This is a genomic window from Kitasatospora sp. CMC57 (assembly GCF_045866025.2).
GTDB lineage: Bacteria > Actinomycetota > Actinomycetes > Streptomycetales > Streptomycetaceae > Kitasatospora.
The window spans coordinates 2,278,578-2,739,950 of the sequence record NZ_AP035881.2 but is presented as its reverse complement, the minus strand read 5'-3'; the positions used below and the strand labels follow the sequence as shown (position 1 = coordinate 2,739,950).

At 71.4% G+C, this 461,373-nt stretch carries 362 protein-coding genes, 6 tRNA genes, 6 rRNA genes, 2 pseudogenes and 1 riboswitch (1 of these 377 cut by a window edge); of the genes and pseudogenes, 280 read left to right on the top strand and 96 right to left on the bottom strand.

The features are described 5' to 3' along the window. Positions 1–46 precede the first annotated feature (46 nt). On the top strand, positions 47–946 hold the full coding sequence (locus ACKUU6_RS12010) for a carbohydrate kinase family protein (protein ID WP_407988490.1): 900 nt from the start codon (positions 47–49) through the stop codon (positions 944–946). On the opposite strand, the gene ACKUU6_RS12005 is transcribed toward ACKUU6_RS12010, so the two are convergent. From ACKUU6_RS12005 to ACKUU6_RS11995, 3 genes are read right to left on the bottom strand one after another with little or no spacing between them, the layout of a single operon-like run. Beyond that, entirely contained in the window at positions 947–1,897 is a 951-nt protein-coding gene (locus ACKUU6_RS12005; protein WP_407988489.1) for an ABC transporter ATP-binding protein, read from the bottom strand. Continuing rightward, the gene (locus tag ACKUU6_RS12000; RefSeq protein ID WP_407988488.1) at positions 1,894–4,605 is read right to left on the bottom strand and encodes a hypothetical protein; all 2,712 of its coding nucleotides are present in this window, start codon (positions 4,603–4,605) and stop codon (positions 1,894–1,896) included. Before ACKUU6_RS12000 ends, ACKUU6_RS12005 begins: the two co-directional genes overlap by 4 nt. Then, on the bottom strand, positions 4,602–7,820 hold the full coding sequence (locus tag ACKUU6_RS11995; RefSeq protein ID WP_407988487.1) for an FtsX-like permease family protein: 3,219 nt from the start codon (positions 7,818–7,820) through the stop codon (positions 4,602–4,604). The genes ACKUU6_RS12000 and ACKUU6_RS11995 overlap by 4 nt, the downstream gene beginning before the upstream one ends. Positions 7,821–7,970: 150 nt before the next feature. On the opposite strand from ACKUU6_RS11995, the gene ACKUU6_RS11990 reads away from it, so the two are divergent. Together ACKUU6_RS11990 and ACKUU6_RS11985 are read left to right on the top strand one after the other, a co-directional pair. After that, positions 7,971–8,657: an ABC transporter ATP-binding protein gene (locus tag ACKUU6_RS11990; RefSeq protein ID WP_407988486.1), complete on the top strand. Its 687-nt coding sequence runs from the start codon at positions 7,971–7,973 to the stop codon at positions 8,655–8,657. A gap of 171 nt (positions 8,658–8,828) precedes the next feature. Further along, a complete protein-coding gene (locus ACKUU6_RS11985; protein WP_407988485.1) occupies positions 8,829–9,857 on the top strand; it encodes a trypsin-like serine peptidase in 1,029 nt (342 codons plus the stop codon). An 82-nt stretch (positions 9,858–9,939) separates the two neighbouring features. Here the strand turns inward: ACKUU6_RS11985 and ACKUU6_RS11980 are convergent. Then, positions 9,940–10,011 (bottom strand) — tRNA-Arg (locus ACKUU6_RS11980). Positions 10,012–10,160: 149 nt separating this feature from the next. Here ACKUU6_RS11980 and ACKUU6_RS11975 point away from each other — a divergent pair. From ACKUU6_RS11975 to ACKUU6_RS11845, 27 genes are all read left to right on the top strand, one after another. Next, on the top strand, positions 10,161–10,607 hold the full coding sequence (locus ACKUU6_RS11975) for a response regulator (RefSeq protein WP_407988484.1): 447 nt from the start codon (positions 10,161–10,163) through the stop codon (positions 10,605–10,607). Positions 10,608–10,710: 103 nt separating this feature from the next. Then, a complete protein-coding gene (gene argS, locus ACKUU6_RS11970) occupies positions 10,711–12,366 on the top strand; it encodes an arginine--tRNA ligase (RefSeq protein ID WP_407988483.1) in 1,656 nt (551 codons plus the stop codon). A 79-nt stretch (positions 12,367–12,445) separates the two neighbouring features. Continuing rightward, positions 12,446–13,837 carry a diaminopimelate decarboxylase gene (lysA, locus tag ACKUU6_RS11965; protein ID WP_407988482.1) on the top strand — a complete coding sequence of 464 codons (1,392 nt, stop codon included), beginning with the start codon at positions 12,446–12,448 and terminating at the stop codon, positions 13,835–13,837. A gap of 151 nt (positions 13,838–13,988) precedes the next feature. Continuing rightward, positions 13,989–15,281 carry a homoserine dehydrogenase gene (locus tag ACKUU6_RS11960; RefSeq protein ID WP_407988481.1) on the top strand — a complete coding sequence of 431 codons (1,293 nt, stop codon included), beginning with the start codon at positions 13,989–13,991 and terminating at the stop codon, positions 15,279–15,281. An 8-nt stretch (positions 15,282–15,289) separates the two neighbouring features. After that, positions 15,290–16,375 (top strand): threonine synthase, encoded by a 1,086-nt coding sequence (gene thrC, locus ACKUU6_RS11955; protein WP_407988480.1) that lies wholly within the window; start codon positions 15,290–15,292, stop codon positions 16,373–16,375. A 384-nt stretch (positions 16,376–16,759) separates the two neighbouring features. Next, positions 16,760–17,677, top strand: coding sequence for a homoserine kinase (gene thrB / locus ACKUU6_RS11950; RefSeq protein WP_407988479.1), 918 nt, complete (start codon positions 16,760–16,762; stop codon positions 17,675–17,677). Positions 17,678–18,211: 534 nt separating this feature from the next. Then, entirely contained in the window at positions 18,212–20,326 is a 2,115-nt protein-coding gene (gene rho, locus ACKUU6_RS11945; protein ID WP_407988478.1) for a transcription termination factor Rho, read from the top strand. Positions 20,327–20,487: 161 nt separating this feature from the next. Then, positions 20,488–21,603, top strand: a complete 1,116-nt coding sequence (locus ACKUU6_RS11940) for an LCP family protein (RefSeq protein WP_407988477.1) — start codon at positions 20,488–20,490, stop codon at positions 21,601–21,603. Positions 21,604–21,733: 130 nt separating this feature from the next. After that, positions 21,734–21,958: a 50S ribosomal protein L31 gene (gene rpmE, locus ACKUU6_RS11935; RefSeq protein WP_407988476.1), complete on the top strand. Its 225-nt coding sequence runs from the start codon at positions 21,734–21,736 to the stop codon at positions 21,956–21,958. A 127-nt stretch (positions 21,959–22,085) separates the two neighbouring features. After that, positions 22,086–23,165, top strand: a complete 1,080-nt coding sequence (prfA, locus tag ACKUU6_RS11930; protein ID WP_407988475.1) for a peptide chain release factor 1 — start codon at positions 22,086–22,088, stop codon at positions 23,163–23,165. A gap of 20 nt (positions 23,166–23,185) precedes the next feature. Then, positions 23,186–24,052, top strand: a complete 867-nt coding sequence (gene prmC, locus ACKUU6_RS11925; RefSeq protein WP_407988474.1) for a peptide chain release factor N(5)-glutamine methyltransferase — start codon at positions 23,186–23,188, stop codon at positions 24,050–24,052. Between the two features lie 128 nt (positions 24,053–24,180). Then, positions 24,181–24,828: an L-threonylcarbamoyladenylate synthase gene (locus ACKUU6_RS11920; protein ID WP_407988473.1), complete on the top strand. Its 648-nt coding sequence runs from the start codon at positions 24,181–24,183 to the stop codon at positions 24,826–24,828. Positions 24,829–24,866: 38 nt separating this feature from the next. Next, entirely contained in the window at positions 24,867–25,505 is a 639-nt protein-coding gene (locus ACKUU6_RS11915) for a protein-tyrosine-phosphatase (protein ID WP_407992101.1), read from the top strand. Positions 25,506–25,624: 119 nt separating this feature from the next. Further along, a complete protein-coding gene (gene glyA, locus ACKUU6_RS11910; protein ID WP_407988472.1) occupies positions 25,625–26,884 on the top strand; it encodes a serine hydroxymethyltransferase in 1,260 nt (419 codons plus the stop codon). A 152-nt stretch (positions 26,885–27,036) separates the two neighbouring features. Beyond that, the gene (locus ACKUU6_RS11905) at positions 27,037–28,383 is read left to right on the top strand and encodes an MraY family glycosyltransferase (RefSeq protein ID WP_407988471.1); all 1,347 of its coding nucleotides are present in this window, start codon (positions 27,037–27,039) and stop codon (positions 28,381–28,383) included. Positions 28,384–28,671: 288 nt separating this feature from the next. Beyond that, positions 28,672–29,097 (top strand): hypothetical protein, encoded by a 426-nt coding sequence (locus tag ACKUU6_RS11900; protein WP_407988470.1) that lies wholly within the window; start codon positions 28,672–28,674, stop codon positions 29,095–29,097. Between the two features lie 264 nt (positions 29,098–29,361). Then, positions 29,362–30,192 (top strand): F0F1 ATP synthase subunit A, encoded by an 831-nt coding sequence (gene atpB / locus ACKUU6_RS11895; RefSeq protein WP_407988469.1) that lies wholly within the window; start codon positions 29,362–29,364, stop codon positions 30,190–30,192. Between the two features lie 84 nt (positions 30,193–30,276). Continuing rightward, the gene (gene atpE / locus ACKUU6_RS11890; protein ID WP_184914269.1) at positions 30,277–30,510 is read left to right on the top strand and encodes an ATP synthase F0 subunit C; all 234 of its coding nucleotides are present in this window, start codon (positions 30,277–30,279) and stop codon (positions 30,508–30,510) included. Between the two features lie 44 nt (positions 30,511–30,554). Next, the gene (locus tag ACKUU6_RS11885) at positions 30,555–31,121 is read left to right on the top strand and encodes a F0F1 ATP synthase subunit B (RefSeq protein ID WP_407988468.1); all 567 of its coding nucleotides are present in this window, start codon (positions 30,555–30,557) and stop codon (positions 31,119–31,121) included. Next, a complete protein-coding gene (locus ACKUU6_RS11880; RefSeq protein ID WP_407988467.1) occupies positions 31,118–31,933 on the top strand; it encodes a F0F1 ATP synthase subunit delta in 816 nt (271 codons plus the stop codon). The genes ACKUU6_RS11885 and ACKUU6_RS11880 overlap by 4 nt, the downstream gene beginning before the upstream one ends. Positions 31,934–32,111: 178 nt before the next feature. Continuing rightward, positions 32,112–33,686, top strand: a complete 1,575-nt coding sequence (atpA, locus tag ACKUU6_RS11875) for a F0F1 ATP synthase subunit alpha (RefSeq protein WP_407988466.1) — start codon at positions 32,112–32,114, stop codon at positions 33,684–33,686. Positions 33,687–33,718: 32 nt separating this feature from the next. Then, a complete protein-coding gene (locus ACKUU6_RS11870; protein ID WP_407988465.1) occupies positions 33,719–34,633 on the top strand; it encodes a F0F1 ATP synthase subunit gamma in 915 nt (304 codons plus the stop codon). 2 nt (positions 34,634–34,635) lie between these two features. Beyond that, positions 34,636–36,081 (top strand): F0F1 ATP synthase subunit beta, encoded by a 1,446-nt coding sequence (gene atpD, locus ACKUU6_RS11865; RefSeq protein ID WP_407988464.1) that lies wholly within the window; start codon positions 34,636–34,638, stop codon positions 36,079–36,081. Between the two features lie 197 nt (positions 36,082–36,278). Next, positions 36,279–36,659, top strand: a complete 381-nt coding sequence (locus ACKUU6_RS11860; protein WP_407988463.1) for a F0F1 ATP synthase subunit epsilon — start codon at positions 36,279–36,281, stop codon at positions 36,657–36,659. Positions 36,660–36,794: 135 nt separating this feature from the next. Then, on the top strand, positions 36,795–37,295 hold the full coding sequence (locus tag ACKUU6_RS11855; RefSeq protein ID WP_407988462.1) for a DUF2550 domain-containing protein: 501 nt from the start codon (positions 36,795–36,797) through the stop codon (positions 37,293–37,295). Positions 37,296–37,397: 102 nt separating this feature from the next. Then, positions 37,398–37,775 (top strand): VOC family protein, encoded by a 378-nt coding sequence (locus ACKUU6_RS11850; protein ID WP_407988461.1) that lies wholly within the window; start codon positions 37,398–37,400, stop codon positions 37,773–37,775. Between the two features lie 33 nt (positions 37,776–37,808). Beyond that, complete coding sequence (locus ACKUU6_RS11845; protein ID WP_407988460.1) at positions 37,809–38,381, top strand: cob(I)yrinic acid a,c-diamide adenosyltransferase; 573 nt, start codon at positions 37,809–37,811, stop codon at positions 38,379–38,381. A 7-nt stretch (positions 38,382–38,388) separates the two neighbouring features. On the opposite strand, the gene ACKUU6_RS11840 is transcribed toward ACKUU6_RS11845, so the two are convergent. Beyond that, the gene (locus ACKUU6_RS11840; RefSeq protein ID WP_407988459.1) at positions 38,389–38,931 is read right to left on the bottom strand and encodes a hypothetical protein; all 543 of its coding nucleotides are present in this window, start codon (positions 38,929–38,931) and stop codon (positions 38,389–38,391) included. A 148-nt stretch (positions 38,932–39,079) separates the two neighbouring features. Here ACKUU6_RS11840 and ACKUU6_RS11835 point away from each other — a divergent pair, with 148 nt between their 5' ends. From ACKUU6_RS11835 to ACKUU6_RS11815, 5 genes are all read left to right on the top strand, one after another. After that, positions 39,080–40,270 (top strand): sensor histidine kinase, encoded by a 1,191-nt coding sequence (locus tag ACKUU6_RS11835; protein ID WP_407988458.1) that lies wholly within the window; start codon positions 39,080–39,082, stop codon positions 40,268–40,270. Further along, the gene (locus ACKUU6_RS11830) at positions 40,267–40,917 is read left to right on the top strand and encodes a response regulator (protein WP_407988457.1); all 651 of its coding nucleotides are present in this window, start codon (positions 40,267–40,269) and stop codon (positions 40,915–40,917) included. The genes ACKUU6_RS11835 and ACKUU6_RS11830 overlap by 4 nt, the downstream gene beginning before the upstream one ends. A gap of 174 nt (positions 40,918–41,091) precedes the next feature. Further along, on the top strand, positions 41,092–41,958 hold the full coding sequence (locus ACKUU6_RS11825) for a 3-hydroxyacyl-CoA dehydrogenase family protein (protein WP_407988456.1): 867 nt from the start codon (positions 41,092–41,094) through the stop codon (positions 41,956–41,958). 237 nt (positions 41,959–42,195) lie between these two features. Further along, positions 42,196–42,537, top strand: a complete 342-nt coding sequence (locus tag ACKUU6_RS11820; RefSeq protein WP_407988455.1) for an STAS domain-containing protein — start codon at positions 42,196–42,198, stop codon at positions 42,535–42,537. Between the two features lie 137 nt (positions 42,538–42,674). Further along, positions 42,675–44,870: an ATP-binding protein gene (locus ACKUU6_RS11815; RefSeq protein WP_407988454.1), complete on the top strand. Its 2,196-nt coding sequence runs from the start codon at positions 42,675–42,677 to the stop codon at positions 44,868–44,870. 5 nt (positions 44,871–44,875) lie between these two features. On the opposite strand, the gene nucS is transcribed toward ACKUU6_RS11815, so the two are convergent. Further along, entirely contained in the window at positions 44,876–45,535 is a 660-nt protein-coding gene (gene nucS / locus ACKUU6_RS11810) for an endonuclease NucS (protein WP_407988453.1), read from the bottom strand. Positions 45,536–46,067: 532 nt separating this feature from the next. On the opposite strand from nucS, the gene ACKUU6_RS11805 reads away from it, so the two are divergent. Next, positions 46,068–46,460 (top strand): SCO5389 family protein, encoded by a 393-nt coding sequence (locus tag ACKUU6_RS11805; protein WP_407988452.1) that lies wholly within the window; start codon positions 46,068–46,070, stop codon positions 46,458–46,460. A 51-nt stretch (positions 46,461–46,511) separates the two neighbouring features. Here ACKUU6_RS11805 and ACKUU6_RS11800 read toward each other — a convergent pair whose 3' ends face one another. Next, on the bottom strand, positions 46,512–47,639 hold the full coding sequence (locus ACKUU6_RS11800; RefSeq protein WP_407992100.1) for an LLM class flavin-dependent oxidoreductase: 1,128 nt from the start codon (positions 47,637–47,639) through the stop codon (positions 46,512–46,514). A 338-nt stretch (positions 47,640–47,977) separates the two neighbouring features. On the opposite strand from ACKUU6_RS11800, the gene ACKUU6_RS11795 reads away from it, so the two are divergent. Beyond that, positions 47,978–48,307, top strand: a complete 330-nt coding sequence (locus ACKUU6_RS11795; RefSeq protein ID WP_407988451.1) for an ATP/GTP-binding protein — start codon at positions 47,978–47,980, stop codon at positions 48,305–48,307. A 9-nt stretch (positions 48,308–48,316) separates the two neighbouring features. Here the strand turns inward: ACKUU6_RS11795 and ACKUU6_RS11790 are convergent, their stop codons facing one another. Continuing rightward, positions 48,317–49,084: an ABC transporter permease subunit gene (locus ACKUU6_RS11790; RefSeq protein ID WP_407988450.1), complete on the bottom strand. Its 768-nt coding sequence runs from the start codon at positions 49,082–49,084 to the stop codon at positions 48,317–48,319. Position 49,085: 1 nt separating this feature from the next. Then, complete coding sequence (locus ACKUU6_RS11785; RefSeq protein ID WP_407988449.1) at positions 49,086–50,093, bottom strand: ABC transporter ATP-binding protein; 1,008 nt, start codon at positions 50,091–50,093, stop codon at positions 49,086–49,088. A gap of 90 nt (positions 50,094–50,183) precedes the next feature. Between ACKUU6_RS11785 and ACKUU6_RS11780 the strand changes: the two genes are divergently transcribed. Beyond that, positions 50,184–50,951, top strand: a complete 768-nt coding sequence (locus tag ACKUU6_RS11780) for an alpha/beta fold hydrolase (RefSeq protein WP_407988448.1) — start codon at positions 50,184–50,186, stop codon at positions 50,949–50,951. Positions 50,952–51,203: 252 nt separating this feature from the next. On the opposite strand, the gene ACKUU6_RS11775 is transcribed toward ACKUU6_RS11780, so the two are convergent. The 3 genes from ACKUU6_RS11775 to mce form a co-directional block, all read right to left on the bottom strand. Continuing rightward, complete coding sequence (locus tag ACKUU6_RS11775) at positions 51,204–52,133, bottom strand: cellulose-binding protein (protein WP_184914222.1); 930 nt, start codon at positions 52,131–52,133, stop codon at positions 51,204–51,206. Between the two features lie 106 nt (positions 52,134–52,239). Then, positions 52,240–56,604: a hypothetical protein gene (locus ACKUU6_RS11770; protein WP_407988447.1), complete on the bottom strand. Its 4,365-nt coding sequence runs from the start codon at positions 56,602–56,604 to the stop codon at positions 52,240–52,242. Positions 56,605–57,034: 430 nt separating this feature from the next. Beyond that, positions 57,035–57,466: a methylmalonyl-CoA epimerase gene (mce, locus tag ACKUU6_RS11765; protein ID WP_407988446.1), complete on the bottom strand. Its 432-nt coding sequence runs from the start codon at positions 57,464–57,466 to the stop codon at positions 57,035–57,037. A 250-nt stretch (positions 57,467–57,716) separates the two neighbouring features. On the opposite strand from mce, the gene ACKUU6_RS11760 reads away from it, so the two are divergent. Continuing rightward, positions 57,717–58,904: an acetyl-CoA C-acetyltransferase gene (locus ACKUU6_RS11760; RefSeq protein ID WP_407988445.1), complete on the top strand. Its 1,188-nt coding sequence runs from the start codon at positions 57,717–57,719 to the stop codon at positions 58,902–58,904. A gap of 82 nt (positions 58,905–58,986) precedes the next feature. Continuing rightward, positions 58,987–59,943, top strand: coding sequence for a methylmalonyl Co-A mutase-associated GTPase MeaB (gene meaB / locus ACKUU6_RS11755; RefSeq protein WP_407988444.1), 957 nt, complete (start codon positions 58,987–58,989; stop codon positions 59,941–59,943). A gap of 70 nt (positions 59,944–60,013) precedes the next feature. Here the strand turns inward: meaB and ACKUU6_RS11750 are convergent, their stop codons facing one another. The 4 genes from ACKUU6_RS11750 to ACKUU6_RS11735 are packed head-to-tail and all read right to left on the bottom strand — an operon-like array spanning position 60,014 to position 62,763. Further along, positions 60,014–60,532 carry a MarR family winged helix-turn-helix transcriptional regulator gene (locus tag ACKUU6_RS11750; protein ID WP_407988443.1) on the bottom strand — a complete coding sequence of 173 codons (519 nt, stop codon included), beginning with the start codon at positions 60,530–60,532 and terminating at the stop codon, positions 60,014–60,016. A gap of 55 nt (positions 60,533–60,587) precedes the next feature. Further along, on the bottom strand, positions 60,588–61,475 hold the full coding sequence (locus ACKUU6_RS11745; RefSeq protein ID WP_407988442.1) for an AIM24 family protein: 888 nt from the start codon (positions 61,473–61,475) through the stop codon (positions 60,588–60,590). Next, entirely contained in the window at positions 61,475–62,125 is a 651-nt protein-coding gene (locus tag ACKUU6_RS11740) for an AIM24 family protein (protein WP_407988441.1), read from the bottom strand. Before ACKUU6_RS11740 ends, ACKUU6_RS11745 begins: the two co-directional genes overlap by 1 nt. Then, a complete protein-coding gene (locus ACKUU6_RS11735; protein WP_184914207.1) occupies positions 62,125–62,763 on the bottom strand; it encodes an AIM24 family protein in 639 nt (212 codons plus the stop codon). Before ACKUU6_RS11735 ends, ACKUU6_RS11740 begins: the two co-directional genes overlap by 1 nt. A gap of 171 nt (positions 62,764–62,934) precedes the next feature. Between ACKUU6_RS11735 and ACKUU6_RS11730 the strand changes: the two genes are divergently transcribed. After that, positions 62,935–63,258: a DUF3817 domain-containing protein gene (locus ACKUU6_RS11730; protein WP_407988440.1), complete on the top strand. Its 324-nt coding sequence runs from the start codon at positions 62,935–62,937 to the stop codon at positions 63,256–63,258. A gap of 73 nt (positions 63,259–63,331) precedes the next feature. On the opposite strand, the gene ACKUU6_RS11725 is transcribed toward ACKUU6_RS11730, so the two are convergent. Together ACKUU6_RS11725 and ACKUU6_RS11720 are read right to left on the bottom strand one after the other, a co-directional pair. Further along, the gene (locus ACKUU6_RS11725) at positions 63,332–64,978 is read right to left on the bottom strand and encodes a M4 family metallopeptidase (protein WP_407988439.1); all 1,647 of its coding nucleotides are present in this window, start codon (positions 64,976–64,978) and stop codon (positions 63,332–63,334) included. 543 nt (positions 64,979–65,521) lie between these two features. Beyond that, positions 65,522–67,165, bottom strand: a complete 1,644-nt coding sequence (locus tag ACKUU6_RS11720) for a M4 family metallopeptidase (RefSeq protein ID WP_407988438.1) — start codon at positions 67,163–67,165, stop codon at positions 65,522–65,524. A gap of 510 nt (positions 67,166–67,675) precedes the next feature. On the opposite strand from ACKUU6_RS11720, the gene ACKUU6_RS11715 reads away from it, so the two are divergent. The 3 genes from ACKUU6_RS11715 (at position 67,676) to ACKUU6_RS11705 (ending at position 70,484) form a co-directional block, all read left to right on the top strand. Continuing rightward, positions 67,676–68,215: a MarR family winged helix-turn-helix transcriptional regulator gene (locus tag ACKUU6_RS11715; protein ID WP_407988437.1), complete on the top strand. Its 540-nt coding sequence runs from the start codon at positions 67,676–67,678 to the stop codon at positions 68,213–68,215. 75 nt (positions 68,216–68,290) lie between these two features. After that, on the top strand, positions 68,291–68,629 hold the full coding sequence (locus ACKUU6_RS11710; RefSeq protein WP_407988436.1) for a DUF3817 domain-containing protein: 339 nt from the start codon (positions 68,291–68,293) through the stop codon (positions 68,627–68,629). A gap of 169 nt (positions 68,630–68,798) precedes the next feature. Beyond that, on the top strand, positions 68,799–70,484 hold the full coding sequence (locus tag ACKUU6_RS11705) for an acyl-CoA mutase large subunit family protein (RefSeq protein ID WP_407988435.1): 1,686 nt from the start codon (positions 68,799–68,801) through the stop codon (positions 70,482–70,484). Positions 70,485–70,521: 37 nt separating this feature from the next. Here ACKUU6_RS11705 and ACKUU6_RS11700 read toward each other — a convergent pair whose 3' ends face one another. Further along, on the bottom strand, positions 70,522–71,202 hold the full coding sequence (locus ACKUU6_RS11700) for a TetR/AcrR family transcriptional regulator (protein WP_407988434.1): 681 nt from the start codon (positions 71,200–71,202) through the stop codon (positions 70,522–70,524). 325 nt (positions 71,203–71,527) lie between these two features. Here ACKUU6_RS11700 and trxA point away from each other — a divergent pair, with 325 nt between their 5' ends. The 4 genes from trxA (at position 71,528) to ACKUU6_RS11680 (ending at position 75,632) form a co-directional block, all read left to right on the top strand. After that, positions 71,528–72,520 (top strand): thioredoxin, encoded by a 993-nt coding sequence (gene trxA / locus ACKUU6_RS11695; protein WP_407988433.1) that lies wholly within the window; start codon positions 71,528–71,530, stop codon positions 72,518–72,520. 530 nt (positions 72,521–73,050) lie between these two features. Beyond that, positions 73,051–73,713 carry a DUF6230 family protein gene (locus ACKUU6_RS11690; protein WP_407988432.1) on the top strand — a complete coding sequence of 221 codons (663 nt, stop codon included), beginning with the start codon at positions 73,051–73,053 and terminating at the stop codon, positions 73,711–73,713. Positions 73,714–73,833: 120 nt separating this feature from the next. Further along, positions 73,834–74,421 (top strand): DUF6114 domain-containing protein, encoded by a 588-nt coding sequence (locus ACKUU6_RS11685; protein ID WP_407988431.1) that lies wholly within the window; start codon positions 73,834–73,836, stop codon positions 74,419–74,421. Beyond that, complete coding sequence (locus ACKUU6_RS11680) at positions 74,418–75,632, top strand: hypothetical protein (RefSeq protein ID WP_407988430.1); 1,215 nt, start codon at positions 74,418–74,420, stop codon at positions 75,630–75,632. Before ACKUU6_RS11685 ends, ACKUU6_RS11680 begins: the two co-directional genes overlap by 4 nt. 79 nt (positions 75,633–75,711) lie before the next feature. Here ACKUU6_RS11680 and pyk read toward each other — a convergent pair whose 3' ends face one another. The 7 genes from pyk to ACKUU6_RS11645 all read right to left on the bottom strand — a co-directional run bounded on the left by pyk (position 75,712) and on the right by ACKUU6_RS11645 (position 88,486). Next, positions 75,712–77,142, bottom strand: coding sequence for a pyruvate kinase (pyk, locus tag ACKUU6_RS11675; RefSeq protein ID WP_407988429.1), 1,431 nt, complete (start codon positions 77,140–77,142; stop codon positions 75,712–75,714). Positions 77,143–77,239: 97 nt separating this feature from the next. Continuing rightward, the gene (locus ACKUU6_RS11670; protein ID WP_407988428.1) at positions 77,240–78,445 is read right to left on the bottom strand and encodes an acetate kinase; all 1,206 of its coding nucleotides are present in this window, start codon (positions 78,443–78,445) and stop codon (positions 77,240–77,242) included. Then, entirely contained in the window at positions 78,442–80,562 is a 2,121-nt protein-coding gene (gene pta / locus ACKUU6_RS11665) for a phosphate acetyltransferase (RefSeq protein ID WP_407988427.1), read from the bottom strand. The genes ACKUU6_RS11670 and pta overlap by 4 nt, the downstream gene beginning before the upstream one ends. A 146-nt stretch (positions 80,563–80,708) precedes the next feature. Further along, on the bottom strand, positions 80,709–83,093 hold the full coding sequence (gene glgB / locus ACKUU6_RS11660) for a 1,4-alpha-glucan branching protein GlgB (RefSeq protein ID WP_407988426.1): 2,385 nt from the start codon (positions 83,091–83,093) through the stop codon (positions 80,709–80,711). 28 nt (positions 83,094–83,121) lie between these two features. Then, positions 83,122–84,600: a maltokinase N-terminal cap-like domain-containing protein gene (locus tag ACKUU6_RS11655; protein WP_407988425.1), complete on the bottom strand. Its 1,479-nt coding sequence runs from the start codon at positions 84,598–84,600 to the stop codon at positions 83,122–83,124. Positions 84,601–84,830: 230 nt separating this feature from the next. Further along, complete coding sequence (gene treS / locus ACKUU6_RS11650; protein WP_407988424.1) at positions 84,831–86,534, bottom strand: maltose alpha-D-glucosyltransferase; 1,704 nt, start codon at positions 86,532–86,534, stop codon at positions 84,831–84,833. Beyond that, positions 86,531–88,486 (bottom strand): alpha-1,4-glucan--maltose-1-phosphate maltosyltransferase, encoded by a 1,956-nt coding sequence (locus ACKUU6_RS11645; protein ID WP_407992099.1) that lies wholly within the window; start codon positions 88,484–88,486, stop codon positions 86,531–86,533. Before ACKUU6_RS11645 ends, treS begins: the two co-directional genes overlap by 4 nt. Positions 88,487–89,293: 807 nt before the next feature. On the opposite strand from ACKUU6_RS11645, the gene glgP reads away from it, so the two are divergent. Continuing rightward, entirely contained in the window at positions 89,294–91,957 is a 2,664-nt protein-coding gene (glgP, locus tag ACKUU6_RS11640; protein WP_407988423.1) for an alpha-glucan family phosphorylase, read from the top strand. 127 nt (positions 91,958–92,084) lie between these two features. Here glgP and ACKUU6_RS11635 read toward each other — a convergent pair whose 3' ends face one another. Genes ACKUU6_RS11635 through glgX form a run of 3 tightly spaced genes read right to left on the bottom strand, consistent with a single transcriptional unit; the run spans position 92,085 to position 97,997 of the window. After that, on the bottom strand, positions 92,085–93,914 hold the full coding sequence (locus tag ACKUU6_RS11635; RefSeq protein ID WP_407988422.1) for an ABC transporter ATP-binding protein: 1,830 nt from the start codon (positions 93,912–93,914) through the stop codon (positions 92,085–92,087). Next, positions 93,911–95,728, bottom strand: a complete 1,818-nt coding sequence (locus ACKUU6_RS11630) for an ABC transporter ATP-binding protein (protein ID WP_407988421.1) — start codon at positions 95,726–95,728, stop codon at positions 93,911–93,913. Before ACKUU6_RS11630 ends, ACKUU6_RS11635 begins: the two co-directional genes overlap by 4 nt. A gap of 43 nt (positions 95,729–95,771) precedes the next feature. Then, positions 95,772–97,997, bottom strand: a complete 2,226-nt coding sequence (gene glgX / locus ACKUU6_RS11625; RefSeq protein ID WP_407988420.1) for a glycogen debranching protein GlgX — start codon at positions 97,995–97,997, stop codon at positions 95,772–95,774. 232 nt (positions 97,998–98,229) lie between these two features. On the opposite strand from glgX, the gene ACKUU6_RS11620 reads away from it, so the two are divergent. The 5 genes from ACKUU6_RS11620 (at position 98,230) to ACKUU6_RS11600 (ending at position 103,066) form a co-directional block, all read left to right on the top strand. Next, entirely contained in the window at positions 98,230–99,423 is a 1,194-nt protein-coding gene (locus tag ACKUU6_RS11620) for a L,D-transpeptidase (RefSeq protein WP_407988419.1), read from the top strand. 209 nt (positions 99,424–99,632) lie between these two features. Then, positions 99,633–100,928: a L,D-transpeptidase gene (locus ACKUU6_RS11615; RefSeq protein ID WP_407988418.1), complete on the top strand. Its 1,296-nt coding sequence runs from the start codon at positions 99,633–99,635 to the stop codon at positions 100,926–100,928. A gap of 262 nt (positions 100,929–101,190) precedes the next feature. Next, the gene (locus ACKUU6_RS11610) at positions 101,191–101,661 is read left to right on the top strand and encodes an ATP-binding protein (protein ID WP_407988417.1); all 471 of its coding nucleotides are present in this window, start codon (positions 101,191–101,193) and stop codon (positions 101,659–101,661) included. 292 nt (positions 101,662–101,953) lie between these two features. After that, the gene (locus ACKUU6_RS11605; RefSeq protein WP_407988416.1) at positions 101,954–102,457 is read left to right on the top strand and encodes a DinB family protein; all 504 of its coding nucleotides are present in this window, start codon (positions 101,954–101,956) and stop codon (positions 102,455–102,457) included. Positions 102,458–102,535: 78 nt separating this feature from the next. Then, a complete protein-coding gene (locus ACKUU6_RS11600) occupies positions 102,536–103,066 on the top strand; it encodes an NADPH-dependent FMN reductase (RefSeq protein ID WP_407988415.1) in 531 nt (176 codons plus the stop codon). Between the two features lie 13 nt (positions 103,067–103,079). Here ACKUU6_RS11600 and ACKUU6_RS11595 read toward each other — a convergent pair whose 3' ends face one another. From ACKUU6_RS11595 to gcvT, 4 genes are all read right to left on the bottom strand, one after another. Next, complete coding sequence (locus ACKUU6_RS11595; protein WP_407988414.1) at positions 103,080–104,447, bottom strand: L-serine ammonia-lyase; 1,368 nt, start codon at positions 104,445–104,447, stop codon at positions 103,080–103,082. A 175-nt stretch (positions 104,448–104,622) separates the two neighbouring features. Continuing rightward, positions 104,623–105,888 (bottom strand): serine hydroxymethyltransferase, encoded by a 1,266-nt coding sequence (glyA, locus tag ACKUU6_RS11590; RefSeq protein WP_407988413.1) that lies wholly within the window; start codon positions 105,886–105,888, stop codon positions 104,623–104,625. Between the two features lie 89 nt (positions 105,889–105,977). After that, a complete protein-coding gene (gene gcvH / locus ACKUU6_RS11585) occupies positions 105,978–106,352 on the bottom strand; it encodes a glycine cleavage system protein GcvH (RefSeq protein WP_407988412.1) in 375 nt (124 codons plus the stop codon). 79 nt (positions 106,353–106,431) lie between these two features. Then, positions 106,432–107,541 (bottom strand): glycine cleavage system aminomethyltransferase GcvT, encoded by a 1,110-nt coding sequence (gene gcvT / locus ACKUU6_RS11580; RefSeq protein ID WP_407988411.1) that lies wholly within the window; start codon positions 107,539–107,541, stop codon positions 106,432–106,434. Between the two features lie 151 nt (positions 107,542–107,692). Further along, a riboswitch (glycine riboswitch) is annotated at positions 107,693–107,795 on the bottom strand. A 120-nt stretch (positions 107,796–107,915) separates the two neighbouring features. Between gcvT and ACKUU6_RS11575 the strand changes: the two genes are divergently transcribed. From ACKUU6_RS11575 to ACKUU6_RS11535, 9 genes are all read left to right on the top strand, one after another. Next, complete coding sequence (locus tag ACKUU6_RS11575; RefSeq protein WP_407988410.1) at positions 107,916–108,725, top strand: enhanced serine sensitivity protein SseB; 810 nt, start codon at positions 107,916–107,918, stop codon at positions 108,723–108,725. A 120-nt stretch (positions 108,726–108,845) separates the two neighbouring features. Beyond that, entirely contained in the window at positions 108,846–109,613 is a 768-nt protein-coding gene (locus ACKUU6_RS11570; protein ID WP_407988409.1) for an enhanced serine sensitivity protein SseB C-terminal domain-containing protein, read from the top strand. A gap of 419 nt (positions 109,614–110,032) precedes the next feature. Next, positions 110,033–111,013, top strand: a complete 981-nt coding sequence (locus tag ACKUU6_RS11565; protein WP_407988408.1) for an ABC transporter permease — start codon at positions 110,033–110,035, stop codon at positions 111,011–111,013. A 147-nt stretch (positions 111,014–111,160) separates the two neighbouring features. Beyond that, a complete protein-coding gene (locus tag ACKUU6_RS11560; RefSeq protein WP_407988407.1) occupies positions 111,161–112,933 on the top strand; it encodes an ABC transporter substrate-binding protein in 1,773 nt (590 codons plus the stop codon). Between the two features lie 121 nt (positions 112,934–113,054). Further along, complete coding sequence (locus ACKUU6_RS11555) at positions 113,055–114,053, top strand: ABC transporter permease (protein ID WP_407988406.1); 999 nt, start codon at positions 113,055–113,057, stop codon at positions 114,051–114,053. Then, entirely contained in the window at positions 114,050–115,126 is a 1,077-nt protein-coding gene (locus ACKUU6_RS11550) for an ABC transporter ATP-binding protein (protein WP_407988405.1), read from the top strand. Before ACKUU6_RS11555 ends, ACKUU6_RS11550 begins: the two co-directional genes overlap by 4 nt. 29 nt (positions 115,127–115,155) lie before the next feature. After that, positions 115,156–116,187, top strand: a complete 1,032-nt coding sequence (locus ACKUU6_RS11545) for an ABC transporter ATP-binding protein (protein WP_407988404.1) — start codon at positions 115,156–115,158, stop codon at positions 116,185–116,187. A 107-nt stretch (positions 116,188–116,294) separates the two neighbouring features. Continuing rightward, positions 116,295–117,137 carry a class I SAM-dependent methyltransferase gene (locus ACKUU6_RS11540; RefSeq protein WP_407988403.1) on the top strand — a complete coding sequence of 281 codons (843 nt, stop codon included), beginning with the start codon at positions 116,295–116,297 and terminating at the stop codon, positions 117,135–117,137. Between the two features lie 59 nt (positions 117,138–117,196). Next, positions 117,197–117,856: a trimeric intracellular cation channel family protein gene (locus ACKUU6_RS11535; RefSeq protein WP_407988402.1), complete on the top strand. Its 660-nt coding sequence runs from the start codon at positions 117,197–117,199 to the stop codon at positions 117,854–117,856. Here ACKUU6_RS11535 and ACKUU6_RS11530 read toward each other — a convergent pair. Next, positions 117,792–118,613: an IclR family transcriptional regulator gene (locus ACKUU6_RS11530; RefSeq protein ID WP_407988401.1), complete on the bottom strand. Its 822-nt coding sequence runs from the start codon at positions 118,611–118,613 to the stop codon at positions 117,792–117,794. The genes ACKUU6_RS11535 and ACKUU6_RS11530 overlap by 65 nt on opposite strands. Before the next feature lie 107 nt (positions 118,614–118,720). Here ACKUU6_RS11530 and ACKUU6_RS11525 point away from each other — a divergent pair, with 107 nt between their 5' ends. The 24 genes from ACKUU6_RS11525 to ACKUU6_RS11410 all read left to right on the top strand — a co-directional run bounded on the left by ACKUU6_RS11525 (position 118,721) and on the right by ACKUU6_RS11410 (position 154,016). Then, positions 118,721–119,905, top strand: a complete 1,185-nt coding sequence (locus tag ACKUU6_RS11525) for a cysteine desulfurase family protein (protein WP_407988400.1) — start codon at positions 118,721–118,723, stop codon at positions 119,903–119,905. Positions 119,906–120,145: 240 nt separating this feature from the next. Further along, entirely contained in the window at positions 120,146–121,282 is a 1,137-nt protein-coding gene (mnmA, locus tag ACKUU6_RS11520; RefSeq protein WP_407988399.1) for a tRNA 2-thiouridine(34) synthase MnmA, read from the top strand. Between the two features lie 37 nt (positions 121,283–121,319). Beyond that, complete coding sequence (locus ACKUU6_RS11515) at positions 121,320–121,850, top strand: TIGR00730 family Rossman fold protein (protein ID WP_407988398.1); 531 nt, start codon at positions 121,320–121,322, stop codon at positions 121,848–121,850. Continuing rightward, complete coding sequence (locus ACKUU6_RS11510) at positions 121,850–122,539, top strand: SDR family oxidoreductase (protein ID WP_407988397.1); 690 nt, start codon at positions 121,850–121,852, stop codon at positions 122,537–122,539. The genes ACKUU6_RS11515 and ACKUU6_RS11510 overlap by 1 nt, the downstream gene beginning before the upstream one ends. A gap of 625 nt (positions 122,540–123,164) precedes the next feature. After that, positions 123,165–124,295 (top strand): cytochrome P450, encoded by a 1,131-nt coding sequence (locus ACKUU6_RS11505; RefSeq protein ID WP_407988396.1) that lies wholly within the window; start codon positions 123,165–123,167, stop codon positions 124,293–124,295. Positions 124,296–124,301: 6 nt separating this feature from the next. Next, positions 124,302–125,465: a cytochrome P450 gene (locus ACKUU6_RS11500; RefSeq protein ID WP_407988395.1), complete on the top strand. Its 1,164-nt coding sequence runs from the start codon at positions 124,302–124,304 to the stop codon at positions 125,463–125,465. Further along, positions 125,459–126,703: an MFS transporter gene (locus ACKUU6_RS11495; protein WP_407992098.1), complete on the top strand. Its 1,245-nt coding sequence runs from the start codon at positions 125,459–125,461 to the stop codon at positions 126,701–126,703. The genes ACKUU6_RS11500 and ACKUU6_RS11495 overlap by 7 nt, the downstream gene beginning before the upstream one ends. Continuing rightward, positions 126,703–128,484, top strand: coding sequence for a prolyl oligopeptidase family serine peptidase (locus ACKUU6_RS11490; RefSeq protein ID WP_407988394.1), 1,782 nt, complete (start codon positions 126,703–126,705; stop codon positions 128,482–128,484). The genes ACKUU6_RS11495 and ACKUU6_RS11490 overlap by 1 nt, the downstream gene beginning before the upstream one ends. Before the next feature lie 80 nt (positions 128,485–128,564). Next, positions 128,565–129,518, top strand: coding sequence for a methionine synthase (locus tag ACKUU6_RS11485; protein WP_407992097.1), 954 nt, complete (start codon positions 128,565–128,567; stop codon positions 129,516–129,518). A 17-nt stretch (positions 129,519–129,535) separates the two neighbouring features. Further along, positions 129,536–131,809 (top strand): NAD-dependent DNA ligase LigA, encoded by a 2,274-nt coding sequence (gene ligA / locus ACKUU6_RS11480; protein WP_407988393.1) that lies wholly within the window; start codon positions 129,536–129,538, stop codon positions 131,807–131,809. A gap of 325 nt (positions 131,810–132,134) precedes the next feature. Beyond that, complete coding sequence (locus ACKUU6_RS11475; RefSeq protein ID WP_407988392.1) at positions 132,135–133,718, top strand: putative bifunctional diguanylate cyclase/phosphodiesterase; 1,584 nt, start codon at positions 132,135–132,137, stop codon at positions 133,716–133,718. A gap of 243 nt (positions 133,719–133,961) precedes the next feature. Then, on the top strand, positions 133,962–134,258 hold the full coding sequence (gene gatC, locus ACKUU6_RS11470) for an Asp-tRNA(Asn)/Glu-tRNA(Gln) amidotransferase subunit GatC (RefSeq protein ID WP_184913999.1): 297 nt from the start codon (positions 133,962–133,964) through the stop codon (positions 134,256–134,258). Between the two features lie 5 nt (positions 134,259–134,263). After that, positions 134,264–135,757 carry an Asp-tRNA(Asn)/Glu-tRNA(Gln) amidotransferase subunit GatA gene (gatA, locus tag ACKUU6_RS11465; RefSeq protein WP_407988391.1) on the top strand — a complete coding sequence of 498 codons (1,494 nt, stop codon included), beginning with the start codon at positions 134,264–134,266 and terminating at the stop codon, positions 135,755–135,757. Further along, entirely contained in the window at positions 135,754–135,993 is a 240-nt protein-coding gene (locus tag ACKUU6_RS11460) for a hypothetical protein (protein WP_407988390.1), read from the top strand. Before gatA ends, ACKUU6_RS11460 begins: the two co-directional genes overlap by 4 nt. Positions 135,994–136,025: 32 nt before the next feature. Next, positions 136,026–137,534, top strand: coding sequence for an Asp-tRNA(Asn)/Glu-tRNA(Gln) amidotransferase subunit GatB (gene gatB, locus ACKUU6_RS11455; RefSeq protein WP_407988389.1), 1,509 nt, complete (start codon positions 136,026–136,028; stop codon positions 137,532–137,534). Between the two features lie 189 nt (positions 137,535–137,723). After that, entirely contained in the window at positions 137,724–137,918 is a 195-nt protein-coding gene (locus ACKUU6_RS11450) for a hypothetical protein (protein ID WP_407988388.1), read from the top strand. A gap of 12 nt (positions 137,919–137,930) precedes the next feature. Continuing rightward, positions 137,931–141,050: a helix-turn-helix transcriptional regulator gene (locus ACKUU6_RS11445; protein WP_407988387.1), complete on the top strand. Its 3,120-nt coding sequence runs from the start codon at positions 137,931–137,933 to the stop codon at positions 141,048–141,050. Between the two features lie 202 nt (positions 141,051–141,252). Continuing rightward, complete coding sequence (locus tag ACKUU6_RS11440; RefSeq protein WP_407988386.1) at positions 141,253–144,174, top strand: putative bifunctional diguanylate cyclase/phosphodiesterase; 2,922 nt, start codon at positions 141,253–141,255, stop codon at positions 144,172–144,174. A gap of 300 nt (positions 144,175–144,474) precedes the next feature. After that, positions 144,475–146,325 (top strand): acetolactate synthase large subunit, encoded by a 1,851-nt coding sequence (locus ACKUU6_RS11435; RefSeq protein ID WP_407988385.1) that lies wholly within the window; start codon positions 144,475–144,477, stop codon positions 146,323–146,325. Between the two features lie 242 nt (positions 146,326–146,567). Next, the gene (ilvN, locus tag ACKUU6_RS11430) at positions 146,568–147,092 is read left to right on the top strand and encodes an acetolactate synthase small subunit (RefSeq protein ID WP_057232724.1); all 525 of its coding nucleotides are present in this window, start codon (positions 146,568–146,570) and stop codon (positions 147,090–147,092) included. A 157-nt stretch (positions 147,093–147,249) separates the two neighbouring features. Then, positions 147,250–148,248, top strand: a complete 999-nt coding sequence (ilvC, locus tag ACKUU6_RS11425; protein WP_407988384.1) for a ketol-acid reductoisomerase — start codon at positions 147,250–147,252, stop codon at positions 148,246–148,248. A 249-nt stretch (positions 148,249–148,497) separates the two neighbouring features. After that, positions 148,498–150,078 carry a phosphoglycerate dehydrogenase gene (gene serA, locus ACKUU6_RS11420; RefSeq protein WP_407988383.1) on the top strand — a complete coding sequence of 527 codons (1,581 nt, stop codon included), beginning with the start codon at positions 148,498–148,500 and terminating at the stop codon, positions 150,076–150,078. A gap of 259 nt (positions 150,079–150,337) precedes the next feature. After that, positions 150,338–150,490, top strand: coding sequence for a hypothetical protein (locus ACKUU6_RS11415; RefSeq protein ID WP_407988382.1), 153 nt, complete (start codon positions 150,338–150,340; stop codon positions 150,488–150,490). Positions 150,491–150,731: 241 nt separating this feature from the next. Beyond that, positions 150,732–154,016: a S8 family serine peptidase gene (locus ACKUU6_RS11410; protein WP_407988381.1), complete on the top strand. Its 3,285-nt coding sequence runs from the start codon at positions 150,732–150,734 to the stop codon at positions 154,014–154,016. Here ACKUU6_RS11410 and ACKUU6_RS11405 read toward each other — a convergent pair. Then, complete coding sequence (locus tag ACKUU6_RS11405) at positions 153,957–154,400, bottom strand: GtrA family protein (protein WP_407988380.1); 444 nt, start codon at positions 154,398–154,400, stop codon at positions 153,957–153,959. The genes ACKUU6_RS11410 and ACKUU6_RS11405 overlap by 60 nt on opposite strands. After that, entirely contained in the window at positions 154,397–156,928 is a 2,532-nt protein-coding gene (locus ACKUU6_RS11400; protein WP_407988379.1) for a YfhO family protein, read from the bottom strand. Before ACKUU6_RS11400 ends, ACKUU6_RS11405 begins: the two co-directional genes overlap by 4 nt. A 136-nt stretch (positions 156,929–157,064) precedes the next feature. On the opposite strand from ACKUU6_RS11400, the gene ACKUU6_RS11395 reads away from it, so the two are divergent. The 4 genes from ACKUU6_RS11395 to cimA all read left to right on the top strand — a co-directional run bounded on the left by ACKUU6_RS11395 (position 157,065) and on the right by cimA (position 161,958). Further along, entirely contained in the window at positions 157,065–158,102 is a 1,038-nt protein-coding gene (locus ACKUU6_RS11395; protein ID WP_407988378.1) for a 3-isopropylmalate dehydrogenase, read from the top strand. 143 nt (positions 158,103–158,245) lie between these two features. Then, positions 158,246–159,358 carry a branched-chain amino acid aminotransferase gene (locus tag ACKUU6_RS11390; protein WP_407988377.1) on the top strand — a complete coding sequence of 371 codons (1,113 nt, stop codon included), beginning with the start codon at positions 158,246–158,248 and terminating at the stop codon, positions 159,356–159,358. 95 nt (positions 159,359–159,453) lie between these two features. After that, a complete protein-coding gene (locus ACKUU6_RS11385; RefSeq protein WP_407988376.1) occupies positions 159,454–160,020 on the top strand; it encodes a Uma2 family endonuclease in 567 nt (188 codons plus the stop codon). 330 nt (positions 160,021–160,350) lie between these two features. Then, positions 160,351–161,958, top strand: coding sequence for a citramalate synthase (gene cimA / locus ACKUU6_RS11380; RefSeq protein WP_407988375.1), 1,608 nt, complete (start codon positions 160,351–160,353; stop codon positions 161,956–161,958). Between the two features lie 57 nt (positions 161,959–162,015). Here the strand turns inward: cimA and ACKUU6_RS11375 are convergent, their stop codons facing one another. The 8 genes from ACKUU6_RS11375 to ACKUU6_RS11340 all read right to left on the bottom strand — a co-directional run bounded on the left by ACKUU6_RS11375 (position 162,016) and on the right by ACKUU6_RS11340 (position 172,763). Beyond that, the gene (locus ACKUU6_RS11375; protein WP_405019299.1) at positions 162,016–162,600 is read right to left on the bottom strand and encodes a GTP-binding protein; all 585 of its coding nucleotides are present in this window, start codon (positions 162,598–162,600) and stop codon (positions 162,016–162,018) included. Further along, positions 162,581–163,258, bottom strand: coding sequence for a DUF742 domain-containing protein (locus ACKUU6_RS11370; protein WP_407988374.1), 678 nt, complete (start codon positions 163,256–163,258; stop codon positions 162,581–162,583). Before ACKUU6_RS11370 ends, ACKUU6_RS11375 begins: the two co-directional genes overlap by 20 nt. Before the next feature lie 163 nt (positions 163,259–163,421). Beyond that, the gene (locus tag ACKUU6_RS11365) at positions 163,422–163,835 is read right to left on the bottom strand and encodes a roadblock/LC7 domain-containing protein (RefSeq protein WP_057232378.1); all 414 of its coding nucleotides are present in this window, start codon (positions 163,833–163,835) and stop codon (positions 163,422–163,424) included. Between the two features lie 10 nt (positions 163,836–163,845). Then, the gene (locus tag ACKUU6_RS11360; protein WP_407988373.1) at positions 163,846–167,211 is read right to left on the bottom strand and encodes a nitrate- and nitrite sensing domain-containing protein; all 3,366 of its coding nucleotides are present in this window, start codon (positions 167,209–167,211) and stop codon (positions 163,846–163,848) included. A gap of 277 nt (positions 167,212–167,488) precedes the next feature. Beyond that, positions 167,489–168,073 carry a GTP-binding protein gene (locus ACKUU6_RS11355; protein ID WP_405019302.1) on the bottom strand — a complete coding sequence of 195 codons (585 nt, stop codon included), beginning with the start codon at positions 168,071–168,073 and terminating at the stop codon, positions 167,489–167,491. Further along, positions 168,054–168,500, bottom strand: a complete 447-nt coding sequence (locus ACKUU6_RS11350) for a DUF742 domain-containing protein (RefSeq protein WP_407988372.1) — start codon at positions 168,498–168,500, stop codon at positions 168,054–168,056. The genes ACKUU6_RS11355 and ACKUU6_RS11350 overlap by 20 nt, the downstream gene beginning before the upstream one ends. A gap of 146 nt (positions 168,501–168,646) precedes the next feature. Beyond that, complete coding sequence (locus ACKUU6_RS11345) at positions 168,647–169,060, bottom strand: roadblock/LC7 domain-containing protein (protein WP_057232378.1); 414 nt, start codon at positions 169,058–169,060, stop codon at positions 168,647–168,649. 10 nt (positions 169,061–169,070) lie between these two features. Continuing rightward, entirely contained in the window at positions 169,071–172,763 is a 3,693-nt protein-coding gene (locus ACKUU6_RS11340; RefSeq protein WP_407988371.1) for a nitrate- and nitrite sensing domain-containing protein, read from the bottom strand. A 562-nt stretch (positions 172,764–173,325) separates the two neighbouring features. Here ACKUU6_RS11340 and ACKUU6_RS11335 point away from each other — a divergent pair. From ACKUU6_RS11335 to ACKUU6_RS11300, 8 genes are all read left to right on the top strand, one after another. After that, a complete protein-coding gene (locus ACKUU6_RS11335) occupies positions 173,326–173,550 on the top strand; it encodes a hypothetical protein (protein ID WP_407988370.1) in 225 nt (74 codons plus the stop codon). Positions 173,551–173,683: 133 nt separating this feature from the next. Beyond that, positions 173,684–174,481 carry a fumarylacetoacetate hydrolase family protein gene (locus tag ACKUU6_RS11330; RefSeq protein WP_407988369.1) on the top strand — a complete coding sequence of 266 codons (798 nt, stop codon included), beginning with the start codon at positions 173,684–173,686 and terminating at the stop codon, positions 174,479–174,481. Positions 174,482–174,495: 14 nt separating this feature from the next. Next, positions 174,496–176,001 (top strand): glutamate--tRNA ligase, encoded by a 1,506-nt coding sequence (gene gltX / locus ACKUU6_RS11325; protein WP_407988368.1) that lies wholly within the window; start codon positions 174,496–174,498, stop codon positions 175,999–176,001. 207 nt (positions 176,002–176,208) lie between these two features. After that, positions 176,209–176,280: transfer RNA gene (locus tag ACKUU6_RS11320), tRNA-Gln, on the top strand. 36 nt (positions 176,281–176,316) lie between these two features. Then, positions 176,317–176,389, top strand: a tRNA-Glu gene (locus ACKUU6_RS11315). A gap of 18 nt (positions 176,390–176,407) precedes the next feature. After that, positions 176,408–176,483: transfer RNA gene (locus ACKUU6_RS11310), tRNA-Glu, on the top strand. 71 nt (positions 176,484–176,554) lie between these two features. Further along, positions 176,555–176,630 (top strand) — tRNA-Glu (locus ACKUU6_RS11305). Between the two features lie 49 nt (positions 176,631–176,679). Further along, a tRNA-Gln gene (locus ACKUU6_RS11300) sits at positions 176,680–176,754 on the top strand. A 96-nt stretch (positions 176,755–176,850) separates the two neighbouring features. Here the strand turns inward: ACKUU6_RS11300 and ndgR are convergent. After that, entirely contained in the window at positions 176,851–177,564 is a 714-nt protein-coding gene (ndgR, locus tag ACKUU6_RS11295) for an IclR family transcriptional regulator NdgR (protein ID WP_057232382.1), read from the bottom strand. A 231-nt stretch (positions 177,565–177,795) separates the two neighbouring features. On the opposite strand from ndgR, the gene leuC reads away from it, so the two are divergent. From leuC to ACKUU6_RS11275, 4 genes are all read left to right on the top strand, one after another. Further along, complete coding sequence (leuC, locus tag ACKUU6_RS11290) at positions 177,796–179,217, top strand: 3-isopropylmalate dehydratase large subunit (RefSeq protein WP_407988367.1); 1,422 nt, start codon at positions 177,796–177,798, stop codon at positions 179,215–179,217. Between the two features lie 6 nt (positions 179,218–179,223). Then, positions 179,224–179,820 (top strand): 3-isopropylmalate dehydratase small subunit, encoded by a 597-nt coding sequence (gene leuD / locus ACKUU6_RS11285; RefSeq protein ID WP_407988366.1) that lies wholly within the window; start codon positions 179,224–179,226, stop codon positions 179,818–179,820. A 191-nt stretch (positions 179,821–180,011) separates the two neighbouring features. Further along, positions 180,012–180,236, top strand: a complete 225-nt coding sequence (locus tag ACKUU6_RS11280) for a hypothetical protein (protein ID WP_407988365.1) — start codon at positions 180,012–180,014, stop codon at positions 180,234–180,236. A 133-nt stretch (positions 180,237–180,369) separates the two neighbouring features. Beyond that, positions 180,370–181,071: an HU family DNA-binding protein gene (locus ACKUU6_RS11275; RefSeq protein ID WP_407988364.1), complete on the top strand. Its 702-nt coding sequence runs from the start codon at positions 180,370–180,372 to the stop codon at positions 181,069–181,071. 100 nt (positions 181,072–181,171) lie between these two features. On the opposite strand, the gene ACKUU6_RS11270 is transcribed toward ACKUU6_RS11275, so the two are convergent. Continuing rightward, complete coding sequence (locus tag ACKUU6_RS11270) at positions 181,172–181,930, bottom strand: GntR family transcriptional regulator (protein WP_407988363.1); 759 nt, start codon at positions 181,928–181,930, stop codon at positions 181,172–181,174. Between the two features lie 140 nt (positions 181,931–182,070). On the opposite strand from ACKUU6_RS11270, the gene ACKUU6_RS11265 reads away from it, so the two are divergent. Both ACKUU6_RS11265 and ACKUU6_RS11260 read left to right on the top strand, forming a co-directional pair. Further along, complete coding sequence (locus ACKUU6_RS11265; protein ID WP_407988362.1) at positions 182,071–182,325, top strand: hypothetical protein; 255 nt, start codon at positions 182,071–182,073, stop codon at positions 182,323–182,325. Beyond that, entirely contained in the window at positions 182,322–182,585 is a 264-nt protein-coding gene (locus tag ACKUU6_RS11260) for a hypothetical protein (protein WP_407988361.1), read from the top strand. Before ACKUU6_RS11265 ends, ACKUU6_RS11260 begins: the two co-directional genes overlap by 4 nt. A 26-nt stretch (positions 182,586–182,611) precedes the next feature. Here the strand turns inward: ACKUU6_RS11260 and ACKUU6_RS11255 are convergent, their stop codons facing one another. Both ACKUU6_RS11255 and cofC read right to left on the bottom strand, forming a co-directional pair. Beyond that, positions 182,612–182,839: a hypothetical protein gene (locus ACKUU6_RS11255; RefSeq protein ID WP_407988360.1), complete on the bottom strand. Its 228-nt coding sequence runs from the start codon at positions 182,837–182,839 to the stop codon at positions 182,612–182,614. A 31-nt stretch (positions 182,840–182,870) separates the two neighbouring features. Continuing rightward, a complete protein-coding gene (gene cofC, locus ACKUU6_RS11250; RefSeq protein ID WP_407988359.1) occupies positions 182,871–183,554 on the bottom strand; it encodes a 2-phospho-L-lactate guanylyltransferase in 684 nt (227 codons plus the stop codon). Positions 183,555–183,751: 197 nt separating this feature from the next. Between cofC and ACKUU6_RS11245 the strand changes: the two genes are divergently transcribed. The 3 genes from ACKUU6_RS11245 to ACKUU6_RS11235 are packed head-to-tail and all read left to right on the top strand — an operon-like array spanning position 183,752 to position 186,767. After that, on the top strand, positions 183,752–184,570 hold the full coding sequence (locus tag ACKUU6_RS11245; RefSeq protein WP_407988358.1) for a lysophospholipid acyltransferase family protein: 819 nt from the start codon (positions 183,752–183,754) through the stop codon (positions 184,568–184,570). Then, on the top strand, positions 184,567–185,568 hold the full coding sequence (locus tag ACKUU6_RS11240; protein WP_407988357.1) for an NAD(P)H-dependent glycerol-3-phosphate dehydrogenase: 1,002 nt from the start codon (positions 184,567–184,569) through the stop codon (positions 185,566–185,568). Before ACKUU6_RS11245 ends, ACKUU6_RS11240 begins: the two co-directional genes overlap by 4 nt. 59 nt (positions 185,569–185,627) lie before the next feature. After that, positions 185,628–186,767, top strand: coding sequence for a D-alanine--D-alanine ligase family protein (locus ACKUU6_RS11235; RefSeq protein WP_407988356.1), 1,140 nt, complete (start codon positions 185,628–185,630; stop codon positions 186,765–186,767). Between the two features lie 52 nt (positions 186,768–186,819). On the opposite strand, the gene ACKUU6_RS11230 is transcribed toward ACKUU6_RS11235, so the two are convergent. Further along, positions 186,820–187,317 (bottom strand): DUF3515 domain-containing protein, encoded by a 498-nt coding sequence (locus tag ACKUU6_RS11230; RefSeq protein WP_407988355.1) that lies wholly within the window; start codon positions 187,315–187,317, stop codon positions 186,820–186,822. Between the two features lie 20 nt (positions 187,318–187,337). Beyond that, positions 187,338–187,571: an Lrp/AsnC family transcriptional regulator gene (locus ACKUU6_RS11225; RefSeq protein WP_407988354.1), complete on the bottom strand. Its 234-nt coding sequence runs from the start codon at positions 187,569–187,571 to the stop codon at positions 187,338–187,340. A gap of 157 nt (positions 187,572–187,728) precedes the next feature. On the opposite strand from ACKUU6_RS11225, the gene ACKUU6_RS11220 reads away from it, so the two are divergent. The 3 genes from ACKUU6_RS11220 to thiD all read left to right on the top strand — a co-directional run bounded on the left by ACKUU6_RS11220 (position 187,729) and on the right by thiD (position 190,690). Beyond that, positions 187,729–188,697, top strand: coding sequence for a thiamine-phosphate kinase (locus tag ACKUU6_RS11220; protein WP_407988353.1), 969 nt, complete (start codon positions 187,729–187,731; stop codon positions 188,695–188,697). 151 nt (positions 188,698–188,848) lie between these two features. After that, positions 188,849–189,874 (top strand): 6-phosphofructokinase, encoded by a 1,026-nt coding sequence (locus ACKUU6_RS11215; protein WP_407988352.1) that lies wholly within the window; start codon positions 188,849–188,851, stop codon positions 189,872–189,874. A 24-nt stretch (positions 189,875–189,898) separates the two neighbouring features. Then, positions 189,899–190,690 (top strand): bifunctional hydroxymethylpyrimidine kinase/phosphomethylpyrimidine kinase, encoded by a 792-nt coding sequence (gene thiD / locus ACKUU6_RS11210; RefSeq protein ID WP_407988351.1) that lies wholly within the window; start codon positions 189,899–189,901, stop codon positions 190,688–190,690. A gap of 148 nt (positions 190,691–190,838) precedes the next feature. Here the strand turns inward: thiD and rpmB are convergent, their stop codons facing one another. Next, positions 190,839–191,024: a 50S ribosomal protein L28 gene (gene rpmB, locus ACKUU6_RS11205; RefSeq protein WP_082598345.1), complete on the bottom strand. Its 186-nt coding sequence runs from the start codon at positions 191,022–191,024 to the stop codon at positions 190,839–190,841. A 304-nt stretch (positions 191,025–191,328) separates the two neighbouring features. Here rpmB and ACKUU6_RS11200 point away from each other — a divergent pair, with 304 nt between their 5' ends. From ACKUU6_RS11200 to mutM, 10 genes are all read left to right on the top strand, one after another. Then, positions 191,329–192,951 carry a DAK2 domain-containing protein gene (locus ACKUU6_RS11200; protein ID WP_407988350.1) on the top strand — a complete coding sequence of 541 codons (1,623 nt, stop codon included), beginning with the start codon at positions 191,329–191,331 and terminating at the stop codon, positions 192,949–192,951. 37 nt (positions 192,952–192,988) lie between these two features. After that, the gene (gene recG, locus ACKUU6_RS11195) at positions 192,989–195,205 is read left to right on the top strand and encodes an ATP-dependent DNA helicase RecG (protein WP_407988349.1); all 2,217 of its coding nucleotides are present in this window, start codon (positions 192,989–192,991) and stop codon (positions 195,203–195,205) included. A gap of 118 nt (positions 195,206–195,323) precedes the next feature. Next, complete coding sequence (locus tag ACKUU6_RS11190) at positions 195,324–195,827, top strand: hypothetical protein (protein WP_407988348.1); 504 nt, start codon at positions 195,324–195,326, stop codon at positions 195,825–195,827. Between the two features lie 135 nt (positions 195,828–195,962). Then, positions 195,963–196,547, top strand: a complete 585-nt coding sequence (gene rsmD, locus ACKUU6_RS11185; RefSeq protein ID WP_407988347.1) for a 16S rRNA (guanine(966)-N(2))-methyltransferase RsmD — start codon at positions 195,963–195,965, stop codon at positions 196,545–196,547. Between the two features lie 36 nt (positions 196,548–196,583). Next, positions 196,584–197,072, top strand: a complete 489-nt coding sequence (coaD, locus tag ACKUU6_RS11180; protein WP_407988346.1) for a pantetheine-phosphate adenylyltransferase — start codon at positions 196,584–196,586, stop codon at positions 197,070–197,072. A 197-nt stretch (positions 197,073–197,269) separates the two neighbouring features. Continuing rightward, positions 197,270–198,445 carry a cell division initiation protein gene (locus tag ACKUU6_RS11175; protein WP_407988345.1) on the top strand — a complete coding sequence of 392 codons (1,176 nt, stop codon included), beginning with the start codon at positions 197,270–197,272 and terminating at the stop codon, positions 198,443–198,445. 142 nt (positions 198,446–198,587) lie between these two features. Further along, the gene (locus ACKUU6_RS11170; RefSeq protein ID WP_407988344.1) at positions 198,588–199,232 is read left to right on the top strand and encodes a YceD family protein; all 645 of its coding nucleotides are present in this window, start codon (positions 198,588–198,590) and stop codon (positions 199,230–199,232) included. A 2-nt stretch (positions 199,233–199,234) separates the two neighbouring features. Continuing rightward, positions 199,235–199,408 (top strand): 50S ribosomal protein L32, encoded by a 174-nt coding sequence (rpmF, locus tag ACKUU6_RS11165; protein ID WP_030056747.1) that lies wholly within the window; start codon positions 199,235–199,237, stop codon positions 199,406–199,408. A gap of 20 nt (positions 199,409–199,428) precedes the next feature. Continuing rightward, a complete protein-coding gene (gene rnc, locus ACKUU6_RS11160; protein WP_407988343.1) occupies positions 199,429–200,202 on the top strand; it encodes a ribonuclease III in 774 nt (257 codons plus the stop codon). A gap of 22 nt (positions 200,203–200,224) precedes the next feature. Continuing rightward, positions 200,225–201,079, top strand: coding sequence for a bifunctional DNA-formamidopyrimidine glycosylase/DNA-(apurinic or apyrimidinic site) lyase (gene mutM, locus ACKUU6_RS11155; RefSeq protein ID WP_407988342.1), 855 nt, complete (start codon positions 200,225–200,227; stop codon positions 201,077–201,079). A 139-nt stretch (positions 201,080–201,218) separates the two neighbouring features. On the opposite strand, the gene ACKUU6_RS11150 is transcribed toward mutM, so the two are convergent. After that, positions 201,219–202,130 (bottom strand): hypothetical protein, encoded by a 912-nt coding sequence (locus ACKUU6_RS11150; protein ID WP_407988341.1) that lies wholly within the window; start codon positions 202,128–202,130, stop codon positions 201,219–201,221. 187 nt (positions 202,131–202,317) lie between these two features. Between ACKUU6_RS11150 and ACKUU6_RS11145 the strand changes: the two genes are divergently transcribed. The 5 genes from ACKUU6_RS11145 to ftsY all read left to right on the top strand — a co-directional run bounded on the left by ACKUU6_RS11145 (position 202,318) and on the right by ftsY (position 209,791). Beyond that, positions 202,318–203,667, top strand: coding sequence for a hypothetical protein (locus ACKUU6_RS11145; RefSeq protein ID WP_407988340.1), 1,350 nt, complete (start codon positions 202,318–202,320; stop codon positions 203,665–203,667). Between the two features lie 178 nt (positions 203,668–203,845). Beyond that, entirely contained in the window at positions 203,846–204,130 is a 285-nt protein-coding gene (locus ACKUU6_RS11140) for an acylphosphatase (RefSeq protein ID WP_407988339.1), read from the top strand. A 394-nt stretch (positions 204,131–204,524) separates the two neighbouring features. Next, positions 204,525–204,728 (top strand): hypothetical protein, encoded by a 204-nt coding sequence (locus ACKUU6_RS11135; RefSeq protein ID WP_407988338.1) that lies wholly within the window; start codon positions 204,525–204,527, stop codon positions 204,726–204,728. A 217-nt stretch (positions 204,729–204,945) separates the two neighbouring features. Next, positions 204,946–208,536, top strand: a complete 3,591-nt coding sequence (smc, locus tag ACKUU6_RS11130) for a chromosome segregation protein SMC (RefSeq protein WP_407988337.1) — start codon at positions 204,946–204,948, stop codon at positions 208,534–208,536. Between the two features lie 61 nt (positions 208,537–208,597). After that, positions 208,598–209,791: a signal recognition particle-docking protein FtsY gene (gene ftsY / locus ACKUU6_RS11125; RefSeq protein WP_407988336.1), complete on the top strand. Its 1,194-nt coding sequence runs from the start codon at positions 208,598–208,600 to the stop codon at positions 209,789–209,791. Positions 209,792–209,877: 86 nt separating this feature from the next. Here the strand turns inward: ftsY and ACKUU6_RS11120 are convergent, their stop codons facing one another. Further along, a complete protein-coding gene (locus ACKUU6_RS11120) occupies positions 209,878–210,558 on the bottom strand; it encodes a bifunctional DNA primase/polymerase (protein ID WP_407988335.1) in 681 nt (226 codons plus the stop codon). Positions 210,559–211,035: 477 nt separating this feature from the next. Between ACKUU6_RS11120 and ACKUU6_RS11115 the strand changes: the two genes are divergently transcribed. The 6 genes from ACKUU6_RS11115 to ACKUU6_RS11090 all read left to right on the top strand — a co-directional run bounded on the left by ACKUU6_RS11115 (position 211,036) and on the right by ACKUU6_RS11090 (position 219,367). Further along, positions 211,036–212,490, top strand: a complete 1,455-nt coding sequence (locus tag ACKUU6_RS11115; RefSeq protein WP_407988334.1) for a hypothetical protein — start codon at positions 211,036–211,038, stop codon at positions 212,488–212,490. Between the two features lie 390 nt (positions 212,491–212,880). Further along, complete coding sequence (locus ACKUU6_RS11110) at positions 212,881–214,197, top strand: ammonium transporter (RefSeq protein ID WP_407988333.1); 1,317 nt, start codon at positions 212,881–212,883, stop codon at positions 214,195–214,197. Next, entirely contained in the window at positions 214,197–214,535 is a 339-nt protein-coding gene (locus ACKUU6_RS11105; RefSeq protein ID WP_407988332.1) for a P-II family nitrogen regulator, read from the top strand. Before ACKUU6_RS11110 ends, ACKUU6_RS11105 begins: the two co-directional genes overlap by 1 nt. Positions 214,536–214,632: 97 nt before the next feature. Further along, complete coding sequence (locus ACKUU6_RS11100; RefSeq protein WP_407988331.1) at positions 214,633–217,056, top strand: [protein-PII] uridylyltransferase; 2,424 nt, start codon at positions 214,633–214,635, stop codon at positions 217,054–217,056. 100 nt (positions 217,057–217,156) lie between these two features. After that, entirely contained in the window at positions 217,157–218,722 is a 1,566-nt protein-coding gene (ffh, locus tag ACKUU6_RS11095) for a signal recognition particle protein (protein WP_407988330.1), read from the top strand. 93 nt (positions 218,723–218,815) lie between these two features. Next, on the top strand, positions 218,816–219,367 hold the full coding sequence (locus tag ACKUU6_RS11090) for a GNAT family N-acetyltransferase (RefSeq protein ID WP_407988329.1): 552 nt from the start codon (positions 218,816–218,818) through the stop codon (positions 219,365–219,367). An 84-nt stretch (positions 219,368–219,451) separates the two neighbouring features. On the opposite strand, the gene ACKUU6_RS11085 is transcribed toward ACKUU6_RS11090, so the two are convergent. Continuing rightward, entirely contained in the window at positions 219,452–220,261 is an 810-nt protein-coding gene (locus ACKUU6_RS11085; RefSeq protein ID WP_407988328.1) for a class I SAM-dependent methyltransferase, read from the bottom strand. Between the two features lie 199 nt (positions 220,262–220,460). Between ACKUU6_RS11085 and proS the strand changes: the two genes are divergently transcribed. The 17 genes from proS to whiG all read left to right on the top strand — a co-directional run bounded on the left by proS (position 220,461) and on the right by whiG (position 235,746). Beyond that, positions 220,461–221,873, top strand: a complete 1,413-nt coding sequence (gene proS, locus ACKUU6_RS11080; RefSeq protein ID WP_407988327.1) for a proline--tRNA ligase — start codon at positions 220,461–220,463, stop codon at positions 221,871–221,873. Positions 221,874–222,306: 433 nt separating this feature from the next. After that, positions 222,307–222,885, top strand: a complete 579-nt coding sequence (locus ACKUU6_RS11075; RefSeq protein ID WP_403041982.1) for a hypothetical protein — start codon at positions 222,307–222,309, stop codon at positions 222,883–222,885. Between the two features lie 303 nt (positions 222,886–223,188). After that, complete coding sequence (rpsP, locus tag ACKUU6_RS11070) at positions 223,189–223,620, top strand: 30S ribosomal protein S16 (RefSeq protein ID WP_407988326.1); 432 nt, start codon at positions 223,189–223,191, stop codon at positions 223,618–223,620. 2 nt (positions 223,621–223,622) lie between these two features. After that, positions 223,623–223,862 carry an RNA-binding protein gene (locus ACKUU6_RS11065; protein WP_030306741.1) on the top strand — a complete coding sequence of 80 codons (240 nt, stop codon included), beginning with the start codon at positions 223,623–223,625 and terminating at the stop codon, positions 223,860–223,862. 121 nt (positions 223,863–223,983) lie between these two features. Further along, positions 223,984–224,610: a ribosome maturation factor RimM gene (gene rimM, locus ACKUU6_RS11060; protein WP_407988325.1), complete on the top strand. Its 627-nt coding sequence runs from the start codon at positions 223,984–223,986 to the stop codon at positions 224,608–224,610. A gap of 5 nt (positions 224,611–224,615) precedes the next feature. Next, a complete protein-coding gene (gene trmD / locus ACKUU6_RS11055) occupies positions 224,616–225,434 on the top strand; it encodes a tRNA (guanosine(37)-N1)-methyltransferase TrmD (RefSeq protein ID WP_407992096.1) in 819 nt (272 codons plus the stop codon). Positions 225,435–225,587: 153 nt separating this feature from the next. Continuing rightward, on the top strand, positions 225,588–225,938 hold the full coding sequence (gene rplS, locus ACKUU6_RS11050; RefSeq protein ID WP_407988324.1) for a 50S ribosomal protein L19: 351 nt from the start codon (positions 225,588–225,590) through the stop codon (positions 225,936–225,938). 308 nt (positions 225,939–226,246) lie between these two features. After that, the gene (lepB, locus tag ACKUU6_RS11045; RefSeq protein WP_407992095.1) at positions 226,247–226,855 is read left to right on the top strand and encodes a signal peptidase I; all 609 of its coding nucleotides are present in this window, start codon (positions 226,247–226,249) and stop codon (positions 226,853–226,855) included. Next, positions 226,839–227,864 carry a signal peptidase I gene (gene lepB, locus ACKUU6_RS11040; RefSeq protein ID WP_407992094.1) on the top strand — a complete coding sequence of 342 codons (1,026 nt, stop codon included), beginning with the start codon at positions 226,839–226,841 and terminating at the stop codon, positions 227,862–227,864. The genes lepB (ACKUU6_RS11045) and lepB (ACKUU6_RS11040) overlap by 17 nt, the downstream gene beginning before the upstream one ends. Positions 227,865–228,101: 237 nt before the next feature. After that, positions 228,102–229,004 carry a signal peptidase I gene (gene lepB / locus ACKUU6_RS11035; RefSeq protein ID WP_407988323.1) on the top strand — a complete coding sequence of 301 codons (903 nt, stop codon included), beginning with the start codon at positions 228,102–228,104 and terminating at the stop codon, positions 229,002–229,004. Between the two features lie 153 nt (positions 229,005–229,157). Continuing rightward, on the top strand, positions 229,158–229,901 hold the full coding sequence (gene lepB, locus ACKUU6_RS11030) for a signal peptidase I (protein ID WP_407988322.1): 744 nt from the start codon (positions 229,158–229,160) through the stop codon (positions 229,899–229,901). 73 nt (positions 229,902–229,974) lie between these two features. Continuing rightward, the gene (locus tag ACKUU6_RS11025) at positions 229,975–230,511 is read left to right on the top strand and encodes an NUDIX hydrolase (protein WP_407988321.1); all 537 of its coding nucleotides are present in this window, start codon (positions 229,975–229,977) and stop codon (positions 230,509–230,511) included. Further along, complete coding sequence (locus ACKUU6_RS11020; RefSeq protein WP_057232326.1) at positions 230,508–230,834, top strand: DUF2469 domain-containing protein; 327 nt, start codon at positions 230,508–230,510, stop codon at positions 230,832–230,834. The genes ACKUU6_RS11025 and ACKUU6_RS11020 overlap by 4 nt, the downstream gene beginning before the upstream one ends. A 193-nt stretch (positions 230,835–231,027) precedes the next feature. After that, positions 231,028–231,558 carry a YraN family protein gene (locus tag ACKUU6_RS11015; protein ID WP_407988320.1) on the top strand — a complete coding sequence of 177 codons (531 nt, stop codon included), beginning with the start codon at positions 231,028–231,030 and terminating at the stop codon, positions 231,556–231,558. Next, positions 231,558–233,210, top strand: a complete 1,653-nt coding sequence (locus ACKUU6_RS11010; protein ID WP_407988319.1) for a YifB family Mg chelatase-like AAA ATPase — start codon at positions 231,558–231,560, stop codon at positions 233,208–233,210. The genes ACKUU6_RS11015 and ACKUU6_RS11010 overlap by 1 nt, the downstream gene beginning before the upstream one ends. A gap of 111 nt (positions 233,211–233,321) precedes the next feature. Next, positions 233,322–234,563: a DNA-processing protein DprA gene (gene dprA / locus ACKUU6_RS11005; protein ID WP_407988318.1), complete on the top strand. Its 1,242-nt coding sequence runs from the start codon at positions 233,322–233,324 to the stop codon at positions 234,561–234,563. Positions 234,564–234,966: 403 nt separating this feature from the next. Next, positions 234,967–235,746: an RNA polymerase sigma factor WhiG gene (gene whiG, locus ACKUU6_RS11000; RefSeq protein WP_407988317.1), complete on the top strand. Its 780-nt coding sequence runs from the start codon at positions 234,967–234,969 to the stop codon at positions 235,744–235,746. A 108-nt stretch (positions 235,747–235,854) separates the two neighbouring features. Here the strand turns inward: whiG and ACKUU6_RS10995 are convergent, their stop codons facing one another. Further along, positions 235,855–236,505: a murein hydrolase activator EnvC family protein gene (locus ACKUU6_RS10995; protein WP_407988316.1), complete on the bottom strand. Its 651-nt coding sequence runs from the start codon at positions 236,503–236,505 to the stop codon at positions 235,855–235,857. Between the two features lie 513 nt (positions 236,506–237,018). Here ACKUU6_RS10995 and rpsB point away from each other — a divergent pair. From rpsB to rlmN, 6 genes are all read left to right on the top strand, one after another. Then, positions 237,019–237,912: a 30S ribosomal protein S2 gene (rpsB, locus tag ACKUU6_RS10990; RefSeq protein ID WP_407988315.1), complete on the top strand. Its 894-nt coding sequence runs from the start codon at positions 237,019–237,021 to the stop codon at positions 237,910–237,912. 131 nt (positions 237,913–238,043) lie between these two features. Next, positions 238,044–238,883, top strand: coding sequence for a translation elongation factor Ts (gene tsf / locus ACKUU6_RS10985; RefSeq protein WP_407988314.1), 840 nt, complete (start codon positions 238,044–238,046; stop codon positions 238,881–238,883). Positions 238,884–239,153: 270 nt separating this feature from the next. Beyond that, positions 239,154–239,909, top strand: a complete 756-nt coding sequence (gene pyrH / locus ACKUU6_RS10980) for a UMP kinase (protein ID WP_407988313.1) — start codon at positions 239,154–239,156, stop codon at positions 239,907–239,909. Between the two features lie 84 nt (positions 239,910–239,993). Continuing rightward, positions 239,994–240,551: a ribosome recycling factor gene (frr, locus tag ACKUU6_RS10975; protein ID WP_407988312.1), complete on the top strand. Its 558-nt coding sequence runs from the start codon at positions 239,994–239,996 to the stop codon at positions 240,549–240,551. After that, positions 240,551–241,570 (top strand): phosphatidate cytidylyltransferase, encoded by a 1,020-nt coding sequence (locus tag ACKUU6_RS10970; RefSeq protein WP_407988311.1) that lies wholly within the window; start codon positions 240,551–240,553, stop codon positions 241,568–241,570. Before frr ends, ACKUU6_RS10970 begins: the two co-directional genes overlap by 1 nt. Positions 241,571–241,659: 89 nt before the next feature. Beyond that, the gene (gene rlmN, locus ACKUU6_RS10965) at positions 241,660–242,760 is read left to right on the top strand and encodes a 23S rRNA (adenine(2503)-C(2))-methyltransferase RlmN (protein ID WP_407988310.1); all 1,101 of its coding nucleotides are present in this window, start codon (positions 241,660–241,662) and stop codon (positions 242,758–242,760) included. Between the two features lie 77 nt (positions 242,761–242,837). Here the strand turns inward: rlmN and ACKUU6_RS10960 are convergent, their stop codons facing one another. The 4 genes from ACKUU6_RS10960 to ACKUU6_RS10945 form a co-directional block, all read right to left on the bottom strand. Beyond that, positions 242,838–243,986, bottom strand: coding sequence for a hypothetical protein (locus ACKUU6_RS10960; protein WP_407988309.1), 1,149 nt, complete (start codon positions 243,984–243,986; stop codon positions 242,838–242,840). 2 nt (positions 243,987–243,988) lie between these two features. Then, a complete protein-coding gene (locus tag ACKUU6_RS10955) occupies positions 243,989–244,717 on the bottom strand; it encodes an ABC transporter ATP-binding protein (protein WP_407988308.1) in 729 nt (242 codons plus the stop codon). Between the two features lie 186 nt (positions 244,718–244,903). Continuing rightward, positions 244,904–246,295, bottom strand: coding sequence for an aspartate aminotransferase family protein (locus ACKUU6_RS10950; RefSeq protein WP_407988306.1), 1,392 nt, complete (start codon positions 246,293–246,295; stop codon positions 244,904–244,906). Next, on the bottom strand, positions 246,292–246,765 hold the full coding sequence (locus ACKUU6_RS10945) for an Lrp/AsnC family transcriptional regulator (RefSeq protein WP_057232352.1): 474 nt from the start codon (positions 246,763–246,765) through the stop codon (positions 246,292–246,294). The genes ACKUU6_RS10950 and ACKUU6_RS10945 overlap by 4 nt, the downstream gene beginning before the upstream one ends. Before the next feature lie 265 nt (positions 246,766–247,030). On the opposite strand from ACKUU6_RS10945, the gene ACKUU6_RS10940 reads away from it, so the two are divergent. The 5 genes from ACKUU6_RS10940 (at position 247,031) to ACKUU6_RS10920 (ending at position 252,080) form a co-directional block, all read left to right on the top strand. Next, complete coding sequence (locus ACKUU6_RS10940; RefSeq protein WP_407988304.1) at positions 247,031–248,476, top strand: gamma-aminobutyraldehyde dehydrogenase; 1,446 nt, start codon at positions 247,031–247,033, stop codon at positions 248,474–248,476. A gap of 131 nt (positions 248,477–248,607) precedes the next feature. Then, complete coding sequence (locus tag ACKUU6_RS10935; RefSeq protein WP_407988303.1) at positions 248,608–249,966, top strand: aspartate aminotransferase family protein; 1,359 nt, start codon at positions 248,608–248,610, stop codon at positions 249,964–249,966. 172 nt (positions 249,967–250,138) lie between these two features. Beyond that, positions 250,139–250,453 (top strand): hypothetical protein, encoded by a 315-nt coding sequence (locus ACKUU6_RS10930; RefSeq protein ID WP_407988302.1) that lies wholly within the window; start codon positions 250,139–250,141, stop codon positions 250,451–250,453. After that, entirely contained in the window at positions 250,450–251,472 is a 1,023-nt protein-coding gene (locus ACKUU6_RS10925) for a WXG100 family type VII secretion target (protein ID WP_407988301.1), read from the top strand. Before ACKUU6_RS10930 ends, ACKUU6_RS10925 begins: the two co-directional genes overlap by 4 nt. Continuing rightward, positions 251,469–252,080 (top strand): hypothetical protein, encoded by a 612-nt coding sequence (locus ACKUU6_RS10920; RefSeq protein WP_407988300.1) that lies wholly within the window; start codon positions 251,469–251,471, stop codon positions 252,078–252,080. The genes ACKUU6_RS10925 and ACKUU6_RS10920 overlap by 4 nt, the downstream gene beginning before the upstream one ends. Before the next feature lie 31 nt (positions 252,081–252,111). Here the strand turns inward: ACKUU6_RS10920 and ACKUU6_RS10915 are convergent, their stop codons facing one another. Then, on the bottom strand, positions 252,112–253,782 hold the full coding sequence (locus tag ACKUU6_RS10915; protein ID WP_407988299.1) for a PucR family transcriptional regulator: 1,671 nt from the start codon (positions 253,780–253,782) through the stop codon (positions 252,112–252,114). Positions 253,783–254,090: 308 nt separating this feature from the next. Here ACKUU6_RS10915 and ACKUU6_RS10910 point away from each other — a divergent pair, with 308 nt between their 5' ends. The 19 genes from ACKUU6_RS10910 (at position 254,091) to ACKUU6_RS10820 (ending at position 280,440) form a co-directional block, all read left to right on the top strand. After that, on the top strand, positions 254,091–255,605 hold the full coding sequence (locus ACKUU6_RS10910) for a gamma-aminobutyraldehyde dehydrogenase (protein ID WP_407988298.1): 1,515 nt from the start codon (positions 254,091–254,093) through the stop codon (positions 255,603–255,605). 46 nt (positions 255,606–255,651) lie between these two features. Continuing rightward, a complete protein-coding gene (locus ACKUU6_RS10905; protein WP_407988297.1) occupies positions 255,652–256,902 on the top strand; it encodes a polyamine ABC transporter substrate-binding protein in 1,251 nt (416 codons plus the stop codon). A gap of 36 nt (positions 256,903–256,938) precedes the next feature. Then, positions 256,939–258,084: an ABC transporter ATP-binding protein gene (locus ACKUU6_RS10900; protein WP_407988296.1), complete on the top strand. Its 1,146-nt coding sequence runs from the start codon at positions 256,939–256,941 to the stop codon at positions 258,082–258,084. Then, a complete protein-coding gene (locus ACKUU6_RS10895) occupies positions 258,081–259,004 on the top strand; it encodes an ABC transporter permease (RefSeq protein WP_407988295.1) in 924 nt (307 codons plus the stop codon). Before ACKUU6_RS10900 ends, ACKUU6_RS10895 begins: the two co-directional genes overlap by 4 nt. Beyond that, positions 259,004–259,807 carry an ABC transporter permease gene (locus tag ACKUU6_RS10890; RefSeq protein WP_407988294.1) on the top strand — a complete coding sequence of 268 codons (804 nt, stop codon included), beginning with the start codon at positions 259,004–259,006 and terminating at the stop codon, positions 259,805–259,807. The genes ACKUU6_RS10895 and ACKUU6_RS10890 overlap by 1 nt, the downstream gene beginning before the upstream one ends. A 55-nt stretch (positions 259,808–259,862) precedes the next feature. Continuing rightward, positions 259,863–261,257: an NAD(P)/FAD-dependent oxidoreductase gene (locus tag ACKUU6_RS10885; RefSeq protein ID WP_407988293.1), complete on the top strand. Its 1,395-nt coding sequence runs from the start codon at positions 259,863–259,865 to the stop codon at positions 261,255–261,257. Positions 261,258–261,396: 139 nt separating this feature from the next. Then, positions 261,397–261,909 carry a hypothetical protein gene (locus tag ACKUU6_RS10880; RefSeq protein ID WP_407988292.1) on the top strand — a complete coding sequence of 171 codons (513 nt, stop codon included), beginning with the start codon at positions 261,397–261,399 and terminating at the stop codon, positions 261,907–261,909. 227 nt (positions 261,910–262,136) lie between these two features. Further along, positions 262,137–263,660, top strand: a complete 1,524-nt coding sequence (locus tag ACKUU6_RS10875; RefSeq protein ID WP_407988291.1) for a CoA-acylating methylmalonate-semialdehyde dehydrogenase — start codon at positions 262,137–262,139, stop codon at positions 263,658–263,660. A gap of 681 nt (positions 263,661–264,341) precedes the next feature. Then, positions 264,342–265,865: ribosomal RNA gene (locus ACKUU6_RS10870) — 16S ribosomal RNA — on the top strand. 284 nt (positions 265,866–266,149) lie between these two features. Continuing rightward, positions 266,150–269,271, top strand: a 23S ribosomal RNA gene (locus ACKUU6_RS10865). An 84-nt stretch (positions 269,272–269,355) separates the two neighbouring features. Further along, positions 269,356–269,472 (top strand): 5S ribosomal RNA (gene rrf, locus ACKUU6_RS10860). The 16S, 23S and 5S rRNA genes sit together here, the layout of an rRNA operon. Positions 269,473–269,690: 218 nt before the next feature. Beyond that, positions 269,691–271,109 carry a sensor histidine kinase gene (locus ACKUU6_RS10855; protein WP_407988290.1) on the top strand — a complete coding sequence of 473 codons (1,419 nt, stop codon included), beginning with the start codon at positions 269,691–269,693 and terminating at the stop codon, positions 271,107–271,109. Further along, on the top strand, positions 271,061–271,723 hold the full coding sequence (locus ACKUU6_RS10850; protein ID WP_407988289.1) for a LuxR C-terminal-related transcriptional regulator: 663 nt from the start codon (positions 271,061–271,063) through the stop codon (positions 271,721–271,723). The genes ACKUU6_RS10855 and ACKUU6_RS10850 overlap by 49 nt, the downstream gene beginning before the upstream one ends. A gap of 156 nt (positions 271,724–271,879) precedes the next feature. Continuing rightward, positions 271,880–273,391 carry a DUF2637 domain-containing protein gene (locus ACKUU6_RS10845; protein ID WP_407988288.1) on the top strand — a complete coding sequence of 504 codons (1,512 nt, stop codon included), beginning with the start codon at positions 271,880–271,882 and terminating at the stop codon, positions 273,389–273,391. An 88-nt stretch (positions 273,392–273,479) separates the two neighbouring features. Further along, the gene (locus ACKUU6_RS10840) at positions 273,480–274,769 is read left to right on the top strand and encodes a DUF6986 family protein (protein WP_407988287.1); all 1,290 of its coding nucleotides are present in this window, start codon (positions 273,480–273,482) and stop codon (positions 274,767–274,769) included. Between the two features lie 92 nt (positions 274,770–274,861). Continuing rightward, the gene (locus ACKUU6_RS10835; RefSeq protein ID WP_407988286.1) at positions 274,862–275,518 is read left to right on the top strand and encodes a YigZ family protein; all 657 of its coding nucleotides are present in this window, start codon (positions 274,862–274,864) and stop codon (positions 275,516–275,518) included. A gap of 377 nt (positions 275,519–275,895) precedes the next feature. Continuing rightward, entirely contained in the window at positions 275,896–277,515 is a 1,620-nt protein-coding gene (locus ACKUU6_RS10830) for a hypothetical protein (protein ID WP_407988285.1), read from the top strand. Positions 277,516–277,617: 102 nt separating this feature from the next. Next, positions 277,618–279,264: a restriction endonuclease gene (locus ACKUU6_RS10825; protein ID WP_407988284.1), complete on the top strand. Its 1,647-nt coding sequence runs from the start codon at positions 277,618–277,620 to the stop codon at positions 279,262–279,264. Positions 279,265–279,678: 414 nt separating this feature from the next. Next, positions 279,679–280,440, top strand: coding sequence for a ZIP family metal transporter (locus ACKUU6_RS10820; protein WP_407988283.1), 762 nt, complete (start codon positions 279,679–279,681; stop codon positions 280,438–280,440). Positions 280,441–280,466: 26 nt separating this feature from the next. Here the strand turns inward: ACKUU6_RS10820 and ACKUU6_RS10815 are convergent, their stop codons facing one another. Continuing rightward, on the bottom strand, positions 280,467–281,360 hold the full coding sequence (locus ACKUU6_RS10815) for a LysR family transcriptional regulator (protein WP_407988282.1): 894 nt from the start codon (positions 281,358–281,360) through the stop codon (positions 280,467–280,469). Positions 281,361–281,438: 78 nt separating this feature from the next. Here ACKUU6_RS10815 and ACKUU6_RS10810 point away from each other — a divergent pair, with 78 nt between their 5' ends. After that, entirely contained in the window at positions 281,439–282,368 is a 930-nt protein-coding gene (locus tag ACKUU6_RS10810; RefSeq protein ID WP_407992093.1) for an EamA family transporter, read from the top strand. Here the strand turns inward: ACKUU6_RS10810 and ACKUU6_RS10805 are convergent. Next, on the bottom strand, positions 282,271–282,801 hold the full coding sequence (locus tag ACKUU6_RS10805) for a MarR family winged helix-turn-helix transcriptional regulator (protein WP_407988281.1): 531 nt from the start codon (positions 282,799–282,801) through the stop codon (positions 282,271–282,273). The two genes, ACKUU6_RS10810 and ACKUU6_RS10805, sit on opposite strands and share 98 nt — an antisense overlap. A 175-nt stretch (positions 282,802–282,976) precedes the next feature. Between ACKUU6_RS10805 and ACKUU6_RS10800 the strand changes: the two genes are divergently transcribed. Beyond that, a complete protein-coding gene (locus ACKUU6_RS10800; protein WP_407988280.1) occupies positions 282,977–283,318 on the top strand; it encodes a DUF2218 domain-containing protein in 342 nt (113 codons plus the stop codon). Here ACKUU6_RS10800 and ACKUU6_RS10795 read toward each other — a convergent pair. After that, positions 283,305–284,045: a phosphatase PAP2 family protein gene (locus ACKUU6_RS10795; RefSeq protein WP_407988279.1), complete on the bottom strand. Its 741-nt coding sequence runs from the start codon at positions 284,043–284,045 to the stop codon at positions 283,305–283,307. The genes ACKUU6_RS10800 and ACKUU6_RS10795 overlap by 14 nt on opposite strands. A 212-nt stretch (positions 284,046–284,257) precedes the next feature. Further along, entirely contained in the window at positions 284,258–285,598 is a 1,341-nt protein-coding gene (gene gabT / locus ACKUU6_RS10790; protein WP_407988278.1) for a 4-aminobutyrate--2-oxoglutarate transaminase, read from the bottom strand. Between the two features lie 232 nt (positions 285,599–285,830). Between gabT and ACKUU6_RS10785 the strand changes: the two genes are divergently transcribed. The 8 genes from ACKUU6_RS10785 to ACKUU6_RS10750 all read left to right on the top strand — a co-directional run bounded on the left by ACKUU6_RS10785 (position 285,831) and on the right by ACKUU6_RS10750 (position 296,732). After that, positions 285,831–287,876 carry an ATP-binding protein gene (locus ACKUU6_RS10785; RefSeq protein WP_407988277.1) on the top strand — a complete coding sequence of 682 codons (2,046 nt, stop codon included), beginning with the start codon at positions 285,831–285,833 and terminating at the stop codon, positions 287,874–287,876. 127 nt (positions 287,877–288,003) lie between these two features. Continuing rightward, positions 288,004–289,566 (top strand): PucR family transcriptional regulator, encoded by a 1,563-nt coding sequence (locus ACKUU6_RS10780; RefSeq protein ID WP_407988276.1) that lies wholly within the window; start codon positions 288,004–288,006, stop codon positions 289,564–289,566. A gap of 146 nt (positions 289,567–289,712) precedes the next feature. Next, a complete protein-coding gene (locus tag ACKUU6_RS10775) occupies positions 289,713–291,155 on the top strand; it encodes an aldehyde dehydrogenase family protein (protein WP_407988275.1) in 1,443 nt (480 codons plus the stop codon). 125 nt (positions 291,156–291,280) lie between these two features. Then, on the top strand, positions 291,281–292,501 hold the full coding sequence (gene dxr, locus ACKUU6_RS10770) for a 1-deoxy-D-xylulose-5-phosphate reductoisomerase (RefSeq protein WP_407988274.1): 1,221 nt from the start codon (positions 291,281–291,283) through the stop codon (positions 292,499–292,501). A gap of 48 nt (positions 292,502–292,549) precedes the next feature. After that, positions 292,550–293,842, top strand: coding sequence for a M50 family metallopeptidase (locus ACKUU6_RS10765; protein ID WP_407992092.1), 1,293 nt, complete (start codon positions 292,550–292,552; stop codon positions 293,840–293,842). A 123-nt stretch (positions 293,843–293,965) separates the two neighbouring features. Next, on the top strand, positions 293,966–295,126 hold the full coding sequence (gene ispG / locus ACKUU6_RS10760) for a flavodoxin-dependent (E)-4-hydroxy-3-methylbut-2-enyl-diphosphate synthase (protein WP_407988273.1): 1,161 nt from the start codon (positions 293,966–293,968) through the stop codon (positions 295,124–295,126). Between the two features lie 120 nt (positions 295,127–295,246). Continuing rightward, complete coding sequence (locus ACKUU6_RS10755; protein WP_407988272.1) at positions 295,247–296,122, top strand: GNAT family N-acetyltransferase; 876 nt, start codon at positions 295,247–295,249, stop codon at positions 296,120–296,122. Positions 296,123–296,171: 49 nt separating this feature from the next. After that, a complete protein-coding gene (locus ACKUU6_RS10750; protein WP_407988271.1) occupies positions 296,172–296,732 on the top strand; it encodes a GNAT family N-acetyltransferase in 561 nt (186 codons plus the stop codon). On the opposite strand, the gene ACKUU6_RS10745 is transcribed toward ACKUU6_RS10750, so the two are convergent. Continuing rightward, positions 296,705–297,622 (bottom strand): aminoglycoside phosphotransferase family protein, encoded by a 918-nt coding sequence (locus ACKUU6_RS10745; protein ID WP_407988270.1) that lies wholly within the window; start codon positions 297,620–297,622, stop codon positions 296,705–296,707. The two genes, ACKUU6_RS10750 and ACKUU6_RS10745, sit on opposite strands and share 28 nt — an antisense overlap. 96 nt (positions 297,623–297,718) lie before the next feature. After that, positions 297,719–298,807 carry a ferritin-like domain-containing protein gene (locus tag ACKUU6_RS10740; RefSeq protein WP_407988269.1) on the bottom strand — a complete coding sequence of 363 codons (1,089 nt, stop codon included), beginning with the start codon at positions 298,805–298,807 and terminating at the stop codon, positions 297,719–297,721. Between the two features lie 220 nt (positions 298,808–299,027). Between ACKUU6_RS10740 and rimP the strand changes: the two genes are divergently transcribed. The 10 genes from rimP (at position 299,028) to ACKUU6_RS10690 (ending at position 311,799) form a co-directional block, all read left to right on the top strand. Beyond that, entirely contained in the window at positions 299,028–299,579 is a 552-nt protein-coding gene (gene rimP, locus ACKUU6_RS10735) for a ribosome maturation factor RimP (protein WP_407988268.1), read from the top strand. Between the two features lie 55 nt (positions 299,580–299,634). Further along, complete coding sequence (nusA, locus tag ACKUU6_RS10730; protein ID WP_407988267.1) at positions 299,635–300,648, top strand: transcription termination factor NusA; 1,014 nt, start codon at positions 299,635–299,637, stop codon at positions 300,646–300,648. A 70-nt stretch (positions 300,649–300,718) separates the two neighbouring features. After that, positions 300,719–301,012 carry a YlxR family protein gene (locus tag ACKUU6_RS10725; RefSeq protein ID WP_407988266.1) on the top strand — a complete coding sequence of 98 codons (294 nt, stop codon included), beginning with the start codon at positions 300,719–300,721 and terminating at the stop codon, positions 301,010–301,012. A 185-nt stretch (positions 301,013–301,197) separates the two neighbouring features. Next, positions 301,198–304,359, top strand: coding sequence for a translation initiation factor IF-2 (gene infB, locus ACKUU6_RS10720; RefSeq protein WP_407988265.1), 3,162 nt, complete (start codon positions 301,198–301,200; stop codon positions 304,357–304,359). Positions 304,360–304,485: 126 nt separating this feature from the next. Further along, positions 304,486–304,782, top strand: coding sequence for a DUF503 domain-containing protein (locus ACKUU6_RS10715; RefSeq protein ID WP_407988264.1), 297 nt, complete (start codon positions 304,486–304,488; stop codon positions 304,780–304,782). Positions 304,783–304,932: 150 nt separating this feature from the next. Continuing rightward, positions 304,933–305,376, top strand: a complete 444-nt coding sequence (gene rbfA, locus ACKUU6_RS10710) for a 30S ribosome-binding factor RbfA (protein WP_184913758.1) — start codon at positions 304,933–304,935, stop codon at positions 305,374–305,376. A 2-nt stretch (positions 305,377–305,378) separates the two neighbouring features. Next, on the top strand, positions 305,379–306,482 hold the full coding sequence (locus ACKUU6_RS10705; protein WP_407988263.1) for a DHH family phosphoesterase: 1,104 nt from the start codon (positions 305,379–305,381) through the stop codon (positions 306,480–306,482). Between the two features lie 26 nt (positions 306,483–306,508). Beyond that, complete coding sequence (gene truB, locus ACKUU6_RS10700) at positions 306,509–307,414, top strand: tRNA pseudouridine(55) synthase TruB (protein WP_407988262.1); 906 nt, start codon at positions 306,509–306,511, stop codon at positions 307,412–307,414. 134 nt (positions 307,415–307,548) lie between these two features. Further along, the gene (locus ACKUU6_RS10695; RefSeq protein WP_407988261.1) at positions 307,549–310,746 is read left to right on the top strand and encodes a serine protease; all 3,198 of its coding nucleotides are present in this window, start codon (positions 307,549–307,551) and stop codon (positions 310,744–310,746) included. Positions 310,747–310,851: 105 nt separating this feature from the next. Then, positions 310,852–311,799 (top strand): bifunctional riboflavin kinase/FAD synthetase, encoded by a 948-nt coding sequence (locus tag ACKUU6_RS10690; protein ID WP_407988260.1) that lies wholly within the window; start codon positions 310,852–310,854, stop codon positions 311,797–311,799. Positions 311,800–311,857: 58 nt separating this feature from the next. On the opposite strand, the gene ACKUU6_RS10685 is transcribed toward ACKUU6_RS10690, so the two are convergent. The 3 genes from ACKUU6_RS10685 to eccE all read right to left on the bottom strand — a co-directional run bounded on the left by ACKUU6_RS10685 (position 311,858) and on the right by eccE (position 316,018). Beyond that, entirely contained in the window at positions 311,858–313,822 is a 1,965-nt protein-coding gene (locus ACKUU6_RS10685) for a MinD/ParA family ATP-binding protein (protein ID WP_407988259.1), read from the bottom strand. A gap of 169 nt (positions 313,823–313,991) precedes the next feature. Continuing rightward, entirely contained in the window at positions 313,992–314,750 is a 759-nt protein-coding gene (locus tag ACKUU6_RS10680; protein WP_407988258.1) for a hypothetical protein, read from the bottom strand. Next, entirely contained in the window at positions 314,750–316,018 is a 1,269-nt protein-coding gene (eccE, locus tag ACKUU6_RS10675) for a type VII secretion protein EccE (RefSeq protein WP_408649629.1), read from the bottom strand. The genes ACKUU6_RS10680 and eccE overlap by 1 nt, the downstream gene beginning before the upstream one ends. A gap of 317 nt (positions 316,019–316,335) precedes the next feature. Between eccE and ACKUU6_RS10670 the strand changes: the two genes are divergently transcribed. The 4 genes from ACKUU6_RS10670 to mycP all read left to right on the top strand — a co-directional run bounded on the left by ACKUU6_RS10670 (position 316,336) and on the right by mycP (position 320,206). Beyond that, positions 316,336–317,916, top strand: coding sequence for a type VII secretion protein EccB (locus ACKUU6_RS10670; protein WP_407988256.1), 1,581 nt, complete (start codon positions 316,336–316,338; stop codon positions 317,914–317,916). Positions 317,917–318,095: 179 nt separating this feature from the next. After that, positions 318,096–318,383: a WXG100 family type VII secretion target gene (locus tag ACKUU6_RS10665; RefSeq protein WP_407992091.1), complete on the top strand. Its 288-nt coding sequence runs from the start codon at positions 318,096–318,098 to the stop codon at positions 318,381–318,383. Positions 318,384–318,458: 75 nt separating this feature from the next. After that, the gene (locus tag ACKUU6_RS10660) at positions 318,459–318,749 is read left to right on the top strand and encodes a WXG100 family type VII secretion target (protein ID WP_407988255.1); all 291 of its coding nucleotides are present in this window, start codon (positions 318,459–318,461) and stop codon (positions 318,747–318,749) included. A 146-nt stretch (positions 318,750–318,895) separates the two neighbouring features. Then, positions 318,896–320,206 carry a type VII secretion-associated serine protease mycosin gene (mycP, locus tag ACKUU6_RS10655; protein ID WP_407988254.1) on the top strand — a complete coding sequence of 437 codons (1,311 nt, stop codon included), beginning with the start codon at positions 318,896–318,898 and terminating at the stop codon, positions 320,204–320,206. Positions 320,207–320,340: 134 nt separating this feature from the next. Here mycP and eccCa read toward each other — a convergent pair whose 3' ends face one another. After that, positions 320,341–324,288 (bottom strand): type VII secretion protein EccCa, encoded by a 3,948-nt coding sequence (gene eccCa, locus ACKUU6_RS10650; RefSeq protein WP_407988253.1) that lies wholly within the window; start codon positions 324,286–324,288, stop codon positions 320,341–320,343. A 481-nt stretch (positions 324,289–324,769) separates the two neighbouring features. Between eccCa and eccD the strand changes: the two genes are divergently transcribed. The 13 genes from eccD (at position 324,770) to ACKUU6_RS10585 (ending at position 342,091) form a co-directional block, all read left to right on the top strand. Then, complete coding sequence (eccD, locus tag ACKUU6_RS10645) at positions 324,770–326,227, top strand: type VII secretion integral membrane protein EccD (RefSeq protein ID WP_407988252.1); 1,458 nt, start codon at positions 324,770–324,772, stop codon at positions 326,225–326,227. Between the two features lie 128 nt (positions 326,228–326,355). Next, positions 326,356–326,646 (top strand): 30S ribosomal protein S15, encoded by a 291-nt coding sequence (gene rpsO / locus ACKUU6_RS10640; protein WP_030462697.1) that lies wholly within the window; start codon positions 326,356–326,358, stop codon positions 326,644–326,646. Positions 326,647–327,066: 420 nt separating this feature from the next. Then, positions 327,067–329,283 (top strand): polyribonucleotide nucleotidyltransferase, encoded by a 2,217-nt coding sequence (locus tag ACKUU6_RS10635; RefSeq protein ID WP_407988251.1) that lies wholly within the window; start codon positions 327,067–327,069, stop codon positions 329,281–329,283. Positions 329,284–329,367: 84 nt separating this feature from the next. Next, positions 329,368–330,732, top strand: a complete 1,365-nt coding sequence (locus ACKUU6_RS10630) for a M16 family metallopeptidase (RefSeq protein ID WP_407988250.1) — start codon at positions 329,368–329,370, stop codon at positions 330,730–330,732. A gap of 1 nt (position 330,733) precedes the next feature. Further along, complete coding sequence (gene dapB, locus ACKUU6_RS10625; protein WP_407988249.1) at positions 330,734–331,474, top strand: 4-hydroxy-tetrahydrodipicolinate reductase; 741 nt, start codon at positions 330,734–330,736, stop codon at positions 331,472–331,474. Between the two features lies 1 nt (position 331,475). Beyond that, on the top strand, positions 331,476–331,934 hold the full coding sequence (locus ACKUU6_RS10620; protein WP_407988248.1) for a hypothetical protein: 459 nt from the start codon (positions 331,476–331,478) through the stop codon (positions 331,932–331,934). Then, a complete protein-coding gene (gene thyX, locus ACKUU6_RS10615) occupies positions 331,931–332,659 on the top strand; it encodes an FAD-dependent thymidylate synthase (protein ID WP_407988247.1) in 729 nt (242 codons plus the stop codon). The genes ACKUU6_RS10620 and thyX overlap by 4 nt, the downstream gene beginning before the upstream one ends. A gap of 228 nt (positions 332,660–332,887) precedes the next feature. After that, positions 332,888–333,787 carry a 4-hydroxy-tetrahydrodipicolinate synthase gene (gene dapA / locus ACKUU6_RS10610; RefSeq protein ID WP_407988246.1) on the top strand — a complete coding sequence of 300 codons (900 nt, stop codon included), beginning with the start codon at positions 332,888–332,890 and terminating at the stop codon, positions 333,785–333,787. Between the two features lie 175 nt (positions 333,788–333,962). Further along, complete coding sequence (locus ACKUU6_RS10605; protein WP_407988245.1) at positions 333,963–335,648, top strand: ribonuclease J; 1,686 nt, start codon at positions 333,963–333,965, stop codon at positions 335,646–335,648. 419 nt (positions 335,649–336,067) lie between these two features. After that, positions 336,068–337,591: ribosomal RNA gene (locus tag ACKUU6_RS10600) — 16S ribosomal RNA — on the top strand. Between the two features lie 284 nt (positions 337,592–337,875). Beyond that, positions 337,876–340,997, top strand: a 23S ribosomal RNA gene (locus ACKUU6_RS10595). Positions 340,998–341,081: 84 nt separating this feature from the next. Beyond that, positions 341,082–341,198, top strand: a 5S ribosomal RNA gene (rrf, locus tag ACKUU6_RS10590). Positions 341,199–341,260: 62 nt separating this feature from the next. After that, positions 341,261–342,091 (top strand): phosphatase PAP2 family protein, encoded by an 831-nt coding sequence (locus ACKUU6_RS10585; RefSeq protein WP_407988244.1) that lies wholly within the window; start codon positions 341,261–341,263, stop codon positions 342,089–342,091. A 4-nt stretch (positions 342,092–342,095) separates the two neighbouring features. On the opposite strand, the gene ACKUU6_RS10580 is transcribed toward ACKUU6_RS10585, so the two are convergent. The 4 genes from ACKUU6_RS10580 to ACKUU6_RS10565 form a co-directional block, all read right to left on the bottom strand. After that, complete coding sequence (locus tag ACKUU6_RS10580) at positions 342,096–342,794, bottom strand: response regulator (protein WP_407988243.1); 699 nt, start codon at positions 342,792–342,794, stop codon at positions 342,096–342,098. Between the two features lie 24 nt (positions 342,795–342,818). Further along, positions 342,819–344,462: a sensor histidine kinase gene (locus ACKUU6_RS10575; protein WP_407988242.1), complete on the bottom strand. Its 1,644-nt coding sequence runs from the start codon at positions 344,460–344,462 to the stop codon at positions 342,819–342,821. 169 nt (positions 344,463–344,631) lie between these two features. Further along, positions 344,632–345,186, bottom strand: a complete 555-nt coding sequence (locus ACKUU6_RS10570; RefSeq protein ID WP_407988241.1) for a GPR1/FUN34/YaaH family transporter — start codon at positions 345,184–345,186, stop codon at positions 344,632–344,634. A gap of 289 nt (positions 345,187–345,475) precedes the next feature. Next, positions 345,476–348,013, bottom strand: coding sequence for a SpoIIE family protein phosphatase (locus ACKUU6_RS10565; RefSeq protein WP_407988240.1), 2,538 nt, complete (start codon positions 348,011–348,013; stop codon positions 345,476–345,478). A 531-nt stretch (positions 348,014–348,544) separates the two neighbouring features. Here ACKUU6_RS10565 and ACKUU6_RS10560 point away from each other — a divergent pair. The 8 genes from ACKUU6_RS10560 to ACKUU6_RS10525 all read left to right on the top strand — a co-directional run bounded on the left by ACKUU6_RS10560 (position 348,545) and on the right by ACKUU6_RS10525 (position 361,060). Then, positions 348,545–353,041, top strand: a complete 4,497-nt coding sequence (locus tag ACKUU6_RS10560; protein WP_407992090.1) for a HAMP domain-containing protein — start codon at positions 348,545–348,547, stop codon at positions 353,039–353,041. Between the two features lie 248 nt (positions 353,042–353,289). Further along, a complete protein-coding gene (locus ACKUU6_RS10555) occupies positions 353,290–353,910 on the top strand; it encodes a response regulator (RefSeq protein WP_407992089.1) in 621 nt (206 codons plus the stop codon). A 143-nt stretch (positions 353,911–354,053) separates the two neighbouring features. After that, positions 354,054–356,714, top strand: a complete 2,661-nt coding sequence (locus tag ACKUU6_RS10550) for a DNA translocase FtsK (protein ID WP_407988239.1) — start codon at positions 354,054–354,056, stop codon at positions 356,712–356,714. A 208-nt stretch (positions 356,715–356,922) separates the two neighbouring features. Then, positions 356,923–357,783, top strand: a complete 861-nt coding sequence (locus ACKUU6_RS10545; RefSeq protein WP_407988238.1) for a helix-turn-helix domain-containing protein — start codon at positions 356,923–356,925, stop codon at positions 357,781–357,783. Between the two features lie 113 nt (positions 357,784–357,896). Then, entirely contained in the window at positions 357,897–359,351 is a 1,455-nt protein-coding gene (rimO, locus tag ACKUU6_RS10540; protein ID WP_407988237.1) for a 30S ribosomal protein S12 methylthiotransferase RimO, read from the top strand. Beyond that, positions 359,348–359,974, top strand: a complete 627-nt coding sequence (gene pgsA / locus ACKUU6_RS10535) for a CDP-diacylglycerol--glycerol-3-phosphate 3-phosphatidyltransferase (RefSeq protein WP_407988235.1) — start codon at positions 359,348–359,350, stop codon at positions 359,972–359,974. The genes rimO and pgsA overlap by 4 nt, the downstream gene beginning before the upstream one ends. After that, positions 359,971–360,447 carry a CinA family protein gene (locus ACKUU6_RS10530; RefSeq protein WP_407988234.1) on the top strand — a complete coding sequence of 159 codons (477 nt, stop codon included), beginning with the start codon at positions 359,971–359,973 and terminating at the stop codon, positions 360,445–360,447. The genes pgsA and ACKUU6_RS10530 overlap by 4 nt, the downstream gene beginning before the upstream one ends. Before the next feature lie 241 nt (positions 360,448–360,688). After that, positions 360,689–361,060 carry a helix-turn-helix domain-containing protein gene (locus tag ACKUU6_RS10525; protein WP_057229461.1) on the top strand — a complete coding sequence of 124 codons (372 nt, stop codon included), beginning with the start codon at positions 360,689–360,691 and terminating at the stop codon, positions 361,058–361,060. A gap of 220 nt (positions 361,061–361,280) precedes the next feature. Here ACKUU6_RS10525 and ACKUU6_RS10520 read toward each other — a convergent pair whose 3' ends face one another. After that, positions 361,281–365,873 carry an ATP-dependent helicase gene (locus ACKUU6_RS10520; protein WP_407988233.1) on the bottom strand — a complete coding sequence of 1,531 codons (4,593 nt, stop codon included), beginning with the start codon at positions 365,871–365,873 and terminating at the stop codon, positions 361,281–361,283. A gap of 188 nt (positions 365,874–366,061) precedes the next feature. On the opposite strand from ACKUU6_RS10520, the gene ACKUU6_RS10515 reads away from it, so the two are divergent. From ACKUU6_RS10515 to rny, 6 genes are all read left to right on the top strand, one after another. Next, positions 366,062–367,600, top strand: a complete 1,539-nt coding sequence (locus ACKUU6_RS10515; RefSeq protein WP_407988232.1) for a S8 family peptidase — start codon at positions 366,062–366,064, stop codon at positions 367,598–367,600. Positions 367,601–367,713: 113 nt separating this feature from the next. Next, positions 367,714–367,908 carry a DUF3046 domain-containing protein gene (locus tag ACKUU6_RS10510; RefSeq protein WP_407988231.1) on the top strand — a complete coding sequence of 65 codons (195 nt, stop codon included), beginning with the start codon at positions 367,714–367,716 and terminating at the stop codon, positions 367,906–367,908. 126 nt (positions 367,909–368,034) lie between these two features. After that, positions 368,035–369,249, top strand: a complete 1,215-nt coding sequence (locus ACKUU6_RS10505; protein WP_407988230.1) for an AI-2E family transporter — start codon at positions 368,035–368,037, stop codon at positions 369,247–369,249. 139 nt (positions 369,250–369,388) lie between these two features. Beyond that, on the top strand, positions 369,389–370,495 hold the full coding sequence (recA, locus tag ACKUU6_RS10500) for a recombinase RecA (protein ID WP_407988229.1): 1,107 nt from the start codon (positions 369,389–369,391) through the stop codon (positions 370,493–370,495). A gap of 7 nt (positions 370,496–370,502) precedes the next feature. After that, on the top strand, positions 370,503–371,177 hold the full coding sequence (locus ACKUU6_RS10495; protein ID WP_407988228.1) for a regulatory protein RecX: 675 nt from the start codon (positions 370,503–370,505) through the stop codon (positions 371,175–371,177). 108 nt (positions 371,178–371,285) lie between these two features. After that, on the top strand, positions 371,286–372,611 hold the full coding sequence (rny, locus tag ACKUU6_RS10490) for a ribonuclease Y (protein ID WP_407988227.1): 1,326 nt from the start codon (positions 371,286–371,288) through the stop codon (positions 372,609–372,611). Between the two features lie 30 nt (positions 372,612–372,641). Here the strand turns inward: rny and ACKUU6_RS10485 are convergent, their stop codons facing one another. The 5 genes from ACKUU6_RS10485 to ACKUU6_RS10465 all read right to left on the bottom strand — a co-directional run bounded on the left by ACKUU6_RS10485 (position 372,642) and on the right by ACKUU6_RS10465 (position 377,663). Further along, the gene (locus ACKUU6_RS10485) at positions 372,642–374,288 is read right to left on the bottom strand and encodes an FAD-dependent monooxygenase (protein ID WP_407988226.1); all 1,647 of its coding nucleotides are present in this window, start codon (positions 374,286–374,288) and stop codon (positions 372,642–372,644) included. 152 nt (positions 374,289–374,440) lie between these two features. Beyond that, a complete protein-coding gene (locus tag ACKUU6_RS10480) occupies positions 374,441–375,271 on the bottom strand; it encodes an amino acid ABC transporter permease (RefSeq protein ID WP_407988225.1) in 831 nt (276 codons plus the stop codon). Then, positions 375,268–375,918, bottom strand: a complete 651-nt coding sequence (locus ACKUU6_RS10475; RefSeq protein ID WP_407988224.1) for an amino acid ABC transporter permease — start codon at positions 375,916–375,918, stop codon at positions 375,268–375,270. The genes ACKUU6_RS10480 and ACKUU6_RS10475 overlap by 4 nt, the downstream gene beginning before the upstream one ends. Before the next feature lie 31 nt (positions 375,919–375,949). Beyond that, positions 375,950–376,843, bottom strand: a complete 894-nt coding sequence (locus ACKUU6_RS10470) for a glutamate ABC transporter substrate-binding protein (protein WP_407988223.1) — start codon at positions 376,841–376,843, stop codon at positions 375,950–375,952. A 91-nt stretch (positions 376,844–376,934) separates the two neighbouring features. Further along, on the bottom strand, positions 376,935–377,663 hold the full coding sequence (locus ACKUU6_RS10465; RefSeq protein WP_407992088.1) for an amino acid ABC transporter ATP-binding protein: 729 nt from the start codon (positions 377,661–377,663) through the stop codon (positions 376,935–376,937). 297 nt (positions 377,664–377,960) lie between these two features. Between ACKUU6_RS10465 and ACKUU6_RS10460 the strand changes: the two genes are divergently transcribed. Then, positions 377,961–378,662: a response regulator transcription factor gene (locus tag ACKUU6_RS10460; RefSeq protein WP_407992087.1), complete on the top strand. Its 702-nt coding sequence runs from the start codon at positions 377,961–377,963 to the stop codon at positions 378,660–378,662. Positions 378,663–378,668: 6 nt separating this feature from the next. Next, a complete protein-coding gene (locus ACKUU6_RS10455; protein WP_407988222.1) occupies positions 378,669–380,096 on the top strand; it encodes a sensor histidine kinase in 1,428 nt (475 codons plus the stop codon). A 31-nt stretch (positions 380,097–380,127) separates the two neighbouring features. Here the strand turns inward: ACKUU6_RS10455 and ACKUU6_RS10450 are convergent, their stop codons facing one another. After that, positions 380,128–381,138: a TAXI family TRAP transporter solute-binding subunit gene (locus ACKUU6_RS10450; protein ID WP_407988221.1), complete on the bottom strand. Its 1,011-nt coding sequence runs from the start codon at positions 381,136–381,138 to the stop codon at positions 380,128–380,130. Positions 381,139–381,217: 79 nt separating this feature from the next. On the opposite strand from ACKUU6_RS10450, the gene miaB reads away from it, so the two are divergent. Together miaB and ACKUU6_RS10440 are read left to right on the top strand one after the other, a co-directional pair. After that, positions 381,218–382,705 carry a tRNA (N6-isopentenyl adenosine(37)-C2)-methylthiotransferase MiaB gene (miaB, locus tag ACKUU6_RS10445; protein ID WP_407988220.1) on the top strand — a complete coding sequence of 496 codons (1,488 nt, stop codon included), beginning with the start codon at positions 381,218–381,220 and terminating at the stop codon, positions 382,703–382,705. A gap of 161 nt (positions 382,706–382,866) precedes the next feature. After that, on the top strand, positions 382,867–383,565 hold the full coding sequence (locus tag ACKUU6_RS10440) for a class III extradiol dioxygenase subunit B-like domain-containing protein (RefSeq protein WP_407988219.1): 699 nt from the start codon (positions 382,867–382,869) through the stop codon (positions 383,563–383,565). 7 nt (positions 383,566–383,572) lie between these two features. Here ACKUU6_RS10440 and ACKUU6_RS10435 read toward each other — a convergent pair whose 3' ends face one another. Beyond that, complete coding sequence (locus ACKUU6_RS10435) at positions 383,573–383,794, bottom strand: antitoxin (RefSeq protein ID WP_407988218.1); 222 nt, start codon at positions 383,792–383,794, stop codon at positions 383,573–383,575. Positions 383,795–383,927: 133 nt separating this feature from the next. Between ACKUU6_RS10435 and miaA the strand changes: the two genes are divergently transcribed. From miaA to hflX, 5 genes are all read left to right on the top strand, one after another. After that, positions 383,928–384,866, top strand: coding sequence for a tRNA (adenosine(37)-N6)-dimethylallyltransferase MiaA (gene miaA / locus ACKUU6_RS10430; protein WP_407988217.1), 939 nt, complete (start codon positions 383,928–383,930; stop codon positions 384,864–384,866). Between the two features lie 217 nt (positions 384,867–385,083). Then, positions 385,084–385,557: a hypothetical protein gene (locus ACKUU6_RS10425; RefSeq protein ID WP_407988216.1), complete on the top strand. Its 474-nt coding sequence runs from the start codon at positions 385,084–385,086 to the stop codon at positions 385,555–385,557. Between the two features lie 27 nt (positions 385,558–385,584). Next, positions 385,585–386,457 (top strand): diaminopimelate epimerase, encoded by an 873-nt coding sequence (gene dapF, locus ACKUU6_RS10420; protein ID WP_407988215.1) that lies wholly within the window; start codon positions 385,585–385,587, stop codon positions 386,455–386,457. 178 nt (positions 386,458–386,635) lie between these two features. Next, the gene (locus ACKUU6_RS10415; protein ID WP_407988213.1) at positions 386,636–388,861 is read left to right on the top strand and encodes a RelA/SpoT family protein; all 2,226 of its coding nucleotides are present in this window, start codon (positions 386,636–386,638) and stop codon (positions 388,859–388,861) included. A gap of 93 nt (positions 388,862–388,954) precedes the next feature. After that, on the top strand, positions 388,955–390,457 hold the full coding sequence (gene hflX, locus ACKUU6_RS10410; RefSeq protein ID WP_407988212.1) for a GTPase HflX: 1,503 nt from the start codon (positions 388,955–388,957) through the stop codon (positions 390,455–390,457). An 89-nt stretch (positions 390,458–390,546) separates the two neighbouring features. Here the strand turns inward: hflX and ACKUU6_RS10405 are convergent, their stop codons facing one another. Then, complete coding sequence (locus tag ACKUU6_RS10405) at positions 390,547–391,641, bottom strand: trypsin-like serine peptidase (RefSeq protein ID WP_407988211.1); 1,095 nt, start codon at positions 391,639–391,641, stop codon at positions 390,547–390,549. 245 nt (positions 391,642–391,886) lie between these two features. On the opposite strand from ACKUU6_RS10405, the gene ACKUU6_RS10400 reads away from it, so the two are divergent. The 5 genes from ACKUU6_RS10400 to ACKUU6_RS10380 are packed head-to-tail and all read left to right on the top strand — an operon-like array spanning position 391,887 to position 399,604. Beyond that, complete coding sequence (locus ACKUU6_RS10400; RefSeq protein WP_407988210.1) at positions 391,887–393,635, top strand: IucA/IucC family protein; 1,749 nt, start codon at positions 391,887–391,889, stop codon at positions 393,633–393,635. Then, positions 393,632–394,147, top strand: a complete 516-nt coding sequence (locus tag ACKUU6_RS10395) for a GNAT family N-acetyltransferase (protein ID WP_407988208.1) — start codon at positions 393,632–393,634, stop codon at positions 394,145–394,147. Before ACKUU6_RS10400 ends, ACKUU6_RS10395 begins: the two co-directional genes overlap by 4 nt. A gap of 26 nt (positions 394,148–394,173) precedes the next feature. Continuing rightward, the gene (locus ACKUU6_RS10390; RefSeq protein WP_407988207.1) at positions 394,174–395,691 is read left to right on the top strand and encodes a lysine N(6)-hydroxylase/L-ornithine N(5)-oxygenase family protein; all 1,518 of its coding nucleotides are present in this window, start codon (positions 394,174–394,176) and stop codon (positions 395,689–395,691) included. A gap of 19 nt (positions 395,692–395,710) precedes the next feature. Then, positions 395,711–397,492, top strand: coding sequence for an IucA/IucC family protein (locus ACKUU6_RS10385; RefSeq protein WP_407988206.1), 1,782 nt, complete (start codon positions 395,711–395,713; stop codon positions 397,490–397,492). A gap of 12 nt (positions 397,493–397,504) precedes the next feature. Continuing rightward, on the top strand, positions 397,505–399,604 hold the full coding sequence (locus tag ACKUU6_RS10380) for an ATP-dependent DNA helicase (protein WP_407988205.1): 2,100 nt from the start codon (positions 397,505–397,507) through the stop codon (positions 399,602–399,604). A gap of 113 nt (positions 399,605–399,717) precedes the next feature. Here the strand turns inward: ACKUU6_RS10380 and lexA are convergent, their stop codons facing one another. Beyond that, a complete protein-coding gene (gene lexA / locus ACKUU6_RS10375) occupies positions 399,718–400,455 on the bottom strand; it encodes a transcriptional repressor LexA (protein ID WP_407992086.1) in 738 nt (245 codons plus the stop codon). Positions 400,456–400,849: 394 nt separating this feature from the next. Here lexA and nrdR point away from each other — a divergent pair, with 394 nt between their 5' ends. Both nrdR and ACKUU6_RS10365 read left to right on the top strand, forming a co-directional pair. Further along, complete coding sequence (gene nrdR / locus ACKUU6_RS10370; protein WP_407988204.1) at positions 400,850–401,341, top strand: transcriptional regulator NrdR; 492 nt, start codon at positions 400,850–400,852, stop codon at positions 401,339–401,341. A gap of 131 nt (positions 401,342–401,472) precedes the next feature. Further along, entirely contained in the window at positions 401,473–404,331 is a 2,859-nt protein-coding gene (locus ACKUU6_RS10365) for a vitamin B12-dependent ribonucleotide reductase (protein WP_407988203.1), read from the top strand. A gap of 61 nt (positions 404,332–404,392) precedes the next feature. Here ACKUU6_RS10365 and ACKUU6_RS10360 read toward each other — a convergent pair whose 3' ends face one another. Beyond that, on the bottom strand, positions 404,393–404,770 hold the full coding sequence (locus tag ACKUU6_RS10360) for a winged helix-turn-helix transcriptional regulator (protein ID WP_407988202.1): 378 nt from the start codon (positions 404,768–404,770) through the stop codon (positions 404,393–404,395). Positions 404,771–404,838: 68 nt separating this feature from the next. On the opposite strand from ACKUU6_RS10360, the gene ACKUU6_RS10355 reads away from it, so the two are divergent. Further along, complete coding sequence (locus ACKUU6_RS10355; protein WP_407988201.1) at positions 404,839–405,501, top strand: nitroreductase family protein; 663 nt, start codon at positions 404,839–404,841, stop codon at positions 405,499–405,501. 42 nt (positions 405,502–405,543) lie between these two features. Here ACKUU6_RS10355 and ACKUU6_RS10350 read toward each other — a convergent pair whose 3' ends face one another. Further along, positions 405,544–405,996, bottom strand: coding sequence for a Pycsar system effector family protein (locus ACKUU6_RS10350; protein ID WP_407988200.1), 453 nt, complete (start codon positions 405,994–405,996; stop codon positions 405,544–405,546). A 157-nt stretch (positions 405,997–406,153) separates the two neighbouring features. On the opposite strand from ACKUU6_RS10350, the gene ACKUU6_RS10345 reads away from it, so the two are divergent. From ACKUU6_RS10345 to ACKUU6_RS10270, 16 genes and pseudogenes are all read left to right on the top strand, one after another. Beyond that, complete coding sequence (locus tag ACKUU6_RS10345) at positions 406,154–406,372, top strand: RNA polymerase subunit sigma-70 (RefSeq protein WP_184913623.1); 219 nt, start codon at positions 406,154–406,156, stop codon at positions 406,370–406,372. Positions 406,373–406,375: 3 nt separating this feature from the next. Next, positions 406,376–406,519: pseudogene (locus tag ACKUU6_RS10340) on the top strand (Clp protease N-terminal domain-containing protein); the annotation flags it as partial. A gap of 219 nt (positions 406,520–406,738) precedes the next feature. Then, positions 406,739–406,945 (top strand): annotated as a pseudogene (locus ACKUU6_RS10335) (Clp protease N-terminal domain-containing protein); the annotation flags it as partial. Positions 406,946–407,142: 197 nt separating this feature from the next. After that, positions 407,143–408,750 carry a sensor histidine kinase gene (locus ACKUU6_RS10330; RefSeq protein ID WP_407988199.1) on the top strand — a complete coding sequence of 536 codons (1,608 nt, stop codon included), beginning with the start codon at positions 407,143–407,145 and terminating at the stop codon, positions 408,748–408,750. Next, positions 408,750–409,151 (top strand): roadblock/LC7 domain-containing protein, encoded by a 402-nt coding sequence (locus ACKUU6_RS10325; RefSeq protein WP_407988198.1) that lies wholly within the window; start codon positions 408,750–408,752, stop codon positions 409,149–409,151. The genes ACKUU6_RS10330 and ACKUU6_RS10325 overlap by 1 nt, the downstream gene beginning before the upstream one ends. Next, positions 409,148–409,516 carry a DUF742 domain-containing protein gene (locus ACKUU6_RS10320; RefSeq protein WP_407988197.1) on the top strand — a complete coding sequence of 123 codons (369 nt, stop codon included), beginning with the start codon at positions 409,148–409,150 and terminating at the stop codon, positions 409,514–409,516. Before ACKUU6_RS10325 ends, ACKUU6_RS10320 begins: the two co-directional genes overlap by 4 nt. Continuing rightward, the gene (locus ACKUU6_RS10315) at positions 409,497–410,120 is read left to right on the top strand and encodes a GTP-binding protein (RefSeq protein ID WP_407988196.1); all 624 of its coding nucleotides are present in this window, start codon (positions 409,497–409,499) and stop codon (positions 410,118–410,120) included. The genes ACKUU6_RS10320 and ACKUU6_RS10315 overlap by 20 nt, the downstream gene beginning before the upstream one ends. Beyond that, a complete protein-coding gene (locus ACKUU6_RS10310) occupies positions 410,117–411,394 on the top strand; it encodes a cytochrome P450 (protein ID WP_407988195.1) in 1,278 nt (425 codons plus the stop codon). The genes ACKUU6_RS10315 and ACKUU6_RS10310 overlap by 4 nt, the downstream gene beginning before the upstream one ends. Before the next feature lie 41 nt (positions 411,395–411,435). Next, complete coding sequence (locus ACKUU6_RS10305; RefSeq protein WP_407988194.1) at positions 411,436–412,638, top strand: cytochrome P450 family protein; 1,203 nt, start codon at positions 411,436–411,438, stop codon at positions 412,636–412,638. Positions 412,639–412,883: 245 nt separating this feature from the next. Then, on the top strand, positions 412,884–414,242 hold the full coding sequence (locus ACKUU6_RS10300; RefSeq protein ID WP_407988193.1) for an ABC transporter substrate-binding protein: 1,359 nt from the start codon (positions 412,884–412,886) through the stop codon (positions 414,240–414,242). Positions 414,243–414,319: 77 nt separating this feature from the next. Next, entirely contained in the window at positions 414,320–415,321 is a 1,002-nt protein-coding gene (locus ACKUU6_RS10295; RefSeq protein WP_407988192.1) for a carbohydrate ABC transporter permease, read from the top strand. Continuing rightward, positions 415,318–416,262 carry a carbohydrate ABC transporter permease gene (locus ACKUU6_RS10290; protein WP_407988191.1) on the top strand — a complete coding sequence of 315 codons (945 nt, stop codon included), beginning with the start codon at positions 415,318–415,320 and terminating at the stop codon, positions 416,260–416,262. Before ACKUU6_RS10295 ends, ACKUU6_RS10290 begins: the two co-directional genes overlap by 4 nt. Positions 416,263–416,373: 111 nt before the next feature. Continuing rightward, the gene (locus ACKUU6_RS10285; protein ID WP_407988190.1) at positions 416,374–419,484 is read left to right on the top strand and encodes an Ig-like domain-containing protein; all 3,111 of its coding nucleotides are present in this window, start codon (positions 416,374–416,376) and stop codon (positions 419,482–419,484) included. A 161-nt stretch (positions 419,485–419,645) separates the two neighbouring features. Continuing rightward, positions 419,646–421,262: a DUF4153 domain-containing protein gene (locus ACKUU6_RS10280; protein WP_407988189.1), complete on the top strand. Its 1,617-nt coding sequence runs from the start codon at positions 419,646–419,648 to the stop codon at positions 421,260–421,262. 125 nt (positions 421,263–421,387) lie between these two features. Further along, positions 421,388–422,071, top strand: coding sequence for a ribonuclease HII (locus ACKUU6_RS10275; protein ID WP_407988188.1), 684 nt, complete (start codon positions 421,388–421,390; stop codon positions 422,069–422,071). 428 nt (positions 422,072–422,499) lie between these two features. Then, positions 422,500–422,886 (top strand): hypothetical protein, encoded by a 387-nt coding sequence (locus ACKUU6_RS10270; protein WP_407988187.1) that lies wholly within the window; start codon positions 422,500–422,502, stop codon positions 422,884–422,886. 72 nt (positions 422,887–422,958) lie between these two features. On the opposite strand, the gene ACKUU6_RS10265 is transcribed toward ACKUU6_RS10270, so the two are convergent. The 4 genes from ACKUU6_RS10265 to ACKUU6_RS10250 all read right to left on the bottom strand — a co-directional run bounded on the left by ACKUU6_RS10265 (position 422,959) and on the right by ACKUU6_RS10250 (position 429,852). Further along, positions 422,959–425,403, bottom strand: a complete 2,445-nt coding sequence (locus ACKUU6_RS10265) for a PQQ-dependent sugar dehydrogenase (protein ID WP_407988186.1) — start codon at positions 425,401–425,403, stop codon at positions 422,959–422,961. 11 nt (positions 425,404–425,414) lie between these two features. After that, positions 425,415–426,407 (bottom strand): chitinase, encoded by a 993-nt coding sequence (locus ACKUU6_RS10260; protein WP_407988185.1) that lies wholly within the window; start codon positions 426,405–426,407, stop codon positions 425,415–425,417. Positions 426,408–426,628: 221 nt separating this feature from the next. Further along, positions 426,629–427,252: a hypothetical protein gene (locus tag ACKUU6_RS10255; RefSeq protein ID WP_407988184.1), complete on the bottom strand. Its 624-nt coding sequence runs from the start codon at positions 427,250–427,252 to the stop codon at positions 426,629–426,631. Between the two features lie 395 nt (positions 427,253–427,647). Next, positions 427,648–429,852 carry a DEAD/DEAH box helicase gene (locus tag ACKUU6_RS10250; RefSeq protein WP_407988183.1) on the bottom strand — a complete coding sequence of 735 codons (2,205 nt, stop codon included), beginning with the start codon at positions 429,850–429,852 and terminating at the stop codon, positions 427,648–427,650. Between the two features lie 221 nt (positions 429,853–430,073). Between ACKUU6_RS10250 and ACKUU6_RS10245 the strand changes: the two genes are divergently transcribed. Next, positions 430,074–431,723 carry a DUF4192 domain-containing protein gene (locus tag ACKUU6_RS10245; protein ID WP_407988182.1) on the top strand — a complete coding sequence of 550 codons (1,650 nt, stop codon included), beginning with the start codon at positions 430,074–430,076 and terminating at the stop codon, positions 431,721–431,723. 38 nt (positions 431,724–431,761) lie between these two features. Here the strand turns inward: ACKUU6_RS10245 and ACKUU6_RS10240 are convergent, their stop codons facing one another. After that, on the bottom strand, positions 431,762–433,075 hold the full coding sequence (locus ACKUU6_RS10240; RefSeq protein ID WP_407988181.1) for an alpha/beta fold hydrolase: 1,314 nt from the start codon (positions 433,073–433,075) through the stop codon (positions 431,762–431,764). A gap of 998 nt (positions 433,076–434,073) precedes the next feature. On the opposite strand from ACKUU6_RS10240, the gene ACKUU6_RS10235 reads away from it, so the two are divergent. The 7 genes from ACKUU6_RS10235 (at position 434,074) to ACKUU6_RS10205 (ending at position 443,520) form a co-directional block, all read left to right on the top strand. Next, on the top strand, positions 434,074–436,098 hold the full coding sequence (locus ACKUU6_RS10235) for a glycogen debranching N-terminal domain-containing protein (protein WP_407992085.1): 2,025 nt from the start codon (positions 434,074–434,076) through the stop codon (positions 436,096–436,098). 169 nt (positions 436,099–436,267) lie between these two features. After that, positions 436,268–437,017 carry an NUDIX hydrolase gene (locus ACKUU6_RS10230; protein WP_407988180.1) on the top strand — a complete coding sequence of 250 codons (750 nt, stop codon included), beginning with the start codon at positions 436,268–436,270 and terminating at the stop codon, positions 437,015–437,017. A gap of 186 nt (positions 437,018–437,203) precedes the next feature. Beyond that, a complete protein-coding gene (locus tag ACKUU6_RS10225) occupies positions 437,204–438,541 on the top strand; it encodes an ATP-binding cassette domain-containing protein (protein WP_407988179.1) in 1,338 nt (445 codons plus the stop codon). Positions 438,542–438,543: 2 nt separating this feature from the next. Continuing rightward, the gene (locus ACKUU6_RS10220) at positions 438,544–439,347 is read left to right on the top strand and encodes a hypothetical protein (protein WP_407988178.1); all 804 of its coding nucleotides are present in this window, start codon (positions 438,544–438,546) and stop codon (positions 439,345–439,347) included. A 142-nt stretch (positions 439,348–439,489) separates the two neighbouring features. After that, positions 439,490–440,413, top strand: coding sequence for a FadR/GntR family transcriptional regulator (locus ACKUU6_RS10215; protein WP_407988177.1), 924 nt, complete (start codon positions 439,490–439,492; stop codon positions 440,411–440,413). A gap of 437 nt (positions 440,414–440,850) precedes the next feature. Continuing rightward, a complete protein-coding gene (locus ACKUU6_RS10210) occupies positions 440,851–442,449 on the top strand; it encodes an RNA polymerase sigma factor (RefSeq protein WP_407988176.1) in 1,599 nt (532 codons plus the stop codon). Positions 442,450–442,653: 204 nt separating this feature from the next. Then, a complete protein-coding gene (locus ACKUU6_RS10205) occupies positions 442,654–443,520 on the top strand; it encodes a S1 family peptidase (RefSeq protein ID WP_407988175.1) in 867 nt (288 codons plus the stop codon). A gap of 133 nt (positions 443,521–443,653) precedes the next feature. Here the strand turns inward: ACKUU6_RS10205 and ACKUU6_RS10200 are convergent, their stop codons facing one another. Then, positions 443,654–443,884, bottom strand: a complete 231-nt coding sequence (locus tag ACKUU6_RS10200; RefSeq protein ID WP_407988174.1) for a hypothetical protein — start codon at positions 443,882–443,884, stop codon at positions 443,654–443,656. 505 nt (positions 443,885–444,389) lie between these two features. On the opposite strand from ACKUU6_RS10200, the gene ACKUU6_RS10195 reads away from it, so the two are divergent. The 3 genes from ACKUU6_RS10195 to ACKUU6_RS10185 all read left to right on the top strand — a co-directional run bounded on the left by ACKUU6_RS10195 (position 444,390) and on the right by ACKUU6_RS10185 (position 448,610). Continuing rightward, positions 444,390–446,501: a DNA gyrase/topoisomerase IV subunit B gene (locus ACKUU6_RS10195; RefSeq protein ID WP_407988173.1), complete on the top strand. Its 2,112-nt coding sequence runs from the start codon at positions 444,390–444,392 to the stop codon at positions 446,499–446,501. A gap of 160 nt (positions 446,502–446,661) precedes the next feature. Continuing rightward, on the top strand, positions 446,662–447,012 hold the full coding sequence (locus tag ACKUU6_RS10190) for a DUF485 domain-containing protein (protein WP_407988172.1): 351 nt from the start codon (positions 446,662–446,664) through the stop codon (positions 447,010–447,012). Beyond that, positions 447,009–448,610: a cation acetate symporter gene (locus ACKUU6_RS10185; RefSeq protein WP_407988171.1), complete on the top strand. Its 1,602-nt coding sequence runs from the start codon at positions 447,009–447,011 to the stop codon at positions 448,608–448,610. Before ACKUU6_RS10190 ends, ACKUU6_RS10185 begins: the two co-directional genes overlap by 4 nt. Here the strand turns inward: ACKUU6_RS10185 and ACKUU6_RS10180 are convergent. Continuing rightward, complete coding sequence (locus tag ACKUU6_RS10180) at positions 448,607–449,314, bottom strand: response regulator (protein ID WP_407988170.1); 708 nt, start codon at positions 449,312–449,314, stop codon at positions 448,607–448,609. The genes ACKUU6_RS10185 and ACKUU6_RS10180 overlap by 4 nt on opposite strands. Continuing rightward, complete coding sequence (locus ACKUU6_RS10175; protein ID WP_407988169.1) at positions 449,311–450,906, bottom strand: ATP-binding protein; 1,596 nt, start codon at positions 450,904–450,906, stop codon at positions 449,311–449,313. The genes ACKUU6_RS10180 and ACKUU6_RS10175 overlap by 4 nt, the downstream gene beginning before the upstream one ends. 240 nt (positions 450,907–451,146) lie before the next feature. Between ACKUU6_RS10175 and ACKUU6_RS10170 the strand changes: the two genes are divergently transcribed. Genes ACKUU6_RS10170 through ACKUU6_RS10160 form a run of 3 tightly spaced genes read left to right on the top strand, consistent with a single transcriptional unit; the run spans position 451,147 to position 453,897 of the window. After that, entirely contained in the window at positions 451,147–451,968 is an 822-nt protein-coding gene (locus tag ACKUU6_RS10170) for an ABC transporter ATP-binding protein (RefSeq protein ID WP_407988168.1), read from the top strand. Beyond that, positions 451,958–452,818 (top strand): ABC transporter permease, encoded by an 861-nt coding sequence (locus ACKUU6_RS10165; protein ID WP_407988167.1) that lies wholly within the window; start codon positions 451,958–451,960, stop codon positions 452,816–452,818. The genes ACKUU6_RS10170 and ACKUU6_RS10165 overlap by 11 nt, the downstream gene beginning before the upstream one ends. A 32-nt stretch (positions 452,819–452,850) precedes the next feature. After that, complete coding sequence (locus tag ACKUU6_RS10160) at positions 452,851–453,897, top strand: ABC transporter substrate-binding protein (RefSeq protein WP_407988166.1); 1,047 nt, start codon at positions 452,851–452,853, stop codon at positions 453,895–453,897. A gap of 70 nt (positions 453,898–453,967) precedes the next feature. Here the strand turns inward: ACKUU6_RS10160 and ACKUU6_RS10155 are convergent, their stop codons facing one another. Further along, the gene (locus ACKUU6_RS10155; protein ID WP_407988165.1) at positions 453,968–454,867 is read right to left on the bottom strand and encodes a sucrase ferredoxin; all 900 of its coding nucleotides are present in this window, start codon (positions 454,865–454,867) and stop codon (positions 453,968–453,970) included. A 185-nt stretch (positions 454,868–455,052) separates the two neighbouring features. Then, entirely contained in the window at positions 455,053–457,506 is a 2,454-nt protein-coding gene (locus ACKUU6_RS10150; RefSeq protein ID WP_407988164.1) for a DNA gyrase/topoisomerase IV subunit A, read from the bottom strand. Positions 457,507–457,758: 252 nt separating this feature from the next. On the opposite strand from ACKUU6_RS10150, the gene ACKUU6_RS10145 reads away from it, so the two are divergent. The 3 genes from ACKUU6_RS10145 to ACKUU6_RS10135 all read left to right on the top strand — a co-directional run. Continuing rightward, a complete protein-coding gene (locus tag ACKUU6_RS10145) occupies positions 457,759–459,111 on the top strand; it encodes a M16 family metallopeptidase (RefSeq protein ID WP_407988163.1) in 1,353 nt (450 codons plus the stop codon). After that, entirely contained in the window at positions 459,108–460,493 is a 1,386-nt protein-coding gene (locus tag ACKUU6_RS10140) for a M16 family metallopeptidase (protein WP_407988162.1), read from the top strand. Before ACKUU6_RS10145 ends, ACKUU6_RS10140 begins: the two co-directional genes overlap by 4 nt. 309 nt (positions 460,494–460,802) lie before the next feature. Then, a protein-coding gene (locus tag ACKUU6_RS10135) for an RtcB family protein (protein WP_407988161.1) crosses the window boundary here: on the top strand, positions 460,803–461,373 show its start. 623 nt of this gene lie beyond the right edge of the window; the window shows 571 of its 1,194 coding nt (coding positions 1–571); its start codon is at positions 460,803–460,805; its stop codon lies beyond the right edge, outside the window.

The following is a 461,373-nucleotide window of genomic DNA, read 5'->3' as shown; positions in this document are numbered from 1 at the left end:
CCGCAAGGGATTGCTCATGTCCGGGTGCCCTGGTTGACTCCGGCTCATGACCGATTACGACCTGCTGGTGGTCGGCGGCGCCGGGGTGGACACCATCGTCCGGCTGGACCGCATCGAACTGCCGGACGCCGACTCCCAGTCCGTCCCGCCGATCCGCGACTACGTGGCACACACCGGCAACGGGGTGGCGCTCGGCGCGCACCTGCTCGGGCTGCGCACCCACTTCCTGGACTTCCTCGGGGCCGACCCGCAGGCCGAGCTCGTGCTGGCCGAGTACCGGCGGCGCGGCCTCTCCTTCAGCCACCTGGTCTCGCCCACCGGCACCCCGCGCTCGGTCAACCTGGTGGACGCGCAGGGCCGCCGGTTCTCCTTCTACGACGGCCGCCACCCGGCCGGACTCCGGCTGCCCGCCGCCAGCTACCTCCCGTACCTGGAGCGCAGCCGCCACGTGCACCTCTCGATCACCGGCGTGAACCGGGACATGTATGCCGACATCCGGCGGCTCGGCCTGACCAGCTCCACCGACCTGCACGACTGGGACGGCGTCAACCCGCACCACCGGCACTACGCCGTCAACTCCGACCTGGTCTTCCTGTCGGTGGCGGGCTGCCGGGGCCGGCACGAGCAGGTGATGCGGCAGATCCTCGCCGAGGGCCGGGCCGCCATGGTCTCCGCCACCGACGGGGCGAACGGCAGCTACCTGCTCACCCGGGACCGTCCGGACACCATCCACCACCTGCCCGCGGTGGACCCGGGCCGGCCGGTCGTGGACACCAACGGCGCGGGTGACGCCTACGTGACCGGCTTCCTGTACGGCCGGCTGGCCGGGCGACCCGCGCTGGACTGCGCCCGGGCCGGAGCGGTCGCCGGGGCGTACGCCTGCACCTCGGCGGGCACCCACACCGACTTCGTCTCCCGGGAGCGGCTGGCCGGGGCGCTGGGCTGATCAGTCCGTGTCGTCCGGGTGCAGCGCGATGTGGTCGGCCGCCAGATCGGCCGCCACCCGGTGCTGCATGCCCAGCGCGGCCAGGAACTTGGCGGGCAGTTGGACCCGTCCGGTGCGGTCCAGCATCACGTACTCGCGCTCGCTGACCGTCTCCTGGCCGTGCTCGTCGGTCACCGTGCGCCGGAGCACCTCGCTGCTGGTGCGGCCGTCCCGGATCGCCACCGTGCGGCGGACCTCGCCCGCCACCATCGGGTCGTGGGTGACCACCACCACGGTGGTGCCGAGCTCGCGGTTGACGGTGCGGAAGGCCTCGAAGATCCCGGTGGCGGTCTCCGAGTCCAGCTCGCCGGTCGGCTCGTCGGCGAGCAGCACCGCCGGTTCGTTGGCCAGCGCGACCGCGATCGCCACCCGCTGCTGCTGGCCGCCGGAGAGCTCCGCCGGGCGGCGGTGGCCCAACTCGCCGATGTCCAGCGCCTCCAGCAGCTCGGCCACCCGGGTGCGCTGCCGCTTGGCGGCCCGGTGGCCCGAGCGCAGCTCCATCGGCAGGGCGACGTTCTGGGCGGCGGTCAGGAATGGCAGCAGGTTGCGCGCGGTCTGCTGCCAGATGAAGCCGACCACCTCGCGGCGGTAGCGCAGCCTGTCCTTGGCGGTCATCGTCAGCAGGTCGCACCCCGCGACGGTGGCCGCCCCTGCGGTCGGGGTGTCCAGACCGGCCAGCACGTTCAGCAGGGTGGACTTGCCGCTGCCGGAGGCACCGACCAGGGCCACCAGGTCGCCCTGGTCCACCGTCAGGTCGAGCCCCTGGAGCGCCTGGACCTCGATCCCGTCCGCGCTGAAGATCCGGACCAGCCGCTCGCAGCTGATCGCCAGATCGGCCCGGCGGCCCTGCGGCGCGGTGGCGGCCAGCGCCTTGCGCTGCAGCTCGGCCAGGCTGGGGGGCGTAGTGCTCATCGGGTGTCTCCCGCTCGTAGCTCGGTGGTGATCTGCCGACGGGCGGTGACGGCGGCCTCGGCCACCACCGCGAGGGCGGCCAGCAGCGCCAGCCCGAGCGCCTGTTCTGCGATCGGGGCGGCGGTCAGCCGGAGCCCGGAGGACACCTCGGCGCCGACCAGGGGGGAGAGGTCGACGGCCGGGCCGAGCAGCAGGACGCAGCCGACCGCCGTCAGCGCCCCGCCGAGGGCGGCGAACAGCGCCTGCGGCAGGGCCTCGGCCAGGATCAGCGCCAGCCCCTGCCGGGGCCGCAGGCCCATCGTGCGCAGCCTGGCCAGCATCGCGGCCCGTTCGGGCCCGGCCCGGAACAGCGTCAGCAGGACGGAGAGCAGCGCGAACAGCGCCGTGGCGCCGACCGTGACCCAGAACAGCCGCTCGGCCGAGTTCTGCAGCGGGTCGCTGCCGAGCTCGGCGACGGCTCCGGCGCTGGTCCGCACCAGGTGGCCCGGCCGCTCGCCGGCGGCCGGGGGCCCGAGGAACTCCTCGGCCAGCGCGCGCAGTCGGGCGTCGTCGGGGTGCCCGGCGGCCAGCCACCTGTCGGGACCGCCGAGCCGGGGCAGCAGCTCGGCGGCCGGGCCGACCGGCAGCAGCACGGTGGTGGCGGCCGTCCCGCTCAGGGCGGGGGTGCCGTCGACGGTGCCGACGGTCCGGATCGGGACCGCGTCGCCGCCCGCCAGCCGGAGGCTGAACTCACCCTCGGGCAGATCACTGCTGACCAGGGCGGGCAGCGGCCGGCCCGGCACCGCGGTGAGCAGGGCGGGGTCGAACCGGCCCCGTCCGGCGACATCGGCCAGCCTGGCGTACCGGACCGGGTCGGCCAACACCACGTTGACCCGGACCGAACCGCCGCTGCCCGTCGACAGGTTGACGTCCTCCTCGGTCCAGACCGGCAGTGCGGTCTCCACCCCGGGCAGCCGGCCGGCGGCTGTGACGAAGCCCTCGGGCAGCGAGCCGTTCAGCTGGGCGCCGACCACGGCGTCACCGCCGATGGCGTACCTGGCCACCGAAGCGCGGTTGGCGGCGACCGAGCTCAGGACGGTGGCGCCGACCGCACCGCAGGTCACCGCGAGCACCAGGGCGAGCAGCGGCAGCACCGAGGGACGCGAACGTCGGCCGCTGCCCCGGGCGGCCCTGGCCAGGCCGAGGAAGGCGACCGCGCCGGGCCTGGGCCTGGCCCAGCGGGCCAGCAGCCCGATCAGGGCGGGCTGGAGCCGGGCCAGCAGCAGCGCTCCGGTCAGCGCGAGCAGCAGCGGAGCGGCCACCAGCAGCGGGTCCACCCCTTCGTCGAAAGGTGCCACCCCGCGTCGGGCGACCTGGGTGGCGGCCGTCACCGTGGCGGCCAGGACCAGGAGTTCGGCCATCAGGCGGCGGCGTCCGGGCCGGCCCCCGCCGACCCGCTCGCGCAGCAGCAGGGCGGTCCTGACCGGGAAGGCCAGCAGGGCGAGCAGGGTGACCGAGCCCGCCGCGACGGCGGCGGTCAGCCAGCGCGGGGTGGGCAGCAGGGTGAAGGCGAGCAGCGCGCCGAGCGCTGCGGCGGGGAGCACCGTCAGTGCCCCCTCCCCGAGCAGCCGGCGGCAGATCCCCCCGGTCCCGGCGCCCCGGGCCCGGAGCAGCCGCAGCTCCGCCGTCCGCCGTTCGGCGGTCAGCGCGGCCGCGAGGCAGAGCACCACGGCGGCCACCCCGGCGGCGCCGGCCGGGCCGACCGCGGTCAGCGAGTCGATCGCGGACTGCCGCTGCCGGGCGGTGTCGATCAGGGGCCGGATGCCGGAGCTGATGCGCAGGTCGGGTCGTCCGGTCAGGGCGGTCAGCCGGGCGGCGATCGGGCCCGCGGTGACCGCGGCGAGGTCGAAGGAGGTCTGCCGGAGCCGGTCCGCCCGCAGCTTGTCCACCTGCACCGGCAGCCGCCAGAAGTCCTCGCGTCCGTTGCTCCAGCCGGTCACGCGGGGCAGCGTCTCCGGGCCGGTCAGCGCGATGGTGTACCAGTACGCCAGCGGAGGCTCCCAGGGGCCCATGTCGCGCAGGTTCCTACACGCCTTGAGGGCACACCCCTCCCCGGCCCAGAACCGGTCGGACGGGTCTCCGACCGTGTAGAGGCCGGCCACCTGGACCCGCTCCGGGCCCAACCCCAGGGCGCTGCCGTCGAGAACCGAGCCGAGCTTGATCCCGATGGTCTCGGCGGCGTTCGCCGCCAGCGCGACAGGGATCGGCCCTGCGACCGCACCGCCGGTCGGCCACTGACCGGCCGTCAGCCGGAGGTGGTCCTGCGCCCCGTGCAGGTACAGCAGAGCGAGTTCGGGCGGGAGGCCCTCCGGGCGGGACAGCCCGGGATCCCTCAGCTCACGCGTCTTGCTGCCCCGGCGTCCGTACACCGGACCGCTCGGGTCGAGCGGGATCACCGCGCCGACGGCGCCGGTGAGTTCGGCCGCGATGGTGTCCAGCTCCTTCCCCGGCTCGCCAACCGAGGGTGACCCCGAGGTGGCTCGCACACTGGTGGTGAGCGGACTCTGCGAACCCACGAAGCTGTGCAGCGCGTCGTCCGCTCCCCGGTCCAGCGCCCGGGGCAGTGCGGCTGCCAGGAAGACCATGACCAGGGCCAGGGCGGCGGTGAGCAGGGCGGCCAGCGGCGCGGTGCGCAGCCGGGTACGGACCCAGGGGGCCGGGGTGCTCATTTCTCCTCCACGAACCGAAGCCGGGGGGCCACGTTCCGCCGACGGCCGCCGACCAGGAAGGCGGACAGCAGCGGCAGGGCGGCGGTCCCGGCCGCCAGGGCCAGCATCTGCCCGAGCGGCAGTCCGACCAGGACCTCGGGAACCGGCGGCCGGGCCGCCGGGGTGAGCACCAGCAGTGGGACCACCAGGCGGACGAGTACGGCTCCGAGCAGCAGCCCGACCCCGGTGCCGATCGCGACCAGCACCACCTGCTCGGCGGCGGCGGTCCGGTTCAGCAGCCGTCGGGACGCGCCCAGCGCCAGCAGTACGGCCGACTCGCCGGCCCGTTCGCCCGCCGAGGCGGCCGAGGCGGCGGTGAAGCCGATGGTGGCCAGTACGGCGGCGGCCAGCGCCAGCGCGGCCAGCGCGCTCTGCGGGGCGGCGCTCAGCGGGTCGGCGAGCCGGGCGGCGGCCTCCTCCTCACGGAGCGTCAGCTGCTGGGCGGTCGGTCCGGCCCGCAGGGCGGCGGCGGCCTCGGCCGGGGCGCGGTCGCCGGGACCGGAGGCGGGCAGCCACCACTCGTTGACGGCCGGGAGGTCGGAGCCCCGGTCGGCCAGCCACCGGTCGGTGCGGGGCAGGTCGAGCAGGAGGGCGTTGGCGCCGTACACCGGCAGCGCCTCGACCGCGCCGGTGATCCGGACGGGCAGGTTGGCGTTGCCGACCTGGATCTTGATCAGTTCTCCGACCCGGGCGCCGACGGCGGTCAGGTAGGCGCGGGTGGCCAGGCCCTTGACGTCCTGGTCCGACTTGCTGCCGCCGGGGACGAGCGCCGTGCTGCGGTAACTGGTGGACTGCGTGTAACCGATGGTCAGCATCGAGTCGGCCGTGGCGCCGCTACGCACCTTCACCGGGGTGTCCGCCCCGGACGTCGCGGTCCAGGCACCGAGAGGCGCCGGGACGGCGGTGGCAGGTCCGGTCGCGGTATCGGAGACGGCGAGGCGACGGACCGTCAGCTCGCCGTCGTTCTCCCGCACACCGGTGGGGTGGGTCAGCTCGAAGCCGGTCAGGGTCAGCGGCGCGGCGACCGCGCCGAGCGGTGCGGCGGTGAGCGCACCCAGGTCCACCGAGACGGTCAGCTCGCCCCGGGGCGGCAGCTGCGGAACCAGGATCCGGTGAGCCGCCCCGAAGCCGTCCCGCAACTGGAGCCAGAGGTCGGGCGCCTTCAGGGGAGCGGGGAAGTACGGCTCCCGCTCCCCGCGCGGGAGGTCGGCGACCTGGACCGCCACGGTCAGGTCGATCCGGGCCGGCCGCCCGGGCAGCCGGAGCCCGGCCGGCTGCGGCTCGGACAGCGGCGCGAACAGCTCCCCGGCCGGTCGGCCGTCGAACAGGTCGGGCCTGACCGTCAGTTCGGTGGCCGCGCGGGCGGTGTCGGTCAGCAGCACCCGGCCCGGCACGTCGCCCGGCAGGGACTGGTCGATCCGGGCCACCGGCAGCAGCCGGTCGCCGCCGGGCAGCGCCGCGTACCGGCCGCCCTGGCCCAGCGTGGGCAGCGCCGAGCCCCAGATCCGCAGACCGCCCGCCGTGGCGAAGTCGGCCTGGTCGTGCTGCGAGTCGCGCCAGGCGGCGTGCTGGCCCAGCGCCAGGACACCGGTGGCGACCGCCAGCACCAGCAGCAGCACCGGACCGTTCGCCCGGCCCGGGCGGCGGGCCAGCTGCCAGCCGCCCAGCGCCGGGCCGAGGCCACGGCCCCGGGCGGCCAGCCGGGCCCCGTACCGGGCCGCGAACGGCAGCAGCCGGAGCACCAGCAGGGTCCCGGCACAGAGCGCCAGGGTGGGCGCGGCGACCAGCACCGGGTCGATGCCCAACTGCCCGTCGGCGTCGACCGAGAGGCCGCCGGTGCGGGCGCCGAGCTGCTGGTACGCGACCACGGCCAGGGCGAGCAGTGCCAGGTCGGCGCCGGAGCGGGCGGCGGCGCTGACCACGGCCTGCCGTCGGGACACCACCCGCTCGGCGTCGCGCCGGAGCACGGTGGGCAGCGCGGTGAGCGCCACACAGGCCAGCGCGCAGCACCCGGCCACCGGCCAGCGGACGGCGGTGTCGGCCTGGTCGAGCGGCATCCCGGCCAGCGGGCCGCGGCTGGTCAGCAGTCGCAGCAGCGGTCCGGTCAGCAGTGGGGCGAGCAGTGCGGCGGGCAGCGCGAGCAGCAGCGCCTCGACGGCCGTCCACGCCGCCAGCCGGCGCCGGGTCGCGCCGCGGGCGGTGAGCAGGGCGTTCTCCCGGACCTGACGCTCGGCCACCAGGTGCACCACCAGCAGCAGGGCAGCGGCGGCCAGCACTGCCAGTTGGAGTGCCCCGACCAGCAGGGTGGCCTCGGTGACCAGCGTCGCCGAGTGCAACTCGTCGAGCAGTGCCGGGAGTTCGGTCTGCAGCTGGAGGCCGGGGAGGTACTGCTTGAGCAGCTCGGGCAGCTGGGCGGTCCGGGCCCTGAGCTGCTCGATCCGTTCCGGATCGGCGGCGCCGAAGTCGGCGGTCAGCAGCGAGCCCCGGCTGCCCTGCGGCAGCAGGCCGGAGCTGAAGACGCCGTCGTCCACCAGCATTGGCCCGTACGTGGTGAAGCCCCTGACCTGGATCTCGCGGCCACCGAGCGGGTCGAGCCGCCAGTAGGGCGCGTCCCGGTCGGCCGCCTGGTAGACGCCGGTGACCCGGATGCTGAGCGGGGGGCCGCCGTACCGGTCGGAGAGGGTGACCTGGGTGGGCAGCGCGCTCTCGGTCAGGCCGAGCCGGGCAAGCGCACTCCCCGGTACGGCGGTCTGGACCGTCCCGGCGGCGCCGTCGGCGGTGGGCCACTGACCGGCCGTCAGCTTCACCCGGCTGCGGTCCAGCGCGGCCAGCACGGTCAGGTCCACCTCGCGGGTGGCGCTCGGCAGGCCGGGCAGTCCGTACGAGCGGCTGCGGGCGAGGTTCTGCACGGTGACCGGCAGCCCGTCGAAGAGCCGGCTGCCGAGGGTGGCGACGCCGGCGTCGTCCCCGGACCTGGTCTCCAGCCCGCGATCGGAGCTCAGCAGGATGTCGACCCGGCTGCCGCCGTCCAGATTTCGCCGTAGGCCGGCCTCGGCGACGGTGCGGTTGAAGGACACCAAGGTGGTCAGCACGGTCGTGGCGATCACCACCGTGAACAGCACCGCAGCCGCGAGCGGCAGTCGGCCGCGCAGTCGGCGCAGGACAAAGCCGAGCATGTGAATTCCCCCCGTGCCGGCCCGCCCTGTACCGGATAGCGGACGACTCTGTCAGATTCGAACAGGAAGTGGAAGGGCCTTGCGCGAACCATGTCGGAGCTGCGCAGAATCGAGCACCTTCACACCGGATCGTCCACGGGGGACAGCCTGATGACCGAAACACCTTCGCCCATGGTCGTGGTCGAGGACCTCCGTCGCAGCTTCGGCTCCGAGCCGCACACCGTGCACGCCCTGCGCGGTGTCTCCTTCACTGCGGCCCGGGGTCAACTCACCGCCCTCAAAGGCCGGTCGGGCTCGGGGAAGACCACCCTGCTCAACCTGGTCGGCGGCCTCGACAGCCCCACCGGCGGTCGGATCTCGCTCGACGGCCAGGACCTCTCGCAGCTCGACGAGGCGGGGCGGCTCGCCCTGCGCCGGGACCGGATCGGCTTCGTCTTCCAGTCCTTCGGCCTGCTGCCGGTGCTCACCGCCGCCGAGAACGTCGGCGTCCCGATGCGGTTGCGCAAGCTCCCCGTCGCCGAACGCGAGGAGCGCGTCCGTACCCTGCTCGCCCTGGTCGGCCTGGCCGACCACGCCGACCAGCGGCCGGCCGAACTCTCCGGCGGCCAGCAGCAGCGGGTCGCGATCGCCCGCGCGCTGGCCAACGAGCCCGCCCTGATCGTCGCCGACGAACCCACCGGACAGCTCGACTCCGAGACCGGCCTCGCCGTGATGGAACTGCTCCGCGCGGTGGTCCACTCCCAGGGCGTCACCGCCCTGGTCGCCACCCACGACCCGACCCTGATGGCCCAGGCCGACCGGGTCGTCTCGCTGCACGACGGGCGGATCGTGGACTGAGGCCGAAGGCAGCCCGCAGGCGGTCCGCAGGGGGCGGGCGCAGGCGGGCCGGCCGGGTGGCAGTCCCAGAATTCTCACCGCACTCCCAGGGAACGATCACACGATCCCCAGCCCGGCGGCCCATAGTCGAAACGACCCTCACCGAGTGAACGCGACGCTGGGAGCGCCTCCATGACCACCGCGCACCGACTCGCGATCGGCACGCTGATCGCCGCCCTGCTGGCCGTCTCACCGGCGGCCGCCCGGACCGCCGCGCCCGCCTCCGGCCGGAAGGCCGGGCCGAGCGCCGCCCCGACCGTCCCCCCGGTGGTCGAGAGCCTGGCTGCTCCCACCCCCGTGCCCGCGGCAACCCCCGAGGCCGCCGCCGCCCCGACGGACGATCCGACCCCCTCGACCACCGTCCCGTCCGACGCCCCGGTGCCCGTGGACGACGCCGACGACCCCGCTCCGGCCGCCTCCCGTACAGCCGCCGCCTCCCCGTCCCCCAGCAGGAAGACCCCGGCCCCCGCGCCGTCGCCGACCCCCAGTCCTTCGCCCACCCCGTCCGCCACCCGCTCCTCGGATCTCGGCACCACCGCCACCGCCCCGGCCACCGCCGAATCCGCCCGCGTCGGAGCCCTGTTCGCCGACGGCCACCACTTCTGCACGGCGAGCGTCGTGGACAGCGCGAGCGGCACCTTCGCCCTCACCGCCGCCCACTGCCTCTCCTCGGCCACCGGCGTGACCTTCGTCCCCGGCTACCGCAACGGCACTTCCCCGTACGGGACTTGGCAGGTCACCGCCGTTCACACCACCGAGGGCTGGCAGCACGACCAGGACCCGGACGAGGACTACGCCCTCCTGGAGATCGCCCCCGACTCCGGCACCGGCCGCACCGTCGAGGCCACCGTCGGCGCCAACCCGATCGCCTACGACGTCCCCCTCACCGCCACCGCACGCCTCTACGGCTACCCCAGCCGCAGCGACGCCCCCATCCTGTGCACCAACACCACCACCGCCCAGTCCGCCCGCCAACGCCGGATCGACTGCCCCGCGTACCCGGGCGGCACCAGCGGCGGCCCCTTCCTCGAAGCCACCACCGGCCACGTCATCGGCGTCATCGGCGGCTACGAGGAGGGCGGCGACACCGAAGACATCTCCTACGCCGCCACCTTCGACGACACCCTGGCCGCCCTCTTCGCGGACGCGACCCACCACTGATCCCGCCGACGGCAGCCGCAACATGACGAAGGCCCAAGCTGACCAGTGGTCAACTTGGGCCTCTGTTGCACTTCTTGCGAAGTGCCCCCGGCAGGATTCGAACCTGCGCACCCGCCTCCGGAGGGCGGTGCTCTATCCCCTGAGCTACGGGGGCCTGCATGGTGTCCCGTGGTGGCGACGTGGAGAACATTACCAGGCCGGGGGAGTGGTCCGTGCACGGGTTTCGGGGGTGGGTCGGGGCGGTGGGGACGGAAGTCGGGAAAGGCCGGACGGGTGGGTGGGTGCGCGGCTACCCTCGGTGAGGTGTCCGGAGCGCCCGGGCGGGTCCTCGTGGTGGACGACAGCGAGGTGATCCGCCAGCTGATCAGAGTCAACCTGGAGCTCGAGGGCTTCGAGGTGGTGACGGCTGCCGACGGCGCGGAGTGCCTGGAGGTGGTCCGTCGGGTGGCCCCCGACGTGGTGACGCTGGACGTGATGATGCCGAGGCTGGACGGGCTGCGGACGGCGGCCCGGCTGCGGGCGGCCCCGGCGACCAGGCGGCTGCCGATCGCGATCGTGAGCGCGTGTGCGCCGGCCGAGCTGCGGCAGGGCGAGTCGGTCGGGGTGGACGGGTACCTCGGGAAGCCCTTCGATCCGGCGGAGCTGGTGGCCCTGGTCCGGCGGCTGATGCTGCTGACCGGGCGGGAGGTCCCCCGGCAGCGCTTCGCCCACGGGTTCGGCAGTGCCGTGGAGCTCGGCGAGAGCGGCTGACGTTCGCCCACAGCGAACACCGGCGCCGGAAAGCCACGGCACGCCCGTCTCAACGGGTAAACCAGGTACGGCCGCGTACCGCCTCTCGCCTAGGCTTGGGCCCGTGACACCCGCAGAGCTTTCCCAGGCAGTCCAGGCCGCAGTGAGCGCCGCCGTAGAGGCGGGCGAGCTGACCGTCGCCGTGCCCGAGCACGTGACGATCGAGCGGCCCAAGAACAGGGACCACGGCGACTACGCCACCAACGTGGCCCTCCAGCTCGCGAAGGCGGCCGGCAAGCCGCCGCGAGCTGTCGCGGAGAGCCTGGCCGCGCGCCTGCGAGAGATCGCCGGGGTGTCGAAGGTGGACATCGCCGGTCCCGGCTTCCTGAACATCACGCTGGACGCCGCCACCCAGGGTGAGCTGGCCCGGACCATCGTCGAGGCAGGACCGGCGTACGGCCGGAACGAGGCGCTCAAGGGCCTGAAGATCAACCTCGAGTTCGTCTCCGCCAACCCGACCGGCCCGATCCACATCGGCGGCGTCCGCTGGGCGGCCGTCGGCGACTCGCTCGCCCGGGTGCTCCGCGCCACCGGTGCCGAGGTCACCACCGAGTACTACCTGAACGACGCGGGCGTGCAGATCGGCAAGTTCGCCGCCTCGCTCCAGGCCGCCGCGAACGGCCGGCCCGCGCCGGAGGACGGCTACGTCGGCGAGTACATCGTCGACATCGCCAAGGCGCTGGTGGCCGGTGCGCCCGGCGTGCTCGACCTTCCCGAGGACGAGCAGCTCCAGGTCTTCAGGGCCGAGGGCCTCAAGCTGATGGTCGCCGAGATCCAGCGGTCGATGGAGGAGTTCGGCACCCACTTCGACGTCTGGTTCTCCGAGAAGTCGCTGCACGACTCGGGCGCCGTGGAGAAGGCGATCGAGCGGCTGCGCGAGCAGGGCCACGTCTTCGACCAAGAGGGTGCGATCTGGCTGCGCACCACCGATTTCGGTGACGACAAGGACCGCGTGCTGATCAAGGCCGACGGCGAGACCACCTACTTCGCCGCCGACGCCGCGTACTACCTGAGCAAGCGGGACCGGGGTTCCGAGGTCTCGGTCTACATGCTCGGCGCGGACCACCACGGCTACGTCAACCGGCTCAAGGCCATCGCGGCCTGCGCGGGTGACGACATGGACCGCAACATCGAGGTCAAGATCGGCCAGTTCGTGAAGATGCTTCGCGACGGCGAAGAGGTCCGGATGTCGAAGCGGGCCGGCAACATCATCACGATCGACGACGTGGTCGACTGGATCGGCGTGGACGCGGCCCGGTACTCCCTGGTGCGCTACCCGACCGACTCCACGATCATGCTCGACATCAACGTGCTGACCAGCCAGACCAACGAGAACCCGGTCTTCTACGTCCAGTACGCGCACACCCGGATGTGCGGCGTGCAGCGCAAGGCGGCCGAGCTGGGCATCACCAAGTCCGAGGACTTCAAGCCGGAGCTGCTCTCCACCGAGTGGGAGTCGGCGCTGCTCGGCCAGCTCGGCGAGTTCCCCCGGGTGCTCACCGCCGCCGGCGAGCTGCGCGAGCCGCACCGGGTCGCCCGCTACCTCGAAGAGGTCGCCCGGGAGTACCACCGGTTCTACGACCACTGCCAGATCCTGCCCAAGGGCGACGAGCAGGTCACCGACCTGACGCACGCCCGGCTCTGGCTGGCCGACGCCACGCGCACGGTCATCGCCAACGGCCTCACGCTGCTCGGCGTATCGACGCCCGAGCGGATGTAACCGCCCAACCCCCAAGCGCCCCGGGGGCGGTGACGGTCCGTCAGGACGCGTCACCGCCCCTACTCGTAAGGACACCACGATGAGCCGCTCCGCCCACCCCGCAGGCCCCCGCCACGGTGACGTGCTGCCCGAGGGCCACTACCTCGCCCCGCCGAGCGACCTGAACGCGCTCGATCCCAAGGTCTGGTCGAGCACCGTAGCCCGGGACGCCGAGGGCGTCGCCACCGTCGGCGGCATCGACGTCAAGGCGCTGGCCGCCGAGTTCGGCACCCCGGCGTACGTCATGGACGAGGCCGATTTCCGCGCCCGCGCCCGGGCCTGGCGGGACGCGTTCGGCGAGGGCGCCGACGTCTACTACGCGGGCAAGGCGTTCCTCTCCAAGGCGATCGTCCGCTGGCTGCACGAGGAGGGGCTGAACCTCGACGTGTGCAGCACGGGCGAGTTGGCCGTCGCGCTGGCCGCCGGGATGCCGGGGGAGCGGATCGCGCTGCACGGCAACAACAAGTCGGCGGACGAGCTGGAGCAGGCGGTCAAGGCGGGCGTCGGGCACATCGTGGTCGACTCGTACCAGGAGATCGACCGGCTGGCCGCGATCGCGGCGGCCCAGGGGGTCAGGCAGCCGGTGCTGATCCGGGTGACGGTCGGCGTCGAGGCGCACACCCACGAGTTCATCGCGACCGCGCACGAGGACCAGAAGTTCGGCCTTTCGCTGAGCGGCGGCCGGGCGGCCGAGGCGGTCCGTCGGGTGCTCGGGCACGACAGCCTGGAGCTGCGCGGCATCCACTCGCACATCGGCTCGCAGATCTTCGACACGGCCGGCTTCGAGGTGGCCGCCCGCCGGGTGGTCGGCCTGCTGGTGGAGGTCCGCGACGAGCACGGCGTGGAGCTGCCGGAGATCGACCTCGGCGGTGGCCTGGGCATCGCGTACACCAGCGAGGACGACCCGCGCGAGCCCGCCGAGATCGCCGCATCGCTGGCCGAGATCGTCCGCCGGGAGTGCGCCGCCGCCAGCCTGAACGCGCCGCGCCTGAGCGTGGAGCCCGGCCGGGCGATCGTCGGCCCGACCGCGTTCACGCTGTACGAGGTCGGTACGATCAAGCCGCTCGACGGACTGCGCACCTACGTCAGCGTGGACGGCGGCATGTCGGACAACATCCGCACCGCCCTCTACGACGCCGAGTACTCCGTCGCCCTCGTCTCGCGCACCAGCGAGGCCGAGCCGATGCTGGTCCGGGTGGTCGGCAAGCACTGCGAGTCCGGCGACATCGTGGTCCGGGACGCCTTCCTGCCCGCCGACCTGACGCCGGGTGACCTGATCGCGGTCCCCGCGACCGGGGCGTACTGCCGCTCGATGGCGAGCAACTACAACCACGCCCTCAAGCCTCCGGTCCTCGCCGTCCTGGACGGTGCGGCCCGGGTGATCGTCCGCCGGGAGACCGCGGAGGATCTCCTGCGGCTGGATATCGGATGAGGAAATTCTCGTCTCAGATGATGGACCAGCCATAGATTCACGCGGCCGGTCCCGGAGACTGGTACGACCGAATACCCTGCGGGCGGCGGACGACGCCGAGCGATCAGCCCGCGGAAAACCCGAGAAACCCGAGAAAGCAGAGCGGAGTCGGATGATGCGTACGCGCCCGCTGAAGGTGGCGTTGCTGGGCTGTGGTGTGGTGGGCTCCGAGGTGGCGCGCATCATGACGACGGACGCCGCCGACCTCGCCGCGCGGATCGGCGCTCCGGTCGAGCTCGTCGGCGTCGCGGTCCGCCGGGCCGGCCGGACCCGGGCCGGGGTGCCCGAGCACCTGATCACCACCGACGCCGAGGCGCTGGTGAAGCGCGGCGACATCGACGTGGTGATCGAGGTGGTCGGCGGTATCGAGCCCTCCAAGCACCTGATCCTCAGCGCCTTCGCGAACGGCGCCTCGGTGGTCTCCGCCAACAAGGCGCTGCTGGCCAAGGACGGCGCCGAACTGCACGCCGCCGCCGCCGAGGCGGGCGTGGACCTCTACTACGAGGCCGCCGTCGCCGGTGCCATCCCGTTGCTCCGCCCGCTCCGCGAGTCGCTCGCGGGCGACAAGGTGAACCGGGTACTCGGGATCGTCAACGGCACCACCAACTTCATCATGGACAAGATGGACTCCACCGGCGCCGGGTACTCCGAGGCGCTGGAGGAGGCCACCGCGCTCGGCTACGCCGAAGCCGACCCGACCGCCGACGTGGAGGGCTTCGACGCCGCCGCCAAGGCCGCGATCCTGGCCGGCATCGCCTTCCACACCAAGGTCACCGCCGCTGACGTCTACCGCGAGGGCATCACCGAGGTCACCGCCGCCGACATCGCCTCCGCCAAGGAGATGGGCTGCGTGGTCAAGCTGCTGGCGATCTGCGAGCGCGCCGCCGACGGCGAGTCCGTCACCGCCCGGGTGCACCCCGCGATGCTGCCGCTGAGCCACCCGCTGGCCTCGGTCCGCGAGGCGTACAACGCGGTCTTCGTAGAGGCCGAGGCGGCCGGCCGGCTGATGTTCTACGGCCCCGGCGCCGGTGGCGCGCCGACCGCCTCCGCGGTGCTCGGCGACCTGGTCGCGGTCTGCCGCAACAAGGTCAACGGCACCACCGGGCCCGGCGACTCGGTGTACACCCAGCTCCCGGCCAAGCCGATGGACCAGGTGATCACCCGGTACCACGTCAGCCTGGACGTGGACGACCGCGCGGGCGTGCTGGCCCAGGTGGCCTCCGTCTTCGCCGAGCACGGCGTGTCCATCGACACCGTGCGCCAGCAGGGCCGCGACGGCGACGCCTCGCTCGTCGTGGTCACCCACCGCGCCACCGACGCCGCGCTGTCGGCGACGGTCGACAAGCTCCGCGCGCTGGACAGCGTGCGCGACGTGGCCAGCATCATGCGGGTTGAAGGGGAGTAGGTAGCACCATGAACGCCGTCATCCAGAGCGGTCGTACCCACCAGTGGCGCGGCCTCATCGAGGAGTACCGCGACCGTCTGCCGGTCACCGCCGCCACCCCCGTGGTCACCCTGCTCGAGGGCGGCACGCCGCTCGTCCCGGCCCAGGTGCTCTCCGAGCGCACCGGCTGCGAGGTCTACCTCAAGGTCGAGGGCGCCAACCCGACCGGGTCCTTCAAGGACCGCGGCATGACGATGGCGATCTCCAAGGCCAAGGAGGACGGCGCCCAGGCCGTCATCTGCGCCTCCACCGGCAACACCTCGGCCTCCGCCGCGGCGTACGCGGTACGGGCCGGGATGGTCTCCGCGGTGCTGGTCCCGCAGGGCAAGATCGCGCTCGGCAAGATGGGCCAGGCACTGGTGCACGGCGCGAAGATCCTCCAGGTGGACGGGAACTTCGACGACTGCCTCACCCTTGCGCGTGAACTCTCCGAGAAGTACCCGGTGGCGCTGGTCAACTCGGTGAACCCGGTGCGGATCGAGGGTCAGAAGACCGCCGCCTTCGAGATCGTCGACATGCTCGGCGACGCCCCCGACATCCACGTCCTCCCGGTCGGCAACGCGGGCAACATCACCGCCTACTGGAAGGGCTACACCGAGTACGCCAAGGACGGTCTGGCCGACCGCACCCCGCGGATGTGGGGCTTCCAGGCCTCGGGCTCGGCCCCGATCGTGGACGGCGCCCCGGTGCTCAAGCCGCAGACCATCGCCACCGCGATCCGGATCGGCAACCCGGCCTCCTGGGACTACGCGATCGCCGCGCGGGACGACTCGGGCGGCCTGATCGACAAGGTGACGGACCGTCAGATCCTTTCCGCCTACCGCCTGCTGGCCGCACAGGAGGGCGTCTTCGTGGAGCCCGCCTCGGCCGCCTCGGTGGCCGGCCTGCTGGCCAAGGCGGAGGCCGGCCTGGTCGACCCGGGCCAGCGGATCGTCTGCACCGTGACCGGCAACGGCCTCAAGGACCCGGACTGGGCGGTGGCCGGTGCGCCGCAGCCGCAGGTCGTGCCGATCGACCCGGAGGCGGCCGCCCGCCGCCTCGGGCTGCTGGACTGAGGGTTCCTGGATCGAGGACTGCCGGTCCGAGGGCTGCCCGACCGACCGGGCCGCCGGACTGACGAGCTGTCAACAAGTGGGCCGACTCTTTCGAGGGTCGGCCCACTCGTCCGTCGAGGGCACGGTTCTCTGCCCGGGAGCGCCGACTTTCCGGCACTTCTGACACCGCTTTCCGCACAATTTCCGGCCAGAATCGGCAACACGGCAGATCGGAGGGGGTCGGGGTGTACCGCTGTGGAACCTCTCTTCGATAGTCTGGTCAGCAGTGGGCCGCGCCGTGCGCCGCGCCCGCCCCGCCGGGGAGCTGCCGCGCGAACCCCGCACACGTACCACCGCAGGCCCGACCCCAACCGGGCCGTCACCTCCCAGGAGAGTCCCACCACCATGGCTGGTCCCGCGTTCCGTGCTGCCGCCGTCCGGGTCCGGGTTCCCGCGACGAGTGCCAACCTCGGCCCCGGCTTCGACGCCTTCGGACTCGCCCTGGGCCTGTACGACGACGTGGTGGTCCGGGTCGCCGACTCCGGTCTCTCGGTGGACATCGCGGGCGAGGGTGCGACCACGCTGCCGCGTGACGAACGGCATCTGATGATCCGTTCGATGCGCGCCGCCTTCGACCGCCTCGGCGGCCAGCCGCGCGGCCTGGAGGTGGTCTGCGCCAACCGGATACCGCACGGCCGGGGCCTGGGCTCCTCCTCCGCCGCCATCTGCGCCGGCCTCGTCGCCGCCCGCGCCGTCACCATCGGCGGCCCGAGCGCGCTGGACGACGCCGCCCTGCTGGCCCTCGCCTCCGAGCTGGAGGGCCACCCCGACAACGTCGCCGCCTGTCTGCGCGGCGGCTTCACCATCGCCTGGACGGACGAGGACTCCGCCAAGGCGGTCCGGCTGGAGCCGTCCGAGCAGGTCGTCCCCGTGGTCTTCATCCCGTCCACCGAGGTGCTCACCGAGACCGCGCGCGGACTGCTGCCGAAGACCGTGCCGCTCTCCGACGCCGCCGTCAACGCCGGTCGGGCCGCCCTGCTGGTGGAGGCCCTGACCAACCGCCCCGAGCTGCTGCTGGCCGCCACCGAGGACCGGCTGCACCAGGACTACCGGGCCTCCGCGATGCCGGAGAGTGCCGGCCTGGTGGGCGCCCTGCGGGCCGAGGGCATCCCGGCCGTGATCTCCGGCGCCGGCCCCACCGTGCTGGCCCTCGCCGACGAGGCGAACGCCGAGAAACTGCTCGCCTTCGCAGGTGAGGGCTTCGCCGCGCACCGCCTCCGGCTGGACGGCACCGGTGCCTCCGTGCTGCCGCTGGACGGCTGACCAAGAGGGTCGCACGGACACGATTGACGAGAACGGGGCCGGGGAATGTCTCAGGGGGTCGGTAGTGTTAACCTCATTGCTGCACCAGGTGCCCTCCGGGGTGCGGTGCGCCACGTCCCGATCCCGAGCCTCCGCTGTTGCGGCCAGTCCGCACGAGTGGGGCGGTGGACGAACGGGACCACGATTCTCCGGGAGCCCTCCGCAGCGCGTACGCAGCCTGCCTGCGCAAAGGCGGCCGTTTCCCGAAGCCGTGACGGCACCTGACCCCCTCCCGCGGCCTCCCACATAGAGGCACGCCCGGACGGGGGCCCGGCCACCGTCACGCGACGGGGGCCCGGGTATCGCAGGCAGCGGGGTCGGCATCAGCCCGATCCGCGCCACATCGCACCACCGTGCACATCGCAGCTCTTCCCCGACTGGCAGCGCCATTCGGGGGATCACCGCCTCGGACCGACGCAGTCAAGCGTTGGTCAGGACAGCACAACCGGTCGCCGAGCCAGACAGGCCGACGTCCGCTCCAGGGAAGGACCCTTAGTGAGCGACTCCACCGATCTGATGGGCGCGCGCCCCGACGCCGACGCGTCAGACACCGCCGCCCCGGCGGCTCCGGCCAAGCGCCGCCGTACCGCTGCCGCGGGCCTCGACGGCCTGGTCCTGGCCGAGCTGCAGAAGCTCGCCTCGACCCTCGGGATCAGCGGTACCGGACGCCTCCGCAAGAGCCAGCTGATCGATGCCATCAAGGAGAAGAGCGGCGGTGACCCGCTGCTGGCCGGCGCCACCGCCCCGGCCGCCCCCGCCAAGCGGGCCGCCAAGGCCGCCGCTCCGGCCGCCTCCGCCGAGGCCCCCGTGGTCGCGGAGCAGGAGGCGGCACCGCCGCGCGCCGCCCGTCGGACCAAGGCCGCCGCCACTGCGGCCGCCCCGGCCGCCGAGCCGCAGGCCCAGATCGAGATCCCGGTCCAGGCTGCCCCCGAGGCCGCCGCCCCGGCCCGGGCCGAGCGCACCCGTCGCCGGGCCACCTCGGCCGCCGGTGCGCCGACCGCAGAGGCCGCTGCCGCGACCGCCGCCGAGTCGACCGCCACCGTGGTCGCCGAGGCCCGTACCGACGCCCGGACCCTGGACGCCGAGGGCCGGACCGAGACCCGCCGGGACCGCCGGGACCGGCGCGACCGCCGTGACGGCGGCGAGCGCACCGAGACCACCGAGGGCCAGGCCGGGCAGGACGCCGACAGCCGCGAGTCCCGCCGGGACCGCCGCAACCGGCGGGACCGCACCGACCGTCCGGAGCGCGGCGAGCGCCAGCAGGGTCAGCAGACCCAGCAGGGCGGCGCCCAGGACAGCGCCCCGCAGCAGAACCGTCAGCAGGGCGGCGGCGGCCAGCAGCAGGTCGGCGGCTACGACGACGACGAGTTCGGCGATGGTCGTCGGGGCCGTCGGGGCCGCTACCGCGACCGCCGCGGCCGTGGCACCCGGGGCGAGCGCTTCGAGGCCGGCCCGGCCGAGGTGCAGGTCAACGACGACGATGTGCTGATCCCGGTCGCGGGCATCCTGGACATCCTCGACAACTACGCCTTCGTCCGGACCTCCGGCTACCTGCCCGGTTCGAACGACGTCTACGTCTCGCTGGCCCAGGTCCGTAAGAACGGCCTGCGCAAGGGTGATGCGATCACCGGTGCGGTGCGCCAGCCCAAGGACGGCGAGCGCCGCGAGAAGTTCAACGCCATGGTGCGGCTGGACTCCGTCAACGGCATGGACCCGGAGAGCGGCCGCAACCGCCCCGAGTTCGGCAAGCTGACCCCGCTCTACCCGCAGGAGCGTCTGCGGCTGGAGACCGACCCGGGCATCCTGACCACCCGCATCATCGACCTGGTGTCGCCGATCGGTAAGGGGCAGCGCGGTCTGATCGTCGCCCCGCCGAAGACCGGCAAGACGATGATCATGCAGGCGATCGCCAACGCGATCACCCACAACAACCCCGAGTGCCACCTGATGGTCGTCCTGGTCGACGAGCGTCCGGAAGAGGTCACCGACATGCAGCGGTCGGTGAAGGGCGAGGTCATCTCCTCGACCTTCGACCGCCCGGCCGAGGACCACACGGTCGTCGCCGAGCTGGCGATCGAGCGTGCCAAGCGCCTGGTCGAGCTGGGCCACGACGTGGTCATCCTGCTGGACTCGATCACCCGCCTGGGCCGCGCCTACAACCTGGCGGCGCCCGCCTCCGGCCGCATCCTGTCCGGTGGTGTCGACTCGACCGCGCTCTACCCGCCGAAGAAGTTCTTCGGCGCCGCGCGCAACATCGAGAACGGCGGCTCGCTGACCATCCTCGCCACCGCGCTGGTGGAGACCGGCTCGCGGGCCGACGAGGTGGTCTTCGAGGAGTTCAAGGGCACCGGCAACATGGAGCTCAAGCTCGACCGCAAGCTCTCCGACAAGCGGATCTTCCCGGCCGTCGACGTCGACGCGTCGAGCACCCGCAAGGAGGAGATCCTGCTGGGCAGTGAGGAGTTGGCCATCACCTGGAAGCTCCGCCGGGTGCTGCACGCGCTCGACTCGCAGCAGGCGATCGAGCTGCTGCTGGACAAGATGAAGCAGACCAAGAGCAACGCCGAGTTCCTCATGGTGATCGCCAAGAACACCCCCGGCCAGGACTGACCTCCCGGCCGAACCCCGGAAGCCCCGGACCGCAACCGCGGTCCGGGGCTTCCGCGTCTCCCAGGCAGGACGCGGGAAACGGACTTATCGGTATCTGATGCCCTTATGCTCAGAATGAAGGTCATATCCCGATCAAGCCCCGGAGAGCTGAGGACGAGACTGTGGCCGCACACCGACGCACCCCCCTGAGCAGGCAGGTCCGCCTGCGCAGGACCATCGTGTGCGCGGTGGCCGGGCTGCTGGTGATCGGCGGCGGCGCGGGCGGGTACGCGTACTGGAAGCTCAACGGCAACATCAAGAGCGTCGACATCAACGGCCAGCTGGGTACCGGCCGGCCGCCGGCCTCGACCAACGGCTCGTTCAACGTGCTGGTGCTGGGATCGGACTCGCGCAACGGCAGGAACGGCGACCTGGCCGGCGGTGCGACCGACGGCACGGCCCGCTCCGACACCGCGATGGTGGTGCACGTCAACCAGGCCCATACCCAGGCCGAGGTGGTCTCGATACCCCGCGACACCCTGGTCGCCCGGCCCGCGTGCAGCGCCGTCGGCACCGGGAAGGCGGTGCCCGCCGCGAAGGGCGTGATGTTCAACTCCGCGTACGAGGTCGGCGGCCCCGCCTGTGCGGTCAAGACCACCGAGCAGCTCACCGGGCTGCGGATGGACCACTACGTCGAGATCGACTTCGCCGGCTTCGCGGACTTCGTGAACGCCATCGGCGGGGTCACCGTGGCCACCACCGTGGCCATCGACGACCGGGACAGCGGGCTGCACCTGGCGGCCGGCACGCACCAGCTGAACGGTGACCAGGCGCTGGCCTTCGTCCGGACCAGGCACGGCGTCGGCGACGGCAGCGACCTGGGCCGGATCGAGCTGCAGAAGCAGATGGTCAAGTCGATGCTGGCGCAGGTGAAGGGCCTGGGGCTGACCTCCAACCCGGCCAGGCTCTGGTCGGTGGGGGACAGGCTCACCAGGAGCATCACCACCGACTCCGACCTGGCCTCGGTCAGTGCGTTGGTCGGCCTCGCCGACACCCTCAAGCCGATCGGCCCGGAGAACCTCGCGATGGTCACCCTGCCGGTGGTCACCGCCCCGGGCGACCCGAACCGGGTGGTCCCGGCCGTACCCGGGGCCACCCAGCTGTGGCAGGCACTGGCCGCCGACCGGGCGGTGCCCGAGGCGGTGCTCAGCAGCCAGCCCGCCAATCCGGCCGAGGCCACCCCGTCCGCGACCGCGAGGCCCACCGGCGGCGGGGCCGCCAGTGCCACCCGTCGCTAGTCGGAATACCAGAGGTCCGCACCCGGTTTGGGAAGATGCGGTCAGTCCTGGCAGACTGGTCCGTCGGTCCCGGTTCACGTGCGGCTGTCAGCTGCCGACCCGGTGCCCTCCCGATCACTAGGAGATCCCCTTGAAGCCCAATGTTCACCCCGAGTACGTGGTCACCAACGTGACCTGCACCTGCGGCGCCGAGTTCACCACCCGCTCGACCGAGACCAGCGGCGTCATTCGCGCCGAGGTCTGCTCGCAGTGCCACCCGTTCTACACCGGCAAGCAGAAGATCCTGGACACCGGTGGCCGCGTCGCCCGCTTCGAGGCCCGCTTCGGCAAGAAGCTCTCCACGAAGCAGGACTAGCGTCCGTACGGCGCCGGTCCGGGCGTGCCCAGCTACTCATGGGTGCGCTCGGACCGGCGCCGTTCGCGTCTCCCCCACCCCCCAAGCCCTGCAAAAATGGTGCTCTCAGCGGAAGTAGGCCCACCCGATGTTCGAGGCAGTCGAAGAGCTCCTCACCGAGCACGCCGCCCTCGAGACGAGGCTGGCCGACCCCTCGGTCCACGCCGACCAGGCGAACGCTCGCAAGCTCTCCAAGCGCTATGCCGAGCTGACCCCGATCACCCGTACCTACCGGGCCTGGAAGCAGGCCGGTGAGGACATCGAGGCGGCTCGTGAACTCGCGCTCGAGGACTCGGACTTCATCGCGGAGATGAAGTCCTCGGAGGCCCGGCGCGACGAGCTGACCGAGGAGCTGCGGCTGCTGCTGGTGCCGCGCGACCCCAACGACGAGAAGGACGTCATCCTGGAGGTCAAGGCGGGTGAGGGCGGCGAGGAGTCCGCGCTGTTCGCCGGTGACCTGCTCCGGATGTACCTGCGGTTCGCCGAGCGGGTGGGCTGGAAGACCGAGATCATCGACGCCAACGAGTCGGACCTCGGCGGCTACAAGGACGTCTCGGTCGCCGTGAAGACCAAGGGCACCCCCGAGCCCGGCCTCGGCGTCTGGGCCCGGCTCAAGTACGAGGGCGGCGTGCACCGCGTGCAGCGCGTCCCCGCGACCGAGTCGCAGGGCCGGATCCACACCTCCGCGGCCGGCGTGCTGGTCACGCCGGAGGCCGAGGAGGTCGAGGTCGAGATCGTCGCCAACGAGCTGCGGATCGACGTCTACCGCTCCTCCGGCCCGGGCGGGCAGTCCGTCAACACCACCGACTCGGCGGTCCGGATCACCCACCTGCCGACCGGTATCGTGGCGTCCTGCCAGAACGAGAAGAGCCAGCTGCAGAACAAGGAGCAGGCCATGCGCATCCTGCGTTCGCGGCTGCTCGCCGCCGCGCAGGAGGCGGCCGACCTGGAGGCCTCGGACGCCCGCCGCAGCCAGGTCCGCACCGTGGACCGCTCGGAGCGGATCCGGACGTACAACTTCCCGGAGAACCGCATCTCGGACCACCGCACCGGGTTCAAGTCGTACAACCTGGACCAGGTCCTGGACGGCGAGCTCACCGCGGTGATCCAGTCCTGCGTGGACGCCGACGCGGCGGCCAAGCTGGCCGCCGCCGCCCAGGAGAACTGACCCGGACAAGGGGTGTACGGATGAACCTGCTGCTCGCCGAGGTGGCCCAGGCCACCCAGCGGTTGGCCGCGGCCGGGGTGCCGTCGCCGCGCTTCGACGCGGAGGAGCTCGCCGCACACGTCCACGGCGTCAAGCGCAGCCAGCTGCACACGGTGAAGGACGGCGAGTTCGACGCCCGGTACTGGGAGGCGATCTCCCGCCGCGAGGCGCGCGAGCCGCTCCAGCACATCACCGGGCGGGCCTTCTTCCGCTACCTGGAGCTGGAGGTCGGCCCCGGCGTCTTCGTGCCCCGGCCGGAGACCGAGTCGGTGGTCGAGTGGGCCATAGACGCCGTCCGCGACATGGACGTCGCCGAGCCGCTGGTGGTCGACCTCTGCACCGGCTCCGGCGCTATCGCGCTGGCGCTGGCCCAGGAACTGCCGCGCTCCACCGTGCACGCCTTCGAGCTGGACGAGGGCGCGATGAAGTACACCCGGCGCAACATCGCCGCCAGCACCGACCGGGCCAGGGTCACCCTGCACGCGGGCGACGCCACCCGGGCCTTCGAGGACGACCGCTCCTGGGACGGCCGCTTCGACCTGGTGATCAGCAACCCGCCGTACATCCCCCTCACCGAGTGGGAGTACGTGGCTCCCGAGGCCCGTGACCACGACCCGCAGATGTCGCTGTTCTCCGGCGAGGACGGCCTCGACGCGATCCGCGGCATCGAGCGGGTCGCCGCGCGGCTGCTCCGGCCCGGGGGAGTGGTCGTGATCGAGCACGCCGACACCCAGGGCGGCCAGGTGCCGTGGGTGTTCCGCGAGGAGAGTGGCTGGACGGACGCGGCCGACCACCGGGACCTGAACAACCGGCCGCGCTTCACAACAGCCCGGAGGGCGTCGTTGTGAACATCGAGCACAGCACAACAGCCCGGAGGGCGTCGTTGTGAACATCGAACACCGCACGACAGCCCGCGAGGCTTCGTCGTGAACCGTGATTTGACGACAAGTCAGCTTTGCGAGAGGGGACCGCACCGATGAGCCGCCGCTACGACTGCGCCGATGCAGGGGACCGCGAGACCGGGCTGCGCGAGGCCGCCTCGGCGGTCCGCCGGGGTGAGCTGGTCGTGCTGCCGACCGACACCCTGTACGGGATCGGTGCGGACGCGTTCAGCCCGGAGGCGGTCGGCGCCCTGCTGGACGCCAAGGGGCGCGGCCGCAACATGCCCTCCCCGGTGCTGGTCGGATCGCCCACGACGCTGCACGGGCTGGTCACCGACTTCTCCGAGCGGGCCTGGGAGCTGGTGGACGCGTTCTGGCCGGGCGGGCTGACCCTGGTCGCCAAGCACCAGCCGTCGCTGCGCTGGGACCTCGGCGACACCCGGGGCACGGTCGCGGTCCGGATGCCGCTGCACCCCGTCGCGCTCGAACTGCTCAACAACGTCGGCCCGATGGCCGTCTCCAGCGCCAACCGGACGGGCGGCCCCTCGCCGTCCACCTGCGACGACGCCTTCGCCCAGCTCGGAGACTCGGTCTCGGTCTACCTGGACGGCGGCAACGCCGACTTCGGGCAGGCCTCGTCCATCGTCGACGTCACGGGCAAGGTCCCGGTCCTGCTGCGGGCCGGCGCCATCAGCGCCGAGCAGCTGAGGGAGGTCGTACCGGACCTGGAGGCCGGCAGTTGACAGCGGCCTCGCTGCACGGCGCCTCCGCCGGCCTCGGCATACCCGGGTACGTCACGGTCTCGCCGCGGCCCCTCGACTCGTTCCGGATCCTCTTCGTCTGCACCGGCAACGTCTGCCGGTCGCCGATCGCGGAGCGGCTGACCCGGCACGAGCTCGACACCCGGCTCGCGGACTTCGCCGGCCGGATCGTGGTGGAGAGCGCCGGCACCTGGGGGCACGAAGGCGCCCCGATGGAGGCGCACGCGGCCACCGTGCTCGGTGAGTACGGCGTCGGCGCGGACGGCTTCGCCGGACGCGAGCTGCTCGACGAGCACGTGATCGACGCCGACCTGGTACTCACCGCGACGCTCGACCACCGGGCGCAGGTGATCTCGATGGGCCACGCGGCCGGCCTGCGGACCTTCACCCTCAAGGAGTTCACCCGACTGGTCCGGCGGATCGACCCCTCCACGCTGCCCGACCCGAGGGGCGGTGCCCACGTCACCGAGCGGGCCCGCGCCCTGGTCAGGGCGGCCGCCGCGCTGCGCGGGTGGCTGCTCGCCGCGACCCCCGAGTCCGACGAGGTGGACGACCCGTACGGCGCCCCGATCGGCATGTTCCGCAACTGCGGCGAGGAGATATTCGACGCCCTCGACCCGGTCGTGACGGCGCTGACCGGTGTGGGTGGCAACCACTAGGTGCCCGGGCGCTGCCTGAGGTGCGGCGCCCCGATGGTGCAGTGTGACGGGCCGTCGGGCCGGGCTCGGCCTAGGCTTGGGGGTGCCGCCCGAAATGTCCGCTGCCCGGGAGCTTTGCCATGACCGTCACGCATGATGTGCAGCTCTCCTGGACCGCCCCCGCCGCGCTGCGGGAGGCGGATCCGCAACTCGCCGACCTGCTCTCCGCCGAGGCCGCCCGCCGGGCGGAGAGCCTGCAGCTGCTGGCGGGCGAGAACACCGCCACCCCGGCGGTGCTGGCCGCGCTGAGCGGCCCACTGGTGGACAAGTACGCCGAGGGCTATCCAGGGCACCGGCACCACAGCGGCTGCGCCCTCGCGGACGCCGCGGAGCTGCTCGCGGTCGACCGGGCCAAGCGCCTGTTCGCCGCCGAGCACGCCAACGTCCAACCGAGGTCCGGGACTTCGGCCATGCTGGCGGCGTACGCGGCACTGCTGCGCCCCGGTGACCTGGTGCTGGCGATGTCGCTGGAGCACGGCGGTCACCTCAGCTGCGGCTCGCGGGCGAACTTCTCCGGCCGGTGGTTCGACTTCATCGGCTACGGCGTGCGCGAGCAGGACCACCTGCTCGACTACGACCAGGTGCGCGAGCTGGCCAGGGTGCACCGGCCGAAGGCGATCGTCGCGGGCGGGATCTCCTACCCCCGGCACCTCGACTGGGCCGCGTTCCGGGAGATCGCCGACGAGGTGGACGCCTATCTGATCGCCGACACCGCGCAGACCACCGGGCTGGTCGCGGCGGGTCTGGCGCCGAGCCCGGTGCCGTACGCGGACGTCACGGTGGCGGCCACCCACAAGCTGCTGCGCGGGCCGCGCGGCGGCTTGCTGCTCTGTTCGGAGGAGCTGGCCGGGCGGGTGGACCGGGCGGTGTTCCCGTTCAGTCAGGGCGGGGCGGCGATGAACGAGGTGGCGGCCAAGGCGGTGGCGTTCGCGCAGGCGGGTACGCCGGAGTTCGGTGCGTACCTCCGGCGCGCGGTGGCTGGTGCACGCTCCCTGGCCGGGGCGCTCGACGCGGCGGGCGCGCCCCCGCTGACCGGTGGCACCGACACCCAGCTGGTGACGGCGGACGTCGGGTCGCTCGGACTGACCGGCGTCGAGGCCGAGCGTCGCTGCGCGGCGGCCGGACTGATGCTCGGCAAGTGCGCGCTCCCGTTCGATCCGGCCCCGCCCGCCCAGACCTCCGGTATCCGTTTGGGCACAGGTGCGGTGGCGGCGCAGGGGATGGCCGTGGAGGGGATGGGTGAGCTCGGCGAACTGATCGGACGCCTGCTCAGAGGGGGTCCACCGGCCGAGATCGGCGCCCGGGTCAGGGAGCTGGCGGTCGGGCTCGGCCGGAACTGAGAGGCCAGATCGCCCGGGAAGGCGAACCGCGGTGCACACGCGACGCGTCCGACTCAATAAGGTGTGCTCCGTGGCGACGCACCTCGAACCCCGGGCAATCACGGCGGTACCTTTGGTACCCACCCGTCGGACCGTCGTGCAGGAGGTCAGTGGTGCGTGAGTATCTGCTCGTCCTGTTCGTGACGGCGGCGGTCACCTACCTGCTGACCGGTCCGGTGCGGAAGTTCGCGATCGTGGCCGGCGCGATGCCGCCGGTCCGGGCCAGGGACGTGCACCGGGAGCCGACGCCCCGGCTCGGCGGGATCGCGATGTTCGGCGGTCTCTGCGCCGGTCTCGCGGTCGCCTCGCAGCTGACCCACCTTGGCAACCTGTTCATCCAGAGCGCGGACATCCGGGCCCTGCTGGCCGGGGCCGGGATCATGTGGCTGCTCGGCGTGCTGGACGACAAGTGGGGCGTGGACGCCCTGGTGAAGCTCGGCGGCCAGATGATCGCCGCCGGTGTGATGGTCTGGCAGGGCGTCACGGTGCTCTCGATCCCGGTCCCCGGCGTCAGCCCGGTCTCGGTCACGCCGACCATGGGCATGGTCATCTCGGTCACCCTGGTGGTCGTCATGGTCAACGCGGTGAACTTCATCGACGGCCTGGACGGTCTGGCCGGCGGCATGGTCTGCATCGCCGCGATGGCGTTCTTCCTCTACTCGTACCGGCTCTGGTACGGCTACGGCATCAACGACGCCGCCCCCGCCGTGCTGTTCAGCGCGGTGCTGATCGGGATGTGCCTGGGCTTCCTGCCGCACAACCTGCACCCGGCCCGGATCTTCATGGGCGACTCGGGATCGATGATGCTCGGCCTGATGCTCGCGGTCTCGGCGATCTCGATCACCGGCCGGGTGGATCCGGACCTGCTCACCGCCCAGACCGGCTCGCAGACCACCACCGTGCACGAGCTGGTACCCATCTACATCCCGCTGCTGCTGCCGCTGACCGTGATCGCGCTGCCGCTGGCCGACCTGCTGCTGGCGGTGGTCCGCCGGACCTGGGCGGGCAAGTCGCCGTTCGCGGCGGACAAGCAGCACCTGCACCACCGGCTCCTGGAGGTCGGGCACTCGCACAGCCGGGCCGTGCTGATCATGTACTTCTGGGCCGCGCTGATCGCGTTCGGCACGGTCGCCTTCTCGGTGCCGGGCCGGGGCCGGGCGCTGGTGCTCGGCATGGCGGGGCTCTGCCTGCTCGGCATCGTGGTGCTGATGATGCCCAGGTTCCGCCCGCACGCGCCCCGGGCGGTGCAGGCCTTCGTACCGCCGCGCTACCGCAAGGGGACCGCCGATCCGGCCGAGGCGCCGGCCGGTACTCGGGCCGAGGCGCCGAGTGGGACAGTGGCGGACGTACCGGCCGGGACGCCGGCGATGGCCGAGCTCTCGGCGGCCGACAAGAAGCTGCTCGGAGGCCTCGGCAGCGGGGCCACCGCGGTCGGCGGCCGGAACGAGCGGCGCGGCTGACTGGCCGTCAACTTCCTTGACCCGTACGGCGGCACCGTTGGGCCATCGGTGTGACAGGTGCCACACCTACATGGTAAAGCTCTAATCAAATAGTTTGTGATACCGTTCACGAGTACCGAGAACACGCCGAAAGACCTGACAGGTGGAGGACTTCCGTCCCCGGTCGGTCTCCCTCGACGGGCTCGCCGTCGAGCGGACGGGCCCATGGCTGACATCCTCGGTGCGGTGCCATCACCGCGTCCCAAGCGCCGTCCCCCCGTTTCTCGACATGCCGCCGGAGCTGCCGACATGCCGTCCCACGACGCCCGGATCCCGTTCCGCGGCGCCGCAATCTCCACTGCGGTCGCCGGAGTTGTCGCCACTGCGATCTCCACTGCCGTCGTGGGGACGAAGGGCCTGATCGGTGCTCTTGCCGCGACGCTGCTGGTGCTGGCCTTCTTCATCTTCGGTCAGATCGCGCTCGACCGGCTGACCAGGAACAATCCGCAGATGCTGATGGCCGGCGCACTGCTGGTCTACACCACTCAGATCCTGCTGGTGGGCATCGTGCTCGCGGTGTTCAAGGACACCACGCTCTTCAACACCAAGGCGTTCGCCTTCACGCTGCTCGGATGCGTTCTGATCTGGACCGGATTCCAGGTCCGCGCGGGCATGAAGGCCAAGCTGTACTACGTGCAGAACGACTCCTCGGACCAGAAGGACAGCAGGCCGTGACCGGCTCCGGCTGTCCCTCGCACGAGGGGGGCGGTGTTTATGCCGTCCTGACGGACTGCTATCGTCCGTCGCGACGAACGAGTACGGGACGTGGCCAGGTCTCTCCGCCGAGCGGACGGATCGCCCCCCGGACTCACACAGTCTTCAACGATCCCGCGGCATCGGACGACGCCGCGCAGGGTCGGCGAGATACCCAACAAGTTCCAGTGCCGCACCGTGGCCGCAGGCCGCGCCGACACACCGAGGTTGCCGTAACCATGCGTCATGACGAAGGAGTCTGTGGTGGGTGCTGACGTAACGCAGCTCGCCTCTGAGGCCGGGTGCCACCTGTTCTCCGGTTGCGGCTTCCCCGCCCCTGGCCTCAACGAGTTCGAGTTCAAGCCGATCTTCACGATCGGCAGCATCGAGTTCAACAAGCCGATGCTGCTGTCGTTCCTCTGTGCCTTCCTGGTGGTGGCCTTCTTCTGGGCGGCCTTCGCCAAGCCGAAGCTGCTCCCGGGCAAGCTCCAGCTGGTCGGTGAGATCGGGTACGACTTCGTCAAGCGGTCCATCGTGCTGGAGACGATCGGCAAAAAGGGCGAGAAGTACGTCCCGATGCTGGTCTCGATGTTCTTCTTCATCTGGATCATGAACATCATGTCGATCATCCCGTTCGCACAGTTCCCTGTGATGGCGGCGATCGCGTTCCCGGCGGGCCTGGCGGCCGTGGTCTGGTTCACGTACATGTTCCTGACCTTCAAGACGCACGGCTTCGTCGGCGGCTTCAAGAACCTGTGCTGGCCGTCCGGCATCCCCGGCTGGGTCATGTTCATCCTGGTGCCGATCGAGTTCTTCTCGAACATCTTCGTGCGCCCGTTCACGCTCGCGGTCCGAGCCTTCGCGAACATGTTCGCGGGCCACCTGCTGATCGTGATGTTCTCCATCGCCTCCTGGTACCTGCTCAGCCCGAGCATCGGCGCGCTGTACGGCTCGGTCTCCTTCGTGGTGACCCTCGCGCTGACCGCCTTCGAGCTGCTGGTCCAGTTCCTGCAGGCCTACATCTTCGTGATGCTGGCCAGCAGCTACATCGCCGGCGCGCTCGAAGAAGCGCACTGACCCGCTGTAGCACCCGCCTGATCCCCCCAGTACTCCCGGTGGCCAACCACCGCCGGTTCACACCCCTGAAAAGGACAAGCTGAAATGGCACAGCTCGCTGAGGTCGTCGGTTCCATCGCCTCCGTCGGTTACGGTCTCGCCGCGATCGGCCCCGGCATCGGTGTTGGTCTCATCTTCGGCAACGGTGTCCAGGCCATGGCCCGCCAGCCCGAGGCTGCCGGCCTGATCCGTTCCAACATGTTCATCGGCTTCGCGCTGACCGAGGCGCTCGCCCTCATCGGCATCGTCATGCCGTTCGTCTTCGGCACCGGCAAGTAATTCACCATTACCTGTCGTAGCCCCTTTCGACGAAAGGTTCAGATATGAGCGCCTCCGTGGCACTCCACCTCGCGGAGGAGGGGGAGAAGATGAACCCCCTGCTGCCCGCGTGGCCCGAGATCGTCATCGGCCTCCTCTGCTTCTTCATCGTCTTCGGCATCCTCGGCAAGAAGCTCCTGCCCAGCATCGAAAAGGTGCTGGCGGACCGTCGGGACGCGATCGAGGGCGGCATGGAGCGTGCGGAAGCCGCTCAGGCCGAGGCCCAGGCCCTGCTTGAGCAGTACCGTGCCGAGCTCTCCGAGGCGCGTCACGAGGCCGCTCGTATCAACGAGCAGGCTCGTGAGCAGGGCGCTGCCCTGATCGCCGAGATGCGCGAGGAGGGCCTGCGTCAGCGCGAGTCCATCGTCGCCGCCGGTCACGCGCAGATCGAGGCCGACAAGAAGCAGGCGACTGCCGTCCTGCGTCAGGACGTCGGTTCGCTCGCCTCGCAGCTCGCCTCCCGCATCGTCGGCGAGTCCCTCGAGGACTCCGCCCGGCAGAGCGGTGTGATCGACCGCTTCCTGGACGACCTGGAGGCCAAGGCCTCTGCGGCCCAGGGTGCGTCCAAGTGATCGGCGCCAGCCGTGAGGCCCTGGCCGCCGGTCGGGAGAACCTCGAGAGCCTGACCGACAACACCTCGGTGGACGCGGCCCGGCTCGCCCAGGAACTCACCGCCGTGACGGCGCTGCTGGACCGCGAGGTCTCGCTCCGCCGGGTGCTGACCGACCCCTCGCGGTCCGGTCAGGACAAGGCCCAGCTGGTCGGCTCGCTGCTGGCCGGTCAGGTCTCCGGCGAGACCGTGGACCTGGTCTCCGGCCTGGTCCGGTCCCGCTGGTCGGGCGGCCGTGACTTCGCGGACGCGGTCGAGGAGATCGCCGCCTACGCGGAGATCATCGGTGCCGAGAAGGCGGGCCAGCTGGACGACGTCGAGGACGAGTTGTTCCGGTTCGGACGGATCGTCAGCGGCTCGCACGAACTGCGCAGCGCTCTCACCGAGCCGAAGGCCGGCGCCGCCGCCAAGGCGGAGCTGATCAAGAAGCTGCTCGGCGGCCGCGCGAACGCGGTCACCGTCCGTCTGGTCAGCACCCTGGTCACCGACCCGCGTGGCCGTAGCCTGGAGCAGGGCCTGGAGTCCTACTCCAAGCTCGCCGCCGCCCGGCGTGGCCGCGTGGTGGCCCTGGTCACCACCGCCGTTCCGCTGTCCGACGGTCAGAAGGACCGCCTGGGCAGTGCGCTGGGCCGGCTCTACGGCCGCCAGGTGCACCTGAACATCGACGTGGACCCCACGGTCCAGGGCGGTGTGCGGGTGCAGATCGGTGACGAGATCATCGATGGCACCGTGTCGAGCCGCCTCGAAGGCGCTCGCCAGGCCCTCGAAGGCTGACGACCCACCAGCACCATCCGACCCTCGGTCGGGTACCGGCTCCGTCGGGCAGTCGCACACGCGGCTCCCCGGAGTCGGCAAATCGTACGGCCGGTTCGGATGACCCGGCCGAGAGTCGAATACTTGCGGCCCTCAATGGCGGGCCGAGGATCGCAAACTAGGAGAGCAGGGAAGCCTGATGGCGGAGCTTACGATCCGTCCGGAGGAGATCCGGGACGCGCTGGCCGACTTTGTCCAGTCGTACCAGCCGGACGCCGCCTCGCGTGAAGAGGTCGGTACGGTCACCGAGGCCATGGACGGTATTGCCAAGGTCGAGGGCCTGCCCTCGGTCATGGCCAACGAGCTGCTGAAGTTCGAGGACGGCACCCTCGGCCTCGCGCTGAACCTCGACACCCGCGAGATCGGTGTCGTCGTCCTCGGCGAGTTCAGCGGCATCGAAGAGGGTCAGACGGTGCACCGCACCGGCGAGGTCCTCTCCGTCCCGGTCGGCGAGGGCTACCTCGGCCGTGTCGTGGACCCGCTGGGCAACCCGATCGACGGCCTGGGCGACATCGCCTCCTCCGGCCGTCGTGCGCTGGAGCTGCAGGCCCCGGGCGTCATGGTCCGCAAGTCGGTGCACGAGCCGATGCAGACCGGCATCAAGGCCATCGACGCGATGACCCCGATCGGCCGCGGCCAGCGCCAGCTGATCATCGGCGACCGTCAGACCGGCAAGACCGCGGTGGCGATCGACACGATCATCAACCAGCGTGACAACTGGAACTCGGGCGACCCGAAGAAGCAGGTCCGCTGCATCTACGTCGCCGTGGGCCAGAAGGGCTCCACCATCGCGTCCGTCCGTGGCGCCCTGGAGGAGGCCGGCGCGCTGGAGTACACCACCATCGTGGCTGCTCCCGCCTCCGACCCGGCCGGCTTCAAGTACCTCGCCCCGTACACCGGTTCGGCCATCGGCCAGGAGTGGATGTACGACGGCAAGCACGTCCTCATCATCTTCGACGACCTGTCGAAGCAGGCCGAGGCGTACCGCTCCGTGTCGCTGCTGCTCCGTCGTCCGCCGGGCCGCGAGGCCTACCCGGGTGACGTCTTCTACCTGCACTCCCGTCTGCTGGAGCGTTGCGCGAAGCTCTCCGACGCGCTGGGCGCGGGCTCGATGACCGGTCTGCCGATCATCGAGACCAAGGCCAACGACGTGTCGGCGTACATCCCGACCAACGTCATCTCGATCACCGACGGCCAGATCTTCCTGGAGTCCGACCTGTTCAACGCCGGCATCCGCCCGGCCGTGAACGTCGGTATCTCGGTCTCCCGCGTCGGTGGCTCGGCCCAGATCAAGGCGATGAAGTCGGTCGCCGGTCGTCTGCGCCTGGACCTGGCCCAGTACCGCGAGCTGGAGGCGTTCGCCGCCTTCGGTTCCGACCTGGACCCGGCCTCCAAGGCCCAGCTGGAGCGCGGTGCGCGCATGATCGAGCTGCTGAAGCAGGGTCAGTACCAGCCGTTCCCGGTCGAGGAGCAGGTCGTCTCGATCTGGGCCGGCACCACGGGCAAGCTGGACGACGTCCCGGTCGCGGACATCCGCCGCTTCGAGCGCGAGTTCCTCGACCACCTGCGGACCTCGAAGAAGGACCTGCTCGCGGGCATCGTCGAGACCAGCAAGCTCGAGGACGGCACGATCGACGCGCTCACCGAGGCGATCGCGGCGTTCAAGCTCGGTTTCACCACCGCCGACGGCAAGCTCCTCGGCGAGCAGGCCTGAGTCCGGTAGCGAGGGAAAGGACGTAACGACCCATGGGAGCACAGCTTCGGGTCTACAAGCGCCGGATCCGCTCTGTCACCGCGACGAAGAAGATCACCAAGGCGATGGAGATGATCTCCGCGTCGCGCATCGTCAAGGCGCAGCGCGCGGTGGCCGCCTCCACTCCGTACGCCGATGAGCTCACCCGCGCGGTGACGGCGGTGGCCACCCGGTCCAACGCCAAGCACCCGCTGACCACCGAGAACCCCGGTGCCTCGCGCGCCGCGGTGCTGGTGATCGCGGCGGACCGTGGCCTCGCCGGTGGTTACTCGACCAACGCCATCAAGCAGGGCGTGGCGCTCAGCGCCAAGCTCCGCGCCGAGGGCAAGGACGTGGTGACCTACCTGGTCGGTCGGAAGAGCGTCTCGTACTACAACTTCCGCAACCTTGAGGTCGCGGGATCGTGGACGGGCTTCTCCGACAAGCCGACCTACGGGGACGCCAAGCGGGTCGCGGCCGATCTGATCGAGGCGTTCACCGCCGAGACCGGTGGGGTGGACGAGCTGCACCTGGTGTCCACCAAGTTCGAGTCGATGCTGACCCAGACCGCCGTGGACGTCCGGCTGCTGCCGCTGAAGCTGGACGAGGTCCAGCTCAGCGACGACAAGCCGGCCAAGGCGGAGATCTTCCCGCTGTACGACTTCGAGCCGTCGGCCGAGGGCGTCCTCGACGCCCTGCTGCCGCGGTACGTCGAGAGCCGGATCTACAACGCGCTGCTGCAGTCGGCCGCTTCGGAGCACGCCGCACGTCGGCGCGCGATGAAGTCCGCGACCGACAATGCGGGAGAGCTCATCAAGTCGCTCACGCGGCTTGCCAACTCGGCCCGTCAGGCCGAGATCACCCAGGAAATCAGCGAGATCGTCGGCGGTGCCAACGCCCTCGCCGACGCTAGCCGCGGGAGCGAATGAGAATGACCACCACAGTTGAGCCGACCACGGCGACGGGCCGCGTCGCGCGGGTCATCGGCCCGGTCGTCGACGTGGAGTTCCCCGTCGACGCGATTCCGAGCATGTACAACGCCCTGCACGTCGAGGTGGACAACCCCGACGGCACCGGCATCAAGGTCCTGACCCTCGAGGTTGCGCAGCACCTCGGCGACGGCCTGGTCCGCGGCATCTCGATGCAGCCGACCGACGGCCTGGTCCGTGGCGCGACTGTCACCGACACCGGTTCGGCGATCTCCGTCCCGGTCGGCCAGATCACCAAGGGCAAGGTCTTCAACGCCCTCGGCGAGGTGCTGAACGTCGACAAGGACGAGTTCGAGAAGCAGGTCGAGGTCCGGTGGCCCATCCACCGCAAGGCCCCGAACTTCTCCGAGCTCGAGTCGAAGACCGAGATGTTCGAGACCGGCATCAAGGTCATCGACCTGCTCACCCCGTACGTGACCGGTGGCAAGATCGGTCTGTTCGGTGGTGCCGGTGTCGGCAAGACCGTCCTCATCCAGGAGATGATCTACCGCGTCGCCGAGAACTTCGGTGGTGTGTCGGTCTTCGCCGGTGTCGGCGAGCGCACCCGTGAGGGTAACGACCTCATCCACGAGATGGTCGACTCGGGCGTTCTGGACAAGACCGCGCTGGTCTTCGGCCAGATGGACGAGCCGCCGGGCACCCGTCTGCGGGTCGCGCTCTCCGCGCTGACCATGGCGGAGTACTTCCGTGACGTCGAGAAGCAGGACGTGCTCCTCTTCATCGACAACATCTTCCGGTTCACCCAGGCCGGTTCCGAGGTGTCGACCCTGCTCGGCCGCATGCCCTCCGCGGTGGGCTACCAGCCGAACCTGGCCGACGAGATGGGTCTCCTCCAGGAGCGCATCACCTCGACCCGCGGTCACTCGATCACCTCGATGCAGGCGATCTACGTCCCCGCGGACGACCTGACCGACCCGGCGCCGGCCACCACCTTCGCCCACCTCGACGCGACGACGGTTCTCTCCCGTCCGATCTCCGAGAAGGGCATCTACCCGGCCGTCGACCCGCTGGACTCCACGTCCCGCATCCTGGACCCGCGCTACATCGCGCAGGACCACTACGACACGGCCATCCGCGTCAAGGGGATCCTGCAGAAGTACAAGGACCTCCAGGACATCATCGCGATCCTCGGCATCGACGAGCTGTCCGAGGACGACAAGATCACCGTGCACCGCGCACGTCGGATCGAGCGCTTCCTCTCGCAGAACACCTACGTGGCGAAGCAGTTCACCGGTGTCGACGGTTCGACGGTGCCGCTGTCGGAGACCATCGAGGCCTTCAACGCGATCGCGGACGGCAAGTACGACGCGACGCCGGAGCAGGCGTTCTTCATGTGCGGTGGCATCGAGGACCTCGAGCGCAACGCCGCCGAGCTGGCCAAGAAGTAGTTCCGGCCCGCTCGACTGCCTGACTGACCGTGAGGGGTGGTCCCCGTCCCTGGGGGCCACCCCTCACGGCTAGACCGGAGGATTGACTGTGATCCCGGTCATCTCCGTGTCCTTGGTTTCATGCCGGGGGTGCGGGCCCGTTATTCTTACCGCAATCGCCGAGTCATTCGGCGGTCGCAAGAGCCTAGGAGCCCACGTTGGCTGAGCTGCACGTCGAGCTGGTCGCAGCCGACCGCAAGGTGTGGTCCGGTGCGGCCACCATCGTTGTCGCCCGTACGGCCTCCGGTGACACCGGCATCATGCCGGGTCACACCCCGGTGCTGAGCGTGCTGGAGACCGGTCCGGTCACCATCCGCACCACCGACGGTGGCACCGTCGTGGCCGCCGTGCACGGTGGCTTCATCTCCTTCGCCGACAACAAGCTTTCTCTGCTCGCGGAGATCGCCGAGCTGGCGGACGAGATCGACATCGCCCGGGCCGAGCGCGCGCTGGAGGCCGCCAAGAGCGAGCTCGACGCGCACGCCGAGCGTCGCGCCGAGGTCCGCCTGCTGGCAGTCGGCCTGCGCAAGGCCGCCTGAACGTACGTCAGCACGACCGACGGTCCCGGGGACGCGAGAGCGTGACCCCGGGACTGTCGTATCAGTTGGTAGGACAGTGCCGCCGTCGTTGATACGACCGGCAACGGGGATGCGGTAGCGAGGAGGTCGGTGAGCATGGTCCTCGCCCTTGTGGTGTGCGCGGCGGTCGTGGCGCTCTGCGTACTGGGTCTGGTGGCCTTCGCGGTACGCCGCCGGGTGATCCAGCGGGTCGGCGGCACGTTCGACTGCAGCTTCCGGCTCAAAATGCCGGCCGACGCCTCCACAACGCCCGACCTCGACACGAACGGCGAGCCCACCTCAGCCCCGGTCCCCGTGACCGACGGCAAGGGGTGGGTTTTTGGCATCGGCCGCTACAGCGGTGACTCGATCGAGTGGTTCCGGGTCTTCTCGTACGCCCCGCGCCCGCGCAAGGTGCTGCCGCGCCGGGAGATCGAGGTGCTCGGCCGCCGCTACCCCGAGGGGCAGGAGGAGCTCGCCCTGCTCTCCGGCTCGGTGGTGCTGCGCTGCCTGCACAAGGGTGCCCCGCTCGAACTGGCGATGAGCGACGACGCGTTGACCGGCTTCCTGGCCTGGCTCGAGGCCGCCCCGCCCGGCCAGCGGGTCAACGTCGCCTGAGCGCGTCACACTGGTGGGAGGGACACCTGCGGGGTGCCCGCAGGTGATCACCGAGGCGGGGACCGCACCTTCGGGGGGACCACTCCGAGAAGGAGGCCACCGATGTTGGCCGAAGCGACTGTCCACACCACTCTGCCGGTCTCGGACATGGACCGGGCCAAGCGCTGGTACCACGACAAGCTCGGGATGGACCCGGTCACCGAGTCCCAGGACGGCGTCATGTACGAGACGGCCGGCGGCAAGTTCGGCCTCTTCGAGACCCGGGTCGACAAGCGGGCCGGCCACACCCAGATGGACTTCGAGGTCGGCGACCTCAAGGCCGAGATGGCGGAGCTCCGCTCGAACGGCGTGGTGTTCGAGGACTACGACCTGCCCGGCATCAAGACCACGGACGGCGTGGCCGAGTGGCCGAACGGTGCCGCCGCGTGGTTCAAGGACTGCGAGGGCAACGTGCTCTGCATCATGCACCAGGAGCACTGACGGGCGTTGACCGGTGCCGTTAGGCTGCGGCGCATGGTCAACCTCACCCGCATCTACACCCGTACCGGCGATGACGGCACCACCGCGCTCGGTGACATGAGCCGTACGACCAAGACCGATCCCCGGCTGGTCGCCTACGCCGACACCAACGAGGCCAACGCCGCGATCGGCGTGGCGCTGGCCGCCGGTGCGCTGGACGAGGACGTCGCCACGGTGCTGGTGCGGGTCCAGAACGACCTGTTCGACGTCGGCGCCGACCTGGCCACGCCGGTGGTGGAGGACCCGAAGTACCCGCCGCTGCGGGTGCTGCAGTCCTACGTGGACCGGCTGGAGACCGACTGCGACCACTACCTGGAGCAGCTGGAGAAGCTGCGCAGCTTCATCCTCCCCGGCGGCACCCCCGGTGCCGCCTACCTGCACCTGGCCTGCACCGTGGTCCGCCGCGCCGAGCGGGCCACCTGGGCGGCGATCGAGGAGCACGGCGACAGCATCAACCCGCTCACCGCCAAGTACCTGAACCGCCTCTCCGACCTGCTCTTCATCCTGGCCCGAGCGGCCAACAAGGAGCGCGGCGACGTGCTCTGGGTCCCGGGCGAGAACCGCTGACGGAGGGTCAGCGGTCGGCCGGGGCCTTCTTCGGGAAGACGGTGTAGCTCCCCGCGACCACCAGGCTGATCCCCAGGACCAAGGCCGTCCGTGGGTACCAGACACCGAGCGCCTCGGTCCGCGCCGGGTCGCCGACCAGCCAGGTCAGGGTGGCGATCAGGGCGACGGTGACGGTGGCGGCGAGCAGGGTGCGGGCGAAGATCCGCCACTCGTACCGGGCCCGGGCGGCGCCGTACCGGGGCGCGCGGGCCGGTGCTGGACCGTCCGCGAAGCGGTGCTGGACGTGGGCGTCGGCCCAGGTGACCACGGAGTGCCCGTACGCGACCGAGAAGCCGACGTATGCGGCGGCGAGGCCGTGGGCCCAGGTGGCGACGGTGCCGTGGCGGAGGTCGAGGGCGGTGAGGGCGAGGATCGCCAGGTCGATCAGGGGGAGGCCGAGCAGCAGGGCGGTGCTGAGCCGGCGCCACCTCAGCAGGTAGCGGGTGGTCAGTGCCAGGGCCAGTACGGCCCAGAAGCCGACCTCGCCGGCGACGATGAGTGTGACGATCACGGGCGCCTCCCTCTCCGGCCATCACACTCTCCCGGGGGTCGGGTCGGCGGCGTCGTCGTGGCGGTCGAACTGCCGCTGCACCTTTCGATGTACGCCCCTCCTCCGCACGGCCCGCGCCGGGCACGGCGGCGGGGTGGTGAGATGGGGCGTGCTCCCCTTCGACCTCAGTCCGCGCCAGGAGGACCGGGCGATCGCCGTCAGCGGTCTGCTCGGCGGCCTGCTGCTGATCGCCTTCGGTGCCTACGAGCGCTCGGACCACATCCCGGGCTGGCTGGTGGCGCTGCCGTTGCTGGCCACGGCGGTGCTGGAGCTGTTCCGGCGGAGCCGCCCGGTCCTGACCGCGTCGCTGGGCGGGCTGGTCTTCGTCGGCACGGTCTTCGCGGGCTCGCTGGTCGCCACCATGCTGATGTACACCGACCTGCTGTACGCGGCGGTGCTGTACGGCACTCCCCGGATGTCGCGGGTGCTGCACCTGACCGGGATCGGCTCCACGGTGGTGCTGGCCACCCTCGCGATGCTGTACGGCTCGGTCTCCAGCGGCCTGCTGGTGGCGGTGCTCTGCGCGCTGATCTTCCTCGGCCCGGTGTGGACCGCCGACCTGGTCCGCAAGCACCGGGACCAGGCCGAGACCGAGCGGCTGCGGGCCGAGCAGACCGCGCTGCTGGCCGAGTTCGACCGGCGCGGCGCGGTGGTCGCCGAACGGGCCAGGATGGCGCGGGAGCTCCACGACGTGGTGGCCAACCACCTGTCCGCGATCGCGATCCACGCCACCGGTGCGCAGTCGCTGGCGCGGCGGCAGGACCGGGACCCGGCCGACCCGCTGCTGGCCGCGATGACGGTGATCCGGGAGAACAGCGTGCAGGGCCTGACCGAGATGCGGCGGATGATCGGGCTGCTCAGGGCCGGTGACCAGGAGCCCTTCGCGGCGCCCCGGCTGGAGGCGCTGGACAGCCTGCTGGCCCAGGCGGCGACCAGCGGCCGGAGCGCAGGACTGGACTTCGACCTGGTCCAGGACGGCTCGGCGGGCGAGCTGTCCGCGCCGGTCGAACTGGCCGCCTACCGGATCGTCCAGGAGTCCCTCACCAACGCGCTCAAGCACGCCGCACCGGGCTCGGTACGGGTCCGGCTGGCGTATGGGGAGCAGGAGGTGGCGATCGCCGTCGAGAGCCCGTACCGACCGGGGGAAGGCCGGTCGCTGCCGGGGGCCCGGGCTGGGCTGGTCGGGATGGCGGAGCGGGCCGGGCTGCTCGGCGGGAGCTTCACGGCCGGGCCGGAGGAGGGCCGCTGGCGGGTGCGAGCCACGCTGCCGCGCGAGCCGAGGACGAAGGGGACGTCGTGATCCGGGTACTGGTGGCGGAGGACCAGGCGGCGGTACGGGCCGCGCTGGTGCTGATCCTGCGGGCCGAGCCGGGCCTGGAGGTGGTCGGTGAGGCAGCCGACGGCGAGCAGGCCGTCCGGCTGGCGCTGGAGCTGCGGCCGGACGTGGTGCTGATGGACGTTCAGATGCCCCGGCTGGACGGGGTGTCGGCGACCCGGCAGGTGGTGGAGGCGGGAGCCGGGCAGGTGCTGGTGCTGACCACCTTCGACCTGGACGAGTACGTCTACGGAGCGCTCCGGGCCGGGGCGGCGGGCTTCCTGCTCAAGGACGTGGAGGCGGACGCCCTGATCGAGGGCATCCGGACGGTGGCCCGGGGCGACGGGACGCTGGCGCCGTCGGTGACGCGTCGTCTGATCAGCACCTTCGCCAGGCCGGGGCGCCCCGACCGGCCGCAGGCCAGGGAGGCGGTGGAGGCCCTGACCCCGCGCGAGCGGGAGGTGCTGGCCTGTCTCGGCGCGGGCCTGTCGAACGGCGAGATCGCCGAACGGCTCGAGATGGCGGAGGCGACCACCAAGACGCACGTCAGCCGGATCCTGGCCAAGCTGGAGCTGCGGAGCCGGGTGCAGGCGGCGATCCTGGCCCAGGAGCTGGGGCTGGTGGCGCGGTGAGGGGCCGGGCCGTCCGGAAGGGGCGGCGGTCGCGGCAGCGTGCGCACGTCAGCAGCGTCACACCCGCCAATCGCACCACGGGCCCTCCGCTGGCACTAGAGTCCGGCGCGTGAGCGGCGCGGCTCCGGTGGGTGATCCCTGCCCTGAGCCGCCTTCAGGAGCTTAGGGGTAGCCATGAGCAACGTAGCCAGCCAGCAGATCGCCGTGATCGGTGCCGGGCTGATGGGCGCGGGCATCGCGCAGGTCTCCGCGCAGGCCGGCCACCAGGTGGTGCTGCGGGACGTCACCGAGGCCGCGCTCCAGCGCGGGTTGGACGGCATCCGGGCCTCGTACGAGAAGTTCGTGTCCAAGGGCAAGCTGACGGCCGAACAGGCCGAGGCGGCGCTCGGCCGGATCACCACCACCACCGACCTGGGTGCGGTGGCCACCGCGGACATCGTGGTCGAGGCGGTCTTCGAGCAGCTCGACGTCAAGGAAGCGGTCTTCCGCGAGCTGGACAAGCTGGCCAAGGACGGCGCGGTGCTGGCCTCCAACACCTCGGCCATCCCGATCACCCGGATCGCCGCCGCCACCGCGCGGCCGGAGTCCGTGGTCGGCGTGCACTTCTTCTCGCCGGTACCGCTGATGAAGCTGGTCGAGCTGGTCCGCGGCTACAAGACCAGCGACGCCACGCTGGCCACCGCCCGGGCCTTCGCCGAGGGCGTCGGCAAGGAGGTCGTGGTGGTCAACCGCGACGTGGCCGGCTTCGTGACGACCCGTCTGATCACCGCACTGGTGGTCGAGGCGGCCAAGCTGTACGAGTCCGGCGTGGCCAGTGCCGAGGACATCGACACCGCTTGCCGGCTCGGTTTCGGGCACCCGATGGGCCCGCTGCAGACCGCCGACCTGACCGGCGTGGACATCCTGCTGCACGCGGCGCGCAACATCTACGCCGAGACCCAGGACGAGAAGTTCGCGGCGCCCGAGATCATGGCCCGCATGGTCACCGCCGGGGACCTCGGCCGCAAGAGCGGCCAGGGCTTCTACCCGTACGACAAGTAGCCGACTCGGGCGGGGTCGTGGGTGAGCTTGCTCACGACTCCGCCGCAGACGGGTGATTTGGGCGGGAATCGAGCGTGCGTATGGGGTCCGACTGCGTATATTCCCTCTATTCCATCGGACGAGTGAAGTTGCCTCGGATCTGGTGGCGGCCAGCAACCTGACCGGCTGATCCACCGTCAGATGATGGAGGGTGAACCGGCCCTGGCCGTACCGACACGACCGGCGAAGGAGGAGTGCGTGCGTATCATCGGCGACCATCGCGGCATGGCCATTCTGGGCCGCCTCGACGTGCGCAGTGCCGCCGACGCCCGTGCGCTGCTGCACCAGGCGGTCGACGGCGGCCAGGGTGATCTGGTGCTAGACCTCGGCGGTCTCGAGTTCTGGGACGCCACCGGGCTCGGCGTCATCATGGGCACCCACCGCCGGGCCGGCCGGCTCGGCCGCCGACTGGTGCTGCGGTCCGTCCCGGCCCAGCTCCAGCGCCTGCTGGTGGCCACCCGGCTGCACCGCATCCTGGCGGTCGAGGGCGCCGTGCCCGACCCGTACGGGAGCACCCTCCCGCTGGGCGCGACCAGCTAGGACCTGTCCTGGGGCCCGTGCAGGACCGGCAGGAACAGGGCCTGGATCCCCGTTGCCGGGGCCCTGGATAGTGCAACGGTGGCGCGCTGCTCTAGTCTCCGGTCAGACAATCGGCCGAATGAGGGCGGAGCGAGATCGTGGGACAGCCACCCGGTGAGCTCGGGCAGGAGCCGCTGCGGCTCCGGACCGGGGACCTGGTCAGCGGTGAACTGCTGCTCTCCGTCGGCAGTCCGGACGGGTCCGAGGCGCTGCCCTGCCCCGACGACTGGCGGCCGGAGCCGCGCCGGATCTCGGTGGCCCCGGGCGGCCGTACGGTCGCCGCACTCGGCCCCAGCCCGGCCGTGGGACCGCTCGCGCTGGGGAGCGCGGCGGGTGACCTCCCGCTGCTCGACCGCGAGGCGGACATCGCCCAGCTGCTCGGCCTGCTCGCCGAAGGCCGGTCGATCCGCCTGGTCGGCCAGGCCGGCGCCGGCCGCAGCGCGCTGCTGGCCGCGGTGGCCGCCGCGGCGGGCGAGCTCGCCCCGGACGGCGTGGTGCATCTCAGCGGCCACCGCAGGACCGCCGACGACCTCCTCCAGGACCTGTATGCGGCCACCCACCGGTCGCCGCCGTTCCACCCCGACCAGCACCAACTGCGGGCCTTCCTGGCCCCGTTGGGCGCCGTGGTGGCGATCGACGACGTCGAGCTGCACGGCCCCGAACTGGAGCAGCTGCTCGCCACCGCACCCGACTGCGCCTTCCTGATCTCGGTCGCCCCAGGCAGCCCGCTGCTGGAGCCCGGTTCGCGGTTGGAGGACCATCCGGTGACCGGGCTGTCCAGGCCCGCCTGCCTGGCGCTGATCGCCCGGCTGGCCGGGCGTCAGCTGGACGAGACCGAGCGGGCCTGGGCGGTCGACCTCTGGTTCGAGTCGGAGGGGCTGCCGCTGCGGTTCGTCCAGGCGGCCGCGCTGCTCCGGCAGCGCGACGCCCAGGTGGACACCCTGGTGGCCGCGCACGAGGACCGCAGCCGGGTCTTCGGACTGGTCAAGGAGCTCGACGAGCCGGAGGACCCGGCCGAGCTGGAGGCCGAGCTGCGCCGCTCGGTGCCGCTGCCCTCGGTGGCCGAGACCGCCGCCCCGGCGGCCCGGCTGGCGGCCGGACTCACCGAACCGGCCCGGCTCGTGCTGCGGCTGGCGCTGGCGCTCGGCGGCGAGTGCCCGACCGCCCCGCACCTGCCCGCACTGATCGACGTCGGCCTGGGCGAGAGCGCCCTGCACGAACTGACCGACTGCGGCCTCGCGGTCTCGATCGGCGGCCACCACCGGCTCACCGACGGCGTACTGGAGGCGCTCGGCGACCAGTGGCCGCCCGGCGAGATCGCGTACGGCGCCGCCCAGCACTTCTCCTGGTGGGTCGGGCACAGCTCGGTCAGCCCGGCGCAGATCGCCGCCGAGGCCGAGGTGGTGATCGGCGCGCTGTGGGCCGACCGGGCCGCGGACCGGCCCGAGCAGGTGCTCCAGCTGGCCACGGCCGCCGCGCCCGCGCTGGCGCTGTCGCTGCGCTGGGGCGCCTGGGAGCAGGCGCTGCGGATCGGCCTGGAGGCCGCCAGGGCGCTCGGCGCGACGGCCGAGGAGGCCTGGTTCCACCACGAGCTGGGGGTGCTGGCGTTCTGCACCGGCTCGGTCCGGCAGGCTACCGGGGAGCTGGAGGCGGCGATCGCGCTGCGGGCCGCCCTCGGCCAGCCGCGCGGCACCGCCGCCGCCCGCCGGATGCTGGAGCTGCTGCGGGTCGAGGCGGGCCGGCCCACGGTCGCGGTCGAGGCGGCTCCGGCCGGCCGACGGCCCGTCATCCGGGCGATCGCGGCCCAGGTGCCGTACCGGTTCCGGACCATGCCGGGTACGACCGGCGGCACCCGCAGGACGGTGCTGGCGGCCTCGGCCGCCGTACTGGCGCTCGGGGTGCTCGGCGCCACCGTCGGCTACAGCCTGGTGCGGACCGACCCCACCACCCCTGGCCACAGCGGCACGGTGAACGAGGGCGGTTACGCCGGAGACCTCAACCTCGGGACCGCCAGCGACTCGCCCAGCCCCTCCGCCACACCCCCGGGCCCGTCCACCGCCGCGCCGGAGTCGCCGAGCCCGTCGCCGAGCAGCTCGCGCACCTCGCGCAAGCCCTCGGCCAGCTCGACGTCGACCGCTCCCGGCACCTCCCGGCCGCCGGTCCAGCCGCCCGCGAGCCAGCCGGTCACGCCGCCCGCCCCGCCGACCACCCCGACCACGCCGCCCGCGAGCTCCAGTGCGCCCCCGTCGCCGTCGCCGTCACCCTCGTCAGCCTCGGCGACACCGAGCCCGTAGCCGACTCAGAACAGCTTGAGCTTGTCGTCGTCGATGCCGCGCAGCTCGTCGTAGTCGAGCACCACGCAGCCGATGCCGCGGTCGGTGGCCAGCACGCGGGCCTGCGGCTTGATCTCCTGCGCGGCGAAGACGCCCTTCACCGGTGCCAGCAGCGGGTCGCGGTTGAGCAGCTCCAGGTAGCGGGTGAGCTGCTCGACGCCGTCGATCTCGCCGCGCCGCTTGATCTCGATCGCCACGGTGGCACCGTCGGAGTCGCGGCACAGGATGTCGACCGGGCCGATCGCGGTGGGGTACTCCCGGCGGATCAGCGTCCAGCCGAGGCCCAGCACCTCCATCCGGTCCGCCAGCAGCTCCTGGAGGTGGGCCTCCACGCCGTCCTTCACCAGGCCGGGGTCGACCCCGAGCTCGTGGGAGGAGTCGTGCAGCACCTCCTCCAGCGTGATGATCAGCTTCTCGCCGGCCTTGTTGGTCACCGTCCAGGTGCCGTCGGCCAGCTTGAGCGAGCAGGGCGGCGACATCCAGTTGAGGGGCTTGTAGGCGCGGTCGTCGGCGTGAACGCTGACGCTGCCGTCGGCCTTGACCAGGATCAGACGGGTGGCGGACGGCAGGTGGGCGGAGAGCCGACCGGCATAGTCGACCGAGCAACGGGCAATGACAAGACGCATGGTCGACCACGCTAGCCCAGCAGGGCCAGTTGATGCGAAACCGCGACAGCCGGGTGAAGAACTCGCGGAGACGGCGAACCATGGAGACGGCACCCCTCGCCTTTGCCAGTACGGCAGTTGACTGTCCGGGCTTCGGGTTCCACTCAACGGGGACGGAGAACTTCGATGAACGATCCGGCGGTATCCGGCCAATCTGGCCCTGCACCTGGTGATGACCGCACAAATCGACGGATTCGCCAGCCGCACTGAACCCGGGCTGTCACGCTGTGGTGAGCGGTCGTCGCTCCACCCGCGTCACCGCCACGGCACCGGCGTGCCGCGCTTCGTGCTGCCCACGGCCGGGTGCGAGGGCATCCGGCACGCCCTGAGCGGGCGTCAGCCGGCCGAAACCCGGACGCCATCTTCACGACGGACACCGACCGGAACACCGGCACGACCTGAACGGCACCGCTCACGGCACGGCACCACCCGCACAGGACCACGGCAAGACCACCCGGCGGCCACGCCGGAGTGGACCGCGAGAGGAGAACCCATGTCGCTCGACGTCTCACCGGCCCTGCTGGAGAAGGCCGAGAGAGGAGAGGTCGACGAGAGGGAGTTCGTCGACTGCGTCCGCACCTCGCTCCCGTACGCCTGGGAGCTGATCAGTTCGCTGGTCGCCCAGGCCAAGGTCGACGGCACCGACTTCGCCGACAATCAGGTACCGCCGCCCAGCGAGCAGGCCCGTGGTCAGTTGCTGCGCGCGATGGCCAGCGACGCGATCCGGGGCGCCCTGCAGCGGCACTTCGGCGTGCGGTTGGCGTTCCAGAACTGTCACCGGGTCGCCGTCTTCGCACCCACCGACGCGACCGAGGAGCGGTACACCCGGTTCACCTCGGTCCGCGCCCAGCTGCTCAACCAGTCGGACGAGCTGCGCGACTGCTGAACAGGCCGGAGGGCCGCGCCCGGTGACCTACGGGGCGGCCCTCCGGAGCGCTCAGCCCAGCTGCGGGAGCACCTCGGAGCCGAGCCGGGCGATGTTGGCCATGGTCGCGCCGTGCTCGCCCGACCCCTCGGCGAGCAGGGCGAAGCGCCGCAGCCCGGTCCGTTCGGCGGTGGCCAGCAGCCGGTCCGCGCACTGCCGGGGAGTGCCCACGGCGTGCAGGTCGCAGAGCAGCTCGGTGTACTCGCGCGGGTCGCGCATCCGGCGCTCCCGGCCGTCCACCGTGCGGTGCGCGCCGAGCCCGTACTCGAACCAGCCCGGCATCGCGCCCAGCAGCCTGGCCCTGGCCTCCGAGGTCCGGTCGGCGACCTGCACCACCCCGGCCGCCAGGTGCTCCCGCTCGACCCGGGCGAGCTGCTCCTCGCCGCGGCCGCAGGCCCGCCAGGCGGCCCGGTAGGCGGCCAGCATGCCGAGCTTGTCCTCGTCGCCGGAGTGCATCCCGAGCAGCATCGGCAGGCCGCGCTCGGCGGCCGTGCGGACCCCGCCGGGTGAGGTGCAGGCCATCACCACCGGCGGCCCGGCCGGGTCGGCCTTCGGCGCGCCGTCCAACCGCTGCCGGGGGAACCGGTGCAGCGCGCCGGACCGGCCCTCCAGCCAGCCCCCCAGCTCCGGCCCCGCCGCCTCCCGTCGGCTGTCGGCCCGGGGGACCACCGCCACCTCGGGGAAGCTGAACTGCGGCCCGTCCGCGCCCACCCGGGAGCCGCGCAGCCAGCGCAGCAGCAGGTCGAGGCGCTCGGTGAAGCCCTCCTCGTACGCGGCCAGGCCGGTGCCGAAGACGTCCAGGTCGATCCACGGGCCGCCGCGCCCCACCCCGAGGGTGAACCGTCCGCCGGAGGTCAGGTGCAGCAGTGCGGCCTGCTCCCCGAGCGAGACCGGGTGGGCGGTGGAGAGCACGCTGACGGCGGTGCCCACCCCGATCCGCCTGGTCCGGCCGAGCAGCAGGGCGGCCAGGGTGGCCGCGTTGGGGCAGACCCCGTACGGGACGAAGTGGTGTTCCGCGAGCCAGACCGAGTCCAGGCCGGAACGTTCCGCCACCACGGTGGCGCTGACGGTCCGTTCGAGCGCCTCGGCGTGGCTCTGGCCGGGGAACTGGGCGGACAGCAGGAACGCGCCGACCCGGATCGAGTCGGTGGCCGCCGGCTGCCGGACGCCCGGCAGCGGCACGGTGCTGCGGGCCGGGGGAGTGGGTGAGCTGTCGACCTGACTACCGGTCAGTGGACTGGTCTTGGTCATCGGGTGGCCTCCTCGGGTGCCGCAGGGTCTGCGAGCCCCGCCTTGTCACCTCGTTGACTAACCGATGTCATGTGCCAACGGCACGCGGAACGGCCCAATTGACCGAAGATCGGGTGGATCTCCGGGGAAAGCGTGAGGGTGCACGAGCTCTCGTGGTAGAGCCGGATTCCACCCTCAGGGGCCTTTACCCTGGAACGACCAGTCAGAGCCCACCGAGAGGTGCAGACGTGTCGCCCCGTCGTAACCAGCAGCGGAAGTGGACCACCGCCACATCCGCCGACGAGCCCGTCGGCACGCCACTCGGCGGCTCCCTCCGCCGGACCGAGGAGTACCGGGGCGAGGACTGGGTGGTGCAGACCGTGGCGGGCACCGCCGGGCGGCGCTACCGGTGCCCGGGCTGCGACCAGGAGATCCCCCCGGGCGTCGGCCACGTGGTCGCCTGGCCCGCCCACGGTGGCGGAGTGGACGACCGCCGCCACTGGCACCGGGCCTGCTGGACGGCCCGCGAACGCCGCACCTCCAACCTGCAACGCGGCCGGGGCGCGCCGCGGTACTGACGGCGCGCGTCAGGCGTCGCGCTTCTTCAGGACCAGGATCCCGCCGAGCACGGCGGCGACCGTCCAGGCCAGGCAGATGAGGAAGCCGGCCCAGGGGCCGTATGGCTGGCCGTGCTGCTCGTAGACCAGCATCATCCGGGAGCCGGCGTAGTCGGGGAAGTAGTGGGCGAGGGTCTTCACCTTGGGCACCGCCGAGAGGATCGGCGAGAGCAGGAAGAAGAACGGCACCAGCACCCCGAGCGCCAGGGTCTGGTTGTGCAGCATGGCCGTCACGCCCGCCGAGAAGAGGCAGAGCATGGTCAGGTAGAGCGCCGCCCCGATGACCGCCCGCAGGACGTTCGGCGAGCCGATCGTGGTGGAGTGCTCGCCGAGCAGGGACTGACCGACGAAGAAGGTCACGAAGGCGGTCACCAGCGACACCGCGAGGGCCAGCGCACCGAGCACGGAGGCCTTGCCGAGCAGCAGGGTGGCCCGCTGCGGGACGGCGGCCAGGGACACCCGGATCATGCCGCTGCTGTACTCGTTGCCGACCGCCAGCACGCCGAACACGATGATGGCCAGCTCGCCCAGCAGGATGCCGGAGAAGGCCGTTCCGGTGGCGTCGAACGGGGAGTCCCGGTTACCGGCGAACTCGGAGAAGTTGTTCTTGGTGAGCAGCGAGAGCAGCGCGCCGATGCCCAGGGTGATCACGAAGGTCAGGGCGAGCGTCCAGACGGTGGAGCGGACGCTGCGGATCTTCGTCCACTCGGACTGCAGGACCGCGGGGAATGACGCCATCTCAGTTCTCCTTGCCGACGGTCGGTGCAGCGGGTGCGGTCGGTGCGGCGGGGTTGCGCGGCTGCCAGCCGGCGCCCCAGGTGCCCGCGGCGTCCCGCCCCTCCCCGTCGCCCGCGTGGTACTCGACCGAGTCGGCCGTCATCTGCATGAAGGCCTCCTCCAGGGACGCCTGCTGCGGGCTCAGCTCGTGCAGCGTGACCCCGTGCGTGGCGGCCAGTTCGCCGATGTGGGCGAGGTCGCCGTCCTCGATCTCGTACGAGCCGTCGGGGCGGGCCTCGGCGTTCAGGCCGGCTCCGTGCAGGGCGGTGAGCAGCTGCTCCACGTGCGGGGTGCGGATCCGGACCGCCGAGCGGGAGTTCTGCTTGATGAAGTCTGCCATCGAGAGGTTGGCCAGCAGCTTGCCCCGGCCGATCACCACCAGGTGGTCGGCGGTCAGCGCCATCTCGCTCATCAGGTGCGAGGAGACGAAGACCGTACGGCCCTCGGCGGCCAGACCCTTCATCAGGTTCCGGATCCACAGGATGCCCTCGGGGTCGAGCCCGTTCACCGGCTCGTCGAACATCAGGATCTCCGGGTCGCCGAGCAGCGCGGAGGCGATGCCGAGCCGCTGGCCCATACCGAGCGAGAAGCCCCGCGACCGCTTCTTCGCCACCGAGCTCAGCCCGACCAGGGAGAGCACCTCGTCCACCCGCCCGCGCGGGATGCGGTTGCTCTGGGCCAGCCAGAGCAGGTGGTCGCGGGCGGTCCGGCCGGGGTGCACCGCCTTGGCCTCCAACAGGGCGCCGATGTACTTCAGCGGCTCGCTCAGCTGCCCGTACCGCTTGCCGTCGATGGTGACCCGGCCGCTGGTCGGCCGGTCCAGGTCGAGGATCATCCGCATGGTGGTGGACTTGCCCGCGCCGTTCGGGCCGAGGAATCCGGTGACCACGCCCTGCGGGACCTGAAAGCTCAGGCTGTCCACCGCGAGGGTGGTGCCGTAACGTTTCGTCAGTTCGTGCAGCTCGATCATCTGCGCTCCTTACTCTCCGTCAGGCTATGACAATTCGGACAGGCCAGCGCGCTGCCTCGGCCGATCGGTGAGCCGCTCTACGGTGGTGTCATGACTCTCCCCGCCTTCACCGCCCACGGCACAGGTACCCCGCTGGTACTGCTGCACGCTTTCCCGCTGGCCGCCCGGATGTGGCAGGCCCAGATCGAGTCGCTGGGGGACGTCGCCCTGGTGATCACGCCGGACCAGCGCGGGTTCGGCGGCTCGGCCCCGGCCGAGGGGACGCCCTCGCTCGAACTGGTGGCGGACGACATCGCGGCGGTCCTCGACGAGTTGGGCGTCGAACGGGCGGTGATCGGCGGCCTGTCGATGGGCGGGTACGTGGCGATGGCCTTCGCCCGGCGGCACGCCGACCGGGTCGCCGGACTGCTCCTCGCCGACACCAAGGCGGTCGTGGACGGCGACGCCGCCCGGGCCAACCGGGAGCGGATCGCCGCAGCGGTACTGGCCAGGAACAGCGTCCGGATCCTGGCGGAGGAGAAGATCGAGGACGGCCTGCTCGGTCCTGCCGTCGCCCCCGAACTGGCTGACCGGGTCCGGGAGATGATCGCCGAAGCCTCCCCGGAGGCGGTCGCTTGGGCCCAGCGGGCGATGGCCGCCCGGCCCGACTCGCTGCCCACCCTCGCCGCCCTGGCCGTGCCGGCCGCCGTGGTGGTCGGCGAGCACGACGCCCTGACGCCGCTGGCGGAGGCCAGGGTGATGGCGGAGACGCTCCCGGACGCCGAACTGACCGTCATCCCGGGAGTGGGGCACCTGAGTTCGCTGGAGGCCCCGGAGAGCTTCAACGCGGTCGTCCGGGCGCTGCTGCGGCGCTGCTAGGCCCTGTCCGGGCGATCGTGTCGGATCAGCGTCCAGCCGGGCTGTGACATCAGCCGTCGGCGCGGCGGGTCCGACGTCGCACGTCCGGCAAGATCGCCGGGACAGGGCCTAGGGCCGGTCCCGGCGGTCCTGTCGGCTGTGACACCTGCGGCGGGCGCCCGCGCGGCGGAGCCCCGGCGCCTGGGTCGTGCAACCGCACGCACCACGGGCCCGCACCCCCGGTGGGGAGTGCGGGCCCGTGGTGACCGGGTGTCAGCGGGACTGCTGGGCGGGGACGCCGAGGGCGTCGTCCGTCGGCAGGGTGGCGGCGGCCACGGCCGCGCCGGTGAGGGTGGCGAGCATCTCGCGCACGTTGGTGAGCTGGGCGTTGATCGAGTCGCGGCGGTTGGTGAGCGCCGCCAGCTCGCGCTCGGACTCGCTGCGGATCCGGTCGGCCTTGGCGTTCGCGTCGGCCACGATGTCCTCGGACTGGCGCTGGGCCGTCTCCACCGTCTGGCGGGCGCGGCGCTCGGCGTCGGTGCGGAGCTTCTCGGCCTCCAGGCGGAGCTGCTCGGCGCGGTGCTCGATCTCGGCCAGACGCTTCTCGGCCTTGGCCTGACGGGCCGCCAGGTCGCGCTCGGACTGCTCGCGGCGCTTGGCCAGGTTGGTCTCGAACTCCAGCGCGGCCTGGGCGGCCTTGGTGCGGGTCTCCTCGAAGAGGGCGTCCGCCTCCTCGCGCTTGTTCTGCGCGTCCTTGTTGGCCTCGGCGCGGAGCTGGGCGCTGTCGCTCTTGGCCTTGTCGACGATCCGCAGACCCTCGTCCTCTGCCTTGGCCTTGCGGTCCTTGGCGTAGTTCTCCGCCTCGGTCCGCACCTGCTGCGCGGCGGCCTCGGCCAGCTCGCGGTGCTGCTCGGCGGCGCGGTGCGCCTCGTCGCGCAGGTCCTTGGCCTCCTCCTCGGCGAGGCGGAGGATCTTCTCGACCCGGGCACCGAGCCCGGCGTACGAGGGCTCGGCGTCGGTGACCGCGGCCTGGGCGCTCTGGGTCTCCAGGTGGAGCTCCTCGATGCGCTTCTCCAGCGCGCCGATCCTGGTCAGCGCGGAGTCGCGGTCGGCCACCAGCTTGGTGATCCGCTCGTCGACCTGGGCGCGCTCGTACCCACGGCGCACCAGGTCGAAGCCGTGAGGGGAGTGACTGTCGCTCATGGGGTTCTGGGCTTCCTGTCGTTAACCGCTGAGGTGGTTGAGGGAATCCTGACACGTTATCGGAGTGTCGACGGCGAAACGCCGTTGCTTCGCGGACAATGTCCGCTCAATCGGGTGGTGCCCCGCCGGAGCGATTGCCACCCGAACGGGGCGTACCCACACCGGCACCGGCCTTCGGGGCCCCGTCCTTCTTTCCACTGCTTCCCCCGTTGCCCTGCGCGACCGGTGACGGTGCCTCAAAGGCCTCCAGCGCGGAGAGCACGTCCTGGACCCGAGAGATCTCGGTGTTGATGTCCTTGCGCCGGCGTACCAGCTCGTCCAACTCCCGGCGGCCCTCGTCGGTCACGCGCTTCGCCTCGGCGCGTGCCTCGGACAGCAGCCGCTCGGCCTCCTGGTTCGCCAGCGAGAGCTGCTCCTCCGCCGTCTCCTCGGCCCGCCGCAGCCGCTTCTCGGCCTGCTCGGAGGCGGCTTCGAGCTGCTGCTCGGCCTCCTCCTGGGCGGACTTCAGCCGCTCCTCGGCCTCGGTGTGCGTCCGGTCGGCGCGCGCCGTGGAGTCGGCGAGCTTCTGCTCCGCCTCCTTGAGCAGGCCCTCGGCCTTGCGCACCGCCGAGATCCGGACCTTGCCGGCCTCCGCGGACGCCTCCGAGGTGAGCTCGGCGGCCTTCTCCTCGGCCTCGGCGACCAGCTTGGCCGCTCGCTCCTCGGCGTCGGCCACGGCCTTGGCGGCCTGCTCCTCGGCCTCGGTGAGCTGCTCCTGAGCCGCTGTCACCAGGGTGTCCACCCGCTCGCCGGCCGACTTCATGGCCTGCGCGTTCTCCTTGCGGGCCCGCTCGTGCAGCGCCTCGATCTCGGCGTCGGTGCGCTCGCGCAGCTCCTCCGCCCGCTCGCGGACGGCGGTGGCGTCCCGGCGGGCCTCGGACAGCAGCGCGTCGGCGTCCGCCCTGGCGCGCTCCACCTCGGCCTGCCCGGCCGCCTCGCCGGCGGCGGTGAGCCGCTCGGCCTCCTTGCGGGCGGCCGCCACCATCGCGTCGGCCTGCTCCTCGGCGGCGGTGGTGGTGGCCAGTGCGGTGGCCTGGGCGTCCTCGCCGAGCGACTCGGCGTCCGCGAACGCCTTCTCCAGCACCGACTTGGCCTGCTCCCGGGTGGCCCGGTCGAACTGCTCGGCGGCCTCCCTGGTCTCCCGGTCGTACGCGTCGGCCCGGCTCCGGGTGGCGGTCTCGTAGTCCTCCGCCAGGGTGCGGGTGGCCAGCGCGTACTCCTCGGCCTCGGCCCGCAGCGCGGCGGCGAACTCCTCCGCCTCGGCGATCGCGAGCGCGGCGCGCTCCTCCGCCTCGTGGGTGGTCTGCCTGGCCTGCGCCTCGGCCTCGGCCCGGCACTGCCCGGCGAAGGCGAGCGCGTCGGCCCGTTCGGCCTCCGCCTCGGCCCGCAGCCGCTCGTCGTACGCCCGCGCGTCGGCCCGCTGCTGCCCGATCTCGGCGGCGGCGTGCTCCCGGTCCGTGGCCAGCTCGGCGGCGGTCCGCTCGTGCAGCGCGGTGGTCTCCGCCTCGGCGGCGGCGCGGAGTTCGGCGCTGTCCCGTTCGGCGGTCTCCCGCAGCTCGGCGGCCTCCAGCTCGGCCAGCTCGCGGAGCTCGGCGCTCTCCCGCTCGGCGGTGGCGCGCAGTTCGGCGATCTGCTGGGAGGCGGTCTCGTACAGACCGGCCACCGACTGACGGGTCTCCGCTGCCTCGTCCTCGGCGACGGAGACCAGCTCGGCCGCCTTGTCCTCGGCCGCGGCCCGCAGCTCGGCGATCTCGGCCTCCGCCTCGGCGCGCAACTCGCCCACCTCGGCGACCGCGGTGGCGGCCCGCTCCTGCGCCTCGGCCAGCTCCCGGGCGGCCTCGGCCCGCAGCGCGGTGGCCTCCGCCTCGGCGGTGGCGTGCAGCTCAGCGGCCTCCCGCTCGGCGGTGGCCCGGAGTTCGGCGGTCTCGGCGGCCGTACGCTCGGCCAGCTCGGTGGTCTCGGCGGCGACCAGGGCGCGCAGCGCGGTGGCCTCCGCCTCGGTGGTGGCCCGCAGCTCGGCGGCCTCGGCCGCCGTACGCTCCGTCAGCTCGGCCGCTTCGGCCGCGGCGGCGGCCCGCAGCGCGGTGGTCTCGGCCTCGGCGGCAACCCGCAGCTCGGCGGTCTCCCGCTCGGCGGTCGAGCGCAGGTCGGCGGCGACGGTGGTGGCCTCGGCCCGCTCGGTCCTGGCGGCGGCCAGCAGTTCGGCGGCCTCACGCTGCTCGCGCTCCAGCGCGGCACTCGCCTCGGCCCGCTCGCGGCGGCTCTCCTCGCGCAGCGCGTGGGCATCGGCCTCCGCCTCGCCGCGCTGCTGGAGGGCCCAACTCTTCGCTCCGGCACGGTGGTTGTCGGCCCACTCGGCGGCCTCGACCCGGGTCGCCTCGGCGGCGGCGCGGCTCTCGGCGGCCAGCCGCTCGGCGGCGGCCTGTGCCTCGGCCCGGACCCGCTGGTCGAACTCGGCTGCCTCGCGGCGGAGTTCGGCGGTCTCCCGCTCGGCGGCGCCCCGGTTCTCGGCGGCGGCGGCCTTGGCGGCGGTGATCGCGTCCTGGCCCTGCTGCTCGGCTCCGGCGACCAGCTTCTCGGCCTCGGCCCGGGCCCGGGCGAGCGTCTGCTCGGCCCGGCCCTGGGTCTCCACCGCCTGCGCCTCGGCCTGCTCGCGCAGCCGTTCCACGTCGGCCGCCGCGCTCGCGCGCAGCTCGTCCGCGTCGGTCTTGGCCTTGGTCAGCAGCTCCTCGGCAGTCTTCGCGGACTCCTCCATCCGGAGCACCGCCTGCCGCCGGGCCTCGTTCTCCAGGCGCTCCGCCTCGGCGGCCGCCTGGTTGCGCAACTCCTCAGCCTCGGCGCGGAGTTGGGCGGCCTCGTCATGGGCCTGGCGGATCTGCTCGCGGAGTGCGGCGGCGTCCTCCAGCGCGGCGTTCTGGGCCTGCTCCATCGCGGCCCTGGCCTGCTCGCGGAGCTTCTCGGCCTCGGCGCCCGCCTCGGCCAGCAGCCGTTCGGCCTCGCTGTCGGCCGCCGCCACGGTGGCCTCGGCCTCGGCCCGGGCGCGGGAGACCGCCTCCTCGGCCTGCTTGGCGGCCTTGGCAAGGTGGACGGTGGCGTCCTTGGCCCCTTCGGCCCGGCCGGCCTCGCGGGCCTCGGCGGCCAATTGCTCGGCGGCGGCCTGCGCCTCGGCGCGCAGCGCGGCGGCCTCCGCCTCGGCCTCGGCGCGCATCGCGGCGATGGCCGCCTCGGCCTCGTTCCGCAGCTGGGTGGCGACACTCTCGGCCGCGCCGCGCAGCCGCTCGCTCTCCTCGGCGGCGGCGGCCCTGGCGGCCTCCGCCTCGGCCTTGGCGTTGGCGGCCTCGGCCTTGATCCGGTCGGTCTCCTTGGTGGCGGTGGCCACCATCCGGGCGATCTCGGCCTTGGCGGTCTGCGAACGCTGGTCGCTGGCGGCCTCGCCGTCCGCGACCAGCCGCTGCACCGCGGCCTCCGCCTCGATCTGCAACTGCTCGGCGGCGGCCTCGGCGCGGGCGCGCAGCTCGGCGGCCTCCTGGCGGGCCCGCTCGGCCTCGGCCAGCGCCTCGGTACGCAGCCGCTCTATCTCGGCCTGGGCCTGGTCGAGCGCCTCGCTCGCACGCCGCTGGTCCTCCGCAGCCTGCTGCTTGAGCTGGGCGATCTCGGCCTGGGCCACCGCGAGCTGCTGCTCGGCGGCGGCCTGCGCCCCGGCCAGCTGCTGCTGGGCCTCGCCGGTGACGGCCTCGGCCTGCGCGTTGGCCTGCTGGGCCTGCTCGGAGGCGGCCCTGAGCAGGCGCTCGGCGTCGTTCTGGGCGCGGACCAGGGCGGCTTCCACCGCGGCCTGCGCCTCGCCCCGGGCTGCGTCCACGTCGGCGGCGGTCTGCGCCCGGGCGTGGTCGGCCAGCGCGGCGGCCTCGGCCCTGGCGGCGGCGATCATCCGCTCGGCCTCGGCCTGGGCCTCCTGGAGCAGTCGCTGGGACTCCTGCTCGGTGCCGGCCCTGGTCTGCTCGGCCCAGTTGACGTTCTCGTTGACGTGGCGCTCGGCGCTGCGGCGCAGCTCGGCGAGCTCCTCGTCCAGCTGGCGGCGGCGGGCGGCCAGCTCGGCCTCGAGGCGGGCGGTGCGTTCGGCGGCCTCGGCCATCAGCCGCTGGGTGGCCGCCTGGGAGTCGCGGAGCTGGCGTTCGGCCTCGGCGCGGAGCTGCTGGGCCTGCATCTCGGCGTTGAGCAGGAGCTGCTCGGCCTGCCCGGAGACGGAGTCGAAGGCGCGCGGCTGGGCGAGCTGCCGACGGGATTCGTGCAGCTTGGCCCGGAGCACCTCCACCTGGTAGGCGAGGTCCTCGGCATGCTGGACGGTCTTGTCCCGCTCCTTGCGAGTCCGATCCATCTCGGCCTCGAACTGGGAGAGGTGATCGTCAGCCTCGTAGCGGTCGTTGCCCCGCACTCCGCGGTCCCATCCATCTCCTGGTCGCGTCCTCGACCCGGCCGGCCGGTGAACCCCACCGTGGGGGCCGGATCAGCTGGTCCTTGCAGCCGTGGCGGGTGCCACGGACGGAGTCACCGGGCACCGGCGCGCGACGGTGTCGCGCTCCGCCGTCCGAGTGGACTCCTGAGCGAACTCTTGCCTGTGGAGAATGGTGACAGATCCGGTCCTCGGCCCTACAGCCGCGCCCGGTTGGTGGACTCCCCTTGTGCCGGGATCAGCCCTCGCTGCCCCCGCCACCGGCCGTGCCCGCCGGACCGGTCCTCCCCGGAGCTTTGCGCACTTCGGCATTGTAGTGTGCGCGGCCCGCAGGGGAATGGGCGAGTGGGGGTTTTCCGAGGTTACCGACCGGTCGTGGGCGGGGCCGCGGGGCGGCGACCCCGCCGGGAGGTCAGTGGCCGGTGGCCGCCGAGGTGACCAGCTCGGTCAGCACGCCGCCGCAGTCCTTCGGGTGCAGGAAGGTGATCCGGGAGCCCATCGAGCCGATCCGGGGCTCCTCGTACAGCACCCGGACGCCCTTGGCCTTGATGTCGGCGGCGTCGCCGTCCACGTCGGCAGTGCCGAAGGCGATGTGGTGCACGCCCTCGCCGTTCTTCGCCAGCCACTTGGCGACCGTGGAGTCCTCCCGGGTCGGCTCCAGCAGCTGGAGGTAGGAGGCGCCGCCGTCGCCGGTGTCGTTGATCTTCAGCATCGCCTCGCGGACGCCCTGCTCCTCGTTCACCTCGCTGTGGAAGACCTCGAAGCCGTACGTGGCGCGGTAGAACTCGACGGTCTTGTCCAGGTCGAAGCAGGCGATCCCGATGTGGTCGATGCGGGTCAGCACGGCTGGCCTCCGGGAGGAGTGAGGGGTTTGAAGGGCGGGTACCAGTGCAGCGCACGGAGTTGAGGGAGCGCCAGCATGCCGCGTGCGAGCCTGCTCACAATTCACCCAAGCTGTGCTGACACGGTGTTGACCAGGCAGTGACACGTGCCGCTGATCACACCTCGGCTCCGGTGACGCACGGGTTACGGGTCAGTACATTGAGCCGCGTCCCCACACCCTCATGGCCTTGACGCGCGAAGGGGCTCGTCTCATGACTACTTCAGTGATCGTCGCAGGTGCCCGAACCCCGATGGGCCGGCTGCTCGGCTCGCTCAAGGGCTTCTCCGGTGCCGAGCTCGGCGGCTTCGCGATCAAGGCCGCGGTGGAGCGGGCCGGGTTGACCCCCGACCAGGTCCAGTACGTGATCATGGGCCAGGTGCTCCAGGCCGGGGCCGGTCAGATCCCCGCCCGCCAGGCCGCCGTCAAGGCCGGCATCCCGCTGAACGTCCCGGCGCTGACCATCAACAAGGTCTGCCTCTCCGGTCTGGACGCGATCGCGCTGGCGGACCAGCTGATCCGCGCGGGCGAGTTCGACATCGTGGTCGCGGGCGGCCAGGAGTCGATGACCAACGCCCCGCACCTGCTGCCGAAGTCCCGCGAGGGCTACAAGTACGGCGCGATCGAGATGCTCGACTCGATGGCCCACGACGGTCTGACCGACGCCTACGAGTCAATCCCGATGGGCGAGTCGACCGAGAAGCACAACACCCGGCTCGGAATCGGCCGCGAGATCCAGGACCAGCTGGCCGCGCTCTCCCACCAGCGCGCCGCCGCCGCGCAGAAGAACGGCGTCTTCGACGCCGAGATCGTGCCGGTGGAGATCCCGCAGCGCAAGGGCGACCCGGTCGTCTTCAGCCAGGACGAGGGCATCCGCGGCGAGACCACGGTGGAGACGCTGGCCAAGCTGCGCCCGGCGTTCACCAAGGACGGCACCATCACGGCCGGCACCGCCTCGCAGATCTCCGACGGCGCGGCCGCGGTGATCGTGATGAGCAGGGCCAAGGCCGAGGAGCTGGGCCTGAGCTGGATCGCCGAGATCGGCGCGCACGGCAACGTCGCGGGCCCGGACAACTCGCTCCAGTCGCAGCCGTCCAACGCCATCAAGCACGCCCTCTCCAAGGAGGGCATCGGCGTCGAGGACCTCGACCTGATCGAGATCAACGAGGCCTTCGCGGCAGTCTCGCACCAGTCGATGAAGGACCTCGGCGTCACCGAGGACAAGGTCAACGTGAACGGCGGCGCGATCGCGCTCGGCCACCCGATCGGGATGTCCGGCGCCCGCGTGGTGCTGCACCTGGCGCTGGAGCTCCAGCGCCGTGGCGGCGGGGTCGGCGCGGCCGCGCTCTGCGGCGGTGGCGGCCAGGGCGACGCGCTGATCGTCCGGGTGCCCCGGGTCTGACCGGCTGACGTACTGTCGGGGCCGCCGGACTCCACGTCCGGCGGCCCTTCCTTAGTTTGCCTAGTGACCGAGGAGCACCCGCATGATCGACGTCCCCACGCTGGTCGAGCAGGCCCGGGAGGGGCGCCCGCGCGCCGTGGCACGGCTGATCTCGCTGGTGGAGAACGCCGCCCCGCAACTGCGGGAGGCGATGGCCGCGTTGGCGCCGTACACCGGGCAGGCCTACACGGTCGGGCTGACCGGTTCGCCCGGGGTCGGCAAGTCGACCTCGACCTCCGCGCTGGTCTCCGCGTACCGGCGGCTCGGCAAGCGGGTCGGCGTGCTGGCGGTCGACCCCTCGTCACCGTTCTCCGGCGGGGCGTTGCTCGGCGACCGGGTCCGGATGCAGGAGCACGCCACCGACCCGGAGGTGTTCATCCGCTCGATGGCCACCCGGGGGCACCTCGGCGGGCTCTCCTGGTCGGCGCCGCAGGCCCTGCGGGTGCTGGACGGGGCGGGCTGCGAGGTGATCCTGGTGGAGACCGTCGGGGTCGGCCAGTCCGAGGTGGAGGTGGCCGCCCAGGCCGACACCACCGTGGTGCTGCTCGCGCCCGGCATGGGTGACGGCATCCAGGCGGCCAAGGCCGGAATCCTGGAGATCGGCGACGTCTTCGTGGTCAACAAGGCCGACCGGGACGGCGCCGACGCCACCGCGCGCGAGCTCAACCACATGCTCGGGCTCGGCGAGGCGCGGGACGCGGGGGACTGGCGGCCGCCGATCGTGAAGACCGTGGCCGCACGCGGCGAGGGCATCGACGAGGTGGTCGAGGCCCTGGAGAAGCACCGGGCCTGGCTGGCCGAGACCGGTGAACTCGCGGTCCGGCGGCGGCGGCGGGCGGCCGACGAGATCGAGGCGATCGCGCTCTCCACGCTCCGGGCCCGGATCGGCGACCTGCACGGCGACCGGCAGCTGTCCGCCCTGGCGGAGCGCGTCGCGGACGGCACGTTGGACCCGTACGGAGCAGCGGACACCCTGGTCGCCGGACTGACGCGGAGCTGAGCTTCCCGCCGGGGGCTCGGTTGCACCACCAGGGGCCCGAGCCACTGGACAGCGCGACCTGACCGGCTGCCTAGCTGCGGCCGCGCAGGCTCCGCAGGTGCTCCGCCACCGGCGCGAGCGCGGCGTGGAGGGTCTCGATCTGCTCCGGGGTGAAGCGGTCGATGAAGTGGTGGCGCACCGAGCGGACGTGGTCCGGGGCGACCTTCTGCAGGATCTCCCAACCCTGTTCGGTGAGGTGGGCGTAGAGACCGCGACGGTCGCCCGGACACTCCTGGCGGAGGACCAGGCCGGCGGTCTCCATCCGGGTGATCTGGTGCGAGAGCCGGCTCTTGGACTGCAGGGTGGCGGTGGCCAGGTCGGTCATCCGCATCCGGCGGTCGGGGGACTCGGAGAGGACGACCAGGATCTCGTAGTCGTTGTTGGCGAGACCGTGCGGCTGGAGCTCCCGGCCGAGCTGGTAGTCCAGCAGGTGGCTGACCTCCAGATGGGCACGCCAGAACTGCTGCTCCTTGGCGGAGAGCCAAGGGGTCTCCTCCTCCGGCGAGGACGAGGAGGAGACCGCTGCGGGGGTGTCGGCGGGGGTGTCCATGGCAACACTATAGCCGAGGTTGTTAAAAGTTATACAATTAGACGAACCGTAGTACCTACAGGCCGAAGCGCCGCCCGAGGTCGCCGAGGTTCCCCAGGCCGGGGACGTTCACGTTCGGCAACTGGGTCTGACCCTGGCCGTGGCCCTGCTGCTGCGGCATGCCGTACCCGCCGCCAGGGACGCCCGCCTCCTGGTGCACCACGCCGACCGATCGCTCGGCCATCAGCGTCTCACTGGACTGGATCAGCACCGTGCCGGCCCCGATGAACTCGAACTGGTGCTCCTCGCCCGAGGCCCCGCCGAGCCCGGTCAGCTGACGCAGTCCGCCGAGCACGCCGTGCATGTAGCCGTGGTCGTAGTGGTGGCAGGGCGCGGGGCAGTCGGCCCAGCCGACCAGCGCCTGCGGGTCGACCCGGATCGGCGGCTCGACGAAGTGCACCGGACCGTTCGAGGCGGCCACGAACTTGCCGGTGCCGATCAGGGTGAGGAAGCCCGGGATGATCGACTGCTTGAGCGCCAGGGTCGGTTCAAAGGCCAGCAGGTTGCCCGAACGGACCGTCAGGTTGCCGTTCTCCAGGTCGTACGAGTTGAGGTCGAAGGCCCGGTCGGCGAGCAGCAGCTTGCCCCGGCCCTCGGCCACCACCCAGTCGGTGGCGTGCAGCGGGGAGTTGAAGTTGCGGCCGAGCGCGCGGTCGATCGAGCCGTGACCGATGCCGGAGAAGCGGACGTCGCCGTAGTAGGCGATCATCTTCCCCTTCTGCAGGTAGTACGGGCCGTTCAGGTCGACCGAGAAGGCGTACGGGTTGACGTTGTCGTTCGCCGGCAGGCTGTGCGCGTCGTGCACCTGCGGGCTCTCGGGTGCGCCGTGACCGGGCTGCGCCGGGTACTGCTGGGGGGCGCCGTAGCCGGGCTGCTGCGGCGGGTACTGGGGCGGGTAGGACATCAGAGCTTCTCCTCGCTCGCCTGGACGTACACCACACCGTTGCCGGACAGCTCCAGCTGGAACGCCTCGCCGGAGCCCCGTCCGACCATGTCGCGCCAGCCCACCGAGGTGGACAGCTTGTTCTGGACCTGGCCGCGGTGGGCGACGTACGCCTGCGGGTCGACGTGCACCGGCTGGTTCGGGGTGATCGGCAGTTCGACGAATCCGCCGTGCGCCATCACCGCGACCGAACCCTGGCCGCTCAGCTGGGTGGTGAACAGGCCCTGCCCGCTGACCTGGCCGCGCACCATGCCCATCACGCCGCCCTGCGAGCCGAGGAAGACGGTGGTCTGCCGGAGCGTGCCGTCGAAGGCGAGCAGCCGGTCCGCCTCGACGTTCAGGGTGTCGCCGTTGAGCTCGATGACCTGGATGTGGTGGCCGCCGTGGCCGAACAGCACGGTGCCCTGACCCTCGACGGTCATCAGCGGGACGTCCTCATTGGCGACCCGGCGTCCGATCATGCCCAGTACACCGCCCTGACCACCGGTCAGATTGGGGGTGAAGCCGACCTCACCGGTGTACGCGATCATCGAGCCGCGCTGGCTGAAGATCCGCTGCCCGGGGAAGACCTTGGCCTCGATCAGCTTGCTGTTGATCTTGGTGAACGGCATCAGACGTCGCCCCCGAAGGTGAGTCGCTCGGAGGGCTGGACGTAGACCAGGCCCTCGCCGGTGAACTCCACCTGCATCGCCTCACCGCCGCCCTCGCCGATCAGCGTGGTCCAGCCGCCGCCGGACTTGAGCGCGCGGTTGAGGTTGCCGGTGTGCGCGACGTACGCGCCCGGGTCCACCCGCAGCGGCTGCCCCTGGGAGACCCGGAGGATGATCGCCGGGCCCTTGGAGGTGAGCGCGGCCCAGCCGTGCCCGTCCACCTTGGTGGTGAACAGGCCGGTGCCGGAGGCCATCCCGTTCAGGCCGGTGAAGCTGGTGCCGGTGTGCAGGCTGCCCTCGGTGCAGAGCAGGTTGTCCGCCTCGACGAACAGCGTCTCGCCGTTCAGCCGTACGAGGTTGACCTCGGTGGCCCGGTCGGCGAAGAAGCAGGTGCCCTGCCCCTGGACCTCCATGACCTCCATCTGCTCGCCCGTCAGCCGGCGGGTGACCATGCCTCGAAGGCCGTTGCCACCGCCGCTGAGCTTCTTGAAGTTCATCTGGCCCGTGTACGCAACCATGCATCCGTTGCGGGCCTTGACCGCGTCGCCCGTCATGTCGACGGCGAGCACCTTTGATCCCTGGAGTCGAAACTGTGCCACGCGGTGACCATAGCGGCCGTCGGCGGACCTCCGGGAGGGGGTGGCGGTCACTGGTACACATCCGGTACACGGCCCCGGCCGCCGGAGCCAGGTAGGGAACCGGTCATAATGGGTGGCCGGTTTGTGCACCGGTTCACAAGTCGGCCGATCCCCGGAGTGAGGTACCCCGCCGTGAAGAGCAGCGCCGTCCACCGTCTGCGTCTCGTGTCCGCCCCCGAGGGCCTGTCCTTCCTGCTGCTGCTGGTCTGCTCGGTGCTCAAGCGCACCACCGACTTCAACGCGGTGCCGGTGATGGGTTCCGTGCACGGCGCGCTCTTCGTGCTGTACGTGGTCTTCCTTGCGCTGGCCTGGCAGAAGCAGCGCTGGGACGCCAAGCGCGGCGCGACCCTGTTCGTGCTGTCGGTGCTGCCGTTCGGCGGCTTCGTGGCCGAGCGGATGCTCGCCAAGGAGGAGCGCGGCGAGTACCCGGGCACCGGACAGCCCGCCACCGCCTGACGCCTCGAACACACGGAAGCCCGGGTCTCCCCTCCGAGGGACCCGGGCTTCCGCGTGTTCAGGTGGCGGGACGTCAGTTGACGTTGACGCCGGACCAGGCGGCCGCGACCGCGTTGTACTCGGTGCTGCCCGAGCCGTACAGGTCCGCCGCCGCCTTGAGGGTGCCGGTACGGGCGCCCGCGTAGTCGGTGGTGGAGGTCCAGTACACGGTCAGCGCGCGGTACCAGATGGCGGCGGCCTTGTCCCGGCCGATGCCGGTCAGGGTGGAGCCGTTGGAGGTCGGGCTGTTGTAGCTGACGCCGTTGATGCTCTTGGCGCCGCTGCCCTCGGAGAGCAGGTAGAAGAAGTGGTTGCCGACGCCCGAGGAGTAGTGGACGTCCAGGCTGCCGACACCGGAGGACCAGGAGTCGGCGGAGCCGCCGTCCTTGGAGGGCTTGTCCATGTAGCGGAGCGGCGTGCCGTTCCCGTTGAGGTCGATCAGCTCGCCGATCAGGTAGTCACCCTTGTCGGACGCGAGGTTCGCGCTGAACTCCACCATGGTGCCGAAGATGTCCGAGGTGGACTCGTTGAGGCCGCCGGACTCACCCGAGTAGTTCAGGCCCGCGGTGTTGGAGGTGACGCCGTGCGTCATCTCGTGGCCGGACACGTCCAGCTCGGTCAGCGGGTGGGTGTTGGAGGCACCGTCGCCGTACGTCATGCAGAAGCACTGGTCGGACCAGAACGCGTTGACGTAGTTGCGGCCGTAGTGCACCCGGCTGAAGGCGCCGACACCGTCGTTGCGGATGCCGAGGCGGCCGAACGAGTTCTTGTAGTAGTCCCAGGTGGCTGCCGCGCCGAACTGGGCGTCCACGGCGGCCGACTGGCTGCTGGAGACCAGGCCGGTGCCCCAGACGTTGTCGGTGTCGGTCAGCAGGGTGCCGTTGCCCGAGGTCTTGTTGTTGAGCGTGGTGGTGTACATGTTGCCCCGGCTGGGGTCCTTCAGCTGGAACGTGCCGCTCGCCGAGTTGGTGGTCAGCGCGACCGAACCGACGAACACGCCCTTGCCGCTGCCGGTCGCGGCCGCGGTGAGGTACTGCTCGTGCGTGGAGAGCACCTCGCCGGTGGCGGCGTCGGTGACCAGCTTCTGGGCGCTGGGTATGCCGTTGTCCCGGACGCCCTCGACCACGGTCTCGTAGGCCAGGCGCGGGGTGCCGGAGGTGGCCCAGATCACCAGGTTCGGCGTGGATGAGCCGGTGACCTCCTTGATCGGGCTCTCGTCCTCGTCGATGGTCAGGCCGACGGTGGCCTGCACGGCGCCGGTGGCCTGCTTGGCGGCCTTCTCGGCGGGCACGGCGGGGGTCAGGCTGGGCAGCGCGAGCTGCGCCTCGGCGGCCTTGTCCACGGACTTGACCTTGCCGGCCGGGTTCAGGTGCGCGACCAGGTCGCCACCGACGACCGGCAGGCCGGCGTAGGTGCGCTCGAAGCGCAGGTGCTTGGCGCCGTTGGCGTCGATCACGGCGTCCTTGGCGACCAGCGCCTCCGAGGAGCCGAGGCCGGCGGCCTTGGCCACGGCCGGGGCGTACGACTGGGCCAGCGACTTCAGCTCGTCGCGCTGCAGGGCGGAGCCCTTGCTGCTCGCGGTGAGGGGGGCGGCCTGCGCCGTACCGGCGCTGACCTGGATGGCGCTGGCGAGGATCACCGTGGCCGAGAGTGCGGCTCCGACAGTCAGCTTTCGCTTCACGTACGGGTTCCTTCCGAAGATCAACCGCTTGTGCGCGGTCGCACCTCGCACCGGGGCACCAGGGGTTAGTGCCTGAGGGGCGGAGCGGGTGCTGACGTGCTGCTCCGTGCGGTCAAGCGGCAACCGACCGAGGTGTGGGGCGGTCGATTGCCGTAACGGGGCTGGCCAGAAGCATGACAATGCACCTGGTGAAATGACAGGTCTGGGGCGATAGTTGGCCAGCTCCCGCCAGCTCGGCACGCTACGTGATGGCCTGATCGACCGCGTGGCATACCCGGCAAATCTGGTCAATTCCGGCGCCACGACGGAGTTTTGACGCGAACGGAACCTGAACAACCGTCGAAAATCGGTAACTGTCCAGACCAATACGAAGATTGCGGCGGTGTTTCCGTCGATTGCGGTCATGGTATGTACCAGAAACGACAGTGGCGGAACCTCGCCAGACCCCGCCTCTTGATCGTCCCGGCGGGCGCCTGCTAGCGGGAACGCCGCAGCCGGACCTCCCGAACGGAGACCCGGCTGCGGTGCGCTGCGGCGGGGAGGTCAGGTGACGTTGACGCCGGACCAGGCGGCCGCCACCGTCTTGTACTCGGTGCTGGTGGCGCCGTACAGGTCGGTCGCGGCCTTGAGCGTGGCGGCGCGCGCGGCCTTGTAGTTGGTGGTGGAGGTGAAGTACACGGTCAGCGCGCGGTACCAGATCGCGGCGGCCTTGGTGCGGCCGATGCCGGTCACGGTCGAGCCGTTGGAGGTCGGGCTGTTGTAGCTGACGCCGTTGATCACCTTGGCGCCGCTGCCCTCGGAGAGCAGGTAGAAGAAGTGGTTGGCCACACCCGAGGAGTAGTGCACGTCCACGTTGCCGACACCGGAGTACCAGGAGTCCTTGGACGCGCCGTCCTTGGAGGGCTTGTCCATGTAGCGGAGCGGCGTGCCGTTCCCGTTGATGTTGATCTTCTCGCCGATCAGGTAGTCACCCGGGTCGGCCGACAGGTTGGCGTACCACTCGACCATGGTCCCGAAGATGTCGGAGGTGGCCTCGTTGAGGCCGCCGGACTCGCCGGAGTAGACCAGGCCTGCGGTGTTGGAGGTGACGCCGTGCGTCATCTCGTGGCCGGACACGTCCAGCGCGGTCAACGGGTGGGTGTTGGAGGAGCCGTCGCCGTACGTCATGCAGAAGCAGGAGTCGCTCCAGAACGCGTTGACGTAGTTGCTGCCGTAGTGCACCCGGCTGACCGCGCCGACGCCGTCGTTGCGGATGCCCAGGCGGTTGAAGCTGCTCTTGTAGTAGTCCCAGGTCGCCACGGCGCCGTACTGCGCGTCCACGGCGGCCGACTGGCTGTTGGAGGCCAGGCCGTTGCCCCAGACGTTGTCGGCGTCGGTGAACAGCGTGCCGTTGCCCGAGGTGCCGCCGTTCAGCCCGACGGTCCGGGTGTTGCCCCGGGTCGGGTCCTTCAACTCGTACGTGGAGCCGGTGTAGTTGGTGGTCAGGGTGACCGAACCGACGTGCACGCCCTTGCCGCTGCCGGTGGCCGCGCTGGCCAGGTACTGCTCGTGGCTGGCGAGCACCTCGCCGGTGGCGGCGTCGGTGACCAGGTTCTGGGCGCTGGGCGCGCCGTCCTCGCGGACGCCCTCGACGACCGTCCGGTACGCCAGTCGGGGGGTGCCGGACTGGGCCCAGACCACCAGGGTCGGGGCGCCGGTGCCGCTGATCTCCCGGATCGGCGACTCGTCCTTGTCGATGGTCTGGCCGACGGTGGCCTGCACGGCGCCGGTGGCCTGCTCGGCGGCCTTCTCGGCCGACACCGCGGGGCTCAGACCGGGCAGTGCGAGGGTGGCCTCGGAGGCCCGGTCGATCGAGCCGACCCTGCCGTTCGGGGCCAGGTGCGCGACCAGGTCGCCACCGACGACCGGCAGGCCGGCGTAGGTGCGCTCGAAGCGCAGGTGCTTGGCGCCGTTGGCGTCGATCACGGCGTCCTTGGCGACCAGCGCCTCGGTGGCGCCGAGGCCGGCGGCCTTGGCCACGGCCGGGGCGTACGACTGGGCCAGTGCCGTCAGTTCGGCGCGCTGGAAGGTGGAACCCTTGCTCACCGGGGCGGGCATGGCCTGGGCGGTCCCGGCGCTGATCTGGATCGCGCTGGCGAGGATCACCGTGGCGGAGAGTGCGGCTCCGACTGTCAGCTTTCGCTTCACGTACGGGTTCCTTCCGGAGAAAAACCGCGTGTGCGCGGTCGCACCTCGCTCCGGGGCACCAGGGGTTAGTGCCTGCGGGGCGGAGCGGATGCTGACGTGCTGCCCGTGCGGCGGACGACATCCGGCCGGAGTGGGTGGGGCGGCCGGTGCCGTGACGGGACGTGGTCAGTAGCATGACAATGCACGTCTTGAAATGACAGGTCTGGCAAGGGAGTTGGCCAGCTCCCGCCACCGGGCCGGGCGCGACGGTGGCCTGAACGGCCGGGTGGCATTCCCGGCGAACCACTGGAAAGGGGACGGCTTCGACGGCATTCGACGTCCTGCGACTCGGGTGCACGGTCTAGATTCGGCAACTGCCGTCGGCTGTACGGATGTTGAGGATGTGTCGGCTGTCCGGAATGCGCGGGTGCATCCCGTGATGCGCCCTGGCGGGACTCCGCCAGGGCGCCCCCTTGTCCGCCATCGTGGACACCTGCTACCCCGGGAGCGGGCCGCCGGTACGGTGGTGGGGTGGCAAAGCCCCTCGCTCTCGAATTCGACCCCATCGCCCGCGCCGACGAACTCTGGACCAGCCGCTGGGGCGGCGTTCCCTCGATGTCGGCCATCACCTCGGTGATGCGCGCCCACCAGATCCTGCTCGGCCGGGTGGACGCCGTGGTCAAGCCGTACGGGCTGACCTTCGCCCGGTACGAGGCCCTGGTGCTGCTCACCTTCAGCCGGACCGGCGAGCTCTCGCTCTCCAAGGTCGGCGAGCGGCTGATGGTGCACCCGACCAGCGTCACCAACACCGTCGACCGGCTGGAGCGCGCCGGACTGGTGGCCCGCCGCCCCAACCCGCTGGACGGCCGGGGCGTGCTGGCGGCCATCACCGACCGGGGCCGCGAGGTGGTCGAGCAGGCCACCCGGGACCTGATGGCGATGGACTTCGGCCTGGAGGGCTACGACGAGGAGCAGTGCCGGCAGATCTTCGACGTCCTGCGGCCACTCCGGGTGGGGGCGGGTGACTTCGTGTCCCCCGGCGACGAGGGGCCGGGCCGGGCCGCGGTGTAGGGCCGGTTACCCTCATGGGAGCGGTGCGCAGACCGGACGTACCGGCCGATCCAGTCGAGCGAGGCGATGTTGAAGATGAAGGCGACCCCCCTGCTGGGCTGGTACCGCGCCCTGGCTGTTGCGACCGGTGTGGCCCTCCTCGTGTTCTGTGGCTTCATCGTGGCGAAGTACGGCTTCTCCACGGCTGAGGACGTCACCGCATACGTCGCGATGCTGCACGGCTACCTCTACATCGGGTATTTCGTGGTCACCTTCCTGCTCGGCCTGAAGCTCAAGTGGCCGACGGGTCGACTCGTCTTCACCCTGGCCGCGGGCTGCATCCCGTTCGCCTCCTTCGTCGCCGAGCGCCGAGTGGTTCGCGAGGCGGCCGAGCAGGCGTCCGCCGACGGCGCCCGCCAGCCGGCCGGCGTCTGAGCGCAGCAGGCCAGAGAGGCGCCCCTCCCCGACACGGGAGGGGCGCCTCTCCGTCGTTCGGCCACCATCGACAGATACTAGGACGTCCGAGTAAATTGGCCGGACAAGCCGAAGTAACTGGTCCCGCGCCCACAAGGCAGCGGCCGCAACGGAGTGGAGTCGGAGTCTGATGGACGCCGAGGAGATCGAGGCCGGCCGTGGCCGCTGGCAGCAGCGGTACGACAAGGCCCGCAAGCGTGACGCCGACTTCACCACCCTGAGCGGTGACGAGGTGGAGCCGGTCTACGGCCCGCCCGCCGGACAGCCGGTCGAGGGCTTTGAGCGGATCGGCTGGCCGGGGGAGTACCCCTTCACCCGCGGCCTGCACGCCACCGGCTACCGGGGGCGGACGTGGACCATCCGCCAGTTCGCCGGCTTCGGCAACGCCGAGCAGACCAACGAGCGCTACCGGATGATCCTGGACTCCGGCGGCGGCGGCCTCTCGGTGGCCTTCGACATGCCGACCCTGATGGGCTACGACTCCGACGACGCCAAGTCGCTCGGCGAGGTCGGCCACTGCGGGGTGGCGATCGACTCCGCCGCCGACATGGAGGTGCTGTTCCACGGCATCCCGCTCGGCGAGGTGACCACCTCGATGACGATCAGCGGTCCGGCGGTGCCGGTCTTCTGCATGTACCTGGTGGCCGCCGAGCGCCAGGGCGTCGATCCGGCCGTGCTCAACGGCACCCTCCAGACCGACATCTTCAAGGAGTACATCGCGCAGAAGGAGTGGCTCTTCGCCCCCGAGCCGCACCTGCGCCTGATCGGCGACCTGATGGAGTACTGCGCGACGGGCATCCCCGCGTACAAGCCGCTCTCGGTCTCCGGCTATCACATCCGCGAGGCCGGGGCCACGGCCGCGCAGGAGCTGGCGTACACGCTGGCGGACGGCTTCGGGTACGTCGAGCTCGGCCTGTCGCGCGGGCTGGACGTGGACGTCTTCGCCCCCGGCCTCTCCTTCTTCTTCGACGCGCACCTGGACTTCTTCGAGGAGATCGCCAAGTTCCGCGCCGCGCGCCGGATCTGGGCCCGCTGGATGAAGGAGCGGTACGGCGCCAAGACCGACAAGGCGCAGTGGCTGCGGTTCCACACCCAGACGGCGGGTGTGTCGCTGACGGCGCAGCAGCCCTACAACAACGTCGTGCGGACGGCCGTCGAGGCGCTGTCGGCGGTGCTCGGCGGTACGCAGTCGCTGCACACCAACGCGCTGGACGAGACGCTCGCGCTGCCGAGCGAGCAGGCGGCGGAGATCGCCCTGCGCACGCAGCAGGTGCTGATGGAGGAGACCGGCGTCGCCAACGTGGCCGACCCGCTGGGCGGTTCCTGGTACGTCGAGGCGCTGACCGACCGGATCGAGCAGCAGGCAGAGGCGATTTTCCAGCGGATCCTGGACAAGGCGACCGCCGACCACCCGATCGGGCCGATGACCTCGGGCATCCTGCGCGGCATCGAGGAGGGCTGGTTCACCGGGGAGATCGCGGAGGCCGCCTTCGCGTACCAGCAGGGCGTGGAGAAGGGCGAGAAGCGCGTGGTCGGCGTCAACTGCCACCCGCGCAGCGTCACCCCCGAGCTGGAAATCCTCAGGGTGAGCCACGAGGTGGAGCGGGAGCAGGTGCGGGTGCTCGCGGCGCGGAAGACGGCGCGGGACGAGGCGGCGGTGCAGGGCGCCCTTGCGGAGCTGCTGGCGGCGGCGCGGTCGGGGGAGAACATGATCCCGCCGATGCTCACCGCCGTCCGCGCGGAGGCCACCCTCGGGGAGATCTGCAACGCGCTCCGCGACGAGTGGGGGATCTACCGCGAGACGGCGATGTTCTAGCGGTCAGCCGCCGGGGCGGACGCACCCTGCGGCAGTCTCAGGGCTGCTGCAGGGCGGCGGAGAAGCCCGGGAGGGGGCTGAGGAGCAGGGTGGTGAAGCGGCGGATCCAGTCCGGGGTGACGGGTTCGCCGCTCACCAGCATGCGGTGTTCGACGGTGCCGGCGATGGTGTCGAAGATGATCGAGATCTCCTCGCGGGCGGTCGCCTCGTCGCAGTCCGGGCCGAGCTCGCCCCGGCGTTGGGCGTTCGCCCGGCCCTGCTGGACCAGGTGCTTCTGCGGATCGACGATCCGTTCCCGGATGCGGCGGCGGAGCTGCGGGTCGCGGGTGCCCTCGGCGAACAGGGCGAGGAGGGCCGCCTGGGTCTCCGGGCGGGCCAGCAGTTCGGCGAAGCGGAAGACCACGGCCTCGATGTCGGCCTGCAGGCTGCCGAGGTCGGCCACCTCCAGCTCGTCGAAGAGGCTGGCCACCGCGTCCACCACCAGCTCGTTCTTGGACGGCCAGCGGCGGTAGAGGGTGGTCTTGGCGACGCCGGCCCGGGCCGCGACGTGACCCATGGTCAGTCCGCCCCAGCCGAGTTCGGCCAGTGCGGCGCGGGTGGCGTCCAGGATCGCGAGGTCGGCGGCGGCACTGCGGGGCCGCCCCTTGCCGCGTACGGCCACGGCCGGGGCCGGGTCGGTGGGGGCAGTGGCGACGGGCTGCCGGGTGGTGGGGGCCACCGAGCCTCCTTGCGGTTTACCTGCGGGTAACTTGAGCTGCACACGGTAGCGACATATCGGTCCGGACGGGAGCCGGGAGACCGCCGAAAGTGGGACAGCTCACGCCCCCGGTTGCCCGGAAGGGCTTGCGGCACGGCCCCCGAATGGAGATACGCTACGACCTGTAGCGAATAGAGCGACAACCACGCGCCGGTCCAGGGATCGGGCGGGCGCGGGGCGCGGATGGGGATCCGCGTCGGGCTCGTTCCACTACCGGCCGATCGGGGCGGGGGTCTTTCCCTGCGGTTGGCACACGTCACTGGCGCGGACGGGGGAGGATAGTGCCATGCAGCCACGGAATTCAGGTCTCAACAGCTCCGCCCTGCGCGGCGCGGTCGATCTCGCCGCAGTGAAGGCGGCCGGTGAGGCCGCCCAGAAGGCCGAGCAGGCCAGGGCCGAGCGGGCCCGCCAGGCCGCCGCCGCAGAGGCGGACGGCATCGCCCCGCCGGTCGCCCCCTACCCGCTGGTGATCGACGTCAGCGAGGACACCTTCGAGGCCGAGGTCGTGCAACGCTCGGCCGAGGTCCCGGTCGTGGTCGACTTCTGGGCCGAGTGGTGCGGGCCGTGCAAGCAGCTCAGCCCGATCCTGGAGCGCCTCGCCGAGGAGTACGCGGGCCGGATCGTGCTCGCCAAGATCGACGTCGACGCCAACCAGCTGATCGCCCAGCAGTTCGGCATCCAGGGCATCCCGGCCGTGATGGCCGTGGTGGCCGGCCAGCTCGTCCCGCTGTTCCAGGGGGCCGAGAACGAGGCCAACGTCCGTAAGATCATCGACCAGTTGATCGCGGTGGCCGAGCAGCGCTTCGGCATCGTCGGCGGGGCCGGCGCCTCCGCAGGTCAGGCCCCCGCCGCCACGCTTCCGCCGGAGGACCCGGCGCTGGCCGCCGCGCACGACGCGCTGGACCGGGGCGACCTGGGCGGCGCGGTCCAGGCGTACCGCAACGTGCTGGCCGACCAGCCCGGCAACACCGAGGCCAAGCTCGGCCTGGCGCAGGCCCAACTGCTGCAGCGGGTCGAGAAGTTCGACCCGCAGGCGGTCCGGGCGGCGGCGGCCGGCGATCCGAAGGACGTCGCGGCCCAGCTGGACGCGGCCGACCTCGATCTGGTGGGCGGTCACGTCGAGGACGCCTTCGGGCGCCTGGTCGACACCGTCGGCCGGACGTTCGGCGAGGACCGGGACACTGCCCGGCTGCGGCTGCTGGAGCTGTTCGAGGTGATCGGCACCGAGGACCCGAGGGTCGTCGCGGCCCGGTCCGCGCTGGCCCGCGTGCTGTTCTGAACACCGGGTGCTGGCACGGCCGGTGACCTGCGGTGCCGTGGGTGATTTGGCGACAATGCCCATCGATTCGTGGACCTTTATCAAATCTTGACCACACCCTCTCCTCATTACCATCGGTGACGAGGAGGGGGTGTTTCGCTGGTGTTTCCACGTCGTTTCCGGGTAGGCGGCCCGTCAGATCGTGACGGTGCGTGATAATTGGCCAGATTCCATGATCGACGGCTACTGATGTTGGATTACCCGTCAGTAACGAACCTCTTGTACTTCGCCGGGGATTCAAGCACGATCGGCCACGCCCGGTCCTCTCCCCAGAGGTCCCCACCGGGTGGCCGCCGGTTCAGGCCGACGGCGAGGGCAGGGGGGTATCCGCAGATCCCAGAAAGCGGTTCCTGTCCTTTCCGGCCGCGCATCCCTGCGCGGCCGTAGGTTGTCGCCGCTATTGAGGACGTGGCTCTCTCCCATCCCAGCCGGGGCCGGCGCGGGACGCGCCGGTGACGGCCGGAGATGTACGTCCCAGAAGGAGGACTCGCATGTCCCAGACTTTCGGCAAGACCCGCTGGAAGCGCTTCGCGCTCGTGATGGTCCCCAGCATCGCCGCCACCGCGGCCATCGGCGTAAGCCTCGCGAGCAACGCGCTGGCCGCCTCGTTCAGCGTCTCCGGCCAGGACTTCAAGGTCACCACCGCGCGCCTGGACGGTAAGAACTTCGCCCAGTTCGGCGGGGTCGACTTCGAGGTGAACGGCACGCCGCACCCGATCGCGATCTCGACCTTCGACGAGGCCACGATCAACAACCTGTGCCAGTCGGTGAAGACCAACCTCGGCCCGCTCGGCTACTGGACCCTGGTCCTGAACGCCGGTGGCGACCCGAAGAAGCCGGTCACCGCCAAGAACCTGATCCTGGACGTGGCCGAGCTCAAGGCGGACGCCGAGTTCACCAACATCAACATCGGCCAGGACGCCTCCACCCTCGGTCACAAGGAGGGCGACTCGATCGACGTCGTCCGCAAGCAGGGCAAGCTGCCCACCGGTGCCCAGGGCTTCGCCCAGGCCGCCGACCGGGCCGTGCTGAGCGACGTCAAGCAGACCGCGTGGGCGACCACGGCGGGCACCTTCACGCTGAACGGTCTGAAGCTCAACATCAAGAAGGGTTCGGGCGAGGGCGTGGAGTGCTACATGCCCGAGGCCGGCTGACGGTCCGTCCCCGGACGACCTGACTGACCGATCGTCACGGCCGGGGCGGGCCACCACCCCGCTCCGGCCGTACCCCGTCTCCGACCTTCCCGCCTGCGAGTACCACCGAGGAGCTGCCTCGTGTCCAGCGCTACCGTCCCCCCGTGGCCCCAGCAGGAGAGCCAGGCGACCCCCTGGGAGAGGTTCCACACCTGGCGGCACACCCGACCGTTCTGGGGCGGGCTGCTGGCCATCCTGGCGGGTGGGCCGATCCTGTACTTCCCGTACTTCCACCTGAAGCTCGGCCAGCTGACGATGGCCATGTCGACCACGGCCGGCGCGGGCTCGCTGGTGATCGGCGTGCTGCTGATCGCGCTCGGGCTGACCGCGTGGTTCCAGCCGCTGGTCCGGGTGTTCTGCGGGGTGGCCACCACGATCCTCAGCCTGATCTCCATCCCGGTCTCCAACTTCGGCGGCTTCCTGATCGGCTTCCTGCTCGGCCTGGTGGGCGGCGGGCTGCTGGTCTCCTGGGCCCCGCTGAAGGCCGAACCGGCCGTCGCGGACGCCGAGTTCGCGGCTGAGCAGCCGGAGCAGGGCGTCCAGTCCGAGCAGGGCGTGCTCGCGCACGAGGTGCACGAGGTGCACGAGGCCCACGAGGCGCCGGCCGCCGACACCCAGGTGTCGCCCGCCCAGCCGCAGGCCGCCGATCCGGAGGGGCACTTCCGGTGACCGAGCGAGACGAGGCGGCCGGGCTCCGGCTGCCGGGCCCGCGGCATGCCGCGCCGCGGCGCGGATCGCGGCTGCGGGGCCGGGCGTTCGCGCTGGCCGCCGTCCCGACCGCGCTGCTGATGGGCGCCATCCCGACGCTGGCCTCCGCCGACACCCCGAAGAACTGCGCCAGCGCCCCGGACACGGTGCTGGAGGAGACCCCGGTCCCGAAGAGCGAGCTGACCCCGCTGCCCGGCACCCAGGGGCTGCCCACCTCGGCCCCGACGGTGGCGCCGCCGCGCACGCCCGTCACACCCGGCACGCCGAGCGCCGTACCGACCCCGGCGCCGACCGGCTCCGCGGCCGCCACCACGCCGGTGAGCACGCCGAGCCCGTCCGGTGCGTCCCAGGGGGCGATCCACCCGAACGGCATCATCGACGACATCGTGGGCATCTTCCTGCCGCCGAAGCCGAGCAGCTCCCCGTCGCCGAGCCCGACTCCGTCCCGCGTGACACCGCCGCCGGCCCCGGCCGCGACTCCGGCTCCGGCCACCTCGGTGGCACCCAGGGCCGCGACGCCGACCACCGCGCCGTCCCCCACCGCGCCGTCTCCCACCGCGCGGCCGAGCGGCAGCGCCAAGGCGGCGGCCCAGCCGAAGTCGAGTGCCTCCGCCTCCGCCTCACCCTCGGCGAACCCGAACTGCACGGTGGACACCCGCTCGGCGAAGGCCCTCCAGGCCGCGCCCGGGCACGTGGTGCCCGAGCAGAACTGGACCCTCCGCTCCACCCGGCTGGCCCTGCACGGCTCGGTCTTCAACGGCGTGTACGACGTGCGGACGCCGACCGGCACCAAGCGGGTGCTGAAGTTCACCACCGCGAGCGTGGACATCGAGAACCTCGACATGTCGACGATCCAGATCCCCGGCAAGACCTTCCACGTGAAGAGCAACCCGGGATCGACCTCGACCATGCGGCAGGGCCCGGTCACCATGTACGTGGAGAGCCTCTCCGGCCACCTGGCCGAGGTGCTCGGCCTGCCGATCCCGATCGACCTGGGCGAGGTCACCCTCACCCCGGACACCCTGCCGAAGTGGCTCTGGGACCTGCTCGGCACTGTCCCGATCCCGCTCGACCTGACGCTGACCCAGGCCAAGGCCGTCCAGGCCGGTCAGTTCGGCGGCACGCTGAAGATCCCCGGCATGCGGCTCTTCAACGACACCACGCCGTACTAGGGCGACCAGGCACGGCGAGAACGCCCGTGGGGCGCCCCGAACGGATCGGGGCGCCCCACGGGCGTTCTGCGGGCGGGACTCAGAGAGCCGCGCGGGTGCCCAGGTGGTGCACCTGGACCATGTTGGTGTTGCCGGGGATGCCGGGCGGGGAGCCGGCCGTCACGATGACGGTGTCGCCCTCGTTCAGCCGGCGCAGCGCCAGCAGCTCCTGGTCGACCTGGGCCACCATCGCGTCGGTGGTCTCGACCTGCTCGGTCACGTACGCCTCGACGCCCCAGCTCAGCGAGAGCTGGTTGCGGGTCGCGATGTCCGGGGTGAAGGCCACCACCGGGATCGGCGAGCGGTAGCGGGAGAGGCGGCGGGCGGTGTCACCGGACTTGGTGAAGGCCACCAGCGCCTCGGCGTTCAGGAAGTCGCCCAGCTCGCAGGCGGCGCGGGCGATCGAGCCGCTCTGGGTGCGGGGCTTGCGGCCCGGGTTGAGGGGCTGGAGGCCCTGCGAGAGCAGCTCCTCCTCGGCCGTCTCGGCGATCCGGCTCATGGTCTTGACCGTCTCGACCGGGTACTTGCCGACGCTGGACTCGGCGGAGAGCATGATCGCGTCCGCCCCGTCCAGGATCGCGTTGGCGACATCCGAGACCTCGGCGCGGGTCGGCCGGGAGGCGTGGATCATCGACTCCATCATCTGGGTGGCGACGATGACCGGCTTGGCGTTCCGGCGGGCCAGCGTGATCAGCTGCTTCTGGACCAGCGGCACCTTCTCCAGCGGGTACTCCACCGCGAGGTCGCCACGGGCCACCATGATCGCGTCGAAGGCGAGGACGATCTCCTCCATCGCCTCGACGGCCTGCGGCTTCTCGATCTTGGCGATGACCGGGACGCGGATGCCGACCTCGTCCATCACCTTGTGCACGTCGTGGATGTCGCCCGCGTTCCGGACGAAGGAGAGCGCGACCATGTCGACGCCCAGCTCCAGCGCGAACCGCAGGTCGTCCTTGTCCTTCTCGGACAGCGCGGGCACGTTCACGGCCGCGCCGGGCAGGTTGATGCCCTTGTTGTTCGAGAGCACGCCGCCCTCGATCACCACGGTCTTCACCCGTGGGCCGTCGACGCTGACGACCTCCAGGGCGATGACGCCGTCGTTGATCAGAACCGGGTCGCCGGGCTTCACGTCGCCCGGCAGACCCTTGTAGGTGGTACCGCAGATGTGCTGGTCCCCGGGCACGTCCTCGGTGGTGATGGTGAACTCGTCACCGTTGTCGACCGTCACCGGACCGTTGGCGAAGGTCGCCAGACGGATCTTCGGACCCTGGAGGTCGGCCAGGATTCCGATGGTGCGGCCGGTGTCCTGGGACACCTGGCGGACCTTGCGGTACCGCTCCTCGTGCTCCGCGTGGGAGCCGTGGCTCATGTTCAGTCGGGCGACGTTCATGCCCGCTTCGACGATGGCCTTCAGCTGTTCGTAGGAGTCCGTGGCAGGACCCAGGGTGCAGACAATTTTCGCTCGGCGCATATCGGTCAGTCTATCCGTTCGTGTTATGGGCGCATTCCGCTCGAATGGTGAGAGATCGCCGACGAACCGTCCCGAGGCGTGGGACGCTGACGGCCCGTCAGGCTCCGTGTACCAGGGCGAAGGTCTGCTGCGCGATCTCCAGCTCCTCGTCCGTGGGTACCACCGCGACGGTCACCCGTCCGTACGCGGGGGAGATCACCCGGGCCTCGCCGGAGCGGACCGCGTTCAGCTCCGGGTCCACCGCGATGCCCAGCTCCTCCAGCCCGGCGCAGGCGGCCGCGCGGACCGGCGCGGCGTTCTCGCCGACCCCCGCCGTGAACGCGATCGCGTCCACCCGCCCGAGCACGGCGTAGTAGCCGCCGACGTACTTGCGCAGCCGGTGGACGTAGGTGTCGAAGGCCAGCCGGGCGTCCGCGTCGCCCTGGTCGGCCCGGCGCAGAATCTCGCGCATGTCGTTGTCGCCGCACAGGCCGAGCAGGCCGCTGCGGCGGTTCAGCAGATCGTCGATCTCATCGATCGTCAGACCTCCCACCCGGTGCAGGTGGAAGACCACACCCGGGTCGACATCACCCGAACGAGTGCCCATCACCAGCCCTTCCAGGGGGGTGAGGCCCATCGAGGTGTCCACGCAGACGCCACCGGCGACGGCCGAGGCCGAGGCGCCGTTGCCCAGGTGCAGCACGATCACGTTCACCTCGGCCGGGTCCTTGCCGAGCAGCCGGGCGGTGGCCCGCGAAACGTACTGGTGCGAGGTCCCGTGGAAGCCGTAGCGGCGCACCCGGTGCTCGTCCGCCACCGCCCGGTCTATCGCGTACCTGGCCGCGTACTCCGGCATGGTGGCGTGGAAGGCGGTGTCGAAGACCGCCACCTGCGGCAGGTCGGGGCGCAGCGCCCGGGCCACCTCGATGCCGGTGATGTTGGCCGGGTTGTGCAGCGGGGCGACCGGGATCAGGCGCCGGATCTCGGCCAGCACCTCGTCCGTGACCAGGGTCGGCGCGGTGAACCGCAGGCCGCCGTGGACCACCCGGTGGCCGATCGCGGCGAGCTCGGGGGAGTCCAGGCCGAGGCCGTCGGCGGCCAGCTCCTCGGCGACCGCCTTGAGCGCCCCGCCGTGGTCGGGGAAGACCTGGCCGGTCTCCCGCCGGGCGCCGTCGTGCGGGGTGTGCACGAGCCGGCCGTTGGTCTCGCCGATCCGCTCGACCAGGCCGGAGGCCAGTCGGGCGCCGTCCAGCATGTCGATCAGCTGGTACTTGACCGAGGAGGAGCCGGCGTTGAGCACCAGGACCCGGGTGGCTCCGGTCACGGGGCCGCTCCTTCGTTCTGCGCCTGGATGGCGGTGATGGCCACGGTGTTGACGATGTCCTGGACGAGTGCGCCCCTGGACAGGTCGTTGACCGGCTTGCGCAGGCCCTGGAGCACCGGGCCGACGGCGACCGCACCGGCCGAGCGCTGCACCGCCTTGTAGGTGTTGTTGCCGGTGTTGAGGTCGGGGAAGATCAGCACGGTGGCCCGTCCCGCCACCTCCGAGCCCGGCAGCTTGGTGGCCGCGACGTGCGCGTCGACCGCGGCGTCGTACTGGATCGGCCCCTCCACCAGGATGTCGGGACGCAGCTCGCGGACCAGTTCGGTGGCCTTGCGGACCTTGTCCACGTCCACGCCGGTCCCCGAGGTGCCGGTGGAGTACGAGAGCATCGCCACCCTGGGCTCGACGCCGAACTGGGCGGCGGTCCCGGCCGCCTGGATGGCGATGTCGGCCAGCTGCTGGGCGTCCGGGTCGGGGTTGACCGCGCAGTCGCCGTAGACCAGCACCTTGTCGGCCAGGCACATGAAGAAGACCGAGGAGACGATCGCGGCGCCGGGCGAGGTCTTGATCACCTCGAAGGCGGGGCGGATGGTCGCCGCGGTGGAGTGCACCGCGCCGGAGACCATGCCGTCGGCGATGCCCTGCTGGACCATCAGGGTGCCGAAGTACGAGACGTCGGTGACCACGTCGAGGGCCAGCTCGACGGTCATGCCCTTGTGCGCGCGTAGCTTGGCGTACAGCTCGGCGAACTGCTGGCGCAGCGGGCTGGTGCCCGGGTCGACCAGCCGGAGCTGGGCGTGGTCGCCGCCCTCCTGCGGGAGGGTGATGCCGAGTGCGGCGGCCTTGCGGCGGATCGCGTCGGGCTCGCCGAGCAGGGTCAGGTCGCAGATGTTGCGGCGCAGCAGCACCTCGGCGGCGCGCAGCACCCGCTCCTCGGCGCCCTCGGGCAGGACGACGTGCCTGCGGTCGCCCCTGGCGCGCTCCAACAGTGCGTGCTCGAACATCATCGGGGTGACCCGCTCGGACCGGCTCAGCTCGATCCGGCTGGTCAACTCGGCGGTGTCCACGTGCAGTTCGAAGAGCCCGAGGGCGACCTCGGCCTTCCGGGGGCTGGCCTGGGTGAGCCTGCCCTCCAGATGGGTGAGCGCGGCGGCGGTCGGCCAGCTGCCCTCGGGGACCACCGCGACCGGGGTGCCGGGGGCCAGCCGGGCGGCCAGGGCCATCACGTTCGGCCCGGGGTGCTGCCCCAGGGTCAGCAGCACGCCGGCGATCGGCGGGGCCCCGGCGGCGTGCGCGGCCAGCGAGCCGATCAGCAGGTCGGCCCGGTCCCCGGGAGTGACCACCAGGGCGCCTTCGGTCAGCGCGGTCAGGAAGGTCGGCAGCATCGCGCCGCCGAACACGAAGCTCCGGACGTCGCGGGCCAGGCCGGCCGCGTCGCCGAGCAGCAGCTCGGCGCCGGTCGCCTCGACCAGCTGGGCCACCGTCGGGGCGGCCAGCGCGGGCTCCTCGGGCAGTACGTACCCGGGGACGGTGAGCTTCTCCGCCAGCGTGGCCTGGATCTGCTGCCTGGCACCGGGGGCGACCCGGTTGGCGATCATCGCCAGCACCGAGCAGCCCAGGTCGCGGTAGGCCCGGTGGGCGTTGCGGACCTCGGCCACCACCGCCTGCGGGTCCTCGTCGTGGCCACCGACCACCGGCAGCACCCAGGCGCCGAACTCGTTCGCCAGCCGGGCGTTGAAGGCCAGCTCGTCCGGGATGTTGGTGTCGGCGAAGTCGGTGCCGAGCACCAGCACCGCCTGGCACCTGCGCTCCAGCGCGCGGAACCGGTCGACCAGGGCGGAGACCAGCTCGTCCTGCCCCTGCGCCGCCTGGAGCGCGGCCGCCTCCTCGTAGGTGAGGCCGTACAGCTCGGTGGTCGGCAGGTCCAGCCGGTAGCGGGTGCGGAGCAGCTCCACCACGTGGTCCGAGCCGGCCTCGCCGGGGGCGTGGGCGTGGACCAGCGGGCGGAACACGCCGACCCGGTCCACCTGACGGGTGAGCAGTTCCATGACCCCGAGTTCGACGGCCTGCCGGCCGTCCCCCCGGTCGATCCCGGTCACGTACACGCTGCGCGCCACGTGGGAGCTCCGTTCCGGTCGTCCTCAGTGCACGGTCACCTCGACCATACATTCGCACCGCGAACGGCCGCCCGCATGCCCGCCCTGCCGGTGGGAACGCGGGGCGGACATCCCCGACGGGTCGGCCGCCGGGGACGGACGGGCGGTCAGTTCGCCGGGCGGAGCCAGACGGTGGCCAGGGGCGGCAGCACCAGTTCGGCGCTGCGCGGCTGGTCGTTCCAGGGGGTGGGGTCGGCCTTGATCGGGTGCGAGTTGGTGACGCCGCTGCCGCCGTACTCGGTGGCGTCGGTGTTCAGCGTCTCCTCCCAGAGCTGGTCCGGGGTGTCCAGGGCGGGCAGCCCGACCCGGAAGCCGTGCCGGACCACGGGGGAGAAGTTGCAGACCGCCACCAGCGGGCTGCCGTCGGCGGCGAACCGGACGAAGGAGAGAACGTTGTCGTCGGCCGCGCCGCCGTCCAGCCAGCGGAAGCCGTCCGGGGTGGTGTCCTGCTCCCAGAGCGCCGGGGTGGCCAGGTAGCGACCGTTCAGGTCGGCGACCAGGCGCTGCACCCCCCGGTGCTCATCGGCGGCCGGCCAGTCCTCGCCGAGTACCCACCACTGCGGGCCCTGCTCGTGGTCCCACTCCGCGCCCTGGGCGAACTCCTGTCCCATGAAAAGGAGTTGCTTGCCCGGGTGGGCCCACATGAAGCCCAGGTAGGCACGGTGGTTGGACCGCTGCTGCCACCAGTCGCCGGGCATCTTGGAGACCAGCGACTGCTTGCCGTGCACCACCTCGTCGTGCGAGATGGGCAGCACGTAGTTCTCCGAGTACGCGTAGACCATGGAGAAGGTGATCTCGTTGTGGTGGTGCTTGCGGTGCACCGGCTCCTTGGACATGTAGACCAGCGAGTCGTGCATCCAGCCCATGTTCCACTTGAGGCCGAAGCCCAGCCCGCCGGTGTCGGTCGGCCGGGTGACGCCCGCCCAGGCGGTGGACTCCTCGGCGATGGTGACCACGCCGGGGCAGCGGCGGTAGACGGTGGCGTTCATCTCCTGGAGGAAGGAGGCGGCGTCCAGGTTCTCCCGGCCGCCGTACTGGTTCGGCGACCACTCACCGCCCTCGCGGGAGTAGTCGAGGTAGAGCATCGAGGCGACGGCGTCGACCCGCAGGCCGTCGATGTGGAACTCCTCGCACCAGTAGACCGCGTTGGCGACCAGGAAGTTGCGGACCTCGGTGCGGCCGTAGTCGAACTCCAGCGTGCCCCAGTCCGGGTGCTCGGCGCGCAGCGGGTCGGCGGGCTCGTAGAGCGGTTCGCCGTCGAAGCGGGCCAGGGCGAAGTCGTCCTTGGGGAAGTGCGCGGGCACCCAGTCGACGATCACGCCGATGCCGTGCTGGTGCAGGGTGTCGACCAGGAAGCGGAAGTCGTCCGGGCTGCCGAGCCTGGCGGTCGGGGCGTAGAAGCCGGACACCTGGTAGCCCCAGGAGCCGCCGAACGGGTGCTCCATCACCGGCATGAACTCCACGTGGGTGAAGTTCAACTCCTTGAGATACGCCGGGAGTTCGTCGGCGATGGCGCGGTACGAGGTGAGGTCGGGCCGCCAGGAGGCCAGGTGCAGCTCGTACACCGACATCGGCGCCCTGTGGTGCACGGTACGGGCCCGGCGGGCCAGCCAGTCCGCGTCACCCCACTCGTACGCCGACTCTGTGACCACCGAGGCGGTCTCCGGCGGGCACTGGGTGGCCCGGGCCAGCGGGTCGGCCTTCTTGAGCACCCAGCCCTGCCGGGTGTGGATCTCGTACTTGTACCGGCTGCCCGCCCCGAGACCGGGGACGAAGAGCTCCCAGACGCCGGAGGAGCCGAGCGAGCGCATCGGGTGGCCGGCGCCGTCCCAGTGGTTGAAGTCACCGATCAGCCGGACCCCGGCGGCGTTCGGCGCCCAGACCGCGAAGGCGGTGCCCGAGATGCCCTCGACGGTGCGCAGGTGCGAGCCGAGCGCCTGCCAGAGCTGCTCGTGCCGGCCCTCGGCGATCAGGTGCAGGTCCAGCTCGCCGAGGGTGGGCGGCAGCCGGTAGCCGTCCTGCTGGACGTGCTCCACCCCGGCGTAGGTCACCCGCAGCTGGTACGCCGGGATCGCGGCGGCGGCGGGCAACAAGCCGGTGAACAGGCCGGACTGAAGGTGGGTCAGCTCCACCGGACCCTGCTCGGTGAGCACCACCACCCGCTCGGCGAACGGTCGCAGCACCCGGATCGAGACGCCCTCGGAGGTCAGGTGCGCGCCGAGCAGGCCGTGCGGGTCGTGGTGCTCGCCGGAGAGCAGCCGGTCGATCTCGCCGGGCGGCAGGGTCGCCTCCGGCAGCCTGAGCGCGGCGTGCGGCCCCGGCTCGGGCACACGGCCCCGGCGTCCCGATCCGGTCCGCTCCGACCGGTCGGGGCGGGGTGCCGTCGCCGGGGCCGCTTCGGCGCGACGCCGGCCGGGCTTGCCCGGCCGCTCGGGCAGGAAGGTGGCGGGCACGGGCGTGCTGCGGTCGCGCTTCGGGCCGAGCGGGGTCACGGCGGGGTCCTCCTGCGGAGTGGGTGGGTCAGAGGGTCAGGGCCAGGCGGTTGATCGCGGCCAGCGGGATGGGGAGCCAGCTCGGCCGGTGCCGGGCTTCGTAGACCACCTCGTAGACCGCCTTGTCGATCTCCAGCGCCCGCATCAGCTCGGGCGCCGAGGACGGCTCCATGCCGCCGCCCGCGGCGTACCCGGCGCAGTACGCCGTCCGGTTGCGCCCCGCCCAGGAGGCGGCCAGGTGGGCCAGTTCCGGATCGGAGGGGCTGCCGGCCAGCAGGTGGGCGGCGGCGTAGTCGAAGGAGCGGAGCATCGCCGCGACGTCCCGCAGGGCGGGCTGCGGGAGTCTGCGCTCGGCCAGCGGTTTGGCCGGCTCGCCCTCGAAGTCCAGCAGCACCCAGCCGTGCGGGGTGCGCATGGCCTGCCCGAGGTGCAGGTCGCCGTGGATCCGCTGGACCGGCAGGCCCTCCAGGTGATCGGCCGTCAGGGCCTGGAACGCGGCCCGCAGCGCGGTGCGGTACCTGGCCAGACCGGGGACGGCGACGATCGCGTGGTCCAGCCGCTCGGTCATCCCGGCGGCCAGCTGGTGGATCTGGGTCCGGTCCAGCCGGGCCACCGGCATGGTCCTGGCGAGCACCCGGTGCACCTCGGCGGTGGCGCGTCCGAGCCGGTGCGCCTCGATCGCGAAGTTGCCGGGGGACGGGTCGCCCTTCAGGCGCCCGACCTGGTCGAGCGCCAGTTCCCAACCGTCCTCCGCGTCCGGCAGGTAGCGCTGGAGCAGACCGAGGGTGGCCGGTTCGGCGCCCTCCATCCGGCTCTCGAACCAGGCGGCCACCCGGGGGATCCGGGTCGACCCGGCCCGGGAGAGCGCCAGCGACAGCTCCAGGTCGGGGTTGGTGCCCGGGCTGATCCGGCGGAACAGCTTGAGGATGAAGGCCGTCCCGTAGATCACCGAGCTGTTGGACTGCTCGGCGGTGGAGGCCCGGCCCGGCAGGTTGCCCGGCAGCCCGGGGCCCGGCGTACGGCGGAACGACAGCGCGCCGAAGCGGTCACCGGTGGCCAGGTGCTCCAGCAGACGGCCGGTCAGCTCCGGGTCGTGCACCCCGTCGTAGAGCGCCGCGCCGTCGTACGGCCCGCCGTTGAGCCGCCCGAGCACGGCGCCCGGGCCGATCCCGGTCGGCTCCTGCGAGCGGATGCCGAGCAGCAGCTGGTAGATGTCACGCTGGGACGAGCCGCCGTCGCCCGCGTACTCCACCTGGAGCAGCAGGTGCAGCAGGGCCGGGTCGCCGACCTGGAGCGGAGTTCCGACCATCGGGGTGATCCTGGTGATCGCGCGGCCCTTGCCCGCGTACCAGCGCTGGCTCGGCAGCCAGCCGGTGATCAGCGGCAGCGCGGCCTGGACCAGCTCGCTGACCCCGACGGTGGTCCTCCGAGCCCCCGCGTCACGTGCCCCGAGCGGTCTCGGGGCGTCATGGCGCAGATGGGCTTGAGAACGGGAGGTTTCGGACATGACTCCCTTTCCCCGGAAGCGGGCCGTGTGCCCGACGGGTCTGGCCGGGCCCGTCAGTCTTCCGGATTTCGGCGGCGCGACGGCGACGGCACGCGAGACGGGCTCGGGTGTCACGCCTTAGTGTGGGTGGCCGTTGGGCTGTTCTCCGTACGCGGTGGTGCAGAGGGCGCTCGGGGGCGCGTGAATTTCTCCTCGCGCCCCCGAGAGAAGTGAACTGACTGATCGTTACTTCACTGCTTGTGAGGATTGCGCAATTGGAACCAGTAGAAACCGTGCCCGGCCAGCGTCAACAGGTACGGCCACTCGCCGATCGACGGGAATCGGACGCCGCCGATCAGCTCCACCGGATAGCGTCCCCCGTACCGCCGCAGATCCAACTCGGTCGGCTGTGCGAAGCGCGAGAAGTTGTTGACGCACATGACCAGGTCGCCCTCGTGTTCGCGCACGAAGGCCAGCACTGCGGGGTTGCTGGAGGGCAGCTCGGTGTAGCTGCCGAGGCCGAAGGCCGGATTGAGCTTGCGGATCTCGATCATGCGACGCGTCCAGTGCAGCAGTGAACTCGAACTGCTCTGCTGCGCCTCGACGTTGGTCACCTGATAGCCGTACACCGGGTCCATGATGGGCGGCAGACTGAGCCTGCCCGGGTCGGCGGAGGAGAAACCCGCGTTGCGGTCGGGCGTCCACTGCATCGGCGTCCGGACACCGTCCCGGTCGCCCAGCCAGATGTTGTCGCCCATGCCGATCTCGTCCCCGTAGTAGAGGACCGGTGAGCCCGGCAGCGACAGCAGCAGGGCCGTGAACAGCTCGATCTGGTTCCGGTCGTTCTCCAGCAGCGGCGCCAGCCGGCGGCGGATGCCGACGTTGGCCCGCATCCGGGGATCCTTGGCGTACTCCGCGTACATGTAGTCGCGTTCCTCGTCGGTGACCATTTCGAGGGTCAGCTCGTCGTGGTTGCGGAGGAAGATACCCCACTGGCAATTGCCGGGAATGGTCGGCGTCTTGGCCAGGATCTCGGAGACCGGATAACGGGATTCCCGGCGGACCGCCATGAAGATCCGCGGCATCACCGGGAAGTGGAACGCCATGTGGCACTCGTCGCCGCCGGAGGCGAAATCACCGAAGTAGTCGACCACGTCCTCGGGCCACTGGTTGGCCTCGGCCAGCAGCACGGTGTCCGGGTAGTCCGCGTCGATCTCCTTGCGGACCCGGCGGAGGAACTCGTGGGTCTCCGGCAGGTTCTCGCAGTTGGTCCCCTCGCGGGCGAACAGGTACGGCACCGCGTCCAGCCGGAACCCGTCGATGCCCAGGTCCAGCCAGAACCGCAGCCCCGCGATCATCTCCTCCTGGACCCGGGGGTTGTCGTAGTTCAGGTCGGGCTGGTGGGAGAAGAACCGGTGCCAGTAGTACTGCTTTCGGACCGGGTCGTACGTCCAGTTGCTGGTCTCGGTGTCGACGAAAATGATCCGGGCGTCCGGGTACTGCTTGTCGTCGTCGGCCCACATGTAGAAGTCGCCGTACGGCCCGTCCGGGTCGCGGCGGGACTCCTGGAACCACGGGTGCTGGTCGCTGGTGTGGTTCATCACGAAGTCGATCACCACCCGCATGCCCCGCTTGTGCGCGGCGTCGGTGAACTCCACGAAGTCCGCCAGGTCGCCGAACTCCGGCAGCACCGACTTGTAGTCCGCCACGTCGTACCCGCCGTCCCGCAGCGGCGAGGCGAAGAACGGCGGCAGCCAGAGGCAGTCCACACCCAGCCACTGCAGGTAGTCCAACTTCGAGGTGAGGCCCTTGAGGTCACCCACCCCGTCCCCGTTGCTGTCCTGGAAGGAGCGCACCAGCACCTCGTAGAACACGGCCCGCTTGAACCACTCCGGGTCGAGCTTCCCCGGCGAGGTCTCGGCGAAGGTGTCGGGCACGGGATCGTTGACTGTCACTGAGGGTTCCTCCGAACCGTGAGGAGGTGGGCCGGCCCGGTGGTGGGATCGAGCCGGACGTAGTTGTGGCGGTGCCAGGTCCAGGACGCTCCGGTGAGCTCGTCGTGGACCTGTAGCGGCCCGTCCCACGGCAGGGTGACGGTGGTCTCCTGCGGGTTCCGGGGGTCGAGGTTGACCACGGTGATCACGTGATCGCTGAGGCCGTCCTCGGTGGTGGCGGTCTTGGAGTAGGCCAGGACGTGCTCGTTGTCGGTGGGGTGGAAGGTGAGGTCGCGGAGCTGCTGGAGCGCGGGGTGGCGGCGGCGCAGCCGGTTCAGGACGGTGATGAGTGGCGCGAGGGTGTCGCTGCGGCTCCAGTCTCGGGGGCGCAGCTCGTACTTCTCCGAGCGGGCGTACTCCTCGGTGCCGGGCGCGGTGGGCTCGTTCTCGTACAGCTCGTAGCCGGCGTAGATGCCCCAGCTCGGGGCGAGGGTGGCGGCGAGGACGGCGCGGAGGGCGAAGGCGGCGGGCCCGGCGCCGGCGAGGTGCCTGGGGAGGATGTCGGGGGTGTTGGCGAAGAAGTTGGGCCGCATGTAGGCGGCGGCGTCGCCGCTCAGCTCGGTGAGGTACTCGACCAGCTCGGCCTTGGTCTCGCGCCAGGTGAAGTAGGTGTAGGACTGGTGGAAGCCGATCTTGCCGAGGGTGTGCATCATCGCGGGGCGGGTGAAGGCCTCGGCGAGGAAGAGCACGTCGGGGTCGGTACGGGCGATGTCGCCGAGCACCTTCTCCCAGAAGACGACCGGCTTGGTGTGGGGGTTGTCGACCCGGAAGATGCGTACGCCGTGGGCCATCCAGTGACGGAGGATGCGGAGGGTCTCCTTGACGAGGCCGTCGAGGTCCTGGTCGAAGTTGACGGGGTGGATGTCCTGGTACTTCTTGGGAGGGTTCTCGGCGTACGCGATGGTTCCGTCGGGGCGGTGGGTGAACCATTCCGGGTGTTTGTTGAGCCAGGGGTGGTCGGGGGAGCACTGGAGGGCGAAGTCGAGGGCGATCTCGATGCCGAGGGCGGTGGCTTCGCTGACGAAGTGGTCGAAGTCCTCGATGGTGCCGAGGTCGGGGTGGACGGCGTCGTGGCCGCCCTCGGGGGAGCCGATGGCCCAGGGGGAACCGACGTCGTGAGGGCCGGCGGTCAGGGTGTTGTCGGGGCCCTTGCGGAAGGCTCGGCCGATGGGGTGGATCGGGGGGAGGTAGAGGACGTCGAAGCCCATCGCGGCGACGGCGGGCAGGCGTTCGGCGGCGGTGCGGAAGGTGCCGGAGACGGGTGGCTGGTTCCCGTCCGGGTCGACCACGGCGCCCTCGGAGCGGGGGAAGAACTCGTACCAGGAACCGAACAGCGCCCGCTGACGGTCCACCTGGAGCGGCAGTGGCCGGGAGGAGCTGACCAGTTCGCGCAGCGGGTAGCGGGCCAACGCCTCGGTCACCTCGGGGGCCAGTGCGGCGGCGAGCCGGCTGAGCGGGGGCAGGCCCGGGTCGCGCAGCGCGTCCACGGCCTCCAGGACGTACGCCCGGCCGTCCTTCTTCGGCACTCCGGCGGCGGCCCGCTCCAGCAGCGCCGCGCCCTCCTCCAGCACCAGCGCGGTGTCGATCCCGGCCGGCAGTTTGACGGCGGCGGCCTTGCGCCAGGTGGCCACCGGGTCGCCCCAGGCCTCCACCAGGTAGGACCAACGGCCCGGCGCGGTCGGCGTGACGTACGCGCCCCAGCGGTCGGTGCCCGGCTCCAGCTCGCGCATCGGGGTCCACGGGCCGCTCCGGCCGCGCGGGTCGCGGAGCACCAGGTTGGCGTTGACCGCCTCATGGCCCTCGCGGAAGACGGTGGCGGTGACCCGGAAGCGTTCCCCGACCACGGCCTTCGCCGGGCGGCGGCCGGCGTCGATCAGCGGGGAGACGTCCAGGACGGGGATGCGGCCGATCACGGTGTCGCTCTCTGTCGTCTTGCGGGCGGCGGTCTTCGCGGGGGTCTTCTTCGCGGGGGTCCTGCGGGCGGCGGCGGCCTTCCGGGGGGCGGCGGCCTTCGGCGGGGCGGCCGCCTTTCGGGCCGCCCGGGGAGCCGGCAGCGGCGCCTCGGGTTCTGACGATGGCTCAAGTCCACCGGTGGCCGTGGTCGCCTGGTCCCGCGTGTCGCCGTGCATGCCTGACTCTCCTGCCCGAGATCGGCGGCGGCTCCCGCCGACCGGTGCGGGGTCGTGGGAGTGCCGGGGGACTGCATGGGTGAGGAAGGACCGGCGCCCGTCAACCTGCTCGCGTGCGTCCCGGCGCGCGAACACCCGGGCGCGCTCCTGATAGCGACCCAACCCGAACCGGCAAACGACCGGGGGCGGGGTCAGGGCACGCCTCAGCGGTACACGGAGACCGAATGGACTAAACGAAGTTGAGGGATCGTCGGCGTGAAGGGTTGCGGACGTGAGGCGGTGGGGGAGGCGCCACCCGGATCACACTCCCCGTCGCACCACCGACCTTTGTCCATCCTGACACCGGCGGCAAGACCTACGACTCGGTAACGGAGCGATTTCGGACGGTAGTGAGTGGTGAATCGGACAGTGGAAACACTCCCGTTCCTGACTGTTCATCCCCGGTGGGCGCGTGCTCTCACCCGAATGCGCCCTCGCGCGCCCCCCGTGTCATGGAGTGCGCCGATTGCGATCTCACCAATGCTCCAAAAGGGTGGCCGACACCCCAGTTGACGGTCCGTCAGCCCTATTCCGGGGTCTAGGCTGCACGCCGTGAAGGCAATCCGCAGATTCACCGTGCGCACCGTCCTGCCCGAACAACTCCAGCCGTTGCACGAGCTCGCGCTCAACCTCCGCTGGTCCTGGCATCCCGAGACGAGGGAGCTGTTCCGCTCCGTCGATCCGGAGGTCTGGTCGGCGGTCGGCGAGGACCCGGTCCGGCTGCTCGGCGAGGTACCGGCCGCCCGGCTGGCCGCGCTCGCGACCGACCGACGCTTCCTACGCCGACTCGGCGACCTCTCCGACGAACTGCGCGACTACCTGGCGGGCCCCCGCTGGTACCAGGGCGCGCCGTCACCCGGCGACGGCTCAGGCCCGCTGCCCGCGGCGATCGCCTACTTCTCGCCCGAGTACGGCATCGCCGCCGCACTGCCGCAGTACTCCGGCGGGCTCGGCATCCTGGCCGGCGACCACCTGAAGGCCGCCAGCGACCTCGGCGTGCCGCTGGTCGGCGTCGGCCTGTTCTACCGGCACGGCTACTTCCGGCAGTCGCTCTCCAGGGATGGCTGGCAGCAGGAGCGCTACCCGCTGCTCGACCCGGACGAGTTGGCCGTCAGCCTGCTCCGCGAGCCGGACGGCACTCCCTGCCGGGTCGACCTGGCGCTGCCGGCCGGCCGCACCCTGGTCGCGCAGATCTGGAAGGCCCAGGTCGGGCGCGTCCCGCTGCTGCTGCTCGACTCCGACATCGAACCCAACACGGCCGCCGAGCGCGAGGTGACCGACCGGCTGTACGGCGGCGGCAGCGAACACCGGCTGCTCCAGGAGATGCTGCTCGGCATCGGCGGCGTCCGGGCGGTCCGGACGTACGGCCGGCTGACCGGGCACCCCGCCCCCGAGGTCTTCCACACCAACGAGGGCCACGCCGGGTTCCTCGGCGTGGAGCGGATCAGCGAGCTGGTCGGCGAGGGCCTCGACTTCGCCGCCGCGCTGGAGGCGGTCCGGGCCGGGACGCTGTTCACCACCCACACGCCCGTACCGGCCGGGATCGACCGCTTCGACCGGGAGCTGGTGGCCCGTCACTTCAGCGGGGACGCCGCGCTCCCCGGGGTCCCGGTCGACCAGGTGCTCGCGCTCGGCGCGGAGAGCTGGCGGGGCGGCGATCCCAAGCTGTTCAACATGGCCGCGATGGGCCTGCGGCTGGCCCAGCGGGCCAACGGCGTCTCCACCCTGCACGGCGAGGTCAGCCGGGGCATGTTCAGCGGCCTCTGGCCGGGCTTCGACGCCGCCGAGGTGCCGATCACCTCGATCACCAACGGCGTGCACGCGCCGACCTGGATCGACCCCGCAGTGGTCCGGCTGGCCGCCGGAGTGCTCGGCCAGGAGCAGGCCGAGGACGCCATGGCGGCAGGGGAGGCCCGCCGCTGGACCGGCCTGGAGCGGATCGGCAACAGCGAGATCTGGGAGCTCCGGCGGGCGCTGCGCAGTCAGCTGGTGGAGGAGGCCAGGCGGCGGCTGCGCGCGTCCTGGCACCAGCGCGGTGCGGGGGACGCCGAGCTGGGCTGGGCCGACTCGGTGCTCGACCCGGACGTGCTGACCATCGGCTTCGCCCGCCGGGTGCCCTCGTACAAGCGGCTCACCCTGATGCTCCGTGACGCGGTCCGGCTGCGTTCGCTGCTGCTGCACCCGACCCGCCCGGTGCAGATCGTGGTGGCGGGCAAAGCGCACCCGGCGGACGACGGCGGCAAGCGGCTGATCCAGCAGCTGGTCAGGTTCGCCGACGACCCGGAGATCCGCCACCGGATCGTCTTCCTGCCGGACTACGACATGGCGATGGCCAAGCACCTCTACCCCGGGTGCGACGTCTGGCTGAACAACCCGCTCCGCCCGCTGGAGGCCTGCGGCACCTCCGGGATGAAGGCCGCGCTGAACGGCTGCCTCAACCTGTCCGTCCTGGACGGCTGGTGGGACGAGTGGTACGACGGCCGGAACGGCTGGGCGATTCCGACCGCGGACGGCATCTCCGCCACCCTGGATCCGGAGAGCCCGGAGGCCGAGCGGCGGGACGACATCGAATCGGCCGCGCTCTACGACCTGATCGAGCACCAGGTCGCCGCCCGGTTCTACGACCGGGCCGCGGACGGGCTGCCGCACGCCTGGATCGCGATGGTCCGGCACACCCTGGTCACCCTGGGGCCCAAGGTGCTGGCCGGTCGGATGGTCCGGGAGTACGTCGAGCGGCTGTACGCTCCGGCGGCGCTGGCCCAGCGCGAGCTGGCCGGATCCGGGTACCTCGGGGCCCGCTCGCTGGCCGCCTGGAAGGCGCGGATCAGGGAGGGCTGGCCGGCCGTCCGGGTCGAGCACGTGGAGACCGAGGGGCTGGCCGAGGCGCAGGAGCTGGGCTCGACCCTGACCCTGCGGGTGCAGGTCTCGCTCGGGGCGCTGGAGCCCGGCGACGTCGACGTCCAGGTGGTCTCGGGCCGGGTGGACGAGAGCGACGCGATCTCCGACGCGGTGGCCCTCGCCCTCAAGCCGGCGGGGGGTCCCGATCTGGACGGCAGGCACCGCTACGAGGGTTCGCTCGAGCTCTGCAGGACGGGCCCCTTCGGCTACACCGTCCGGGTGCTGCCCTCGCACCACCTGCTGGCCTCCCCGGCCGAGCTGGGCCTGGCGGCGCTACCTGCGGAGACGGCGGGGATGGACACCGGCGTGCTGCGGTAGAGCCCTTGCGGGAAGGACTGATCCCCCGTCCGTCGTCCGAGCGACGACGAACGGGGGATCAGTCATGTCCCGGATCCCGCCGGCGCCGGCCTGACGGCCGGTCAGGGCGGCCGGGCCCGACGGCCGGTCAGACCAGGCTGTCCCGCCAGGCCTGGTGCAGGTCGGCGAAGTGGCCCCGGCCGGAGATCAGGTCGACAGGGGTGCCGTCCTCGACGATCCGGCCCTGGTCCATCACCAGGACCCGGTCGGCGATCTCCACGGTGGAGAGCCGGTGGGCGATGATCACCGCCGTCCGGCCGGCCAGCACGGTGCGCATGGCGTGCTGGACGGCCTGCTCGCCGGGGACGTCCAGCGAGGAGGTGGCCTCGTCCAGGATCAGCACCGCCGGGTCGGCGAGCAGTGCGCGGGCGAAGGCGACCAGCTGGCGCTGCCCGGCCGAGATCCGGCCGCCGCGCTTGCGGACGTCGGTGTCGAAGCCGTCCGGCAGCGCGGCGATGAACTCGTACGCGCCGATCTCCCGGGCGGCCTGTTCCACCTCGGCGCGGGTGGCGCCGGGGCGGCCGATGGCGATGTTCTCGGCGACGGTGCCGGAGAACAGGAAGGACTCCTGGGTCACCATCACCACGCCGCGCCTGAGCTCGTCGGTGGGCAGTGTGCGGAGGTCCACGCCGTCCAGCCGGACGGTGCCCTCGGTCGGGTCGTAGAACCGGGCGAGCAGCTTGGCCAGGGTGGACTTGCCCGCGCCGGTGGCGCCGACCACGGCGGTGGTCTGCCCGGCGGCCAGCGTCAGGTCGAAGCTCGGCAGCACCTCCTTTCCGGTGCGGTAGGCGAACCGGACCCGGTCGAAGACCACCTCGCGGCCCTTGATCCGCGCCTTCGGCAGCTCGGCCGGTGCGGTGGGCTCGGCGACGGTCGGCTCGTGGGCCAGCAGACCGGCGATCTTCTCCAGGGCGGCGGCGGCCGACTGGTAGCTGTTCAGGAACATCGCCAGCTGGTCGATCGGGTCGTACAGGCGGCGCAGGTAGAGCACGAAGGCGGTGAGTGCGCCGAGCTCCAGGCTGCCGTCGGTGACCAGCACGGCGCCGAGCACCACCACGGCGGTGATCCAGGTGTTGGCGATCGCCCGGGAGGTGCCGACGTAGCGGGCCATCTCCAGCAGGCCGTCGGCGGTGGCGGCGGCGGACTGCTGGTTGACGGTGCCGAAGGCGGCCTCGTTGGCGGCCTCCCGGCGGAACGCCTGGACCGGGCGGATGCCGTTCATGGTCTCGGTGAACCGGACGATCACCGAGGCGACCGCCGTCCTGGACCGCCGGTAGACCTTGAGCGAGCGGCGCCGGAACGACCTGACGCTCAGGTACATCGGCAGGAACGAGACCAGCGCGGCCAGCCCGAGCCGCCAGTCCATCACCAGCAGCACGATGGAGATGTAGAAGACCGACAGACAGACCGTCAGCAGCTCCTGGAGGCCCTCGGCGAGCAGCTCGCGCAGCGCGTCCACGTCGCTGGTGGCGCGGGAGATGATCCGGCCGGAGGTGTAGCGCTCGTGGAAGTCCAGGCTGAGTCGCTGGGCGTGCCGGAAGATCCGGCCGCGCAGGGTGAGCAGGATGTCCTGGTTGATCCGGCCGCTCAGCCGGATGAAGGCGCGTTGCAGCACGGTGGAGAGCGCGGCGAAGCCGAGGTAGGCGGCGACCACCGCGACCAGCGGACCCGCGTCGTGCTCGCGCAGCGCCGGGATGCCCCGGTCCATCGCGACGGCGACCAGCAGCGGGCCGGACTGCAGGGCGGCCTGCTGGACCAGGATGACCAGCATCGCGACCACGATCCGGCGGCGGTGCGGGCCGAGCAGCTCGCCGAGCAGGCGGCGCGGGGCCCCGGCCGGGACCGGGATGTCCTCGTCCTCGGCGGGGTGCGGCAGCTCCTCCTCGACCGGGGCGCTCTGTACGGTGGTGGCGGTCATCGGACCAGGCTCCGTTCGGTGTCGGTCTGACCGGTCATCAGCTCGCGGTAGACGGCGGAGTCGTGCAGCAGCTCCTGGTGGGTGCCGACGGCGACGATCCGGCCCTCGGCCAGGACGGCGACCCGGTCGGCCAGCATGACGGTGCTCGGCCGGTGGGCGACCACCAGCGCGGTGGTGTCGGCGAGCACCTGCCGCAGGGCCCGCTCGACCAGCGCCTCGGTGTGCACGTCGAGCGCGGAGAGCGGGTCGTCCAGCACCAGGAACTCGGGGCGGCCGACCACCGCGCGGGCCAGTGCCAGCCGCTGGCGCTGGCCGCCGGACAGGCTCAGGCCCTGCTCGCCCACCTGGGTGCCGGTGCCTTCGGGCAGCCGCTCGACGAAGCCGGCCTGGGCGGTGGCCAGCGCGGTGGCGAGCTCCTGCTCGGTCGCCTCCGGACGGCCCATCAGGACGTTCTCCCGGACCGAGGCGGAGAACAGGGTGGGCTCCTCGAAGGCGATGCTGACCAGCTCGCGCAGCCGGGGCAGCGGGATCGACCGGAGGTCCCGGCCGTCCAGCGTGATGCTGCCGCCGGTGGTCTCGTACAGCCGGGGGAGCAGCGCGGTCAGCGTGGTCTTGCCGCTGCCGGTGGCGCCGACCAGGGCCATCGTCTCGCCGCGCCGGATGTGCAGGTCGATGCCGGCCAGCAGGTCGGGTGTGTCGGCGGGGGCGTCGGGGTAGCGGAACCTGACGCCGGTGAAGCGGATGCCCCGGTCCTCGACGCGGGGGCGGGTGGTGGTGGCCGGAGCGTCCTCAGGTTCGTCCATCACCTCGAAGTACCGGTCGGTGGCGGTGGCCGCCTCGTTGGCGTACGCGAGCAGCCAGCCGAGCGACTCGACCGGCCAGCGCAGCGCCAGCGCGGTGGAGAGGAAGGCGACCAGGGAGCCCGTGGAGAGGTCGCCGTCGGCGACCCGGACCACGCCGACCGCGAGCGCGAGGCCGAGCGCGATCTCGGGCAGGCCGACGATCACCGCCCAGAGGTTGGCCAGCATGTCGGCCTTGTGCAGCTCGGTGGAGCGCAGCTCGGCGGTCTGCCGCTTGAACCGCTCGGCCATGGTGCGGTGCCGGCCGAAGGCCTTGAGGATGCGGATGCCGAGCACCGACTCCTCGATCACGGTGGCCAGGTCGCCGGTCTGGTCCTGAGCGCGCCGGGCGGCTCCCGAGTACCGGTGCTCGAAGTGCCGGGTGAGCAGCACCAGCGGGAGGGCCGGCAGCAGGGTGATCAGGCCGAGCCGCCAGTCCAGCGCGAACATCATCGCCGTACCGGTCAGGAAGACCAGCGTGTTGACGATCAGGAAGACCAGCGGGAAGGCCAGGAAGAGCCGCATGGTGAACATGTCGGAGGTGGCCCGGGAGAGCAGCTGCCCGGACGGCCAGCGGTCGTGGAAGGAGACCGGCAGCCGTTGGAGCTTGGCGTAGAGGTCGCCGCGCATCGCGCTCTCCACCTTGGCCAGCGGGCGGGCCACGATCACCCGGCGGAGGCCGAAGAGGCCGGCCTCGGCCAGGCCGAGCAGCAGGAGCAGCCCGGCCGGCCGCCAGAGCGCGTCGAGGTCGTGGTGGGCGATCGGGCCGTCCACGATCGCCCGCAGCACCAGCGGTACCAGCAGCACACTGCCGGAGGCGAGCAGCGCCGCGGTCACCGAGCCGGCGATCCGCCAGCGGGCGATTCTGGCGTACGGCCACAGGCGCAGCAGTGAGCGCACCGTGGACCGGCGCGGCGGTCCGGGTGCGGGAGGTGACGGGCTGTCGGCTTCGCTCAGCTGCGGGTTCTCGGCCATCGCCGAGAGGGTAGGCGGAGGGCCCGACATTTCTCACCTGGTTTTACGCCCCTGTCGGTGAGATCCGGCCACCCGGTCGTTCGTCCACGGCCCGTAGCAGCCGCAGTGAGCGGGCCGGCAGGGTGACGCTGCCCTCCGGGTCGGTCTCGGTGTACGGGTCGCGGGCCGGGTCCGCGGTGTCGATCAGGGTCTCGTAGGTCTTCGGCCAGGGTGCGCCCGGAAGGGTGAAGGCGACCGGCTGGTGGCCCGCGTTGAGCAGTAGCAGGAAGCTGTCGTCGGTCAGCGGGCAGCCGTGTTCGTCGCGCTCGGACATCGCCCGGCCGGAGAGCAGCATGCCGAGCACCGCGGTCGGGGCGAACCAGTCGGCCTCGGTCATCTCCCGGCCCGCGGCGGAGAACCAGGCCAGGTCGCTCTGTCCGCCGGGCACCGCCGCCCGGCCGGAGAAGAAGGCCCGCTGCCGCAGCACCGGGTGCGAGCGGCGCAGCCGGATCAGCCGGCCGGTCAGCTCGTACAGCCGGCGCCACTCGGGGTCGTCCAGCAGCGACCAGTCCAGCCAGCTGGTGCCGTTGTCCTGGCAGTAGGCGTTGTTGTTGCCGCCCTGGGTGCGGCCCAGCTCGTCCCCGGCGGTGAGCATCGGCACGCCGGTGGAGAGCAGCAGGGTGGCCATCAGGTTGCGGAGCTGGCGCCGGCGCAGCTCGTTCACCGCCGGGTCGTCGGTCTCGCCCTCCGCCCCGCAGTTCCAGGACCGGTTGTCGCCGGTGCCGTCCCGGTTGTCCTCGCCGTTGGCCTCGTTGTGCTTGTGGTTGTAGGAGACCAGGTCGCGCAGAGTGAAGCCGTCGTGCGCGGTGACGAAGTTGACCGAGGCGTACGGTCGGCGGCCGCCGCGCTGGTACAGGTCGGAGGAGCCGGAGAGCCGGTAGCCGAGCTCCCGGACGTCCGGGCGGGCGCCGCGCCAGAAGTCGCGGACGGTGTCCCGGTACTTGTCGTTCCACTCGGCCCAGAGCGGCGGGAAGCCGCCCACCTGGTAGCCGCCGGGGCCGACGTCCCAGGGCTCGGCGATCAGCTTCACCCGGCTGAGCAGCGGGTCCTGCGAGACCGCGGCCAGGAAGGGGTGGTGCATCTCGATCCCGTCGGAGCCGCGGGCCAGCGCGGCGGCCAGGTCGAAGCGGAAGCCGTCCACGCCCATCTCGGCCACCCAGTACCTGAGCGAGTCGGTGATCAGCTTGATGGTGTGCGGCTGCCGGGTGTCCAGGGTGTTGCCGCAGCCGGTGTAGTCGGCGTAGCCGCGACGGCTGCGGTCCAGCCGGTAGTAGCCGGCGTTGTCGATGCCGCGCAGGCTGAGCGAGGGGCCCATGACGCCGCTCTCGGCGGTGTGGTTGTAGACCACGTCGAGGATCACCTCGATCCCGGCCGCGTGCAGCGCCCGGACCATCCGCTTGAACTCGCCGACCTGCCGCCCCCGGCTGCCCGAGGCGGAGTACCCGGCGTGCGGGGCGAAGAACGCGAGGGTGTTGTAGCCCCAGTGATTGGTCAGGCCGCGGGCCTGGAGGTGGTCCTCGTCGGCGTACTGGTGGACCGGCAGCAGCTCGACCGCGGTGACGCCGAGGTCCACCAGGTGCCCGATCGCGGCCGGGTGGGCCAGCCCGGCGTAGGTGCCGCGCAGCTCGGGCGGGACGCCGGGGTGGCGCATGGTGAAGCCGCGGACGTGCAGCTCGTACAGCACGGTCTCGGCCCAGGGGGTCTTCGGGCGGTGGTCGTCGTACCAGTCGTCGTCGTCGTGCACCACCACCGCCTTGGGCACGTACGGGGCGGAGTCCCGGTTGTCCCTGACGGTGTCGGCGACCTCCTGCTCCGGCCAGTTCCGGACCGCCGCGCAGGTGGCGTCGTGGGCGGTGTACGTCCCGTCCACCGCGCGGGCGTAGGGGTCGAGCAGCAGTTTGGCCGGATTCCACCGGGCGCCGGTCCACGGGTCCCAGCGGCCGTGCACCCGGTAGCCGTACCTGGTGCCGGGGCCGACCCCGGGCAGGTAGCCGTGCCAGGTCTGGAAGGTCCGCTCGGTGAGGGGGTGCCTGCTCTCGGTGCCGTCCTCGGCGAACAGGCAGAGCTCGACCGACTCGGCGTCCGGAGCCCAGAGCGCGAAGTTGGTGCCGTGGCCGCCGCTGTGGTCGGTGCGGTACCGGGCGCCGAGCGGCTGCCAGCTGCCGGGCCAGGGCACGGCCGGGTCGATGGCGCCGTGCTCCGCCTGTTCCTGTCGCTGCCACACCGTCATCGGCCGCATCCTCCCAGCGCGGAACGTCCCGAGTTCCGCGTAGCTCTTGTTCCCTGATCGGATACGACTGTCACGTGACGGACCGTGCCGTGACGGACTGTGAACGATTCTGTCCTGACCCGGTGACTTCTGGCGGCTCCTGTGCCGATTCGCCGTCACGTGTCCGAGCGGCCCCAGGATCGTTATGCCGAAGGGTTGTTGACGATGCGGTAGGTACGTACGGAGGAACGGGATGCGCTCCCGGGTGGCGGTCGTGGTGCTGGTCGGGCTCTGCCTGCTCATCGGGTGCTCCAGTGAACGGCAGGACCCGCCCAGCTCCGAGGCGGTCGCCGCCCCGAGCCCGGCCGTCTCCAAGGCGGTGATCAACGCGACCCCCGGGGACGGGGCCCAGGAGGTGCCGGCCGAGGGGCCGGTGAAGGTGACGGTGGCCCAGGGCAGGCTGCTCTCGGTCCGGCTGGCCGACGACAAGGGCGGCGAGGTGGCCGGGAAGATCGCCCCGGACGGCAGCTGGTCCCCCGACGGGCGGCTCACCCTGGCCACCGCGTACACGCTGGACGCGGTGGCCGAGGACGCCGCCGGGTTGAAGGCGGCCCAGCACGCGGCCTTCGCCACGCTGACCCCCGAGCACACCTTCGCGGCCTTCTTCACCCCGGAGGACGGCTCCACGGTCGGGGTCGGGATGCCGGTCTCGCTCCGGTTCAGCCGGGGGATCACCGACCGGGCCGCGGTCGAGCGGGCCGTCACGGTGACCGCGGACCCGCCGGTGGCGGTGGCCGCGCACTGGTTCGGCAACCGACGGCTCGACCTGCGCCCCGAGAAGTACTGGGCGGCCGGTACGAAGGTCACCCTGGCGCTACGGCTCAAGGACGTCCAGGGCGCCCCCGGCGACTACGGCACCCAGTCGAAGGACGTGCACTTCACGGTCGGCCGCTCGATGGTCAGCACCGCCGACCTGGACGCGCACACCATGACGGTCCGGCAGGACGGTCGGGTGCTGCGCACGCTGCGGATCTCCGGTGGCAGCCCGGAGTTCTCCACCTACCTGGGCGCGATGGTGATCTCGGAGAAGTACCCGGTCACCAGGATGGACTCGCAGACCGTCGGCCTGGGTGACGAGTACGACATCAAGGACGTGCCGCACGCGATGCGGCTGACCACCTCGGGCACCTTCGTGCACGGCAACTACTGGGCCGCCCGCTCGGTCTTCGGCACCGCCAACACCAGCCACGGCTGCCTCGGCCTGGCCGACGAGAAGGGCGGCTCGGACTCCTCCCCGGCGGGCTGGTTCTTCGAACACTCCATGGTCGGGGACGTGATCGAGGTGCACGGGCGGGACGGTGACCAGGTGCCGCCGGACAACGGCCTGAACGGCTGGAACCTGACCTGGGCGCAGTGGCGGCGCGGCAGCGCGCTCAGCCTGCACTGAGCCCCCACCGGGCCCCCACCGACCTCGCACCGGCCTCCCCCGCGACGATCACCAATCTCCGCCGGTTATCCTGACCTGCCGTGCCGTCCCCCGACTCACCGAGCGAGGGCGGCCGCAGATAACAACTCGGCACGGCCCCGCCCTTCGTGAAACTGAAACCGGCGCCGGAACGTGTACTGAGCGTGGATACCCGGAGGGGAGCAGACCGAGTGAAGCCGGTACAGGCGGCCGATGCCGCGATAGTCAGGACCCAGGGCGCGGCCGAGCGCCGTGCCAAGCGCGCCCGGCTGGCCGGAGTCGCACTCGTGATGGGGAGCGTGCTGCTGCTCACCGCCGGCTGCTCGGGCTCCGGCTCGGACGACAAGGCCAAGGGCGCGGCCGGGACCGGCGCGGCCAGTGCGGCCGGCGGGGACGGTGCGGCCTCCGCGGCCGCCAGCCCCTCCGCGCCGAAGAACTCGGCCGCCGTGCTGACCGTGACGCCGAAGGACGGCGCCGAGGACGTCAACCCGAACGACGCCCTGAACGTCGCGGTGGCCGGTGGCACGCTCACCGCCGTCGAGGTGACCGACAAGAACGGCAAGCCGGTGGCCGGTGCGATCACGGCCGACGGCCTCAGCTGGAAGCCCAGCGCGCCGCTCACGGTCGGCATGGTCTACAAGGTGAGCGCCCAGGCCAAGGACGCCGCGGGCCTGGTGGCCGCCTCGACCAGCAGCTTCACCACCCTCACCCCGGCGAAGACGGCCTCGGTCAACGACAACATCACCGACAACGGCACGTACGGCGTCGGCATGATCGTGTCGGTCAGCTTCGGCAAGCCGGTCAAGAACAAGGACGCGGTGCTCAAGGGCATCACCTTCGAGGACAGCAACCACACCGTGGTGAAGGGGCACTGGTTCAGCCCCCAGCGGCTGGACTTCCGGCCGGAGAGCTACTGGAAGTCCGGCACCAAGGTCACCATCAAGTACCGCCTGAAGAACGTCGAGGTGTCGCCCGGCGTCTACGGCGACGTGGACCGCGACGAGCCGTTCACCATCGGCCGCTCGCAGATCAGCGTCGCGGACGCGGCCACCCACCAGATGACGGTCACCCGGGACGGTGCGGTCAAGACCATCCCGATCACCGCGGGCGACGACCAGAACCCGTCCTGGAACGGCACCATGGTCATCTCCAGCAAGGAGAAGGTGACCCGGATGAACTCGGCCACCGTCTCCAACATCCAGGGCTCCGAGTACGACATCTCGGACGTCCCGCACGCGATGCGGCTGACCGCGAGCGGCACCTACGTGCACGGTAACTACTGGGGCAACGCCTTCGGCAAGTCCAACGCCAGCCACGGCTGCGTCTCGATGGCCGACACCAAGGGCGGCGACGACGCCTCGACCGCAGGGAAGTACTTCGCCGACTCGATCGTGGGTGACGTGGTGAAGATCCAGAACTCCAAGGGCAAGACGGTCTCGCCCGACAACGGTCTGAGCGGTTGGACGCTGCCGTGGAGCGCGTGGTAGGCCCTCCGGAGGGCTGACTCCTGATCAACCGTTCGGCCCGGACGCCCTTGTGGCGCCCGGGCCGAGCTGTTGTACGAGCTCCTGTTCGGACCGCGTTCGGGATGCTGATGGCATATGCCAAACGAATAGTGATCGTTTGGTCATTGTCCGTACGCGGCCGCTTGCGTTCCGCAATGATTGGCCCATGGCGGGATGGGGCGAAGCAGAGTGGGCATCACCTGGGGAGGCCGGTCCGGCCGCTGACGACCCGTCGGAAGGTGGGGTGCTCGCCCTGGAGACTCTGGAACGACTCAGCCCGCAGGAGGTCGAGCGGGAGTGCTTCGGCCGGCTCTGCGCACAGGTGGCGGCGGAGCAGGAGGTCTTCCTCCCGTCCCGGCCCGAACTCGTCGGCGTGGCCCGCCGGATGGTGCTCTCGGTGCTCCAGGGCTGGCGGATGCACCAGTTACTCGAGGCGGGTGAACTCCTCACCGGCGAGCTGATGGCCAACGCCGTCCGGCACACCGGCGGTCGCACCGTCGGCCTCCGCCTGACCCGCCGCCCCGGCTGGCTCCGGGTCGAGGTCCGTGACTCCTCCCGAGCGCTGCCCTGCCTGATCCTGGCCGAGCCGGGCAACGAGACCGGGTACGGCATGCTGCTGATCAGCACCATCTCGGAGCGCTGGGGCGCGGATCTGCTGCCGCGCGGCAAGGGTGTCTGGTTCGAGCTCAAGGTTCGGGAGCGGGCACCGGTCTGATCCGGGCGCTCCGGAAAACAGTGCGGGGCCCCCGGTCACCGTGGTGCGGTGTGGGGGCCCCTGCAGGTCACCGCGCAAGCCAAGGGGGTGCGTGCCACGCGGTGCGGACGGCCGACCGGGTCGGGGCGGCCGCAGCTCTCGATGTCTCGACTATCGCACGGTCTCAGCATGTGGGCAAAATCGATTGAAAGGTCTGTAACCTACTTCACCTGGACTAATCGTATGGATTCGCATCCTGGCCTTTGATTATTCCGGTCGACAGCCTGGCCGTCGGCGGCCATCATTCCGGATCATGACCCGAACCGATCTGCCGCCCAGCCTCGACGAGCGCACCTCGCTCGCCACCTTCCTCGACTACACCCGCGCCACCGCACTCGCCAAGTGCGAGAACCTGGCCCTCGACGACGCCCGCAGGGCCCCGCTGCCAGGCTCCCCGCTGATGACCATGGCCGGGCTGATCAGCCACCTGCGCTGGGTCGAGCACTACTGGTTCGACGTGGTCTTCCTCGGCGGGGAGGACGAGGGACCGTGGACCGACGAGGACCCGGACCGCGAGATGCGGATCGCCGTGGACCTGCCGCTGGCGGAGCTCCTGGACGACTACCGGACCGCGACCGACCGCTACCGCGAACTGGTCGCCGCCACCGACCTGGACACCGTCGCGCAGCGGACCGTCCGGGACGGGCGGCAGATCAACCTACGCTGGATCATCCTGCACCTGATCGAGGAGACCGCCCGCCACAACGGCCACCTCGACCTGCTCCGCGAGCTCGCGGACGGCACCACCGGCTCCTGACGGCCGTCGCCGCCGACGGGGTCGGAAGCTTTAGCGGGCTCCAACTCCCGTACGGCGGCAGGCCGGTAAGTTGTCCGCATGACGACGCGCCACGTGCTGTTGCTGAGCGGAAGCCTGCGGGCCGGGTCCTCCAACGAGGCGGTGCTGCGGACCGCCGCCGCGCTGGCCCCCGAGGGCGTGACCACCACGTTCTACGAAGGGCTGGCCGGTCTGCCGCACTTCAACCCCGACCACGACACCGACCCGCTGCCCGCGCCGGTGGCCGAGCTACGGGCCGCGATAGCCGCAGCCGACGCCCTGCTGATCTCCGCCCCCGAGTATGCGGGCACCCTCCCCGGCTCCTTCAAGAACCTGCTGGACTGGACCGTCGGCGGCGTCGAGATCAGTGACAAGCCCGCCGCCTGGATCACCGCCGCCGCCCCCGGCCGCGGCACCGGCGCCGCCGCCACCCTCGCCTCGGTCCTCGGATACACCGGCGCGGCCGTCGCCGAGCCGGCCTGCGCCACCATCCCGGTCCCGCCCGGCGCCCGCGACACCGACGGCCTGATCACCGATCCGGCCACCCGGGACCGGATCGCCGAGGTGCTGCGGGCGCTGCTGGCGGACTGAACCCGTCAGGTCGTCAGCACTCGATGACGTTGACCGCGAGGCCGCCGCGCGAGGTCTCCTTGTACTTGACCTTCATGTCGGCGCCGGTCTCCTTCATGGTCTTGATGGCCTTGTCGAGGGAGACGTGGTGGCGGCCGTCGCCCCGGAGGGCCATCCGGGCGGCGGTGACGGCCTTGACGGAGGCCATGCCGTTGCGTTCGATGCAGGGGATCTGGACCAGGCCGCCGACCGGGTCGCAGGTGAGGCCGAGGTTGTGCTCGATGCCGATCTCGGCGGCGTTCTCGACCTGTTCGGGGCTGCCGCCGAGGACCTCGGCGAGACCGCCGGCCGCCATCGAGCAGGCGGAGCCGACCTCGCCCTGGCAGCCGACCTCGGCGCCGGAGATGGAGGCGTTCTCCTTGAAGAGCATGCCGATCGCACCGGCCGCGAGCAGGAAGCGGACGATGCCGTCCTCGTCCGCGCCGGGGATGAAGTTCGTGAAGTAGTGCAGGACGGCGGGGATGATGCCGGCCGCGCCGTTGGTGGGGGCGGTGACCACCCGCTGGCCGGAGGCGTTCTCCTCGTTCACGGCCATCGCGTAGAGGGTGACCCACTCCATCGCGTTGGCCGGGCTGATGCCCTCGGCGCGCATGGCGCGGGCGCCGGAGGCCGCCCGCCGACGGACCTTCAGACCGCCCGGCAGGATGCCCTCGCGGCTCATGCCGGCCGCGACGCACTCCTGCATGACCCGCCAGATCTCCAGCAGCCCGGTCCTGATCTCCGCCTCGGTGCGCCAGGCCTTCTCGTTCTCCAGCATCAGCCCGGAGATGGAGAGGCCGGTCTCCCGGGTGAGCCGGAGCAGCTCCTCGCCGGTGCGGAAGGGGTAGCGCAGCGCGGTGTCGTCGGGGACCACCCGGTCGGCGCCGATCGCGTCCTCGTCGACCACGAAGCCGCCGCCGACGGAGTAGTAGGTCTTGCACAGCAGCTCGGCGCCCTCGGCGTCGAAGGCCCACAGGGTCATGCCGTTGGCGTGGTACGGCAGCGACTTGCGGCGGTGCAGGACCAGCTGGGTGTCGGGGTCGAAGGCGATGTCCTGGACCCCGAGCAGGTGGATCCGCTTCTCGGCCTTGATCCGGTCCACGTCCAGGTCCGCCTGGTCGACGTCGACCGTGCGGGGGGAGTTGCCCTCCAGGCCGAGCAGGACGGCCTTCGGGGTGCCGTGGCCGTGGCCGGTGGCGCCGAGGGAGCCGAACAGCTCGGCCCGGATGCCGGTGGTCCGGGCCAGCAGGCTCTCGGACTTCAGGCGGCGGGCGAACATCCGCGCCGCGCGCATCGGTCCCACGGTGTGCGAACTGGAGGGGCCGATGCCGATGGAGAAGAGGTCGAAGACGCTGATGGCCACGGGGTGACGTCCTTGTCTGGTCTCGTGGAGTGGAGGGTGGCACTCCGTCGGGTGGACGGACGCGCAACGCCGGGCATGGGACGGGGCACCGCCTCACTGTCCAGTGTGCGCGGTGCCCCGGGTGGCCGGGAGGTGTGGCGGGTGTCGCCCGTCACACCTCCCGGCGAAGAGCTGGCTACAGCTCGGGGTAGAGCGGGTACTTCACGGCCAGCGCGGTGACCCGGGCCTTCAGCGACTCGGCCTTGGCCTCGTCGAAGGTGGGCAGCAGGGTCTCGGCGATGATGTCGGCGACCTCGCGGAAGTCCTCGGCCTGGAAGCCGCGGGTGGCCAGCGCCGGGGTGCCGATCCGCAGGCCGGAGGTGACCATCGGCGGGCGGGGGTCGTTCGGGACGGCGTTGCGGTTGACCGTGATGCCGACCTCGTGCAGCCGGTCCTCGGCCTGCTGGCCGTCCAGCTGGCTGTTGCGCAGGTCGACCAGGACCAGGTGCACGTCGGTGCCACCGGAGAGGACCGAGACGCCGGCGGCGGTCGCGTCGTCCTGGAGCAGACGCTCGGCGAGCAGCTTCGCGCCCTCCAGGGTGCGCTGTTGGCGCTCCTTGAAGTCCTCGGAGGCGGCGACCTTGAAGGAGACGGCCTTGGCCGCGATCACGTGCTCCAGCGGGCCGCCCTGGAAGCCGGGGAAGACCGAGGAGTTCAGCTTCTTGGCGAAGTCCTGCTTGGCCAGGATGATGCCGCCGCGGGGGCCGCCGAGCGTCTTGTGCGTGGTCGAGGTGACCACGTCCGCGTACTCGACCGGGTTCGGGTGCAGGCCCGCCGCGACCAGGCCCGCGAAGTGGGCCATGTCGACCCACAGGTAGGCCTCGACCTCGTCGGCGATCCGGCGGAACTCGGCGAAGTCCAGCTGGCGGGGGTAGGCGGACCAGCCCGCGATGATCACCTTGGGGCGGTGCTCCTTGGCGAGGCGCTCGACCTCGGCCATGTCGACCAGGCCGGCCGAGTCGACGTGGTACGCGACCACGTTGAACTGCTTGCCGGAGAAGTTGAGGCGCATACCGTGGGTCAGGTGGCCGCCGTGCGCGAGGTCCAGGCCAAGGATGGTGTCACCGGGCTGGGCGATCGCGAACAGGGCGGCCTGGTTGGCGGAGGCGCCGGAGTGCGGCTGGACGTTGGCGTACTCTGCCCCGAACAGCTCCTTGACCCGGTCGATGGCGATCTGCTCGGCCACGTCGACGTGCTCGCAGCCGCCGTAGTAGCGCCTGCCGGGGTAGCCCTCGGCGTACTTGTTGGTGAGGACCGATCCCTGCGCCTCCATCACCGCGACGGGCGCGAAGTTCTCGGAGGCGATCATCTCGAGGGTGGTCTGCTGGCGGTGCAGCTCGGCGTCGACCGCGGCGGCGATCTCGGGGTCGAGCGCGTGCAGGGACTGATTGAGAACCGTCATGTCAGGGTCTTCCCGTGGGGCGGTGCGGGCAGTGGACCAGGGGAGGGAGCCGGCCGCCGCGCTGCGGCCGGCCCCCCGTCAACCGGTGGTCAGGCCTTGATGAAGGCGTCGTACTCGGCGGCCGACAGCAGCTTGTCGGTCGCCTCGACGCGGACCTTGTAGAGCCAGGCGTCGCCGAACGGGTCGCTGTTGACCGAGGCCGGGTCGTCGATGACGGCCTGGTTGATCTCGACGACCTCGCCGGTGGCGGGGGAGTACAGGTCGCTGACCGACTTGGTGGACTCGAGCTCGCCACAGGTCTCACCAGCGGTGACGGTGTCACCGACCTCCGGGAGCTGGACGTACACGATGTCACCGAGGGCGTCGGCGGCGTGCTTGGTGATGCCGACCGTCGAGACACCGTCCTCGGCCTCGGTCAGCCACTCGTGCTCCTCGGTGTACTGCAGGTGCGTGGGGTTGCTCATGGTGTCATTCTCCAGGATCGCAAGAGGGTAGGGCGAAGCCGTCCGCTGAGCGGACCGGGGTTCCGGAACTGAAAGGGTGTCAGCGGGCGCGCTTGTAGAACGGCAGCGCGACGACCTCGACCGGCTCGTGCCTGCCGCGCACGTCGACCGCCACCTCGGTGCCGGGGGCGGCGTGCGCCGCGTCCACGTACGCGATGGCGATCGGCTTGCCCAGGGTGGGGGACGGGGCACCCGAGGTGATCCGCCCGATCGGGGTGCCGTCCGGGCTGACGACGTCGTACTCGGCGCGCGGGACGCGCTTGCCCTCCGAGACCAGGCCGACCAGCTTGCGCGGGGGGTTGGTCTCGGCCTGTGCGGCGGCGGCCTCCAGGGCCTTGCGGCCGACGAAGTCGCCCTCCTTGTCGAAGCGCACCACCCGGCCGAGCCCGGCGTCGAACGGGGTCAGGTCGGTGGAGAGCTCGTGCCCGTACAGCGGCATGCCGGCCTCCAGGCGAAGGGTGTCGCGGCAGGAGAGGCCACAGGGGATCAGGCCGACGGGGGCGCCGGCCTCGGTGAGCGCGTTCCACAGGTGCTCGGCGTCGGCCGGGGCGCAGAAGACCTCGAAGCCGTCCTCGCCGGTGTAGCCGGTGCGGGCCAGCCAGACCTCGCGGTCCGCGACGGTGGCGGGGAGCAGCGCGTAGTACTTGAGGCCGGGCAGGTCGGCGTCGGTGACCGAGGCGAGGATGCCGTTGGCCTCCGGGCCCTGGACCGCGATCAGCGCGTAGGCGTCCCGGTCGTCGCGGACCACGGCGTCGAAGCCGGCCGCGCGCTCGGTCAGCGCGTCCAGCACCACCTGGGCGTTCGAGGCGTTGGCGACCACCATGTACTCGGTCTCGCCGGTGCGGTAGACGATCAGGTCGTCCAGGATGCCGCCGTCCTCGCGGCAGATCATGGTGTACCGGGCGCGCAGCACGCCGAGCGCGGAGATGAAGCCGACCAGTGCGTGGTCCAGCAGCTCACCGGCCTGGGGGCCCGTCACGGTGATCTCGCCCATGTGCGAGAGGTCGAAGAGGCCGGCCTTCGTACGGACCGCGAGGTGCTCCTCGCGCTCGCTGCCGTAGCGGAGCGGCATGTCCCAGCCGGCGAAGTCGGTCATGGTCGCGCCGAGCGAGCGGTGCAGGGCGTCGAGCGCGGTGAGGCGAGGGGACATGGTGACTGGACTCCTTGGCAGCAAACGGGCATGCGGGGGTGGAGTCTCCCCGTCTGTCGTCACAACCTGAGAGCTTCACCGCACATCCAAGGATGGCGGCTTGCACCGTGGGTGGGCGCACGGCGCGGCCGTGTCCACTTTCCAGATCTGCCTCGCCCGGGCGGTAGGGGTGCCTGAGAGATTCCGGGGAGGACTTGCTCCTTCGGCGCCGGCCTGTGCCACGAGGGCAGTCCGGACTCTCCCGCGCGGGTTCGAGCGGCCAGTGTGAAGTTGTGGGCGGGGTCATCATGGCACGAGTCGCAACCCCCGTGGGAGAGGGGGCCGACCGCTACGCTCGTCGCAGCACAGACCTAGAGGGGCGGTACCAGAGGGCGATGGGTTACCCGGCGGGCGACACAGGGGCGCAGGCATGGGCCGAGCCGGGCAGCGCGCCGCCCGGTGGCAGCTGGCCGGTCAACGAGCTGGAGCAGGTGCTGACCGCCGCGCTCGGCGATCCGGGCGCGACGCCCCGGGTGATCGAGGTGCTGGCGCGCAGTCGGATCTGGATCCCGCTGCCGGCCGGGGCGGACCCGCAGGGCAGCGGTCTCGACCTGCCCACGATCGAACTGGCGGGCTCGCCGTACGTCCCGGTCTTCTCCTCGCAGGAGACCTTCCTGCAGCACGCGCCGGGCCTCGCCTTCGCGATCGCCCCGGCCTGGGAGTTCGCCCGGGGGCTGCCGCTCGGGGTCGGCATCGCGGTCAACCCGGAGGCGCCGGTGGGCATCCCGGTGCCGCCGGAGGGGGTCGGCGAGCTGCGCCGGGGGCCGCAGGGCGAGCGCTGGGAGCAGCAGCCGGACGGTGCCAGGGTGGCGCTGCGGGAGCCGGAGCCGGCCGAGGAGCCGTACGCCTTCCTGGGGGCCGCGATCACCGAACTCGCCGAACTGCCAGGTGTCCTGACGGCTCGTCGGGCGCTGGCCGGGGTGGAGCGGGACACGCCCGTGCTGTTCATCGGGGTGCAGCTGGACGCCGGCTGGCCGGCCGATCCCGGCCAGGTCAACGAGGCGCTCGGGCGGGCGCTCGGAACCACCCCGCCGCCGTGGGGCGTCCACCTGGTGCTGCTGGATCTGGTGGCCGATCCGGTGGTGGACTGGATGCTCACCCGGGTACGTCCCTTCTACGTCAGGTCCGGCACGGTCGCGGGCTGAGCCGACGGGTGACCCACCGGTACGGGGCGGCGGTATGACGGCTGTCGGGACGGCCCAATAGGCTTCGCTCGGAGCCCAGGGCCGGACGGGCGGGACGGGCGGAGACGGGCGGAGCGAGGCATGAGCGCGGGAGCGACGGCAGACGGCGCGATCGAGCGCGCCCTCGGCGAGGTCGCGCCCGACCGTTTCGACGCCTACGAGCGCCTGCTGTACGCGCTGGCCGAGGGCCGGGTCTGGATGCTGCTGTGGCACGGCACCCCGGGCAGCCCTGACGCCCAGTACGGGAACATGGAGATCGGCGGCCACGGCTACGCGCCCGCCGTCACCTCGCCCGAGCAGCTGGCCGCGAGCGGCTGGGCCCGCAGTCACGAGGTGATCCCGGGGCCGGAGATCGCCAACGCGCTGTACCGCACCCGCTGGGGCCTGTGGCTGAACCCGCACGTGCCCGGCGGCGGGGTCGGGGTGCCGTGGGCCGATCTGCGGCGGGTCGCCGCCGGTCTCGACCGACTGCCCGCCGGGCCGCTCCAGCTGACCGAGCCGGTGGTCCAGGCACCGCAGTTCTACGCCCAGTTGCAGCGCGAGGCGGCCGAGGTCCGCCCGGTCAGGGCGCTCCGGCAGGCCTGGGTGCGGCCGGCCCTCGGTGAGCCGTACCTGGCGATCGGTCTCGATCTCTACGACACCTCGCCGCCCGCCGTCGAGGCGGCCAGGGCGCTGGTGCAGCGGGCGTTGCCGCAGATCCCGGCCGGCCTGCCGGTCTCCACCGTGGTGCTGGCCGACGAGTGGGACCCGGTGGCGATGTGGATGCGCGCCTGCGCCCGCCCGTTCTTCGACCGGGAGGCCCGTCCCTACCCGGCGCAGGGGTACTGGCCGCATCAGCCCTGGCAGTGAACCCCCTGGTCCGACGGGGTGGTTGGGGTACGTCCAGGTCGTTCATCCGCACCCATCTTGACAGGCATGTAACAGCTGTGTGAAGAGCGTTATTCGCCAAGATCACAACTGCATGCGGACAGATCACAGTTGGGCATCCTTCGGTTGTCAGGTCTGGCGTATCGCGACCCGAATGCCAGAGAGTCTGCCCAACGCGGTTCATGGGTTTGGCCGACCCGGTCCTGCAACCACCTTGCTTTTCAGCATCCTTCGTACACCGCCGTAACAGCGGCCGGGCAGCACCGCACCGACGCACCAGCACCACCTCCGCACCAGTACGCGACACCGGACCTTCTCGGACCCGGGCCCCACCGGGCCCGACGTCCGTGCGTGTCCGGACCGTGGGCCGGCCACCGTCGGCGAGGGGAACGAACTGAGACATGAGCACTTCCACTGAGAGCACGATCGACGCTCCGCCGCCGACCGCCGTGCCGGCCAAGAAGATCGAGGGCCGCTCGCCGGGCCGGATCGCCTGGGACCGGCTCAAGCGCGACAAGGTCGCGCTCACGGGTGGCATCGTGGTGCTGCTGCTGGTCCTGGCCGCGGTCTTCGCGCCGGTGCTCACCGCGCTCCTGGGTCACCCGGTCGACGAGCCGCACCCGGACCAGATCAACCCCGACCTGGGGCTGCCCAAGGGCGCGTTCGGCGGGATGAGTGCGGACTACCTGTTCGGCGTGGACCCGACCTTCGGTCGCGACGTGTTCAGCCGGATCGTCTACGGTGCCCGCATCTCGCTGACGGTGGCCCTGCTCGCGGCCGCCGTGTCGGTGGTCATCGGCGTGCTGATGGGTGTCACGGCCGGGTACTTCGGCGGCTGGATCGACTCCGCGATCAGCCGGGTGATGGACGTCCTGCTCGCCTTCCCGCAGCTGCTGTTCAGCATCGCACTGGTCTCGGTGATGCCCAACTCCCTGCTCGGCCTCGAAGGCAGCGGGGTCCGGATGGCGATCCTGGTGCTGGTGATCGGCTTCTTCGGCTGGCCCTACATCGGACGCATCGTCAGAGGACAGGCGCTGTCGCTGCGCGAACGGGAGTTCGTCGACGCGGCCCGCAGCCTGGGCGCGGGCCGGGTGCACATCCTGCTCCGCGAGCTGCTCCCCAACCTGGTGGCCCCGATCCTGGTCTACGCGACCCTGATCATCCCCACCAACATCCTCAGCGAGGCCGCCCTGAGCTTCCTGGGCGCGGGCGTCAAGCCGCCGACCCCTTCCTGGGGCCAGATGCTCTCCGAGGCCACCAAGATCTACCAGGTCGACCCGACCTACATGGTGATCCCCGGTCTGGCCATCTTCGTCACCGTCCTCGCCTTCAACCTGTTCGGCGACGGCCTGCGTGACGCGCTCGACCCCAAGGGCAACTGAGCCCCCAGGCGAGCACCAACCGCCCCACCCCGCAAGGCCGTCCGACCCCCATCGACGGCCGGTCCATCACGCGGCCCACCCACTTGGGGGACCACAGCCCCCCGGCGGACCGCTCAGGCCCGCACATCATCAGGAGGATCCGTACCCATGACGCGTAACAGGACGCTCGCCGCCGCCGCCCTGGTGGCCACGCTGGCCCTCACCGTGTCCGCCTGCGGCGGCTCGAAGGGCGGCGGCGCCGGCGACGGCGCCAGCAAGTCCGCCTCGAAGGGTGGCTTCAACGCCGCCGTCGACAAGGTGCTCAACCCCTCCGACAAGAAGGGCGGCACGCTCAACCTGTGGTCCAGCACGGACGTCGACTCGCTGGACCCGGGTCGCGCGTACTACGCCTCGGTGTGGAACTACGAGCGCTTCTACGCCCGTACGCTGCTGGCCTTCGACGGCAAGCCGGGCAAGGAGGGCCTGAAGCTCGTTCCGGACCTCGCCGCCGCGCAGCCGGAGATCGCCGCCGACGGCAAGACCTACACCTTCAAGCTGAAGAGCGGCCTGAAGTTCGAGGACGGCTCGCCGATCACCACCAAGGACATCAAGTACGGCATCGAGCGCATCTTCGCGCAGGACGTCGTCGCCGGTGGTCCGACCTACCTGATCAACTCGCTCGACCAGGGCCAGGACTACAAGGGCCCCTACACCGACACGGACCCGAACAAGCTGGGTCTGAAGACGGTCGAGACCCCGGACGACAACACGATCATCTTCCACCTGGCCGCGGCGGACTCGTCCTTCCCGTACCTGCTGGCGATGGGCTCCGCCTCGCCCGTGCCGCAGAAGCTGGACACCGGCGCCAAGTACGGTGACAAGCCGGTCTCCTCGGGCCCGTACAAGTTCAAGTCGGCCGAGCCGGGCAAGGGCTACGAGCTGGTCCGCAACGAGAACTGGGACCCGGCCACCGACTCGTTCCGCAAGGCGCTGCCGGACGTCGTCAAGCTGACGATCACCACCAACGCCGACGACATGGACGCCCGCCAGCTGGACGGCACCGCGGACCTCGACTGGGCGCAGACCGGTCTCTCGCAGGCCGCCCAGGCCAAGGTCCTCACCGACCCGGCGCTGAAGGCCAACACGGACAACCCGTACAACGGCTTCATCCGCTTCATCTCGCTGGTCCCGAAGGTCGCGCCGTTCGACAACATCCACTGCCGCAAGGCCGTGATGTACGCGGCCGACACCACCGCGCTGCAGACCGCCCGTGGCGGCTCCTCGGCCGGTTCGCTGTTCGGCTCGATGCTGCCCCCGAACATCCTCGGCTCGGACGACTACGACCCGTACGGCCTGACCAAGGGCAAGCCGGACCTGGAGAAGGCCAAGGCCGAGCTCAAGGAGTGCGGCAAGCCGGAGGGCTTCACCACCACCATCGCCGTCCGTGGCAACAAGGCCAAGGAGGTCAACACGGCCGTCGCGCTGCAGACCGCCCTGAAGGCCATCAACGTCACGGTGAACGTCGACCAGTACGACGGCAAGCTGCTGGCCTCGGTCGCCGGTTCGCCCGACACCGTCCACACCAAGGGCTACGGCCTGATCGTGGCCGGCTGGGGCGCGGACTACCCGAACGGCGCCGGCTACATGCAGCCGCTCATGGACGGCCGCTTCATCACCAAGACCGGTAACAGCAACTACCCCGAGACCAACGACCCCGAGGTCAACGGCTGGTTCGACTCGGCCGCGGCGGAGAAGGACCCGGCGAAGGCGGCCGAGTTCTACAAGAAGATCAACCACAAGGTCGTGGACGACGCGGTCTGGCTGCCGGTCGTCGCCGACAAGGCGCTGAACTACCGCAACCCGCGCCTGACCAACGTGTTCGTCAACGACGCCTTCGGCGAGGTGGACTTCCAGGCCCTGGGTGTCTCCGACGGCAAGTGACCCAGACCTGTTCCCGCTTCCGTAGTTCGCACAGCTAGTCCGAAGGGCAGGTGAAGGCTCCGCCGGGGCCGGCCGGAACTCCTACAGGGGTTCCGGCCGGCGCCCGGCGGGGTCGACCGCAATGCTCGTGTATTTCATCCGACGGCTCGTCAACGTCGTCGCCATGCTGCTGGTGGTCGCTGCGGTCACCTTCGGCATCTTCTTCATGGTGCCGAAGCTCACCGGTACCGACCCGGCGCTCTACTACGTCGGCAAGATCGCCGACAAGGTCGCGGTCGAGGGCGTCCGGCACAAGATGGGCCTCGACAAGCCGATCATCGAGCAGTTCTACCTGTTCCTGAAGGGTCTGTTCGTCGGGCGCGACTACAGCACCGGCGTCGACATCACGCACTGCAACGCACCCTGCTTCGGGTACTCGTTCAAGACCGAGCGGGCGGTCTGGCCGCTGCTCCTGGACCGGCTCGGGGTCACCGCCTCGCTCGCCGCGGGTGCGTCCGTGATCTGGCTGGTCTTCGGTACCGCGACCGGTGTGGTCTCGGCGCTCAAGCGCCGTACCCTGCTGGACCGCGTCACGATGATCACCGCCCTGGCCGGGGTCTCGCTGCCGATCTACTTCACCGGCATGCTGGCCAGCGCGATCTTCGTCTACCAGCTCGGCTGGTTCCCGCACGACTACGTCGAGCTGGGCACCGACCCGGTCGCCTGGTTCCAGAACCTGCTGCTGCCCTGGATCACCCTCGCCTTCCTGTACGCCGCGACGTACGCCCGGCTCACCCGGGCCACGCTGCTGGACGTGCTCGGCGAGGACTACATCAGGACCGCGAGGGCCAAGGGCCTGAGCGAGCGGACGGTGATCGGCAAGCACGCCATGCGCTCCACGCTGACCCCGATCCTCACGGTGTTCGGGATGGACCTCGGCGGTCTGATCGGTGGTGCGGTGCTTACCGAGTCCACCTTCAACCTCCAGGGTCTCGGCCGCGAGGCGGTCGCCTCGATCGCCTCCAGTGACCTTCCGGTGATCATGGGCGTGACGCTCTTCGCCGGCTTCTTCATCATCCTGGCGAACCTCCTGGTTGACGTGATGTACGCCGTGGTCGACCCCCGGGTGAGGCTGACATGAGCAAGAACACCTTCGTGCCCGAGCAGCGCGCAGGAGCCCCGGCGGGCTTCCTCACCGTGCGCGACCTGCGGGTGCACTTCCCCACCGACGACGGTCTGGTCAAGTCCGTCGACGGCCTCAACTTCACCCTGGAGAAGGGGAAGACGCTCGGCATCGTCGGCGAGTCCGGCTCCGGGAAGTCCGTCACCTCGCTCTCGATCATGGGTCTGCACCGCACCGGCACCAAGCGCGGAGCACCCCGGATCAGCGGTGAGGTCTGGCTGGACGGTGAGGAGCTGGTCAACGCCGACCCCGACCGGGTGCGGCAGCTGCGGGGCCAGAAGATGGCGATGATCTTCCAGGACCCGCTGACCGCGATGCACCCGTACTACTCGGTCGGCGCCCAGATCGTCGAGGGCTACCGGGCCCACCACCCCGGCACCTCGAAGAAGCAGGCCCGCACCCGGGCGATCGAGATGCTCGACCGGGTCGGCATCCCGCAGCCCGACAAGCGGGTGGACTCCTACCCGCACGAGTTCTCCGGCGGTATGCGGCAGCGCGCGATGATCGCGATGGCACTGGTCAACGACCCCTCGCTGCTGATCGCCGACGAGCCCACCACCGCGCTGGACGTCACCGTCCAGGCGCAGATCCTGGACCTGATCCGGGACCTGCAGAAGGAGTTCGGCTCCGCGGTCATCATCATCACCCACGACCTGGGTGTGGTGGCCGAGCTGGCCGACGACATCCTGGTGATGTACGGCGGCAAGTGCATCGAGCGCGGCCCGGCGGCCGGCCTCTTCGAGTCTCCCGAACACCCCTACACCTGGGGTCTGCTGGGCTCGATGCCGCGACTGGACCGGCCGCTCCAGGAGCGCCTGGTCCCGGTCAAGGGCACGCCGCCCAGCCTGATCAACGTGCCGTCCGGCTGCGCCTTCCATCCGCGCTGCCCGTACGCCTCGCTCACCAACGGCCGGTCCGACACGGACGTCCCCGCCCTGGCCGAGGCCGCGCCCGGGCACCACGCCGCCTGCCACCTGCCGATCGCCGAGCGGCACCGGATCTTCACCGAAGAGATCGCGCCCCGGCTGTGAGCACGTACCACCCCTCAGGAGAAGACCCCATGACGGACAGTCAGACGGCGACGATTCCAGCGCCCTCCTCGGCCTCCGACCGTGAACCGCTGCTCCGGGTCTCCGGGCTGACCCGGCACTTCCCGATCACCAAGGGACTGTTCGGCCGTCGGACCGGCGCGGTCCGGGCGGTGGACGGGATCGACTTCGAGGTTCGGGCGGGCGAGACCCTCGGCGTGGTGGGCGAGTCCGGCTGCGGCAAGTCGACGATGGGCCGGCTGGTGACCCGGCTGGACGAGCCCACCGCCGGGAAGATCGAGTTCGAGGGCAAGGACATCACCCACCTCGGCGTCGCGGCGATGCGGCCGCTCCGCCGGGACATCCAGATGATCTTCCAGGACCCGTACTCCTCGCTGAACCCCCGGCAGACCGTCGGCACCATCGTCGGTGCACCGTTCAAGCTGCAGAAGGTCGCCACCGAGCACGGCGTCAAGCGCGCCGTGCAGGACCTGCTGGAGCTCTGCGGGCTCAGCCCCGAGCACTACAACCGCTACCCGCACGAGTTCTCCGGCGGGCAGCGGCAGCGGATCGGGATCGCCCGGGCGCTCGCCCTCAAGCCCAAGATGATCGTCGCCGACGAGCCGGTCTCCGCGCTCGACGTGTCGATCCAGGCCCAGGTCGTGAACCTGCTCGACGACCTGCAGAACGAGCTCGGCCTGACCTACCTGATCATCGCGCACGACCTCTCGGTGGTCCGGCACGTCTCCGACCGGGTCGCGGTGATGTACCTCGGCAAGGTGGTCGAGATCGCCGACCGGGACTCGCTGTACGCGGCGCCGATGCACCCGTACACCAACGCGCTGATGTCGGCCGTGCCGACGCCGGACACCCGGCGCAAGGAGCAGCGCGAGCGGATCCTGCTCACCGGCGACGTGCCGTCCCCGATCAACCCGCCCAGCGGCTGCCGGTTCCGGACCCGCTGCTGGAAGGCCCAGGACGTCTGCGCCACCCAGGAGCCGCCGCTCGCGGTCGCCAAGACGGGGCACCAGGTGGCGTGCCACTTCCCGGAGAACGCCGCCTAGGCACCCGGTGCACCCGCAGGGGCCCGGGGAGCCGGGACGCCGACCTTCCGAGGTCGGCGTCCCGGCTCCCCGGGCCCCTGGCGGTTGGTGGTCTGCCAGACTGGGCCGTGGCACGACCGGAGACGGTCGACGAGGGGCAGCACATGGTGGAGTTCGCGGAGTTCGAGCGCAGCGGCTGGGCGCGGCGGAGCCGTACGTACGACGACGGGTTCGGTGCGATGACGGCCGGGCTGCACGGCCGGCTGCTGGCCGAGGCGGGCGTGGGGCCGGGGGTGCGGCTGCTCGAAGTGGGGTGCGGCACCGGCCGGTTGGCGTCTGCGGCGGTCGGGCTGGGAGCCGAGGTGGTGGCCACCGACGCGGTGCCGGAGATGGTGGCCGAGGCCGGCCGGCTGCTGCCCGAGGTGGTGCGGGCCGAGCTGCCCGGGCTGCCGTTCGAGGCGAACGGGTTCGACTGTTCGGTCGGGGCGTTCGTGATCAACCACGTGCCCGATCCGGTGGCGGCGGTCCGCGACCTGGCCCGGGTGACGGTCCCCGGCGGCGCCGTGGTGCTCTCCTGCTGGGACGCGCTGACGGCCAACCGGGCCCAGGGGGTGTTCTTCGACGCCGTCGCCGAGGCGGGGGCGGCCCGCCCGGCCGGGCTGCCGGACAACGCGCCGTTCACGCCGTACGCCACGCCAGAAGCCTTCGCCGGACTGCTGCGGACCGGCGGCCTGACCGGGGTCGAGGTGCACCGGGTCGGCTGGACCCACCGGGTCGCGCCGGACCGGTGGTGGCGGGCGGTGCTCACCGGTACGGTGCTCACCTCCTCGCTGATCGAGGGTCAGGACGAACCCACCGTGCGCCGGATCAGGGAGCGGTACGACGCCCTGACGGCCCGCTGGGCCGAGTCGGACGGCACCGTCGCGATGCCGGTGGCCGCGCTGGTCGCGGTGGGCCGCTCGACGGGCTGACCGGCCCGTACCGGGGCGGCTGGTGCTCGTTCGGGTGACGGGCACGGTAAGAATTGACGGTGACCTCACAGCTCTTCCCCCCTGGTGTGCAGCAGACCCTCGACGTGGTCGGCATCTTCGTCTTCGCCCTGTCGGGGGGTCTGCTGGCGGTCCGGAAGAACATGGACATCTTCGGGATCGGGGTGCTCGCCGAGGCGACCGCGCTGGGCGGCGGGGTGATGCGCGACCTGGTGATCGGGGCCACCCCGGTGGTGGCGTTCACCAACCTCGGGTACTTCCTCACCCCGCTGCTGGCCGCCCTGGTGGTGGTCTTCCTGCACCCCGAGGTGGAGCGGATCAACCGTGCCGTGCAGACCCTGGACGCGCTCGGCCTCGGCCTGTTCTGCGTCACCGGCACCGCGAAGGCGCACGACTACGGTCTCGGCCCGGTCCCCTCGATGGCGCTCGGCATGCTGACCGCGGCCGGCGGCGGCGTGATCCGGGACGTGCTGGCGCACGAGATGCCGTCGCTGCTGCGCTGGGACCGGGAGATCTACGCGGTGCCCGCGCTGGTCGGCTCGGCGATGGTGGTGGTGCTGATCGGCGCCGGGCAGCTCACCACCGCGACCGCGACCGCCTCGGCGCTGACCGCGTTCGTGCTGCGGATGCTGGCGCTCAGGTACGGCTGGCGGGCGCCGCGTGCTTGGCACCGCAACGGTTCTCGCACCAGCGAGGAGTAGGCGAGCCGCCGTAGGCCAGCGAGATCGCCTCGACGGTGCAGAGCAGCTCGGGCAGCAGTCGGCTGAGTTCCGCGATCGGGGCCACCCCGACCGGGGCGGACATCGAGCAGGCGGCGATCGTGGTGCCCTCGGGGCCGACCACCGGGGCGGCGATGCAGTTCACCGTCTCCTGGTACTCGGCCTGGTCCACCGCCCAGCCCTGGCGCTGCACGGCGGCCAGCTCGGTCCGGAACTCCTCGGCGGTGCGGATGCTGGTGCTGGTCCTGGCCGGGAACTCCTGGACGGCCAGAAAGGCCGTCAGCTGATCCTCCGGCAGATCCGCCAGCAGCACCTTGCCGACGGCGGTGGCAACCGCCGGGACGCGCTGGCCGATTCGGGCGGCCGGGTCGGACCAGGTGCCGGGCCGGTCCGGGTAGCGGCTCTGCACCTTGTCAAGGTAGAGCACCTCACCGGCGTCCAGCACCGCGAGCTGCACGGTGTGCCCGTACCGGTCGTTCAGCGAGGCCAGGTACGGGGCGGCGACCTGGCGGACGTCGATCCCCGCCAGGGCCTGCTGGGCCAGCGAGAAGAGCCGTCCGCCGAGCCGGTAGCGCTGGTCGGACTGACGGTCGACCAGACCGTGTTCCTGCAGCGTGCGGAGCAGTCGGAGGGCGGTGGACTTGTGCACACCGATCCGGGTGGCGGCCTGTTCCAGGGAGGCGGGCCCTTCGCCGAGCGAGGCGAGGATGGTCAGCGCCCGGTCCACCGTCTGCGACATTCCGCCGCGCCCCCTCACCCGTCGAGTTGAGCCAGGAGGCTAACCGTGCGTTGCGGAGGGTGCAATGGCCAAATCGTGACCGGCAGGCCCCCTACACTTGAGCCGCTATGCCATATCTCGACCATGCGGCCACCACTCCGATGCTGCCCGAGGCGATCGCCGCCATGAGCGCGCACCTCGGGGTGGTCGGCAATGCCTCCTCCCTGCACGCGGCCGGCCGCCGGGCCCGCCGGGTGGTCGAGGAGTCCCGCGAGTCGCTGGCCGGCTCGCTCGGCGCCCGGCCCAGCGAGATCGTGCTGACCGGCGGCGGCACCGAGTCCGACAACCTCGCGGTGAAGGGCCTGTACTGGGCCCGCCGGGACGCCGATCCGGCCCGCCGCCGGGTGCTGTGCAGCCCGGTCGAGCACCACGCGGTGCTGGACGCGGTGCACTGGCTCACCGAGCACGAGGGCGCCGAGGTCGACTACCTGCCGGTGGACGGCTACGGCCGGGTGCACCCCGAGGCACTCCGGGAGGCGATCGAGCGGGACCCGTCCTCGGTCGCCCTGATCACCGTGATGTGGGCCAACAACGAGGTCGGCACCCTGCAGCCGATCCACGAACTCGTCGCGGTGGCGCAGGAGTTCGGCATCCCGATGCACGCCGACGCGGTGCAGGCGCTGGGCCAGGTGCCGGTCTCCTTCGCCGAGTCGGGGCTGGACGCGCTGACCGTCACCGGGCACAAGATCGGCGGCCCGTACGGGGTCGGCGCGCTGCTGCTCGGCCGGGGCGTCACGCCGGTGCCGCTGCTGCACGGTGGTGGCCAGGAGCGCGACGTGCGGTCCGGGACACTGGACGTGCCCGCGGCCGCGGGGTTCGCCGCCGCCGCCGAACTCGCGGTGGAGCGCCGGGCCGAGCACGCCGCGGTGGTCGCCGCGCTCCGGGACGAGCTGGTCGCCGAGGTGTTCCGGGTGGTCCCCGACGCCGTGTTGAACGGCGATCCGGCGGCCGCCGGGCGGCTGCCCGCCAACGCGCACTTCTCCTTTCCCGGCTGCGAGGGCGACGCGCTGCTGATGTTGCTGGACGCCCAGGGCATCGAGTGCTCCACCGGCTCGGCCTGCTCGGCCGGCGTGCCGCAGCCCAGCCACGTGCTGCTCGCGATGGGCGCCGACCCGCTGCTGGCCCGCGCCTCGCTCCGGTTCTCCCTCGGCCACACCTCGACCCGGGACGACGTCGCCGCACTGGCCGCCGCCATCGGCCCGGTCGTGCTCCGCGCCCGGAACGCCGGACTCGCCGCCGCCGCACGCCGTTAGGCCCTGTCCGGGCGATCTTGTCGGGCGTGCGACGTCGGACCCGCCGCGCCGGCGGCTGATGTCACAGCCCGGCTCGGCGTGCGGCCGGAACGCCCAAGTACGACCCGGTACGAGGCCGTTCCGGCCGCACGCCCAGCCGGGCGCCCGACGCCGCACGCTGATCCGACAGGATCGCCCGGACAGGGCCCAGGCCCGGCCGACCGATGGGGGCCGGTCCCACCACGTACCCTGGTGGGCATCATGACTGACTTTCCCGGTGCTCCCGTGTCCCCTGGCAATGGCCGGCTCCGCGTGCTCGCGGCGATGTCCGGCGGCGTCGACTCGGCCGTGGCCGCCGCGCGCGCGGTCGAGGCCGGGCACGAGGTGACCGGCGTGCACCTGGCGCTGTCCTCGAACCCGCAGTCGTTCAGGACCGGCGCCCGGGGCTGCTGCACCATCGAGGACTCCCGGGACGCCCGCCGGGCCGCCGACGTGATCGGGATCCCGTTCTACGTCTGGGACCTGGCCGAGCGGTTTCGCGAGGACGTGATCGACGACTTCGTCGCCGAGTACGCGGCCGGCCGGACCCCGAACCCCTGCCTGCGCTGCAACGAGAAGATCAAGTTCGCCGCGCTGCTGGACAAGGCGATCGCGCTCGGCTTCGATGCGGTCTGCACCGGGCACTACGCCCGGATCGTCGACCTCCCGTCCGGCGAGCGGCAGTTGCACCGCGCGGTGGACATGGCCAAGGACCAGTCCTACGTCCTCGGGGTGCTCGACGCCGACCAGCTCGCGCACTCGCTCTTTCCGCTCGGCGACACCACCAAGGACCTGATCAGGGCCGAGGCCGAACAGCGCGGCCTGGCCGTCGCCAAGAAGCCGGACAGCCACGACATCTGCTTCATCGCCGACGGCGACACCCAGGGCTTCCTGGCCAAGCACCTCGGCACCGCCACCGGCGACATCGTGGACGCCGACGGCAGCAAGCTCGGCGAGCACGACGGGGCGTACGGCTTCACCATCGGCCAGCGCAAGGGCCTGCGGATCGGCACCCCGGCCGCCGACGGCAAGCCCCGCTACGTGCTCGACATCTCGCCGGTGAACAACACCGTCACCGTCGGTCCCGTCGAGGGCCTGGACGTGCTCGGCCTGACCGCGATCCGCCCCCGCTGGTGCGGGGAGGCCCCGGCCGGCCAGGGCTCGTACACCGCCCAGCTCCGGGCGCACGGCGACGAGGTCCCGGTCTCCGCCACGCTGTCCGACGGCGAGCTGCACGTCCGACTGGCCGCCCCCGCGCGCGGAATCGCCCCCGGGCAGGCCGTGGTGCTGTACGACGGCACCCGGGTGGTCGGCTCGGCCACCATCGCCAGTACCGAGCGGCGCCCGGTCACGGCCTGACCGGACGGCCCCCGGACCTGGTAGACCTTGGGGCACTATGAACATCACCGTCTTCTGTTCCGCGTACTCGCTCGACGCGAAGTACACCGCACCCGCCGCCGAGTTCGCCCGCCTGCTCGGGGAGGGCGGCCACACCCTGGTCTGGGGCGGCTCGCACGCCGGGCTGATGGGGCTGCTGGCCGACGGGGTGAAGGAGGCCGGCGGCCGGCTGATCGGGATCTCGGTGGAGTTCCTGGCGCACAAGACCTACGAGGGCGCCGACGAGCTGGTGATGACGCGTGACCTGGCCGAGCGCAAGGCACAGCTGCTGGCCCGCGCGGACGCGCTGGTGGTGCTGGTCGGCGGGCTGGGCACGCTGGACGAGATCACAGAGGTGCTGGAGCTGAAGAAGCACGCGCTGCACGAGAAGCCGGTGGTGGTGCTCGACACCGAGGGCTTCTACGGCGGGCTGCGCACCCAGCTGGAGCGGATGGATGTCGAGGGCTTCCTGCCCCGGCCGTCGGCCGAGCTGATCCACTTCGCGGCCACCCCGGCCGAGGCGCTCGCACTGCTGGAGGAGAAGAACTGATGGGTGCTCACCTGATCACCGGAGCGGGCTCCGGCATCGGCGCGGTCGTCGCCGGGCGGTTGGCCGAACGCGGCGAGCAGCTCTGGCTGGTGGCCCGGGACGCCAGGCGCGGGGCCGAACTGCGGGCCCGCTTCCCCGGCAGCCGGACCCTGGTCGGCAACCTGGCCGATCCGGCGAAGCTGTCCTGGGCACTCGGGCAGCAGGAGCTGCCGATCGAGCTGGACTCGATCCTGCACATCGCGGGCGTGGTCCAGCTCGGCGAGATCGGCGACCTGCCGGTCAAGGCCTGGCAGGAGCAGCTGAACGTCAACCTGGTCGCACCGGCCGAGCTCACCCGGCTGCTGCTGCCGTCCCTGCGGCAGGCCCGGGGCCACGTGGTCTTCGTCAACTCCGGCGCCGGCCTGTCCGCCCATGCCACCTGGGGGGCGTACGCGGCGAGCAAGTTCGGGCTGCGGGCGCTGGCGGACTCGCTGCGGGCCGAGGAGCACGGCCACGGCGTCCGGGTCACCTCGGTCTATCCCGGGCGGACGGCCACCGCGATGCAGGTGAAGGTCCACCAGCAGGAGGGCAAGGAGTACGACCCGTCCCGGTGGATCGCCCCGGAGTCGGTCGCCACCGCGATCCTCACGGCGCTGGACCTGCCCAGGGACGCCGAGATCACCGAGATCACGGTCCGCCCCGGCGGCTGACCGAGCGTTCGTTCTGTGAAGCCCCCGGGGCGGAATCGTGCTTCCGCTCCGGGGGCTTCGGCGTGTCGGGAGCCGGGTCCGGCCGCTCACCAGCCCTGATGTCCACGGGGTGGATCGGATACGACGGGTCGGTCCGGGCGAGAGGTGCTTCGGGGCCGAATCGCCGAGCGGCGAAACACGTTGGGTGACGCCCCGTCGGGTCGTGCAGGACCCCGGCGGTCGGCGGCTCCCCCGGGTATGCCGGGATTGCCCACGAATGACCTGAGGGTGGATATCGGGCATACCAGGCCGACGGTCGGATAAACCTGTCCCACTGTTCCGCTTCGACTGACCCTGGGTGATCTGCAACGATCAATTCCGGACAGTGCTCACCGGAATCGAACGGACGCCTCGAATTAACGGTTGCGACAGCTGTCGAGGCGAGTGATAGTTGGGGCACAGCCACCGGCGGGGAATTGCAATGCACGGTGGTGACCGGCTCGGAGAGGGGGGTTCGACATGCGTTACGACTACTGATAATTCATGGCGTGGCCCGGGCCCGACGGCCCGGGCCACGCGCCTGTCTTCTTCCGCGAACTTCCGAGGGGACGCCCACGTGCCTGACTATGACCCACTGTCGACGGTCATGGTGACTGATCCTTATCCGACGTACTCCGAACTCCGTGCCGCCTCACCGGTGTTCTGGAGTGACCGGCTCGACTCCTGGGTGCTGACCAGGTACGAGGACTGCCGGGCCGTCCTGGGGGACGCGGCGAACTTCGCCAGCGACTGGCGTCGGGCCGGGCACGAGTCCGCCTCGACAGTGATGAGCATGCAGGCGCTCGACCCGCCGGATCACACGCCCATCCGTCGCCTTTTCACCAATGCGTTCCGAAATCAGGACCTCGACCTCATCGGCGATATGGCGGTGGTCGAGACGGTGCAGCTGCTGGAGAAATTCGCGGACGCTCCTGAATTCGATTTCACGGCCGAACTGGCCCGCCCGGTGGCGCTTTCGGCGGTCTGTCGGCTGCTGGGTGTCGACATCCCGCCGGTAGCCGATTTCGCCGCCCTCTCGGACGCGCTGGTGCACGGAATGGACGCCGGGCTGCGACCCGAGGTGCTGGAGCCGGCGATGGCCGCGCGCAAGGAGATCAACGAGCTGATCGCCGGGTGGCACGGCGCCACCAGGGGGCCGGGTCTGCTGACCCAGGTGCTGGCCGGCGCGGCGGAGGCGGGAGTCTCCGAGGGCGAGGTCTGGAACAGCTCCCGGGTGCTCTTCCTGGCCGGATTCAGCACCACCGTCGGCGCCGCCGCGAACGCGGTGCTGGCGCTGCTGGAGCGGCCGGAGGCGCTGGAGCGGCTGCGCGACCCGAAGCTGCTGGAGACCGGTGTCGACGAACTGCTCCGGTTCGACAGCCCGGTGCAGGGCACCACCAGGGCCTGCGTACGGCGCACCAGCATCGGCGGCGTCACGATCGAGCGCGGCCAGCTGGTCCTGATGCTCTTCGGCGCCGCCAACCGCGATCCCGCCCAGTTCGCCTCGCCCGACCGACTGGTGCTCGACCGCAGCCCCAACCGGCACCTCTCGCTGGGCTGGGGGCCGCACGCCTGTTCCGGCGCGATGCTCGCCCGGATCATCATCCGCGCTCTGGTGACCGGTCTGGTCCGGGCACCGCGCCCGCCCCGCCCGGCCGGCCCGCCCGTGCGCGAGACCCGCGCCACGCTGCGCTACCCGGACCGACTGCCCGTCACCTTTCGAACCGCTGGGAGCTGACCCCGAATGACCGACCTGATCGATACGTACGACCCGCTGGACCCGGAGACGCTGAAGGACCCGTACCCGACGTACGAGGCCCTGCGGGCCCTGGGCGGTCCGGTGTGGAGCGACCGGCTGGACAGCTGGGTGCTCACCTCGTACGAGCACTGCAAGAGCGTGCTGCTGGACCACGAGAACTTCGCCGCCGACTGGCGGCGGGCCGGCGAGATCGTGCCCGACGTCTCGTTGAGCGTGCACACCTTCGACCCGCCGGAGCACACCGGGATCTACGGGGTGTTGGCCCACTCGCTGATGGAGATGGCCAGCGACGACCTGGCGAAGCGGGCCAGGGCCGAGATCGCGGCCCGGCTGGACGCGCTGCCGGCCGGGCCGGTCAACCTGGTCAGCGAGTTCACCGAGCCGCTGGCGCGCTGGTTCATCCCGCAGGCGCTCGGCCTGCCCGAGTTCGACCTCGAGGTGATCCGGCCGATCGCCGCGGCGATCACCCAGGCGATGGACGGCGGGCTGGTGCCGTCGGCCCGCAAGCCCGGCGTCGAGGCCCAGGGCAGGCTCGCGGACCTGATCGAGACCTGGGTGGGCGAGCTCGAACCCCGCGCCCCGCTGCGCGAGTTGGTGGACCGGGCGACCGAGGCGGGCATCCCCAGGGCGGCGACCATGAACTCGCTGCGCACCCTGGTGGTGAACGGCTTCACCGCCGTGCCCGCCTCGCTCGGCAACGCCCTGCACGCGCTGGCCCGCGACCCGCGGATCCTCGCCGAGCAGTTGGGCGACCCGGTCACGCTGGACCGGGCCCCGCACGAGTTCTTCCGCTTCGAGGCCCCGATCCAGGGCACCACCCGGCTGGCGGTCCGGGACACCGAGCTGGCGGGTGTTCAGGTCCTGCGCGGCCAGGGCGTGTTGATGATGTTCGCCGCCGCCAACCGGGACCCGGCGCACTTCACCGAGCCGGACCGGATCGACCTGGGACGGTGGCCCAACCACCACCTGACGTTCGGATACGGCGCACACGCCTGTTCAGGCTCGATCCTCGCCCATATGCTGCTGCGCGAGGTGCTGACCGTGCTGCTCGAACGCGGAGCCGTGCTGCGGCTCGCGGAGCCGGCCACCTACAAGAAGCTCGCCACCGTGCGCACGCTGGAAATCCTTCCGCTGGAGATCACATTCTGACCACGTCCGGCCGTTACCGTGACGCCCTCGCCGTCGGTGAGTTCCGTGCGGTGTTCCTGGCGCACGTCATCTCGATGTCGGGCACGGTGGTCGCGAACTTCGCGCTCACCGTGCTCGTCTACCAGAAGACCGGCTCGCCACTGCTGGCCTCTCTCGTCTTCACCCTGATCCTCGCGCCGTTCCTGCTGGCCGGGACGCTGCTCTCGGCCCTGGTGGACCGGTTCCCGCCGCGCCGCCTGCTGGTGGTCTGCAACGTGCTGTCCGCGCTGCTGGCCGGCGCGATGGCGCTTCCCGGCACACCGTCAGCGGCCGTACTGGTCCTGGCCTTCGTGCTGGGCCTGGTCGAGCCGGTGTTCTCCGGCGCCAGGGCCGCCACCCTGCCCGACGTGCTGCCGGGGCCGGTCTACGTCCCGGGGCGCAGCCTGATGCGACTGGTCAGCCAGGGCGCCCAGATGGGCGGATTCGCGCTGAGCGGTGTCCTGCTGACGGTGGCTTCGCCCAGCGTGATCCTGCTCGGCAACGCGGTGAGCTTCCTGGTCTCGGCGGTGCTGCTGCAGTTCGGGACCCGGGAGCGGACCGTCGAGTCCGTCAAGGACGCGCCCCGGCCCGCCCTGCTGAAGGACTCGTTGGGCGGCCTCGGCGCGGTGCTGAAGGTCCGTCCGCTGCGCCGGGTGCTGCTGCTGGGCTGGGCGGTCCCGATGCTCGGCGTCGCGCCCGAGGCGCTGGCGGTGCCGTACGCGGGCATCCTTGGCGCGGGCAGTGTCGGAGCCGGGCTGCTGCTGACCGCGAACCCGATCGGGACGGTGCTGGGCGAGCTGCTGAGCAACTGGCGGCTCTCCGCGGCCACCCAGGTCCGGGTGATCGCGCCCGCCGCCGCGCTGGTCTTCCTGCCGCTGGTGTTCTTCCTGTTCAGTCCCGGAGTGGCGCTGACGGCCGTGCTGCTGGTGGTCTCCGGGCTCGGCTCCAGCTTCCACCTGGGCCAGGACCGGGTGCTGCTCGAGGTGGCTCCGGAGCACCTGCGGGCCCGGGCGCTGAGCATCCAGACCGCGGGCCTGATGTTCTGGCAGGGCCTCGGCTTCGCGGCGGCCGGCGCCGCCGCCGAGTTCGCCTCGCCCACCGTGGTGGTCCCGGTGGCGGCGGCCCTCGGCCTGCTGAGCGTCCTGCTGCTCGCGGACCGGGCCAGGTCGCGTGCCACGTCCAGGACCACCGAGAGCCAGACCTCTGAAGGAGTGCACTGATGGCCGAGACCGAACGCTGGCAGTCCCGGCTCCGGGCGGCCAAGGTCGGCCTGCCGGTCTGGGCCAGGGACCGGCCCGAGCGCTGCGTCTACCGGTCCAACGCCACCGGTACCTGGGAGATCCACGCCTGGGACCGGTCCACCGACACCCACCGGCAGGTCACCGAGCGGGCGAACGGGACCCTCATGGGCACCATCGACCCGAGCGGCCGGTGGCTGTGGTGGTTCGCCGACACGGACGGCGACGAGTTCGGCGTCTGGATGTGCCGCCCGTTCGACGGGGACACCGACCGGCCGGCCGTCCCGGGGTTGGAACCGGCCTACCCGGCAGGGCTGGCGCTCGGCGCCGGCGGTCTCGCCGTGGTGGGCCGCACCGGTGCGACGGGAAGCAGCGTCGTGCTCTGCCGGCCCGGTGCCGACCCGGTGCCGCTGTACCGACACCGCGAGGACGCCCAGGTGGTGGCGCTCTCCGCCGACGACTCGCTGGTCGCGATCGGGCACAGCGAGCACGGCGACAGCCGGCACCCGGCCCTGCGGGTGCTCGCGGTGGACGGCTCGACGGTCGCCGACCTGTGGGACGGTCCTGGGCTCGGGCTCAAGGGCGTCGGCTTCGCCCCCGTCCCGGGCGACGCCCGGCTGCTGGTCGAGCACGAGCGCCGCGGCCGGCCCGAACTGCTGATCTGGGACACCGTCAGCGGGGCCCAGCGGGAGCTGGTCCTCGACCTGCCGGGCGAGACCGGCGCCGACTGGTACCCGACCGGCGACGCCCTGCTGATCTCGCACTCCCACCACGCCAGGGACGAGCTCCACCGCTACGACCTGGCCAGCGGCGAGCTGAGCCGGATCCCGACGCCGCGCGGGACGATCGGCTCCGCCACGGTGCGGGCGGCGGCCGTCCGCCCGGACGGCAGCGTCGAGTTCGCCTGGTCGTCCGCCGCCGAACCGCAGGTGATCCGGTCGACCGCCGGGCACGTGGTGCTCGCCCCGCCCGGGCCCGCCGCGCCGCCGTCGGTGCCGGTCGAGGACGCCTGGGTCGAGGGGCCCGGCGGGCCGGTGCACGCCCTGATCTCCAGGCCACCGGGCGGCGTGGCGCCGTACGCCTGCGTCTTCGAGGTGCACGGCGGCCCGACCGGGTACGACGCCGACGCCTTCGACCCGCTGGTGGCCGCCTGGGTGGACCACGGGTTCGCCGTGGTCCAGGTCAACTACCGCGGCTCGACCGGCTACGGCTCGGCCTGGCGGGACGCCATCGAGGGCCGGCCCGGACTCACCGAGCTGGAGGACGTCAAGGCGGTCCGCGACTGGGCGGTGGCCACCGGCCTGGCCGACCCCGACCGGCTGGTGCTGGCCGGCCGCTCCTGGGGCGGCTACCTCACCCTGCTCGGGCTGGGGCTGCACCCGGGCGACTGGACCGTGGGCATCAGCAACGCGCCGGTCGCCGACTACCTGACCGCCTACCAGGACGAGATGGAGGCGCTCAAGGCGTACGACCGGTCCCTGTTCGGCGGCTCGCCCGAGGAGGTGCCCGAGCGCTACCTGGCCTCCTCGCCGCTCACGTACGTCGAGGCGGTGTCGGTGCCGGTGCTGGTGATCGCGGGGGAGAACGACCCGCGCTGTCCGATCCGGCAGATCGACAACTACGTGAACCGGCTGGCCGAGCTGGGCAAGGAGCACGAGGTCCACCGCTACGACGCGGGGCACGGCTCGCTGGTCGCGGCGGAACGGGTCAGGCACCTGGCGGCCACCATCGGCTTCGCCCGGAAGCACATCGGGGATGTCTGAGTTTCCGCAGTAGGCTCGCCCGGGTGAGCACTCAACTGGGATTCCCCGAGCTGGTCGGCGCCGCGACCGGGATCGGTTCCATGCCGGGTACGGACGCCCGGGAGGCGGCGAAGACCGCCGTCGGCGCGCTGGAGTTCCTGCCGCACCTGCCCGAGCTGCCCGCCCGGGGGCCGGGGGCGGACATGATCGGGCGGGGGGCCGGTCTGCTGGTCGAGCTGTTCGCGCAGACCGAGCCGAGCGGCTGGCGGTTCGCCGACCGGCCGGGGCGCGACACCCGGCGGGCGCACTCCTGGCTCGGCGAGGACCTGGACGCGCTGGAGGAGTTCACCCAGGGGTACCAGGGCGCGCTGAAACTCCAGGCGGTCGGGCCGTGGACGCTGGCCGCCTCGATCGAACTGCGCAGCGGCGAGAAGGCGTTGCGCGACCCGGGCGCCTGCCGGGGGATCGCCGAGTCGCTCACCGAGGGGCTGCGGCGGCACCTGGCGGACGTCCGGAAGCGGATCCCGGGCGCGCAGCCGGTGCTCCAGCTGGACGAGCCCTCGCTGCCCGCCGTACTTGCCGGTGACGTGAGGACGGCGAGCGGGTTCCAGCGGCTCCGGGCGGTGGACCGGCAGGTCGCCGAGGAGGTGCTGCGGAACGTGGTCTCGGCGCTGGACGTGCCCGTCGTGGTGCACAGCTGCGCCCCGGGCGTGCCGATCCCGCTGCTCCGCCGGGCCGGGGTGGCCGGCATCTCGCTGGACTTCGCTCTGCTGACGGAGCGTGATGACGACGAGATCGGTGAGGCGGTCGAGGAGGGCACGGTGATCCTCGCCGGTGTGGTGCCCTCCACCGACACGGGAATGACAGACCCGGCCGGTAGTGTCCAGGGTGTCAGGACGTTGTGGCGCAGGTTGGGGCTGTCCCCGGAGCTGCTGGGCCGCCGGGTGCTGGTGACACCGACCTGCGGGTTGGCGGGGGCCTCGCCCGCGTACGCCCGCACGGCGCTGTCACTCAGCGCGAGGGCGGCGCAGAGCCTGGTGGACAACCCGGAGTAGGTCATTGGGAGGACGCGGTGGCGGTCGAGGGCTGGGAGGACGTTCCGGCGGAGGTGCGCAAGCGCCACGCGGAGCTGGCGGCGGAGATCGTCGGCCACCGGGTGCGGTACTACGAGCAGGACGCCCCGATCGTCACCGATGCCGAGTTCGACCGCCTGCTGCGGGAGTTGGAGGGGATCGAGGCCGCCCACCCGGTGCTGGTCACCCCCGACTCGCCGACCCAGAACGTCGGCGGCGCGCCCACCGAGCTCTTCGCCGCGGTCGAGCACCGCGAGCGGCTGCTCAGCCTGGACAACGCGATGGACGACGAGGAGCTGGCCGCCTGGGCCGACCGGGTCGCCCGCGAGTTGGACGGCATCGAGTACCACTACCTCTGCGAGCTCAAGGTGGACGGCCTGGCCGTCAACCTCACGTATGAGAACGGGCAGTTGGTCCAGGCCGCGACCCGTGGTGACGGCCGGGTCGGCGAGGACATCACCCCCAACGTGCGCACCATCAAGGAGATCCCGCACCGGCTCCACGGCGAGAACGTCCCGGCCCTGGTGGAGATCCGCGGCGAGGTCTACCTCCCCACCGAGGCCTTCGCCGAGCTGAACGCCTCGCTGGCGGCCGAGAACGAGCGCCGGGAGAAGATCAACGAGGAGCGCGCCAAGGAGGGCAAGCGCCCCGGGGCCCTGGTCAAGCTGTTCGCCAACCCCCGGAACGCGGCGGCCGGTTCGCTCCGCCAGAAGGACCCGCTGGTCACCGCCTCCCGTCCGCTGCACATGGTGGTGCACGGTATCGGCGCCCGCGAGGGCTTCGACATCGACTGCCAGTCGCACGCCTACCAGCTGCTGCACGACTGGGGCCTGCCCACCGCCCGGCACAACAAGGTGGTCGGCACCCTGGACGAAGTCCGTGACTTCATCCGGCAGTTCGGGGAGCAGCGGCACTCGGTCGAGCACGAGATCGACGGCGTGGTCGTCAAGGTGGACGAGATCCCGCTCCAGGGCCGGCTCGGCGCCACCTCCAAGTCGCCGCGCTGGGCGATCGCCTGGAAGTACCCGCCGGAGGAGGTCAACGGCAAGCTCGCCGAGATCAAGATCGGCATCGGCCGGACGGGCCGGGCCACCCCGTACGCGGTGCTGGAGCAGCCGGTGAAGGTGGCCGGCTCGATGGTCCAGTACGCCACCCTGCACAACCAGGACGTTGTGAAGGCCAAGGGCGTGCTGATCGGCGACACCATCGTGCTGCGCAAGGCCGGTGACGTGATCCCGGAGATCCTCGGCCCGGTGACGGAGCTGCGGCCGGCGGACGCCAGGCCCTTCGAGATGCCGACGGAGTGCCCGGAGTGCGGCAGCGGGCTGCGCCCGATGAGCGAGGGCGACATCGACCTGCGCTGCCCGAACGCCCAGGGCTGCCCGGCCCAGATCCGGGAGCGGATCGCCTACCTCGGCGGCCGCGAGTCGCTGGACGTCGAGGGCCTCGGGTACGTCGCCGCCACCGCGCTGACCCAGCCGCTGGAGCCCAAGCAGCCCCCGGTGGGGAACGAGGGGGACATCTTCGGCCTGACCCTGGAGCAGCTGCTGCCGATCCGGGTCCGGGTGCTGGAGCCGAAGACCGGCATGCCCAAGCTGGACGACCGGACGGGCGAGGAGAAGGTGGTTCCCTTCTTCGCCAATCTCAAGGGCGAGCCGAAGAAGTCGGCCACCCTGCTGCTGGAGAATCTGGAGAAGGCCAAGGACCGGCCGCTCTGGCGGTTCCTGAACGGCCTGTCGATCCGTCACGTCGGCCCGGTCGCCGCCCAGGCGCTGGCCAGGGAGTTCCGCGACCTGGACCTGATCTTCGCCAGGACGGAGGAGGAGCTGGCCGCCGCCGAGGGGGTCGGCCCGATCATCGCCCGGGCCATCAAGGAGTGGTACGAGGAGGAGTGGCACCGCGAGATCCTGGAGAAGTGGCGCGCCGCCGGCGTCCGCTTCGTCGAGGAGAGCACCGGGGATGACGGCCCCCGCCCGCTGGAGGGGCTGACCGTGGTGGTCACCGGCACGCTGGCCGGGCACACCAGGGACGGCGCCAAGGAGGCACTGACCTCGCGCGGGGCCAAGGTGACCGGATCGGTCTCGAAGAAGACCGACTTCGTGGTCGCGGGGGACAACCCCGGGTCGAAGTACGACAAGGCGGTGCAGCTCGGGCTCCCCGTGCTGGACGACGCAGGTTTCGCCGTCCTGCTGGCGGAGGGTCCCGAGGCGGCCAGGGCGCACCTGGGGATCGAGCCCGCCGAGCCGGTGGCTGAGTCTCCGGCCGAGGGCTGAGTCTCCGTTACCTTCCTGATGCCTCGTCAGCGGGGTCCGGCCGAAAGAAACCGGGCATTCTGTCAGTGTGCGGCATCCCGGAAGGACGTTCCGGCCTCGCCGTGTCCAGGGTTGTCCGAAAGTACGCCTTACCGGTCTGACAGCGGCTTACCCTTAGGGCGACACTGTGTCAGCAGGGGCGGTCGGCACCGGGGTTGCAGCCGGTACCACCGGGGACGCCCCGGTTCACTGACGCCTGCCGGCACTCCGGGTGTCGCACCGAAAGGCGGCCTGAACGGGGCGGGCCCGACGGAGGACAGGGCTTATGGATCGTACGACCGGCGGCGTGCCCACACGCCCGCCGCAGGGGGTGGCAGGTGCGGTCCTGCTGCTCGGCGTGCTGTTGGCCGGTGCGGCGCCGCTCATCCCGCTCGCCGTCCTGGTCTACCGGCACGAGCCCGAGCTGTTACCGCTGTTCGCGGTGCCGGTGGCGGTGCTGGTGGCGGCCTGGCGGATCGCCCGGGACCGCGCGCGGGACCAGCTCACCGACCCGCTGACCGACCTGCCGAACCGTCATGCCCTGCTGCTGGCCGCCCAGGAGGCGATCGCCGAGCACGGTGGTGACCAGGACTGGAACGTCGGCCTGATCCTGCTCGACCTGGACCGGTTCAGGTCGCTCAACGACGCGCTCGGCCACACCGCCGGGGACAGGCTGCTGGTGCACATCGCCCGCCGCCTGCACCGGGCGCTGCGCTCGGGCACCCACAACCCCGGCCGGGACGATCCGGACGACGTGTTCTCCAGTCTGCCGCCGCCGGTCCAGCAGAGCCTGCGTCCGGTGGTCGCCAGGATGGGCGGCGACGAGTTCGCCGTCCTGCTGCCCGGCGTCGGCCGCCCGGACACCCTGGAGCGGGTGGCCAGGGCGCTGATCGCCGAACTCGCCGCGCCGATCCGGCTGGACGGGCTGCTGCTGGTGCTGGAGGCCAGCGCCGGGGTCTGCGTCTACCCGGCGCACGCCCAGGACGCCGAGGCGCTGCTCCGCCGGGCCGACGTGGCGATGGCGCACGCCCAGCGCCGCCGGACCGGGGTCGAGCAGTACGACGAGACCCGGGACCTCGACACGCCGTACCGGATCGGCCTGCTCGGTGACCTGCGCCGGGCCCTGGAGACCAATGAGGTGCAGCTGCACTACCAGCCGAAGGTCGCCTTCGACGGGCGGGTGGTCGGCCTGGAGGCGCTGCTCCGCTGGGAGCGGCCCGGCCAGGGCCGGGTGCCCCCGGACGAGTTCATCGGCCTGGCCGAGTCCAGCGGTCTGATGCCCCGGCTGACCGACTACGTGCTGGAGTCGGCCGTCGGCCAGCTGGCGATCTGGCGCTCGCAGGGCCTGGAGGTCCAGGTCGCCGTCAACGTCTCGCCCCGGGACGTGCTCAACCCCGGCTTCGCCGACCGGGTGGCAGGGCACCTCACCCGGCATCAGGTGCCCGCCGCCGCCCTCCAGCTGGAGATCACCGAGCGGCTGCTGCTGGACGACTCCCGGCTGGCCGCCGACACCCTCGCCGAGCTGCGGCGGTACGGGGTGGGCATGTCGCTGGACGACTTCGGCACCGGCCACTCCTCGCTGGTCCGGCTGCGCTCGCTGCCGGTCGGCGAGCTCAAGATCGACCGGTCCTTCGTCTCCCGGATGGTGGCCGACGACCACGACGCGGCGGTGGTCCGCTGCTCGGTCGAGCTGGCCCACTCGCTCGGCCTGACCGTGGTCGCCGAGGGCGTGGAGGACGACGAGACCTGGGAGCAGCTGCACAGCATGGGCGTGGACGCGGTCCAGGGCTGGCTGGTCTCCGCCGCCCTCCCGGCCGACCAGGCCACCGCCTGGCTGATGGTCCACCGCACCGGCGCCCCGGCGGTCGAGCTGCTGGCGCCGCCGCAGTAGAGCCCGCCCGGGGTAGGCGGCAGCGTGAACGGGTCGTGTTCGAGCGGGTCCTGACGTCCGGACCCGCTCGAACACGACCCGCTCCCGTTCAGCTGACGCCCCCGAGGGCGGTGGCGCCGCTCCCCGAGCCGCTGCGGGGCACGAGGGCGGGTTCCCGGTTGCCCATAGGATGGGGCCCAAGAAAGAGGCCGGGCACGTCACCGAGCGCCCGGTCCGACCAGAACTCACCTTGAGGATCGCTGCATGCCTGGCATCACGCGCGAGGAGGTCGCCCACCTCGCCCGGCTGTCGCGTCTGGAGCTGCAGGCCGAAGAGCTGGACCACTTCGCCGAGCAGCTCGACGTGATCATCGGCGCGGTCGCCCGCGTTTCCGAGGTCGCCGGACAGGACGTACCGCCGACCTCCCACCCGCTGCCGCTGACCAACGTCATGCGCGCGGACGTGGTGCGGCCGTCGCTCACTCCCGAGCAGGCGCTGGCCGGCGCCCCCGCCGTCGAGGAGCAGCGTTTCCGCGTGCCGCAGATCCTCGGGGAGGACTGATCACCATGACCGAACTGATCAAGCGGACGGCCGCCGAGACCGCCGCCGCCATCGCCTCCGGCGAGGTCTCCGCCGTCGAGGTCGCCCAGGCGCACCTGGACCGGATCGGCGCCGTCGACAAGAAGGTCAACGCCTTCCTGCACGTGGACACCGAGGGTGCGCTGAGCGCCGCCCGCGCGGTGGACGAGAAGCGCGCCCGCGGCGAGGAGCTCGGCCCGCTGGCCGGCGTCCCGCTCGCGCTCAAGGACGTCTTCACCACCAAGGGCGTCCCGACCACCTGCGGCTCGAAGATCCTCCAGGGCTGGATCCCGCCGTACGACGCCACCCTGACGACCCGTCTGAAGGACGCGGGCGTGGTCATCCTCGGCAAGACCAACATGGACGAGTTCGCGATGGGCTCCTCCACCGAGAACTCCGCCTACGGCCCGACCGGCAACCCCTGGGACCTGTCCCGGATCCCCGGCGGCTCCGGCGGCGGCTCGGCGGCGGCCCTGGCCGCCTACCAGGCCCCGCTGGCGATCGGCACCGACACCGGCGGCTCGATCCGCCAGCCCGGCGCCGTCACCGGCACCGTGGGCGTGAAGCCGACGTACGGCTCGGTCTCCCGCTACGGCCTGGTCGCGTTCTCCTCCTCGCTGGACCAGGGCGGCCCGTGCGCCCGTACGGTGCTGGACACCGCGCTGCTGCACGAGGCGATCGCCGGCCACGACCCGCTGGACTCCACCTCGATCGACGCGCCCGTCCCGGCCGTGGTCGAGGCCGCCAAGCTGCGCGACGTGCGCGGCATGCGGATCGGTGTGGTCAAGGAGTTCGCGGGTGAGGGCTACCAGGCCGGCGTGATGCAGCGCTTCAACGAGTCGGTGGAGCTGCTCCGCGAGCTCGGCGCCGAGATCGTCGAGGTCTCCTGCCCGTCCTTCACCCTCGCGCTGCCCGCCTACTACCTGATCGCGCCCAGCGAGGCCAGCTCCAACCTGGCCCGCTTCGACGCGATGCGGTACGGCCTGCGGGTCGGCGACGACGGCACCCGCTCGGCCGAGGACGTCACCGCCCTCACCCGGGAGGCCGGCTTCGGCGCCGAGGTCAAGCGCCGGATCATCCTCGGCACGTACGCCCTCTCCTCGGGCTACTACGACGCCTACTACGGCTCGGCCCAGAAGGTCCGCACCCTGATCTCGCGCGACTTCGACGCCGCCTTCGCCGGTGTCGACGTGCTGATCTCGCCGACCACCCCGACCACCGCCTTCCCGATCGGCGAGCGCGCCGACGACCCGATGGCAATGTACCTGGCCGACCTCTGCACCATCCCGTCCAACCTCGCGGGCAACGCGGCCATGTCGCTGCCCTGCGGGCTCGCGCCGGAGGACAATCTCCCGGTCGGCCTGCAGATCATCGCCCCCGCGATGGCGGACGACCGCCTGTACCGCGTGGGCGGCGCCGTCGAGGCCGCACTCAACGACAAGTGGGGACACCCCCTGCTGGAGGAGGCACCGGCACTGTGAGCAGCATCGCGAAGGCCAAGGGTTTCAAGCACTCGAAGCCGGGTCTCTGGCTGTCCATCGGCACCAGCGCCTTCGGCGCGGTCTCGGTCGTCAAGGACGTCAGGAAGGCCCGCAGCGAGAACGACACCCTCATGCTGATCAACGCCCTGGTCGGCGCCGCCGCGCTGATCACCGGCACCGCACTCCTCGTCCGTGAGCTCAAGCGGCTCGGTGACGACGACGTGCTGCTGGGCTGACGGACCTCCAAGACTCAACTGAAGGGGACGCTGTGAGCGTCATTAGCCTGGTCTCGTACGAGGACGCACTCGCCTCGTACGACCCGGTGATGGGCCTTGAGGTCCATGTCGAGCTGGGTACCAAGACCAAGATGTTCTGCGGCTGCTCGACCGAGCTGGGCGCCGAGCCCAACTCGCAGACCTGCCCGACCTGCCTCGGCCTGCCGGGCTCGCTGCCGGTGGTCAACGCGATCGGCGTGGAGTCGGCGGTCAAGATCGGTCTCGCGCTGAACTGCGAGATCGCGGAGTGGTGCCGGTTCGCCCGGAAGAACTACTTCTACCCGGACATGCCGAAGAACTTCCAGACCTCGCAGTACGACGAGCCGATCGCCTTCAACGGCTACCTCGACGTGCAGTTGGAGGACGGCTCGACCTTCCGGGTCGAGATCGAGCGCGCCCACATGGAGGAGGACACCGGCAAGTCCTCGCACATCGGCGGCGCGACCGGCCGGATCCACGGCGCCTCGCACTCGCTGCTGGACTACAACCGGGCCGGCATCCCGCTGATCGAGATCGTCACCAAGCCGATCGAGGGCGCGGGCGAGCGTGCTCCGGAGGTGGCGAAGGCGTACGTGGCCGAGCTGCGTGAGCTGATCAAGGCGCTGGACGTCTCCGAGGCCCGGATGGACAAGGGCCAGATGCGCTGCGACGTGAACCTGTCGCTGCGTCCGCACGGCCGGGAGAAGTTCGGCACCCGCTCGGAGACCAAGAACGTCAACTCGCTGCGCAGCGTGGAGCGGGCGGCCCGGTTCGAGATCCGCCGGCACGCCACCGTGCTCACCGACGGCGGCACGATCGTGCAGGAGACCCGGCACTTCCACGAGGACGACGGCTCCACCACGGCCGGCCGGATCAAGGACAACGCCGAGGACTACCGGTACTTCCCGGAGCCCGACCTGGTCCCGATCGCGCCCGCGCGCGAGTGGGTCGAGGAGCTGCGGGCCGGGCTACCCGAGCTGCCCCGGGTCCGCCGGGCCCGGCTGCAGGGCGAGTGGGGCCTGTCCGACCAGGACATGCAGGCCGTGCTCAACGCCGGTGCGGTGGAACCGATCCTGGAGACCATCGCCGCCGGCGCGCCGGCCGACCAGGCCCGCAAGTGGTGGCTGGGCGAGCTGGCCCGCCGGGCCAACGAGACCGGCACCGACCTCACCGACCAGCCGATCACTCCGGCCCAGGTGGCCCGGGTCTGCGCGCTGGTGGCCGAGGGCAAGCTGAACGACAAGCTGGCCCGCCAGGTCATCGAGGCCGTGCTGGCCGGTGAGGGCGAGCCGGACGCGGTCATCGAGGCCCGCGGCCTCGCCGTGGTCTCGGACGACTCCGCGCTGGGCGCGGCGGTCGACCAGGCGATTGCCGAGAACGGCGCGATCGCCGACAAGATCCGGGACGGCAAGGTCGCCGCGGTCGGCGCCCTGGTCGGCGCGGTCATGAAGACCACCCGGGGCCAGGCCGACGCCGCGAAGGTCAAGGACATGATCTTCGAGAAGCTGGGTGTCCAGGTCTAGGCATACCTAGGCCGTCCGCGACCGCCCGCTCCGTACCCACGGAGCGGGCGGTCGGCGTCTAAGGACCTGACGCTCCGGAACATGCGGCATGCTCCCGATGTGGTGACCCCCCTCAGCGGAGGAAGCTCTCAGCAGGACGAAAGACCGGCCGACCGAGGCCGGGACGGTCTGCCGAGAAAGGGAGTCACCATGCTGGAGTACGAGCTCATCCAGGCCCGCTCGCAGGAGCTGCAGCGCCGCGCCCGGCACGAGGCCCTGGTCCGGGAGGCGCTGGACGCGGTGCACCGCGAAGGGCGCCCGAGCCTGCGGGCCGGCCTGCGGAGAGCACTGCGGAACCGCCGGGTACGGGCACTCAGTCCGGCCCCGCGGCTCCGCCAGAGCTGACCCGGGGTACGAATGCTGACAGACCGTCACAGCCCGGCCGTCGGCCGTCCGAGCAGCGAGATATCCGCTCGGACGGTGTCGGCGGCCTGTGGCATGCTCGGCGCCATGGAGCAGATATCGGTGAGCCCGGTCTTCGTCGGACGCGGCACCGAGATCGGCACCCTGGACGCCGCACTGCGCCGGGCCGCGGCCGGCCAGCCGCAGGCCGTGCTGGTCGGCGGCGAGGCGGGGGTCGGCAAGACCAGGCTGATCGAGGAGTTCCTGACCGCGGCCTGCGGGCCCGGCGTGGTCACCACCCTGGGCGGCTGCCTGGAGGTCGGGGCCGAGGGGCTGCCGTACGCCCCGCTGGCCACCGCGCTGCGCCGTCTGCACCGGAGCCTGGGAGCCGATCTCGAACGGGCCGCGCAGGGCATGGAGGGTCACCTCACCCGGCTGCTGCCCGACTTCGGCGCGGACGACGCCGAGCCCAACGACGAGTTCAGCCGGGCCCGGCTGTTCGAGCACACCGCCCGGCTGTTCGAGCGGCTCTCCGCCGACCGGACGATCGTGCTCGCGGTCGAGGACCTGCACTGGTCCGACCGGTCCACCCGGGAGCTGCTCACCTACCTGATCCGGACCCTGCACCGGGCCCGGGTGATGATCGTCGCCACCTACCGCTCGGACGACCTGCACCGCAGGCACCCGCTGCGCCCGTTCCTGGCCGAGCTGGACCGGCTGCGGACCGTCCAGCGGGTGGAGCTGTGCCGGTTCGGCCGGCGCGAGGTGGCCGCCCAGCTGGCCGGCATCCTGGGCACCCGGGGCACCGACCGGCAGCTGGTGGACCGGATCCACCGCCGCTCCGAGGGCAACCCCTTCTTCGTCGAGGAGCTGGCCACCGCTCATCAGGACGGCTGCGACACCGGCCTCACCGACTCGCTCCGCGACCTGCTGCTGGTCCGGGTCGAGGCCCTGCCGGACGAGACCCAACGGGTGCTCAGGATCGCCGCCGAGGGCGGCTCGCTGGTCGAGCACGCCCTGCTGGAGGCGGTGCTGGAGGAGGGCGAGGACGTCCTGCTGGACGCGCTGCGGAACGCCGTCGGGGTCAACGTGCTGCGCCCGGACAGCGACGGCGACGGCTACCGGTTCCGGCACGCGCTGGTCCGCGAGGCGATCTCGGACGACCTGCTGCCCGGCGAGCGGTACCGGATCAACCGCAGGTACGCCACCGCGCTGGAGCAGGACGGCTCGCTGGTCTGCGGCAACGGCCGGGCCGCCAGGCTGGCCAACTACTGGTACCACGCGCACGATCCGGGCCGCGCCCTGCCGACGGCCCTGGAGGCCGCCAGGTCGGCCCGGCGGCGGAACGCCTTCGCCGAGCAACTCAACATGCTGGAACGGGCGCTGGAGCTCTGGGACGAGGTCTCCGACGAGGTGCGGCAGGAGAACCTGCGGCCCGCCGACTGGGCCGGTACGTACCCGCCGTGCGGCCACGACGGCGGCAGCTGCCGGCTGCTGCACCTGGTCGACGTGCTGGCCGAGGCGGTGCTGGCCGCCCGCCGGGCGGGCGACCGGGACCGCGGGCTGAGCCTGGCCAAGCGGGCCTTCCAGCTGCTGGACGAGGAGACCGAGCCGGAGCGGGTCGCCTGGTTCCGGATCCAGCGCGCGCTGATGTTCCGTCACCTCGGGCGAGCCGGCAGCGACGAGGAGATCGAGCGGGCCCAGCGGCTGGTGGCCGGTCTGCCGCCGTCCCCGGTGCAGGCCGAGGTGCTGGCCCTGGCGGCCGGCCACGCGATGCTCGGAGACCCGGTCGAGGCCGACCTCGAGCTGGCCGAGCGGGCCGCCGAGATCGCCCGCCAGGTCGGAGCCGACGCGGTCGAGCAGCACGCCCGGATGACGATGGGCACCCTGGCCGTCCACTTCGGTGACTCGGCGGCCGGGCTCGCACTGCTGACCGACGCGGTCGAGAAGGTCCGGCGCACCGGCCCGGTGGACGTGCTCTGCCGGGGGCTGAACAACCTGTCCAGCCTGCTGCTGGGCCTCGGCCGGGCGGCCGAGGCGGAGGCGTTCGCCCGCGAGGGCCTGGCCGCCGCCCGGGGCAACGGGCTGCTCGGCAACATCGGCGCCCTGCTGACCGGGAACCTGGTCGAATCCCTTCTGGTGCTCGGCCGCCCGGCCGAGGCCGAGCAGTTGCTGTCCGAGTGGGAGGGCGACCCGGCAGGCAGCAACTACCACGCCTTCCTCGGCCGGCTGCGGGCCGAACTCGCCCTCGACCAGGGCGACCTGGCACTCGCCGAGGAGTACCTGGAGCGGGCCAGGGTGGCCGGGCGGCAGGTCAGGCAGTCCCAGCACGACCTGCCGATCGCCCGGCTGGCGATGCGGATCGAGGCCAGGGCCGGGCGGCCCCTCCAGGCCAGGGCCGAACTGCTCGCGGTGCTCGACCGCTTGGCCGACCTCCCGGTCGAGCAGGGTCTCCCGGACGGCTGTCTGTTGGGGCTGCTCCCGGTGCTGGTGGAGGGCGCCTCGGGGGAGGCCGACTCGCGGGGGTCGGCGGCGGCCGACCTGGGCCGTCCTGTGGTGCTGCGGCGGATCGCCGAGGTGGCCGCCCGACTCCGGCCGCACACGGCGCTGCACCGCGGCTGGGCGGCGCTGCTGGCGGCCGAGCTGGCCCGCGCCGAAGGCAGCGACACGCCCGAGCAGTGGGCCGACGTGGTGGAGCTGCTGCGCTGCACCGGTCTCGGCTGCCCGCTCGGCCAGGCGCTCTACCGACTGTCCGAGTCGCTGCTGACGGCCGGCCGCCGCGAGGCCGCAGTCGAGCCGCTGCGGGAGGTCCAGGCGCTGGCCACGGCCGGTCTGTACCTGCGGCAGGACATCGGCCGGCTGACCGCCAGGTCCGGCCTCTCGCTGGCCGCCCGTCCGGCACCGGCGGCCGACCGACCGGCCGACCCCGCAGACGGGTTCGGGCTCACCCCGCGCGAGCGGGACGTCCTGCACCGGCTGGCGCAGGGACGCACCAACCGGCAGATCGCCGAGGAGCTGTACATCTCCCCGAAGACCGCCAGCGTGCACGTCTCCAACATCCTGGCCAAGCTCTCGGTCGGCAGCCGTGGCGAGGCCGCCGCCCTGGCCCACCGCCTGCACCTGCTCGGTGCCTGACACCGGTCACTCCCGGCCGGGCGGACGGCCCTGAATCCGTGCGCCCCCGTCGTGCGCTGCGGCCAACCGGGGCGATCCCGTCATGAGCGGGACACACCGCCATCCGGGCCCCATTACTCTAAGTTGAGTGTACGTGTCATTGAGTGACGGAAGTGGTGTAAGGTCCCGAGAGGGAACACCGGCAAGGCGTGGGGGAGGTCGAGTGAACTTCCACCCGAGCCGCCTCCTCGGCACGCTGCTGGTGCTGCTCTGCCTCGGGTACGCCCTGGGCGCCGCCATCGGCTGGGGATCGCCGGAACTCGCGCTGTTCATGGGCGACTTCGGCCTCGCCGGAGCGGCACTGGCCGCCGCGCTCTCCTGTCTGCTTCACGCCTGTGCGACCGGTGGCCCGGCCCGCCCCGCCTGGCTGCTGTTCGGCCTCTCCTCCTCGACGGTGGCCATCGGCAACGCCACCTGGGGCTGGTACGAGGTGGTGCTCGGCACCAGGCTGCCGGAGGACTCGCCCGCCGAGTACGCCTTCCTGCTGTTCGCCCCGCTCGCCATCATCGGCCTGACCGTGCTGTCCCAGCGGCCCCGAACGGCGGCCGGCTGGCTCTGCCTGCTGCTCGACGGCTGGCTGGTGGCAGGATCGCTGTTCACCCTCAGCTGGAGCCTGGCGCTCGGCCGGGTCGCGGCGGGCGAGGGCGAGGACCCGCTCCGGCTGGCGCTCAACCTGGCTTACCCCGTGCTGGACATCCTGCTGGTCAGCCTGGTGGTCGGGCTGAGGTTCCGGAGCCGGGACGGCAACCGGGCCGCCGTGCACACCGCGATGGTCGGCCTGGCCGTCACGGTGGTCTGCGACGCGCTCTTCACCTCGCCCGCGCTGCACAGCGGTTACCACTCCGGCGACCTGCTGGACGCTGGCTGGTTCGCCGGCAGCGTGCTGCTCGCCTGGGCGCCCTGGGCCTCGCGCGGCCGGTTCGCGCCGAGCCGTGAGCACCCCTCGGTCGGCGGCACCCCCCGCCGCCGGGTCTCCTCCACCTTCAGCGCGCTCACCCCGTACGTCGCGGCGGCGGTCTGCACCGCGGGCATCCTCTACAACGCGCTCGGCGGCCACGCGCTGGACCGGGTGGTGCTGGCGTCGGCCTGCACGGTCGGTCTGGCGCTGATCGTCCGGCAGGGCGTGATACTGCTCGACAACCTCTCGCTCACCCAGGAGCTCGCCCAGAAGGAGGCGCACTTCCGCTCGCTGGTGCAGGGTTCCAGCGACGTGATCATGATCGCGGGCGGCAGCGGTGTGCTCTCCTACGTCAGCCCCGCCTCGATCGGCGTCTACGGGCGGGACCCGGAGGAGCTGGTCGGCGGGAACCTGCTCAACCTGGTGCACCCCGACGACGTCGACCGGGTGCTGCGCGAGGTCCGGCGGCTGATGGCCGACCGGCCGGTGCGCCGGGACGGCGCGGGGGAGCCCTCGGCCCGGGTGGAGTGCCGGGTGCGTTCGGGCAACGACGAGTGGCTGCACGTGGAGTCGACGGTCAACCGGTACCGCGACGGGCTGATCCTGAACAGCCGCGACGTCACCGAACGCGTCATGCTGCAGGCACAGTTGCAGCACAACGCGTTCCACGACCCGCTCACCGACCTGCCGAACCGGGCGCTCTTCACGCAGCGGCTGCGCACCTCGCTCAGCCCGGCCGACGGGTACGGCGGGTACGCCGAGGACGCCACCGTGGCGGTGCTCTTCCTCGACCTGGACGGCTTCAAGGCGGTCAACGACAGCGCGGGCCACCAGGTCGGCGACGAGCTGCTGGTGCAGGCCGCCCGCCGCCTCCAGCACGCGGTGAGGTCCGGCGACACGGTGGCCAGGTTCGGCGGCGACGAGTTCGCCGCGCTGGTCCGGGGCAGGCTCGGCAAGGCCCAGGTGCACGAGCTGGCCGAGCGGCTCCGCACGGCGCTCTCCGAGCCGTACTGGATCGGCGGGGCCGAGCTCGGGGTGGCGGCCAGCATCGGGATCGCCTTCGCCGGCTGCGATCCGGATCCCGACGCCGACCCGCAGGCCGCGGCGGACGAGCTGATGCGGAACGCCGACCTCGCGATGTACCGGGCGAAGTCCGAGGGAAAGGGCCGGGTGGTGCTCTACCACCCGGCGATGCGGGCCGAGTTGGACCGCCGCACCGAGCTGGAGGAGCGGCTCAGGGTGGCCGTCCAGGAGGGCTCCTTCACGCTGCTGCACCAGCCCGTGGTGGATCTGGCCACCGGCGCCGTGATCGGCGTCGAGGCCCAGGCCCGCTGGCGCTCGGCGCAGGGGCTGCTGCTCACCCCGGCGGAGTTCCTGCGCACCGCCGACCAGGGTGACGCGGCCACCAGGTTCGCCCGCTGGATGCTCCAGGAGACGGTTACCGCAGCCGCCCACCGGGCCGGCCCGCGCCTGGTGCCCGTCCCGGTCTCGATCCGGCTGTCGGCCCAGCGGCTGTGCGCGCCCGGCATGTACGAGGCGGTGGTCGCGGTGCTCAGGGAGACCGGTCTGCCCGCCGAGCTGCTGGTGATCGAGCTGGCCAGGACGGGCCCGGACGAGCACGCGGACGAGCTCGGCCGCCGGCTCGCCGCGCTCCGGCGGCACGGCGTCTCCACGGCGGTGGCGGGCTTCGGCGCGGGCGGCGGCTCGCTCGGCACGCTGGCCCGGCTCCCGTTCGACGCGCTCAAGCTGGACCGCAGCCTGGTCCAGGACGTGGCCGACTCACGGCTGACCCGGGCGCTGGCCGGCCACGCCCTCCGGCTCGCCCGTGACCTGGGCCTGGTGACCGCCGCCGAGGGGGTGGACCAGCCCCGCCAGGTGACCGCGCTGCAGGAGCTGGGGTGCCGTCAGGGGCAGGGACTGGCCTTCGCCCAGCCGTTGGACGAGCACCGGCTCCGACGGGCCCTGCTGCGCCGGGTCTACCCGCTGCCGAAGCAGGCGAACGGGCTTTCCGCGCGTCACTCCTACCTCGCGGCGGACGCCCGATCGGGTGGCCGTCCCGAACCCGGCGGCAGCCGGGTGGTGCACCACCAGAACGCCCCCGACCTGGCCGAACGCCGCCCGACCCACGGTCCGGGCTGGGGTCAGGGCGGGGGTCCGCATAGCGAGACGGCCGTCCCACCTGCTTGACACGGCCCACTGCCGGGGAGGAAGGTCGGTGCCATGCGCACCCGAATTCTCGTACTTGGCGGGCGCGTCGGCTGAGCGGGCCACCCCCCGCACGGAGAGACCGACGCGCCACCCCTCGCATGCCCTTGGCACGAGGGGTTTTTTGTTGCACTGGAACCGTCCGACCATGCAAGACCCCTGCCGAAATCGTCCCCGGTACCCAACCGTCCGGGTGGACGATGGAGGCAGGACCGGCGACCGGCCCCCGACCCCAGGACCCTCACCTGACGGGGACGGCAGAACCCGAGAAGAGACAGGCAGATGACCGAGCACGCCGCCCCCCGCCGCGGGGACACCCCGGCCACCCACGCTCCTGCGCCCAGCGTCGTCGTGGAGACGATGACCGGCGCGCAGTCGCTCATCCGCTCGCTCGAGGCGGTGGGCGCGGACACCGTCTTCGGCATCCCGGGCGGCGCCATCCTCCCCGCCTACGACCCGCTGATGGACTCCCAGAAGGTCCGTCACATCCTGGTCAGGCACGAGCAGGGCGCGGGCCACGCGGCCACCGGCTACGCCCAGGCCACCGGCCGGGTCGGGGTCTGCATGGCCACCTCGGGCCCGGGCGCGACCAACCTGGTCACCCCGATCGCCGACGCGTACATGGACTCCGTCCCGATGGTCGCGATCACCGGTCAGGTCGCCTCCAAGGCGATCGGCACCGACGCCTTCCAGGAGGCGGACATCTGCGGCATCACGATGCCGATCACCAAGCACAACTTCCTGGTCACCGACCCGGCCGAGATCCCCCGGGTGATCGCCGAGGCGTTCCACATCGCCGCCACCGGCCGCCCGGGCCCGGTCCTGGTCGACATCGCCAAGGACGCGCTGCAGGCCACCACCACCTTCCGCTGGCCGGTGGAGACCTCGCTGCCCGGCTACCGCCCGGTGACCAAGCCGCACGCCAAGCAGATCCGCGAGGCCGCCCGGATGCTGGTCGCCGCCAAGCGCCCGGTGCTCTACGTCGGCGGCGGCGTGCACAAGGCCCAGGCCAGCGCCGAACTGCGGATCCTGGCCGAGCTGACCGGCGCCCCGGTGGTCACCACCCTGATGGCGCTCGGCGTCTTCCCGGACAGCCACCCGCAGCACCTGGGCATGCCGGGCATGCACGGTTCCGTCCCGGCCGTCACCGCGCTGCAGAAGGCCGACCTGCTGTTCACCCTGGGCGCCCGCTTCGACGACCGGGTGACCGGCAAGCTGGACAGCTTCGCCCCGTACGCCAAGGTCGTGCACGCGGACATCGACCCGGCCGAGATCGGCAAGAACCGCCCGGTCGACGTGCCGATCGTCGGTGATGCCCGCGAGGTGCTGGCGGACCTGATCGTCGCGGTGCAGGCCGAGTTCGACGCCGGTCACAAGGGCGACTACGCGGACTGGTGGGTCAAGCTCAACCAGTGGAAGACCACCTACCCGCTGGGCTACGAGGCCGCTCCGGGTGGCGAGTTGTCGCCGCAGCAGGTGATCGAGCGGATCGGGCAGCTGGTCGGCCCGGACGCGATCTACGCGGCGGGCGTCGGCCAGCACCAGATGTGGGCCTCGCAGTTCATCAACTACGAGAAGCCGGCCACCTGGCTGAACTCCGGTGGTGCGGGCACCATGGGCTACGCCGTGCCGGCCGCGATGGGCGCCAAGGCGGGCATGCCGGACGTCCCGGTCTGGGCGATCGACGGCGACGGCTGCTTCCAGATGACCAATCAGGAACTGGTCACCTGCGCGCTGAACAACATCCCGATCAAGGTCGCGGTGATCAACAACGGTTCGCTGGGCATGGTCCGCCAGTGGCAGACCCTGTTCTACAACCAGCGCTACTCCAACACCGTGCTGCACGCGGGCCCCGAGCACGACGGCATCGCCGCCCCGGCGCAGGGCACCCGGATCCCGGACTTCGTGCTGCTCTCCGAGGCGATGGGCTGTGTCGGCCTGCGCTGCGAGCGGCCCGAGGACCTGGACGCGGTGATCAAGCAGGCGATGGAGATCAACGACCGCCCGGTGGTCATCGACTTCATCGTCCACCAGGACGCCATGGTCTGGCCGATGGTCGCCGCAGGCACCAGCAACGACGAGATCCTCGCCGCCCGGGACGTGCGCCCGGACTTCGGCGACGACCTCGACTAGGCCCGCCCGTCGCCCACCGCCACCCTTGCTCGATCCGGCTTCGCCGGAACACCTCTGGGCCCGTCGCCCACCGCCACCCTTGCTCGATCCGGCTTCGCCGGAACACCTCTGGGCCCGTCGCCCACCGCCACCCTTGCTCGATCCGGCTTCGCCGGAACACCTCTGGGCCCGTCGCCCACCGCCACCCTTGCTCGATCCGGCTTCGCCGGAACACCTCTGGTGCCGATAGAGAGTCCATGATCATGTCCAAGCACACCCTCTCCGTCCTGGTCGAGAACAAGCCCGGCGTGCTCGCCCGGATCGCCGCCCTGTTCTCCCGTCGGGGTTTCAACATCGACTCGCTGGCCGTCGGCCCGACCGAGCACCCGGACATCTCCCGGATGACCATCGTGGTCAACGTGGAGGACCTCCCACTGGAGCAGGTCACCAAGCAGCTGAACAAGCTGGTCAACGTGATAAAGATCGTCGAACTCGACCAGTCCGCCGCGATCCAGCGCGAGTTGGTCCTGGTGAAGGTCCGGGCCGACGCCGAGACGCGGTCGCAGATCGTCGAGATCGTCCAGCTGTTCCGGGCCAAGACGGTCGACGTCTCGCCCGACGCGGTGACCATCGAGGCCACCGGCAGCTCGGACAAGCTGGAGGCGATGCTCCGGATGCTGGAGCCGTACGGCATCAAGGAGTTGGTCCAGTCCGGTCTGGTCGCGATCGGGCGCGGTGCCCGGTCGATCACCGACCGCTCGCTGCGGGCCCTCGACCGCAGCGCCTGACGCCCGCCCGTCGCCCACCACCACGCCCTTCGCCTGACGCGCGCTTCGCGCGGCACCTCTGCTGTCTCACACCCTGAAGCACTGCCCCACACCCCCGCCGGGTCCACGTACGGTAGGTACGCACCGGCATCACCACCACGCAAGGAGATGTGCCCCCGTGGCCGAGCTGTTCTACGAAGACGACGCTGACCTGTCCATCATCCAGGGCCGCAAGGTCGCGGTCATCGGCTACGGCAGCCAGGGCCACGCCCACGCGCTGTCGCTGCGCGACTCGGGCGTCGACGTCCGGGTCGGCCTCAAGGAGGGCTCGTCCTCCCGTGCAAAGGCCGAGGAGGAGGGCCTGCGCGTCGTCACCGCCGCCGAGGCCGCCGCCGAGGCCGACGTCATCATGATCCTGGTGCCGGACCCGATCCAGTCCGACGTCTACGAGGCGGACATCGCGCCGAACCTGAAGGCGGGCGACGCCCTGTTCTTCGGCCACGGCCTGAACATCCGCTTCGGCTTCATCAAGCCCCCGGCCGACGTCGACGTCTGCATGGTCGCCCCCAAGGGCCCGGGTCACCTGGTGCGCCGCCAGTACCAGGAGGGCCGCGGCGTCCCCGCCATCGTGGCCGTCGAGCAGGACGCCACCGGCAAGGCCTTCGACCTGGCGCTGTCGTACGCCAAGGGCATCGGCGGCACCAAGGCCGGCGTCATCAAGACCACCTTCACCGAGGAGACCGAGACCGACCTGTTCGGTGAGCAGGCCGTCCTCTGCGGTGGCACCGCCGCCCTGGTCAAGGCCGGTTTCGAGACCCTGGTCGAGGCCGGCTACCAGCCGGAGATCGCCTACTTCGAGTGCCTGCACGAGCTGAAGCTCATCGTCGACCTGATGTACGAGGGCGGCCTGGAGAAGATGCGCTGGTCCATCTCGGAGACCGCCGAGTGGGGCGACTACGTGACCGGCCCGCGGATCATCACGGCCGACACCAAGGCCGCCATGAAGCAGGTCCTCGCCGAGATCCAGGACGGCACCTTCGCCAACACCTGGATCGCCGAGTACAAGGCCGGCCTGCCGAAGTACAACGAGTACAAGAGCGCCGACGCCGACCACCTGCTGGAGACCACGGGCAAGAAGCTCCGCGGTCTGATGAGCTGGGTCGACGAGAAGGCCTAGGCCGTCCGTCGCCCGCGGCCACCCTGCGGGGGCCCGCCGCGCGCGACAACTTCCTTTGTACAACCAGGCTGTTCCCGTCCGGGTGATTTCGCCGGACGGGAGCAGCCCGGCCCCCAGCCCGTCGATACACTTCCGAGTGCGCGTCAGGCCCACAGCGTCGTGCGTCTATCTACGCGGCATGCCACCTTCCCCCGCTTTCCACGCCACCATCGTGCGCGGGGAGAACCGGACAGTTAAGGACACACTGTCGTGAGCAAATCCGTAGTTCTGATCGCCGAAGAGCTGTCCCCGGCCACTGTCGACGCCCTCGGCCCCGACTTCGAGATCCGGCACTGCAACGGTGCGGACCGCACCGAGCTGCTGACCGCGATCGCCGACGTGGACGCCATCCTGATCCGCTCCGCCACCAAGGTGGACGCGGAGGCCCTGGCGGCCGCCAAGAAGCTCAAGGTGGTCGCCCGCGCGGGCGTCGGCCTGGACAACGTCGACGTGGCGGCCTCCACCAAGGCCGGTGTGATGGTCGTCAACGCGCCGACCTCCAACATCGTCACCGCCGCCGAGCTGGCCTGCGGCCTGCTGATCGCCTCGGCCCGCAACATCGCCCCGGCCAGCGCCGCGCTCAAGCAGGGCGAGTGGAAGCGCAACAAGTACACCGGCGTGGAGCTCTCCGAGAAGACCCTCGGTGTGGTCGGCCTCGGCCGGATCGGCGTGCTGGTCGCCCAGCGGATGTCCGCCTTCGGCATGAAGATCGTTGCGTACGACCCCTACATCCAGGCCGCCCGGGCGGCCCAGATGGGCGTCAAGCTGCTCTCGCTGGAGGAGCTGCTCGAGGTCTCGGACTTCATCACCGTCCACCTCCCGAAGACCCCCGAAACGATCGGCCTGATCGGCGACGAGGCGCTGCACAAGGTCAAGCCGACCGTGCGGATCGTCAACGCCGCCCGCGGCGGCATCGTGGACGAGGCCGCGCTGGCCTCCGCGCTGCGCGACGGCCGGGTGGCCGGGGCCGGTCTGGACGTCTACGCCAAGGAGCCGTGCACCGACTCCCCGCTGTTCGCCTTCGACAACGTGGTGGCCACCCCGCACCTGGGCGCCTCCACCGACGAGGCGCAGGAGAAGGCCGGCATCGCGGTCGCCAGGTCGGTCCGCCTCGCCCTTGCCGGCGAGCTGGTGCCGGACGCGGTCAATGTCCAGGGCGGCGTGATCGCCGAGGACGTGCGCCCCGGTCTGCCGCTGGCCGAGAAGCTCGGCCGGATCTTCACCGCGCTGGCCGGTGAGGTCGCGGTCCGCCTGGACGTCGAGGTCCGTGGCGAGATCACCCAGCACGATGTGAAGGTGCTCGAACTCTCCGCGCTCAAGGGCGTGTTCGAGGACGTCGTGGCGGAGACGGTGTCCTACGTGAACGCCCCGCTGTTCGCCCAGGAGCGTGGCGTCGAGGTCCGCCTCACCACCTCCAGCGAGTCGCCCGAGCACCGCAACGTGATCACCGTGCGCGGCACCCTGGCGGCCGGCGGCGAGATCGCCATCTCCGGCACCCTGTCGGGCCCGAAGCAGGTCCAGAAGATCGTCGGCGTGGACGCCTTCGACGTGGACGTGGCGCTCACCGACCACATGGCGTTCTTCAAGTACGAGGACCGCCCCGGCGTGGTCGGCACCCTCGGCCGGATCCTCGGCGACGCGGGCATCAACATCGCGGGCATGCAGGTGGCCCGGGACGGTTCCGAGGCGCTGGCCTCGATCACGGTGGACAGCGAGGTCTCGCAGGAGGTCCTGACCGAGATCGCGGGTGCGATCGGGGCGCGGTTCGCCCGCGCGGTCAACCTCGGCTGACCACACGTCGGAGGGGCCCGGTCCGCTTCGGCGGGCCGGGCCTTTTCGTCGTCCGGGGGAGTCCTGTCTCAGATACTAGGAAATCCAACTATCCGTGCAGACAGCACCCGTTCCAGGTCGTACCGTGAAAGAGCCATCCGGCGAGCCGCCCCTCCGACTCGAGGGCGCCAGGCCCGGGTGCGCGCGTACGCAGCACGGCGGGCGACCCCTGGCCGGCGTACCCGGAACCCTCACCCAGCACGCCTTCAAGGAGTTCGGTATGCCCCCCACCGCAGACCGCCACGCCACCGCCTCCGCCGCCCGGACCGAGGTCCCCCGCCGCCGTCGCAGGGCCGAACCGCACCCGGACGCCGCCGCCGCCCTGCAGCGCGCCCTGGACCGCCGCGACAACGGCGGCGCCACCGGCCACTGAGCCCGGTCGGGACCGGTCACCGAGCCCGTCGCGACCGGACCGCGACCGGCCACCCGGCCTGGTTACGGGCATTGGGCCGAACGCCTGACGATCCGTCACCCACAGGAGTGCAGTGCGCCCCCGTACGGGGGACGGTGCTCGCCCTCCCCAGCGCGATGATCGTAATTTGGTGCCTCCGGAAGGGTGACCGGGCTCCGCACGGCGCGGACCCGCCAGAGCCCCTGCCGGGGGAGACAGCCCCGTGCGCACCAGCTCAGCACTCCGGTTCGGCATCGCGCTGCTGACCGGCTCGCTCGCGCTCGCCGCCGTACCGCTCGCCGGTGCGGCGGCGGAGCGCGGTCCGGCCGAATTCACTTCGGGGGGCCGCCGCAGCGTCCTGCTCGAACTCGACACCGAGCCTGCCGCCCCGGCCTGGCGGCGGGCCGCCGAGCAGGCCACCGGCGAGCGCAGGTCGCCGGACGCGGTCCGCAGGGCGGCCTCGGCCGCCGGGGCCGAGCAGCGCCGGGCCGCCGGCCGGGCCGCCGACCAACTCGCGGGTGCGGTAAGGCGATCCGCGCCCGGCGCCCGCGAGCTGTACCGGACCGGCACCCTGCTGACCGGGCTCGCGGTGAGCGCCCCGGCCACCGCCCTGCCCGCGCTGAGCCGGCTCCCCGGCGTGCGCGCGGTGCACCCGATCGCACTGAAGCAGCGGGTCAACGGGCACTCCGTCCCGCTGCTCGGCGCCCCCGCGGTCTGGGCCGGGCAGCCCGGCAACACCGGCCGGGGCGTCAGCGTCGGCATCATCGACTCGGGCATCGACTACACCCACGCCGACTTCGGCGGGCCGGGCACCGAGCAGGCGTTCAAGGACGTGGACGGCGCCAAGACCGCGCCCAAGGCGCTCTTCCCGACCGAGAAGGTGTACGGCGGACGGGACCTGGTGGGCGACGCGTACGCCCCGGGCACGTCCGAGGCCGGCACGCCGAAGCCGGACGACAACCCGATCGACTGCGCGCTGAACGGCCACGGCACCCACGTCGCGGGCACCGCCGCCGGGTACGGCGTCACGGCGGCGGGCCAGACCTACCGGGGCCCGTACACCTCGGGCCTGGACCCGGCGGGCTTCAAGGTCGGCCCCGGCGCGGCGCCCGAGGCGCGGCTGTTCGCGATCCGGGTGTTCGGCTGCGACGGCTCGACCGACCAGCTGACCCAGGCGCTCGACCTGGCCGCCGACCCGGACGGCGACGGTGACCTGACGGACCGTCTGGACGTGGTCAACCTCTCGCTCGGCAGCCCGTTCGGCGGCCCGGACGACGCGGATTCGATCGCCGCCGACCGGCTTGCCGCACTGGGCACGGTGGTGGTCGCCGCCGCGGGCAACGAGGGCGACGCCTTCGCGATCGGCGGCAGCCCGGGCACCGCGGCCCGGGTGCTCACGGTGGCCGCTTCGGTCGACGCGCACGGCGACGCGGACGGCCTGCGGGTGCTGGCACCTCAGGCGCTGGCCGGGCTGGTCCCGGCGCACTGGAGTGCCAAGTACCAGCACTGGACGGACCGCGAAGTACAGGGCCTCCTGGCTCTGCCCGTCGACCAGTCGGACGGTTGCACGGCCTTCTCGGCCGCCGACGCGGCGCGGCTCAAGGACAGGATCGCGCTGCTGACCTGGCGCACCAAGGACCCGGACCGGGCCTGCGGTTCGGCGGCCCGCGCCGACCACGCGGCGGACGCGGGCGCGCTCGGCGCGCTGTTCGCCGCCGACGGCGACCACCTCGGCGAGCTGGCCGGCAACGACCGGGTGCCGGTCGCGATCCTCGCGAAGGCCGACGGCGACCGGCTGCTCAACGCGGTCGGGGCCGGCCCGGTGACCGTCCAACTGGCCACCCCCGGCAACCCGTTGCACGGCGCGGTGGCCCAGGAGCAGCCCCAGCGGACGGACACCCTGACCACCTTCACCTCGCGCGGCATCGGGCTGCCCGGCCTGGTCAAGCCGGACCTCGCGGCGCCGGGCGAGACCATCTGGTCGGCCAAGGCGGGTGCCGGCTCCGGCGGGATGCGCGAGGACGGCACGTCGATGGCGGCCCCGCACGTGGCCGGGCTGGCCGCGCTGGTCCGGGCCGCCCACCCCGACTGGACGGTGGCCCAGCTGAAGGCCGCCCTGATGAACACCACCGTCGACACCTGGGCGGGTGACGACCGGTCAGGCCCGGTGTACGGGCCCGAGCGGACCGGCGCGGGCCGGGCCAGGGTCGACCTGGCGGTGGCCACCCCGGTGGTCGCGTACGCGGCCGGGCCCGAGGTGGACGGTGCGGTCGGGCTCTCGTTCGGCCCGGTGCCGGTGAGCGGACCGACCACGCTGAGCCGGGAGGTCGAGCTGCGCAGCTTCGCCGGCCGCCCGCTGGAGTACCGCACCGGCTACCTGGCGGCCACCGAGCTGCCGGGAGCCTCCTTCGAGCTGACGCCGGGTCGGGTCACCGTGCCGCCCGGCGGCACCGCCAGAGTGACCGTCACCCTGCGGGTACCGGGGCAGCTGGACCGGGCGCCCGACCCGACCCTCGACCTGGTGCAGGGCGGCAAGGCCCGGAGCTACCGGGGCGAGCTGTCCGGACGGCTGCTGCTGACCCCGGCCGAGGAAGGGCCGCCCGCGCTCCGGGTGCCGCTGTTCGCCGCGCCGCACGCCGCCTCGGAGCTGACGGCGGGTCCGCAGGTCCGGGCCGCCGGCACCACCCTGCTGGGCATCACCGGCACCGTGGCGCCGACCGCGCCCGGCGGCCTGGTCAGCGCCTTCGCGCTCGGCGGCGAGGCGGACCGCTGGCCGGACTGCCCGCCCGGCGCGCGGGACGAGGAGAAGGGCACGGCCGTCTGCGTCACCGCTCCGGGGGACCGGATGGCCAACCTGCGGGCGGTGGGCGCCGCCAGCGACGCCCCGGCGGTCGGCGGCGAGCCGCTGGAGAACGGCACCCTCTACCTGGCCGCGAGCCTGTGGGCACCGGCCGCCACCCCGGCCGGCGGGGTCGCCGTCCGGGCTTCCCTGGACACCGACGGCGACCAGGTCACCGACGTGGTGGTGGCCGCCGCCCGGCTCAAGGGCAGCGATGTGCTGGTGGCCAGGACCCTGGACGCCAGAACCGGTGAGGAGCTCGACGTCCAGCCGCTGAACGCCCGGTGGGGCGACCGCGACACCGGCCTGCTGGACAGCGACACCCTGGTGCTGCCGGTCCGGCTCGCCAAGCTGCCCGGGCTGAAGCAGAGCACCTCGAAGATCCGGTACGGCCTGTGGACGGCCTTCGTCGAACCCGGCACGCCCAGCGCGGCGGCGGCGCTCTCCTCGATCGGCCTCGACGGCGAGCGGCCCGCCCTGACCATCGACGTGCTGGCCCCGGCGCTGGACGTCCGGGCGGGAGCGGGCGGCCCGGCGGCCGTTGCGGTGCCCGAACAGCCCGGCGCCGTCCTGGAGGTCAGGCGGCACGGGGCGGGGGCGGACCGGCTGCTACTGGTCCACCACTTCAACCTGGACGGGCGCCGGGCCCAGACCGTCCGGCTCCGCTGACGGCGTCATCGAGGCCCGGCCGGTCAGCACCAGCCGGGAGAGCACGAAGGTGACCGGGATCGCGACGACTGCAGCCAGCAGTGGCGCGATCCGCGAGTCCATCCCGAGCCACTGCACCAGGGCCAGCACGCCGCCGCTCTGCACCAGGTAGTTGGCGAGGTTCGGCAGCGGGAAGAGCAGGAACTTCCGCCAGCTCGGCCGGGTGCGGTAGGTGAAGTAGGTGTTCATGAAGAACGAGCCGACCATGCCGAGCAGGAAGGCCGCCGTGAACGCGGCGAAGTACGGCAGGAGGGGGTGCAGGACCAGGTAGAGCAGGTAGAAGGTGCCGGTGTTCACCACCCCGACCAGGGCGAACCTGACCAGCTGCCAGAACTGCGTCTTCACCAGGAATCCCCGCTCCGAAAGGTGGGTCCGGCCGATGCTACCGAACCGGACCGATCGCGCCGGGCCCTCCGGCGCAGCAGGGTGACCAGCGCGACCCCGACCAAGACCGCCAGCGCCGCGCCGCTCAGCGCCGCCCCCGCCGTCAGCCCCGGCGTCAGGTAGCCGCAGCTCAGCCGGGAGGCACCGGCGCCGAGCGGGACGCCGATCATGCCGAGCACCGAGGAGACCGGCCGTTCGGGCCCGTCGTCCACCGAGCACTGCCAGCCGGGCACCGCCGGGACGGAGATCAGCGCGGTGCCGGTGGAGCCGGGCGGCAGCTCGGCGTCGATGGAGTGCCCGGCGCTGTGCACGGCAGTCACACCGCTCGGCCGGGTCAGTGCCCGGTCCAGCGCGGCCCGGTCCAGGCAGCCGACCGGCTGGACCGGGATCTGGGCGGCGCCGCCGGTCCGCAGCACGACGGTGAACCGGCCGTCGGCGGGGGCGTTGCCGAGCAGCCGGATCGGCATCGCGGTCGTCGGCTGGTGGCCGTGACTGCTGTACGTCGTGCTGAGGCCCAGCACCGTGCCGTCGAACCAGGGCCCGTAGAAGAAGACCTGGTCGCCGGGCAGGCAGCTGCCCTCGAAGGTGGTCCCGGTGCCGCCCGCGGGAGTGGCCGGGATCGACCAGCCGCTGGTGCCGTGCAGGGTCGGGGCCGGGCCTGCGGTCGGGGTGAGCTGGGGGATCCGGTACACGGTGGCGTCCAGCAGCGTCTGCTGCCTGCTCCAGACCGAGCTGGTGTCGAGCGCGGCCCCGGCCGGTCGCAGGGTGATCAGCGGTACGGCCGGTGCGTGTTCGGTGGTGAAGCCGTCGGGGGCCGGCCCGTCGTCCAGGTAGGTGGTCACCCCGAACAGCGCCCGGCCGACCGGGTCCGCCGGGCTCAGGGTGTGCCGCCCGTGGTCGTACCAGCCCGCGCCGAGATCGTGCAGCAGTTCGGCGGTGGTCCTGGGCAGGTTCTCGGACGAGTACGAGCCGCCCTCGCCGCCGATCAGCAGCGGGTCGTTGCCGGTGAACTCGTGCGGCCCCGGGTCGGTCCGGCTGTCCGGCCAGTCGTCCGCCTGCCGGATCACCTGGTGGGCCGCCGGCGTCGCGGCGCTGACGGTGGTCCTGGCCCGGAGCGACAGCCGGTCGCGGGCCACCGTGACCGAGTACGTCGACAGGGTGGCCCCGGCCAGCACCCCGACGGTCAGCACCGCGCAGACCGCTCGCCGCGCGGTGCCGCGTTCGAGCAGCCACAGCGCGCCGAGCACCAGCACCCCGCCCGCCGACAGCAGCACCCAGGTCGCGGTGCGGACCGAGTCCTGCCCGAGGCCGAGCAGCGCGACCGGCACCACCACCCCGGCGCCGCCGGCCAGCGCGAACGGGTCCGGGCGGCGGGAGAGCGAGACCCAGGCTGCCATCACCAGCAGCCCGCTCAGCACGAAGGCGGCCCGGTAGGGGCTGCCCTCCGGGAGGGTCAGACCATGCCAGACCAGGACGGTCGGTTCCCAGACGAAGCTCACCCCGACCACGAGCAGCAGCGTGTACCACCCGATCCGCTCCCCGGGCCTGACCCTGCGGTTGAACGGCAGGGAGGCCACCAGCAGCAGGCCGAGGACGCCGACCGAGACGTCCGGCAGGGGGTGGTCCGAGCGGCCGCCCGGCAGCAGCTGGACCAGGTAGCCGACGGGCCCTGGCGGCCCGTCGTACGTCGCCAGCGGGGCCGGCTGGCTGTTCCGTCCCGCCGTCAGACCCACCGTCAGGACGGGCGCGGCCAGCAGCAGCCCGAACAGGAGCATGGTGACCGCCCGGGCGAGCACCTTCAGCCGGGCGAGCACCGGACGCTCCGTCAGCAGGGCCACCCGCAGCAGCAGGACGAGTGCGGCGCCGAGGGTGGCCATCGCCCCGGTGTAGTAGTTGCCCGCCCAGGCCACCGCGACCGCGAGCGAACCGAGCACCCAGTGCCTCTCCCGCAGGCACCAGTCACCGGCCAGGCAGAGCAGCGGCAGCGAGACCAGGCCCCACATCCACATCGGCTCCGCCGCGCCGACGTCGAGCACCCAGGCGCAGAGCCCGTACCCGACCGCGAGCAGCGCCCGCAGCAAGCGGGAGCCCGGGTGCAGGCGGCCCAGGAAACGGGTCATCAGCGCCGCGGCGAGGCCGATGCAGAGCAGGGTGACCAGGAAGACCGGGAAGTTCACCGCCGAGCGAGGGAACAGCCCGACCAGCCAGGAGAAGGGATTCATCAGATAGTCGGCGAAGTCGGCCAGGAACGGCGCGCCGTAGCCGCTGTTCCAGTTGAGGAGCAGGTCACCGGTGGTGTCGCCGTGCATCAGGTCCCACAGGTGGGCGTGGAACGGGACGTACCTGTCGCCCAGGTCGCCCACCGCCCGCGAGCGTGAGCCGAAGGGGTAACTCCCGTGGATCGCCGTCGCCAGGCAGTAGGCGCCCATCGAGATCCCGGCCGCGAGCCCGGCCGCCGCAAGCTCGGCCCGGCGGCTGGATTCACTCACGTGGGGGTGCTCCTGACGGTCGGTGTGCTGCTCCGGTAATGTCCCAACTCCGGCCGGATCGCCGCGAGGCGACACGCGGCGTCCGAATGGCGGACGTCAGGTGTCAGCCCCTGGGACGCGGAGTAGGGTCGCCTGCATGTCTCGCAGCCTTCGTCTCGCAGTTGTCCCCGGTGACGGTATCGGCCAGGAAGTGGTGGCCGAGGGCCTCAAGGTGCTCGCCGCCGTCCTCCCCGGCGACGTCAAGGTCGAGACCACCGAGTACGACCTCGGCGCCCGGCTCTACCACCGCACCGGTGAGACCCTGCCGGACGCCGTGCTGGAGGAGCTGAAGACCCAGGACGCGATCCTGCTCGGCGCCATCGGCGATCCGAGCGTGCCGTCCGGAGTGCTGGAGCGCGGGCTGCTGCTCAAGCTGCGGTTCGCCTTCGACCACCACATCAACCTCCGCCCCGGCAAGCTGCTCCCCGGAGTGCAGTCCCCGCTCGGCGGCGAACCGAAGATCGACTTCATCGTGGTCCGCGAGGGCACCGAGGGTCCGTACGTCGGCAACGGCGGCACGCTGCGCACCGGCACCGAGCACGAGGTCGCCACCGAGGTCAGCCTGAACACCGCGTTCGGCATCGAGCGGGTGGTCCGGGACGCGTACCGCCGCGCAGCCGCGCGTCCGCGCAAGAAGCTCACCCTGGTGCACAAGAACAACGTGCTGGTGCACGCCGGTCACCTCTGGTCGCGGATCTTCGCCGAGGTCGGCCAGGAGTTCCCCGAGGTCAGCACCGACTACCTGCACGTGGACGCGGCGACCATCTTCTTCGTCACCCAGCCCGAGCGCTTCGACGTGATCGTCACCGACAACCTGTTCGGCGACATCCTCACCGACCTCGCCGCGGCCGTCACCGGCGGCATCGGCCTGGCCGCCTCCGGCAACATCAACCCGACCGGCGCCTTCCCGTCGATGTTCGAGCCCGTGCACGGCTCGGCCCCGGACATCGCCGGCCAGGGCAAGGCCGACCCGACCGCCACCGTGCTGTCGGTCGCCATGCTGCTGGAGCACCTCGGCTTCGCCGAGGAGGCCGCCAGGGTCGAGGCGGCCGTGGCGGCCGACCTGCTGGCCCGTTCCGGCACCCGGTCCACCTCCGAGGTCGGCGACGCGCTCGCCGCCCGAGTATCCGGCTGACGGGCCGGAACACATCGCGACAGCCCCTGCTGGCTGTTCGGCACGGCCCTCTGGATGCGAGTATCGACAGTGGGCCGTGCCTTCGTGCGTTCGAACACCATGGTGGCGGCCCCGACCAACCCCACGGTGAAGGACAGGCAGTCATGAGTACGCCCACCCAGGCGCCCATCACGTTCGACCTCAAGCCCTCCGCGCACCCGCTGTCGGACAGCGAGCGCACGGCCCGGCTGGCCAATCCCGGTTTCGGGCGGGTCTTCACCGACCACATGGTCACCATCCGGTGGACCGAGGGCCGGGGTTGGCACGACGCGCAGCTCACCCCGTACGCCCCGCTGGAGATCGACCCGGCGAACATGACGCTGCACTACGGCCAGGCGATCTTCGAGGGCCTGAAGGCCTACCGCCAGGCCGACGGCTCGATCGCCACCTTCCGCCCGACCGCCAACGCCGAGCGCTTCCAGGCCTCGGCGCGCCGGCTCGCGATGCCGGAGCTGCCGACCGAGGCCTTCGTCGAGGCGGTCGAGCTGCTGGTCCGCCAGGACCAGGCCTGGGTGCCGAACGAGCCGGAGCAGAGCCTCTACCTGCGCCCGTTCATGTTCGCCACCGAGGTGGGCCTGGGCGTCCGCCCGGCCAACGAGTACCTCTTCATGATCATCGCCTCCCCGGCCGGCGCCTACTTCCCCGGCGGCGTGAAGCCGGTCTCGGTCTGGCTCTCCGAGGAGTACGTCCGGGCCGCTCCCGGCGGCACCGGCACCGCCAAGTGCGCCGGCAACTACGCCGCCTCGCTGGTCGCCCAGGCCCAGGCCGCCGAGAAGGGCTGCGACCAGGTCGTCTGGCTCGACGCCGCCGAGCACCGGTGGATCGAGGAGATGGGCGGGATGAACCTGTACTTCGTCTTCGGCGAGGGCAAGGACGCCGAGATCGTGACGCCCGAGCTCTCCGGCGCGCTGCTCCCCGGCATCACCCGCGACTCGCTGCTCTCGCTCGCCGCCGACCGGGGCTACGCCGTCGCCGAGCGGAAGATCTCCACCGACGAGTGGAAGCAGGGCAACGCCGACGGCACCCTGACCGAGGTCTTCGCCTGCGGCACCGCCGCCGTCATCACCCCGGTCGGCTCGGTCAAGTCCGCCCGCGCCGACTGGACCGTCGGCACCGGCGAGCCCGGCCCGGTCACCATGGAGCTCCGCAAGGCCCTCCTCGCCCTCCAGGGCGGCCAGGCCGAGGACACCCACGGCTGGCTCCACAAGATCGTCTGACCTTCGCCCGGGCGTCCCGCGGCCTGTGGGACGCCCGGCCCGGGTAACCTCGACTCACCCCACTCGTTGAGCTGTGTGGATCGGAAGGAGCGGCCATGAGCGCGCTGTCGCACGACTACGGCGAGACGTGGCGCAGTCCGGACGGAGACCTCCTGGAAGCCTTCCTGGCCCTGGACACCCCCGAGGGTTTCAAGGCGGAGCTCATCGACGGGGAGATCATCGTGACCCCACCGCCAGACGGCGACCACGAGGCCGCGATCGGCCGGATCGTCCGGCAGGTGTTCCGCCGGTACGACGGAGACATCACGTTCGCCGGGAACAAGGGCATCATCGTCCCCGGGGACCGCTACATTCCTGACGGTACCTTCGCGGAGGAAGGCGCCTTCGACGGTCAGCCTTCGTGGATGGTCCCCGACCGGGTGCTCCTGGTCGTCGAGATCACCTCCAGTCGTCCTGTCAAGGATCGTGAGGCGAAGCGACGGGGTTACGCCGCAGCGGGTATCCCGCTCTACCTGCTGGTGGACCGCGGCGAGAACAAGGTCGTCCTGCTCAGCGAGCCGCGGCACGGCGACTACACCACCACCGTCAGCGTGCCGACGGGCGACCCGCTGCCGCTGCCCGAGCCGTTCGGGTTCGAGCTCTCGACCGACCGGCTGACCTGAGCGTCCCGGATCGCGAGACGGCGCAGCCGCATCGCGGATGGTGTGCCAGACTCCGAGAGTGTCTTCGCTTTCGCTGATTATTAGCAGCAGGCGCGCCGGTCCGCAGTGACCGCTCACGGATAACCACATCCGCGGAGCGACCACCAGCGTCCAGACCCGCGCGCAGACCTCTCGCATCCGCGAGGGGTTTTTTGTTTTTCCCGGACCGGCCACCGGCCCCTCACGAGGGGGCTCGGGGACACCGGGGGCGCGCGGGATGCCGGACAGTGGAGCCGGATCACGTATCCCGGCAACAGCAGCAGTAACTCCCCGAACGGAGAACCCAGGGTCATGACCGAGGCCAGCAGCCGACCCAACGACAGCTTCCACGTCTTCGACACCACGCTGCGCGACGGCGCCCAGCGCGAGGGCATCAACCTCAGCGTCGCCGACAAGCTGACCATCGCCCGGCACCTGGACGAGTTCGGCGTCGGCTTCATCGAGGGGGGTTGGCCGGGGGCCAACCCCCGGGACACCGAGTTCTTCGCCCGGGCCGCCGTCGAGCTGGAGTTCAGGCACGCCCAGCTGGTGGCCTTCGGCGCCACCCGGCGGGCCGGCGGCAAGGCCGCCGAGGACCCGCAGCTGGCCGCGCTGGTCACCTCGGGCGCCCCGGTCATCACCCTGGTGGCCAAATCGCACGACCGCCACGTCGAACTGGCCCTGCGCACCACGCTGGACGAGAACCTGGAGATGGTCAGGGACAGCGTCGAGTACCTGCGTTCGCAGGACCGCAGGGTCTTCATCGACTGCGAGCACTTCTTCGACGGCTACCGGGCCAACCGCGAGTACGCCCTCGCCGTGGTGAGCACGGCCCACCGGGCCGGCGCCGACGTGGTCGTGCTCTGCGACACCAACGGCGGGATGCTCCCGCTCGGGGTGCGCGAGATCGTCGCCGACGTGATCGCCGAGACCGGCGCCCGGATCGGCATCCACGCCCAGGACGACACCGGCTGCGCGGTGGCCAACACGCTGGCCGCCGTGGACGCGGGCGCCACCCACGTGCAGTGCACGGCGAACGGCTACGGCGAGCGGGTCGGCAACGCCAACCTGTTCCCGGTGGTCGGTGCGTTGGAGCTGAAGTACGACCGCCGGGTGCTGCCCGCGGGGAAGCTGCCCGAGATGACCAGGATCTCGCACGCCATCGCCGAGGTGGTCAACCTGGCGCCCTCCACGCATCAGCCGTACGTGGGATTCTCCGCCTTCGCGCACAAGGCCGGGCTGCACGCCTCCGCGATCAAGGTCGACCCGGACCTCTACCAGCACATCGACCCAGAGCTGGTCGGCAACACCATGCGGATGCTGGTCTCCGACATGGCGGGCCGGGCCTCGATCGAGCTCAAGGGCAAGGAGCTCGGCTACGACCTCTCCGCCGACCGCGACCTGGTCGGCCGGGTGGTGGCCAAGGTCAAGGAGCAGGAGAACCTGGGGTTCACCTACGAGGCCGCCGACGCCTCGTTCGAGCTGCTGCTCCGGGACGAGGTGCGGGGGAGCCGGGAGCGGTTCTTCACGCTGGAGTCCTGGCGGACCATCAGCGAGCAGTTGGCGGACGGCACGCCGGGGAACGAGGCGACGGTGAAGCTCTGGGCGCAGGGCGAGCGCCGGATCGCCACCGGCGAGGGCAACGGCCCGGTGCACGCGCTGGACCAGGCGCTGCGGAGCGCGCTCGGCCACATCTACCCGCAGCTGGCCGACCTGGAGCTGGTGGACTACAAGGTCCGGATCATGGAGGGCGCGCACGGCACCAGCTCCAAGACCCGGGTGCTGATCGAGTCCACCGACGGCGTGGCCACCTGGTCCACGGTCGGGGTGGCCGACAACGTGATCGGAGCCTCCTGGCTGGCACTGGAGGACGCGTACACCTACGGCCTGATCCGGGCCGGCCTGGCGCCCGACAGTTGATCAGGTGTCAGAAAGGGCCCGCCGTGCCTACGGCGGGCCCTTTCCGCTGCGCTGGTCTCACCGGAGTCGGGCGAGGAGTGCGTGTTCGACGAGGGTGATGAGGGCGCTTTTGGCGCTGTCTCGGCGGCGGGCGTCGAGGGTGATGACGGGGGTGTCGGGGCCGAGTTGGAGTGCTTCGCGGACTTCGTCGGCGGTGTGGGGTTGGTGGCCGTCGAAGCCGTTGAGGGCGACGACGAAGGGGAGTCCGCTGTTCTCGAAGTAGTCGAGGGCGGGGAAGCAGTCGGCGAGGCGGCGGGTGTCGACGAGGACGACGGCGCCGATGGCGCCGCGGACGAGGTCGTCCCACATGAACCAGAAGCGGTCCTGGCCGGGGGTGCCGAACAGGTAGAGGATCAGGTCCTCGTCGAGGGTGATGCGGCCGAAGTCCATGGCGACCGTGGTGGTCGTCTTCCCCGCGGTGTGCGTGAGGTCGTCGATGCCGGCGCTGGCGCTGGTCATGACGGCTTCGGTGCGCAGCGGGTTGATCTCGGAGACCGCGCCGACCAGGGTGGTCTTGCCGACGCCGAAGCCGCCCGCGACGACGATCTTCGCCGAGGTGGTGGCGCGGGCGGGGGCGGCCGCGTTAGAGCTTGCGAAGTCCACTGAGGACCCTTTCGAGCAGCGTGACGTCGGGCTGGTTGCCGGATTCGCCGCCGGCGGCGGGCTGGTGGATGGCGACGAGGCCGGCCTCGGCGAGGTCGGCCACCAGGATGCGTGCCACCCCGAGGGGGAGGTTGAGCAGGGCCGAGACCTCGGCGACGGACTTCACCTCGGTGCACAGGGTGCAGATCCGCTGGTGCTCGGGGAGCATCGAGGCCAGCCGGTCCGGAGCGACATTGGCCGAAACCAGTGCCTCCAAGGCCAGTTCGTAGCGGGGCCGGGTGCGGCCACCGGTCATCGCGAACGGCCGGATCAGCGGTCCGGAGTCGTGGTCGTCGTCGAACTCCTCGACGTGGCCCGGCTCTTCGGACTGTTCCGGATAGCCCCCGGGACCCTGGTGGTCCTGGTAGCCGTGGCGCTGCGGCTGCTGCTGCCCGGACTGTGGCTGGCCGTAGTACTGCGCGGACTGGTCGTACTGGGGCTGGCTCGGCAGGCCGCCGTACTGCTGGGGCGGGGGCTGCTGCTGCGCGAACTGCGGCTGACCGTAGGCGGGTTGGCCGTACGGCTGACCGGGGCCGACGCCGGGGGCTCCGAAGGCGTCATGGCCGGTGCCTGGGTACGGAACGCCGTACTGGCCGCTGCGGTCGTCGGGCGGGGTCACGGTTCCTCTCCTCACAAGGTGCGGCGGTGCGGTGCAGGCACCGACCCCCGAGGGGCCGCTGCCGGTGGTGCGAAAGCCGTACAACGTCCGAACCCGGGCCCACGGTTGGGGCCCGGGACGGACATGAGGTCTTTCGAATACCAGGACGGTATCCGACGAACCGTCAGTGCAGCAGGCTGCCCTGGAGTTCTGCGCGGAGTGCGGGGGTGAGGACGGCTCCGGCGCGGTCGACGAGGAGGGCCATTTCGTAGCCGACGAGGCCGATGTCGGAGTCGGGGGCGGCGAGGACGGCGAGGGAGGAGCCGTCGCTGACTGCCATGAGGAAGAGGAAGCCGCGTTCCATTTCGACGACGGTCTGGTTGACGTCGCCTCCTTCGAAGATCCGGCTGGCGCCGGAGGTGAGGGAGGTGAGGCCGGAGGCGACGGCGGCGAGTTGGTCGGCCCGGTCGCGCGGGAAGCCTTCGGACATGGCGAGCAGGAGACCGTCGGCGGAGACCACCACTGTGTGGGACACCCCGGGGGTGTTGTCCACGAAATTGGTGATCAGCCAGTTCAGGTTCTGTGCGGCCTGGCTCATCTGACTCAACTCAACGCTCCTGGTGGTTCGAGCCGCCGAAGAGATCGGTGCTGTTCTGCTGCTGGGGGTCGATCCGGAAGCTTCCGGTGTTGGCCTGGTCCGCGCCCGCACTACGGCCCTGCTCGACGCCGCGGCGCAGGTTGGTCAGGCGACCGCGGACCTCCTCGGGGCTGCGCGAGACCTGGGGGCCGTCCTGGACGCTGGGCTTGGCGTTCCCGGCGACGAGGTTCTGCTTGGGCACCCGGCGGGGCAGGCCGGACGGCGTGGTGCCGCCGGCGGCCGGTTCGCGGAGCTGGCCCGCGCGCTGCCAGTCGCCGTCGTTGGGCGACTGCCAGTCACCCCTGGGGGCACCGGTCGGTCCGGTCGGCCCGTAGCCGCCGAGCGCGGACACCTCGTGGCCCCGGTTCTCCGGAGCCTCGGTGGTGTCCTTGGCACCGGCGAACCAGTTGGGCTTCTCGGCCTCGGCCTCGTCCTGCCCGCCGCCGAACACGTTGCCGCTCGGGCGGTCGGCCGCGGCACCGGCCAGCTGCTGGCCGGGTCGCCGCTGCGGCAGGCCCGAACCGAGGGTGCTGGCCGGAGCGGCCGGGGGCAGCGCCGCCGGCTCGGGGGCGTACGGGTGGCCGGAGGGCTCCTCGTAGCGCTCGTACGGCTGGTACTGGTCCTGCTGGTAGCCGTACTGCTGCTGCTGCCCGTACGGCTCCTGGGCGGACGCCTCGGCGTACTGCGGCTCCTCGTACGGCTGGCCGCCGTACGGTGCGCCGGTGTACTGCTGCTCGTCCTGGTAGCCGTAGCCGTCCTCGGCGTACTGCTGCCCGGACTGCTGGGCGCCGAACGGGTCGCGGTAGCCGTCGTCGGTCAACTGCTGGTCGCCGTACTGGTCCTGCTGGTAGCCGTAGCCGTCCTCGGCGAAGCGCTCCGGCGCGTACGGCGAGTCCTCGACCTCGGCGTCGATCACCTCGTCCTGGCCCGGGCCCGCCTCCAGGGCGGTCCGGCGGCGCTGGTCCAGCCGCTGGGAGCGCTGCATGGCCTCCAGGGCGGGGCTGAAGCCGCTGCTGCCGCCGCGGCCCGTCAGGTGGTCGTCGAAGCCCAGCTCGGCCGCGCTGCGGCCCTGCTCGACCCCGGCCCAGTCGCTCTGTGGCTCCTGCTCGGCGAAGATCCGGGAGACGGTGAACTGCTCCTCCGGCTCCGGCAGGGCGGCCAGCTCGGTCAGGTGCTGCGGGAGCATCACCAGCGAGGTGGTGCCGGCCGACTCGCCCGACGGGCGGAGCTGGACCCGGACGTCGTGCCGTTGGGACAGCCGGCCGACCACGAAAAGGCCCATCCGGCGGGAGATGGTGGCGTCCACCGTGGGCGGCTCGGCCAGCTTCTCGTTGATCTCGGCGAAGTCCTCGGCGGTGAGGCCGATGCCCTTGTCGTGGATCTCGACCAGCACCCGGCCGTCGGGCAGGCGGGTGGCGTTGACCAGCACCCGGGTCTGCGGGCTGGAGAACGAGGTGGCGTTCTCCAGCAGCTCGGCGAGCAGGTGGACGAGGTCGGTCACGGCAGCGCCGATCACCTCGGCCTCGGGGATGCCGGCCAGCTCGATGCGCTCGTACTGCTCGACCTCGGAGGCGGCGGCGCGGAGCACGTCGACCAGCGGGACCGGGGTGTTCCAGCGGCGGCCCGCCTCCTCGCCCGCGAGGACGAGCAGGTTCTCACCGTTGCGGCGCATACGGGTCGCCAGGTGGTCCAGCTTGAAGAGGTTCTCCAGCTGGTCCGGGTCGGCCTCGTTGTTCTCGAGGTCGGTGATCAGCGCCAGCTGGCGCTGGATCAGGCCCTGGCTGCGGCGGGACAGGTTGGTGAAGATCGCGTTGACGTTACCCCGGAGCAGGGCCTGCTCGGCGGCCAGCGAGACCGCCTGCCGGTGGACCTGGTCGAAGGCGCGGGCGACCTCGCCGATCTCGTCCTTGCCGTGCAGCGGGATCGGCGACACCGAGGTGTCCACCCGGTCGGGGTCGGTCTTGGAGAGCTTCTCGACCAGGTCGGGCAGACGGTGGTTGGCGATCTCCAGCGCGGCGCTGTTCAGGGTGCGCATGCCGAGGATCATCGAGCGGGCGATCAGGCCGGTCAGCAGACCGGCCAGGGCCAGCGAGACCACCACGATGACCGAGTTGACGATCATGTCGGTCTGCGCGCGGTTCTTGATGTTCGCGGCGTCCCGGACGACCTCCTCGAGCAGCGTGGTCTCGGCGCTGCGGAGCGCGTTGATGTGGCTCGCCGTGGCCTGGTTCCACGCCTCGGGCGTGAGCCCGGCGTCACGGACCGCCTGGAACGCCTTGGCCTCTTCGGCCGGGTTGTTCCGCGCGGTGCCGACGAACGACAGGCCGAGCGAGATCAGGCCCTGCATGGTCGGCGCGTTGTCGGTGCCCGGCACCTTCAGCGCGGCGCGCTGGTCGGTGACGGCCTGGGTGGCCAGGGCCCGTGCGTAGACCTGGACGTCCTCGGCGGGGGAGCCGGTGTTGAACTCGTTGACCGAGACCTGCTCCAGCTTGCTGGCCACGGCCAGCTGCTGGACCAGTTCGAGCTCCTCCTGCGGGGTGGTCCGCTTCTGGCTGATGCCCACCAGCAGGTTGAACATCAGCACGCGCTGGGTCGAGGCGGAGGCCTTGGCCAGCGACATGGCGTAGATCGCCCGGCCCTTGCTGGTGACGCTGGAGCTGCCGAAGCCGACCGAGTTGTCGAAGGCCATCAGCGGCGCGAGCAGCATGGAGTACGCGGACTGGGTCGCGGTCGCGTACAGCTCGCGCTTGTAGGCGTTCTCGCGCAGGTGCGGCAGGTGCACCACCAGCTGCTGGAAGGCGGCGTTGCGGCGCGAGAGCATGTCGTCGTCGGAGACCTGGTCGAAGGCGGCGCGGTACTCGGCGAGAGCCTGGTCGGTCTTGTCCCGGTACTTCTTCACCTCGCCCTTGTCGTCCTGCCCGACCAGCAGAGGTATCGAGGTGAGGTCACGCTCGCTCTCCAGCGCGTGGGCCAGCTCGGTGGCGGCCTTGGCGAGCTGGGCGGTCTTCTCGGCGTGGGTGGCCTTGACGAAGTCGTCGAACGAGCTGTTGACGCGGAGGCCACCGAAGACCAGCGAGATCACCACCGGGATCAGCAGGATCGCGATCAGACGGGTGGGCACCCGCCAGTTCCGGGGTGCCAGGAACTCGTACCGGCTCGGGGCCGGCGGGGCGCTCGCGGAACTCTTCGCGCCGTCCGGTCCGTTGACTCCCGGGGCGGGCCGCTCCTCCGCACTCGGCGTGAACGCCGAGAACCCGGAGGCCCGGCCGTTGCCGCCTGGCTCGTTCTCGCGGGGCTCGGAGCGCCGCTGTGGGGTGACTGGCTGCTTACGCCTCACTCGACAACAACCTCTCTCATCCCCGCTGGCCGCAGCCCGCTGCTGGGTGGAACTGCCAGGGTGGCTACGGGGGTAGCTGGCATTTCAGCACGTGCGCGGATGGGGGACAAACAGGCATCTGCGCACGTTTCGCTGCGTACAAATCAGACATTCCCTATCAAGAGAGGACCGAATGCTGCTTTGCGCGGTCCAGACCTTACAGGGAGTTACTTTCGATCTTTAAATGCCTACCGAACCGTTATCACTCTCACACGCCGCCCGCCCGCGCCCGCGAGGGCTAGCGGAGTCGGGCGAGGAGTGCGTGTTCGACGAGGGTGATGAGGGCGCTTTTGGCGCTGTCTCGGCGGCGGGCGTCGAGGGTGATGACGGGGGTGTCGGGGCCGAGTTGGAGTGCTTCGCGGACTTCGTCGGCGGTGTGGGGTTGGTGGCCGTCGAAGCCGTTGAGGGCGACGACGAAGGGGAGTCCGCTGTTCTCGAAGTAGTCGAGGGCGGGGAAGCAGTCGGCGAGGCGGCGGGTGTCGACGAGGACGACGGCGCCGATGGCGCCGCGGACGAGGTCGTCCCACATGAACCAGAAGCGGTCCTGGCCGGGGGTGCCGAACAGGTAGAGGATCAGGTCCTCGTCGAGGGTGATGCGGCCGAAGTCCATCGCCACGGTGGTGGTGGTCTTGCCGGAGACGTGGCTGAGGTCGTCGATGCCGGCGCTGGCGCTGGTCATGACGGCTTCGGTGCGCAGCGGGTTGATCTCGGAGACCGCGCCGACCAGGGTGGTCTTGCCGACGCCGAAGCCGCCCGCGACGACGATCTTCGCCGAGGTGGTGGCGCGGGCGGGGGCGGCCGCGTTAGAGCTTGCGAAGTCCACTGAGGACCCTTTCGAGCAGCGTCACGTCGGGCGTTCCGCCCGACTCGCCCGCCGCGGCGGGCTGGTGGATGGCGACAAGACCGGCTTCCGCCAGGTCGGCGACGAGGATCCGGGCGACCCCGAGCGGCACACCGGCCAGCGCGGAGATCTCCGCGACGGACTTCACCTCGCGGCAGAGACTCACGATCCGGGCGTGCTCCGGCAGCAGGCCGCCGGTGCGCTCGGCCGAGGCGGTGGTGGAGATCAGCGCCTCGATCGCGAGCTGGTACCGCGGCCGGGTCCGGCCACCGGTCATCGCGTACGGGCGGACCAACGGCTGCTGCTCGTAGGACTCCTGGCCGCCGTAGCCACTGCCGGACTGCCGAGCGCCGTAACCGCCGCCGCCGTACCCGTTGTTGCCGTAGGAGCCGGCGGGTGTCGGGGTCATGAGTCCTCCTTGTGCTGCCGCCGTTCGCAGCAGGTTCCGGCTGGGTGAAGGCCAGCCGAGGCGGGATGGCCAACCGCCTCACGGCGGTGGACGGTAGGGGCGCCGGACCGGGTCGGTCGGTCCGGCGCGTCGGGGTTGACGAACCGTCAGTGCAGCAGGCTGCCCTGGAGTTCTGCGCGGAGTGCGGGGGTGAGGACGGCTCCGGCGCGGTCGACGAGGAGGGCCATTTCGTAGCCGACGAGGCCGATGTCGGAGTCGGGGGCGGCGAGGACGGCGAGGGAGGAGCCGTCGCTGACTGCCATGAGGAAGAGGAAGCCGCGTTCCATTTCGACGACGGTCTGGTTGACGTCGCCTCCTTCGAAGATCCGGCTGGCGCCGGAGGTGAGGGAGGTGAGGCCGGAGGCGACGGCGGCGAGTTGGTCGGCCCGGTCGCGGGGGAAGCCTTCGGACATGGCGAGCAGGAGACCGTCGGCGGAGACCACCACTGTGTGGGACACCCCGGGGGTGTTGTCCACGAAATTGGTGATCAGCCAGTTCAGGTTCTGTGCGGCCTGGCTCATCTGACTCAACTCAACGCTCCTGGTGATCTGGGCCGAACTCCCCGGAACCCGGGTTGCCCTGCGCACCGTCCTGCCGGCCGCCGCCGTTGCGGTGGCCTCCCCCGAAGCCGTCGAAGCCCTGCGGCCCGCGGCTCTGCTGCTGCCCCTGACCCGTACGGCCCTGGTCCGGCTGCTGCCCCTGGGCCTGCTCCGCGCCTGCCTGCCGGCCCTGCTGGATGCCGCGGCGCAGGTTGGTGAGCCGGCCGCGCACCTCCTCGGGGGCGCGGGAGACCTGCGGACCGGTCAGCGGTGCCGCCTCGGCGGTACCGGAGACCAGGTTGGCCTGCGGGGTGCGCCGGGGCAGGCCCGACATGGTCAGCCCGTCGGAGGACGGCTCCCTGACCTGCTCGGCCCGGCGCCAGCGCTCGTCGTTGGCGGACGGGCGCCACGGCGCGTCGCCGAAGCCGGGGGCGCGCTGGGCCTGCCCCTGCTGCTGGCCCTGTGCCGGACCGGCCTGCTGCTGCGGGCGCGGGGCGGACGGCTCGAAGCCGGGCGCCGAGGTACCGGGTCGCCGCGGCTGGTACGTCCGGGACCCGTCCTCCGGGCCACCGGGAAGGCCGGGGCCCTGCTGCGGTGCGGGCCGGCCCTCTGCCCTGGCACGGCCGGGAAGCGGCTGGCCGCCGCCCTGCGGGCGCTGACCCTGGCCGCCCGGCGCCTGCGGGCGCTGACCGGGACCCTGGCCGGGGCCGGGGCCCTGAGCCTGTCGGGGCCGGCCCGCCTGCGCGTCCTGCGGACGCGTCCACTGCTGGGTGTCCTCCACCCCGGGCCCGGTCGGCAGCGCCATCGGCTGCTGCTGGACCGGCTGGGGCAGGGGCTGCGGAGCGTGCTGCTGCGGTGCCGGGGTCGGCACGGTGGGCAGCACCGGCTCGACCAGGCCGAGTCCGAGCGGGTCGCGCGGGTCGATCTCGCTGGCCTCGAACCGGGGCCGGGCGAACTGCACGGTGCCGTCCGGTGCGCCGGCCTCCAGCGGGGCCGGAACCTGCTGCTGCGGTGCCTGGGCCTGCTGCTGGACCGGAGCCTGCTCGAAGGGCTGACGCTGGGCCGGCTCCTGCGGGCGGCGCCGGGCTGCGTCGGGCGAGGCGGACCGGCCGTGCTGCGGCTGGTCGGCCCAGGCGGTGTCGGCGGCGTTCCCGGTGGGCTCGCCGACCGGACCGCGACGCTGCTGGCCGGGACGGCCCTGGCCGAGACCCTGGTCCTGCGGGCCACGGCGCTGCGGACCGGCACCGGGGCCGGCCTGGCCCGACAGGCCGGGCGCACCGGAAGCGCCGGGGACGCGACGCGGCGGAAGTCCGTCGTTCTGCTGCTCGCGCGGCGGCTGGCCGCCCTCGCGGCCGGGCAGCGCACCCGCGGGGGCGCCGAACAGACCACCGGCACCGGGGGCGCCGCCGGGACCACCGGGGCGGCCACCCTGGCCGAGCTGCGGGCGCCCGCCCGGCGCGGCGCCGGGACCGCCCTGGCCGAGCGCGGCCGCGCCACGGCCGGCCAGCGCCTCGGCGACGTTCGGACGGCCCTGCTGACGCGGCGTCGGACCGACACCCCGCTGCTGCTTGCCCTGGGCCGAACCGGGGCGGCCGGGGCCGCGCCGGTCACCCGAAGTGGTGACGTCGAGCGGGAGCATGACCAGCGCGGTGGTGCCGCCGGAGTCACTGGGACGGAGCTGGATCCGGATGCCGTGCCGCAGCGACAGGCGGCCGACCACGAACAGACCCATCCGGCGGGAGACCGAGACGTCCACCACGGGCGGGTTGGCCAGGCGCTCGTTGATGTCGGCCAGGTCGTCGGGGGAGAGGCCGATGCCGGTGTCGTGGATCTCGACCAGCACCCGGCCGTCGGGCAGCGCGTGACCGGTGACCCGGACCCGGGTCTGCGGGCTGGAGAACGAGGTGGCGTTCTCCAGCAGCTCGGCGAGCAGGTGGACGAGGTCGTTGACGACGCGTCCGGCGACCTCGGCCGACGGCACCGAGGCGAGTTCGATGCGCTCGTACTGCTCCACCTCGGAGGCGGCGGCGCGGAGCACGTCGACCAGCGGGACGGGGCGGGTCCAGCGGCGGCCCGGGTCCTCGCCCGCGAGGACGAGAAGGTTCTCGCCGTTGCGGCGCATGCGGGTCGCGAGGTGGTCGAGCTTGAACAGGTTGGCCAGCTGGTCCGGGTCGGCCTCGCGGCTCTCCAGCTCGGAGATCAGCGACAGCTGGCGCTGGATCAGGCCCTGGCTGCGGCGCGAGAGGTTGGTGAACATCGCGTTGATGTTGCCTCGGAGCAGCGCCTGCTCGGCGGCCAGTCGGACCGCCTCGCGGTGCACCATGTCGAACGCGTGCGCCACGTGCCCGATCTCGTCCGCCGAGTCGACACCGACCGGTTCGACGGTGACGTCGACGTCGTGCGGGTCGCTCTCGGAGAGGGTCTTGACCAGCTCGGGCAGCCGCCGCTCGGCGACGTCCTCGGCCGCGACCTGCAGTCGGGTCAGCGAGCGCACCATGCTGCGGGCCACCAGGGCGGCACCGGCGATGGCGACGATCAGCACCAGCGCGATCAGCGCGCCGTTGACCAGGGCCTCGGTGTCGGCCTCGTCCTGGAGCTCGCCGGCCTTGCCGTCCAGCGCCTCGAGCAGCTTGGTCTCGCTCTTCTGCTGGGCGTTGATCTTCACGCTGGCCTGGTCGTACCAGAGCTTGTACGAGAGCGGCTCGGTCTGCTTGATGCCGTTCGCGCTCAGCACCCGCTTGGTGTAGCGGTCCGAGTCGGCGATCTGCTGGTTGCGGGCCATGCCGGCGTTGAGTTCCTGGGCCTCGCTGTCACCGTAGATCGCGGTGAAGTTGGTGAGCGCGTTGCCCTCGGAGATCTGCAGCCGGATGCCGAAGGTCTCGTCGGAGGAGTTGAGGTGCGGTTCCTTCGGGTTGGCCAGTGCCGCGCTGATCAGGGCGCGCTGCATGGAGGTGTTCTCCTTGGCCAGCGAGAACTGCTGCAGCGCGCGGGTGATCTTGACCAGCTCGGTCGAGTTCGACGCGATCGCGATGTCCTGCGTGATGGACAGCAGGTTCTTGATGATCACGTCGTAGTTGGTGATCGTGGCCTGGATGTTGTCCGGGTCCCGGTAGGCGTTGCTGCGGGCCTCGGAGAGCTGGTTCAGGTCACGGCGGACCTGGAGCAGCAGCGCCTTGCCACCGGCCAGGTCGAGCTCGTCGAAATTGTCCGAACTGGCCGCGAACGCCTTGCTGAGCGCGTCGGAGGTCTTTCGGGCGGTGACGATGTCGTCGTCCTTGGCCCGCTCGACGCCACCGTTGGTGAGCGGACCGGCGCTGATGTCGCGCTCGGTCTGCAGGGCGTTGGCCAGGGCGGTGGCCTTCTTGGCCAGGTCGGCGAGGTTGGCCATCTGCGAGAGCTGCTTGGAGTTCTGCAGCGAGGACTCGACCCGGAGGCCGCCCAGGACCAGCGCGACCACCACGGGGAGCAGCAGCAGGGCGATCAGGCGGGTACGGATCCGCCAGTTGCGCATGGCGAACCGGCGCATACCGGTGGCACGGCGCCTGGTCAGCGAGCTGCGCAGCCGGGAACGGCCGCCCTCGGACTGCTCCGCGCCGTCCTGGCCGTCCTGCGCCTCGGGCTCGCCGCCACCGACTATCTGGTCACCGGGGCCGGTGAGCGGCGCTGCCTGGTGGGGGCCTGCCACGGGCTCACGCGACTCCGGGTCTCCCGCGGCGCCGCTGCCCCTCTTGAAACGTCCCTGCACTGGCGTCGCAACCTCTGGACCGGGCGCCCCTCCCCGCTTGCGCGGATGGGGCGGTGTCGAGTTTTTCCGTCGCATTCCAGCACAGCGGGAGAAGTCCAACAAGGGGCGTTACCTGTCGGTGTCCTGGGCTACCCAGTGCGCGCACCGTCTCACGGACTGTGCGGTAACGGGCCAGGAATCCCACCCTTTTCGGACACTCGCCGGATACATGCCAACGCGTCCCCGGTGCACCACGAGTCGCGGACGTTCCTGAATGTCCGAGATATCGGAATTGTCGCAATGAGCGGTCCGCGCAAAATGCCCGAGATGACGATATTGTCCGGCAATTTGTGAGCAAAATCACAGCTCGAATATGTAGCCGTGATCACGATGCCTGTGGAAAGAGCTCCGGCTGCCGTACTCCGGGACCGTCTAGTCTTGAGCGCTGTGCCCAGGCGTCAGCCTGCCCAGAATCACCGTCGCCGACTCCTGTGAGCGGCCCCGAACCCGAAGGTGTGACGCAATGTCCCAGCCGGCGAACCAGGCCACCACGTCCACGCCCCCGAGCGGCTCCACCGCCAACCCGCGCCGGACGTCGCTGGCCTCGATCGAGGACTTCGGCCAGCTTCCCGGCGTACGGGCCGCGCAGACCTCGCGGGAGTACGCGACCACCCTGCCGATGGTCACCGCCAACCCGCGCCGCACCGTCCTGTCGGTCGCCCCGGCGCCGCGCCTGCCGCGGGACTGACCGACTTCGCACACCCTCGGAGGGGCGCCACCCGCTGGACTCAGCGGGTCGGCGCCCCTCTCGCGATAGCCTGGGGGCCGTTCGAGCAGGGCCCGGTCCGGCCGGCGCCCGACAGACCGAGAGGCTCCCCACCGTGCGTATTGCCAGGTTCTCCGTCCGGGAAGGGAGTCCTGCCGCCGGCAGCGTCTCCTTCGGCGTGGTGGAGGGTGACCCCGCCCAGCCAGAGTCTCTGGTGGTGCACGGCCTGGCCGGCCACCCGATCGTGTCGATGCAGCTCAGCGGCGAGAGCTACCGGATGCAGGACATCCGCCTGCTGTCGCCGATCCTGCCGAACAAGGTGGTCGCGGTCGGCCGCAACTACGCGGCGCACGCCAAGGAGCTCGGCCACGAGGTCCCGGACGTCCCGCTGACCTTCTTCAAGCCGTCGACCGCCGTGATCGGCCCCACCGAGGCGATCGCGTACCCGCCGTTCTCCTCGGACGTCCAGCACGAGGCCGAACTCGCTGTGGTGATCGGCCGGATGGGCCGCGAGGTCCCGCTGGAGCGGGTCCCCGAGATCATCTTCGGCTACACCTGTGCGAACGACGTGACCGCCCGCGACGTCCAGCAGCGCGAGGGCCAGTGGGCCCGCGCCAAGGGCTTCGACACCTCCTGCCCGCTCGGTCCGTGGATCGAGACCGAGCTGGACCCGAGTGACCTGGCGATCACCTGCACCGTCAACGGTGAGCTCAAGCAGACCGGTCGGACCTCCCTGATGGTCCGTTCGATCGCCGAGCTGATCGTGCACATCTCGGAGGCCATGACCCTGCTGCCAGGTGACGTCATCCTCACCGGCACCCCGGCCGGGGTCGGCCCCCTCAACGTCGGCGACGAGGTCGCCGTCTCCATCGAAGGCATCGGCACTCTCGCCAACAAGGTCATCTCTCGCTGAAAAGAGCTGTAAGCGTGGCTAACACCGAGCTGGACCCGACCGTCCGGGTCCGCTTCTGCCCCTCCCCGACCGGCAACCCGCACGTGGGCCTGGTCAGGACCGCCCTCTTCAACTGGGCCTTCGCCCGCCACAACGGCGGCAAGCTGGTCTTCCGGATCGAGGACACCGACGCGGCCCGGGACTCCGAGGACTCCTACCACCAGCTGCTGGAGGCGATGCGCTGGCTCGGCTTCAACTGGGACGAGGGCCCGGAGGTCGGCGGCCCGCACGCGCCGTACCGGCAGTCGCAGCGGATGGACATCTACGCCGACGTCGCCCGCAGGCTGCAGGAGGGTGGCCACGCCTACCACTGCTACTGCTCCACCGAGGAGCTGGACGCCCGCCGTGAGGCGGCCCGCGCGGCCGGCAAGCCCTCCGGTTACGACGGCCACTGCCGCGAGCTGAGCACCGATCAGGTCGAGGTCTACCGGCAGGAGGGCCGCCGGCCGATCCTGCGTTTCCGGATGCCGGACTCCACCATCGTCTTCGACGACCTGGTCCGCGGGAAGCTCAGCTTCGAGCCCAAGGACGTGCCGGACTTCGGCATCGTCCGGGCCAACGGCGCGCCGCTCTACACCCTGGTCAACCCGGTGGACGACGCCCTGATGGAGATCACCCACGTGCTCCGCGGCGAGGACCTGCTCTCCTCGACGCCCCGTCAGATCGCGCTGTACGCCGCCCTCGCGGAGATCGGGGTCGGCAACGGCACCACCCCGCGCTTCGGTCACCTCCCGTACGTGATGGGGGAGGGCAACAAGAAGCTCTCCAAGCGTGACCCGCAGGCCAGCCTCAACCTGTACCGCGAGCGCGGCTTCCTGCCCGAGGGCCTGCTCAACTACCTGGCGCTGCTGGGTTGGTCGCTCTCCGAGGACCAGGACCGCTTCTCCATGGAGGAGTTCGTCGCGGCCTTCGACATCGCCAAGGTGAACGCCAACCCGGCGCGCTTCGACCTCAAGAAGTGCGAGTCGATCAACGGCGACCACCTCCGCCGTCTCGACCCGGAGGAGTTCGTCCGTCGCCTGGTGCCGTACCTCCAGGCCCCCGGCCTGCTGCCGGCCGAGCCGAGTGCCGAGCAGCTCGACCTGCTGGCCAAGGTGGCACCGCTCACCCAGGAGCGGATGGTCGTGCTGAGCGAGATCGTCACCATGGCGGGCTTCCTCTTCGTCGACCCGGCCGACTTCGCGGTGGACCCGGAGGACGCCGCCAAGGTGCTCACCGCGGACGCCCGCCCGGTGCTGACCGCCAGCATCCAGGCCCTGACCGAGCTGGCCGACTTCACGCCGGAGCCGATCCAGGCCGCGCTGCGCGAGGCACTGGTGGAGGGCCTGGGCATCAAGCCCAAGTTCGCCTTCACCCCGCTCCGGGTGGCCGTCACCGGCCGCCGGGTGTCCCCGCCGCTCTTCGAGTCGATGGAGCTGCTCGGCCGCGCCGAGACGCTGCGCCGGCTGACGGCGGCGCTGCAGCTCACCCCGGAGGCCTGATCCCGGCCGCCCCGGGGGGCTGCGTTGACCAGCGACGCAGCCCCCCGGGGCACTGCCTGCGGTTATGGATTTTGGAGCGGGGCCGGGTGTCGGGTAATGTTCTTTCTGCGCCGCCCGGGAGGGACAGGGCGAGGAACCAGAAGCCTCGCCAGGGACGGACCAGCGGTCGCAATGCCGAGCGAGACCCCGTCAGGGGTTGAACTCTGGTGGGGTATGGTGTAATTGGCAGCACGAGTGATTCTGGTTCATTTAGTCTAGGTTCGAGTCCTGGTACCCCAGCGCAGTAAACGCACGTTGTTTGACGAAGTACAGTAAGCCCCCGTTGTGTAGCGGCCTAGCACGCTGCCCTCTCACGGCAGTAGCGCCGGTTCGAATCCGGTCGGGGGTACGCATCACTGAAGTACAAGCCCCCGTTGTGTAGCGGCCTAGCACGCTGCCCTCTCACGGCAGTAGCGCCGGTTCGAATCCGGTCGGGGGTACCAGATCCTCTCCACTGTCACCACCGGACGAGTTCGCAACCCCGGTCCTGACGAAGTATGGGATCACCAAGTTTGCCCCCGTTGTGTAGCGGCCTAGCACGCTGCCCTCTCACGGCAGTAGCGCCGGTTCGAATCCGGTCGGGGGTACCAGAGCAGAACGGCCGGTGGGCTCAACAAGTCCACTGGCCCGATGCTTTGTTGGGGTATGGTGTAATTGGCAGCACGAGTGATTCTGGTTCATTTAGTCTAGGTTCGAGTCCTGGTACCCCAGCCAGTCGTACGGCCCCGGTGATCCGGGGCCTCTTTGCATTTCCGGACCGGTACGGAAGAACGGCCCCCGAGGGGGCCGTTCGTCGTTCTCCGGTACGGGTCAGCCGCGGCGCAGGGCCTCGGTGAGGCGGTTGGCGGACTCGATGATGGCCTGGGCGTGCATCCGGCCCGGGTGGCGGGTCAGGCGCTCGATCGGTCCGGAGACCGAGACGGCGGCCACCACGCGGTTGGAGGGCCCGCGGACGGGCGCGGAGACGGACGCCACGCCCGGCTCGCGCTCGCCGATCGACTGGGCCCAGCCGCGCCGTCGTACGCCGCTCAGGGCGGTCGCGGTGAACCGGGCGCCCTGGAGGCCGCGGTGCAGGCGCTCGGGCTCCTCCCAGGCCAGCAGGACCTGGGCGGCGGAGCCGGCCTTCATCGGCAGCGTGGAGCCGACCGGCACCGTGTCGCGCAAGCCGGAGAGTCGCTCGGCGGCGGCCACGCAGATCCGCATCTCGCCCTGCCGGCGGTAGAGCTGGGCGCTCTCGCCGGTGACGTCGCGCAGGTGCGTGAGCACCGGCCCAGCGGTGGCGAGCAGGCGGTCCTCGCCCGCCGCGGCGGAGAGCTCGGAGAGTCGGGGGCCGAGGATGAACCGGCCCTGCATGTCCCTGGTGACCAGGCGGTGGTGTTCGAGTGCGACGGCGAGTCGGTGGGCGGTGGGCCGCGCCAGACCGGTGGCGGCGACCAGCCCCGCCAACGTGGCGGGGCCCGACTCCAGTGCGCTGAGCACCAGAGCGGCCTTGTCGAGAACGCCGACGCCGCTAGAGTTGTCCATGCCCTGATACTGCAGTCTCATTCCGCGAGACGCAAGTTCAATTCTCGAGGAAAAGCGCCACTCTTGGTGGAGCAGCCCGGGAGACACCCAGCTTCGGACCATCATCCAACGTCCGCATGCTGGACACGATCCGGCGTGCAGGTCATCCGGACCGCCGCCTCACCAGGCGGGCGGACACACGACCTCGATCACACGAGAAGGCCGGCAGAGCGGCCGGCTGGAGGGAAAGCGATGGGACGGACACTCGCAGAGAAGGTCTGGGACGACCACGTCGTCCGGCGCGCCGAGGGCGAGCCCGACCTGCTCTACATCGACCTGCACCTGCTGCACGAGGTGACCAGCCCGCAGGCCTTCGACGGTCTCCGGTTGGCCGGCCGGAAGGTCCGCCGGACCGATCTCACGATCGCGACCGAGGACCACAACACCCCCACCCTGGACATCGACAAGCCGATCGCGGACCCGGTCTCCCGGGTCCAGCTGGAGACGCTGCGCGCCAACGCCGCCGAGTTCGGGGTCCGGATCCACTCGCTCGGCGACGTCGAGCAGGGCGTCGTGCACGTGGTCGGCCCGCAGCTCGGTCTGACCCAGCCCGGCACCACGGTGGTCTGCGGCGACTCGCACACCTCCACCCACGGCGCGTTCGGGGCCCTGGCGTTCGGCATCGGCACCAGCCAGGTCGAGCACGTGCTGGCCACCCAGACGCTGCCGCTGGCCCCGTTCAAGACGATGGCGATCACGGTCGAGGGCGAGCTGCCCGACGGCGTCACCGCCAAGGACCTGATCCTGGCGATCATCACCAGGATCGGCACCGGCGGCGGCCAGGGCTACGTCCTGGAGTACCGCGGTTCGGCGATCCGCAGCCTCTCCATGGAGGCCCGGATGACGATCTGCAACATGTCGATCGAGGCGGGCGCCCGGGCGGGCATGATCGCCCCGGACCGGACCACCTTCGACTACCTGGAGGGCCGCCCGCACGCTCCCAAGGGCGCCGACTGGGACGCGGCGGTGGAGTACTGGTCCACGCTGACCACCGACGAGGACGCGGTCTTCGACGCCGAGGTGTTCATCGACGCCACCCAGCTCACCCCGTTCGTGACCTGGGGCACCAACCCCGGCCAGGGCGCCCCGCTCGGCGCCAACGTGCCGGACCCGGCCTCCTTCGAGGACCCCTCGGAGCGGGTCGCGGCCGAGAACGCGCTCAAGTACATGGGCCTTGAGGCCGGTACGCCGCTGCGCGAGGTCAAGGTGGACGCCGTCTTCGTCGGCTCCTGCACCAACGGTCGGATCGAGGACCTGCGGGCCGCTGCGGCCATCGTCGAGGGCCGCACCATCGCCGAGGGCGTCCGGATGCTGGTCGTGCCCGGTTCGGTCCGGGTCGCGCTGCAGGCGATCGAGGAGGGCCTGGACAAGGTCTTCACCGCCGCCGGCGCCGAATGGCGGCACGCGGGCTGCTCGATGTGCCTGGGCATGAACCCGGACCAGCTGGCCCCGGGCGAGCGCTGCGCCTCGACCTCCAACCGCAACTTCGAGGGGCGGCAGGGTAAGGGCGGGCGTACCCACCTGGTGTCCCCCCAGGTCGCCGCCGCCACCGCCCTGCTGGGCCGGCTGGCCGCGCCCGCCGATCTGTCGTCCGACGTCGCTGTGGAGGTCTGAGCAGCCATGGAGAAGTTCACCACGCACACCGGCCGGGCGGTTCCGCTGCGCCGCAGCAATGTCGACACCGACCAGATCATCCCGGCGCACTGGCTGAAGAAGGTCACCCGCACCGGATTCGAGGACGGGCTGTTCGAGGCCTGGCGCAAGGATTCCGAGTTCATCCTCAACCAGCCCGAGCGGCAGGGCGCCTCGGTCCTGGTGGCCGGCCCCGAGTTCGGTACCGGCTCCTCGCGCGAACATGCGGTCTGGGCACTTCAGAACTACGGTTTCCAGGCCGTCATCTCGTCCCGATTCGCCGACATCTTCCGTGGCAACTCGCTGAAGAACGGTCTGCTCACCGTGCTGCTGCCGCAGGAGACGGTGGATCAGCTCTGGGCTCTCACCGAGGCCGATCCGACCGCCGAGATCACCGTCGACCTGGAGGCCAGGGAGGTCCGCGCCGAAGGCGTGACCGCCTCTTTCGAGTTGGACGACAACGTCCGCTGGCGCCTGCTCAACGGCCTGGACGACATCAGCATCACGCTCCAGAACGAGGGCGACATCGCCGAGTTCGAGACCACCCGGCCCAGCTTCAAGCCGCGTACGCTGCCGGTCCTCTGAGTCCCTGATTCCTGACGGTCCGCCGGATGGCCCACCCCTCCTGAGGGGTGGGCCATCGGTGTGTTCCGGGCCCGAGTTGAGCTCCGGATAAACCCCCGGGCAGCGCAACTCCGTACAGATGGCACAATCGTTGCATGCACCGGCACCATGAACCTCCGTACGGGGACTGCGAACCAGCGTCCTCGGAGGGGATGGGCGACCCGGAAGTCACTGCGCTCTTCGCGCTGGTGGCCGAGCGGTTGAAGCAGGCTCACGACCGCGTTCATGCGCTGAACGTGTCAACCGAGGCAAAGACCGCTCTCACCCGCCAACTGTTGATCGTCACGGAGACCGCCAAGCGCGATCTTCCGGAGGCGGCAAGGCGGTTGGCTCGCTTTGTGCAAGACCTCGACGAGGGGCGCCTGCCACTCGGATGAGGTCCCGGACGCGCAAATCCATTGCGACACTAGGGTGATTCGCGCGTTTGGTAATTGAAAGTCCGCAGATACATACCTAACGTGCGAAATGAACGGATGGAATCATCCGGCGCCCGTTTCTGAAGGGGAAGACGTGAACAAGGCTCAGCTTGTCGAAGCGGTGGCCGAGCAGCTGGGCGGTCGCAAGGCTGCCGCAGAGGCCGTCGACGCAGTGCTCGACACCATGGTGCGTGCCGTTGTGGCCGGTGACCGGGTGTCGGTCACCGGCTTCGGCACCTTCGAGAAGGTCGACCGCTCCGCGCGGTTCGCCCGCAACCCGCAGACCGGCGAGAAGGTCAAGGTCAAGAAGACCGCGGTGCCGAGGTTCCGTCCCGGCCAGGGCTTCAAGGACCTGGTCAGCGGCAGCAAGAAGCTGCCGAAGGAGGGCCCGTCGGTCAAGAAGGCGCCCAAGGGCTCCCTCACCCCGGGCAAGAGCGGCACCACCGCCGCCGTCAAGCGCGCCGCCACCAAGCGGGCCGCCACGGCCGCCGCCGCTGCTCCGGCCAAGCGCACCGCGGCCAAGAAGACCACCACCGCCCCCGCGGCCAAGACCACTGCGGCGAAGAAGGCCGCTCCGGCCAAGAAGGCCACAGCGGTCAAGAAGACGGCGGCGGCCACCAAGACCGCGGCCGCCAAGAAGACCACCGCGACCAAGAAGGCCACCCCGGCCAAGACCACCGCGGCGGCCAAGAAGGCCGCTCCCGCCAAGAAGGCCACGGCGACGGCGAAGAAGACCGCGCCCGCCAAGAAGACCGCCACGCGCAAGACCACCGCGCGCCGGTCCACCGCCAAGTAGTCCCTGGCGATCGTTCGACCGACGGCGGGTCAACCGCCGTGAGCCGTGGCGGCTCGCATCCGGGTCCTTCCCGGGAGCGAGCCGCCACGGCTCTTTCGCGTCACGGCTCCTGACGGCCGATCGCGAGCTCGTAGCTGATGTCCCACCGTGAGTCCGGTACGACGAGTTCGGCGGTCTCCACCGCGCGGCCGTCCCGGTCGTAGTAGGTGCGCTCGATCAGCGTCACCAGGTCGCCGGCCGAGACGCCGAGCAGGTTGGCCTGCTGCGCGGTGGCGCGGGAGGGACGGGTCCGCTCCACCGCGCGCTCCACCTGCACTCCGATCGCCGCCATCCGCCGCACCACGCCCTGCCCGGCCAGCGGGCCGTACTCGGGACAGATCACCGGCGAACCCGCCGTCAGCTCCAGCGGCTCCCAGCTGTTGGCGAGCAGGACCGGCTGGCTGTCGATCAGGAACTCGTAGACCGTGCGCACCGTCGGCGCCCCGGGCTCGACGCCCAGCCGCGCGGCCACCTCGGGCGGGGCCGGGGCGCTGGTCTCGGTGGTGGACTCCCAGCTGCCGGTGCCGTCGATCTCGCCCAGGTCGGCCCGGAAGGACGCCGGGGTGCCGATCCGGGACCGGACCATGGCACGGCGGGGCACCGGGCGGCGCACGTACGTGCCGGAGCCGCTGCGGCCCTCCAGCAGGCCCTCGGTGATCAGCAGTTGCTGGGCGCGCTGGAGCACGTTGGCATCGACGTCGTACTCGATCGCCAGCTTGGCGCGGGACGGCAGGACGTCGCCGGTCTGCCACTCGCCCAGACCGATGCGGCGGCGCAGATCGGCGGCGATGCGCTGGTACTGGCGCTCAGCAGGTGACATCTGGCTCTCCCGGCGGCAGGCACGACCCGGCCGAGCTCGGCAGGGCGGGTGATTCAGCGTTGACAATCTAATGCATCAGGTGTAATCTAATTACTTAGATTTACGTTCCGTGACCAGCTGCTCGCGGGGAGAGTCGTTGCGTGCGAACCACCAGCGTGTTTGACGTTGCGAACGGCCTGGCCAGGGCCACCGGTGGACGGCCCAGGGTCCGCCTCAGACCCTCCGGCGGCTGGCGGGTCTACCTGGTGCTGCCGGACGGCTTGAGCGCCGAGGCGCAGCTCACGGTGCTGGATCTGCTGGCCGGGGCGGACCGCTTCGGCCATGACCGGACCGACACGACCCAACGGGTCTGGGCCGACTTCGACCACCACCACGAGCAGGAGCCGACGCTGTGAGCACCACCGGGGCCTACACCGTGTCCATCGAGGACATCGCCCCTCCCGCGACCTTCCAGCACCTGCGCGACGCGCTGGAGGCCCTCTGGCAGGCCCTGCGGGTGCTGCCGCTCGGCTGGACGCAGTTCGAGGCCTACCGCTACTTCCTCGGCGAGGGAGCGGTCGAGCGGGTCACCGAGTTCCTCGACCGGGACGGCGAGTTGACGCTCAGTTTCGCGATCGGCGGCCGGTCCCACCTGATCCAGGTGACCCGGACCTGAGGCCGCGGGCCCCGGCCGGAGCCGGATCAGCCCGCCTGGTCCGCCGGGTCGGGGAAGGTCTGCAGGGTGAGGAAGACCACCCGCCGGGCGTCGCCGGTGCCCTCGGTACGGATCCGCAGCCGCTGGCCGGGACGTAGCAGCCGCAGGCCGCCCGCGTCGAAGGCCGGGGCGTCGAACGGGACGGGGGTGCCGTCGTCCAGGAGGACCGAGCCGGTACGGGTGGCTGGGTCGAAGGTGTACGAGGTGGCCTGCATGCCAGCAGCATAGCGACGGGCCGGCGGCCGTTCAGGAGCACACCGGTGTGTAGGCGAGGGCGGCGGTGTGCGGCCCGACGCCGAGCGCCAGCGCCTCCAGCAGGTCCGCCCCGGTGTCCACGTCCCGCCGTACCGAGGGCACGTCGCCCGGGCTGAGCTCGGCCGCGCCGCCGGCCGCGTGCCCGGCCCGCGATCCCGCGCCGAACCGGGGGGCCAGCGCCCGCCCCGGCGGGCAGGCCAGCAGGGTGGTGCCGAGCCCGGGGGAGTCGGCCAGGAAGGACCGCCCGCCGACGGCCGCGGCGGCGGTCAGCACCCGGGCCAGCTCGTCGCCGCGCAGGGCGGGCAGATCGGCCGAGAGCACCGCCAACGGGGCGTCAGGAGCCAGCCGCCGGGCGAGCTCGGCGCCGTACGTCAGCGCCGGGTTGAGCCCGCCACCCGGCTCGTCCGCCACCACCAGCGCCCCCAGCCGGGCCAACTGCGCCCCCGCCACCGCGTCCTGGGTGACCACCAGCACCCGGGCCACCAGCGGACAGGCCAGCGCGGCCGTCACCGTGTCCAGCGCGAACGCCAGGGCGAGCGCGGGCCTGCGCGCACCGGCATACGGCTCCAGCCGGCTCTTCGCCAGGGCGAGCGGCTTCACCGGCAACACCAAGGACCACTCGGGGTGGGGCGTGGGCGCGGGCGGCGCTGCGGGGCGTACCGTGTCCTGGGTCATCGGCGCCATTCTTACGCCGGTGGCGGACCCCTGACCAGGCGGCCCGGCCGGACCGACGTGTGCCGCGCAGCTGCCGGGGACGGTCAGGCAAGCCGCTCGACAGCGGCGGGGCCAGTGGTGAGACTGGTCCGCGCCCGGAGGGGCGACGACCGACCTGCGGCGCCCCACGTGCCGCAGCCCGAGGAAGAGGAGCAGGAGTGGCTCGCCGCTCGTACGCCAGGTTCGGCAACGCGGACTACGGGATCTGGTACCGCTTCGCCGCAGCGCTCGTGAAGCCGGTGACCACCGCCCTGGTGAAGCCGGACTGGCGCGGATGGGAGCACCTGCCCGAGCAGGGCGGCTTCCTGGCGGTGGTGAACCACAACTCGCTGATCGACCCGGTGGTCTACGCGCACTGGCAGTACAACAGCGGCCGGCCGCCCCGGATGCTCGGCAAGGCCGGGCTGTTCTCGGTGCCGTTCATCGGCTTCATGCTGCGCAAGACCGGCCAGATCCCGGTGTTCCGCGAGTCCACCGACGCGGCCAAGGCGTTCCGCGCCGCGATCGCCGCCGTCGAGCAGGGCCAGTGCGTGCAGTTCTACCCCGAGGGCACCCTCACCCGGGACCCGGACGTCTGGCCGATGACCGGCAAGAGCGGCGCCGCCCGGGTCGCGCTGATGACCGGCGCGCCGGTCATCCCGGTCGCGCACTGGGGGGCGCACGAGATCATCCCGCCGTACGGCCGGGGCGGGAAGGGCAAGTTGAACCTCTTCCCCCGGCACAAGGTGACCGTGGCGGCCGGGCCGCCGGTGGACCTGACCAAGTACCAGGGCCAGGAGCTGACCGCCGAGGTGCTGCGGGACGCCACCGAGGACATCATGACGGCGATCACCGACGTGCTCGCGGAGATCCGCGGCGAAGAGCCGCCGGCCGAGCGCTACGACATGCGCAGGGCGGCCCTGCAACGGGCCGAGGACCACGCCGCCAAGAAGGACCGGGCGGCGGGCCACCGGAACGACGAGGAGACCACCAAGTGACCCGCTGCGCCGTGTTCGGGACCGGGTCCTGGGGGACCGCCTTCGCGATGATCCTGGCCGACGCCGGCTGCGAGGTGACCCTCTGGGGCCGCCGCCAGGAGCTGGTGGACGCGATCAACGCGACCCACGTCAACCCGGACTACCTGCCGGACACCCGGCTGGCGGAGACCGTCCGGGCCACCACCGACCCCGCCGAGGCGCTGGCCGGGGCGGAGTTCGCGGTGCTCGCCGTGCCCTCCCAGACGCTCCGTCAGAACCTCGCCGCCTGGGCGCCGCTGCTCGGCCCCGACACCGTGCTGGTCTCGCTCATGAAGGGCATCGAACTCGGCACCGCCAAGCGGATGTCCGAGGTGATCCAGGAGATCGCCGAGGTCGGCCCGGAGCGGGTCGCCGTGGTCAGCGGGCCCAACCTGGCCCGGGAGATCGCCAACAAGCAGCCCGCCGCCAGCGTGGTCGCCTGCACGGACGAGCTGGTCGCCAAGCGGCTCCAGACGGCCTGCCACACCCCGTACTTCCGCCCGTACACCAACACCGACGTGGTCGGCTGCGAGCTCGGCGGCGCGGTGAAGAACGTGATCGGCCTGGCGGTCGGCATGGCCGACGGGATGGGCCTGGGCGACAACACCAAGGCCACCCTGATGACCCGGGGGCTGGCCGAGATCACCCGGCTCGGCCTGACCCTGGGCGCCGACCCGCACACCTTCGCCGGCCTCGCCGGGATGGGTGACCTGGTGGCGACCTGCTCCTCGCCGCTCTCCCGCAACCACACCTTCGGCACCAACCTCGGCCGCGGCATGACGCTCGAGGAGACCATCGCCGCCACCAAGCAGACCGCCGAGGGCGTCAAGTCCTGCGAGTCCGTGCTCGACCTGGCCCGTCGGCACGGGGTCGACATGCCGATCGTGGCGGCCGTGGTCGACGTGGTGCACCGCGGACGGCCGACCCAGGAAGTGCTGGCCGGGCTGATGGCCAGGTCGGCCAAACCCGAGCGCCACTGAACTCGCCACCGCGCGGGTGACTTTCGCCGAAACCCCCGCACGGTAGTCTCGAACACGATATGAGCATCGAAAAGACCTCCCCCAACGCGGCCAAGCCGCGCGTTGCGATCGTCTTCGGCGGCCGCAGCTCCGAGCACGGCATCTCGGTCGTCACGGCCGGCAGCGTGCTCAGGGCGATCGACCGGAGCAAGTACGAGGTGCTGCCGATCGGCATCACCCATGAGGGCCGCTGGGCCCTGGTCGGTGACGAACCGTCCAGGATGGCCATCACCGACCGGAAGCTCCCCGACGTCGACGGCGTCGCCGAGTCCACCGAGGGCCAGGTCGTGCTGCCCGGCAACCCGACCAGCCGCGAGGTGGTCTGGAGTGAGCCCGGCGCCGTGCCCAAGGCGCTCGGCGAGGTGGACGTGGTGCTGCCGCTGCTGCACGGCCCCTGGGGCGAGGACGGCACCATCCAGGGCCTGCTGGAGCTCTCCGGCGTCCCGTACGTCGGCTCCGGCGTGCTGGCCAGCGCGGCCGGCATGGACAAGGAGTTCACCAAGCGGATCCTGGAGTCGCACGGCATCGGCGTCGGCCGTTACACCGTGGTCCGCCCGCGCGAGTGGGAGACCGAGACCGGCCGCGCCGCCGCCCGGACCCGGATCGCCGCACTCGGCCTGCCGCTCTTCGTGAAGCCCTGCCGGGCCGGCTCCAGCATGGGCATCACGAAGGTCAAGGACCTGGCCGACCTGGACGCCGCGATCGACGAGGCCCGCCGGCACGACCCCAAGGTGATCGTCGAACTCGGCGTCGAGGGACGCGAGATCGAGTGCGGCGTGCTGGAGTTCGAGGACGGCCCGCGGGCCAGCCTGCCGGCCGAGGTGCTGGTCGACGGGGACTTCGAGTTCTACGACTTCGAGGCGAAGTACATCGACTCCTCCGAGGTGCAGATCCCGGCCCGGCTGACGGAGAGCGAGACGGCCGAGATCCGCCGCCAGGCGGTGCTCGCCTTCGACGCGCTCGGCTGCGAGGGCCTGGCCCGGGTCGACTTCTTCCTGCTCCCGGACGGCAGCTGGATCGTCAACGAGATCAACACCATGCCCGGCTTCACCCCGATCTCCGCCTACCCCAAGATGTGGGAGGCCACCGGCCTGCCCTACCCGGAGCTGATCGAACGGTTGCTCACCGCAGCCCTCAGCCGCTCCACGGGCCTCCGGTAGGCAGACGCGGGCGTCGCCCTGACAGGGGCTCCGGGACGGATGAACTCCGGGCCTAGAGCCCCTCGGGGATGGTCGCCTTGACGGCGTCCGTCAACGAGCTGAGCGGGTCCGCGTAGTTGGGGTAGGCGCCCCCCGGGACGGTGACCTCGACGTAGGTCTTCCGGAGGGTGGTGACGAAGCGGTAGCCGCCGTCCGGGAGGGGGCTCATGCCCCACTGGACGTCGTTGACCTCCGGTGCGGCGGCCAGCGGGTCGTCGTCCAGGTAGCCCGGCCGGGGCAGCCCGCACCGCAGGACCGTCCGCGGCGAGCTGTCCCAGGCCGCGGTGTACGGCGAGGCGGGCGACGGGTCGTCCCGGTGGTGGCCGAGCACGGTCTCCGGGAGTGCCTTGTCGAGCGCCTCGCAGAACCCGGCCTCGGCGGCCCGGGGCACCGGGGGAGCGACATCCGCGGGCAGGCTCCAGCTCCAGCCGAGCAGACCGGTGCAGGTCAGCAGGACGGCGGGCGGCACACCCCAGCGGACAGTGGCGGGCAGGCTGCTCAGACGGCTCATGCCGCGATGGTAGCCAGGCCTTACAACCGGACCACCGGGCAGGTGAGGGTCCGGGTGATGCCCTCGACCTGCTGGACCTGGGCGACCACCAGCCGGCCGAGGTCGTCGATGGTCTCGGCCTCGGCCCGCACGATCACGTCGTACGGTCCGGTGACGTCCTCGGCGGTGACCACTCCGTCGATCGTGGCGATCGAGCGGGCCACCGCGGTGGCCTTGCCCACCTCGGTCTGGATCAGGATGTATGCCTGTACCACGGGGACCTCCAGCGGGGTGGGCTGATCGGCAGTCTGATCACCACGCTACCGCCCGGCGGCCCGGGTACGGGAGACCTCGGTACGGCCCGAGGGCGTACGCTGCGCGCGGGGGCGCGCTGGAGCGGCCTGGAGTCAGGTCAGTGAGAGAGGACGGCAGATGCAGGGGACCGTGGGCGAGCTCGGCGAGTTCGGACTCATCAGGGAGCTCACCGCCCGGCTGCCGCTCACCCCGGCCGTGGAGCTCGGGCCGGGCGACGACGCGGCCGTGGTGCGGACGCCCGACGGCCGGGTGGTGGCCACCACCGACGTGCTGATCGAGGGCCGGCACTTCCGCCGCGACTGGTCCACCGCGTACGACGTGGGTCGCAAGTGCGCCGCGCAGAACCTCGCCGACATCGCCGCGATGGGCGCGGTGCCGACCGCGATACTGCTCGGCCTGGTTACCCCGATCGACCTGCCCACCACCTGGGCCACCGAGCTGATGGACGGCCTGCGGGACGAGTGCCAGGTGGCCGGGGCCACCGTGGTCGGCGGCGACGTGGTGCGCGGGGAGACCATCACGCTGGCCATCACCGCCCTCGGCGACCTCCAGGGCCGGGCCCCGGTGAAGCGCTCCGGCGCCCAGCTCGGCGACGTGGTCGCGGTGACCGGCTGGCTGGGCTGGTCGGCCGCCGGGCTGACCGTGCTGTCCCGGGGCTTCCGCTCACCGCGCGCCTTCGTCGAGGCGCACCGGCGCCCGGAGCCGCCGTACCACGCGGGCCCGGCCGGGGCGGACCTCGGCGCCACCTCGATGATCGACGTCAGCGACGGTCTGGTGGCCGACCTCGGCCATGTCGCCAAGGCCAGTGGAGTGGACATCGACCTGCGCGCGGCCGACTTCGACGTGCCTGCCCAGATGGCGGACATCGGCCAGGCGGTCGGGGTCGATCCGCTTGTATGGGTGCTGTCCGGTGGGGAGGACCACGCGATCGTGGCCACCTTCCCGAGCACCGTCCAGCTGCCCGCCCGATGGCGTGTGGTCGGCGAGGTGGTGCGCACGGCGAGCACGGCCCGCGGCGGACAGGTCACCGTGGACGGCGCACCGTGGGACCGGGCCGGTGGCTGGGACCACTTCGCTGCGGAGTAGCGAGGTCGACGCTTCACCGCCGAGTAGCGAGGTCGGGCGGGTAGCCTGAGCGCTGTCGGCCGTGTCCGGTCTGTCCGGTGCTGCCCGGCTCGTACGAGAATCCATCAACTCGGGGGCCTGCGCTGCCCCAGGAGCGGGAGAGCACGTCCCCATGAGAATCGGCGTCCTGACCAGTGGTGGAGACTGCCCCGGCCTCAACGCGGTGATCCGCTCGGTGGTGCACCGCGGCACCGACGTGCACGGCGACGAGATCGTCGGGATCGAGGACGGCTTCCTCGGGCTGATCGAGGGCCGCAGCCGACCTGTCTCGCACGACGACGTGACCGGTCTGCTCACCCTCGGCGGGACGATCCTGGGCTCGGCCCGGGTGCAGCGGGACCGGATCAACTGGGCCGTGGAGAACGCCGAGCAGCTCGCGGCCAACATCGGCATCGACGCGCTGATCGCGATCGGCGGCGAGGGCACGCTCACCGCCGCCAAGCTGTTCAGCGACGCGGGGCTGCCGGTGGTCGGAGTACCGAAGACCATCGACAACGACATCGACGCCACCGACGTGACCTTCGGCTTCGACACCGCCGTGCACGTGGCCACCGAGGCGATCGACCGGCTGAAGACCACCGCCGAGTCGCACCAGCGGGTGATGGTGGTCGAGCTGATGGGCCGTCACACCGGCTGGATCACGCTCACCGCCGGGATGGCCGCCGGTGCGCACGGCATCCTGATCCCGGAGAAGCCGTTCGACATCGAGGCGGTGGCCCGCATGATCGAGGAACGCTTCCAGCGCGGCAAGAAGTTCGCCATCATCGCGGTCGCCGAGGGCGCCAGGCCGCTGCCGGGCACGCTCCGCTTCGACCACGGCGAGGTGGACCAGTACGGCCACCAGACCTTCGGCGGGATCGGCACCCGGCTGGCGTACGAGCTGGAGGACCTGCTCGGCAAGGAGTCCAAGCCGGTCATCCTCGGGCACACCCAGCGCGGCGGCACCCCCACCGCACGGGACCGGGTGCTGGCCACCCGGTTCGGCTGGCACGCGGTGGAGGCCGTGCACAAGGGCGCCTTCGGGCACTTCACCGCGCTGCGCGGCACCGAGATCGTGCTGGCCCCGGTCGCCGAGGCGGTCACCCGGCTGAAGACCGTTCCGCAGGACCGCTGGGCGGAGTCCGAAGCCGTCCTCTGACGGATGTTCGATAGGTTGACCGACATGGTTGCTCCTCCTCGCGTACTCACGGTCGCCGGCTCGGACTCCGGGGGCGGCGCCGGCATCCAGGCCGACCTCAAGACGATGCTCGCGCTCGGGGTGCACGGCATGAGCGTGCTCACCGCCGTCACCGCGCAGAACTCGGTCGGGGTCCAGGGGTACTGGGAGCTGCCCGCCGAGGCGGTCCGGGCCCAGTTCCGCAGTGTGGTCGACGACATCGGCGTCCAGGCCGTCAAGACCGGCATGCTCGCCTCGGTCGAGCTGGTGGAGACCGTCGCCGACCTGCTCACCGGGGTCGGTGCCCCGGTCGTGGTCGACCCGGTCGGCGTCTCCAAGCACGGCGACGCGCTGCTCGCCGCCGAGGCGGTGGCCACCGTACGGGAGCGGCTACTGCCGGTGGCCACCCTCGCCACGCCCAACCTGCACGAGGTGACCCAGCTCACCGGACTGGAGGTGACGGGCGAGCGGGACATGGCGGTGGCCGCCGAGGCGCTGCTCGGGTACGGTCCGGCCTGGGTGCTGATCAAGGGCGGCCACCTCGAAGGGGAGGCCGCGGACCTGCTGGTCGGCACCGACGGCTCCGCCCACTGGTACCGGGCACCCCGGCACGACAACCGGCACACCCATGGCACCGGCTGCACCCTGGCCAGCGCGATCGCCTCCGAGCTGGCCAAGGGCGCCGCGATGCCGGAGGCGGTGGCCGGTGCCAAGGAGTACGTCACCGGCGCGATCCGGGCCGGCTTCGCGCTGGGCGCGGGCATCGGCCCGGTGGACCACGCCTGGCGCTGGCGCTGAACCCCTGCTCACCGCTTCCGGAACGACCGAAGGGCGGACCCGAGGGTCCGCCCTTCAACCGGTGCGTCGGAGCCGGTCGGTAAGACAGAAAGCCGACCCACCCGAGGGTGAATCGGCGATCTGGAGGACCGGCTAACCGGTCTGCGCGTCAGCGCGAGACCTTACCGGCCTTGATGCACGAGGTGCAGACGTTGAGCCGCTTCGGCGTCCGACCGACCGTCGCACGCACCGTCTGAATGTTGGGGTTCCAACGACGGGGAGTACGGCGGTGCGAGTGGGAGATGCTGTTGCCGAAGCCCGGCCCCTTGCCGCAGACGTCGCAGTTGGCAGCCACAGGAGTCACTCCAAGACTTCAGATCATTTACGTTCGAAAACCCCGGCTGAACCAACCGGGCCACTCGCGTGGACCGGACCGCTTCAAGGGGTGAGCCCGGACTGTTCCGGGCAACCGGGAGAGCATACAACGCCGATTCCCGTTCAACGAAACTACCACGGTCAGCCCCTTGATCATCCCTGCCCGCCGTCGGCCTGCGGCGATCGCCACTCCGGCCGGATAACCTGCCAGCATCGCCCCTTGCCATCGCGTTCACCCGTGCCCCCGCCCGGGGTTCGGGCCGCGTTCACCGGAGGAGACCCTGGTGCTGGACACGCTCGACGCCACCACCGTCCGCACCTGGTGCCGCCTCGCCCTGACCGCGCTGGGCCAGGCCCGCGAGGAGATCGACGCGCTCAACGTCTACCCCGTCCCGGACGGGGACACCGGCACCAACCTCTACCTCACGGTGGAGTCCGCCGCCGAGGCGGTCGAGCGGTGCTTCGCCGACCAGGCCGACCCCGGACTCTCCACCGCGATGACGGCCGGCGCCCGCGGCGCGCTGATCGGCGCACAGGGCAACTCCGGCGTCATCCTGGCCCAGTGGCTGCGCGGCCTGGCCGAGGTGCTCGCGCTCGGCGGCGAGCCCGCCGACCTGCGCAAGGGCCTGCTGCGGGCCGCCGAGTCCGCGTACCAGGCGGTCGCCGAACCCGTCGAGGGCACGCTGCTGACCGTCGCCGCCGCAGCCGCCCGGGCCGCCTCCCAGGGGGCGGGCGGTCTCGCCGAGGCCGCCGACACCGCCTACCGCGCCGCCCGCGAGGCGCTGCTGCGCACGCCCTCCCAGCTCGCCGTGCTCGCCGAGGCCGGTGTGGTGGACGCCGGCGGTCGCGGGCTGGTCGCCATCCTCGGAACGCTCTCGGACGCCGTCACCGGCCAGACACCGATGGGCCCGGTCGCCCAGCGGCGGGAGTTCGACCGTCCGGTCCGCCCGGCCGACTGCGAGGGCCACGAACGCCCGCCGGGGCCCGGCCACCCCGCCTTCGAGGTGATCTACCTGCTGGACGCCCCCGACCAGGCACTGCCGACACTCCGCGCCGAACTGGCCGGGCTCGGCGACTCGCTGGTGGTCGGCGGCGGCGACGGCCTGTGGAACGTCCACGTCCACGTCGACGACGCGGGCGCCGCCGTCGAGGCCGGGGTCCGGGCCGGACGGCCGTACCAGATCCGGATCACCCACTTCGCCGAGGCCGCCGCTCGGGCCGGGGAGAACGACCGGCGGATCACCGCGGACCGGACCGTGCTCAGCGTGGTCACCGGCGCCGGTCTGGCCGAACTCTGCGAACAGGCCGGGGCGCACGTCCTGCACGCCGATCCCGACCGGCCGCCCGCCAGCGCCGAACTGGTCACCGCCGTCCGCCGCTGCGCCGCGCACGAGGTGATCCTGCTGCTCAACGACCCCGAGCTGCGGGCCGCCGCCGGAGCCGCCGCCGACCAGCTACGGCAGGACGGCGTACGGATCGCGGTGCTGCCCACCCGCTCGCCGGTCCAGGGCCTGGCCGCGCTCGCCGTGCACGAGCCCGCCCGCCGGTTCGACGAGGACGTGGTCGCGATGACCTCCGCCGCCGGGGCCACCCGCTACGCCGAACTCGCGGTCGCCGAGGGCGAGTCCTGGACCATGGCCGGGGTCTGCCAGGCCGGGGACGTGCTCGGCCTGATCGACGGCGACGTGGTGCTGATCGGCGCCGACCCGGTCGCCGTCGGCGAGGAGCTGCTCGGCCGGATGCTCGCGGCCGGCGGCGAGTTGGTCACCCTGGTCCTCGGCGCGGGCGCCTCCGCCGGACTGGCCGACCGGCTGGTCGCGCACGCCCGCCGGCAGCGCCCCGAGGTGGACACCGTGGTCTACGACGGCCGCCAGCAGTCGGCCACCCTGCTGATCGGGGTGGAGTGATCCGGGCTGTCGCCCCCGTGGTGTCCAATAGGTCCTGATGGGCGCTCTCGATGAATCTCTGACCAAGCTGGTCGGCGACCGCACCGCCAAGGTGCTGGCCGACAGCCTCAAGCTGCGCACGGTCGGCGACCTGCTGCACCACTATCCCCGCCGGTACGTGGAACGCGGCCAGCTCACCAGCCTCGACGACCTCGAGGTGGACGAGCACGTCACCGTGCTGGCCCGGATCGAGAAGGTCACCCTGATCCCGTTCAAGGCCCGCAAGGGTGACCGCCTCGAAGTGGTGGTCACCGACGGGCGCGGGCGGCTCAGCCTGGTCTTCTTCAACCAGGGATGGCGGCAGAAGGACCTCCGCCCCGGCTCCCAGGGCCTGTTCGCCGGCAAGGTCGGCGTCTTCAACGGCAAGCGCCAACTCGCCTCGCCCGACTACCAGTTGATCGACGCCGAGGACGGCAACCCGGAGGCCGACAAGTTCGCGGGGCGGCTGATCCCGGTCTACCCCGCGAGCGCCCAGATGCCCAGCTGGAAGCTCTCGCTCTGCTTGGAGCTGGCCCTCGACAAGCACCTCTCCGACGTCGGCGAGCCGCTCCCCGCCGAGCTGCGGGAGAAGCACGAGCTGATCCCGCTGCCCGAGGCGCTGGAGCTGATCCACCGCCCGCGCAACCAGGCCGACCGGGAGCGCGCCCAGGACCGCCTGCGCTGGGACGAGGCCTTCGTTCTCCAGGTCGCCCTGGCCCAGCGCAGGGCCGCCGACTCCGCCCTCCCCGCCATCGCCCGCAGGCCCGCCCCCGACGGCCTGCTGACGGCCTTCGACGCCCGGCTCCCGTTCGAGCTGACCGAGGGTCAGCGCACCGTCTCCGCCGAGATCTTCACCGACCTCGCCACCGAACACCCCATGCACCGCCTCCTTCAGGGCGAGGTCGGATCGGGCAAGACCATGGTGGCGCTGCGGGCCATGCTGGCCGTGGTCGACGCGGGCGGGCAGGCGGTGTTGTTGGCGCCCACCGAGGTGCTGGCGCAGCAGCACCACCGGTCGATCGTCGAGATGATGGGTGACCTGGCCGAGGGCGGCATGCTCGGCGGGTCGGACCTGGGCACCAAGGTCGTGCTGCTGACCGGGTCGATGGGGACGGCGGCGCGGCGGCAGGCGATGCTCGACATGGCCTGCGGGGATGCCGGGATCGCGATCGGGACGCATGCGCTGATCGAGGACAAGGTGCAGTTCCAGGACCTCGGCCTGGTGGTGGTGGACGAGCAGCACCGGTTCGGCGTCGAGCAGCGGGACGCGCTGCGGGCCAAGGGGGAGCAGCCGCCGCACCTGCTGGTGATGACGGCCACCCCGATCCCGCGCACGGTGGCGATGACGGTCTTCGGCGATCTGGAGACCTCGGTGCTCGACCAGCTGCCGGCCGGGCGTTCGCCGATCTCCACCCATGTGGTGCCCGCGCTGGAGAAGCCCAACTTCCTGGCCCGGGCCTGGGAGCGGGTCCGCGAGGAGGTCGGCAAGGGCCACCAGGCGTACGTGGTCTGCCCCCGGATCGGCGACGAGCCGCCGGACGCGCCGGGCAAGAAGAAGCGCAAACCGGTGGCGGACGACCCGGAGGACGTCGGCGACGCCGGCGCCGCGAGCGACGAGAAGCGGCCGCCGCTCTCCGTGGTGGAGACCGCCGGGATGCTGACCAAGGGGCCGCTGGCCGGGCTGCGGGTGGAGATCCTGCACGGGCGGCTGACGCCGGAGGCCAAGGACGACGTGATGCGGCGCTTCACGGCGGGCGAGGTGGACGTGCTGGTCGCCACCACCGTGATCGAGGTCGGCGTGAACGTCCCGAACGCGACGGTGATGGTGATCCTGGACGCCGACCGGTTCGGCGTCTCGCAGCTGCACCAGCTGCGCGGCCGGGTCGGCCGCGGCTCGGCCGCCGGGCTCTGCCTGCTGGTCAGCGACATGCCCGCCGCCAGTGCGGCCCGGGCCAGGCTGGACGCGGTGGCCGGCACCCTGGACGGCTTCGAGCTGTCCCGGATCGACCTGGAGCAGCGCCGCGAGGGTGATGTGCTCGGTCAGGCGCAGTCCGGGGTGAAGTCCTCGCTCAAGGTGCTCTCCGTGCTGGACGACGAGGAGGTCATCGCGACCGCCCGCGAGGAGGCCGCCCGGCTGGTCGCCGAGGACCCGTCCCTGGCCGCCCACCCGGAGCTGCGCACCGCCCTGGAGAGCCTGCTCGACGAGGACCGCGCGGAGTACCTGGAGAAGGGGTAATTCCCCTGTTCCGCAAGGCCGTTGAACCCCCTGAATTGTCAGTGCCGGAGGAGAGAATGTAGTTGTTCGGGACGCACCCCCAAGGTGCGTTCCCGGCACGACACCTGGGGGTTCCGCCTTGGCTTTCCGTCATCTCAACGAGCTTCCGCTGGGCGACAAGGTCTTCCGGATCGAGCTGGCCAGCGACGACGACCGCGAGGTCACCCTGACCCTGACCGGCTGGCGCGAGGGCGCCGCCACCACCCCGCTCGCCTCCGGCCGGCTGCGCCTGCCGGTGGAGGAGGTGGCCAACCTGCGGATCGCGCTGAACCGCGCGCTGCGGGCGCTGGCCATCGTCGCCGATGTCTCCGAACCCATCCCCGACCGCGACGTGCTTCGCGAGCTGTACCCCGGCCACGGCGCCCCCTGGGTGCCGCAGCACGAGGAGGAGCTGACCCGCCGGTTCCACGACGGCGACACGGTGGCCCGGATCGCCGCCCGCTTCGGCCGGACGCCCGACTCCGTCCGCACCAAGCTGCGCGAGCTCGGCCACGACCCGCGCAAGCCCGAGTACTGCCCGCCCGACGGCTGCCTCTCCTGGTCCCGGTACGCCTCGCCGAGCATCGTGGGCACGGTGGAGTAGACGGCACCCCGGGGGTGCCCACCGACGGCGGTCGGTGGGCACCCCCGCCGCCGTGCGTGCACCCGACCGCGGGCCAGCGGATAGCGTGTCAGGTGCATCCAGGCAGGGTGTATCCAGGAAGGGACCGCACTTCTCATGACCCGCGTGATCGCCGGGGTGGCCGGTGGCCGCCGTCTCTCCGTCCTGCCGGGACGGACCACCCGCCCGACCTCCGACAAGGCGCGGGAGGCGATGTTCTCCACGCTGGCCTCGCTGCGCGGCACCCTGCACGGGGCCCGGATGCTCGACCTGTTCGGCGGGTCGGGTGCGGTAGGCCTGGAGGCGCTGTCCCGGGGCGCCGAGCACGTCCTGCTGGTGGAGGCCGATGCCGGGGCCGCGAAGGTGATCCGGGAGAACGTCAGGACCGTGGCCCTGCCGGGCGCCGAGGTCCGGGCCGACCGGGCCGAACGGGTGATCGCCGGCCGGCCTCCGGGGACGCCGTACGACCTGGTATTCCTGGACCCGCCGTACTCGGTCACCGACGACGAGGTGCGGGAGATGATGGTCACACTCCTGGCCGGGGGCTGGCTCACGGCGGACGCACTCGTCACCGTGGAACGCAGCACGAGGGGCGGCGAGTTCCGCTGGCCCGAGGGTTTCGAGGCGGAGCGCTCCCGGCGCTACGGCGAGGGCACCCTCTGGTACGGTCGCGCCGCCAACGGACCTGCCGAAGACTCGTAGCAGCCACCCATCAGGCCCCACAAGGGAGTCCACGTCATGCGCCGCGCCGTCTGCCCGGGTTCCTTCGACCCGATCACCAACGGACACCTCGACATCATCGAGCGTGCCTCCAAGCTGTACGACGTGGTCCATGTCGCGGTGGCGATCAACCGGAACAAGCAGGGCATGTTCACCGTCGAGGAGCGGATCGCGCTGATCGAGGAGACCACCGCCCAGTACGGCAACATCGTGGTCGAGTCGCACTACGGCCTGCTGGTGGACTTCTGCCGGGAGCGCGGCATCCCGGCGATCATCAAGGGCCTGCGGGCGGTCAGCGACTTCGACTACGAGCTGCAGATGGCCCAGATGAACCGCGGCCTGTCCGGGGTCGAGACGCTCTTCGTGCCGACCTCGCCGACCTACAGCTTCCTCTCCTCGACCCTGGTCAAGGAGGTCGCCTCGTACGGGGGTGACGTCTCGCACCTGCTGCCGGAGACGGTGAACCGGCAACTGGTGGCCCGGATCGCCGAGCGGGCGAAGCAGTAGCACCGCGCACAAATCGGATCAGCTCTGGCGAAGCGTCACATACCGTCCCCCGCCCGGGCGAGCGGCTGGCCTCGGACGTTGTGAGCTCCCCCCGCTCTGGACGTACAGTCTGTACTCCTGCCCGGAGGCGCCACGCCGAAGGGCACTGCCTCCGCCGCAGCTCGGCGGCACACGGAAAGACAGAAGCCCCCGTGGACGTGCAGAACAGACTTGACGCCATCGTCACGGCGGTGGAGAACGCCCGCTCGATGCCCATGTCGGCGTCCTGCGTGGTGAACCGGGCCGAGCTGGTCGGCCTGCTCCAGCAGCTCCGTGAGGCGCTGCCCGCCGAACTCGCCCAGGCCCAGTCGGTGATGGCCGACCACGAGCAGGTGGTCGCCGACGCGCAGGCCCAGGCCGACCAGATCATCCAGGGTGCGCACAGCGAGCGCGGCTCGCTGATCTCGGACACCGAGGTGGTGCTGCGCGCCCAGGCCGAGGCGGACCGGATCCTCGGCGAGGCCAAGGCCGAGGTGCAGAGCAAGCTGGCCGAGGCGGACGACTACGTCGACTCCAAGCTGGCCAACTTCGAGGTGGTGCTCACCAAGACGCTCGGCGCGGTCGGCCGCGGCCGGACCAAGCTGCGCGGCGACGCCGGTGTCTTCGAGCAGCCCCACGACGAGGAGGGGACCGACGGCGAGGAGTTCCGCTCGCGGGTCAGCCCGAGCCCCGAGGTCGACGAGTACGTGGACGTGAAGCTGGCCACCCTGGAGACGGTGCTCAGCAAGACCCTCGAAGCGGTCGGCAAGGGCCGGGACAAGCTGCTCGGCAAGGCCTCGATCGACGAGCTGGGCGCCTACCTGGCCGCCGCCGACGAGGCCCAGCAGCTCAAGGACCGGGCCGAGGCGGTCGCGGCCGGCTTCTCCGAGGGCGGCTTCGACCCGGTCGGTGGCGGTGGCTTCGACGCGAACGGCGAGGAGCAGCCCTGGTACCGGGCCGAGGTCCCGCAGCAGCAGAGCTGGCCCGAGCCGACCCCGGCAGCGGCCGGCTGGCAGGCCCCCGAGGCAGACCAGTTCCCGGCCCCGCAGTACAGCGAGGTCTACGGCGGCGGCTTCGACCCGGCCGGCCAGCCGCAGACCGACCCGTACGGCTACCCGCAGCAGCCGCAGCCGAGCTACGGGGGCCAGCAGGGCTTCGACACCCAGGGCTTCGACTACGGTTACCAGCAGCAGCCGGTCTACCAGGAGCAGCCGCAGGAGCAGCAGCAGTACGACGCCTACGGCTACCCGCAGCAGGCCGCCCAGCTGCCCCAGCAGGCCGCGCTGGACGAGACCAGCTTCTTCGACACCAGCATGATCGACATGACCCGGCTGCGGGAGCTCGGCGGCAGGTGAAGTTGGGCCAGGCCGGAGTGTCCGGTAGTCTGACCACTCCGGCCTGTTCGTTGCTGGGCCGTTCTGCTGCCTCGAAGCAGCCGGATCGAACCGAATCCGCGCCACGCAGGGATGCGTGCCGCCTCCAGGAAGTCAGGACACCTTGAACCGCCTCGACCACCGCGACCCGCTCGTGTTCGACACGCATGAGCTCGGCCGTCGCCCGGGATCGTTGCGCAAGGTGACCCGCACCGTGGAGGCTCCGGAGGGCCTGGGCATCATCGATGTCATCGCCGTCCCGGTGAAGAGCGAGATCGAGATCGAGCTCCGGCTGGAGTCCGTGGTCGAGGGCGTGCTGGTGACCGGCCGGGCCAGGGCCGCGGTCGAGGGCGAGTGCGTCCGCTGCCTGGAGCCGGTCGAGGACCGCCTGCGGGTCGAGTTCCAGGAGCTGTACTACTACCCGGAGTCCGACGAGCGCCACCGCGCCCGGACCGCGGGTGCCGACGACCTCGACGAGGAGTCGGACGACGAGACTTACCGTCTGGAGGGCGATTTCTTCGACCTTCAGCCGGTGCTGCGTGACGCGGTGGTGCTCGCACTGCCGTTGCAGCCGGTGTGCCAGGAAGACTGCCTGGGTCTGTGTTCCGAGTGCGGAGCACGCCTGAGCGACGACCCGGACCACCACCACGACGCCGCCGACCCCCGGTGGGCGGCTCTGCAGGGACTCTCCGCCGCCCCCGGCGACGAGGGTGACGGAATCAAGACCAGCGACACCCGTGAGGGTGGAGCCGAGAACCAGGAGAAGTAGCCGTGGCTGTTCCGAAGCGGAAGATGTCGCGCAGCAACACGCGCCACCGTCGGTCCAACTGGAAGGCCGTTGTTCCGGCCCTGGTGGCGTGTGACCGCTGCCACGAGCCGAAGCTGGGTCACATCGCGTGCCCGAGCTGCGGCACGTACAACCGTCGCCAGGTCCTCTCGGTCTGATCGGCGGGGTGTACGGATCGATGTCGGACAGTAACTCACCCCGCAAGTCGGCTCCTGCCAACGGGAGCAAGGCCGGCGGTCCGGCTTCGACCGAATACGACGTTCTGGAAGGGCGCCTCGGGTTCGTACTCGAGCGCGCCCTTCTGGTGCGTGCCCTGACGCACCGTAGCTTCGCCTACGAGAACGGCGGGCTGCCCACCAACGAGCGCCTGGAGTTCCTCGGCGACTCGGTGCTGGGCCTGGTCGTGACGGACACCCTCTACCGCCTCCACCCGGAGGTCGCCGAGGGCACGCTCGCCAAACTGCGCGCCGCAGTGGTCAACTCGCGCGCCCTGGCCGAGGTCGGCCGTGGCCTCGAACTGGGCACCTTCATCCGGCTCGGCAAGGGCGAGGAGGGGACCGGTGGCCGTGACAAGTCGTCGATCCTCGCCGACACCGTCGAAGCCGTCATCGGCGCCGTCTACCTCGACCAGGGGCTGGACGCCGCGACCGATTTCGTCCACCGCCTGTTCGACCCGCTGATCGAGGAGTCCTCTCAGCTGGGCGCGGGCCTGGACTGGAAGACCAGCCTCCAGGAGCTCACCGCCTCGGTGGGCATCGGCGTACCCGAGTACGTGGTCGCCGAGTCGGGTCCTGACCACGAGAAGACCTTCGACGCCGCCGCCCGGGTGGCCGGCGAGGACTTCGGTCACGGCAGCGGCCGGTCGAAGAAGGAAGCCGAGCAGAAGGCCGCCGAGAGCGCCTGGCGGGCCATCCGCGCCAAGTACGCGGACCAGCTCAACCCCACCAGCTGACAACAGAGTCGAGGCGGCAGGCGTGCCCGAGCTCCCCGAGGTCGAGGTGGTCAGGCGCGGCCTGGCCCGCTGGGCCGCAGGCCGTACCGTGGCCGAGGCCCAGGTGCTGCACCCACGGTCGGTCCGGCGGCAGCCGGGCGGCGCCGACGAGTTCGCCGCCCGGCTGACCGGGGCCACCCTGGGCGAGGCGCAGCGCCGCGGCAAGTACCTCTGGGTGCCGCTCGGCGGCGACCAGGCGATGATCGGCCACCTCGGCATGAGCGGCCAACTCCTGGTCCAGGACTCCTCGGTGCCGGACGAGACGCACCTGCGGGTCCGGCTCAGGTTCACCGACGGCGGCAGCGAGCTGCGCTTCGTCGACCAGCGCACCTTCGGCGGCCTGGCGGTCGAGGAGGCCGAGCCGGGCGACCCCGAGTCCACCCCGCTCTCGATCGCCCACATCGCCCGGGACCCGTTGGACGTCCGCTTCGACGACGCCCTCTTCATAGCCGCGCTGCGCGCCAAGCGCACCACTGTGAAGCGCGCCCTGCTCGACCAGACGCTGATCAGCGGGGTCGGCAACATCTACGCGGACGAATCGCTCTGGCGCGCCAAGCTGCACTACGGCCGGGCGGTCGGCACCCTGACCCGGATCCAGGCCGCGACGCTGCTCGGCCACGCCCGCGACGTGATGAACGCCGCCCTCGCGGTGGGCGGCACCAGCTTCGACAGCCTCTATGTCAACGTGAACGGCGAGAGCGGCTACTTCTCCCGCGACCTGGACGCCTACGGCCGCGAGGGCGAGGCCTGCCGCCGCTGCGGCACCGCGATCCGGCGCGATCCGTGGATGAACCGCTCCAGCTACTTCTGCCCCAAGTGCCAGCGCGCTCCACGCTGAGTTGCACACGCCAGGGGCTCGGGGAACTGCGACGCCGACCTCGTAAAGGGTGATCCGTACGTAGGCGGTCAAGCACTTTCGCAGTGATATCCGCCGGCCACGAACCGTCGCCGTTCCCCGAGCCCTTGGTCGTGCAACTTCAGCGCTTGCCCACGAGCTCGGGCTCGAGCGCGGCTTCCAGTTCGCCCTGGCCGTAGTAGGCGACGCCGACCGCGCTGACGACGGCGAGGACGAAGCCGAAGGCGGCCAGCCAGCCGAGGCCGGCCCGGGAGGAGTCGCCGAGCCAGATGACGCCGACCGCGCCGGGGATGACGGTCTCGCCGACCACCAGGGCGGCGGTCGCCCCGTTCACCGAGCCGATCTGCAGCGCGATGGTGTGCAGGTACATCCCGCCCAGGCCGCCGACCAGGATCGCGTACAGGGCCGGATCGCCGAGCAGCCGCCCGAGGTCGAAGGGCTCGATGCCGTTCAGGATCCGGACGCCGACCCCGAGGGCTCCGAAGCCGAGGCCGGAGAGCAGGCCGGCCACGATCGCCCCACTCGCACCCAGTAGCCGGACGACCATCGCGCCGCCCCCGATGACCACGACCGAGGCGCCCAGCACCCACCAGTGCACGGCCATCGCCGCCTGGTGGCCGCCCTCGGGCCCGGCCGCCACCGCGAGCAGGACCAGGGCGGCGCACAGGATCGCGATCGAGGCCCACTCCGGCCGCTTCAGCCGGAGGCCGAGCAGCTTGATGCTGAGCACGGCGGTGACCACCAGGTTGGCGCTGATGATGGTCTGGGAGAGGAACAGCGGGAGCAGCCGGGCGGCCAGTGCGCCGAGCCCGAAGCCGATCAGGTCGAGCACCGTGCCGAGGATGAACTCCCAGGTGACGGCGGCCTTGGCGGTGGAGGTGAGGTTGGGGCCGCCGTGTTCGGTGACTCCGGCGGAGCGGCCGTTGGCGGCCGCCTCCTCGCGGGCGGAGCGGCGTGAGCCGACCGCCTGGAGTACCGAGCCGGTGCCGTAGCAGGCGGATGCCGCGACGGCGGTGACGAGGCCCAGGATCACCGGGTGCTCCGATCTGGATAAGGCAGATGCAGTTCTGGTGGCAGATGCAGTCGGTCAGCCACCACTATGCCTCCTCGCCGGGGCGGTCGAGTCAGCCGCCAGGACGACCGGGGGCGGCCCGACGGCGGGGGAGACTCCGCCTGGGGGTATGGCGCCGACGCCCTCCCGTACGAGTAGCGTCTGAGGCATGAGAAGCACGCAGCTCCGCCGCCCGAAGGCCACCGCCCTCCTCGGGCTGCTGCTGGCAGCCCTGCTGCTCCTGCCCGCCACCGCCGCTTCGGCGGCGACCGGCGGGGTGGAGGAGGCGGCCGGGGTGCTGAAACAGGGTCAGGTCTACGTCGACCCGTCGATGACCGGGCGGTTCTCCACAGCGGACGCGGCCGCGCTGACCGAGCGGATCAGGAAGGCCGACAAGCCGGTCTTCGTCGCGGTGCTCCCCGCGAGCGAGCAGTACCCGGCCCAGACCGTGGCCCGTGATCTGCGGACCAGGGTCGGGGTGACCGGCCTGTACGCGATCTGGCGCGGCGAGGAGTTCAAGGCCTTCTCGGACCCGGCGGCGATCTCCGGCGCGGCCGCGAACAACCTGGCAGGTGCGGCGTTGCGGGCGCACCCGGGAGACATCAACGGCACCCTGAACGACTTCGTCGGCCAGGCGCTCGGTCAGGTCAGGGGCAAGGGCGTGGCGGGCTCGTCGGACGGCGGCGGGATCGGGGTGGCGGCGATCGTGGTGCCGGTGGTGCTGCTGGCGCTGGCCGGTGGCGGCGTGTTCCTGCTGTTCCGCCGCTCGAAGCGGCGCAAGGAGGAGCAGGTCAGGGCCGAGCTGGCGCAGCTGCGGGTGGTGGTGGACGAGGACATCACCGCGTTCGGCGAGGAGCTGGACCGGCTGGACTTCGCGCCCGGTGACCCCTCGGCGGACGACGCCCAGCGGGCCGACTACGCGCACGCGCTGGACTGCTACGAGAGCGCCAAGCGCGCGATGGACGCGGCCACCGAGCCCGAGCAGGTGCGACCGGTGACCGAGGCGCTGGCCGACGGCCGGTTCGCGTTGGCGACCCTGACGGCCCGCCGGGAGCAGCGACCGCTGCCGGACCGTCGGCCGCCGTGCTTCTTCGACCCCCGGCACGGCCCCTCTTCCAAGGACGCGGACTGGGCCCCCGCCGGCGGTGTCCGGCGGACGGTGCCGGTCTGCGCGGCGGACGCGGCCAAGCTGGCGGCCGGTGAGGAGCCGGAGGCCAGGACGGTGCAGACCGAGCACGGCCGGGAGCCGTACTGGAACGCGGGCCCGGCGTACAGCCCGTGGGCCGGTGGCTACTTCGGCGGCGGGATGCTGCCCGGGCTGCTGGTGGGCACCATGCTCGGCTCCATGATGGCCTCACCCGGCACGGCCTGGGCGGCCGGCGGTGAGGGCTACCAGGACGGCTACCAGGGCGGTGACGACTCCGGGGCGGACTTCAACCCGTCGGACTTCGGTGGCTTCGACGGCGGCGGTGGCGGTGACTTCGGAGGCGGCGGCGGAGGGGACTTCGGAGGCTTCTGAGACAGGTGATGTGCGCTGGTCCTCGGGGAGTCGACGGGAAGACGATCGGCCAGGCAGTGTCATGGGGGAGCAGGGTCTCCGGCTGGAACCGGACGCACTCAGGACGCCGCCATCGGTCGGCACCGCCCGCTGGGAGCCGACCCCGGGGCGGGACCGTCCCGGGGGTTAGGGTCGAGCCATGCACAGCGATGATCCGGTCCGCTGCACCGCCTGGGTGCGCGGCAAGGTGCAGCAGGTCGGCTTCCGGTGGTGGACCCGGGCCCGGGCGATGGAGATCGGGCTGACCGGCTACACCAGCAACCTCGGCGACGGCCGGGTGCAGGTGGTGGCCGAGGGCAGCCACCACGACTGCGAGCGGCTGCTGGCCCTGCTCAGGGGCCCCGGCACGCCGGGCAACGTCACCGGTGTCACCGAGATCTGGAGCGCGACCGGCGACGGTTACGACAGCTTCGCGATCCGCTGACCGGGCCCACTCCGTACCCGCACCGCAACTGCCGGTGTCAGGCGGTTGCCTTCTGGGCAGACTCGTGGTTGACTCCGCAGCGAGCAGTGATCCATCTCCGACCGGGATGGGCCCTCCGCCCGGCCGCACGGCGTGTCGTTCCCGCCATGCAGGTGACAGGGGCGCGGTAGCGTGCGGTGATCGTGTTGACCCGTACCGTCTTTGGTGAGACGCTGAAAGCCCGCGCACCAATATGCGTTCTCCCGGCAGGGTCATGCCGTCGTGAGCCCAGCTCACACGGCTCTCCCGTAGTGCCCAGCCAGCACTACCGGCCCGCGGACGGGTGCGTGACATCCCCTTCCCCCTAGACCCATACCGCAAAGGTTCGGTCACTCAGCGTGGAGGACCATTCATCATGGCAAAGGCGCTTCTCGGGTACGTCGGCGGCCCCGACCCGCGAATGCTTTCCGAGATGCGACGGCTTCAGCAGCGCGTCCAGGACCTGGAGTCCGAGCTCATTCGGATGCAGGCCGAGAACGACGCACTCACCGCTGTCGCTGACGAGCACTCGCTGCTCAGCAGCATCGAGTTGGATCAGCGGGAGCCGGCACTCACCTGATCCGGTCTCACTGATCGACGCTGCTGCGCACTGAGCTTCCCGTACGGGTCGCAGCTTTCGAGGGACGCCCGCGTGGCGTCCCTTCGTCGTGCGCGGAACCTTTTGCCAAGAGACTTCCCAGCCCCGGCGTGGCCAAACCGCCGTCGCCCGGTCGCCGTCCGTACTGCCGGATACAGTCGGCAGACGGACTGAGAAGCCGAGGTGAGGAGAGCGGCGCGTGCACCTGAAGAGCCTGACGCTGCGCGGGTTCAAGTCCTTCGCCTCCGCCACCACGCTGCGCTTCGAGCCCGGCATCACCTGCGTGGTCGGGCCGAACGGCTCCGGCAAGTCGAACGTGGTGGACGCGCTCAGCTGGGTGATGGGCGAGCAGGGCGCCAAGTCGCTGCGCGGCGGCAAGATGGAGGACGTCATCTTCGCCGGCACCAGCGGCCGCCAGCCGCTCGGCCGCGCCGAGGTCAGCCTCACGATCGACAACTCCGACGGCGCGCTGCCGATCGACTACGCCGAGGTCACCATCACCCGGACGATGTTCCGCAACGGCGGCAGCGAGTACGCGCTGAACGGCGACACCTGCCGACTGCTGGACATCCAGGAACTGCTCTCCGACTCCGGCATCGGCCGGGAGATGCACGTGATCGTCGGGCAGGGCCAGCTCGACTCCGTACTGCACGCCGACCCGATGGGCCGCCGGGCCTTCATCGAGGAGGCGGCCGGAGTACTCAAGCACCGCAAGCGCAAGGAGAAGGCGCTGCGGAAGCTGGACTCGATGGCCGCCAACCTCAACCGGGTGCAGGACCTGGTGGCCGAACTGCGCCGCCAACTCGGCCCGTTGGGCCGACAGGCGAAGATCGCCCGGCGGGCCGCCGGGATCCAGGCCGAGCTGCGGGACGCCCGGCTGCGGCTGCTCGCCGACGACCTGCTCACGCTGCGCCGGGCGGTCGAGGCCGAGATCGCGGACGAGCTGGCGCTCCGCCTGCGGCGCTCCACCGTCGAGCAGGAGCTCAGCCGGGCGCAGCAGCGCGAAGCCGTCCTGGAGGCCCAGGTCCAGCAGCTCGGACCGCAGTTGGAGGAGACCCGGCAGACCTGGTACCGGCTCTCCGCGCTGGCCGAACGGAGCAGGGGGACGATCGGGCTGGCCGAGGCCCGGGTGCGGCACGCGGTCAGCAGCACGCAGGGCGAGGAGCGGCGCGGGCGGGATCCGGAGGAGCTGGAGCGGGAGGCCGAGCGAATCCGGGAGGAGGAGGCCGCGCTGACCGAGGCGCTGGAGGAGGCCCGGTACGCGCTGGCCGAGGCGGTCGAGCGGCGGGCCGAGCTGGAACGTGAACTGGCCCTCGAGGACAGCCGGTTGAAGGCTGCGGCGCGGGCCATCGCGGACCGCAGGGAGGGTCTGGCCCGCCTGCAGGGCCAGGCCGCCGCCGCCCGCTCGAAGGCGGCCGGGGCGCAGGCCGAGATCGACCGGCTGGCCGAGGCCAGGGACGAGGCGGTGGTGCGCGCCGAGGCGGCGCAGGCGGAGTTCGAGGAACTCCAGGCGCAGGTGGGCCGGCAGACCGCCGGGGACGAGGAGTTGGACGCCGGGTACGAGCGGGCCCGGGCCTCGCTGGCCGGGGCGGAGGCCGGAGTCGCCGCCGTACGGGAGGCGCTCGGGCTGGCCGAACGCGAGCGGGCCGGGCTGCTGGCCCGGCACGAGGCGCTCTCGCTCGGACTGCGGCGCAAGGACGGCAGTGGGGTGCTGCTGGCGGCGGGGGAGCGGCTGACCGGCCTGCTCGGTCCGGCCGCCGAGCTGCTCAAGGTCGAGCCCGGGTACGAGACGGCGGTGGCGGCGGCGCTCGGCGCGGCGGCGGAGGCCGTCGCGGTGGACGGGTTGGACGCGGCGGTGGCCGCCCTGCGGCTGCTGCGCGGTGAGGACGCCGGTCGGGCGGCGCTGCTGATCGCCGGTGACGTCACGATGGCGGGCCCGGCCGCCGGAGCGGCCGCGCTGGTGAGTGGCCCCGCTGAGCTGATGCCCGCCGTGGCGGCGCTGCTGGATCGCACGGTGGCGGTGGACGGGCTGGACGAGGCCCGCGAACTGGTGCGGGAGCGGCCGGAGTTGACCGCCGTCACACGGGACGGTGACCTGCTCGGCGCCGGGTTCGCGCAGGGCGGCGCGGCCGGGGCGCCGAGCCTGCTGGAGATCCGGGCGGCGGTGGCCGAGGCGGCCGGGAAGATCGAGCAGTCGGCCGAGCGGTGCGAGCGGCTGGCCGGCGAGCTGGCCTCCGTTACCGAGACGCGGCGCGAACTGGTCCTCGAAGTCGAGGAGTTGGCGACCCGGCGGCGGGCCGCCGAGAAGGAGCGGGCCGCCGTCGCGGGAGCGCTCGGTCGGCTCGGCGGGCAGGCCAGGGCGGCGGCGGGGGAGGCCGAGCGGCTGGCTTCCTCGGCGCGGCGGGCCGAGGAGGGGCTGACCCAGGCGCTGGCGGCGGCCGAGGAGCTGGCCGAACGCCTGGCGGTGGCAGAGGAGTTGGCCGACTCCGGGGAGGACGAGCCGGACGGCGCCCGGCGCGACGAGCTGGCCGGGGGCGCCGCCGAGGCCAGGCAGGCCGAACTGGAGGCCAGGCTCGCGGTCCGCACCCACGAGGAGCGGGTCCGGGGTCTGAGTGGCCGGGCCGACCAGCTCGACCGGGCGGCGAAGGCCGAGCGGGAGACCAGGGCGCGGGCCGCCGAACGGCGTACCCGGGCCCGGCACGAGGCCGAGGTGGCCGGTGCGGTGGCGGCCGGCGCACGGCAGTTGCTGGCCCGGCTGGAGGTCTCACTGACCCGGGCCGAGGCCGAGCGGGCCGAGGTGGAGCAGCTCAGGGCCGAACGGGAGACCGAGCTGCGGACCGGCCGGGAGCACGGCCGCGAACTCAAGGGCGAGCTGGACAAGTTGGTCGACGCGGGCCACCGGGACGAGGTGCTCCGGGCGGAGAAGCGGCTGCGGATCGAGCAGTTGGAGGCCAAGGCACTGGAGGAGTTCGGCATCGAGGGGGAGGAGCTGCTCGCCTCGTACGGCCCGGCCCAGCCGGTGCCCCCGCCACTGCCGGAGGAGGGCCAGGAGCCCGGCGAACCCCGGGTGTACGTCCGGGCCGAGCAGGAGAAGCGGCTGCGGGCCGCCGAGAAGGCGTACCAGCAGCTCGGCAAGGTCAACCCGCTGGCGCTGGAGGAGTTCGCGGCACTGGAGGAACGGCACCAGTTCCTCGGTGAGCAGCTGGACGACCTCAAGCGGAGCCGGCGTGACCTGCTGGAGATCGTCAAGGACGTGGACGTCAGGGTGGAGCAGCTGTTCACCGCCGCGTACCACGACACGGCGGCCCAGTTCGAGGGCGTGTTCTCGCGGCTCTTCCCGGGTGGGGAAGGGCGGTTGGTGCTGACCGATCCGGAGAACATGCTGACCACCGGCGTGGACGTCGAGGCCAGGCCGCCGGGGAAGAAGGTGAAGCGGCTCTCGCTGCTCTCCGGCGGTGAGCGCTCGCTGACGGCGGTGGCGCTGCTGGTGTCCATCTTCAAGGCCCGCCCGAGCCCGTTCTACGTGATGGACGAGGTGGAGGCGGCGCTCGACGAGACCAACCTGCGCCGGCTGATCGCCATTATGGAGGAGCTGCGGGAGAGCTCCCAGCTGATCGTGATCACCCACCAGAAGCTCACCATGGAGTCGGCGGACGCGCTGTACGGCGTCACCATGAAGGGCGACGGCATCTCCCAGGTGATCGGCCAGCGGCTGCGCGAGGAGCACCGGGAGCGACCGGTGCGCGCGGTGCCGCGGCAGTCGCCGGAGGCCGTGGTCGGCTCGGAATAAGCGGTAAGGGGCGAATGTCCCCGTTCTCGCGGGCGGGTCCGTCACGGATACTGGGGGCGTTATGGAATATCTGATCCTTGCCGTAGTCATCGCCGTGGTCGCCGTCGGCGCGATCGCCGGCCTCGTCGTCAGCGGCAGACGACGTAAGCAACTGCCTCCCAAGGCCGAGGCGCCCGTCATCACGCCCCCGCGCGAACCCGGGGTCGGCGAGGAGTCAGCGGCCCCGACTCCCGAGCCGGTCAGGACCGTCGAGGAGGTGACGCTCGCTCCGGAGGCGCCGCTCGCACCCGTTCCGGAGGCGCCCCTCGCGCCCGCGCTGGAGGTGCCGGAGCCCACCGCCGGACGGCTGGTCCGGCTGCGCGGCCGACTCTCCCGCTCGCAGAACTCGCTCGGCAAGGGCCTGCTCACGCTGCTCTCGCGCGAGCGGCTGGACGAGGACACCTGGGAGGAGATCGAGGAGATCCTGCTCACCGCCGACGTCGGCGTGGCGCCCACCCAGGAGCTGGTGGACAACCTGCGGACCCGCGTCAAGGTGCTCGGCACCAGGACCCCGGACGAGCTGCGGGCCCTGCTGCACGAGGAACTGGTCGGCCTGATCGGTACCGACGTGGACCGTTCGCTGAAGACCGCCAAGCACGAGGACGGCCGTCCGGCCGTCGTGCTGGTGGTCGGCGTGAACGGCGTCGGCAAGACCACCACCTCGGGCAAGCTCGGCCGGGTGCTGGTCGCCGACGGGCGCAAGGTGGTGCTCGGCGCGGCCGACACCTTCCGCGCGGCCGCCGCCGACCAGCTGCAGACCTGGGGTGAGCGGGTCGGCGCCGCCACCGTCCGCGGCCCCGAGGGCGGCGACCCCGCCTCGGTCGCGTTTGACGCGGTCAAGGAGGGCATCGCCGAGGGCGCGGACACCGTACTGATCGACACCGCGGGCCGGCTGCACACCAAGACCGGCCTGATGGACGAGCTCGGCAAGGTCAAGCGGGTCGTCGAGAAGCACGGCCCGGTGGACGAGGTGCTGCTCGTGCTGGACGCCACCACCGGTCAGAACGGGCTGGTGCAGGCGCGGGTGTTCGCCGAGGTGGTGGACATCACCGGGATCGTGCTCACCAAGCTGGACGGGACCGCGAAGGGCGGCATCGTGATCGCGGTGCAGCGGGAGCTGGGCGTGCCGGTCAAGCTGATCGGGCTGGGTGAGGGCGCGGACGACCTGGCGCCGTTCGAGGCGGGCGCGTTCGTGGACGCGCTGATCGGGGAGTAGCCGACAGGGGCTCGGGGCTGCGCTGCGGGTGCTCAGGCACTGTCGCGGTGTTCCCCGAGCCCCTGGCCGTTTCCGAGCCGCGCGCCTCAGGCCGTGCGCGCCGGCTCGGCGGTGCGTTCGCGGGTGCGGTGGCAGGCGTAGGCGATGGTGCCGAGCAGGAGGCGGGCCTCCGGGGGGCAGGCGGCGCTGTCGCGGCAGGGGTGGCGGAGCCAGCGGGCGGGCCCGAGCGTGCCGAGGGTGGTGGGCGGGGCGGCCACGTAGTCGCCCTCGCCGTGGCAGGAGAGGTCGAGGGTGGTGTCGTCCCAGCCCATCCGGTACAGGAGGTCGGGGAGTCGCCGGGCCGCTCCGGGGGCGACGAAGAAGAGCAGGCGGCCGGTCGGCAGGCCGAGCACGGGGCCGACCTGGGTGCCCATCCGCTCCAGTCGGACCAGGGCCTGCAGGCCGGGCTGGGCCGGGACGTCGAGGACGTCGAAGGAGCGGCCGGTCGGCAGCAGCAGGGCGGACTCGCCGCCGCGCAGCCGGTTCAGGTCGGCGGCGCCCGCCCCGGTGGCCGGGTCCACGGTGTGCGCGGGGCCGAGCCCCTGGTGCAGGCCGGGGGCGGCGCAGTGGGCGGCCGAGCAGGAGCAGCGGCCGTCCGCGCGGGTGGCGCCGGCGCCGACGGCGACCGCCCAGCCCCAGCGGCCGGTGTACTCCGCGGCCGCCTGGAACGCGGTACCGCGCAGGCGGCGGCGGGAGCCGAAGCGCAGCTCGCCGAAGAGGTTGTCCATGCCTCCCCCAACAGGTTCGGGTTGCCGGTGGTTACGGGACCGTGACGTTCCGTCGATTGTCCGGCGCGAAGTGGGTCGCGCGTCGGCGGCGCGCAGCAGCCGGAGTGCTCCGATTCGCGCGGGCAGGGCAAGGGGGCTCCTTGTGCCCGTGTCACGGATGCCGGATCGTCGGTGCCGCACGGGATTCCCCTTCCTGGCCGGTGGCCTGTCCGGCCGTCAAGATCCCTGTGGACTCGGCGAGTTGGGCCGGCGCTTCGTCGACCTCCAGTGAAGCGCGCGGCGCCCTCGCGTAGTTCACTCGTGGGGGTGGCGAAAGGTGGCGATTCTCGGGTGATGCTCCCCCGGATGGCGGTGGTCACGTTACGTTCAGCACACGGAACGCAGCGGACCGTCCACATCGGGCGGGTATGAGGCGGGCGAAGCGGGCTAGGACGAGCGGGGCCTCTTGTGCGGGGCCGGGCGGGATGGAACGTTCCCATGGCAGAGAAGCAACCGAACGAGAAGCTGACTTCGTGGTTCGGCCGGAGCGGCTGGTCGAAGGGCGAGTTGGCCCGTCAGGTGAACCGCAGGGCCCGCCAGATCGGCGCGCACCACGTGAGCACCGACACCTCCCGGGTGCGGCGCTGGCTGGACGGCGAGCAGCCGAGGGAGCCGATCCCGAAGATCATGTCCCAGCTCTTCTCCGAGCGGTTCGGCTCGGTGGTCTCGATCGAGGACCTCGGCCTGCGCACCGCCGTCCCGGTGAGTACCGTGGAGAGCGGCGTCGACCTGCCGTGGAGCGCGCCGCAGACGGTGCAGCTGATCAGCGAGTACTCGCGCAGCGATCTGATGCTCAACCGCCGTGGCTTCCTCGGCACTTCGCTGGCGCTGACGGCGGGTGCCGCACTGATCGAGCCGATGCAGCGCTGGCTCGCGCCGAACCAGGGCGGCATCCCGACCCCCATCCTGGCGGCGGCCTCCGGCGGTGAGCAGTTCTCCGGCCGGCTCTCCGAGCCCGAGCTCCAACTGCTGGAGCAGACCACGGTGATGTTCCGCCAGTGGGACGCGCAGAACGGCGGCGGTCTGCGCCGCAAGGCCGTGGTCGGCCAACTCCACGAGGTCACCGACCTGTTGCAGGAGAGCTACCCCGAGCAGACCACCAAGCGGCTGTTCCGGCTCACCGCCGAACTCGCCCACCTGGCGGGCTGGATGTCGTACGACGTCGGCATGCACCCGAGCGCGCAGAAGTACTACGTGCTGGCCCTGCACGCGGCCAAGGAGGCGGGGGACCGGCCGTTCGGTGCGCAGATCCTCACCGACATGAGCCGCCAGATGATCCACCTGAACCGGGGCGAGGACGCCCTGGAGCTGATCCACCTGGCCCAGTACGGCAGCCGGGACAGCGCCAGCCCGCGCCAGCAGTCGCTGCTGTTCGCGATGGAGGCGCGGGCCTACTCCACGATCGGCGAGGTCAACCGCTGCGCCCGGGCGGCCCGGCTGGCCGAGGACACCTTCAGCGACTGCGGCCGGGGCGACAACGACCCGGACTGGCTGAAGTTCTTCTCGCTGGCCGAGTTGAACGCGGAGAACGCCCACTCCTTCCGGGATCTGGCCTACCACACCACCCGCAGCCCGCTGTACGCCTCGATGTCCGCGCCGGTGATGGAGCGCGCGGTGGACCTGTTCCGGGAGGACCCGGACCACATCCGCAGCTACGCGTTCAACCTGATCGGCATGTCCAGCGTGCACCTGCTGCAGAACGAGCCGGAGCAGGCCGTGGTGATGGCCAAGCAGGCGGTGGACATCGCCACCCGGGTCCGCTCCGAGCGCCTGAACACCCGGATCAGGAAGACCTCCGCCGCCGCCTCCCGGAACTTCAAGGACGTCGCCGAGGTGGGTCAGCTCGCCGACCTCGTGGTGCAGGACATCCCAGAGTTCGTGCCCACCGGCTGAGCCGCCGACCGGCCGTCGGCCCCGCTCTGCGGGCCGGCCGTCGGTCACGGTTCGGTTTCGGCCAACTCCGCCCGGCCGTACCGACCGTGGTGCCCCGCAGGTCCGCCTGCGACCGGGCTCCCGCGCCCCCGCAGCCCCAGTGGCACCACGGTCGGTGATCATCCGGACACACGCCGTGCGACGAGGCCGTACGGTACCTCATGGCGTGTCATGGCACGGCCGTAGTTCATCTCCTCGTAACGTCGTGGTGCGGTGCGTCACGGCCGCGAAACACCTAGCCGCATCGGCCGAAATCAGCCTTCGGCACTCTCCTTCTCATCGCCGACACCCCAGGTGGCACGGGACAGGGATCCTGCGGGTGGAGCGGCATTCATTCACGAGGAGACGCCGATGCCGGACGGCTTCAGCGCGGGCGATACCGCCTTTGTGTTCATCTGTGCAGCCCTGGTCATGGTGATGACCCCTGGGCTCGCCTTCTTCTACGGCGGAATGGTCAGGGTCAAGAGCACACTCAACATGCTGGTCATGAGCTTCATCTCGCTCGCGATCGTCAGCGTGCTCTGGGTCCTCTACGGCTACTCGCTCGCCTTCGGCCCCGACGCGGGTGCCGGTCTGATCGGCAACCTCGACTTCCTGGGCATGCGCGGCATCGGCCTGAACGACCTCACCGGCACCATCCCGGTCACCGCGTTCTCGGCCTTCCAGCTCATGTTCGCGATCATCACGCCTGCGCTGATCAGCGGTGCCGTCGCGGACCGTGCCAAGTTCGCCGCCTGGGGCCTGTTCATCGCGCTCTGGGTGACGATCGTCTACTTCCCGGTCGCGCACTGGGTGTTCTTCTTCGACGGCGGCAACGGCGGCTGGCTCGGCGACCGCAACGGCGTGATCGACTTCGCCGGTGGTACCGCGGTGCACATCAACGCCGGTGCGGCGGGCCTGGCGCTCTGCCTGGTGCTGGGCAAGCGGATCGGCTTCAAGAAGGACCCGATGCGTCCGCACAGCCTCCCGCTGGTGATGCTCGGCTCCGGTCTGCTCTGGTTCGGCTGGTTCGGCTTCAACGCCGGTTCGGCGCTGGCCGCCAACGGTGTCGCGGGCATGGCCTTCATCAACACCCAGGTGGCCACCGCCGCTGCGGTGCTCGGCTGGCTCGCCTACGAGAAGATCAGGCACGGCGCGTTCACCACGCTGGGCGCTGCCTCCGGTGCGGTCGCCGGTCTGGTCGCCATCACCCCGGCCTGTGGTTCGGTCAGCCCGCTCGGTGCCATCGCGATCGGCCTGATCGCCGGTGCGGCCTGTGCCGCGGCGATCAGCCTGAAGTACCGCTGGGGCTTCGACGATTCGCTCGACGTGGTCGGCGTGCACCTGGTCGGCGGTGTGATCGGCTCGCTGCTGATCGGCCTGTTCGCCACCGGTCACGTGGGCCAGACCGCGCAGGGCCTCTTCTACGGCGGCGGGTTCGAGCAGCTCGGCAAGCAGGCGATGGGTGTCGCCGTGGTCGGCGCGTACTCCTTCGTGGTCTCCTGGCTGCTCGGTCAGGCGATCGACAAGACGGTCGGCTTCCGGGTCTCCGAGGACGTCGAGGTGGCCGGCATCGACCAGGCCGAACACGCCGAGTCGGCCTACGACTTCAGCGCCGTCGGCGCCACCCTGGGCCGCAGTGCCGCCGCTCCCGCCGCTCCCACCGCCGAGAAGAAGGTCGACGCCTGATGAAGCTCATCACCGCAGTCATCAAGCCGCACCGGCTGGACGAGGTCAAGACCGCCCTCCAGGAGTACGGCGTGCAGGGTCTGACCGTCACCGAGGCCAGCGGCTACGGCCGGCAGCGCGGCCACACCGAGGTGTACCGGGGCGCGGAGTACACCGTCGACCTGGTGCCGAAGGTCCGGGTCGAGGTCCTGGTCGAGGACGAGGCGGCCGACGAGGTCATCGACGTCCTGGTGAAGGCCGCCCGCACCGGCAAGATCGGTGACGGCAAGGTCTGGAGCGTCGCGGTCGAAACCGCCGTCCGCGTGCGGACCGGCGAGCGCGGTCCCGACGCGATCTAGCATTCGCCGCATGGCCCTTGGCGGGCCGGTCGCCCCTTCGGGCGACCGGCCCGCCGGACGCGTATGTCCCGCAGCACCGACGGACGGGGAACTCGCCGTGACCACCACCGACCAGCCCTCCGAGTACGCCGCCGCCCGGACCCGCCTGCTGGCGGAGCCGGGTCTGGGCGGGGTGGCCCGCAGGACCGCCCTGTCCCGGCTGGCCGACGACTGGCTCGCGGGGCTGTACGGGGCGGCCGGCGCCCCGTCCGGCACCGCGCTGGTCGCGGTCGGTGGCTACGGCCGGGGCGAGCTCTCCCCGCGCAGCGACCTGGACGTCCTGCTGCTGCACACCGGACCGATCGACCCGGCGCTGCCGGAGCGGATCTGGTACCCCGTCTGGGACGGCGGCGCCGCACTGGACCACGCTGTTCGCACCCCCGCCGAGGCCCGGGCGGTGGCCGCCGAGGACCTCAAGGCACAGCTCGGCCTGCTGGACGCCAGGCACCTGGCCGGTGACCAGGACCTGACGGCGGAGCTGCGCTCGAACGTCCTGGCCGACTGGCGGGCCACCGCACCGAAGCGGCTTCCCGAACTCCGGCAGTCCTGCCTCGAACGGGCCGAGCGGCACGGCGAGTTGTCGTTCCTGCTGGAGCCGGACCTCAAGGAGGCCAGGGGCGGCCTGCGGGACGTGGTGGCCCTCAACGCGATCGCCGCCAGCTGGCTGGCCGACGCCCCCAGGGACGGCCTCGAGGCGGCCGCCGCTCGGCTCGCCGACGTCCGGGACGCGCTGCACCTGACCACGGGCCGGGCCACCGAACGGCTCGCCCTCCAGGAGCAGGACCAGGTGGCGGTCCGGCTGGGCGTGCTGGACGCCGACATCCTGCTCCGGCAGGTCTACGAGGCCGCCCGCACCATCAGCTACGCCGGGGACGTCACCTGGCGGTCCGTCGAACGCGTGCTGGCCGCCCGCAGCGGCCGGGGCCGACGGGTCTCCCGGCTGGCCTTCCCGTTCACCGGCGTCGGCCGGGGCAGCGGCGCGGTGGCGCGCGGTGCGGTGGAGCGCCGGCCGCTGGCCGAGGGCGTGGTCGAGCAGGACGGCGAGGCGGTGCTCGCCCAGGGCGCCAGGCCCGGGCAGGACCCGGTCCTGGCGCTGCGCGCCGCGGCCGCCGCCGCGCAGGCCGGTCTGACGGTCGGTTACGCCACGGTCCGCCGACTGGCCGCCGAGACCAGGCCGCTGCCGGTGCCGTGGCCGGACGAGGCCAGGGAGCAGCTGATCACCCTGCTGGGCGCGGGGGAGGCGGCCATCCCGGTCTGGGAGGCCTACGAGGCGGAGGGGCTGATCACCCGTCTGTTGCCGGACTGGGAGCGGGTCCGCTGCCGCCCGCAGCGCAACGCGGTGCACCGCTGGACGGTGGACCGGCACCTGATCGAGACGGCGGTGAAGGCGGCCGCGATGACCCGCCGGGTGGCCAGGCCCGACCTGCTGCTGGTGGCCGCGCTGCTGCACGACATCGGCAAGGGCTGGCCGGGTGACCACTCGGAAGCCGGCGAGGTGATCGTCCGCGACGTGGCGGCCCGGATGGGCTTCGACAAGGCCGACACCGACACCCTGGCCCTGCTGGTGCGCCACCACCTGACCCTGGTGGACACCGCGACCCGGCGGGACCCTGACGACCCGGCCACCGTCGACCTGATCACCAAGGTGGTCGGCACGCTGTCGCACCTGGAGCTGCTGCACGCGCTGACCGAGGCGGACGCCACCGCCACCGGCCCCGCCGCCTGGAGCGGCTGGCGGGCCTCGCTGGTGCGCGGCCTGGCCGAGCGGGCGGCGGAGCGGCTGGCGGGCAACAGCTCGTACCCGGCCGACGCCGAGCCGACCGCCGAGGAGGAGCGGCTCGCGGTCGAGGCGGGCCGTACCGGCGGCCCGGCGCTGACCCTGCTGGCGCAGACCCAGCACGACTCCTTCTCCACCGAGCCGATGGGCGTCGAACTGACCCTGGCGCTGCCCGACCGTCCCGGCCTGCTCGGCACGGTGGCCGGGGTGCTGGCGCTGCACCGCCTGACGGTCCGCTCGGCCGGACTGCGCGAGCTGGACCCGGTCGGCGCGGGCCCGGTGCTGCTGCTGTCCTGGACGGTGGCGGCGGAGTACGGCGAGGTCCCGGAGGGGGCCAGGCTGCGGGCCGATCTGCGCCGGGCGCTGGACGGTTCGCTGGACGTGGCCCGCAAGCTGGCCGAGCGGGACGCCGCCGCACCGCGCCGCCGGGGGATCGCCACCCCGCCGCCGGTGGTCACGGTCGCGCCCGGCGGCGCCTCCAGCAGCGCCACCGTGCTGGAGGTCCGCGCCCACGACGCCCCCGGCCTGCTGCACCGGATCGGCCGGGCGCTGGACGCGGCGGGCGTCCGGGTCCGTACCGCGCACGTCTCCACGCTCGGCGCGGACGCGGTGGACGCGTTCTACGTGACCGATCCTGAGGGCCGTCCGCTGACCGCCGGACGGGCCCGCGAGGTGGCCGTGGCGGTGCAGTCCGCGCTGGGCTGACCGGGGATCGCACCGGGGTGGGGACCGTTGCCGGACCGGCCCGATACCCTGGGGGCGACGACCGTACCCGTACCGATGCCGCAAGGGACCCGCGACCGACGTGTTCGACACTCTTTCCGATCGCCTCGCAGCGACGTTCAAGAACCTCCGGGGCAAGGGCCGCCTCAGTGAGGCGGACATCGACGCCACCGCCCGCGAGATCCGGATCGCCCTGCTGGAGGCGGATGTCGCCCTCCCGGTGGTCCGGGCCTTCATCAAGCAGGTCAAGGACCGTGCGCTCGGCGCCGAGGTCACCGGCGCGCTGAACCCGGCCCAGCAGGTCGTCAAGATCGTCAACGAGGAGCTCATCAACATCCTCGGTGGCGAGACCCGACGCCTCCGCTACGCCAAGACCGGCCCGACCGTCATCATGCTTGCCGGCCTCCAGGGTGCCGGTAAGACCACCCTGGCGGGCAAGCTCGGGCACTGGCTGAAGAGCCAGAAGCACACCCCGCTGCTGGTCGCCTGCGACCTCCAGCGCCCGAACGCGGTGACCCAGCTCGGCGTGGTGGCCGAGCGCGCGGGCGTCGCGTTCTACGGCCCGCAGCCGGGCAACGGCGTCGGCGACCCGGTGCAGGTCGCCCGCGACTCGATCGAGTACGCCAAGCAGAAGCAGTACGACGTGGTCATCGTCGACACCGCCGGCCGCCTGGGCATCGACGCCGAACTGATGCAGCAGGCCGCGGACATCCGCGCCGCGGTCGACCCGGACGAGGTCCTGTTCGTGGTCGACGCGATGGTCGGCCAGGACGCGGTGGTCACCGCGCAGGCCTTCCTCGAGGGCGTCGACTTCACCGGTGTGGTGCTGTCCAAGCTGGACGGTGACGCCCGCGGTGGTGCCGCGCTGTCGGTCGCGCACGTGACCGGCCGTCAGATCATGTTCGCCTCCAACGGCGAGAAGGTCGACGACTTCGACGCCTTCCACCCCGACCGGATGGCCTCCCGGATCCTCGGCATGGGCGACATGCTGTCGCTGATCGAGAAGGCCGAGCAGACCTTCTCGCAGGCCGAGGCCGAGAAGATGGCCTCCAAGCTGCAGGGCGGCGGCAAGGACTTCACGCTGGACGACTTCCTGTCCCAGCTGGAGCAGGTCCAGAAGATGGGCTCGATCTCCAAGCTGCTCGGCATGCTGCCCGGGATGGGGCAGATCCGGGAGCAGATCAACAACATCGACGACAAGGACGTCAACCGGGTCGGCGCGATCATCAAGTCGATGACGCCCGCCGAGCGGACCGAGCCGAAGATCATCAACGGCTCGCGCCGACTGCGGATCGCCAAGGGCTCGGGCGTCCAGGTAGGCGAGGTCAGCAACCTGGTCGAGCGGTTCTTCGAGGCCCGCAAGATGATGTCCGCGATGGCCTCCGGCAAGGGCATCCCCGGTATGCCGGGCATCCCGGGCATGGGGGGCGGCGGCAAGAAGGCGCTGAAGAAGGCGCAACCCGCCAAGGGCCGCAAGAAGTCCGGCAACCCGCTGAAGCGGGCCCAGGAGGAGGCGGCCGCCGCCGAGCGCAGGGCGCTCGGCCCCGGTGCACCGGCCGCGCCCGCCGACGGCGGAGCGTTCGGCCTCGGCGCGGGCAAGGGCCCGGCCGACTTCCAGCTGCCCAAGGAGTTCAAGGACCTGCTCTGAGCGGTCCCGGCCGCTGAGCGGTCACCGTACTGAAGGCCCGCTGAAGGCCCGTCACCCCGATCCGGGGTGGCGGGCCTTCACTGTGTTCCCGGCATGTTCGATGATGGAGGGGTGCGAGTGACGATTCGACCCCCGATGACAGCCGACGCCGGTCCGTACGCGGCGGCGGTGCGCCGCTCCGCCGAGCACGTCGGGCGGTGGAACCCGGTGGAACCGGACGGTCTGCCGGAACTGCTGGAGCGTCAGGGCCCCGGGCTCCGGACCTTCCTGGTCGTCGACCTGGCCACCGGCGACCTGGTCGGCAAGTGCAACGTGGCCAACATCGTGATGGGCCGGTTCTGCAACGCCGCCCTCGGCTACGACTCCTACCTGCCGTACGCGGGCACCGGCCGGATGACCGAGGGCATGCGGCTGGTGCTCGACCGCAGCTTCGGGGCGCCGGCCGACGGCGGTCTCGGTCTGCACCGGCTGGAGATCAACGTGCAGCCGGAGAACGAGCGCTCGATCGCGCTGGCCCGCCGGCTGGGCTTCCGGCACGAGGGCTTCACACCCCGGATGCTGTTCCTGGACGGGGCGTGGCGCGACCACGAGCGGTTCGCCCTGACGGCGGAGGAGTGGCCGGGGCTGAGGAGCGGGCGGGACTGACGGCCTTGGCGGCTTGCCGAGTACGGCGGTCGGAACCGTAGGGCGCGTCCGCCGCCGGGCGCGCCCCGTCGGTGCCGACCGCGCTCAGTTCACCCGTTCGCCGACCACGTAGCGGAACACGTTGACCATCCGGACCGAGGCGTCCGGACGGACGAACGGGTGCAGGGCCTCCTCCAGCTCCTTCACCACCAGGGCCGACCCGGCCGCCGCCACCGCCTGGTCGAACAGGCCGGTGGAGAGCATCCCGCGGACCGCGCTGTCCAGATCGGCGTAGGCGAACGGACAGGTCACCCGGCCACCGCCGGCCGGCCGCAGCCCGGCGGAGCAGAGCAGCTCCTCCAACCGTCCCGGCGCGCCGAGCACGAACGGGTCACGGCCCGGCGTACGCCCCGCCTGCCGCTGGGCGACCTCCAGCACGGCGGCGCTCTGGCACCGCTCCGGCGGCCCCCAGGAGGCCAGTACCAGCTGACCGCCCGTCAGCGTCCGGCGGGCGGCGGCGGCCACCAGCCGGGTGGGGGAGGGGGCGGTCTGCAGCTGCTCGAAAACCGTGACCAGCGAGTGGGCCGACCGGGCGACGGGCTCCGCCGTCCGGGGAGCCTCCTGGACCTGCAGCCGGCGGCCCTGCGCCAGCTCGCGCAGCTCGGTGTCCGACTCGATCCCGGCCACCTGGGCACCCCGCTCGGCGGCCAGCAGCAGCGCCAGCCCGGACCGGCAGCCGAGGCCCAGCACGGAGGTCGCAGGACCGACCTCCAACCGCTCGTAGACGGCCTGGTAGAGCGGGACCAGCATCCGCTCCTGGATCTCCGCCCAGTCCCTGGCCCGGCTGTGAGGGCCGGTACAGACGGGTGTGTGTGATCGCTCCGAGGTCGTGCCGGTCACCTGCGCTGAAGCCATCGCGGCCTCCATCCGGTCCTTGGGTGCTCGTTGGCAGTGCGCCCCCCAGAGTCCCGCCCCGAGACCAGCGAACAACGCGCGGGCTCCGGCGTCCAGAGGTGTGCCGGGTGGTGTCCGCGCGCCGGGCCGGTGCGCCCCCGGTGCTCCCCCCGTGAAACGGATTCACGGTCAGGGCCCTCGGCCCCGTACCATCTGCCCCATGGCTAAGGCACCCGTTCTCACTCCTCAGGCGGACGACTTCCCGCGCTGGTACCAGGACCTCATCAACAAGGCCGAGCTGGCCGACAACGGTCCGGTGCGCGGCACCATGGTCATCCGACCGTACGGCTACGGCCTGTGGGAGCGGATGCAGCAGGAGATGGACGCCCGGATCAAGAAGGCGGGCGCGCAGAACGCCTACTTCCCGATGTTCATCCCGCAGTCCTACCTGACCAAGGAGGCGGAGCACGTCGAGGGCTTCGCCCCTGAGCTCGCCGTGGTCACCCACGGCGGCGGCAAGGAGCTCGACGAGCCGGTCGTGGTCCGGCCGACCTCCGAGACGATCATCAACGAGTACTTCTCCAAGTGGGTGCAGAGCCACCGCGACCTGCCCCTGCTGATCAACCAGTGGGCCAACGTGGTCCGCTGGGAGCTGCGCCCCCGCGTCTTCCTCCGCACCACCGAGTTCCTCTGGCAGGAGGGCCACACGGCCCACGCCACCTACGAGGACGCCCGCGCGTACGCCTCGATGATCCACACCGCCGTCTACGGCGACTTCATGACCAACGTGCTGGGCATCGACGTGGTGCTCGGCCGCAAGACCGCGAAGGAGCGCTTCGCGGGCGCCATCAACACCCTCACCCTCGAGGCCATGATGGGCGACGGCAAGGCGCTGCAGATGGGTACCAGCCACGAGCTGGGTCAGAACTTCGCCAAGGCGTTCAACACCACGTACCAGCTGCAGGGCGCCGAGCGCGAGTACGTCTGGCAGACCTCCTGGGGCGTCTCCACCCGTATGGTCGGCGGCCTGATCATGTCGCACGGTGACGACAACGGTCTGCGGGTGCCGCCGCGGCTGGCCGCCGTGCAGGCCGTGGTGCTCGCCATCAAGGGCGACGACGCGGTGCTGGCCAAGGTCCGCGAGATCGGTGCCCAGCTGGAGGCGGCCGGCATCCGGGTCGTCGTCGACGACCGCACCGACACCCCGTTCGGCCGCCGCGCGGTGGACTGGGAGCTCAAGGGCGTACCGCTGCGCATCGAGGTCGGCCCGCGCGACCTCGAGAACGGCACCGCGATGCTGGCCCGCCGGATCCCCGGCGGCAAGGAGCCGGTCTCGATCGACGGCCTGGCCGCGCTGCTGCCCGGCATCCTCGAGGAGGACCAGGCGCTGCTGCTGCGCCAGTCCCGCGAGCGCCGGATCGCCCGCACCGTCGAGGTGAAGAACCTGGACGAGGCCGTCGAGGCCGCCGCCACGGGCTGGGGCCGGATCTCCTGGGCCGACCTCGGCCCGGCCGGCGAGGCCAAGCTGGCCGAGCAGGGTGTCTCCGTCCGCTGCATCGTCGCCGCCGACGGCTCGGTGCCGCTGACGGACGACCAGGAGGGCAACATCGCGATCGTGGCCCGCGCATACTGATCTCGGCGGTCGGATGTGTGACCGGGGACGCTTGGTGCGTTCAGGACGGTATACAGATCTCGACCGGTTCGGGCTTTGTGAGTCGTTGAGCGCGACTAATGCGGTGCGATTGTTGTACCGCTGACTGACTGTCTGGTGAGACTACTGACCGGTCAACTCCCGGTCGTGCTGAACTAGCGGTACGGTGTACGGCCCGTGGCCCTGTCAATTTCGACACTGCCGCGGGCCGTTCGCCGTAAGGGGGCAACCGCCCCCGGGGCGATAGCCGAGAGCCTGGCGAGGTTCGTCGGGCCCTACGTTGCAGGGGGTTGGTCTTGCGTCAGATACGGGCAGTGCAATTCACGCGCGGCAGCGCATTCCTGGGAGTTCGCTGGGAATTCCCGAAGAGCGGGAACTCGCGGAACATCGGCGCTCGCTGCATCGTTGGTCTAGCGTGAGCACGACACAGCCTCTCGTCCTCGCGGCCGAACTGGCCGCCGCCTGGAGTGACATCCAGGCCCACCACCAGGACCTCCCCGACCTCGCCTCGCCAGAGGCCCTGATCGGCGAGTCCTCCTCCGCCTGCGGCAGCCAGCTCGGCTTCGAGCGCCTGCTGCACGAAGCCGCCCACGGCCTGGCCGCGGCCCGCGACATCCGTGACACCTCACGGGCCGGGCGCTACCACAACCGGCGGTTCCTGCTGCTCGCCTCCGAGCTCGGGCTCGCCCACCCGGTCGAGCCGCACGCCAGCAGTGGCTTCTCCCAGGTCACCATGCTGACGGAGACTCAGGAGCGCTACTCGGGAACGATCGAGCGGCTCGACCGCGCGCTCGGCGCACACCAGCTCGCCGTCAACGGCGAGGGTGGGCACCGCGCGTTCCGCGGCCCGGCGGCCCGGCACGGTTCGTCCGGCGGCGGGGTCCGGGTCAAGGCGATCTGCGGCTGCGGGCGCAACGTCCGGGTGGTGCCGTCGGTGCTGGCCCAGGCGTCGATCGTCTGTGGTGCCTGTCAGCAGCCGTTCCGGATCGCCTGACGGCGGTTCGGTCCTGTCTGTTGTTGCTGTAACTGTTCCCGTGGTTCTCTCCTGCCGTCCGTTGCCAGCGGGCTGTGTCGCACGTTCCGCACCACCTGTAGTGCTGAGACTCGGCTCAACCGAGGGCGGGGGCCCTCGGTCGGGCCGACCGGCGCGGTGTGGCAGAATGGACAGCTGAGTACTCGGCAGCCGAGCAGGACCCCTCTCTCCTACGGCTGGCGTGTCCCTTGAACGGCCGCCCCTGCAACCCCACGCGGTGGCAGCGGCCGCTCACCCACGTCAACACCAGGAGAACCCACTCCCGTGGCAGTCAAGATCAAGCTCAAGCGTCTCGGCAAGATTCGCTCTCCGCACTACCGCATCGTCGTCGCGGACTCGCGCACCAAGCGTGACGGTCGCGCCATCGAGGAGATCGGCATCTACCAGCCGACCTACAACCCCTCGAAGATCGAGGTCGACACCGACCGCGCCCAGTACTGGCTGTCCGTCGGCGCCCAGCCGACCGAGCCGGTCCTCGCGATCCTGAAGCTCACCGGCGACTGGCAGAAGTTCAAGGGCCTCCCGGCCCCGGCGCCGCTGCTGGTGGCCGAGCCCAAGGTCGAGGACTTCTCGCACCTCTTCGCGAAGGCCGTCGCCGGCTTCGAGGACAGCACCACCGGTGTTGCCATCACCCCGAAGGCCAAGAAGGCGGACAAGGCCGAGGCTGAGGCCGACGCCGCTTCCACCGAGGTCTGAGCGTGATCGAGGACGCCCTGGACCACCTGGTCAAGGGCATCGTCGAGCACCCCGACGAGGTGCAGGTGCGCTCGCGCAACCTGCGTCGGGGCAACACCATCGAGGTGCGCGTGCACCCCGATGACCTCGGCAAGGTGATCGGCCGGGGCGGCCGCACGGCTCGCGCTCTGCGCACCGTGGTAGGCGCCCTCGGTGGTCGCAACGTCCGGGTCGACCTGGTCGACGTGGACAGCATTCGCTGACGCTCGACCGTCAGGTTTCTGGGACCGGCCGGGACGCATGTCGTCCTGGCCGGTCCTTTGCATTTCCCTTCCACTCCCACCGGACCCGGATCGCCGGTAAAGACCCAGGAGAACGATCACCGTGCAGCTCGTCGTCGGCAAGATCGGCCGTGCCCACGGCATCAAGGGGGACGTCAGTGTCGAGGTCCGTACCGACGAGCCCGAACTGCGGCTCGGACCAGGCGCGGTACTGCTCACCGACCCGGCCTCGGCCGGCCCGCTGACCATCGAATCGGGCAAGGTGCACAGCGGTCGGCTGCTGCTGCGCTTCGCGGGGGTGCACGACCGCAACGCCGCCGAGGCACTGCGCGGCACCATGCTGATCGCGGAGATCGACCCGGAGGAGCGGCCGGAGGATCCCGAGGAGTACTACGACCACCAGCTGATCGGCCTGGACGTGGTGCTGCTCGACGGCACCCTGGTCGGCGAGCTCAGCGAGGTGGTCCACCTGCCGTACCAGGACCTGCTGACCGTCACCCGGCCGGACGGGACCGAGGTGCTGGTGCCGTTCGTCACCCGCATCGTGCCGACCATCGACCTGGAGAACCAGCGGGCGGTCATCGACCCGCCGCCGGGGCTGATCGACCCGGCGGAGGCAGTGGTGGTGGTCCGCTCGGACGACGGCGACGATGAGGGCGCCGGTGAAGGTGGCAGCGGTGTGAGCGAGTCGGGCGATGCTGGCGGCGCCGAGAGTGGTGTGCGCGGGTGAGTGAGATGCGGATCGACGTCGTTACGATCTTTCCGGAGTACCTGGAGCCGCTGAACGTCTCGCTGGTGGGCAAGGCGCGGGCACGTGGGCAGCTCGACGTGCACCTGCACGACCTGCGGTCGTGGACCACGGACATCCATCGCACGGTGGACGACACCCCGTACGGCGGGGGGCCCGGCATGGTGATGAAGCCGGAGCCGTGGGGGGCAGCCCTGGACGCGGTGCTCGCCGAGGGGCCGGAGGGCGACGTACCGACCTTGGTGGTGCCGACGCCGAGCGGGCGTCCGTTCACTCAGGAACTGGCCCAGGAACTCGCCGGACGCCCGTGGCTGGCCTTCGCCCCGGCGCGGTACGAAGGCATCGACCGCCGGGTGATCGAAGAGGCCGCCACCCGGATGCCGGTGGTCGAGGTCTCGATCGGCGACTACGTGCTGGCGGGCGGCGAAGTCGCGGTGCTGGTGATGGTCGAGGCGATCGCCCGACTGCTGCCCGGGGTGCTCGGCAACGCCGAGTCGCACCGCGACGACTCCTTCGCCCCGGGCGCGATGGCGGACCTGCTGGAGGGGCCGGTCTACACCAAGCCCGCCGAGTGGCGCGGGCGCGAGGTGCCGGAGGTGCTCTTGAGCGGTCACCACGGCAAGATCGCCCGCTGGCGGCGGGAGCAGGCGTTCGCCCGGACCTTGGCCAACAGGCCGGACCTGGTCGAGCGCTGGCAGCTCGGCGCCTTCGACAAGAAGGAGCGCGAGGCGCTCAGCATCCTGGGGCTTGCCTGGGACGAGAGCCTCGGCCGATTTCGGTCCGTGGCAGAAGCTGTGGAAGAATAGGCGACTGTTGTCTGCCGTCGGGCTTCCCTTGTGGAAGTCGGTGGAGCGTTGCCCCCGCCACGGGGGGATCATCGCGAACCGAAGCGGCCCGCAGCACACCCCATTGTGACGAACTTCCGTGGGCGGCCCGTGGCGCCTGCGATGGAGAGCAACATGAGCAACAAGCTCGCTGCTGTCGACGCGGCATCGCTGCGCGACGACGTTCCGGCCTTCCGCGCTGGTGACACCCTGAAGGTTCACGTCCGGGTCATCGAGGGCAACCGCTCCCGTGTCCAGGTCTTCCAGGGCGTCGTCATCCGTCGCCACGGCTCCGGCATCGGTGAGACCTTCACCGTTCGCAAGGTGTCCTTCAACGTCGGCGTGGAGCGTACCTTCCCGGTGCACACCCCGGTCGTCGAGAAGATCGAGGTCGTGACCCGCGGTGCGGTTCGCCGCGCCAAGCTGTACTACCTGCGTGACCTCCGCGGCAAGGCCGCGAAGATCAAGGAGAAGCGCGACCGCTGATCCACTGACCCCGGCCCTGGCCAGGGGTTCAGTACGCTCGGGTCGGGCGGAGTCCCTTCGGGATAGGCTCTGCACCGATGAGCACGCAAGAACCAGTCGCGGACCGCGACGGCAGTGCCGCACCTCCGGGTGCGGACTCGCCGTCGCGGTCCGCGGTCGTTTCCGGTCCAGGTGTCGGCGGGGGCCCCGCTGGCACGGACGAGGCAGCAGGAGCGGCTGGACTGGCGAACGAGGGCGGTTCCGAGCCTCCGAGACGGTGGGCCGCACGTGACCTCCTACGGATCCTCGCGCTCTGCGTGCTGACACTGATGTTGGTCAACGCCTTCGTCGCCCGGCCGTTCGCGGTGCCGTCCGCCTCGATGGAGAACACGCTGCGACCGGGGGACCGGTTGGTGGTGAACGAGCTCGCCTACTCGTTCGGTGGCCATGTGCGGCGGGGCGACGTGGTGGTCTTCGACGGAACGGGCTCCTTCCTGCCTTACGCGAAGGAGACGCCGACTGTGCGACGCTTCCTGTCGGCCGTGGGCCTCGGCTCCGGGAACGGCTCGGTGTACGTGAAGCGTGTGGTCGGCGTCGGGGGTGACCGGGTGACGTGCTGCGGGGTGGACGGGCGGCTCAAGGTCAACGGGGTTCCGTTGGACGAGTCGGCTTACCTCTACCCGGGTGACGCTCCCTCAGCGGTGCCGTTTGACGTCGTGGTGCCGGCCGGGAAGCTGTGGGTAATGGGCGATCACCGGAGTGACTCCCGGGACTCGCGGGATCACCTGGGGGAGCCGGGCGGTGGGTTCGTACCCGAGAAGAGGTTGATCGGGCGGGCTGACTGGATCGTTTTCCCGATCGGCCGCTGGACGTCGTTGGACCGGCCCGCGGGCTTCGCTGCGGTGGAGGGGACGGGTGGCCATGGGGGACAGAGGTAGAGCCAGGACCGTCACCGCTTCGTCGGCCGTCGATGGCCCGGCCGCTGCCCTGGTGGCCCCGGGCGGCAAGAGGAGGCGCGCAGCGCCGGCCCCCTCTGCCCCCCATGCCCGTGGCCGGGCGGAGCGACGCAGGTCCGCTCGCCGGGTCGCTCGGCGCAGGCGCCGGTCGCTGCTGCGTGAGATCCCGCTCATAGCCGTGGCGGCGTTGGTGATCGCCTTGGCGCTCAAGACCTTTGCGGTCCAGGTCTTCGTGATCCCCTCGCCGTCGATGGAACAGACGATCCTGATCGGCGACCGCGTGCTGGTGGACAAGCTGACGCCGTGGTTCGGCAGTCAGCCGAGCCGGGGCGAGATCGTAGTCTTCAAGGACCCGGGCGGCTGGCTCGAGCCGGCTCACAACTCGGAGCAGGAGAACTTCGTCCTGCGAGGTGCCAAGCAGGCATTCTCCTACGTCGGGCTGCTGCCGTCGGAGGACGAGCAGGACCTGATCAAGCGCGTTGTCGGAGTGCCCGGCGACACTGTCGAGTGCTGTGACGTCAACGGCCGACTGACCGTCAACGGTGCACCGGTGGAGGAGTCTTACCTGGCTCCTGGGAACGTGCCGTCGAAGCAGCCGTTCAAAGTCACCGTCCCGGCAGGGCGGTTGTGGGTGATGGGAGATCACCGGGACGTCTCCGCAGACTCCCGTTACCACATGACCGAGACTGGCCAGGGCACGATCCCCATGGACAACGTGGTCGGGCGGGCCTTCATGATCGCTTGGCCGGTTCAGCGGATCGGTCAACTCGACGTTCCCTCCTCCCTGTCGGCGCTTCCCCTGCGGACCGAGTCGTTCGCGCGTAGCGTTCCCGGGGCGACTGGATACCCGGGCGAGCCTGATCGGGCTAAATCGCCTGGCACTCAGCCGGATCTTGCGGAACCTCCGCTCGTTATGGGTGTGTTGGGCGTCATCCCGCTCCTCGTGCGGCCCAGGCGTGCGCGGGTGCGGCGCGCGCCGCCCGTTGGCTGATTCGCCCGTCCCGCCGTGTGGGAGCACGGGCGTCCCGGTTTGGAGTGGTAGAGAAGTGCTGGAGTGCTCGGTGTACGGTCCGATCGCCTCCGGAGGCTGTGCTGGTGTGCCGGCGTCAGACCGCCCTATGACGGGCAAAGCTGATGTGGGCTGACGGTCGGTCACAGAGCGTGGTGCCCGCTGTGCGGCACTGTGAGCGCGGACGCGCGGGCGTCCGCACAGCAGGGAGGAGATGTTGTGGGGGATTTGGTGATCGGTGCCCGTTCTGGGGGCCCTGAGCCCGAGGGCGAAGGCGCCGAGCAGCTGGACGGCTCCGACCGGTCCGCGGACGCCGCTGCGGCGGCCCCGGCCGACGAGACGGCAGGAAGTCCCAAGAAGAAGCCAAAGCAGCGTTCCTTCTGGAAGGAGCTTCCGATCCTGGTCGGAATCGCGCTGATTCTGGCTCTGGTGATCAAGACCTTCTTCGTCCAGGCGTTCTCCATCCCCTCGGGATCGATGCAGAACACCCTGCAGATCGGCGACCGGGTGCTGGTCGACAAGCTGACGCCGTGGTTCGGCGCCGAGCCGGAGCGCGGCGAGGTCGTGGTCTTCCACGACCCGGGCGGTTGGCTGAGCGACGAGCCGGCCCAGCAGAGCGACAACGCGTTCGTCCGTGGTGTGCAGGACGTACTCAGCTTTGTCGGGCTGATGCCTTCGGCGAACGAGAAGGACCTGATCAAGCGGGTGATCGCGGTCGGCGGCGACACGGTCGAGTGTCAAGGCACGGGGCCGGTCAAGGTGAACGGCATCGCACTCGACGAGCCGTACATCTTCCCCGGCAACACGCCCTGCGGTGACAAGCCGTTCGGGCCGGTCCATGTGCCGGACAACCGGATCTGGGTGATGGGCGACCACCGGGCCGACTCGCTCGACTCGCGTTTCCACCAGGACCAGCCCGGTGGCGGCACCGTGCCCGTGGACAACGTCGTGGGACGGGCCTTCGTGGTGGCCTGGCCGATCAGCAACTGGGCGACGCTGCCGGTGCCGGACACCTTCGACCAGAAGGGGCTGGCGGCCGCTGCACTGCCCTACGGGCCGCCTGCGGCCGGTGCGGCGATCGCACTGCCTGCGGTCTGGTGGCTGCGGCGTTACCGGCGCTGACCTCGTGGGCTGCTGCCGCTGAGGTGGCGCAGGGTCTTGCGCGGGCCGTGGTACTGGCGAGTAATCTGCTCGCATGTGCCACGGCCCGCCGGCTTTCCCGGATCCACCGTGGCCCACCCGTGCAGGTCGCGGGTCGACCTGGAGGTGGCGGCGATGAGCAACGTGATGACCCCGACTGCCGCCCCGCCGCGTCCGGCCAAGGCCCGACGAAGCCTCGGGGCGCGGGTCCAAGGATTGGTGATCGGACTCGGCTTCGTGCTCCTGGTGGGTGCGTTCGGGCTGCTCGCCGTGCAGTACCGCCCCTACCGGATCCCGACCCAGTCGATGACCCCGACCCTGACCGTGGGTGACACGGTGCTGGCCCGGTCGGTCAACGGCGACTCGGTGGGCCGAGGGGACATCGTGGTCTTCCAGGACCCGCTCTGGGGCAATGCCCCGCTGGTCAAGAGAGTGGTCGCGGTCGGCGGTGACACCGTGGTCTGTTGCGACGCGCAGCACCGGCTGGCAGTGAATGACCACCCCGTCGACGAGCCGTACCTGGCAAAGCAGCAGCTCAACGACAAACTGTTCAGCACCGTCGTGCCGCCGGGACGGCTCTTCCTGATGGGGGATAACCGGGACGCGTCGCTCGACTCCCGGAGCCACCTCGATCTGGCAGCCGGGACGGTGGCGACCACCGAGGTGCTCGGCCGGGTCGAAGGAACGGCCTGGCCTGCCAATCGTGCCGGTCTGGGCGGGCGTACGGTGGCCTTCGACGGTCTGGCCGGCCCGATGGCCGCGAAGCCTGGACTCCTGGGCCCCGCTGTGCTCGCGATGGCCACCGGTGCGGCGATGATCGTGCTGGCCTCGGCGGCGGGCGGGCTTGCCTCGCTGCTCCGACGGTTTCGGCGAGTCTGACCGTCGGCGACAGCAGCAACAGCCGCAACAGCGACGTCGGCGCGGTTCGGTCGGTTGAGCGAGGGAGTCGGCAGTGGCGGTGGAACGGCGTCGGGCGGCACGGGTCCTGCTGTTCGACGAGGCGGACCGATTGCTCCTCCTCCGGGGCACGGACCCGGCAGTGCCAGGGGTGTCCTGGTGGCTCACCCCTGGTGGTGGAGCGGAGCCAGGGGAGGAGCTGCGTACTGCGGCCCTGCGTGAGCTGGCCGAAGAGACCGGACTGACCGGGGTGGAGCTCGGACCGGTGGTGGCGTACGACACGGTGTCCTTCTCCTATCTGGAGCAGCGGTTCGAGCAGGACCAGTGGTTCCATCTGGCGCGTACTCGTGAGACCGAACTGAGCGTGCAGGAGGCAGCAGCGGCTGATGAGCACGCCCAACTGCTGACGGCGCGGTGGTGGACGGTGGCGGAACTTCGGGAGACCGAGGAGACGGTCTACCCGGTCGAGCTGGCAGATCTGGTCGAGCGGGTGCTGACGGACGGTCCGCCAGTCCGGCCGGTACGGCTCTACGGAAGGGCTGGGTGGTCCACAATGGGGTGGACGTATCGAGTTGAGGGGACACCTGGATGAGTGCCGAAGATCTCGAGAAGTACGAGACCGAGATGGAGCTCAAGCTCTATCGGGAGTATCGGGATGTCGTCGGCCTGTTCAAATACGTGATCGAGACCGAGCGGCGCTTCTACCTCACGAACGACTACGAGCTCCAGGTGCACTCGGTGCAGGGAGAGGTCTTCTTCGAGGTGTCGATGGCGGACGCGTGGGTCTGGGACATGTACCGGCCGGCCCGGTTTGTCCGCAAGGTGCGGGTGCTGACGTTCAAGGACGTCAATATCGAGGAACTGGCCAAGAGCGATCTCGAGCTGCCCTCGGACGACGCCTCCTTCGGCAACTGACCAGGCAGGGCAGCTGATCCGCCCTCGCGAGGAGACGCTCTACCAGCTGCTGCCTCGATGTCCAGAGGTTCCTGGAAAAACCTTCCTCGAGGGTGATTCGCTTATCCACAACCCCTGAGTTATCCACAGAAATCATGCTCTTCCGCGCGTTTTCGGTCTGATGCGGCAGCCTCCTGGCACGGAGGTGATTGCCGTGCAGAGTTTCAACAACGGTCTCGGCCGTTACGGCGAAGAAGTAGCGGCCCGCTGGCTCACCGCAGGCGGACTGCGAATCCTGGAGCGAAACTGGCGTTGTGCCGAAGGCGAACTGGACATCATCGCGCTGGACGGGGACACGATCGCCGTCTGCGAGGTGAAGACCCGTTCCGAACGTGGGTTTCAGCAGCCGAGCGAAGGCATCGACCAGACCAAGGCCGCTCGCCTACGGCGCCTGGCCGAGCGCTGGCTCGGTGAGCGCTGGCCCGAGCACTTCGCCCGGCTTGCCGACGCGGTCCAGGCAGCAGGCGGTCTCCCGGCACCGCTCCCGCAGGAACAGACCGCCGAGCCCGAGGCCGGAAAGGCTCGCCCCCGCAAGGGCAGCCGGGCTGACAAGCAGGTCGTAGAACTCCCAGCAACCGCCGTTCCGGTACCGCTGCCGCCCGGAGGAGTCCGGATCGACCTGGTCGCGGTGGTCAACCGCCTGAAGGGTGCCGCCTTGGTCGAGCACCTGCGTGGGGCGGTCTGATGGCCTTCGCCCGCACCTGCTCAGTCGCCCTGGTCGGCGTGGACGGAGTGGTGGTGGAGGTACAGGCCGACCTTGAGCCGGGCCTCGCGACCTTTGCTCTGGTTGGCCTCCCCGACAAGGCTCTCTCCGAGGCCAAGGACCGAGTTCGGGCCGCTGTCGTGAACAGCGGAGAGCCGTGGCCGCAACGCAAACTGACGGTCGGTCTGAGCCCGGCATCCGTCCCTAAGGGCGGCAGCGGCTTCGACCTCGCCGTGGCCTGTGCCGTTCTGGCGGCCGCTGAGCGGCTCGATCCTGCCACCATCGCCGACCTCCTGATCATCGGCGAACTGGGACTGGACGGCCGGGTCCGACCGGTTCGGGGCGTGCTCCCCTCGGTCCTCGCAGCGGCCGATGCCGGGTACCGGCAGGTCATCGTCGCGGAGCAGACCGCGCCCGAGGCTGCGCTCGTCCCGGACGTCTCGGTGCGGGGCGTCCGCTCCCTGCGCCAGCTGATCGCGATTCTCACCGGCGCCCCGGAGCCCGACGAGCCGCCCGACCGCTGTATGGGCCGCAGGGACCCGGCGCTGGCAGGCCTGATGCTTCCCGGCGCCGGAGTCAGAGGGCTCACTGCGGAGCGGGCCGCCGAACTCGACCTGGCCGACGTGGCAGGCCAGCATCAGGCCCGCCGTGCTCTGGAGATCGCAGCCGCAGGCGGCCACCATCTTTACCTGAAAGGGCCGCCCGGCGCGGGGAAGACAATGCTGGCCGAACGGCTCCCTGCGCTGCTCCCGCCGCTGACCCAGGCCGAGGCGCTGGAAGTCACAGCCGTTCACTCGGTCGCGGGGCTACTGCCGAGTGATCGGCCACTCATCGACAGTCCTCCGTACTACGCGCCGCACCACTCGACCACCATGCCGGCGATCGTCGGAGGCGGCAGCGGCCTGCCCCGGCCTGGCGCGGTGTCCCTGGCGCACCGGGGCATTCTGTTCCTCGATGAAGCGCCCGAATTTCCGGTGCGGGTGCTCGATGCCCTGCGCCAGCCACTCGAGTCGGGTGAGGTGACCATCGCGCGCTCAGCCGGCTCGGTGCGGTTGCCAGCCCGCTTCCAGCTCTGTCTGGCGGCCAACCCGTGTCCGTGTGGACGCTATTCCCGTCGTGGCGGTGGCTGTCAATGCACGCCGACGATGGTGAGCCGCTATCAGAGCAGGATCTCCGGGCCGCTGTTGGACCGGGTCGACCTTCGGGTCCAGGTCGAGCCGGTGACCAGAGCAGAGCTCATGGGCCAGGAGAGCCGCGCCGAGGGCACCCGGACGGTGGCGACCAGGGTCCAGGCTGCCCGCGAGCGAGCCGCTCAGCGGTTGGCCAACACGCCATGGCGGACCAACGCGGAGGTGCCGGGACACACGCTCCGTACACATTGGCAGTTGGCCCCGGGAGCACTGGCAGACGCCGAACGGGACCTGGAGCGGGGCCTGTTGACCGCGCGCGGCTTGGACCGAGTGCTCCGCGTCGCCTGGACGGTGGCCGACCTGGCCGGGCATCAGCAGCCGACCCGAATCGACGTTCGCACGGCCCTGGTGCTGCGCACAGGTGTGGAGCGCGGTCAGCCAGAGCGGGACCCGGCCGTCCACCCCCACGAGGAGTCGGACGCCGATGTCGGCGGCGAGTACTGACCGCTGGCTCCCGCGATCGGACGGTCGCCCGTCAGACCCGTCCCACTCTTTCGGCCCGTCCCACTCATCCGACTCGTCCAACCGTTCGGACTCGTCACCGTGGAGGCGCAGGTGAACCGCAGTAACCAGACCCCGACAGCTCCCGCCAACCTTCGGGCCGCCCCAAGGACGCGCCCGTCCACAGCGCTGGCGGCGGAGTCGGCAGCCCACCCGGCGGCCGACGCCGAGCGCCGCGCCCGGGCCGCCCTCACCCGCCTGATCGAGCCCGGTGACGCCGTGATCGGCCGCTGGCTCGGCCAGGTCGGCGCGCCCACCCTGATCGAGGCGATTCACCGACGTACCGTCCCCGGATACCTCGATCTGGACGCCGACCGCCTCGGTGCCTACCGCGCCCGGCTCCCCCTGGTCGACGTCGACGCGGACCTGAAACGGGTGGATGCCGCCGGTGGCCGGTTCATCATTCCGGGCGACATCGAGTGGCCGTCCCAGCTCGACGATCTGGGCGACGGCCGACCGATCGGACTCTGGGTCCGTGGCACCGGATCACTGCGGATGCTCGCCCTGCGCTCGGTGGCCATGGTGGGTGCCCGGGCGTGTACCGCGTACGGCGCCCACGTCGCGGGTGAGCTCTCGGCCCAGCTCGCCGAGCGAGGCTGGGTGGTCGTCTCGGGAGCCGCGTACGGGATCGACGCGGCGGCTCACCGGGGCGCGCTCGCGGTCGGCGGAGTCACACTCGGAGTACTGGCCTGCGGCGTGGACGTCGCCTACCCGGCCGGCAACTCGGAGCTGATCGCCCGGATCGCCGCCCAAGGCTTGCTGATCAGTGAGCTGCCGCCTGGTGAGCATCCGAACCGATTCCGGTTCGTGCTCCGTAATCGGGTGATAGCTGCGCTGACCAGGGGCACCGTGGTGGTCGAAGCCGCCATGCGCAGCGGGGCACTGAGCACGGCACGCCGGGCACGTGACCTCAACCGGCACATCATGGGTGTGGCCGGGCCGGTGACCTCCGAGCTGTCGGCCGGAGTCCATGCGCTGATCCGCAGTGGTGGTGCCACGCTGGTGACCGATGCGGCCGAGATCGGTGAGCTCGTCGGCGCGATCGGGGACGACCTGGCGCCACGCCGGTCCGGCCCGGTACTCCCCAGGGACCTGCTGCCTCCGCCAGTGGCCCGGGTGTTGGAGGCGGTGCCGGCCACGGCCGAGGGCGCGCCGGTCGACCGGCTGGCCCGGCAGGCTGGGCTCTCACCGGACGAAGTCCTGCAGCGGCTCTACGAGTTGGGATCGCTCGGGTTCGTCGAGAGAAGTGGCGCCCACTGGCGGCTCGTGCGCAGCAGCCGATCCCAGAAGGGGTGATGCCGAAGGCCGGAGCGGAGCACGGCACGCCGAGTGCACCACCGGTTCGAGGGACGACCGAGTGGCGGTAGCACTGCGCAGCGACTCGGTCACGCTACGCTCGCAGTGGCTTCCCTATCAGCACATGACTCGGCAGAACGGCGCAGACCAACGTATGCCCACACACATTCCCGGACACAGGGTGACCGGCGCCCTCCGGTCCTCGGGAGGGCCAGGGCCGGGGGCCGAGGCACGACCCGTCAGCGAGGCGCAGAGCAGAGCGCCGGGGATGGTGGGGGTGACCAGGCAAGCCGCTCGGGTGCGAGCCCGAGGCGCTACGGAGGAGACTCCGCTCCAGGCGCCTTCCCGTACTCCGGCCGCCCGTCGCGAGGCCGAGGCGGGCGCTCCGTCGGCGTCGAGCGAGGTGACGCCGGCTGTTGACGAGCGGTCGGCTCTGGAAGTGCTGTGGCGCTCATACAAGGAGACGGGCGACGCCAGACTGCGGGAGCAACTGATCCTGCACTACTCGCCGCTGGTCAAATATGTGGCAGGTCGAGTCGGAGTCGGTCTGCCGGCCAACGTCGAACAGGCGGACTTCGTCTCCTCCGGAGTGTTCGGTCTGATCGACGCGATCGAGAAGTTCGACATCGAGCGCGCGATCAAGTTCGAGACCTATGCCATCAGCCGGATTCGTGGCGCGATCATCGACGAACTCCGCGCGCTGGACTGGATCCCCCGCTCCGTCCGGCAGAAGGCCAAGGCGGTGGAGCGCACGTACGCGACCCTGGAGGCCCGGCTGCGCCGCACGCCGCATGAGCCCGAGGTGGCGGCGGAGATGGGCATCGCGATCGAGGACCTGCACGCGATCTTCAGCCAGCTCTCGCTTGCCAACGTGGTCGCGCTGGACGAGTTGCTGCATCCGGCCGGCGAGGGTGGTGACCGGCTCAGCCTGATGGACACCCTGGAGGACACCGGCGCCTACAACCCGGTCGAAGTCGCGGAGGACCGGGAACTGCGCCGCCTGCTCGCTACTGCGGTCAACACCCTGCCGGAGCGAGAGAAGACCGTGGTGACCCTCTACTACTACGAGGGCCTCACGCTCGCCGAGATCGGCCAGGTGCTCGGTGTCACCGAGAGCAGGGTCAGCCAGATCCACACCAAATCGGTGATCCAGCTCCGCGCCAAGCTCTCCGAGGTCTGCTGAGCCGGTCTACAAAACAGCTCTACTGAGCAGAGCTGCTTGGGGCCGGACTCCTGAGTCCGGCCCCAAGCAGCACATGCCCAATGCGCGATGCGCGGCGTACGCCCGGCGCTAAGGCGTGTCCATCGGCAGCAGTCTCGCCTGGCCGGCCCCCAGCAGCGCGAGGGGGTCCAGGTAGCGCGTCCCGCGGAGCAGCCCCCAGTGCAGGCAGCCCGTGGCGCAGTGTCCGACGCCGGTCGCCAGCACTCCGATCGGCTCGCCACCCGTGACGGCGGTGCCGACCGGGACGGTGTCGGTGACCGGCAGGTAGGTGGTGCGCAGTGGCGGGTTGCCCGAGGCGGTGTGAGTCACCGTCACCACCGGCCGCCCCGCGACCGTTCCGGCGAACGAGACGACCCCGGGTGCCGCGGCCCGGACCGTCGCCCCGACCGAGGCCGCCAGGTCCACACCCCGGTGCCCCGCCGCCCAGCGCGCAGGTGGTGGGTCGAACCGCTGGAGCAGCCCGCCGGGCCCGCCGACCGGCCAGGCGCGTCCCGGCCCCGGTCCGGCCGCCGGAGTTGCCGGCAGCGCGGCCGCTCCGTGCATCCCGGAGGCCGGAGGCTGCGGCAGCCCGACCAGCAGCACTGCGGTGAGCAGCGCCACCAGCAGCACCATCACCCGCCGGTCCGGCGGATGTGGCGGCGGCCCGGCAGACGGAACAGTGGCGGTCGACGGCGACCGCCGAACGGGCGGCAGTGACAGCGGGAACAGAGGAATGACCATGCCCAGCAGGCTTCCGACCGCCGCAGGCAGCAGCCATCACCCAGCTCACCTCTGTGGACAACCCGCTCCTGGGGACACCGGCATTCCCTCACAAGGGTGAATCCACCAGGCAGCCGCCGAGCGACCACCAAGCGGCCCAAAGCCCGCACCAGGCTGCGGCCGAGCACCAGCCAGACCCCCCAACCGCCGGAGTCGCTCCCCGCTCGGCGCTTCCCGTACACTTCACACGCGACCCGGTCTACCCGGGTCGACTTCGCACGCCCCGCCACCGGCGGCAGAGGTCATCCCGCGAAGGGGTGCCGAGGCCCGTCCGGTGCGAGTGCCGCTCGGTCCGCCGAGCCTGGCGCGGTCCAGTCACCGCACAGGCGCAGGTGGCTCGGCACGTCGGGGCGTCAGGCGTGACGGTCGCCCGACCGGCACGGAACAACCGAGAACACCCGGCACCCCGGGGCCGTACGGGCACGAAAGACGTACGGGCCAGGCGCGCTGGGCAGAACACCGAGGAGCACGGCCATGGCCGTCGTCACGATGCGGGAGCTGCTTGAGAGCGGCGTCCACTTCGGTCACCAGACCCGTCGTTGGAACCCGAAGATGAAGCGCTTCATCTTCACGGAGCGCAACGGCATCTACATCATCGACCTCCTGCAGTCGCTGAACTACATCGACCGCGCTTTCGAGTTCGTCAAGGAGACGGTTGCCCACGGTGGCAGCGTCCTCTTCGTCGGTACCAAGAAGCAGGCCCAGGAGGCCATCGCCGAGCAGGCCACCCGCGTGGGCATGCCCTACGTGAACCAGCGCTGGCTCGGCGGCATGCTGACCAACTTCTCGACCGTCTACAAGCGCCTGCAGCGCCTCAAGGAGCTCGGCGAGATCGACTTCACGGATGTGGCCGGTTCCGGCCTCACCAAGAAGGAGCTCCTGGTCCTCCAGCGCGAGCACGACAAGCTGGAGAAGACCCTCGGCGGTATCCGCGACATGCAGCGCGTGCCCAGCGCCGTCTGGATCGTGGACACCAAGAAGGAGCACATCGCGGTTGGTGAGGCCCGCAAGCTTCACATCCCGGTCGTCGCGATCCTGGACACCAACTGCGACCCCGACGAGGTCGACTACAAGATCCCCGGCAACGACGACGCGATCCGCTCCGTCACCCTGCTGACCCGGGTCATCGCCGACGCCGTCGCCGAGGGCCTGAAGTCCCGCGCCGGTGTCGCCAAGGGCGACGTCAAGGCCGAGCCGGGTGCCGACCAGCCGCTGGCCGACTGGGAGAAGGACATCCTCGAGGGCGAGAAGAAGGCCGACGAGACCGTCGAGGCCCCCGCCGCCGAGGCCACCGAGGCTGCTGCCGAGACCGTGGAGGCCCCGGCCGCCGAGGTCGAGGCTCCGGCCGCCGAGGCCGAGCAGGCCTGACGTACCAAGGGTGAGGGGCACTCGTCGGTACGACACCGGTGAGTGCCCCTCTCTCCCGTGCCGGGGGCTGAACCCAGCCCGCCAGGCACCTCCCCACGCAGACACGCGAGACGCGAGAAGAGATTCACACCATGGCGAACATCTCCGCCGCGGACGTCAAGAAGCTCCGTGAGCTCACCGGCGCCGGCATGATGGACTGCAAGAAGGCGCTGGACGAGGCCGAGGGCGACGTCCAGAAGGCCGTCGAGCTGCTTCGTATCAAGGGCCAGAAGGGCGTTGCCAAGCGCGAGGGCCGCGACGCCTCCAACGGTGCCGTTGCCGCGCTCATCGCCGAGGACGCCAAGTCCGGCGTTCTGGTCGAGCTGAACTGCGAGACCGACTTCGTCGCCAAGGGCGGCAAGTTCGTCGAGGTCGCCAACGCGATCGCCGCCCACGTGGCCGCCACCTCCCCGGCCGACCTGGAGACCGCTCTGGCCTCCGAGATCGCCGCCGGCCAGACCGTCCAGCAGTTCGTGGACGAGGCCAACGCGACCCTGGGCGAGAAGATCGTGTTCCGCCGCTTCGCGCAGTTCGACGGTGACGGCTTCGTCGGCGTCTACATGCACAAGTCGGACCCGGACCTCCCGCCGACCATCGGTGTCCTCGTCGAGCTCGACCAGGCCAACGCCGAGGTTGCCAAGGACGTCGCGCAGCACATCGCCGCCTTCGCGCCGAAGTACCTGTCCCGCGAGGACATCCCGGCCGAGGACCTCGAGAACGAGCGTCGGGTCGCCGAGGCCACCGCGCGCGAGGAGGGCAAGCCCGAGGCTGCCCTGCCGAAGATCGTCGAGGGTCGCGTCACCGGCTTCGTCAAGGAGAACTCCGTTCTGGAGCAGGCCTTCGCGAAGGACAACAAGAAGACCGTCGCCAAGGTTCTCGAGGAGAACGGCGTCACCCTCAAGCGCTTCGTCCGCTTCCGCGTCGGCGCCTGACCCACGTTCCGGAGCGCTTCCGACCTAGGGTAGGAAGCGCCCGGCCGCCCAGCAGGGCGGCCAGGAACGCGCCGATCGGGCTCGACCAGCGCCAGGAAGTCAACGGGCGGGCCACGTCGGCACCATGAACGACGAGGAGGCCATTGCCGTGCAGGACACCGTACCGGTTCCCGCGGCAGTGGCCTCCTCGCGTGTACGCGCAGGTCAGGGGCCCGGCGCAGCCCGCCGACTGCCCCGTCTGTGAACCAGTAGGTGGAGAAGGAGAAGTCCATGACGGAGACGCAGGAGACCGTGCAGAAGAGCAACCGTCGGCGGGTTCTGCTCAAGCTGTCCGGCGAGGCGTTCGCCGGTGGCGGCGGCCTCGGCGTCGACCCGGACGTCGTCCACAAGATCGCCCGTGAGATCGCCACCGTGGTCCGCGGCGGTACCGAGGTGGCCGTGGTGATCGGCGGCGGCAACTTCTTCCGCGGCGCCGAGCTCCAGGTCCGCGGCATGGACCGGGCCCGATCCGACTACATGGGCATGCTCGGCACCGTGATGAACTGCCTGGCCCTCCAGGACTTCCTGATCAAGGAAGGCATCGAGACCCGGGTCCAGACCGCCATCACGATGGGCCAGGTCGCCGAGCCGTACCTGCCGCTGCGGGCGGTCCGGCACCTGGAGAAGGGCCGCGTGGTCATCTTCGGCGCCGGAATGGGTATGCCGTACTTCTCCACCGACACCACCGCCGTGCAGCGCGCCCTGGAGATCCACGCCGAGGTGCTACTGATGGGCAAGAACGGCGTCGACGGGGTGTACGACTCGGACCCGCGCACCAACCCCGAGGCGGTCAAGTTCGACTCGCTCGACTACAACGAGGTCATCGCCCGCGACCTCAAGGTGGCCGACCTGACCGCGATCACGCTGTGCAAGGACAACGACCTGCCGATGCTGGTCTTCGAGCTGCTGGCGGAGGGCAATATCGCCCGCGCCGTGAACAGTGAGAAGATCGGCACACTCATCAGCCAGGACTCCGCCCGGGCCTGAGCAGTCGTCACCTGAGCAGCAACCAGCCGACCGGGGCACGCACCGGCCGGGACCAGAGCAGATGAACGGGACAGGGAGCAGACAGTGACCGACGAGATCCTCCTCGAGGCCGAGGAGAAGATGGAGAAGGCCGTCGCGGTCGCCAAGGACGACTTCGCGGCGATCCGCACCGGCCGGGCGCACCCGGCCATGTTCGCCAAGATCGTCGCGGACTACTACGGTGCGCTGACGCCGATCAACCAGCTCGCCTCGTTCTCGGTGCCGGAGCCCCGGATGGCGGTCGTGACGCCGTTCGACAAGTCCGCGCTGAAGAACATCGAGACCGCGATCCGCGACTCGGACCTCGGTGTCAACCCGTCCAACGACGGCTCGATCATCCGGGTGATGCTTCCGGTGCTCACCGAGGAGCGCCGACGCGAGTACATCAAGCAGGCGCGCGGCAAGGGCGAGGACGCCAAGATCTCGATCCGTGCGATCCGCCGCAAGGCCAAGGACGCGATCGACAAGCTGGTCAAGGACAGCGAGATCGGCGAGGACGACGGCCGCCGCGCCGAGAAGGAGCTCGACGACACCACGGCGAAGTACGTGACGCAGATCGACGAGCTGCTGAAGCACAAGGAAGCCGAGCTGCTCGAGGTCTGATGCACGACGCTCCCGGGCGCCGGTCCCCGGCGCCCGACCCCTCTGCTGCGGGTGATCTCGGACCCCAAACGGGTCACTCGCAGCAGCTCCCGGTGTACCGACCCGGCCCCTCGGCACAGACTCCTGTCATGCCGCACCACCCGACCCCGACGTCCGCCCCAGGGCAGGAGACAGCCGTGGCCCAGCCCGACCAGCAGCCCCGCAAGCAGCGCGGTGGCCGCAACCTCCAGGCCGCGATAGGGGTGGGGGTGGGTCTCGGCGCGGTGATCGTCGCCTCGCTGTTCGTGGTGAAGGTGCTCTTCCTGTTCGTGGTGGCCGCCGCGGTCCTGGTCGGGGTGCGCGAGCTGACCAGCCGGCTGGCCGAGCGCAAGGGGATCAGCACGCCGCTGGTCCCGCTGCTGGCAGGCAGCCTGGCGATGCTGGGCGCGGGGTACTGGGCAGGCCCGCAGTGGGCTACCGCGGCGCTGGCGCTGACCGGGCTGGCAGTGATGATCCGGCGGATGAGCGAGCCGCCGGAGAACTACCTGCGCGACATAACGGCAGGCATCTTCACCGCGTTCTACGTGCCGTTCCTGGCGACCTTCGTAGGGATGATGCTGGCGGCCGACGACGGTCCGCAGCGGATCCTGCTCTTCCTGATCGTCACCATCTGCAGTGACACCGGCGCCTACGCGGTCGGCTACAAGTTCGGGAAGACCAAGCTCGCCCCGACCATCAGCCCCGGCAAAACCCGGGAGGGGCTGGCCGGCGGCATCGGCCTCTCGATGATCGCGGGCGCGCTGCTGATGCAGTACGTGATCGACGACGGCACCTGGTGGCAGGGCCTGATCCTCGGCGCCTGCGCGGCGGTCACCGCGACGCTGGGTGACCTGGCCGAGTCGATGATCAAGCGCGACCTCGGCATCAAGGACATGGGGACGCTGCTGCCGGGACACGGCGGCATCATGGACCGGCTCGACTCGCTGCTGCCGACCGCCCCGGTGGTCTGGCTGCTGCTGACCGCCTTCGTCGGCAGCTGACACCTCGTCAGCCTCGGAATTCCATCGGTCCCAGGGCCCCGGATGCGACGGCATCCGGGGCTTCGGCGATCTGCGACACTGGATGAACCATGCCTAAGCCCGGAGAACTGACCTTTGTCGCGCCGCGTGGCGCCAAGCCCCCGCGACACCTTGCCGACCTCGCCCCCGCCGACCGCAAGGCGGCCGTCGCCGAGCTGGGCGAGCAGCCGTTCCGCGCCAAGCAGCTGTCGAACCACTACTTCGGGCGGCTCTCGAACGACCCGGGTGAGTGGACGGACATCCCCGCGGCCAGCCGGGAGAAGCTGACGGACGCGCTGCTGCCGGAGCTGATGTCGGTGGTCCGGCACGTCTCCTGTGACGAGGACACCACCCGCAAGACGCTCTGGAAGCTGTTCGACGGCACGCTGGTCGAGTCGGTGCTGATGCGCTACCCGGACCGGGTGACCATGTGCATCAGCTCGCAGGCCGGCTGCGGGATGAACTGCCCGTTCTGCGCCACCGGCCAGGCCGGGCTGACCCGCAACCTCTCGACCGCCGAGATCGTCGAGCAGATCGCGGCCGGGATGCGCGCGCTGAAGGCCGGCGAGATCCCGGGCGGCGAGGCGCGGCTGTCCAACGTGGTGTTCATGGGCATGGGCGAGCCGCTGGCCAACTACAACCGGGTGCTGGCCTCGATCCGCCGCCTGACCGACCCGGCGCCGGACGGCTTCGGCCTCTCCCAGCGCGGCATCACGGTCTCCACCGTCGGCCTGGTCCCGGCGATGAACCGGCTCGCGGACGAGGGCCTGTCCTGCCGCCTGGCGCTCTCCCTGCACGCCCCGGACGACGAGCTCCGGGACGAGCTGGTGCCGGTGAACACTCGGTGGAAGGTGGCCGAGGTGCTGGACGCCGCGTGGAACTACGCAGAGCAGTCCGGCCGGCGGATCTCCATCGAGTACGCGCTGATCAAGGACATCAACGACCAGGCCTGGCGGGCCGATCTGCTCGGCCGCCTGATCAAGAACCACCGGGTGCACGTCAACCTGATCCCGCTGAACCCGACGCCGGGCTCGAAGTGGACCGCCTCCCGCCCCGAGGACGAGCGGGAGTTCGTCCGGCGGCTGCAGGCGCACGGCGTGCCGACCACGGTCCGGGACACCCGGGGCCAGGAGATCGACGGCGCGTGCGGGCAGCTGGCCGCAGCGGGATGATCTGACGGTACGACAGGTGAGCAGCCATGACAGTGGGGCCCGGACGATCCGTCCGGGCCCCACTGTCACACCCACGGTCAGGCCAGCGCGCCCGCCGCGAGTACTGCGGTCAGGCCGCCGGTGAGCAGCAGTACCGTTCCCGCCGCGAGCACCCGCAGGACGGCCGCGCCGACCAGCAGCCCGGGGGCGGCGCCGAGCCGGAGCAGCGTGGCGCTGACCTCGCGTCGGGCGCTGCGCACCTCGGCGGCCCGGACCAGCAGCGCGGCCAGGGCACAGGCGCCGACCAGCAGAGCCTCGGTGCCGGTCGTCGTCCCGGAGGCGCCGGGACGGCCGATCCAGTACCGGAACGCGGCCAGGACGGCGGCCCCGGCCAGCCCGAGTACGGCCAGCGGGGTGCCGATCCGCCGCGCCTCGGCGGTGAGGCTCCGCCCGGCGAGCAGACGGAGCGGGTCGGGGCGGCCCAGGGCGAGCAGCCGACCGGCCAGCGCCAGCAGCGGGGCGGTGAGCAGCGCCAGCCCGAACGCGGCGAGCGCCCAGCCGGTCAGCGCCGCCACCCCGGTGTCCCCGAGGCCGCCGGGCAGCGCGACCGGGCGCCCGTCCACCGAGGCGCCGGGCCGCAGGCCGTACAGCTCCAGGGCGGTACCGGTCACCAGCAGGCCGGTGGGGAGGGCGATCCGGAGCGGGCCGAAGCCGGTCGGGGCGGTGTGATCCTGGCCGGTGGGGAGCGGGTCGGCGAAGGGGACGGCGCAGGCGGCGGAGGCACCGGCCACCAGCGGGACCAGGACCAGCAGGGTGACCGGGGCAGCGGCTGGCAGTGGGCTGCCCATGCCGAGGTCGGCCGCCAGCGAGGGGTCGGCGATGTCGTTGCGCAGGACCAGGAAGAGCAGCAGGGTGAGCGCGCTGCCGAGGGTGCAGGCGAGCGCGATCTCCCCGGCGACCAGGAGGCGGATCCGGACCGGACCGGCCCCGGCGGCGGTCAGGCCGTTGATCCGTTCCGGGCGGGCGGCGGGCACGGCGCGGGCCGCGACGGCGGCGAACCAGCCGACGGCGGCCAGCGGTGGCAGGCACCAGAGCAGCCGGGGCTGGGAGCTGACGGCGGGTTCGCGGAGGGCGCGGCCGAGCGCGCGCAGCAGCAGGGCGGCCACCAGGGCGGCGGCCGTCGCGGTGAGCAGCCAGCGGCCGAGGTCGGCGGGCCGGTAGCCGCGGGCCAGGCGGAAGTACAGCATGGTCAGCGCCCCGCGGTGAGGGCGGCGGCGCCGCGCGGTACGGGGGCGACCGGCCCGGTCAGCCTGCCGTCCAGCAGGGCGACGGTCCGGTCCGCGTACTTGACCAGCTCGGGGTCGTGGGTGGCCAGCACCAGGGTGAGCTGGTGCGAGCGGGCGGCGCTGGCCAGTATCCGCAGGACCTGGTCCTTGGCCTCGCGGTGCAGCGGAGCGGTGGGGTCGTCGGCGAAGACCACCGAGGGGAGCGGGGCGAGCGCGCGGGCGACCGCGATCCGCTGGCGCTGACTCTGGATCAGCTCGGCGGGTCTGCGCTTGGCGTGGTCGGCGACGTCCAGCCGTTCCAGCCACTCGGCGGCGGCGGTGTACGCGGCCTTGTGGCCGGCGCCGGAGAGCAGCAGCGGCAGCGCGACGTTCTCCCGGGCCGTCAGCTCGGGGACCAGGTGAGGTTCGGAGCCGACGAAGCCGAAGCGGTCCCGGCGCAGCCGCTCCCGGCCGGCCCGGGTCAGGGTGTGCACGGGGGCGCTGTTGAACCAGACCTCGCCCTCGTCCACGGGGAGCAGCGCGGAGAGGCAGCCGAGCAGGGTGCTCTTGCCGGAGCCGCGCGGGCCGGTGACGGCGAGGACCTCGCCTTCCCGGACGCCGATCGAGATCCCGCGCAGGGCGGGGGTGCCGTGGTGGGACTTGACGATCCCTCGGGCCCACAGCACGTCGTTGTCGGGCGGGGCCGCTGACATGAGGTCCATCCTGGTGCCGACGGGGATATGACAGTCGTCAGATTAGAACGACCGGGACGGGTCGAGGATGCGGCACACTGAGCCAATCAGGTTCAAATACGGGCGAATCCGGCGTGTTGATCACCGAAAAACACCGCGGGCGGCCCCTGTTGGGAGGCCGCCCGCGGCGGAGGGTGGGGCAGGAGGTCAGATCTTCGCCCACGCGTCGGTGAGGCTGACCCGCAGGATCTGCTCGATCTCGTCGAAGGTCGACTGGTCCGAGATCAGCGGCGGGGCCAGCTGGATGACCGGGTCGCCACGGTCGTCGGCGCGGCAGTACAGGCCGTTGTCGTAGAGCGCCTTCGACAGGAAGCCGTAGAGCACGCGCTCGACCTCGTCGTCGTTGAACGACTCCTTGGTGACCTTGTCCTTCACGAGCTCGATGCCGTAGAAGAACCCGTTGCCGCGCACGTCGCCGACGATCGGGAGGTCGCGCAGCTTGTCCAGGGTGTTGAGGAAGTTCGCCTCGTTGTCCAGGACGTGCTGGTTCAGGCCCTCGCGCTCGAAGATGTCGAGGTTGGCCAGCGCCACTGCGGAGGAGACCGGGTGGCCGCCGAAGGTGTACCCGTGCAGGAAGGTGTTGTCACCCTTGTAGAACGGCTCGGCCAGGCGGTCCGAGATGATCGTGGCGCCGATCGGGCTGTAGCCCGAGGTCATGCCCTTGGCGCAGGTGATCATGTCGGGCTGGTAGCCGAACTTGTCGGCGCCGAACATGGTGCCCAGGCGGCCGAAAGCGCAGATGACCTCGTCCGACACGAGCAGCACGTCGTGGCGGTCGCAGATCTCGCGCAGGCGCTGGAAGTACCCGGGCGGCGGTGGGAAGCAGCCACCGGCGTTCTGCACCGGCTCGACGAACACGGCGGCGACGGTGTCGGCGCCCTCGAACAGGATGGCCTGCTCGATCTCGTCGGCGCACCAGCGTCCGTACGCCTCGGGGTCGATCACACCGTCGCGCTCCAGGAAGGCGGGGGCGCGGTAGATGTTGGTGTTCGGCGCCTTGTGGGTACCCGGCACCAGCGGCTCGAACGGGGCCTTCAGGCCCGGCAGGCCGGTGATGGAGAGGGCGCCCTGCGGGGTGCCGTGGTAGGCGACGGCGCGCGAGATGACCTTGTACTTGGTCGGCTTGCCGGTCAGCTTGAAGTACTGCTTCGCCAGCTTCCAGGCGGTCTCGACCGCCTCGCCGCCACCGGTGGAGAAGAAGACCTTGTTCAGGTCGCCCGGCGCGTAGTTCGCGAGCCGCTCGGCCAGCTCGATCGCCTTCGGATGGGCGTAGCTCCACACCGGGAAGAAGGCGAGCTCCTTGGCCTGCTTGGCGGCGGCCTCGGCGAGCTCCTCGCGGCCGTGACCGGCCTGGACGACGAACAGGCCGGCCAGGCCGTCCAGGTACTTCTTGCCCTTGTCGTCCCAGACGTAGGTGCCCTTGCCCTTGACGATCGTCGGCACGGGGGAGTTCTCGTACGACGACATGCGGGTGAAGTGCATCCACAGGTGGTCGTAGGCGGTCTTGGAAAGGTCCTTCTGCGCCGGGTCGGCAGTCATCTGGTGCCCCAGGTGTAGGTCTGTTTCCGGAGCTTCAGGTAAACGAAGCTCTCGGTGCTCCGCACGCCGGGAAGCGCGCGGATGCGCTTGTTGATCAGTTCGAGCAGGTGCTCGTCGTCCTCGCAGACCAGTTCGGCCAGCAGGTCGAACGAGCCTGCGGTGCAGACGACGTAGTCGACCTCGTCGAGGGCGGCCAGCGCGTCGGCGACGGGCTCGATGTCGCCTTCGACGTTGATCCCGACCATCGCCTGCCGGGTGAAGCCGACGGTGAGGGGATCGGTGACGGCGACGATCTGCATCACGCCTTGGTCGAGCAGCTTCTGGACCCGCTGACGCACGGCCGCCTCGGACAGGCCGACGGCCTTGCCGATGGCGGCGTACGGGCGACGCCCGTCCTCCTGGAGCTGCTCGATGATCGCCTTGGAGGCGGCATCGAGGGGAACGCTCGCGTTCCGGTCGCGGTTGGCCACGTCGCCACTGTGCCTGATCGTTTCGTCGGGCGCAACCGTGTCTGCTGCTGATTTCGTCGCCATATCCAGAATTGCGTGCGGATTGCGTGGCACTTATCCGAGACCACTGCCGAGAACCGAAGGGGACGAGCTACCCTGGTCAGGTACACGCGGAGGCGTGCACATCCATTCAGTGGACCGCGGCTCCCACGGCCCGGCCACTCGGCGCCGGAGTACCCTGGCGCCGGCTCCTGCAACGTGGCAGGCCCCGACCGAGGAGAGACCCGTGAGCGAGCTTCGTACGCTGCGCAACTACGTCAACGGTGAGTTCGTCGATGCGGCGGACGGCCGCACGCTGGACGTGATCGACCCGACCACCGGCGAGGTGTACGCGACGTCGCCGCTGTCCGGTGCGGTGGACGTGGACGCGGCGATGGCCTCGGCCGCCGCGGCGTTCCCCCTCTGGCGTGACTCCACTCCCTCCGTTCGGCAGAAGCTGCTGCTCAAGATCGCGGACGCGGTCGAGGCACGGGCAGACGAGATCGTGGACACCGAGTGTCGCAACACCGGCAAGCCGCGCTCGCTGACGCTGTCGGAGGAGATCGGTCCGATGGTGGACCAGATCCGCTTCTTCGCCGGCGCCGCCCGCCTGCTGGAGGGCAAGGCCGCGGGCGAGTACATGGACGGGATGACCTCGATCGTCCGCCGTGAGCCGGTCGGCGTCTGCGCCCAGGTCGCGCCGTGGAACTACCCGATGATGATGGCCGTGTGGAAGTTCGCCCCGGCCATCGCGGCGGGCAACGCGGTCGTGCTCAAGCCCTCCGACACCACCCCGGCCTCCACCCTGCTGCTCGCCGAGATCATCGGCGGTGTGCTGAAGGACCTCGACCTGCCGGCCGGTGTCTTCAACGTGATCTGCGGAGACCGGGAGACCGGCCGCCTGATGGTCGAGCACCCCACTCCGGCGATGGCCTCGATCACCGGCTCGGTGCGGGCCGGCATGCAGGTCGCCGAGTCGGCGTCCAAGGACGTCAAGCGGGTGCACCTCGAGCTCGGCGGCAAGGCGCCGGTCGTGGTCTTCGAGGACGCCGACATCGCCGAGGCGGTCGAGGGCATCTCGGTCGCCGGCTTCTTCAACGCCGGCCAGGACTGCACCGCCGCCACCCGCGTGCTGGTGCACGAGTCCATCCACGACGACTTCGTGACCGCACTGGCCAAGGCCGCCGCCGACACCAAGACCGGCGGGGTGGACGAGGAGGACGTGCTCTACGGTCCGCTGAACAACGCCAACCAGCTCAAGCAGGTGTCCGGCTTCATCGAGCGCCTGCCCGGGCACGCCAAGGTCGAGGCCGGTGGCCACCGGGTCGGCGAGGTCGGCTACTTCTACGCGCCGACCGTGGTCTCCGGCCTGAAGCAGGACGACGAGATCATCCAGAACGAGGTCTTCGGCCCGGTCATCACCGTGCAGAAGTTCACCGACGAGGACCAGGCGGTGAACTACGCGAACGGCGTGGAGTTCGCGCTCGCCTCCTCGGTGTGGACCAAGGACCACGCGCGGGCGATGCGGATGTCGCGCCGGCTGGACTTCGGCTGCGTCTGGATCAACACCCACATCCCGCTGGTCGCGGAGATGCCGCACGGTGGCTTCAAGAAGTCCGGCTACGGCAAGGACCTCTCCTCGTACGGCTTCGAGGACTACACGCGGGTGAAGCACGTCATGACGGCGATCTGACGCGGAGTCAGATAGAGGGGGGCGTACCCGGCCGGGTGCGCCCCCCTGCTTGTCAGGCTGTCGGGTGAGACGCGGACCGCCTGACAGGATGCCACTGCACCCAGGACCGTCGGTTGCCTACGCTTACCGGCATGAGCATCCCCACTGCTGATTCGGCCGCCGGGCGGGCTGTCAAGGCCGCCGACCGCGCGCACGTCTTCCACTCGTGGTCCGCCCAGGCGCTGATCGACCCCCTCGCGGTGGCCGGTGCCGAGGGTTCCTACTTCTGGGACTACGAGGGCAACCGTTACCTCGACTTCTCCTCGCAGCTGGTGAACACCAACATCGGTCACCAGCACCCCAAGGTGGTCGCCGCGATCCAGGAGCAGGCGGCCAAGCTCTGCACCATCGCCCCCGGCTTCGCCCAGGAGTCGCGCAGCGAGGCGGCCCGGCTGATCGCCGAGCGCACGCCGGGGGACCTTGACAAGATCTTCTTCACCAACGGTGGCGCCGAGGCGAACGAGAACGCCATCCGGCTGGCCCGGCTGCACACCGGCCGGCAGAAGGTCATGTCGACTTATCGCTCGTACCACGGCGCCACCGCCAACGCGATCGCGCTGACCGGTGACCCCCGTCGCTGGGCCAACGAGACCGGCGTCTCCGGCGTGGTGCACTTCTGGGGCCCGTACGCCTACCGCTCCAACTTCCACGCCGAGAACGAGGCGCAGGAGTGCGAGCGCGCGCTGGAGCACCTGGAGCAGGTGATCGCCTTCGAGGGTCCCGGCACCGTCGCCGCGATCATCCTGGAGACCGTGGTCGGCACCGCCGGTGTCCTGATCCCGCCGCCGGGCTACCTGGCCGGGGTGCGGGCGATCTGCGACCGGTACGGGATCGTGCTCATCCTGGACGAGGTGATGGCGGGCTTCGGCCGGACCGGTGAGTGGTTCGCTGCCGACCACTGGGGTGTCACCCCCGACCTGCTGACCTTCGCCAAGGGCGTCAACTCCGGCTACGTGCCGCTCGGCGGCGTGGCGATCTCCGCCGAGATCGCGGCCACCTTCGCGGAGCGGCCCTTCCCCGGCGGGCTCACCTACTCGGGCCATCCGCTGGCCTGCGCCTCGGCGGTGGCGACCATCAACGCGATGGCCGAGGAGGGCATCGTGGAGAACGCCAGGCACATCGGCGAGACCGTGCTCGGCCCCGGCCTGCGCGAGCTGGCCGACCGGCACCCGTCGATCGGCGAGGTGCGCGGGCTCGGCGTGTTCTGGGCGCTCGACCTGGTGAAGAACCGCGAGACCCGGGAGCCCCTGGTCCCCTACAACGCCGCCGGTGCAGCCAACGCGCCGATGGCCGAGCTGGCCGCCGCCTGCAAGCAGCGCGGGCTCTGGCCGTTCGTCAACATGAACCGCTTCCACGTGGTCCCGCCGTGCACGGTCACCGAGGAGGAGGCCAAGACCGGCCTGGCGATCCTCGACGAGGTGCTCACCCTCACCGACGCGCACACCGGCTGACGAACCGTCACCGAGCGGCCCCGGGCATCATGCCCGGGGCCGCTCCTGTCTGGTGTTCCTTCACGGTGTGGGTGCGCGGTGGTGACGGTGTGGCGAGGCGAGACCGCAGGTGGGAACGCTGACGCCGCACTTGTACGATGACGCGCCAGTATCACAAGCGGAGGAAAGAACCATGGGGGAGCAGGGATTCCGGGTCCAGCCCGAAGCTCTGAGGTCGTACGGCAGGCTCATACAGGCCCAGAGCGAGCAGATCGCGCAGATCCGGTCCTCGCTGGCATCGGTCTCGCTCGCCTCGGACGACTTCGGCAAGCTGCCGAACGCGCAGAACCTCTTCCAGGCGTACGAGGAGCACGCGCAGGCCGAGCAGCAGAACTTCGCCGACCTGATCGAGATCCTGGGCGACACGGCCCAGGGTCTGGACTACTCGGCATCGAACTACGAGTCGCAGGACAGTGCCGTCGAGGCCGTCTACGGGGGTGACCGGTGATCAGCGGCGGCGACCTCTCGTTCCAACGGGCCGGCGACGCGTTCAAGTGGACGCGCGACTACGTGAACGAACCCCTGCTGCCGTTGCCTGAGATCAAGAACCCGGTCGCCGACGGGCTGGACGCGGGCCTCGACAGCGTCGTCAAGGCGGCGCTCGACGCCACCGGACTGATGGACATGCTGGAGCAGGTGACCGGCAACCTCGCGGGGCTGACCGCCGCCGCCGAGGAGTGGCAGGCCCAGGCCAAGGCCATGCGTGAGGTGGCGACCAACCTCCGCCAGGGCGGTGGCGCGCTCTCCGGTCAGTGGGAGGGCGCGGCGGCCGAGGCCTTCGGCAGCCACATGGGCGAGATCGTGGCGGCCATCGACGGCACCGCCGCCGACATGGACCAGGTCGCCCAGATCATCAGCCAGGCAGCCGCCGAGTGCCAGATGGCCGAGACGATGGTCATCGAGATCATCCGGGAGGCGATCGAGACCCTGATCATCACGCTCGCCGCGTCGGTCGCGATCGACATCCTCACCCTCGGCCTGGCGACCGCAGCCGAAGCACTGGTGGTGGAGGGCGAGATCGCGGTGTTCATCGCGCGCGTCGGCAAGGTCTCCGCGGAACTGGAGAAAGCGCTCCAGAAGCTCTGGGACGCCGTCAAGGAGATCAAGACGGCCGGCCGGACCTTCAAGAGCATCAACGAGGCCCGCAAGGCAGCCAAGGAACTCCGCAAGCTCGGGAGCATGGCCAACCGGGGCAAGGCGCTCAAGAACGCGATCCAGTCACCCACGATGGAGAACATCGGCGAGTACGTGGCAGCCAAGGGGGTCAAGACCGTCTTCGGCGGCCTCAAGGGTGGCCTGAAGGGTGGCCTCGGGGCGGCCATCGGCGCCGGAGACTTCGGGGAGGCCGTGACGGACGGCCTGACCGGTGACACCAACGTCGACGCAGTCACGGGGCAGTTGGCGGGCGGGCCGAAGGGGACCCTGTACCGGGTGCCGACCACTCGGATCGAGGAGGCGTTCGGATGACAGCCGATCAGTACAGCACCGGGCCGGGAGTCTTCTCCTCGCCGCGGCACCGCGGTGAGCCGTACTCGCGGCTGGTGGCGCATCTGGTGCCACCAGGTGAGCGGCTGCTCGGAGTCGTCGACGTGGACCTCAGCGATCTGATCCGGCGGGTGCCGCGCAAGTACCGGCCGAAGGAGTCGGACGGTCTGTTCGCGGTGGTGTTCCACCTGCTCGGCTTCGTCGGGTGGGTGGTGGAGGTCATCGAGGAGACCGTCTTCGGGTTCTCCCGGGTGGTTCGGCGCATCTTCCGGGGCCGGGGACTGGTCGGAGGCTGGCAGAGCCAGGCGGGCCGGTTCGCGATCGCGGTGCTGTCGGGACCGAAGAACCACAGCAACTTCGAGAACCACGACGTGCAGCTGGTCTTCACGGACCGTCGGATTCTGCTGACCTACGAGTTCAGGGAGCAGTCGGAGCTGCTCGGCGAGATCCCCCGTGATCAGCTTCGCAGGGCCGAGATCCGGCACACGTCGATGTCCGACCGGGTGGACCTGCACTTCGCCGATGGTTCGTGCGCCGCGCTGGGAGCGTCCGAGCACTCGGCCCCGGCCCTGGAGGCGCTGGCCCGCTGACGCCAGGAGGCGCGGCGCCGCTGACGCGGAGTCAGCGGCGCACCGCGTCCAGGGCGAGCAGCGCGACGTGCAGGGAGAGGCAGGACTCGACCTGGTCGAGGTCGACGGCGAGGATGCGTTCGACCTTGTGGAGCCGGTCGTAGAAGGACGGTCGGGAGAGGTGGGCCGCGTCGGCGGCCGCCGACTTGTTCCGGCCCTGTTCGAGGTAGATCCGAAGCAGCTGGACCAGCTGCCCGCCATGTTCGGCGTCGTACGCGAGCAGCGGGCCGAGCTCGCGTTCCACGTACGTCTGCAGGCGCGCGTCGTCCCGCAGCAGGTGGAGCAGGCCGCGCAGCCGGACGTCCGGCAGGCGGTAGTACGAGGCGGCCCGGCCGCCCGGAGCGTCGTGCAGTGCGGCGTCGGCGACCTGGGTGGCCTCCAGCAGGGTGCGGCGGGCGTCGCGGACCGAGCCGACCGAGGAGCCGACGGCGATCACGGGTTCGGGGGCGGGTGACGCGGCGTCCCGGTCGCTGTCGGCGACCAGCCTGCGCAGCGCCGCGGCGAAGCCTTCGAGCGCGGCGTGCTCGTCCTGCTGGGAGCCGAGCGCGATCAGGACGCCCACCCCCTCGTCGTCGAGGGCGCCGACCAGGGCGGAGAGCCGGCTGGTCCGGATCGCGGTGGCGGCCAGTTCGGTGAAGTCGCGCAGCCGGGCCTGGGCCTCCAGTGCGGCGGGGATCGGGCCGCGCCGCTGCCGGAGCACCACGCCGACCAGGCGGCGGCTGTCCAACGGAACGCCCAGCGCGGCGGCCCGGAGGGCGACCTCACTGACCGTCAGGGCGTGGGTGAGGATGCCGGAGAGCAGCGTGCGGTGGGTCTGCCGCTCCAGCGATTCGCGGTCGCGGACCACCAGCCGGTTGAGGGCGAGGGTGGCGGCGCCGCGTTCCAGCAGCATGGCGTGGGGGTGCGGGGTGTCGGCGGGCAGCGGGCGGGGGTCGTCGACCAGGATCAGCCGCCCCCAGTCCTGGCCACGGGCGCCGACGGCGGTGACCAGCCAGCCGCTGCGCGGGTCGTACCCCGTCCGGCCGGGCGGGCGGACCCCGCGCGAGCGGCGTTCCCAGCCCTCCAGCAGGTCGGTCTCGCGGCGGCCGGCCGTCTCGTGCGCGAGCACCTGGTGGGCGAGGTTCTCCAGGACCACCGGGGCCCCGGCCATCCGGGCCACCTGGCGGACCACCTCGGCCGGTTCGGCGCCCTCGACGGCGAGTTCGTTGAACACCTGGTGGACGGCCTCGGAGATCCGCAGCTGCTCCAGTTGGGCGTTCACCACCAGCGCGTGCACGGCTTCGGTGACGGCGACGAAGCGCAGTTCGCGGCGGAGCGCGATCAGCGGCAGTCCGCGCTGTTCGGCGGCGTGCACCAGGGCGCGGGGCAGGGTGTCGAAGTACCGGCGGCCGAACTCGACCACCAGCCCGGCGGCCCCGATCTCGGCCAGCTCGCGCACGTACCTGGCCAGTCCCTCGCGGTCCTCGGGCAGGGCGATGCCGGTGGTGAGCACCAGTTCGCCGCCCTGGAGCATGCCCGCCACGTCGGGGAGCTCGCTGACGTGCACCCAGCGGACCGGGCGTTCCAGGTGTTCGGCGCCGGCCACCACCTGGGGCAGGCCGCGTCGCATCACGTCGAGGTCGAGGACGCGGGCGACGGTGGGCAGCACGGGAGGACCTTCCATGGGCAGCAGGGTGTCAGGTGAATCATGCATCGACCAGACGACGTGTTGCCTTTCCACCCTGTAAGGCCCTTGCGGCCGAGGCTGTCGGAGTGACCCTTGTCACCCCGACGAGTGAGCAGGCATCGTCAGCGGGTCGGCAGTACCGGCCCGGACCACGGGCCGTGGGATGAATACGGTGTTGCCCCCGAAATCCGTCGCGTAACGAGAACGCAACCGCGGAATCCCTTGTAGAGGCAACCCCCGGGTGTCAGGATCGCCGGACCCCCGAGGCTCCCTGGCCGACTCACCGGGCACCCTGGAGGAACCTGATGGACCTGACCGATTTCAGTGCGGGCGCGCAGTACGTCGCGGGCCGGCTGACCGAGGGCACCGGGACGGAGCCCTTCCAGGTCGTCAACCCCGCCGACGGCAGCGTGGTCGAGCACGTCACGCTCGCCTCGACCGGCGACGTGGACACCGCGGTGGCGGCGGCGAAGGCCGCACTGCCCGCCTGGGCCTCGGCCACCCCCGGTGCCCGCTCGGAGGCACTGCTCAGGCTGGCGGCCGTGCTGGCCGCGAACGCCGAGGACTTCGCCCGGGTCGAGACCGCGCAGACCGGCAAGCCGATCAAGCTCTCCACCGAGTTCGACGTGCCCGGCACGGTCGACAACACCTCCTTCTTCGCGGGGGCCGCCCGCAACCTGGAGGGCAAGGCCGCGGGGGAGTACTCCGGTGACCACACCTCGTACGTCCGCCGCGAGGCGATCGGCGTGGTCGGCTCGATCTCGCCCTGGAACTACCCGCTCCAGATGGCCGCCTGGAAGATCCTCCCGGCGATCGCGGCGGGCAACACCATCGTGCTCAAGCCGGCCGAGCTGACCCCGCTCACCTCGCTGATGTTCGCCCGGGCCTGCACCGAGGCGGGCATCCCGGACGGCGTGGTCAACGTGGTGACCGGCGCCGGTCGCGGCGCGGGCGAGCACCTGGTCTCGCACCCGGACGTCGCGATGGTCTCCTTCACCGGCTCCACCCCGGTCGGCCGGCGGGTCGCCGAGCTCGCCACCGCGAGCGTCAAGCGCACCCACCTCGAACTCGGCGGCAAGGCCCCGTTCGTGGTCTTCGACGACGCCGACCTGGACGCCGCCGTGCACGGCGCGGTGGCCGCCTCGCTGATCAACGGCGGCCAGGACTGCACCGCCGCCACCCGCGCCTACGTGCAGCGCCCGCTGTACGACGCGTTCGTGGCGGGGGTCGCCGAGCTGTACGGCCAGGTCCGGATCGGCCACCCGCTGAACCCCGCCACCGACCTCGGCCCGCTGGTCTCGTACACCCACCGGGACCGGGTGGCCGGCTTCGTCGAGCGGGCCCGCTCGTACGCCACCGTGGTGACCGGTGGTCAGGCCACCGGCCTGGGCCACGACGGCACCGAGCTCGCTCCCGGCGCGTACCACCTCCCGACCCTGATCACCGGAGCCCCGCAGGACAGCGAGGTGGTGCAGGGCGAGATCTTCGGCCCGGTGCTGGTCGTGCTGCCCTTCGACTCCGACGAGGAGGGACTGCGGCTGGCCAACGACACCCCCTACGGGCTGGCCGCCTCCGCCTGGACCAGCAACGTCCACCGCTCGCTGCGCGCCACCCGGGAGATCCAGGCCGGCTGCGTCTGGGTCAACGACCACATCCCGATCATCAGCGAGATGCCGCACGGCGGCTACAAGGCCTCCGGCTACGGCAAGGACATGTCCCAGTACTCGCTGGACGAGTACACCCAGCTCAAGCACGTCATGTTCGACACCACCGCGGTCGCCAGGAAGGACTGGCACCGCACGGTCTTCGGAGACAGATAACCCCCGTCTGCTCCGCCACCTTCCTGCCCCGAAGGGTGTCCCCAGCATGGAGTTCAACGAGATCGCCGACGGTATGCCGGCTCCGGTCCGCAAGGCGTGGGCACGCAGCCTGACCAACGGCCGGGCCGCGATGACGCGGCGGATGCTGTTGCAGGCCACCGCCCTGATGGCGGGTACCGGCACTCTCGCGGCCTGCGGCATACCCGCGGCCAAGTCGGGTTCAACCGAGAGCGCGCCGGCCGCAGGCCCGGACAGCTCGGACACCGACAAGACGCTCAACTTCTCCAACTGGCCGCTCTACATCGACGTGGACCCCAAGGACGAGACCAAGCGCCCCACGCTCGACGCCTTCACCGCCGCCACCGGCGTCAAGGTCAAGTACACCGAGGACGTCAACGACAACGTCGAGTTCTTCGGCAAGGTCAAGCCGCAGCTGGCGGCCGGTCAGGACACCGGCCGCGACCTGGTGGTGCTGACCGACTGGATGGCCGGCCGGCTGATCCGGCTCGGCTGGGCGCAGAGGCTCAACCCGGCCAACCTGACCAACGCGCTGACCAACCTGGAGGCCCGCTTCCGGGCCCCCGACTGGGACCCGGGGCGCCAGTACTCCTACCCCTGGACCAGCATCCAGACCGTGATCGCCTACAACAAGAAGGCCACCAAGGGTAAGGCGGTCACCAGCGTCTCCCAGCTGTTGGACGACCCGGCGCTCAAGGGGCGGGTCACCTTCCTCTCCGAGATGCGCGACACCGTCGGCATGGTGCTGCTCTCGATGGGCAAGGAGCCCGGGAAGTTCACCACGGACGACTTCGACGCCGCGATCGCCCGGGTGCAGAAGGCCGTGGACAGCAAGCAGATCCGCAAGTTCACCGGGAACGACTACGGCCAGGAGCTCTCCTCCGGCGACATCGCGGCCTGCATCGCCTGGGGCGGTGACCTGATCCAGCTGAGGGCCGACAACCCCGACATCGAGTTCGTCATCCCGGCCGAGGGCTACCTCTCCTCCACCGACAACCTGCTGGTCCCGGCCAAGGCGCAGCACAAGAAGAACGCCGAACTGCTGATCAACTTCTACTACCAGCACGAGATCGCGGCGCAGCTCACCGCGGGCATCAGCTACGTCTCCCCGGTGGCGGGCATGCAGCCCGAGCTGGCGAAGATCGCGCCCGACGTGGCGGAGAACCCGCTGGTGGTCCCGACCCCGGAGATGACGGCCAAGACCCACCTGTTCCGCAGCCTGACGGAGGCCGAGGAGACCGACTTCGAGGCGAAGTTCTCCAAGTTGATCGGCGCCTGACCCCCACCACTCGGCCCTTCCCGACAGAGAGACACCATGACTGAGCAGCTGCGCGAGGCGGCGACGGCCGGTGGCGACGTGCGCCTCACCGGTATCGGCAAGACCTACGGCGCCTTCACCGCCGTCCACCCGCTCGACCTGACCGTGCCGCAGGGCTCCTTCTTCGCCCTGCTCGGTGCTTCCGGCTGTGGCAAGACCACCACGCTGCGGATGATCGCCGGCCTGGAGGAGCCCACCAGCGGCACCGTCCTGATTGGGGGTCAGGACGTCACCGCGCTCCCGCCGTACAAGCGGCCGGTGAACACCGTCTTCCAGAGCTACGCCCTCTTCCCGCACCTGGACATCTTCGAGAACGTCGCCTTCGGCCTGCGCCGACGGGGCAAGAAGGAGGTCAGGAAGCAGGTCGAGGAGATGCTCGAACTGGTCGAGCTCGGCCCGTACGCCCGGCGGAAGCCGCACCAGCTCTCCGGCGGCCAGCAGCAGCGGGTCGCGGTCGCCCGCGCGCTGATCAACCACCCGCAGGTGCTTCTGCTGGACGAGCCGCTCGGCGCCCTCGACCTCAAGCTGCGGCGGCAGATGCAGCTGGAGCTCAAGCGGATCCAGACCGAGGTCGGCATCACCTTCGTGCACGTCACCCACGACCAGGAGGAGGCCATGACGATGGCCGACACCATCGCGGTGATGAACGGCGGCCGGGTCGAGCAGCTCGGCGCCCCCGCCGACCTGTACGAGAACCCGGGCTCCACCTTCGTGGCCAACTTCCTCGGCCAGTCCAACCTGATCCCGGCCGAGGTCACCGGCAGCGCCGACGGCTCGCTGCTGCTCAGCGCCGGCGGCACCCGGCTGGCCGTGCCCCGCGCGCGCTGCGCCACCGAGGCCAGCAACGTCTACCTGGGCGTCCGCCCGGAGAAGATCACCATCGCGGGCGCGGACAGCGAGGTGGCCGAGGGGCGCAACCGGCTCACCGGCACCGTGGTCGACTCCAGCTTCATCGGCGTCTCCACCCAGTACGTGGTGCGCGCCGACACCGGCCAGGAGCTCGCGGTCTTCGAGCAGAACATGGACCGCACGACTCGGCTCACCCCCGGCGCCCCGGTCGTCCTGCACTGGAACCCGGCGCACTCCTTCGGCCTCGACGCCGCGCAGGCGATCGACGCCGGCACCGGGGAGGCCGCCGCGTGACCGCGACCGTCGAGGCTGCACCGGCGCAGGTGACACCTCTTCAGGAACGGCCGCCGCGCCGCAGGCTGACGCCCTACTGGCTGCTGCTGCCCGGCCTCGCCTGGCTGGTGGTCTTCTTCGTGGTGCCGATGGTCTACCAGGCCTCCACCTCGTTGCAGACCGGCTCGCTGGAGCAGGGCTTCCGACTGACCTGGCACTTCTCGACGTACTGGGACGCGCTGAGCGAGTACAAGTGGCACTTCGTCCGCTCGTTCGGCTTCGCCGCGGTCGCCACCCTGCTCTGCCTGGCGATCGGCTACCCGCTGGCGTACACGATCGCCTTCAAGGCGAGCAAGCGGTGGCGGAACGTCATCCTGATCCTGGTGATCGCGCCGTTCTTCACCAGTTTCCTGATCCGCACGCTGGCCTGGAAGACCATCCTGTCGGACGGTGGCCCGGTGGTCTCCGCACTCAACGCGCTGCACCTGCTGAGCGTCACCGACTGGCTCGGGCTGACCACCGGTCAGCGGCTGCTGGCCACCCCGCTCGCGGTGATCTGCGGGCTGACGTACAACTTCCTGCCGTTCATGATCCTGCCGCTGTACACCTCGCTGGAGCGGATCGACCCCCGGCTGCACGAGGCCGCCGGTGACCTGTACGCGCGGCCGTTCACCGTCTTCCGCAAGGTCACCTTCCCGATCTCGCTGCCGGGGGTGGTGGCGGGAACGCTGCTCACCTTCATCCCGGCCTCGGGCGACTACATCAACGCCCAACTGCTCGGCTCGCCGAGCGAGCAGATGATCGGCAACGCGATCCAGAAGCAGTTCCTGAACGTGCTCGACTACCCGACGGCCGCCGCGCTGAGCTTCATTCTGATGGCCCTGATCCTGGGCATGGTGACGGTCTACATGCGTAAGGCCGGGACGGAGGAACTGGTCTGATGAGCCGGACTGTGAAGTGGGTCCGGGCCCATCTGGTGGTGCTGGCGGGCGTCCTCGCCCTGGCCTACCTGGTGCTGCCCAACCTGGTGGTACTGGCGTTCTCGTTCAACAAGCCCAGCGGCAAGTTCAACTACGAGTGGAACCAGTTCTCCACCGACGCCTGGACCAACCCCTGCGGCGTCGCCGACATGTGCGGCTCGCTCTCGCTCAGCCTGCAGATCGCCGTACTGGCCACCGTCGGTGCCACCGTGCTCGGCACCATGGTCGCCTTCGCGCTGGCGCGCTACCGGTTCCGGGGGCGCGGCGGTGCCACCGGTCTGATCTTCCTGCCGATGGCGATGCCCGAGGTGGTGATGGCCGCCTCGCTCGGCACGCTCTTCCTCAACATGCGGATCCCGTTCGGGTTCACCACGATCCTGATCGCCCACATCATGTTCTGCCTGAGTTTCGTGGTGACGGCGGTCAAGGCCCGCGTGATGAGCATGGACCCGCGGCTGGAGCAGGCCGCCCAGGACCTCTACGCGACGCCCGTGCAGACGTTCCTGAAGGTGACGCTGCCCCTCGCCGCCCCCGGTATCGCGGCCGGCGCGCTGCTCAGCTTCGCGCTCTCCTTCGACGACTTCATCATCACCCAGTTCAACTCGGGACCGACCACGGTCACCTTCCCGATGTTCGTCTGGGGCGCCTCCCAGCGCGGCATCCCGGTGCAGGTCAACGTGATCGGCACGGCGATGTTCCTCGCCGCGGTGGTGCTGACGGTGGTCGGCCAGTGGGTCGGCAACCGTCGGAAGGCCAGCGCCTGACAATCTGTCCGAACTACCTGATACGCCGTCAATTAGCAGAAAGTAGCTGATAGGCATGGACTCCGCCCGTGCGCTCAGTGATGCCCGACCGACCCCCTTCTGGCTGGAGGACCCGGGCCGCCCGGACGCCCTCCCGGCCCTGGTGGGGGACACCAGGTGCGACCTGCTGGTGGTCGGCGGCGGCTACTCCGGACTCTGGACGGCCCTGATCGCCAAAGAGCGCGACCCCTCGCTGGACGTCGTCCTGATCGAGGGGAACGAGATCGGCTGGGCGGCGTCCGGGCGCAACGGCGGCTTCTGCGCCGCGAGCCTCACCCACGGCTTCGGCAACGGCCTCCAGCGCTGGCCCGGCGAACTGGCCGAGCTGGAGCGCCAGGGCCAGGCGAACCTGAACGCGATCGAGACCGCGATCAAGCAGTACGGCATCGACTGCGAGTGGGAGCGCACCGGCGAGATCGACGTCGCCACCCAGCCGCACCAGCTGGCCGAGCTGCGCGAGATGGCCGAGGCGGTCGCCGAGTACGGCGGCGAACTCACCTTCCTGGACGCCGACCAGCTCCGCGAGCAGATCGACTCGCCCACCTTCCTGGGCGGCGTCTGGGACAGGGACGGGGTGGCCATGCTGCACCCCGCCAAGCTCGCCTGGGGCCTCCGGGACGCCTGCCTCGCCCAGGGCGTCCGGATCTTCGAACGGACCAAGGGCCTCGCGCTCGCCGAGCACGGCAGCGGCATGGCCGTCCGCACGCCGTACGGCCGGGTCTTCGCCCGCCGGGTCGCGCTCGGCACCAACGTCTTCCCTTCGCTGGTCAAGCGGGTCAGGCCGTACATCGTCCCCGTGTACGACTACGCCCTGATGACCGAGCCGCTCACCGAGCAGCAGCTCGCCTCGATCGGCTGGACCGGGCGGCAGGGGCTGAGCGACACCGCCAACAAGTTCCACTACTTCCGGCTCTCCGCCGACAACCGCATCCTGTGGGGCGGCTACGACACCGTCTACCACTTCGGCAGCAAGGTGCAGGCCGAGCACGACCAGCGCCCGGAGACCTTCAGCACCCTGGCGCGGCAGTTCTTCCAGACCTTCCCGCAGTTGGACGGCGTCCGCTTCACCAACGCCTGGGGCGGGGCGATCGACACCTGCACCCGGTTCTCGGCGTTCTTCGACACGGCCTACCGGGGCCGGGTCGCCTATGCGGCCGGCTTCACCGGCCTCGGCGTGGGCGCCACCCGATACGGCGCCGAGGTGATGCTCGACCTGCTGGCGGGCGAGCTGACGGAGCGTACGGCGCTGGAGATGGTGCGCAGCAAGCCGCTGCCGTTCCCGCCCGAGCCGGTGCGCTGGGCCGGGATCGAGATGACCAAGTGGTCGCTGGACCGCGCCGACCGGCGCGGCGGCCACCGCAACCTGTGGCTGCGCACGCTGGACCGGATGGGACTGGGCTTCGACAGCTGACGAGGTACCGGCAGGGGCGGGGCGTTCCGTTTCGACGGGGCGCCCCGCCTTCTGCCGTATGTGTGTAGGCGTATGTGTGTAAGAGACCGGTGCTCCGCTCCTCTCCCTCGTGACAGGTATCCGATGAGGAGGACGACCGATGGAGAGCACCCCTGGCGGCCGGGCGGTCGACTGGCTGGCCGCCGCCGCGCCCGATCCGCACGCCTGCCGCGGGGAGTGGGAGGGCAGCGGGCGGGGCGCCATGCTGCTCCCGGCCGGGCGGCTCTGGGACGTGTTGCTGGTCCCTGGCGGGTTGGGGCACCCGGCCTTCGAGCTGCTCTCCCGGCCGGACCTGGGCCCCGGGCGGGACCTGGCCGCTGGACGGGACCTGGTCGCCGAGCGTGACCGGCTTTCCCGGCGGCCCGGGGGCGGGCCGGTGTACGCGGACTTCGCGGACGGGCAGCTCGGCTTCCTGGTGCCGGTGGGCACCGCGGCGCGGTGGATCGGCACCGGAGTGCGGAGCGCGGGGAGCGGTACCTGGGTGGCGCTGCCGCACCCGGCCGGGGCCGGGCGGGGGCTGCGTTGGCTGGCCCCACCGGACGGTTCGGGGCGGCTGACCGACCCGGCGGTGCTGGAGCTGGCCCTGCACGAGGTGGCGGCCCGGCTGCGGTGAGGGGTCCGGGGCGGGAAGCAGAAACGTCCCTGCCGGAGGTGAGGCGGTGACGACCTGTAAGGCTGAATCTCCAATCCCCGTCAGCCTGTTCGTTGAGCCTGGGCGCGACCGTGAGCAGACTGGAGAACGAGCGCGGTAGCCCGTGATCCCGCCGCCCGGCCGATGCCGGCGGCGCCGTACAGGGACCGTCGGCCGAGGCGCCGAACGGACTTCGGAGGCAGACGACCTTGAGCAAGCACATCACCCACTGGATCGACGGCGCCGCCGTCGCCACCGCCGGCTCGGCCCCGCGTCGCGGCGACATCTTCGACCCGGCCACCGGTCAGGTCACCGGGCAGGTGGACTTCGCCTCGATCGCCGAGGTCGACCAGGCCGTGGCCGCGGCCGCCTCCGCCTTCGGCGAGTGGCGGCACGCCTCGATCGCCAAGCGCACCCAGGTGCTCTTCGCCTTCCGCGAGCTGTTCAACGCCCGCAAGGACGAGCTGGCCTCGATCATCGTCTCCGAGCACGGCAAGGTGCACTCCGACGCCCTCGGCGAGCTGGCCCGCGGCCAGGAGGTGATCGAGTACGCCTGCGGCATCCCGCAGTTGGTGAAGGGCGGCTTCACCGAGCAGGCCTCCACCGGCATCGACGTCTACTCGATCCGCCAGGCGCTCGGCCCGGTCGCGATCATCTCGCCGTTCAACTTCCCGGCCATGGTGCCGATGTGGTTCTTCCCGATCGCCATCGCGGCCGGAAACACCGTCGTCCTCAAGCCCTCCGAGAAGGACCCCTCGGCCGCCAACTTCATGGCCGAGCTCTGGAAGGAGGCCGGGCTGCCGGACGGCGTCTTCAACGTCGTTCACGGTGACAAGGTCGCGGTCGACCGCCTGCTGGAGCACCCGGACATCAAGGCCGTCAGCTTCGTCGGCTCCACCCCGATCGCCCGCTACGTCTACGAGACCGGCACCCGGTACGGCAAGCGCGTCCAGGCCCTCGGCGGCGCCAAGAACCACATGCTGGTGCTCCCCGACGCCGACCTCGACCTGAGCGCCGACGCCGCCATCAACGCCGGCTTCGGCGCGGCCGGCGAGCGGTGCATGGCGGTCTCCGTCCTGGTCGCGGTGGACCCGATCGGTGACGAGCTGGTCGACAAGATCAAGCAGCGGATGGCCACCCTCAAGGTCGGCCCCGGCTGCAACGGCGAGAGCGAGATGGGCCCGCTGGTCACCGGCCAGCACCGCGACAAGGTCACCTCGTACGTCGAGTCCGGCCTCGCCGACGGCGCCGAGCTCGCGGTGGACGGCCGAAAGCACGCGATCGCGGGAGAGGACACCGCCGGCACCCCTACGGCCGACGGCTTCTGGCTCGGCCCGACCCTGTTCGACCACGTCAAGCCCGGCATGTCGGTCTACAACGACGAGATCTTCGGCCCGGTGCTGTCGGTCGTGCGGGTCGCCTCCTACCAGGAGGGCGTGGAGCTGATCAACAGCAACCCGTACGGCAACGGCACCGCCATCTTCACCAACGACGGCGGCGCCGCCCGGCGCTTCCAGCACGAGGTGGAGGTCGGCATGGTCGGCATCAACGTGCCGATCCCGGTCCCGGTCGCCTACTACTCCTTCGGCGGCTGGAAGGCTTCGCTGTTCGGCGACACCCATGCCTACGGCCCGGACGGCGTCCAGTTCTTCACCCGCGGCAAGGCCGTCACCTCGCGTTGGCTGGACCCCTCGCACGGCGGGATCAACCTGGGCTTCCCGACCAACTCCTGAGCTTCGAACGTCATGACGGCGGTCCGCACCGGTATCGGTGTGGGCCGCCGTTGTCATGTGTGGGAGCCAATGGGGTGGGTTGTGTGGGTTGGGCTGCGGGTGGTCAGGGTGGGTGATTTGCGGCAGGACCCAGACGGGGGTAGTGTTCTCTAGTCGCTCGGCAGGGAGCACCGGACACGCATCGGCGCGGACGGTCCCGGGGTGGCCAATCCTCTGGACACATCTTCTGGTCGAACTGGTTCGCGCTTTTTTGCGGGCCGGGTCTATTTGCCGTGTGCGTTTATATGGATTGCGGTTGGATTCGCTTTCAGGAGCGGGGATCGGCTAGAGTTTGAAACGTCGGACGGGCCGTCAGGTTCCGGAGGACGAGGGCGAGTTGGGTGAGTGAGACTCCGGGAAAACGGAGCGGAAAACATCTGATAAGCTCGAAACACGAAAGAACGAACGAAGCGCCCGGAGGGTCCGCCTGATAAGCGGCTCGAAGGAAGTGTACGTTCCTTGAGAACTCAACAGCGTGCCAAAAGTCAACGCCAGATATGTTGACATCCCCGGCCTCACTTTGTGGGGTTGGAGATTCCTTTATGAAGTAAAACACTAGCGAGGACGCAGTGCGCGGGGCCGCCTATTCCGGTGGTTGCCGTGCCGCTCAACGCGAGTGGCTCGCGAGATTACTCGCAGACATTCACGGAGAGTTTGATCCTGGCTCAGGACGAACGCTGGCGGCGTGCTTAACACATGCAAGTCGAACGATGAAGCTCTTCGGAGTGGATTAGTGGCGAACGGGTGAGTAACACGTGGGAAATCTGCCCTGCACTCTGGGACAAGCCTTGGAAACGAGGTCTAATACCGGATATGACCTTCCTCTGCATGGGGGTTGGTGGAAAGCTCCGGCGGTGCAGGATGATCCCGCGGCCTATCAGCTTGTTGGTGGGGTAATGGCCTACCAAGGCGACGACGGGTAGCCGGCCTGAGAGGGCGACCGGCCACACTGGGACTGAGACACGGCCCAGACTCCTACGGGAGGCAGCAGTGGGGAATATTGCACAATGGGCGAAAGCCTGATGCAGCGACGCCGCGTGAGGGATGACGGCCTTCGGGTTGTAAACCTCTTTCAGCAGGGAAGAAGCGCAAGTGACGGTACCTGCAGAAGAAGCACCGGCTAACTACGTGCCAGCAGCCGCGGTAATACGTAGGGTGCGAGCGTTGTCCGGAATTATTGGGCGTAAAGAGCTCGTAGGCGGCTTGTCGCGTCGGTTGTGAAAGCCCGGGGCTTAACCCCGGGTCTGCATTCGATACGGGCAGGCTTGAGTGTGGTAGGGGAGATCGGAATTCCTGGTGTAGCGGTGAAATGCGCAGATATCAGGAGGAACACCGGTGGCGAAGGCGGATCTCTGGGCCATTACTGACGCTGAGGAGCGAAAGCGTGGGGAGCGAACAGGATTAGATACCCTGGTAGTCCACGCCGTAAACGTTGGGAACTAGGTGTTGGCGACATTCCACGTCGTCGGTGCCGCAGCTAACGCATTAAGTTCCCCGCCTGGGGAGTACGGCCGCAAGGCTAAAACTCAAAGGAATTGACGGGGGCCCGCACAAGCAGCGGAGCATGTGGCTTAATTCGACGCAACGCGAAGAACCTTACCAAGGCTTGACATATACCGGAAACGGCTAGAGATAGTCGCCCCCTTGTGGTCGGTATACAGGTGGTGCATGGTTGTCGTCAGCTCGTGTCGTGAGATGTTGGGTTAAGTCCCGCAACGAGCGCAACCCTTGTTCTGTGTTGCCAGCATGCCTTTCGGGGTGATGGGGACTCACAGGAGACTGCCGGGGTCAACTCGGAGGAAGGTGGGGACGACGTCAAATCATCATGCCCCTTATGTCTTGGGCTGCACACGTGCTACAATGGTCGGTACAAAGGGCTGCGATGCCGCGAGGCGGAGCGAATCCCAAAAAGCCGGCCTCAGTTCGGATTGGGGTCTGCAACTCGACCCCATGAAGTTGGAGTTGCTAGTAATCGCAGATCAGCATGCTGCGGTGAATACGTTCCCGGGCCTTGTACACACCGCCCGTCACGTCACGAAAGTCGGTAACACCCGAAGCCGGTGGCCTAACCCGTAAGGGGAGGAGCCGTCGAAGGTGGGACCAGCGATTGGGACGAAGTCGTAACAAGGTAGCCGTACCGGAAGGTGCGGCTGGATCACCTCCTTTCTAAGGAGCACATAGCCAGACCGAGACGAATGCTCTCGGTTGGTTGCTCATGGGTGGAACGTTGACTATTCGGCACACACGGTCTGTTGGCCTCACAAGTACTGCTTCGGCGTGGAAAGTGGGTCGGTGAGGGCGGGTGTGTCGGGCACGTTGTTGGGTCCTGAGGGAACGGCCGTGAGGCTGTTGCTTCAGTGCCGGTCCTACTTGAGGACATCCTGTCAGGGGTGCCGAGGGTGGGTGTCTGGTCGTTGTTTGAGAACTGCACAGTGGACGCGAGCATCTGTGGCCAAGTTTTTAAGGGCGCACGGTGGATGCCTTGGCACTAGGAACCGATGAAGGACGTGGGAGGCCACGATAGTCCCCGGGGAGCCGTCAACCAGGCTTTGATCCGGGGGTTTCCGAATGGGGAAACCCGGCAGTCGTCATGGGCTGTCACCCGCACCTGAACACATAGGGTGTGTGGAGGGAACGAGGGGAAGTGAAACATCTCAGTACCCTCAGGAAGAGAAAACAACCGTGATTCCGGGAGTAGTGGCGAGCGAAACCGGATGAGGCTAAACCGTTTTGGTGTGAGACCCGGCAGGGGTTGCCAGAGCGGGGTCGTGGGAAAGTTCTTGATTGGTCTGCCGGCCGGTCGGTGAGTCAGAAACCGTATGGATAGTCGAAGGACATGCGAAAGGTCCGGCGTAGAGGGTAAGACCCCCGTAGACGAAATCTGTGCGGCTCACTTGAGCTTCTCCCAAGTAGCACGGAGCCCGAGAAATTCCGTGTGAATCTGGCGGGACCACCCGCTAAGCCTAAATATTCCCTAGTGACCGATAGCGGATAGTACCGTGAGGGAATGGTGAAAAGTACCGCGGGAGCGGAGTGAAATAGTACCTGAAACCGTGTGCCTACAAGCCGTGGGAGCGTCGGACATGCAGCTTGCTGTGTGTCTCGTGACTGCGTGCCTTTTGAAGAATGAGCCTGCGAGTTTGCGGTGTGTAGCGAGGTTAACCCGTGTGGGGTAGCCGTAGCGAAAGCGAGTCCGAATAGGGCGGTACAGTTGCATGCCCAAGACCCGAAGCGGAGTGATCTAGCCATGGGCAGGTTGAAGCGGAGGTAAGACTTCGTGGAGGACCGAACCCACCAGGGTTGAAAACCTGGGGGATGACCTGTGGTTAGGGGTGAAAGGCCAATCAAACTCCGTGATAGCTGGTTCTCCCCGAAATGCATTTAGGTGCAGCGTCACGTGTTTCTTGCCGGAGGTAGAGCACTGGATAGGCGATGGGCCTCACCGGGTTACTGACCTTAGCCAAACTCCGAATGCCGGTAAGTGAGAGCGTGGCAGTGAGACTGTGGGGGATAAGCTCCATGGTCGAGAGGGAAACAGCCCAGAACACCGACTAAGGTCCCTAAGCGTGTGCTAAGTGGGAAAGGATGTGGAGTCGCAGAGACAACCAGGAGGTTGGCTTAGAAGCAGCCACCCTTGAAAGAGTGCGTAATAGCTCACTGGTCAAGTGATTCCGCGCCGACAATGTAGCGGGGCTCAAGTACACCACCGAAGTCGTGTCATTGCAGCAATACCCCCAACGGGGGCTGTGATGGGTAGGGGAGCGTCGTGTGCCGGGTGAAGCAGCGGAGGAATCCAGTTGTGGACGGTTCACGAGTGAGAATGCAGGCATGAGTAGCGATACAAGAGTGGGAAACTCTTGCGCCGATTGACCAAGGGTTCCTGGGTCAAGCTGATCTGCCCAGGGTAAGTCGGGACCTAAGGCGAGGCCGACAGGCGTAGTCGATGGACAACGGGTTGATATTCCCGTACCCGCTTTGAAGCGCCAACGTCGAACCTCTGAATGCTAAGCCCGTGAAGCCGGCCCGGAGTCTTCGGACAAAGGGACGTGGTGGAGCCGGTGACCCAACAGGGTAGTAGGTGAGCGATGGGGTGACGCAGGAAGGTAGTCCAGCCCGGGCGGTGGTTGTCCCGGGGTAAGGGTGTAGGCCGAGTGATAGGCAAATCCGTCACTCATTAAGGCTGAGACCTGATGCCGAGCCGATTGTGGTGAAGTGGATGATCCTATGCTGTCGAGAAAAGCCTCTAGCGAGTTTCATGGCGGCCCGTACCCCAAACCGACTCAGGTGGTCAGGTAGAGAATACCGAGGCGTTCGGGTGAACTATGGTTAAGGAACTCGGCAAAATGCCCCCGTAACTTCGGGAGAAGGGGGGCCGGAACTGGTGATGAGTCTTGCACTCTGAGCTGGGGCCGGCCGCAGAGACCAGCGAGAAGCGACTGTTTACTAAAAACACAGGTCCGTGCGAAGCCGTAAGGCGATGTATACGGACTGACGCCTGCCCGGTGCTGGAACGTTAAGGGGACCGGTTAGTCAATCTTCGGGTTGGCGAAGCTGAGAACTTAAGCGCCAGTAAACGGCGGTGGTAACTATAACCATCCTAAGGTAGCGAAATTCCTTGTCGGGTAAGTTCCGACCTGCACGAATGGCGTAACGACTTCTCGACTGTCTCAACCATAGGCCCGGTGAAATTGCATTACGAGTAAAGATGCTCGTTTCGCGCAGCAGGACGGAAAGACCCCGGGACCTTTACTATAGCTTGATATTGGTGTTCGGTTCGGCTTGTGTAGGATAGGTGGGAGACTTTGAAGCGGCAACGCCAGTTGTCGTGGAGTCGTCGTTGAAATACCACTCTGGTCGTGCTGGATGTCTAACCTGGGTCCGTGATCCGGATCAGGGACAGTGTCTGGTGGGTAGTTTAACTGGGGCGGTTGCCTCCTAAAGAGTAACGGAGGCGCCCAAAGGTTCCCTCAGCCTGGTTGGCAATCAGGTGTTGAGTGTAAGTGCACAAGGGAGCTTGACTGTGAGACCGACGGGTCGAGCAGGGACGAAAGTCGGGACTAGTGATCCGGCGGTGGCTTGTGGAAGCGCCGTCGCTCAACGGATAAAAGGTACCCCGGGGATAACAGGCTGATCTTCCCCAAGAGTCCATATCGACGGGATGGTTTGGCACCTCGATGTCGGCTCGTCGCATCCTGGGGCTGGAGTAGGTCCCAAGGGTTGGGCTGTTCGCCCATTAAAGCGGTACGCGAGCTGGGTTTAGAACGTCGTGAGACAGTTCGGTCCCTATCCGCTGTGCGCGTAGGAATATTGAGAAGGGCTGTCCCTAGTACGAGAGGACCGGGACGGACGAACCTCTGGTGTGCCAGTTGTTCTGCCAAGGGCATGGCTGGTTGGCTACGTTCGGGAGGGATAACCGCTGAAAGCATCTAAGCGGGAAGCCTGCTTCGAGATGAATATTCCCACCTCCTTGAGAGGGTAAGGCTCCCAGTAGACGACTGGGTTGATAGGCCGGATGTGGAAGCCCTGTAAGGGGTGGAGCTGACCGGTACTAATAGGCCGAGGGCTTGTCCTCAGTTGCTCGCGTCCACTGTGTTGTTCTGAAACAACGACCCCCTGCCATGGTCACGGTGGGGTGCGGTTGACAGTTTCATAGTGTTTCGGTGGTCATAGCGTGAGGGAAACGCCCGGTTACATTCCGAACCCGGAAGCTAAGCCTCATAGCGCCGATGGTACTGCAGGGGGGACCCTGTGGGAGAGTAGGACGCCGCCGAACAATCATTCACAGAAAGCCCCGCCGGGTCTCCCGGCGGGGCTTTCTGCATTTCCGGACCAGATCCGATCAGCGACCTGCCAGGGAGAGAACACCCGCCCGGGGGTGGTGGTAGGTCCACCCCGAAGTAGGGAGAAGCGGCCAGTGCCAGCACGCGGCACCTCGGGCAACACTGGTGCCTGTCAGTCGAGCCAGCAGTCTCAGCCCCACAGGAGTCCACGGTGACAACCGTCAGCCCCCCGAAGAGCTCCGCCTCGTTGACCGAGCCGGTCAGGGCGTTGTTCAGGTCGGGGTTCCGGTCACTCGGCTGGGCCGTCGCGGTCCTCATCAGCTCCGTGCCAGGCGTGGTGATGCCGTTCCTCGCAGCGCTGCTGGCCGGCGGGGTGGCGGTAACCGTGCTGGACGACGGTGAGGTGGGGCTCTTCGTCGCGGTTGTTCTGGCCGGTGTGACGGGCCTGACGCTGGCAGCCCCGGCGGTGCGGCTCAACGCCGAGTGGACGCGGTCCCAGGTGGAGCGCTGGTGCCAGGTGCGGATGGCGGTGTCATACAGCACCCGGCCCGGGCTGGAGGTGGATTCGCGCGGGTACTGGTGGACGGGTTACTCGTACCACCGGAGCCGCAGCGTCGCTCGGTTCACCCAGGTGTTGCACTGGTCGCTGCGGGATCGAACCACGCGTGCCGAGATGGTCTGGCTGGTGGTGAATCCGGTGGCCGTGCTGGCACTGGTCGTTCCGGTGCTCGGGTTGTTGATCGGTGGCGCGCTCTTCGGGTTCACCGCTCTGTTCGACAGCCGGACTTACGGGGGGATCGATCCCGGGGCCGGAGGCGGTTCGCTGCTGATCTCCTTCATGCTCAGCGCGGCGATGATGCTGGCGGCGCTGGCGGTCCTGCCGTACGCACTGAACCTCCACGCCGATCTGGCGCGGCGGGTGCTCGACCCCCAGGGCAGGGCGTCGAACATCCAACTGACCCGGCGGGTGGCCGAGCTGACGGTGACCCGGGCGGAGGCGGTTGGCGACCAGGCGGCCGAGCTGCGGCGGATCGAGCGGGATCTGCACGACGGGGCACAGGCCCGGCTGGTGGCGATCGGGATGACCCTCGGCACGATCGAGCACCTGTTGGACAGCGATCCCGTGGCGGCACGTGTACTGCTCGCCGACGCTCGGCAGTCCTCGGCGAAGGCGCTCCAGGAGCTGCGTGACCTGGTGCGGGGTATCCACCCGCCGGTGCTGGCGGAGCGCGGTCTCGGCGACGCCGTGCGAGCTCTGGCGATGGACAGCGCGCAGGAGACCGAGGTGACGGTCAGCCTGCCCGCCCGCCTGGAGGCCCCGGTGGAGGCGGCGGTCTACTTCTCGATCAGCGAGTTGATGGCCAACGCCGCGAAGCACTCGGGGGCCCGGCATGTATGGGTGGACATCCTGTACCGCGCCGAGTGGCTCCGGGTCACCGTGACGGATGACGGGCGAGGCGGTGTCGCACCGGAGCGGGGGAGCGGACTGCGCGGGATCGAGCGGAGGTTGGGTACCTTCGACGGTGTTCTCTCGCTCAGCGGTCCGCAGGGCGGTCCGACCACCATCACCATGGAGTTGCCGTGCGCGTTGTCCTCGCCGAGGACCTCTACCTCCTACGAGAAGGGCTGATCCGCCTTCTCGAGGCACACGGGTTCACCATCGCCGCAGCGGTGGAGACCGGGCCCGAACTGCTGGCCGCGTTGCTGGAGCACCGGCCGGACGTCGCGGTGGTCGATGTCCGGCTGCCGCCGACGCTCACGGACGAGGGTCTCCAGGCGGCGTTGGCGGCCCGCCGGGAGATTCCGGGTCTGCCGGTGCTCGTCCTCTCGCAGCACGTGCAGCAGCTGTACGCCCGGGAGTTGCTCGCGGACGGTACGGGCGGGGTCGGCTACCTGCTCAAGGACCGGGTGTTCAACGCGGACCAGTTCATCGACGCGGTCCGCCGGGTGGCGGCCGGCGGTACGGCGATGGACCCGGACGTGATCGCCAAGCTGCTGGCCAGTCGGTCACGTTCACAGCCACTGCAGTGTCTGTCGCCACGGGAGCGGGCGGTGCTGGAGCTGATGGCGGAGGGCTGCTCGAACTCGGCGATCGCCGCCCGACTGGTCGTCAGTGATGGTGCGGTGGCCAAACACATTGCCAATATCTTCACGAAGTTGGAGCTGCCCCCGGCAGAGGACGCCAATCGACGCGTCCAGGCGGTGTTGGCGCACCTCAACGGCACCCCGGCGGACGTTTCGTAGCCGGGGGGCTTCGGCGGTGGAACGCCCGTGCGAGTAGTATCCGGTGGGCCGTGACGGTCGCTGGTGCGGTGGTTCCGCTCCTCGGCAAGGGTCGATCCGGCAGCAACGGTCGCGTACGGCAGCCGCCGACTCCCAGCCCCAGGGGTTGATCATCTAATGGCACGTCCAACTCTCACCCGCGCCCACCGGATCCTGCTCGGAGTGGTGGCCGCCGGAGCCTGCCTGATCTCGGGCATCGGGTTCGCCGGGTCCTACAACGCGGTGCGTGAGCTGGCGCTGGAGAAGGGCTTCGGGTCCTTCTCGTACGCCTTCCCGATCGGCGTGGACGCGGGCATCGTGGTGCTGCTCTCGCTGGACCTGGTGCTGACCTGGCTGCGAATACCGTTCCCGCTGCTGCGGCAGACGGCCTGGTTGCTGACGGCCGCCACTATCGCGTTCAACGCTGCGGCGTCCTGGGGCGACGCGCTCGGCATGGCGATGCACGCGGTTATCCCGGTGCTGTTCGTCGTGGTGGTGGAGGCGTCGCGGCACGCGGTGGGCCGGATCGCGGCGATCACCGCCGACCGGCACATGGAGTCGGTCCGGCTGATGCGCTGGCTGCTCTCGCCGGTGCCGACGTTCCGGCTCTGGCGGCGGATGAAGCTCTGGGAGCTGCGGTCGTACGACGAGACGGTCCGGCTGGAGCAGAACCGGCTGGTGTACCGGGCGCAGCTGCGGTTCCGGTACGGGCGCGGCTGGCGGCGGTCCGCGCCGTTCCAGGCGCTGCTGCCGTTGAAGCTCGCCAAGTACGGCGTGCCGCTCGATCCGACCATCCTGGACCGGATCGACGGGCCGCTGGAGGCTGTCCCGGTCGGGCAGTTGGAGCCCGCTCCGCTCGCGGCCCAGGCGGCGGGGGCACCGGTCGACGGCCGCGCCGCCGGACCGGCCGAGCCGCGCGCACAGGTCACCAGCCCTGCCCACGAGCAGGCGCAAGCGCAGCAGCCGGCGCAAACAACAGCGCAGGCCCAGCAGCCGACGCAGGCGCAAGCGCAGCCGCCGGTCGCTGTCGCGGCCGCCCTGGCCGGGCCGACCCTGGCCAAGTTGGCGGCCCTACGGCTGCGGGACGCGCAGGAGCAGGGTGCTGCGGAGGAGCGGTCGGCGCCGAGTCAGTCCGAGCTGAACGTCTGGACGGCGCGCGCGGTGCGGTCGCATGCCCAGCCGACCGAGCCGGTGCACACGGCGCGGGTGCCCGGGCAGCCGTCGCCGTGGTTCAAGGCGCCCCGGCCGCCTCGCCCGGAGGACGAGCCGGTCGAGCAGCCGGCGCGCCGTCAGCGCCCGGTCCGGCTGGAGCAGTTGGCGCCGTCGGCTGTCGCGGAGCCGCTGACCTTCGACGATGTGGCGGAGGCGGAAGCGGAGCTGCAGACGGCCGCGGACCCGGCGGTGGCCGGTTCGGTGGAGGCTGATCGTCGGCCGGCGGCGGAGCCGCTCGATCCCGAGCTCTGCTACGAGGCGCTGACCGCGTACATGGACCGGTTCGAGCACCAGCCGGATCCCCAGCGGCTCGCGGAGTTCCTGACCCGGGAGTACGGCGTGGTCGGCAGCCGTCCGGATGGTTCGGTGAGCCCGAAGGACGTCGAGCGGCTCTGGTCCCACCTGGAGGAACGTTACATCGCGGCGGGCCGGGACTGAGGTTCGCCGGAGGATCGGCCATTGACGGCCCGAGTACGACGCCGTTACCTTCGCATCAACAATCTGTTGAAGGCGTGGAGGATTCGGCATGTCGCAGGCCAAGCTGGACGGTAGCAAGTCCGAGGGCGGCGCCTCGTTCTCCGAGGCCGCCCGCGCCGCCGTGGAGGCGCTGCTCGCCCCGGTCGACGCCGAGCTGACCAGGCGCTACCCCGGCGACGACGGCAGCCGCCAGCCGGTGCACACCGTCTACGTACCGGCCGACGCCTTCGAGGCCGACACCGTACGCAGCTGGGGCGCCCAGGCGCTGGCAGCCTTCGACGCTCACGCCGCCACCCCCGCCCAGCTCGCGCAGGCGCTCGGTGTGGCCGACGACGAGTTGCTGGCCGACGTGCACGCCCGGGTCCGCGCCAAGCTGGAGCGCGAGCCGGTCGAGGACCTGCGGATCGACTTCGAGGACGGCTACGGCCCGCGCCCCGACGCCGAGGAGGACGCGGCCGCGATCCGCTCCGCCCGGCTGGTCGCGGCTGCCGTGGCGGACGGTACCGCGCCGCCGTACATCGGCATCCGGATCAAGTGCATGGAGGCGGCGGTCCGCGACCGCGGCATCCGCACGCTGGAGCTGTTCCTGTCCACCCTGCTGGCCGAAGGCGGCCTGCCCGAGGGCCTGGTGCTCACGCTGCCGAAGGTGACCTACGCCGAGCAGGTCACCGCGCTGGTCCGGCTGCTGGCAGACTTCGAGCAGCGGGCCGGCCTGCCGATCGGGCGGATCGGGTTCGAGATCCAGATCGAGACCACGCAGGCGATCCTCGGCGCTGACGGCCGGGCCACCGTCGCCCGGATGATCGAGGCCGCCGAGGGCCGGGCCACCGGCCTGCACTACGGAACCTTCGACTACAGCGCCTCCTGCGGGGTCAGCGCCGCCTACCAGAGCATGGACCACCCGGTCGCGGACCACGCGAAGGCGGTCATGCAGGTGGCGGCGGCCGGTACGGGTGTGCGGCTGTCGGACGGTTCGACCAACGTCATCCCGACCGGGCCGACCGAGCAGGTGCACGCGGCCTGGAAGCTCCACCACGACCTGGTCCGCCGGTCGCTCGCCCGCGCCTACTACCAGGGCTGGGACATGCACCCCGCGCACCTGCCGACCCGCTACGTCGCGGTCTACTCCTTCTACCGCGAGGGCCTGGCGGCCGCCTCGGCCAGGCTGGCCGCGTACGTCGCCAAGGCCGGCGGTGACGTGATGGACGAACCGGCCACCGCCCGCGCGCTGAGCGGCTACCTGCTGCGCGGTCTGGACTGCGGCGCTGTCGATCCGGCCGAGGTCACCGCCCTGACCGGCCTGGACCGCAAGCAGCTGGACGCGCTCGCAGGTCGCTGACGGCAGGGTCGGAGCGAACCGGAACGCTCGTTAAGCTGGCGGGGACGCCTGGTCCCTGCCGGCTTTTCGCGTGTCTGGAGAACCCCCGCACCATGTCGGAACCGACCCCCAAGCCGTACCTGACCGTTCGGGGTTCCGGCGTGCACGAGCTGGAGATCAAGAAGTCCCGCTTCATCTGCCACCTGGCCAGAGTCACCGACGAAGCGGAGGCGCAGACGTTCATCGCCGGCATCCGCAGGCAGTACTGGGACGCCCGGCACAACTGCACCGCCTTCGTGGTCGGCGGTGAGCAGCCGCGCGAGCGTTCCAGTGATGACGGCGAGCCGGGCGGCACGGCCGGGGTCCCGATGCTGGAGGTGCTGCGCAGGCGAGGGCTGACCGACACCGTCGCGGTGGTGACCCGGTACTTCGGCGGGATCAAGCTGGGTGCGGGCGGCCTGGTGCGGGCGTACGGCAGCGCGGTGTCCGAGGCGGTGGACGCCGTCGGGCTGTTGGAGCGGCGGCCGGTCGCGCTGCTGACCGTCGAGGTCGACCACACCAGGGCGGGGCGGCTCGACAACGACCTGCGGGCTGCCGGTTACGTGGTGCGGGAGCTGACCTACCAGGCGACCGGGGTGCGGATCGAAGTGGGCGTACCCGAGCCGGAGGTGACGGCCTTTCACACCTGGCTGGCGGAGGTCACCGGCGGTTCGGCCGCCGCCGAGGCCACCGGCCGGGACTTCGTCGAGGTGCCGGTGGGAGACGCCTGAGCGTCGCTGAGTGTCGCTCAGGAGCTGCGGCGACAGGGTGCCACGACCGCCGAAGAGCCGGTCCGAGCGAAAACCTAGTGACACTCGAACGAATTAACCATGCCCGGTGTTGGAACTTCCGCTCCGGGCATCGGCGTTTCCTGGAGCAAGGACCCGCACCGGTATCGGGCGGTGCGGAGCCGACCGACCACCCCGTAGATGGAGGACGTCAGACCTCAGCAGCCGCACCACGGGAGGTACCTCGCATGACTCCGCAGCACAGTTCGTCGCAGCGCACCGTACCGGATCGAACTCCACCCCGGCCCTCGAGTCCCGCGTCCGCCGCCGGCCAACCAGGCGAGGCGGCGGGCCGGTTCGGCCAGCCGACGCCCTATCGGATGACGGTCGGTTCGCCACGGCCCCGCGCCGAGGTGGCCGCCCTGGCGGATCAGCTGCTGGCCGCCTGGCTCAAGCGGGAGGGCCACGACGAGCCCCCGCCGGACACCCTGGCCCTCCCGGCCGAGCGCCTGCGTCTCGGGGACCGGGTCCTGCTGGACCGCGACTTCGGTGACCTGCCCGCCGGCACGACCGGCCCTGAGGGTGCCCCCGCGACCGACCCCGAGGGCGGCCCCGGCTACATCCGCCGCAGACTGCGCACCCCCGCCCCGCACGGCACCGACCAGCTGACCCTGACCCTCGCCTCCGCCACTCCGGACGGCCCCACCGAGGTCCGGCTGGAGGCCGAGTACCTGGCCTCCGGATCAGCCCCCAGGTCGGGCGGCCGGGTCCCCGTCCCGGACTTGGCCCGGGCCCTGCTGCCGCTGCTCGACGCGACCGACGGCCCGGCGCAGATCGGGGTGGCCCCGCGACTGGTCCGCCCGGCGGACGTGGAGGCGCTGATCGACGAACTCTGCGATCCCGAGCGCCGGTTGCCGGTGCTGGTGGCCAGCCTCCCCCCGTCCACCGCGCCCAGCGCCTGGGTGACCGAGACACTGCTGCCGCTCACCCGGCAGCTGACCGGTCTGGCTTCGCTGCACCTGCTGGACCACGAGGCGCTGCCGCTGTTCAACGTCGCGCTGGAGTACCACAAGGTCTACGGCGGCGCGGTCCGCACCTACCTGCCCGAGATCGATCCGGCCTGCCGGGTCGACGGCGCGCGGCACCCGGTGCTGCCCAGGCACCGGATCGAGGAGGACGTCCGGCGGGCCGCCGCGTTGCTGGCCAGGGAGCCCCGCAGGCTCGCCACCGACCTGCCGCTGCCGGCACTGTTGGCCGCCGTGCCGGTCTACCGCGCACCGACCGAGGCACGCAGTGCGGTCGGTCCGGCGACCGAGCAGCGGACGGACCAGGAGGTGGACGCCGCCGAGCGGCAGGCCAGGGCCGACGAGCTCCAGCGGGTCCGGCACTCGCTGCACCGCTCGCGCCGCCGCGAGCGCTTCCTCAGCGCGGCCAACGACGACCGGTCCGGCCTGCGGCACTCGTCGGGGCTGAGCCTGCCCGGCCGGCTCTGCACCGTCCGGCCGTGCGACGGGAGCCCGGGCAGCTTCGGTGAACTGGTCGGCCGGTTCGCCGAGTTCCCGTTGCTGGAGTTCACCGGCGACCAGAAGGAGGCGGTGGCACTCGACGGCCAGTACGCCGGCACCGGCTGGGCCCGGCTGACGTGGGAGGGCCTGACGGCGCTTCAGGAGTACGCGGCCGCCGCCGTGCGGGGCGAGGCGGGCGGCGACTTCAAGCAGTGGTGCGAGCACACCCCGCCCGGCTGTCACCGGTTCCCGCCGCGCAAGGCGGTGCGCGGCGAGTCGAGGACGGTGGAGAGCCACACCAAGTGGAAGCGCGAGCGGATGCTCCCGGTGCCGGAGTGCGTGGACTCCTCCCGGCGCGCGTTCATGGGCGCGCACCTGCGGATCGGCGGCGGGCGGACGGCACCCCGGCTGCACTACCTGGACGACTGCTCCGGCAGCGGTCGGATCTACGTCGGGTACATCGGCCTGCACCTGACCAACACCAGGACCAACTGACGCCGGGGTCACGGGTCTTGGCCACCGGCGGGGGCCGGACGGTGGAGAATGCTCAGCAGCAGCCGAGCGGCACACCGGACGAGCATGGGGGAACGACCACCGATGCAGAACGCACCAGAGGGGCAGCCGGACGGTACCGCGACCACCCTCCAACCCGGTTTCCTGGCCTCGCTCTTCCGTGACCTCGGCGGCGAGGAGGTGCCCACCCCCCGGGCCAGCGGCACCAACACCACCACGGCCACCGACGACGAGGTCGCCGCGCACGGCAGGGCGGCCGCCCTCACCCACCAGCGGACGATGGCCGTGCTGGCCGAGCACGAGCAGCTCGCCGATCTGCTGCGCCGAGCCGCACTGCCGGTCTCGGCAATGGACTTCGAGAGCCAGCTGCTGAGTTACGAGCCCCGTCCGTATCCGGCGGCGAAAGCCGAGGCCGGGGACGGGTCGGCGGCAGGTGCGGCCGACGACGGCCCCGAGCCGCGCTGGGAGGACTACGCCCCGGCCGAGCCGCAGGTGGCGGGCCGACTGCTGCTCGACTCCGGGTACCAGCGCGGCTTGGCCCAGGCCCGGTTGGCACATCAGCGTGCCCTGCGCGAGTGGCGCGCACGGCGGGCGGTGGCGGTGGCCAGCGGGGTGCCGGCCGCCCGGCGGGCGCACGAGGAGGCGGAGCAGGCGCGGGCCCGGGCGGTTCGGGAGTACAACGACAGCCTGGAGGAGTGCCGTCGGGCCTATCGGCTGGCCGAGCCGGCGGCGGTCGAGTCGCTGCTGGAGCGCGCGCTGGCCGCGGCGGAGGGCGCGACCCAGGATCTGCCCGCCCCCTGTCGCGCGGTGTTCCGTCCACTGACGCGCACCGCCGTCCTCGACCTCGATCTGCCGGCGCTGGAGCTGGTCCCCTCGCTGGCCGGCTACCGGCTGGGCGCCGACGGCGAGGTCGAGCCGGTGCCGCGCCCGACAGCCGACCGGGCCGCCGACTACCTGCGGCTGGCGGCCCGGCTCGCACTGCGCGCGTTGCAGGCGGCGGACGCGGTGGACACCGAGGACATACTGGCCGGCGTGGTGCTCAACGGCTGGCTGCGCAGCCCGGACAGCCCGTCGGCCGATCCCGTCTGCCTGCTCAGCGTGGACGCGGACCGGGACGCGCTGGCCCGCACCCGGCTGCTGCCGCCCGCAGCGGAGAGCGAGACCGGGACGGTGATCGGCGCCGAGCAGGGCAGCGGCGTGTACGCCGACGCCGAGCAGGACGAGGCACTGCTGCGGCTGCGCGAGTTGGCGGCGGTGGTGACCCCCGACCCGTACGGGCTGGTGCCGGTCGAGCCGAGCGCGGAGGCGAGCCGTACGGTGCCGTCGGCAGCCGACCTGTCGGCGAACGAGTTCGCCCAACTGGTCCGCGAGCTGCTGACCAGGGGTGGGCTGACGGAGTGGAGCGTCCGGCTGCGCGGGCCGTCCGGGCTGGTCGCCACCGGGTCCGGGGAGCCGGGGAGCGCGCTGCCGGGGCGCTGGGTGGTCTGGGCGTCGCGCCCCGACGAGTCGGGTGGGGCGGGTGGCCAGGTGGAGGACATCGAGCTGCGGACGCTCGCGGAGGCGGTCCGGGAGGAGGGGGCCGACCGAGGGCTGCGGCTGACCACGGGCCGGTTCTCCGAACGGGCGCTCGACCTGGCCGGGGAGCTGGAGCAGATCCACCTGGTGGACGGTGACGGCGTACGCGAGCTGACGGCCACTCACCTCGGGCTCCGGCTCGGGGTCGGAGGCTGACGGCCCGACGGGTGAGGCCGACGCGACCCCGACCGCCCAGGTCAGCCGTCGGTGCGGAACCCGCTGACTCGCCGTCACCCTGACGGCCGTGTCCGGCGGGCACTGCGACGCGCCGCCCAGCAGGCTGGCCGGTAGGGCCGTGGCGCGAGCCACGTCCCGGGCCGGGCGTCTGCGCCCGTGGGCAGCGGACCGCGCAGCCGTCCGGCCCCACTCAGCTCGGGCCCGTGCGGTACAGGCCCGCGCAGCTCAGGTTCACGCGGCTCAGGCCCCTGCGGCACAGACCCGTGCAGCTCAAGGTCCCGCAGGTGACGGTGGGCCGCTGACACCACGTCACGCTAATGCCGGTGGGTTGACGTCCAGGGGCGGAGGCCGCAAGGTGTCGGACATCCGACGAGCGAGTGCGGGAGGCCCTCGATGACCGCGGTGCTCGTCTCCGCCGGTGCCTTTCTGATGACGCTGCTCGGCGGTTTCGTGGCTCAGCGCACCGGTGACCGCCGTCATCTGGTGCTCGGGTTCGCAGCCGGTCTGATGCTCGGGGTGGTGGCGTTCGACCTGCTGCCCGAGGCGATCCACGCCGCACCGGGCGAACTGCACGGGGTGCCGCAGGCGCTGCTGATGTTCGCCGGCGGCTTTCTGGCGATCCACATCGTCGAGCGGTCGGTGGCTATTCACCGCGGTCACGAGGGGGAGTACGCCGCCCACTCGCACGCCCATGCGCACAGTCCCGCGCAGAGCGGCAAGCAGGGGGTCGGTCTGACGGCCGCGGGTGCGCTGGTGGGGCACAGCCTGATGGACGGATTCGCGATCGGCGCGGCGTTCCAGGCGGGCAGCACGGTCGGCACGGTGGTGGCCATCGCGGTGGTCGCCCACGACTTCGCGGACGGTTTCAACACCTACACCATCACCCGGCTGTACGGGAACAACCGCCGCCGCGCCCTCGCCCTGCTGACGGCCGACGCACTGGCGCCGGTTACCGGGGCGGCCATCACCCTGTCGTTCACCATTCCGCAGCACCTGCTCGGCCTGTACCTCGGCTTCTTCGCGGGCTTCCTGCTCTACCTGGCGACCTCCGACATCCTCCCGGAGGCGCACAGCCCGCACCCGTCCCGTTCCACACTGCTCTGCACCCTGCTCGGGGTGGGCTTCATGTGGCTCGTGATCGGTTTCGCGGACTGACCGCACTCACGGCGGCTCACCTGGCCTCAGCTCCACTGCCGCCGGAGCGCTTGCAAGGTCGCGGTGATGGCAGGCCGGCGGCTGGTCCTGGTCCGCCAGAGGACGAACACCCGGCGCGCGGGCTCGGGCACCACCGGCCGGGCGACCACCCCGGGCGGCAGGGCCGCGCGGCCGAGGCGGGGCACCAGGCCGATCCCGAGGCCCGCACCGATCAGCGCGATCTGGGTCTCGAACTCGCCCACCTGGTAGATCACGTCCGGCTCCTCACCGGCCTCGCGCAGCGTGCGGACCAGCCAGTCGTGGCAGATGTTGCCGGGTGGCACGCTGATCCAGCGCTGGCCGAGCAGGCGTCCGACCGGCACCACGGCGAGGGCGGCCAGCGGGTGCCCGGCGGGTAGCAGCAGGTCCACCGGGTCGATGCCGAGGTCGAGCCGGGACAGCCCGTCCTGGATCGGCAGCGGCACGGTCGGCCAGTCCTGGACGAGGGCGAGGTCGACCTCGCCCCTGGCCACCAGGTCGGCGGCCAGGTAGGGGTCGACCTCCAGCAGCCGGACGTCCAGGTCGGGGCAGCGCTCGCGCAGTTCGGCGAGCGCCCCGGGCAGGATGCCGCGCGCGCCGGTGGCGAAGGCGGCCACCACGAGCCGGCCGACGGCCTCGCCGCGCTGCTCCTCCAACGTCACTTCGGCCTGTTCGACCAGGGCGAGGACCTGCTGCGCGGTGTCGGCCAGGGTCCGGGCGGCGTCGGTGAGCGCCACGCCCCGGCCCTGACGCTCCAGCAGCACCGTCCGGGTCTCCCGCTCCAGCTTGGCGATCTGCTGGGAGACCGCCGAGGGGGTGAAGCCGAGCGCGGCCGCCGCGCCGCCCACCGAACCGTGTACCGCGACCGCGTGCAGCGCGCGGAGCCTCCCCAGATCCATCATGCAGTGATGCTAAAGCATCTGGTGAAGAACTATTTGCTGGTGCTACATCGTCGCCCGGGCCATGCTCGGTCCATGCCGATGACCCCCCGTCACATCGCCCTCGCCGTCCTGGTCGCCGCAGTCTGGGGCGTCAACTTCGTCGTCATCCACGTCGGCCTCGAGCACTTCCCGCCGTTCCTGTTCGGCGCCCTGCGGTTCGCCGTGGTGGCGGTCCCCGCGATCTTCTTCCTCGGGCCGCCGAAGGTCGCCTGGCGCTGGGTGGTGGCGGTCGGCCTCACCCTCGGCGTGGCGAAGTTCGGGCTGCTGTTCTTCGGCATGCACGCCGGGATGCCGGCCGGGCTGTCCTCACTGGTGTTGCAGAGCCAGGCCGTCTTCACGGCGGTGTTCGCGGCTGTACTGCTGCGCGAACGGCCGCCCGCGCGGCGGATCGCCGGGCTGGCCATCGCGTTCGGCGGCATCGTCCTGGCCGCCGCGGACCGGGGTCTGCACGGCCCCGTCGGCGCGTTCGTGATCGTGATCGCGGCGGCGGCGTTCTGGGCCGTGTCCAACGTGCTCACCAGGAAGGCCGCCCCGCCGGACGCCCTGCGCTGGATGGTCTGGATGAGCGCCGTCCCGGTGCTGCCGCTGCTCGGCCTGTCGCTGCTGTTCGAGGGGCCGGCGGAGATCGGCCGGGCCCTGACCGGTCTCACCCCGGCCGGGATCGGCGCGGTGCTCTACGTCGGCCTGGGGTCCACCCTGTTCGGCTTCATGGCCTGGACCCACCTGCTCGGTCGGTACGACGCCTCGGCGGTGGCGCCCTACTCGCTGCTGGTGCCGGTCTTCGGGATGTCCTCGTCCTGGCTGCTGCTCGGCGAGCGGTTCGACCCGCTCGCGGTCGGGGCGACGGTGCTGGTGGTGCTCGGGATCGGGATCACCGCGCTGGACCCGGGCCGGCCGCCCGGTTCTGCTCGAAGGCGAGCTCGGCGGTCCGCAGCGCTTGCAGCAGTGCGGCCTGATCCGGTCGGCTGACCGGTCCGAAGTACTCCTGCGCGACCTCCTGGCGGACCTGCCCGAACCGCTCCAGTGCGCCGTGGCCGGCCGCCGTCAGCACGACCCTGACGGCCCGTCGGTCCGCCGGATCGGGGACCCGTTCGACGAGGCCGGCCTCTTCCAGTGCGTCCACCACCGTGGTCGCGGAGCGGGGCGCGATGTGCAGGCGCTCGGCCAGTTCGCTGAGCCGCATGGTCTCCCGGCCCTCGCACCCGGGGGCGTGCGCGAGCGTGCGCAGGGCGCGGGCCTGGCCAGGAGTGATCCCGTACGGCTCCAGCCGCGCCATGGTCTGCCGACGGATCCGCTTCATGGCCCGGGTCAGCGCGTCGGCGAGCTCCGCAGCGGTGTCGGCGGGCGGCGTGGACGGCCCGGTCGCCCCGGACGGCGCAGACGGCGCGGACGACGTGGACATGGGCAGGCTCCCCGGGCAGTAGGTGGCCCCAGGGTATCGGGGCCGGTCGAGATGTCGCTCCGATAACACCTTGAGCTTGGCTCACTATGCGATTAGGCTCACCTAAATTCTAGAAGCCCGATCAGGCGCCGTATCGGGCACCCGATCAGGCACCCGAACAGACAGAGGTCACACCATGTCCGTGTCCCAGGCGCGCGTCGCCACCGACCGTCCGGCCCGCTACGGCAAGCAGCTGGCCGCCCACATGGGCCGCAAGGTCCAGGCCGAGTGGTGCGAGGAGGCAGGCCGGGGCGAGCTGGTCTTCGGCGCCGGCACCGCCACCCTGACCGCCGAGCCCGACGCGCTGCTGCTGGTGGTCGAGGGCGCGGAGGGCGACCTGCCGCAGCTGGAGGACGTCGTCGGTCGCCATCTGGTCCGCTTCGGCGCCCGCGACGAGCTGGTGGTCGAGTGGCACCGCGACAGCGGCGAGGCGGGTCTGGTGCACCGGAACGAGGAGGAGCCCGCTAGCGGCGAGTGAGCAGCCGCCGCAGGCACCAGAGCAGCACCCCCGCGAGACACCAGCTGGCCAGCACGTCCAGCAGCCAGTGGTAGTCGCTCCACACCAGCCCGGCCCCGACACCCAGGCAGAGCAGTGCGGTCAGCCCATACAGCCGTCGGCGCACCGGCCGGTGCAGCGTCGGGCCGACCAGCAGGGCCGCCGTGCCGTACGCGATCGCCGAGGTGGCGGTGTGTCCGGACGGGTACCAGCCGAGCTGTTCGGGCGCGAGCGGGTAGCCGAAAGGACCAGGCCGGGCGAACCACGCCTTGCCGGGTACGACCAGCAGCGGTACCAGCACCCCGGCCAGCACCGCCACCGGCAACGGGTACCACCAGCGGACCCGTCCGGTCCGGTGCTCGCGCCAGGCCGCGACCGCTGCGGTCAGCAGCAGGACCGGCATCGCGAGGGCGGGGTCGCCGAAGTCCGAGAGTCCGGCGCCGAGGTGGTTGAGCAGCGTACTGCCCAGCGCCCGGCGGAGGGTGTGGACGCCGCCGCGGGTCAGTTCGTCGAGCTCCAGCAGGGGACCGTCGACCGCGACCTGCCAGGAGATCAGGACGAGTACGGCCAGCAGGGCCAGCGGAATCCAGGCACGCGAGAGCCGCCCCGGAGCGGGGGGGAGAGCTCCAGGGCGGCTGGGGAGATCGCCGTTCCGTGCGCCCCGGGGGGTGTGGGCCGGACGGTCGGTCGATCGGTTCTCGGCTCCCACCGCCCCGGCTGGAGCGGCGGAGGTTGTCGATGAGAACTGTGGCTCGCTGTCCATCTGTCATGACAGTACGTCAGACGCCGCGCGGCGCAGCACGGCTCGGACCGTTTGGCACAGCATCTTCACCAGTGCGCGTGCAACGAGCGTCGGCATTCGGCGGACGCAAACGGAAGGGCCCGGTCCGTGCGGACCGGGCCCTTCGCGCCGAGGCGGGATCAGACGGCGGCGAAGGCGCCCTCGATGATGTCCAGGCCCTCGGTGAGCAGGTGCTCCGGCATCACCAGCGGCGGCAGGAAGCGCAGCACGTTGCCGTAGGTGCCGGCGGTCAGCACGACCAGGCCCTCGGCGTGGCACGCCTTGGCGACCGCGGCGGTGAACTCCGGGTTCGGCTCCTTGGAGCCCGGCTTGACCAGCTCGACGGCGATCATGGCGCCGCGTCCGCGGATCTCGCCGATCACGTCGAACTTCTCGGCCATGACGGTCAGACGGGCCTTCATGACCTCCTCGATCCGCTTGGCCTTGGCGTTCAGGTCCTCGGACTTCATGGTCTCGATGGCGCCCAGGGCGGCGGCGCAGGCGACCGGGTTGCCACCGTAGGTGCCGCCAAGACCACCGCCGTGCGCGGCGTCCATGATCTCGGCGCGGCCGGTCACGGCGGCCAGCGGCAGCCCGCCGGCGATGCCCTTGGCGGTGGTGATCAGGTCCGGGACGATGCCCTCGTCGTCACAGGCGAACCACTGGCCGGTGCGGCAGAAGCCGGTCTGGATCTCGTCCGCGACGAAGACGATGCCGTTCGCCTTGGCGTACTCGACGATGGCCGGGAGGAAGCCCTTGGCCGGCTCGATGAAGCCGCCCTCGCCCTGGATCGGCTCGATGATGATCGCCGCGACGTTGTCGGCGCCGATCTGCTTGTTGATGATGTCGATCGCCTGCGCGGCGGCCTCGGCGGCGCAGTTCTCGGCACCGGTCAGCCAGCGGTAGGGGTACGCGACCGGAACGCGGTAGATCTCCGGCGCGAACGGGCCGAAGCCCTGCTTGTACGGCATGTTCTTCGCCGTCAGGCCCATGGTGAGGTTGGTGCGGCCGTGGTAGCCGTGGTCGAAGACCACGACGGCGGTGCGCTTGGTGTAGACGCGGGCGATCTTCACCGCGTTCTCCACCGCCTCGGCGCCCGAGTTGAAGAGCGCGGTGCGCTTCTCGTGGTCGCCGGGGGTCAGCTCGTTGAGCTGCTCGGCCACGGCCACGTAGCCCTCGTACGGGGTCACCATGAAGCAGGTGTGGGTGAACGCCTCCAGCTGCGCGGTCGCCTTGGCGACCACGGCGGCGGCGCTGTTGCCGACGTTGGTCACGGCGATGCCGGAGCCGAAGTCGATCAGCGAGTTGCCGTCCACGTCCTCCAGCACGCCGCCACCGGCCCGCGAGACGTACACCGGGAGGGTGGTGCCGACACCGGCGGCCACCGCGCCGAGCTTGCGGGCCTGCAGCTCCTGCGACTTCGGGCCGGGGATCGCGGTGACCAGGCGGCGCTCCTGCGGGAGCGGAGTTGCAGCGCTCATGGTGTGTTCTCCAAATCTCAAGGCGCGGTCCTCGCAGGCTACGGCCGCCGAACTCGCCCGAGCATGCGCCACTCGGTAGCAGTCCGCCGTCCGACTTGTCCTGCGCGGCCAGCGCCCCGGGATCGGCTACGGGCTGCCGCCGCTCCACTACATTGAGCGCGGACGGGTCGCCCGGCGGCGTCCCGGGTAGGTGAATGGCCGGGTGGGCACAGGGAGCGGGGAGCGGGCCGGGATGGGACTGGACGGTACGTACGGGCAGCGTGCGGTCGGGCTGGGGAAGGCGCCGGGGGTACCGCCGCAGCGGCCGGTCCCGTTCGACCTCACCGCCTGGGCCGGGGAGCTTCGCCCCGAACTCGAACCGGGCATCTACCGGCTGAACCACCGTCAGAACGCGGTGGCCGACCGGGAGGCCGCCGCCGTCCCGGCCGCCCCGTTGCTGCTGCGGGCCGCGCTCAACCTGGTGGTGGCCTGGTTCGCCTACCTGTACGGCGTGCAGCTGGTCTTCTGGGTCGCCGGTCTGCTCGGTCTGCTCGACGACCTCGACTCGACCACCGCGGTGATCGCGCTGCTGGCGGTGAACATCGCGGTGGCGATCGGCGTGATCAAACTGTTCGGCCGGATGGGCCGCTGGCCCGAGGTCTGGCGCCGCTGGGTGGGCCCGCTGCTGGCCCGCACCGTCACCCAGGAGGAGCCGGCCGAGGGCGTCGCCGCACCGACCGGACCCACCGACCCCTGGGAGCGGCTGCGGCAGGGCGGCGCGCCGCTGGCCGCCCAGCTGCTCGACCGGCAGCCGGTCAGCGACGTCGACTACGTCCGGATCCAGCGGGCCTGGGAGACCGTGCTCGGCGAACCCGAGCTGATGGCCGCCTTCACCGAACAGGTCACCGCCCGGGGCGCCGCCGCCTGCGCGCACCCCTCGGAGGCCCGCGACCTGACCGGCCGCAGCCCCCGGCACGACCTGCTGACCCGTCAGGTCAGGCTCGGCACCGCCCAGGACGTGCTGAAGAACCCGCCCACCCACCGGGCCACCGGCTTCGCCCTCGACCCGGCGCTGCTCGGCACCTCGCTGCTCGCCGTCGGCCCGGCCGGCACCGGCAAGACCGCAGGGCTGGCCCGGCCGCTGGCCGAGGCGCTCTGCCTCCAGGCGCTCGCGGGCACCGCCTGCGCGGTGGTGATCGGCGGCGCCGAGGCAGACCTCGGCCCGGACGACTGGTACGACGTGGTGATCGCCCCCGGCGACCCCGCCTCGCCGTACGGCCTCGACCTGTTCGGCGCCGCCGCCGAGGTGGACGAGGCGGCCGCCCGGCTGGCCGACGCGCTGCTGCCGGACGAGCTCTCGCTGCGCGCGGAGAGCGCCAGGGCCGCGCTCCAGCAGACGGTCGGCCCCTTCCACGCCGCGTACGGCCGCTACCCCGGCGTCCGGGAGCTGCGTGAGCTGCTCGGCGGCGAACCCGGGAGTTGGGCGGCGCTGCGGCAGGCGCTCGCCGACGCCGACGGGATGACCGCCCACCAGTCCGACCTCCAGCACCGCGAGCGCCAGCACGGCCGGGCCGACGACCCGGGTGCGCTGCTCGCGGACCGGCTGGCGCTGCTGGACCGCCCGGCCTTCGCCGGCTGCTTCCCCGGCGACGCGCCCGGAAAGCCCGCCTTCGCGATGCGGGCGCTGGACCACCCGCTCCGGGTGCGGGTGAAGCTGCCCGAGCTCAGCCACCCGGAGGCGGCCCGGATGCTGTCCCGGCTGGTCACCGGCCAGTTCGTGCAGGCGGCCGGCGCGCGCCGGGAGCGTGCGCTGTTCGCCGGTCTGGTGGTCGACGACGCCTCGGCCGCGCTCGACGCCCACGTGGTGCGCGGACTGCAGCGGATGCGCGGGGCGAACGCCGGGGCCGTCCTGCTGCTGCGCACCCTGGTCGACCTGCCGGAGAACCTGCGGACCGCGCTGTTCGGCGCGGTCGGCTGCCGGATGGCCTTCCCCGGCATCGCGCCCTGGGACGGCCGGCTCTTCTCCGAGGCCTGGGGCACCCACCTGATCCGGGAGACCGCCGTCACCCACGCGCCGGACACCTCGGGCGGCGCGTTCCGCCGGGCCGGGCGGCTGGCCAGGAAGGCGCTCTCCGGTACCACCGCGCAGACCGAGAGCGTGACCGTCCGGGACGTCGAGCGGCACCGCTGGTCGCCCTCCGATCTGGCCCACGCGCTTCCCACCGGGCACGCGGTGATCTCGCTGACCACGGTGACGGGCGAGCAAGTGCCGCCGGTGCTGGTGGACCTCCGCAGTTGACGGGGAGTCGGCTGACTACGGAGCGGATGATTCGGTCCGGCCGGTTGGCCGAGGCGTACATAATGGGGTCAGAAGCCCTCCTCGCCCGGCTGCAACGGCGCAGCCTGGTCGAACACCCGAAGGTGCCATGCCCCCCACACTTGCCTCCGTAGTCCGCAGCAGCTCGCTCCACCTGACCGTGCTGGCCGGCGCGGACCAGCTGGAACGGCCCGTCCGCTGGGTGCACACCAGCGAGCTGGACGATCCGACGCCCTTCCTGGAGGGCGGGGAGCTGCTGCTCACCACCGGTATCAAGCTGGGCAAGGCCGCCGCCAAGCTCCAGGCGTACGTGCACCGGCTGGCCGACGCGGGCGTGGTCGGCCTCGGCCTCGGCGTCGGGCTCTCGCACACCGAGGTGCCGCAGGCGCTGGTGGACGCCGCCGCCCAGCGCGGGCTGCCGCTGATCCGGGTGCCCGAGGCGACTCCGTTCATCGCGATCAGCAAGGCCGTCTCGGCAGCGCTGGCCGCTGAGCAGTACGAGGCGGTCACCACCAGCTTCGAGGCCCAGGAGGAGCTGACCCGGGCCGCGCTCGGCAAGGACGGCGCCACTGCGGTGGTCCGCCGGCTGGCCGCCCGGCTCGGCGGCTGGGCCGCGCTGTACGACGGATCCGGCGCGCTCTCCGCCGTCGCTCCCGACTGGGCCGCCCGCCGCGCGGGCCGGCTGGCCGCCGAGGTGGACCGGCTGCGCCGTCGGCCCGCACCCTCCTCGGCCGCGCTCCAGGGCCGGGCCCCGGGCATCGACACCGCCGACGAGGACTACGTGGTGGTCCAGTCGCTCGGCGCGGACCGCCGCCCGCGCGGCTTCCTCGCGGTCGGCACCGAGGACCGGATCACCCCCACCGAGCGGTACGTGCTGAACGCGGCCGTCGCACTGCTCACCCTCACCCTGGAGCGCTCGCGCGAGCTGCGGCAGGCCGAGGAGCGGATGGGCGCGGCGCTGCTGGGCATGGTCCTCGCGGGCGAGATCGTGACGGCCCGTCAGGTCGCCGCCGGGCTGTTCGGCGGGCTGCCCGAGGGCACCGTCCGGGTGCTGGTCGGCGGGGCGGGCCCGACCGCCGACCCGGAGGCGCTCGGCGAGCTCGGCGACCGGGCCGAACAGGCCGGGACCCGGGTCGGCGAACGCCTGCTGATCTCCCGCGAGGACGGCCCGAACGGCCCCCGGCTGATCGTCCTCGCCCCCGACAACGGCGCCGCCCACCGGGCCTGCCTGGGTGCGGTCGAGGAGCACGAGGGCCTGGCGCTCGGCATCTCGGCCGCCGCCTCGGTGGAGGAGGCGGGCACCGCCTTCGCCCAGGCCGAACGGGCCCTGGCGGTCGCGCTCCGAGGTGGCCGGCGGGCCGTCGACCACGAGGAGGTCGGGGCGGGTTCGCTGCTGCCGCTGCTCGGCGAGGAGGCGGTCACCGCCTTCGCCGAGGGCCTGCTCCGCCCGCTCCGCGACCACGACCGGACCGCGCGGGGTGACCTGGTCGCCTCCCTGCGCGCCTGGCTCTCCCGGCACGGCCAGTGGGACGCGGCCGCCGCCGACCTGGGCGTGCACCGGCACACGCTGCGGTACCGGATGCGGCGGGTGGAGGAGCTGCTCGGGCGGTCACTGGACGACACCGACGTCCGGATGGAGCTCTGGCTGGCGCTGCGCTCCGGCGAGGACTGACGGGCGGGGCCGGGTCGCTGATCGGTCGACCCGACACGCTGGAGCAACTCGCGGGCGTACCACTCCGTCGTGTCCAATCCGCTGTGCGGGCCGCCAGCCCTACCGTGGGGGCGTAGTTCTCCCACGACAGAAGGGTCGGTACGACCGTGACCACCACCCATGAGTTCTGGCTGGCCGGCCGCCGGGCGACCGGCGACGCGGAGTTCGAGGTTCACCACTCGTACGACGGCAGCCTGGTCGGCAAGGTCAGCGTGCCGACCGACGCCCAGGTGGAGGAGGCGGTGGACGCCGCCGTCACCGTCGCCCCGGCCCTCGCCGCGACCCCCGCGCACGTCCGGGCCACCGCGCTCGACCACGTGGCCCGGCGGCTGACGGAGCGTACGGAGGAGATCGCCCGGCTGATCACGGCCGAGAACGGCAAGCCGATCAAGTGGGCGCGCGGTGAGGTCGGCCGGGCCGCCTCGGTGTTCCGGTGGGCGGCCGAGGAGGCGCGCCGGACCAACGGCGAGACCATGCGCCTGGACACCGACCCGGGCGGCGTCGGCCGCTTCGCGGTGGTCCGCCGCTTCCCGCGCGGTGTGGTACTGGGCATCGCCCCGTTCAACTTCCCGCTGAACCTGGTCGCCCACAAGGTCGCCCCGGCGATCGCGGTCGGTGCCCCGATCATCCTCAAGCCGGCCCCCGCCACCCCGCTCTCGGCGCTGGTGCTCGGCGAGATCCTGGCGGAGACCGAGCTGCCGGCCGGTTCCTGGAGCGTGCTCCCGGTGCCGAACGAGAAGATGCCCGCGCTGGTCCAGGACCCGCGGCTGCCGGTGATCTCGTTCACCGGTTCGGACAAGGTCGGCTACCAGATCATGGACTCGGTGCCGCGCAAGCACGTCACCCTGGAGCTCGGCGGCAACGCCGCCGCCGTGGTGCTGGCCGACTGGTCCTCCGAGGCGGACCTCGAGTGGGCGGCGACCCGGATCGCGATGTTCGCCAACTACCAGGGCGGCCAGTCCTGCATCTCGGTGCAGCGGGTGATCGCCGACGCGACGGTCTACGACGCGCTGGTGGAGAAGGTGGTCGCCAAGGTGCGGGCCCAGGTGACCGGCGACCCGAGCGCGGACGCCACGGACGTCGGCCCGCTGGTGGACGAGAACGCCGCCAAGCGCGTCGAGTCCTGGGTCGACGACGCCGTCGCCAAGGGCGCCAAGGTGCTGGTCGGCGGTACCAGGGACGGCGCCGCGTACGCGCCGACGGTACTCGCCGAGCTGCCGGAGGACGCGATCCTGGCCACCGCCGAGGTCTTCGGCCCGGTGCTCTCGCTGCACCGAGTGGACTCCACCGACGAGGCGTTCGCCGCCGTCAACGACTCCAAGTTCGGCCTGCAGGCCGGCGTCTTCACGCACGACCTGCAGACCGCCTTCAGGGCCCACCAGGTGCTGGAGGTCGGCGGCGTGGTGATCGGTGACGCCCCGTCGTACCGGGCCGACCAGATGCCGTACGGCGGCGTCAAGGACTCCGGCGTCGGGCGCGAGGGCGTCAAGTACGCGATGGGCGACTTCACCTACGAGAAGGTCCTGGTGCTGACCGGGCTCGACCTCTGAGTGACCCCCCTGATGCCCCGTCACCGCTGGTCGGTGGCGGGGCACCGGCGTGTCCGGCCACGGCGGCGGCGCCGAGATGCCCGGGCAGCGCACCCGCGCGTACCCGGGCAGGACACAATGGGCGCATGAACTCGCTCGCCCACCCGCAGCTGCGCTTCTCGCCGACCGTCAAGGACCCCGACGGACCCCGGGAGCTGGTGATCCTCGGCTCCACCGGCTCGATCGGCACCCAGGCCATCGACGTGGTGCTGCGCAACCCGGACCGGTTCCGGGTGGTCGCCCTGTCGGCGGCCGGTGGCCGGGTCGGACTGCTCGCCGAGCAGGCGCTCCGGTTGGGCGTGCACACCGTGGCGGTGGCTGACCCGGCGGCCGTACCGGCGCTGCGCGAGGCGCTCGCCGCCGGAGCCGGCGGCCGCCCGCTGCCGGAGGTCCTGGCGGGGCCGGACGCCGCCACCGAGCTGGCCGGGATCGAGTGCCACTCGGTGCTCAACGGCATCACCGGCTCGATCGGCCTGCGCCCGACGCTGGCCGCGCTGCGGGCCGGGCGGGTACTGGTGCTGGCCAACAAGGAGTCGCTGATCGTCGGCGGCCCGCTGGTGAAGGCGGTCGCCAGGCCCGGCCAGATCGTGCCGGTGGACTCCGAGCACGCCGCGCTGTTCCAGGCCCTGGCGGGCGGCACCCGGGCGGAGGTCCGCAAGCTGGTGGTCACCGCCAGCGGCGGCCCGTTCCGCAACCGGACCAGGGAGCAGCTGGCCGGCGTCACCCGGGACGAGGCGCTGGCCCACCCGACCTGGGCGATGGGCCCGGTCGTCACCATCAACTCCGCCACTCTGGTGAACAAGGGCCTGGAGGTGATCGAGGCCCACCTGCTGTACGACGTGCCGTTCGACCGGATCGAGGTGGTGGTCCATCCGCAGTCCGTCGTCCACTCGATGGTGGAGTTCACCGACGGCTCCACACTGGCCCAGGCCAGCCCGCCGGACATGCGGATGCCGATCGCGCTCGGCCTCGGCTGGCCGGACCGGGTGCCGGACGCCGCCCCGGGATGTGACTGGACCAAGGCTGCGACCTGGGAGTTCTTCCCGTTGGACAACGAGGCCTTTCCCGCCGTCGAGCTGGCCCGCGAGGTCGGTACGCTCGGCGGGACGGCGCCGGCCGTCTTCAACGCCGCGAACGAGGAGTGCGTCGAGGCGTTCCTGACCGGCCGGCTGCCTTTCACCGGGATCGTGGACACTGTGGCGAAGGTGGTGTCCGAACACACGGTGGGAACTTCCCTCGTGGTCGAGGACGTACTCCACGCGGAGACCTGGGCCCGCGCCCGGGCCCGTGAGCTGGCAGCGGGCTAGCGGGAACGGCCGGAGCGGCATGACGGAGGATCAGTAGTGACGATCGTGATGTGGGTGCTCGGCATCCTGCTCTTCGTGCTCGGGTTGCTGTTCTCGATCGCCTGGCACGAGCTCGGCCACCTCTCGACGGCCAAGCTCTTCGGCATCCGGGTCCCGCAGTACATGGTCGGCTTCGGCCGGACGGTCTGGTCGCGGAAGAGGGGCGAGACCGAGTACGGCCTCAAGGCCATCCCCCTGGGTGGGTACATCCGGATGATCGGAATGTTCCCGCCGGGCGCGGACGGCCGGATCACCCAGCGCTCCACCTCGCCCTGGCGCTCGATGATCGAGGACGCCCGGGAGGCCTCGTACGAGGAGATCAAGCCCGGCGACGAGGACCGGATGTTCTACACCCGGAAGCCGTGGAAGCGCGTCATCGTGATGTTCGCGGGCCCGTTCATGAACCTGATCCTCGCGGTCGTGCTCTACCTGGTGCTGTTCATGGCCATCGGCGTGCAGATGGCGGTGCCCACCGTGGGTTCGGTCAGCCAGTGCGTGGTGGCGGCCGGCAAGGCGACCGACACCTGCCCGGCCGGCGCCCCGGCCAGCCCGGCGGCGGCCGCCGGGCTGCGGGCCGGTGACACCGTCCGCTCCTTCGACGGCGAGGCGATCACCAGCTACCCGCAGCTGCAGGCCGACATCCGCAAGTCACCCGGCCGGACGGTGCCGATCGTGGTCGAGCGCGGTGGGCAGCAGCTCACCCTGAACGCGACGCTGACCAGCAACACTGTGGCGAGGCTCGACAAGGACGGGAACCAGGTCAAGGACGAGACCGTCACGGCCGGCTTCCTCGGCTTCGCCCCGGCCAGCGCCGTCGAGCACCTGAGCGTCGGTGAGAGCGTCGACCAGATGTCCGACATGGCCAAGCACAGCGCCAGCGCGCTGGTCGCGCTGCCCGGCAAGATCCCTGGCCTCTGGCACTCCATCGTCAGTGACGACCCGCGTCCGGTGGACTCCCCGATGGGCATGGTCGGCGCGGCCCGGCTCGGTGGTGAGGTCTTCTCGATGGACGTCCCGCTCAGTTTCCAGCTGACCTTCATGGTCCGGCTGCTCGCGATGATCAACCTGTCGCTGTTCCTGTTCAACATGCTCCCGCTGCTCCCGCTGGACGGCGGGCACATCGCCGGGGCGCTCTGGGAGTCGCTGCGCCGCAAGGCCGCCGCCCTGCTCCGGCGGCCCGACCCGGGCCCGTTCGACGTGGCACGGCTGATGCCCGCGGCGTACGTGGTGGCGGCGGTGTTCATCTGCTTCACGGCCCTGGTGGGCGTGGCCGACGTTGTCAACCCCATCCGCCTGAACTGACCTCGATCAGGTCAGGCGAGTGTGCCCGGTCGCATCCCGGTGCCGTACCGTTGGACGCCGGGCGCCCGTTGACCGGAGCGCCCGGCCGGATCTCACCACCTCGACTTGGGGAACCCTGCGCACATGACCGCGATCTCGCTCGGAATTCCTGCCCTGCCGCTCAAGCCGCTGGCGACCCGCCGCGTCTCCCGGCAGATCATGGTCGGTAACGTCCCGGTCGGCGGTGACGCACCCGTCTCCGTCCAGTCGATGACCACCACGGTCACGGCCGACATCAACGCCACCCTCCAGCAGATCGCCGAGCTCACCGCCTCGGGCTGCCAGATCGTCCGGGTGGCGGTGCCCACCCAGGACGACGCGGACGCGCTGCCGATCATCGCCAAGAAGGCGAACATCCCGGTCATCGCGGACATCCACTTCCAGCCCAAGTACGTCTTCGCGGCGATCGAGGCCGGCTGCGCGGCGGTCCGGGTCAACCCGGGCAACATCAAGCAGTTCGACGACAAGGTCGGCGAGATCGCCAAGGCCGCCAAGGACGCAGGCGTGCCGATCCGGATCGGTGTGAACGCCGGTTCGCTCGACAAGCGGCTGCTGGAGAAGTACGGCCGGGCCACCCCGGAGGCGCTGGTCGAGTCCGCGCTCTGGGAGTGCTCGCTGTTCGAGGAGCACGACTTCCGCGACATCAAGATCTCGGTCAAGCACAACGACCCGGTCGTGATGATCAACGCCTACCGGCAGCTCGCGGCCGCCTGCGACTACCCGCTGCACCTCGGCGTCACCGAGGCCGGCCCGGCGTTCCAGGGCACCATCAAGTCGGCGGTCGCCTTCGGCGCGCTGCTGGCCGAGGGCATCGGTGACACCATCCGGGTCTCGCTCTCCGCGCCGCCCGCCGAGGAGGTCAAGGTCGGCAACCAGATCCTGGAGTCGCTGAACCTCCGTCAGCGCGGCCTGGAGATCGTCTCCTGCCCGTCCTGCGGCCGCGCCCAGGTGGACGTCTACAAGCTCGCCGAGGAGGTCACCGCCGGCCTCGAGGGCATGGAGGTGCCGCTCCGGGTCGCGGTCATGGGCTGCGTCGTGAACGGCCCGGGCGAGGCCCGCGAGGCCGACCTCGGCGTCGCCTCCGGCAACGGCAAGGGCCAGATCTTCGTCAAGGGCGAGGTGATCAAGACCGTCCCCGAGTCGAAGATCGTCGAGACCCTGATCGAGGAGGCCCTCAAGCTGGCCGAGCAGATGCAGGCCGACGGCGTGGCGTCCGGCGCTCCGGTGGTCACCGCCGCCGAGTGATCTTCGGCACCGCTGCGGGTCGTCCGTGAGCGGACGGCCCGCAGTCTGCTCGGGTGGGGCGGCGGAGTAGGGTGCCACCAGCGTTCCTAGAGTGAGGTGCCTGTGCTCGATCGAGGTGTGATGCTCCCCGGCCCCTTCCAGGTGGCCCGGGCCCTGGCGACCACGCGGGTGCTCGACCCCCAGGACCTGGACGACGCCCTGGAGATCCTGCACCTCGACCCGGTCTCGAACGCCTTCGTGGCCACCCGGGTGGAAGCGGTCGGTCTCGACCCCTGGCGGCTCGGCGGCGAGATGTGGGGCTGGTTCGACGGGGACGGCCGGCTCACCTCGCTCTGCTACGCCGGGGCCAACCTGGTGCTGGTGAACGCCGGCCCGGAGGCCGTCCGCGCCTTCGCCGAACGGGCCCGCAGGCAGGGCCGCCGCTGCTCCTCCATCGTCGGCCCGGCCGGCCCCACCGCCGCGCTCTGGGCCAGCCTCGAACGCAGCTGGGGCCCGGCCCGCGAGGTCCGCGCCCACCAGCCGCTGATGGCCACCGCCGAGCCCGCCACCGGCATCACCCCCGACCCGATGGTGCGCCGGGTCCGGCGCAACGAGATCGACGCCCTGATGCCCGCCTGCGTGGCGATGTTCACCGAGGAGGTCGGCATCTCCCCGCTGGCCGGTGACGGTGGCCTGCTCTACCAGGCCAGGGTGGCCGAACTCGTCGCCGGCGGCCGCTCGTTCGCCCACTTCGCGGCGGACGGCTCGGTGGTCTTCAAGGCCGAGATCGGCGCCGTCACCGCCGGCGCCTGCCAGATCCAGGGCGTCTGGGTCGCCCCCGAGCTCCGTGGCCAGGGCCGCTCCGAGACCGGTATGGCCGCCGTCCTGGGCTACGCGCTGCGCGACGTCGCCCCGGTTGTCTCGCTCTACGTCAACGACTACAACGTCCGGGCCAGGGCCGCGTACGCCCGGGTCGGCTTCCGCGAGGTCGGTGCGTTCATGAGCGTCCTGTTCTGACCTCCCGTTCTGAGTGATCACCGCCCGCCGGAGTAGTAACGTCCGGGGCATGGAGCAGCTCACCGAGGTGACGATCGAGGCCGTGGACCTGGCGGCGTGGGCAGCCGATGCCCTGGAGGTGCAGGCGGTCGCGTTCGGGCTGAGCGACGAGGAAGTGGCGGTCCGGCTGCAGATCGTGGCGCGCCACGCGGAGCAGCCCGGGGTGCTGGCCTTCGGTGCGTTCGGCGACCGGGAGCTGGTCGGGTTCGGGTACGGGATGCCGAACAGCCGCGAGCACTGGTGGAGCACGGTGATCGAGCCGCATCTGGAGGCGCAGGGGCACGGGGACTGGCTGGACGACGTGTTCGCGGTGACCGAACTGCACGTGCTGCCGGAGTACCAGGGCCGGGGGGTGGGCAGCGCGCTGATCCGCACCCTGTGCGAGCGGTCCGGGCAGTCCCGCAGCATCCTGTCGGCGATCGACGCCGAGACGCCCGCCCGGCGGCTGTACCGGTCGCTGGGCTACCGGGACCTGGCCCGGGCGGTGCGGTTCCCGAACACGATCCGCCCGTACGCGGTGATGGGCGCCCAACTGCCCTTGCGTCAGAGCCAGTCGGCGAATTCGAGGTAGAGCTCGGCGCTGTCGGTGGCGCCTGCGGCCAGTCGGCGCAGACCGGCCTCGACGGCGCGGAACAGCGCCCAGCCGCGCAGCCGGTCGTGGTCCACCTCGACCGCGTCGGCGAGCTGGCGCAGGCGGCGTCGGGCGGCGCCGCGCGGGCCGGGGGAGCCGGCCAGGGTGTCCAGCCGGTCCTGGGCCAACCAGGCCAGGTCGTAGGCGCGTTCGCCGACCAGGGGTCTGGGGGAGACGGCCAGCCAGGGGGCGCGGTCGGCGGCCAGCACCTTGCCATGGTGGAAGTCGCCGTGCAGCAGCAGCTGTTCGGTGCCGTCGGCGAGCAGCGCGGCGGAGACCTCCAGCGCCTGGTCCACCAAAGGCTGGGCGTCGGGGGAGAGTTCACGGTGCCGGCGCAGCGCGGCAGAGAGCTCGGTCACTTGCTCGGCGACGGTGCGGAAGGGATGGACGTCGGCGGGCGGCAGCCAGAGCCGCTGGAGCAGCCCGGCCGCCTCCAGCATCGCCTTCGCCTCGGCGAGCGAGCGGAGTGGGATGTCGCCGTAGAGGCGCTCCAGCAGCAGAAAGCCGGACGGGTCCTGGGCCAGCAGGAGGACGGCGCCGCGACCGGCCCAGTGGGCGAGGGCGGCGGCCTCCCGCGCGGTCCCGGCGGCGCTCGGGCCGGTCTTCAGGACCGCCTTGGTGCCGTCACCCCGCAGGACCGTGCAGACCAGGCCGCACCGGCCGCCCGGATCGACCACCCGCTCCAAGGTCAGTTCCCAGCGGGCGAGTTGGGCGGCCACGGTGTCCGGAAGCGCGGCCAGCCAGGCCAGTTCGGCTTCGTCCGCGCGGGCCCGGACGGCGTCCGCGAGGCGGGCCGGGACGGTGATCTGCTGCCCTGCTGCTGCCGACATGCTGGCCTCTCGTTCGGTGCCGCGTCTGGTGCCGCCCATCGTGCTGTCGCGGTCCTGTTGCCCGCCCATTGTCGGCCATCGAGAGGAAAGTGCTGGTCAGGCGCTCGGGGACGGATTCGCCGTGGCGCCGTCGGCGGCGGGCAGGCCGGGTAGCGCGGCCTGGTCGGCGCCCCACTGCCGGGCCCGCAGGGCGGACTCGCGCAGCGCGGTGGCGGCGCTCTGCCTGAGCTCGCCGGAACCGGCGGCCACCAGGGCGGCGTACACGCCCGTGAGCTGGACCTCGATGTGCGCCGCGAGCTGCTTGGCGGTGGCCGCGTCGGTGACCGGGAACGGCAGTTGGTAGCCGGGCGCGGCCGCCGCCGGGGTGGCGCCGGCGCTGTGCAGCAGGCGCTGCCAGGTGTCCCGCTCGGCCTGGTGGGCGAGGTAGCAGACCTGCGCCTCGGACCGTTGCGGCCCGACCGGCTGCCGGGCTCCGACCACGCCGTAGCCGTAGACGGCGGCGTGCTCGGCGGCCAGCGTGCTCTGCAGCGCGGCGGTCTCGGCGGCGGCCCGCGGGGTGACCGGCGCGGATGCGGATGCGGACCCGGATGCCGACGCCGGAGCGGAGACCGAGGGGGAGGGGGAGGGGGAGGGGGAGGGGGAGGGCGCGGCGGCCGCCGGTCCCGTCACCGGGCCGCTGTCGCCGAGCGCCGCCGCGTGCAGCGCGCCGGAGGCCGAGACGGCGGCCAGCAGTTTGGCCAGCTCGGGCGAGGCAGCGGCCAGGTCGGCCAGCCGGGCCCCGGCCGTGGTCCGTTCGGCGGCGGCGAGTGCGGCCACCGAGGACGCCGGAGCCGAGGCCGCCGACGACGCCGGAGCCGAGGCCGCCGACGACGCCGGAGCCGAGGCGGTGGGCGGCGCGGCCGCCGACGGCAGCCCCGTGGACAGCGCGGCCCGGTGCTCGGCCACCTCCGCCCGCAGCGCCCGGAGCCGGTCGCCCTGGGCCGCGCCGGGCCCGGCCAGCACGGCGTCGTACCCGGCCAGCAGCCGGTCGGTGTCGGCGACGGCGCGGGCGCGCAGCGGCAGGTCGGCGTCGGCCTTCTTGCGTTCCGCCTCCGCCGGGCGGTCCTCATGGGTGCACCCGCAGAGCAGCGGCGCGCCGCTGAGCACGCCGAGGAGGAGCAGGCTCCGCCGAGTGAGGGACAGCATGGGGGGTGCTCCCGGAGAGGTCATGGGGGAGCACGCGCAGCCCCCGCTGCTGTGCATCATTACAGAATCACCATCCGGCCCGTTGTGACCTTGCTCGCAAGCGGTGCGTACCGGTGCCCCGCACGCCGCACGGAATCGGTGGTTTGGGGTCCGACCCGATAGGCTTGCCGCTCAGCTAGCACCTACCGACAACAGCAGACGCGGCCGAGGAGTCACCCGGATGAGCACCACCCCCACCGACCGGTTGCGTGCGTTGCTCGAGCCGCTGGCCGCAGAGGCAGGTCTCGACCTCGAAGAGGTCAAGGTGACCCAGGCGGGCAACCGTCGTCAGGTGCAGATCGACGTGGACGCCGACGGCGGCGTGGACCTGGACGCGATCGCCGAGTTCAGCCGGGTGGTCAGCGAGCGGCTGGACGCCGCCGAGGACGTCATGGGCAGCGCCCCGTACGTGCTGGAGGTCGGCTCCCCCGGGGCCGAGCGTCCGCTGAACGAGCCCCGCCACTGGCACCGGGCCAACGGCCGACTGGCCAGGATCCACCTGGTGGACGGCGCGGAGCTGGTCGCCCGGGTGTTGGAGAGCGACGAGGACGGCGCCCTGGTCGAGGTGCAGCCGGTGAAGGGCCGCGGCAAGCCCAAGGAGCGCCGCCTGGAGTTCACCGAGATCGCCCGCGCCCGGGTCCAGGTCGAGTTCAACCGCAAGGAAGACGAGGGGCTGCTCGACGAGTCGGAGGTCGAGGACACCGACGACGACAGCACCGAAGACGACGAGTGAGCACCGCACCACACATGATCGTGAACGTACAAAAGAGGGAAGAGGAGGCGTAGCCGTGGACATCGACATGAGCGCCCTGCGTGGGTTGGTTACCGAGAAGAACATCCCGTTCGAACTGCTGGTCGGATCGATCGAATCGGCCCTCCTCATCGCGTACCACCGCACCGAGGGCTCCCGCCGCAAGGCGCGGGTCGAGCTGAATCGTAAGTCCGGGCACGTGACGGTCTGGGCGCTGGAGGACGCGGACGAGCTGGACGAGGGCGTCGAGCCCAAGGAATTCGACGACACCCCGAGCGGCTTCGGCCGGATCGCCGCCTCGACGGCCAAGCAGGTCATCCTGCAGCGCCTGCGGGACGCCGCGGACGACCAGACCTTCGGTGAGTACGCGGGCAAGGAGGGCGACATCGTCACCGGTGTCGTCCAGCAGGGCAACGACCCCAAGAACATCCTGGTCGACATCGGCAAGCTGGAGGCCATCCTCCCGCCGCAGGAGCAGGTGCCGGGCGAGGACTACAAGCACGGCACCCGGCTGAAGTGCTACGTGGTGGCCGTCCGCCGGGGCGTCCGCGGCCCGTCCGTGACGCTCTCCAGGACCCACCCCAGCCTGGTGAAGAAGCTGTTCGCGCTGGAGGTCCCGGAGATCGCCGACGGCAGCGTCGAGATCGCCGCGATCGCCCGCGAGGCCGGCCACCGCACCAAGATCGCCGTCTGGTCGCGCCGTCAGGGCCTGAACGCCAAGGGCGCCTGCATCGGCCCGATGGGCGCCCGGGTGCGCAACGTGATGGCCGAGCTGCACGGCGAGAAGATCGACATCGTCGACTGGTCCGAGGACCCGGCGGAGATGGTCGCGGCCGCGCTGTCCCCCGCGCGGGTGACGAGCGTGGAGATCGTGGACTGGGCCCAGCGCTCCGCCCGGGTGATCGTGCCGGACTACCAGCTGTCGCTGGCGATCGGCAAGGAGGGCCAGAACGCCCGCCTCGCCGCCCGCCTGACCGGCTGGCGGATCGACATCCGGCCGGACACCGAAGCCCCTGCCGGAAGCGAGCGCGGGGAATCCCGCGACGCCTAGTCACGTTGTCGCCGTCCGGTGCCGAACCGGCACGGCGGCGCCATGTCCCTCCGGAGGGGTAGACTTGAGGTTGTCTGGCCGGACGCGTGTCCGCGCATGCCCTGAACGCACCTGCGTGGGCTGCCGCAAGCGAGCGGCCAAGCACCAGCTGTTGCGTGTCGTGGCGGTCGAGGGCGTCTGTGTCCCCGATTCCCGCGGCGCACTGCCGGGCCGGGGTGCACATCTGCACCCCGACCCGACCTGCCTCGACCTCGCGGTCCGCCGCCGGGCTTTCCCCAGAGCCTTCCGACTCCAGGGGATGCTCGACACCACGGCACTGCGTGAGTACGTCGAGCGGCGGGCCGGTGACACCCCGGCAGGCTGAAGAACCACCGCAACAAGCACCGCGCAGAGCCGACAGGGCCTCGTGCGGCGCGCACACGTCAGGTACCTCGCGAGTTGGAAGTAGGTCGAGATTGCGATGAGCACTCGATGAGTACGCGATGAGTACGCCCATGAAGTAGCGATGGTCCGGCGGACGAATACCCCGGACACGTAGACAGGAGCGAAGTGGCTAAGGTCCGGGTATATGAACTCGCCAAGGAGCTTGGCTTGGAGAGCAAGGCCGTGATGGCCAAGCTCACCGAGCTCGGTGAGTTCGTCCGTTCGGCGTCCTCGACGATCGAGGCGCCGGTCGTGCGCAAGTTGACTGATGCTTTGGGGGTGCCGCCCACCGGTGGTGGCTCCGCCAAGCCTGGCCCGCAGAAGCCTGCGGCGCCCAAGCCCGCCGGTGCCTCCGCACCGAAGCCGGGCGCACCCACTCCGGGACCGCGGCCCGCCGCGACCCCCGGTCCCCGTCCGACCCCGGCCGCCGCGGCTCCCGCCGCCCCGGCCGCCCCCGCCGCGCCGAAGCCGGCCGCCGCTGCCCCGGGCCCGCGCCCGGCCGCCGCGCGTCCCGCCCCGGCCGCTGCGGCCCCGGCGGCTCCGGCCGCCGAGTTCTCCTCCCCGGCTCCTGCCGGTGACGCCGCGGAGGCGCCGGCCCGTCCGGCCGCCGCCGCTCCCGCCGCCCGTCCGGCCGCGGCCAACCCGTCGGCCCGTCCGGGCCCGCGTCCGGCCGGTCCCCGTCCGGGCAACAACCCGTTCACCTCCGGCAGCGCGACCGGCATGGGCCGCCCCGGCGAGCGCCGTCCGGCTGCTCCCGGTGCCGCGCGTCCGGGTGCCGGCGCCCCCGCCGGCGAGCGTCCGGCCCGTCCGGGCGGCGACCGTCCGCGTCCGGCCGGTGCGCCGGGTGCCGACCGTGGCGCCCCGCGTCCGGGCGGCGACCGTCCGCGTCCGGCCGGTGCGCCGGGTGCCGACCGTGGCGCCCCGCGTCCCGGTGGCGACCGTCCCCGTCCCGCCGCCGGTCCCGGTGGCGCGCCCCGTCCGGGTGGTGCCGGTGCGCCGCGTCCCGACGGGATGCCCCGTCCGGCCGGTCCGCGTCCGGGTGGGCCCAGCCCGTCCGGTATGCCGCGTCCGAACCCCGGCATGATGCCGCAGCGTCCGGCTCCGGGCCCGGGTGCCCGTCCGGGCCCGGGTGGCCGTGGCCCGGGTGGCCCCGGTGGCCGTCCGGGTGGTCCGGGTGCAGGTGCCGGTGGCGCCCGTCCCGGCTTCGCGGGCCGTGCGGCCGGTCCGGGCTCGCGTCCGGCCGGTGGCGGCTTCGGCGGCCCCCGTCCCGGTGGCGGTGCCCCCGGTGGCGGCGGTGGCTTCGGTCCCCGTCCGGGTGGCTTCGGTGGCCGTCCCGGTGGCCCGGGTGCCCGTGGTGGCACGCAGGGTGCCTTCGGTCGCGGTCCGGGCGGTCGCCCGGCGCGTGGCCGCAAGTCGAAGCGGGCGAAGCGCCAGGAGTACGAGGCCATGCAGGCCCCGTCCGTCGGCGGTGTGATGCTGCCGCGTGGCAACGGTTCCACCGTTCGCCTGTCGCGGGGCTCGTCCCTGACGGACTTCGCCGAGAAGATCAACGCCAACCCGGCCGCGCTCGTCTCGGTGATGTTCAACCTCGGTGAGATGGTCACCGCGACCCAGTCGGTCTCGGACGACACGCTCCAGCTGCTGGCCGACGAGATGGGCTTCCAGCTCGAGATCGTCAGCCGCGACGACGAGGACCGTGAGCTGCTCGAGTCGTTCGACATCGACTTCGGTGTCAACGAGGGCGACGAGGACATGCTGGCCCCGCGCCCGCCGGTCGTCACCGTCATGGGCCACGTCGACCACGGTAAGACCCGCCTGCTGGACGCGATCCGCAAGTCCAACGTGGTGGCCGGCGAGGCCGGTGGCATCACCCAGCACATCGGTGCCTACCAGGTCGCCACCGTGGTGAACGGCGAAGAGCGTCCGATCACCTTCCTCGACACCCCGGGTCACGAGGCGTTCTCCGCCATGCGTGCCCGTGGTGCCAAGTCCACCGACATCGCGATCCTGGTGGTCGCGGCCAACGACGGTGTCATGCCGCAGACGGTCGAGGCGTTGAACCACGCCAAGGCCGCCGGTGTGCCGATCGTGGTCGCGGTCAACAAGATCGACGTCGAGGGCGCCGACCCGACCAAGGTCCGCGGTCAGCTGACCGAGTTCGGTCTGGTGGCCGAGGAGTACGGCGGCGACACCATGTTCGTCGACATCTCCGCGCGCCAGGGTCTGAACATCGACCAGCTGCTCGAGGCGGTCGTCCTGACCGCCGACGCCTCGCTCGACCTGCGGGCCAACCCGGAGCAGGACGCGCAGGGTATTGCGATCGAGGCCCACCTCGACAAGGGCCGCGGCGCCATGGCGACCGTCCTGGTCCAGCGCGGTACCCTCCGCGTCGGTGACTCGATCGTGGTCGGCGACGCCTACGGCCGCGTCCGCGCGATGCTGGACGAGAACGGCAACAGCCTCGCCGAGGCGGGTCCGTCCCGTCCGGTGCTGCTGCTCGGTCTCACCTCGGTGCCCCGCGCCGGCGACAGCTTCATCGTCGTCGACGAGGACCGCACCGCGCGCCAGATCGCCGAGAAGCGCTCGGCCCGTGACCGCAACGCGGCGTTCGCGCAGCGTCGGGTCCGGATCTCGCTCGAGGACCTGGACAAGGCCATCGCAGCGGGCTCCATCGAGCAGCTCAACCTCATCATCAAGGGTGACGTCTCCGGTTCCGTCGAAGCCCTCGAGGACGCGCTCGTCAAGCTCGACGTGGGCGAGGAGGTGGAGCTCCGGGTGCTGCACCGCGGCGTCGGTGCGATCACCGAGTCGGACGTCGACCTCGCGATGGGCTCGGACGCCATCATCATCGGCTTCAACGTGCGCGCCGAAGGCCGCGCCCGTACGGCTGCCGAGAAGGAAGGCGTGGATGTCCGGTACTACTCGGTCATCTACCAGGCCATCGAGGAGATCGAGAACGCGCTCAAGGGCCTGCTCAAGCCCGAGTACGAGGAGGTGCGCCTCGGCTCCGCGGAGATCCGCGAGGTGTTCCGTTCCTCCAAGTTCGGCAACATCGCGGGTGTCATCGTCCGCGAGGGTCTGCTGCGCCGCAACGCCAAGGCCCGTCTCATCCGCGACGGCAAGCTCATCACCGAGAACCTCACCATCGAGGGTCTGCGTCGTTTCAAGGACGACGCGACCGAGGTGCGCGAGGGCTTCGAGGCCGGTGTGACCCTGGGGTCGTTCAACGACATCAAGGTCGACGACGTCATCGAGACCTACGAGATGCGCGAGAAGCCGCGGTCCTAGCAGTGGCTGCCGGGGCCGGTCGACGGGGTGCAAATCCCGTCGACCGGCCCCGGTCTCGCTGTTAGCCTCCAGGTACGCCCTTCGGGGCATCCTCCGAGGCCTTCAGGTCGGCGAGACCTGTCACACATGTTCGTAGGAACACTCACCTTCGACCTGCTACTGGGCGACGTCCATTCGCTCAAGGAGAAGCGTTCGATCGTGCGGCCCATCGTGGCCGAACTGGCGCGCAAGTACAGCGTGTGCGCCGCGGAAGTCGGGAACCAGGACCTGCACCGGAGGGCCGAGATCGGCCTGGCGGTGGTGTCCGGCGACGCCGGGTACGTCACCGAGGTCCTGGACAGCTGTGAGCGGCTCGTCGTCGGCCGCCCCGAGGTGGTGCTGCTCTCCGCCAGGAGGCGCCTCCACCACGACGACGATGACTGAGGGTGTGCGCGGTGCTGCGAGGTCAGCACCGTCACACCGACGAGGACCGAGAGCGCCCACAAGGCTGGGCGCGGGCGGGTATTTTGGGGCCAGGGCCGCACCGGGTGCGTCCGTGACCCGGGTACCGCGCTCACTGCACGAGGAGGCAACGTGACCGACACCGCAAGGGCGCGCAAGCTCGCCGACCGCATTCAGGTGGTGGTGGCCGAGACCCTGCAACGCCGGATCAAGGACCCGCGGCTGGGCTACGTGACCATCACCGACACCCGGGTCACCGGGGACCTTCGGGAGGCCACCGTCTTCTACACCGTCTACGGTGACGAGGCCGAGCGCGAGGCGAGCGCGGCCGCGCTGGAGAGCGCCAAGGGCGTGCTCCGCTCCGAGGTCGGCAAGCAGACCGGGGTGCGGTTCACCCCCTCGCTGACCTTCATCGCGGACGCCCTGCCGGAGAACGCGAAGAACATCGACGAGCTGCTCGACAAGGCGCGGGTCTCCGACGCGGCGGTCCGTACCGCCGCCGCCGGGGCCACCTTCGCCGGGGACGCCGACCCCTACCGGGTGCCGGCCGCCGAGCGCGACGACGAGGACGAGTAACCATGACCGCCGAGCCGGTCGACCCCGGCCAGGGGGCATCGTCCACCGACACGGTGGATGGTGCCCTCGCGGTGCTTCCCGGGCCTCGCAACGGGTCGCCGGCCGCCTCCGGGGTGTCGTCAGCCCTGGCGGCCGAGTGGCAGCGAGTGGTCGAGCTGCTCGGCCGCGCCCGCACGGTCGACCTGATCTGCCACATCGCCCCGGACGGCGACGCGCTCGGCTCGGCCCTGGCGGCCGGTCTGGCGCTGCGGTCGCTCGGGTACCGGGTGCGGGTCTCGTTCGGTGACGACCCGCAGATCGTCCCGGAGTCGCTGAGCTTCCTGCCGGGTCAGGAGCTGCTCGTCCCGGCCGCCGAGGTGCCGGACGTCCCCGAGCTGGTGCTCTGCTTCGACGTCGCCGCCGAGAGCCGTCTCGGCCTGCTGCACGCCAAGGCGTTCGCCGCGCCCGCGCTGGTGGTCATCGACCACCACGCCTCCAACCCCGGCTTCGGCACCCACCGTCTGATCGACCCCTCCGCCCCGGCCACCGCGGTGCTGGTGGACGAGCTGCTCCGGCGGCTCGGCGTACCGCTCGACCAGGACCTGGCCACCTGCCTCTACACCGGCGTGGCGACCGACACCGGATCGTTCCGGTACGCCGGCACCACGCCCGCCACCCACGAGCTGGCCGGACGGCTGCTGGCCACCGGGATCCGGCACGACCTGATCTCCCGTCAGCTCTGGGACACCTCCTCCTTCGGCTACCTCAAGGTGCTGGCCGGCGCTCTCGGCCGGGCCGTCTACGAGCCCGACGCGGCGGGCGGCCGCGGTCTGGTGTGGACCTGGGTGCCGTACCAGGACCTGGCGCTGTTCGGCGTCACGGTCGAGGAGATCGAGGGTCTGATCGACGTGCTGCGCCGCCCGGCCGAGGCCGAGGTCGCGCTGGTGCTCAAGCAGGACCCGGACGGCACCCTGCGCGGCTCCTGCCGGTCCAAGGGTGCGGTCGACGTGGCCGCGGTCTGCGCCGAGCTCGACGGCGGCGGGCACTGCTTCGCGGCCGGCTTCACCGCCCGCGAGGGCGTGGACGTGACGGTCGCCCGGTTCCGGGCCGCCCTGCCGACGTCCTGACATCCTCCGTACAGAGAAAAGAACCGATGAAGCGTAAAGGCACCGGCCCCGACGGCCTGGTCATTGTCGACAAGCCGGAGGGCGTCACCTCGCACGGCGTGGTGGCCAGGCTCCGCCGGCTGGCCGGGACCAGGAAGGTCGGGCACGCGGGCACGCTCGACCCGATGGCCACCGGCGTGCTGGTGATCGGGGTCGAGCGGGCCACCCGCCTGCTCGGGCACCTGATGCTCACGGCCAAGACCTACGAGGCCACCATCCGGCTCGGGCAGAACACCGTGACGGACGACCGGGAGGGCGAGGTCACCTCCTCGGCGGACGCCTCGGCCGTCCAGCGGTCCGCCATCGACGCCGGGATCGCGGAGCTGACCGGCGAGATCATGCAGGTGCCGTCCAAGGTCAGCGCCATCAAGATCGACGGGAAGCGCTCGTACGCCCGGGTCCGCGAGGGCGAGGAGTTCGAGATCGCCGCCCGGGCCACCACGATCCACTCCTTCGTGGTGCACGACCAGCGCGCGGCGGTGGCCGAGGACGGCACGCCGGTGATCGATCTGGACGTCACGGTGGAGTGTTCCTCGGGGACGTACATCCGGGCCCTCGCGCGGGACCTGGGCGCCGGGCTCGGCGTGGGCGGCCACCTCACCGCTCTGCGGCGGACCAGGGTCGGGCCGTACGGGCTGGAGTCGGCGCGGACGCTGGAGCAGCTGGAGGAGAAGCTGGAGGTGCTGCCGATCGCCGAGGCGGCGGCCGCGGCGTTCCCGCGCTGGGACGTGGACGCGGAGCAGGCGCGGCTGCTGGCGCACGGCATGAAGCTCAAGGCGCCGGGGATGGACGTGGAAGGGCCGATCGCCGTGTTCGATCCGGACGGCCGCTTCCTCGCGCTGATCGAGCAGCAGGGCGGGCACGCGAAGCCGGTCGCGGTCTTCGTGGGCTGACCCTCCGGGCCCCTGCCTTCCGGCCCTGCACCGAAATGTCACCCGAAGGGATGAGCGCTCGTCCCTGAGGGGTCGGGTGCGCGGTCGGCCGGGCAGGCTCCCAGCGGTGGTGGGCTGCGGAGGGCGGGCGCGGGATGACCGAGGGGCTGCTGCGGATCTGTGGGTCGGACGGGCTGGTCAGGGGTCTGGGCTTCGTGGCCGACCGGCGGGGCACCGTACTGACCGCTCGGCAGGCCGTCGAGGGGCCGGCGTACCTGGTGCTGCACCTGCCCTGCGGTCAGACCCGGGTGCTCGGGGCCGACTGCGTGGAGCTGCTGCCAGGGCCCGGCCTCGCGGTGCTGCACACGGAGTCGGCCGGCGGTCTGCCGCTGGACCCGCCGGCGATCGCCGACGGGATCGGCAGCGGCCTGATCTCCGTCCCCCAACTGACCACCGGGGTTTGGGAGTTGGCGCCGATCCAGGGTGGCGTCGGCCTGGTCGCCCCGGACGGTTCGCTGCTGCTCGACCTGCCCCAGCTGCGCGGCCCGCTCACCCCCGGGGCGCCCGTACTGGATGCCGAGACTGGGGCCGTGATCGGCGTCCTGGTGGCCGGCCCTGACGGCCCCCGTGCGTTGCCGCCGACCGGTCCGGAGCTGGCGGAGCTGCGCGGCCGGAACGCGGAGGCGGTGCCCGCGTACGGCCGGGCGCTGAACCTCGGTGGGGTGCTGACGCTCTGTTCGGTGCAGCTCGGGTCGGCGAGTGCCGGGCCGGGACGGATCGCGGATCTGGCGGCCGACCGGGTGGACCGGGTGGACGGGCTGACCGGCGAGGAGCCGCAGGCCATCGTCAGCGTGCTGGTCGGCCCGGCGGGCAGCGGGCGCAGTACCGAGCTGGCCGCGCTCGCCGTCCGGCGCGCGGGCGGGTCGCAGGCGCTGCCGACGGTCTGGCTGCGTGGCGCCGATCTGAGGCCGGAGGACCCGACGCCGGCTGCCGCCGTCGAACGTCAACTGGGGCGGGCAGCCACCTTGTTGGGTGTGCCCATGCCGGACGCGGACGAGCTGCCACGGCTCTGCCGCGAGGCCGGCCGCCCGCTGCTGGTGGTGCTGGACGCGCCGGAGGAGGCGCCGTTCGCGGTGTCGGGGGAGTGGTTGGCCGCGAGCGTCCGGTGGCTTGAGGCGGCGGAGGTACGGCTGCTGACGGCCTGCCGGCCGGAGAGCTGGAGCGGTGACGTGCCCGGGGCCGTGGTGCACGGGCTGGGGCCGTTGCCCCCTGAGGTGGCCGTGCGGGTGGCCCGGCGGTACGGGGCGCCGGAGCCGGGGGAGCACCCGCTGTCGCTGCGGCTGGCCGGTGAGCTCGGGGAGACGGCGGAGCGCGGACGGCTCTACGCGGCGCACCTGGAGCTGTGCTGCGCCCGCGCCGCGCGGCGGTTGTCGGCGCAGAGCGGGCCCAGGCGGTCCGGCGCCCACCGTAGGGGCGGCCAGGCCGTTCCGTCCGCGCCAGGGCCCGCGCCGGAGGATCAGGAGCTGCCGGGGCGGCTCGCCAGGGCTCTCGGCGAGCGGGTGCGGGAGGCGGCCCGGCTGATGCTCGGTACCGGCCACGGCACGCTGGACCCGGCCTCCTTCGCGGCGCTGTTCCCGGCCGAGGGCGGCTGGGCGGAGGCGGTGCTGGCCGAGCGGCTGTTCGTGCCGGCCGGGCCGGGCTACCGGCTCGCCCACGAGGACCTGGCGGACTGGCTGCAGGGCGGCCGGCTCGACCTGGACGCCGCGCTCGGACTGCTGGTGGAAGGTGCCGGGACGGCAGCCGCCGACCAGGCTGCTCTGCCCGCCGACGGCGTTCCGAGGCACCGGGCCGGGGTGGTGGCGTGGGCGCTGCGCGAGGTCGGGGAGCGGCACGGGGCGGTGGGCCTCGACCCGTGGCTGTGGCGGCTGTGGCGCGGGCTGGAGGCGGCGTCGGGGCCCGCGCAGGCGTGGTGGGCCCGGCGGCTGCTGCTGGACGGGCTGGCCGGGAGTCCGGAACTCGCCGTGCACCGGCCACTGTTGACCGCGGTCGCCGAGCGCGGCGGCGGCGGTCTGGAGGCGGGGTTCTGGGCCGGGCTGGAGCTTCCACCGGCGGACCGGATGGAGCTGCTGCGGCTGCTGGCGACGGCGGATCAGGACGTCGGGGCGACCGCCGCCGCGCTGCTGCGCGCCGACCCGCGCGGCGTCGTCCCGCTGCTCTGCCGGTGGTTCGCGGAGAGCCGGGGCGGTGCGGCCGCCGAACTCGCGCGCGATCTGCTGTGGGCACACCGCCGGTTGGCGGTGGACGACCTGACGGAGTCGTTGGCAATCGCGGCCCACCCGAAGGCCGACGCGCTGCTCGCCGAGCTGGCGGTGGCGGAGCCGTCCGCGCTCTGCCGGGCGGTGGACCGGTGGACTCACGACCCCCGCCCGGAGTGGCACGTGGCGGCCGCCGTGAACGCGCTGCGGGCGGCCCCGTACGCCACCGGCACCGGCGCCGACCTGCTGCGGCACGCGGCCCGTACGCTGCTGGCCAGGGAGGACGAGCCCGGCTTGCACGGCGCCGCGCTGGCCCTGCTGGTCCGTGATCCGGCGACCAGACGGCAGCAGCTGCCCGCCGCGCTGGCCGCCTACCGCAGGGACGACCCCTTCGTGACCGCAGAGGCGCTGGCCCCGGCGCTGGTCAGCGACCCGGAACCGGTACTGGCGGCGTTCCGGCAGCGGCTGGCCGCTCCGGGCGGGGCGGTGGCCGAGGCGCTCCGGGTGCTCGCCCGGCAGGACGCCCCTGAGCTGCTCGGTCCCGGTCTCGAGCTGGCCGCCGAGCTGCTGCACCAGCGGCCGGAACGGTCCGGCCAGGTGGCCGAGTACCTGGCCGTCCTGATGGACGGTCGGCCGGAGCCCGAGCTCGACCTGCTGCCGGTCGAGGCGGCCGCCGGGCCACCGGCCCTGCGCCGGGTGCTGGCGGTGCTGCTGACCGACCCGGCGTACCCGGCCCGGCTGCTGGAGACGCTGCTCGCCGTCGAGCGCGACCCGGCCGTGCTGGTACCGGTGGTGGAGCGGCTGGCGGGCCGCTGCCAGGACGAACAGGAGCCCCGGGTCAGGCAGTTGATCCGCCTGGTGGCGGAGTGCGGCGGTCCCGAGGTGGACGCCGCGCTGGTCCGGGGCGCGGGCAGGTCGGCCGGATTCGCCCGGCTGCTGGCAGAGTGGCCGACCGGTGAACCGGCCCCCGGCGGCGGCCCGCTGCTGGCCCGGATGCGGCTGCTGGTGGCGGGCGGCCGGGATCCGCAGTACGCCGCGGCGGAGGCCGAAAGGGGCGCCGGGGTCCGGCCGGTCCGTCCGGTGGGCCGAGTTGGGTGACGCTGGTGCCGACACAGCTCCGGACGCATGGCACGCTATAGGGGTTCGGTAGGAAGCGAGAGCGTGCGGACGACGTACGCCGGTTCGGAACGAGGAGCGGTCAGGGTGCAGCGCTGGCTTGGCCTGGAGGAGATCCCCGGGGACTGGGGGCGCAGCGTCGTCACCATCGGATCGTTCGACGGTGTGCACCGCGGCCACCAACTGATCATCAGTCGGGCGGTGAAGCGCGCCCGCGAACTGGCGGCGAAGGCCGTCGTGGTCACCTTCGACCCGCACCCGAGCGAGGTGGTCCGCCCCGGCAGCCACCCGCCACTGCTCGCGCCGCAGCCGCGCCGGGCCGAGCTGATCGAGGCGCTGGGGGTGGACGCGGTGCTGGTGCTGCCGTTCACCGCCGAGTTCTCGAAGGAGTCGCCCGAGTTCTTCGTCCAGCAGGTGCTGGTGGACGCGCTGCACGCCCGACTGGTGATCGAGGGCCCGAACTTCCGGTTCGGTCACCGCGCCGCCGGGAACGTCGAGTTGCTCGCCGAGCTGGGCCGGGCCGACGACTTCGAGGTGGAGGTGCTCGACCTCCAGGTGCGCGGTTCGGCCGGCGTCCCGTTCTCCTCCACGCTGGCCAGGCGGCTGGTCGCCGAGGGCGACCTGGCGGGCGCCGCCGAGGTGCTCGGCCGGCCGCATCGGGTCGAGGGCGTGGTGGTCCGGGGAGCGCAGCGTGGACGGGAGTTGGGCTTCCCGACCGCCAACGTGGACACCGTCCCGCACAGCGCGATCCCGGCCGACGGCGTCTACGCGGGGTGGCTGACGGCGGTCGGCGAGCGGATGCCCGCGGCGATCTCGGTGGGCACCAACCCGACCTTCGACGGCACCAGCCGGACGGTCGAGGCGTACGCCATCGACCGGGTCGGTCTCGACCTGTACGGCCTGCACGTGGCGGTCGACTTCCTGGCGTACCTGCGCGGGATGGAGAAGTTCGACTCGATCGACGCGCTGCTGGACCGGATGGCCGACGACGTCAAGCGGGCCAAGGAGCTGACCGACGAGTCGTCACCGGCCTGACGGCGCGGGGAAGTACGAGCGGAGGAGGGGCGCGGATTCCGCGCCCCTCCTCCTTTTCCTACTGCTGCTGTTGCGGGTAGCCGTAACCCTGCGGCGGTGGCGGCTGCTGCTGGCCGTCCGGCTGCTGCGGGGGCGGCGGGTAGCCGTAGCCGGGCTGCTGCTGGCCCTGCTGCCCCTGCTGGGACCACTCCTGCGGAAGCGGCTGCGCGCCGGGCGGGGGCGGCGGCTGCTGCTGTCCGTACCCGGGCTGCGGGGCCCACGGCGTGCCCTGCTGCGGGTAGCCGCCCTGCTGCTGCGGATAGCCCGGCTGCTGCTGGGGGTAGCCGCCCTGCTGCGGGTAGCCGGGGTAGCCCTGCTGCGGCGGCTGGCCGGGGTAGCCGCCCTGCTGGGGCTGGCCGCCCCAGCCGCCGGCCGCGTGCTGGGCCCGCATGATGTCCTCGCCGACCAGGGTGGCGAGTTCGAAGTAGGCGTCCCTGACCTTGGGCCGCATCATCGCCAGGTTGACCTCGGCGCCGGCCGCCAGGCTCTCGTCGAAGGGCACCACCACGACACCGCGGCAGCGGGTCTGGAAGTGCGCGACGATGTCCTCGACCCTGATCATCTTGCTGGTCTCGCGGACCCCGGAGACCACCGTGATGGAGCGCTGCACCAGGTCGGCGTAGCCGTGTGCGGAGAGCCAGTCCAGCGTGGTGGAGGCCGAGCTGGCCCCGTCCACGCTCGGGGTGGAGACGATGATCAGCTGGTCGGCCAGGTCGAGCACCCCGCGCATCGCGCTGTAGAGCAGACCGGTGCCGGAGTCGGTCAGGATGATCGGGTAGTGCTGGCCGAGCACCTGGATCACCGAGCGGTAGTCCGAGTCGTTGAAGGTGGTGGAGACGGCCGGGTCGACGTCGTTGGCCAGGATCTCCAGGCCCGAGTGCAGGTCCTGCGAGGTGAACTGACGGACGTCCATGTAGCTGCGCAGGTGCGGGATGGCCGTCACCAGGTCACGGATGGTCGCGCCGGTCTGCCGCTTCACCCGGCGGCCGAGGGTGCCGGCGTCCGGGTTGGCGTCGATCGCGATCACCTTGTCCTGGCGCTCGGTGGCCAGCGTGGCGCCGAGCGAGGTGGTGGTCGTGGTCTTGCCGACGCCGCCCTTGAGGCTGATCACGGCGATCCGGTAGCAGCTCAGCACCGGCGTCCGGATCACCTCGAGGCGGCGGGCCCGGTCGGCCTCGGCCGCCTTGCCGCCGAACCTGAACCGGGACTCCTTCTGCTGCTTCGGCTGCCCGCGCAGCAGCCGGTCCGAGGAGAGCTCGACCGCGGCGGTGTAGCCGAGCGCCGCACCGTGCGACATCGGCTGCTGGCCGCCCTGGCCCTGGAAGGCGACCGGGGCCTGCGGGACGGCCTGCTGCGGGTACGGCTGCGGCTGCTGCTGGTGGGGCTGCTGGGGCGGCAGCTGCTGCTGCTGCGGGTAGGGCTGCTGCTGGGGCTGCGGCCAGCCGCCCTGGCGCGGGTCCACCGGCGGCGGCGGGGCCTGCTGCGGGTAGGGCTGCTGCGGCGGCTGCTGCTGGGGGTACGGCTGCTGGGGCTGCGGCTGCGGGACCGGCGGGTACGGCTGCGGCGCGGGCGCCGGGGGAGCCTCGGCGACCGGCGGGGCCGGTGCGGGCGGGTTCGACGGAGCCGGTGCGGGCGGGACCGCCGGGCCCGGGCCGGGTGCGGCTGCCGACTGCAACTCGACCGGCGCGGGCTCGGGTCCGTCGGCGACCGGCGGCAGCACGGCGGTCTCGGTCACCTCGGGCGACGGCGCGGGCGGCACCGGCACCGGCTGCGGCGCGGGCGCCTCGGCCACCGGTACCGGCGTCGGCGGCACCGGGGCAGCCGGAGCCGGCGCGGGCGGAGCGGGAGCGGGAGTCGGGGCAGGCGTGGGCGCATCGCTCTGGGTGTACCAGGACGGCGGAGAGTAGTCAGGAACGTCCGACCAGTCGTCGTCGTCCTCCGCCGCGTTGTCGCCGACGTAGACGCCGTCCCGATCGCTGCTCACTTGGGCTCCCTCGTGTTCGCCGCCGCTGTTCGCGGTGCCGTCGGCACAAGACTAGGACGTGTTTCCCGACCGCTCACAGGCGGTGCCGGAACTCACACCATCGTGGACGAAAGGAGAGGCCCGCACACCGGATCACCCCAGTATGCGGGCCCCTCCGGGATCGAATCGCTCAGTCCATCCGGCGCGGTCCGCCGAGCACCTGACCCTCGGCCTCGCCGGGGTTGGTCATCACGAACTGACGCCGCATCCGGGTCGCCCAGAGCGTGATGTTGTCGCCGAGCGTGGGCAGCGCCGCGACCTCCTGGTCGCCGAGCGAGAGCAGCCGGGCCAGCAGTTCGGCCTCCTGCGGGGAGACCCGCTGGATGCCGACCAGGTCGGCCGAATTCAGCACCCGGGCGGCGTTCGGGCCCAGGTAGGGCAGCAGGGTGAGGGTGGTCTGCCAGGGGGAGGCGGAGAGCCGGCTGCGCGGCGGCCGGGCACCGAGGTCCCGGACCACCAGGACCGGCGAGGCCACCGAGGCGCCCTGGGCGCCGAGCCGGCCGACCTGGTGCACCGTCACGCACGGCTGGCCACCGCCGGCCGCCTGGGCCATCGAGGCCCAGGCCTGCGGGCGGCCGGTCTCGACCGCGATCCGGGCGCCGGTGGCGGCCGCCCTGAGCGCGATCACCTGCGCGGTCCACAGGCCGCCGACCAGCACCAGCTCGTACGAGGTGGGGCGGAACAGGCCGAGCACGGCGGGCTGTTGCTGCGGGTCGACGCCGATGACCACGCCGTCGTCGCCGACCGGGAAGGCCAGCGCGCCGAGGTCCTCGAGGGAGAGCACGTGCCGCTCGCGGCGCGGTCCGCGCAGCCCGAAGCCGGGGCGCAGCCGGGGCGCACGGACGGCGGGCTCGGCCGGTGCCTGGTTGGGGTAGGTCTGATAGGCCATCAGGAAGTTCCTCCCAGGGGCAGCGTGGCGAGCAGGCCGGGCGCCTGCTCCAGGTCGAGCCGGGTCAGGCCGATCCCGGCGTTGTGCGCACGGGACTCCACCAGTCGCCCGACCTGGGCGATCTCGCTCTCGCTGCGGCCGGTGATCCGGACGTGTCCGCTGATCGCCACCGAGTTACCGGTGCCACGGCTCGCGGTCAGGCTGAAGGTGCTGGCCAGTGCGGGCGTGCTGGTGACCAGGTTGACCAGGTCGGGCGCGGCGATCCGGCCGGGGACGCCGCCGGGGCGGCTGAGCTGGGGCCACTTGGAGATCCAGTAGGTGGCGTGCCAGCGGTCGTCGATCCGCCAGAACTTGCGGCTCTCCTGGGTCCGGCGGCCGTTGCCGCCACCCCCGCCGGTGCCCTGACGGCCCGCCACCGCGATCGGGTTGGCGCAGACCGAGATGGCCAGGGCCGCGATCAGCTCGCGCTCGTCCAGCACCGTCGCGGTGAAGCCGGCGCTGTTGAGCCGTCCGGCCAGCTGGTCGGTGACCCGCTGGAGCGCCTTGCGGGCGCCCTCCTCGCCGCCGCCACGGGCCTCGACCGCGCTGCTGGTCAGCTCGGGGCTGAGCTTGAGCGCGACCCAGGTGAGCCGCAGACCCGGCGTGGCCAGGCCGTCCGGGAGCTGGTGGTAGGCGCGGGCGGCCAGCGACTGGTCCGGCAGGTGCGGGGCCGGTGCGGGCTGGGTGTGCTGCACCAACTGGACGGACTCCAGCGAGATGTCGTCCACCTGGAGCGCCGAGCAGATCACGTCGAGCGGCAGCGGCAGGGCGGTGCGGTGCGGCCGCAGCGGCTGGTCCTTGGCCTGCACCAGGAGGATCGAGGTGAGGAAGGTGCCGTCGCCGACCATGCCGGTCTCGCGGCGGACCGGGCGGCCACCGCCGAGGTCGGCCTCGGTGGCGTGGGTGCAGGTGCGCAGCGCGGGCTCGAGTTCGAGCGCGGGCGCCAGTGCCGGGTCGGTGCCGGGCGGCGGCACGTTGAGCTGGGCCTGCCGGCGGCGGGCGTTCAGTGCGGAGCGGACCTGCAGGCCCTCGGAGAGCGTCCGGCCGTTCAGCGGCACCAGGGCGAGAACCACCAGCAGCACGGCTGGCACGGCGAACACCCCGACCATCATCTTGTTGATGGTCCAGCCCACCGCCAGCAGCGCCACCGCGACCTCCAGCAGCACGATCTGCTGGAGCCTCAGGCGGGTGCCGAGCAGGCCCGGCCGTGGGTGCACCTTGACCGGCACCGGTGCGGTGGAGCGGGTCGGCGCGGGCTGCGCCCGGCGACCGCGACTCCCCCCGCCGTGCGATGTGCTGCGTCGCCCTGGAGCGGTCTGGCTTGGCATCCCCCGAGTGGCCCTCTCTGATCAGATATCACGGCCCGGTTGACCGGTCGGCAAACCGTACCCGTACCGTACTCACCGTCTGCTGCCGCATCGTAGAGGGTGGACTACGACCTGCACCCGGCGGGTGGCAGACTCACGCACGGCCTTCACGCCCGGACTCGCCCGCGAGCCGGTCGGGCTGACGCACCCACAGTTGTCGAACAGGGGAGACGACGAGCATGGCATCACGCCGCGACGAGCTGAACGCGTACACGGCGGCGCGGAAGCGCACGGTCGGTGCGTTCCTGCTGCCCTCCGGCGGCGGTAACGACGAGGACGCACCGCGGCCGGTGAAGGCCGTGCTGCCCAGTGTGGTGATCGGGGTCGTGATCGTGGCGGGCTTCGCCATGTGGGGCGTCATCAAGCCCGCCGCACCCCAGGGTTGGGACAGCGGCTCGAACATCATCCAGGGCAAGCAGTCGACCACCAGGTACGTGGTCCTGCCCGGCGACAAGAACACCAAGGTGCTGCACCAGGTGCTCAACATGTCCTCGGCGCGACTGGTGCTGCCGGCCAACGCCAAGGTGGTGATCGTCGAGGACAAGGTGCTGGACGCCTACCCGAACCACGGCGCCACCATCGGCATCTCGTACGCCCCGGACAAGCTGCCGAAGGCCGACGTGGCCGGCCGGACCGACAAGAAGTGGTCGGTATGCAACAGCCCCGGCGAGGACGAGAAGAAGCCGCCGAACCAGGCCGTCTTCGTGGCCGCCGACAAGGACGCCGCGAGGCTGGCCGACCCCAAGCTGGTCCTCGGCCCGGGGGAGTCGATGTACGTGCAGGCCCCCACCGACTCGGCGGGCCTGGCCGGCCAGTTCATGGTGGACCGGACCGGTACCCGGCACCTGATCGGGTCCGCGACCTCCACCAGGACCGAGAACGAGCTCATCGCGGGCAGCCTTTACGGCAGCGACGGGGCGCTCAAGCCGCAGCGGGTGACCGAGGACTGGCTGCGGACCCTGGCGGTGGGAGAGGCGATCGAGTTCCAGACGCCGCCGGACTTCAAGGACAACCAGGTGGTTCCGTCGAGGCTGACCCAGCTCACCAAGCCGGAGGAGCGCCGGGTCGGCCGGGTGCTCAACTACGACAAGAGCTACTTCATGGTGGGTGTCGACTCGCTGTACGCGATCTCCCCGTTCCAGGCCAAAGTGGCTCTCAACAACCCGAAGTTGGGCAAGACCTACGACGGTGCCCCGGCGAAGATCTACACCCTGTCGGCCGCCGAGTACGCGGCGCTCAGGAGCGTGATGCAGGAGGCGCCCATGAAGGACGCGGCGGACATCCCCGACGAGATGCCGACCGGAAAGGCCGTCAACCACGAGGGCCGGAACCGGCTGTGCAGCACCTTCGAGGGCATGGACGGCACCAAGATCAAGCGGTCGGTCTGGGCCGCCCCCGAGTACCCGGCCCCGATCGCCGCGGGCGCCTCCAGCGCCCGGGTCTCGCCCGGCCACGGGCTGCTGTTCCGATCCCAGGAGTCGACCGATCCGAACGGCCCGGGTGCCAACTTCCTGATCACCGAGACCGGCCTGCGCTACCCCGTGCCGACCAACAACGACGGCACCAAGGCCGGAGCTTCGGCCGCGCCGAAGGATCCGGGCCAGGAGCAGCAACCCGCCCAGGAACAGCCGAACGAGAACCAGGCCAGGCTCGGGTTCGACAAGGTGACGCCGGTGCCGGTGCCCTCGCTGTGGGCCAATCTGGTACCGGCCGGCCCCTCGCTCAACAGGAGCGACGCACTGCAGCCCCAACTCGCCTGACGTGCAGTCAGTTGGCCGACCGCGCCTCAGTGTCATGGCTTGGTAACTACCCGGCTCCCGGTGTTGGGTGACTTGCGGTCGGCGGCTACAGTTCTGGAGTGCACCACACCGTGGTGTTCGACGGCCGTCCGTGCCAGGACGGTCCGTGGGGAAGTCTGTCTCATGGGGGACGGTGGATCATGTCTGGTCAGTTCACGACTACCGCTGATGAAATGAACGCTTTCGCGACCCGTATCGGTGACGTGAACGCGTCCGTTCAGGGCGAGATTCAGAGGCTCAACACCCTGGTTGACGAGATCAAGCAGGGCTGGCAGGGCCAGGCGGCCGCTGCGTACCAGCAGCTGCAGACCCGGTTCAACGAGGACGCCACCAAGCTGAACCAGGTTCTCGACGAGATCCGTCAGGCCATCGAGGCGACGACGAAGCTCTACTCGCAGACCGAGCAGGAGCAGGCGTCGTCCTTCTGAGCCCCAGGCTCGCGTTCAGACATCAAACCCGGTCCGGCATAGGACCGATTCGACTCCATCGGAACAGGGGAAACCATGGGCGACCACATTAAGGTTAATTTCGCCACCATCTCGAACGCCAGCTCCGAGGTCCGTCAGGCTGCCCAGCGCATCCAGACCCAGCTGGACGAGCTGAAGGCCGGCGTGGCGCGGATCGCCAACAGCTGGGAGGGCACCGCCCGCGAGGGTTACCAGGCCCGTCAGGCCACCTGGGACTCGAGCGCGGCCGACCTCCAGCAGGCGCTGAGCCAGATCTCCACCTCGCTGGACAACGCGGCGCAGAGCTACCAGGCGACCGAGGCGAAGAACACCGGCGTCTGGAGCTGATCCGGCCACCGTCGCGGATGGTGCGGGACAGCAGGACCGTGGGGCGGGCGTCCGGACCGGACGCCCGCCCCAGGCGCGTATCACGGGCAGGTCGATCCGCCCGTTCGGCAAGGCCGTTCCACGGGGGTGCGGCGCAGGGTGGGAACATGAGGGGAAGTCAGGTGTCGTTCGGTACGTACCGCAGGGTCGCCGCCGTGTCCGTCGCGCTGGGGGTGATCGGCGCGATGACCGCCGGGCCCGCGCTGGCCGAGCCGACTCCCTCGCCCTCGGCAGGCGTGGTGTACCCGCCGCTGGGGATCGCCGCTTCGGCGGAGTGCAAGTTCCCGTCCAACGTCGTGCCCAGCATGCCCTGGTCGCTGCAGAAGGTGGTGCTGGACCAGCTCTGGGCCGACGTCCCCGGTATCGGGCTGATCAACGGCAAGAACGTCAGGGTCGCCGTGATCGACACCGGTGTGGACGCGGTCAACCCGCAGTTGCGGGGCAAGGTGGAGGACGACGGCTCCAGGCTGAGGGACAAGTCCAACAACGGCCAGCTGGTTCCCGGCACCGGGGTGACCGACCTGGTCGGCCACGGCACGAAGGTGGCCGGCATCATCGCGGCCAAGAAGCTCCCCGGCATCGGGTTCTCCGGGCTCGCACCCGAGGCGACGATCATGGCGTACCGGCAGAACGACAGCCAGGGCAACGGCGACGTGTACACCCTGGTGGAGGACATCAAGGACGCGGTGGCCCGGGGGGCCGGCGTCATCAACATCTCGCAGGACGTCCGCGCCACCGGTGAGGGCGGCTCCTTCCCTGGCCGGCCCGAGCTCGAGGCGGCCCTCGCGCTGGCCGAGAGCAAGAACGTCGTGGTGGTCGCCTCGGCGGGCAACGACGGCGTGGAGGCCGACACCTACCCGGCCGCCATCAAGACGGTCCTGGCGGTCGGCGCCTCGGACCGGAACAACGAGCGGGCCCCGTTCTCCCAGTACGGCGAGTTCGTGGACGTGGTCGCCCCGGGGGTGGAGATGCTCTCCACGGTGCCCACCGACGGCCACTGCGTGGACAACGGCACCAGCTTCTCGACGCCGTACGTGGCCGGGGTGGCCGCACTGCTCAAGCAGAAGTACCCCACCTGGACGGCGAAGCAGATCCGGATCCGGATCATGCAGACCGCGCAGCGCCTGGAGCGCAAGAACAACCGCTTCATCGGCTGGGGCGTCGTCGACCCGGTCAAGGCCGTCACCAGCAACACCCCGCCCCCGCCCGTCGACGCCGAGGCACCGGCCGAGGACCCGCCGCTCAGCCTGGCCGGGCAGGCCAGGCTGCGGGCCCAGCCGCTCGGCCTGGCCGAGACCCAGCAGGACCGGGACGCCCGCACCGCCACCTACGCGCTCGGCGTCGGTGGCCTGCTGGTCGGCGGCCTGGCCGGTGGCTCGGTGGTCATGCGGGACCGCAGGCGCCGGGCGCAGGGCTAGCCGCCACTCGTACTCACCAGCCGGAAGGCCCCCGCAGCAGTGCTGCGGGGGCCTTCCGCCGTCGCGGCAGGGTGGTGTGAAAAGGCCGTGGCCCCTCCCGGAGGAGGGACCACGGCCCGTCGTGCGGTGGCCCGTTACGGGGCCGGGAGCCAGCCCGTCTGGACGGTGTGGCCCGCCGCCTGACGGCGGGTCACCAGCTGGCCGCGGCCCGGAGGCATCGGCTGCGGCTTGACGGTGCCCAGCAGCGCACCCTCGTTCTTGTCGCCCGACATGATCAGACCCTGACCACCGAGCTCCTTCATGCGTTGCATGATCGGCTCGAACATCGAGCGCCCGGCACCACCGGAGTTGCGCGCGATGATGATGCGCAGGCCGATGTCACGGGCGAACGGCAGGAACTCCGCCAGCGGCGCCATCGGGTTGCCCGAGGAGGTGGCGACCAGCTCGTAGTCGTCCACGATCACGAACATGTCCTTGCCGGTGTACCAGCTGCGGTTGCGCAGCTGCTCCGGCGTGACGTCCGGGCCGGGGAGGCGTCGCCCGCAGGCGCCGCGGAGCATCTCCACGATCGCCGACATGGCGGGCGCCGCCGCCGCGTACTCCACCAGGTACTCCGGCGGCACCACACCGAGCAGCGAGCGGCGGAAGTCGCCGACCACGATGCCTGCCTGGTCCGGGGTGTACCGCTCGGTGATCTGCTTGATCAGCATCCGCAGCACCGCGGACTTGCCGGACTCGCTCTCACCGAACACCACGAAGAGCGGGTCACTCTCGAAGTTGAGGAACACCGGCGCGAGTTCGACCTCGTCGACGGCGAACGCGACACCCAGCTCGGGCCGCTCGAAGCCCTTGGGCAGCGAGTTGCCGTCCAGCACCTGGGGCAGCATCCGGACCTGCGGGGCGCGCGGTCCGGTCCAGGCCGAGGAGACCTGCTCGACCAGGTCGGCGACACCGTCCACCAGGTCGTCGGTCTCCGAGGTGCCGTCCAGCCGGGGCAGACCGGAGAGGAAGTGCAGCTTGTCCGCGGTGAGACCGCGGCCCGGCTGCCCGGCCGGCACGTTCTGCGCGACCTTGCGGTCGATCTCGGACTCCATCGCGTCACCGAGCCGCAGTTCGGTGCGGTTCTGCAACAGGTCCTTGAGCGCCGGGCGGACCTCGGCGTACCGCGCGGCGGTCAGGATGATGTGCACGCCGTAGCCGAGGCCGCGCTGGGCGATGTCGGCGATGACCGGTTCGAGGGACTCGAACTCCTGCTTGAAGGTGAGCCAGCCGTCGATGATCAGGAAGACATCACCGAACTGCTCGTCCGGCAGCTGGCCGTTGGCCCGCTTGGTCCGGAACGTGGCGATGGTGTCGATCCCGGTCGCCCGGAACAGCTCCTCACGGCGGTTGAGCACGCCGTGCACTTCGCTGATGGTCCGTCGGACCTTCTCCACGTCCAGTCGCCCGGCCACCCCGCCGACGTGCGGCAGGCCCTGGAGGCCCTGGAAGCCGCCACCGCCGAAGTCGAGCAGGTAGAACTGCGTCTCGACCGGGGTGTGGGTGACCGCGAAGCCCGCCACCATGGTGCGGATCAGGGTGGACTTGCCGGAGCGCGGGCCACCGACGATCAGACCGTGGCCGGCCGCGCCCGAGTAGTCCTGGTAGAGCACGTCACGGCGCTGGTCGCGCGGCTTGTCGACGATGCCGACCGGCACCACCAGTCGGCCGAGCGCACCGAACTCCGGTGAGGTGAGCCCGCGTTCGGCGGTGACCTGGAGCGGCGGGACGAGCTGGTCGACGGTCGGTGCGGCCTCCAGCGGGGGCAGCCAGACCTGGTGGGCCGGCGGCCCCTGGCCGATCATGCGGGAGACGAACACGTCCAGCATGGTGTCCAGCAGCGAGTCGTCGATCTCCTCGACCTGCTCGAACACCTCCTCCTCCACCGGTTCGAGCACCGCGACCTCGGCGGCGGTGAACAGCACGGGCAGCGCACTGGCGGCCCGCCCACCGGTGACCCGGACCGCGCCCGGCGGACGGTAGGCACCGGAGACGTACGCTGCCCGGAACCGCTCCATCACGTCGGAGCCGAACTTGAGGTAGCCGACACCGGGGACCGGCGGCAGGTGGTAGGCGTCCGGCACACCGATCGCGGCTCGCGACTCGGCGGCCGAGAAGGTGCGCAGACCGAGCCGGTAGGACAGGAAGGTGTCCAGGCCGCGCAGCTTGCCCTCCTCCAGACGCTGGGAGGCGAGCAGCATGTGCATACCCAGCGAACGGCCGATCCGGCCGATCTGGATGAAGAGGTCGATGAAGTCCGGCTTGGCGCTGAGGAGTTCGGAGAACTCATCGATGATCATGACCAGCGAGGGCAGCGGGTCGAGCGCGGCACCGGCGGCGCGGGCCCGCTCGTACTCGTTGATGTTCGCGTAGTTGCCCGCCGTCCGCAGCAGCTCCTGACGGCGGTTCATCTCGCCCTCGATCGAGTCGCGCATGCGGTCGACCAGGGTGAGCTCGCCCTCCAGGTTGGTGATCACCGCGGCGGTGTGCGGCATCTCCGCCATACCGGCGAAGGTGGCGCCACCCTTGAAGTCGGCGAGCACGAAGTTGAGCACCTCGGAGGAGTGCGTCACGGCCAGCGCCAGCACCAGGGTGCGGAGCACCTCGGACTTACCCGAACCGGTCGCGCCGACGCACATGCCGTGCGGGCCCATACCCTCCAGCGAGGCTTCCTTGATGTCCAGCCAGACGTACTCGCCGTTGGTGCCCACCCCGAGCGGCACCCGGAGCTTCTCCCGCATCGGGCGCGGACGCCACATCCGGGCCGGGTCGAAGGAACCCGGGTCGCCGGTGTCCATCATCTCGGTGAAGTCCATCGAGACCAGCGAGGGGTCGCCGTCGTCGCCGCCCGCCGAGGCCCGGAACGGGGCCAGCTGACGGGCCAGGGCCTCGGACTGCCAGGAGGACAGGGTGTCCGGCTTGCCGGAGTACGAGGCACCGGAGGCGGACTCCAGCAGCAGCTCGTCCTTGGCCAGCGTGATCACCAGGTGGCCGCTGGGCTCGTCCAGGTCACCGGGGACGACCTCGATGATGGTGACGCCCTCGACGCCCTCCGCCCCGGCCAGCACCGAGTCGTGCGGCACGGCGGCGCCGTCCATCACGATCACCAGGTGCGGCTGGTCCGGCGAGGCCACGGCGTCCCGGGCGAAGCCCTTGCGCCCGGCCAGCTCGTCCGCGAGCAGCACCTCCAGCTCGCCCAGACCGGTGGCGATCAGCCGGCGCGAACCGGCACCGTCGCTCTCCTTGCGGTGCTGGGTGTGCGGCAGCCACTTCGCCCACTCCCACTCGTCCACCGCGCCGGGCGCGGCGGCCACGCCGACCACCAGGTCGTCGGGGGAGTGCAGGGTGGTCAACTGGGCCAGCATCGCCCGGACGTTGCCGTAGACGGTGTCCGGGTCGCCGCAGACCGTGATGTGGTAGAAGGCGCGCAGCGAGATCGCCAACGGCAGGTCGTGCAGGGTGCCGTGGGCGGTCAGGAAGTCCTTCATGGCGGCCGCCGAGAGCGGCTCCAGCTCGTCCAGCGGCGCCGTCTCCGGCGCCTTCAGCGGGGTGTTGAGCTGCTGCGGCCCACGCCCGAGCCTGATCTGCGCGAAGTCCGGGTCGGACGGCCGGCGTTCCCAGAGCCGACGGCCCTCGGTGACGATCGACCAGAGCTGGTCCGGCTCCGGGTGCAGGAAGAGCTGCGCACCGCGCTGCCGGTCCGCGGTCCTGCGGACCTGACGGCGCATCTGCTGCAGATACTTCAGGTAGTCGCGGCGCTCGTCCGCGGTCCCCGCGCTGCCGCCCTTGCGGGCCTTGACGATCTGGGCCACCGCCATACCGGCGGTGGAGGCGACCATCAGGACGCCCATCATCTTCATAGGCCCCTGGCCGCCGAAGAGGAAGGCCGCCGAACCGCCCATGCCGAGCAGCGGCAGCAGGGACATCATCCAGTCCTCGGCACCACCCCGCGGCAACTCTGGCGGAGGCACCAGCTCCACCGGCTCGTCCGGCACCGGGGGCGGATATGCCCGAGCCGGACGCTTGACCGTAATCACACTCACTGGCATCAACCCTCACGCAACTGGGATACGTACGGGATGAGGGCGCCCCGTGTGATGACGCCGCCCCCGCTCCGCCGATCGCAGGCACTCACGGGTCGCGCGTCTCGCCCCCGTACGCCTCGCGCAGGGGCCGATCCTACTGGTCGGCCCTGTCCGGTTCGAGCACGGGGGCGGCCGCATCCCGACCGTTACCGTCCGGTCGGCCGGAGGATCGGCAGGAACTGGTCAAACCGGTCAAGCCGGGGTGCGAACGCCCCCCTTGACGCCATATCACCTTCACCGGTCGCACACCGGGGACCGTTCAGCAGCAGGTCATGGCTTGACGGTCCGTCCGGGACCCGGTAGCGCTCCGTACCCCATCTGGCGGTAGGGTGTCGCCGCGCCAACTCTTGGCCGGGTCGCCCTCATTGAAAGAAGACGGGCGACGGCCCGCCGGGGGCGTCAAGCTGACCAACGGACACAGCAACAGGGGGAAGTGCCGGTGAGCTCAAACGCTACGACCGGATTCTGCCGGGTCACCGTCGTGGCACCGGACAGCCGGATCGACGTCGCACTGCCGGAGGACGTACCGCTCGCGGACATCTACCCCGAGGTGCTGCGCCTGTCCGGCCAGACCCAGGTGGACGGCGCACCGACCGGATTCCACCTGGTCCGCCGGGACGGCACCGTGCTGGACAGCGGGCTGCCGCTGGCCGCCCAGCAGATCCGGGACGGCGACCTGCTCAGCCTGCGTCCGTTCGCCGAGTCGCTGCCGCCGGCCGTCTACGACGACGTGGCCGACGCGATCGCCAGCGCGGTCGCCGCCGACCGCCGGTTCTGGGGCCCGGAGCTGATGCGCGCCTTCGGCCTGGTCGGCGCGGGGGTGCTGCTCGGCCTGCTCGGCTTCGCGCTCTGGTTCGCCGACCTGCACCACGACATGAACGGCCTGCCCGGCATCCTGTCCGGCGTGATCGCCGTCGTGCTGGTCACCTTCGCCGGTGTCCGCGCCCGGGTGTACGAGGACCACGATGCGGCCCTCGCGCTCGGCCTCGGCTCGCTGCCGCACGCCCTGATCGCCGGTTCCGGTGTCATCGCGGTCTCCACCGCGGGCGGCGGCCCCGGCCGGATCCAGCTGCTGATCGGCTGCGTCGCCATGCTGGTGGTCTCGGTGCTGCTGGTGGGCCTGCTGCCGGAGAAGGACTCGGTCTTCGTGGCCTCCTCCTTCCTGGCCGCCGCCGGCACCCTGGCCTCGTTCGCCGCCGTGCTGATGTCCGACACCTCGGCCACCGACATCGCGGCCGTCACCGCCGTCGCCGCGGTCGCCGCGATCGGCTTCCTGCCCGCCCTCTCGGCCCGCTTCGCCCGCCTCCCGGTCGGCTTCAACGCCCCCGGCCAGACCAGCACCCGCAGCGCCGGCTACGCCGAGGAGGCCGGCCGCGCGGAGGCCGTCCAGTACGAGCGGATCGCCCACCAGGCCCGCCGCGGCCACGAGGTGCTGGTCGGCCTGGTCGGCGGCTGCGCCGCGGTGCTGGTCGGCTCGTGCGCCGTGCTCGGCTTCAGCGACCGGACCTGGGCCGAGCTGCTCGCCCTCGCGGTCGGCATGACCACCATGCTGCGGGCCCGGCTGTTCCGCTACACCGGCCAGGTCTTCGCGCTGACCATCGCCGGTCTGGCCGGCCTGGCACTGCTGGTGATCGGTCTCTCGCTGCACACCCCGCACTTCATCCTGACCGCCACCAGCTCCACCTCGGTGGACCTGCGCACGGTCTGGCTGACCGCCTCGATCGCGGCCGGTGCGGCCATCCTGACCGGCATCGCGCTGGTCGTCCCGAAGTCCGGCGTCTCGCCGTTCTGGGGCCGCATCCTGGACATGGTGGACAGCGTGATGCTGATCGCGCTGGTCCCGCTCGCGCTGGCCGTCCTCGACATCTACGGCCTGGTGCGCGGCGCCACCAGCTGAGCACCCCGGAGCCCGCCGTCACCCCCGGTCAGGGGGGACGGCGGGCGCTGGTACTCTTGGGCAGTCCGAGTTCAGTCAGATCCCTGTGCCGTCTACCAGGGTCACTCGGAAACCTTGAAGGAGATGCCGTGGCTCTCGCCGCTGACGTCAAGAAGCAGATCATCGCCGAGTTCGGCCAGAAGGAGGGCGACACCGGCTCCCCCGAGGTCCAGGTCGCCATGCTCTCCCGCCGGATCTCGGACCTGACCGAGCACCTCAAGTTCCACAAGCACGACCACCACTCGCGTCGTGGCCTGCTGATCCTGGTCGGCCAGCGCCGCCGGCTGCTCCAGTACCTGGCCAAGAAGGACATCGAGCGCTTCCGTACCCTGGTGGACCGCCTCGGCATCCGCCGCGGTGCCGCCGGCGGCGCCCGCTAAGACCGCCGCGTCAGGGGCGGCTCCCCGTCACCGGGGAGCCGCCCCTCGCTGCATGCACCACCCGGTCCGCCGCACCACACGCGTGGTAATGGCAGGCTGAGTAGGGTGTGAATTTGTAAGGTGAGGGGCATGCCCGGTCATGACGCCGACAGCGAGTCGGCCGAACCGTGGCAGCAGAGACATCACCGAGCGGGCCGAAGGCTTCAAACGGAAGCCGCCCGCGTCCCAAGGAGCGTCCACACGCGACCGCCGACCAGGCAGCCGAGAGGCGCCGGTCCTCGGTAGTGGCCGTCGGGAGTCCCCAGTGAGAGGGACAGCCCGGAGGCTTCGATCGAAGACCGGCCCGAACTGCCCAGGGCCCGCCGGAAGGCAAGCGCAGGGGCGCTCCTCGGGAACCGTACGAAAGAGGAGATCTTCCAGGTGGAAGAGAACGTGTTCTACGCCGAGGCCGTCATCGACAACGGCAGCTTCGGCACCCGTACCATCCGTTTCGAGACCGGTCGGCTGGCCCGTCAGGCCGCCGGCTCGGCCGTGGCCTACCTGGACGACGACACCATGGTGCTGTCGGCCACCAGCGCCTCCAAGCAGCCGAAGGAGCACTTCGACTTCTTCCCGCTGACGGTCGACGTCGAGGAGCGGATGTACGCCGCGGGCCGGATCCCCGGTTCGTTCTTCCGTCGTGAGGGCCGGCCCTCCGAGGACGCGATCCTCACCTGCCGCCTGATCGACCGCCCGCTGCGCCCGTCCTTCGTCAAGGGCCTGCGCAACGAGGTGCAGGTCGTCTGCACGATCATGGCGCTCAACCCCGACCACCTGTACGACGTGGTGGCCATCAACGCCGCCTCGGCGTCCACCCAGCTGGCGGGCCTGCCCTTCTCCGGCCCGATCGGTGGCGTCCGCGTCGCGCTGATCAAGGGTCAGTGGGTGGCCTTCCCGACCCACACCGAGCTTGAGGACGCCGTCTTCGACATGGTCGTGGCCGGCCGCGCGCTGGCCGACGGTGACGTCGCGATCATGATGGTGGAGGCCGAGGCCACCACCAAGACGATCAAGCTGGTCGCCGACGGCGCCGAGGCCCCGACCGAGGAGGTCGTGGCCGCCGGTCTCGAGGCCGCGAAGCCGTTCATCAAGGTGCTGTGCGCCGCGCAGGCGAAGCTGGCCGCCCAGGCCGCCAAGCCCACCGGCGAGTTCCCGGTCTTCCTGGACTACCAGGACGACGTGCTGGCCGCCCTCTCGGACGCCGTCAAGGGCGACCTGGCCAAGGCGCTCACCATCGCCGGCAAGCAGGAGCGCAACGCCGAGATCGACCGCATCAAGGTCGTCGCGGCCGACAAGCTGCTCCCGAAGTTCGAGGGCCGCGAGAAGGAGATCAGCGCCGCGTACAACGCGCTGACCAAGAAGATCGTCCGCGAGCGCGTCATCACCGACAAGGTCCGCATCGACGGCCGTGGCGTCACGGACATCCGTACGCTGGCCGCCGAGGTCGAGGCGATCCCGCGGGTGCACGGCTCGGCGCTGTTCGAGCGTGGCGAGACCCAGATCCTGGGCGTCACCACCCTCAACATGCTCCGGATGGAGCAGCAGCTCGACACGCTCTCCCCGGAGACGCGTCGCCGCTACATGCACAACTACAACTTCCCGCCGTACTCGGTCGGCGAGACCGGCCGCGTCGGTTCGCCGAAGCGCCGCGAGATCGGCCACGGCGCGCTGGCCGAGCGGGCGATCCTGCCCGTGCTGCCGACCCGCGAGGAGTTCCCCTACGCGATCCGCCAGGTCTCCGAGGCGCTGAGCTCCAACGGCTCCACCTCGATGGGCTCGGTCTGCGCCTCGACCATGTCGCTGCTGAACGCCGGTGTGCCGCTCAAGGCCGCCGTCGCCGGTATCGCGATGGGCCTGATCTCGCAGGAGATCGACGGCGAGACGCACTACGTCACGCTGACCGACATCCTCGGTGCCGAGGACGCGTTCGGTGACATGGACTTCAAGGTCGCCGGTACCCGCAACTTCATCACCGCGCTGCAGCTCGACACCAAGCTGAACGGCATCCCGGCCTCGGTCCTGGCCGCCGCCCTCAAGCAGGCCAAGGACGCGCGTCTGCACATCCTGGACGTGATGAACGAGGCGATCGACACTCCGGACGAGATGTCGCCGAACGCCCCGCGCATCATCACCATCAAGATCCCGGTGGACAAGATCGGTGAGGTCATCGGCCCGAAGGGCAAGATGATCAACCAGATCCAGGAGGACACCGGCGCGGACATCACCATCGAGGACGACGGCACCATCTACATCGGTGCGGTCGACGGTCCTTCGGCGGAGGCTGCCCGTACGACGATCAACCAGATCGCCAACCCGACCATGCCGGAGGTCGGCGAGCGCTACCTGGGCACCGTGGTGAAGACCACGACGTTCGGCGCGTTCGTGTCGCTCATGCCGGGCAAGGACGGCCTGCTGCACATCTCGCAGATCCGCAAGCTCGCCGGTGGCAAGCGCGTGGAGAACGTCGAGGACGTGCTGGCCGTCGGCTCCAAGGTCCAGGTCGAGATCGCCGAGATCGACCCGCGCGGCAAGCTCTCGCTGATCCCCGTCGTCGAGGGCGAGGAGGGCGTCGAGGACGCCGCTCCGGCCTCCGAGTGACGCACCGTTAGTCCCCGCGGCCCGCGCACTCCTCGGAGTGCGCGGGCCGCACCCTGTTGTTCGCGATTTCTGGAAGGAAGGCCCGTGGCTCAGGCCTCCGCGGCGCAGCAGCGCCCCGGCACCACCCGGACCCTGCTCAAGGGCGTCGACGGGGCCGGCACGGTACGCCGTACCGTCCTGCCCGGCGGTCTGCGGGTCGTCACCGAGACCCTCCCGACGGTCCGTTCCGCGACCTTCGGCATCTGGGTCGGGGTCGGCTCCCGGGACGAGACCCCGGCGCTGAACGGCGCCACGCACTACCTGGAGCACCTGCTCTTCAAGGGCACCGCCCGGCGCGACGCGCTGGAGATCTCGGCCGCGCTCGACGCGGTCGGCGGCGAGATGAACGCCTTCACGGCCAAGGACAACACCTGCTACTACGCGCGGGTGCTGGACACCGACCTGCCGCTGGCCATCGACGTGGTCTGCGACATGCTCACCGGCTCGTTGATCCGCCCCGAGGACGTGGAGGCCGAACGCGGCGTCATCCTCGAGGAGATGGCGATGGCCGAGGACGACCCGGGCGACGTGGTGCACGACCTGTTCGCCAAGGTGCTCTTCGGCGACTCGCCGCTCGGCCGCCCGATCCTGGGCACCCAGGAGACCGTCAAGGCGCTCACCCGGGACCAGATCGCGGGCTTCTTCCACCGCCGGTACAAGCCCGAGCAGCTGGTCGTCGCCGCAGCGGGCAACCTGGACCACGCCCGCGTGGTCCGGATGGTCAAGAAGGCCTTCGCGCCGGTGCTGGAGAAGTCGAACGGCCACCCCGCCGAGGTCAACCGTGGCGTCCGCGCGGTCCGTACGGCCGGCCGGGTCGAGGTGCTCAACCGCTCCACCGAGCAGGCCCACCTGGTGCTCGGCGTCCCCGGCCTGCCCCGGCACGACGAACGCCGCTGGGCGCTCGGCGTGCTGAACGCCGCCCTCGGCGGCGGCATGAGCTCCCGGCTGTTCCAGGAGGTCAGGGAGAAGCGCGGGCTGGCCTACTCGGTCTACTCGTACTCCTCCTCATACGCCGACAGCGGCCTGTTCGGCATCTACGCCGGCTGCCAGCCCAAGCGAGTCGAGGAGGTGCTGCGGATCTGCCGAGAGGAGCTCGCCAAGGTGGTCGCCGACGGCATCACCGAGGAGGAGCTGACCCGCGCGATCGGGCAGATCTCCGGCTCCACCGTGCTCGGCATGGAGGACACCGGATCGCTGATGAACCGGATCGGCAAGGCCGAACTCAGCTACGGCCACCACCTGTCGGTGGACGACATGCTGGAGAAGATCGCCTCGGTCACCCTGGACGACGTGCACGCGGTGGCACGTGATGTGCTGGGGCGGTACAGGCCCTCGCTCGCGCTGATCGGCCCGATCACCAAGAAGCGGGCGGACGCGCTCGCCGGCCTGCTGGCCCGAGAGGACTACTGAGATGTCGCTGTCCGTCGCCGTGATCGGCGCCACCGGCCGGATCGGCTCCGAGGCGGTCAAGGCCGTCACGGCCGCCGCCGACCTGGAGCTGACCGCCGCCCTGAACCGGAACTCCCCGCTGGAGGAGCTGAAGGGCACCCGGGTCGCCGTCGAACTCACCCACCCCGACGCGGTGATGGCCAACCTGGAGTACTGCGTCCGCAACGGCATCCACGTGGTCACCGGCACCACGGGCTGGACCGAGGAGCGCCTCGCCACCCTGCGCGGCTGGCTCGCCGAGGCACCCGGGGTCGGTGTGCTGATCGCGCCGAACTTCTCGATCGGCGCCGTGCTCTCGATGAAGTTCGCCCAGCAGGCCGCGAAGTACTTCGAGACCGTCGAGGTCGTCGAACTGCACCACAACAACAAGGCGGACGCCCCCAGCGGCACCGCCACCCGCACCGCCCAGCTGATCGCCGCCGCCCGCGACGCGGCCGGCCTGCCCCGCCAGAGCGACCCGACCACGCACGGCCTGCCCGGCGCCCGGGGCGCCGACGTGGACGGCGTGCCGGTGCACTCGGTGCGGCTGCGCGGCCTGCTGGCGCACCAGGAGGTGCTGCTCGGTGACAGCGGCGAGACGCTGACCATCCGTCACGACTCGCTGCACCACAGCTGCTTCATGCCGGGCATCCTGCTCGGCGTGCGGAAGGTGGTCGAGACGCCGGGACTGACCATCGGCCTCGAACACTTCATGGACCTCTGAGATGACCTCACGCACCGGCTTCTTCCTGCTCTCGGCCGCGCTGCTGCTGGTCTCGGTGATCTGCGTCGGCGAGGGCGTCCAGCTCATCGCCACCGGCAAGCCGCTCGGCATCGGCCTGGGCGTGTGCGCCTTCGTCATCCCCGCCGTCGGCGTCTGGTTCCTCCGACAGACCGTCCGCTTCGGCCGGGCCAGCGAGCAGCTGGCCCGTGAGCTGGAGGCCGAGGGCGGCCTGCCGGTGGACGAGCTGCGCCGCACCGACGGCGGCCGGATCGACCGTGCCTCGGCCGACGAGGTGTTCGCCCGCCGCCAGGCCGAGGCCGAGCAGAGCCCGGGGGACTGGCGGGTGTACTTCCGCCTCGCCGTGGCGTACGCCGACGCCGGTGACACGCCGCGGGCCCGAAAGACCATGCAGCACGCCATCAAGCTGCACGGCAGCACCGACGCAAGGAGCAACGCGTGAGCGACGCAGCAGGACCTGTCTTCCGCAGTGACGTGACCGTCGAGCTGGTCCGCAGCTCGGCCCAGGACTCGGACGTGATCTGGGCGGCCCGGGTCTCCACCGCCGGCGAGCAGTCCCTGGAGGCGCTCCAGCAGGACCCGGAGAAGTCCACCGGTCTGATCAACTACCTGATGCGCGACCGCCACGGCACGCCGTTCGAGCACAACTCGATGACCTTCTTCATCAGTGCGCCGATCTTCGTCTTCCGAGAGTTCCACCGCCACCGCAGCGGCTGGTCCTACAACGAGGAGTCCGGCCGCTACCGCAACCTGCAGCCGGTCTTCTACGTGCCGGGCGAGGACCGCAAGCTGGTCCAGCAGGGCCGTCCCGGCCGCTACGAGTTCGTCGACGGCACCCCGGAGCAGGCCAAGGTCACCGCCGAGGCGATGGAGGCGTCCTACCGGGCCTCCTACACCGCGTACCAGGAGATGCTGGACGCCGGCGTCGCCCGCGAGGTGGCTCGGGCCGTGCTGCCGGTCGGGCTGTTCTCCTCGATGTACGCGACCTGCAACGCGCGCTCGCTGATGCACTTCCTCTCGCTCCGGACCAAGAAGGAGAACGCCACCGTGCCGTCCTTCCCGCAGCGCGAGATCGAGATGGTCGCCGAGGGCATGGAGGCGGAGTGGGCCAAGCTCATGCCGCTCACCCATGCAGCCTTCGAGAAGCACGGCCGCGTAGCCCCCTGACCTGGCCGGACGGGCATTTGAGTGGCCCGCTCGGCAGGTCTGGATTGCGACCCCCCGGGGCGCTCCCTAGGCTCAGGTCACGGATTCCGGTGCTGCTTGAACCCCCGAGCAAGCAGCACCGGAATCCCATCGCCGGGGAGCTGACGACAGCTCCGCGACACCCCTCACCTGTCCGAACCCTGGACCGGCCTGGATACCCCCCGGCCGCCTACGAGTAGTTTTGGACGCATGGCTCCGACCTCCACCTCCCAGACGCCCTTCGGCCGGGTCCTGACCGCGATGGTCACCCCGTTCACCGCCGACGGCGGCCTCGACCTCGACGGCGCGCAGCGCCTCGCCACCCACCTGGTGGACTCCGGCAACGACGGCCTGGTGATCAACGGCACCACCGGCGAGTCCCCGACCACCAGCGACGCCGAGAAGGCCCAGCTGGTCCGCGCGGTGGTGGAGGCGGTCGGGGACCGGGCCCACGTCGTCGCGGGGGTCGGCACCAACGACACCCACCACAGCGTCGAGCTGGCCCGGCAGGCCGAGGCCGCCGGCGCCCACGGGCTCCTGGTGGTCACGCCGTACTACAGCAAGCCCCCGCAGGAGGGCCTGTACCGGCACAGCGTCACCATCGCGGACGCCACCGAGCTCCCGGTGATGCTCTACGACATCCCCGGCCGCAGCGGTGTCGCGCTCAGCACGGAGACCCTGGTCCGGCTCGGCGAGCACCCCCGGATCGTGGCCAACAAGGACGCCAAGGGCGACCTCGGCGCGGCCTCCTGGGCGATCGCCCGCAGTGGCCTGGCCTGGTACTCCGGGGACGACGTCCTCAACCTGCCGCTGCTGTCGGTCGGCGCGGTCGGCGTGGTGAGCGTGGTCGGCCACGTGGTGGCCGGCGAGTTGCGGGCGCTCCTGGACGCGTACCAGGCGGGTGACGTGGCCAAGGCCACCGCGATCCACCAGGGTCTGTTGCCGGTGTTCACCGGTATGTTCCGGACCCAGGGCGTGATCCTCAGCAAGGCCGCGCTCACCCTGCAGGGTCACCCGGCAGGACCGCTCCGGCTGCCGCTGGTCTCCGCCACGCCGGAGGAGATCGCGCAATTGAGGAAGGATCTCGCCGCCGGCGGGGTACACCTGTAGCAAGACAAGACGTGCGTGCCCCCGGCTCGCCGGACCTCCCGAGGTCTGCCGCTGAACCGGAACGACGGCACGAAGCACCAGGACCTGGCAAGTAGGAAACCATCGAAGCACGTACGCCACATGCCCCCAGGGCGCGAACCCCTCGGCATGTGGCGTGCGTCGTAAGGAGAGTCTTTTGAGTCACCCGCATCCGGAACTCGGCGCAGCCCCCGCTCTCAAGCCGGGCGCCGTACGCATCACCCCGCTCGGCGGGCTCGGCGAGATCGGTCGCAACATGACCGTGCTCGAGCACGCGGGCCGCCTGCTCATCATCGACTGCGGCGTGCTCTTCCCCGAGGACGAGCAGCCCGGCATCGACCTGATCCTGCCGGACTTCTCATCCATCCGGGACCGGCTCGACAAGATCGACGGCATCGTCCTGACTCACGGTCACGAGGACCACATCGGGGCCGTCCCGTACCTGCTCCGGGAGAACCCGGACATCCCGCTGATCGGCTCCAAGCTCACCCTCGCCCTGATCGAGGCCAAGCTCGCCGAGCACCGGATCCGCCCGTACGTGCTGGAGGTCAAGGAGGGCGAGCGCGAGCGCATCGGCCCCTTCGACTGCGAGTTCATCGCGGTCAACCACTCCATCCCGGACGCGCTCGCGGTCGCCGTCCGCACCTCGGGCGGCATGGTCGTCGCCACCGGTGACTTCAAGATGGACCAGCTGCCGCTGGACGGCCGGCTCACCGACCTTCCCGCCTTCGCCAAGCTGGCCGAGGAGGGCATCGACCTGCTGCTGGTGGACTCCACCAACGCCGAGGTCCCCGGCTTCATCCCGCACGAGCGGGACATCTCCGCCGCGCTGCGCACCGTCTTCGCCAACGCGGACAAGCGCATCATCGTGGCCTCCTTCGCCAGCCACGTGCACCGCATCCAGCAGGTGCTGGACGCCGCGCACGAGCACAAGCGCAAGGTGGCCTTCGTCGGCCGCTCGATGGTCCGCAACATGGGCATCGCCCGTGACCTCGGCTACCTCAAGGTGCCGGGCAACATGATCGTCGACGTCAAGACCCTGGACGACCTGCCGGACAAGGACGTCGTCCTGGTCTGCACCGGCTCCCAGGGCGAGCCGATGGCCGCGCTGTCCCGGATGGCCAATCGGGACCACCAGATCCGGATCGTCGAGGGCGACACCGTGATCATGGCCTCCTCGCTGATCCCCGGCAACGAGACCGCGATCTACCGCGTCATCAACGGCCTGACCCGCTGGGGCGCCAACGTCGTCCACAAGGGCAACGCCAAGGTGCACGTCTCGGGCCACGCCTCGGCCGGCGAGCTGCTCTACTTCTTCAACATCTGCAAGCCGAAGAACCTGATGCCGGTGCACGGCGAGTGGCGCCACCTGCGGGCCTGCGCCGACCTCGGCATCAAGACCGGTGTGCCGAAGAACCGCACGGTCATCGCCGAGGACGGCGTCGTGGTCGACCTCGAGAACGGCGTCGCCAAGATCGTCGGCAAGGTCCAGGCCGGGTACGTGTACGTCGACGGCTCCTCGGTCGGCGACATCACCGAGCCCACCCTGAAGGACCGCCGGATCCTTGGCGAGGAGGGCTTCATCTCGGTCTTCGTGGTGGTCGACTCCACCAACGGCAAGATCGTGAACGGCCCGACGATCCAGGCGCGTGGCTCCGGCATCGACGACAACTCGTTCGGCCCGGTCGTCTCCAAGCTCCAGGAGGCCCTGGACCGCTCGGCGAGCGACGGTGTGCTCGAGGTCCGGCAGATCCAGCAGCAGGTCCGGCGCGTCATCGGCAAGTGGGTGGCGGACAACTACCGCCGCCGTCCGATGATCCTTCCGGTCGTCGTCGAGGTCTGATTTGACGTGGGGCAACCCGGTGCGTAATGTTCTCCGGGTTGCCCCAAGCACGTGCTGGTACCGCTCGAATTGAATTCGAGAAGGGAAAGCAGCCCGAGAAACTCTGATAGAGTTCGGGAGTGCCGAAAGGCAGAGTGAATCGGAAAGCGCCGAATGGCGAATATGATAAGCTCGAAACACGAACGAAGCGCCCGGAGGGTCCGCCTGATAAGCGGCTCGAAGGAAGTGTCCGTTCCTTGAGAACTCAACAGCGTGCCAAAAGTCAACGCCAGATATGTTGACATCCCCGGCCTCACTTTGTGGGGTTGGAGATTCCTTTATGAAGTAAAACACTAGCGAGGACGCAGTGCGCGGGGCCGCCTATTCCGGTGGTTGCCGTGCCGCTCAACGCGAGTGGCTCGCGAGATTACTCGCAGACATTCACGGAGAGTTTGATCCTGGCTCAGGACGAACGCTGGCGGCGTGCTTAACACATGCAAGTCGAACGATGAAGCTCTTCGGAGTGGATTAGTGGCGAACGGGTGAGTAACACGTGGGAAATCTGCCCTGCACTCTGGGACAAGCCTTGGAAACGAGGTCTAATACCGGATATGACCTTCCTCTGCATGGGGGTTGGTGGAAAGCTCCGGCGGTGCAGGATGATCCCGCGGCCTATCAGCTTGTTGGTGGGGTAATGGCCTACCAAGGCGACGACGGGTAGCCGGCCTGAGAGGGCGACCGGCCACACTGGGACTGAGACACGGCCCAGACTCCTACGGGAGGCAGCAGTGGGGAATATTGCACAATGGGCGAAAGCCTGATGCAGCGACGCCGCGTGAGGGATGACGGCCTTCGGGTTGTAAACCTCTTTCAGCAGGGAAGAAGCGCAAGTGACGGTACCTGCAGAAGAAGCACCGGCTAACTACGTGCCAGCAGCCGCGGTAATACGTAGGGTGCGAGCGTTGTCCGGAATTATTGGGCGTAAAGAGCTCGTAGGCGGCTTGTCGCGTCGGTTGTGAAAGCCCGGGGCTTAACCCCGGGTCTGCATTCGATACGGGCAGGCTTGAGTGTGGTAGGGGAGATCGGAATTCCTGGTGTAGCGGTGAAATGCGCAGATATCAGGAGGAACACCGGTGGCGAAGGCGGATCTCTGGGCCATTACTGACGCTGAGGAGCGAAAGCGTGGGGAGCGAACAGGATTAGATACCCTGGTAGTCCACGCCGTAAACGTTGGGAACTAGGTGTTGGCGACATTCCACGTCGTCGGTGCCGCAGCTAACGCATTAAGTTCCCCGCCTGGGGAGTACGGCCGCAAGGCTAAAACTCAAAGGAATTGACGGGGGCCCGCACAAGCAGCGGAGCATGTGGCTTAATTCGACGCAACGCGAAGAACCTTACCAAGGCTTGACATATACCGGAAACGGCTAGAGATAGTCGCCCCCTTGTGGTCGGTATACAGGTGGTGCATGGTTGTCGTCAGCTCGTGTCGTGAGATGTTGGGTTAAGTCCCGCAACGAGCGCAACCCTTGTTCTGTGTTGCCAGCATGCCTTTCGGGGTGATGGGGACTCACAGGAGACTGCCGGGGTCAACTCGGAGGAAGGTGGGGACGACGTCAAATCATCATGCCCCTTATGTCTTGGGCTGCACACGTGCTACAATGGTCGGTACAAAGGGCTGCGATGCCGCGAGGCGGAGCGAATCCCAAAAAGCCGGCCTCAGTTCGGATTGGGGTCTGCAACTCGACCCCATGAAGTTGGAGTTGCTAGTAATCGCAGATCAGCATGCTGCGGTGAATACGTTCCCGGGCCTTGTACACACCGCCCGTCACGTCACGAAAGTCGGTAACACCCGAAGCCGGTGGCCTAACCCGTGAGGGGAGGAGCCGTCGAAGGTGGGACCAGCGATTGGGACGAAGTCGTAACAAGGTAGCCGTACCGGAAGGTGCGGCTGGATCACCTCCTTTCTAAGGAGCACATAGCCAGACCGGGACGAATGCTCTCGGTTGGTTGCTCATGGGTGGAACGTTGACTATTCGGCACACACGGTCTGTTGGCCTCACAAGTACTGCTTCGGCGTGGAAAGTGGGTCGGTGAGGGCGGGTGTGTCGGGCACGTTGTTGGGTCCTGAGGGAACGGCCGTGAGGCTGTTGCTTCAGTGCCGGTCCTACTTGAGGACATCCTGTCAGGGGTGCCGAGGGTGGGTGTCTGGTCGTTGTTTGAGAACTGCACAGTGGACGCGAGCATCTGTGGCCAAGTTTTTAAGGGCGCACGGTGGATGCCTTGGCACTAGGAACCGATGAAGGACGTGGGAGGCCACGATAGTCCCCGGGGAGCCGTCAACCAGGCTTTGATCCGGGGGTTTCCGAATGGGGAAACCCGGCAGTCGTCATGGGCTGTCACCCGCACCTGAACACATAGGGTGTGTGGAGGGAACGAGGGGAAGTGAAACATCTCAGTACCCTCAGGAAGAGAAAACAACCGTGATTCCGGGAGTAGTGGCGAGCGAAACCGGATGAGGCTAAACCGTTTTGGTGTGAGACCCGGCAGGGGTTGCCAGAGCGGGGTCGTGGGAAAGTTCTTGATTGGTCTGCCGGCCGGTCGGTGAGTCAGAAACCGTATGGATAGTCGAAGGACATGCGAAAGGTCCGGCGTAGAGGGTAAGACCCCCGTAGACGAAATCTGTGCGGCTCACTTGAGCTTCTCCCAAGTAGCACGGAGCCCGAGAAATTCCGTGTGAATCTGGCGGGACCACCCGCTAAGCCTAAATATTCCCTAGTGACCGATAGCGGATAGTACCGTGAGGGAATGGTGAAAAGTACCGCGGGAGCGGAGTGAAATAGTACCTGAAACCGTGTGCCTACAAGCCGTGGGAGCGTCGGACATGCAGCTTGCTGTGTGTCTCGTGACTGCGTGCCTTTTGAAGAATGAGCCTGCGAGTTTGCGGTGTGTAGCGAGGTTAACCCGTGTGGGGTAGCCGTAGCGAAAGCGAGTCCGAATAGGGCGGTACAGTTGCATGCCCAAGACCCGAAGCGGAGTGATCTAGCCATGGGCAGGTTGAAGCGGAGGTAAGACTTCGTGGAGGACCGAACCCACCAGGGTTGAAAACCTGGGGGATGACCTGTGGTTAGGGGTGAAAGGCCAATCAAACTCCGTGATAGCTGGTTCTCCCCGAAATGCATTTAGGTGCAGCGTCACGTGTTTCTTGCCGGAGGTAGAGCACTGGATAGGCGATGGGCCTCACCGGGTTACTGACCTTAGCCAAACTCCGAATGCCGGTAAGTGAGAGCGTGGCAGTGAGACTGTGGGGGATAAGCTCCATGGTCGAGAGGGAAACAGCCCAGAACACCGACTAAGGTCCCTAAGCGTGTGCTAAGTGGGAAAGGATGTGGAGTCGCAGAGACAACCAGGAGGTTGGCTTAGAAGCAGCCACCCTTGAAAGAGTGCGTAATAGCTCACTGGTCAAGTGATTCCGCGCCGACAATGTAGCGGGGCTCAAGTACACCACCGAAGTCGTGTCATTGCAGCAATACCCCCAACGGGGGCTGTGATGGGTAGGGGAGCGTCGTGTGCCGGGTGAAGCAGCGGAGGAATCCAGTTGTGGACGGTTCACGAGTGAGAATGCAGGCATGAGTAGCGATACAAGAGTGGGAAACTCTTGCGCCGATTGACCAAGGGTTCCTGGGTCAAGCTGATCTGCCCAGGGTAAGTCGGGACCTAAGGCGAGGCCGACAGGCGTAGTCGATGGACAACGGGTTGATATTCCCGTACCCGCTTTGAAGCGCCAACGTCGAACCTCTGAATGCTAAGCCCGTGAAGCCGGCCCGGAGTCTTCGGACAAAGGGACGTGGTGGAGCCGGTGACCCAACAGGGTAGTAGGTGAGCGATGGGGTGACGCAGGAAGGTAGTCCAGCCCGGGCGGTGGTTGTCCCGGGGTAAGGGTGTAGGCCGAGTGATAGGCAAATCCGTCACTCATTAAGGCTGAGACCTGATGCCGAGCCGATTGTGGTGAAGTGGATGATCCTATGCTGTCGAGAAAAGCCTCTAGCGAGTTTCATGGCGGCCCGTACCCCAAACCGACTCAGGTGGTCAGGTAGAGAATACCGAGGCGTTCGGGTGAACTATGGTTAAGGAACTCGGCAAAATGCCCCCGTAACTTCGGGAGAAGGGGGGCCGGAACTGGTGATGAGTCTTGCACTCTGAGCTGGGGCCGGCCGCAGAGACCAGCGAGAAGCGACTGTTTACTAAAAACACAGGTCCGTGCGAAGCCGTAAGGCGATGTATACGGACTGACGCCTGCCCGGTGCTGGAACGTTAAGGGGACCGGTTAGTCAATCTTCGGGTTGGCGAAGCTGAGAACTTAAGCGCCAGTAAACGGCGGTGGTAACTATAACCATCCTAAGGTAGCGAAATTCCTTGTCGGGTAAGTTCCGACCTGCACGAATGGCGTAACGACTTCTCGACTGTCTCAACCATAGGCCCGGTGAAATTGCATTACGAGTAAAGATGCTCGTTTCGCGCAGCAGGACGGAAAGACCCCGGGACCTTTACTATAGCTTGATATTGGTGTTCGGTTCGGCTTGTGTAGGATAGGTGGGAGACTTTGAAGCGGCAACGCCAGTTGTCGTGGAGTCGTCGTTGAAATACCACTCTGGTCGTGCTGGATGTCTAACCTGGGTCCGTGATCCGGATCAGGGACAGTGTCTGGTGGGTAGTTTAACTGGGGCGGTTGCCTCCTAAAGAGTAACGGAGGCGCCCAAAGGTTCCCTCAGCCTGGTTGGCAATCAGGTGTTGAGTGTAAGTGCACAAGGGAGCTTGACTGTGAGACCGACGGGTCGAGCAGGGACGAAAGTCGGGACTAGTGATCCGGCGGTGGCTTGTGGAAGCGCCGTCGCTCAACGGATAAAAGGTACCCCGGGGATAACAGGCTGATCTTCCCCAAGAGTCCATATCGACGGGATGGTTTGGCACCTCGATGTCGGCTCGTCGCATCCTGGGGCTGGAGTAGGTCCCAAGGGTTGGGCTGTTCGCCCATTAAAGCGGTACGCGAGCTGGGTTTAGAACGTCGTGAGACAGTTCGGTCCCTATCCGCTGTGCGCGTAGGAATATTGAGAAGGGCTGTCCCTAGTACGAGAGGACCGGGACGGACGAACCTCTGGTGTGCCAGTTGTTCTGCCAAGGGCATGGCTGGTTGGCTACGTTCGGGAGGGATAACCGCTGAAAGCATCTAAGCGGGAAGCCTGCTTCGAGATGAATATTCCCACCTCCTTGAGAGGGTAAGGCTCCCAGTAGACGACTGGGTTGATAGGCCGGATGTGGAAGCCCTGTAAGGGGTGGAGCTGACCGGTACTAATAGGCCGAGGGCTTGTCCTCAGTTGCTCGCGTCCACTGTGTTGTTCTGAAACAACGACCCCCTGCCATGGTCACGGTGGGGTGCGGTTGGCAGTTTCATAGTGTTTCGGTGGTCATAGCGTGAGGGAAACGCCCGGTTACATTCCGAACCCGGAAGCTAAGCCTCATAGCGCCGATGGTACTGCAGGGGGGACCCTGTGGGAGAGTAGGACGCCGCCGAACAATCATTCACAGAAAGCCCCCCGGCTATCAGCCGGGGGGCTTTTCTGCGTTAACCTTCGCCAATGCAGAACCTGACCCTGACCTGGCAGACGGCCGGCGGCACCGCCGTTGCCCTGCTCGGCGCCGCGTACGCGGCCAAGCGGGTGGATCGGCCGGGACTGGCGGTGGTCTGCCGGGAGGCGGGAACGCTGCTGGCGCTCTTCACGCTCTGGCAGCTGGTCGGGCACGTCTCGGTGATGAGCACGGACCACGCGCTCGACCGGGCCGACTGGATCCATCGCACCGAACTCGCCTGGGGGCTGCCCGACGAGGCCGCCCTGCAGCGGTCGGCGCGGGAGCACTCGTGGCTGATCTCCGCAGCCAACTACTACTACGCGGTGATGCACTTCGGGGTGATGCTCGTCCTGCTCGCCTGGGTGTTCGTCAGACGCCGGGCGCGGTACGCGTGGCTGCGGAACACGGTGGTGCTGACCACGGCGGCCTGTCTGCTGGTGCAGTTCCTTCCTGTGGCGCCGCCGCGGATGCTGCCGGGGAACGGCTTCGTCGACGTGGCCGCGGAGTACGGGCAGTCGGTCTACGGCGGCGCCGTCGGCGGGATGGTGGCGGATCAGCTCTCGGCGATGCCCTCCGTGCACGTGGCCTGGTGCGTGATCGTCGCGGTCGCGGTGGTCGTGATCGCCCGGGGCCCCTGGCGATGGCTGGTGGTCCTGCACCCGGTGCTCACCGTCTACGTGGTGGTGGTGACGGCCAACCACTTCTGGGCCGACGGTCTGGTGGCCGTGGCCCTGCTGCTGGTGGTCTACCTGGTCCAGCACGCGGCCTCCGGCTGGCGGCGTGCCTCGCCGGAGGCCGTGCCCGCCCCGGCCCGGGGCCGGGCGGGGACGCGGGGCTGAGGAGCTACCGGGGGACGAGCCCGGCGCGGGTGGCCAGCAGTGCGGCCTGGACGCGGGTGTCGGCGCCGGTGCGGTCCAGGAGTGTGTCGACGACCGTCTTCACCGAGTCGGGGCTGATGCCGAGGCGGAGGGCGATCTCCAGGTTGGGCATGCCGGCGCCGAGCAGGGCGAGGGCTTCGCGCTCGGGTGGGTCGAGGGCGGCGATCCGGTGGGCGGCCTCGGCCTCGGGGTCGTCCGGGCCGACCGGAGGGTCGCCTTCGAGCATCCGCTTGACGACCAGTCCGGTCACTCCGGGGGAGAGGACGGCGTCACCGGCGGCGGCGGCGCGTACGGCGCTGATCAGTTCGTGCGGGCCGTCGTCCTTGAGCAGGAATCCGCTGGCGCCGGCGCGCAGCGCGCGGGTGACGTTCTCCTCCTCGCCGAAGGTGGTGAGCATGACGACAGCGGGCCTGGGGTCGAGCCGGATCAGCTGATCGATCGCGGCCAGGCCGTCCAGGACGGGCATCCGGATATCGACCAGGGCCACGTCGACCGGGGTGCGGGCCGCCTCGGCGACGGCCTCGGCGCCGTTGGCGGCCTCGGCCACCACGGTGATGTCCTCGGCGTGCTGGAGGACCAGCCGCAGACCGGCCCGGATGCCGGGCTCGTCATCGGCCAGGAGGACCCGGATCGGGGTGGTGGGCTCACCGCTGTCATCGGTCATGCGCAGCTCCCGGTCGATCGGTGGTCAGGGCGCCAGGGGGGTGGTGAAACTGGTGATTTCGGACAGAACATCACTTTTGAAACAGTACCTGGTGACCTCCAGCCGGTCGCTCTCCGTGGTCCGGGTGGCGTACGGATACAGGCAGTCGGTGCTGCCGCTCGGCCGGGCCGGTTCCCGGCCCGCGGCGGCGGAGCGGACGGCGGTGCTGTCAGGGCCGACCACCGAGGTGACCTGACTCCTGGACATGCCGGTGTGCACGGCGCTGACCGGCGGTGGGCCGTCGTACGGGCGGGTCTGCTGGACCAGGCCGAGGCCGAGCAGCAGGATCACCCCGAGCCCGGCCAGGCCGAGGGCGGCCGACACCGTGCTGGCGAGCTGCCGGCGGAGCCGTCCGCCGGCCTCCGGCACCAGGATGAGCGGTGCCGGGCCGTCTCCGGTGGCTTGGTCGGCCCTGGCCCCGGCGGGGTGCGGGTCGGTGGGGAGGATGGCGCGGATCTCGAACCCGCCGCCCGCGACCGGGCCGACGGTGAGCCGGCCGCCCAGGACCGCCACCCGTTCCCGCAGGCCGTCGAGGCCGCGGCCGCTGCCGAGCCCGGTGGTGACGGTCGGCGGGACAGGCGGTGCGCCGTTGACCACCACGACCTCGACGCTGCCGGGTAGCTGGCTCACCGTCACGTCGACGGCGGCGCCGAGCGCGTACCGGTGCACGTTGGTGAGCGCCTCCCTGACCACCCGGTTGACGGCCCTCCTGACCTGGGGCCTGACCTCGGCCAGGTCCTCGCCCTGCCAGTCGAACGAGACCGGGACGCCGGCCGCGCGCGACTCCTCCACGAGGGCCAGGATGTCGGCCCTGGTCCCGGTGGCGTCGGTGAGCGCGTCCGTGCCGGTGTCCCGGCCGAGCGGGCCGAGCACGCCGAGCACCTGACGCAGCTCGTCCATCGCGTCCCGGCTGGCCTGCCGGAGCTGTTCGGCCTCTCCGCTGAGCTGGGGTGCCTGGCGGTCGAGGGCGAGTTCCAGGCCGCCGGCGTGCAGCGAGATCAGGCTGAGGCGGTGGCCGACCAGGTCGTGCATTTCGGCGGCGATCCTGGACCGCTCCTGGATCCGGGACTCGCTCTCGGCGGAGCGCTTGGCCCGCTCGGCGGCCGCCGTCCGTTCCCGCAGTGCGCCGACCAGCTGGTCCTGCTGCCCGGCGGCGGTGCCGACCAGGCCGGGGATCAGGACCGCGACGACCGCCAGCACCCCGCCCTGGGCGAGGGCGTACTGCCAGCGTCCGCCCTGCCAGTAGTCCAGCCGGACTTCGCTGACCAGCAGGGGGAGCAGTGCGGCGGTGACCAGCAGCAGGTCGCGCCGCCAGGCCCGGCCGACCCGGCGGGAAGTGGTGTAGCTGACGATCGCGGTCAGCATCGCCGCGCTGGGCAGCACGCCGACCAGGATGGCCAGGCCGAGCAGTGCGGCGTCGGGGAACCGGTGCCTGGTCAGGGCCAGGACGAGGGCCGTCGCGCCGAGCACCAACAGGGTGCCGCGGTCGAAGGTGCCGGAGAGCCCGACACTGCGCAGTGCCGCGAAGGTGACCAGGAGCACCACGCCACCGAGCGCCGCCTCCAGCAGCGAGCGTCCGGGAGCGGAGGCGGCCGGGCGGTCGGCGGGCAGCAACGGTACGAAGCGCATCTGTCGATTGTGCCGGAGCGGAATCAGTGGCTCCGGTTGTCCGCTGCGGCCGATCGGATGACCCGGCGCGCGGTGCCTGCCCGCGACGGGTACGGCCGCAGCCGGGCCGCCCGGTGGGGCGGGCGGCCCGGCTGCGGTGCTCAGGTGGTGAACCGACGCCCGGGGGCGCCTACTTGGTCGGCAGCAGCGCCCGTCCCCAGCCGCTCTCGGTGAGCGAGGCGGTGGCCGAGTACCAGGCGGCCAGACCGGCCACTGCGGCCAGCCAGCCGCCCGCCTTGCCCAGGCTCGAGGTGCTGGTCAGCACGCCGAGCGCGCTGACCACCAGCGAGAGGGTGAACAGCCCGTAGACGAGCCGGCCGAGCAGCCCGGAGTTCCAGGCGGCCAGAGTCAGGCTCAGCGCGAGCAGGGCCCAGAGCAGCAGGAACAGCCCGGCGGCGTTCTTGCTCGCGCCGCCTGCTGCCGACCAGGTCGCCCAGAAGGCGCCGAGGCCGGTGAAGGCGGTGCCGGTGAAGCCGTCGCCGCTGCGCAGCTGCCAGAGGCCGGCGACGAACAGGGTCAGCCCGCCGACCAGGTGGGCGACTGAGGCGGCGTCCTTGATTCCGGTGCCGGAGAGGACCCCGGTGCCGAGGATGCCGTACGCGAGAAGGGTCAGACCGAGGGCCAGGTAGCCGAGGTTGCCGGCATCGGCGGATCGGGCGTTCGCCCCGGTAGCTTCGTTGCTCACCGGAGGCTCCTTTCACTCTGGGCGCCGCGAACGCGGCAGGAGTGTGCGTGAAGGTGGGTGCGCGTGCCGGCCGGGGGCGCACGGAACCAGGGACGGTCCCACGGTGCGGGCGGCTGCGGCTGAGTGATGAACCGGCAGGTCGGAGCTGCCGGTCGGTCCCCTCCGGGGTGTTCCCCGGTGAGATCGGTGTACCCGGCGTGAGTGCGCTTGTACCCTTGTGAATCCCACAATTTGTCGGCTCGTCAGATGTACGGTGACGACCGTCGGAGGCGTGGGCGAGGCGGACGGATCAGCCCGTCCGCTGCTCCGGGATCCGCAGGGTGAGGATGGCCATGTCGTCCGACGGCGGCTCGGCGGCGAACCGCTCGACCGCCCGCTGCACCCGGGCGGCGACCGCCCCGGCGGTCAGGCCGGTGCAGCCGGTGAGTACGGCGGCCAGCCCGTCGTCGCCCAACATCCGCTGGCCCTCCCGACGTTCGGTGACGCCGTCGGTGACACAGAGCAGGACCTCGCCCGGGTACAGCGTGAACTGCTCCGCCACCAGCTCGAGTTCGTCCATCACGCCGAGCAGCGGCTGCGGGGTCGCGGCCGGGTCCACCCGGCCGTCGGTGGTCAGCCGCAGCGGCAGCGGGTGCCCGGCGCAGACCAGGGAGAGTTCGGTGCTGCCGTCCGACTGGGGCGTCAACTCGCCGTAGAGCAGGGTGAGGAAGCGGCTGCGGGTGCCCTCGTCCAGGATCGCGGTGTTGAGCCGGGCGAGCAGTTGCGGGCCGTCCAGGCCCTCCCGGGCCAGCAGCCGCAGGGCGTGCCGGGCCAGGCCGGTGACGGCGGCGGCCTCCGGTCCGGTGCCGCAGACGTCGCCGATCGCGAAGCCGTAGGTGCCCTCGCGGATCGGGAAGATGTCGTAGAAGTCGCCGCCGACCTCGTTGCCCTCGCCCGCGGCCTGGTAGAAGACCTCCACCTCGACACCCGGGATCTTCGGCAACTCCGGTGGCAGCAGAGCTCGTTGGAACGCCTGGCTGGTGGCAGTGCGCTCGGAGTAGAGCCGGGAGTTGTCCAGCGCCAGGGCGGCCCGGCGGGACAGGTCCTCGGCCAGCTCCAGCATCTCCTGCCGGAACCGCAGGCCGGTGGAGACGCCGAGCACCAGCAGGCCGATCACCCGGTTCCGGGCAGCCAGCGGGAGCACCACGGTCTCGCCGAGCAGCCCGGCCAGCTCCGGACTGTCCGTCAGCCCGCTCTGCCGGGCGGTCTCGACCGGCGCGGTCCAGAACCGGACGCCGTTGTCGGGGCCGGCCTCCGGCGCCGGGGTCTTGTCGAGCAGCGCGCGCAGCGGGTCGATCCGGTCCTCGTCCTGGTGCAGCACGAAGGCCAGGTCGGCACCGGCGTCGTGGGTGGTGTAGACGGCGCACCACGAGGCCAGTGTGGGCACCGCCATCTGCGCCATCAGGGCCAGCGTCTGGCCGTGTTCGAGGGTGCCCGCGAGCAGGTCGGAGGCCTCAACCAGGAAGGAGAGCGAACCGCGTCGCAACCGCTCGAGCTCGGTCAGCCGGGCACTCTCCAGCGCGAGCGCGACCCGGTCGGCGGCGAACTGCAGCCGCAGCGCGTCCTCGTTGTCGTACCGGCCGGGACCGGCGGCGGCCACCCCGAGCGAGCCGGTCAGCCGGCCGTCCACCTTGAGCGGGACGGTGATCAGCGAGCGCAGGCCCGAACCGGCCAGCACCGGTGCGACGTTGGGCCGCACTGCGAGGTCCTCGTGCACGGCGGGCAGCCGGGCCGAGTCGTACCGCCCGGCCCCGAAGTCGACCGGGATCGGCTCGTGCCGACGGCTCGCGCCCGGCAGACCGGTGGCGGCCCGCAGTTCGAACTCGGTCTCGTCGTCGGTGGTGAGCAGCAGGTACGCGGCATCCGCGTCCAGCAGGTCCCGGGCCCGCTCGACGATCCGCTGCAGCAGGCCGCCGAGGTCGTCCGGCCCGATGTGCCCGACCAGCAGGTCGAGCGGCTCGACGCCGACCGGGGTCTCGGTGCCGGTCGCGGGGGAGCGGAGCACCGCCCGGTCGCTCTCGGGCACCAGCAGGCAGAGCGTGGACGGGACGCCGTGGGTGTCCCTGACCCGGACCTGCACCGCGTAGACCTCGGGCTGCTGACCGTCCGCCCGGAGCGAGAAGCCGCCCTCCCAGCGGGCCAGCCGGAGCGTCTCGGCCAGCTGCGGGCCGTCCGGCGGCCAGACCACGTACGTGGACCAGGGCCGGCCGACCGCCTGCTCGGCGGGGAGCCGGAAGAGCGCCTCGGCGTCCTGGTTCCAGGCACTGACCAGGCCCTGGTCGTCGACCTGGACCACGGCCACCAGGACCGGCCCACCGGTGCCGGGGAGTTCGCTGCCGGGCAGGGCGGGCAGTGCGTACCGGGTGCCGATGATGTGCTCGGGGAGGGCGAGGCGGAACCAGACCGTCTTCTGCCCGGCGGAGTGCTCGACGCCCCAGCAGCTGGAGATGGCGGAACACATCAGCAGGCCCCGGCCGCCCTCGCTGTCCGGGTCGCCGTAGCGGTCGGAGCCCTGCACGGGGACGTTGGCGAAGGCGGGCAGGCCGCGCTCGGGGTGGCGGTCCGTCACCTCGATCCGGATCGTCTCCTCCTCGCGCAGGCAGCAGACCTCGGCGGCCGTACCGGCGTGCACCACGGCGTTCGTGACCAGTTCGCTGACCAGCACGACGGCGTCGTCGACGACCTCGGGCAGGCCCCAGCCGAGCAGCGCGTCGCGGACGAAACCGCGCGCCGCTGCGGCCGACCTGCCGACCGGCTCGAAGGTGGCGGCTGCGCGCGCGGTGACCACGGCCCACGTCTCCCATCAGATCCGAAGGCACCCACCCGGTCGGATCTGCCCTGGGTCGGGCGTCCCTGGGTCGGTGCAGCGTCCCACCCTACTTTCCGGGGGCCCCTCCGTGGGGCCGCTGGGTGGAATGCGGCACCTGCGGGTGATTCTGGCCACTCGACCGACGGGGGCCCCGGGCGCCCGTTTGCGGTGTCGGGGTGCAGACCCTGTGCAAGGGGACGGACAGCCGGCGGAGGTCCTGTCAGACTGGGGGGTCCGCAGCACCCGGCCGAAGGGTTACGGTCGAGGTGCGCCGGCGTCCGCCCCGAGTGCGGCGGGCCGGTGGTCACCCCGAAGGGGGTGGCGTGGAGACGGTCACAATGTGGGAGGGCCTCGTTGAGTTCGGCCACCAAGGACGTACCCGGTACCAGCCCGACGACCGCCCGCCCGGGCGGCCGTCCGACGGTGCGGGCCGCCTCGGGGCGGCGTCCGAACCACAACCGCGGAGCGGAGCCCGCCGATCTCCGCAAGCTGCTCGGCGCGCTGACCGCGATGCGGGACGGCAACTTCCGCCGCCGGCTGACGGTGCCCGGTGACGGGCCGCTGGCCGAGATCGCGGCGGTCTTCAACGAGGTGGCCGAGCGCAACCAGCACCTGACCGGTGAGCTGGCCCGGGTCCGGCGGGCGGTGGGCCGGGAGGGGCGGCTCTCCGAGCGGCTGGAGAGCGGGGTCGGCGAGGGCGCCTGGATGGCGGCGGTCGACAACTGCAACGCGCTGATCGACGACCTGGCCCGCCCGATGGCCGAGGTCGGCCGCGTGCTCACCTCGATCTCCGAGGGCGACCTGGACCAGCGGATGGAGCTGCGCTCGGTCCACACCAACGGCGCCAGCCACCCGCTGCGCGGTGAGTTCCTCAAGGTCGGCCGGACGGTGAACGGGCTGGTGGACCAGCTCTCCGAGTTCACCGACGAGGTGACCAGGGTGGCCATCGAGGTGGGCACCGAGGGCAAGCTCGGCGGTCAGGCCAGGGTCCGCGGGATGTCCGGCAGCTGGAAGGACCTGGCGGACTCGGTCAACACCATGGCCGGCCGGCTGACCGCCCAGGTACGCAACATCGCCGAGGTGACCACCGCGGTGGCCAAGGGCGACCTCTCGCACAAGGTCACGGTGGATGTCGCGGGCGAGATGCTCGAGCTGAAGAACACCGTGAACACGATGGTGGACCAGCTCAACTCGTTCGCCGCCCAGGTGACCAGGGTGGCCCGTGACGTGGGCACCGAGGGACGGCTCGGCGGCCAGGCCCAGGTGCCTGGCGTGGACGGCACCTGGCGGGACCTGACCGAGTCGGTCAACTTCATGGCCAACAACCTGACCGCCCAGGTGCGCAACATCGCCGAGGTGACCACCGCGGTGGCCAAGGGCGATCTCTCGCGCAAGATCGAGGTCGACGCCCGGGGCGAGATCCTGGAGCTGAAGAACACCATCAACACGATGGTCGACCAGCTCTCCGGCTTCGCCGAGCAGGTCACCCGGGTGGCCCGCGCCGTCGGTACGGAGGGCATCCTCGGCGGTCAGGCCCAGGTGCCCGGAGTGGCCGGGGTCTGGAAGGACCTGACCGAGAACGTCAACTCGATGGCCAACAACCTCACCTCCCAGGTGCGGAACATCGCCCAGGTCACCACGGCCGTCGCCAAGGGCGACCTGTCGCAGAAGATCAAGGTGGACGCCCGGGGCGAGATCCTGGAGCTGAAGAACACCATCAACACGATGGTCGACCAGCTCGGCGCTTTCGCCGACGAGGTGACCAGGGTGGCCCGGGACGTCGGCACCGAGGGCATCCTCGGCGGTCAGGCCAGCGTGCCCGGGGTCTCCGGCACCTGGAAGGACCTGACCAACAGCGTCAACCTGATGGCCAACAACCTGACCTCGCAGGTGCGCAACATCGCCGAGGTCACCACCGCGGTGGCGCGCGGCGACGTCTCCAAGAAGATCACCGTCGACGCGCGCGGCGAGATCCGCGAGCTGGTGCTCACCGTCAACACCATGGTCGACCAGCTGAGTGCCTTCGCGGACGAGGTGACCCGGGTGGCCCGCGAGGTGGGCACCGAGGGCATCCTCGGCGGTCAGGCCAGGGTGAGCGGGGTCTCCGGCATCTGGCGGGACCTCACCGACAACGTCAACTTCATGGCCTCGAACCTGACTTCGCAGGTGCGGAACATCGCGGAGGTGGCCACCGCGGTGGCCCGGGGTGACCTTTCCAAGAAGATCACCATCGAGGCCCAGGGCGAAGTCGCCGCGCTGGCGGGCACCTTGAACACGATGGTGGACCAACTCTCGGCGTTCGCCGTCGAGGTGACCCGCGTAGCCCGCGAGGTGGGCACCGACGGCATCCTCGGCGGGCAGGCCGGCGTACCGGGCGTGGCCGGGATCTGGAAGGACCTGACCGACAACGTCAACCAGATGGCCAACAACCTGACCGGACAGGTCCGGAACATCGCCCTGGTCATCACCGCCGTGGCGCGCGGCGACCTGTCGCAGAAGATCGACGTGGACGCCCGGGGCGAGATCCTCGAACTCAAGACCAGCATCAACATCATGGTCGACCAACTCGGCGCCTTCGCCGACGAGGTCACCCGGGTGGCCCGTGAGGTGGGCACCGACGGACGGCTCGGCGGCCAGGCCCGCGTCCCCGGCGTGGACGGCACCTGGCAGGACCTCACCGAGTCGGTGAACGAACTCGCCAACAACCTGACCCGCCAGGTCCGGGCTATCGCCCAGGTGGCCACCGCGGTGACCCGTGGTGACCTCAGCCTGCGGATCGACGTGGACGCGTCCGGAGAGCTCGACGAGCTCAAGGACAACATCAACCAGATGATCGCCAACCTGCGCGAGACCACCAGGACCAACCAGGAACAGGACTGGCTGAAGACCAACCTGGCCCGGATCTCCGGTCTGCTCCAGGGCCGCCGCGACCTGGAGGCGGTCGCCGCGCTGATCATGACCGAGCTCACCCCGGTGGTCTCGGCCCAGCACGGCGCCTTCTTCCTGGCCCAGCCGGCCGGCCGGACCGCCGAGCTGATCACCGAGGACGACGACGAGAACGACACCGTGCTGCGCCTGATCGGCAGTTACGGCTACCAGCGCCGCTCGATGCCGACCACCTTCCGCCCCGGTGAGGGCCTGGTCGGCCAGGCGGCGGTGGAGAAGCGCTCGATCATGCTCAAGGAGACCCCGCCCGGCTACCTGAAGATCGCCTCCGGACTGGGCGAGGCCAGCCCGGCCCACGTGGTGGTGCTGCCGGTGCTGTTCGAGGGCCGGCTGCTCGGCGTGATCGAGCTGGCCACCTTCTCCTCCTTCACCACCGTCGCCATCGACTTCCTGAACCAGATCGCCGACCTGATCGGCGTCACCGTCAACACCATCAGCGTCAACACCAAGACCGAGGGCCTGCTGCTGGAGTCCCAGCGCCTCACCGCCGAACTCTCCATGCGCTCGGCCGAGTTGGAGGCCCGCCAGGAGGAGCTGGAGCGGACCAACGAGGAGCTCCAGGAGAAGGCCGAGCAACTCGCCCAGCAGAACCGGGACATCGAGATCAAGAACAGCGAGATCGAGGAGGCGCGTCAGGTCCTGGAGGAGCGCGCCGAGCAGCTCGCCCTCGCCTCGCGCTACAAGAGCGAGTTCCTCGCCAACATGTCGCACGAGCTGCGCACCCCGCTCAACTCGCTGCTGATCCTCGCCAAGCTGCTCTCCGACAACAACGAGGGCAACCTCTCGTCCAAGCAGGTCGAGTTCGCCGAGACCATCCACGGCGCCGGCTCCGACCTGCTCCAGCTGATCAACGACATCCTCGACCTGTCCAAGGTCGAGGCGGGCAAGATGGACGTCCGCCCGGCCAAGATCGCGCTGGTCCAGCTGGTCGACTACGTGGAGGCGGCGTTCCGGCCGCTCACCGCCGACAAGAACCTGGACTTCGCGGTGGTGGTCTCGCCCGATCTGCCGGTTACCCTGCACACCGACGAGCAGCGGCTCCAGCAGGTGCTGCGCAACCTGCTCTCCAACGCGGTCAAGTTCACCGACAGCGGCGCGGTCGAGCTGCGGATCCGCCGGGCCGACGGCGGCGTACCGCTGCACGTCAGGGAGCAGCTGCTGGAGAACGGCGTGATCAGCGACCCGGACGAGCCGCTGATCGCCTTCTCGGTCTCCGACACCGGCATCGGCATCCCGGGCAACAAGCTCCGGGAGATCTTCGAGGCGTTCAAGCAGGCCGACGGCGGCACCAGCCGCAAGTACGGCGGTACGGGCCTCGGGCTCTCGATCAGCCGGGAGATCGCCCGGCTGCTCGGCGGCGAGATCCACGCCGAGAGCGTGCTCGGCGAGGGCTCCACCTTCACCCTCTACCTGCCGCTGCGCAGCGAGGCGCCGGACGCCCCGGGCCAGGACCGCCCGCTGCTGCCGGTCCGGGCCACCATCGCGGTCACCCCGGTCGGCACGCCCGTCCCGATCGGTGAGAACCCGGCCGAGCACTGGGCCCAGGAGGTCCGCGAACTGGCCGAGGTCCGCCGCCGCGGCGCGGCCGAACGCCGCCGGGCCGCCGCCCAGGAGCCCGAGCCGACGCCCCGTCAGGAGCTGGTCGGCACGGTGCCCGCGCAGTTCCAGGGCCGGTTCGCCGGCGAGCAGGTGCTGATCGTGGACGACGACATCCGCAACGTCTTCGCGCTCACCAGCGTGCTGGAGCAGTACGGCCTGACCGTGCTGTACGCGGAGAACGGCCGCGAGGGAATCGAGGTGCTGGAGCAGCACGAGAACGTGGCGCTGGTGCTGATGGACATCATGATGCCGGAGATGGACGGCTACGCGACCACCGAGGCGATCCGCCGGATGCCGCAGTACGCGGGGCTGCCGATCATCGCGCTCACCGCCAAGGCGATGAAGGGCGACAAGGAGAAGAGCCTGGAGGCGGGTGCGAACGACCATGTGACCAAACCGGTCGAGACCGACCACCTGCTGGCGGTGATGCGCCACTGGCTGCCTGCCGCCAAGGGCAGGTAACCGCCGGGGGCGCGCTCTCCCGCCCCACTGGCGGGTTCGGACGGGAACCGGGTAAGGTCGCGCATCGTTGCGAACAGTGACCGAACGGTGACGTCGTGCACCGGTGCTGCTGTGTGTTTGGGCACTGTCGCGCTGCCGATCGCCGGGAGCGACGTGGCAGGCGAGGGGGTGCGGCTAGCATGACCGGGGCAGTGGTGGGCGGCGCGAAGGCGGCCGTCATCGGCAGACAACCGGCAGGAGGGCGGGTCGTGGTGCAGAAAGCGAAGATCCTCCTGGTCGACGACCGGCCGGAGAACCTGCTGGCGCTCGAGGCGATCCTCTCCGCACTCGACCAGACGCTGGTCCGCGCCTCGTCCGGCGAGGAGGCGCTCAAGGCGCTGCTCACCGACGACTTCGCGGTGATCCTGCTGGATGTCCAGATGCCCGGCATGGACGGCTTCGAGACCGCCTCGCACATCAAGCGGCGGGAGCGGACGCGGGACATCCCGATCATCTTCCTGACCGCGATCAACCACGGGCCGCACCACACCTTCCGCGGCTACGCGGCCGGCGCGGTCGACTACATCTCCAAGCCCTTCGACCCCTGGGTGCTGCGGGCCAAGGTCTCGGTCTTCGTCGACCTGTACGTCAAGAACTGCCAGCTCAAGGAGCAGGCCGCCCTGCTCCGGCTCCAGCTGGAGGCGGGCGAGACGCCGGTGCTCGGCGAGCTCTCCGCCCGGCTGGCCGCAGTGGAGGAGCAGGCCGAGGCGCTGGTCAAGCAGCTCGACGGCACGACCGACGCGGCAGCGGCCGCCACGGCGGCCAACCTGGAGCGGAAGCTCTCGGGGCTGCGCAAGGCCCTCGACGCGCTGCGTCCCGGCTCCGGTTGACCCTCCGCGGCAGGTAGCCGGTCGGGCGGTGGGGCGCGCGGAACGGCGCCCGCGCCCTGAGGGTGCGTCAGGAGCCCGGGCGGACACACCGGGAGAGTCGCTCACATGTCCAGTGCGGTCCGGCCCCGGTAGGGTGCTGTCCCATGGCCACACGTACGCCCGGCGCGGCAGCGCGCACCCCGAAGCCCGGGCCGGCCAAGAAGGCCCCGGCCAAGAAGGCGCTCGCGAAGAAGGCGGTGGCCCCGGCAGCGAAGAGGGCCCCGGCCAAGAAGGCCGCCGCCCGCCCGCCCGCCGCCCCGCCGCCGAAGCCGATACTCTTCCGCGCCGTACGCGCCGTCTGGCTCGGCCTCGCGCACGCCGTCGGCGCGACCTTCCGCGGCTTCGGTGACGGCGCCAAGAACCTGCCCCCGGAGCACCGCAAGGACGGCGTCGCCCTGCTTCTGCTCGCGCTCGCGTTGGTGACCGCCGCGGGGACGTGGTTCAGTCCGCAGGGGTGGCTCGGCGAGGCGGCCACGGCCGTGGTGTCCGGACTGTTCGGGCGGGTCGACGTGCTGGTGCCGTTCCTGGCGGCGGCGGTAGCCGTCCGGCTGATGCGGCATCCCGGCCTCCCGGAGGCCAACGGCCGGATCGCGGTCGGGCTGAGCGCGCTGGTGGTCGGGGTACTGGGCCTGGTGCACATCGGCTGCGGCGCACCGAGCATGGGCAGCGGGGCGACCAGGATGCGGACGGCCGGCGGGATCGTCGGGTGGGCCGCCTCCACGCCGATGATGGCCGCCGCCGGGCCGCCGTTGGCGGTCCCGCTGCTGCTGCTGGTGGCCTTCTTCGGTCTGCTGGTGGTGACCGCGACCCCGGTCAACAGGATCCCCGAGCGGCTGCGCGGGCTGGGCCGGAAGCTCGGCGTGATCGAGGGCCCGGAGGACCTGGAGACCCCGGAGCACGAGCGCGAGTACTCCTCCGCCCCGCCCGAGGATGCCGACCCGGACGCGCTGCCGTACACCGTGGAGGGCCCCGAGGACGAGATCGGCGCCCGGCGCCGCCGTCGGCGCAAGAAGCTCGACGAGCCGGCCCCCGAGCCGCTGACGGAGGACCAGGACCCGTACCAGACCAGGGACATCGCGGCCGGGGTGGCCGCCGACCTGGACGGTGCGCTGACCTACGGCGTGCCCGCCTCCCCGGCGGTGGCGAGCATGCTGCACCAGGTCAAGGACAACACCGCCCCGCCCGAGGAACCGTGGACGAGCGGCTCCGCCGCGGCGGCCGTCCCGACCGCCCGCGCCTCCGACGCCCCGGACTCCCACGGGCCCGCCCCGGCGCGGATGGAGCAGCTCCAGCTGGCCGGCGACATCACGTACGTGCTGCCCTCGCTGGACCTGCTGGAGCGTGGCGCGCCCGGCAAGGCCCGCAGTCCGCTGAACGACGAGGTGGTGGCCCAGCTCAGCGGTGTGTTCACCGAGTTCAAGGTGGACGCCAAGGTCACCGGCTTCACCCGGGGCCCGACGGTCACCCGGTACGAGGTCGAGCTCGGCCCGGCGGTCAAGGTGGAGCGGATCACCGCATTGGCCAAGAACATCGCCTACGCGGTGGCCAGCGCGGACGTCCGGATCATCAGCCCGATCCCCGGCAAGTCGGCGGTCGGCGTGGAGATCCCGAACCGCGACCGCGAGATGGTCAACCTCGGTGACCTGTTGCGCTCGCGCACCGCCGCCGAGGACATGCACCCGCTGATGGTCGGCATGGGCAAGGACGTCGAGGGCCACACCGTGATGGCCAACCTGGCGAAGATGCCGCACATCCTGGTCGCCGGTGCCACCGGCGCGGGCAAGTCCTCCTGCATCAACTGCCTGATCACCTCGGTCCTGGTGCGCTCCACCCCGGACGAGGTGCGGATGGTGCTGGTCGACCCCAAGCGGGTCGAGCTGACCGCGTACGAGGGCATCCCGCACCTGATCACGCCGATCATCACCAACCCGAAGAAGGCGGCCGAGGCGCTGCAGTGGGTCGTGCGTGAGATGGACATGCGCTATGACGACCTGGCGGCGTTCGGCTTCCGGCACGTGGACGACTTCAACGCGGCCGTCAGGTCCGGCAGCCTGCAGCCGCCGCTCGGCAGCGAGCGGGAGTTGACGCCCTACCCGTACCTGCTGGTGATCGTCGACGAGCTGGCCGACCTGATGATGGTCGCGCCGCGTGACGTCGAGGACTCGGTGGTCCGGATCACCCAGCTGGCCCGGGCGGCCGGCATCCACCTGGTGCTGGCCACCCAGCGGCCCTCGGTGGACGTGGTGACCGGTCTGATCAAGGCCAACGTGCCGTCCAGGCTGGCCTTCGCGACCTCCGCGATGATGGACTCCCGCGTCATCCTGGACCAGCCCGGCGCGGAGAAGCTGATCGGCAAGGGTGACGCGCTGTTCCTGCCGATGGGTGCCTCCAAACCGGTCCGGATGCAGGGTGCCTTCGTCACCGAGGCGGAGATCGCCCGGGTGGTCCAGCACTGCAAGGACCAGCTGACGGCGCGTTACCGCGAGGACGTGGTGGTCGGCGGCGGTCCGAAGAAGGAGGTCGACGAGGAGATCGGCGACGACCTCGACCTGCTGATCCAGGCGGTCGAGCTGGTGGTCTCCACCCAGTTCGGCTCCACCTCGATGCTCCAGCGCAAGCTGCGGGTCGGCTTCGCCAAGGCGGGTCGGCTGATGGACCTGATGGAGTCGCGCGGTATCGTCGGCCCGAGTGAGGGTTCGAAGGCCCGGGACGTGCTGGTCACGCCGGACGAACTCGACGCCGTACTGGTGACGCTGCGGGGGTGACGTCGACCCCTCCTCACTCGTTCGGAGGAAGGGAACCATCGGCCGAACGGGTACGTCCCACCTGACACGGCACCCCGGTCCGGCTGACCCGGTGTCAGGGCGGGTGGGCGGTGCCGCACGTTCGGGCCTACTCCGCTTGAGAAAGCCTCCCGGCCCGCCCCTAGACTGTCTTCTCAGGCAGGTGGCCAACGCTCGAAAGGCGCGCCCAGTGACCATCGGCAAGTCCTCGCCCCGCGACAACCGCCGGTCCTCCGCACCCGACTCCCCGGCCGCACCACCCGCCGCCCCGGAGCCGGTCGTCGAGCTGCCCGCGATCGGCCGGGTGCTCGCAGAGGCCCGACGGCGGGCCGGGCTGACTATCGATCAGGTCAGCACCGAGACCCGGGTCCGGGTGCCGATCCTGCACGCCATCGAGGAGGACGACTACTCCCGCTGCGGTGGCGACTTCTACGCCCGGGGCCACATCCGGGCGTTCGCCAAGGCGGTCGGGGTGGACGGCGAGGCGCTGGTCGCCCAGTACGACGCCGCGCACGGCGGCGCCCCGGCGACGAAGCGGCCCACCCAGCTGCTGGACACCGGCCCGATCAAGGTCACCGACCACCGCCGCCCTAACTGGACGGCCGCCATGGTGGCCGCGATCGTCGCGGTGGTCGCGCTGATCGGCTTCAACCTGTTCTCCGGCGAGAAGACCGTCACCACGGCAGGCTCGGCCAGCGCCCCGCTGCCCAGCGCCACGGCCCCGGTCTCGCCCTCGGTGCAGCCCCCGGCCCCCGCGCCGAGCGTCCAGGCGATCGCGGCCGCCCCGGCCGACAAGGTCACCGTGAAGCTGGTCGCCGAGGGCGGCACCAGCTGGGTCACCGCGACCGACGGCGGCGGGAAGTCGCTCTTCCAGAACAACCTGCAGCAGGGCGAGGCGCAGACCTTCACCGACCCCAAGCAGGTCAAGCTGGTGATCGGCAACGCGGGCGCGGTGCACGTCTACGTCAACGGCAAGGACCTCGGCCCGGCGGGCCAGGACGGCCAGGTGAAGCACCTCACGTACACCCCGGGCGACCCGCAGGCGGGCTAGGGCCTGTCCGGACAGGGCCCGAGCCCGTCCCGTTCACAACAATCCGTCCTTGATCCGGGGCGCGCGGACTCCGGGGCGAACGGCACCGGGGGCCGCGCGTTAACCTTGTCCCTATGCCTGAACGCCGTACTGTCGCCCTTGTCACGCTCGGATGCGCCCGCAACGAGGTGGACTCCGAGGAACTCGCCGGGCGACTGGAGGCGGACGGCTGGCTGCTGGTCGAGGACGCCGCCGACGCCGATGTCGCCGTGGTCAACACCTGCGGGTTCGTCGAAGCCGCCAAGAAGGACTCCGTCGATGCCCTGCTGGAGGCCAACGACCTCAAGGGTCACGGCCGGACCCAGGCCGTGGTCGCGGTCGGCTGCATGGCCGAGCGCTACGGCAAGGAGCTCGCCGACGCGCTGCCCGAGGCGGACGGAGTGCTCGGCTTCGACGACTACACCGACATCTCCAGCCGCCTCCAGACCATCCTCTCCGGCGGCAACATCGAGGCCCACAAGCCCCGCGACCGCCGCACGCTGCTCCCGCTCACCCCGGTCGCGCGCCAGGCGGCCGCCGCCGAGGTCGCACTGCCCGGTCACGGCGCCCCCGCCGACCTGCCCGAGGGCGTCGCCCCCGCCTCCGGGCCGCGCACCCTGCGCAAGCGGCTGGACGACAACCCGGTCGCCTCGGTCAAGCTGGCCTCCGGCTGTGACCGGCGCTGCTCGTTCTGCGCGATCCCGGCCTTCCGCGGCTCGTTCATCTCCCGCCGCCCCTCCGACGTGCTGGGCGAGGCCCAGTGGCTGGCCGAGCAGGGCGTCACCGAAGCGGTGCTGGTCAGCGAGAACAACACCTCGTACGGCAAGGACCTGGGCGACATCCGCCTGCTGGAGACCCTGCTGAGCGAGATCGCCGCGGTGGACGGCATCCGTCGGGTGCGGGTCAGCTACCTGCAGCCCGCCGAGATGCGCCCCGGTCTGATCGACGTGATGACCTCCACCCCCGGGGTGGTGCCGTACTTCGACCTGTCCTTCCAGCACTCGGCCCCGGCCGTGCTGCGGAGGATGCGTCGCTTCGGCAACACCGAGCAGTTCCTGGAGCTGCTCGCCACCATCCGCTCCAAGGCGCCGCAGGCCGGTGCCAGGTCCAACTTCATCGTCGGCTTCCCGGGGGAGACCGAGCAGGACTTCGCCGAGCTGGAGCGCTTCGTCACCGAGGCGGGCCTGGACGCCATCGGTGTCTTCGGCTACTCGGACGAGGACGGCACCGAGGCCGCGACCTTCGACGGCAAGCTGCCCGAGGACGTGGTCGCGGACCGGCTGGCGAGGCTCACCAAGCTGGCCGAGGAGATGACCGCGCAGCGCGCCGAGCAGCGGATCGGCACCGAGGTCGAGGTGCTGGTCGAGTCGGTCGAGGACGGCGTGGCCGAGGGCCGGGCGGCCCATCAGGCCCCCGAGACCGACGGTCTGACCACGCTGCTGGGCGCCGACGACGCCGAGGTGGGCCAGTACTACCGGGCCACGGTGGTGGGCACCGAGGGCGTCGACCTGGTGGCCGAGGCGCTGGAGCGCGTGGGAGCCGAGGCATGAGCAGAGGGCCAGGCGCCTCCGCCCCGGCCCAGCCGACGGGCGCCGCCGAAACGCCGTCCGTCCCCTCCCTGTGGAACATCGCCAACGTGCTGACCATGGTCCGGCTGCTGCTGGTCCCGGTCTTCGTGCTGCTGCTCTTCGCCGGCGGCGGGCACGACCCCAAGTGGCGGGCGGTGGCCTGGGCCTCGTTCGCGATCGCGATGATCACCGACGTGTTCGACGGGGAGCTGGCCCGGCGCAAGGGCCTGGTCACCGACTTCGGCAAGATCGCCGACCCGATCGCCGACAAGGCCATCATGGGCGCCGCCCTGGTCAGCCTCTCGGTCCTCGGCGACCTGCCCTGGTGGGTCACCGCGGTGATCCTGGCCCGTGAGCTCGGCATCACCCTGATGCGCTTCTGGGTGATCCGCTACGGCGTCATCCCGGCCAGCCGGGGCGGCAAGCTCAAGACCCTCACCCAGGGCATCGCGATCGGCATGTACGTGCTGGAGCTGAGCGGCTGGCTGGCCACCGCGCGGGCCGTGCTGATGGGCGCGGCGGTGCTCCTGACGGTCGGTACCGGACTGGACTACGTCCGGCAGGCGGTCGTGCTGCGCCGGGCCGGACAGGTGGGGGCGAAGTGACCGACCGTCAGCCGGCCACCGACCTGCACCGGGCGCTCCGCGACCGGGGCGCCACCCTGGCCGTCGCCGAGTCGCTGACCGGCGGCCTGCTCTCCGTCGCGCTGGTGAACGTCCCCGGCGCTTCCGCCACCTACCGGGGCGGCGTGGTCGCGTACGCCACCGAGCTCAAGGCGGCGCTGCTCGGCGTGGACGAGGGCCTGCTGGCCGTCGAGGGCCCGGTCCACCCCGTGGTGGCCCGGCAGATGGCCGAGGGCGTCCGTCGGCAGCTGGGATCCACCTACGGCCTGGCGACCACCGGCGTGGCCGGCCCCGAGGAGCAGGGCGGCCGCCCGGTCGGCACCGTCCACCTCGGCTGGGCCGGGCCCGACGGAGCCGGGATGGAGTCCCTTCATTTGTCAGGAACACGTGAAACTATTCAGCAGGACACCGTGGGGGCGGCCCTGCGGTTGATGCTGGGTCACGTAGCGCGCTGAGCCCGTCCCGTGCCGGGGTTTTCCCGAAAATGCCGTTGAACCGCCCGGTGCGGCAGCAGGATCGTGTTACATCGGATACCCCGAATGGGCAGTAGTCAGGTAGTCGGGCGGGGAACAATCAGGGGAGGGGGCAGCATTGCAGCCCAGAGTGAACACGACCATGGTCCCCGCACGCGATGCGGACAAGGCGGTACGGTGGGGGCGTGACATCTCGATCCGCAGTCCGAGGAGGGAGGCACCGATGATCCTGCTCCGTCGCCTACTGGGCGATGTACTGCGTCGGCAGCGCCAACGCCAGGGCCGCACACTCCGCGAGGTGTCGGCAGCCGCCAGGGTTTCGCTCGGTTACCTCTCCGAGGTCGAGCGGGGGCAGAAGGAGGCATCCTCCGAGCTGCTCTCCGCCATCTGCGACGCGCTGGACGTTCGGATGTCCGAAGTGATGCGCGAGGTCAGCGACGAGCTGTCCCTCGCCGAACTTGCGGCGATGGCCACTCTCTCGGAGGGTGAGCTGCTGAGGCCGGTACTCGAACCGGTTCAGCTGCCGGCTCCCGGTGTCGACCGGATGAGCTCCATCTCGCCCAAGGCCGCCGCCGTGGACGTGGTGGCAGCCTGACCCCCGGCCTCCGACCTGGAGGCCACGATGCTGAACGTACGGTCCGCGCGGGCCACTGCCGGACGGTGGTGGCCCGCTGCGCTGTTCGGTGCCCTGTGCCTGGCCGCCCTGCTGGGCACCGGCCTCGGGGCAGGGCGGGCCGCCCTGGGGCTGCTGGCGGGCGGCTGGAGCCTCAGCCTGATCCCGATCCACAGCAGCCACCGGCGCGACCGCGCCCCCATCACCCGCGCAGCCGGAACCCCCGGGGCGTCGGATGGAAGCCCGCCTCCTCCAGCAGCGCCCCCAGTGGAGCGGTCAGCGCCGCCTCACCGTTGACCCGCTCGACGGTGACGCTGCTGCCCAGTGCCCCGCCCCGGACGGCCGCCGCGAGCGCCGCCACCGCGAGCGGCTGCTCGGACCAGGCCAGCAGCGACTTGCCGCCGCGCTCGACGTAGAGCGCGGGCTCGCCGTCCACCAGCACCACCAGCGCGCCCGCCTTCCGGCCGGGACGGTGCTGCTGGGCGGCGGGCGGCAGCTCGGGCCAGGGCAGCGCGGCCCCGTACGCGTTCGCCGGGTCGGCCGCCGCCAGTACCAGCGTCTGGGCCGGCTCGGCGGCCGGTGCGGCCGCCCAGGCCGCCTCGCTGGCGCGCTCCTGCCGGCCGCTGACCGAGCGGAGCCGGTCGGCGGCGCCGTCCATCGCGAACTGCGCCCCGCCGAGGCCCTCCACGAAGTAGCCCCGGCGGGCCCGGCCGCGCTCCTCGAAGGCGCTCAGCACCCGGTAGACCCCGGCGAAGCCGCCGGGCACCCGCTCGGCGGCCACCGCGCCCCTGGTCAGCACGCCGTGCCGGTCCAGCAGGGTCTGCGCCTGCGCGGTGCCCCGCAGGGTCGGCTCGGCGCTCGGCTCCGGCAGCAGGGACCAGCGGCCGGCCACCGTCGGTGAACCGGCCCGGGCGGCCGGCCTGGCCATCCCGCCGTACCGGCCGCGCGGGGCGGCCCTGGGCGCCCGGTGCGCGGTGGCGCCGGCCGTCCGGCCCGAGCCGAGCAGGGCGCGCAGCGGAGCCAGTGTGTCGTTGGTCACATACCCGGCCCAGGCCAAGTCCCAGAGTGCCTCCGTCAACTCGCCCTCCGGGACCTCGGGCAGCCGCTCCGTCAGCTGACGGAAGAACAGGCCGTAGCCGCCCGCCAGGGCCGCCAGCAGCGCGGTGTGCACGGGGGTGACGGCCGGCGGGACGGGCTCGGGGCGCAGCAGGTGGGCCGTCTCGGGCAGGTGCAGGCCGATCCAGCCGTCCTTGCCGGGTAGCGCGCCCGCGCCGGACCAGCCGATCTCCCCGGCGGCCATCAGCTCGTCCAGCAGGGCGGGCGTGTAGTCCAGCATGCGGGCGGGCAGCACCAGCTTCTCCAGCGCGGAGGCGGGCAGCGCCGTCCCCTGGAGCTGCTCGACCACCCGGAGCAGGCCGTCCGGGCCGCGCAGCCGGTGGCCGCCCAGGTGCTGCCACTGCGGCAGGAAGGCGGCCAGCGCCCGGGGTGGCACCGCCTCCACCTCCTGGCGGAGCGCGGCCAGCGAGCGGCGGCGCAGCCTGCGCAGCACCTCGGCGTCGCACCACTCGACCTGGCCGCTGTGGCCCTCGCCGGGCCTGAACTCGCCCTGCACCAGCCGCCCGGCGGCGGTCAGCCGGTGCAGCACGCCGGTGACCACGGCACTGCCCAGACCGAACCGGGCCGCCGCCTCGGGCGCCGTGAAGGGGCCGTGGGTGCGGGCGTACCGGGCCAGCAGGTCACCGAGCGGGTCCCGGACGGGCTCGGTGAATGCCTCGGGGACGCCGACCGGAAGGGGGGTGCCGAGCGCGTCCCGCAGCCGTCCGGCGTCCTCGATCGCGGACCAGCGCCGGTAGCCGCCGATCCGGACCTGGATCACCCGGCGGGCGAGCTGGAGCTCGTCCGCCCACTCGGGTGACGCCCCACGGGCCGTCAGCTCCTTGACGCTGAGCGGTCCCAGCAGGCGCAGCGCGTCCGCGACCCCTTCGGCGTCCTTGATCCGCCGCTCCGGGGTGAGCCGTTGCAGCTCTGCCTCCAGCTCGGCCAGCACCGCCGGGTCGAGCAGCTCGCGCAGCTCGGCCTGGCCGAGCAGCTCGGAGAGCAGCCGGGAGTCCAGCGCCAGGGCGGCGGCCCGGCGTTCGGCCAACGGGGAGTCGCCCTCGTACAGGAACTGCGCGACGTAGCCGAACAGCAGCGAGCGGGCGAACGGAGACGGCTCGGGGGTGGTGACCTCCACCAGGCGGACGGCGCGCGACTCCAGATCGCCCATCAGCTCGACCAGCCCCGGCACGTCGAAGACGTCCTGGAGGCACTCCCTGACCGCCTCCAGGACGATCGGGAACGAGCCGTACTCGCTCGCCACCTCCAGCAGCTGGGAAGCGCGCTGGCGCTGCTGCCAGAGCGGGGTGCGCTTGCCGGGGGTGCGGCGCGGCAGCAGCAGGGCACGGCCCGCGCACTCGCGGAACCGCGCGGCGAACAGGGCGGAGCCGCCGACCTGATCGGTCACCAGCTGCTCGATCTCGCCCTTGTCGAACAGGGCGGCGTCGGCCCCGACCGGGGCCTCGTCGGTGACCGGCCTGTCGGACGGGAAGTCGAGCAGGTCGGCGTCCGGCAGGCGGAGCACGATGCCGTCGTCGGCGTGCATCACCTGCGGGTCCAGGCCGTGCTTCTCGCGCAGCCTGGCCCCGAGGGCCAGCGCCCACGGGGCGTGCACCTGGGCGCCGAACGGGGAGTGGATGACGATCCGCCAGTCGCCCAGCTCGTCCCTGAACCGCTCGACCACGATGGTGCGGTCGTCCGGCAGGTGGCCGGTGGCGGTGCGCTGCTCGGCCAGGTAGGTGAGCAGGTTGGCCGCCGCCCAGTCGTCCAGACCGGCGGCCCGCAGCCGGTCCTTCGCCTGATCGGGTGTCAGGGCGCCCAGCTCGCGGACGAAGGCGCCGACCGCGCGGCCGAGCTCCAGCGGGCGGCCGAGGCTGTCGCCCTTCCAGAACGGCAGCCGCCCTGGGACGCCGGGGGCCGGGGTGACCAGCACCCTGTCGTGGGTGATCTCCTCGATCCGCCAGGAGGTGGTGCCCAGGGTGAAGACGTCGCCGACCCGGGACTCGTAGACCATCTCCTCGTCCAGCTCCCCGACCCTCCCGCCGCCCTTCTTCGGGTCACTGCCCGCGATGAAGACGCCGAACAGGCCGCGGTCCGGAATGGTGCCGCCGGAGGTGACCGCGAGGCGCTGGGCACCGGGACGGCCGGTGACCGTGCCGGCCACCCGGTCCCAGACCAGACGGGGCCTCAGCTCGGCGAAGGCGTCCGAGGGGTAACGGCCCGCCAGCATGTCCAGCACGCCGTCGAAGGCGGACTGCGGGAGGGTGGCGAACGGCGCGGCCCGGCGGACCAGGGTGAGCAGCTCGTCCACGTCCCAGACGTCCAGCGCGGTGATCGCGACCAGCTGCTGGGCCAGTACGTCCAGCGGGTTGCGCGGCACCCGGAGCGCCTCGATGCCGCCGGAGCGCATCCGCTCGGTGACCACGGCGGACTGCACCAGGTCGGCCCGGTACTTGGGGAAGACCACGCCGGTGGAGACCGCGCCGACCTGGTGGCCGGCCCGGCCGACCCGCTGGAGGCCGGAGGCCACCGAGGGCGGCGACTCGACCTGGATCACCAGGTCGACGGCGCCCATGTCGATGCCCAGCTCCAGGCTGGAGGTGGCCACCACGGCGGGCAGCCGGCCCGCCTTCAGCTCCTCCTCCACCAGGGCGCGCTGCTCCTTGGAGACCGAGCCGTGGTGCGCCCTGGCGATCACGGCGGGCGCCCCGGTGGCGGCGCCGGAGCCGCCCATCAGCTGGGCGGGTGAGTGCGCCTCGGGCAGCGGGGTGCCGGTGGCGCGCTCGTGGGCGATCTCGTTCAGCCGGTTGCAGAGCCGCTCGGCCAGCCGGCGGGAGTTGGCGAACACGATGGTCGAGCGGTGCGCCTGCACCAGGTCGACGATCCGCTCCTCGACGTGCGGCCAGATCGACGCCTGGCGGGCCGGGTCGTCGGTGTCGTTCGGCAGCTCGTCCAGATCGGCGACCGGGACCACCACCGAGAGGTCGAACCGCTTGTCGGCGGGCGGCTGGACCACCACCGCGCCGCGCTGCGGGCTCAGGTAGCGGGCCACCTCGTCCACCGGACGGACGGTGGCGGACAGGCCGATCCGGCGGGCCGGGCGGTCCAACAGCTCGTCCAGCCGCTCCAGGCTGAGCGCCAGGTGGGCGCCGCGCTTCGTCCCGGCGACGGCGTGCACCTCGTCCAGGATCACCGTGTCGACACCGCGCAGCGCGTCCCGGGCGGCGGAGGTGAGCAGCAGGAAGAGCGACTCCGGGGTGGTGATCAGGATGTCCGGCGGATGGGTGGCGAAGCGGCGGCGGTCGGCGGCGGGGGTGTCGCCCGAGCGGATGCCGACCTGGACGTCCGGCTCCGGCAGCCCGAGCCGGACGGCCGCCTGGCGGAGCCCGGCCAGCGGGGCCCGCAGGTTGCGTTCGACGTCCACCGCCAGCGCCTTGATCGGCGAGATGTAGAGCACCCGGCAGCGGCGCTTCGGGTCGGCCGGCGGCGGGGTGTGGCTGAGCCGGTCCAGCGCGGAGAGGAAGGCGGCCAGCGTCTTGCCGGAGCCGGTGGGGGCGACCACCAGCACGTCCGTCTGCCGGTTGATCGCGTCCCAGGCGTGGGCCTGGGCGGCGGTGGGCGTGCTGAACGCCCCGGTGAACCACGCTCTGGTCGCCGGAGCGAAGCTGTCCAGGGAATCCGTCAGGTCACGTTCCGCCATCCCCCCATGGTGCCCGCCCGCACCGACAGTCCGGTCCTCCCGCCACTGCCGCCCGGCCTTCGTCCGGTGCTGACGCCTCCGCCGCCCGTCTGCCCTAGCCAGATCGGGCAGGGCAGAAAATCCGCTCATATGGTGATGTATCGGACCCGTGATCTTGGCGGGCGCACCGACGAGTGGAGGTCGCGCGAATGGATCGGCTGGGTCACGCCGTGCGCACGGATCCGGGTGACGCGGCCCGGCCGGGAGCGCACCGGGTCCGGGTCCGGATCCTGCTCGGGGTCCTGCTGGTGGCGCTGCTGATCGGCGGCGCGGTGCCGTACGTGACCGGCTCCGGCCGGTCGTACCTCAGTTACCTGGTGCTGGCGGAGCGTCAGGACGCCGACGGAGCCGCCGGCGCCGCGCGGCAGGTCAGGGCGTCGGGGGGCCGGGTGGTCCAGGAGTACCCGCAGATCGGGGTGGTGCTGGCCTACGCCACCGGCGGCTTCGCCGACCGGCTGCGCGGCCGTCCCGGGATAGCGGCCGTCGGCGCCAGCCGCACCACCGGTGTCCCCGGACCGCCCGTGGCGCTGGACGGCGCGGGCGCCTTCCGTGACACCCGGGGCGACGCCTTCGCCGGCGTGGACGACGCCGAGTCGCTCACCCCCGACCCGGCGGAGTCCGCCGAATGGAACCTGACGATGATCGGCGCCACCGGGGAGGGCGGACACCAGGCCGGGCCGCTGCCCGCCGCGCTGCTCCGTACGGCGGGCGAGGTCCCGTCCGGGGCGGCGCTGCGCCGGGTGCTGGTCGCGGTACTGGACTCCGGGGTGGACGACACCCACCCCGACCTCCGCGCGGCGGTCGACCCCCGGGCCTCGGTCTCCTGCGCCGACGGACGCCCGGACGCCAGGTACGGCTCCTGGCGCCCCGACCGGGGGGTGACCGAGAGCGGCCACGGGACCCACGTCGCCGGGATCGTCGGGGCGGCCAGGGACGGCCGGGGCGTCACCGGCGTGGCGCCGGGCGTCCGGATCGCCGCCGTCCGGCTGCTCGGCCCCCTCGGGCAGTACTACACCGAGAACATCGTCTGCGGCATGCTCTGGGCCGCCGACCACGGCGCCAGGGCGATCAACGACAGCTACTTCGCGGACCCCTGGAAGTACAACTGCCCCACCGATCCCGACCAGGCGGCGCTGATCCAGGCGGTCGGCCGGGCCGTCGGCTACGCCCAGCGGCAGGGCGCGGTGGTGGTCGCCTCGGCCGGCAACGACGGCCAGGACCTCGGCGCCACCCGCCGGGACCAGCGCAGCCCCAACGACCGGCTCACCGGTCCGGCCCAGAACCGGCTGCTCGGTACCGATTGCGTCCGGCTGCCCGGCGAACTGCCCGGCGTCCTGACGGTGAGTGCGCTCGACCGCTTCGGCCTGCCCGCCGCCTACAGCAACTACGGCCGCGGCCGGATCTCCGTCGCGGCCCCCGGCGGCGAACCCGACGGCGGCCCTTCCGGTGCCGTTGTCTCCGACTGGCCCGGCGGTCAGTACGCGGCGCTGGCCGGCACCTCGATGGCCGCCGCCCACGTGACCGGCGCCGTCGCGGTGGTCGCGGCGAGGCATCCCGACTGGCGGCCGGAACAGCTGACGGCCGTGCTGGCCGACGCGGCGGCCGGCAACTGCCCGTACGGGGCGGGGGCCTGCGCGGACCGGCAGTTCTTCGGCGCCGGGGTGCTGGCGCTGCCGGCCGACGGCTGACCGCCGCCGGGTGCCCGACCGGCTGCGCATGGGTCACCGCGTACAGGGGTCGGCCCTAGAGCTCCGGACGGTGGCCGACCGGGCGTCCGCACCGGGTTCGGGATACTTGGGGTATGAGGCTGACCGAGTTCTGGCGACGGATGTACGAGCACTTCGGCGAGGCGTACGCGGAGTCGTTCGCCAGCGACCACGTGATGTCCGAGTTGGGCGGGCGGACGGTCCGTCAGGCGCTGGAGGCGGGTTGGGAGGCCAAGGACGTCTGGCGGGTGGTGTGCCGGACCCAGGGGGTGTCGGCTCTGCTGCGCTGAGCTTTGGGCGAGACTGGGCGGGTGGCCAGTAACTCTGATCCCCAGAATCCCGAACTCCCGTCCGATCAGCCGGATACTCCGAGCGACAGAATGGCGGCCAGGGGGAACTCCCTCTGGGGGGAGGGAATGCCGAAGTGGCTGCCCCGGGCGATGGTGCTCGCGCTGCTGCTGGTCGGGGCGTTCCAGCTGGTCGACTGGGCCTTCCGGCAGCTGGTCGACCTGCTGGTGATGCTGCTGGTGGCGTTCTTCCTGTCACTGGCGATGGAGCCGGCCGTTGACCGGATGGCGGCGCGCGGGGTGCGCCGGGGGCTCGGGACGTTCCTGGTCTTCATCGGACTGGCGATCGCGGTCGCCGGATTCCTCACCGCGCTCGGCACCCTGCTGGTCGACCAGGTCGCGAAGATCGCCGGGGACCTTCCGCACCTGCTGGACAACCTGATCGGCTGGATCAACCGGACGTTCCATCAGAACCTCTCCCTGAACGATCTGCAGCAGAAGCTGCTCAAGGACTCCGGCAACGTCGAGAAGTACGCGCAGCAGGCCGCCGACAACGTCTGGGGCGTCTCCAGCACCCTGATCGGCGGGCTGTTCCAGGCCTTCACGGTCGGCCTGTTCACGTTCTACTTCACCGCCGACGGACCCCGGGTCCGGCGCACCGTCTGCTCGCTGCTGCCGCCGGCCAAGCAGGGCGAGGTGCTCCGGGCCTGGGAGATCGCGCTCGCGAAGACCGGCGGCTATCTCTACTCGCGGGCGCTGCTGGCGATCGCCTCGATGCTCGCGCACTGGATCATGTTCACCGTCATCGACCTGCCGTACGCGGCGGCGCTGGCGGTCTGGGTCGGCGTCATGTCGCAGTTCGTGCCGACCATCGGGACGTATCTGGCGGGGGCGCTGCCGGTCCTGGTGGCGCTGACCGTGGAGCCGGTGGACGCGGTCTGGGTGCTGGTCTTCGTGACCGTCTACCAGCAGATCGAGAACTACCTGCTGCACCCGAGGATCACCGCCAAGACGGTGGACGTGCACCCGGCGATGGCGTTCGGCGCGGTGATCGCGGGGGCGGCGCTGCTCGGCGCGGTCGGCGCGCTGATCGCGATCCCGGTGGCCGCCACACTGCAGGGGTTCGTCGGGACGTACGTGCGGCGGTACGAGGTGGCCACCGACCCACGGATCGACCGGGGCAAGGACCGCAAGGAGCGGCGGGAGCGCAGGCGACAGGCGGCCCGCAGGCTGCGGCAGATGGTGCGCGGCTCTTCGAAGGACCGGGACGGCAAGGACGGCAAGGGCCAGGGCGGGACGGACGGCGGGAACCGTGGCGGCAAGGGCGGGGAGGACGGCAGGTGACGAGAATCGAACGGGTGTTCGCTATGCTGACATGCGGCGAGTTTTCCACAGGCACGACCCGTTCGGGGTGGATTGTCGGTGGGACGCGCTAGCGTCGATGACGATGAAGCGCACAGCACAGAACCCGAGGGTGGAACCCATGGCAGGTACGGACCGCGAGAAGGCCCTTGAGACCGCACTCGCCCAGATTGAGCGGCAGTTCGGCAAGGGCTCGGTGATGCGCCTCGGCGAGAAGGCCAACGAGCCGATCGAGGTGATCCCGACCGGCTCCACGGCGCTGGACGTCGCGCTCGGCGTCGGCGGCCTGCCGCGCGGCCGGGTGATCGAGATCTACGGTCCCGAGTCCTCCGGCAAGACCACGCTGACCCTGCACGCGGCGGCCAGCGCCCAGAAGCTCGGCGGCACGGTGGCGTTCGTGGACGCGGAGCACGCCCTCGACCCTGAATACGCCAAGAAGCTCGGCGTGGACACCGACGCCCTGCTGGTCAGCCAGCCGGACACGGGCGAGCAGGCGCTCGAGATCACCGACATGCTGATCCGCTCCGGCGCGGTCGACCTGATCATCATCGACTCGGTCGCGGCGCTCGTGCCGCGCGCCGAGATCGAGGGTGAGATGGGTGACTCGCACGTCGGTCTGCAGGCCCGCCTGATGAGCCAGGCCCTGCGGAAGATCGCCGGTGCGCTGAACCAGTCGAACACCACCGCGATCTTCATCAACCAGCTCCGCGAGAAGATCGGCGTGATGTTCGGCTCACCGGAGACCACCACCGGTGGCCGCGCGCTGAAGTTCTACGCCTCCGTCCGGCTGGACATCCGTCGGATCGAGACGCTCAAGGACGGCACCGAGGCGGTCGGCAACCGCACCCGCGTCAAGGTGGTCAAGAACAAGGTCGCCGCGCCGTTCAAGCAGGCCGAGTTCGACATCCTCTACGGCCACGGCATCAGCTGGGAGGGTGGCCTGATCGACATGGGTGTCGAGCACGGCTTCATCCGCAAGGCCGGCGCCTGGTACACGTACGAGGGCGACCAGCTCGGCCAGGGCAAGGAGAACGCCCGCAACTTCCTGCGCGACAACCCGCAGCTGGCCGAGGAGATCGAGCTGAAGATCAAGCGGAAGCTCGGCATCGGCCCGAAGGTGGAGGGCGACGCGGCCCCCGCCGACGCGGCCGTCGTCACCGACGAGGATGCCAAGCCGGCCGCCAAGACCGCGGCCGCCAAGAAGACGGCGGCGGCGGCGAAGAGCTGATCCGACGTTGACGCACGAGAGCGGGGCCGAGGTGCCGGGTTCGGACGAACCCGGCACCGAGGTGTTTCCGGGTCTGCTGCGGGCCTCCGAGTTGAGCGGCGGCCGGCGCCGACGTCGGACGGAGTTGGAGCCGCTGCCGTCCGGGCAGCCCGCCGAGCCGGCGGAGCCGAAGCGCAGGCCCCGGAGCGAGCGGCGGGCCGCACCTGCCGCCGTCACCGACCCTGCGGCCCAGGCCCGCGACATCTGCCTGCGGTTGCTCACCGGCACGGCGAAGACCCGTAAGCAGTTGGCCGACGCGCTGCGCAAGAAGGAGATCCCCGACGAGGTGGCCGCCGAGGTGCTGGACCGCTACGAGGAGGTCGGGCTGATCGACGACGGCGCGTTCGCGGCCGCCTGGGTCGAGTCCCGGCACGCTGTCCGCGGCCTCGGGCGCCGGGCGCTGGCCCAGGAGCTGCGGCAGCGCGGGGTCGCGGGGGAGCTGGTCGAGCGCGCCTTGGAGCAGGTCGACAACGAGGACGAGGAGGAGGCCGCACGCGAGCTGGTCCGCCGGAAGCTGCGGACGATGCGGGCCCTCGACCCCCAGGTCAGGACACGGCGGCTGGTCGGCATGCTGGCCCGGCGGGGGTACTCCGAGGGCCTGGCGTTCCGGGCGGTGAAGGACGTGCTGACGGAGGAGAACTGATGGACCTTCAGTGCCCGGATGTGATGGATCACTGGCACATCTTGACCGTTTCGTGACCCCCGCTTAGCCTCACAGAAATATGTGCTGAGCAGGACGGAGCGGTGCCCGATGTGGATCGCGATGGGGTGCGTCGGGGCGTTGCTGCTGCTGGGCTGGGCGGTGTTCCGCTGGGTGCGTGCCACCGAGCGACGGGCCGCCGGTGCGGTGGAGTTCGTCGAGGCCGAGGTGACCAGGCGGCGGGCCGAGCTGGAGCGGCGCGAGGCGGCCGTCGCCGTACTGGAGGACGAGCGGCTCAGGGAGTTGGAGCGGCTGGCCGGTCTGACGGCCGGTCAGGCCCGGGCCCAGGTGCTCAGCGCCGCCGAGACGGCGGCCCGCCGGGAGGCCGTGGTCACCGTCCGGGAGATCGAGCGGCAGGCCCGGCAGGACGGCGAGGCCCGGGCCAGGGAGATCGTCGCGAGCGCGGTCCAGCGGATGGCGAGCGAGCAGACGGCCGAGACGGTGCTCACCGTCTTCCGGCTCCCCAACGAGGAGTTGAAGGGCCGGATCATCGGTAAGGAGGGGCGGAACATCCGCGCCTTCGAGGCCGTCACCGGCGTCAACCTGCTGGTGGACGAGACCCCCGAGGTGGTCCAGCTCTCCTGCTTCGACCCGGTCCGCAGGGAGGCCGCCCGGCTCACCCTGGAGACCCTGGTCGCGGACGGCCGGATACAGCCGGCCCGGATCGAGACGGTGCACGCCCACAGCCTCGGCGAGGTGGAGCGGCTCTGCGTCCGGGCCGGGGAGGACGCGCTGATCGCGGCCCAGGTCGGTGAGATGGAGCGGGAGCTGGTCCGCACCCTCGGGCAGCTGCGGTACCGCACCTCCTACGGGCAGAACGTGCTGGCCCACCTGGTGGAGTCGGCCCGGGTGGGGGCGCTGATGGCGGCCGAGCTGGGGGCGGACGTGGCGCTGGTCCGGCGGGCGGCGCTGCTGCACGACATCGGCAAGGCGCTCCCGTCCGACGTGGCGGGCAGTCACGCGCTGGCCGGAGCCGAGTACGCCCGCCGCTGGGGTGAGTCGGCGGAGGTGGTGCACGCCATCGAGGCGCACCACGGCGAGGTCGACCCGCAGACCGTTGAGGCGGTGCTCACGCAGGCCGCCGACGCCTGCTCCGGGGGCCGGCCGGGCGCCCGGAAGGAGTCCGCCGAGTCCTACGTCCGACGCCTGGCCCGGCTGGAGGAGATCGCCGCGGCCCAGCCAGGCGTCACCAAGGTGTTCGCCATGCAGGCCGGCCGGGAGATCCGGGTGATGGTCCAACCCGACCAGGTGGACGACATCGCCGCCCAGGTCATCGCCCGCGAGATCGCCAAGCGCATCACCGAGGAGCTCACCCTCCCGGGGCAGACCCGCGTCACGGTCATCCGGGAGACCCGCGCCGTCGAGGTCGCCCGCTGACCGACGCAGGGCGGCCGTCGGTCAGCCGGTTCAGGGACTGGTGATCGGGGCCGGACCTCCGCGGGCGTGCTGGGCGAGGGCCTGGAGCGCCTCGGGCTCGGCCCCGTGGGTGGAGCCGACCAGGTGGCCGTCGGGGCGGATCAGCAGGACGGTGTGCGGGTCGGCCGCCGGGTACTGGTCGGTTACCAGTACCTCGGTGGGGATCGGCAGTGCGGCGGCCAGTGTGGTCAACCGGGGCATCATCCCGGCCGACAGCCAGTGCTGGGAGGACCAGACCGTGGTGCCGGGGGCCACCAGCAGCAGCAGGAAGCCGGCCCCGAGCCGGGCGTGCAGCCGGTCGGTGCTGCCGTCGGTGGTGGTCACCGGCAGGTCGGGGGCGAGCACGCCGGGGGCGGTCGGCGGGAGCTGCTCGGTCAGCGAGGTGCCCCGGGCGCCGCGCTGCGGCGGCACCCGGCCGGGGATGCCGGACGGGGCCTCGGGGTAGGCGGGGGCGCCGCCGAACCGGCCGGTGCCGAGCTGTCCGTCCGCCAGCAGCGGCGCGTGCTTGCGGAACGAGCCGGTGAGCAGCGACCGCCGGGTCTGCTGCCAGCCGCGCAGCGGGCGGAGCAGCGGCATCGCCTGGTCCACGGCGCGCAGCCGGGCGCCGACCGCACCGCGCCGTTCGGTCTCGTAGCCGTCCAGCAGGGTGGAGCCGGAGTGCAGGTGCCAGGCCAGCGCGAGCCGCCAGGACAGGTTGTCGGCGTCCCGCAGGCCGTCGGCGAGGTTCTGCATGCCGAGCGCGCCGTGCAGGTGGGCGGCGTCGCCGGCCAGGAAGCAGCGGCCGACCCGGAAGCGCGCGGCCAGCCGCTGCTGGGCGGTGTGGTCGGCGGCGGCCAGCAGCTCGTACGGCGGGAGTTCGCCGCACCAGCCGGTAAGGGTGGCCTTCACCCGGGCCAGCAGGGTGTCGCCGGTGACGATGCCGGGCCAGGTGGCGTGCGGGTCGACCGGGGCGGTGGCGGCGGGGCGGCCGGGCGGCAGTCGCCAGTCGAGGCGCCAGAGCCCGTCCGGGAGCGGCCGGGCGGAGGCCTCGCGGTCCCCGCGCCACGGCGGCTCGCGGTGCAGCCGGGCCTCGCCCGCGAACGGCAGGTCGACCCGGATGGTGGCCACCGCGTGCCGGTCGACGGCGGGGCGGCCGGGGAAGCGCACCTTGAGCAGTTTGCGGACGGTCGAGCGGGCCCCGTCACAGCCGACCAGATGGCTGCCGCGCCACCAGGTGACGGCGTTGGTGCGTGAGTTGACGGTTCGTGCGCTGACGCCGTCCTTGTCCTGCTCCAGCTCGACCAGTCTGGTGAGCGGGCTGAGCTGGATCAGCGGGGTGGCGGTGACCGCGTCGCGCAGGCCGCGGTGCAGCCGGTGCTGGGGGAGGTGGCTGATCCCGTCCAGCGGCATCCGGTGCACCTCGGTGCGGCGGCGCCAGATGGTGAAGGCGTCCCAGCTGGCGGCGTCCGAGGCGGCCCGCTGGTAGCCGAGCCTGGTCAGGAAGGCGGTGCCGTCCCGGGTGAGCACGACACTGCGGGGGCCCTCGGAGCAGACCCCGGCACCTTCGTCCAGGACGACGCTGGGGACGTCCTGCCTGGCCAGGGCGAGTGCCAGGGCCAGGCCGACCGGCCCGGCCCCGACGATGATCACCGGATCCACGGCGGGACCTCGCACGTGCTCGGAGGTGCCGAAAGAGCGGCGGAGCCCGACCGCATATCCGGCCCGGGCATGCGGCCCGGATATGCAGTCAGGCTCTCAGAGGTCCCGGGTGGTGTCACGAAGAGCAATGCAACAGATCACCTGGGTGTCCGTCAAGCAGCGGCAGGCGTGCGCCGGTTCGCGCCGCGACGGCTCCGGCCCTCGATCCACTTGGCGAGCGCCGTGAGGAGGAGGCACAGCGTGATGTAGATCGCGCCGATGATGATGGTGACCGGAATGTACGGGTACCCGTCCGGCGTGGCCGTGTTGCTGGCGATCAGCTTCCCGGCGTAGAGCAGCTCGGGGTAGGTGATGACGAACCCGAGCGAGGTGTCCTTGAGGGTGACCACCAGCTGGCCGATGATGGCCGGCAGCATCGAGCGGACCGCCTGCGGGACCAGCACGGTGGTCATCACCTGCGTCTTGCGCAGGCCGAGGGCGAACGCGGCCTCGCCCTGTCCGCGCGGCACCGCGTTGATGCCGGAGCGGATGATCTCGGCCTGGACCGAGCCGTTGTACAGGGACAGCCCGATCACCAGGCCCCAGAACGGGTCGCTGGTGAAGAACGACTGGTACAGCGCGAAGATCATGATCAGCAGCGGCATCGCGCGGAAGAACTGCACCACGGCCGTGCACACCGTCCGGACCGGCCTGTGGTCGGAGAGCCGGCCCGCCGCGAGCAGCGCGCCGAGGATCAGCGAGAGCGCGGCCGCAGTGCCGAAGACCTTGAGGGTGTCCAGCAGGCCGGTCAGGATCTTCTCCTGGACGAACGTGTACTGGAACGGGTCCCACATCGCCGCGGTGAACTGATTGGCGTCGGCCAGGCTCCGGTAGACGTACCAGAGCAGTCCGAGCACGCCTATCCCGGCCAGCACACCGAGGATCAGGTTGCGCGCCTTGGCCCGGGGGCCGGGGACGTCGTAGAGAACACTGCTCCCGCTCATCGGGCCACCGCCAGTCGGGTCTCCAGGAAGCGGAACATCAGGGCCACGCAGGCGCTCAGGAAGAGATAGGCGAGCGCCACCCAGAAGAAGATCAGGTAGATGCCGTACCCGAGGTCCGTCAGGGTCTGCTGGAAGTGGTACAGCTCCGAGACGCTGAACGCGCCGGCGATCGCCGAGTTTCGGGGGAGTGCGATGAACACGCTGCTCATCGGCCCCAACACGGTCCGCCCGGCCTGCGGCAGCACCACCTGGGTCAGGGTCTGACTGAACGTCATCCCCAGACTGCGGGCGGCCTCGGCCTGGCCGACCGGGACGGTGTTGATGCCCGAGCGGAGCACCTCGCAGACGAACGACGCGGTGTACGCGGACAGGCCGATCACCGCGAAGGTGAAGTTGCTGAAGTGCACGCCCAGCCGCGGGAGTCCGAAGACCACGCCGAAGAACAGCACGGTCAGCGGGGTGTTCCGGAAGGTGTTCACCCAGACGGTGCCGAACAGCCGCAGCACCGGGACCGGGGAGACCCGGAAAGCCGCCAGCAGGGTGCCCAGCAGCAGGGCGAACAGCGCACTCAGGGCGCTGAGTTCGACCGTCTGCAGGAAGCCGTCCCGGAACAGCGCCAAGTTGCCGTTCTCGAACAGTCTGCCCATACCGGCGGCCCTCCTTTCGTTACTGGACGGGTCAGTTGGTCAGGGCCGGGATCTCCGGGGCCGCAGCACCCGAGAGACCGAGGGTGGCGTCGTACGCCTTCTTCCAGTCGCCGTTGTCCTCGTGCGCCTTCAGCGCGTCGGCCACGGCCTTCTGGAAGGCCGCGTCCTCCTTGGCGACACCGACGCCGTAGGGCTCCTGGGAGAAGGTCTTGCCGACCACCCGGAGCTTGCCGGCGTTCTTGGCGGCGAAGCCCTTGAGGATCGCGTCGTCGGTGGTGACCGCGTCGACCTCGTTGGTGAGCAGCTTGTCCACGCACTGGGCGTAGGTGTCGTACTGGGTGACCGGCAGGACCGGGGCGAACTTCTCGATCTGCTTCACCGAGGTGGAGCCGGTCGCGGAGCAGACCTTCTTGCCCTTGATCGACTCGGCGCTGGTGTACTCGGCCTTGTCCTTGAGCACCAGCAGGTCCTGGCCGGCCACGTAGTACGGGCCGGCGAACGCGACCTTCTCCTTGCGGGCGGGGGTGATGCTGTAGGTGCCGACGTAGTAGTCGATCTGGCCACCGGAGATGGAGGTCTCACGGTTGGCCGAGTTGATCGTCTTGAACTCGATCTTGTCGGGCGCGAAGCCCAGGTCGGCCGCGATCATCTTGGCGATCTCGATGTCGAAGCCCTCGCGGGTGCCGGTGGTGGGGTTCTCGAAGCCCAGGTACGGCTGGTCGGCCTTGGCGCCGATGATCAGCTTGCCGCGCTTCTTGGCCTCGTCGAAGGTCTTCGAGCCCTCCACCTTGGCGTCGGCCTTCACCGTGTAGGTCGGCAGCTTGGCAGCGGTGTCGGTGGCCGCGGGGGCGTCCTTGCCACAGGCCGCGACGGCGGTCAGGGCCAGGACGGACATGGCGGCAGCGATGGTACGACGAGTCCTCATGGAAGGAGCTCTCCTCTGGTGTGGCCACGGAGTGTCCGGGCACGGGGAGTTCGGGGCATGACAGAAGACTGACGCTAGGTCAGCGGGGGCCTCAGTGGTGCAGGATCTTCGAAAGGAAGTCCTTGGCACGGTCGCTGCGGGGCGCGGTGAAGAACGCCTCGGGGGTGTTCTCCTCGACGATCTTGCCGTCGGCCATGAAGAGCACGCGGTTGGCGGCGGAGCGGGCGAAGCCCATCTCGTGGGTGACCACAACCATGGTCATCCCCTCGGCGGCCAGACTGCGCATGACCTCGAGGACCTCGTTGATCATCTCCGGGTCGAGCGCCGAGGTGGGCTCGTCGAAGAGCATCACCTTCGGGTTCATCGCCAGCGCGCGGGCGATCGCCACCCGCTGCTGCTGGCCGCCGGAGAGCTGCGCCGGGTACTTGGCCGCGTGCGCGGCGAGACCGACCCGCTCCAGCAGGGCGTGCGCGGTCTTCTCGGCCTCGGGGCGAGCGACCTTCCGCACCTTCACCTGGCCGAGCACCACGTTCTCCAGCACGGTCTTGTGCGCGAAGAGGTTGAAGCTCTGGAACACCATGCCGACCTCGGCCCGGAGTTTCGCCAGCTGCTTGCCCTCGGCGGGCAGCGGGCGGCCGTCGATCGAGATCGCGCCCGAGTCGATCGTCTCCAGCCGGTTGATGGTCCGGCACAGGGTCGACTTGCCGGAACCGGACGGGCCGATCAGCACCACGACCTCGCCCTGCCGGATCTCCAGGTCGATGTCCTGGAGCACGTGCAGGGCGCCGTAGTGCTTGTTCACACCGCTCAGCACCACCAGTGGAGCGGCGGTGGAGTCACTGACGGTGGTTTCGGTCATCGCGCCTGGCTCCCTCGTGGGCGAACCCCGGAGGTTTGTCCTCACAGGGGCGGTGCTGATCCCGGGGGCTGTTCGCCGGCGGAGCTCGCAGCCCCCGGTGGGGCCGACCTTAGGGCGCTGACCATGCCACGTCAGCCGATCTGAGGATTACTTGAGGATCACGATCCGGCCACGTCGTCCGCGGACCGGGCCGGTCGTGACAGACGGAGCGGACTGGACAATACTCCGCAGGGATCGGACATGGAACGGAGGACCGGGATGCGACTGCTGCTCGTCGAGGACGACGAACGGGTGGCCGCCGCGCTGGTCGCGGTGCTCGGCCGGCACGGCTTCCAGGTCAGGCACGCCCGCAGCGGGCACGAGGCGCTGGACGCCCTGGTGCCGGACGGCAGTGACCCGTACCGGGTGGTGCTGCTCGACCTCGGGCTGCCCGACCGGGACGGCTTCGAGGTGTGCAGCCGGATCCGCGCGCACAGCGGCGTCCCGGTGATCATGGTGACCGCCAGGGCCGACATCAGGTCCCGCATCCACGGCCTCAACCTCGGTGCCGACGACTACGTCACCAAGCCGTACGACATGGGCGAACTGCTGGCTCGGATCCACGCGGTGGCCCGCCGCGGCCTGGCCACCGAACCGGCAGAGCCGGTCAGCCAGGCCGGACCGCTGGAGGCTCGCGGCATCCTGATCGACCGGGAACGCCGCCGGGTCAGCGTGCAGGGCCGTGACGTCCCGCTCACCCGCAAGGAGTTCGACCTGCTGGCGCTGCTCGCGCAGAGCCCCGGCGTGGTCTACCGGCGGGAGCAGATCTTCAGCGAGGTCTGGCGCTCCGGCTGGGAGGGCAACGGCCGGACCCTGGAGGTGCACATCGGTTCGCTGCGCACCAAGCTCGCGCTGCCCGGCCTGGTCGAGGCGGTCCGGGGGGTCGGCTACCGCCTGATCCCCGAGCAGCCGGCCGGCTGATCCCCCGTGCGCACTCGTCTGCTCGGCATCCTGCTCTCCCTGATGACCGCCGTCCTGGCCGCCCTCGGGGTGCCGCTGGGCGCCGCGATGGCCGCCGCCGAGCAGAGCAAGGTAGTGGTCGACCGGATGGACGACGCCGCCCGGTTCGCCCAGAGCCTGCCCACCCAGGGCCGCCCGACCGCGGGCACCGCCGTCAAGGGCGACTTCACCCCGGTGGAGGGCGACGGCAGCCGGCTGCACGCCCTGGTCGGAGAGGTCCAGCGCTACCACGAGCTGTACGGGATCCGGGTCGGCATCTTCCACCGGGACGGCAGCGCGGTGGCGGTCGCGCCCGCCGACTGGCGGGCCCCGACCGACGGCCCGGGGGAGCAGGCCTTCCAGGAGGCGGTGGACGGCCGCCGCAGCCAGAACCCGCCGCAGGCGTGGCCCTGGACCCCTGACCGGACGCTCACCGTGGCCGCCCCGGTGGTCCGCGACGGCGATGTGGTCGCGGTGGTGATCACCGAGTCGCCCACCGGACCGCTGCGGTCCCGGATCCTCTACCGCTGGCTCGGCATCGGCGCGGGCGAGTCGCTGGCCATGATCGCGGCCGTGCTGCTCTCGATGCGGCTGACCGGCTGGGTGCTGCGCCCTGTCCGCACCCTGGACCGGGCCACCCACGACATCGCCACCGGCCGGATGAACGCCCGGGTCGCGCCCAGCAGCGGTCCGCCCGAACTCCGGCGGCTTGCCCGGTCGTTCAACGACATGGCGGACAACGTCCTGATCGCGCTCGACCAGCAGCGGGCCTTCGTCGCGGACGCCTCGCACCAACTGCGCAACCCACTGGCCGCGCTGCTGCTGCGCGTCGAACTGCTCGGCCTCGAACTCCCGGAGGGCCACGAGGCGGAGCTCGGCGCCGTCCGTGAGGAGGGCACCCGGCTGGCCCGGGTCCTCGACGACCTGCTCGGCCTGGCCACCGCCGAACACGCCCGCCCCGAACCCGAGAGCGTCGACCTCGCCGACCTCGCGCTGGCCCGGATCGACGCCTGGCGGCCGGTGGCCGACCAGCGCGGCATCCGGCTGGGCTGGGACGGGCCGGCCACCGCGATGGGGCTGGCCGATCCGATCGGGTTCGGCAGCGCGCTCGACGCGGTGCTCGACAACGCGCTCAAGTTCACCCCGAGCGGCGCGGCCGTCCGGCTCGACGTCCAGCGCGGCAAGCGGGAGGTCACCCTGACCGTCTCGGACGCGGGGCCCGGCCTCACCGAGGAGGAACTCGCCCGGATCGGCGACCGCTTCTGGCGCAGCCCACGGCACCAGAACGTCGACGGCTCCGGCCTCGGCCTCTCCATCGCCCGCACCCTACTGCTGGCCGGCGGCGGCTCGCTCGACTTCGCCCCGGTCGAACCCACGGGCCTGGCGGTCCACCTGACGGTGCCCCGACCGCGGTGACTCCGCGCGGGGTGTCGAGGTCGGGACGACGTCAGGGCTTCGCCGACAGGTAGTACCGCCGCGCGCCCTCGTGCAGTGCCAGCGGATCGGTGTAGACCGCTGTCCGGAGGTCGACCACCTGGGCGGCGTGGACCTCGTTGCCGATCGAGTCGCGGCTGTCGATGACCGCCTGGGTCATCCGCTGCACCAGCGCCGGGTCCACGTCGTCGCGGGTGATCAGCAGGTTGGGGACGGCCAGGGTCGCCACCGCCGTCGCGGCGGGGCGGGCCTTGGGGTAGGCGTCGGCCGGGATGGTGGCGGCGCGGTAGGCGTCGGCGCCGCCGCCCTCGCCGTGGCCGACCGTCTCGGCCAGGTCGCCGAGCGGGACGATCCGAATCGCGAACTGCTCCGAGAGGTCGGTCAGTGCGCTGGTGGGCAGTCCGCCGGACCAGAAGAAGGCGTCCAGCTGACCGCTCCTCAGCTGGTCGGCGGCCTCCCCGACACCGAGGTTCGCGGCGGCGACGTCCTGGTCCGGGTCGAGCCCGGCCGAGGTCAACAGACGCTTCGTCACCAGCAGCACCCCGGACCGGCTCTGGCCGACCCCGACCCGCAGGCCCTTGAGGTCCGCGGCCCGCTGCACCTTGGAGTCGGCGGGCACCACGAGCTGCAGGTAGTCGTCGTAGAGCCGGGCTATACCGCGCAGCCGGTCCTTGCCGTCACCCCGGTAGCTGGCCACCGCATCGGCGGTGGCGATCGCGAACGCGTCGCGGCCCGAGGCGACCCGGTCCAGGTTGTCGATCGAGCCCTGCGAGCTGTCCAGCCGGAGTTCGGCCCCGGGCATCGCGGTGTGCAGGTAGGTGCGGAGCAGCTGCCCGTACCGGTCGTAGACGCCCCGCTGGACGCCGGTGGCGAAGCCGATCTCCCCGTGCGGGTAGTCCGTGCGGTCGCCCGCGGCCAGCCACCAGCCGCCGAGACCGCCGACGACCAGCAGCAACGCGGCGGCCGCCCGGCCGAGCCGGCTGCGGGCCACCGCACGCGGCAGGGCGACGGGTGTCCAGGTCATGGGGTTGGATACTGCCAGGCCGGGCGCGGGAAAGGGAGAGGGTCACGGAGGCCGATCCGGTTCTCGTACTCTTGGGTCCGTGGGTACGAGCCAGGATTCCAAGAGCTACAAGGTCGTCACGTACGGCTGCCAGATGAACGTGCACGACTCCGAGCGCCTCTCCGGGCTGCTCGAGGACGCCGGGTACGTGAAGGCCGACCAGGAGGGTGATCCCGACCTGGTGGTCTTCAACACCTGCGCGGTGCGCGAGAACGCCGACAACAAGCTGTACGGCAACCTCGGCCAGCTCGCCCCGGCGAAGACCAGGAACAAGTCCATGCAGATCGCCGTCGGCGGCTGCCTGGCGCAGAAGGACCGGGACACCATCGTCCGCCGGGCGCCCTGGGTCGACGTGGTCTTCGGCACCCACAACATCGGGCACCTGCCCGCGCTGCTGGAGCGGGCCAGGATCGAGCAGCAGGCCCAGGTGGAGATCCTGGAGTCGCTGGAGACCTTCCCGTCCACCCTGCCGACCCGGCGCGAGTCGGCGTACGCGGCCTGGGTGGCGATCTCGGTCGGCTGCAACAACACCTGCACCTTCTGCATCGTCCCCGCCCTGCGCGGCAAGGAGGAGGACCGCCGCCCCGGCGACGTGCTCGCCGAGATCGAGGCGCTGGTCGGCGAGGGCGTCATCGAGGTCACCCTGCTGGGCCAGAACGTCAACGCGTACGGCTCCGACCTGGGCGACCGGGAGGCCTTCTCCAAGCTGCTCCGCGCCGCCGGGCAGATCGAGGGCCTGGAGCGGATCCGGTTCACCTCGCCGCACCCGCGCGACTTCACCGACGACGTGATCGCCGCGATGGCCGAGACCCCGAACGTGATGCACCAGCTGCACATGCCGCTGCAGTCCGGCTCGGACACCGTGCTCAAGGCGATGCGGCGCTCGTACCGGCAGGACCGTTTCCTCGGCATCATCCGCAAGGTCCGCGAGGCGATGCCGGACGCGGCGATCTCCACCGACATCATCGTCGGCTTCCCCGGCGAGACCGAGGAGGACTTCGAGCAGACCATGCACGTGGTCCGCGAGGCCCGCTTCACCAACGCCTTCACCTTCCAGTACTCCAAGCGGCCCGGGACCCCCGCCGCCGAGATGGACGGGCAGATCCCCAAGGCCGTGGTGCAGGACCGGTACAACCGGCTGATCGCCCTCCAGGAGGAGATCTCCTGGGAGGAGAACAAGAAGCAGGTCGGCCGGGTGCTTGAGGTCCTGGTCGCCGAGGGCGAGGGCAAGAAGGACGACCGGACGGACCGGCTCTCCGGCCGCGCCCCCGACAACCGGCTGGTCCACTTCACCCGTCCCACCGAGCCGGTCCGCCCGGGCGACACCGTGACCGTCGAGATCACCTACGCCGCCCCGCACCACCTGCTCGCCGAGGGCCCCACCCTGGCCGTCCGCCGCACCCGCGCGGGCGACGCCTGGGAGAAGCGGCAGGGCCTCCCGGCCGCGAAGCCGGCCGGCGTGATGCTCGGCCTGCCCACCATCGGCGTCCCGGCGGCGCTGCCCGTCGTGACCGGTTGCGGCGACTAGGCACGGTCCGGCGGATCTTGCCGAGCGCCCGACGCCGGATCATCCCGTCTGGACGCACGCCCGACGCCGCGCGCTGATCCGGCAGGATCCGCCGGACCGGCCCTGGGCACGGTCCGGCGCTCCGGATCGAGCCAGTCGCCGGGCTCGGTAAGGTGATCGTCATGCTCGTTGCCGCTGCCGTCGTCCCCTGTCCGCCGCTGCTGGTCCCCGAGGTCGCCTCGGGTGCGGCGCCCGAACTGGAGCCGCTGCGGGCCGCCTGCCTGGAGGCGGTACGGGAGCTGCTGGCCTCGGGGCCTGAGCTGATCGTGCTGGTCGGCGGCGGTCCGGAGGCCGGGGTGTGGACCGAGGGCGGGGTGGGTTCGTTCCACCGGTACGGCGTGCCCCGGGTGGTGCGGCTGCCCACGGGCGGGGTGGACGGTCCCGAGCTGGCGCCCTCGCTGGCGGTGGGGGTGTGGCTGCTGGAGCAGGCCGGGGTGGTCATCCCCGCCCACGCGTGTGCCGTCCCGGCCGATGCGCCGACCGAGCGGCTGCTCGGCCTGGGCGGCGGGCTGGCCGAACTGGCCGACCGGGTCGGTCTGTTGGTGCTCGGCGGGGGTAGCGCCTGCCGTTCGGTCAAGGCGCCCGGATACCTGGACGACCGGGCCGAGGGCTACGACGCCGAGGCGGCCCGGGCCCTGGGAGCGGCGGACCTGGCCGCCCTCACCGCGCTCGACCCCGGGGTGTCGGCGGAGCTTCAGGCGGACGGACGGGCGCCCTGGCAGGTCCTCGCGGGAGCTGCGCAGGGCGCCGGGCTGAACGGAAGGCTGCGGTACGACCAGGCCCCGTACGGGGTGGGCTACTTCGTGGCCTCCTGGAGCTGACCCGCGGTCAGCTCCGTCCCTCGTCCTTGGGCTTCGCGGCGAACTGGTCCACCGCGCCCTTGGCCTTGCTGGTGCCGGTCTCGATCTTGTCGCTGTACTTCCCCTTGGTGGCCTTGTCGACCACGCTGCCGGTCTTCTCGACCATGTGGTCGATCGTCTCGTTGTGCTTGCCCGCGAGCTCGCTGGCCTTGTCCTTGAGTTCCTCGGCCTTGCCCCTGAGGTTGTCCATCAGCCCCATGCTGTGTGCTCTCCTCCTGCTGGGTCCGCCCGGCGGCGGAGAAAATAGGTCATTCCGTTCGTATCTTCCCCAGAGTGACGACCTGAGACACGGCGCCACTCCCGATCTTTGCGAGACTTGGCCCGTGAGCAGCTCTCCCGTCACCCAGCCCCGTGTCGTCTCCGTGGTCGGCGCGACCGCCGCGGGCAAGTCCGACCTGGCGGTCGCCATCGCCCGCGTCCTCGGCGGCGAGGTGATCAACACCGACTCGATGCAGCTGTACCGGGGCATGGACATCGGCACCGCGAAGCTCACCCTCGCCGAACGCGGCGGCATCCCGCACCACCTGCTGGACGTCTGGGACGTCACCGAGGCCGCCAGCGTCGCGGAGTACCAGCGGCTGGCCCGGGCCGAGATGGACCGGCTGCTCGCCGAGGGCCGTACGCCCGTCCTGGTCGGCGGCTCCGGACTGTACGTCCGGGCGGCGATCGACGAGATGGAGTTCCCCGGCACCGACCCGGTGGTCCGGGCCCGGCTTGAGGCCGAGTGCGAGCAGCTCGGCAGCGGAGCCCTGCACCGGCGCCTGGCCGGTCTGGACCCGGCCGCCGCCGAGGCGATCCTGCCCAGCAACGGCCGGCGGGTGGTCCGGGCCCTGGAGGTCATCGAGATCACCGGCCGCCCGTTCACCGCCAGCCTGCCGACCAATACCGCCGTGTACGACACGGTGCAGATCGGTGTCCAGGTGGAGCGCCCCGAGCTGGACCGCCGGATCGAGCTGCGGGTGGACCGGATGTGGGAGGCCGGGCTGCTCGCCGAGGTCCGCGCGCTGGAGGCGCAGGGCCTGCGGGACGGTCTGACCGCCTCCCGGGCACTCGGCTACCAGCAGGTGCTGGCCCACTTCGCGGGGGACTGCACCGAGGACGAGGCGAAGGCCGAGACCGTACGGGCGACCAGGCGGTTCGCCCGCCGCCAGGAGTCCTGGTTCCGCCGCGACGACCGGATCCACTGGCTCGCCCGCCCGGCCGGTGCGGACCCGACGGAGCTGCTGGAGCGGTCCCTGGACCTGATCGGCCGTCAGCCCTGAGCGGTTTCCGGCCATCCGGCCGGTGCAGCTGCAGGTGCACGACCAACTGAGGGTTACGGGCACATCACGTCCTGGCCACGGATCACCCGACGGCCCGATGGGACCCGCGTTGGTGGCACCGGACATGCCATTATCGAGAACAACCAGGGGTCGGCCGTGAGGGCCCCCTACCGCCCGCGAGTCCGTCGGCTCGTGTCGAACCGTCAGGGGAGGCCGCGTGTCCACGGGTACCGGCCCCGAAACCGAGGAACTGCCGAGCAGCGCCGAGCTGGTGCTCTCCGAGACGCAGATACCCACCTCGTACGCCCTGGCCCTCCCCGCCCTCGCCGATCTGGCCGCACCCGGCGTGGTGCACGAGCGGGAGATCCGGCCCCTCCGCCGACTGCGCTGGTGGCAGACCCTGCCGATCGTGCTGCTCGGTGCGGCCGGTGCGCTGATGTTCGCCTTCCCGCTCGCCTTCGGCTCCGGGGACGGCGCCTCCGCGATGATCGGGATGCTCGGCCTGCTGTTCGCCGCCGCCTCGGTCGGCTGGGGCGCGATGGCCGCCCGGATGGCCGGGTACAAGTGGCCCGGCGTCCCCCGCCGTGGCAGCGGCCTGCGGGCCGGCCGCAAGGTGATAGCGCTCTACACCCTCGCCGCGGCCGTCGCGGTCGGCCTCGCCGTCTGGCGAGTGGTCCACCTCGCCTCCTGACCGGCCGGTCTCAGTACCATCGGCTCTGTGAGCGCATCCAAGACCTTCGGTCTCCCCTTCCTCAAGGGCCACGGCACCCAGAACGACTTCGTGATCATCCCGGACGGTGACGGCCGGCTCGACCTCGGCCCGGCCGAGGTGGCCGCCCTGTGCGACCGCCGGGCCGGTATCGGCGGCGACGGCCTGATCCGGGTGGTTCGGGCGGCGGCCGACCCGGTCTCGGTCGGGATGGCCGACCGGGCGGAGTGGTTCATGGACTACCGCAACTCCGACGGCTCGATCGCCGAGATGTGCGGCAACGGGATCCGGGTCTTCGCCCGCCACCTGGTCGAGGCCGGGTTGGCCAAGCCCGGCCTGATCCCGGTCGCCACCCGGGCCGGCGTGCTCGACGTCCGGGTCGCGGAGGACACCGCGGAGGGCCCCGGCCTGATCTCGGTCGACATGGGCCAGGTCCGGCTGCCCGGTTCCGAGGGTGTCGAGGTGACGGTCGGCGACCGGGTCTGGCCCGCGCTCAACGTCAACATGGGCAACCCGCACGCGGTCGCGTTCGTCGACGACCTGGCCGAGGCCGGCGACCTCCACACCGCACCCGGCGTCACCGCCGGGGTGTACCCGGAGGGGGTCAACGTCGAGTTCGTGGTGGAGCGCGGACCGCGGCACGTCGCGATGCGGGTGCACGAGCGCGGCTCCGGCGAGACCCGCTCCTGCGGGACCGGAGCCTGCGCGGTGGCCGTCGCGGCGGCCCGCCGCCACCACCTCGATCCCTCGGTCACCGGCCAGCCGGTCACCTACACCGTCGACCTGCCGGGCGGCACCCTGCTGATCACCGAACACCCGGACGCCCGGATCGAGATGGCCGGCCCGGCGGAGATCGTCGCGACGGGGACGCTCCGCTTCTAGGGCAGCCGGCTTCGGCGGTCAGGGGCTCGGGGCTCGGGGCTCCTGCAGAAGACGGGTGTTTCCCATCAGCGTGCGGAGTGAATCCCCCCGTTCGGGTGGTGTTGGTGACGGTGTGGGAGCAGGGGGTCGCGGAACGTGCTCTGCTCGGTAGCATGGACCATCGCTGCCGGAGGTGCAGATGACCATCGAAGCCGAGGCTGGAAAGCGCTCCCGGGGCAGACTCAACCGAGCCTCCCTGGGCCGGGCCGGTCGCGCCGCCGTACTGGCCACCGGCCGCCCCCCGCTGCCGGACGCGATCGAGCCGATCGTCGAGGCGCACCGGCGCCACCACCCGCAGGCCGACCTGGCGCTGCTCGGCCGGGCGTACCGGACGGCGGAGGCGAGCCACCGGGGGCAGACCCGGAAGAGCGGTGAGCCCTTCATCACCCACCCGCTCGCCGTGACCATGATCCTGGCCCAACTCGGCGCCGGTACCACCACCTTGGTGGCGTCGCTGCTGCACGACACGGTCGAGGACACCGAGGTGACGCTGGCTCAGGTGGCCGAGGAGTTCGGCCCCGAGGTGGCCTATCTGGTCGACGGCGTCACCAAGTTGGAGAAGGTGGACTTCGGTGCGGCGGCCGAGGCGGAGACCTTCCGGAAGATGCTGGTGGCCACCGGCGACGACGTCCGGGTGATGGTGATCAAGCTCGCCGACCGGCTGCACAACATGCGGACCATCCGGCACATGAAGCCGGCCAGCCGGATCCGGATCGCCAAGGTGACCAGGGATGTGCTGATCCCGCTGGCCGAGCGGCTTGGGATCCAGGTGCTGAAGGCCGAGTTGGAGGACATCGTGTTCGCCACTCTGCACCCGGAGGAGTACGCCCGCACCGGTGCGCTGATCGCCGCGTACGACGAGCGTCCCGAGGAGCTGCTGCAACCGTTCGCCGAGGCGCTGACCCGGCAGCTGGCCGAGTCGGGCGTGACGGCGACGGTCACCGTGCGGCCCCGGCACTGTGTCTCGGTCCACCGGGTGCTGCTCAAGCGGACCGCCGCCGCCGGTCCTGACGGGCTGCCGCAGGATCTCCAACCGGCCGACTTCGGGCGGCTGTTGGTGGTGGTGGAGGAGAACGCCGACTGCTACGCGGTGCTCGGCGAGCTGCACACCTGCTGGACGCCGTTGCCGGGGGAGTTCAAGGACTTCGTGGCGGCGCCCAAGTTCAACCTGTACCAGTCGCTGCACACGGCGGTCGCGCTGTCCGGCGGCGAGGTGGTCGAAGTCCTGGTCAGGACCCGGGAGATGCACCGGGTGGCCGAGTTCGGCGTGGTCGCCCTGGGCGATCCGCACCAGGACGGTCCGGAGGATCCGGAGCGGACCGACCCGGCCCGTCCCGGCTGGCTGAGCCGGCTGCTGGAGTGGCAGCAGGAGACCCCCGACCCGGACACCTTCTGGTCCGCGCTCACCTCTGACCTGTCCGGCGACCGGGAGATCACCGCCGTCACCGAGCAGGGCGAGACCCTGCACCTGCCGAGCGGGGCGAGCTGCGTGGACGCCGCGTACCTGTTGGGGGAGGAGACCGGCCACCGCTGTCTGGGAGCCCGGGTGAACGGGCGGCTGGTCGCGCTCTCCACCACGCTCCGGGACGGCGACGTGCTCGCCGTGCTGACCGAGCAGGCCGCCGAGGCGTCGGGCCCGGCCGCCGAGTGGCTGGAGTACGTCCGCACCCCGGGCGCCAGGCTGGCCATCGAACGCTGGTTGGCCGACCGCCCGGCCGGGACGCCGGAGCCGCAGCCCGCCGCCGGGGCGGCCAAACCGGTGCCCGCCGCCGTCCCGTCCGCCGGGCGGCGGCAGGCGCCGGTGACCGTACCGGGCCGCTCGGGCGGGGTGGTCCGGCTGTCCAGGTGCTGTACGCCGGTGCCGCCGGACGAGCTGACCGGCTACCTGATCCGGGGCGGGGCGGTGGCCGTGCACCGGACCGACTGTCCGGTGGGGGAGCAGCTGCGGGCGGCCGGCCGGGAGCCGGTCGGGCCGCGCTGGGTGCCGGGCGCCGCGCCCGCCGACGGCTTCCGGGCGACGCTGCGGGCCGAGGCGCTGAACCGCCCCCGGCTGCTGGCCGACCTGACGGCGGCGATCTCGGCGGAGGGCGTCGGCATCATCGCCGCCGAGGTGGAGCCGCCGCAGCAGCTGCGGGTCCGGCACAGCTACACGGTCGAGCTGCCGGAGGCGGCCACCCTTCCGGTGCTGATGCGGGCGATGCTGCGGGTCTCCGGGGTGTACGACGTGTACCGGCCCGGTCCTGAGCGGGGAAATCGGGATGACCGGGTCGGGGCGGCCGTGCGACCATCGTGGGGAATTCACGGCCGGTCCGTGGCGTTCTCCGGACGTAGTGGTTCCGGTGCCGGCCACGGCCTGCAGGGGTAGCTCGGCTCGCCACCTGGTATCGGGGCGTCAGACGGGGCACACTCCCAGGTGCGCACGCCGCACCGGCCCCACCCGATCTACCTAAGGATGAGATTGACCTCCACGTTCGAGAGCCGCAGCAACTCCGACAGCCAGGCCAACCGACTGTCGGACCTCCGGGCGGAAGCCCTGATGGACGAGGACCTCGCGGCGAACGACGAGGGCTTCGACCGTTACGACGGGGAGCAGTACGACCGGAGCGAGCGCGCCGCGCTGCGCCGGGTCGCCGGTCTCTCCACCGAACTGCAGGACGTCACCGAGGTCGAGTACCGCCAGCTCCGACTGGAGCGCGTGGTGCTCGTGGGTGTCTGGACGGACGGCACGGCCGAGGAGGCGGAGAACTCGCTGGCCGAGCTCGCCGCGCTGGCCGAGACCGCAGGTTCCGAGGTGCTCGACGGTGTGATCCAGCGCCGCGACAAGCCCGACGCCGCCACCTACATCGGCTCGGGCAAGGCGAAGGAACTGCGTGACATCGTCGCCTCCACCGGCGCCGACACCGTGGTCTGCGACGGTGAGCTGACCCCGGGTCAGCTGATCCAGCTGGAGGACGTGGTCAAGGTCAAGGTGGTCGACCGGACCGCGCTGATCCTGGACATCTTCGCCCAGCACGCCAAGTCCCGGGAGGGTAAGGCACAGGTCTCGCTCGCGCAGATGCAGTACATGCTGCCGCGGCTGCGTGGTTGGGGTGCGTCGCTGTCCCGGCAGATGGGTGGCGGTGGCTCCGGCTCCTCCGGTGGCGGCATGGCCACCCGTGGTCCCGGTGAGACCAAGATCGAGACCGACCGTCGTCGGATCCGCGAGAAGATGGCGAAGCTCCGCCGGGAGATCGCCGACATGAAGAAGGGCCGCGACACCAAGCGCCAGGAGCGCCGTCGCCACCAGGTCCCCTCGGTCGCCATCGCGGGCTACACCAACGCGGGCAAGTCCTCGCTGCTCAACCGCCTGACCGGCGCCGGCGTCCTGGTGGAGAACTCGCTGTTCGCCACCCTGGACCCGACGGTCCGCCGGGCGCAGACCCCGAGCGGCCGGGTCTACACGCTGGCCGACACGGTCGGCTTCGTCCGGCACCTGCCGCACCACCTGGTCGAGGCGTTCCGTTCGACCATGGAGGAGGTCGCCGAGGCGGACCTCATCCTGCACGTGGTGGACGGTTCGCACCCCGAGCCGGAGACCCAGCTCGCCGCCGTCCGCGAGGTGATCGTCTCGGTCGAGGCACAGAACGTGCCGGAGATCGTGGTGATCAACAAGGCCGACGCGGCGGATCCGCTGGTGCTCCAGCGCCTGCTGCGGCGCGAGCCGCACGCCATCGTGGTGTCGGCCCGTACCGGTCAGGGGATGGAGGAGTTGCTCCAGCTGATCGACAGCGAGCTGCCCCGGCCGGCCGTCGAGGTGCAGGCGCTGATCCCGTACACCCGTGGTGACCTGGTCTCCCGGGTGCACGCCGAGGGCGAGCCGATCTCCACCGAGCACACCGGCGAGGGCACGCTGCTGCACGCCAAGGTGGCGGCGGAGCTGGCGGCGGAGCTGGAGAAGTACGCGGTGGTCACGCAGGGCTGACGGGCCTGACGGAGGCCGAGCCTCCACCACCAGGGGCCCGGGGTTCCACGGATGCGCGCATCCGTGGAACCCCGGGCCCCTGCTCCGTTTCACTGCTTCCGTGAGACGTAGGCCAGCGCCTGGCGGGCCACGTCGTCCAGGTACGGGCCGTCGAGGGCGGTGTGGGTCAGGTTGCCGAGCGAGGTGTTGCTGACCAGGGCCTGGCGGCCGTCCGGGAGGGGGGCGAACCAGCCGCCGCCGCTGGAGCCGGCCGTCATGGTGCAGCCGGCCGAGAGCATCGGGGGACGGGCCGGGTCGAAGGAGAGCCGGGCGGGCCGGCCGCTGTCGCAGCGGTAGAGCTCGCGGCCGTCGAAGGGTTTGACGGAGGGGTAGCCCCAGACCGAGACGGTCAGCTGCTCGCGCGGGGCGTCGAACCAGACCGGGACGGCAGTGCCCACGGTCTCCTCCAGGGAGCGGCCGTCGCCGTCCGGGTTGTGCACCTTGAGGACGGCGAAGTCGTACTGGTTGGCGGCGTTGCCGCCGTGGCCGCCCTCGGCGATCCACTGCGGGGAGCTGATCACGGTGTCCGCCCACCACTGCCCGAGCGGGGCCACCTCGGCGAGGGTGGCCTTCTTCGTGCCGGCGGCCGTGCCGGAGCTGTTGTAGGCCGGTACGAAGATCAGGTTCTTGAACCAGCCGCCGCCGCTGCCCTCGTGCACGCAGTGGCCGGCCGTCCAGACCAGGTTGCTCTTCCCCGGACGGGCCGGGTCGGCCACCACCGTGGCGGAGCACTGCCCGGTGCCGCCTCCGGGTGCGGTGGAGAACACCTTCCCGGAGGCCGGGTAGCGGGTGTACGGCCGGGGCACCGGGACGGCCTGCACCGGGGCCGGTTCCGCCTCTGCGGGAGTGGCCGGGGTGGGAGAGGCGGTCGGCGCGACGGGCTGCTGCGGTGGGGCGTCGACCATCCGCTCCGGCCCCCAGAGGTCCCTGACCACCGGGTTCTCGAACAGGTGCTGCCTGGCCCAGCGGTCCCAGTCCTCGTCCCGCCAGGTCTTCAACTCCTGCCAGCGCTGGGCCAGTTCGCCCCTCCACTGGGTCGGTACGGCGGTCGGCAGCCGCCAGTCCTCGGACGGAGTGCCGCTGCACCCGGTGAGCAGTACCAGCCCGAGCAGTACCGCCGTCGTGCCCCTGGATATCGACCGCATGACTCCCAGCCCCCTGTGTCGAAGGCCGATTCTCCCACCGCCGGGCGGCCGGACCGGATCGCGGTGCCGGGCCGATCCGGAGCGGACCACTCCAACGAGTGAGTGATCGCTTGGGATTCACCACAACGAGTGAGCTGATCTTGTGATCACCCGTCAGTGGCCAGTTCCCTTAGGGGCTGTCGGCGCCCTCGGCCCGTCCCCCCAACTCCCGGCGCCCGCATCCTCGCTCGCCCCAAGGAGCAGCCTTGAGCACCGTCGCCCTCGCTGGAGTTCCGCCCCTCGTCCGTGCCCGCCCCCAGGACGGACTGCTCGACACCGATCCGGCGGTGGCCGCCGAGCAGGCCGGGATGGAGAGCCTGTTGCGCTGCTGGGTCCGGGAGACCGGGGCCAGGCCCGAACCGGACGGGACGGTCCGGGTGACGGTGCTCGGTGGCGCCGTCGAGCTGACCGCAGCGGTCCGCTACTGGTCACCGACCGGTTGGCACCGGTTCGACGGGGTCACCCTGGCCGGGCTGCCGGTGGACGTGGTGACGGCGGCCACCCTGGTCGCGGGCGCCACCGCCGACCGGCCCGAGGCGGGGCAGTTGACCGACCTGGCCGCCCGGGTGGCCGACTCGGTGCTGCGTACCGCCGAGGTGCTGGAGCGCCGCCGGACCGGAACCGGTCCCGACTGGCCGTTCCTGGCCGCCGAGCAGGCCCTGCTGCTGGGCCACCCGCTGCACCCGACCCCGAAGAGCCGGGACGGCCTCGGACCGGCGCAGAGCGCCGCGTACTCGCCCGAACTGCACGGGTCGTTCCGGCTGCACTGGTACGCCGTCGACCGGGACCTGCTGGCCTCGGGCTCGGCGGTCGGCGTCCCGGCCGAGCAGATCACCGCCCGGCTGCTCGGCGACCGGCTCGCCCTGCCGCCCGGCACCGCCGCCCTGCCGCTGCACCCCTGGCAGGCCCGTGAGCTGGCGCTCCGCCCCGAGGTGGCCGGGCTGCTGGCCGACGGCGCCCTGCACGACCTGGGCGAGCACGGCGAGGAGTGGCACCCGACGTCCTCGGTGCGCACGGTCTGCCGCCCCGGTACGCCGTGGATGCTCAAGCTCTCGCTGGGACTGCGGATCACCAACTCCCGCAGGGAGAACCTGCGCAAGGAGCTGCACCGGGGCCTGGAGGTGCACCGGCTGCTGGAGGCCGGACTGAGCGCCGAGTGGCGGGCCGCCCACCCCGGCTTCGACATCGTCCGCGACCCGGCCTGGATCGGGGTGGACCTGCCCGACGGCGCCGATCCGAACGGCCTGGACACCGTGCTCCGCCAGCAGCCGTTCGGGCTCCGGGAACGCGCGTTCTGCGTGGCCGGCCTGGTCGCCGAGCAGCCGTTCGGCGAGCAGGTCGACTCGCTGCTCGGCCGGACCGTCCGGACGCTGGCCGAGCGCTGCGGGCGCCCGGTGCACACCGTCGCCACCGAGTGGTTCCTGCGTTACCTGGACGCCGTGGTGCTCCCGGTGCTCTGGCTGGACGGCCGGGCCGGGATCGCGCTGGAGGCGCACCAGCAGAACAGCCTGGTGCTGCTGGACGAGGCGGGCTGGCCGGCCGGTGGCCGGTACCGGGACAACCAGGGCTACTACTTCCGCAGTTCGTTCGCCGACCGGCTGGACGCCCGGCTGCCCGGTGTCGGGCGGGCCAGTGACACCTTCGTCGCGGACCAGGTGATCGACAAGCACTTCGCCTACTACCTCGGCATCAACCACGTGCTCGGCCTGATCGGCGCCTTCGGCTCGCAGGAGCTGGCTGACGAGAGCGTGCTGCTGGCCGCGCTCCGCGGCTTCCTCGGCAGCCGGCCGGCTGCCGCCACCGGCTCCGGGCTGCCCGCCCTGCTGCTGGACAGCCCCCGACTGCACTGCAAGGCCAACCTCTTGACCCGGCTGAAGGGGATGGACGAACTCGTCGGGCCGGTCGCCACCCAGTCGGTCTACGTGGACATCCCCAACCCGGTGGTGGCCGGGTGAGGACCGCAGCCGGCGAGTTCGAGCTCCGGGAGGTCGACCTCGCCACCGACCTCCCGCTGCTGGCCGGGTGGATGAACGATCCGGCGGTGGCGGCGTACTGGGACCTGGCCGGGCCGCCCGAGACCACCGAACGCCACGTCGCCGCCCAGCTCGGACCCGACAGCCACAGCAGTCCGCTGCTCGGCCTGCTGGACGGCACCCCGATGAGCTACTGGGAGCTCTACCGGGCCGACGCCGACCGGCTCGCCGGGTACTACCCCGCCGGGCAGGGCGACCTCGGGCTGCACCTGCTGCTCGGGCCGCCCGGCCACCGCGGCCGGGGGCTCGGCGCGCTGCTGCTGACCGCGCTGGCCGACAAGCTGTTGGCCGAACCCGGCTGCGACCGGCTGGTCGCCGAGCCGGACCTGCGCAATACCGCGTCGCTGCGGGCCTTCCGGCGGGCCGGGTTCGACCCGGTGGCCGAGCTGGATCTCCCCGAGAAGCGGGCCGCCCTGATGCTGCGTCACCAATGACCCGTCAACGCGAACGCTAGGACGACATGGACAACCCACAGCCCGAGGCGTACGACGTGCCGCCCGCCGAGCAGCCCGAGGCGTACGACCTGCTGGGCGTCGGCCTCGGCCCGTTCAACCTGTCGCTGGCCGCGCTGGCCGACCGGGTCAGCGGGCTGGACGCGCTGTTCTGCGAGGCCAGGCAGGAGTTCCGCTGGCACCCGGGGATGCTGGTGGACGGGGCCAGGATGCAGGTGCCGTTCCTGGCCGACCTGGTCTCGCTGGTCGACCCGACCAACCCGTGGTCCTTCCTCAACTACCTGCGGGACCAGGACCGGCTGTTCCCGTTCTACTTCGCCGAGCGCTTCCAGCTGGCCCGCCGGGAGTACGACCACTACTGCCGGTGGGCGGCCGAGCGGCTGGTCAGCTGCCGGTTCGGCGCGGCCGTCACCGAGCTGCACTGGCACCCCGGGCACCGGCTGTTCCGCGCGCTGGCCGGCGGCACCGAGGTCTGGGCCCGCAACGTGGTGCTCGGGGTCGGGACGACCCCCGCCCTGCCGGAGGCGTTCGCCGCGCTGCGCGGCCACCCCCAGGTCTGGCACTCCTCCGAGTACGTGCACCGCAGGGCGAGCCTGGACCGGGCCAGGGACATCACGGTGGTCGGCTCCGGGCAGTCAGGCGCCGAGGTCTTTCTCGACCTGCTGCGCGCCCGGGGCGGCGACGGCACCCGGCTGCGCTGGCTGACCAGGACCAGGGCGCTGGCCCCGATGGAGTACTCCAAGCTCGGCCTGGAGCACTTCACCCCCGATTACACCCGCCACTTCCACGGCCTGGCCCCCGCCGTCCGGGACCGGCTGGTGCGGGAGCAGTGGCAGCTGCACAAGGCGGCCAGCGCCGAGACGCTGGCCGAGATCCACGACCTGCTGTACGAGCGGACCATCGGGCGGCCGCTGGACGCAGAACCGGTGGAGATCCGGCCCGGCACCGCCGTCACCGAAGCACTGGCCGGGCCGTGCGGTGGCTTCGAACTGGCCTGTCGTCAGGTCGACTCGGGCGCCGAGCAGGTGATCCGCACCGACGCCGTGGTGCTCGCCACCGGCTACCGGTCCGTCCGGCCCGCGCTGCTCGATCCGATCGCCGACCTGGTGGACTGGGACGAGCAGGGCCGGTTCCGGGTCGGCCTCGACCACCGGGTGGCCACCAGGCCCGAGCTGACCGGTGGCCTGTACGTACAGAACGCCGAACTGCACACGCACGGCGTCGGCACCCCCGATCTCGGGCTCGGCGCGCACCGGGCCGCCGTGATCCTGAACGCGGTGACCGGCCGGACCGTTCACCGGCTCCCCACCCGGACCGCCTGGACCAGCTTCGGCCCGCCCGCGGCTTCCGGGCCGGCAGCACCCGCGCCCGCAGCCCCCGGAGCCGCAGCCCCCGCGCCCGCAGCCCCCGGAGCCGCAGCCCCCGCGCCCGCAGCCCCCGGAGCCGCAGCCCCCGCGCCGGCGTCCGCCGCTCCCGCCCTCCCGCGCCCGCAGGAGGGCAACTGTGCCGCCCCAGTCACCCGCTGAACTCCTCCGGAGGGCCACCGTGCCGCAGCAGCCTCCCGCCGAGCTCCACCTGCCGCCCCAGCTCACGGCCGCGCACTGGCGGCGGGCCCGCCGGGCGATGCTCGCCAAGATGCTCGGCGAGTTCGCCTACGAGCAGCTGCTCACCCCGGTACCGGACGGCGCCGACTACCGGCTCGACCTGCCCGAGGGGGTCTACCGCTTCACGGCCCGCCGGGGCGCGTACGGGAGCTGGCAGGTCGATCCGGACTCGGTGGACTGCCCGGCCGACCCGGAGGGGGACCCGCTGCGGCTGCTCCAGCTCGCCAGGGGGGTGCTCGGGCTGCCCGGTGACACCCTCGGCCACCTGATCCGCGAGCTGACCGCCACGCTGCTCGCGGACGTCCGGCAGCTCGCCACCGAACTGCCCGCCGCCGAGCTGGCCGGCCTGGACCACGTCGGTCTGGAGGGACGGCAGACCGGGCACCCGTGGATCGTCCCGAACAAGGGCCGGCTCGGCCTGTCGGCCGGCGACCTGGCCGTCTGGGCCCCCGAGGCGCGCAGCCCGCAGCGGCTGCCGTGGCTGGCGGTGCACCGGAGCCTGGCCGAGTTCCGGGGCCAACCGGACCTGTACGAGCTGGAGTTGAGCCCGGAGTTCCGGGCCGGGATCGGACCGGAGTACCTGCTGCTGCCGGTGCACCCCTGGCAGTGGGACGAGGTGATCCTGCCGCTGTTCGCCCCCTGGATCGCCTCCGGCGAGATCGTCCCGCTGCCCAGCGACGGCGATCTCCGGCTGCCGCAGCAGTCCGTCCGCAGCTTCTTCAACCTCAGCCGGCCCGACCGCTGCACCGTCAAACTGCCGCTCTCGATCCTCAACACCCTGGTCTGGCGCGGCCTGCCGACCGAACGCACGCTGGCCGCCCCCGCCGTCACCGCCTGGATCCACGGCCTGCGGGACGGCGACGCGTTCCTGCGTGACGAGTGCCGGGTGATCCTGCTCGGCGAGATCGCCTCGGTCACCGTCGACCACCCGCTCTACCGGGACCTGCCCGAAGTCCCTTACCAGTACCAGGAGTTGCTCGGCGCAATCTGGCGCGAGCCGCTCGGCCGCTACCTCGCCCCGCACGAGCGGGCCCGTACCCTGGCCTCGCTGCTCCAGGTCGGGTCGGACGGCCGCGCGCTGGTCGCCGAGCTGGTCGCCCGGTCCGGACTGCCGGCCCGGGACTGGCTGCGCCGGCTGTTCGCGGTGATGTTGCCGCCGCTGCTGCACTTCCTCTACCGGTACGGCACGGTCTTCTCCCCGCACGGCGAGAACGCCATCGTGGTCTTCGACCAGCACGACGCGCCCGCCCGGTTGGCGGTCAAGGACTTCGTCGACGACGTCAACATCAGCGACCGCGACCTCCCAGAGCTCCGGGACCTGCCGCCCGAGGTGAGCGGGGTGCTGCTGCGCGAGTCGCCCGAGTACCTCTGCCAGTTCCTGCACTCCGGTCTGTTCGTCGGGGTGTTCCGCTACCTGGCGCCGCTCTTCGACGCCCAGCTCGGCGTCTCCGAGGCCGAGTTCTGGGAGCTGCTGCGGGAACGGATCACCGCCTACCAGCGGCGCTTCCCCGAACTCGGCGAACGCTTCAAGCTCTTCGACCTCTTCACCCCCCGGATCGACCGGCTCTGCCTGAACCGCAACCGGCTGCTGCTGGACGGCTATCGGGACCGCCCGCACCGCCCGCACGCGGCCGTGCACGGCGCGGTGGACAACCCGCTGCACTACGGCGGGTCGGTCGGGCTGCCCCCGCAGCAGAGCCGGATTGTCACCCCCACGTCGTAGGCTGGGCGGGCCATGACGAACGACTCCGCACCCCAGGTCCTGCCCGGCGCCGCCGAGGCCCCGGCCCCCGTCTCCCGCGCCGCGCTCCCCGAGCTGCTGCACGCCGCCGTGACGGCCGTCGGGGGCGTCGAGCGCCCCGGGCAGGTCGCGATGGCCGAAGCCGTCGCCGACGCGGTCGGCAGCGGCGAGCACCTGCTGGTCCAGGCCGGCACGGGCACCGGCAAGTCCCTCGCCTACCTGGTCCCCGCCCTCGCGCACGGCGACCGGGTGGTGGTGGCCACCGCCACCCTGGCTCTCCAACGCCAGCTGGTGGAGCGGGACTTGCCCCGGACGGTGGACGCGCTGCACCCGGTGCTGCGCCGCCGTCCGCAGTTCGCGATGCTCAAGGGGCGGTCCAACTACCTCTGCCTGCACCGCGCCCACGAGGGCACCCCGAGCGAGGAGGGCGAGGGCCTGTTCGATCCGGTCGACGCGCTCGGCGGCCCGACCGGCAAGCTCGGTCAGGACGTGCTCCGGCTGCGCGATTGGGCCGACGAGACCGAGACCGGCGACCGCGACGACCTCTCGCCCGGCGTCTCCGACAAGGCCTGGGCCCAGCTCTCGGTCACCTCCCGGGAGTGCCTGGGCGCGAGCAAGTGCACGTACGGGCAGGAGTGCTTCGCCGAGGCGGCCCGCGAGCGCGCCAAGCTCGCCGACGTGGTGGTCACCAACCACGCGATGCTGGCGATCGACGCGATCGAGGGCGCCCCGGTGCTGCCCGACCACGGCCTGCTCATCGTCGACGAGGCGCATGAGCTGGTGAACCGGGTGACCGGCGCCGCCACCGGAGAGCTCACCGTCGGCGCGGTCAACCGGGCGGTCAAGCGGGCCGCCCGGCTGGCAAACGAGAAGGCGGTGGACGCGTTGCAGGCCGCCGCCGAGAACTACCACGGTCTGATGGAGACCGCCCAGCCGGGCCGGGTGGAGGGCGAGCTGCCCGAGTACCTGGCCTACGCGGTCACCGCCATCCGGGACGCCGCCCGCCAGGTCATCACCTCGCTCGGCGAGACCAGGGACAAGGCGCTCACCGATGAGGACGCCGTCCGCAAGCAGGCGATGGCCTATGCCGAGTCGCTGCACGAGACCGCGGACCGGCTGCTCTCGGACTCCGCGTACGACGTGATCTGGATCGAGCGCAGGGACGCCTTCGGCCCCGGTACCGCGTCGCTGCGGGTCGCTCCGCTGAGCGTCTCGGGCCTGCTGCGGGAGAAGCTCTACAAGGAGCGCTCGGTGGTGCTCACCTCGGCCACCCTCAAGCTCGGCGGCGACTTCAACGGCGTGGCCGCCTCGGTCGGCCTGCCGGGCGAGGGCCGGCTGCCGGACGCACGCTCGCCGGAGGAGCCCGAGCTGCTCCAGGACGAGGACACCCCGCCGTACTGGCGCGGCATCGACGTCGGCTCGCCGTTCTCCTATCCCAGGCAGGGCATCCTCTACGTCGCCAGGCACCTGCCGGACCCGGGCCGCGACCCGGAGCGCCCGGAGATGCTGGACGAGCTCACCGAGCTGATCGGCGCGGCCGGCGGCCGCACCCTCGGCCTGTTCTCCTCGATGCGCGGCGCGAAGGCGGCCGCCGAGGCGCTGCGCGAGCGGCTGGACCACCGGATCCTGCTCCAGGGGGAGGACACCCTCGGCGAGCTGATCCGGGAGTTCGCCTCGGACGCCTCCACCTGCCTGTTCGGCACCCTCTCGCTCTGGCAGGGCGTGGACGTGCCGGGTTCGGCCTGCCAGCTGGTGGTGATGGACAGGATCCCGTTCCCGCGCCCGGACGACCCGCTGATGAGCGCCCGTCAGAAGGACGTCGAGGAGCGCGGCGGCAACGGCTTCATGGCGGTCGCGGCCACCCACGCCGCGCTGCTGATGGCCCAGGGCGCGGGCCGGCTGGTCCGGGCGGCCGACGACCGGGGCGTGGTCGCGGTGCTCGACCCCCGGGTGGCGACCAAGCGGTACGGCAGCTTCTTCCGCTCCTCGATGCCGGACTTCTGGTACACCGACGACCGCAACCAGGTGCGCCGTTCACTCGCCGCGATCGACGCCTCGGCGCCGCCGGTGCGCCCGGTGGTCAAGCGCGGCTGAGGTCGAGCGCGCTTGAGTGTGAGCGCGGCTGAGCGGCCGTCGAGCCGAGACGCCGTCGGGCATGGAAAGGGCCACCCCTCGGGGTGGCCCTTTCCAGAGTGTCGTACGGTGCGTCAGAGGCGGCGGAGCACCGCGACGACCTTGCCCAGGATGGTCGCGTTGTCGCCCGGGATCGGGTCGTACGCCGGGTTGTGCGGCATCAGCCAGATCTTGCCGTCCTCGCGCTTGAGGCGCTTGACGGTCGCTTCGCCCTCGATCATCGCGGCCACGATGTCGCCGTTCTCGGCCACCGGCTGGCGGCGGACGGTGACCCAGTCGCCGTCGCAGATGGCGGCCTCGATCATCGAGTCACCGCGCACGGTGAGCGCGAACAGCTCGCCCTCGCCGACCAGTTGACGGGGCAGCGGGAAGACGTCCTCGACCGTCTGCTCGGCCAGGATCGGGCCACCGGCGGCGATCCGGCCGACCAGCGGCACGTACGAGGTGGAGGGCCGCCCGGCCGCCTCGGCGGTGTTCGGCCTGGCAACCTCGACGCCACGGACCTCGTAGGCGCGCGGGCGGTGCGGGTCGCGCCGCAGGAAGCCCTTGCGCTCCAGGGCCATCAGCTGGTGGGCGACCGAGGAGGTCGAGCTGAGGCCGACGGCCTGGCCGATCTCGCGCATCGACGGGGGATAACCCCGGCGCTGAACCGAGTCCCTGATGACCTCGATGACCCGGCGCTGGCGCTCCGTCAGACCGGCCTCGTCGGTGCGGATGCCGGGCGGCCGCCCGGCCAGGGAGCGGGTCGGGGTCGGCTGGCCGAGGACGTCGTCCTGGGCGGCGGAGTGCTCGATCGGCTGGCTCCGGCTCATGGTGGGGTCCACGCTCTCCTGCTCAGCGGTGCGCGCGGGGCGCTCCTGCACCGGGATGGAGGTCTTGGCTTCGACGGTGTTCACTTGGCTGCTTCCTTCCGACAGGCTCCCTTTGCCCAGCTCAACTGGTGCCCCTATCGAAAGGTTGCGCCAAACACACGTTCGAGTGAATTTATTCGAAGTCAGCTGACTCGATCAAGACTCTGGGTGTACATCGCTTAAGTGTTCGACTTGCGCAGTCTATTTCACGGCTCGGAGAAATTTCACCCCGTCGCGGCGTGTTGGCCACTCGGCACTACATGTAGGGCCTAGGTTCTCCGGTGGGCCCACCCCTAGTGGTTCCGTGTAGAGTGTGCGAGTCCGTTGCCGTACCGTCCGAGAGGGAGTCCCCCCGGTGCACTGCCCCTTCTGTCGGCACCCGGACAGCCGCGTGGTCGACTCCCGGGCCAGCGACGACGGAAGTTCGATCCGCCGCCGCCGCCAGTGTCCCGACTGCGGCCGCCGTTTCACCACGGTCGAGACCGCCACGCTGATGGTCATCAAGCGCAGCGGAGTGACCGAGCCGTTCTCCCGCTCGAAGGTGATCAGCGGTGTCCGCAAGGCCTGTCAGGGGCGTCCGGTCACCGAGGACGCCCTCGCCCAGCTCGGCCAGCGGGTCGAGGAGTGCGTGCGGGCCTCCGGCAGTGCGGAACTCTCGACACACGACGTGGGTCTGGCCATACTCGGCCCACTCAAGGAACTGGATCTGGTCGCGTACCTGAGGTTCGCCTCGGTGTACCGCGCCTTCGACGATCTCGAAGACTTCGAGGCCGCCATCGCGGAACTCCGCGGTGAGCGTCCGCTCCCCACCGAGGACACAGTCGCCGTCCTCTCCACCGCACCCTGACCGACTGACCTGTGCCAGTCGTACGGGGCGGTCCGGCGTGCCCGAAAACGGCCCGCTGAACCCTGTCGTCCGCCCTCGGTACCCACGCATAATGGGACATTGAGGGATTTGCCCAAGAGGAGAAGCGAGAAGTGACCGACACCACGAGCGGGTCTGCACGCGGGTCGAAGGCTGCCAAGGGGGCCGGCAAGGCTCCCAAGGGCGGCCTGCGGATCGAACGCATCCACACGACTCCGGGCGTACACCCCTACGACCAGGTCAGCTGGGAGCGCCGCGATGTGGTGATGACCAACTGGCGTGACGGCTCGATCAACTTCGAGCAGCGCGGCGTCGAGTTCCCCGACTCCTGGTCGGTGAACGCGGTCAACATCGTCACCTCGAAGTACTTCCGCGGCGCGGTGGGCACCCCGCAGCGCGAGTGGAGCCTCAAGCAGATCATCGACCGGGTGGTGCTGACCTACCGCGCCGCCGGGGAGAAGAACGGCTACTTCGCCACCGCGGACGACGCCGAGGTGTTCGAGCACGAGCTCACCTACGCCCTGCTCCACCAGGTGTTCAGCTTCAACTCGCCGGTCTGGTTCAACGTCGGCACCAAGCAGCCGCAGCAGGTCTCCGCCTGCTTCATCCTGGCCGTCGACGACTCGATGGACTCGATCCTCGACTGGTACAAGGAAGAGGGGATGATCTTCAAGGGCGGCTCGGGCGCGGGCCTGAACCTCTCCCGGATCCGCTCCTCCAAGGAGCTGCTCTCCTCCGGCGGCAACGCCAGCGGCCCGGTCTCCTTCATGCGCGGCGCCGACGCCTCGGCCGGCACCATCAAGTCCGGTGGCGCCACCCGCCGCGCGGCAAAGATGGTCGTGCTGGACGTGGACCACCCGGACGTCGAGGCTTTCATCGAGACCAAGGTCAAGGAGGAGGAGAAGATCCGCGCCCTCCGCGACGCGGGCTTCGACATGGACCTCGGTGGCGACGACATCACCTCGGTCCAGTACCAGAACGCCAACAACTCGGTCCGGGTCTCCGACGAGTTCATGACGGCGGTCGAGAACGGCACCGAGTTCGGCCTGCGGGCCCGGATGACCGGCGAGGTCATCGAGACCGTCGACGCGAAGAAGCTGTTCCGCAAGATGGCCGAGGCGGCCTGGGCCTGCGCCGACCCGGGCATCCAGTACGACGACACCATCAACCACTGGCACACCTGCCCGGAGTCGGGCCGGATCAACGCGTCCAACCCCTGCTCCGAGTACATGCACCTGGACAACTCCAGCTGCAACCTCGCCTCGCTCAACCTGATGAAGTTCCTCCGCGACGACGACTCGTTCGACGCCGAGCGCTTCGCCAAGGTGGTCGAGCTGGTCATCACCGCGATGGACATCTCGATCTGCTTCGCCGACTTCCCGACCGAGAAGATCGGCGAGACCACCCGCGCGTACCGCCAGCTCGGCATCGGCTACGCCAACCTCGGCGCCCTGCTGATGGCCACCGGCCACGCGTACGACTCCGAGGGCGGCCGCGCGCTGGCCGGCTCCATCACCTCGCTGATGACCGGCACCGCCTACCGCCGCGGCGCCGAACTCGCCGGCGTGGTCGGCCCGTACGACGGCTACGCCCGCAACGCCGCCCCGCACCAGCGGGTCATGCAGCAGCACGCGGACGCCAACGCCGCCGCGGTCGCCTACGACGACATGGACGCCCCGGTCTGGGCCGCGGCCACCGCGACCTGGGCGGAGGTGCTGACCCTGGGTGCGCAGAACGGTTTCCGCAACGCGCAGGCCTCGGTGCTCGCACCGACCGGCACCATCGGCCTGATGATGGACTGCGACACCACCGGCGTCGAGCCCGACCTCGCCCTGGTCAAGTTCAAGAAGCTCGTCGGCGGCGGCTCGATGCAGATCGTCAACAACACCGTGCCGCGCGCCCTCAAGCGCCTCGGCTACCAGCAGGAGCAGATCGAGGCGGTCGTCGCCCACATCGCCGAGCACGGCAACGTGGTGGACGCGCCGGGCCTCAAGCCCGCGCACTACTCGGTCTTCGACTGCGCGATGGGCGAGCGGGTCATCTCGGCGATGGGCCACGTCCGGATGATGGCGGCGATCCAGCCGTGGATCTCCGGGGCCATCTCCAAGACGGTGAACATGCCCGAGACCGCCAGCGTCGAGGAGATCGAGGAGATCTACTTCGAGGCGTGGAAGCTGGGCGTCAAGGCGCTCGCCATCTACCGCGACAACTGCAAGGTCGGTCAGCCGCTCTCGGCCAAGAAGAAGGAAGCCCCGGCCGTCGAGGCACCGGCCGCCCCGGCCCCGGTGGTCGAGTACCGCCCGGTCCGCAAGCGTCTTCCCAAGGGCCGCCCCGGCATCACCACCTCCTTCACGGTGGGCGGCGCCGAGGGCTACATGACCGCCAACTCCTACCCGGACGACGGTCTCGGCGAGGTCTTCCTGAAGATGTCCAAGCAGGGTTCCACCCTCGCGGGCATGATGGACGCCTTCTCGATCGCGGTCTCGGTCGGCATGCAGTACGGCGTCCCGCTGGAGACGTACGTCTCGAAGTTCACCAACATGCGGTTCGAGCCGGCCGGTCTGACCGACGACCCGGACGTGCGGATGGCGCAGTCGATCGTGGACTACATCTTCCGCCGCCTCGCGCTGGACTTCCTGCCCTTCGAGACCCGTTCGGCACTCGGCATCCACTCGGTCGAGGAGCGTCAGCGCCACCTCGACACCGGCTCCTACGAGCCGATCGAGGCCGAGGAGGCCGAGGTGGACGTCGAGTCGATGGCCCAGTCCGCCCCGATCGCGACCCCCAGGCCCGTCCCGGTGGAGGCCCCCAGGCCCGCCCCGGCCCAGGCCCACAACTCCACCGAACTGATGGAGATCCAGCTCGGCCTGAACGCCGACGCCCCGCTCTGCTTCTCCTGCGGCACCAAGATGCGTCGCGCGGGCAGCTGCTACCTCTGCGAGGGCTGCGGCTCGACCAGCGGCTGCAGCTGATGACCGTCTGAAGTAGCCCACCGGAGCGGGGAGTCGACCACCAGGTCGGCTCCCCGCTCTGTCAGGTCGTGGGCCGTCGGCGGGCCCGCTCGATCGCGTTGATGTTCGTCTCCGCCCACTGGCGCAGGGCGGCGATCGGTTCCGCGAGGCTGTGGCCGAGTTCCGTCAGCTGGTACTCGACCCGGGGCGGGATGGTCGGGTACACGGTGCGGCTGACCAGTCCGTCGGTCTCCAGGGCCCGCAGGGTCTGGGTGAGCATCTTCTGTGAGACGCCCTCGATGCGGCGGCTCAACTCGGTGTACCGAAGGGTGCCTTCGAGGAGGGCGTCCACGATCAGGACCGTCCACTTGCCGGCGATCCGGTCGAGGACGTCACGGGTCGGGCAGCATGCGGAGTAGGCGTCGGCCGGGAGTCCGGATGATTCCACCACTGTCGTCATGCCGGGAGAGTAACGCACTTTCAAGTGCCTTCTTCCTAGTGGTGCGTAACTCTCCAATAGTGAGTGGCATGACGAACCGCACCGCATCTGTCGCAGACGCCATCCGCACCCGCCGTACGATCCGGCACTACCGACCCGACCCGATCCCGGACGCCACTCTCACCGCCCTGCTCGACCTCGCCGTCGAGGCACCCACCAGTTGGAACCTCCAGGACCGTTCGATCGTGGTGGTGGCCGACCCGGCGGGCCGCGCCGCACTGACCCGCGCCACCGGTGGCCAGCCGCAGCCGCAGGAGGCGCCGGTGGTGCTGGTCTTCGTCGCCGAGCCGCAGGCGTGGCGTGCGGATCGCGGCGACGTCTACCGGCAGGCGCGCGAGAACGGCGCTTGGAAGGAGGAGTTCATCGCGATGTTCTCCGCTGAGTCGACGGCGTTCCAGACCGACCTCGAGAAGCGGGGCCTGCTGCGGGAGTACGCAGTCAAGGACGCCATGATCGCGGCCTCCTTCCTGATCCTCGCCGCCACCGAACTCGGCCTGGCCACCTCGCCGATGAACGGCTGGGACGAGGCCGAGGTGAAGCACGCGATCGGGATCGGCGACCGCGACGACCTCGCCATCGCGCTGCTGGTCTCGCTCGGCCACCCGGCGGAGGAGCGCAGGCACCCGGGCCGCCGGACGCCGGGGCGCAACGTCTTCCGGGAGCGGTACGGGGCGCCGATCGCGGCCCGCTGATCCGGCGCCCTGCGCGGGGCCGAGCGTCCCGGTTCGGGGGAATCAGGCGGTGGCGACCAGGAGGGTGGTCAGGGCCACGAGGGCGAGGGAGCCGAGGAGGCAGTCGATCGCGGTGCGGATCAGGCGGAACTTGCGGGCGGCCAGGACTGCCATGAAGCGCAGGTGGTCGGTCTGGTAGCCCGTGGTCACCCAGGCGTGGAGCTGATCGTCCGTCAGGCGTGGCCAGCTGGTCCAGCCGTTGCCGCGCAGGTCGGGGCGGACGGCGAGCAGCAGGAGGGCGGTCGCGGCGAGCAGGGTCGCGGTGCAGAGGGCGGCGGCGGTGGTGGCCGTGGCGGTGGGGTGGAGCTCGGGGGCGGTCGAGGCCAGGGCGACCAGGGCGGCTCCGGAGAGGGCCAGTAACAGGCTCGCCTTGGCATCGGCGCGGGCGAGGTCGGCCTGCAGGGTGGTCACGACCCCGGCCATCCGGGACTGCTGCTCGGGGGTGGTGGGTTCCATTGCGGTTCCTGCTCCCAACGTGCTTCGCCCAGTGGGTGGTTGGAGGGAGAACGCGGTCGAAGGACGCGCGGTTCCAGCGGCGCTCCGGTGGGATTTCGGCCGCACCTGGATGTCAACGCGGGTTGACAGATGGAAGCTGTCAACCTATGTTGACAGCATGAGCGACACCAAGCAGCTCGCGGCAGCCGCGAGCAGTCGTGACCCGGCGGTCGGCCTGCGGGCCGTCCGCGCCCTGCGGGAATTGGCGGACCGGCTGGAGGACCTCCAGGTCGGGAACGCGCGTGGCCAGGGCTGGTCCTGGCAGGAGATCGCGGTGTGTCTGGGCGTCAGCCGGCAGGCCGTCCACAAGAAGCACGCCAAGCGGGACGGAGGCTGAGGGATGTTCGAGCGGTTCACGGTGGCGGCGCGGCAGGTGGTCGTACAGGCCCAGGTCGAGGCGCGGGAGTTGAAGCACGACTGGATCGGCACCGAGCACCTGCTGCTCGGGGTGCTGGCCGATCCGTCCGACCCGGCGGCCGCGCTGCTGGTGGCGGAGGGGTTGGACCACGCGGCCGCGCGGGCCGAGGTGGCCCGGCGGCTCGGGCCCGGGCCGGGGAGTGACGCCGAGGCGCTGGCCTCGATCGGGGTGGACCTGGATGCCGTCCGGGCGGCGGTGGAGGCGGAGTTCGGCGAGGGAGCGCTGACGGGGGCGGTGCCGGGCGCGCGCGAGGAGCCGCGTCGGCGGGGCTGGTTCAAGGGCGACCACCGGCCGTTCACGCCGCGCGCCAAGAAGGTGTTGGAGCTCTCGCTGCGGGAGGCGCTGCGGTTGAAGGAGAAGGAGATCGGGGTCCGGCACCTGCTGCTCGGCCTGCTCCGCGAGGGTGGCGGCCTCGCGGTGACGCTGATCACGGAGCGGGGGATCGACCCGGACGGTCTGCGGCGGGAGTTGGAGGCGATGTCCGGTAGGTGAGGCGTCGTTCGGACACCGTCCGCCGCATCGTCACGGACGGTGTCCGAAAGCCGGACAGGGCGTCAGATGCGGGGTTGAGCGCGGGAGGTGAATAGATATGATCTGCTGACCGCGTGTACTGATCAACCGCCCAGAGCGTGACGGGGTGGTGCGCTGTCTTCCGCCTCCCGCAGCCGTCCGCCCCGAGGATCAGACTGATGAGAGCTCGCACGCGCCCCGACCGAGGCGCGTCCCGCCGCCGTTCGAACGGCAGTACCGCCTGGTGGGCCGCGGTAGGCCTGCTGGTCGGAGCCGGCGGCGGCGCGGCCGCGATCACGCTGACTCCGACCGTGCACCAGCCGGCGGTGGCCGGCACCGTCGGCGGGGCGCTGCTGCTCTGGGGCGCGCTGCTCGCGCTGGCCTGCCGCCAGCTCGGCCGGGCCCACCGGAGCGGGGAGGAGCTCGAGGCCACCCGCGAGGAACTGACCGGGACCGCCGCCCGCGCCGCCGCCCTGCACAGCGAGGTGAGCGCGGCCCACCGCGCCGCCGCCGAGCTGCGCGCGGCGCTGGCCACCACCCGGGCCGAGGCCGACGCTGCGCACGCCGAACTCCGTACCGTCGAGGCCGGCCTGGCCACCACCCGGGCCGAGGCCGAGGAGCTGCGCGAGCACGCCGACCGGGCCGAAGCCGACCGGGCCGCCCTCGACCGGATGTCCACCGAGGTGCTGCCCGAGGTGGTCGGACGCCTGCGGTCCGGCAGCTCGGTGGAGACCGTCCTGGCCCCGCACCGCGAGCTGCCACACGTCGCGCTGCTGCGCACCGTGGCCACCGAGATCGGCCGGGGCGAGCGGCAGCGGGCCGCCGCGCTGGCGGTCTGCGCGACCGCCGCGGGCCGGGTCCAGGCGCTCGCCACCAGCATGCACGCGGAGCTGCGCGACATGCAGCACCGGCACGGCGAGGAGGTGCTCGGCGACCTGCTGACGCTCGATCACTCCACCGCCCAGGCGGGCAGGATGGCCGACTCGATCGCGGTCCTCACCGGCGCCCGCTCCGGCCGCCGCTGGACCAGGCCGATCGGAGTGGAGTCCGTCCTGCGCGGCGCGCTCGGCCGGATCGGCGCGTACCAGCGGGTGCGGCTGCACTCGGCCAGCACCGCCGCGGTGGCCGGGTACGCGGCCGAGGGCGTGATGCACGCGCTGGCCGAACTGCTCGACAACGCCGCCAACTTCTCCGCGCCGCCGGCCGAGGTGCACGTGTACGTCGAGGAGGCGCACTCCGGCCTGGTGATCACGGTCGAGGACGGGGGACTCGGTCTCGGCGAGAGCTGGCTCAAGCGGGCCGAGGCCGCCGTCTCCGCCGATCCGCTGGACCTCACCGCGCTCTCCGCCGGGACCAGGCTCGGCCTCGCCGTGGTCGGCGTCCTGGCCCGCAAGCACGGGCTGCAGATCTCGTTCCGGCCGTCCGCCCGGGGCGGCACCGGCGTGGTGATGCTGATCCCCGCGCAGCTGATCACCCACCCGGAACCCACCCCGGCCGCACCTGCGGAGCCCGTACCCGCCGAGCCGGTCCCCGTGCACGAGCGGCCCGCGCCCCAGCCGGTCGCCGCCGCGAGCGCCGGAACCACCGAGAACGGCCTGCCGCAGCGCCGCCGCGGCCAGACCCTGGGCACGGCCCCGACCCCGGCCGGGGCCGCCACCGCGCCCGCCGCCCAGCCCGCCGGGACCGATGCGGCGGTGGCCGCCGCCCGGTTCGGCGCGTTCCGCCGCGCGCTCCAGGCCGGTCCGGTCGCACACCCCGACGACGCTTCCCGGAAGGACGACTCCTGATGAGCAGCACCGACCGCGATCTCGACTGGCTGTTGGAGAACCTGCTGGCCGCCACCCCCGGCGCCCGGCACGCCTTGGTGCTGTCCGCCGACGGCCTCAAGCTCTGCCACACCGCCGGTCTGAGCACCGATCAGGCCGACCAGCTGGCCGCGATCTCCTCGGGGATGCAGAGCCTGGCGCACGGCGCCTCGATCGAGTTCGGCGACCGCAGCGGCGGGGTCAGGCAGTCGATGACCGAGTTCCACGGTGGCATCCTGTGCATCGTCGCGGCGGGCGAGGGCGCGCACCTCGCGGTGGTCACCGACGAGAGCGCCGACGTCGGCGTGGTGGGCCACAACATGTACGGACTGGTTGAGCAGATCGGTACGTACCTGACCGCTCCGGCGCGCGAGTCGGCATGAGCACCCGCCAGGGCGCACCCGGTCCCGACGATTCGCCGGACCGGCTCTACACCGTCACCAAGGGGCGCAGCCGCGCCCCCGAGCAGGCCTTCGACCTGGTGACCCTGATTGTCGCCGAGCAGGAACCGACGCCCGGCATGCAGTCCGAGCACGCCCGGATCCTGGAGATCTGCGCCGACCCCACCGCCGTGGTCGAGCTGGCGGCCGAACTGGCCCTGCCGGTCAGCGTGGTGAAGATCCTGGTGGGCGACCTGCTGGAGGCCGGCCGGGTCACCGCCCGGCATCCCCGGTTCGCGCCCACCAAGGCCAGGCTGCCCGACCTCGACACGTTGAAGCAGGTGCTCAGTGGACTCCAACGGCTCTGACACCGCGCTGCTCGCGCGGTCGGCCACCCCGTTGCGCAGCACCGCCTCGGACGGGCTGAAGATCGTGGTGGTGGGCGGCTTCGGCGTCGGCAAGACCACCCTGGTCGGTGCGGTGAGCGAGATCCGTCCGCTCACCACCGAGGAGACCATGACCAGGGCGGGGGAGGGCGTCGACGACCTGACCGGGGTGGCCAGGAAGCGTTCCACCACGGTGGCCTTCGACTTCGGCCGGATCACCCTGGACGACCGGCACGTGCTCTACCTGTTCGGCGCACCGGGCCAGGAGCGGTTCTGGTTCCTCTGGGACCGGCTGTTCGCCGGGGCGCTCGGCGCGGTGGTGCTGGTGGACACCCGGCGGCTGGCCGACTCCTGGTACGCGATCGACCGGCTGGAGCAGCACGGCACGCCGTTCGTCGTCGCCAGGAACGACTTCGGCGGGCCCGAGCACAGTCTGGCCGAGGTGCGCGCGGCCCTGGACCTGCCCGAGCACGTACCGCTGATCGACTGTGACGCCAGGGACCGCGACTCCGGCAAGCAGGTCCTGATCGCACTGGTCCGCCACATCCAGCAGTTGGCCCTGACCGCCCATGAGGAGACCCCGTGACCGAGCCCGCGACGACGTCCCCCAGCCTCCGGCCGGGGGGACCTCCTTCGCCGCCGGGCTGCCCGGCGCACGCGGACGCCACTCCGCTGTACGGGCCCCGGTTCCAGACCGATCCCGGTCAGCTCTACCAGGAGCTGCGCCGCACCCACGGCCCGGTGGCGCCGGTCGAGTTGGCCGGCGGCGTGCCGGCCTGGCTGGTGATCGGCTACCGCGAGCTCCAGCTGATGACCGGTCAGCCCAAGCTGTTCGGCCGGGACTCCAGCCGCTGGAACCAGTGGCCGAACATCCCGGCGGACTGGCCGCTCAAGCCGATGATGGCCCCCGTCCCGTCCATCCTGTACGCCGAGGGCGCCGACCACCAGCGCCGGAAGGCGGCGGTCACCGACGCGCTGGCCGGGGTGGACCAGTACGAGCTGAAGCAGTACTGCGAGGAGGTCGCCGACCGGCTGATCGACGGGTTCGCGGGCAAGGGCGAGGCGGAGTTGGTCGCCGACTACGCGCACCGGCTGCCGCTGCTGGTGCTCTGCCGCCTGTTCGGTCTCGACGAGGACGAGGCGCCGGTGCTGATCGGCGGCCTGGTGGCGATGCTGGACGGCGGCGCGGACGCCCAGGCCGGGGCGCAGCGGCTGCTGGACGTGATGCTCGGTCTGGTGCACCGCAAGCGCGCCGAGCCGGGCCCCGACGTCACCTCCAGGCTGCTCGGGCACGAGGCGGCGCTGACCGACGAGGAGGTGATGCGCGACCTGCGGGTGATCCTGATCGCGGGTCACCAGCCCTCGGCGTACTGGATCTCCAACGCGCTGCGCCTGATGCTCACCGACGACCGGTTCGCCGCCTCGCTCTCCGGCGGCCGCCGGAGCGTCGGCCAGGCGCTCTCCGAGGCGCTCTGGGAGGACACCCCGACGCAGATCTTCGCGGGCCGCTGGGCGACCCGGGACACCCAGCTGGGCGGTCAGCGGATCGCGGCGGGCGACATGCTGCTGCTCGGCTTCGCCGGGGCCAACACCGACCCCTCGGTCCGGCAGGCCGACGGCGCCCCGGCCGAGGGCAACCGGGCCCACCTGAGCTACTCGTACGGTCCGCACGCCTGCCCGTTCCCGGCCCAGGAGATCGCCGAGGTGATCGCCGCGACGGCGATCGAGGTGCTGCTGGACCGGCTGCCCGACCTGCGGCTGGCGGTGGCCGAACACGCGCTGGTCTGGCGGCCCTCGGCCTGGGTCCGCGCCCTGGTGGCGCTGCCGGTCGCCTTCACCCCCGGCTACCAGGCGGGCTGACCGCCCCTCAGCCGAGCCGCCACCCCATCGAAGGAGTACACATGCCCGCCCCGATCGTGATGGATCCGCTGGCCACCGACAACGCCGCCGAGGGTGCGCTGCTGCGGGCGGCCGGGCCGGTGGTGCGGGTGGAGCTGATGGGGGGCGTCCGGGCCTGGGCGATCACCCGGCACGCGGCGGCCAGGGCGCTGCTCAACGACGAGCGGCTGGTGAAGGACGCCCGGCACTGGGCGGCCTACCAGCGCGGCGAGGTGCCGGGGAGCTGGCCGCTGATCGGGTTGGCGGTGCCAGGGCCGAGCATGGTCACCACGGACGGCGCGGAGCACCGCAGGCTGCGTTCGATCGTGGCGCAGGCGTTCACCCCGCGCCGGGTGGAGGCGATGCGGCCCGGCATCGAGGCGATGACCGCCGAGCTGCTGGAGAAGGTGGCGGCGGCCGGGCCCGAGGTGGACCTCAAGACGGTCTTCGCCTTCCCGCTGCCGATGACGGTGATCGGGAGCCTGCTCGGCCTGCCGGAGGAGGACCACGCCCGGATCCGCGAACTGTACGAGCGCTTCTTCAGCAGCGTGAAGGACCCGGCCGAGGTCCCGGCGATCATCGCGGCGCTGAACGCCTTCGTGAACGGCCTGGTCGCCGCGCGCCGGGCCGCGCCCGGCGAGGACCTGATCAGCGCGCTGCTGGCGGCCGACGTGGAGGGCGGCGCACTGACCGACGCCGAGGCGGCGGCCACCGTCCGGGTGATCATCGCGGCCGGGCACGAGACCACGGTCAACCTGATCAGCAACGCCGTCCGGGCCCTGCTCACCCATCCGGACCAGCTGGAGCTGGTGCGCAAGGGTGAGGTGCCGTGGTCGGCGGTGGTCGAGGAGTCGCTCCGCTGGACGCCGCCGACCAGCAACTTCCTGTTCCGCTTCGCCACCGCCGACCTCCCGTACGGCGAGGTGGTGATTCCGGCCGGGGACGCGGTGCTGGTCTCCTACAACGCGATCGGCCGCGACCCGGCCCAGCACGGGATCACCGCCGAGGTGTTCGACGTCACCAGGGAGCCGGCCCGGCTGCTCTCCTTCGGCCACGGCCCGCACATCTGCCCGGGGGCGTCGCTGGCGCGGATGGAGGCGGGGATCGCGCTGCCCGCGCTGTTCGAGCGCTTCCCCGAGCTGCGACTCGCGGTGCCGGACGCGGAGCTGCGGCCGAGCCCGTCGATGGTGGTCAACAGCCTGAAGGCGCTGCCGGTCCTGCTCTGACCCCTCCTACGGCCAAACCCGCCCGCGCAGCACAGCCAGGTCACGACTGCGGCACTGGCCGATGAAGGTCGAACGCACACCTTGGCGGCGGATCACGACTGGGTTAACGTCTTCGAGCCAGCCCGACGGGCCGGTAACTCACTTCTCTGGTTCAGCGCCTGTTGTTCCGTCTTACTGCTGGCATGTCATGCCCTGGCAAGGAGGACCTCGTTGACCACCGTCCAGTTCGTGATCGAAGGCTGCCGATGACCCTCCGCCCCCGGCTGCTGGCCGTACCCGCCGTCCTCGCCCTGGCCCTCACGGCGGCCTGTTCCAACTCCTCGACCAGCAACGGCGGCGGTGGCGGCTCCGCCGCGCCGCTGACCGGCGACTGCGTCAAGTACCAGGCGTACGCGGGGAGCTCCGGCAAGACGGTGACGATGTTCGCCTCGATCCGCAGCCCGGAGTCGGACTCGCTGGAGAAGTCCTGGGCCGAGTTCAGTTCTTGTACGGGGATCAAGATCTCCTACGAGGGCTCGCCGGACTTCGAGTCGCAGATCCAGGTCCGGGTGACCGGTGGCAACGCTCCTGATCTGGCGATCATCCCGCAGCCCGGGGTGCTGGCCCAGATGGTGAAGACCGGCAAGGTGGTGAAGCCGCCGGCCCAGACCGAGGCCAACGAGGCCAAGTGGAGCCCGATCTGGAAGACCTACGGGTCGGTGAACGGCACCTTCTACGCGGCGCCGATGAGCTCCAACATGAAGTCGCTGGTCTGGTACTCGCCGAAGGCCTTCAAGGCGGCCGGCTACCAGGTGCCGAAGACCTGGGCCGAGCTGATGACGCTGAGTGGGAAGATCGCCGCCTCCGGCTCCACCAAGCCGTGGTGCGGCGGCATCGGCTCCGGCACCGCGACCGGCTGGCCGGCCACCGACTGGCTGGAGGAGGTCGTGCTCGGCTCGCACGGCGGCGAGGTCTACGACCAGTGGGTGAGCCACCAGGTGAAGTTCGGTGACCCGAAGATCGCCGCCGCGATGCAGACGGTGGCCGACTGGATGCAGAACCCGGCCTGGGTGAACGGCGGCATCGGTGACGTGAAGTCGATCGCCACCACCACCTTCCAGGACGCCGGCGCGCCGATCCTGACCAACAAGTGCGCGATGCTCCAGCAGGCCTCGTTCTACGCGGCGCAGTGGCCCAAGGGCACCAAGATCGGCGAGGACGGCGACATCTTCGCCTTCCAGCTCCCGGCGGTGAACCCCGCGGTGGGCAACCCGGTCGAGGGCGGCGGCGAGTTCGTAGCGGCCTTCTCGAACCGGCCCGAGGTGCAGGCGGTGCAGAACTACCTGTCCAGCTCGGAGTGGGCGAGCAGCCGGGTCAAGGTGACCAGCGGCTGGGTCTCCGCCAACCAGGGCGTGGACAAGAGCCTCTACACCGACCCGATCGACCGGCTCTCCGCCGCCGCGCTGACCGACCCCGCCACGACCTTCCGGTTCGACGCCTCCGACCTGATGCCCGCCGCCGTCGGCGCGGGCGCCGAGTGGAAGGCGCTGACCGCCTGGTTCGCCGAGGGACAGGCCATCCCGAAGGTGGCGGGCGACATCGACGCGGCCTGGCCGCAGCAGTAGTCGGTCGACCGTCACGGGGCGGCGCGGGTCCACCCGCCCGCGCCGCCCCCCATCCCCCTGCCGGGAAGGACTCCTGAATGCCCGCCACCCTCGTGGCCGCTTCCGCCTGGAGCGACGCCGGGATCAAGTTCGGTAACAGCCTGGGCGCGATCGCCGGGTTCCTGGGCATCCTGCTGCTGGTCTTCTTCGCGGCCGGCCGGGCCACCGGCCGGTTCGCCCGGCCGCTCGCGGTGCTGGTGATGCTCGGCCCGGCCGTCCTGCTGCTGGTGGTCGGCCTGGTCGCGCCGCTGGTCCGGACCGTCTTCCTGAGCTTCTACAACGCCGACAGCGACCGCTCGGTCGGCCTGCGCAACTACGACTGGGCGTTCACCACCGACTCGATCCACACCGTGCTGCTGAACACCGCCCTCTGGCTGGTGGTGGCACCGCTCACCGCGACCGGCCTCGGCCTGACGCTGGCGCTGCTGGTGGAGCGGATGCGCTGGCAGGGGCTGTACAAGTCGCTGATCTTCCTGCCGATGGCGGTCTCGCTGGTCGGCGCCGGGATCATCTGGAAGTTCGTCTACGAGTCCCGGGGCGCGGGCCAGCCGCAGATCGGGCTGCTCAGCCAACTGGCCGTCAGCCTGGGCTGGGACGACCCGCCGAACTGGATCCTCAGCCAGCCGGTGAACAACCTCCTGCTGATCGCCGTGATGGTCTGGGTGCAGACCGGCTTCGCCATGGTGGTGCTCTCCGCCGCGATCAAGGCGATCCCGGACGAGGTGACCGAGGCGGCCCGGCTGGACGGCGCGCGCGGCCTGCAGCTGTTCTGGTTCATCACGGTGCCGATGATCCGCACCACGCTCGTGGTGGTGCTCACCACCGTCATGATCACCACGCTGAAGGCCTTCGACATCGTCCGCACCATGACCGGCGGCAACTTCGGCACCCAGGTGCTGGCGAACGAGATGTACGCGCAGTCCTTCACCCAGTTCGACGTGGGCCGGGGGAGCACCCTGGCGGTGCTGCTCTTCCTCGCTGTGCTGCCGCTGGTGGCCTACAACATCGTCCAGCTGCGCAAGGAGCGTGAGACTCGATGAGCACTCCGGTGAAGGGCTCCACGAGCACTCCGGTGAAGGGCTCCACCGCCGTCCGACGGTCCTTCAGCGGACCGCTCGGCTCGCTGTTCGTCATCGTGGTGACGGTACTCTGGACGGTCCCCACCTTCGGCCTGCTGGCCACCTCGCTGCGGCCCAAGCAGGAGGTGGCGACCAGCGGTTGGTGGGAGGTGTTCACCCACCCCCAGCTGATCCTCTCCAACTACCACACGGTGCTGTTCGAGGGCGGCTTCGGTGTCAGTGCCGGGATGATGCCGTTCCTGGTCAACTCGCTGGCGATCAGCGTGCCGGCCACCGTCTTCCCGCTGGTGATCGCGGCGATGGCGGCGTACGCGCTGGCCTGGGTGCGGTTCAGGGGCAGCGACACGGTCTTCTTCGTGATCTTCGCGCTCCAGGTGGTGCCGCTGCAGATGGCGCTGATCCCGCTGCTCCAGCTGTTCTCCGGCGGGGCGCACCTCGGCGGTCTGACGGTCATCCCGGCGGTGAACCTGAGCGGGACGTACGCGCCGGTCTGGCTGGCGCACACGATGTTCGCGCTGCCGCTGGCCACCTTCCTGCTGCACAACTTCATCTCGCAGCTGCCGCGAGACCTGATGGAGGCGGCGATCATGGACGGCGCCTCGCACTTCAAGATCTTCCGGTCCATCGTGCTGCCGCTCTGCACCCCGGCGCTGGCCTCGTTCGCGATCTTCGAGTTCCTCTGGGTCTGGAACGACCTGCTGGTCGCGTTGACCTTCGCGGGCGGCACCCCCGAGGTGGCGCCGATGACCGTCCGGCTGGCCCAGCTCTCCGGTTCGTTCGGCGGCCGCTGGGAGCTGCTGACGGCCGGGGCCTTCCTCTCGCTGATCATCCCGCTGATCGTCTTCTTCGCGCTCCAGCGGTACTTCGTCAAGGGACTGCTGGCGGGGTCCGTCAAGGGCTGAGCTGTCATGCCCCGGGAATGTGTGGGTTCTGCGTACGGGGGCTCTCCGCAAGCTGTACACCGGTAACGGCATTTCGCCGACGATGTTGTTATCGGACACTTGGGGATGGGTGTGGGGTACAGAGAACGACTCTCGGGGCTGATGGTGGCCCTGCTCGCGGCGACGGCGCTCTCGGCCGGCCCCGCGAGCGCGGCCGAGACGGCCACGCTCGGCAACACCACGATCGGCGCCGCCACCGACTCCGGCGACTCCAACCACCTCAACGCCTCCCGGTTCGTCACCGGCGCCAGGGGAGGCCAGGTCAGCAGCGTCAGCGCGTACGTCGGCCCGGTCGGGGCGGCGCCCAACAACCAGTACCAGCTGGCGGTCTACCAGGACGCCAGCGGCAAGCCCGGCGCCCTGGTGGCCAACAGCGCGGCCGGCACGCTGGTCGCGAACAGCTGGAACACCCTGCCGGTCGCGGCCACCCTGGCCCCCAACACGCCGTACTGGCTGGCCTACAACAGCAACGGCGCGAGCACGGCGGTCAACAACCTCAAGTACAACGGCGGCGGCAAGGGCGCGTACAGCAACGCCGCTACGGCGTACGGCAGCTGGCCCGCGAGCTTCGGCGCCTCGACCAACACCTCGCTGGAGTTCTCGCTCTACGCGACCTACACCCCGACCGGTGGCGGCACCCCCACCCCGGGGGCCGGGCCCGGGAGTTCGGGTCCGGTGCTGCTGGTCACCACGGCGGCCAACCCGTACAGCCGGTACTACACCGAGATCCTCAAGGCCGAGGGGCTGAACCACTACCAGGTCGTCGACCTCTCGCAGGTCACCCCGGCGCTGTTGGCCCAGCACGACCTGGTGCTGCTCGGCGAGACCCCGCTGACGGACGCCCAGGTCACCGTGCTGTCCGACTGGACCAACGGCGGCGGCCGGCTGATCGCCATGCGGCCGGACAAGAAGCTCGCCCCGCTGCTGGGCCTGACCGCCACCGCGGGCACCCAGTCCGACGCCTACCTGCGGATCGACACCTCGGCCGCGCCCGGCGCGGGCCTGACCGGGGAGACCATCGGCTACCACGGCACCGCCGACCGCTACACCCTGAACGGGGCGACCGCGGTGGCCGGCCTGTACAGCGACGCCACGACCGCGACCGTCAACCCGGCGGTCTCGGTCCGCGCGGCCGGCTCGGGCCAGGCCGCCGCCTTCACCTTCGACCTGGCCAAGTCCGTGGTGCAGACCCGGCAGGGCAACGCGGCCTGGGCGGGGCAGCAGCGCGACGGCACCGACGGCTACGAGGCCAGCGAGATGTTCTTCGGCCTGAACGGGCAGTCGGACTGGAACGACCTGGGCAAGGCGCTGATCCCGATCGCCGACGAGCAGCAGCGGCTGCTGGCCAACCTGGTCACCCGGATGGACCTGGCGAAGACCCCGCTGCCCCGGTTCTGGTACTTCCCCCGGGACGTCAAGGCGGTGGTGGTGATGACCGGTGACGACCACGGCGTCGGCGGCACCGCGGGCCGCTGGGACTACTACATCACGCAGAGCCCGCCCGGCTGCGTGGTGGCCGACTGGGAGTGCGTGCGCGGCTCCTCGTACCTGTACACCGGTGGTCCGCTGACCCCCGCGCAGGCGCAGGCCTACTCGGACGAGGGCTTCGAGGTCGGTGTGCACGTGACCACCAACTGTCGGCCGTGGGGCACCGCGGCGAACCTGCAGTCCGTGTACGCGAGCCAGCTGAGCGCCTGGAAGACCAAGTACCCCGCGCTGCCCACGCCTTCCAGCAGCCGGACGCACTGCGTGGAGTGGGACGACTGGGCCACCCAGGCCAAGACCAAGCTGGCCAACGGCATCCGGCTGGACCACGACTACTACTTCTACCCGTCCTCCTTCGTGCAGAACCGGCCCGGGTACTTCAACGGCACCGGCATGCCGATGAAGTTCGCCGACACCGACGGCAGCCTGATCGACGTCTACCAGGCGGCCACCCAGCTGACCGACGAGTCCGGCCAGTCCTACCCGGGCACGGTCAACACCCTGCTGAACGCCGCGTACGGCCCGGAGGGGTACTACGCCGCGCTGACCGCCAACATCCACACCGACTTCGCGCCCTCCCAGGTCTCCGACCAGGTGATCGCGGCGGCCAAGGCCAAGGGCGTGCCGGTGGTCTCCGGGCGGCAGTTGCTGACCTGGCTGGACGGGCGGAACGGCTCGGCCTTCACCGGCCTGACCTGGAACGGCAGTTCGCTCAGCTTCGGGATCACCGGCGGGGCGAACGGGCTGCGCGCGATGCTCCCCGTGCAGTCCGCCACCGGGACGCTGACCGGGATCAGCCGGGGTGGCCAGTCGCTGCCGTACCGGGTGGAGACCGTCAAGGGCGTCGCCTACGCGTTCTTCGACGGCGCGGTCGGCAGCTACACCGCGAGCTACGGCCAGGACACCACCGCGCCGACGGTGAGCGGGACTTCGCCGACGGCGGGCGCACCCGCCGTACCGGCCGGGACCCCCGTGCGGTTCTCGTTCAGCGAGCCGCTGGACGGGGCGACGGTGAACGGCTCGGCCGTCACGCTGCGGCCCACCGCCGGGGGAGCGGCGGTGGCGGGCTCGGTCTCGTACGACTCGACCACCAGCGGGGTGGTCTTCACCCCGGCGGCGGCCCTGGACCTGACCACCGGGTACACCGCGACCGTGCAGGGCGTCCGGGACGTGGCCGGCAACCAGCTGGCCGCGCCGTACGTCCTCACCTTCACCACGGCCGGTGCGCCGCCGCTGACCATCGGCAACAGTGAGATCGGCACCCAGACCGACGACACCGACGCCAACCACCTGAACGGCAGCCGGATCGTCACCGGCGCCGCCCCGGTGACGCTCAACCAGCTGAGCGTGCACGTCGGCGCGATCAGCCCGGCCCCCAACAACCAGTACCAGCTGGCGGTCTACACCGACGCCGGTGGTGCACCGGGCACCCTGGTGGCCACCACGGCGGCGGGCACGCTGACCGCCAACGCCTGGAACGCGTTGCCGGTGAACGTGACGCTGAGCGCGGGCACGGCGTACTGGCTGGTCTACAACACCAACGGCACCGGCGGGACGGTGAACAACATGCAGTACAGCACCGGCGCGTTCGGGGTCGGCGCGTACCAGGGGGCGGCGGTGCCGTTCGGGACCTGGCCGAGCAGTTTCGGCACGGCGACCAGGACGACGCTGTCGTACTCGCTGTACGGGTCGTACTGATCCGGGCCCGTTGATCCGTCAGGTTCTGTCACAGCTCTGCGACAAGGCGGTCGCAGGGATGTTTTGAACCTGTTCAGAAGTGGCGCTCGGCCCCTAGGGTCACGAGCGGCGCGGCATCCCCGTCCGGATTCGCGCCGCTCGTCGAACCCTGAGGGAGCGTCATGTCCAGTCCCACTGTGCCCGGTCCGCCGATACCCGGGGGCTCCGGCGGTGGCTCCGGCCCCGGTGCCGGTGCTCGCACCGGTGTCCCGGCCGGCTCGGCCAACCCCTGGCGGCCGCCGGTGGGGCCGTCCACGCCGGCCTGGATCACCGCCACCGCGGCCCGGGTGCCGGCCACGCCCCGGCTGCGGGTGCTGGGTGCGGCGGTCGGCGCCGGACTGTTCTCGGCGGTGCTGATGGCCCACGGACTCGGCGTCAACCTGCTGCTGTTCGCGCTGGCCGCCGCTGTCCCCGCCGCCCTGGCCGCACGGGCGGGGGGCCGCCGGGTCCGGCCGTGGACCGTGACGTGGGTGCTGGCCGCGCTGGTGCTGGCCGCCGTCCCCGCCCTCACCGACGCGGGCTGGCCGGTCTTCCTGGCGGTCACGGTCGCGCTCGGCGTCGCCTCGCTGGCCCTGCACGGCGGCACCAGGTGGGCCGGGGTGCTGCTCGGCCCGCTGGGCGTGTGGGCGCACTTCCTGCCCTCGCTGTTCTGGGCGGCCGGATCGGCCCGGGGCCGGTCCTACCCCGCCAAGGCGAAGGTGCTGCCGGTCCTGAAGGCGGTCCTGGTCGCCGCGGTGCTGCTGGTGGTCTTCGGCGCCCTGTTCGCCAGCGCGGACGCGGCGGTCGCCGACCTGCTCGACGGACTGACCCCGAGCGTCGACCTCTCCGACCTGCCGGCCCGGGTCGTGTTCTTCTGGGGCGGACTGGTGGTGGCGCTCGGCGCCGCCCACACCGCCGCCGCCCCGCGCCGCTGGGACCGACTGCCCGTCAGGCCCGGCCGGACCCGGACCCGACTGGAGTGGGCCGTCCCGATGGTCGCGCTCAACCTGCTGTTCGGCGCCTTCGTGGCGATCCAGGCGGTGGTCTTCTTCGGCGGCTACGAGGCCGTCATGAGCAAGCCGGGCCTGGTGCCCGCCGAGTACGCCCGGCAGGGCTTCTGGCAGCTGCTCTGGGTCACCGTCCTCACCCTGGTGGTGGTCGCGCTCGCCCAGCACTGGGCGCCGCGCCGGACCGCCGGCGACCGGCTGCTGACCAAGAGCCTGGTCGGCCTGCTCTGCGCGCTGACCGTGGTGGTGGTCGCCACGGCGTACTACCGGATGCAGCGCTACGTGGGCGCCTTCGGCCTGACCCGGCTGCGGATCTCGGTCACCGCCGTCGAACTCTGGCTCGGCGTCGTGCTGCTGCTGGTACTCGTCGGCGTGGTGTTCGGGGCTCGGCGCTGGCTGCCCCGCGCGGTGGTGCTCAGCGCGGTGGTCGGGGTCGCGGTCTTCGGGCTGATCCGACCGGACGCGATGATCGCCGAGCAGAACGTCGCCCGCTCCGAGGACGGCTACAGCATCGACATTGGCTACCTGGGCGGGCTCTCCGCCGATGCCGTCCCCGCGCTCGACCGGCTGGAGGGCGACCTGCGCAGCTGTGCGCTGGGCCGGATCTCCGAGTCCCTGGCCGACCGGGACCGGTCCTGGTACTCGACCAGCCTGGCCGAGGCCCGGGCGGCCGACATCCTGCGGGGCCGGCCGGTCGGCCAGGACTGGCCCTCGGCCTGCGCCCGGAGCGTCCTCGGGACCACCAGCCGCTAGCGACCGGCAGCACACCACACTTGGCGGTCGCGGGCGTGCCGGGGGGCCCGTCCGCGACCGTCGGGACAACCACGGGGTGCCGTAGTCTGAGGGCGTCAGACCTTCGTTGCCGGAATGGACCCGCGATGCCGTACGAGCCACCCACCCACTCGGTCGAGCGCTCGCTGCGCCGGGCGGGAGCCCAGCTGGTGGCCGGTCTCGACGAGGTCGGCCGGGGTGCCTGGGCCGGTCCGGTCACGGTCGGCGCGGCGGTCACCGGGCTGCGCAGGCCGCCGGAAGGGCTGACCGACTCCAAGCTGCTGACCGAGAAGCGCCGGACCGAGCTGGCCCCCGTCCTGGCGGACTGGGTCACCGCGTACGCCCTCGGCCACGCCTCCGCGCAGGAGTGCGACGAGCTCGGCATGACCGCCGCGCTGCGGCTGGCCGCCGTCCGGGCCCTGGAGGCCCTGCCGGTCCGCCCGGACGCGGTGATCCTGGACGGCAAGCACGACTACCTCGGCGGCCCGTGGCGGGTCCGGACCGTGATCAAGGGCGACCAGTCCTGCGTCTGCGTCTCGGCCGCCTCGGTGCTGGCCAAGGTGAAGCGCGACGCGATGATGGCCGAAATCGGCCTGGACCACCCGGAGTTCGGCTTCGCCGACAATGCGGGCTACCCCTCGCCGGTGCACCGCGCGGCGCTGGACGAGTACGGCCCGACCGGTCAGCACCGGCTCTCCTGGGCCTACCTGGACGCGCTGCCGAGGTGGAGCCACCTCAAGCGCAGCCGGTTCACCGAAGCGGCGGACGAACAGCTCTCGTTGGGCTTCTGACCTCGTCGTCGGGCCGTCGGCTTTGCCGTCGTCCTGCGGTCTGCCGGCGCGTCGGTCTCGTGTTGGCCCTTGCTCCGCCGGCCCGTCGGGCTCGCGTTGGCCTGCGGTTCGCCCGGTGTTGGGACGTGCGGTGACAGTTCGTGGTCCAATGATTGCCGGTCGGTTCCAACTGGTGGGGCGCCCGTGCGCATTCGACCGGCATTTGATAGACATCGGGCATGCCTGTCTTCCCCGAGGAGCCGGAGATTCACGAGAGTACCCCGGGCCCCGGCGTTCCCTTCCCGCGAGAGTCGGACGCACGCGCCCCCCGCACACCTGTCCCCGCCGGAGCCGCCCGCCCGGTGCCGGGCCCGCGTCCGGCCGCACCCCGGCCGGGGCCGCGTCCCGGCCCGCCGCCGGCCCGACGACCCGTCACCCCGGTCCAGTTGGTGCCCTCGACCACACGCGGCGCGGTCGACCGGGCCGACGACACCGTCGACCGGCTGCTGGAGGCCGGGCGGCGTCCGGACACCGTCCTGGTCCTGACGGTCGGTGATCCGCACCCCTGGCAGCAGCACGAGATCGGTTTCGGCGAGGAGCGCTACTGGGCGCAGCTCACCGAGGGTGGTGACGTCTTCTACGCGGATGCCACCGCGACCCGGACGGTCGGCCGCGAGGTGGTCGTCCTGGTCGTCAACTCCCCGGTGCCCGCCGCCCGGTTGGCCGAGGCCGCCCGGGCCGCGCACGCGCTGGCCGGCGAGCTGCTGATGGTCTGCGGCGACGTGGACACGGTGGCGCCGCTGTTCCCCGGTGCCGGCACGCCGGTCCTGGCCTGACCGGATCCGCCCGACGCGGCGCTGTGGCGACCCCTTGCTCGCGGGTCGCCACAGCACCGGACTCCATCGGCCTCAGCCGATGGTGATCCGGAACAGCTTGTCCGCCCCGTCGGCCGCCCCGCCCTTGTTGTCGGCGTTGGTGGTGGTCAGCCAGAGCTGGTCCGCGCCGGGCACCTTGCTGACGGTGCGCAGCCGGCCGTAGCTGCCGACGTAGTAGGAGGTCGGCGTACCGACCGTCTCGGTGTCACCGTTGATCGGGATCCGCCACAGCCGCTCGCCGCGCAGTGCGGCCATGTAGACCACGTTGCGGACGATCGCGATCCCGCTGGGGGAGGCGACGTTGACCGCCCAGCTGGCCTTCGGGTTGGTCATCCCGGCCGTGTTGCAGGTGCCCTCGCAGGTCGGCCAGCCGTAGTTGGCACCGGGCTTGATCAGGTTGAGCTCGTCGAACTTGGAGTCGCCGAACTCCGCCTCCCAGAGCCGCCCGTTGCGGTCGAAGGCCAGCCCCTGCGGGTTGCGGTGCCCGTAGCTGTAGACGTAGTTGCCGAACGGGTTGCCGGGCGCCGGCTTGCCGTCGGTGGTGAGGCGCAGGACCTTGCCGTTGAGCGAGTTCCGGTCCTGGGCGTTGGCCTGGGTCTGGGCGTCGCCGGTGGTGGCGTACAGGAACCCGTCGGGGCCGAACGCCAGCCGTCCGCCGTTGTGGTAGCGGTTCTTCTGGATGCCCTGGAGCAGCACGGTGTAGCCGCTGAGCGCGGTGCCGTCGTAGCTCATCCGGACGATCCGGTTGCCCTCGGCGGCGGTGTGCATGAAGTAGACCCGGTGGTTGGTCGACCAGTTGGGATCGACGGCGACCCCGAGCAGCCCGCCCTCGCCGTCGGTGGTGACGGCGTTGGGGACGGTGCCGACCTGGGTGCGGACGCCGGCCGGGGTGGTCCTGAAGACCCTGAAGCTGTCCCGCTCGGTCACCAGCGCGCTCTTGCCGTCGGGCATCCAGTAGACGCCCCAGGGGACGGTCCACCCACCGGAGAGGGCGGTCGGCGAGCCCGGCAGACCGCCGTCGGCGGAGCAGGCACCGGTGGTGAACGACACCGGAGCGGACGGCGCCGAGTATCCGCCCGCGGTGTCCTGGGCCACCACGGTGAGGGTGAACGGGGCGTCGCAGGCCAGGCCCGTCACCGCGGTCGAGGTGGCGGGCGGCGTCCCGGTCACCGTCTTCACCACCGCGCTGCCGCTGCGGATCTCGTACGCCACGACGCCCTTGTCGTCGGTCGAGGCGGCCCAGCTCAGCGTCGCGCCCGTGGAGCCGATCCCCGACACGGTCGGCGTACCGGGCCTGCTGGGCAGCGGGTCGCTGCTGGTCAGCGTGGTGCAGTCGACCGGGACGCTGGCCGCAGAGGCGTTCCCCGAGGCGTCCCGGGCGATCACCGTGAGGTTGTAGGTGGTGTTCGGAACGAGGCCGGTGAGCTGGGTGGCGGTGCTGTCGCCGGGCGCCTCGCCGATCTTGTTGCCGTGCTCGTAGAGGTCGTAGGCGCTGATGCCGACGTTGTCGGTCGAGGCACCCCAGGAGAGCGTGAGGCTGTTCGCCCCGACGGCCGAACAGCTGGGCGTGCCGGGCCTGCTGGGCGCGCTGGTGTCGGCGGCGGTGCCGACCTGGAGCCGGTCCAGGTTGGGTCCGCCGTTGACCGTGGTGGCGGTGGCGCGGACCTTGTTGGTCCCGGCGATGAGGTTGGCGTTGACGGTCCTGGTCGCCCAGGTGTCCCAGTTCGCGGTGGGCGGGAAACTGACTCCGGCGGCGACCACGGTGCCGTTCACCGCGATGTCCATCGGCCGGTCGGCCGTCCCGGCGTTGGCGTACCTGAGGGCCAGTGCGGCACTGCCGGCCGTCCCCGCGCTGACCGTGAACTCCACGTACGAGCCGGTGACGTTGGTGTAGTCGACGAAGCCGGTGCCGGTGTAGCCGGTGTGGTTGGCGGCCACCGCGGCCTGGCCGGTCGCCGCGTCCTCCGCCTGGTAGTCGGTGGTCGGTGCGGGGATGTCGAGGTCGAGGGCGTCGAGGTTCGGCAGGCCGGTCGCACTGGTCGAGGTGAGCCGGATCCGGTTGGTTCCGGCCGTGACCTGGGCGGTCACCGTGGAGGTGGCCCAGTCGTCCCACGTCCCGGTGGACGGGAAGGAGCGGGCGGCGGAGACCACCCTGCCGTTCACGGCTAGATCGCCCGGCCGGTCGAGCGTGGTGCCGTTGGCGTACCGGATCGCGATCGTCGCGGTGCCGGCCGAAGTGGCGTTCACCGTGAACTCCACCCAACTGCCCGTCACGTTGTCGCCGTTGACGAACCCGGTGCCCGAGTAGCCGGTGTGGTTGGCCTCGACCGCGGCGAGCGAGAACGCCGCGGTCTCGGCCTCGTACCGGGTCGGCGCTGCCGAGGCGGCGAGAACGGGGGCCGACGCGGCCGGTACGGCGGCCGCGCCGACGAGCAGGGCCGCGACGGCCAGGCCGCTGACTGCCTTGAGGGGACGCATGGTTGCTCCCCTCAGCCCTGGTACTGGACGACGATCTTGGTGAACGCGTACGGCGACTGCGCGATGCCGCTGCACGCGTCGGCGTCCGTACCGCTGCCGCAAGGGCGGTCGCGGTTGACGGCCCAGAAGGTGAACCGGGCCAGGTGGTGCTGGTTCGCGTAGGCCAGGACGGTCTTGAAGTCGCCGGTGGTGACGGTCTCGCCCGGCTCGTCGGTGATGCCGTTCATCGAGGAGACGCCGCTGTGCCGGTAGGCCGCGTCGTCGCTGTAGCCGTACGCGCTCTTCACCGCCGACTTCAGGCCCTCCAGGGCGCTGACCGTCGCTTGGCCCATGGTGCCGCTGTGGCCGCCGAAGTCGAACGGCATGATGATCCAGCCGTCGTTGGCCAGCCCGGCCGCCGCGCCCCGCTTGATCAGGTCCTTGCCGGTGGCGTCCGGACCGTTCGGCGTGGTGCCCATGGTCACGTAGGTGACGATGCCGGGGTTCTTGGTCTTGACGATCTTCAGCGCGTCGACCACGCGCTGACGGACCGTCGCACTGGAGAACTCGGTGTCCTCGATGTCGATGTCCAGCGCCTTCAGGTGGTAGGCGTTGATCACCTTCTGGTACGCACCGGCCAGCGCGGTGGCGCTGGTGCACTTCTCGCCGAGCTTGTTGCCGCTCCAGCCGCCGACCGAGATGACGACGTCCCCGCCCGCCGCCCGGATCGCCTTGATGGCCGCCTCGTCGGAGCCGCCGGTCAGCGACCGGCTCCCGTCCCACTTCGGGTTGCAGCCGCCGTCGGAGAGGACGAACGCCAGCGTGAACCACTTCACGCCGGTGGCCGCCATCACGTCGGTCGGCTTCTGCGGACTGCCCCAGCCCAGGTACTCGTACGGGGCGGCCGCCATCGGGCCGGGGCCGGTGGCGGCCGAGCTGACGGTGGGGGTCAGCAGTAGGGCGGTGGAACCGAGGGCGGCGGCCAGCACCACGCTGGCGGTACGGCGGGGAGCGGAACTGGGCATGTCTGCTCGCTTCTTGGGTCTGGTGCGCGGGAAGTTCCGGGCGGGGCGCCGGACTTGAGGGCACCGTTCAGAATCGAGCCACGAAGCGCGAAGGGTCAAGAGTTTGGTTAGGAAACTTTCCGATTGAATGCTCTGCGTCAAGTCGGCCCGGCTGTTGAGGTCTTGGTCCGAGGCGGGGTGTGGCCGACAAGAGGTGGTGGGCGCTGTGAGGTGGCGCCTGGTCAGCCGGTGGCGAAGCGGTGCAGCGGGCGGACCGGCGCCACCTGCCCGGGACGGCCCGGCTGGCCGGACTGCGGGCGCGCCGGACGCGGGCTCAGCTCGGTCACCGTGTGCACCGGCCCGTCGACCCAGGAGCCCGAGTGCGGGTTGCGTCCGCTGCGGCCGTCCCCGAGCGACTGCCAACCGCTGGGCGTCAGTGCGATGTACGAGCCGCAGCGCAGCCCGTGCAGTGCGGCCGCGTCCCGCAGGGCCCACATCCAGGCGCCATCCTGCCGGGTCCAGCCTGCCGCACCGTCACGGCAGCGCAGCAGTACGGCCGTCCGCTTCGGCTGCGCCAGCCGGAGGTCGTGCGGGGTGATCAGGCGCAGGTGAGTGAGGATCTCGTGTCGGTGCTGCCAGCCGTCCTCGCTGTGCTGGCGGGCGGCGAACGAGGCGGAGGCGGTCACCTGGTGCAGCGCGTCCAAGACCGCGACCACCGTGGTGCCCGGCTGCGGGAGGTGCCGTTGGTGCAGCTCGGCCACGAACTCGCGCGGGTCGCGCAGCAGGGGGATGTCGGAGCTGCTCCAGCTCTCCAGGTCGAGAACGCGTCTTCCGGAGAACCGGTGTCGGTCGCTGCCGTTGATCACGATCCTCCTTCCCGGCCCGCCGCCCGTGGGGTGCGGGAGCGCGCGGGGTCTGCGTACGCCGAAAGCCGGGTCCGTCGGACCGGGCTCTGGGTACCTCCCAATTCTCGGGCCAGATGGGGACGAGCGGCAACGATGAAATGACGAACGGCGCCCGAATGCCGATGGTCTGCCGGATATATTCCACCCCGAGCGCACTGCCATTCGGCTGATGGAGGGTCGGATCCGTCAGGTCGGGCCGGCCAGGTTGTCCGCTTGGGGTGGTCGTTTGGGGGTCGCGTTCTCCGTCGGGGGTGGGGGCAGGTCTGGACGGCGAGCTGAGTGCGGAGCTCGATGCTGGGTCGGGCCTGAACGGCGAAGGTGAGCGGCAGCACCGGACCTCCGCCGTCGGGGCTGGGTCAAGCCTGGACGGCGAGGGTGAGCGGCAGCACCGGGCCCGCGCCGGCCTGGCGGAGCAGGCGGGCTGCCACCGTGACCGTCCACCCCGAGTCGACCAGGTCGTCGATCAGCAGCACCGGGCCGGGGGAGGCAGCGATCGCCTCCTGCAGCGCCGGTGGCACCAGCAGGGCGCCGGCGAGTGAGTGCAGCCGCTGGGCGCTGTTGCTCCGGGCGCCGCGCGGGGGCTGGCCGCCCGCGTACTCCAGCTGTCCGAGCAGCGGCAGCCGCCCGACCTCGGCCAGCCGGGCGCCGAGGCTGCCGACCAGCTGCGGACGGCGGGCCGAGGCCATCGTCACCACCCCGACCGGGCGGGCCGGTCGCTTGCCGTCGGCGTCCACCGGACCGGCCCAGCCGCCGGGGCCGCGCGCCCAGTCGGCCAGCACGGTGACCATCGCGTCCAGTACGTCGGCCGGGACGGGGGCGTCCGGCGCGTCGTCTGCGAGCAGGGTACGCAGCCGAATGCCCCAGCCGATGTCGGAGAGCCGCCCGAGGGCCCGGCCGGTATCGGCCTGCTCGCCCGCCGGGATCCGGCCCTTGAGCGGGACGCCGATCGCCTCCATTCCGGTCGGCCAGAGCCGCCGCGGCTCGAAACTGACGCCGGGCCGGCCGAGCGCGGCCCGGGCCGCCGAGTCGGCCTCCGCCGAGACCTCGGCGGAGGGCCTGGTGCCCGCGCAGTTGTCGCAGCGTCCGCAGGGTGCGGCCTGCTCGTCGTCCAGCTGGCGGCGGAGGAACTCCATCCGGCAGCCGGTGGTGGCGGCGTACTCGCGCATCGCCCGCTGCTCGGCCTCCCGGGACTCGGCCACCTTGGCATAGCGCGCGGCGTCGTACGCCCAGGGCTGCCCCGTGGCCGTCCAGCCGCCGCGCACCCGGCGGACCGCGCCGTCCACGTCGAGCACCTTGAGCATGGTCTCCAGCCGGGCCCGGCGGAGGTCGACCCTCGGCTCCAAGGCGGCGGTGGAGAGCGGCCGACCGGCCTCGGCCAGCGCGGCGAGCGTCCGCCTGACCTGCTCCTCGGCGGGGAAGCCGAGCGAGGCGAAGTACCGCCAGATCGCCTCGTCCTCCCGGCCGGGCAGCAGCAGCACCTCGGCCCGGTCCACCCCGCGGCCCGCGCGGCCGACCTGCTGGTAGTACGCGATCGGGGAGCCGGGCGAGCCCAGGTGGACCACGAAGCCGAGGTCGGGCTTGTCGAAGCCCATGCCGAGCGCGGAGGTGGCGACCAGGGCCTTCACCCGGTTCGCCAGCAGGTCGGCCTCGGCGGTGCGGCGCTCGGCGTCCTCGGTGCGGCCCGAGTATGAGGCGACCGGGTAGCCGCGCTCGCGGAGGAAGGCGGTCACCTCGTCGGCGGCGGCCACCGTCAGGGTGTAGACGATGCCGGAGCCGGGCAGCTCGGCGAGGTGGTCCGCCAGCCAGGCCAGCCGCTGGGCGGGATCGGGCAACTCGAGCACGCTCAGGCTCAGGCTCTCCCGGTCGAGCGGGCCGCGCAGGACGAGCGCGTTGCCGTCCGCGTGGTCACCGGCGCCCGTGCCCAGCTGGTCGGCGACGTCGGCGGTGACCCGGGCGTTGGCGGTCGCGGTGGTGGCCAGCACCGGGACGCCGGGGGAGAGCTCGGCCAGCATGGTGCGCAGGCGGCGGTAGTCGGGGCGGAAGTCGTGGCCCCAGTCGGAGATGCAGTGCGCCTCGTCGACCACCAGCAGGCCGGTGGAGGCGGCCAGCTTGGGCAGCACCTGGTCGCGGAAGTCCGGGTTGTTCAGCCGCTCGGGGCTGACCAGTAGCACGTCCACCCGGCCGGCCGCCACCTCGGCCTGGATCTCGTCCCACTCCTCGGGGTTGGCCGAGTTGATGGTGCGGGCGTGGATGCCCGCCTTGGCGGCGGAGTCGACCTGATTGCGCATCAGCGCGAGCAGCGGCGAGACGATCACCGTGGGGCCCGCGCCCCGGGCCCGGAGCAGGGCGGTGGAGATGAAGTAGACGGCGGACTTGCCCCACCCTGTGCGCTGCACCACCAGGGCCCGGCGGTGGTCGACCACCAGGGCCTCGATGGCCAGCCACTGGTCCTCCCGCAGCACGGCGGCCGGGCCGGCCAGCTCACGGAGCACGGCCTCGGCCCGCGCCCGGACGGCGGCGCGGTCGGGAGTGGGGGCGGGGTGCTGCAGCGGCTGGGTCATGGCTCATGGATACAGGCTGGGGGCGACAGACGGCGAACTCCGGCCTGAGGAGGTGCGCGGCCGGTTGGTCATTAGATCATCTGAATGAGTGTCATTTGTTGCTGAATGTGCTGATATGTTCGCTGCTCCGAACGAGTGTACTGATGCTGACCCCCCTCGGTTATCCACAGGCGTGGGGCACGCTCCGGTCCGGCGCGTGGTCCGGCGGGACCCTTCTCGACATGAACGGCAACGAGGAACACCTGGTCCAGTCCGTCACCGGCCCGCTCTCCGGGCAGGTCCCGCTCCAGATGCGCGGCCCGGCCGACATGGCCGAGATGCTGCCTTACCTGCTCGGCTTCTTCCCCGACGACAGCATCGTCGCCGTGGGTCTCCAGGGGCCGATGCTTCAGCAGGGCGGGGTCATCCGGCTCGACATCCCCACCGATCCGGCCGAGTGGCCGTCGGCCGCGGCCGACACCGCCCGGCTGCTCGTCACCCTCTCCGGGCAGCGGGACAGGCCGCCCGAGCAGGTGCTGCTCTATCTCTGCCAGGACGCGGCGGAAGCGACGGCCGCCGGTGGCTCCGCCGGCGACTCGACGAGTGGCTCCGCCGGCGGCTCGGCGGGCGGCGATCCGGGTGGTGGCTTCGGGGTGCTGGCCGGCCTCAGGCCGCTGGCGGAGCAACTCGCCCAGGCGTTCCGCTCCGCCGACGTGCTGGTGAAGGAGTCCTTGCTCGTCTCGGACGGGCGCTGGTGGTCCTTCCTGTGCGGCGGCGAGAGCTGCTGCGATCCGGCCGGGGTGCCGATCCGCTCCGTCCGGCTGCCCAGTCCGATCGCCGCGGCCGCCGCCTTCGCGGGGGTGGCACCGCGTGGCAGCCGGAAGGCGATCGCCGCCGGGCTGATCCCGATCGGGCCGCCGGGGGACGCGCCCGTCCGGGAGGCGATCGAGCTTGCCGGGCCGCTGCTGATGCACGAGCTCTCCGGCCCCGGCGGGCGGCCCGCGACGCTGGAGCGGACGGCCACGCTGCTCGCCGAGGTGCTGGCCGAGTTCGGCGCCGGGGCCCGCGAGCTCGACCGGGCCCGTGCCGCGCGCCTGCTGGTCGGTCTCCAGGACAAGCTGGCCCGCGACCGCGCGGCCGAGTACGCCGAGCCGGACGAGCTCATCCCTGCCCAGCGGCTGTGGCGCTACCTCGCCCGCCAGTGCGTCCCGCCCTTCGAGCACTACGCGGCACCCCCGCTGACCCTGCTGGCCTGGACATCCTGGCTGGCGGGGGACACCGCGACGGCCCGGGTGGTGCTGGCCCGGGTGCTCGATCTCGACCAGGGGTACACGCTGGCCCAGCTGCTGTACGAGTCGCTCAACGGCGGCCTGCACCCGGGCGAGCTGCACGACCGGGTCCGCGAGGAACGCCGGGCGCGCGAGCAGTTGGCGGCCCTCAGGCGGGCGGGCGCTACGGTTCCGCCGGACAACCCCGGGCCGCCGGACAACCCCGAGCCGCCGGTCGCGCCGTCACCGCCAGGGCCGCCGACTGTGGCGACGCCGCCTCAGTGCCAGCCGGATTCGCCGGACGGTGCAGCCGGTCCTACCGGGCCGGACGGGCCCGACCACGACTCCGCACCCGTCGCTCCGTCCGGAGCAGTCGGCCCGCCGACCCGGTCAAGCCAGGCAGACCGACCGCGTGTGCCCCATCAGTCCGGTGAGCCTGGCCGGTCCGGCCAGCTGCCCTCGTCCCGGAAGAGCCGCCGGAAGGCGCGCCGCTCGGGCCGGGGAGCCGGCGGTGGCGGCGGCCCCGCTTTCGACCTCCCCGAGGAAGCGGGCCCGCTCACGGTCCGCGCGGCCAGGCGGGCCCACCGTCCGCACCGCGCCCACCGGGCCAGGCGGGCCCGCTGAGCGGTCGACAGGGGCCGGTCGCCCGGGCTGCTCCGGTGTCAGAGCTCTCCGCGCGCCATCCGGATCAGCCGGTCGAGGACGACGCCACCGCTCACCCGCAGCCCGTCGTGTTCCCACTCATTGGTGACCCAGACGCGGACGTTCTGAACGGCGTCCGCGGTGGCCAGCGAGTCGGCGGTGTCGACGTACATGTCGTCGTGGTAGACCGCTGCCACCACCGGCACCTGGTTGGCCGCCAGCCGCTCCGGCGAGTACAGGTCCGGCCAGTCGGTGCGCTCCGCAAGCAGCTGGGCGGTCTCCCGCAGCGGCCGCAGGGCGGGATCGCTCTCGAACAGCGCCGGGTAGATCATCTCCCCGGTGAAGAGCACGGCCCGCCCCTCCCGGACCGCGGCTTCGGCGTCGAACTCGGGGAACTCCTTCCGTACGCGCTCCGCCGCCCACTCGGTCCCGGCCGGGTCGACCGACCGCTGGCCGTAGATGGATTCGTGCAGCACCGCGTACAGCGGGCCCTGAGCGAAGGAGAGTTGGGCCTGCACCCCGGCCAGGAAGGTGTCGGAGAGCTCGGGTCCGGCGACGCCCTCGACCCAGGCCTCCTCCAGCAGGTAGTGCAGCACGTGAGAGCCGCTCCCGGTGCCGAGCAGCATGCCGAGCCCCTGGAAGGCCTGCACGGTGAGCAGGCCGCCGCCCGGCAGCGCGGCCGGCCGCTCCAGCAGGTGCGCGGCGATCCGCTGAACCGCCGTCACATCCCCTGGGTAGCGGGCGTAGTGACCGGCGTTCTTCCTGACCACCCGGGGGTAGGCGGCCCGGTAGACGTCCTCGGCCGAGCTGCACAGGCCCGGCAGGCCGCCGGTGACGAAGGCCTCCCGCACGCCCTCCGGGGCGATCGAGAGGTAGCTCAGGACGCAGAAGCCGCCGAAGCTCTGGCCCAGCAGGCTCCAGCGGACGCCGTCCCCCAGTAGCTGACGGCGGATCAGCTCCGCGTCCCGGACGATCGAGTCGGCCCGAAAGTGCGCCAGGTAGTCGGCCTGCTGCTGCGGGCCGCCCCGCCGGGCCAGGGTCTGCCGGGTGGCGGGGGTGGAGCGGCCGGTGCCGCGCTGGTCGAGCAGCAGCACCCGGTAGTCGTTCAGGGCCCGGATCAGCCACCCGTCCCGGCCGACCGGGCGGTTCGCCTTGCCTCCGGGGCCGCCCTGCAGAAAGAGCAGCCAGGGCAGGTCGGCGCCCTCCTGGCCGGAGGCGACCACCTCCCGGGCGTACACCTCGATCTGCTCGCCCTCCGGAGTCCGGTGGTCGAGCGGCAGGTGGAAGACGTGGTCGGTGGTGACAATCCCGGGCAGCCGGCTGGCGGTGGACATACAACTCCTCGGTACACGCTGGTCACAGGCGCTGAGCGGTGGCCGCCCACGGTGTTCCCGGTGCGCCCGCCGCCGCCACCGCACCGTATCCTGACGCGGGCGAGGCAGTTGGGGGCCGGGTTCAGGTCGGCGCACTCCGGCCGCGAACGACTCGGGGGAGCCGTTGCCGACCGCCGCCGACAGCGGCTGGTCGAGGCGGTGCGACAACTGGTGCGGCAGGTGACCGGCCTGCCGATGACAGCTGGATCGGCGTGACCTGGGGGAGGTTCGGTGCGTTCAACCTGCGAGGCATATGCACCTACCGACCCAACGACACCCGCCCGATCGATGCCCGACCGAACGACGCCTGACCGAATGACGCTCGCCCGAACGACGCCTGGACGGCGCGTGCCCGGGAGCCGGAGCAGCGCGGCTCACGACACGGCCGGTCCGGGCATCCGGTACCGCACCACGGACGTGGCCTCGGAGCCACGCTCCCCGAGCGGTCCGACCGCCGCTCCGAACCAGCCGTACCCGCCCGTGATCGGCCACGAGCCCGGCCGACCGGCAGCCCAGCCGTCGACCGACCGAAGAAGGAGAGCCTGGTGACCGACCCAAGGCCTTCCCTGGGCACGCCGCCCCCCGCCGGGTCTGCCGCGCCGTCAGGTCCCGCCGCGGCAGCCCTGCGCCCCGCCCCCGGTGTCGGCCCCGCCGCCGCCCCGGCGGGACCCGCCTGGCCCGCCGGCGTCCCTGCGGCGCCGCCCCGCTCCTTCTCCCCGCCTTCCCACCCTGCGGCGCAGTCCGCACCTTCGCGCCCGCCGCACGCACCGCCCGGTGCACGCCCGGCCGCTGACGGCCCGTCGAGGTCCGGGGTCCTGCGTCCCGACCAGGGGCCCGGCCCCGTGCCGCATCCCGCTCCCTCGGCCGGTGCCCCGGGCCAGCCGCCGCGTCCGCCCGTCCAGGCCCGCCCGCAGCCCGTCGCCACGCACGCCACCGTGCTCTGCGTCAGCGCCCCGGCGATGGCCGCATCCGGGCCGGACGGCCAACTGCGGGGCCAGGGTCTGCACGGCTTCTACCGCGCGGGCGTCCGCACCCTGGCCAGGATGGAGGTCCGGCTCGGCGGGATGGAACCGATGCCGCTCCAGGGCACCCTCACCTCCGCCGCCGAGGCGCGCTTCGTCGGTGCCGTCCGCCTCCCCGGCGACCCCGATCCGGACCCGACCCTGACGGTCGAACGGCTCCGCCACGCCAACGGCGTGGAGACCGTGACGGTACGGAACACCGGCAGTCGTCCGGCCCGCATACCGCTGGAGATCGCGCTCGGCACCGACCTCGGACCGCTGGTCGAGATCGCGGTCGGCCATCGTTCGGCGGACCTCCCCGGGCAGGTCCAGTCGGCCGGGCTGCGCTGGGCGGGTCCCCAGCACAGCGCCACCGTCACCTCCCGTCCCTCGCCGCACGCCGTGCTGGCCGGCGCCGGTGTCCTGCGCTGGGACTTGGAGGTACAGCCCGGGGCCCGCTGGTCGGTCGAGCTGACCATGGCACTGGAGACCGCCACCCCGGTGGGGGTACGTCCGCCGACCGGCCGTGGTGCGGGAGTGCCGCTGCCCTGGTCCGAGCCCGAGGTCAGGTGCGACGACCCCCGAGTGGAGCTGCTGGTACCGCGTTCGCTGGACGCGCTGGGCGGCCTGCTGGTCGCCGACGCGGACCGGCCGACCGACCTGTACCCGGTCTCCGGCGCGCCCTGGCGGTTCGGCCTGACCGCCGCCGACGCCCTGTGGGCCGCCAGGCTCGTGCTGCCGCTCGGCACCCGCCTCGCGGCCGGCACGCTGCGTGCGCTGGCCCGCCGACAGCCGACCGCGGGCCCGCAGTCCGGGGTGATCCCGGGAGTGCTGCGGCACGCCGGCCCGGAGCTGCCGCCGTCCTGCACGGCCACCGAGGCGACCCTGCTGTTCGTCACCGTGCTGGCGGAGGCCTGGCGTTGGGGCCTGCCGCGCCACGAGGTCGCCGAGCTGCTGCCTGCCGCCGAGCGGGCACTCGCCGCGCTGCGCGCCAACGGCGCCGTGCCCGGCGACGCCGCTCAGCGCGACAGCGACGACAGCGGCAGCGCCGGCGGCGCCGATGACCGGCCGGCTGTCAACGGGCCCGAGGGGCCGGTCGGGTTCGTCACCGACCTCGGTCGTTCCGCCGAGGAGCGGGCCGCCCGACCGGTTCCGGCCCGCTGCGAGGTGCAGGCCCAGGCGCACCGGGCCGCACTGCACGGTGCTGAGCTGCTGGAGGCGTTCGGCCGTCCCGGCGCGCAGGAGTGGCGGGAGTGGGCCACCGGTCTCCGGGAGCGGTTCCGCGACCAGTTCTGGATCGACGACCTGTCAGGTGGCCGCCCGGCCGCCGCACTTGCGGCACCGGGGCGCCAGTTGCCCGCCGTGGCCTCGTCCTTCGTGCACCTGCTGGACCTCGGCCTGGCCGGGGACGGGGCGCAGCACGAGGGCCTGCTCGACCGTGAGCAGACCAGGATCCTGGCCCAGCGTCTGGTGACCCCGGAGTTCGACTGTGGGTGGGGCCTGCGCACGCTCAGCGCCAAGTCACCCCGGTTCAATCCGCTCGGCCACCGCAGCGGCGCCAGCCGGGTGCACGAGACGGTGCTCGCCATCACCGGTCTGGCCGAGGCCGGATTCGAGCGGGAGTCCCGGGTCCTGCTGGACGGGCTGTTGGACGCCGCCACCCACTTCGAGGGGCGGCTGCCGGAGATGTACGCGGGGGAGCAGCGGTTGACGGGGTGTCCGCCGGTGCCGCACCCCGCGGCCTGCCGTCCGGCGGCGCTCTCCTCGGCCGCCGCGGTCCACCTGGTGACGGCCCTGGCGGGCGTCCGGCCCGATGTGCCGGCCGGGCGGGTCACCGTCCGCCCGGCCAGCACCGCTCCGCTGGGAGAGCTGGAGCTCAGCGGCCTCCGGGTGGCGGGCGAGCCGTTCTCGGTCCGGGTCAGCCGGATCGGGGTGGCCGTCGTGGAGGAGGCGTCAGCGGAGCTCCAACTCGGCGCACGCTGAACCAGCGCTGACCTGAGCCGGGTCGACCCGGGCCCGGCCGAGCGGAGCCCGGACCGAGCGGAGCCCGGCGGAGTCCGTCGAGCCGGGCCGGAGCGCCGTCCCCCGGCTCATCTGACGAGGTCTGCCGACGACTGTGCTTATCGTCAGAGAGACGACTATGATCGTCGCCATGTCGCGTTATGACCCGTCGGCCTTCCCCCCGTTCGCTGTCACGGTCGACCTGGTGGTGCTGACGGTGCGGGAGCACGCGCTCTGTGCACTGCTGGTCCGACGGGGCGAGTCCCCGTTCCAGGGCTACTGGGCCCTGCCCGGTGGTTTCGTCCGGCCCGATGAGGGCCTCGCCGAGGCGGCCTCCAGAGAGCTGGCCGAGGAGACCGGCCTGCGCGCCCACTCCGCCCCGGGCCCGGACCCCAGCGCGGTCGGCGCCCACCTGGAGCAGCTGGCCACCTACGGTCACCCGCAGCGTGACCCCCGGATGCGCGTGGTCAGCGTGGCCCACCTCGTACTCGCCCCCGACCTGCCCACCCCGCAGCCCGGCGGCGATGCCAGCAGCGCCCGCTGGGCCCCGGTCGGCGACCTGCTCGGGCCCACCCCGGTCGAGGGCGTCCCGCTCGCCTTCGACCACGGCAGGATCCTCGCCGACGGCGTGGAGCGGGCCCGCTCGAAGATCGAGTACTCCTCGCTCGCCACCGCTTTCTGCCCGCCCGAGTTCACCGTTGGCGAGCTGCGTCAGGTCTACGAGGCGGTGTGGGGCGTCGTCCTCGACCCGCGGAACTTCCACCGCAAGGTCACCGGTACTCCGGGCTTCCTGCTGCCGACCGGTGGTACGACGACACGTCAGGGCGGCCGCCCCGCACAGCTCTTCAAGGCGGGCGGCGCCACCGTGCTCAACCCACCGATGCTCCGCCCCGAGTCCTGACCCGGCCCGCTTCCGGCCCCTTCCGACCAGCCCCGTCGCTGTCCCCTGATCGGGTGAGCTGGGCGGGCACGCCGTCGCTGCCGCGTCCGTAATGCCCGATTTCTTGCCCGCCTCGCCCTACTGTGCAGGCGCGGGGCCAGCGGCGCTCCGTGGCCCCGGTCGGCCGAGACATGGGAGCAGGCAGCGATGATCCAGATCACCGGACTGACCAAGGTCTACCGCCGGGGCCGTGCACCGGCGCTCCTCGACCTCACCTTCGACGCCCGCCCCGGCGTGGTCACCGCACTGCTGGGGGCGGAGGGCGCGGGCAAGACCACCGCCCTGCGGCTGATGGTCGAACTGGAACGCGGCCAGGGCATCGCCCTGTTCGACGGCCGGACGTACCGCAGGCTCCGCCGCCCGGAACGGCACGTGGGCGTGCTGCTCCCCGACGTCGGCCCCGGCGCCGGCTGGGGTACCGCGGCCGCCGGCGGGCATCCGGGCCTGAAGGCGGGCGCGCACCTGCGGATGCTGGCCGGTGCGGTCGGCGTCCGGGCCGCCCGGGCCGACGAACTGCTGGAGCAGACCAGACTGGCGGGCGTCGCCGAGCACCGGCTGCGCTCCTTCTCGCCCGGGATGCACCGTCGGCTGGCCCTCGCGGTGGCGCTGCTGGGTTCGCCCGGGACCTTGCTGCTGGACGCTCCGACCGAGGGGCTGTCCCCGCGCAACGTCGAGTGGTTCCACTCCTTCCTGCGCTCCTTCGCCGTCTCCGGCGGCACGGTCGTGGTCACCACCGGCACGCCGCAGGAGGCGGCGGTGCTGGCCGACCGGGTGGTCACCCTCGACCGGGGCCGCCTGGTGGCCGACCAGCCGGTCGCCGAGTTCCGCCGCACCAGGCTGCACCCCGAGGTGTCGGTCCGCGGTCCGCAGATGGCCCGGCTGGCCGATCTGCTGATCGAGCAGGGTCACCAGGTCCGCCGGGACGGCGGGGTGGGCCTGGCGGTGAGCGGCCTGGGTCGCACCGAGATCGGTGAACTCGCCTACCGCCACGGCATCCTGCTGCACGAGCTGGCCGACCGGGTGGTCGAGCAACCCGTCCCGCACCCGTCCCTGCCGACCGCCTCCGGACGCTCCGGCCACGTCCTGCTCAACCCGCAGCAGGACGCCCCGGGCACCAAGGGGCCGGGCGCTCAGCCGCAGAGGCAGCTCAGCCAGTCCGGACTGCCCGAGCAGGCCGACCAGTCCAACCAGGCCGACCACCCCAACCGCGTCAGCCACCTCCACCAAGCCGACCTCCACCGCGTCAGCCAGTCCGGGGCACCCGCCGAGCACCCCGAGGAGCAGACCGCCACCCTGGTCGCCCAGTCCACCGCAACCGCCCCCGACCTTCCGGTTCACGCGTCAGCCCTGAGCACCCGTCAGTTGTTCCGCGACGACGCCCCGACCGTCCACCCCAGCAGCCACACCACCAGCAACCCCACCAACAACCCCACCGTCCACCCCACCCCCCGGCCCGTCGCCGGGCCCGACCACCGGAGCGAGTGACCGTGCGCGTACTGGCATACGAGGTGCGGCGACTGCGCGGCCTCCGTTCCACCTGGCTGATCCTGGCCGCCGTCCTCCTCGCCGACGCCGCCGTGGCGGCGGTGCTGGCCCGGCAGCTGCCCTTCGGCGAGCTCGGCACGGCGGCCGCGGTCCGCTGCGTGACGGCCGTCGTCCCGCTGCTGCCGCTCCCGATCGCAGCGCTCGGTGCGGGGGCGCTCGGCGCCCTGTCGTACGGGCACGAGGTCCGGTACCCGGGCCTGCCCGCCGGCCGGGTCGCCTACCGTCGCCGGGTCGGGCTGCTCGTCGCCAAGCTGGCCGTGACCGGTGTGCTTGCGGCGCTGCTCGCGGCCACCACCGTGCTGCTGGACGTCGCGGTGCTGCGGCTGCTGCACGCGCCGGGGGCGCGGGTCGCCGCGCTGTTGGACCCGGCCGTGGCCGGATTCACGGACGCGCTCCGGCCGTTGGTCTTCTTCGTCGGCCTGACCGTGCTCGCGGGCTGGGCCGGCCTGCTGGTCACCTCGCTGGTGCGCAGCGCCGCCGCCGGCCTGCTGATCCTGTGCGCGGTCCCGGCCCTGCTCGAACCGGTGCTCTCGCTGCTGCTCCGGCAGAGCGGTCGGGTCTGGCCGGCCGAGCTCCGCGAACTGCTGCCGTTCCAATACGGGTTGGACCTGGTGCGGGGCGTCGACGCCCAGCAGCTGGCCGTCTCCTCGACGCTGGACGGCACGTTGCTGGCTGCGGTCTCGGCCCCGGCGGTGCTGTTGCTGCTGGCGGCCCTGCTGGTCCAGGTCCGTCGTCGCGCGCTCTGAGCAGCCCGCGCCGCACGCCCGGATCGGCCTACCGCAGAACGCTGGTGACGTCCTGTCACCAGCACTGGCGACAGCGGGGCGAAATGGCGGCTTCGGGCTGATAAGAAGTCAATTATCCGGTCACGGGCGATCACCCTTTCGTGTGCTTTTCACGAGAATTCTCAAGCCGCAGCCGCCGATCGCCGACAAAGGAGCTGTGAGTACCCTTGCGCACCCCACCATGAACACCGCTCGCCCGTCCGACGGAGTCGGACCCGGCGAGCTGGACCGCTTCTCCTACGCTGAACGGCCCACCCCGCCCGCCCCCCGCTGGGAGGGCGCCGAGTCCGAGCTGCGGGTCGGCCGGAAGACCACAAGCAGCCGGGGCCGCGGCCTGCACGGCCAGCTGGTCCAGCAGCTCGGTCAGATGATCGTCTCCGGCGACCTGGGCGCCGACCGCCCGCTGGTGCCGGAGGAGATCGGCCAGCGGTTCGAGGTCTCCCGCACCGTCGTCCGCGAGTCCCTCCGGGTCCTGGAGGCCAAGGGCCTGGTCAGCGCTCGGCCGAACGTCGGGACCCGGGTCCGTCCGGTCGCCGACTGGAACCTGCTCGACCCTGACATCATCGAGTGGCGCGCCTTCGGCCCGCAGCGCGACGAGCAGCGCCGCGAGTTGTTCGAGCTGCGCTGGGCGATCGAGCCGCTCGCCGCGCGGCTGGCGGCCGGCCACGGCCGGGAGGACGTCCAGCAGCGGCTGGCCGAGCTGGCCGAGCTGATGGGCCTCGCCGCGACCCAGGGCGACGTGGTCGGGTACGGCCGGGCCGACCTCGAACTGCACACCCTGATCCTGCAGATGGCCGGGAACCGGATGCTGGAGCACCTGTCCAGCATCGTCGGCTGTTCGCTCCAGGTCTCCGGCGCTCCGGCCACCTCCTGCGAGCGCCCGTCCGAGTCGGCGGTCAACCTGCACATCCGCCTGGTCGACGCGCTGGGCACCGGCGACGGCACCGCCGCCGACGCCGCCGTCCGCGCCCTGCTCACCGTGCACCCCGAGGTCGAGCACTCCGTTCCGGCCCCGCGCGAGCACTGAGCACCACCGCTCACCACGACCACCACCACTGACGATCACCACCGACCGCGAGCCCTGACGAAAAGGCAACGATCCGAGTACGGATACGCGTCGGTACCCAATGGCCCTTCAGCCGTCTTCACCTGCGGCTGAAGGGCCATGGCCGTCTCCGGGCCGGGCTCGGCACCGCCTCGGGACCGCCGGTGTGACCGGCGCCACCAAGGGCATGCGTAACACTTGAGGAGCGGCGGCGATGTGTACGGAGCGGAAGCAACTCCGGAATACCACCACCGTGTCAGAATGCTGTGTTGGTCTGCGGCGCCGCTGCCGTCCTGCACACCCCAGTCCTCAAGCCCGAGCCGGTCGGAACCGGGCCCGCGCACATCGCGCGTGGCCGCTCCTGTCGGCTCGGCAGCCAGTACTGGTGTCGAGTTAACTCATCGTCCGAGAGGTTGTTCGTGTCGGCCAGCACATCCCGTTCGCTCCCCCCCGAGATCGCCGAGTCCGCGGCTCTGCTTGCGCTCATCGAGCGGGGCAAGGCCCAGGGGCAGATCGCCGGTGACGACGTGCGTCAGGCTTTCGAGGCGGACCAGATCCCGGTCACCAAGTGGAAGAACGTCATGCGCAGCCTCAATCAGGTTCTGATTGAGGAGGGTGTGGACCTCATGGTCAGCGCGGCCGAGCCCACCGCCAAGCGCAAGAGCGTCGCGGCCAAGAGCACCGCCAAGCGCACGGCGGCCAAGGCGGTCACCACCCGCCCGTCCGCCCCGACCAAGCCGCCGGTGCGGATCGCGCCGTCCGCGAACCCCGTCGCGGCCCCGGTCGTCGCCGAGGTCCGCGTGGTGGAGAGCCTGGAGACGGACGCCGTCACCGGCGAGGTCAAGGTCGTCACCGCCAAGAAGGTGGCCGCGCCCGCGAAGAAGGCGGTCGCGAAGAAGGCCGCCGCCCCGGCGAAGAAGACCGCCGCCAAGAAGACCGCCGCCAAGGCGGGCGGCGACGAGCCCGGTCCCGAGGACGAGATTGAGGACGACGCGCTGCCCGGCGTCAAGGTCGACGGCGACGCGGAGCCGGAGGAGGAGTCGAAGGGCTTCGTGCTCTCCGACGACGACGAGGACGACGCGCCGGCCCAGCAGGTCGCGGTCGCCGGTGCCACCGCCGACCCGGTCAAGGACTACCTGAAGCAGATCGGCAAGGTCCCGCTGCTCAACGCCGAGCAGGAGGTCGAGCTCGCCAAGCGGATCGAGGCCGGCCTGTTCGCCGAGGACAAGCTGTCCGCGGCCGACAAGCTCGCCCCGAAGCTCAAGCGCGAGCTGGAGATCATCGCCGAGGACGGCCGCCGGGCCAAGAACCACCTGCTGGAGGCCAACCTCCGCCTGGTGGTCTCGCTGGCCAAGCGCTACACCGGCCGCGGCATGCTCTTCCTGGACCTGATCCAGGAGGGCAACCTCGGTCTGATCCGTGCGGTCGAGAAGTTCGACTACACCAAGGGCTACAAGTTCTCGACCTACGCGACCTGGTGGATCCGGCAGGCGATCACCCGAGCGATGGCCGACCAGGCCCGCACCATCCGCATCCCGGTGCACATGGTCGAGGTCATCAACAAGCTCGCCCGCGTGCAGCGCCAGATGCTCCAGGACCTGGGCCGCGAGCCCACCCCGGAGGAGCTGGCCAAGGAACTCGACATGACCCCCGAGAAGGTCATCGAGGTCCAGAAGTACGGTCGCGAGCCGATCTCCCTGCACACGCCCCTCGGCGAGGACGGCGACAGCGAGTTCGGTGACCTGATCGAGGACTCCGAGGCGGTCGTCCCGGCCGACGCGGTCTCCTTCACCCTGCTCCAGGAGCAGCTGCACTCCGTCCTCGACACGCTCAGCGAGCGTGAGGCGGGCGTGGTCTCGATGCGCTTCGGCCTGACGGACGGTCAGCCGAAGACCCTGGACGAGATCGGCAAGGTCTACGGCGTGACCCGCGAGCGGATCCGCCAGATCGAGTCCAAGACCATGTCCAAGCTGCGCCACCCGTCGCGCTCGCAGGTCCTGCGCGACTACCTGGACTGACCGGACCCGAGCTGGTCGAGAGCATCCTGAAGGGCCCGAAGCATCTCCGCTCCGGGCCCTTCGGCCTGTCCGCGCCCGGCTGTTCGTCAGCGCGGCGCCCCCTCCGTCCCTCGTACGGGTGGTCGCGGCGCGGCAGGCGCACGCCCCGTGATCGCTCCACTACGCTGTGTCGGTTGCTGTCGCCGACCCAGCTTGGAGATTCCGGTGCCGCCCATCCTGGACGCCCGCCCGACCCCGCCGTCCCCCCGGCGCCACCGCCGGGGGGTCGCCCTTGCGTTGCTCGCCACCCTCCCGACCTCGCTGCTCGCGCTGGGTGCGGCCACGCCGGCTCAGGCGCAGCGCAGGATCGTCGGCGGCCAGGAGGTCAGCACCCAGCAGTTGCCGTGGATGGTGGCGCTGGCGAGCCGTCAGCAGTTCGGCAGCGCCCGCTCCGGCCAGTTCTGCGGCGCCGCGCTGATCTCGCCGACCAAGGTGGTCACCGCCGCGCACTGCTTCTACGACGAGTCCACCGGGCACAAGGTGAACCGCCCCGGTCTGCGCGCCGTGATCGGGCGGGACGACCTGAGTGGCCGGTTCGGTCGCGAGGTCGAGGTGCGCGACGTCTGGGTGCACCCGGGCTACGACTTCTCCCGGAACCTGAACGATGTGGCGGTGCTCACGCTCGCCGCCTCCCAAGGCGACCGCCCGGTGATCGAGCTGCTCGGCCAGGGTGAGACGGAGCCGTACGCGCCCGGCACCCCGGCAACGGTGTATGGCTGGGGCGACACCAAGGGCGACGGGAGTTACTCGCAGCGGCTGCGCGGGGTGAACGTGCCGATCGTCTCGGACGAGACCTGTGGTCAGGCGTACTCGCACGGTAAGGACGGTGCCTACGACGCGAGCGTGATGGTCTGCGCCGGCGAGGAGAAGGGCGGCAAGGACGCCTGCCAGGGCGACAGCGGCGGCCCGCTGGTGGTGCACGGCAGGCTGGCCGGGCTGGTCTCCTGGGGCACCGGCTGCGCCGACGCCAGGTACCCGGGCGTCTACACCAGGGTGGCGGCGGTCTCGGACGCGGTACGCTCCGTGCTCTGACGGCCACGCTCCGACATATCGTCGGGTGACAGGATGTTGACACGCGCCGGAGCCGGACGGCTCACCCCCGGCTGGGGTGACCGTCCGGCTCCGGTCGGTCAGTTCTGCGCGCTCGCCTGTGCGAGCGGGGAACTCAGCGCTCGTCCTCCGAGGTGTTGGTGCTCGGCTCCGTGAGACGGCCGCTCTCGTCGTGTATCTCGACCGCGATCTTCTTGAGCTCCGGCTCGAACTTCCGCCCGTGGTGGGCGCAGAAGAGCAGCTCTCCGCCGCTCGCGAGTACGACGCGCAGGTAGGCCTGGGCGCCGCAGCGGTCGCAGCGGTCAGCCGCGGTGAGCGGGCTCGCAGGGGTCAGAACAGTAGTCACGTCGCCTCTTCTCTAGCTCGACGAGCTGTCGTACCAGGGTCAACATCCAACCAGGCCGAAAACGTTCCCGCTCGTGGCTTTTCTTCTCTGAGGATTCTGCTGTGTTGTTGCTGAGGACGTGCCCAGGGCGTCGGCGGTTCATGCCTACCGGTTCCCAGGACTCGCCATTCGGGTTCGAACTCCCGATCGGTCGGGGGTCGAGGTCCGCGTAGCATAATCCTCTGCTGGGTTGGAGCATAAGCCCCGTCCCCGACACAGGTAGCCTGCATATCGCCTGCTCCACCGCCTGCTCCCCGGGCGACGGTCCTTCAGGACCCGTGGTGGCAGGAGGAGATGGCGTTCCGGTGGCTCCGGATCCGGCGACGGCCTTGTTCGCGCAGCGCGTACAAGCTGCGCGGGCCGTCTCCGATGTGTCTCAGGCATTGGGAACACTGTGGGGTCCGGCCGGGGATGCACCGGGCCGGAAGTCAGACGAGTCAGAACGTCATTGAGGAGTGCACACCGAGTGAGCGCCGATCCGAACGCGTCGTCCGCCCTGCTGGCCGGAGACGACGGCTCCAACTACACCGCTCGGCACCTGCTCGTCCTGGAGGGGCTGGAGGCGGTCCGCAAGCGCCCCGGCATGTACATCGGCTCGACCGACAGCCGCGGCCTGATGCACTGCCTCTGGGAGATCATCGACAACGCGGTGGACGAGGCGCTCGGCGGCCACTGCGACCGGATCGAGGTGGTCCTGTACGAGGACGGCTCGGTCGAGGTCAAGGACAACGGCCGTGGCATCCCGGTCGACGTGGAGCCGAAGACCGGCCTGTCCGGCGTCGAGGTCGTGATGACCAAGCTGCACGCCGGCGGCAAGTTCGGCGGTGGCTCGTACGCGGCCTCCGGCGGTCTGCACGGCGTTGGCGCCTCGGTGGTCAACGCGCTCTCCGCGCGGCTGGACGTCGAGGTGGACCGCGGCGGCCACGTCCACGCGATCAGCTTCCGTCGCGGCACCCCGGGCATCTTCACCGAGCTGAGCCCGGACGCCCCCTTCGAGGCGGGCACCGGGGTGACCCGGAAGGGCAAGGTCGCGAAGGGGAAGACCGGTACCCGGGTCCGCTACTGGGCCGACCGGCAGATCTTCCTCAAGGAGGCCAGGCTCTCGCTGGAGACCCTGCACGCCCGGGCCCGGCAGACCGCGTTCCTGGTCCCCGGTCTCACCATCATCGTGCGTGACGAGCGGCTGACCGAGAGCGACAAGGTCCGTCAGGACACCTTCCGTTTCGACGGCGGGATCAGCGAGTTCTGCGAGTTCCTGGCGCCCGACAAGCCGATCTGCGACGTCCTCCGGCTGCACGGCGAGGGCAGCTTCAAGGAGACCGTCCCGGTGCTGGACGACCTCGGTCACATGACCCCGACCGAGGTCACCCGCGAGCTCGGGGTGGACATCGCGCTGCGCTGGGGCGCCGGTTACGACACCACGCTGCGCTCCTTCGTGAACATCATCGCGACCCCCAAGGGCGGCACCCACGTCACCGGCTTCGAGCGCTCGCTCGCAAAGACGGTCAACGAGGCGCTGCGTTCGGCGAAGCTGCTGCGGGTCGCCGAGGACGACATCACCAAGGACGACGCCACCGAGGGCCTGACCGCGGTGGTCACCGTCCGGCTCGCCGAGCCGCAGTTCGAGGGCCAGACCAAGGAGGTGCTCGGCACCTCGGCCGCCAACCGGATCGTCGCGGCCGTGGTGGCCAAGGAGCTGAAGTCGTTCCTGACCTCGGCCAAGAAGGACGAGAAGCTCCAGGCCCGCGCCGTGCTGGAGAAGGTGGTGGCGGCGGCCCGGACCAGAGTGGCGGCCCGCCAGCACAAGGAGGCGCAGCGCCGGAAGACCGCGCTGGAGACCTCCTCGCTGCCGGCCAAGCTGGCCGACTGCCGCAGCGACGACGTCGAGCGCAGCGAACTCTTCATCGTGGAGGGCGACTCGGCGCTCGGCACCGCCAAGCTGGCGCGCAACTCGGAGTTCCAGGCGCTGCTGCCGATCCGCGGCAAGATCCTGAACGTGCAGAAGGCGTCCGTCGCCGACATGCTCAAGAACGCCGAGTGCGCGTCGATCATCCAGGTCATAGGAGCCGGCTCGGGCCGGACCTTCGACATCGACCAGGCCCGCTACGGCCGGGTCATCTTCATGGCCGACGCCGACGTCGACGGTTCGCACATCCGCTGCCTGCTGCTGACGCTGTTCCAGCGCTACATGCGCCCGATGGTGGAGCAGGGCCGCGTGTTCGCGGCCGTCCCGCCACTGCACCGGACCGAGCTGACCAGCCCCAAGCGCGGGCAGGAGAAGTACCACTACACCTACTCCGACGCCGAACTGCGTTCCACCCTGCTGGAGTTCCAGCGCAAGGGGATGCGTTGGAAGGAGCCGGTGCAGCGGTACAAGGGTCTCGGTGAGATGGACGCCGACCAGCTGGCCGAGACCACCATGGACCCGCGCCACCGCACCCTGCGCCGGATCAACCTGGGTGACCTGGAGCAGGCCGAGAAGGTCTTCGACCTGCTGATGGGCAACGACGTGGCGCCGCGCAAGGAGTTCATCGTCGACTCGGCGGCCACCATGGACCGTTCACGGATCGACGCCTGAGGCTCCGTCAACAGGTGAGCCCCCGTCACCCGACGGGGGCTCACCTGTTTGAGTGAACGTATCTGCAAGCCGTCGCGAACGGCTCTGCAGCGGTTCCATGCTGGAGCGGTCAGGTGACCGGAGGCTCCCCCTCCGGTCCGATGCCGAGCGTGGAGCAGCCGTGGCCCAACAGGAGATCGCACCGCAGCAGGGCCCGGGCCGGGCCGAGGTGTACCGGACGGTGCAGGAGAGCGACGCGTTCCAGCAGATCCGGCGCGGCTACCGCGGCTTCGTCTTCCCGGCCACCGCCGGCTTCCTCGGCTGGTACCTGCTCTACCTGCTGGCGCAGACCGCCGCCCCCGGCCTCATGCGGGTGCAGGTGGTCGGCCCGCTGAACGTGGCCTGGGTGCTCGGCCTGCTCCAGTTCTCCTCCACCTTCGTGCTCACCTGGCTCTACGCCAGGAACGCCCGGTCCGGCCGGGACGCGGCCGCCCTGGAGCTGCGCTGGGACACCCAGGACCAGCTGCGGTGAACAGTGCCCAACACGGCCTGGCCGTCGCCCTGTTCGCCGTCATCGTGCTGGTCACCCTGGGCATCACGCTCTGGGTCGGGCGCCGGGGCCAGGCCGCCGAGGAGTTCTACACCGGCGGCCGGGAGTTCAGCCCGCTGCAGAACGGCCTGGCGCTCTCCGGCGACTACCTCTCGGCCGCCTCCTTCCTCGGCGTCACCGGCCTGATCTCGCTCTACGGCTACGACGGCGTGCTGTACAGCATCGGCTTCCTGGTCGCCTGGCTGGCGGTGCTGATGCTGGTCGCCGAACTGGTCAGGAACGCGGGCCGCTACACCCTGGCCGACGTGCTGGCGCTGCGGATGCGCCAGCGGCCGGTCCGGGCCGCGGTGGGCAGTGCCAGCGTGGTGGTCACCCTGCTCTACCTGGTCGCGCAGATGGTCGGCGCGGGCAGCCTGGTGGCCCTGCTGCTCGGCACCGGTGACGGTTCGGCGAAGACCTGGGCGATCGTCGGGGTCGGCGCGCTGATGATCGTCTACGTCACGGTGGGCGGGATGAAGGCCACCACCTGGATCCAGATCGTCAAGGCCGTGCTGCTGGTGGCCGGTTCGCTGCTGCTCACCGGGCTGGTGCTGGTCCGCTTCCACGGTGACCTGGCCGAGCTGATGCGGGCCGCCGCCCGGGGCAGCGGTGCGGGCGAGGCGTTCCTCCAACCCGGCCTCAAGTACGGGACCGGCCGGGTCAGCCGACTGGACTTCTTCTCGCTCGGGCTGGCCCTGGTGCTCGGCACTGCCGGGCTGCCGCACATCCTGTCCCGGTTCTACACCGTGCCCACCGCCCGGGCCGCCCGCCGCTCCACGATGTGGGCGATCGGGCTGATCGGTGCCTTCTACCTGATGGCCGTCGTGCTCGGCCTCGGCGCCGCCGCCCTGGTCGGCAGCGCAACCGTCCGGGCCGCCAATCCGGCCGGGAACACGGCGGTCCCGCTGCTGGCCCAGGTGCTGGGCGGGGGAGCGGGCAGCACCGGAGGGGTCCTGCTGTTCGCGCTGATCTCGGCGATCGCCTTCGCCACCATCCTGGCGGTGGTCGCCGGGCTGACCCTGGCCTCCTCGGCCGCCTTCGCCCACGACCTGTTCGCCCGGGCCTGGCGCCGCGAGGGCGAACGGCAGGTGACGGAGCGTCAGGAGGTACGGGTGGCCCGGATCGCCGCCGTGGTGATCGGTGCGCTGGCGATCGTGCTCAGCCTGTACGCCCAGCGGCTGAACGTCGCCTTCCTGGTCGGCCTGGCCTTCGCGGTGGCCGCCTCGGCCAACCTGCCGACGCTGCTCTACTCGCTGTTCTGGCGCCGCTTCACCACCCGGGGTGCGGTCTGGTCGGTGTACGGCGGCCTCGTCCCGGCCGTCCTGCTGGTGCTGTTCTCCCCGGTGGTCTCCGGCGCGCCGACCGCCGTCCTCCCCGGGCTGGACTTCCACTGGTTCCCGCTCGAGAACCCGGGCCTGGTCTCCATCCCGCTCGGCTTCCTGGCCGGCTGGCTCGGCACCGTCACCTCCCGGGAGGCGGCCGACCCGGACCGGTACGCCGAACTGGAGGTCCGCTCACTCACCGGGGCGGGGGCGGCTTAGAGCGACCGGCCGTTGGGCGGCGGCGCAGGCAGCACGTAGCGGTGCTCCGGCCGGCCGGTGTCGCCGTAGCGCAGGCTGAGCCGCAGTCGGCTGTCGCGCTCCAGCTGCTTGAGGTAGCGCTGTGCGGTGGAGCGGCTCAGACCGGTCCGGTCGGCGACCTCCTGGGCGGAGAGCGGGCGGCCGGCCTGGCGGAGCACGCCCAGCACCAGGTCGGTGGTGGGCGCCGAGTGGCCCTTGGGCAGGGTGGCCAGCGGGGAGGCGGCGCTGCGCATGGTGGCGTACATCCGGTCCACCTCGTCCTGGCAGGCCTCCCGGGCGGCCGGTCCGGCCAGCGCGTGCCGCAGGTCCGCGTAGCTGACCAGCTTCTCGCGCAGCCCGGCGAAGCTGAACGGTTTCACGAGGTACTGCAGGGCGCCGTGCTGCATCGCCGCGTGCACGGTGGAGACGTCCCGGGCGGCCGTCACCATCATCACGTCGCAGCCGATCCCGGCCTCCCGCATCCGGCGGACCAGGGCCAGGCCGGTCTCGTCCGGCAGGTGGTGGTCGAGCAGGACCAGGTCGACCGGGGTGCGCTCCAGCGCGGCCAGCGCCTCGCCCGCGCTGTGCGCCTTCCCGGTCACCCGGAAGCCGGGCACCTTGGCCACGTACGCGGCGTGCACCTCGGCCACCCGGAAGTCGTCGTCCACCACGAGTACGTCGATCATGGCGCTCCCACCGCGTGCAGGGCCTCGGGCAGTTCGACGGTGAACCGGGCGCCGCCGAGCGGGCTCCGGTCGACCGCGATCCGGCCGCCGGACCGCTCCACCAGCCGGCGGACCATCGCCAGGCCCAGGCCGCGCGGGCGGTGCGCGGGGGCGGCCTTGTCGGTCCAGCCCTCCTCGAAGATCCGCTCCCGCAGCTCGGTCGGGACGCCGGGACCGCTGTCGGCGACCTCGATCAGCAGGGCGTCGCCGCAGACCCGCAGGCCGACCATCACCTCGCCCTTGAAGCGCACCCCGCCGGAGAGCACGTCCAGCGCGTTGTCGACCAGGTTGCCGAGCACCGTGACCAGCGCGCGCGGGTCGACGGCCGCGTCCGGCAGGTGGCTGTCCGCGGTGATCTCCAGCCGGACGCCGCGCTCGGCCGCGACCGCCGCCTTGCCCGCCAACAGGGCGGCCACATGCGGGTCCTGGACCTGTTCGGCGATTCCGGCGGCGACCGCCGCGTGCGAGCCGGACTGCTCGGAGATGAACTCGGCGGCCTGCTGATGCAGTCCGAGTTCCAGCAGGCCGAGCAGGGTGTGCATCCGGTTGGCGTGCTCGTGGTCCTGCGCCCTGAGCGCCTCGGTCAGGCTCCGGGTGGTGTCCAACTCCCGCACCAGTGACTCCAGTTCGGTCCGGTCCCGGAGGGTGATCACGGCGCCGTCGTGCTCGGTGGCGGTCCGGTTCACCACCAGCACCCGGTCGTCCCTGACAGCGGGCAGGTCGGTGCCCTCGATCCGGCCGGTGAGCACCTCGGCCAGCCGGCCCGGCGGCAGCAGCTCGTCGATCGCCCGCCCGGTGCAGTCCTCGGGCAGCGCGAGCAGCCGCACCGCCTCGTCGTTGGCCAGCCGGACCCGGCCGCGCCGGTCGAGCGCCACCATGCCCTCCCGGATGCCGTGCAGCATCGCCTCCCGCTCCACCAGCAGCGCGGAGATGTCGGCGATCGCGATGTTGTGCGTACGCCGCTTCAGCCGCCGGGCCAGGACCAGCGTCGCCAGCAGCCCGGCCGCCAGGCCCGCGCCCGAGCAGAGCAGGATGCCCGCCACCATGCTGAGCAGCCGCCGCCGGATCGAGAGGTCGCTGATGCCGACCGACACCTCACCGACGATCCGGCCGTCCGCCAGCCGGAGCGGCACCTTGCCCCGGGCCGTCCGGCCCAGGGTGCCCTGCTGCATCGCGGTCACGCTCTCGCCGCGCAGCGCCGGCTCGGGGTCGGTGCTGACTCGGAAGCCGATCTTCGACGGGTCGGTGTGCGACAGTCTGATGCCGTCCAGGTCGGTGACCACCACGAAGCTGGCGCCGGTGGCCAGCCTGATCTGCTCGGCGTCCCGCTGGGCGGCCACCGCGTCCTGCTCGGCCGCGGCCCGGACGACCGCCTCGTCGGCCGCCGTGGACTGGGCGATCGACAGCGCCCGCTGCATGGCGTCGTGGTCCAGCTCCCGGCTCACCGGCGCCAGGAACAGGCCGGCCGTCACGGCGGTGACGCCGACCGTGACCACGGTCTGGCTCAGCAGCAGCTGGGCGAAGACCCGGCGGGGCCAGTGCGGGCGTCTCACGCGGGTCTCCTTCCGGGCGGTCGCGACGAGGTCGGTTCGGGTGGGATCGACACCATATGTTTCCCCGGTGTTTCTGTCAGCCCCCGCTCCGCTGTTGTAGCGGAAGCAAAAGGAGCAGAACAGCCCTCAACGCGGGGAAGTCGCAGTACGCCCGCAAGGGTGCCGCCGTGACCCGCGCCACTCCTAACCTCCGGGGCAGACACAGACCCGGCGACGGCGCCGGGACCTTCGGAGGTGGATATGAGCGGGCTGACAACCACAGCCCCGGCGATCGAGTTGACCGGTGCGACCAAGCGGTTCAGGACGCCCTCGGGCACCCTGCACACCGCCGTACGGGACCTCGATCTGACGGTGGCCCCGGGGGAGTTCGTCGCGGTGGTCGGCCCGACCGGCTGCGGCAAGTCCACCACGCTGACCCTGGTCAGCGGCCTGGAGGAGCCCACCGAGGGCGAGGTGCGGGTGCACGGCGAGAACGTCGACGGGATCAACAGCCAGGTCGGGTTCGTCTTCCAGCAGGACGCCGTCTTCCCCTGGCGCACGGTGCTCTCGAACGTGATGGCGGGCCCCCGGTTCCGCGGCGTCCCGGTGGCCGAGGCCCGCGAGCGGGCCAGGGACTGGCTGGCCCGGGTCGGCCTGGCCGCCTTCGAGGACCGCTACCCGCACCAGCTCTCCGGCGGCATGCGCAAGCGCGTCGCGCTGGCCCAGACCTTCGTCAACGACCCGAAGATCCTGTTGATGGACGAGCCGTTCTCGGCCCTCGACGTGCAGACCCGGGCCCTGATGTCCGACCAGCTGCTCGAACTCTGGGCCGGCACCGGCTCCTCGGTGGTCTTCGTCACCCACGACCTGGACGAGGCGATCGCGCTCGCCGACCGGGTGGTGGTGATGACGGCGGGCCCCGCCACCGTCAAGGAGATCTTCACCGTGGACCTGCCCCGGCCGCGCACCGTGGAGGCCGTCCGGCTGGAACCTCGGTTCGTCGAGCTGTACCGCGAGATCTGGGCGTCGCTCGGCGAAGAGGTCCGCATCACCCGTGAGAGAGGAGCGGGCAATGCCGCTTGAGTCCGCCGTCGTGGCCGCGCCCCTGGTCACCACCCGCACCGCCGCCCGTGAACGGGCCGCCCGGAACCGGAAGTTCACCGTGTACGGCGCCCGGGCCGGCGTCCTGGTCGCCTTCCTCGGCCTCTGGGAGCTGTGCGCCAGGACCGAGGTCATCGACCCGTTCAACTTCTCCCAGCCGTCGAAGATCTGGGCCCAGATCTGGCAGTGGATCACCCACGGCACCGCGCAGGGCTCGCTGGGCGAGCAGATCGGCTACACCCTCTACGAGGCCCTCACCGGCTGGGTGATCGGCGTGACCTGCGGCGTCCTGCTGGGCATCGCGCTCGGCCGGATCCGCTTCCTGGCCGACGTGTTCGGCCCGTACATCAAGGTCCTGAACGCCATCCCCCGGATCGTGCTGGCGCCGATCTTCCTGATCTGGTTCGGCCTCGGCCCGGCCTCCAAGGTCGCCTCCGCCGTGGTGCTGGTCTTCTTCCCGGTCTTCTTCAACGCCTTCCAGGGGGCGCGCGAGGTGGACCGCAACCTGATCGCCAACGCCCGCATCCTGGGCGCCGACCAGCGCAGGCTGACCCTCCAGGTGGTCATCCCCGCCGCCACCACCTGGATCTTCACCAGCCTGCATGTCAGCTTCGGCTTCGCCCTGATCGGCGCCATCGTCGGCGAGTACATCGGCGCCACCAAGGGCCTCGGACTGCTGGTCGCCGCCGCCCAGGGCACCTTCAACGCCGCCGGCGTGTACGCCGCGATGACCATCCTCGCCGTGGTCGCCCTGCTCACCGAGGGCCTGCTCACCTTCGCCGAGAAGCGGCTCTTCCGCTGGAAGCCGGCCGACTCCGGCGACGGCCGCTGACCTCCCTCCCCACCCCCGAAAGGCATCCACCCATGCGCAGAACCCTCGCCGCAGCGGCCGCCGCCACCCTGCTGCTCTCCCTCACCGCCTGTGCCAACGACGCCGCCTCCTCCACCCACGCCGAGGCCGGGCAGACCGTGGAAGGACCCAAGGTCAAGATCATGGTCGGCGGCCTGGACAAGGTCATCTACCTGCCCGCGATGCTCACCCAGCGGCTCGGCCACTTCGCCCAGGCCGGCGTCAACGTCGAGCTGATGACCGAACCGGCCGGCGTCAACGCCACCACCGCGCTGCTCGCCGGTGACGTCCAGGGCGCGGTCGGCTTCTACGACCACACCATCGACCTTCAGGCCAAGGGCAAGAACGTCGAGTCGGTGGTCCAGTTCTCACAGGCCCCCGGCGAGGTCGAGGTGGTCTCCGCCAAGCAGGCCGACGCGATCAAGACGGGTGCGGACTTCAAGGGCAAGAAGCTCGGCGTCACCAGCATCGGCTCCTCCACCGACTTCCTCACCAAGTACCTCGCCGTCAAGAACGGCGTCGCGGTCAGCGAGTTCAGCCCGATAGCGGTCGGCGCCGGACAGACCTTCATCGCCGCCATGCAGCAGGGCAGCATCGACGCCGGCATGACCACCGACCCGACGGTCGCCAACATCCTGGCCAAGAACCTCGGCACGGTGCTCTACGACATGCGCACCCCCGAGGGCTCCAAGGCCGCCCTCGGCGGGCTCTACCCCTCGTCCTCGCTCTACATGAACACCGACTGGGTGGAGAAGAACAAGGAGACCACCCAGAAGCTGGCCAACGCCTTCGTCAAGACCTTGAAGTGGATGAACACCCACACCCCCGCCGAGATCGCCGCCCAGATGCCGGCCGACTACGCCCAGGGCGGTGCCGAGCAGTACGCCGCGGCGATCAAGGCGACGCTGCCGATGTTCACCACCGACGGGGTGATGCCGCCCGAGGGACCCAAGACGGTCCTCGCCGTCCTCGGCGCCTTCCACCCGGACGTCAAGGGCAAGGAGGCGTCGATCGACCTCTCGAAGACCTACACCACGGAGTTCGTCACCAAGGCGGGCTGAGTCGCGGTTCCCTGACGGCCCCTTACCTTCCTGGACAGCGGGTGAGGGGCCGTCAGCATAACTCGTGGTGCTAGTGCCCGCTCAGCTCACGGATCGAGCGGACGTCCATCCGGACCGGAGTGGCCGGGCTCTTGCCGCAACTCTCCGCCCGGGGCGGTTCGCTGACACCCTGGACCACCTCGACCTGCCAGCGCCGTCCGTCGGTGTGCCGCACCTCGACCGGACCGTCCGACTGCTGAACGAGCGTCAGCGCATCCGCGCCGGTCTCACCGGTCAGCTCCCGGACCGCCTGCTCGGCGGCCTGGCCCGAGCGGTCCCAGTACGAGCGTCCGCGCGAGAATTCGGTCACGGTGTGCCCGGCGGCGGTCGCGGCCAGCACCTCCTTGGCGGAGGTGGGGGTCAGCCGCCCGTACGCGTAACCGAACGGCAGCACCAGCATGGTGGGGGAGAACCGGTGCCCGCCGAGGTGGGTCACCTCCCACACCTCGGCATGTCCGGCGGCCGCCAGTTCGGCCGCCAGCGGCCGCCCCAGCAGTGCGCAGCACCGGTCCCGGCGGCCGTTGGTGCAGACCAGCGCCAGCGGATCGCCCCGGTGCTCGGCACCGAAACCGCCGTGCACGCCCGCGCCGAGCGCGGCGAAGTCCAGCGCCAGCAGCTCGGCGGGATCGGCCACCGCCGTGCGCCGGACCCAGGAGTCGCCCGGCGCCGTGTGCGCCACGATCACCTCGTGCCGGGCGGTCGGCAGGCAGTCCGCATGACGCCCCGGGCGCCGGATCAGCGCGACCCGCACCCCCGTGCCCTCGGCCGCCGCATCCAAGGCCCGGCCCACTGCCGCATCCAGGTGACTCTCGGTCAGCGCCTTCGCACCCCACGGCCCCGCCTGCTCGACCAACAGCCACGTCGCGGCCGCCGCCGCAGTGGCAGCCAACGGCTCGGTCAGCTCACGCGAGAGAGTTGCACAGGTACCCACACAGGTAAGGCTACCTTTCGGCAGCCGCCCGGCCCCTGCGGCCAGGGGCTCAAGGAACGGCGAGGGCCACCTCAGCAATGGCCACCCATGCGTAGGCGGTCAGGCACGTTGTCATTTGACCCGCACGCCAGACACCCTCGCCGTTCCCCGAGCTCCTGGCTGGAGCCCTCCAAAAAGCTCGCCGCCTAGAAAGCCGGCCCCGCCACCACCGCGATGGTGCCCGACACCGGAGTGCCGGAGCCGTCGCGGCGGGGATCACGCTCGGGCAGCGCGACCGGAGCACCCGCCGCCGTCGCCGCGCGGGCCGGAGCCGGCCCCGCCCAGGCAAACGCCAGGGCGTCCTCACCGCGCAGGAAGCGCTGGCAGCGCACCCCACCGGTGGCCCGCCCCTTCCGGGGGTACTGCTCGAACGGCGTGACCTTCCAGCTCGTGTGCTCCCCACCCGTCAGCGTCGCCGAGGCCGCCGCGACCGTGACCACCACCGCGTCCGCCGCCGGGTCCACCGCCGCGAACGACAGCACCCGCGCGCCGTCCGCGAGCTTCACCCCCGCCATGCCGCCCGCCGGGCGACCCTGCGGACGGACCTGCGAGGCCGGGTAGCGCAGCAACTGCGCGTCCGAGGTGATGAAGACCAAGTCCTCCTCGCCGGTGCGGAGTTCGACCGCACCGACCACCGCGTCACCCTCCTTGAGGGCGATCACCTCGAACTCGTCCTTGTTCGCGGGCCACTCCGGAACCACCCGTTTCACCACACCCTGCACCGTGCCCAGCGCCAGCCCCGGCGAGGACTCGTCCAGCGTGGTCAGCGCGATCACCCGCTCGCCGTCGTCCAACCGCAGGAACTCGCTCACCGCGGCGCCGCCCGCCAGGGACAGCGTCGGCGACGGCGGCAGCGCGGGCAGGTCGATCACTGGCAGCCGCAGCACCCGCCCGGCCGAGGTCACCACACCCACGTCACCCCGGGCCGTCGCCGAGACCGCCGAGACCACCACGTCGTGCTTGGCCCGCGACTCCGAGGGCTCGGCCGGTTCGCCGTCCGCCAGCCGGGCCAGCAGCCCGGTGGAGGAGAGCAGCACCCGGCACGGGTCGTCCGCGACCTCCAGCGGCACCGACAGCGTGGCGGCAGGCACCGCGCCCGCCTCCAGCAGCACCGTCCGCCGCTCGGTGCCGAACTGCTTGGCGACCGCCCCGAGTTCACCCGACACGACGTTGCGCAGCTTGCTGTCCGACTCCAGGATCTCGGTAAGCTCCGCGATCTCCGAGAGCAGCTTGGCCTGCTCCGCCTCCAGCTCCACGCGGTCGAAGCGGGTGAGCCGGCGCAGCGGCGTGTCCAGGATGTACGTCGTCTGGGTCTCCGACAGGGAGAAGCGCTCCATCAGGCGCTCCTTGGCCTGCGTCGCGTTCTCGCTCGACCGGATGATCGCGATGACCTCGTCGATGTCGACCAGCGCGACCAACAGACCCTCGACCAGGTGCAGCCGCTCCTGACGCTTGCGCCGACGGAAGTCGCTGCGCCGCCGCACCACCGTGAACCGGTGGTCGACGTAGACCTCCAGCAGCTCCTTCAGCCCGAGCGTCAGCGGCTGGCCGTCGACCAGCGCGACGTTGTTGATGCCGAAGGTCTCCTCCATCGGCGTCAGCTTGTAGAGCTGTTCGAGCAGCGCCTCCGGCACGAAGCCGTTCTTCACCTCGATGACCAGCCGCAGGCCGTGCGCGCGGTCCGTCAGGTCCTTCACGTCGGCGATGCCCTGGAGCTTCTTCGCGCCGACCAGGTCCTTGATCTTGGCGATCACCTTCTCCGGGCCGACCGTGTACGGCAGCTCGGTGACCACGATGCCCTTGCGCCGGGCCGTCACCGCCTCGATCGAGACCGTCGCCCGGATCTTGAAGGTGCCACGGCCCGACTCGTACGCGTCCCGGATGCCCGACAGCCCGACGATCCGACCGCCCGTCGGCAGGTCAGGGCCCGGCACGAACCGCATCAGGGTGTCGAGGTCCGCGTGCGGGTGCTTGATCAGGTGCCGGGCCGCGGCCACCACCTCGGAGAGGTTGTGCGGCGGCATGTTGGTCGCCATCCCGACCGCGATGCCGGACGCGCCGTTCACCAGCAGGTTCGGGAAGGCGGCGGGGAGCACGATCGGCTCCTGCTCGCTGCCGTCGTAGTTCGGCCCGAAGTCGACGGTGTCCTCGTGGATCGACTCCACCAGTGCCATCGAGGCCGCCGTCAGCCGCGACTCGGTGTACCGCATCGCGGCCGGCGGGTCGTCGTTGCCGAGCGAACCGAAGTTCCCGTGGCCGTCGATCAGCGGCAACCGCATCGAGAACGGCTGCGCCATCCGGACCACGGAGTCGTAGATCGAGGCATCACCGTGCGGGTGCAGACGGCCCATCACCTCGCCGACCACGCGGGCGCACTTCACGTGCGCGCGGTCGGGCCGCAGGCCCATCTCGTTGGCCTGGTAGAGGATCCGCCGGTGCACCGGCTTGAGGCCGTCCCTGGCGTCGGGCAGGGCACGGGAGTAGATGACCGAGTAGGCGTACTCCAGGAAGGAGCCCTGCATCTCGTCCACCACGTCCACATCGAGGATGCGCTCCTCGAAGTCTCCGGGCGGCGGGGTGGGCGAACTGCGGCGGGCCATCGCGGCGGGGCTCCCTTGCGTCTCTGACGGGTACTTCGGTAACTGTCCGGGCGGCTGCCGGGGTACGGCGCCCCCCATTGTGGACCCTCCCGCCCACAGCCTCGGTCAACCCCCTCCTCCTGACGCTACTTCCGCCCGTGGCGAACGCCCCGCTGGCGCGGGCACATCCGAGCGCCCCGCGCGTTGCACCACAATGAGGGAACGGCACTCCAGCCGCCCGGACCGACGACTCGAAGACGGGAAGGACCCAGCATGGCCAACCCGGCCCCCGCCTCCACCCGAGGCCTCGCCATCACCGAGCACCGCCTGGCCAACGGCCTGCGCGTGGTGCTCTCCGAGGACCACCTCACCCCGGTGACCGCCGTCTGCCTCTGGTACGACGTCGGCTCCCGCCACGAGGTGAAGGGGCGCACCGGCCTGGCCCACCTGTTCGAGCACCTGATGTTCCAGGGCTCGGCCAACGTGTCCAACAACGGCCACTTCGAACTGGTCCAGGGCGCCGGCGGCTCCCTCAACGGCACCACCAGCTTCGAGCGCACCAACTACTTCGAGACCATGCCCGCCCACCAACTGGAGCTCGCCCTCTGGCTGGAGGCCGACCGGATGGGCTCCCTGCTCGCCGCCCTCGACGACACCTCGATGGAGAACCAGCGCGACGTCGTCAAGAACGAGCGCCGCCAGCGCTACGACAACGTCCCGTACGGCACCGCCTTCGAGAAGCTCACCGCGCTCTCCTTCCCGGACGGCCACCCGTACCACCACACCCCGATCGGCTCGATGGCCGACCTGGACGCGGCCACCCTGGAGGACGCCCGGACGTTCTTCCGGACGTACTACGCGCCCAACAACGCCGTGCTCTCCATCGTCGGCGACCTCGACCCCGAGCAGACCATCGCCTGGGTCGAGAAGTACTTCGGCACCATCCCCGCCCACGACGGCAAGCAGCCGCCGCGCGACGGCGCCCTGCCCGAGGTGATCGGCGCGGAGATCCGCGAACTCGTCCAGGAGGACGTCCCCTCCCGGGCGTTGATGGCCGCCTACCGCCTGCCGCACGACGGCACCCGCGAGGCCGACGCCGCCGACCTGGCGCTCACCATCCTCGGCTCCGGCGAGTCCAGCCGTCTCTACAGCCGACTGGTCCGCCGCGACCGCACCGCCGTCACGGCCGGCTTCGGCCTGCTCCGCCTGGCCGGGGCCCCCTCGCTCGGCTGGCTCGACATCAAGACCTCCGGCGACGCCACCATCGAGCAGATCGAGACCGCCGTCGACCAGGAGCTCGCCCGGTTCGCCGCCGAGGGGCCCACCCCGGAGGAGCTCGAGCGCGCCCAGGCCCAGATCGAACGCGAGTGGCTCGACCGGCTCACCACTGTGGCCGGCCGCGCCGACGAACTCTGCCGCTTCGCCGTCCTGTTCGGCGACCCCAAGCTGCTCAACGAGGCGCTCGGCAAGGTCCTCGACGTCACCGCCGAAGAGGTCAAGGCGGTGGCCGCCGCCCGGCTGCGCCCCGACAACCGGGCCGTCCTGGTGTACGAGCCCACCACCACCGACGACGCTGCCGAGGGCGACGACGCCGCCGAGACCGAGGACGAGGAGGCGGCGGCATGACCGACCCCACCCCCACCATGACCTTCCACCCGCAGCCGGCCGCGGGCACCCCCAGCCCCTGGGCCTTCCCAGCCCCCGAGCGCACCACCCTGGCCAACGGCCTCACAGTGCTGCACTGCGACCGGCCCGGCCAGCAACTCGTCGCCGTCGAGATCCAGTTGGACGCCCCGCTGGCCGCCGAACCGGACGGCCTGGACGGCATCGCCAACATCCTCGCCCGCGCCCTCAGCGAAGGCACCGACACCCTCACCGCCGAGCAGTACGCCGGTGAGCTCGAGCGGGCCGGCGCCACCCTGGACGCGCACGCCGACCACCCCGGCATCCGGGTCTCCCTGGAGGTCCCGGCCTCCCGCCTGGAGCGCGGCCTCACCCTGCTCGCCGACGCCCTGCGCGCCCCCGCCCTCCCCGAGGACGAGATCGAGCGGCTGGTCGCCAACCGCCTCGACGAGATCGTCCACGAGCAGGCCAACCCGGCCCGCCGCGCCGCCAAGGCGCTCTACGCCACGCTCTTCGAGGAGGCCGACCGGCTCTCCCGCCCGCGCAGCGGCACCGCCGACACGGTCAAGAACATCACCCGGGCCGCCGTCCAGTCCTTCTACGTCGACCACGTCCGGCCCGCCACCGCCACCGCCGTGGTGGTCGGTGACCTGACCGGCCTCGACCTCGGCGCCCTGCTCGAAGCCACCCTCGGCAGCTGGACCGCCGCGCCCACCGCCCCCGGCGTGCACGCCCCGGTCACCGCCGACGACGCCGGACGGGTCGTCATCGTCGACCGCCCCGGCTCCGTCCAGACCCAGCTGCTGATCGGCCGGATCGGCCCGGACCGCCACGACCCGCTGTGGGCCGCCCAGATCCTCGGCACCTACTGCCTCGGCGGCACCCTCACCTCCCGCCTCGACCGCGTACTGCGCGAGGAGAAGGGCTACACGTACGGCGTCCGGGCCTTCGCCCAGCCGCTCCGCTCCAACGCCGAGGGCACCGGCCGCGCGCTGCTCGCCATCAGCGGCTCGGTGGACACCGCCTCCACCGCCCCCGCCCTGGCCGACACCTGGACCATCCTGCGCTCGCTGGCCGCCGAGGGCCTCACCGACGCCGAGCGCGAGGAGGCCGTCCAGTTCCTGGTCGGGGTCGCCCCGCTCAAGTACGAGACGGCCGGCTCGGTCGCCGCCACCCTGGCCGACCAGGTCGAGCAGTACCTGCCCGACGACTACCAGGCCGAGATCTACCGGCAGCTCGCCGCCCTCGACACCGCCGCCGCCACCGACGCCGTGGTCGCCGCCTTCCCGCCGGACCGGCTGGTCACCGTGCTGGTCGGCGACGCCTCCCAGTTCGCCGACGACGTGCGGGAGTTGGGGATCGGCGAGGTCACCGTCATCAGCTGACCCCGGTCGTTCGCGGTCGTTCCCGGCGGCCCGGCGGAGCACCAGCTCCGCCGGGCCGCCGCCGCTTTAATCCATTGCCGCAGTGTCGCCCCCTGTGGCTAGATTGCACCCGTCGCCCGGTCGGGCGGCCACACACAGGAGAGGAGGCGGTCACCATGCGGGTCGAGCGAACCAGCTCCCTCAGGCGACCGTGCTTCCCCTGTACCGCTCGCTGAGCCGAGCACCCCCGCCTTCCCCGAGCCACGCCGGAAGCTTCGCGCGGCACCCTCACTAAGCTTGGAACCAGCCGACCCCTGGAGGTCGTTCAGCATGTCGTACACCGAAGTCCCCGGCGTCCGGGTCCCGATCCGGATGTGGACCAACCCCTCGACGGTCGAGGGCCAGGCCATGCAGCAGCTGCGCAACATCAGCTCGCTCCCCTGGCTGCACGGCCTCGCCGTGATGCCCGACGTCCACCTGGGCAAGGGCGCCACCGTCGGCTCCGTCATCGCCATGAAGGGCGCGGTCTGCCCGGCGGCGGTCGGCGTCGACATCGGCTGCGGCATGAGCGCGGTGAAGACCTCGCTGACCGCCAAGGACCTCCCCGACGACCTGTCGCGCCTGCGGTCCAAGATCGAACAGGTCATCCCGGTCGGCCGTGGCCTGCACTCCGACCCGGTCGACCCGCGCAAGCTGCACGGCTTCCGGGCGGCGGGGTGGGACGACTTCTGGAGCCGCTTCGACGGCATCGCCGGCGAGGTGAAGTGGAAGCGCGAGCGGGCCGCCCAGCAGATGGGTTCGCTGGGCGGAGGAAACCACTTCGTGGAGGTATGTGTCGATACATCCGATTCGGTGTGGCTCATGCTGCACTCGGGTTCGCGGAACATCGGCAAGGAGCTCG

Excerpts from the sequence above, each read along its gene's own strand:
- atpB (WP_407988469.1), top strand. The coding sequence starts at position 29,362 with ATGACGAAGGAGTCTGTGGTGGGTGCTGACGTAACGCAGCTCGCCTCT.
- dxr (WP_407988274.1), top strand. The coding sequence starts at position 291,281 with ATGAACTCGCTCGCCCACCCGCAGCTGCGCTTCTCGCCGACCGTCAAG.
- ACKUU6_RS11530 (WP_407988401.1), bottom strand. The coding sequence starts at position 118,613 with ATGTCGCAGACGGTGGACCGGGCGCTGACCATCCTCGCCTCGCTCGGC.
- ACKUU6_RS10670 (WP_407988256.1), top strand. The coding sequence starts at position 316,336 with ATGGCATCACGCCGCGACGAGCTGAACGCGTACACGGCGGCGCGGAAG.
- ACKUU6_RS10885 (WP_407988293.1), top strand. The coding sequence starts at position 259,863 with ATGGACTCCGCCCGTGCGCTCAGTGATGCCCGACCGACCCCCTTCTGG.
- ACKUU6_RS11920 (WP_407988473.1), top strand. The coding sequence starts at position 24,181 with ATGAGCCGCCGCTACGACTGCGCCGATGCAGGGGACCGCGAGACCGGG.
- ACKUU6_RS11235 (WP_407988356.1), top strand. The coding sequence starts at position 185,628 with ATGAGCATCGAAAAGACCTCCCCCAACGCGGCCAAGCCGCGCGTTGCG.
- ftsY (WP_407988336.1), top strand. The coding sequence starts at position 208,598 with ATGGAATATCTGATCCTTGCCGTAGTCATCGCCGTGGTCGCCGTCGGC.
- ACKUU6_RS10660 (WP_407988255.1), top strand. The coding sequence starts at position 318,459 with ATGGGCGACCACATTAAGGTTAATTTCGCCACCATCTCGAACGCCAGC.
- ndgR (WP_057232382.1), bottom strand. The coding sequence starts at position 177,564 with ATGGACAACTCTAGCGGCGTCGGCGTTCTCGACAAGGCCGCTCTGGTG.
- trmD (WP_407992096.1), top strand. The coding sequence starts at position 224,616 with ATGCGGATCGACGTCGTTACGATCTTTCCGGAGTACCTGGAGCCGCTG.
- gcvH (WP_407988412.1), bottom strand. The coding sequence starts at position 106,352 with ATGAGCAACCCCACGCACCTGCAGTACACCGAGGAGCACGAGTGGCTG.
- ACKUU6_RS10750 (WP_407988271.1), top strand. The coding sequence starts at position 296,172 with ATGGAGCAGCTCACCGAGGTGACGATCGAGGCCGTGGACCTGGCGGCG.
- ACKUU6_RS10905 (WP_407988297.1), top strand. The coding sequence starts at position 255,652 with ATGGAGTTCAACGAGATCGCCGACGGTATGCCGGCTCCGGTCCGCAAG.
- ACKUU6_RS10755 (WP_407988272.1), top strand. The coding sequence starts at position 295,247 with ATGCTCCCCGGCCCCTTCCAGGTGGCCCGGGCCCTGGCGACCACGCGG.
- ACKUU6_RS10510 (WP_407988231.1), top strand. The coding sequence starts at position 367,714 with ATGAGGCTGACCGAGTTCTGGCGACGGATGTACGAGCACTTCGGCGAG.
- ACKUU6_RS10830 (WP_407988285.1), top strand. The coding sequence starts at position 275,896 with ATGACGGTCGGTTCGCCACGGCCCCGCGCCGAGGTGGCCGCCCTGGCG.
- ACKUU6_RS10460 (WP_407992087.1), top strand. The coding sequence starts at position 377,961 with ATGCGACTGCTGCTCGTCGAGGACGACGAACGGGTGGCCGCCGCGCTG.
- ACKUU6_RS11220 (WP_407988353.1), top strand. The coding sequence starts at position 187,729 with ATGCAGGGGACCGTGGGCGAGCTCGGCGAGTTCGGACTCATCAGGGAG.
- tsf (WP_407988314.1), top strand. The coding sequence starts at position 238,044 with ATGGCGAACATCTCCGCCGCGGACGTCAAGAAGCTCCGTGAGCTCACC.
- ACKUU6_RS11575 (WP_407988410.1), top strand. The coding sequence starts at position 107,916 with ATGGGTTACCCGGCGGGCGACACAGGGGCGCAGGCATGGGCCGAGCCG.
- ACKUU6_RS10820 (WP_407988283.1), top strand. The coding sequence starts at position 279,679 with ATGACCGCGGTGCTCGTCTCCGCCGGTGCCTTTCTGATGACGCTGCTC.
- ACKUU6_RS11775 (WP_184914222.1), bottom strand. The coding sequence starts at position 52,133 with ATGAGCGACAGTCACTCCCCTCACGGCTTCGACCTGGTGCGCCGTGGG.
- ACKUU6_RS11505 (WP_407988396.1), top strand. The coding sequence starts at position 123,165 with ATGGTGACTGATCCTTATCCGACGTACTCCGAACTCCGTGCCGCCTCA.
- ACKUU6_RS11780 (WP_407988448.1), top strand. The coding sequence starts at position 50,184 with ATGACTCTCCCCGCCTTCACCGCCCACGGCACAGGTACCCCGCTGGTA.
- ACKUU6_RS10415 (WP_407988213.1), top strand. The coding sequence starts at position 386,636 with ATGACCATCGAAGCCGAGGCTGGAAAGCGCTCCCGGGGCAGACTCAAC.
- recG (WP_407988349.1), top strand. The coding sequence starts at position 192,989 with ATGGGCGCTCTCGATGAATCTCTGACCAAGCTGGTCGGCGACCGCACC.
- rny (WP_407988227.1), top strand. The coding sequence starts at position 371,286 with ATGTGGATCGCGATGGGGTGCGTCGGGGCGTTGCTGCTGCTGGGCTGG.
- ACKUU6_RS11995 (WP_407988487.1), bottom strand. The coding sequence starts at position 7,820 with ATGCTCGGCTTTGTCCTGCGCCGACTGCGCGGCCGACTGCCGCTCGCG.
- dapA (WP_407988246.1), top strand. The coding sequence starts at position 332,888 with ATGGCTCCGACCTCCACCTCCCAGACGCCCTTCGGCCGGGTCCTGACC.
- ACKUU6_RS10805 (WP_407988281.1), bottom strand. The coding sequence starts at position 282,801 with ATGTCCACGTCGTCCGCGCCGTCTGCGCCGTCCGGGGCGACCGGGCCG.
- ACKUU6_RS11105 (WP_407988332.1), top strand. The coding sequence starts at position 214,197 with ATGAAGCTCATCACCGCAGTCATCAAGCCGCACCGGCTGGACGAGGTC.
- ACKUU6_RS10290 (WP_407988191.1), top strand. The coding sequence starts at position 415,318 with ATGAGCACTCCGGTGAAGGGCTCCACGAGCACTCCGGTGAAGGGCTCC.
- gabT (WP_407988278.1), bottom strand. The coding sequence starts at position 285,598 with ATGAGCGCTGCAACTCCGCTCCCGCAGGAGCGCCGCCTGGTCACCGCG.
- ACKUU6_RS10145 (WP_407988163.1), top strand. The coding sequence starts at position 457,759 with ATGGCCAACCCGGCCCCCGCCTCCACCCGAGGCCTCGCCATCACCGAG.
- ACKUU6_RS11990 (WP_407988486.1), top strand. The coding sequence starts at position 7,971 with ATGACCGAAACACCTTCGCCCATGGTCGTGGTCGAGGACCTCCGTCGC.
- ACKUU6_RS11115 (WP_407988334.1), top strand. The coding sequence starts at position 211,036 with ATGGCAGAGAAGCAACCGAACGAGAAGCTGACTTCGTGGTTCGGCCGG.
- ACKUU6_RS10355 (WP_407988201.1), top strand. The coding sequence starts at position 404,839 with ATGACGAACCGCACCGCATCTGTCGCAGACGCCATCCGCACCCGCCGT.
- ACKUU6_RS10525 (WP_057229461.1), top strand. The coding sequence starts at position 360,689 with ATGATCCTGCTCCGTCGCCTACTGGGCGATGTACTGCGTCGGCAGCGC.
- ACKUU6_RS11450 (WP_407988388.1), top strand. The coding sequence starts at position 137,724 with ATGCTGGAGTACGAGCTCATCCAGGCCCGCTCGCAGGAGCTGCAGCGC.
- rimP (WP_407988268.1), top strand. The coding sequence starts at position 299,028 with ATGAGCACCACCCCCACCGACCGGTTGCGTGCGTTGCTCGAGCCGCTG.
- ACKUU6_RS11090 (WP_407988329.1), top strand. The coding sequence starts at position 218,816 with ATGTTCGATGATGGAGGGGTGCGAGTGACGATTCGACCCCCGATGACA.
- ACKUU6_RS10380 (WP_407988205.1), top strand. The coding sequence starts at position 397,505 with ATGACGAACGACTCCGCACCCCAGGTCCTGCCCGGCGCCGCCGAGGCC.
- ACKUU6_RS10715 (WP_407988264.1), top strand. The coding sequence starts at position 304,486 with ATGTTCGTAGGAACACTCACCTTCGACCTGCTACTGGGCGACGTCCAT.
- glyA (WP_407988472.1), top strand. The coding sequence starts at position 25,625 with ATGACCGTCACGCATGATGTGCAGCTCTCCTGGACCGCCCCCGCCGCG.
- ACKUU6_RS10580 (WP_407988243.1), bottom strand. The coding sequence starts at position 342,794 with ATGACCGATGACAGCGGTGAGCCCACCACCCCGATCCGGGTCCTCCTG.
- atpD (WP_407988464.1), top strand. The coding sequence starts at position 34,636 with ATGACCACCACAGTTGAGCCGACCACGGCGACGGGCCGCGTCGCGCGG.
- ACKUU6_RS11020 (WP_057232326.1), top strand. The coding sequence starts at position 230,508 with ATGAGTGCCGAAGATCTCGAGAAGTACGAGACCGAGATGGAGCTCAAG.
- ACKUU6_RS10680 (WP_407988258.1), bottom strand. The coding sequence starts at position 314,750 with ATGGCCTATCAGACCTACCCCAACCAGGCACCGGCCGAGCCCGCCGTC.
- rnc (WP_407988343.1), top strand. The coding sequence starts at position 199,429 with ATGTCGGACAGTAACTCACCCCGCAAGTCGGCTCCTGCCAACGGGAGC.
- pyk (WP_407988429.1), bottom strand. The coding sequence starts at position 77,142 with ATGCGCCGAGCGAAAATTGTCTGCACCCTGGGTCCTGCCACGGACTCC.
- ACKUU6_RS11515 (WP_407988398.1), top strand. The coding sequence starts at position 121,320 with ATGAACATCACCGTCTTCTGTTCCGCGTACTCGCTCGACGCGAAGTAC.
- lepB (WP_407992095.1), top strand. The coding sequence starts at position 226,247 with ATGTTGGTCAACGCCTTCGTCGCCCGGCCGTTCGCGGTGCCGTCCGCC.
- dapB (WP_407988249.1), top strand. The coding sequence starts at position 330,734 with ATGTCGCTGTCCGTCGCCGTGATCGGCGCCACCGGCCGGATCGGCTCC.
- ACKUU6_RS11555 (WP_407988406.1), top strand. The coding sequence starts at position 113,055 with ATGCTCGTGTATTTCATCCGACGGCTCGTCAACGTCGTCGCCATGCTG.
- ACKUU6_RS10915 (WP_407988299.1), bottom strand. The coding sequence starts at position 253,782 with ATGGAAGGTCCTCCCGTGCTGCCCACCGTCGCCCGCGTCCTCGACCTC.
- ACKUU6_RS11390 (WP_407988377.1), top strand. The coding sequence starts at position 158,246 with ATGAGTACGCCCACCCAGGCGCCCATCACGTTCGACCTCAAGCCCTCC.
- ACKUU6_RS11845 (WP_407988460.1), top strand. The coding sequence starts at position 37,809 with ATGGTCAACCTCACCCGCATCTACACCCGTACCGGCGATGACGGCACC.
- rsmD (WP_407988347.1), top strand. The coding sequence starts at position 195,963 with ATGACCCGCGTGATCGCCGGGGTGGCCGGTGGCCGCCGTCTCTCCGTC.
- glgX (WP_407988420.1), bottom strand. The coding sequence starts at position 97,997 with ATGACGGTGTGGCAGCGACAGGAACAGGCGGAGCACGGCGCCATCGAC.
- gatA (WP_407988391.1), top strand. The coding sequence starts at position 134,264 with ATGACCGAACTGATCAAGCGGACGGCCGCCGAGACCGCCGCCGCCATC.
- ACKUU6_RS11560 (WP_407988407.1), top strand. The coding sequence starts at position 111,161 with ATGACGCGTAACAGGACGCTCGCCGCCGCCGCCCTGGTGGCCACGCTG.
- ACKUU6_RS10330 (WP_407988199.1), top strand. The coding sequence starts at position 407,143 with ATGAGAGCTCGCACGCGCCCCGACCGAGGCGCGTCCCGCCGCCGTTCG.
- ACKUU6_RS11415 (WP_407988382.1), top strand. The coding sequence starts at position 150,338 with ATGCCCCCCACCGCAGACCGCCACGCCACCGCCTCCGCCGCCCGGACC.
- ACKUU6_RS10955 (WP_407988308.1), bottom strand. The coding sequence starts at position 244,717 with ATGTCAGCGGCCCCGCCCGACAACGACGTGCTGTGGGCCCGAGGGATC.
- ACKUU6_RS11500 (WP_407988395.1), top strand. The coding sequence starts at position 124,302 with ATGACCGACCTGATCGATACGTACGACCCGCTGGACCCGGAGACGCTG.
- rlmN (WP_407988310.1), top strand. The coding sequence starts at position 241,660 with ATGCCTAAGCCCGGAGAACTGACCTTTGTCGCGCCGCGTGGCGCCAAG.
- ACKUU6_RS10620 (WP_407988248.1), top strand. The coding sequence starts at position 331,476 with ATGACCTCACGCACCGGCTTCTTCCTGCTCTCGGCCGCGCTGCTGCTG.
- ACKUU6_RS10345 (WP_184913623.1), top strand. The coding sequence starts at position 406,154 with ATGAGCGACACCAAGCAGCTCGCGGCAGCCGCGAGCAGTCGTGACCCG.
- ACKUU6_RS10265 (WP_407988186.1), bottom strand. The coding sequence starts at position 425,403 with ATGCGTCCCCTCAAGGCAGTCAGCGGCCTGGCCGTCGCGGCCCTGCTC.
- ACKUU6_RS10180 (WP_407988170.1), bottom strand. The coding sequence starts at position 449,314 with ATGATCGACGTACTCGTGGTGGACGACGACTTCCGGGTGGCCGAGGTG.
- ACKUU6_RS10550 (WP_407988239.1), top strand. The coding sequence starts at position 354,054 with ATGGCCACACGTACGCCCGGCGCGGCAGCGCGCACCCCGAAGCCCGGG.
- ACKUU6_RS11545 (WP_407988404.1), top strand. The coding sequence starts at position 115,156 with ATGACGGACAGTCAGACGGCGACGATTCCAGCGCCCTCCTCGGCCTCC.
- ACKUU6_RS10470 (WP_407988223.1), bottom strand. The coding sequence starts at position 376,843 with ATGAGGACTCGTCGTACCATCGCTGCCGCCATGTCCGTCCTGGCCCTG.
- cimA (WP_407988375.1), top strand. The coding sequence starts at position 160,351 with ATGACCGAGGCCAGCAGCCGACCCAACGACAGCTTCCACGTCTTCGAC.
- prmC (WP_407988474.1), top strand. The coding sequence starts at position 23,186 with ATGAACCTGCTGCTCGCCGAGGTGGCCCAGGCCACCCAGCGGTTGGCC.
- ACKUU6_RS11805 (WP_407988452.1), top strand. The coding sequence starts at position 46,068 with ATGTCGCTCGACGTCTCACCGGCCCTGCTGGAGAAGGCCGAGAGAGGA.
- ACKUU6_RS11485 (WP_407992097.1), top strand. The coding sequence starts at position 128,565 with ATGCCGGGTACGGACGCCCGGGAGGCGGCGAAGACCGCCGTCGGCGCG.
- ACKUU6_RS10450 (WP_407988221.1), bottom strand. The coding sequence starts at position 381,138 with ATGACCTGGACACCCGTCGCCCTGCCGCGTGCGGTGGCCCGCAGCCGG.
- ACKUU6_RS10585 (WP_407988244.1), top strand. The coding sequence starts at position 341,261 with ATGCAGAACCTGACCCTGACCTGGCAGACGGCCGGCGGCACCGCCGTT.
- ACKUU6_RS10815 (WP_407988282.1), bottom strand. The coding sequence starts at position 281,360 with ATGATGGATCTGGGGAGGCTCCGCGCGCTGCACGCGGTCGCGGTACAC.
- ACKUU6_RS10350 (WP_407988200.1), bottom strand. The coding sequence starts at position 405,996 with ATGGAACCCACCACCCCCGAGCAGCAGTCCCGGATGGCCGGGGTCGTG.
- ACKUU6_RS10300 (WP_407988193.1), top strand. The coding sequence starts at position 412,884 with ATGACCCTCCGCCCCCGGCTGCTGGCCGTACCCGCCGTCCTCGCCCTG.
- ACKUU6_RS11710 (WP_407988436.1), top strand. The coding sequence starts at position 68,291 with ATGAAGGCGACCCCCCTGCTGGGCTGGTACCGCGCCCTGGCTGTTGCG.
- proS (WP_407988327.1), top strand. The coding sequence starts at position 220,461 with ATGGCTAAGGCACCCGTTCTCACTCCTCAGGCGGACGACTTCCCGCGC.
- pgsA (WP_407988235.1), top strand. The coding sequence starts at position 359,348 with ATGAGCAGAGGGCCAGGCGCCTCCGCCCCGGCCCAGCCGACGGGCGCC.
- lexA (WP_407992086.1), bottom strand. The coding sequence starts at position 400,455 with ATGAGCCGGAGCCAGCCGATCGAGCACTCCGCCGCCCAGGACGACGTC.
- ACKUU6_RS10705 (WP_407988263.1), top strand. The coding sequence starts at position 305,379 with ATGACCGCCGAGCCGGTCGACCCCGGCCAGGGGGCATCGTCCACCGAC.
- ACKUU6_RS10765 (WP_407992092.1), top strand. The coding sequence starts at position 292,550 with ATGTGGGTGCTCGGCATCCTGCTCTTCGTGCTCGGGTTGCTGTTCTCG.
- ACKUU6_RS10440 (WP_407988219.1), top strand. The coding sequence starts at position 382,867 with ATGCTCGTTGCCGCTGCCGTCGTCCCCTGTCCGCCGCTGCTGGTCCCC.
- ACKUU6_RS11705 (WP_407988435.1), top strand. The coding sequence starts at position 68,799 with ATGGACGCCGAGGAGATCGAGGCCGGCCGTGGCCGCTGGCAGCAGCGG.
- lepB (WP_407992094.1), top strand. The coding sequence starts at position 226,839 with ATGGGGGACAGAGGTAGAGCCAGGACCGTCACCGCTTCGTCGGCCGTC.
- ACKUU6_RS11870 (WP_407988465.1), top strand. The coding sequence starts at position 33,719 with ATGGGAGCACAGCTTCGGGTCTACAAGCGCCGGATCCGCTCTGTCACC.
- ACKUU6_RS11790 (WP_407988450.1), bottom strand. The coding sequence starts at position 49,084 with ATGGCGTCATTCCCCGCGGTCCTGCAGTCCGAGTGGACGAAGATCCGC.
- ACKUU6_RS11110 (WP_407988333.1), top strand. The coding sequence starts at position 212,881 with ATGCCGGACGGCTTCAGCGCGGGCGATACCGCCTTTGTGTTCATCTGT.
- ACKUU6_RS10150 (WP_407988164.1), bottom strand. The coding sequence starts at position 457,506 with ATGGCCCGCCGCAGTTCGCCCACCCCGCCGCCCGGAGACTTCGAGGAG.
- pyrH (WP_407988313.1), top strand. The coding sequence starts at position 239,154 with ATGACGGAGACGCAGGAGACCGTGCAGAAGAGCAACCGTCGGCGGGTT.
- gatC (WP_184913999.1), top strand. The coding sequence starts at position 133,962 with ATGCCTGGCATCACGCGCGAGGAGGTCGCCCACCTCGCCCGGCTGTCG.
- ACKUU6_RS11570 (WP_407988409.1), top strand. The coding sequence starts at position 108,846 with ATGAGCGCGGGAGCGACGGCAGACGGCGCGATCGAGCGCGCCCTCGGC.
- ACKUU6_RS11525 (WP_407988400.1), top strand. The coding sequence starts at position 118,721 with ATGCCATATCTCGACCATGCGGCCACCACTCCGATGCTGCCCGAGGCG.
- ACKUU6_RS10275 (WP_407988188.1), top strand. The coding sequence starts at position 421,388 with ATGCCGTACGAGCCACCCACCCACTCGGTCGAGCGCTCGCTGCGCCGG.
- ACKUU6_RS10480 (WP_407988225.1), bottom strand. The coding sequence starts at position 375,271 with ATGAGCGGGAGCAGTGTTCTCTACGACGTCCCCGGCCCCCGGGCCAAG.
- trxA (WP_407988433.1), top strand. The coding sequence starts at position 71,528 with ATGCAGCCACGGAATTCAGGTCTCAACAGCTCCGCCCTGCGCGGCGCG.
- ACKUU6_RS12010 (WP_407988490.1), top strand. The coding sequence starts at position 47 with ATGACCGATTACGACCTGCTGGTGGTCGGCGGCGCCGGGGTGGACACC.
- ACKUU6_RS11510 (WP_407988397.1), top strand. The coding sequence starts at position 121,850 with ATGGGTGCTCACCTGATCACCGGAGCGGGCTCCGGCATCGGCGCGGTC.
- ACKUU6_RS11270 (WP_407988363.1), bottom strand. The coding sequence starts at position 181,930 with ATGTCACCTGCTGAGCGCCAGTACCAGCGCATCGCCGCCGATCTGCGC.
- ACKUU6_RS10325 (WP_407988198.1), top strand. The coding sequence starts at position 408,750 with ATGAGCAGCACCGACCGCGATCTCGACTGGCTGTTGGAGAACCTGCTG.
- ACKUU6_RS10475 (WP_407988224.1), bottom strand. The coding sequence starts at position 375,918 with ATGGGCAGACTGTTCGAGAACGGCAACTTGGCGCTGTTCCGGGACGGC.
- ACKUU6_RS11010 (WP_407988319.1), top strand. The coding sequence starts at position 231,558 with ATGGCCTTCGCCCGCACCTGCTCAGTCGCCCTGGTCGGCGTGGACGGA.
- ACKUU6_RS11280 (WP_407988365.1), top strand. The coding sequence starts at position 180,012 with ATGGGCGACCCGGAAGTCACTGCGCTCTTCGCGCTGGTGGCCGAGCGG.
- ACKUU6_RS11900 (WP_407988470.1), top strand. The coding sequence starts at position 28,672 with ATGCCGTCCCACGACGCCCGGATCCCGTTCCGCGGCGCCGCAATCTCC.
- ACKUU6_RS11385 (WP_407988376.1), top strand. The coding sequence starts at position 159,454 with ATGAGCGCGCTGTCGCACGACTACGGCGAGACGTGGCGCAGTCCGGAC.
- glyA (WP_407988413.1), bottom strand. The coding sequence starts at position 105,888 with ATGACGGTTCTCAATCAGTCCCTGCACGCGCTCGACCCCGAGATCGCC.
- meaB (WP_407988444.1), top strand. The coding sequence starts at position 58,987 with ATGATCGACGTCCCCACGCTGGTCGAGCAGGCCCGGGAGGGGCGCCCG.
- ACKUU6_RS11630 (WP_407988421.1), bottom strand. The coding sequence starts at position 95,728 with ATGGCCGAGAACCCGCAGCTGAGCGAAGCCGACAGCCCGTCACCTCCC.
- ACKUU6_RS10740 (WP_407988269.1), bottom strand. The coding sequence starts at position 298,807 with ATGCTGTCCCTCACTCGGCGGAGCCTGCTCCTCCTCGGCGTGCTCAGC.
- ACKUU6_RS10250 (WP_407988183.1), bottom strand. The coding sequence starts at position 429,852 with ATGACCCAGCCGCTGCAGCACCCCGCCCCCACTCCCGACCGCGCCGCC.
- thiD (WP_407988351.1), top strand. The coding sequence starts at position 189,899 with ATGGTTGCTCCTCCTCGCGTACTCACGGTCGCCGGCTCGGACTCCGGG.
- ACKUU6_RS10785 (WP_407988277.1), top strand. The coding sequence starts at position 285,831 with ATGGGACTGGACGGTACGTACGGGCAGCGTGCGGTCGGGCTGGGGAAG.
- ACKUU6_RS11255 (WP_407988360.1), bottom strand. The coding sequence starts at position 182,839 with ATGCAGGCCACCTCGTACACCTTCGACCCAGCCACCCGTACCGGCTCG.
- nucS (WP_407988453.1), bottom strand. The coding sequence starts at position 45,535 with ATGCGTCTTGTCATTGCCCGTTGCTCGGTCGACTATGCCGGTCGGCTC.
- ACKUU6_RS10910 (WP_407988298.1), top strand. The coding sequence starts at position 254,091 with ATGGACCTGACCGATTTCAGTGCGGGCGCGCAGTACGTCGCGGGCCGG.
- ACKUU6_RS10900 (WP_407988296.1), top strand. The coding sequence starts at position 256,939 with ATGACTGAGCAGCTGCGCGAGGCGGCGACGGCCGGTGGCGACGTGCGC.
- ACKUU6_RS10745 (WP_407988270.1), bottom strand. The coding sequence starts at position 297,622 with ATGTCGGCAGCAGCAGGGCAGCAGATCACCGTCCCGGCCCGCCTCGCG.
- rimO (WP_407988237.1), top strand. The coding sequence starts at position 357,897 with ATGCCTGAACGCCGTACTGTCGCCCTTGTCACGCTCGGATGCGCCCGC.
- atpA (WP_407988466.1), top strand. The coding sequence starts at position 32,112 with ATGGCGGAGCTTACGATCCGTCCGGAGGAGATCCGGGACGCGCTGGCC.
- ACKUU6_RS10930 (WP_407988302.1), top strand. The coding sequence starts at position 250,139 with ATGGGGGAGCAGGGATTCCGGGTCCAGCCCGAAGCTCTGAGGTCGTAC.
- ACKUU6_RS10295 (WP_407988192.1), top strand. The coding sequence starts at position 414,320 with ATGCCCGCCACCCTCGTGGCCGCTTCCGCCTGGAGCGACGCCGGGATC.
- ACKUU6_RS11230 (WP_407988355.1), bottom strand. The coding sequence starts at position 187,317 with ATGAGCCGTCTGAGCAGCCTGCCCGCCACTGTCCGCTGGGGTGTGCCG.
- ACKUU6_RS11600 (WP_407988415.1), top strand. The coding sequence starts at position 102,536 with ATGACGACGCGCCACGTGCTGTTGCTGAGCGGAAGCCTGCGGGCCGGG.
- recA (WP_407988229.1), top strand. The coding sequence starts at position 369,389 with ATGGCAGGTACGGACCGCGAGAAGGCCCTTGAGACCGCACTCGCCCAG.
- ACKUU6_RS11350 (WP_407988372.1), bottom strand. The coding sequence starts at position 168,500 with ATGACCCCGACACCCGCCGGCTCCTACGGCAACAACGGGTACGGCGGC.
- ACKUU6_RS11395 (WP_407988378.1), top strand. The coding sequence starts at position 157,065 with ATGTCTCGCAGCCTTCGTCTCGCAGTTGTCCCCGGTGACGGTATCGGC.
- thrC (WP_407988480.1), top strand. The coding sequence starts at position 15,290 with ATGAACGCCGTCATCCAGAGCGGTCGTACCCACCAGTGGCGCGGCCTC.
- ACKUU6_RS10160 (WP_407988166.1), top strand. The coding sequence starts at position 452,851 with ATGCGCAGAACCCTCGCCGCAGCGGCCGCCGCCACCCTGCTGCTCTCC.
- ACKUU6_RS10405 (WP_407988211.1), bottom strand. The coding sequence starts at position 391,641 with ATGCGGTCGATATCCAGGGGCACGACGGCGGTACTGCTCGGGCTGGTA.
- ACKUU6_RS10435 (WP_407988218.1), bottom strand. The coding sequence starts at position 383,794 with ATGGACAACCTCAGGGGCAAGGCCGAGGAACTCAAGGACAAGGCCAGC.
- lepB (WP_407988322.1), top strand. The coding sequence starts at position 229,158 with ATGAGCAACGTGATGACCCCGACTGCCGCCCCGCCGCGTCCGGCCAAG.
- mnmA (WP_407988399.1), top strand. The coding sequence starts at position 120,146 with ATGACTGACTTTCCCGGTGCTCCCGTGTCCCCTGGCAATGGCCGGCTC.
- ACKUU6_RS12000 (WP_407988488.1), bottom strand. The coding sequence starts at position 4,605 with ATGAGCACCCCGGCCCCCTGGGTCCGTACCCGGCTGCGCACCGCGCCG.
- ACKUU6_RS10810 (WP_407992093.1), top strand. The coding sequence starts at position 281,439 with ATGACCCCCCGTCACATCGCCCTCGCCGTCCTGGTCGCCGCAGTCTGG.
- leuD (WP_407988366.1), top strand. The coding sequence starts at position 179,224 with ATGGAGAAGTTCACCACGCACACCGGCCGGGCGGTTCCGCTGCGCCGC.
- ACKUU6_RS12005 (WP_407988489.1), bottom strand. The coding sequence starts at position 1,897 with ATGAGCACTACGCCCCCCAGCCTGGCCGAGCTGCAGCGCAAGGCGCTG.
- ACKUU6_RS10305 (WP_407988194.1), top strand. The coding sequence starts at position 411,436 with ATGCCCGCCCCGATCGTGATGGATCCGCTGGCCACCGACAACGCCGCC.
- ACKUU6_RS10560 (WP_407992090.1), top strand. The coding sequence starts at position 348,545 with ATGCGGGACGGCAACTTCCGCCGCCGGCTGACGGTGCCCGGTGACGGG.
- ACKUU6_RS11825 (WP_407988456.1), top strand. The coding sequence starts at position 41,092 with ATGAGCAACGTAGCCAGCCAGCAGATCGCCGTGATCGGTGCCGGGCTG.
- ACKUU6_RS11120 (WP_407988335.1), bottom strand. The coding sequence starts at position 210,558 with ATGGACAACCTCTTCGGCGAGCTGCGCTTCGGCTCCCGCCGCCGCCTG.
- ACKUU6_RS11785 (WP_407988449.1), bottom strand. The coding sequence starts at position 50,093 with ATGATCGAGCTGCACGAACTGACGAAACGTTACGGCACCACCCTCGCG.
- ACKUU6_RS11435 (WP_407988385.1), top strand. The coding sequence starts at position 144,475 with ATGACCGAGCACGCCGCCCCCCGCCGCGGGGACACCCCGGCCACCCAC.
- ACKUU6_RS11565 (WP_407988408.1), top strand. The coding sequence starts at position 110,033 with ATGAGCACTTCCACTGAGAGCACGATCGACGCTCCGCCGCCGACCGCC.
- ACKUU6_RS10230 (WP_407988180.1), top strand. The coding sequence starts at position 436,268 with ATGTCGCGTTATGACCCGTCGGCCTTCCCCCCGTTCGCTGTCACGGTC.
- ACKUU6_RS10140 (WP_407988162.1), top strand. The coding sequence starts at position 459,108 with ATGACCGACCCCACCCCCACCATGACCTTCCACCCGCAGCCGGCCGCG.
- atpE (WP_184914269.1), top strand. The coding sequence starts at position 30,277 with ATGGCACAGCTCGCTGAGGTCGTCGGTTCCATCGCCTCCGTCGGTTAC.
- ilvN (WP_057232724.1), top strand. The coding sequence starts at position 146,568 with ATGTCCAAGCACACCCTCTCCGTCCTGGTCGAGAACAAGCCCGGCGTG.
- ACKUU6_RS10995 (WP_407988316.1), bottom strand. The coding sequence starts at position 236,505 with ATGGTCATTCCTCTGTTCCCGCTGTCACTGCCGCCCGTTCGGCGGTCG.
- ACKUU6_RS10260 (WP_407988185.1), bottom strand. The coding sequence starts at position 426,407 with ATGCCCAGTTCCGCTCCCCGCCGTACCGCCAGCGTGGTGCTGGCCGCC.
- ACKUU6_RS11490 (WP_407988394.1), top strand. The coding sequence starts at position 126,703 with ATGGCCGAGACCGAACGCTGGCAGTCCCGGCTCCGGGCGGCCAAGGTC.
- ACKUU6_RS11760 (WP_407988445.1), top strand. The coding sequence starts at position 57,717 with ATGACTACTTCAGTGATCGTCGCAGGTGCCCGAACCCCGATGGGCCGG.
- lysA (WP_407988482.1), top strand. The coding sequence starts at position 12,446 with ATGAGCCGCTCCGCCCACCCCGCAGGCCCCCGCCACGGTGACGTGCTG.
- ACKUU6_RS10780 (WP_407988276.1), top strand. The coding sequence starts at position 288,004 with ATGCCCCCCACACTTGCCTCCGTAGTCCGCAGCAGCTCGCTCCACCTG.
- ACKUU6_RS11145 (WP_407988340.1), top strand. The coding sequence starts at position 202,318 with ATGAGAAGCACGCAGCTCCGCCGCCCGAAGGCCACCGCCCTCCTCGGG.
- ACKUU6_RS10240 (WP_407988181.1), bottom strand. The coding sequence starts at position 433,075 with ATGTCCACCGCCAGCCGGCTGCCCGGGATTGTCACCACCGACCACGTC.
- ACKUU6_RS11740 (WP_407988441.1), bottom strand. The coding sequence starts at position 62,125 with ATGCCGTTCACCAAGATCAACAGCAAGCTGATCGAGGCCAAGGTCTTC.
- ACKUU6_RS11365 (WP_057232378.1), bottom strand. The coding sequence starts at position 163,835 with ATGAGCCAGGCCGCACAGAACCTGAACTGGCTGATCACCAATTTCGTG.
- ACKUU6_RS11855 (WP_407988462.1), top strand. The coding sequence starts at position 36,795 with ATGGTCCTCGCCCTTGTGGTGTGCGCGGCGGTCGTGGCGCTCTGCGTA.
- ACKUU6_RS11135 (WP_407988338.1), top strand. The coding sequence starts at position 204,525 with ATGGCAAAGGCGCTTCTCGGGTACGTCGGCGGCCCCGACCCGCGAATG.
- ACKUU6_RS11335 (WP_407988370.1), top strand. The coding sequence starts at position 173,326 with ATGTCCCAGCCGGCGAACCAGGCCACCACGTCCACGCCCCCGAGCGGC.
- ACKUU6_RS11550 (WP_407988405.1), top strand. The coding sequence starts at position 114,050 with ATGAGCAAGAACACCTTCGTGCCCGAGCAGCGCGCAGGAGCCCCGGCG.
- ACKUU6_RS11690 (WP_407988432.1), top strand. The coding sequence starts at position 73,051 with ATGTCCCAGACTTTCGGCAAGACCCGCTGGAAGCGCTTCGCGCTCGTG.
- leuC (WP_407988367.1), top strand. The coding sequence starts at position 177,796 with ATGGGACGGACACTCGCAGAGAAGGTCTGGGACGACCACGTCGTCCGG.
- ACKUU6_RS11215 (WP_407988352.1), top strand. The coding sequence starts at position 188,849 with ATGAGAATCGGCGTCCTGACCAGTGGTGGAGACTGCCCCGGCCTCAAC.
- rplS (WP_407988324.1), top strand. The coding sequence starts at position 225,588 with ATGAGCAACAAGCTCGCTGCTGTCGACGCGGCATCGCTGCGCGACGAC.
- ACKUU6_RS10920 (WP_407988300.1), top strand. The coding sequence starts at position 251,469 with ATGACAGCCGATCAGTACAGCACCGGGCCGGGAGTCTTCTCCTCGCCG.
- ACKUU6_RS10170 (WP_407988168.1), top strand. The coding sequence starts at position 451,147 with ATGAGCGGGCTGACAACCACAGCCCCGGCGATCGAGTTGACCGGTGCG.
- ACKUU6_RS11960 (WP_407988481.1), top strand. The coding sequence starts at position 13,989 with ATGATGCGTACGCGCCCGCTGAAGGTGGCGTTGCTGGGCTGTGGTGTG.
- ACKUU6_RS11745 (WP_407988442.1), bottom strand. The coding sequence starts at position 61,475 with ATGTCCTACCCGCCCCAGTACCCGCCGCAGCAGCCCGGCTACGGCGCC.
- ACKUU6_RS11605 (WP_407988416.1), top strand. The coding sequence starts at position 101,954 with ATGACCCGAACCGATCTGCCGCCCAGCCTCGACGAGCGCACCTCGCTC.
- ACKUU6_RS11985 (WP_407988485.1), top strand. The coding sequence starts at position 8,829 with ATGACCACCGCGCACCGACTCGCGATCGGCACGCTGATCGCCGCCCTG.
- mycP (WP_407988254.1), top strand. The coding sequence starts at position 318,896 with ATGAGGGGAAGTCAGGTGTCGTTCGGTACGTACCGCAGGGTCGCCGCC.
- ACKUU6_RS10165 (WP_407988167.1), top strand. The coding sequence starts at position 451,958 with ATGCCGCTTGAGTCCGCCGTCGTGGCCGCGCCCCTGGTCACCACCCGC.
- ACKUU6_RS11850 (WP_407988461.1), top strand. The coding sequence starts at position 37,398 with ATGTTGGCCGAAGCGACTGTCCACACCACTCTGCCGGTCTCGGACATG.
- ACKUU6_RS10695 (WP_407988261.1), top strand. The coding sequence starts at position 307,549 with ATGACCGAGGGGCTGCTGCGGATCTGTGGGTCGGACGGGCTGGTCAGG.
- ACKUU6_RS10575 (WP_407988242.1), bottom strand. The coding sequence starts at position 344,462 with ATGCGCTTCGTACCGTTGCTGCCCGCCGACCGCCCGGCCGCCTCCGCT.
- ACKUU6_RS10280 (WP_407988189.1), top strand. The coding sequence starts at position 419,646 with ATGTCCAGTCCCACTGTGCCCGGTCCGCCGATACCCGGGGGCTCCGGC.
- ACKUU6_RS10320 (WP_407988197.1), top strand. The coding sequence starts at position 409,148 with ATGAGCACCCGCCAGGGCGCACCCGGTCCCGACGATTCGCCGGACCGG.
- ACKUU6_RS11620 (WP_407988419.1), top strand. The coding sequence starts at position 98,230 with ATGCGCTCCCGGGTGGCGGTCGTGGTGCTGGTCGGGCTCTGCCTGCTC.
- ACKUU6_RS11345 (WP_057232378.1), bottom strand. The coding sequence starts at position 169,060 with ATGAGCCAGGCCGCACAGAACCTGAACTGGCTGATCACCAATTTCGTG.
- ACKUU6_RS10950 (WP_407988306.1), bottom strand. The coding sequence starts at position 246,295 with ATGACTGCCGACCCGGCGCAGAAGGACCTTTCCAAGACCGCCTACGAC.
- ACKUU6_RS11635 (WP_407988422.1), bottom strand. The coding sequence starts at position 93,914 with ATGACCGCCACCACCGTACAGAGCGCCCCGGTCGAGGAGGAGCTGCCG.
- ACKUU6_RS10360 (WP_407988202.1), bottom strand. The coding sequence starts at position 404,770 with ATGACGACAGTGGTGGAATCATCCGGACTCCCGGCCGACGCCTACTCC.
- ACKUU6_RS11140 (WP_407988339.1), top strand. The coding sequence starts at position 203,846 with ATGCACAGCGATGATCCGGTCCGCTGCACCGCCTGGGTGCGCGGCAAG.
- ACKUU6_RS10800 (WP_407988280.1), top strand. The coding sequence starts at position 282,977 with ATGTCCGTGTCCCAGGCGCGCGTCGCCACCGACCGTCCGGCCCGCTAC.
- prfA (WP_407988475.1), top strand. The coding sequence starts at position 22,086 with ATGTTCGAGGCAGTCGAAGAGCTCCTCACCGAGCACGCCGCCCTCGAG.
- coaD (WP_407988346.1), top strand. The coding sequence starts at position 196,584 with ATGCGCCGCGCCGTCTGCCCGGGTTCCTTCGACCCGATCACCAACGGA.
- ACKUU6_RS10245 (WP_407988182.1), top strand. The coding sequence starts at position 430,074 with ATGAACGGCAACGAGGAACACCTGGTCCAGTCCGTCACCGGCCCGCTC.
- ACKUU6_RS11750 (WP_407988443.1), bottom strand. The coding sequence starts at position 60,532 with ATGGACACCCCCGCCGACACCCCCGCAGCGGTCTCCTCCTCGTCCTCG.
- ACKUU6_RS10890 (WP_407988294.1), top strand. The coding sequence starts at position 259,004 with ATGAGCCGGACTGTGAAGTGGGTCCGGGCCCATCTGGTGGTGCTGGCG.
- ACKUU6_RS10840 (WP_407988287.1), top strand. The coding sequence starts at position 273,480 with ATGTCGCAGGCCAAGCTGGACGGTAGCAAGTCCGAGGGCGGCGCCTCG.
- ACKUU6_RS10880 (WP_407988292.1), top strand. The coding sequence starts at position 261,397 with ATGGAGAGCACCCCTGGCGGCCGGGCGGTCGACTGGCTGGCCGCCGCC.
- ACKUU6_RS10225 (WP_407988179.1), top strand. The coding sequence starts at position 437,204 with ATGATCCAGATCACCGGACTGACCAAGGTCTACCGCCGGGGCCGTGCA.
- ACKUU6_RS10515 (WP_407988232.1), top strand. The coding sequence starts at position 366,062 with ATGGATCGGCTGGGTCACGCCGTGCGCACGGATCCGGGTGACGCGGCC.
- cofC (WP_407988359.1), bottom strand. The coding sequence starts at position 183,554 with ATGACCCAGGACACGGTACGCCCCGCAGCGCCGCCCGCGCCCACGCCC.
- ACKUU6_RS11655 (WP_407988425.1), bottom strand. The coding sequence starts at position 84,600 with ATGTCCGAAACCTCCCGTTCTCAAGCCCATCTGCGCCATGACGCCCCG.
- ACKUU6_RS10935 (WP_407988303.1), top strand. The coding sequence starts at position 248,608 with ATGAGCATCCCCACTGCTGATTCGGCCGCCGGGCGGGCTGTCAAGGCC.
- ACKUU6_RS10520 (WP_407988233.1), bottom strand. The coding sequence starts at position 365,873 with ATGGCGGAACGTGACCTGACGGATTCCCTGGACAGCTTCGCTCCGGCG.
- ACKUU6_RS10665 (WP_407992091.1), top strand. The coding sequence starts at position 318,096 with ATGTCTGGTCAGTTCACGACTACCGCTGATGAAATGAACGCTTTCGCG.
- ACKUU6_RS11085 (WP_407988328.1), bottom strand. The coding sequence starts at position 220,261 with ATGGCTTCAGCGCAGGTGACCGGCACGACCTCGGAGCGATCACACACA.
- ACKUU6_RS10835 (WP_407988286.1), top strand. The coding sequence starts at position 274,862 with ATGTCGGAACCGACCCCCAAGCCGTACCTGACCGTTCGGGGTTCCGGC.
- ACKUU6_RS10845 (WP_407988288.1), top strand. The coding sequence starts at position 271,880 with ATGGCACGTCCAACTCTCACCCGCGCCCACCGGATCCTGCTCGGAGTG.
- thrB (WP_407988479.1), top strand. The coding sequence starts at position 16,760 with ATGGCTGGTCCCGCGTTCCGTGCTGCCGCCGTCCGGGTCCGGGTTCCC.
- ACKUU6_RS10825 (WP_407988284.1), top strand. The coding sequence starts at position 277,618 with ATGCAGAACGCACCAGAGGGGCAGCCGGACGGTACCGCGACCACCCTC.
- ACKUU6_RS10970 (WP_407988311.1), top strand. The coding sequence starts at position 240,551 with ATGCACGACGCTCCCGGGCGCCGGTCCCCGGCGCCCGACCCCTCTGCT.
- rpsB (WP_407988315.1), top strand. The coding sequence starts at position 237,019 with ATGGCCGTCGTCACGATGCGGGAGCTGCTTGAGAGCGGCGTCCACTTC.
- ACKUU6_RS10960 (WP_407988309.1), bottom strand. The coding sequence starts at position 243,986 with ATGCTGTACTTCCGCCTGGCCCGCGGCTACCGGCCCGCCGACCTCGGC.
- ispG (WP_407988273.1), top strand. The coding sequence starts at position 293,966 with ATGACCGCGATCTCGCTCGGAATTCCTGCCCTGCCGCTCAAGCCGCTG.
- ACKUU6_RS11445 (WP_407988387.1), top strand. The coding sequence starts at position 137,931 with ATGCTGACAGACCGTCACAGCCCGGCCGTCGGCCGTCCGAGCAGCGAG.
- ACKUU6_RS10390 (WP_407988207.1), top strand. The coding sequence starts at position 394,174 with ATGGACAACCCACAGCCCGAGGCGTACGACGTGCCGCCCGCCGAGCAG.
- ACKUU6_RS10505 (WP_407988230.1), top strand. The coding sequence starts at position 368,035 with ATGCCGAAGTGGCTGCCCCGGGCGATGGTGCTCGCGCTGCTGCTGGTC.
- gcvT (WP_407988411.1), bottom strand. The coding sequence starts at position 107,541 with ATGTCCCCTCGCCTCACCGCGCTCGACGCCCTGCACCGCTCGCTCGGC.
- ACKUU6_RS11885 (WP_407988468.1), top strand. The coding sequence starts at position 30,555 with ATGAGCGCCTCCGTGGCACTCCACCTCGCGGAGGAGGGGGAGAAGATG.
- truB (WP_407988262.1), top strand. The coding sequence starts at position 306,509 with ATGAAGCGTAAAGGCACCGGCCCCGACGGCCTGGTCATTGTCGACAAG.
- ACKUU6_RS10235 (WP_407992085.1), top strand. The coding sequence starts at position 434,074 with ATGGCCGCATCCGGGCCGGACGGCCAACTGCGGGGCCAGGGTCTGCAC.